At 71.1% G+C, this 449,728-nt stretch carries 406 protein-coding genes, 5 pseudogenes and 2 riboswitches; of the genes and pseudogenes, 222 read left to right on the forward strand and 189 right to left on the reverse strand.

What is annotated here, in order from left to right:
• Positions 1-79: 79 nt before the first annotated feature.
• Positions 80-874, forward strand: a complete 795-nt coding sequence (locus tag ABZV77_RS13570) for an IS5 family transposase (protein WP_356256029.1) — start codon at positions 80-82, stop codon at positions 872-874.
• Between the two features lie 58 nt (positions 875-932).
• A complete protein-coding gene (locus ABZV77_RS13575; RefSeq protein WP_356254922.1) occupies positions 933-1,784 on the forward strand; it encodes a chromosome condensation regulator in 852 nt (283 codons plus the stop codon).
• Between the two features lie 410 nt (positions 1,785-2,194).
• Here the strand turns inward: ABZV77_RS13575 and ABZV77_RS13580 are convergent, their stop codons facing one another.
• The 3 genes from ABZV77_RS13580 to ABZV77_RS13590 form a co-directional block, all read right to left on the reverse strand.
• Entirely contained in the window at positions 2,195-2,764 is a 570-nt protein-coding gene (locus tag ABZV77_RS13580) for a hypothetical protein (protein ID WP_356254925.1), read from the reverse strand.
• 2,052 nt (positions 2,765-4,816) lie between these two features.
• The gene (locus ABZV77_RS13585; RefSeq protein WP_356254928.1) at positions 4,817-5,086 is read right to left on the reverse strand and encodes a hypothetical protein; all 270 of its coding nucleotides are present in this window, start codon (positions 5,084-5,086) and stop codon (positions 4,817-4,819) included.
• A 94-nt stretch (positions 5,087-5,180) separates the two neighbouring features.
• A complete protein-coding gene (locus tag ABZV77_RS13590) occupies positions 5,181-5,849 on the reverse strand; it encodes a hypothetical protein (RefSeq protein ID WP_356254931.1) in 669 nt (222 codons plus the stop codon).
• 513 nt (positions 5,850-6,362) lie between these two features.
• Here ABZV77_RS13590 and ABZV77_RS13595 point away from each other — a divergent pair.
• Positions 6,363-6,989 (forward strand): transposase family protein, encoded by a 627-nt coding sequence (locus tag ABZV77_RS13595; RefSeq protein ID WP_356256032.1) that lies wholly within the window; start codon positions 6,363-6,365, stop codon positions 6,987-6,989.
• A gap of 416 nt (positions 6,990-7,405) precedes the next feature.
• A complete protein-coding gene (locus ABZV77_RS13600) occupies positions 7,406-8,887 on the forward strand; it encodes an MFS transporter (RefSeq protein WP_356254934.1) in 1,482 nt (493 codons plus the stop codon).
• Positions 8,888-9,139: 252 nt separating this feature from the next.
• On the opposite strand, the gene ABZV77_RS13605 is transcribed toward ABZV77_RS13600, so the two are convergent.
• From ABZV77_RS13605 to ABZV77_RS13620, 4 genes are all read right to left on the reverse strand, one after another.
• The gene (locus tag ABZV77_RS13605) at positions 9,140-10,807 is read right to left on the reverse strand and encodes a M4 family metallopeptidase (protein WP_356254937.1); all 1,668 of its coding nucleotides are present in this window, start codon (positions 10,805-10,807) and stop codon (positions 9,140-9,142) included.
• 429 nt (positions 10,808-11,236) lie between these two features.
• Complete coding sequence (locus ABZV77_RS13610; RefSeq protein ID WP_356254940.1) at positions 11,237-11,713, reverse strand: (2Fe-2S)-binding protein; 477 nt, start codon at positions 11,711-11,713, stop codon at positions 11,237-11,239.
• Positions 11,714-11,731: 18 nt separating this feature from the next.
• Positions 11,732-14,077, reverse strand: a complete 2,346-nt coding sequence (locus tag ABZV77_RS13615; protein WP_356254943.1) for a molybdopterin cofactor-binding domain-containing protein — start codon at positions 14,075-14,077, stop codon at positions 11,732-11,734.
• A 175-nt stretch (positions 14,078-14,252) separates the two neighbouring features.
• Positions 14,253-15,581, reverse strand: coding sequence for an MFS transporter (locus ABZV77_RS13620; protein WP_356254946.1), 1,329 nt, complete (start codon positions 15,579-15,581; stop codon positions 14,253-14,255).
• A gap of 381 nt (positions 15,582-15,962) precedes the next feature.
• On the opposite strand from ABZV77_RS13620, the gene ABZV77_RS13625 reads away from it, so the two are divergent.
• Together ABZV77_RS13625 and pstS are read left to right on the forward strand one after the other, a co-directional pair.
• Positions 15,963-17,420, forward strand: a complete 1,458-nt coding sequence (locus ABZV77_RS13625) for a hypothetical protein (RefSeq protein ID WP_356254949.1) — start codon at positions 15,963-15,965, stop codon at positions 17,418-17,420.
• Positions 17,421-17,597: 177 nt separating this feature from the next.
• Entirely contained in the window at positions 17,598-18,761 is a 1,164-nt protein-coding gene (gene pstS, locus ABZV77_RS13630; protein WP_356254952.1) for a phosphate ABC transporter substrate-binding protein PstS, read from the forward strand.
• Positions 18,762-18,842: 81 nt separating this feature from the next.
• Here the strand turns inward: pstS and ABZV77_RS13635 are convergent, their stop codons facing one another.
• Positions 18,843-19,238 carry a RidA family protein gene (locus tag ABZV77_RS13635; RefSeq protein WP_356254955.1) on the reverse strand — a complete coding sequence of 132 codons (396 nt, stop codon included), beginning with the start codon at positions 19,236-19,238 and terminating at the stop codon, positions 18,843-18,845.
• Between the two features lie 146 nt (positions 19,239-19,384).
• On the opposite strand from ABZV77_RS13635, the gene ABZV77_RS13640 reads away from it, so the two are divergent.
• The 7 genes from ABZV77_RS13640 to mmsB all read left to right on the forward strand — a co-directional run bounded on the left by ABZV77_RS13640 (position 19,385) and on the right by mmsB (position 26,194).
• Positions 19,385-20,404: a WYL domain-containing protein gene (locus tag ABZV77_RS13640; protein WP_356254958.1), complete on the forward strand. Its 1,020-nt coding sequence runs from the start codon at positions 19,385-19,387 to the stop codon at positions 20,402-20,404.
• Positions 20,405-20,418: 14 nt separating this feature from the next.
• Positions 20,419-20,568, forward strand: coding sequence for a Clp protease N-terminal domain-containing protein (locus ABZV77_RS13645; RefSeq protein ID WP_356254960.1), 150 nt, complete (start codon positions 20,419-20,421; stop codon positions 20,566-20,568).
• Between the two features lie 205 nt (positions 20,569-20,773).
• Complete coding sequence (locus ABZV77_RS13650; protein WP_356256035.1) at positions 20,774-21,046, forward strand: hypothetical protein; 273 nt, start codon at positions 20,774-20,776, stop codon at positions 21,044-21,046.
• 76 nt (positions 21,047-21,122) lie between these two features.
• A riboswitch (cobalamin riboswitch) is annotated at positions 21,123-21,310 on the forward strand.
• A gap of 210 nt (positions 21,311-21,520) precedes the next feature.
• Positions 21,521-23,020 carry a CoA-acylating methylmalonate-semialdehyde dehydrogenase gene (locus tag ABZV77_RS13655; RefSeq protein ID WP_356254963.1) on the forward strand — a complete coding sequence of 500 codons (1,500 nt, stop codon included), beginning with the start codon at positions 21,521-21,523 and terminating at the stop codon, positions 23,018-23,020.
• A 5-nt stretch (positions 23,021-23,025) separates the two neighbouring features.
• Complete coding sequence (locus tag ABZV77_RS13660; protein ID WP_356254966.1) at positions 23,026-24,180, forward strand: acyl-CoA dehydrogenase family protein; 1,155 nt, start codon at positions 23,026-23,028, stop codon at positions 24,178-24,180.
• Positions 24,177-25,262: an enoyl-CoA hydratase/isomerase family protein gene (locus ABZV77_RS13665; protein ID WP_356254969.1), complete on the forward strand. Its 1,086-nt coding sequence runs from the start codon at positions 24,177-24,179 to the stop codon at positions 25,260-25,262. Before ABZV77_RS13660 ends, ABZV77_RS13665 begins: the two co-directional genes overlap by 4 nt.
• Entirely contained in the window at positions 25,259-26,194 is a 936-nt protein-coding gene (mmsB, locus tag ABZV77_RS13670) for a 3-hydroxyisobutyrate dehydrogenase (protein ID WP_356254972.1), read from the forward strand. Before ABZV77_RS13665 ends, mmsB begins: the two co-directional genes overlap by 4 nt.
• A 77-nt stretch (positions 26,195-26,271) precedes the next feature.
• Here mmsB and ABZV77_RS13675 read toward each other — a convergent pair whose 3' ends face one another.
• Positions 26,272-27,906 carry a hypothetical protein gene (locus tag ABZV77_RS13675; RefSeq protein WP_356254975.1) on the reverse strand — a complete coding sequence of 545 codons (1,635 nt, stop codon included), beginning with the start codon at positions 27,904-27,906 and terminating at the stop codon, positions 26,272-26,274.
• Between the two features lie 421 nt (positions 27,907-28,327).
• Positions 28,328-29,017: a YoaK family protein gene (locus ABZV77_RS13680; RefSeq protein ID WP_356254978.1), complete on the reverse strand. Its 690-nt coding sequence runs from the start codon at positions 29,015-29,017 to the stop codon at positions 28,328-28,330.
• A gap of 150 nt (positions 29,018-29,167) precedes the next feature.
• Between ABZV77_RS13680 and ABZV77_RS13685 the strand changes: the two genes are divergently transcribed.
• On the forward strand, positions 29,168-29,533 hold the full coding sequence (locus ABZV77_RS13685; RefSeq protein WP_356256038.1) for a ferredoxin: 366 nt from the start codon (positions 29,168-29,170) through the stop codon (positions 29,531-29,533).
• A gap of 37 nt (positions 29,534-29,570) precedes the next feature.
• Here ABZV77_RS13685 and ABZV77_RS13690 read toward each other — a convergent pair whose 3' ends face one another.
• Positions 29,571-30,194, reverse strand: coding sequence for an isochorismatase family protein (locus ABZV77_RS13690; protein ID WP_356254981.1), 624 nt, complete (start codon positions 30,192-30,194; stop codon positions 29,571-29,573).
• A gap of 50 nt (positions 30,195-30,244) precedes the next feature.
• Positions 30,245-31,237 carry a DJ-1/PfpI family protein gene (locus tag ABZV77_RS13695; protein WP_356254984.1) on the reverse strand — a complete coding sequence of 331 codons (993 nt, stop codon included), beginning with the start codon at positions 31,235-31,237 and terminating at the stop codon, positions 30,245-30,247.
• Between the two features lie 165 nt (positions 31,238-31,402).
• On the opposite strand from ABZV77_RS13695, the gene ABZV77_RS13700 reads away from it, so the two are divergent.
• From ABZV77_RS13700 to ABZV77_RS13765, 14 genes are all read left to right on the forward strand, one after another.
• Complete coding sequence (locus ABZV77_RS13700) at positions 31,403-32,209, forward strand: methyltransferase domain-containing protein (RefSeq protein WP_356254987.1); 807 nt, start codon at positions 31,403-31,405, stop codon at positions 32,207-32,209.
• A complete protein-coding gene (locus tag ABZV77_RS13705) occupies positions 32,206-33,333 on the forward strand; it encodes an iron ABC transporter permease (protein ID WP_356254990.1) in 1,128 nt (375 codons plus the stop codon). The genes ABZV77_RS13700 and ABZV77_RS13705 overlap by 4 nt, the downstream gene beginning before the upstream one ends.
• Complete coding sequence (locus ABZV77_RS13710; protein WP_356254993.1) at positions 33,334-34,155, forward strand: ABC transporter ATP-binding protein; 822 nt, start codon at positions 33,334-33,336, stop codon at positions 34,153-34,155.
• Positions 34,152-35,168 (forward strand): ABC transporter substrate-binding protein, encoded by a 1,017-nt coding sequence (locus ABZV77_RS13715; protein WP_356254996.1) that lies wholly within the window; start codon positions 34,152-34,154, stop codon positions 35,166-35,168. The genes ABZV77_RS13710 and ABZV77_RS13715 overlap by 4 nt, the downstream gene beginning before the upstream one ends.
• Positions 35,169-35,257: 89 nt before the next feature.
• Entirely contained in the window at positions 35,258-36,436 is a 1,179-nt protein-coding gene (locus ABZV77_RS13720) for a pyridoxal-phosphate dependent enzyme (protein WP_356256041.1), read from the forward strand.
• Entirely contained in the window at positions 36,433-37,677 is a 1,245-nt protein-coding gene (locus ABZV77_RS13725; protein WP_356254999.1) for an ATP-grasp domain-containing protein, read from the forward strand. The genes ABZV77_RS13720 and ABZV77_RS13725 overlap by 4 nt, the downstream gene beginning before the upstream one ends.
• The gene (locus ABZV77_RS13730; RefSeq protein WP_356255002.1) at positions 37,674-38,897 is read left to right on the forward strand and encodes an MFS transporter; all 1,224 of its coding nucleotides are present in this window, start codon (positions 37,674-37,676) and stop codon (positions 38,895-38,897) included. The genes ABZV77_RS13725 and ABZV77_RS13730 overlap by 4 nt, the downstream gene beginning before the upstream one ends.
• A 156-nt stretch (positions 38,898-39,053) precedes the next feature.
• Positions 39,054-40,253, forward strand: coding sequence for an acyl-CoA dehydrogenase family protein (locus ABZV77_RS13735; protein WP_356255005.1), 1,200 nt, complete (start codon positions 39,054-39,056; stop codon positions 40,251-40,253).
• Positions 40,254-40,487: 234 nt separating this feature from the next.
• Positions 40,488-41,357: a hypothetical protein gene (locus ABZV77_RS13740; protein WP_356255007.1), complete on the forward strand. Its 870-nt coding sequence runs from the start codon at positions 40,488-40,490 to the stop codon at positions 41,355-41,357.
• Entirely contained in the window at positions 41,354-43,696 is a 2,343-nt protein-coding gene (locus ABZV77_RS13745) for a hypothetical protein (protein WP_356255010.1), read from the forward strand. The genes ABZV77_RS13740 and ABZV77_RS13745 overlap by 4 nt, the downstream gene beginning before the upstream one ends.
• Positions 43,693-45,498, forward strand: coding sequence for a hypothetical protein (locus ABZV77_RS13750; RefSeq protein ID WP_356255012.1), 1,806 nt, complete (start codon positions 43,693-43,695; stop codon positions 45,496-45,498). Before ABZV77_RS13745 ends, ABZV77_RS13750 begins: the two co-directional genes overlap by 4 nt.
• 62 nt (positions 45,499-45,560) lie before the next feature.
• Positions 45,561-46,241: a hypothetical protein gene (locus ABZV77_RS13755; protein WP_356255015.1), complete on the forward strand. Its 681-nt coding sequence runs from the start codon at positions 45,561-45,563 to the stop codon at positions 46,239-46,241.
• 1 nt (position 46,242) lies between these two features.
• Positions 46,243-47,421, forward strand: coding sequence for a protein phosphatase 2C domain-containing protein (locus ABZV77_RS13760; protein ID WP_356255018.1), 1,179 nt, complete (start codon positions 46,243-46,245; stop codon positions 47,419-47,421).
• Positions 47,418-48,986, forward strand: coding sequence for a lipopolysaccharide kinase InaA family protein (locus ABZV77_RS13765; protein ID WP_356255021.1), 1,569 nt, complete (start codon positions 47,418-47,420; stop codon positions 48,984-48,986). The genes ABZV77_RS13760 and ABZV77_RS13765 overlap by 4 nt, the downstream gene beginning before the upstream one ends.
• A gap of 44 nt (positions 48,987-49,030) precedes the next feature.
• Here ABZV77_RS13765 and ABZV77_RS13770 read toward each other — a convergent pair whose 3' ends face one another.
• The 3 genes from ABZV77_RS13770 to ABZV77_RS13780 all read right to left on the reverse strand — a co-directional run bounded on the left by ABZV77_RS13770 (position 49,031) and on the right by ABZV77_RS13780 (position 50,881).
• On the reverse strand, positions 49,031-49,711 hold the full coding sequence (locus ABZV77_RS13770) for a Crp/Fnr family transcriptional regulator (protein WP_356256044.1): 681 nt from the start codon (positions 49,709-49,711) through the stop codon (positions 49,031-49,033).
• A gap of 2 nt (positions 49,712-49,713) precedes the next feature.
• Positions 49,714-50,202: a Pycsar system effector family protein gene (locus ABZV77_RS13775; protein WP_356255024.1), complete on the reverse strand. Its 489-nt coding sequence runs from the start codon at positions 50,200-50,202 to the stop codon at positions 49,714-49,716.
• 79 nt (positions 50,203-50,281) lie between these two features.
• Positions 50,282-50,881, reverse strand: a complete 600-nt coding sequence (locus ABZV77_RS13780) for a TetR/AcrR family transcriptional regulator (protein WP_356255027.1) — start codon at positions 50,879-50,881, stop codon at positions 50,282-50,284.
• Between the two features lie 110 nt (positions 50,882-50,991).
• Here ABZV77_RS13780 and ABZV77_RS13785 point away from each other — a divergent pair, with 110 nt between their 5' ends.
• The 3 genes from ABZV77_RS13785 (at position 50,992) to ABZV77_RS13795 (ending at position 54,699) form a co-directional block, all read left to right on the forward strand.
• On the forward strand, positions 50,992-51,429 hold the full coding sequence (locus tag ABZV77_RS13785) for a nuclear transport factor 2 family protein (RefSeq protein ID WP_356255029.1): 438 nt from the start codon (positions 50,992-50,994) through the stop codon (positions 51,427-51,429).
• A gap of 106 nt (positions 51,430-51,535) precedes the next feature.
• Positions 51,536-52,480 (forward strand): oxygenase MpaB family protein, encoded by a 945-nt coding sequence (locus ABZV77_RS13790; RefSeq protein WP_356255032.1) that lies wholly within the window; start codon positions 51,536-51,538, stop codon positions 52,478-52,480.
• Positions 52,462-54,699 carry a serine/threonine-protein kinase gene (locus ABZV77_RS13795; protein WP_356255035.1) on the forward strand — a complete coding sequence of 746 codons (2,238 nt, stop codon included), beginning with the start codon at positions 52,462-52,464 and terminating at the stop codon, positions 54,697-54,699. Before ABZV77_RS13790 ends, ABZV77_RS13795 begins: the two co-directional genes overlap by 19 nt.
• Before the next feature lie 22 nt (positions 54,700-54,721).
• On the opposite strand, the gene ABZV77_RS13800 is transcribed toward ABZV77_RS13795, so the two are convergent.
• The gene (locus tag ABZV77_RS13800; RefSeq protein WP_356255038.1) at positions 54,722-54,910 is read right to left on the reverse strand and encodes a hypothetical protein; all 189 of its coding nucleotides are present in this window, start codon (positions 54,908-54,910) and stop codon (positions 54,722-54,724) included.
• A 149-nt stretch (positions 54,911-55,059) separates the two neighbouring features.
• On the opposite strand from ABZV77_RS13800, the gene ABZV77_RS13805 reads away from it, so the two are divergent.
• Together ABZV77_RS13805 and ABZV77_RS13810 are read left to right on the forward strand one after the other, a co-directional pair.
• Positions 55,060-55,956 (forward strand): DUF3626 domain-containing protein, encoded by an 897-nt coding sequence (locus ABZV77_RS13805; RefSeq protein WP_356255041.1) that lies wholly within the window; start codon positions 55,060-55,062, stop codon positions 55,954-55,956.
• Positions 55,943-57,496, forward strand: a complete 1,554-nt coding sequence (locus tag ABZV77_RS13810) for an NAD(P)/FAD-dependent oxidoreductase (protein WP_356255044.1) — start codon at positions 55,943-55,945, stop codon at positions 57,494-57,496. Before ABZV77_RS13805 ends, ABZV77_RS13810 begins: the two co-directional genes overlap by 14 nt.
• 4 nt (positions 57,497-57,500) lie before the next feature.
• Here the strand turns inward: ABZV77_RS13810 and ABZV77_RS13815 are convergent, their stop codons facing one another.
• Both ABZV77_RS13815 and ABZV77_RS13820 read right to left on the reverse strand, forming a co-directional pair.
• Positions 57,501-57,860, reverse strand: coding sequence for a VOC family protein (locus tag ABZV77_RS13815; protein ID WP_356256047.1), 360 nt, complete (start codon positions 57,858-57,860; stop codon positions 57,501-57,503).
• Positions 57,861-58,172: 312 nt separating this feature from the next.
• Positions 58,173-58,574 (reverse strand): annotated as a pseudogene (locus tag ABZV77_RS13820) (VOC family protein); the annotation flags it as partial.
• On the opposite strand from ABZV77_RS13820, the gene ABZV77_RS13825 reads away from it, so the two are divergent.
• A complete protein-coding gene (locus tag ABZV77_RS13825; RefSeq protein WP_356255047.1) occupies positions 58,492-59,604 on the forward strand; it encodes a nitronate monooxygenase family protein in 1,113 nt (370 codons plus the stop codon). The pseudogene ABZV77_RS13820 and the gene ABZV77_RS13825 sit on opposite strands and share 83 nt — an antisense overlap.
• Positions 59,601-61,151: an acyl-CoA synthetase gene (locus ABZV77_RS13830; protein ID WP_356255050.1), complete on the forward strand. Its 1,551-nt coding sequence runs from the start codon at positions 59,601-59,603 to the stop codon at positions 61,149-61,151. Before ABZV77_RS13825 ends, ABZV77_RS13830 begins: the two co-directional genes overlap by 4 nt.
• 67 nt (positions 61,152-61,218) lie before the next feature.
• On the opposite strand, the gene ABZV77_RS13835 is transcribed toward ABZV77_RS13830, so the two are convergent.
• The gene (locus tag ABZV77_RS13835; protein WP_356255051.1) at positions 61,219-63,642 is read right to left on the reverse strand and encodes a penicillin acylase family protein; all 2,424 of its coding nucleotides are present in this window, start codon (positions 63,640-63,642) and stop codon (positions 61,219-61,221) included.
• A 130-nt stretch (positions 63,643-63,772) separates the two neighbouring features.
• Between ABZV77_RS13835 and ABZV77_RS13840 the strand changes: the two genes are divergently transcribed.
• Entirely contained in the window at positions 63,773-65,275 is a 1,503-nt protein-coding gene (locus tag ABZV77_RS13840; protein ID WP_356255054.1) for an acyl-CoA synthetase, read from the forward strand.
• Between the two features lie 17 nt (positions 65,276-65,292).
• Here the strand turns inward: ABZV77_RS13840 and ABZV77_RS13845 are convergent, their stop codons facing one another.
• Entirely contained in the window at positions 65,293-65,640 is a 348-nt protein-coding gene (locus tag ABZV77_RS13845; RefSeq protein ID WP_356255057.1) for a helix-turn-helix domain-containing protein, read from the reverse strand.
• A 127-nt stretch (positions 65,641-65,767) separates the two neighbouring features.
• On the opposite strand from ABZV77_RS13845, the gene ABZV77_RS13850 reads away from it, so the two are divergent.
• Entirely contained in the window at positions 65,768-66,445 is a 678-nt protein-coding gene (locus tag ABZV77_RS13850) for an STAS domain-containing protein (RefSeq protein ID WP_356255060.1), read from the forward strand.
• On the opposite strand, the gene paaK is transcribed toward ABZV77_RS13850, so the two are convergent.
• Positions 66,417-67,700 (reverse strand): phenylacetate--CoA ligase PaaK, encoded by a 1,284-nt coding sequence (gene paaK / locus ABZV77_RS13855; RefSeq protein ID WP_356256049.1) that lies wholly within the window; start codon positions 67,698-67,700, stop codon positions 66,417-66,419. The two genes, ABZV77_RS13850 and paaK, sit on opposite strands and share 29 nt — an antisense overlap.
• Positions 67,701-67,909: 209 nt before the next feature.
• Here paaK and ABZV77_RS13860 point away from each other — a divergent pair, with 209 nt between their 5' ends.
• Positions 67,910-68,755, forward strand: a complete 846-nt coding sequence (locus ABZV77_RS13860) for an alpha/beta hydrolase (RefSeq protein ID WP_356255063.1) — start codon at positions 67,910-67,912, stop codon at positions 68,753-68,755.
• 115 nt (positions 68,756-68,870) lie between these two features.
• Entirely contained in the window at positions 68,871-69,479 is a 609-nt protein-coding gene (locus tag ABZV77_RS13865; protein WP_356255065.1) for a chorismate mutase, read from the forward strand.
• Here ABZV77_RS13865 and ABZV77_RS13870 read toward each other — a convergent pair.
• A complete protein-coding gene (locus ABZV77_RS13870) occupies positions 69,462-70,133 on the reverse strand; it encodes a hypothetical protein (protein ID WP_356255068.1) in 672 nt (223 codons plus the stop codon). The two genes, ABZV77_RS13865 and ABZV77_RS13870, sit on opposite strands and share 18 nt — an antisense overlap.
• A 105-nt stretch (positions 70,134-70,238) precedes the next feature.
• Between ABZV77_RS13870 and ABZV77_RS13875 the strand changes: the two genes are divergently transcribed.
• Positions 70,239-71,690, forward strand: a complete 1,452-nt coding sequence (locus tag ABZV77_RS13875) for a PLP-dependent aminotransferase family protein (RefSeq protein ID WP_356255071.1) — start codon at positions 70,239-70,241, stop codon at positions 71,688-71,690.
• Between the two features lie 13 nt (positions 71,691-71,703).
• Here ABZV77_RS13875 and ABZV77_RS13880 read toward each other — a convergent pair whose 3' ends face one another.
• Together ABZV77_RS13880 and ABZV77_RS13885 are read right to left on the reverse strand one after the other, a co-directional pair.
• Positions 71,704-72,765, reverse strand: coding sequence for a DUF6461 domain-containing protein (locus tag ABZV77_RS13880; RefSeq protein WP_356255074.1), 1,062 nt, complete (start codon positions 72,763-72,765; stop codon positions 71,704-71,706).
• 127 nt (positions 72,766-72,892) lie between these two features.
• Positions 72,893-74,035 (reverse strand): FAD-dependent monooxygenase, encoded by a 1,143-nt coding sequence (locus ABZV77_RS13885; protein WP_356255077.1) that lies wholly within the window; start codon positions 74,033-74,035, stop codon positions 72,893-72,895.
• A gap of 96 nt (positions 74,036-74,131) precedes the next feature.
• On the opposite strand from ABZV77_RS13885, the gene ABZV77_RS13890 reads away from it, so the two are divergent.
• Positions 74,132-74,467, forward strand: a complete 336-nt coding sequence (locus ABZV77_RS13890; RefSeq protein ID WP_356255080.1) for a winged helix-turn-helix domain-containing protein — start codon at positions 74,132-74,134, stop codon at positions 74,465-74,467.
• A 7-nt stretch (positions 74,468-74,474) separates the two neighbouring features.
• Here the strand turns inward: ABZV77_RS13890 and ABZV77_RS13895 are convergent, their stop codons facing one another.
• Positions 74,475-75,212, reverse strand: coding sequence for a dienelactone hydrolase family protein (locus ABZV77_RS13895; RefSeq protein ID WP_356255083.1), 738 nt, complete (start codon positions 75,210-75,212; stop codon positions 74,475-74,477).
• Between the two features lie 244 nt (positions 75,213-75,456).
• Here ABZV77_RS13895 and ABZV77_RS13900 point away from each other — a divergent pair, with 244 nt between their 5' ends.
• Complete coding sequence (locus ABZV77_RS13900) at positions 75,457-76,350, forward strand: LysR family transcriptional regulator (RefSeq protein WP_356255086.1); 894 nt, start codon at positions 75,457-75,459, stop codon at positions 76,348-76,350.
• A gap of 20 nt (positions 76,351-76,370) precedes the next feature.
• On the opposite strand, the gene ABZV77_RS13905 is transcribed toward ABZV77_RS13900, so the two are convergent.
• A complete protein-coding gene (locus ABZV77_RS13905; RefSeq protein ID WP_356255089.1) occupies positions 76,371-76,736 on the reverse strand; it encodes an STAS domain-containing protein in 366 nt (121 codons plus the stop codon).
• Between the two features lie 230 nt (positions 76,737-76,966).
• Here ABZV77_RS13905 and ABZV77_RS13910 point away from each other — a divergent pair, with 230 nt between their 5' ends.
• Together ABZV77_RS13910 and ABZV77_RS13915 are read left to right on the forward strand one after the other, a co-directional pair.
• The gene (locus ABZV77_RS13910; RefSeq protein WP_356255091.1) at positions 76,967-77,413 is read left to right on the forward strand and encodes an ATP-binding protein; all 447 of its coding nucleotides are present in this window, start codon (positions 76,967-76,969) and stop codon (positions 77,411-77,413) included.
• A 49-nt stretch (positions 77,414-77,462) separates the two neighbouring features.
• Positions 77,463-78,329 carry a SigB/SigF/SigG family RNA polymerase sigma factor gene (locus ABZV77_RS13915; RefSeq protein WP_356255094.1) on the forward strand — a complete coding sequence of 289 codons (867 nt, stop codon included), beginning with the start codon at positions 77,463-77,465 and terminating at the stop codon, positions 78,327-78,329.
• Between the two features lie 24 nt (positions 78,330-78,353).
• Here ABZV77_RS13915 and ABZV77_RS13920 read toward each other — a convergent pair whose 3' ends face one another.
• Positions 78,354-79,967, reverse strand: a complete 1,614-nt coding sequence (locus ABZV77_RS13920; RefSeq protein ID WP_356255097.1) for an acyl-CoA synthetase — start codon at positions 79,965-79,967, stop codon at positions 78,354-78,356.
• Positions 79,968-80,176: 209 nt separating this feature from the next.
• On the opposite strand from ABZV77_RS13920, the gene ABZV77_RS13925 reads away from it, so the two are divergent.
• From ABZV77_RS13925 to ABZV77_RS13950, 6 genes are all read left to right on the forward strand, one after another.
• Complete coding sequence (locus tag ABZV77_RS13925) at positions 80,177-80,977, forward strand: crotonase/enoyl-CoA hydratase family protein (protein ID WP_356255100.1); 801 nt, start codon at positions 80,177-80,179, stop codon at positions 80,975-80,977.
• A 94-nt stretch (positions 80,978-81,071) separates the two neighbouring features.
• Positions 81,072-82,034, forward strand: coding sequence for an OB-fold domain-containing protein (locus tag ABZV77_RS13930; protein WP_356255103.1), 963 nt, complete (start codon positions 81,072-81,074; stop codon positions 82,032-82,034).
• Between the two features lie 42 nt (positions 82,035-82,076).
• A complete protein-coding gene (locus tag ABZV77_RS13935) occupies positions 82,077-83,135 on the forward strand; it encodes a thiolase domain-containing protein (protein ID WP_356256052.1) in 1,059 nt (352 codons plus the stop codon).
• A complete protein-coding gene (locus tag ABZV77_RS13940; protein ID WP_356255105.1) occupies positions 83,128-84,294 on the forward strand; it encodes a thiolase domain-containing protein in 1,167 nt (388 codons plus the stop codon). The genes ABZV77_RS13935 and ABZV77_RS13940 overlap by 8 nt, the downstream gene beginning before the upstream one ends.
• 110 nt (positions 84,295-84,404) lie before the next feature.
• On the forward strand, positions 84,405-84,647 hold the full coding sequence (locus tag ABZV77_RS13945; protein WP_356255108.1) for a DUF397 domain-containing protein: 243 nt from the start codon (positions 84,405-84,407) through the stop codon (positions 84,645-84,647).
• 86 nt (positions 84,648-84,733) lie between these two features.
• Positions 84,734-85,720: a universal stress protein gene (locus tag ABZV77_RS13950; protein WP_356255111.1), complete on the forward strand. Its 987-nt coding sequence runs from the start codon at positions 84,734-84,736 to the stop codon at positions 85,718-85,720.
• 25 nt (positions 85,721-85,745) lie between these two features.
• Here the strand turns inward: ABZV77_RS13950 and ABZV77_RS13955 are convergent, their stop codons facing one another.
• Positions 85,746-86,471 carry a leucine-rich repeat domain-containing protein gene (locus ABZV77_RS13955; protein WP_356255114.1) on the reverse strand — a complete coding sequence of 242 codons (726 nt, stop codon included), beginning with the start codon at positions 86,469-86,471 and terminating at the stop codon, positions 85,746-85,748.
• 167 nt (positions 86,472-86,638) lie between these two features.
• Between ABZV77_RS13955 and ABZV77_RS13960 the strand changes: the two genes are divergently transcribed.
• A complete protein-coding gene (locus ABZV77_RS13960; protein WP_356255117.1) occupies positions 86,639-87,139 on the forward strand; it encodes a hypothetical protein in 501 nt (166 codons plus the stop codon).
• 180 nt (positions 87,140-87,319) lie between these two features.
• Positions 87,320-89,707, forward strand: coding sequence for a glycoside hydrolase family 95 protein (locus tag ABZV77_RS13965; protein WP_356255119.1), 2,388 nt, complete (start codon positions 87,320-87,322; stop codon positions 89,705-89,707).
• 24 nt (positions 89,708-89,731) lie between these two features.
• On the opposite strand, the gene ABZV77_RS13970 is transcribed toward ABZV77_RS13965, so the two are convergent.
• From ABZV77_RS13970 to ABZV77_RS13990, 5 genes are all read right to left on the reverse strand, one after another.
• Positions 89,732-90,835: a hypothetical protein gene (locus ABZV77_RS13970; RefSeq protein ID WP_356255122.1), complete on the reverse strand. Its 1,104-nt coding sequence runs from the start codon at positions 90,833-90,835 to the stop codon at positions 89,732-89,734.
• A 62-nt stretch (positions 90,836-90,897) separates the two neighbouring features.
• Positions 90,898-91,869 carry an endonuclease/exonuclease/phosphatase family protein gene (locus tag ABZV77_RS13975; RefSeq protein ID WP_356255125.1) on the reverse strand — a complete coding sequence of 324 codons (972 nt, stop codon included), beginning with the start codon at positions 91,867-91,869 and terminating at the stop codon, positions 90,898-90,900.
• A gap of 16 nt (positions 91,870-91,885) precedes the next feature.
• Positions 91,886-92,026: a hypothetical protein gene (locus ABZV77_RS13980; RefSeq protein ID WP_356255128.1), complete on the reverse strand. Its 141-nt coding sequence runs from the start codon at positions 92,024-92,026 to the stop codon at positions 91,886-91,888.
• Positions 92,023-93,384 (reverse strand): nitrate/sulfonate/bicarbonate ABC transporter ATP-binding protein, encoded by a 1,362-nt coding sequence (locus tag ABZV77_RS13985; RefSeq protein ID WP_356255131.1) that lies wholly within the window; start codon positions 93,382-93,384, stop codon positions 92,023-92,025. Before ABZV77_RS13985 ends, ABZV77_RS13980 begins: the two co-directional genes overlap by 4 nt.
• Positions 93,385-93,452: 68 nt before the next feature.
• Positions 93,453-95,186, reverse strand: coding sequence for an ABC transporter permease subunit (locus ABZV77_RS13990; RefSeq protein WP_356255134.1), 1,734 nt, complete (start codon positions 95,184-95,186; stop codon positions 93,453-93,455).
• A gap of 404 nt (positions 95,187-95,590) precedes the next feature.
• On the opposite strand from ABZV77_RS13990, the gene ABZV77_RS13995 reads away from it, so the two are divergent.
• The 4 genes from ABZV77_RS13995 to ABZV77_RS14010 all read left to right on the forward strand — a co-directional run bounded on the left by ABZV77_RS13995 (position 95,591) and on the right by ABZV77_RS14010 (position 100,437).
• Positions 95,591-96,268, forward strand: coding sequence for a response regulator transcription factor (locus tag ABZV77_RS13995; protein WP_356255137.1), 678 nt, complete (start codon positions 95,591-95,593; stop codon positions 96,266-96,268).
• A gap of 40 nt (positions 96,269-96,308) precedes the next feature.
• The gene (locus ABZV77_RS14000; protein ID WP_356255140.1) at positions 96,309-97,688 is read left to right on the forward strand and encodes a HAMP domain-containing sensor histidine kinase; all 1,380 of its coding nucleotides are present in this window, start codon (positions 96,309-96,311) and stop codon (positions 97,686-97,688) included.
• A gap of 89 nt (positions 97,689-97,777) precedes the next feature.
• A complete protein-coding gene (locus tag ABZV77_RS14005) occupies positions 97,778-98,995 on the forward strand; it encodes an LCP family protein (RefSeq protein WP_356255143.1) in 1,218 nt (405 codons plus the stop codon).
• Positions 98,983-100,437, forward strand: coding sequence for an FtsW/RodA/SpoVE family cell cycle protein (locus tag ABZV77_RS14010; protein ID WP_356255146.1), 1,455 nt, complete (start codon positions 98,983-98,985; stop codon positions 100,435-100,437). The genes ABZV77_RS14005 and ABZV77_RS14010 overlap by 13 nt, the downstream gene beginning before the upstream one ends.
• Before the next feature lie 11 nt (positions 100,438-100,448).
• Here ABZV77_RS14010 and ABZV77_RS14015 read toward each other — a convergent pair whose 3' ends face one another.
• The 5 genes from ABZV77_RS14015 to ABZV77_RS14035 all read right to left on the reverse strand — a co-directional run bounded on the left by ABZV77_RS14015 (position 100,449) and on the right by ABZV77_RS14035 (position 106,058).
• Positions 100,449-102,383, reverse strand: coding sequence for an N-acetylmuramoyl-L-alanine amidase (locus tag ABZV77_RS14015; RefSeq protein ID WP_356255149.1), 1,935 nt, complete (start codon positions 102,381-102,383; stop codon positions 100,449-100,451).
• Positions 102,384-102,704: 321 nt separating this feature from the next.
• Entirely contained in the window at positions 102,705-103,112 is a 408-nt protein-coding gene (locus ABZV77_RS14020) for a RidA family protein (protein ID WP_356255152.1), read from the reverse strand.
• Positions 103,113-103,284: 172 nt separating this feature from the next.
• Complete coding sequence (locus ABZV77_RS14025; RefSeq protein WP_356255155.1) at positions 103,285-103,821, reverse strand: hypothetical protein; 537 nt, start codon at positions 103,819-103,821, stop codon at positions 103,285-103,287.
• Positions 103,822-103,831: 10 nt separating this feature from the next.
• Positions 103,832-105,550: an ABC-F family ATP-binding cassette domain-containing protein gene (locus ABZV77_RS14030; protein WP_356255158.1), complete on the reverse strand. Its 1,719-nt coding sequence runs from the start codon at positions 105,548-105,550 to the stop codon at positions 103,832-103,834.
• A gap of 235 nt (positions 105,551-105,785) precedes the next feature.
• On the reverse strand, positions 105,786-106,058 hold the full coding sequence (locus tag ABZV77_RS14035; RefSeq protein ID WP_356255161.1) for a hypothetical protein: 273 nt from the start codon (positions 106,056-106,058) through the stop codon (positions 105,786-105,788).
• A gap of 170 nt (positions 106,059-106,228) precedes the next feature.
• On the opposite strand from ABZV77_RS14035, the gene ABZV77_RS14040 reads away from it, so the two are divergent.
• From ABZV77_RS14040 to ABZV77_RS14075, 8 genes are all read left to right on the forward strand, one after another.
• A complete protein-coding gene (locus ABZV77_RS14040; RefSeq protein WP_356255164.1) occupies positions 106,229-106,939 on the forward strand; it encodes a class I SAM-dependent methyltransferase in 711 nt (236 codons plus the stop codon).
• A 4-nt stretch (positions 106,940-106,943) separates the two neighbouring features.
• Positions 106,944-107,432, forward strand: a complete 489-nt coding sequence (locus ABZV77_RS14045; RefSeq protein WP_356255167.1) for a DinB family protein — start codon at positions 106,944-106,946, stop codon at positions 107,430-107,432.
• Between the two features lie 39 nt (positions 107,433-107,471).
• A complete protein-coding gene (locus ABZV77_RS14050; protein WP_356255170.1) occupies positions 107,472-108,050 on the forward strand; it encodes a putative immunity protein in 579 nt (192 codons plus the stop codon).
• A gap of 307 nt (positions 108,051-108,357) precedes the next feature.
• Positions 108,358-108,627 (forward strand): hypothetical protein, encoded by a 270-nt coding sequence (locus ABZV77_RS14055; RefSeq protein WP_356255173.1) that lies wholly within the window; start codon positions 108,358-108,360, stop codon positions 108,625-108,627.
• Positions 108,628-108,782: 155 nt separating this feature from the next.
• Positions 108,783-110,102 carry a hypothetical protein gene (locus tag ABZV77_RS14060; protein ID WP_356255176.1) on the forward strand — a complete coding sequence of 440 codons (1,320 nt, stop codon included), beginning with the start codon at positions 108,783-108,785 and terminating at the stop codon, positions 110,100-110,102.
• Positions 110,095-111,366, forward strand: a complete 1,272-nt coding sequence (locus ABZV77_RS14065; protein WP_356256054.1) for a cytochrome P450 — start codon at positions 110,095-110,097, stop codon at positions 111,364-111,366. The genes ABZV77_RS14060 and ABZV77_RS14065 overlap by 8 nt, the downstream gene beginning before the upstream one ends.
• 84 nt (positions 111,367-111,450) lie before the next feature.
• Positions 111,451-111,969: a methanogen output domain 1-containing protein gene (locus ABZV77_RS14070; RefSeq protein ID WP_356255179.1), complete on the forward strand. Its 519-nt coding sequence runs from the start codon at positions 111,451-111,453 to the stop codon at positions 111,967-111,969.
• Positions 111,966-112,700 carry a PAS domain-containing protein gene (locus ABZV77_RS14075; RefSeq protein WP_356255182.1) on the forward strand — a complete coding sequence of 245 codons (735 nt, stop codon included), beginning with the start codon at positions 111,966-111,968 and terminating at the stop codon, positions 112,698-112,700. The genes ABZV77_RS14070 and ABZV77_RS14075 overlap by 4 nt, the downstream gene beginning before the upstream one ends.
• A gap of 39 nt (positions 112,701-112,739) precedes the next feature.
• Here ABZV77_RS14075 and ABZV77_RS14080 read toward each other — a convergent pair whose 3' ends face one another.
• A complete protein-coding gene (locus ABZV77_RS14080) occupies positions 112,740-113,696 on the reverse strand; it encodes an NAD(P)-dependent alcohol dehydrogenase (RefSeq protein WP_356255184.1) in 957 nt (318 codons plus the stop codon).
• A gap of 160 nt (positions 113,697-113,856) precedes the next feature.
• Here ABZV77_RS14080 and ABZV77_RS14085 point away from each other — a divergent pair, with 160 nt between their 5' ends.
• Positions 113,857-114,501, forward strand: coding sequence for a helix-turn-helix domain-containing protein (locus ABZV77_RS14085; RefSeq protein WP_356256056.1), 645 nt, complete (start codon positions 113,857-113,859; stop codon positions 114,499-114,501).
• A 15-nt stretch (positions 114,502-114,516) separates the two neighbouring features.
• Here ABZV77_RS14085 and ABZV77_RS14090 read toward each other — a convergent pair whose 3' ends face one another.
• Together ABZV77_RS14090 and ABZV77_RS14095 are read right to left on the reverse strand one after the other, a co-directional pair.
• Entirely contained in the window at positions 114,517-115,350 is an 834-nt protein-coding gene (locus tag ABZV77_RS14090; RefSeq protein WP_356255187.1) for an alpha/beta hydrolase, read from the reverse strand.
• A gap of 109 nt (positions 115,351-115,459) precedes the next feature.
• Positions 115,460-116,656: an ROK family transcriptional regulator gene (locus ABZV77_RS14095; protein WP_356255190.1), complete on the reverse strand. Its 1,197-nt coding sequence runs from the start codon at positions 116,654-116,656 to the stop codon at positions 115,460-115,462.
• A 199-nt stretch (positions 116,657-116,855) separates the two neighbouring features.
• Between ABZV77_RS14095 and ABZV77_RS14100 the strand changes: the two genes are divergently transcribed.
• The 6 genes from ABZV77_RS14100 to ABZV77_RS14125 are packed head-to-tail and all read left to right on the forward strand — an operon-like array spanning position 116,856 to position 125,688.
• Entirely contained in the window at positions 116,856-118,388 is a 1,533-nt protein-coding gene (locus ABZV77_RS14100) for a sugar ABC transporter ATP-binding protein (protein WP_356256059.1), read from the forward strand.
• Complete coding sequence (locus tag ABZV77_RS14105; RefSeq protein ID WP_356255192.1) at positions 118,385-119,389, forward strand: ABC transporter permease; 1,005 nt, start codon at positions 118,385-118,387, stop codon at positions 119,387-119,389. Before ABZV77_RS14100 ends, ABZV77_RS14105 begins: the two co-directional genes overlap by 4 nt.
• Entirely contained in the window at positions 119,386-120,396 is a 1,011-nt protein-coding gene (locus ABZV77_RS14110; protein ID WP_356255195.1) for an ABC transporter permease, read from the forward strand. The genes ABZV77_RS14105 and ABZV77_RS14110 overlap by 4 nt, the downstream gene beginning before the upstream one ends.
• Positions 120,393-121,595, forward strand: coding sequence for an ABC transporter substrate-binding protein (locus ABZV77_RS14115; RefSeq protein WP_356255198.1), 1,203 nt, complete (start codon positions 120,393-120,395; stop codon positions 121,593-121,595). The genes ABZV77_RS14110 and ABZV77_RS14115 overlap by 4 nt, the downstream gene beginning before the upstream one ends.
• On the forward strand, positions 121,592-122,488 hold the full coding sequence (locus ABZV77_RS14120) for a sugar phosphate isomerase/epimerase family protein (protein WP_356255200.1): 897 nt from the start codon (positions 121,592-121,594) through the stop codon (positions 122,486-122,488). Before ABZV77_RS14115 ends, ABZV77_RS14120 begins: the two co-directional genes overlap by 4 nt.
• Positions 122,489-122,538: 50 nt before the next feature.
• Positions 122,539-125,688: a ThuA domain-containing protein gene (locus ABZV77_RS14125; protein WP_356255203.1), complete on the forward strand. Its 3,150-nt coding sequence runs from the start codon at positions 122,539-122,541 to the stop codon at positions 125,686-125,688.
• Positions 125,689-125,747: 59 nt separating this feature from the next.
• Here ABZV77_RS14125 and ABZV77_RS14130 read toward each other — a convergent pair whose 3' ends face one another.
• Positions 125,748-126,935, reverse strand: coding sequence for an aminoglycoside phosphotransferase family protein (locus ABZV77_RS14130; protein ID WP_356255206.1), 1,188 nt, complete (start codon positions 126,933-126,935; stop codon positions 125,748-125,750).
• Positions 126,936-127,169: 234 nt separating this feature from the next.
• Between ABZV77_RS14130 and ABZV77_RS14135 the strand changes: the two genes are divergently transcribed.
• A complete protein-coding gene (locus tag ABZV77_RS14135) occupies positions 127,170-128,657 on the forward strand; it encodes a hypothetical protein (RefSeq protein ID WP_356255209.1) in 1,488 nt (495 codons plus the stop codon).
• A gap of 49 nt (positions 128,658-128,706) precedes the next feature.
• Here ABZV77_RS14135 and ABZV77_RS14140 read toward each other — a convergent pair whose 3' ends face one another.
• The 3 genes from ABZV77_RS14140 to ABZV77_RS14150 all read right to left on the reverse strand — a co-directional run bounded on the left by ABZV77_RS14140 (position 128,707) and on the right by ABZV77_RS14150 (position 132,541).
• Positions 128,707-130,146, reverse strand: coding sequence for a SpoIIE family protein phosphatase (locus tag ABZV77_RS14140; RefSeq protein WP_356255211.1), 1,440 nt, complete (start codon positions 130,144-130,146; stop codon positions 128,707-128,709).
• A gap of 408 nt (positions 130,147-130,554) precedes the next feature.
• Complete coding sequence (locus ABZV77_RS14145; protein ID WP_356255214.1) at positions 130,555-131,199, reverse strand: response regulator transcription factor; 645 nt, start codon at positions 131,197-131,199, stop codon at positions 130,555-130,557.
• Between the two features lie 25 nt (positions 131,200-131,224).
• Positions 131,225-132,541 carry a sensor domain-containing protein gene (locus tag ABZV77_RS14150; protein WP_356255217.1) on the reverse strand — a complete coding sequence of 439 codons (1,317 nt, stop codon included), beginning with the start codon at positions 132,539-132,541 and terminating at the stop codon, positions 131,225-131,227.
• Positions 132,542-132,732: 191 nt separating this feature from the next.
• Here ABZV77_RS14150 and ABZV77_RS14155 point away from each other — a divergent pair, with 191 nt between their 5' ends.
• Complete coding sequence (locus tag ABZV77_RS14155; RefSeq protein WP_356255220.1) at positions 132,733-133,395, forward strand: YdcF family protein; 663 nt, start codon at positions 132,733-132,735, stop codon at positions 133,393-133,395.
• Here ABZV77_RS14155 and ABZV77_RS14160 read toward each other — a convergent pair.
• Complete coding sequence (locus ABZV77_RS14160; RefSeq protein WP_356255223.1) at positions 133,337-134,890, reverse strand: hypothetical protein; 1,554 nt, start codon at positions 134,888-134,890, stop codon at positions 133,337-133,339. The two genes, ABZV77_RS14155 and ABZV77_RS14160, sit on opposite strands and share 59 nt — an antisense overlap.
• 169 nt (positions 134,891-135,059) lie before the next feature.
• Between ABZV77_RS14160 and ABZV77_RS14165 the strand changes: the two genes are divergently transcribed.
• Positions 135,060-136,127, forward strand: coding sequence for a hypothetical protein (locus tag ABZV77_RS14165; protein ID WP_356256062.1), 1,068 nt, complete (start codon positions 135,060-135,062; stop codon positions 136,125-136,127).
• A 123-nt stretch (positions 136,128-136,250) separates the two neighbouring features.
• Positions 136,251-137,975, forward strand: coding sequence for a GAF domain-containing protein (locus ABZV77_RS14170; RefSeq protein ID WP_356255225.1), 1,725 nt, complete (start codon positions 136,251-136,253; stop codon positions 137,973-137,975).
• 26 nt (positions 137,976-138,001) lie between these two features.
• Here the strand turns inward: ABZV77_RS14170 and ABZV77_RS14175 are convergent, their stop codons facing one another.
• The 8 genes from ABZV77_RS14175 to ABZV77_RS14210 form a co-directional block, all read right to left on the reverse strand.
• Complete coding sequence (locus ABZV77_RS14175) at positions 138,002-138,694, reverse strand: response regulator transcription factor (RefSeq protein ID WP_356255228.1); 693 nt, start codon at positions 138,692-138,694, stop codon at positions 138,002-138,004.
• A gap of 161 nt (positions 138,695-138,855) precedes the next feature.
• Positions 138,856-139,512: a CBS domain-containing protein gene (locus ABZV77_RS14180; protein WP_356255231.1), complete on the reverse strand. Its 657-nt coding sequence runs from the start codon at positions 139,510-139,512 to the stop codon at positions 138,856-138,858.
• A gap of 51 nt (positions 139,513-139,563) precedes the next feature.
• Positions 139,564-140,424, reverse strand: a complete 861-nt coding sequence (locus ABZV77_RS14185) for an FAD/NAD(P)-binding protein (RefSeq protein WP_356255234.1) — start codon at positions 140,422-140,424, stop codon at positions 139,564-139,566.
• Positions 140,421-140,885, reverse strand: coding sequence for a cyclic nucleotide-binding domain-containing protein (locus ABZV77_RS14190; protein WP_356255237.1), 465 nt, complete (start codon positions 140,883-140,885; stop codon positions 140,421-140,423). The genes ABZV77_RS14185 and ABZV77_RS14190 overlap by 4 nt, the downstream gene beginning before the upstream one ends.
• A gap of 129 nt (positions 140,886-141,014) precedes the next feature.
• Positions 141,015-141,539, reverse strand: a complete 525-nt coding sequence (locus tag ABZV77_RS14195; RefSeq protein WP_356255240.1) for a flavodoxin domain-containing protein — start codon at positions 141,537-141,539, stop codon at positions 141,015-141,017.
• A gap of 16 nt (positions 141,540-141,555) precedes the next feature.
• The gene (locus ABZV77_RS14200; protein WP_356255242.1) at positions 141,556-142,287 is read right to left on the reverse strand and encodes a CBS domain-containing protein; all 732 of its coding nucleotides are present in this window, start codon (positions 142,285-142,287) and stop codon (positions 141,556-141,558) included.
• A 26-nt stretch (positions 142,288-142,313) separates the two neighbouring features.
• Positions 142,314-145,010 (reverse strand): GNAT family N-acetyltransferase, encoded by a 2,697-nt coding sequence (locus ABZV77_RS14205; protein ID WP_356255245.1) that lies wholly within the window; start codon positions 145,008-145,010, stop codon positions 142,314-142,316.
• A gap of 135 nt (positions 145,011-145,145) precedes the next feature.
• Complete coding sequence (locus ABZV77_RS14210) at positions 145,146-145,742, reverse strand: restriction endonuclease (RefSeq protein ID WP_356255248.1); 597 nt, start codon at positions 145,740-145,742, stop codon at positions 145,146-145,148.
• Between the two features lie 163 nt (positions 145,743-145,905).
• Between ABZV77_RS14210 and ABZV77_RS14215 the strand changes: the two genes are divergently transcribed.
• Entirely contained in the window at positions 145,906-146,838 is a 933-nt protein-coding gene (locus ABZV77_RS14215; protein WP_356255251.1) for a hypothetical protein, read from the forward strand.
• 55 nt (positions 146,839-146,893) lie between these two features.
• Here the strand turns inward: ABZV77_RS14215 and ABZV77_RS14220 are convergent, their stop codons facing one another.
• The 9 genes from ABZV77_RS14220 to ABZV77_RS14260 form a co-directional block, all read right to left on the reverse strand.
• On the reverse strand, positions 146,894-148,993 hold the full coding sequence (locus ABZV77_RS14220; RefSeq protein WP_356255254.1) for a methyltransferase domain-containing protein: 2,100 nt from the start codon (positions 148,991-148,993) through the stop codon (positions 146,894-146,896).
• 21 nt (positions 148,994-149,014) lie between these two features.
• On the reverse strand, positions 149,015-149,953 hold the full coding sequence (locus ABZV77_RS14225; protein ID WP_356255257.1) for an alpha/beta fold hydrolase: 939 nt from the start codon (positions 149,951-149,953) through the stop codon (positions 149,015-149,017).
• Entirely contained in the window at positions 149,950-150,399 is a 450-nt protein-coding gene (locus ABZV77_RS14230) for a hypothetical protein (protein WP_356255260.1), read from the reverse strand. The genes ABZV77_RS14225 and ABZV77_RS14230 overlap by 4 nt, the downstream gene beginning before the upstream one ends.
• Positions 150,396-151,328 carry a Gfo/Idh/MocA family oxidoreductase gene (locus tag ABZV77_RS14235; protein WP_356255262.1) on the reverse strand — a complete coding sequence of 311 codons (933 nt, stop codon included), beginning with the start codon at positions 151,326-151,328 and terminating at the stop codon, positions 150,396-150,398. Before ABZV77_RS14235 ends, ABZV77_RS14230 begins: the two co-directional genes overlap by 4 nt.
• The gene (locus ABZV77_RS14240; protein WP_356255265.1) at positions 151,325-152,488 is read right to left on the reverse strand and encodes an Ldh family oxidoreductase; all 1,164 of its coding nucleotides are present in this window, start codon (positions 152,486-152,488) and stop codon (positions 151,325-151,327) included. Before ABZV77_RS14240 ends, ABZV77_RS14235 begins: the two co-directional genes overlap by 4 nt.
• The gene (locus ABZV77_RS14245; RefSeq protein ID WP_356255268.1) at positions 152,485-153,780 is read right to left on the reverse strand and encodes a M20/M25/M40 family metallo-hydrolase; all 1,296 of its coding nucleotides are present in this window, start codon (positions 153,778-153,780) and stop codon (positions 152,485-152,487) included. The genes ABZV77_RS14240 and ABZV77_RS14245 overlap by 4 nt, the downstream gene beginning before the upstream one ends.
• A complete protein-coding gene (locus ABZV77_RS14250) occupies positions 153,777-154,718 on the reverse strand; it encodes a sugar phosphate isomerase/epimerase family protein (protein ID WP_356255271.1) in 942 nt (313 codons plus the stop codon). The genes ABZV77_RS14245 and ABZV77_RS14250 overlap by 4 nt, the downstream gene beginning before the upstream one ends.
• Positions 154,708-155,760, reverse strand: a complete 1,053-nt coding sequence (locus tag ABZV77_RS14255; protein WP_356255274.1) for a Gfo/Idh/MocA family oxidoreductase — start codon at positions 155,758-155,760, stop codon at positions 154,708-154,710. The genes ABZV77_RS14250 and ABZV77_RS14255 overlap by 11 nt, the downstream gene beginning before the upstream one ends.
• Before the next feature lie 150 nt (positions 155,761-155,910).
• Positions 155,911-156,942 (reverse strand): polyprenyl synthetase family protein, encoded by a 1,032-nt coding sequence (locus tag ABZV77_RS14260; protein WP_356255276.1) that lies wholly within the window; start codon positions 156,940-156,942, stop codon positions 155,911-155,913.
• A 462-nt stretch (positions 156,943-157,404) separates the two neighbouring features.
• Here ABZV77_RS14260 and ABZV77_RS14265 point away from each other — a divergent pair, with 462 nt between their 5' ends.
• The 7 genes from ABZV77_RS14265 to ABZV77_RS14295 all read left to right on the forward strand — a co-directional run bounded on the left by ABZV77_RS14265 (position 157,405) and on the right by ABZV77_RS14295 (position 166,551).
• Entirely contained in the window at positions 157,405-158,610 is a 1,206-nt protein-coding gene (locus ABZV77_RS14265; protein WP_356255278.1) for a DegT/DnrJ/EryC1/StrS family aminotransferase, read from the forward strand.
• Complete coding sequence (locus ABZV77_RS14270; protein WP_356255281.1) at positions 158,607-159,725, forward strand: DegT/DnrJ/EryC1/StrS family aminotransferase; 1,119 nt, start codon at positions 158,607-158,609, stop codon at positions 159,723-159,725. Before ABZV77_RS14265 ends, ABZV77_RS14270 begins: the two co-directional genes overlap by 4 nt.
• A gap of 29 nt (positions 159,726-159,754) precedes the next feature.
• The gene (locus ABZV77_RS14275; protein ID WP_356255284.1) at positions 159,755-160,564 is read left to right on the forward strand and encodes a methyltransferase domain-containing protein; all 810 of its coding nucleotides are present in this window, start codon (positions 159,755-159,757) and stop codon (positions 160,562-160,564) included.
• Positions 160,561-161,517, forward strand: a complete 957-nt coding sequence (locus tag ABZV77_RS14280) for a UbiA family prenyltransferase (RefSeq protein WP_356255287.1) — start codon at positions 160,561-160,563, stop codon at positions 161,515-161,517. Before ABZV77_RS14275 ends, ABZV77_RS14280 begins: the two co-directional genes overlap by 4 nt.
• Positions 161,518-161,528: 11 nt before the next feature.
• A complete protein-coding gene (locus ABZV77_RS14285; protein ID WP_356255289.1) occupies positions 161,529-162,830 on the forward strand; it encodes a nucleotide sugar dehydrogenase in 1,302 nt (433 codons plus the stop codon).
• Entirely contained in the window at positions 162,830-164,077 is a 1,248-nt protein-coding gene (locus ABZV77_RS14290; protein ID WP_356255292.1) for a benzoate/H(+) symporter BenE family transporter, read from the forward strand. Before ABZV77_RS14285 ends, ABZV77_RS14290 begins: the two co-directional genes overlap by 1 nt.
• Positions 164,078-164,238: 161 nt before the next feature.
• Positions 164,239-166,551 (forward strand): LuxR C-terminal-related transcriptional regulator, encoded by a 2,313-nt coding sequence (locus tag ABZV77_RS14295; RefSeq protein ID WP_356255295.1) that lies wholly within the window; start codon positions 164,239-164,241, stop codon positions 166,549-166,551.
• Positions 166,552-166,599: 48 nt separating this feature from the next.
• On the opposite strand, the gene sigJ is transcribed toward ABZV77_RS14295, so the two are convergent.
• Positions 166,600-167,511, reverse strand: coding sequence for an RNA polymerase sigma factor SigJ (gene sigJ, locus ABZV77_RS14300; RefSeq protein WP_356255298.1), 912 nt, complete (start codon positions 167,509-167,511; stop codon positions 166,600-166,602).
• A gap of 203 nt (positions 167,512-167,714) precedes the next feature.
• Positions 167,715-169,307 carry a DHA2 family efflux MFS transporter permease subunit gene (locus ABZV77_RS14305; protein WP_356255300.1) on the reverse strand — a complete coding sequence of 531 codons (1,593 nt, stop codon included), beginning with the start codon at positions 169,305-169,307 and terminating at the stop codon, positions 167,715-167,717.
• A 167-nt stretch (positions 169,308-169,474) separates the two neighbouring features.
• Between ABZV77_RS14305 and ABZV77_RS14310 the strand changes: the two genes are divergently transcribed.
• Both ABZV77_RS14310 and ABZV77_RS14315 read left to right on the forward strand, forming a co-directional pair.
• Positions 169,475-169,960, forward strand: coding sequence for a nuclear transport factor 2 family protein (locus tag ABZV77_RS14310; RefSeq protein WP_356255303.1), 486 nt, complete (start codon positions 169,475-169,477; stop codon positions 169,958-169,960).
• The gene (locus ABZV77_RS14315; RefSeq protein ID WP_356255306.1) at positions 169,953-171,656 is read left to right on the forward strand and encodes an AMP-binding protein; all 1,704 of its coding nucleotides are present in this window, start codon (positions 169,953-169,955) and stop codon (positions 171,654-171,656) included. Before ABZV77_RS14310 ends, ABZV77_RS14315 begins: the two co-directional genes overlap by 8 nt.
• 93 nt (positions 171,657-171,749) lie before the next feature.
• Here ABZV77_RS14315 and ABZV77_RS14320 read toward each other — a convergent pair whose 3' ends face one another.
• Entirely contained in the window at positions 171,750-173,981 is a 2,232-nt protein-coding gene (locus ABZV77_RS14320) for a LuxR C-terminal-related transcriptional regulator (RefSeq protein ID WP_356255309.1), read from the reverse strand.
• A gap of 175 nt (positions 173,982-174,156) precedes the next feature.
• Positions 174,157-175,026, reverse strand: a complete 870-nt coding sequence (locus tag ABZV77_RS14325; protein WP_356255312.1) for an alpha/beta hydrolase — start codon at positions 175,024-175,026, stop codon at positions 174,157-174,159.
• A gap of 103 nt (positions 175,027-175,129) precedes the next feature.
• Here ABZV77_RS14325 and ABZV77_RS14330 point away from each other — a divergent pair, with 103 nt between their 5' ends.
• From ABZV77_RS14330 to xdhC, 5 genes are all read left to right on the forward strand, one after another.
• Positions 175,130-175,531 carry a helix-turn-helix domain-containing protein gene (locus tag ABZV77_RS14330; RefSeq protein WP_356255314.1) on the forward strand — a complete coding sequence of 134 codons (402 nt, stop codon included), beginning with the start codon at positions 175,130-175,132 and terminating at the stop codon, positions 175,529-175,531.
• A 53-nt stretch (positions 175,532-175,584) separates the two neighbouring features.
• Positions 175,585-176,481: an aminoglycoside phosphotransferase family protein gene (locus ABZV77_RS14335; RefSeq protein WP_356255317.1), complete on the forward strand. Its 897-nt coding sequence runs from the start codon at positions 175,585-175,587 to the stop codon at positions 176,479-176,481.
• A gap of 374 nt (positions 176,482-176,855) precedes the next feature.
• Entirely contained in the window at positions 176,856-178,406 is a 1,551-nt protein-coding gene (locus ABZV77_RS14340) for an FAD binding domain-containing protein (RefSeq protein ID WP_356255320.1), read from the forward strand.
• On the forward strand, positions 178,403-180,895 hold the full coding sequence (gene xdhB / locus ABZV77_RS14345; protein WP_356255323.1) for a xanthine dehydrogenase molybdopterin binding subunit: 2,493 nt from the start codon (positions 178,403-178,405) through the stop codon (positions 180,893-180,895). Before ABZV77_RS14340 ends, xdhB begins: the two co-directional genes overlap by 4 nt.
• 1 nt (position 180,896) lies before the next feature.
• The gene (gene xdhC, locus ABZV77_RS14350) at positions 180,897-181,709 is read left to right on the forward strand and encodes a xanthine dehydrogenase accessory protein XdhC (RefSeq protein WP_356255326.1); all 813 of its coding nucleotides are present in this window, start codon (positions 180,897-180,899) and stop codon (positions 181,707-181,709) included.
• Between the two features lie 242 nt (positions 181,710-181,951).
• On the opposite strand, the gene ABZV77_RS14355 is transcribed toward xdhC, so the two are convergent.
• Together ABZV77_RS14355 and ABZV77_RS14360 are read right to left on the reverse strand one after the other, a co-directional pair.
• Positions 181,952-182,335, reverse strand: coding sequence for a nuclear transport factor 2 family protein (locus tag ABZV77_RS14355; RefSeq protein WP_356255329.1), 384 nt, complete (start codon positions 182,333-182,335; stop codon positions 181,952-181,954).
• Between the two features lie 154 nt (positions 182,336-182,489).
• Positions 182,490-183,416: a DUF4238 domain-containing protein gene (locus tag ABZV77_RS14360; RefSeq protein ID WP_356255331.1), complete on the reverse strand. Its 927-nt coding sequence runs from the start codon at positions 183,414-183,416 to the stop codon at positions 182,490-182,492.
• 204 nt (positions 183,417-183,620) lie between these two features.
• Here ABZV77_RS14360 and ABZV77_RS14365 point away from each other — a divergent pair, with 204 nt between their 5' ends.
• Positions 183,621-184,571 (forward strand): endo-beta-N-acetylglucosaminidase H, encoded by a 951-nt coding sequence (locus ABZV77_RS14365; RefSeq protein ID WP_356255334.1) that lies wholly within the window; start codon positions 183,621-183,623, stop codon positions 184,569-184,571.
• Positions 184,572-184,662: 91 nt separating this feature from the next.
• Here the strand turns inward: ABZV77_RS14365 and ABZV77_RS14370 are convergent, their stop codons facing one another.
• Positions 184,663-186,657, reverse strand: a complete 1,995-nt coding sequence (locus ABZV77_RS14370; RefSeq protein WP_356255337.1) for an acyl-CoA dehydrogenase — start codon at positions 186,655-186,657, stop codon at positions 184,663-184,665.
• A 156-nt stretch (positions 186,658-186,813) separates the two neighbouring features.
• On the opposite strand from ABZV77_RS14370, the gene ABZV77_RS14375 reads away from it, so the two are divergent.
• From ABZV77_RS14375 to ABZV77_RS14385, 3 genes are all read left to right on the forward strand, one after another.
• Entirely contained in the window at positions 186,814-187,467 is a 654-nt protein-coding gene (locus tag ABZV77_RS14375) for a hypothetical protein (RefSeq protein ID WP_356255340.1), read from the forward strand.
• A 117-nt stretch (positions 187,468-187,584) separates the two neighbouring features.
• A complete protein-coding gene (locus ABZV77_RS14380; RefSeq protein WP_356255343.1) occupies positions 187,585-188,271 on the forward strand; it encodes a hypothetical protein in 687 nt (228 codons plus the stop codon).
• A gap of 346 nt (positions 188,272-188,617) precedes the next feature.
• Positions 188,618-189,541, forward strand: a complete 924-nt coding sequence (locus ABZV77_RS14385) for a GNAT family N-acetyltransferase (RefSeq protein ID WP_356255346.1) — start codon at positions 188,618-188,620, stop codon at positions 189,539-189,541.
• Positions 189,542-189,679: 138 nt separating this feature from the next.
• Here ABZV77_RS14385 and ABZV77_RS14390 read toward each other — a convergent pair whose 3' ends face one another.
• A complete protein-coding gene (locus ABZV77_RS14390; protein WP_356255349.1) occupies positions 189,680-190,396 on the reverse strand; it encodes a hypothetical protein in 717 nt (238 codons plus the stop codon).
• Between the two features lie 74 nt (positions 190,397-190,470).
• On the opposite strand from ABZV77_RS14390, the gene ABZV77_RS14395 reads away from it, so the two are divergent.
• On the forward strand, positions 190,471-191,124 hold the full coding sequence (locus ABZV77_RS14395) for a class I SAM-dependent methyltransferase (RefSeq protein ID WP_356255351.1): 654 nt from the start codon (positions 190,471-190,473) through the stop codon (positions 191,122-191,124).
• A gap of 51 nt (positions 191,125-191,175) precedes the next feature.
• On the opposite strand, the gene ABZV77_RS14400 is transcribed toward ABZV77_RS14395, so the two are convergent.
• Complete coding sequence (locus tag ABZV77_RS14400) at positions 191,176-191,619, reverse strand: hypothetical protein (RefSeq protein ID WP_356255354.1); 444 nt, start codon at positions 191,617-191,619, stop codon at positions 191,176-191,178.
• Positions 191,620-192,016: 397 nt separating this feature from the next.
• Here ABZV77_RS14400 and ABZV77_RS14405 point away from each other — a divergent pair, with 397 nt between their 5' ends.
• A complete protein-coding gene (locus ABZV77_RS14405; RefSeq protein ID WP_356255357.1) occupies positions 192,017-192,712 on the forward strand; it encodes a L,D-transpeptidase in 696 nt (231 codons plus the stop codon).
• Positions 192,713-192,781: 69 nt separating this feature from the next.
• Here ABZV77_RS14405 and ABZV77_RS14410 read toward each other — a convergent pair whose 3' ends face one another.
• Together ABZV77_RS14410 and ABZV77_RS14415 are read right to left on the reverse strand one after the other, a co-directional pair.
• Entirely contained in the window at positions 192,782-193,174 is a 393-nt protein-coding gene (locus ABZV77_RS14410; RefSeq protein WP_356255360.1) for a peptidase inhibitor family I36 protein, read from the reverse strand.
• A 102-nt stretch (positions 193,175-193,276) separates the two neighbouring features.
• Positions 193,277-197,002 carry a LuxR C-terminal-related transcriptional regulator gene (locus ABZV77_RS14415; RefSeq protein WP_356255363.1) on the reverse strand — a complete coding sequence of 1,242 codons (3,726 nt, stop codon included), beginning with the start codon at positions 197,000-197,002 and terminating at the stop codon, positions 193,277-193,279.
• Positions 197,003-197,454: 452 nt separating this feature from the next.
• Between ABZV77_RS14415 and ABZV77_RS14420 the strand changes: the two genes are divergently transcribed.
• Positions 197,455-199,059 carry a S8 family peptidase gene (locus ABZV77_RS14420; protein ID WP_356255366.1) on the forward strand — a complete coding sequence of 535 codons (1,605 nt, stop codon included), beginning with the start codon at positions 197,455-197,457 and terminating at the stop codon, positions 199,057-199,059.
• Positions 199,060-199,241: 182 nt separating this feature from the next.
• The gene (locus tag ABZV77_RS14425) at positions 199,242-199,367 is read left to right on the forward strand and encodes a hypothetical protein (RefSeq protein WP_356255369.1); all 126 of its coding nucleotides are present in this window, start codon (positions 199,242-199,244) and stop codon (positions 199,365-199,367) included.
• Between the two features lie 92 nt (positions 199,368-199,459).
• On the opposite strand, the gene ABZV77_RS14430 is transcribed toward ABZV77_RS14425, so the two are convergent.
• A complete protein-coding gene (locus ABZV77_RS14430) occupies positions 199,460-199,765 on the reverse strand; it encodes a DUF1330 domain-containing protein (RefSeq protein ID WP_356255372.1) in 306 nt (101 codons plus the stop codon).
• 188 nt (positions 199,766-199,953) lie between these two features.
• Here ABZV77_RS14430 and ABZV77_RS14435 point away from each other — a divergent pair, with 188 nt between their 5' ends.
• On the forward strand, positions 199,954-200,856 hold the full coding sequence (locus ABZV77_RS14435) for a LysR family transcriptional regulator (RefSeq protein WP_356255375.1): 903 nt from the start codon (positions 199,954-199,956) through the stop codon (positions 200,854-200,856).
• A gap of 206 nt (positions 200,857-201,062) precedes the next feature.
• Here the strand turns inward: ABZV77_RS14435 and ABZV77_RS14440 are convergent, their stop codons facing one another.
• A complete protein-coding gene (locus ABZV77_RS14440; RefSeq protein ID WP_356255378.1) occupies positions 201,063-204,035 on the reverse strand; it encodes an NACHT domain-containing protein in 2,973 nt (990 codons plus the stop codon).
• Positions 204,036-204,281: 246 nt separating this feature from the next.
• On the reverse strand, positions 204,282-205,187 hold the full coding sequence (locus tag ABZV77_RS14445) for an alpha/beta hydrolase (RefSeq protein WP_356256065.1): 906 nt from the start codon (positions 205,185-205,187) through the stop codon (positions 204,282-204,284).
• A 1,095-nt stretch (positions 205,188-206,282) separates the two neighbouring features.
• On the opposite strand from ABZV77_RS14445, the gene ABZV77_RS14450 reads away from it, so the two are divergent.
• The 3 genes from ABZV77_RS14450 (at position 206,283) to ABZV77_RS14460 (ending at position 208,802) form a co-directional block, all read left to right on the forward strand.
• Positions 206,283-206,837, forward strand: coding sequence for a hypothetical protein (locus ABZV77_RS14450; protein ID WP_356255381.1), 555 nt, complete (start codon positions 206,283-206,285; stop codon positions 206,835-206,837).
• Between the two features lie 141 nt (positions 206,838-206,978).
• Positions 206,979-207,422 (forward strand): pyridoxamine 5'-phosphate oxidase family protein, encoded by a 444-nt coding sequence (locus ABZV77_RS14455; RefSeq protein WP_356255384.1) that lies wholly within the window; start codon positions 206,979-206,981, stop codon positions 207,420-207,422.
• 90 nt (positions 207,423-207,512) lie between these two features.
• Entirely contained in the window at positions 207,513-208,802 is a 1,290-nt protein-coding gene (locus ABZV77_RS14460) for an FAD-binding oxidoreductase (protein WP_356255386.1), read from the forward strand.
• A gap of 45 nt (positions 208,803-208,847) precedes the next feature.
• Here ABZV77_RS14460 and ABZV77_RS14465 read toward each other — a convergent pair whose 3' ends face one another.
• Positions 208,848-209,501, reverse strand: a complete 654-nt coding sequence (locus tag ABZV77_RS14465) for a GrpB family protein (RefSeq protein WP_356255389.1) — start codon at positions 209,499-209,501, stop codon at positions 208,848-208,850.
• 95 nt (positions 209,502-209,596) lie between these two features.
• Positions 209,597-210,505: a LysR family transcriptional regulator gene (locus tag ABZV77_RS14470; RefSeq protein WP_356255392.1), complete on the reverse strand. Its 909-nt coding sequence runs from the start codon at positions 210,503-210,505 to the stop codon at positions 209,597-209,599.
• 109 nt (positions 210,506-210,614) lie between these two features.
• Between ABZV77_RS14470 and ABZV77_RS14475 the strand changes: the two genes are divergently transcribed.
• On the forward strand, positions 210,615-212,225 hold the full coding sequence (locus ABZV77_RS14475) for a bifunctional 3-(3-hydroxy-phenyl)propionate/3-hydroxycinnamic acid hydroxylase (protein WP_356255395.1): 1,611 nt from the start codon (positions 210,615-210,617) through the stop codon (positions 212,223-212,225).
• A 65-nt stretch (positions 212,226-212,290) separates the two neighbouring features.
• On the opposite strand, the gene ABZV77_RS14480 is transcribed toward ABZV77_RS14475, so the two are convergent.
• Positions 212,291-213,322, reverse strand: a complete 1,032-nt coding sequence (locus tag ABZV77_RS14480; protein WP_356255398.1) for a helix-turn-helix domain-containing protein — start codon at positions 213,320-213,322, stop codon at positions 212,291-212,293.
• Positions 213,323-213,430: 108 nt separating this feature from the next.
• Here ABZV77_RS14480 and ABZV77_RS14485 point away from each other — a divergent pair, with 108 nt between their 5' ends.
• Both ABZV77_RS14485 and ABZV77_RS14490 read left to right on the forward strand, forming a co-directional pair.
• Positions 213,431-214,285 (forward strand): mycofactocin-coupled SDR family oxidoreductase, encoded by an 855-nt coding sequence (locus tag ABZV77_RS14485; protein WP_356255401.1) that lies wholly within the window; start codon positions 213,431-213,433, stop codon positions 214,283-214,285.
• 33 nt (positions 214,286-214,318) lie between these two features.
• Positions 214,319-215,968: an amidohydrolase gene (locus ABZV77_RS14490; RefSeq protein WP_356255404.1), complete on the forward strand. Its 1,650-nt coding sequence runs from the start codon at positions 214,319-214,321 to the stop codon at positions 215,966-215,968.
• On the opposite strand, the gene ABZV77_RS14495 is transcribed toward ABZV77_RS14490, so the two are convergent.
• The 6 genes from ABZV77_RS14495 to ABZV77_RS14520 form a co-directional block, all read right to left on the reverse strand.
• Positions 215,947-216,456, reverse strand: coding sequence for a hypothetical protein (locus ABZV77_RS14495; protein ID WP_356255406.1), 510 nt, complete (start codon positions 216,454-216,456; stop codon positions 215,947-215,949). The genes ABZV77_RS14490 and ABZV77_RS14495 overlap by 22 nt on opposite strands.
• A gap of 124 nt (positions 216,457-216,580) precedes the next feature.
• A complete protein-coding gene (locus ABZV77_RS14500) occupies positions 216,581-216,784 on the reverse strand; it encodes a hypothetical protein (RefSeq protein ID WP_356255409.1) in 204 nt (67 codons plus the stop codon).
• A gap of 62 nt (positions 216,785-216,846) precedes the next feature.
• Complete coding sequence (locus ABZV77_RS14505) at positions 216,847-218,964, reverse strand: tetratricopeptide repeat protein (protein ID WP_356255412.1); 2,118 nt, start codon at positions 218,962-218,964, stop codon at positions 216,847-216,849.
• A 111-nt stretch (positions 218,965-219,075) separates the two neighbouring features.
• Positions 219,076-219,543, reverse strand: a complete 468-nt coding sequence (locus ABZV77_RS14510) for a hypothetical protein (RefSeq protein WP_356255414.1) — start codon at positions 219,541-219,543, stop codon at positions 219,076-219,078.
• A 107-nt stretch (positions 219,544-219,650) separates the two neighbouring features.
• Entirely contained in the window at positions 219,651-220,562 is a 912-nt protein-coding gene (locus ABZV77_RS14515; protein WP_356255417.1) for a PDR/VanB family oxidoreductase, read from the reverse strand.
• A 27-nt stretch (positions 220,563-220,589) separates the two neighbouring features.
• The gene (locus ABZV77_RS14520; protein WP_356255420.1) at positions 220,590-221,219 is read right to left on the reverse strand and encodes an MSMEG_1061 family FMN-dependent PPOX-type flavoprotein; all 630 of its coding nucleotides are present in this window, start codon (positions 221,217-221,219) and stop codon (positions 220,590-220,592) included.
• Between the two features lie 133 nt (positions 221,220-221,352).
• Between ABZV77_RS14520 and ABZV77_RS14525 the strand changes: the two genes are divergently transcribed.
• Positions 221,353-222,003 (forward strand): TetR/AcrR family transcriptional regulator, encoded by a 651-nt coding sequence (locus tag ABZV77_RS14525; protein WP_356255422.1) that lies wholly within the window; start codon positions 221,353-221,355, stop codon positions 222,001-222,003.
• Here the strand turns inward: ABZV77_RS14525 and ABZV77_RS14530 are convergent.
• Complete coding sequence (locus ABZV77_RS14530) at positions 221,984-222,829, reverse strand: response regulator (protein ID WP_356255425.1); 846 nt, start codon at positions 222,827-222,829, stop codon at positions 221,984-221,986. The two genes, ABZV77_RS14525 and ABZV77_RS14530, sit on opposite strands and share 20 nt — an antisense overlap.
• Before the next feature lie 108 nt (positions 222,830-222,937).
• On the opposite strand from ABZV77_RS14530, the gene ABZV77_RS14535 reads away from it, so the two are divergent.
• Genes ABZV77_RS14535 through ABZV77_RS14545 form a run of 3 tightly spaced genes read left to right on the forward strand, consistent with a single transcriptional unit; the run spans position 222,938 to position 226,140 of the window.
• Complete coding sequence (locus ABZV77_RS14535; RefSeq protein WP_356255428.1) at positions 222,938-224,548, forward strand: CHASE3 domain-containing protein; 1,611 nt, start codon at positions 222,938-222,940, stop codon at positions 224,546-224,548.
• Positions 224,545-225,729 (forward strand): SpoIIE family protein phosphatase, encoded by a 1,185-nt coding sequence (locus ABZV77_RS14540; RefSeq protein ID WP_356255431.1) that lies wholly within the window; start codon positions 224,545-224,547, stop codon positions 225,727-225,729. Before ABZV77_RS14535 ends, ABZV77_RS14540 begins: the two co-directional genes overlap by 4 nt.
• Positions 225,730-225,783: 54 nt before the next feature.
• Positions 225,784-226,140: a VOC family protein gene (locus ABZV77_RS14545; RefSeq protein ID WP_356255434.1), complete on the forward strand. Its 357-nt coding sequence runs from the start codon at positions 225,784-225,786 to the stop codon at positions 226,138-226,140.
• Between the two features lie 45 nt (positions 226,141-226,185).
• Here the strand turns inward: ABZV77_RS14545 and ABZV77_RS14550 are convergent, their stop codons facing one another.
• Complete coding sequence (locus ABZV77_RS14550) at positions 226,186-226,644, reverse strand: ATP-binding protein (RefSeq protein ID WP_356255437.1); 459 nt, start codon at positions 226,642-226,644, stop codon at positions 226,186-226,188.
• Between the two features lie 149 nt (positions 226,645-226,793).
• Here ABZV77_RS14550 and ABZV77_RS14555 point away from each other — a divergent pair, with 149 nt between their 5' ends.
• The gene (locus tag ABZV77_RS14555) at positions 226,794-227,249 is read left to right on the forward strand and encodes a hypothetical protein (RefSeq protein WP_356255440.1); all 456 of its coding nucleotides are present in this window, start codon (positions 226,794-226,796) and stop codon (positions 227,247-227,249) included.
• A gap of 8 nt (positions 227,250-227,257) precedes the next feature.
• On the opposite strand, the gene ABZV77_RS14560 is transcribed toward ABZV77_RS14555, so the two are convergent.
• Positions 227,258-227,713 (reverse strand): DUF2000 domain-containing protein, encoded by a 456-nt coding sequence (locus ABZV77_RS14560; RefSeq protein WP_356255443.1) that lies wholly within the window; start codon positions 227,711-227,713, stop codon positions 227,258-227,260.
• A gap of 50 nt (positions 227,714-227,763) precedes the next feature.
• Between ABZV77_RS14560 and ABZV77_RS14565 the strand changes: the two genes are divergently transcribed.
• Positions 227,764-228,654 (forward strand): AraC family transcriptional regulator, encoded by an 891-nt coding sequence (locus ABZV77_RS14565; RefSeq protein WP_356255446.1) that lies wholly within the window; start codon positions 227,764-227,766, stop codon positions 228,652-228,654.
• Between the two features lie 32 nt (positions 228,655-228,686).
• Here the strand turns inward: ABZV77_RS14565 and ABZV77_RS14570 are convergent, their stop codons facing one another.
• A complete protein-coding gene (locus ABZV77_RS14570; RefSeq protein ID WP_356255449.1) occupies positions 228,687-230,177 on the reverse strand; it encodes an MFS transporter in 1,491 nt (496 codons plus the stop codon).
• A 115-nt stretch (positions 230,178-230,292) separates the two neighbouring features.
• On the opposite strand from ABZV77_RS14570, the gene ABZV77_RS14575 reads away from it, so the two are divergent.
• Positions 230,293-230,814 (forward strand): MarR family transcriptional regulator, encoded by a 522-nt coding sequence (locus ABZV77_RS14575; RefSeq protein WP_356255452.1) that lies wholly within the window; start codon positions 230,293-230,295, stop codon positions 230,812-230,814.
• Here the strand turns inward: ABZV77_RS14575 and ABZV77_RS14580 are convergent.
• On the reverse strand, positions 230,768-232,153 hold the full coding sequence (locus ABZV77_RS14580; protein WP_356255455.1) for an MFS transporter: 1,386 nt from the start codon (positions 232,151-232,153) through the stop codon (positions 230,768-230,770). The genes ABZV77_RS14575 and ABZV77_RS14580 overlap by 47 nt on opposite strands.
• Before the next feature lie 219 nt (positions 232,154-232,372).
• On the opposite strand from ABZV77_RS14580, the gene ABZV77_RS14585 reads away from it, so the two are divergent.
• Together ABZV77_RS14585 and ABZV77_RS14590 are read left to right on the forward strand one after the other, a co-directional pair.
• Complete coding sequence (locus ABZV77_RS14585) at positions 232,373-233,149, forward strand: helix-turn-helix transcriptional regulator (protein ID WP_356255458.1); 777 nt, start codon at positions 232,373-232,375, stop codon at positions 233,147-233,149.
• A gap of 196 nt (positions 233,150-233,345) precedes the next feature.
• Positions 233,346-234,374 carry a phospholipase gene (locus tag ABZV77_RS14590; RefSeq protein ID WP_356255461.1) on the forward strand — a complete coding sequence of 343 codons (1,029 nt, stop codon included), beginning with the start codon at positions 233,346-233,348 and terminating at the stop codon, positions 234,372-234,374.
• A gap of 17 nt (positions 234,375-234,391) precedes the next feature.
• Here ABZV77_RS14590 and ABZV77_RS14595 read toward each other — a convergent pair whose 3' ends face one another.
• Positions 234,392-234,781 carry a VOC family protein gene (locus tag ABZV77_RS14595; protein WP_356255464.1) on the reverse strand — a complete coding sequence of 130 codons (390 nt, stop codon included), beginning with the start codon at positions 234,779-234,781 and terminating at the stop codon, positions 234,392-234,394.
• A gap of 125 nt (positions 234,782-234,906) precedes the next feature.
• On the opposite strand from ABZV77_RS14595, the gene ABZV77_RS14600 reads away from it, so the two are divergent.
• The 6 genes and pseudogenes from ABZV77_RS14600 to ligD all read left to right on the forward strand — a co-directional run.
• Entirely contained in the window at positions 234,907-235,812 is a 906-nt protein-coding gene (locus ABZV77_RS14600; RefSeq protein WP_356255466.1) for a LysR family transcriptional regulator, read from the forward strand.
• 98 nt (positions 235,813-235,910) lie between these two features.
• A complete protein-coding gene (locus tag ABZV77_RS14605; RefSeq protein ID WP_356255469.1) occupies positions 235,911-236,093 on the forward strand; it encodes a hypothetical protein in 183 nt (60 codons plus the stop codon).
• Complete coding sequence (locus ABZV77_RS14610; RefSeq protein WP_356255472.1) at positions 236,090-236,893, forward strand: hypothetical protein; 804 nt, start codon at positions 236,090-236,092, stop codon at positions 236,891-236,893. The genes ABZV77_RS14605 and ABZV77_RS14610 overlap by 4 nt, the downstream gene beginning before the upstream one ends.
• The gene (locus ABZV77_RS14615; protein ID WP_356255475.1) at positions 236,890-237,816 is read left to right on the forward strand and encodes a hypothetical protein; all 927 of its coding nucleotides are present in this window, start codon (positions 236,890-236,892) and stop codon (positions 237,814-237,816) included. The genes ABZV77_RS14610 and ABZV77_RS14615 overlap by 4 nt, the downstream gene beginning before the upstream one ends.
• On the forward strand, positions 237,816-238,967 hold the full coding sequence (locus tag ABZV77_RS14620; protein WP_356255478.1) for a serine hydrolase domain-containing protein: 1,152 nt from the start codon (positions 237,816-237,818) through the stop codon (positions 238,965-238,967). The genes ABZV77_RS14615 and ABZV77_RS14620 overlap by 1 nt, the downstream gene beginning before the upstream one ends.
• 5 nt (positions 238,968-238,972) lie before the next feature.
• Positions 238,973-239,920: pseudogene (gene ligD / locus ABZV77_RS14625) on the forward strand (non-homologous end-joining DNA ligase); the annotation flags it as partial.
• A 7-nt stretch (positions 239,921-239,927) separates the two neighbouring features.
• On the opposite strand, the gene ABZV77_RS14630 reads toward ligD, so the two are convergent.
• Positions 239,928-240,485: a hypothetical protein gene (locus ABZV77_RS14630; RefSeq protein WP_356255481.1), complete on the reverse strand. Its 558-nt coding sequence runs from the start codon at positions 240,483-240,485 to the stop codon at positions 239,928-239,930.
• Positions 240,486-240,687: 202 nt separating this feature from the next.
• Here ABZV77_RS14630 and ABZV77_RS14635 point away from each other — a divergent pair, with 202 nt between their 5' ends.
• Positions 240,688-241,539 (forward strand): NAD(P)H-binding protein, encoded by an 852-nt coding sequence (locus tag ABZV77_RS14635; protein WP_356255484.1) that lies wholly within the window; start codon positions 240,688-240,690, stop codon positions 241,537-241,539.
• Positions 241,540-241,586: 47 nt separating this feature from the next.
• Here the strand turns inward: ABZV77_RS14635 and ABZV77_RS14640 are convergent, their stop codons facing one another.
• The 6 genes from ABZV77_RS14640 to hemC form a co-directional block, all read right to left on the reverse strand.
• Positions 241,587-242,135, reverse strand: coding sequence for a hypothetical protein (locus tag ABZV77_RS14640; protein ID WP_356255487.1), 549 nt, complete (start codon positions 242,133-242,135; stop codon positions 241,587-241,589).
• Positions 242,132-243,628, reverse strand: a complete 1,497-nt coding sequence (locus ABZV77_RS14645) for a HAMP domain-containing sensor histidine kinase (protein ID WP_356255490.1) — start codon at positions 243,626-243,628, stop codon at positions 242,132-242,134. The genes ABZV77_RS14640 and ABZV77_RS14645 overlap by 4 nt, the downstream gene beginning before the upstream one ends.
• Positions 243,625-244,389, reverse strand: coding sequence for a response regulator transcription factor (locus ABZV77_RS14650; protein ID WP_356255492.1), 765 nt, complete (start codon positions 244,387-244,389; stop codon positions 243,625-243,627). Before ABZV77_RS14650 ends, ABZV77_RS14645 begins: the two co-directional genes overlap by 4 nt.
• Before the next feature lie 126 nt (positions 244,390-244,515).
• Positions 244,516-245,718, reverse strand: coding sequence for an acyltransferase (locus ABZV77_RS14655; RefSeq protein ID WP_356255495.1), 1,203 nt, complete (start codon positions 245,716-245,718; stop codon positions 244,516-244,518).
• Positions 245,715-246,551, reverse strand: coding sequence for an SGNH/GDSL hydrolase family protein (locus tag ABZV77_RS14660; protein WP_356255498.1), 837 nt, complete (start codon positions 246,549-246,551; stop codon positions 245,715-245,717). Before ABZV77_RS14660 ends, ABZV77_RS14655 begins: the two co-directional genes overlap by 4 nt.
• A gap of 148 nt (positions 246,552-246,699) precedes the next feature.
• Entirely contained in the window at positions 246,700-247,635 is a 936-nt protein-coding gene (gene hemC, locus ABZV77_RS14665; protein WP_356255501.1) for a hydroxymethylbilane synthase, read from the reverse strand.
• A gap of 262 nt (positions 247,636-247,897) precedes the next feature.
• On the opposite strand from hemC, the gene ABZV77_RS14670 reads away from it, so the two are divergent.
• Complete coding sequence (locus ABZV77_RS14670) at positions 247,898-248,371, forward strand: GNAT family N-acetyltransferase (RefSeq protein WP_356255504.1); 474 nt, start codon at positions 247,898-247,900, stop codon at positions 248,369-248,371.
• A gap of 97 nt (positions 248,372-248,468) precedes the next feature.
• On the opposite strand, the gene ABZV77_RS14675 is transcribed toward ABZV77_RS14670, so the two are convergent.
• The 4 genes from ABZV77_RS14675 to ABZV77_RS14690 all read right to left on the reverse strand — a co-directional run bounded on the left by ABZV77_RS14675 (position 248,469) and on the right by ABZV77_RS14690 (position 253,343).
• Positions 248,469-250,028, reverse strand: coding sequence for an MFS transporter (locus ABZV77_RS14675; protein ID WP_356255507.1), 1,560 nt, complete (start codon positions 250,026-250,028; stop codon positions 248,469-248,471).
• Positions 250,029-250,040: 12 nt separating this feature from the next.
• Positions 250,041-251,579 carry an MFS transporter gene (locus ABZV77_RS14680; RefSeq protein WP_356255509.1) on the reverse strand — a complete coding sequence of 513 codons (1,539 nt, stop codon included), beginning with the start codon at positions 251,577-251,579 and terminating at the stop codon, positions 250,041-250,043.
• A gap of 322 nt (positions 251,580-251,901) precedes the next feature.
• On the reverse strand, positions 251,902-252,495 hold the full coding sequence (locus ABZV77_RS14685) for a sigma-70 family RNA polymerase sigma factor (protein ID WP_356255512.1): 594 nt from the start codon (positions 252,493-252,495) through the stop codon (positions 251,902-251,904).
• Between the two features lie 116 nt (positions 252,496-252,611).
• Entirely contained in the window at positions 252,612-253,343 is a 732-nt protein-coding gene (locus ABZV77_RS14690; protein ID WP_356255515.1) for a hypothetical protein, read from the reverse strand.
• A gap of 245 nt (positions 253,344-253,588) precedes the next feature.
• Here ABZV77_RS14690 and ABZV77_RS14695 point away from each other — a divergent pair, with 245 nt between their 5' ends.
• Positions 253,589-254,428, forward strand: a complete 840-nt coding sequence (locus ABZV77_RS14695) for an alpha/beta fold hydrolase (protein WP_356255518.1) — start codon at positions 253,589-253,591, stop codon at positions 254,426-254,428.
• A gap of 101 nt (positions 254,429-254,529) precedes the next feature.
• Here the strand turns inward: ABZV77_RS14695 and ABZV77_RS14700 are convergent, their stop codons facing one another.
• The 6 genes from ABZV77_RS14700 to ABZV77_RS14725 all read right to left on the reverse strand — a co-directional run bounded on the left by ABZV77_RS14700 (position 254,530) and on the right by ABZV77_RS14725 (position 261,116).
• Positions 254,530-255,819: a cation:proton antiporter gene (locus ABZV77_RS14700; protein ID WP_356255521.1), complete on the reverse strand. Its 1,290-nt coding sequence runs from the start codon at positions 255,817-255,819 to the stop codon at positions 254,530-254,532.
• A 4-nt stretch (positions 255,820-255,823) separates the two neighbouring features.
• A complete protein-coding gene (locus tag ABZV77_RS14705) occupies positions 255,824-256,309 on the reverse strand; it encodes a TrkA C-terminal domain-containing protein (protein ID WP_055569017.1) in 486 nt (161 codons plus the stop codon).
• A gap of 138 nt (positions 256,310-256,447) precedes the next feature.
• A complete protein-coding gene (locus ABZV77_RS14710; RefSeq protein ID WP_356255524.1) occupies positions 256,448-256,834 on the reverse strand; it encodes a hypothetical protein in 387 nt (128 codons plus the stop codon).
• 30 nt (positions 256,835-256,864) lie between these two features.
• The gene (locus ABZV77_RS14715; RefSeq protein WP_356255527.1) at positions 256,865-258,409 is read right to left on the reverse strand and encodes an ATP-dependent DNA ligase; all 1,545 of its coding nucleotides are present in this window, start codon (positions 258,407-258,409) and stop codon (positions 256,865-256,867) included.
• Positions 258,410-258,460: 51 nt separating this feature from the next.
• Entirely contained in the window at positions 258,461-259,444 is a 984-nt protein-coding gene (locus tag ABZV77_RS14720; RefSeq protein WP_356255530.1) for a GNAT family N-acetyltransferase, read from the reverse strand.
• 67 nt (positions 259,445-259,511) lie between these two features.
• Positions 259,512-261,116 (reverse strand): sigma factor, encoded by a 1,605-nt coding sequence (locus ABZV77_RS14725; protein ID WP_356255533.1) that lies wholly within the window; start codon positions 261,114-261,116, stop codon positions 259,512-259,514.
• Positions 261,117-261,337: 221 nt separating this feature from the next.
• Here ABZV77_RS14725 and ABZV77_RS14730 point away from each other — a divergent pair, with 221 nt between their 5' ends.
• Positions 261,338-261,751 carry an SsgA family sporulation/cell division regulator gene (locus tag ABZV77_RS14730; RefSeq protein WP_356255536.1) on the forward strand — a complete coding sequence of 138 codons (414 nt, stop codon included), beginning with the start codon at positions 261,338-261,340 and terminating at the stop codon, positions 261,749-261,751.
• A gap of 32 nt (positions 261,752-261,783) precedes the next feature.
• Here the strand turns inward: ABZV77_RS14730 and ABZV77_RS14735 are convergent, their stop codons facing one another.
• The 4 genes from ABZV77_RS14735 to ABZV77_RS14750 form a co-directional block, all read right to left on the reverse strand.
• Positions 261,784-262,797 (reverse strand): Gfo/Idh/MocA family oxidoreductase, encoded by a 1,014-nt coding sequence (locus tag ABZV77_RS14735; RefSeq protein WP_356255539.1) that lies wholly within the window; start codon positions 262,795-262,797, stop codon positions 261,784-261,786.
• Positions 262,798-262,840: 43 nt separating this feature from the next.
• Complete coding sequence (locus tag ABZV77_RS14740) at positions 262,841-264,055, reverse strand: serine hydrolase (RefSeq protein ID WP_356255542.1); 1,215 nt, start codon at positions 264,053-264,055, stop codon at positions 262,841-262,843.
• Positions 264,056-264,472: 417 nt separating this feature from the next.
• Positions 264,473-264,961, reverse strand: coding sequence for a glutathione peroxidase (locus ABZV77_RS14745; RefSeq protein WP_356255544.1), 489 nt, complete (start codon positions 264,959-264,961; stop codon positions 264,473-264,475).
• Positions 264,962-265,094: 133 nt separating this feature from the next.
• Complete coding sequence (locus ABZV77_RS14750; protein ID WP_356255547.1) at positions 265,095-265,679, reverse strand: hypothetical protein; 585 nt, start codon at positions 265,677-265,679, stop codon at positions 265,095-265,097.
• A 376-nt stretch (positions 265,680-266,055) separates the two neighbouring features.
• Here ABZV77_RS14750 and ABZV77_RS14755 point away from each other — a divergent pair, with 376 nt between their 5' ends.
• Positions 266,056-266,226 (forward strand): hypothetical protein, encoded by a 171-nt coding sequence (locus tag ABZV77_RS14755; protein WP_356255550.1) that lies wholly within the window; start codon positions 266,056-266,058, stop codon positions 266,224-266,226.
• A 141-nt stretch (positions 266,227-266,367) separates the two neighbouring features.
• Here the strand turns inward: ABZV77_RS14755 and ABZV77_RS14760 are convergent, their stop codons facing one another.
• Positions 266,368-267,180 carry an ABC transporter permease gene (locus ABZV77_RS14760; protein ID WP_356255553.1) on the reverse strand — a complete coding sequence of 271 codons (813 nt, stop codon included), beginning with the start codon at positions 267,178-267,180 and terminating at the stop codon, positions 266,368-266,370.
• Between the two features lie 120 nt (positions 267,181-267,300).
• Here ABZV77_RS14760 and ABZV77_RS14765 point away from each other — a divergent pair, with 120 nt between their 5' ends.
• The 3 genes from ABZV77_RS14765 to ABZV77_RS14775 all read left to right on the forward strand — a co-directional run bounded on the left by ABZV77_RS14765 (position 267,301) and on the right by ABZV77_RS14775 (position 269,902).
• Complete coding sequence (locus ABZV77_RS14765; protein WP_356255556.1) at positions 267,301-268,386, forward strand: S-(hydroxymethyl)mycothiol dehydrogenase; 1,086 nt, start codon at positions 267,301-267,303, stop codon at positions 268,384-268,386.
• A complete protein-coding gene (locus tag ABZV77_RS14770; protein WP_356255558.1) occupies positions 268,386-269,042 on the forward strand; it encodes an MBL fold metallo-hydrolase in 657 nt (218 codons plus the stop codon). Before ABZV77_RS14765 ends, ABZV77_RS14770 begins: the two co-directional genes overlap by 1 nt.
• A gap of 146 nt (positions 269,043-269,188) precedes the next feature.
• Complete coding sequence (locus ABZV77_RS14775; RefSeq protein ID WP_356255561.1) at positions 269,189-269,902, forward strand: DUF2470 domain-containing protein; 714 nt, start codon at positions 269,189-269,191, stop codon at positions 269,900-269,902.
• On the opposite strand, the gene ABZV77_RS14780 is transcribed toward ABZV77_RS14775, so the two are convergent.
• On the reverse strand, positions 269,867-270,154 hold the full coding sequence (locus ABZV77_RS14780) for a YkvA family protein (RefSeq protein WP_356255564.1): 288 nt from the start codon (positions 270,152-270,154) through the stop codon (positions 269,867-269,869). The genes ABZV77_RS14775 and ABZV77_RS14780 overlap by 36 nt on opposite strands.
• A 69-nt stretch (positions 270,155-270,223) precedes the next feature.
• Between ABZV77_RS14780 and ABZV77_RS14785 the strand changes: the two genes are divergently transcribed.
• Entirely contained in the window at positions 270,224-270,823 is a 600-nt protein-coding gene (locus ABZV77_RS14785; RefSeq protein WP_356255571.1) for an isochorismatase family protein, read from the forward strand.
• On the opposite strand, the gene ABZV77_RS14790 is transcribed toward ABZV77_RS14785, so the two are convergent.
• Positions 270,810-272,183 (reverse strand): HEAT repeat domain-containing protein, encoded by a 1,374-nt coding sequence (locus ABZV77_RS14790; RefSeq protein ID WP_356255574.1) that lies wholly within the window; start codon positions 272,181-272,183, stop codon positions 270,810-270,812. The two genes, ABZV77_RS14785 and ABZV77_RS14790, sit on opposite strands and share 14 nt — an antisense overlap.
• 153 nt (positions 272,184-272,336) lie before the next feature.
• Between ABZV77_RS14790 and ABZV77_RS14795 the strand changes: the two genes are divergently transcribed.
• The 3 genes from ABZV77_RS14795 (at position 272,337) to ABZV77_RS14805 (ending at position 276,058) form a co-directional block, all read left to right on the forward strand.
• Positions 272,337-273,110 (forward strand): glucose 1-dehydrogenase, encoded by a 774-nt coding sequence (locus tag ABZV77_RS14795; RefSeq protein WP_356255577.1) that lies wholly within the window; start codon positions 272,337-272,339, stop codon positions 273,108-273,110.
• A 239-nt stretch (positions 273,111-273,349) separates the two neighbouring features.
• Positions 273,350-274,753 carry an amidohydrolase family protein gene (locus ABZV77_RS14800; RefSeq protein WP_356255580.1) on the forward strand — a complete coding sequence of 468 codons (1,404 nt, stop codon included), beginning with the start codon at positions 273,350-273,352 and terminating at the stop codon, positions 274,751-274,753.
• Between the two features lie 153 nt (positions 274,754-274,906).
• On the forward strand, positions 274,907-276,058 hold the full coding sequence (locus ABZV77_RS14805) for a serine hydrolase domain-containing protein (RefSeq protein WP_356255583.1): 1,152 nt from the start codon (positions 274,907-274,909) through the stop codon (positions 276,056-276,058).
• Between the two features lie 119 nt (positions 276,059-276,177).
• On the opposite strand, the pseudogene ABZV77_RS14810 reads toward ABZV77_RS14805, so the two are convergent.
• A pseudogene (locus ABZV77_RS14810) lies at positions 276,178-277,092 on the reverse strand (alpha/beta hydrolase); the annotation flags it as partial.
• Between the two features lie 125 nt (positions 277,093-277,217).
• On the opposite strand from ABZV77_RS14810, the gene ABZV77_RS14815 reads away from it, so the two are divergent.
• Positions 277,218-277,859: a GNAT family N-acetyltransferase gene (locus ABZV77_RS14815; protein WP_356255586.1), complete on the forward strand. Its 642-nt coding sequence runs from the start codon at positions 277,218-277,220 to the stop codon at positions 277,857-277,859.
• Between the two features lie 35 nt (positions 277,860-277,894).
• On the forward strand, positions 277,895-278,758 hold the full coding sequence (locus ABZV77_RS14820) for a PaaX family transcriptional regulator C-terminal domain-containing protein (protein WP_356256068.1): 864 nt from the start codon (positions 277,895-277,897) through the stop codon (positions 278,756-278,758).
• Here the strand turns inward: ABZV77_RS14820 and ABZV77_RS14825 are convergent.
• Entirely contained in the window at positions 278,755-279,990 is a 1,236-nt protein-coding gene (locus ABZV77_RS14825; RefSeq protein ID WP_356255589.1) for a lactonase family protein, read from the reverse strand. The genes ABZV77_RS14820 and ABZV77_RS14825 overlap by 4 nt on opposite strands.
• Positions 279,991-280,277: 287 nt before the next feature.
• Between ABZV77_RS14825 and ABZV77_RS14830 the strand changes: the two genes are divergently transcribed.
• Positions 280,278-280,970, forward strand: a complete 693-nt coding sequence (locus tag ABZV77_RS14830) for a TNT domain-containing protein (protein ID WP_356256071.1) — start codon at positions 280,278-280,280, stop codon at positions 280,968-280,970.
• An 8-nt stretch (positions 280,971-280,978) separates the two neighbouring features.
• Positions 280,979-281,212 (forward strand): hypothetical protein, encoded by a 234-nt coding sequence (locus tag ABZV77_RS14835; RefSeq protein ID WP_356255592.1) that lies wholly within the window; start codon positions 280,979-280,981, stop codon positions 281,210-281,212.
• Between the two features lie 31 nt (positions 281,213-281,243).
• Here ABZV77_RS14835 and rpmF read toward each other — a convergent pair whose 3' ends face one another.
• The gene (gene rpmF, locus ABZV77_RS14840; RefSeq protein ID WP_356255595.1) at positions 281,244-281,414 is read right to left on the reverse strand and encodes a 50S ribosomal protein L32; all 171 of its coding nucleotides are present in this window, start codon (positions 281,412-281,414) and stop codon (positions 281,244-281,246) included.
• A gap of 214 nt (positions 281,415-281,628) precedes the next feature.
• On the opposite strand from rpmF, the gene ABZV77_RS14845 reads away from it, so the two are divergent.
• The 3 genes from ABZV77_RS14845 to ABZV77_RS14855 all read left to right on the forward strand — a co-directional run bounded on the left by ABZV77_RS14845 (position 281,629) and on the right by ABZV77_RS14855 (position 284,066).
• Positions 281,629-282,465 (forward strand): MerR family transcriptional regulator, encoded by an 837-nt coding sequence (locus ABZV77_RS14845; RefSeq protein ID WP_356255598.1) that lies wholly within the window; start codon positions 281,629-281,631, stop codon positions 282,463-282,465.
• Positions 282,462-283,703, forward strand: coding sequence for a glycosyltransferase (locus ABZV77_RS14850; protein ID WP_356255601.1), 1,242 nt, complete (start codon positions 282,462-282,464; stop codon positions 283,701-283,703). The genes ABZV77_RS14845 and ABZV77_RS14850 overlap by 4 nt, the downstream gene beginning before the upstream one ends.
• Before the next feature lie 111 nt (positions 283,704-283,814).
• Positions 283,815-284,066 (forward strand): hypothetical protein, encoded by a 252-nt coding sequence (locus ABZV77_RS14855; protein ID WP_356255604.1) that lies wholly within the window; start codon positions 283,815-283,817, stop codon positions 284,064-284,066.
• 7 nt (positions 284,067-284,073) lie between these two features.
• Here ABZV77_RS14855 and ABZV77_RS14860 read toward each other — a convergent pair whose 3' ends face one another.
• From ABZV77_RS14860 to ABZV77_RS14870, 3 genes are read right to left on the reverse strand one after another with little or no spacing between them, the layout of a single operon-like run.
• Positions 284,074-285,090, reverse strand: a complete 1,017-nt coding sequence (locus tag ABZV77_RS14860) for a glutathione S-transferase C-terminal domain-containing protein (RefSeq protein WP_356255607.1) — start codon at positions 285,088-285,090, stop codon at positions 284,074-284,076.
• Positions 285,087-285,422 (reverse strand): hypothetical protein, encoded by a 336-nt coding sequence (locus ABZV77_RS14865; protein WP_356255610.1) that lies wholly within the window; start codon positions 285,420-285,422, stop codon positions 285,087-285,089. Before ABZV77_RS14865 ends, ABZV77_RS14860 begins: the two co-directional genes overlap by 4 nt.
• A 55-nt stretch (positions 285,423-285,477) precedes the next feature.
• Positions 285,478-286,983 (reverse strand): cytochrome P450, encoded by a 1,506-nt coding sequence (locus tag ABZV77_RS14870; RefSeq protein ID WP_356255613.1) that lies wholly within the window; start codon positions 286,981-286,983, stop codon positions 285,478-285,480.
• A gap of 108 nt (positions 286,984-287,091) precedes the next feature.
• Here ABZV77_RS14870 and ABZV77_RS14875 point away from each other — a divergent pair, with 108 nt between their 5' ends.
• Positions 287,092-287,700, forward strand: coding sequence for a helix-turn-helix domain-containing protein (locus ABZV77_RS14875; RefSeq protein ID WP_356255616.1), 609 nt, complete (start codon positions 287,092-287,094; stop codon positions 287,698-287,700).
• Here ABZV77_RS14875 and ABZV77_RS14880 read toward each other — a convergent pair.
• Positions 287,690-288,340 (reverse strand): HAD family phosphatase, encoded by a 651-nt coding sequence (locus ABZV77_RS14880; protein WP_356255619.1) that lies wholly within the window; start codon positions 288,338-288,340, stop codon positions 287,690-287,692. The genes ABZV77_RS14875 and ABZV77_RS14880 overlap by 11 nt on opposite strands.
• 5 nt (positions 288,341-288,345) lie before the next feature.
• On the reverse strand, positions 288,346-289,104 hold the full coding sequence (locus tag ABZV77_RS14885) for a DeoR/GlpR family DNA-binding transcription regulator (protein WP_356255622.1): 759 nt from the start codon (positions 289,102-289,104) through the stop codon (positions 288,346-288,348).
• Positions 289,105-289,177: 73 nt separating this feature from the next.
• On the opposite strand from ABZV77_RS14885, the gene ABZV77_RS14890 reads away from it, so the two are divergent.
• On the forward strand, positions 289,178-290,398 hold the full coding sequence (locus tag ABZV77_RS14890; RefSeq protein ID WP_356255625.1) for an MFS transporter: 1,221 nt from the start codon (positions 289,178-289,180) through the stop codon (positions 290,396-290,398).
• On the opposite strand, the gene ABZV77_RS14895 is transcribed toward ABZV77_RS14890, so the two are convergent.
• Both ABZV77_RS14895 and ABZV77_RS14900 read right to left on the reverse strand, forming a co-directional pair.
• A complete protein-coding gene (locus ABZV77_RS14895; protein WP_356255627.1) occupies positions 290,353-290,820 on the reverse strand; it encodes a hypothetical protein in 468 nt (155 codons plus the stop codon). The two genes, ABZV77_RS14890 and ABZV77_RS14895, sit on opposite strands and share 46 nt — an antisense overlap.
• Positions 290,820-291,404, reverse strand: coding sequence for a hypothetical protein (locus ABZV77_RS14900; RefSeq protein WP_356255629.1), 585 nt, complete (start codon positions 291,402-291,404; stop codon positions 290,820-290,822). Before ABZV77_RS14900 ends, ABZV77_RS14895 begins: the two co-directional genes overlap by 1 nt.
• A gap of 175 nt (positions 291,405-291,579) precedes the next feature.
• Here ABZV77_RS14900 and murJ point away from each other — a divergent pair, with 175 nt between their 5' ends.
• Complete coding sequence (murJ, locus tag ABZV77_RS14905) at positions 291,580-293,181, forward strand: murein biosynthesis integral membrane protein MurJ (protein WP_356255631.1); 1,602 nt, start codon at positions 291,580-291,582, stop codon at positions 293,179-293,181.
• A gap of 33 nt (positions 293,182-293,214) precedes the next feature.
• On the opposite strand, the gene ABZV77_RS14910 is transcribed toward murJ, so the two are convergent.
• The 4 genes from ABZV77_RS14910 to ABZV77_RS14925 all read right to left on the reverse strand — a co-directional run bounded on the left by ABZV77_RS14910 (position 293,215) and on the right by ABZV77_RS14925 (position 297,808).
• Positions 293,215-294,582, reverse strand: a complete 1,368-nt coding sequence (locus ABZV77_RS14910) for a GH1 family beta-glucosidase (protein ID WP_356256074.1) — start codon at positions 294,580-294,582, stop codon at positions 293,215-293,217.
• Between the two features lie 38 nt (positions 294,583-294,620).
• Positions 294,621-295,460 carry a carbohydrate ABC transporter permease gene (locus ABZV77_RS14915; protein WP_356255632.1) on the reverse strand — a complete coding sequence of 280 codons (840 nt, stop codon included), beginning with the start codon at positions 295,458-295,460 and terminating at the stop codon, positions 294,621-294,623.
• Positions 295,461-295,482: 22 nt separating this feature from the next.
• Positions 295,483-296,406 carry a sugar ABC transporter permease gene (locus ABZV77_RS14920; RefSeq protein ID WP_356256077.1) on the reverse strand — a complete coding sequence of 308 codons (924 nt, stop codon included), beginning with the start codon at positions 296,404-296,406 and terminating at the stop codon, positions 295,483-295,485.
• Positions 296,407-296,485: 79 nt separating this feature from the next.
• Positions 296,486-297,808 carry a sugar ABC transporter substrate-binding protein gene (locus tag ABZV77_RS14925; protein ID WP_356255634.1) on the reverse strand — a complete coding sequence of 441 codons (1,323 nt, stop codon included), beginning with the start codon at positions 297,806-297,808 and terminating at the stop codon, positions 296,486-296,488.
• Between the two features lie 173 nt (positions 297,809-297,981).
• Between ABZV77_RS14925 and ABZV77_RS14930 the strand changes: the two genes are divergently transcribed.
• Positions 297,982-299,328, forward strand: coding sequence for an ROK family protein (locus ABZV77_RS14930; protein WP_356255636.1), 1,347 nt, complete (start codon positions 297,982-297,984; stop codon positions 299,326-299,328).
• A gap of 57 nt (positions 299,329-299,385) precedes the next feature.
• Here ABZV77_RS14930 and ABZV77_RS14935 read toward each other — a convergent pair whose 3' ends face one another.
• Positions 299,386-300,033 carry a hypothetical protein gene (locus tag ABZV77_RS14935; RefSeq protein WP_356255639.1) on the reverse strand — a complete coding sequence of 216 codons (648 nt, stop codon included), beginning with the start codon at positions 300,031-300,033 and terminating at the stop codon, positions 299,386-299,388.
• A 147-nt stretch (positions 300,034-300,180) separates the two neighbouring features.
• Positions 300,181-300,783: a TetR/AcrR family transcriptional regulator gene (locus ABZV77_RS14940; RefSeq protein ID WP_356255642.1), complete on the reverse strand. Its 603-nt coding sequence runs from the start codon at positions 300,781-300,783 to the stop codon at positions 300,181-300,183.
• A 92-nt stretch (positions 300,784-300,875) separates the two neighbouring features.
• Here ABZV77_RS14940 and ABZV77_RS14945 point away from each other — a divergent pair, with 92 nt between their 5' ends.
• Complete coding sequence (locus ABZV77_RS14945; RefSeq protein WP_356255645.1) at positions 300,876-301,658, forward strand: MBL fold metallo-hydrolase; 783 nt, start codon at positions 300,876-300,878, stop codon at positions 301,656-301,658.
• On the opposite strand, the gene ABZV77_RS14950 is transcribed toward ABZV77_RS14945, so the two are convergent.
• Positions 301,559-302,482 (reverse strand): helix-turn-helix transcriptional regulator, encoded by a 924-nt coding sequence (locus ABZV77_RS14950; RefSeq protein WP_356255648.1) that lies wholly within the window; start codon positions 302,480-302,482, stop codon positions 301,559-301,561. The two genes, ABZV77_RS14945 and ABZV77_RS14950, sit on opposite strands and share 100 nt — an antisense overlap.
• A gap of 206 nt (positions 302,483-302,688) precedes the next feature.
• Here ABZV77_RS14950 and ABZV77_RS14955 point away from each other — a divergent pair, with 206 nt between their 5' ends.
• Positions 302,689-303,543: an oxidoreductase gene (locus ABZV77_RS14955; protein WP_356255651.1), complete on the forward strand. Its 855-nt coding sequence runs from the start codon at positions 302,689-302,691 to the stop codon at positions 303,541-303,543.
• Here the strand turns inward: ABZV77_RS14955 and ABZV77_RS14960 are convergent.
• On the reverse strand, positions 303,524-305,635 hold the full coding sequence (locus ABZV77_RS14960; RefSeq protein WP_356255654.1) for an AAA family ATPase: 2,112 nt from the start codon (positions 305,633-305,635) through the stop codon (positions 303,524-303,526). The two genes, ABZV77_RS14955 and ABZV77_RS14960, sit on opposite strands and share 20 nt — an antisense overlap.
• A gap of 275 nt (positions 305,636-305,910) precedes the next feature.
• Between ABZV77_RS14960 and ABZV77_RS14965 the strand changes: the two genes are divergently transcribed.
• Together ABZV77_RS14965 and ABZV77_RS14970 are read left to right on the forward strand one after the other, a co-directional pair.
• Positions 305,911-307,692 carry an ABC transporter ATP-binding protein gene (locus ABZV77_RS14965; protein WP_356255656.1) on the forward strand — a complete coding sequence of 594 codons (1,782 nt, stop codon included), beginning with the start codon at positions 305,911-305,913 and terminating at the stop codon, positions 307,690-307,692.
• A 113-nt stretch (positions 307,693-307,805) separates the two neighbouring features.
• Positions 307,806-308,618 (forward strand): maleylpyruvate isomerase family mycothiol-dependent enzyme, encoded by an 813-nt coding sequence (locus ABZV77_RS14970; protein ID WP_356255659.1) that lies wholly within the window; start codon positions 307,806-307,808, stop codon positions 308,616-308,618.
• A 17-nt stretch (positions 308,619-308,635) separates the two neighbouring features.
• On the opposite strand, the gene ABZV77_RS14975 is transcribed toward ABZV77_RS14970, so the two are convergent.
• Both ABZV77_RS14975 and ABZV77_RS14980 read right to left on the reverse strand, forming a co-directional pair.
• Positions 308,636-309,556, reverse strand: coding sequence for an NADP-dependent oxidoreductase (locus ABZV77_RS14975; RefSeq protein WP_356255662.1), 921 nt, complete (start codon positions 309,554-309,556; stop codon positions 308,636-308,638).
• Between the two features lie 38 nt (positions 309,557-309,594).
• Complete coding sequence (locus tag ABZV77_RS14980) at positions 309,595-310,218, reverse strand: NAD(P)H-dependent oxidoreductase (protein WP_356255665.1); 624 nt, start codon at positions 310,216-310,218, stop codon at positions 309,595-309,597.
• A 271-nt stretch (positions 310,219-310,489) separates the two neighbouring features.
• Between ABZV77_RS14980 and ABZV77_RS14985 the strand changes: the two genes are divergently transcribed.
• Genes ABZV77_RS14985 through ABZV77_RS14995 form a run of 3 tightly spaced genes read left to right on the forward strand, consistent with a single transcriptional unit; the run spans position 310,490 to position 312,446 of the window.
• Positions 310,490-311,353 carry an ABC transporter substrate-binding protein gene (locus ABZV77_RS14985; RefSeq protein WP_356255667.1) on the forward strand — a complete coding sequence of 288 codons (864 nt, stop codon included), beginning with the start codon at positions 310,490-310,492 and terminating at the stop codon, positions 311,351-311,353.
• A 20-nt stretch (positions 311,354-311,373) separates the two neighbouring features.
• Complete coding sequence (locus ABZV77_RS14990; protein WP_356255670.1) at positions 311,374-311,703, forward strand: DUF952 domain-containing protein; 330 nt, start codon at positions 311,374-311,376, stop codon at positions 311,701-311,703.
• Positions 311,700-312,446: a M15 family metallopeptidase gene (locus tag ABZV77_RS14995; RefSeq protein ID WP_356255673.1), complete on the forward strand. Its 747-nt coding sequence runs from the start codon at positions 311,700-311,702 to the stop codon at positions 312,444-312,446. Before ABZV77_RS14990 ends, ABZV77_RS14995 begins: the two co-directional genes overlap by 4 nt.
• Here the strand turns inward: ABZV77_RS14995 and ABZV77_RS15000 are convergent.
• Complete coding sequence (locus ABZV77_RS15000) at positions 312,344-313,150, reverse strand: MerR family DNA-binding transcriptional regulator (protein WP_356255676.1); 807 nt, start codon at positions 313,148-313,150, stop codon at positions 312,344-312,346. The two genes, ABZV77_RS14995 and ABZV77_RS15000, sit on opposite strands and share 103 nt — an antisense overlap.
• A 222-nt stretch (positions 313,151-313,372) precedes the next feature.
• Here ABZV77_RS15000 and ABZV77_RS15005 point away from each other — a divergent pair, with 222 nt between their 5' ends.
• Genes ABZV77_RS15005 through ABZV77_RS15020 form a run of 4 tightly spaced genes read left to right on the forward strand, consistent with a single transcriptional unit; the run spans position 313,373 to position 316,368 of the window.
• Complete coding sequence (locus tag ABZV77_RS15005; protein ID WP_356255678.1) at positions 313,373-314,983, forward strand: ATP-binding protein; 1,611 nt, start codon at positions 313,373-313,375, stop codon at positions 314,981-314,983.
• Entirely contained in the window at positions 314,980-315,390 is a 411-nt protein-coding gene (locus ABZV77_RS15010; protein WP_356255681.1) for a roadblock/LC7 domain-containing protein, read from the forward strand. The genes ABZV77_RS15005 and ABZV77_RS15010 overlap by 4 nt, the downstream gene beginning before the upstream one ends.
• Positions 315,387-315,770, forward strand: coding sequence for a DUF742 domain-containing protein (locus tag ABZV77_RS15015; protein ID WP_356255684.1), 384 nt, complete (start codon positions 315,387-315,389; stop codon positions 315,768-315,770). Before ABZV77_RS15010 ends, ABZV77_RS15015 begins: the two co-directional genes overlap by 4 nt.
• Positions 315,751-316,368, forward strand: a complete 618-nt coding sequence (locus ABZV77_RS15020; RefSeq protein ID WP_356255686.1) for an ATP/GTP-binding protein — start codon at positions 315,751-315,753, stop codon at positions 316,366-316,368. The genes ABZV77_RS15015 and ABZV77_RS15020 overlap by 20 nt, the downstream gene beginning before the upstream one ends.
• A gap of 136 nt (positions 316,369-316,504) precedes the next feature.
• On the opposite strand, the gene ABZV77_RS15025 is transcribed toward ABZV77_RS15020, so the two are convergent.
• Positions 316,505-317,116 carry a CGNR zinc finger domain-containing protein gene (locus tag ABZV77_RS15025; protein WP_356255689.1) on the reverse strand — a complete coding sequence of 204 codons (612 nt, stop codon included), beginning with the start codon at positions 317,114-317,116 and terminating at the stop codon, positions 316,505-316,507.
• Between the two features lie 55 nt (positions 317,117-317,171).
• On the opposite strand from ABZV77_RS15025, the gene ABZV77_RS15030 reads away from it, so the two are divergent.
• Entirely contained in the window at positions 317,172-317,558 is a 387-nt protein-coding gene (locus tag ABZV77_RS15030) for a PPOX class F420-dependent oxidoreductase (protein WP_356255692.1), read from the forward strand.
• On the opposite strand, the gene ABZV77_RS15035 is transcribed toward ABZV77_RS15030, so the two are convergent.
• Both ABZV77_RS15035 and ABZV77_RS15040 read right to left on the reverse strand, forming a co-directional pair.
• A complete protein-coding gene (locus ABZV77_RS15035; RefSeq protein ID WP_356255695.1) occupies positions 317,548-318,573 on the reverse strand; it encodes a tetratricopeptide repeat protein in 1,026 nt (341 codons plus the stop codon). The genes ABZV77_RS15030 and ABZV77_RS15035 overlap by 11 nt on opposite strands.
• 110 nt (positions 318,574-318,683) lie before the next feature.
• Positions 318,684-319,757 (reverse strand): hypothetical protein, encoded by a 1,074-nt coding sequence (locus ABZV77_RS15040; RefSeq protein WP_356255698.1) that lies wholly within the window; start codon positions 319,755-319,757, stop codon positions 318,684-318,686.
• Between the two features lie 183 nt (positions 319,758-319,940).
• Between ABZV77_RS15040 and ABZV77_RS15045 the strand changes: the two genes are divergently transcribed.
• Complete coding sequence (locus ABZV77_RS15045) at positions 319,941-321,908, forward strand: M13-type metalloendopeptidase (RefSeq protein WP_356255700.1); 1,968 nt, start codon at positions 319,941-319,943, stop codon at positions 321,906-321,908.
• Positions 321,909-321,974: 66 nt separating this feature from the next.
• On the opposite strand, the gene ABZV77_RS15050 is transcribed toward ABZV77_RS15045, so the two are convergent.
• Together ABZV77_RS15050 and ABZV77_RS15055 are read right to left on the reverse strand one after the other, a co-directional pair.
• Positions 321,975-322,844: an alpha/beta hydrolase gene (locus ABZV77_RS15050; protein WP_356255702.1), complete on the reverse strand. Its 870-nt coding sequence runs from the start codon at positions 322,842-322,844 to the stop codon at positions 321,975-321,977.
• Between the two features lie 13 nt (positions 322,845-322,857).
• Complete coding sequence (locus ABZV77_RS15055) at positions 322,858-323,772, reverse strand: helix-turn-helix transcriptional regulator (RefSeq protein ID WP_356255705.1); 915 nt, start codon at positions 323,770-323,772, stop codon at positions 322,858-322,860.
• 140 nt (positions 323,773-323,912) lie between these two features.
• On the opposite strand from ABZV77_RS15055, the gene ABZV77_RS15060 reads away from it, so the two are divergent.
• The gene (locus tag ABZV77_RS15060) at positions 323,913-324,863 is read left to right on the forward strand and encodes an MBL fold metallo-hydrolase (RefSeq protein WP_356255708.1); all 951 of its coding nucleotides are present in this window, start codon (positions 323,913-323,915) and stop codon (positions 324,861-324,863) included.
• A gap of 22 nt (positions 324,864-324,885) precedes the next feature.
• Positions 324,886-326,379, forward strand: coding sequence for a carboxylesterase family protein (locus ABZV77_RS15065; protein ID WP_356255711.1), 1,494 nt, complete (start codon positions 324,886-324,888; stop codon positions 326,377-326,379).
• Between the two features lie 12 nt (positions 326,380-326,391).
• Here the strand turns inward: ABZV77_RS15065 and ABZV77_RS15070 are convergent, their stop codons facing one another.
• Together ABZV77_RS15070 and ABZV77_RS15075 are read right to left on the reverse strand one after the other, a co-directional pair.
• On the reverse strand, positions 326,392-326,763 hold the full coding sequence (locus tag ABZV77_RS15070) for a hypothetical protein (protein ID WP_356255714.1): 372 nt from the start codon (positions 326,761-326,763) through the stop codon (positions 326,392-326,394).
• Positions 326,760-327,407, reverse strand: a complete 648-nt coding sequence (locus tag ABZV77_RS15075; protein ID WP_356255717.1) for a TetR/AcrR family transcriptional regulator — start codon at positions 327,405-327,407, stop codon at positions 326,760-326,762. The genes ABZV77_RS15070 and ABZV77_RS15075 overlap by 4 nt, the downstream gene beginning before the upstream one ends.
• A 71-nt stretch (positions 327,408-327,478) precedes the next feature.
• On the opposite strand from ABZV77_RS15075, the gene ABZV77_RS15080 reads away from it, so the two are divergent.
• The 6 genes from ABZV77_RS15080 to ABZV77_RS15105 all read left to right on the forward strand — a co-directional run bounded on the left by ABZV77_RS15080 (position 327,479) and on the right by ABZV77_RS15105 (position 333,784).
• Complete coding sequence (locus ABZV77_RS15080) at positions 327,479-328,141, forward strand: class I SAM-dependent methyltransferase (protein ID WP_356255720.1); 663 nt, start codon at positions 327,479-327,481, stop codon at positions 328,139-328,141.
• A gap of 97 nt (positions 328,142-328,238) precedes the next feature.
• A riboswitch (cobalamin riboswitch) is annotated at positions 328,239-328,386 on the forward strand.
• Between the two features lie 46 nt (positions 328,387-328,432).
• Complete coding sequence (locus ABZV77_RS15085) at positions 328,433-330,211, forward strand: ribonucleoside triphosphate reductase (protein WP_356255723.1); 1,779 nt, start codon at positions 328,433-328,435, stop codon at positions 330,209-330,211.
• A gap of 17 nt (positions 330,212-330,228) precedes the next feature.
• A complete protein-coding gene (locus tag ABZV77_RS15090) occupies positions 330,229-330,798 on the forward strand; it encodes an anaerobic ribonucleoside-triphosphate reductase activating protein (protein ID WP_356255726.1) in 570 nt (189 codons plus the stop codon).
• Positions 330,799-330,954: 156 nt separating this feature from the next.
• Entirely contained in the window at positions 330,955-332,601 is a 1,647-nt protein-coding gene (locus tag ABZV77_RS15095; protein WP_356255729.1) for a metallophosphoesterase, read from the forward strand.
• 78 nt (positions 332,602-332,679) lie between these two features.
• Positions 332,680-333,255 carry an AAA family ATPase gene (locus tag ABZV77_RS15100; protein ID WP_356255732.1) on the forward strand — a complete coding sequence of 192 codons (576 nt, stop codon included), beginning with the start codon at positions 332,680-332,682 and terminating at the stop codon, positions 333,253-333,255.
• A 34-nt stretch (positions 333,256-333,289) separates the two neighbouring features.
• A complete protein-coding gene (locus ABZV77_RS15105; RefSeq protein WP_356255735.1) occupies positions 333,290-333,784 on the forward strand; it encodes a hypothetical protein in 495 nt (164 codons plus the stop codon).
• A 99-nt stretch (positions 333,785-333,883) separates the two neighbouring features.
• Here ABZV77_RS15105 and ABZV77_RS15110 read toward each other — a convergent pair whose 3' ends face one another.
• Together ABZV77_RS15110 and ABZV77_RS15115 are read right to left on the reverse strand one after the other, a co-directional pair.
• Positions 333,884-334,288, reverse strand: coding sequence for a rodlin (locus ABZV77_RS15110; protein ID WP_356255738.1), 405 nt, complete (start codon positions 334,286-334,288; stop codon positions 333,884-333,886).
• A gap of 79 nt (positions 334,289-334,367) precedes the next feature.
• Positions 334,368-336,662 carry an FUSC family protein gene (locus tag ABZV77_RS15115; RefSeq protein ID WP_356255741.1) on the reverse strand — a complete coding sequence of 765 codons (2,295 nt, stop codon included), beginning with the start codon at positions 336,660-336,662 and terminating at the stop codon, positions 334,368-334,370.
• Between the two features lie 195 nt (positions 336,663-336,857).
• On the opposite strand from ABZV77_RS15115, the gene ABZV77_RS15120 reads away from it, so the two are divergent.
• Positions 336,858-337,328, forward strand: coding sequence for a peroxiredoxin (locus tag ABZV77_RS15120; protein WP_356255744.1), 471 nt, complete (start codon positions 336,858-336,860; stop codon positions 337,326-337,328).
• A 1-nt stretch (position 337,329) separates the two neighbouring features.
• Here the strand turns inward: ABZV77_RS15120 and ABZV77_RS15125 are convergent, their stop codons facing one another.
• The gene (locus tag ABZV77_RS15125) at positions 337,330-338,070 is read right to left on the reverse strand and encodes an NAD(P)H-binding protein (protein ID WP_356255747.1); all 741 of its coding nucleotides are present in this window, start codon (positions 338,068-338,070) and stop codon (positions 337,330-337,332) included.
• Between the two features lie 127 nt (positions 338,071-338,197).
• On the opposite strand from ABZV77_RS15125, the gene ABZV77_RS15130 reads away from it, so the two are divergent.
• The 4 genes from ABZV77_RS15130 to ABZV77_RS15145 all read left to right on the forward strand — a co-directional run bounded on the left by ABZV77_RS15130 (position 338,198) and on the right by ABZV77_RS15145 (position 342,234).
• On the forward strand, positions 338,198-338,698 hold the full coding sequence (locus ABZV77_RS15130; protein ID WP_356255750.1) for an Rrf2 family transcriptional regulator: 501 nt from the start codon (positions 338,198-338,200) through the stop codon (positions 338,696-338,698).
• 146 nt (positions 338,699-338,844) lie between these two features.
• Positions 338,845-339,795 carry an SMP-30/gluconolactonase/LRE family protein gene (locus tag ABZV77_RS15135; RefSeq protein WP_356255753.1) on the forward strand — a complete coding sequence of 317 codons (951 nt, stop codon included), beginning with the start codon at positions 338,845-338,847 and terminating at the stop codon, positions 339,793-339,795.
• A 94-nt stretch (positions 339,796-339,889) separates the two neighbouring features.
• Positions 339,890-340,453: a PadR family transcriptional regulator gene (locus tag ABZV77_RS15140; RefSeq protein WP_356255756.1), complete on the forward strand. Its 564-nt coding sequence runs from the start codon at positions 339,890-339,892 to the stop codon at positions 340,451-340,453.
• 56 nt (positions 340,454-340,509) lie between these two features.
• Positions 340,510-342,234 carry an acyl-CoA dehydrogenase family protein gene (locus tag ABZV77_RS15145; protein WP_356255759.1) on the forward strand — a complete coding sequence of 575 codons (1,725 nt, stop codon included), beginning with the start codon at positions 340,510-340,512 and terminating at the stop codon, positions 342,232-342,234.
• A 10-nt stretch (positions 342,235-342,244) separates the two neighbouring features.
• On the opposite strand, the gene ABZV77_RS15150 is transcribed toward ABZV77_RS15145, so the two are convergent.
• Positions 342,245-343,117 carry a hypothetical protein gene (locus tag ABZV77_RS15150; protein ID WP_356255762.1) on the reverse strand — a complete coding sequence of 291 codons (873 nt, stop codon included), beginning with the start codon at positions 343,115-343,117 and terminating at the stop codon, positions 342,245-342,247.
• A gap of 231 nt (positions 343,118-343,348) precedes the next feature.
• Between ABZV77_RS15150 and ABZV77_RS15155 the strand changes: the two genes are divergently transcribed.
• Complete coding sequence (locus ABZV77_RS15155) at positions 343,349-344,308, forward strand: SDR family NAD(P)-dependent oxidoreductase (protein WP_356255765.1); 960 nt, start codon at positions 343,349-343,351, stop codon at positions 344,306-344,308.
• Between the two features lie 10 nt (positions 344,309-344,318).
• Here ABZV77_RS15155 and ABZV77_RS15160 read toward each other — a convergent pair whose 3' ends face one another.
• From ABZV77_RS15160 to ABZV77_RS15180, 5 genes are all read right to left on the reverse strand, one after another.
• Positions 344,319-345,848 (reverse strand): aldehyde dehydrogenase family protein, encoded by a 1,530-nt coding sequence (locus ABZV77_RS15160; protein ID WP_356255768.1) that lies wholly within the window; start codon positions 345,846-345,848, stop codon positions 344,319-344,321.
• A complete protein-coding gene (locus ABZV77_RS15165) occupies positions 345,845-347,251 on the reverse strand; it encodes a DUF1338 family protein (protein ID WP_356255770.1) in 1,407 nt (468 codons plus the stop codon). The genes ABZV77_RS15160 and ABZV77_RS15165 overlap by 4 nt, the downstream gene beginning before the upstream one ends.
• A gap of 51 nt (positions 347,252-347,302) precedes the next feature.
• Complete coding sequence (locus ABZV77_RS15170) at positions 347,303-348,469, reverse strand: FAD-binding oxidoreductase (RefSeq protein ID WP_356256080.1); 1,167 nt, start codon at positions 348,467-348,469, stop codon at positions 347,303-347,305.
• Between the two features lie 206 nt (positions 348,470-348,675).
• Positions 348,676-349,614, reverse strand: a complete 939-nt coding sequence (locus tag ABZV77_RS15175) for a hypothetical protein (protein ID WP_356255773.1) — start codon at positions 349,612-349,614, stop codon at positions 348,676-348,678.
• A gap of 173 nt (positions 349,615-349,787) precedes the next feature.
• On the reverse strand, positions 349,788-351,203 hold the full coding sequence (locus ABZV77_RS15180) for a helix-turn-helix domain-containing protein (protein ID WP_356255776.1): 1,416 nt from the start codon (positions 351,201-351,203) through the stop codon (positions 349,788-349,790).
• A gap of 219 nt (positions 351,204-351,422) precedes the next feature.
• Here ABZV77_RS15180 and ABZV77_RS15185 point away from each other — a divergent pair, with 219 nt between their 5' ends.
• Positions 351,423-352,769 carry a M64 family metallopeptidase gene (locus ABZV77_RS15185; RefSeq protein WP_356255778.1) on the forward strand — a complete coding sequence of 449 codons (1,347 nt, stop codon included), beginning with the start codon at positions 351,423-351,425 and terminating at the stop codon, positions 352,767-352,769.
• A 67-nt stretch (positions 352,770-352,836) separates the two neighbouring features.
• Here the strand turns inward: ABZV77_RS15185 and ABZV77_RS15190 are convergent, their stop codons facing one another.
• Positions 352,837-353,127 (reverse strand): hypothetical protein, encoded by a 291-nt coding sequence (locus ABZV77_RS15190; RefSeq protein WP_356255781.1) that lies wholly within the window; start codon positions 353,125-353,127, stop codon positions 352,837-352,839.
• Between the two features lie 113 nt (positions 353,128-353,240).
• On the opposite strand from ABZV77_RS15190, the gene ABZV77_RS15195 reads away from it, so the two are divergent.
• A complete protein-coding gene (locus ABZV77_RS15195; RefSeq protein ID WP_356255784.1) occupies positions 353,241-353,648 on the forward strand; it encodes a MerR family transcriptional regulator in 408 nt (135 codons plus the stop codon).
• A gap of 2 nt (positions 353,649-353,650) precedes the next feature.
• Here the strand turns inward: ABZV77_RS15195 and ABZV77_RS15200 are convergent, their stop codons facing one another.
• Complete coding sequence (locus ABZV77_RS15200; RefSeq protein ID WP_356255787.1) at positions 353,651-354,577, reverse strand: NADP-dependent oxidoreductase; 927 nt, start codon at positions 354,575-354,577, stop codon at positions 353,651-353,653.
• Positions 354,578-354,712: 135 nt separating this feature from the next.
• Positions 354,713-355,726: a LacI family DNA-binding transcriptional regulator gene (locus tag ABZV77_RS15205; protein ID WP_356255790.1), complete on the reverse strand. Its 1,014-nt coding sequence runs from the start codon at positions 355,724-355,726 to the stop codon at positions 354,713-354,715.
• A 280-nt stretch (positions 355,727-356,006) separates the two neighbouring features.
• On the opposite strand from ABZV77_RS15205, the gene ABZV77_RS15210 reads away from it, so the two are divergent.
• The 3 genes from ABZV77_RS15210 (at position 356,007) to ABZV77_RS15220 (ending at position 359,226) form a co-directional block, all read left to right on the forward strand.
• Positions 356,007-356,954 carry a nucleoside hydrolase gene (locus ABZV77_RS15210; RefSeq protein WP_356255793.1) on the forward strand — a complete coding sequence of 316 codons (948 nt, stop codon included), beginning with the start codon at positions 356,007-356,009 and terminating at the stop codon, positions 356,952-356,954.
• Positions 356,951-358,408 carry an MFS transporter gene (locus ABZV77_RS15215; RefSeq protein WP_356255796.1) on the forward strand — a complete coding sequence of 486 codons (1,458 nt, stop codon included), beginning with the start codon at positions 356,951-356,953 and terminating at the stop codon, positions 358,406-358,408. The genes ABZV77_RS15210 and ABZV77_RS15215 overlap by 4 nt, the downstream gene beginning before the upstream one ends.
• A gap of 227 nt (positions 358,409-358,635) precedes the next feature.
• Positions 358,636-359,226 carry a lytic polysaccharide monooxygenase gene (locus ABZV77_RS15220; RefSeq protein WP_356255799.1) on the forward strand — a complete coding sequence of 197 codons (591 nt, stop codon included), beginning with the start codon at positions 358,636-358,638 and terminating at the stop codon, positions 359,224-359,226.
• An 8-nt stretch (positions 359,227-359,234) separates the two neighbouring features.
• Here ABZV77_RS15220 and ABZV77_RS15225 read toward each other — a convergent pair whose 3' ends face one another.
• Positions 359,235-360,161, reverse strand: a complete 927-nt coding sequence (locus ABZV77_RS15225) for an SMP-30/gluconolactonase/LRE family protein (RefSeq protein ID WP_356255802.1) — start codon at positions 360,159-360,161, stop codon at positions 359,235-359,237.
• An 85-nt stretch (positions 360,162-360,246) separates the two neighbouring features.
• Between ABZV77_RS15225 and ABZV77_RS15230 the strand changes: the two genes are divergently transcribed.
• Complete coding sequence (locus ABZV77_RS15230) at positions 360,247-360,690, forward strand: Lrp/AsnC family transcriptional regulator (RefSeq protein WP_356256083.1); 444 nt, start codon at positions 360,247-360,249, stop codon at positions 360,688-360,690.
• Positions 360,691-360,729: 39 nt separating this feature from the next.
• On the opposite strand, the gene ABZV77_RS15235 is transcribed toward ABZV77_RS15230, so the two are convergent.
• From ABZV77_RS15235 to ABZV77_RS15260, 6 genes are all read right to left on the reverse strand, one after another.
• Positions 360,730-361,494 (reverse strand): SDR family NAD(P)-dependent oxidoreductase, encoded by a 765-nt coding sequence (locus ABZV77_RS15235; protein WP_356255805.1) that lies wholly within the window; start codon positions 361,492-361,494, stop codon positions 360,730-360,732.
• Positions 361,491-362,477, reverse strand: coding sequence for an ornithine carbamoyltransferase (locus ABZV77_RS15240; RefSeq protein WP_356255808.1), 987 nt, complete (start codon positions 362,475-362,477; stop codon positions 361,491-361,493). The genes ABZV77_RS15235 and ABZV77_RS15240 overlap by 4 nt, the downstream gene beginning before the upstream one ends.
• Complete coding sequence (locus tag ABZV77_RS15245; RefSeq protein ID WP_356255811.1) at positions 362,474-363,802, reverse strand: APC family permease; 1,329 nt, start codon at positions 363,800-363,802, stop codon at positions 362,474-362,476. The genes ABZV77_RS15240 and ABZV77_RS15245 overlap by 4 nt, the downstream gene beginning before the upstream one ends.
• Positions 363,799-364,578 carry an ArpA protein gene (locus ABZV77_RS15250; RefSeq protein WP_356255813.1) on the reverse strand — a complete coding sequence of 260 codons (780 nt, stop codon included), beginning with the start codon at positions 364,576-364,578 and terminating at the stop codon, positions 363,799-363,801. Before ABZV77_RS15250 ends, ABZV77_RS15245 begins: the two co-directional genes overlap by 4 nt.
• 181 nt (positions 364,579-364,759) lie before the next feature.
• On the reverse strand, positions 364,760-365,026 hold the full coding sequence (locus tag ABZV77_RS15255; protein ID WP_356255816.1) for a hypothetical protein: 267 nt from the start codon (positions 365,024-365,026) through the stop codon (positions 364,760-364,762).
• A 53-nt stretch (positions 365,027-365,079) separates the two neighbouring features.
• A complete protein-coding gene (locus ABZV77_RS15260; RefSeq protein WP_356255819.1) occupies positions 365,080-366,024 on the reverse strand; it encodes a LysR family transcriptional regulator ArgP in 945 nt (314 codons plus the stop codon).
• A 70-nt stretch (positions 366,025-366,094) separates the two neighbouring features.
• On the opposite strand from ABZV77_RS15260, the gene ABZV77_RS15265 reads away from it, so the two are divergent.
• Positions 366,095-366,709 (forward strand): LysE/ArgO family amino acid transporter, encoded by a 615-nt coding sequence (locus ABZV77_RS15265; protein WP_356255822.1) that lies wholly within the window; start codon positions 366,095-366,097, stop codon positions 366,707-366,709.
• A gap of 24 nt (positions 366,710-366,733) precedes the next feature.
• Here the strand turns inward: ABZV77_RS15265 and thrS are convergent, their stop codons facing one another.
• Positions 366,734-367,996, reverse strand: coding sequence for a threonine--tRNA ligase (thrS, locus tag ABZV77_RS15270; protein WP_356255825.1), 1,263 nt, complete (start codon positions 367,994-367,996; stop codon positions 366,734-366,736).
• A 135-nt stretch (positions 367,997-368,131) separates the two neighbouring features.
• Positions 368,132-369,145 carry an aminoglycoside phosphotransferase family protein gene (locus tag ABZV77_RS15275; protein ID WP_356255828.1) on the reverse strand — a complete coding sequence of 338 codons (1,014 nt, stop codon included), beginning with the start codon at positions 369,143-369,145 and terminating at the stop codon, positions 368,132-368,134.
• A gap of 184 nt (positions 369,146-369,329) precedes the next feature.
• On the opposite strand from ABZV77_RS15275, the gene ABZV77_RS15280 reads away from it, so the two are divergent.
• Positions 369,330-369,503 carry a hypothetical protein gene (locus tag ABZV77_RS15280; RefSeq protein ID WP_356255831.1) on the forward strand — a complete coding sequence of 58 codons (174 nt, stop codon included), beginning with the start codon at positions 369,330-369,332 and terminating at the stop codon, positions 369,501-369,503.
• A gap of 82 nt (positions 369,504-369,585) precedes the next feature.
• Complete coding sequence (locus tag ABZV77_RS15285) at positions 369,586-369,873, forward strand: hypothetical protein (protein WP_356255834.1); 288 nt, start codon at positions 369,586-369,588, stop codon at positions 369,871-369,873.
• 84 nt (positions 369,874-369,957) lie between these two features.
• Here ABZV77_RS15285 and ABZV77_RS15290 read toward each other — a convergent pair whose 3' ends face one another.
• Positions 369,958-372,804 (reverse strand): BTAD domain-containing putative transcriptional regulator, encoded by a 2,847-nt coding sequence (locus tag ABZV77_RS15290; protein WP_356255836.1) that lies wholly within the window; start codon positions 372,802-372,804, stop codon positions 369,958-369,960.
• A 100-nt stretch (positions 372,805-372,904) separates the two neighbouring features.
• Between ABZV77_RS15290 and ABZV77_RS15295 the strand changes: the two genes are divergently transcribed.
• From ABZV77_RS15295 to ABZV77_RS15325, 7 genes are all read left to right on the forward strand, one after another.
• Positions 372,905-373,780 (forward strand): class I SAM-dependent methyltransferase, encoded by an 876-nt coding sequence (locus ABZV77_RS15295; protein ID WP_356255839.1) that lies wholly within the window; start codon positions 372,905-372,907, stop codon positions 373,778-373,780.
• 66 nt (positions 373,781-373,846) lie between these two features.
• Positions 373,847-374,152, forward strand: a complete 306-nt coding sequence (locus ABZV77_RS15300; RefSeq protein WP_356255842.1) for a helix-turn-helix transcriptional regulator — start codon at positions 373,847-373,849, stop codon at positions 374,150-374,152.
• Positions 374,149-375,597, forward strand: coding sequence for a helix-turn-helix transcriptional regulator (locus tag ABZV77_RS15305; RefSeq protein WP_356255845.1), 1,449 nt, complete (start codon positions 374,149-374,151; stop codon positions 375,595-375,597). The genes ABZV77_RS15300 and ABZV77_RS15305 overlap by 4 nt, the downstream gene beginning before the upstream one ends.
• An 84-nt stretch (positions 375,598-375,681) precedes the next feature.
• The gene (locus ABZV77_RS15310; RefSeq protein WP_356255846.1) at positions 375,682-376,206 is read left to right on the forward strand and encodes a MarR family transcriptional regulator; all 525 of its coding nucleotides are present in this window, start codon (positions 375,682-375,684) and stop codon (positions 376,204-376,206) included.
• Positions 376,203-377,441 (forward strand): multidrug effflux MFS transporter, encoded by a 1,239-nt coding sequence (locus ABZV77_RS15315; protein ID WP_356255849.1) that lies wholly within the window; start codon positions 376,203-376,205, stop codon positions 377,439-377,441. The genes ABZV77_RS15310 and ABZV77_RS15315 overlap by 4 nt, the downstream gene beginning before the upstream one ends.
• 65 nt (positions 377,442-377,506) lie before the next feature.
• A complete protein-coding gene (locus ABZV77_RS15320) occupies positions 377,507-378,634 on the forward strand; it encodes an FAD-dependent oxidoreductase (RefSeq protein WP_356255852.1) in 1,128 nt (375 codons plus the stop codon).
• A gap of 93 nt (positions 378,635-378,727) precedes the next feature.
• A complete protein-coding gene (locus tag ABZV77_RS15325) occupies positions 378,728-379,738 on the forward strand; it encodes an AraC family transcriptional regulator (protein ID WP_356255855.1) in 1,011 nt (336 codons plus the stop codon).
• Positions 379,739-379,763: 25 nt separating this feature from the next.
• Here the strand turns inward: ABZV77_RS15325 and ABZV77_RS15330 are convergent, their stop codons facing one another.
• Entirely contained in the window at positions 379,764-381,020 is a 1,257-nt protein-coding gene (locus ABZV77_RS15330) for an FAD-dependent monooxygenase (RefSeq protein ID WP_356255858.1), read from the reverse strand.
• Positions 381,021-381,097: 77 nt separating this feature from the next.
• On the opposite strand from ABZV77_RS15330, the gene ABZV77_RS15335 reads away from it, so the two are divergent.
• Entirely contained in the window at positions 381,098-381,661 is a 564-nt protein-coding gene (locus ABZV77_RS15335) for a TetR/AcrR family transcriptional regulator C-terminal domain-containing protein (RefSeq protein WP_356256086.1), read from the forward strand.
• 34 nt (positions 381,662-381,695) lie between these two features.
• Positions 381,696-382,286 (forward strand): hypothetical protein, encoded by a 591-nt coding sequence (locus tag ABZV77_RS15340; protein ID WP_356255861.1) that lies wholly within the window; start codon positions 381,696-381,698, stop codon positions 382,284-382,286.
• Between the two features lie 28 nt (positions 382,287-382,314).
• On the opposite strand, the gene ABZV77_RS15345 is transcribed toward ABZV77_RS15340, so the two are convergent.
• The gene (locus ABZV77_RS15345; RefSeq protein ID WP_356255864.1) at positions 382,315-382,872 is read right to left on the reverse strand and encodes a TetR/AcrR family transcriptional regulator; all 558 of its coding nucleotides are present in this window, start codon (positions 382,870-382,872) and stop codon (positions 382,315-382,317) included.
• 145 nt (positions 382,873-383,017) lie between these two features.
• On the opposite strand from ABZV77_RS15345, the gene ABZV77_RS15350 reads away from it, so the two are divergent.
• The 4 genes from ABZV77_RS15350 to ABZV77_RS15365 all read left to right on the forward strand — a co-directional run bounded on the left by ABZV77_RS15350 (position 383,018) and on the right by ABZV77_RS15365 (position 387,467).
• Positions 383,018-384,202 carry a 4-hydroxybenzoate 3-monooxygenase gene (locus ABZV77_RS15350; protein WP_356255867.1) on the forward strand — a complete coding sequence of 395 codons (1,185 nt, stop codon included), beginning with the start codon at positions 383,018-383,020 and terminating at the stop codon, positions 384,200-384,202.
• Between the two features lie 232 nt (positions 384,203-384,434).
• Positions 384,435-385,532, forward strand: coding sequence for a GNAT family N-acetyltransferase (locus tag ABZV77_RS15355; RefSeq protein WP_356255870.1), 1,098 nt, complete (start codon positions 384,435-384,437; stop codon positions 385,530-385,532).
• Between the two features lie 147 nt (positions 385,533-385,679).
• Positions 385,680-386,909, forward strand: coding sequence for a DegT/DnrJ/EryC1/StrS family aminotransferase (locus tag ABZV77_RS15360; RefSeq protein ID WP_356255873.1), 1,230 nt, complete (start codon positions 385,680-385,682; stop codon positions 386,907-386,909).
• 30 nt (positions 386,910-386,939) lie between these two features.
• Positions 386,940-387,467, forward strand: a complete 528-nt coding sequence (locus ABZV77_RS15365; protein WP_356255876.1) for an SRPBCC family protein — start codon at positions 386,940-386,942, stop codon at positions 387,465-387,467.
• Here the strand turns inward: ABZV77_RS15365 and ABZV77_RS15370 are convergent, their stop codons facing one another.
• A complete protein-coding gene (locus ABZV77_RS15370) occupies positions 387,468-388,310 on the reverse strand; it encodes an alpha/beta hydrolase (protein WP_356255878.1) in 843 nt (280 codons plus the stop codon).
• A 69-nt stretch (positions 388,311-388,379) separates the two neighbouring features.
• On the opposite strand from ABZV77_RS15370, the gene ABZV77_RS15375 reads away from it, so the two are divergent.
• Together ABZV77_RS15375 and ABZV77_RS15380 are read left to right on the forward strand one after the other, a co-directional pair.
• Positions 388,380-388,964 carry a CGNR zinc finger domain-containing protein gene (locus tag ABZV77_RS15375; RefSeq protein WP_356255881.1) on the forward strand — a complete coding sequence of 195 codons (585 nt, stop codon included), beginning with the start codon at positions 388,380-388,382 and terminating at the stop codon, positions 388,962-388,964.
• Positions 388,961-392,224 carry a BTAD domain-containing putative transcriptional regulator gene (locus ABZV77_RS15380; RefSeq protein ID WP_356255884.1) on the forward strand — a complete coding sequence of 1,088 codons (3,264 nt, stop codon included), beginning with the start codon at positions 388,961-388,963 and terminating at the stop codon, positions 392,222-392,224. The genes ABZV77_RS15375 and ABZV77_RS15380 overlap by 4 nt, the downstream gene beginning before the upstream one ends.
• Here the strand turns inward: ABZV77_RS15380 and ABZV77_RS15385 are convergent.
• Both ABZV77_RS15385 and ABZV77_RS15390 read right to left on the reverse strand, forming a co-directional pair.
• Positions 392,145-392,936 (reverse strand): ABC transporter permease, encoded by a 792-nt coding sequence (locus ABZV77_RS15385; RefSeq protein ID WP_356255887.1) that lies wholly within the window; start codon positions 392,934-392,936, stop codon positions 392,145-392,147. The genes ABZV77_RS15380 and ABZV77_RS15385 overlap by 80 nt on opposite strands.
• Positions 392,933-393,994, reverse strand: coding sequence for an ATP-binding cassette domain-containing protein (locus ABZV77_RS15390; protein WP_356255890.1), 1,062 nt, complete (start codon positions 393,992-393,994; stop codon positions 392,933-392,935). The genes ABZV77_RS15385 and ABZV77_RS15390 overlap by 4 nt, the downstream gene beginning before the upstream one ends.
• A gap of 117 nt (positions 393,995-394,111) precedes the next feature.
• Between ABZV77_RS15390 and ABZV77_RS15395 the strand changes: the two genes are divergently transcribed.
• Both ABZV77_RS15395 and ABZV77_RS15400 read left to right on the forward strand, forming a co-directional pair.
• Entirely contained in the window at positions 394,112-394,609 is a 498-nt protein-coding gene (locus ABZV77_RS15395) for a DinB family protein (protein ID WP_356255893.1), read from the forward strand.
• 292 nt (positions 394,610-394,901) lie between these two features.
• Positions 394,902-395,486 (forward strand): helix-turn-helix domain-containing protein, encoded by a 585-nt coding sequence (locus tag ABZV77_RS15400; RefSeq protein WP_356255895.1) that lies wholly within the window; start codon positions 394,902-394,904, stop codon positions 395,484-395,486.
• A 49-nt stretch (positions 395,487-395,535) separates the two neighbouring features.
• On the opposite strand, the gene ABZV77_RS15405 is transcribed toward ABZV77_RS15400, so the two are convergent.
• Entirely contained in the window at positions 395,536-395,982 is a 447-nt protein-coding gene (locus ABZV77_RS15405) for a MarR family transcriptional regulator (protein WP_356255898.1), read from the reverse strand.
• A 227-nt stretch (positions 395,983-396,209) separates the two neighbouring features.
• Between ABZV77_RS15405 and ABZV77_RS15410 the strand changes: the two genes are divergently transcribed.
• The 4 genes from ABZV77_RS15410 to ABZV77_RS15425 all read left to right on the forward strand — a co-directional run bounded on the left by ABZV77_RS15410 (position 396,210) and on the right by ABZV77_RS15425 (position 400,840).
• Positions 396,210-397,694 (forward strand): MFS transporter, encoded by a 1,485-nt coding sequence (locus tag ABZV77_RS15410; protein ID WP_356255901.1) that lies wholly within the window; start codon positions 396,210-396,212, stop codon positions 397,692-397,694.
• A gap of 175 nt (positions 397,695-397,869) precedes the next feature.
• Positions 397,870-398,943: a methyltransferase gene (locus tag ABZV77_RS15415; protein ID WP_356255904.1), complete on the forward strand. Its 1,074-nt coding sequence runs from the start codon at positions 397,870-397,872 to the stop codon at positions 398,941-398,943.
• A 47-nt stretch (positions 398,944-398,990) separates the two neighbouring features.
• On the forward strand, positions 398,991-399,350 hold the full coding sequence (locus ABZV77_RS15420; protein ID WP_356255907.1) for a metalloregulator ArsR/SmtB family transcription factor: 360 nt from the start codon (positions 398,991-398,993) through the stop codon (positions 399,348-399,350).
• A gap of 80 nt (positions 399,351-399,430) precedes the next feature.
• Positions 399,431-400,840, forward strand: a complete 1,410-nt coding sequence (locus ABZV77_RS15425; RefSeq protein WP_356255909.1) for an MFS transporter — start codon at positions 399,431-399,433, stop codon at positions 400,838-400,840.
• On the opposite strand, the gene ABZV77_RS15430 is transcribed toward ABZV77_RS15425, so the two are convergent.
• Positions 400,776-402,824: a hypothetical protein gene (locus ABZV77_RS15430; protein WP_356255912.1), complete on the reverse strand. Its 2,049-nt coding sequence runs from the start codon at positions 402,822-402,824 to the stop codon at positions 400,776-400,778. The two genes, ABZV77_RS15425 and ABZV77_RS15430, sit on opposite strands and share 65 nt — an antisense overlap.
• A gap of 424 nt (positions 402,825-403,248) precedes the next feature.
• On the opposite strand from ABZV77_RS15430, the gene ABZV77_RS15435 reads away from it, so the two are divergent.
• From ABZV77_RS15435 to ABZV77_RS15470, 8 genes are all read left to right on the forward strand, one after another.
• Positions 403,249-403,848: a hypothetical protein gene (locus ABZV77_RS15435; RefSeq protein WP_356255914.1), complete on the forward strand. Its 600-nt coding sequence runs from the start codon at positions 403,249-403,251 to the stop codon at positions 403,846-403,848.
• Positions 403,849-403,950: 102 nt separating this feature from the next.
• The gene (locus ABZV77_RS15440) at positions 403,951-404,361 is read left to right on the forward strand and encodes a hypothetical protein (protein ID WP_356255916.1); all 411 of its coding nucleotides are present in this window, start codon (positions 403,951-403,953) and stop codon (positions 404,359-404,361) included.
• A gap of 62 nt (positions 404,362-404,423) precedes the next feature.
• The gene (locus tag ABZV77_RS15445; protein WP_356255919.1) at positions 404,424-405,293 is read left to right on the forward strand and encodes an alpha/beta hydrolase; all 870 of its coding nucleotides are present in this window, start codon (positions 404,424-404,426) and stop codon (positions 405,291-405,293) included.
• 76 nt (positions 405,294-405,369) lie between these two features.
• Complete coding sequence (argG, locus tag ABZV77_RS15450) at positions 405,370-406,824, forward strand: argininosuccinate synthase (protein ID WP_356255922.1); 1,455 nt, start codon at positions 405,370-405,372, stop codon at positions 406,822-406,824.
• A 295-nt stretch (positions 406,825-407,119) separates the two neighbouring features.
• Complete coding sequence (locus tag ABZV77_RS15455; protein WP_356255925.1) at positions 407,120-408,283, forward strand: acyltransferase family protein; 1,164 nt, start codon at positions 407,120-407,122, stop codon at positions 408,281-408,283.
• Positions 408,280-408,759 carry a GNAT family N-acetyltransferase gene (locus ABZV77_RS15460; protein WP_356255928.1) on the forward strand — a complete coding sequence of 160 codons (480 nt, stop codon included), beginning with the start codon at positions 408,280-408,282 and terminating at the stop codon, positions 408,757-408,759. Before ABZV77_RS15455 ends, ABZV77_RS15460 begins: the two co-directional genes overlap by 4 nt.
• A 65-nt stretch (positions 408,760-408,824) precedes the next feature.
• On the forward strand, positions 408,825-410,174 hold the full coding sequence (locus tag ABZV77_RS15465) for a hemolysin family protein (RefSeq protein WP_356255931.1): 1,350 nt from the start codon (positions 408,825-408,827) through the stop codon (positions 410,172-410,174).
• Positions 410,171-411,190 (forward strand): hemolysin family protein, encoded by a 1,020-nt coding sequence (locus tag ABZV77_RS15470; protein WP_356255934.1) that lies wholly within the window; start codon positions 410,171-410,173, stop codon positions 411,188-411,190. Before ABZV77_RS15465 ends, ABZV77_RS15470 begins: the two co-directional genes overlap by 4 nt.
• Here ABZV77_RS15470 and ABZV77_RS15475 read toward each other — a convergent pair.
• From ABZV77_RS15475 to ABZV77_RS15485, 3 genes are read right to left on the reverse strand one after another with little or no spacing between them, the layout of a single operon-like run.
• Positions 411,187-412,035 carry a hypothetical protein gene (locus ABZV77_RS15475; protein ID WP_356255937.1) on the reverse strand — a complete coding sequence of 283 codons (849 nt, stop codon included), beginning with the start codon at positions 412,033-412,035 and terminating at the stop codon, positions 411,187-411,189. The genes ABZV77_RS15470 and ABZV77_RS15475 overlap by 4 nt on opposite strands.
• A 9-nt stretch (positions 412,036-412,044) precedes the next feature.
• On the reverse strand, positions 412,045-416,193 hold the full coding sequence (locus ABZV77_RS15480; protein WP_356255940.1) for a hypothetical protein: 4,149 nt from the start codon (positions 416,191-416,193) through the stop codon (positions 412,045-412,047).
• 2 nt (positions 416,194-416,195) lie between these two features.
• Entirely contained in the window at positions 416,196-419,891 is a 3,696-nt protein-coding gene (locus ABZV77_RS15485) for a hypothetical protein (protein WP_356255943.1), read from the reverse strand.
• Positions 419,892-420,188: 297 nt separating this feature from the next.
• On the opposite strand from ABZV77_RS15485, the gene ABZV77_RS15490 reads away from it, so the two are divergent.
• Positions 420,189-420,614, forward strand: a complete 426-nt coding sequence (locus ABZV77_RS15490) for a pyridoxamine 5'-phosphate oxidase family protein (protein WP_356255945.1) — start codon at positions 420,189-420,191, stop codon at positions 420,612-420,614.
• A gap of 29 nt (positions 420,615-420,643) precedes the next feature.
• Here the strand turns inward: ABZV77_RS15490 and ABZV77_RS15495 are convergent, their stop codons facing one another.
• The 3 genes from ABZV77_RS15495 to ABZV77_RS15505 all read right to left on the reverse strand — a co-directional run bounded on the left by ABZV77_RS15495 (position 420,644) and on the right by ABZV77_RS15505 (position 423,291).
• The gene (locus ABZV77_RS15495) at positions 420,644-421,459 is read right to left on the reverse strand and encodes an SAM-dependent methyltransferase (RefSeq protein ID WP_356255947.1); all 816 of its coding nucleotides are present in this window, start codon (positions 421,457-421,459) and stop codon (positions 420,644-420,646) included.
• 137 nt (positions 421,460-421,596) lie between these two features.
• The gene (locus tag ABZV77_RS15500) at positions 421,597-422,487 is read right to left on the reverse strand and encodes a hypothetical protein (RefSeq protein ID WP_356255950.1); all 891 of its coding nucleotides are present in this window, start codon (positions 422,485-422,487) and stop codon (positions 421,597-421,599) included.
• Between the two features lie 54 nt (positions 422,488-422,541).
• On the reverse strand, positions 422,542-423,291 hold the full coding sequence (locus ABZV77_RS15505; protein ID WP_356255951.1) for an SDR family oxidoreductase: 750 nt from the start codon (positions 423,289-423,291) through the stop codon (positions 422,542-422,544).
• A gap of 77 nt (positions 423,292-423,368) precedes the next feature.
• On the opposite strand from ABZV77_RS15505, the gene ABZV77_RS15510 reads away from it, so the two are divergent.
• Positions 423,369-424,037, forward strand: coding sequence for a MarR family transcriptional regulator (locus ABZV77_RS15510; protein ID WP_356255954.1), 669 nt, complete (start codon positions 423,369-423,371; stop codon positions 424,035-424,037).
• A gap of 289 nt (positions 424,038-424,326) precedes the next feature.
• Here ABZV77_RS15510 and ABZV77_RS15515 read toward each other — a convergent pair whose 3' ends face one another.
• The 4 genes from ABZV77_RS15515 to ABZV77_RS15530 all read right to left on the reverse strand — a co-directional run bounded on the left by ABZV77_RS15515 (position 424,327) and on the right by ABZV77_RS15530 (position 427,839).
• Positions 424,327-424,797, reverse strand: coding sequence for a DIP1984 family protein (locus ABZV77_RS15515; protein WP_356255957.1), 471 nt, complete (start codon positions 424,795-424,797; stop codon positions 424,327-424,329).
• 122 nt (positions 424,798-424,919) lie between these two features.
• Positions 424,920-426,092, reverse strand: a complete 1,173-nt coding sequence (locus ABZV77_RS15520; RefSeq protein WP_356255960.1) for a protein kinase family protein — start codon at positions 426,090-426,092, stop codon at positions 424,920-424,922.
• 7 nt (positions 426,093-426,099) lie between these two features.
• Complete coding sequence (locus ABZV77_RS15525; RefSeq protein ID WP_356255963.1) at positions 426,100-427,254, reverse strand: hypothetical protein; 1,155 nt, start codon at positions 427,252-427,254, stop codon at positions 426,100-426,102.
• Positions 427,255-427,422: 168 nt separating this feature from the next.
• Positions 427,423-427,839: a VOC family protein gene (locus tag ABZV77_RS15530; RefSeq protein ID WP_356255966.1), complete on the reverse strand. Its 417-nt coding sequence runs from the start codon at positions 427,837-427,839 to the stop codon at positions 427,423-427,425.
• A gap of 109 nt (positions 427,840-427,948) precedes the next feature.
• On the opposite strand from ABZV77_RS15530, the gene ABZV77_RS15535 reads away from it, so the two are divergent.
• A complete protein-coding gene (locus ABZV77_RS15535; RefSeq protein ID WP_356255969.1) occupies positions 427,949-428,758 on the forward strand; it encodes a 2-phosphosulfolactate phosphatase in 810 nt (269 codons plus the stop codon).
• Between the two features lie 205 nt (positions 428,759-428,963).
• On the opposite strand, the pseudogene ABZV77_RS15540 reads toward ABZV77_RS15535, so the two are convergent.
• Positions 428,964-430,085 (reverse strand): annotated as a pseudogene (locus ABZV77_RS15540) (MFS transporter); the annotation flags it as partial.
• A 47-nt stretch (positions 430,086-430,132) separates the two neighbouring features.
• Here ABZV77_RS15540 and ABZV77_RS15545 point away from each other — a divergent pair.
• Both ABZV77_RS15545 and ABZV77_RS15550 read left to right on the forward strand, forming a co-directional pair.
• Positions 430,133-430,708, forward strand: coding sequence for a CGNR zinc finger domain-containing protein (locus ABZV77_RS15545; protein ID WP_356256089.1), 576 nt, complete (start codon positions 430,133-430,135; stop codon positions 430,706-430,708).
• A 142-nt stretch (positions 430,709-430,850) separates the two neighbouring features.
• Positions 430,851-431,438 (forward strand): GNAT family N-acetyltransferase, encoded by a 588-nt coding sequence (locus ABZV77_RS15550; RefSeq protein ID WP_356255972.1) that lies wholly within the window; start codon positions 430,851-430,853, stop codon positions 431,436-431,438.
• A 103-nt stretch (positions 431,439-431,541) separates the two neighbouring features.
• Here the strand turns inward: ABZV77_RS15550 and ABZV77_RS15555 are convergent, their stop codons facing one another.
• Both ABZV77_RS15555 and ABZV77_RS15560 read right to left on the reverse strand, forming a co-directional pair.
• Positions 431,542-432,108, reverse strand: a complete 567-nt coding sequence (locus ABZV77_RS15555) for a hypothetical protein (protein ID WP_356255975.1) — start codon at positions 432,106-432,108, stop codon at positions 431,542-431,544.
• A 61-nt stretch (positions 432,109-432,169) separates the two neighbouring features.
• A complete protein-coding gene (locus ABZV77_RS15560; protein WP_356255978.1) occupies positions 432,170-432,739 on the reverse strand; it encodes a hypothetical protein in 570 nt (189 codons plus the stop codon).
• 247 nt (positions 432,740-432,986) lie between these two features.
• Between ABZV77_RS15560 and ABZV77_RS15565 the strand changes: the two are divergent.
• Positions 432,987-433,145, forward strand: a pseudogene (locus ABZV77_RS15565) (cupin); the annotation flags it as partial.
• A gap of 519 nt (positions 433,146-433,664) precedes the next feature.
• Here the strand turns inward: ABZV77_RS15565 and ABZV77_RS15570 are convergent.
• Positions 433,665-434,654 (reverse strand): ScbA/BarX family gamma-butyrolactone biosynthesis protein, encoded by a 990-nt coding sequence (locus ABZV77_RS15570; protein ID WP_356255981.1) that lies wholly within the window; start codon positions 434,652-434,654, stop codon positions 433,665-433,667.
• A gap of 1,222 nt (positions 434,655-435,876) precedes the next feature.
• Between ABZV77_RS15570 and ABZV77_RS15575 the strand changes: the two genes are divergently transcribed.
• Positions 435,877-436,527, forward strand: coding sequence for an HAD family phosphatase (locus ABZV77_RS15575; RefSeq protein ID WP_356255984.1), 651 nt, complete (start codon positions 435,877-435,879; stop codon positions 436,525-436,527).
• Positions 436,528-438,331: 1,804 nt separating this feature from the next.
• Positions 438,332-438,994 carry a ScbR family autoregulator-binding transcription factor gene (locus ABZV77_RS15580; protein ID WP_356255987.1) on the forward strand — a complete coding sequence of 221 codons (663 nt, stop codon included), beginning with the start codon at positions 438,332-438,334 and terminating at the stop codon, positions 438,992-438,994.
• A 441-nt stretch (positions 438,995-439,435) separates the two neighbouring features.
• Here ABZV77_RS15580 and ABZV77_RS15585 read toward each other — a convergent pair whose 3' ends face one another.
• Both ABZV77_RS15585 and ABZV77_RS15590 read right to left on the reverse strand, forming a co-directional pair.
• Positions 439,436-440,206, reverse strand: coding sequence for a glucose 1-dehydrogenase (locus tag ABZV77_RS15585; RefSeq protein WP_356255990.1), 771 nt, complete (start codon positions 440,204-440,206; stop codon positions 439,436-439,438).
• A 562-nt stretch (positions 440,207-440,768) separates the two neighbouring features.
• Entirely contained in the window at positions 440,769-441,437 is a 669-nt protein-coding gene (locus tag ABZV77_RS15590) for a ScbR family autoregulator-binding transcription factor (protein ID WP_356255992.1), read from the reverse strand.
• Positions 441,438-442,270: 833 nt separating this feature from the next.
• On the opposite strand from ABZV77_RS15590, the gene ABZV77_RS15595 reads away from it, so the two are divergent.
• The 6 genes from ABZV77_RS15595 to ABZV77_RS15620 all read left to right on the forward strand — a co-directional run bounded on the left by ABZV77_RS15595 (position 442,271) and on the right by ABZV77_RS15620 (position 449,529).
• Complete coding sequence (locus ABZV77_RS15595) at positions 442,271-442,474, forward strand: acyl-CoA carboxylase subunit epsilon (RefSeq protein WP_356255994.1); 204 nt, start codon at positions 442,271-442,273, stop codon at positions 442,472-442,474.
• Positions 442,475-442,632: 158 nt separating this feature from the next.
• On the forward strand, positions 442,633-444,225 hold the full coding sequence (locus tag ABZV77_RS15600; protein WP_356255997.1) for an acyl-CoA carboxylase subunit beta: 1,593 nt from the start codon (positions 442,633-442,635) through the stop codon (positions 444,223-444,225).
• A 240-nt stretch (positions 444,226-444,465) separates the two neighbouring features.
• Complete coding sequence (locus ABZV77_RS15605; protein ID WP_356256000.1) at positions 444,466-445,203, forward strand: ScbR family autoregulator-binding transcription factor; 738 nt, start codon at positions 444,466-444,468, stop codon at positions 445,201-445,203.
• An 887-nt stretch (positions 445,204-446,090) separates the two neighbouring features.
• Positions 446,091-446,975, forward strand: a complete 885-nt coding sequence (locus tag ABZV77_RS15610) for an AfsR/SARP family transcriptional regulator (protein WP_356256003.1) — start codon at positions 446,091-446,093, stop codon at positions 446,973-446,975.
• A 481-nt stretch (positions 446,976-447,456) separates the two neighbouring features.
• On the forward strand, positions 447,457-448,278 hold the full coding sequence (locus ABZV77_RS15615; protein WP_356256006.1) for an AfsR/SARP family transcriptional regulator: 822 nt from the start codon (positions 447,457-447,459) through the stop codon (positions 448,276-448,278).
• A 282-nt stretch (positions 448,279-448,560) separates the two neighbouring features.
• Positions 448,561-449,529 (forward strand): SRPBCC family protein, encoded by a 969-nt coding sequence (locus tag ABZV77_RS15620; RefSeq protein ID WP_356256008.1) that lies wholly within the window; start codon positions 448,561-448,563, stop codon positions 449,527-449,529.
• The last annotated feature ends 199 nt before the right edge of the window (positions 449,530-449,728 follow it).

The following is a 449,728-nucleotide window of genomic DNA, read 5'->3' on the forward strand; positions in this document are numbered from 1 at the left end:
ATGACGGCGCATCAGTTGTCGTTGATACGGCCTGGAGGGGGTGGTCGCGACCGAGACGCATGGTGGGCGTAAGCCATGGGTGGTTGACGATGGACTGTGGGAGCACATCGAGCCGCTGTTGCCGACGATTGAACGGCGCTTCCGGTACCCGGGGGGTCGTCGACTCGATGACCGGCGAGTTCTGTGCGGCATCCTCTTCGTGCTCTACACCGGCATCCCCTGGCGCTACCTCCCGCAGGAACTCGGCTTCGGCTCCGGGATGACCTGTTGGAGGCGGCTGCGGGAGTGGAACGAGGCCGGGGTCTGGCAGCGCCTGCACGAGATGCTGCTGGCCGAACTGCGGGCGGCCGGCGTACTGGATCTGTCCCGGGCGTCGGTCGACTCGAGCCATCTGCGGGCGATGAAAGGTGGTGCGGCCACCGGCCCGTCCCCGGTGGACCGGGGTAAGACTGGCAGCAAGCACCGCGTAATTGTCGAGGCCCACGGCATCCCGTTGGCCGCCAAGCTGACCGGCGGCAACCGCAACGACGTGACCCAACTGGTCCCACTGATCGGCGCTGTCCCGCCGATTCGAGGCAAACGGGGCCAACCGTTGCGCCGCCCGAAGCACCTCTACGCCGACCGCGGCTACGACCAGGAGAGCTACCGCGACCAGGTCCGACGGTTCCACATCACCCCGCACATCGCTCGACGCGGCACCGAACACGGCTCCGGACTCGGAGTACACCGCTGGGCCGTGGAAGGCGCCATCGCACTACTGCACTGGTTCCGCCGCCTACGCATCCGCTGGGAGACCCGCGACGACATCCACCAGGCCTTCATCACACTCGGTTGTGCCGTCATCTGCTGGCGACGGCTGAAAACCCCGCTCTGATTCCAGGCCAACATAAGGGGGAATGCCATGTCGCGGACTCGTAGCGCAAGGAGGCGGAATGCTCGCTAACTCGTCGGTGCTGGCAGCCGGAAGGCGTCATTCGGTCGGACGGCGCTGGGATGGAACTGTTCGCGCCGTGGGCAGTACCGCAGCCGCTGAATGTCGTGTCGAGCGATGGGAAGACGTCGTCGCGGTGGCAGCCGGCAACGTCCATACCGCGACGAACACGGGCAGGTCTCATACGGTGGGACTCCGGTCGGACGGCACGATGCTGGCAACGGGGTGGAATGGCGATGGGCAATGTGATGTCGCCGGATGGCGAGGCGTCACGGCCGTGGCCGCGGGCTGGCGCCGCACGCTCGGGCTACTCACGGATGGCCGCGTGCTGGCAGTTGGCCGAAGTTCAGAAGGACAGTGCGACGTGCAGTCCTGGCGCGAGATGGTTGTCCTCTCGTGTGGTGACTGGCACTCGGTCGGCGTTCGGGCGGACGGGTCAGCACTGGCCGCGGGGAACAGCCGACGAGGGCAGTGTGCCGTTGAGGGGTGGCGCGACCTGGCCTCCATTTCGGCCGGGTATCTCCATACCGTCGGTCTCAGAGCAGACGGGCAGGCAGTAGCGACCGGAGAGCGGGCAACCGGGGCGTGCGCGGTCGGCGAGTGGGAAAATATCGTGGCACTCGACGCGGGCAGCTTCCACACCGTCGGAGTTACAGCATCCGGGCGGGTCCTCGCAGTGGGAGACAACAGCTACGGACAGTGCGAAGTCGGCGATTGGCGCGACATTGTCGCCGTAGCGGCCGGTTCAACGCACACCCTTGGCCTGCGTTCCAACGGCACGGTCGTGACCGCTGGGAACAATGCCGACGGGCAGTGCGAAGCCGATGCCTGGTCAGGAGTCCGGCTGCCGTAGGCCCCGGGCCGCGACGACGAGAACTGACTTACCGTAACCGCGGACTCCAGAGACCTCATTCTGATTCCAGTCTTAAGCTGGCGGATCCGAACCTGACGCCTGCGGAGGCAGCGTGGCTGCGGTGGGAAATCGTGCGGCAGACAGGCCCGCTGGATGATCACTGCCGCGCCGCGCGGGTCAACGGCCGGGCAAGGCGTCGGCATGCTGGATCCGTGCCGTGGGGTGCGCCGCATCGTGCGACAGGGGTGTCGTCGTGTGGCGGGTTAGGCCTCCTTATCGGCCGCACCGCGGCAGCGCGTCGCACGGATTCAGGGACGTGCGATCTGAGCCGTACAGCCCGGCTACGGAACGAGGGGGGACCCGATCGGGTCCCCCCTCGTTCCGTAGCCGGGCTGCGCTGAACCGGCTCATCAATCCTTGTGGTCGACCCACCACTTGCTGCACTTGGTGGGCCCGTTCGTCGGGTTGATGCAGGTACGCACGGCGTAGGCCCGGGCGGAGTTTCTCTGCACTGTCACAGCGTCCGTGAACATGTGGTCGTTGACGTTCGCCTCGTACCAGCCCGCGGTGTTCTCACAGGAGCGGACGGCACCCATGTCATAGACCGCGGACTTCGTCGGATGCCATCCGTTAGTGTCGGGCCCCGACATCTTGAAGGTCTTTTTGCTGCGCTGCACGTAGACCCTGTCTCCTTGCGCGATGTCGTAGGCGTAGGAGTAGGCGCGGTCGTCGGGCTCCTTCTCGGTGTAGAGGCGGGCGGTGCGGCCCGTGCTCGTGACTGTCTTGGTTATGGCGAAGTAGCCGATGATGGCGTTGTCGTCGCAGTGCTTGATCTTGCTGTACTTCGGCGCGGACGCCTCGGCGGCCGCATCCTTTCCTGGGGCCGCCTGAGCAGCTGAGGGCATTGCCGTGGCAGTGAGTCCGCCCACGACGAGCGCCAGTGACGTGATCCCGACTCGAGCCTTGCGGTGTTTCATCATGGAGTCTCCCCGTTGTCCTGCGATCCGAGCCGCCCTCTCCCATTGAGGCGTTGCTTGAGCCACGGTGCGGAGCCGCTCGCAGTCATGCTTGCCGCCGACGTACGCCGACACCAGGTGTTTCGGCTCTGCCCGAAACACGGTGCGTAGTCGCCGAGTCAGTGCTGCGCCAGGCAGGGCCTCACCGCAGACGGCCCCGGCGCTCTGGCCCTGTCCGTACGCGCCTTTGGGCTGCTGCGGCAGTGCGCCTGCCGTGCCCGACCGCGGCACCCGCGGCCCGTTGTCCTGGGACCGTGGCCGTGGGCCTGATCGTGGCCGGGCCCCGTCCGCGCGGTCGCGCCGCCCGGTCGTGCGTCGTCCACCACGGAGAGCAGGACGTTTCCCTGCTGATGTTGATGGCCCAGTACCGGCACAAAAAGCCGGAGAGTGTCCGCCGCTCGCATCGGGACCGCTTTCGACATGACGAGCAACACGAGAGCGACGGCAGCCTCCGCTTTGCAGGACTGGCGGGTCGATGTAGCGCATCGGTTCCTCCCACCGGCTGCGCCAGCCCGAAGCCTGCGCCCACATGTCCACCGCTCGGGTGATGCACCGCGTGGCCTGGTGACCGTTCAGGCCGGTGAAGCGGAAGTGGGTCTCGGACAGATGCACGTAAGGCGGCAGTGAGGATCTCTGACTCGCCGGGCGCCATGAGGTCCAGGACCATCGGCCGATTGCCTGCCCGGGCACTGACAAGGTCCCTCGTCGAGCTGACGACCAGCGCGGAAACCGCTCGCAGGCAGCGGAGTGGAGCAAGCTGCGGTTAGCGGCACGCCTCCGAACTCGCTGACGTGACAGGGGTGTCCCTGCCTTGTGTCAGCCAGCGGCTCGCCGTGCTGCGGGAGGACGGACAGATCGCATCCTCACGAGAGGGGAAACGCGCTCTGTCCGGCGCAACAGGCATGGAACCGCGGCACCTTGGTGGATGCTGACCCACCATCCATCGCCGGGGCCCGTAGGCAGGCCCAAGCGAACGACGTTTTGGCTGGAGCCAAAACCACACGCGCTGCGCCCAGCGATCGACCATGCTGCAGAAGACACAGCAACGGAACAATCGGGGGCAAGCATGCGAAAGCGAATCTTGGCGGTGGCTGGGGCGATTGCATCCGTCGTCACTCTGTGGGGCAGCTCAGCAGCGCAAGCTCACTCGATGACGTACCCGTGGAACCCCGGCTGCGGGGCCGGGTGGTCACAGTGCGGGTACTCGCAAGTCAGCAGCGATCACCGGACGGTGACGGCATGTGATACCTACGCGGACGGGACGGGGTTTTGGACCCACTACGTTCGCTCCGACGGAGCTGCGGGCTATATCAAGGACGGAAACGGCTCCAAGGACGGCTGCGGGTCCGGGACCACTCCCTCTGGTACGTACATCGACCGGTTCCGGCCCTGTCGGAACATGTCGTACGGCCTCGTTTGTCTCGAAGACTGGATGTACGTGTCCTAGCAGGCCGTACTCCACTCGATAGGCGGTTCTGTGCAGATGCAGGTCCGGGAACGCAGTCGGCACACCGCCGAGGTTTCCGGTCTGAGGGCTGACCTGGGGTGGATCCACCGGAACTGGTGGACCGGGCGGTGGCAGTCTGCGGGTGGCTGAGCGAGGCCTACCGTTCCCGGCAGGCCGGGGCAGGCCGTGTGAAGGAGTGCCACACTCCTCGGGCCTATCGGTGTGCGCGGGATGAGGGCCGTGACGTCTTGGAATGCGAGATCTGTCGGCCGGGCTACGGGCTCATGAAGGCGGAGGAGTCCGAGGCCTTGAGGCCGCGAACGGTGCGGCGCGCAAGAACGGCGGTCGCACACAGCAGCCCAAGCCCCGCACCATCTGCCCGGCCCGGCGTGACGGGCGCGAGGCCGCGGTGGTGCCGGGCGGTGGGTCAGTCCTCGCCTTCTGGTCTCGGCGAGCACTGCGATGGAGGTGTTGCCGAGGACGGTACGTCGGTCGTTGGGTGTGGATCGCGACGCGTGGGGTGCGACTACTTGTCGGTGGCAGAACACCGTCCCTGGCCCGCCGGGTTCTCACCCCTTGCGCGACTCCATTCGGGTCACGATCAGGTTCGCCACGATCCCGAGCACGGTTGCGGCTGCCGCCGGAAGCCATGGGTTGGTGGCGTGCAACCCGGGAGTGAACGCCCGGGCGTGGTGGAACACATTGCCGCTGCCTCGCGCGACGCCTGCGCCGCAGCCGAGGAAAGGCTGTTGGGCATCATTGCGCGCCAACTCGCCGCAGGGCTCGACGCAACCGGATGAGTAGAGGCCAAGCTCGCCGCCGTGCAGCAGCTCTGCCACGCCTCACGGGCCGTTGTCGAGGAGTTGGGCAAGGCGACCTGCCCGACGTGTTCGATGCGGTAGCCGAGGCGTGCACCTCGCCGCGGTCGCCGCCCTAGTCGGCGAGCTGGTCCACGATCCACTCGCCCAGCTGCTGCGTCATCGACGTGTGCGGGGTGCTCGTCTCCGAGAGCAGGAAGGAGTGCAGGCCGCCCTTCTCCTCCGGCACCTTGCGGAGGTCGGCGAAGGGGTCGGCCTCCGGGGTCGCCAGGTCGAAGTCCAGGAGATCGACCGCGCTGCCCGAGGGCACGAAACAGGTGGCTTCGTGGTGCGCGGTCGCCGGAGCGCCGAGCAGCTGGAGGAGGCCCGCCACCAGACTGAAGTTGCCGAGGGTGAGGCGGGCGTCGCCTTCCTGGCGGGCGATCGCGTTGAGGATGCACTCGGTGGCGACCTTGGCGTTGTCGATGATCGACCTCGTGCGGTCCTCGTAGCCGAGGAGTACCAGGTCGTAGCCGCGCTCGTGCAGGGCGGAGATGAACTTGTAGTCCGGGGAGCCCGCACCCTCCAGGCCGTAGTAGAGCTCGTTGTACGAGCTGGGCAGGCTGGAGAACCCGTCGGAGAGGATCACGGGCCGCCGGATGTTGGAGCGGCCGGGGGCGCGGTAGACCCACGCGCTGCCGCCGTCACTGAGCTCCCAGGTCTCGTCGGGGCGCTTTGCTTCGGGGAATTCGACGCGGTTGTTCGGGTCGAGGTCGCCCCAGAAATTGGCCACAGGTGCCGACATGTGTCCCTCCGCACGATGAGTGATCCGCCGAAAGTGCCCGACGGCTCACTGAACGTAATCGGCGGCGTGTGCGGTAAGAAAGAATTCGCTCACCTTTGGCCGTAAAGCGGCGGTCCGGGGAAAAGTGATCCGGGCGAATTCCGGCCATGTATGCACCGATCACGGCATCGCACAGTCCCAACAGCCGGGACCACTCCAGGTCGGACAGGCCTAGGAACCGACGCTGCCACTTACGGACCGTGTCCGCAGCCACCCGCAGTTCCCGGGACACCGCAACAACCGGCGGCACCTCCGGCCCGGCACACGCCAGCACCGTCCGGGCCCGCCGTGCCAGCGACTGGGCGGACGATGCCCGCCGCGTCCACCGCTCCAGCACCGCCCGCTCGTCCTCGGCGAGCAGTAACGGCTCGAGCTTCGGGCCCGACGAGGAACTGACCCACAGCAGAAGTCACACAACAACTAACGAACCACTACTGGCGCAGGGCACTAGTCATGCTTCGATAGGCCTGTTCGCTGGCGATCGGTCTGTCCAACACCCACCTGCGGCACCTCGCTCGCCAGCTGGCTGTTCACCGTCGCGAGATCGGTTCCCGGTGGCGGCGCCTCGAGGCGATCGACCTTCTGGCCGCGGTCGCACCCACCTTGACCGAGGCGGTGAACACAGTTCGTACCAAGGCGTTCGCGATCCTGGACGGGACGCTGCTGCCGATCGACCGGATCGCAGCCGACCACCCCTACTACTCCGGGAAGCACAAACGTCGTGGCATGAATATCCGGGTCCTCACCGACCCGTTCGGGCGGCTGCTGTGGGCCTCGCCCGCGCTGCCCGGAGCCACGCACGACCTCACCGCCGCCCGCAGCCACGGCATCATCGACGCCCTGGCCGAGGCCGGGGTCAAGTGCTGGGCGGACAAGGCATACCAAGGTGCCGGCCGCCATGTCCGCGTTCCGTTCCGCGGCCGGCACCTCAAGCGGTGGAAGCGTCGCCACAACACCACCCACGCCAAGATCCGCTGCGTCGGCGAGCACGCCATGGCCGTCCTCACGGGGTGGCAACTGCTGCGGAAACTCCGCTGCAGCACCAACCGCATCACCGACATCGTGAAGGCCGTCCTCGTCCTCCACCACACCTCAGCGTGAAGTTGGAAAACCCTCACTGAAAGGAGCAGAGGGCGAGTAGCAGTCAGCTCTTGGGCGGTCGGGCAGGTCGGGCCCTTCGTAATCAGATGTACGAAGGGCCCGAGATGTCGTACCGTGGTCAGGCTTCTGCGTCGTAGTTGCGGCAGCAGCGGCCGGAATCCTGTTCCTTCTGTACCGATCGATCTTGAGGTGACTTCCTATTAACCAGGCCATGTAGTCGTCCGTGTTCCCCGCGTGCTGTTGCGTCGCACGTGTCCGGGGGCGGACGTCGCGCTGGCCTGAGTTGCGTCACCCTCCCCCTGTTTTCTGTCCTTCCCGGGTGCAGCTCTGCCGTCTGCCCCGGGTTTTGTGTTTTCCGGCCCCGGTGCGACTGTCGGCAGGGCTCCCCGATTCCTTTGGATCAGGAGTCTCCCGTCGTGTCTTTCTCCGCGCTCGGCAACGAGCCGCAGCACACCACCCCGCCCCCAACCCACACCACACCTGGCCTGTCGAAGATGGGCCTGGCTGCCTGGATCGCCCTCTTGGTGCTGCTGGGCGCCGAGCTGATGGACATGATCGACCAGTCGGTCGTCCTGACCGCCCTGCCCGCGATCCAGGAGTCGACCGGCGCCGGATCGGATGCGGTGCAGTGGCTGACCACCGGCTACTCGCTACCCGTCGCCGTCGGGCTGATCACCGGCGGGCGCCTCGGCGACCTCTACGGCAGGCGCAGGATCCTCCTGATTGGCACTGTCGTGTTCACCACCGCCTCGCTGCTGTGCGGCCTCTCTGCCAGGCCGGGCGTGCTGATCGGCGCTCGTGCCCTCCAGGGCGTGGGAGTGGCCATCATGATTCCGCAGATACTGGCCACCCTCCATGTCACCTTCGAGGGGCAGAACCGCAGCAAAGTGTTCGGTCTGTACGGGGCCGTCATGTCGCTCGCGAATGTCCTGGGCCCGGTGATGGGCGGTCTGCTGACCGAGGCGGACCTGTTCGGGCTGTCCTGGCGGCCGATCTTCCTGGTCAACGTGCCCGTCGGCCTTGCGGTGATCCTTCTGGGGCGTCGGTTCATCCCCGAGTCGACCGTGAAGAAGGCCGACCGGCTTGACCTGACCGGCATGCTGCTGTCCGCGCTGACCATCGTCCTGATCGTCTTCCCACTCGCCGAGGGGCACCTCCATCACTGGCCGCTGTGGTGCTTCGCCCTGCTCGCCGCGGGCCTCCTCCTACTCGGTGTCTTCCTGCGCCAACAGCAGCGCAAGCAGGGCAACGCACCCCTCGTGGCCCTGTCCCTCTTCCGGAGTCGGCAGTTCTCCGGCGGCATGGCCGCGCAGCTGATGCACGGCCTGCTGTGCGGGCTGTTCTTCATGACCTGGACCCTCTACCTCCAGCGCGGACTGGGCATGAGCCCCTTCCACGCGGCCCTGGCCTTTGTGCTGCTCTCCATCGGAGAGCTGGCCGGTGCGACGGTCACGGCGAAGAGCGGCGGGCGCTTCGCCCGCCGCCTGCCGCAGACCGGAGCCCTCATCACGCTCGCTGCGATGGCTGCCTACGGGCTCCAGGTCGAGGCAGGCCAGGCGGACCTGACCCTGCTGGCGATGACCGCTCCGGTGGTGCTGATCGGATTCGGCCTCGGCATGGTCGGCGGCCCGCTCGCCGACATGTCGCTGGCCAGGGCCCCGCACGAGGACGCCGGGTCGGCCTCGGGCCTGTTCAACACCGTCATGCACCTGGGCATCGCCCTCGGCACCGCGCTGACCGCCCTGGTGTTCTTCGCCACCACTGACAGCTCACCCGACGCCGGACTCAACCGCGACGCGTTCATCAACGTGCTGTGGTGGGTCGGCAGCCTCCTCGCCCTGATGTGGGCCCTCATGTTCTGCCTGCCCAAGCGGGCGAACAGCGCGACCGATTGCTGATCCACTTCGCGGCCCGCGCCTTACAAGGTCCCCGACAGCATCGGGGACCTTGTAAGGCGCCCGTGGCGGCCGCAGTCTGGTTCCCAGCTGTCCACCCACCACAACGGCAAACCCCTCACTGCCAGTCCCTGGGCGGGGCCACGCCGCTTCTACAAGATCCACGACAGAGCCCGGAAGGGCGGTGCCCGGTTGCCCGGGCACCGCCCCTGTTCAGTCAGCTCCGCCCCGTCAGGAGGTCGGCCCCTGGTCGTGTTACGGCTTGACGTTCACCCCCGCCCAGGCCGCGTCGACCGCCTTGACCTCGGCGGAGCCCGCACCGTAGAGGTCGGTGGCGGTCTTCAGGGTGCCCTCGCGGGCGCCGTGGTAGTCCGTGGTGGATGTGAAGTACGTGTTCAGCGCCTTGTACCAGATCTGGACGGCCTTGTCCCGGCCGATGCCGGTGACGGTGGAGCCGTCCTTGGTCGGGCTGTCGTAGTGGACGCCGTTGATGTCCTTCGCGCCATTGCCCTCGGACAGCAGGTAGAAGAAGTGGTTGGCGATACCAGAGGAGTAGTGCACGTCGAGGTTGCCGACGTTCGCGTCCCAGTAGTCCGCCGAACCGCGGCCGTCGCGGCTGGGCTTGTCCTGGTAGCGCAGCGGCTTGCCGTTGCCGAAGATGTCGATCTTCTCGCCGAGGAGGTAGTCGCCCTTGTCCGCGGCGTTGTTGGCGTTCCACTCCACGGCGGTGCCGAAGATGTCCGAGGTGGCCTCGTTCAGGCCGCCGGACTCGCCCGAGTACTGAAGGCCCGCGGTGGCGGAGGTGACGCCGTGGCTGAACTCGTGACCGGCCACGTCGAGCTGGGTGAGCGGGTGCTGGTCGTTGGCGCCGTCGCCGTAGGAGATGGAGAACGTGGAGTCGTCCCAGTAGGCGTTCTGGTAGGCGCGCCCGACGTGCACCTTGGAGACGGGCGCCTTGCCGTCGTCCTTGATGCCATTGCGGTGCAGGACGTTCTTGTAGAAGTCCCAGGTCTGGGCGGCGCCGTAGGCGGCGTCCACGGCGGCGGTCTGGTTGTTGGCGGCGGTGCCGTCGCCCCAGGTGTTGTCGGCGTCGGTGAACAGGGTGCCCTTGCCGCTGGTGCGGTGCTTGAGGTCGACGGTCTGCGAACCGCCGCGCACGCTGTCGGTCAGCTGGAAGCCGGTCGAGGCCTGGACGGTGTTGATGCCGACGGTGCCGCTGTACTGGCTGGCGCCGGTGCCGACCGCGGCAACCCCAGTGCCTCTGCTCTTGCCGGACTTGCCGCCCTTGCCGGTGACGCCGCCGGTCAGCGCGTTGTCAATGTCCTGGGACTCGAACAGCTTCTTTCCGGTAATGGCGTCGGTGACAACGTGCAGACGGCTGGGGGTGACGCCGTCGGCCTGGAGGCCGCCGACGATCGTCTCGTACGCGAGGACCGGGGTACCGTCGGCCGCCCAGATCACCTTGCGCGGGGCCTGGTCGGCGACGGCCTTGTCGGTCTTCGAGGCCTTGGCGGCCTTGAACGCGGCGGACTTGGCGGCGGTCGGGGCGAGCTTCGGGGTGAGCGAGGCGACCTTGATGGTGGCCTTGACCGCCTTGGTGACGGACGTGACCTTGCCGCTCGCGGCGCGGTGCACGACCAGGTCGCCACCGAGGACCGGAAGACCGGCGTAGGTGCGCTCGTAGCGGGTGTGGACGGTGCCGTCGGCGTCCTTGATGACGTCCTTGACGACCAGCTTTTCCTTGGCGCCGAGGCCGAGCGAGTGGGCGGTGCCGGTCAGCGAGGTGTCGGCGGAGGGCGCCGGAGCCGCGTCGGCGGAGCCGGTCGCGACGGTGACGCCGAACACCGCGGCGGCGACGGTGGCGGCGCTGGCGGTGAGGGCGAGCCGGCGCTGCCGACGGGATATGTCAGTGCGGGTGGACATGCGAAATCTCCAGTTGTCATGGGGAGTTGGACGGGGTCTCCGTCCACCGAAACAAGGAGGGCTGCCTTGTTGGCGGTGGACACTGTCACCCCGTCGCGGGCATGTCACGCGGCTTTTGTGCAGTTAATTAACCGATATCCGAATGATGCCGGTCCTGTTCACGTGATCGACAAAGGCAGTGCACAGGCAGTGCACAGGCGGAAACAAGAGCGCCCGCCACGCGCCCGGGGCCAGGCAGGCCAGGCCGTGCAGCAGCAGAAGCTCGGAAATGCCCTCCACGAGGATGGCCCGCGACGCGAACAGCAGAGCACTCTTCGTAGCATCGAGACAGTGGTCCAGAAGTCCCGTCACCTGGGTTTCAACGTCGCGGCCACGTCGGCGGTCGTGCGCTGGTTCAGCGAGTTGCGCCGACAGTGACTCGCGCGTGGCTCACATCCTCTTCGCACCTGCCCTGATGGCATCCCGGATGCGGTTGTACGTGCCGCAGCGGCAGATGTTGCGGATCTCGTCGAGGTCGCGGTCCTCGATCTCGCGGCCCTCGGCGGCGGCCTGACGGACCTTGGCGACGGCGGTCATGATCTGGCCGGGCTGGCAGTAGCCGCACTGCGCGACGTCGAGGTCGAGCCAGGCCTCCTGCATCGGATGGAGGTCCTTGCCGACGGTGGCGGGCAGCCCCTCGATCGTGGTGATCTCGTCGTCCGGTGCGACCTTGGAGACGGGGACCGAACACGGGTTGAAGGCCTTGCCGTTGATGTGCGACGTGCAGGCCTGACAGACGCCGAGACCGCAGCCGTACTTGGGTCCTGTGACGCCCAGCAGGTCGCGGAGCACCCAGAGGAGGCGTACGTCGTCCTCGGCCTCGACGGTGATCTGCTTGCCGTTGAGCTTGAAGGTGTGGCTTGCCATGGAGGGGATCAGGGCTCCTCAGAAGGCGCGGTCGAGACCGTCGGTGGGGGACTGGGGCGTGGAGGGCTCGCGGGGGAGCGGGTCGAAGCTGAGCGTGCCGTGGTTGATCGGGAAGCTCGTGGGCAGCGTGTCCGTCGCGCGCGCGTACGCACAGGCGATGGCGGCGAACGCGGGTGCCACGCCCAGTTCGCCCGCCCCCGCGGGCTTGTCGCCCGTACTGGGCATGACGACGACCCGCAGTTCCAGTGGGGTGTTCCACTGCCTTGTGTAGAAGTAGTTGTCCCAACTGCCTTCCAGCGGCAGGCCGTTCTCGATGTGCAGGCTGGAGGTGAGGGCCATGGCGAGCGCGTCGTTGAAGCCGCCCATCATCTGGGCCTCAAGGCCGCGGGGGTTGATGGCGAACCCCGCGTCGACGACGATCAGCGCCTTCGTGACGCGCGGCCCCGTCACCGCGTCGCGGATCTTCCTGTTGACGGTCTCGGGTCGGCAGTCGATCTCGACGAGCGTGGCGACCGCGCCCCGGTACTCCGCGTGCAGGCCGATGCCCTGCGCCATCCCGGCGGGCAGCTTCCTGCCCCATTCGCCCTCCTCGACCGCCCGGTCCAGGACGGCGCGCAGCCGCTCGTCCCTGACGAAGGTGCGGCGGAACTCCACCGGATCCTTGCCCATCTTCGCGGCGAGCTGATCGACGACCAGCTCGCGGGCACAGGCCACATTGGGGGAGTAGATGTTGCGCATGCTGCCCGTGTTGAACTTCAGCGGCACCTCGTTGAGGAGCTGGGTGGTGGCTCCGAAGTGGTACGGCGTGGACTGCGTCAGCTGGAAGATCGTCTCGGCGAACGTCAGATTGCCCGCGACGGGCAGCTTCGCCGCCGCCGACGTGATCATCTCGCCGAGGCCGTGCCCGAAGTCGGTCTGTGAACCGGTGTGCCGCTGCTCGTAGCTGAGCACGCTGCCGAGGGCGTACGTCGCGCGCACACGGGAGACGCACATCGGATGCGTGCGGCCCTGCCGGAAGTTGTCCGTGCGGGACCAGGACAGCTTGACCGGCTTGCCCATCTTCTGGGAGATCTCCGCGGCCTCGGCGGCCACGTCGTGGAAGAGGTGCCGCCCGAAGGACCCGCCGCCCTCCACCACGTGCACGGTGACCGCCTTCTGCGGCAGCCCCAGGCGGGCCGCGATGTCCTGCTGCGCCACGATCGGCACCTTGAGACTCGCCCAGATCTCGGCGCGGTCGGCGCGGACGTCGGCGATCGCGTTGTCCGGCTCCAGCGGGCTGTTGCTGGCGAACGCGAAGGTGAACTCGGCGTCGATCTTCTTGGTCAGCAGGGGCGGCACGATCATCGGCAGCGCGGCCGCCTTGATCTTGCGCAGGACGGTGCCGTCCGACTCCCCGTCCACAGTGCCCCGACCCCAGGTCACCTCCAGGGCCCGCAGCGCGTCGATGCACTGCCCGAACGTCGCGCCGCGCACGGCCACACCGTGCTCGACCGTGGCGACATCGGTGATGCCGGGCATGCGCAGGACGGCGTCGGCGTTGTGCACGGCCTGCACCGTGCCGTTGATGGTCGGCGGCCTGCGGACCATGGTCGGCTTGGCGTCGGGCACGTCGTGGTCCATGCCGAACTTCTTGCGTCCGGTGACGATCTCCAGCGCGTCGATGCGGTTGCGCGGCGTGCCGAGGACCGTGAAGTCGTCCCGGGACTTGAGGGGCGCGGACGCCGTACGGACCTGGGCGCTCGCGGCCTTCTCGGCGAGGGAGCCGTACGTGGCGCTGCGCGTCGACCCGTGCCTGATCACCCCGTCCTCCGTGGTGAGTGCGGAGGCCGCGACTCCCCACTGGGCGGCCGCGGTGGCGACGAGCCGGTGCCTGGCGACGGCCGCCGCGGTGCGGACCGGCAGATACATGCTGCGCATCGAGTTGGAGCCGCCGGTGAACTGGTTCATCAGCAGCTCGGGCCGCGCGTCGGCGAGGGCGACCCGCACCTTCTCAAGGGGCAGGTCCATCTCCTCGGCGATCATCATCGCGATGGCGGTGGTCATGCCCTGGCCGACCTCGGCGCGCGGGACCGCGAACGAGGCGGTGCCGTCCGTGTGCACCTGGATCGTGATCATTCCGGCGGTCGGGGCGGCCACCAGGTTCTGCAGATCGCCGAGGTCGAAGAGGTTCTCGGGCTGCGGAAGCGACGGTATGACCGCCTCCGTGACGCCCGCGGTACCGGTGGCGCCCGTGGTCCCGACGGCCTCTGCGGGCTGTCCGGCGAGCCCGTCGGCCCCCAGGCGCACGCCCACGGCGAGGGTCGGGGCGGCGAGGAGGTAGGCGAGCACTCTGCGTCGGTCCGGCAGATGGCTGGGGTCGGCCATGTGGGGTCGGATCCTTTCGTGGCGTGAGCGGGGTGGGGTGAGCGGGGCGAGGTGGTCGGGGTGAGGCAAGCGGAGTGACATGAATGAGCTGATGTGAACGAGCTGACGTGAACGAGGTGACAAGTGTGGCGTGCGGTACGTCCCGTGGCGGCCGGGTGGCCGGTAAAGACCCATGTCAGCCCGGCAGTGTCCGCCCGAGGCGCGCCAGCGGGGACAGCGCCATACACACAGGCGAAAGCGTCATGCCCGCGGCGGCCGCCAACAGCCCCGCGCGCAGCCCCAACTCATCGGCCAGGAAGCCACCGAGCAGCGAACCGAGCGGGGTCAGACCCATGCCGACGAAGTTGATCGTCGCGACGACCCGCCCCTGCAGCCCGACGGGCGTGACGGCCTGCCGCACAGCCATCACCGTCACGTTGACCAATTGGCTGAAAACACCGAAGACCAGGTTGATGCCCATGAGCAGACACACCGTCACGACGCCGGAGCCGTGCAGCGCGGGCACGCAGAGCAGCACGCCGTCGCCGAGCAGCGCGGAGGCCACAAGGACCCGGCCGTAACCGAACCGTCCGGGAAGCCGGGCGGCGAGCAGTGACCCCACGACCGCGCCCGGGCCGGTGGCGGCGAGCGCCAGCCCGACGGCGGCGCCCGACAGCTGCAGGCCGCGGGGAAGGTAGAGCAGGTACAAGGTCATGAGGGCCGCGAAGCAGAACTGGAACGTGGCGGAGGCGAGCCCCACGGCCCGCAACGCGGGGTGACCGGCAACAAGCCGCAGCCCTTCGAATATCTGCCGCCAGAGCCCCACGGGCCGCTTCCGCGATGCGGCGGTCGACGGGGTGGTCGACGAGTCAGCCGACGAGGCGGGCGATGCAGCGGGCGCAACGGCAGTCGACGCGGTCGGCGGCGCCTCATCCCGTCGGACGCGCCGGATCGACACCGCGGACACCGCGAAGAAGAACGCACTCGCGAGGGCGGCGACCGGTGCCGAGAGCAACGACACCAGCGCACCGCCGAGCGCGGGCCCGCCGATCTGCGCGGCGGACCTGCTGCCTTCCAGTGCGCTGTTGCCCCGCGCCAACTGATCGTGCGTCACCAGACGTACGAGACACGTCTGGTAGGCCACGTCGAAGAACACCCCGAGAACACCGAAGACGAACGCCACCACGAATAGCGCGGGCAGCCCCAGTACGCCCAGCGGATACGCGAGAGCGACGGCCGCCAGCGCAAGCACCCGCCCGAGATCGGACAGCACCATCACATCCCGGGCCCGCCGACGGTCCACCCACGCGCCGACGAACAGCGAGAACAGCAGGATCGGCGCCTGCTCCACCGCGCGCAGCGCACCGAGGCGGCCGGTGGATGCGTCGAGAGTGACGACGGCGATGAGCGGCAGGACGACCAGACCGGCCTGCGCCCCGAACTGGGATGCGGCCTGGCCGACCCAGAGCAGACGGAAGTCACGGTCGCGGAGCACGCTGCCGGAGGCAGGCGAAGGGGACGGCACAACAACCCCTGGAGAGAGCCGAGAAGCGAGAGAGGGCTCGCTGTGCCGCGGCACGGGGGCAGGCGCGTTGACGGCACGTGCGGTCACGTGCGGTTACGTGGACTACCTGTGGTGCGGGCAGCACGCGATGACGGGTCGAACGACCTGAACGTCAGCGCGTGCCCGTGCGACCGGGCATCTCAACTCCTGGCAGGGGCGGGGCGATGGCGACAATACCCGGTGGCGCGCCAACCCGTGCCGGGCCGCCGGTTCCCGAAGTCCGTTGAGATCGGGCGCACTTGTCGCCCGATTACCTAGCGTAGCCACGAGGACGGCCCTACCGTTGCTGCCCTGGGAGTGCCTCCACACCTGAAGGCGACCAGTGGGAACGGGGGAGGCGCTATGGCGCGACTCAAGCATCTGGTCGTCGTGGTGCCCGGTATCGGGGGCAGCGTGCTGCAGACGCCCGACGGGGCCAAGGGGTGGGACGAGCACCGCCGACGCTTCGTCGCGGCGGCCACCCGGCCGCACCGGCTTGGCCTGGACGCGCATCCGGACCTGGTTCCCGTCGGCCTGATGCCGGACATCACGCTGATCGGCCCCTTCGTGGTCCCCGGCTACGACGACCTGGTGCGCAGGATCCGCAACCGCTTCGACCATGTACAGGTCGACGTGTCCCGGCCAGGGCACGACCGGGACGACCGCGCCGACGTGGTCCTCTTCCCGTACGACTTCCGGCACAGCATCCAGCACGCGGCCGAGCGGCTCGCCGCCGATGTATCGGCGCGGCTCAGCGGTGAGCACGCGGGAGCACGCCGCAGACGCGTGATCGTGGTCGCGCACTCCCTGGGTGGCCTGGTGGCCCGCTACTGGCTGGGGCCCCTGGGCGGCGCGGCGGACTGCGCCGCACTGATCACCCTCGGCACCCCGCACCGCGGCGCCCCCAAGGCGCTGGGGGTCCTGACGAACGGGGTGAAGGTGGGGCCCGAGCGGCTGGCAGGACTCTCCGAAGTGCTGCGTCAGTGGCCCTCCGCGTACGAACTCCTGCCGCGCTACCCGGCGGTGGGGCGACCGGACGGTGCGGCACCGCTCAGGCCCCATGAGCTGGCGGAAGGCGGCCCTGTCTTCGCGGCGTTCGCGCCACGGGCGAAGGCCGCCTTCGCGGTGCATCAGGACATCGAAGCAGCCTGGAACGAGCTGCCCGGCAGGCCCGAATCGCCGGAGGTGACAGCGCTTTTCGGCCGGGGACACGCCACGCTTCAGCAGGCCATGCTCCTGCCCTCCGGGCTCTCGGTGGCGAAGGGGGCACCGGACTGGCTGCCCAACCGCGACTGGCTCGGCGACGGCACGGTCCCGGCGATCTCCGCCATCCCCATCGAGCAGCAGGACATGCGTGCCCGCAGGGCCGTCGCGGAGCGCCACATGGCGCTCGCCTCCTCGTCCGCGGTCGTCGACGTATTGGGCGAGTACGCCGGTGAATCGCGCGCGGCGGTACGAGGTGACGCGCCCGAACACCCCTGGCTCGGCCTCGACTTGGAGGACACGGCTCCCGTCAGCACCCCGGTCCCGGTCGGCGTGACCCTGCACGGTGTGCGGGCGGACGAGCGGACGCAGGTGCGGGTCCGGCTTCGCGCGCGGGACGGCCAGGGGAGTGCGGGCGACGGCGGGGAGGGGGCGGGCGCGTCCTGGCTGCCGTGCGCCAGGTCCGGTGACGAACGGTGGCGGACGGAACTCCTGCCGCCGGGCAGCGGGACCTACACGGTGGAGGTCGCGGCGACCGGCGTAGCGGCCGTGGACCGCCTTCGCGCCGGGGACGTCCTGGGCGTGGTCGACACAGAGGACTTGGCAGCGGAGGGGTGAGCACGGCGTGGCGCCGGTGGGCGTCGGACTGACCATGGATTCCATGATCCGCCACTCCACCTCCGTACAGCAGGAAGTCGTCCGATGTTCGCCCCGGTGTTACCCGCCGACGTCGTGGATGGGCCAGCATCTGAGGTCCGGTCGAGTTCCACTTCGCGGTACCCCGAGGGGACAACGTTGCAACACCCACGTCCAGGACGTACGCACCACCAATCAGGGGGAGCACGCGGCGCGGTCGTCTCCTTCACGGCTCTGCTGTCGCTGGCACTGACTGGATGCGGTGTCGCGGGGATAGGTGACGACGGGGACGGGGGCGGGGACGCGCGGTCGTCCGTCGATGCCGCTTCCGTCGCCGGGATCGACTGCGCCGACGCGGGCAAGGTCCAGGGGACCGGGTCCAGCGCGCAGCAGAACGCGATGCAGTACTGGATCAAGCATTACCAAAGCGCCTGCCCGGGAGTGCGGATCGCGTACAACCCGATCGGGTCCGGGGCGGGCGGCGCGCAGTTCCTGCGGGGTGCGACCGCGTTCGGCGGTTCCGACAGCGCGCTCAAGCCCGATGAGGTCGAGCGCTCGAAGGCCGTCTGCCGGGGCGGGCGGGCCATAGACCTGCCCATGGTCGGCGGCCCCATCGCGATCGGCTACGACGTGCCGGGCGTCGAGGACCTGACGCTGGACGCCGAGACCCTCGCCAAGATCTTCGATCGGAAGATCACGGATTGGGACGACCCGGAGATCCGGCGGCTCAACCCCGGCGCCGACCTGCCGTCCATGCCCGTCCGCCCCGTGCACAGGTCGGACGACTCCGGCACCACGCAGAACTTTCAGGCCTATCTGGCGGGCGCGGCCCCCGAGGTCTGGACCCACCCGCTGGCCAAGGCCTGGCAGGGGACCGGCGGTGCGTCCGCGAGCGGGTCCAGCGGCGTCGCCTCGGAAGTGACCTCCGGAGTCGGAGCGATCGGGTACTTCGAGCTGTCCTTCGCGCGGGCCCGCCAGATCAAGACCGTGACCATCGACACGGGCGCGCCCGCCCCGGTCGCACCGACTCCCGCCACGGCGTCGGCAGGCATCGCCGCCGCCCGGGTCGCGGGGACGGGCAGCGACATGAAGCTGAAGTTCCGTTACGACGCATCGACCCCGGGCGCGTATCCGATCGTCCAGGTCACCTACGAGATCGTCTGCGACAGGGGGAACCAGAAGGCGACCCTGCCCGGGCTCAAGTCGTTCCTGACCTACACCGCGAGCAAGGTGGGGCAGAAGGATCTGTCCCGCCTCAACTACGCGCCGCTGCCGGAGTCCGTCGCCGGTCAGGTGCGCGACGTGGTCGGCACGCTCTCCTGAGGGAGGGAGTCCTTGTACTGAGGCAGGGGCCGCATGCAACTCCCTGCCTCAGTAAGGCGCTTACCGCGTGCGGAGGTCACCTCACGCGACGGCCGTGCCCTCCAGCTCGACCAGCTGGCCGGGTATCGCCAGCCGCGTCACCCCGAGCATCGTGGTGGTCGGCGCGACCCCTGCGGCGCCCAACTGCCCGGCCAGCACGCCGTAGTGCTGGAAGAGCAGGTCGACTTCGGTCGTGTAGACGTTGAGCCGGACGAGATCCGAGAGGGACATGTCGGCCTCGGCGAGCACGGCCTTGACGTTGTCGATGCTCAGCGCCAGCTGCGCCGCCATGTCACCGTCGTGCTGGGGCTTGCCTTCGCTGCTCATCGCGGTCTGCCCCGAGATGTACAAGGTGCGCGTGTGCCCGGACACGACCTCACCCTGGTTGAAGCCCAGCTCTGTCGACCAGGACACCGGGTTGACTGCAATTCGTTCCATCGCCGCTTTGGCTCCGTTCGGTTCAGTGGGTTCGCTGACGGTACGTACGTCCATCGGCCCGGCAGCCGCCGCGCTCTGACGTCGTGTGAAGGAGCCTTCCAGCAATACATGACATCTCCAGTCATGTATTTCGCTAGTGTTTTCGCATGCGCGCCGACCGGTTGGTTTCCTTGGTGCTGCTTCTGCGTCAGCGCGGTCGGATGACTGCGGACACGCTGGCCCGCGAGCTGGAGGTGTCCACCCGCACGGTGCTTCGCGACATCGAGGCGCTGTCCGCAGCGGGCGTGCCGGTCTACGCGGAACGCGGCCGACACGGCGGCTTCTCGTTGCTGCCCGATTTCCAGACGGCGCTGACCGGACTGAACCACGACGAGGCGCTCGCCCTGCTGGTCGCCGGATCACGCCGCGGCGCGCAGTTGTTCGGCCTCGGCTCGGCGCTCGCCTCGGCCATGCTCAAGGTGTTCGACGCGCTGCCCGAAGACCTCCGCGGCACTGCGGCAGGGGCGGCCCAGCGACTGCTCATCGACCCGGAGCTGGACCTCCTCGCGCGGCGCGTGGAAGCCGAGGAGGTGCCCGACGCGACTGTGGCGCAGGTCCGGCGCGCGGTCCTCGCCGGACAGAAGCTGCGCATCCACTACGCGCCTCCGGGGCGGCCCCCGGAATGGCGCACGGTGGACCCGATCGGCCTGGTCACCGTCCGCAACCAGGGCTATTTGCTGGCCACGCGCGCCGGCGCCGACCGCACCTACCGGCTGTCCCGGGTGCTGGGTGCCGAGGCGCTCGGTGAACCCGCGCAGCGACCGGCCGCGGTCGACCTGGACCGGGCCTGGCAGGAGCGCAACACACGGTTCCGGAACGGCGGCGGCGACCAAGTCACCGTGCGGGTACGGGTGGACCCGGCGGGACGGAAGGACCTGGTGGGCACCGCGCTGGCGGTCTTCGACGAAGGAGACGAAGAAGCCGAGGCACATAGGGGAGCCGAAGCAGACAGGGGAGCCGACGCGGACGGCTGGTTGCGGCTGAGCGTGGTCTTCCAGGATGCCCGGCACGCCACCTGGGCCCTCTGGCAGCTCTCCACGCTCGCGGAAGTCCTGGCCCCGCAGTGGCTGCGCACCTCCCTGCACGACCGCGCCGCCGAGATCGCCGCACTCTATGGACCGAGCTGAACCGGCACGGGATCGTGCTGGCCCAGGAGGCCGCCAGGACGCAGAAGCACGACTCCATCGGGACCGAGCACCTCCTGCGCAGTCTCGGCTTCACGTCCGCCGAGTTGTACGAGACGGTCACGACGGCGATCACCGAACGGCTCACCGCAGACGACGAGCAGTAAACGGCGAGCAGTAAACGACGAGCAGTGGTCGACGGGTGTGATCAAGTAGGGCGCACAGGCCGTCTGAGTACTCGTACTCATGATCCGCACCCCACCGCTCGCGCAAGCTGGACGCACAGGTCGATGAGAGGAAAGAACTGTGCTCAGCAGCATCCGAGTTCGCCCGGCGTCCCGCGTCTCCGGTGGCCGGTCGGCGCGATCCCTCGTGGGGCTCGCGCTGGCGGGAGCGGCGGCGGCCGCGGCGCTGACCGGCTGTTCCATGGAGGACGCGACCTGCGGTGGCGGCGAGTATCCCGTTCTGCGGGTGGGCAGCAGCGGGTCCGCATGCCAGCCCGACGGGGAAGAGCCGCCGAAGGGCTATGCCCGCTACCCGGAGGGGAAGGTCCCCGAGCACGTCGGGGACAAGTGGGACACGTACTGGAGCGATCACACGCTCGACGAGAACGGGAAGATCATCAAGCTGAAGGGCGGTCAGTGAGCGTCGCGCAGGCCGCCTTCGCGACGAAACCGCCGCCGTCGCCGAAAGGTGGGGGTGGACTTACTAGGACGTCCAACTATATCTTCGTGACCATAGCCCGCGGTGCAGGGAAGCCGGTGTGAATCCGGCGCGGTCCCGCCACTGTGACCGGGGAGTGCGTTCTCGCCGAGCGATACGCCACTGACGGAGAAGTTCCGTCGGGAAGGCGGGAGAGCGCGCGCTGATCCGGGAGTCAGGATACCGGCCGTGGGGTGTTCCGTGTTGTCCACGAGGATGGAGCAGACACGCATGGCACCGGTCCGTACCCACGACCCAGGTGAACCGGCGAAGCGAGCGACGGCCCCGGCCGGCGCTCGACTCCACGACGGCTCTTAGGCCTTCGCGTCCCACGACAGAACCGCCCGCCCACCTCACCCGGTGGCGCCGTCGGCCTGCCGTGCCATCCCCGGACTCACCTGACGAGAGCAGGCTCTCATGGTCCGTGAACTGACACATTTCATCGGCGGCAAGCACGTCCCCGGGACGTCGGGGCTCTTCGCCGACGTGTACGACCCCAACTCCGGCTCCGTACAAGCCCAGGTGCCGCTCGCCGGGCGGGCGGAAACGACCGCGGCGATCGCCGATGCCGAGTCCGCCCAGCGCGAATGGGGCGAGTGGAATCCGCAGCGGCGCGCCCGCGTGATGCTGCGGTTCCTGCAACTCGTCGAAGGGGAGCGGGAGTCGCTGGCCCGGACGCTCTCCGGCGAGCACGGGAAGACCGTCGCCGACGCCCACGGCGACCTGCAACGCGGTCTTGAGGTGGTGGAGTTCGCCGCGGGCATCCCGCACCTGCAGAAGGGGGAGTTCACCGACAACGCAGGCACCGGCATCGACGTGCACTCCCTGCGGGTACCGCTCGGCGTCACCGCGGGCATCACCCCGTTCAACTTCCCCGCGATGATCCCGCTGTGGAAGGCGGCCCCTGCGCTGGCCTGCGGCAACTCCTTCATCCTCAAGCCGTCCGAACGCGCGCCCTCCGTGCCGCTCCGGCTCGCCGAGCTGTTCCTGGAGGCGGGCCTGCCGCCCGGTGTCCTGAACGTCGTCAACGGCGGCAAGGAGGCGGTGGACACCCTCCTGGAGGACTCGCGCGTCCAGGCGCTCGGCTTCGTCGGGTCCACCCAGATCGCCGCGCACATCTACGCCACCGCCGCCGCGCACGGCAAGCGCGCCCAGTGCTTCGGCGGCGCCAAGAACCACATGATTGTGATGCCGGACGCCGACCTCGACCAGGCCGTGGACGCCCTCATCGGCGCCGGGTACGGCTCGGCGGGGGAGCGCTGCATGGCCATCGCGGTCGCCGTCCCCGTCGGCGAGGAGACCGCCGACGCGCTTGTCACCCGGCTCAAGGAACGCGTCGCCGAGCTGCGCATCGGACGGTCCGACGACCCGGAGGCCGACTTCGGGCCGCTGGTGAGCCGGGACGCCCTCGACCGGGTCCGCCGCTACGTGGACATCGGCGTCAACGAAGGCGCCGAACTCGTCGTGGACGGACGCGACTTCACCCTGCCCGGACACGAGAACGGCTTCTTCGCCGGAGCCACCCTCTTCGACCGCGTCTCGCCGCGCATGCGGATCTACCGCGAGGAGATCTTCGGCCCGGTGCTGTGCGTGGCCCGCGCCGCGGACTACGAGGCAGCCCTGCGCCTGCCCAGCGAACACCCCTACGGCAACGGCGTCGCGATCTTCACCAGGGACGGCGACACCGCCCGCGACTTCACCCGCCGCGTCGGCGCGGGCATGGTCGGCGTCAACGTGCCGATCCCCGTCCCGGTGGCGTACCACACCTTCGGCGGCTGGAAGCGGTCCGGCTTCGGCGACCTGAACCAGCACGGCCCCGACGCCGTCCGCTTCTACACCCGCACCAAGACCGTCACCTCGCGCTGGCCCTCCGGAGCCAGGGAAGGCGCGAACTTCACCATCCCGACGATGGGATGACGGCGATGACCACGATGGCCACGGCCCTCACCAAGGACCAGCTCGCACTGGCCGAGGTGACGCTCGACTTCGCCGAGGAACACCTCGCACCGCACGCCGTCGCATGGGACCGCGACAAGCACTTCCCCGTGGACGTGCTCCGCAAGGCCGCCGAACTGGGCCTCGGCGGTGTCTACGTACGCGAGGAGCACGGCGGTTCGGGCCTGAGTCGCACCGACGGGACCCTCGTCTTCGAGGCCCTCGCCACCGGCTGCCCCTCCATCGCCGGATACCTCTCCATCCACAACATGGTCGCCTGGATGATCGACCGGTACGGCGACGAGCACCAGCGCGCCCGCTGGCTGCCGGACCTGTGCAGCGCCGCGTCACTGGGCAGCTACTGCCTCACCGAGCCGGGCGCAGGATCGGACGCCGCGGCCCTGACGACCCGCGCCGAACGCGACGGTGACGCGTACGTCCTGACCGGCGTCAAGCAGTTCATCTCCGGAGCGGGCACCTCGAACGTGTACGTCGTCATGGCGCGCACCGGCGAGGAAGGGCCCGGCGGCATCTCCGCGTTCGTCGTCGAACGGGACGACTCCGGCCTCACCTTCGGCCCCGACGAACGGAAGATGGGCTGGAACGCCCAGCCCACCCGCCAAGTGCTCCTCGACGGCGTGCGCATACCGGCCGACCGCCGCCTCGGGGACGAGGGAGCGGGCTTCCGCATCGCCATGACCGGCCTCAACGGCGGACGGCTCGGCATCGCGGCCTGCTCCCTGGGCGGCGCCCAGAGCGCACTGCACCGCAGCGTGGCCTACCTCGCCGACCGTGAGGCGTTCGGCGCGTCCCTCCTGGACGCACAGGCGCTGCGGTTCCGGCTCGCCGACATGGCCACCGAGCTGTCCGCCGCCCGCGCCCTGGTGCGCCAGGCCGCCGACGCGCTCGACCGGGACGACCCGCGCGCCCCGCAGCTGTGCGCCATGGCCAAGCGCTTCGCCACCGACACCGGCTACTCCGTGGCCGACCGGGCACTCCAACTGCACGGCGGATACGGCTACTTGAGCGAGTACGGCATCGAAAAGATCGTCCGGGACCTGCGGGTCCACCAGATCCTGGAAGGAACCAACGAGATCATGCGCCTGATCGTGGCCCGCGGACTGACCGAGGCCGTCCGATGACGGCGGCGGAGGACGCCGTCGACTCCGTGCTGCTGCGCGTCGAGGGCCGCGCGGGCCAGCTGGTCCTCAACCGCCCCAAGGCCCTCAATGCCCTCACCCACGCCATGGTGCTCCGCATCGACGAGGCGCTGACCGCCTGGGAACAGGACCCCGCCATCGAGAGCGTCGTCCTCACGGGTGCGGGGGAGCGGGGCCTGTGCGCGGGCGGCGACATCCGTTCCATCCACCAGGACGTCACGGCGGGCGACGGCGCGGCGACGCGGGAGTTCTGGCGCGACGAGTACCGCCTCGATGCCCGCATCGCGCGCTATCCCAAGCCGTTCGTCGCCGTCATGGACGGCATCGTGATGGGCGGCGGTGTCGGCATCTCGGCGCATGCGGGCGTGCGCGTGGTCACGGAACGCTCCCGGGTGGCGATGCCCGAGACCGGCATCGGCTTCGTGCCCGACGTCGGCGGCACCTACCTGCTTGGCCTCGCGCCCGGCGGCCTCGGCGCCCATCTCGCCCTCACCGGGGCGCAGGTGGCGGCGGGCGACGCGCTCAGGTGCGGCCTCGCCGACCACTTCGTACCGTCGTCGTCCCTGCCCGGTCTGCTCGCCGGCCTCGCCGATGCGCCGGTACGAGAGGTCCTCGCGCGGTACGTCGAGGACGCGCCGCCCGGCCGACTCGCGGACGAGCGGGAGTGGATCGACCACTGCTATGCCGCCGCAACGGTCGAGGAGATCGTCGACCGTCTGCAGGCGGACGGTTCGCGCGCGGCGAAGGAGGCCGCCGAGACACTGCTCGGCCGGTCGCCCACGGCCCTCAAGGTGACGCTGGAGGCGCTGCGGCGGGCGCGTGAACTCGGCTCGCTCGAAGCGGTGTTGGGCCAGGACTACCGCGTGTCGTCCGCTGCCCTTACCTCGCCCGACCTGGCGGAGGGCATCCGCGCCCAGGTCATCGACAAGGACCGCTCGCCGCGCTGGAACCCCGGCACGCTCGCCGAGGTGGGCACGGACGACGTCGTACGTTTCTTCGCGCCGCCCGGAGACGGGGGACTCGCCCTGGACGGCGGCGCCGTGACACAGGAGGTGGCGTGGTGAGCGGGACCGCGGGCGCAGGGGCGCCGGAGGCGAGGACCATCGCCTTCATCGGCCTCGGCAACATGGGCGGGCCGATGGCCGCGAACCTGGTCGCGGCGGGGCACCGCGTCGTCGGACACGACCTGTCGGCCGACGCCCTCGCCGCCGCGGCGGCGAGGGGAGTCGTGCCCGCCGCCTCGGCCGTCGAGGCGGTGCCGGACGCCGACGTGGTGATCACCATGCTTCCGGCCGGGCGGCACGTCCTCGCCCTCTACCAGGACGAGGGACTGCTCGCCGCGGCCGCGCCGGGCACGCTGTTCGTCGACTGCTCCACCATTGACGTCGCGGACGCCCGCGCCGCGCACGAGGCCGCGGCCGCCACGGGCCACCGCGCCCTCGACGCGCCGGTCTCCGGCGGGGTGGTCGGGGCCGAGGCCGCCACGCTGACCTTCATGGCGGGCGGCGGCACGGGGGAGTTCACCGAGGTGGAGCCCTTGCTGGCGGCGATGGGAAAGCGCGCCGTGCACTGCGGGGACGCCGGTGCCGGGCAGGCGGCGAAGATCTGCAACAACATGATCCTCGGCATCTCGATGGTCGCCGTCAGCGAGGCCTTCGTACTCGGCGAGAGCCTGGGGTTGACCCCGCAGGCGCTCTTCGACGTGGCCTCGACCGCCTCCGGCCAGTGCTGGGCGCTCACTTCCAACTGCCCGGTGCCGGGGCCGGTCCCCGCGAGCCCGGCCAACCGTGACTACCGGCCGGGCTTCGCCGCCGCCCTCATGGCGAAGGACCTCGGCCTGGCCGCCGGGGCGGCGCGCGCGACGGGCGTGGACGCCGCACTCGGCCTGCGCGCCGCCGAACTGTACGCGGAGTTCGCCAAGGAGGGAGGGGCTGACCGCGACTTCTCCGCGATCGTGCAGACGATCAGGCAGCGGTCCGGTGAGCACGCGACCTGAGGCGAGCAGAGCTGACCGCAAGGCCGCCGTGGCCTTGCGGTCAGTGTGCGCGGGTCACTATGGAGTGGCGGCGGTGCTCATGATTCCGCCGAGATGAACTGACTGTCGGGAGCGTCGGGGGCGGGCGCGGCCATGGCACCTGCTGCCTCGGTTGCGTCTTCCCGCACGCTTTCGGTGCCCGAAGCGGGCGATGCGCCCTGGCCGGTGGTGGCTTCGCCGTCTCCACTGCCCGTGCGCTCCAGCCACGGAATGGCATACACGTTGGTGCGCGTCGGCTGTCGGGCCGCCGCCAGGGCCAGCTGCTCCGCCCTGGCCGAAGGCGGACCGTCGGTCGGCGGCGAGTAGGGCACCAGACTGCTCAGCCAGGCGACGATCTGCATGCCGGGGACCGTGAGTGTCGTGCCGTCGAAGGACGACGCGAATCGACGGGTCGACGAGCTGTTCTGGTAACTGCCCGAAAGGGAGAAGGGGCCTATTCCGACGCTGCTGCGTATCGACGTGGCCTGTGTGGCCCGCTGCAGGTCCGTGGTTCCCCAGTCGGCGCTTATCTTGATGTCCCTGGCCACGATGAAGGAGGTCGGCAGCAGGGAGAAGATTCCCTCGTTCTTGTCGCTGATCTCGCCGGTCGAATAGTCGCCCGGCCGACGGCCTGCCGTGCTCCAGCCGCGCAAGGACGTCAGTGATGAGTCCAGCCAGCGGCGGCGTATTTCGATCCGGCCGAAACGGAAGGAGATGTTCATGTTCGATGTCTCGGTGTGGAGGCTGTACTGCGTCCTTTCCGTGGATCCGGCGGCACCGACCCGCCACAGACCGAGATTGATCCCGCCGCCCGCGCCATAGCGGGAGAATCGCGACTCCTCGTTGATGCGGAGCCGGTTGGACGTCAGCGTCAATGCCGTGAAGTTCGCGGCTCCTGATTCGGCGAACCAGTTGCCGGGGAACGCCTCGCACAGGTGCCAGAAGATGTTGGCGTCGACGAGGCTGCCGCGCCTGGTCTGCAGATACGTCTGCCGGGCGCGGGAGAAGATTCCCGCGAGGCTCGACTGCTGGAACTGCCCGAGGGTGGCGAGGGCGCTCTCCACCACACCGGGGCTGGCCGCCTGAAGGTCCTGATAGGCGAGGTCCACGGGCGCCCTCAGCACCGGCGCCAGGATGGCCCACTTCCGCTGGTCCTCGGGTTTGCTCAGGTCGTACTGGAGGAAGTTCGTCGTGTAGCTGAGCAGGGCCGCGGTGTACAGCTGGAACTTGTTCTTGTAGTTGCGATACAGCGGAGAGTCGACTTTCACCGTGACGGGAAGACCGTCCTGGTCGAAGTCCTGGCCGTCCACGAACAGCAGATTGAACGCCTTCTCGTACGCCTTCTGCCCTTCGGGGTCCGCGGGTGGCGGATTCACGTTCGCGCGGACGATCTCGCCGTAGACGTTGTCGGTGCTGACGCCGCCGACCGCGTAGGCCGGTGTCAGCAGGGGGACGGGGTCCACCAGGGTCGCGAAGTTCTCGCTTGCCGCGACGGAACCGGTCGGATTGTTCGGGGACCACGGGTTCGCGAACTGCGCCGCGTCCACGGGATTTCCGGGTAGTTGCAGCGACATGTAAGTCTGTGCCCGCCGCAAAATGGGCTGCCCGCCACCGATTCCGGAAGGAGTGGTGGTGAGCGCGTCGAAGATCGCGTCGTAAATTCCTTGGAGCAGCTGTTTCTGATCGATGGCCATGGGCTACCCCCTTATATTGACCACCGCCGGATGGGCCCGGGATGTTACTGGTTTCCTACTCCCGCAGCACAACAGCGTCAATGAGCCAAGAGGCGTGCGGGAAGGGCGACCCGCATTCGTCTGAATTGTGGCCAGAAAGGTTTTGCAAGTACGGGTTCCCAGGGGCTTTCTGACCCGACGGGGGTACGTGTGTGCGAGTGAGGTCGTGCGGTCGGGACGCCTGGAGGGGTGCGTGGGCGTGAACTTGCCACGGGTGGACGCGACGCCCCGGTGACGGGGGCCCGGCGCGGGGCGTCGGCCGTCGCGCTCGAAAGTCGATACGACACGTGGGTGTGAGGGTCTTCTCAGCGGGCACTCGATGGGTGGGCCCCGCCGTGTCTCCCCCGTCGCGGCGGGGCCCACCTGCGTATCCCGGTCCTCTTCAGTCGTGTTCGCGGTAGGCGACGGCCGTCGCGGCGACGGTCAGCGTGCTCAGCAGCAGGGGCCAGCCGATCCCGTGGTGGAGGACGAGCCACGCGCCCAGGATCGCGCCCGCGGTCATCGCGGTCACGGCGACGACCCGGCGGACGGCGCGCCGGTCGGTGCCGCCCGCGATGCGTGAATCGGCGGCCAGCGCCGCCAGGGTGCCGGTGAGGACCGTCGTGGCCATGGCGGGCACCGCCAGTCTGCCCACGGTGCCGTTGCGCATCCCCATCGCGAGGGCCACCAGGACGATCACCGGGTAGGGCGGCTCGCCCCCCGACGCGAACGCGACGGCGGTGGCGATGCCGAGGAGCGCGGCCTCGATCCACACCGCGGTGCGGACCCACGGCACACGGTGCCGGTCGCGGAAGGCGCCCGCGAGCCTGCCCGCCGCGACGGCACCGACCAGGAAGGCCGAGAGCGACACGAGCGAGCCGGTCACGGAGAACCCCGGCGCCCCCGCCAGCGCGAAGCCGATGACGACGACGTTTCCGGTCATGTTGGCCGTGAAGACACGGCCCAGACCGAGGTAGCAGATGGCGTCGACGAGGCCGCTGACGGCGGTGAGGGTGACGAGGACCAGTGACAGCGGATGACGGTCACCGATCTCCGAGGTCGGCACGGCACGGCTTCCGGAGTGAGTCGTCATGCCGCTCGTTCTACCTCGGTGCGAGCCGTCAGCGAGGACGGCGCGGGCGACCGGTTTGGCCCGCCCCGCCCCGGCTACCCGTCCGGGATCCGAAGGGAGGGCCCCGTGAGAACCGCGTACGACACGACCACGACCGCGTCCGCCACCCCGTTGGAGAGGGGGCCGGAGGAACTCAACCAGCAGGATCTCGTCCGCTACTTGGAGGACCGCTTCGCGTGCGCTCAGGCCTGCGACGAGTGCGTACGCGTCTGTGCGATGCGCCCGGGCCCGGCCGAGCCCGGCGGCGTGGCCCGCCTCAACACCGCCTGCGCGGACGTCTGCGACGCGACCTCCCGCGTCCTCGCCGAACAGAGCGACCAGGACGAGCAGCGGGTCCGGATGCAGGTCGAGTGGTGCCGCGCCGTCTGTCTCCAGTGCGCCTCCTTGTGCGACCCGCACCCCGCCTCGGCCCGCTGTGCGGAGGCGTGCCGTCGTTGTGCGAAGGCGTGCGACACCTTCTTGACGACGCTGGGCTGAGGGCCGGGCGGGATGGTCGGCAGCGAGGCGGCGCCGGTCAGTCGGGCAGGCCGTCGACGGTGCGCACCACGGGGCCGAACCGGTCCGTGATGGTGGTCAGCGCGGCGGCCTGCAGCGTCTTTGCAGGCACGACCGAGCCGTCCGGCGCGGTGAGCGTCCGCGTGGCCGTGGCCTCGGCGACGACGGTCGGCCGGTAGCCGTGGTTCACGGCGCCCTGCGCGGTGAAGGTGACGCACATGTGCGTCATGAAGCCCGCGAGGACGAGGTCCTTGTCGCTTCCGGGGCCGAAGCCCAGCTCGGTCAGGGTCTTCTCCAGGTCGGTGGCCTGGAAGGAGTCGGCGAACGTCTTCACGACCACCGGCTCACCGTCCCGCGGGGCGACCTCGTCGCTGATCGAACCGATGTGGGCGCGGATGTCGTACGGCGTGCCGTCGCCGCCGTCGTTGATGACGTGGACGACCGGAATCCCCGCGGCGCGGGCACGCGCCAGCAGCCGGGCGCCCGCCGCGAGCGCCTCCTTGGCTCCCTGCAGCTCCATGACGCCGGTGCTGTAGGTGTTCTGATAGTCGATCAGGACGAGGGCGGAGTCGGCGATCCGGGGCGGCCGGTTGTCCAGGCCGAAGACGTCGCGCAGGGCCTTGGACGGGTTGTCCGAGCTCATCAGGTCTCTTTCATCGTGCAGTTGGGTATGGCGAGGCATCCATCACGAGGTCAGTCGGCCTGCGTGCGGAAGCGGCGGCGGTATGCCACCGGTGTGGTGGCGAGCCTGCGCCGGAACGCCCGGTGCAGGGTCTCCACCGAGCCGAGTCCGGCCGCTGCCGCGACCCGGTCGAGCGGATGATCGGTGGCCTCCAGGAGGCGACGGGCGACCTCGATGCGCGCGGCCTCCACGTAGGACGCCGGGCTCGTGCCCGTCTCCTGCGTGAAGACACGCGAGAAGTGCCGCTCGCTCAGACACATCCGGGCGGCCAGGGCCACCGTGGACAGATCGGCGTCGAGGTGGTCAGTGATCCACAGACATAGCTCGTCGATGTCACGACGAGTGGTGGCCGAGCGGCTCAGCGGTACCGAGAACTGACTCTGGCCGCCCTGCCTCTTCAGATAGAGAACCAGCTGCCTGGCCACGGTCAGCGCGGTCTGCTCGCCCTGGTCCTCGGCGACCAGGGCCAGCGCGAGATCCAGGCAGGCGCTGATCCCGGCCCCGGTCCACAGCCGCCCCCGGTCGGTGCGGACGAAGATCGGGTCGGGGTCGACCGTGACCGCCGGATGGTCGGCGGCGAGCTGGGCAGCGGTCGACCAGTGGGTGGTCGCCGTCTTCCCGTCCAGCAGCCCCGCCGCGGCCAGCACATGCGCGCCCACGCACACCGACGCCACGCGCCGGGTGTGCGGGGCCGTCTCCTTCACCCACGCCACCACGGCGGGATCGACACGCGCCACCGGCCCTTCGTCGGCCATGTCGACCGCGCCCGGCACCAGCAGGGTGTCCACGTCCGCGCCGACCTCGTCGAAGGAGACGTCCGCGAGGAGCCGGACACCCGCCGACGTCCGGACCGCACCGGCGGTGGGCCCCGCAAGCCGGACCTCGTAGCCCGCGCGGTCCGCCGTCTCGCGGTTGGCCAGCGCGAAGACCTCGGCGGGGCCGGCGACGTCGAGGAGGTCGACATCGGGGAAGACCGCGATGACCACCCGGTGTGTGAGGGGCATGTCCCCATCCTCACCGCCCCGTCCGATGTCCGCAATGACGACTCCCTGTCACATCCGGACATGGCCGCAACCGGCCGGGAACCAGAACGGATCTCCGTCCGACCACTGCACCAGAGCCCCCTGCGCAGCCCCGCGCAGCACGCACCGGAACGAGGTAGCAGCCGCATGAACTGGTACGAGGACGACGAATTCTGGTCGGACTTCGCCGAGACCATGTTCTCCGAGCGCAGGCGCACGGAGGTCGAGAGCCTGGTCGCCGAGTCGTCGCTGCTCCGCTTTCCGGCCGGGAGCCGGGTCCTCGACCTGTGCTGCGGGCCCGCCCTGTACCTCGTGCCGCTGGCCCGCGGCGGCTGCGCGGTGACCGGGGTCGACCTCAGCCCGGCCATGCTGAAGCGGGCCGACGCCGCGTGCGAGGCGGCCGGGGTGGACGTCCGGCTGGTGCGGGGGGACATGCTGACCCACGTCGAGCCGGAGACGTACGACGTGGTGCTCAACCTCTTCACCTCGTTCGGCTACTTCGACGACCCGCGGGACAACGAGCGCGTGCTGCGCAACGCCCACGACTCGCTCATGCCGGGCGGACGACTGCTCATCGACGTGATGGGCAAGGAGGTTCTCGCGGGCTGGATCGGGCGCCCCCAGGTCGTCGAGCTCGACGGCGGCGCGTACGTGCTGCAGCGCGACACCGTCCTGGACAGCTGGACCCGGCTGCGCACCGACTGGACGCTGGTGCGGGACGGCGAGGCGCGCGAGGCGTCGATCACCTCCTTCCTCTACAGCGCGGCCGAGCTGCGCGCGCTCTTCGAGGCAGCCGGTTTCACCGACGTGCGCTGTTACGGGGACTTCGACGGCGGCCCGTACGACAACCACTCGAAGCGGCTGATCGTGAGCGGCACCCGTCCGGAACTCCCCTTGGGCGGCACTGGGCACGGCCCGCACGTCGACGTGCAGGCGAACGAGGGGACTTCATGACCGAGGCCGCATCCGCGACGCCGCCCACGCGTCGCGCCGCCCGCTCGCGCGGCGAACCCGGGCAAGGGGCCGAGGGAGAGCGTCCCACGGGCCGCGGGCGGCTGCTGACCACGCTGGTGGCGCTCTCCGTGACCCTCGTGCTCTCCGTCCTTGCGGGCATCGCGCTGGGACCGACCGTCGTACCCCTCGGCGACGTCGTGCACTTCCTCACCGCGGCCCTCACCGGCGGCACCATCGGCGCGGAGGACGCCACGGGGTACGCCATCGTCTGGCACGTGCGCACCCCGCGGGTCCTGCTGGCCGCGGTCGTGGGAGCCGGGCTCTCCGTCGTGGGCGTCGCCATCCAGGCGCTGGTGCGCAACGCGCTCGCGGATCCGTTCGTGCTCGGCATCTCGTCCGGCGCCTCCGTGGGCGCGACCGCGGTCGTCGTGTTCGGGATCTTCGCCGGTCTCGGGGTGTACGCCCTGTCGGCCGCCGCGTTCCTCGGCGCCCTCGGCGCGACCGTGCTGGTGTATCTGGCCGCGCGCGGACCGCTGGGGCTGACGCCGCTGCGGCTCGTGCTGACCGGGGTGGCGCTCGCGTACGGTTTCCAGGCGCTCATGAGTGTGCTGGTCTTCCTCGCGCCGAACGGGCAGGCCGCGCGGACCGTGCTGTTCTGGCTGCTCGGCAGCCTCGGCTCGGCGACCTGGGAGTCCCTGCCCCTGGTGACGGCGGCGGTGCTGGTCGCGATCGTCGTACTGCTGCGGCAGAGCCGGTCCCTCGACGTGCTGTCGCTCGGCGACGAGACCGCCGCAAGCCTGGGCGTGGACGCGGACGCGCTGCGACGCGGACTGTTCGTGCTCACCGCGGCCGTCACCGGGCTGATCGTCGCGGTCAGCGGCGCGATCGGCTTCGTCGGTCTCGTGCTGCCGCACGTGGTGCGGATCTGGGTCGGCTCCACGCACCGACGGGTCCTCGCGGTCGCGCCGCTCGCCGGAGCCGTCTTCATGGTGTGGGTCGACCTCGTGGCCCGTACCGCCTTCGCGCCCGAGGAACTGCCGCTCGGGGTCATCACCGCGCTGATCGGGGTGCCGGTGTTCGTCGTCCTGATGCGCCGCCGCGGCTATCTCTTCGGAGGCCGGTAAATGGTCCTCTCCCTCCGTGACCTGACGGTCGAGGCGGCCGGGCGCGCCCTCGTCGACCGGCTGAACATCGATGTGGCCGCCGGTTCGATCGTCGGGCTCGTCGGCCCCAACGGCAGCGGCAAGTCGACCGCGCTGCGCTGCGTCTACCGGGCGCTGAAGCCGACGTCAGGGGCCGTGCTGCTGGACGGCACCGACCTGACGGCGCTGAAACTGCGCGACAGCGCCCGCTCCGTGGCCGCCCTGACCCAGGAGAGCCACACCGAACTGGACTTCACCGTCGAGGAAGTCGTCGCCCTGGGACGCGCCCCGCACGCGCAGGGCAACCACCCGCTCACCGCCCACGAACGGGAGCTCTGCGAGGAGGCGATGGACCGTCTCGACGTGTCGCACCTCGCGGACCGCAGCGTGCTGAGCCTCTCCGGCGGAGAGCGGCAGCGCGTGCTCGTCGCGCGTGCCCTCGCCCAGGAGCCCCGTCTCCTGGTCCTCGACGAACCCACCAACCACCTCGACGTACGCCACCAGGTGGAGCTGCTGTCCTTCCTGCGCGGCTCGGGGCTGACCGTGTTCACGGCCCTGCACGACCTCAACCTGGCGGCACAGGTCTGCGACCGCATCGCCGTGCTCGGCGCGGGCTGCCTGGTCGCCGCCGGTGATCCGGCCGAGGTCCTGACCCCCGAGCTGGTCCGCAAGGTGTTCGGCGTCGACGCCGTCGTCGTACCGCACCCGCGCACCGGCATCCCCCAACTCCTCTACGACCTCGCCCCGGCCACCGTCGACAGCCCGTCCCCCGCAGAAGCTTCCCCGGAAGGACCCCACTCGTGACCAGACCACCGTTCCCCCGAGCCCTCGCCGCCGGGGTGCTGGCCACCGGGCTCCTGCTCACCGGCTGCGGCGCCGAGGTCGAGTCGGCGGCGGACAGCAAGTCCGACACCCGTACCGTCACCGTCTCCAACTGCGGCAAGGACGTCACGTACACCCGCCCCGAGCGCGCGGTCGCCTACGACGTGAGCGGCGCGGAGAAGATGTTCGCCCTCGGCCTCGCCGACCGCATGCGCGGCTACGTCATGAACAAGCTCGGCGACCCGTCCATCAAGGGCTCGCCCTGGCGCAAGAAGTACTCCGAGGTCGACCGCCTCGGCAGCGAGCGCATCACCCGGGAGATCGTCGTCGACGCCGAGGCCGACTGGGTCCTCGCGGGCTGGAACTCCGGCTTCAGCGAGGAACGCGGCATTACCCCGGCCCTGCTGGACAAGGTCGGCGTCGACAGCTATCTGCACACCGAGACCTGCTGGGACTACGGCAACAAGAACGTCGACGTGTCACCACTCCAGGCGCTCTACACGGACCTGGACAACCTGGGCAAGATCTTCGGTGTGGAGAAGCGGGCCGACAAGCTCGTCGGCGACCTCAAGGAGCGGGTCGCCGCGCTGAAGAAGACCTGGCCCGACAGGGCGGACCGCGACCCGGCCAAGGTCTTCGTCTACGACTCGGGCACCGACCAGCCGTTCACCGCGGGGCGGCACGCCGCGCCGGACGACATCATCACCGCGGCCGGGGGCACCAACGTCTTCGGCGACCTCGACAAGGGATGGACGACGGTGGGCTGGGAGCCGGTCATCAAGGCCAAGCCCGAGGTCATCGTGATCGTCGACTACGCGGACCAGCCCGCGAAGGAAAAGATCGCCTATTTGAAGAAGCTGCCCAGCCTGAAGTCCGTACCGGCGGTGAAGAACAACCGCTTCCACGTCATGTCGTACGGCGATGTCGTCAGCGGCCCGCGCAATGTCACGGGCGCCGAGGACCTGGGCCGCTACCTGCGTTCGGTCGGGCGGTGACGCCGACCGTGACCCCCACGCACACGGCGCACGCCGCCGACGCCGCGCCGCTTGACGAGCGCCTCCCCGAACCTGGCTCCGTACCCGAAATCGCCCCGGTCCACGACCACATCACCGATGCGATAAAGGCCCCGGACCTGCTCCGGCTGTCCGACAACGTCGTGCTCGCCCGCTTCGAGACCCTCAAGGTCTACGCCGCCCTCGGCGCGGTCCGCACCCTGCTGGAGCGGGGGACGGTGCAACAGGGGCAGACCCTCGTCGACAGTTCGAGCGGCATCTACGCACTCGCCCTTGCCATGGCCTGCCACCGCTACGGACTGCACTGCCACATCGTCGCCTCCACCACCGTCGACGCGACGATGCGCGCCCAACTGGAGGTGCTCGGCGCCACCGTGGACCAGATGCCGCCCTCCGAGGACCTGCGGCTCGACCAGGAGGGCCGGGTCCGGCGCGTCCGTCGGCTGCTGGCGGAGCGGCCCGGCATGCACTGGATGCGGCAGTACCACGACGCCGTCCACTACACCGGCTACCGGGAGTTCGCCGCCCTCGTCGACCGCGCGCTGCCCGACGTACCGCTGACCGTGGTGGGGGCCGTGGGGACCGGGTCCTCCAGCGGCGGCCTCGTCCAGGCGCTGCGCGGGCGCGACCGCGACGTCCGGCTGCTGGGCGTGCAGCCCTTCGGCAGCGTCACCTTCGGCAGCGAGGGGTTCAGCGACCCGGAGGCGATCATCGCGGGGATCGGCAGCTCGATCCCCTTCGACAACGTCCACCACGACCTCTACGACACCCTGCACTGGCTCGACTTCCGGCACGCCATGGCCGGTGCGGTGGGTCTGCTGCGCGAACACGCCGTGTTCGCGGGGCTGTCCACCGGCGCCGCCCACCTCGTCGCGGGCTGGGAGGCCGCCCGCGAGCCCGGCCGCACCCATCTGGTCATCGGTGCCGACACCGGACACCGCTACACCGACCGCGTCTTCGCCCGCCACCGTGAGGCGCTCGACCCGCGCACCCTCAAACCGCACCGGATCACCGGCCTCGCCGACCTCACTCCGCCCTGGTCGGCGATGGAGTGGAACCGGCGTACGTATGACGTACGACGCGGCGGTGCGGCAGCCGCACCGACATCGGCACCCGGATCCGCACCCGCACTCGCATCCGGATCCGCACCCGCATCGGCGAAGGCCCGGCTCGGCCGGGCGACAGACTCACCCCTCACACACGCGAGCGGCCCGCTCGGCGTACCGGACCGGGAGAACCAGACACCGTGACCATCGCCGCACTGGAAGCACTCACCTTCGGGCTTGCCCGCCTCGTCGAGGCGGCGGACAACGCCGGGCACCGCTTGTGCCTGCTCACCGGCGACCGCGACGTCTACCGTCACGAACTCGCCCACCTCGACCCCGGGGCACTCGACATCGTCGACATCGACACCACCGATGCCGGGGCCTGCGCGGCCGCCCTGTCGGCGCTGCCCGACCTGAGCGGGCTCATCAACTCGACCGACACCTGGAGCGTGCCCGGCGCCGACCTCGCCGCCAAGTTCGGTCTGCCCGGACCGGATCCGAGCGCGGTACGGATCCTGCGCGACAAGGGCCGGGTGCGCGCCCTTCTCCACGAGCGGGGCCTGAGCGGCAGCCGTGCGCTGGCCGTGCCCGCCGATGTCTCCTCGGCCGACGAGATCCTCCGCGAGGTCGGCCTGCCCGCCGTCCTGAAGGACTCCGCGGGCACCTCCTCCCGCAACGTCTGGCCGGTGCGCGACGAGCGGCAGCTCCGCACCGCGCTCGCCGAGTCGTCCCAACGCCCCTTCAACGGGGAGCTGTTCGCCGAGCGTTTCTTCTCCGGACCCGTCTACAGCGCGGAGACCCTCGGCTGGGAGGGCGAGACGAAGCTGCTCGGTGTCCTCAGCCGCCAGATGTCGCCCGAGCCGTCCGTCCGCGAAGAGGCCGCGGCCTTCCCCGTCGCCTTCCCCCTCCCCGAACTCGGCCTCATCGAGGACTGGGCGGGCCGCGTGCTGGCCGCCGCGGGACACGACAGCGGCTTCGCACACGTGGAGTTCGTCCTCACCGCGGACGGCCCGGAACTGGTGGAGATCAACCGCCGCATCGGCGGCGCGCTCGTCGGCGAGGCCCTGTGCCGTGCCTTGGGCACCAACGTCTACGACGCGATGGTCGACACGGCCCTCGGCAGGCGCCCCGCCCTGCTGGACGCGGTGGCGGCCGGACCCGCCTCCGGCCCGGCCACGGCCTTCGTGCTCGTCTACCCCGACCACCCCGGCACCCTCACCGGCTGGACCGGCCTCGACGGCCTGGCCGCGTTCCCCGGCTCGCCCGAGTGGTACCCCACGGCCGTCCCGGGGCGGCGCGTGGAGCACCTGAGCGATCAGCGCGGCTGCACGGGAATCGTGCTGACCGAGGCCGAGACCGCGGAGTTGGCGCTGCACAGGGCGCTCAGCGCTGCCGGGAGCGTACGGCCGACTGTCGCGGGCGACGGCGACGACGACCGGGAATGACAGGGACGACACCACTGCGGCCCCGGTCGCGTTCGCGCCTCGCACCCTTCACCGAGTTCACGGGCCCTCAGTACTTCCTCCTCGCCGGATCGTTCCTCATACCCCTGGGCAGCTTCGCCGTGCTGCCCTTCATGTCGGTGCTGCTGCACGAACGGCTGGGCATGGGGCTCGGTGCGGTCGGCATCGTGCTGGCGGTCGCGTCGTTCGTGCAGTTCTCGGGCGGTGTGGTGGGAGCGGCCCTGGCCGAGCGGATCGGTCTGCGGCGCACCATGCTGCTGGCCCTGGTGATCCGCACGGCGGGCTTCGCCACCTTCCTGCCGGGGCTGAGCCGTCCGGCGTGGGCCGTCGCCGCGCTGTTCCTCGTCTCCTGCGGGGCCGCGCTCTATCTGCCCGCGAACAAGGCGTACCTGGTCACGGGCGTGGAGGAGGACCGCCGCGCCCCGCTGCTCTCCGCGAGCAGCTCGGCATTCAACGCGGGCATCGCGCTGGGCCCGATCGCCGCCGCGCCGTTCGTGCTCAAGGCCTCGGCCGGGCTCTTCACGGCGGTGACCGTGCTGTTCGGGCTGATCACGGCGGGGCATGCGGTGCTGCCAAGGGCCACCGAGGCGGGGGAGGAGGGGCACCGGCCCGGGGCGCGGCCCCCCGAGGACGGAAAGCCGGTCGCCGGTTCGCCCCTCCTCCCCCTCGCGATCACCGCGCTGAGCGTGTACGTCTTCATGTTCTTCCAGCACTACCTCGCGCTCTACGCCGTGGGCAGGACCTCGACGCTCTTCTACGGCCTCGTACTCGCGCTCTACGCCCTGCTCCTCGTGGTCACCCAGCCCCTGCTCTCGGACTGGATCGCCCGCCTGCCCTACCCCCGCGCCCTGCGCATCGGCTTCGCCGCGCTGGCCACCGGCATGGCCGCGCTGGCCCTCGGCCACCCCGCCGCCATCCTGGGCGGTGCCCTGCTCATCTGCCTCGGTGAGGTCGTCCTCTTCCTGAAGAACGACCTCGAAGCCCTGTCCAGGTCCGACCGCTCGCCCGCCGTCGTCTTCGGCCGCCAGCGACTGGCGGCGGGAATCGGCGCGTTCGCCAGCGGCATCGCCGGAGGCGAGGGCTATGCGTGGGCGGAGGGCTCCGGCCACGCGGGCCTCTTCTGGGTGGCGGTCGCGGCGCAATGCGCGCTGTTGCCACCGCTGTTGCTGTGCGCTCTGCGCAGGAGTCGGAGCCGAGCCTAGAGGGCCAGAGCTCGGGGCCGTAGCCAGCCAGCCGGAGCCAGAGAGTCAGAGCCAGGCGCTGCCCATTCCTTATTTCTGAAACGGGTTCTACTCTGTGCGCCGTCAGGTCCGGGACCGAGCGAGCCAAGCAGTGAGCCAGTAGAGCCTGGAGGGGCCGTGCACCTCGAATACACGCCCGAGCAGCAGCAGTTGCGCACCGAGCTGCGTGCGTACTTCGCCGAGCTGGTGCCGGACAACGCCTATGCGCGGTACGGCGAACCCGCCGCCCAGAAGCGGTTCTACCGTGAGACCGTGCGTCGCCTGGGCTCGGACGGATGGCTGGGAGTCGGCTGGCCCAAGGAGTACGGCGGGCGCGGGCTCTCGCCCATGGAGCAGTTCATCTTCTTCGACGAGGCCGCGCAGGCGGGCGTACCGCTGCCGCTCATGGCCCTGAACACCGTCGGCCCGACGATCATGCAGTTCGGCACGGACGAGCAGAAGGCCTACTTCCTGCCCCGGATCCTCTCCGGCGAGCTCGACTTCGCCATCGGCTACAGCGAACCCGACGCCGGTACGGACCTCGCGTCGCTGAAGACGAAGGCGGTACGGGAGGGCGACGAGGAGACCGGCCACTACACGGTCAACGGGCAGAAGATCTGGACCACCAACGGCGACACGGCGGACTGGGTCTGGCTCGCCGTCCGCACCGCCACCCCCGAAGAGGGAGTCCCGCTCCACAAGGGCATCACCATGCTCCTGGTCCCCACGAGCGACCCCGGCTACTCCTGCACCCTCATCAACACCCTCGCCTCGCACGACACGACCGCCAGCTACTACGAGAACGTCCGCGTCCCCGTCTCCCGCCGCGTCGGCGAGGAGAACAAGGGCTGGCGCCTGATCACGAACCAGCTCAACCACGAGCGCGTCACGCTCGCCGCCCACGGCACGATGGCGATCCGCGCCTTCCACAACGTGCAGCGCTGGGCGATGGACACCAAGCTGGCCGACGGCCGCCGCGTCATCGACCTCGGCTGGGTCAGGCAACGCCTGGCCAAGACGCACACCAGGCTCGACGCGATGAAACTCCTCAACTGGCAGATGGTGAACGCCGTCCAGGAAGGCACACTCACCCCGCAGGACGCCTCCGCGGTGAAGGTCTACGGCTCGGAAGCACGCCGCGACGCGTACGCCTGGCTGATGGAGGTCGTCGGGGCGGCAGGCGCCCTGAAGGAGGGCTCGGCGGGCACGGTCCTCCACGGCGAACTCGAACGCGGCTACCGCTCGGCGGTCATCTTCACATTCGGCGGAGGGAACAACGAGATTCAGCGCGAGATCATTTCCTGGATCGGACTGGGGATGCCGCGGGTGCGCCGTTAGCGCTTTGTGACGGTCATTCATATTCGAGCAGGGTGAGAAAGTGGGTGGCCTTTGAGGCTGCCCACTTTCTTTCTGCTGGGTCCGATCTGTAGGCACGGCTGTGCGTCCCAGACAATGATGAACTGTCAAAACTCGTACGCTGTGCGCCACATGGCGTAGACACTGCTGGAAACAGGCCCTTGCATGGAGTCGCCGGGGTGCTCGTAGCCCCTGCTCGAGCACAGGAGGACTGCCGTGGTGTCGTCGGATCCGCACAGCTATTGGATTGTGCTGCTGGACATCGAAGACTTCAGCCTGCGCCCGGAGGTATCTCAGGCGACGCTGCACGGCGAGTTGTACGAGGTGGTCGAATTCGCGCTCGCCAGGGCCGGGCTCAAACTTGCGGAATGCCGGGTCCAGGACCGAGGTGACGGAATGCTGATCCTGGCGCCCGTGGGGACCAGCCCGACCAGGCTGCTGCGCGAGTTGACGCGGGGGCTGGAAGACGCGTTGCAGGCGCACCAGGAAAAGTACAACGAGACCCACCGCATGCGGCTGAGGGTCGGTCTCAACCAGGGACTCGTGATCCGGCAGGGCAAGCGCTGGACCGGTACCGCGATCAATGACCTCGCCCGGCTTGTGGACGCAGGCCCGGTCAAGGGCGTACTCGCGCAGGCGCGGCGGGCCCATCTGGTGCTGGTCCTCTCGGAGAGCGTGCACGCGATGGTGGTGGGCGGCAACTACCCGGGGATCGACCCGGCGGCCTATCTGCCCGCCGACTTCGTCACCAAGCACGGTGAGCGGCGCCGGGGCTGGGTCACTGTGCCCGGCTACCCGGCGCCCCCAGGGCTTCCCGCGGAACCACGGGGGGCGTCCGGCGGAGCAGGGGGAGCTCCGCTTCCGGGCGTCGACGCGGGAGGAGAGGACGGTGGGGCCGGTGCGATGACCCCGGCCCCACCGTCCGGGTCCGCATTCACCTTCAACAACGTGACGGACAGTCCGATAGCTGCGGGCACCAATCCGGTGAGCATCGGCAGGGTCGGCAGGGATTACGTGCAGGGAAACAAGTACGAGCACAACGCATACGGCTCCAAGAACGAAGACGGCACCGAGGACGAGTCATGAGCGCGCCGGGCGGCTCCCCGCCCCCACCGCCCTCGCCCAGCCCCAAACCGCCATCGCCCTCCCCGCCACCCGGACCGCCCGGCAACGCGGCCGGTCCGGGGAAGGCGAATGCCGGGGCAGGTGCGTCCCCGCCGGGCGGAGGCGGCGGGGACGCGCGTCCCCCGGCGGGTGACGCCGCGGCGCAGCAGCCTGCGGGTCCGGGGAGCGGTGGCGACAATGTCGGAGCGGGTGCGAGCGCCCAGAAGGCCACCGCTCGCACCGGGCAGGGAAGTCTGCGCGCCGGTCTGCTCCGCGAGGCGTGGACCCACATCGGTCGCGACTGGGTCCAGGGCAACAAGATCGTTGTCCAGGCCCCCGGTGAACGCGGTGTCGTACTGCGGGCCATCTCCGCAAGTACGGTGGAAACGGTCCGGCATGCATTCCAGAAGCCGCCCCGTTGGGACGACGTGCAGGACAACGCGTGGCAGCGTCGCTCCGTCGTGCTGCGAGGGGCGGGTGGCTCGGGCAAGACCGCGGCGGCCCTGCGGCTGCTGATGGCCGTCAACGTGAAGGCCTGGTACCGGCTCGACTCCGTCGACGACCTGGCTCGGCTGACGGAGCTGAAGGAGCTCGGCAGTGGCTCGGGCCTGGTCCTCGACCGGCCCCCCGACCTGAGCGAGCTGCGCGGCCCGCTGCTCGAAAGCCTGGAGGAACTGCTGCGCCTGGCGGACGCCCGCCTGGTCCTGATCGCCGGGCCCGATGACGAACTGGGCCCCGGCGTCGGTGAGTACGTGCAGCGCATCGTCCGGCCGACCGGACTGCTCGCCGTCTTCCGAGCCCACCTGGAGCACCGTCTGGGTGAGGCGCAGGCCGAGAGAGCGCTCGCTGCGGCAGGCGTCGCCGCACTGGCCGAAGAGCTCCTGAACGACGCCGCCTGCCGTGACGCCGCCCGGCTCGCGGAGGTCTTGGCGCACGAATACGGCCCAGCGTCCGGTGATCCGCAGCAGGAACCGGACCTCGACCTGGACCGTGTCCGGACCCGGATGGACCAGACCGTGGGCGAGGGGCCCGAGGAGTGGTTCGAGGGGCTCGGCGACACCGTGCTCCGCACGCAGGCCGTAGCCCTCGCCGTGCTCGGCGGACTGCCGCAGGAGGAGGTGGCACTCGCCTCGACCACCCTGCTGGCGCGCTTCCGCAGCGAGCGCGGTGTGCTGACGCCCAGTGTCGAACAGGGCTCCGTCCCGCTGCGCCAGGACCCTTTCGCGCAGCCACGCCGCCTGTTCGCCGAGAAGCTCCGCGCCCGCACCGTCAGGTCGGTGACCCAGGGCGACTACGGCTGGCTGCCGTGCACCGTCGCCGAGTACCGCGACGCCGAATACCCGGCCCGGATCATCCGGCACGTCTGGTCGGAGTACCGCATCCAGCAGGAGCTGGTGGGCTGGCTTGCCGAGCTGGTCGACTCGTCCTCGCTGCCGGTGCGCAGTTTCGCCGGGACCGCGCTCGGGCTCATAGCAACCGAGTCCTTCGAGTTCATCGCCAACCGGGTCTTCGCCCACTGGGCGCAGCACGAAGAGTGCGGCTGGCAGCGGAGAGAGGCCATTGCCTACGCCCTGAAGATCTGCGCCCGTGACCCGGCCCTGTGGGCGGGCGTCCACAACCTGGTCAACGGCTGGTACTTGAGCGGTACGTGGGAGCTGCAGGCCGCTGCCGCCCGCGCCTACGGCCTGTGTCTGGGCGGCGTCGATCTCGGCACCGCCGTCGCTGCCCTCACCCGGCTCGGCACGATCGACCACATCCAGGTGGCCATCGCCATCGGTGACGGTTTCGTCGACCTGTTGGCGCAGGACGTGGCGGCGCACGCCCCGGTCGTGATGCGGGCCGTGGCCGAGATGGTGCACGAACCGGAGAGCCGTGCCTGCGGACACCTCGTCTTCCTGATCCTCGCCGACGGACTGGTCACCGAGGAGCCGGTGGCCGGAAGCACGCAGCCGCGCAGCCGCCCCACTCTCCTGAACCTGGCCGTGCGGGACCGGCGCGGCGGCTCCCTGCGGCGGCTCTTCGGTTACCTGTGGGCCGAGGTGATCGGTGGCGAGCTGTTCGGCGACGAGGCCGACGTGGTGCTCCAGCGATGGGCCGCGCAGGCCGAGACCGATCCGCTGCTCCTCGACGACCTGGTCAGCATGTTGGTCGAGGACGTCGCCGTGCGCAGCCCCCGCGTGAGCCTGCTCCTGCAACGAAACGTCACGCGCTGGACCGGACGCGACTGCTTCCGTCCCCTGCCCCGCTCCGCGGCGGTCCTCGGCAGCGCTCTGCGCTCGGGTCCGTCCGGATATGCCGCTCAGCCAGGAGGTGCCCGGTGAACCAGCCGGTCTCGTTGATCGTCAGCCAGTCGCCGGTGCCCCGGTTGGGGGCGGGCCCGACCAAGGCGAGGGAGCCGCATCTGGCCGTCGTCTACGCCACTGCCACAGGTGAGGTGGTGTGCTTCGATGGGCGCCCGCTGCGGGCCGGGCAGCAGTTCCTCTCCAAGTACCGCACGCGGTACGAGGTCGACATGCGGCCGCAGAACCGCACGGCCGTGCTCGAGAACAATCCGCTGGTCTCCCGGGACGGGGTGCACGTCTTCCAGGTGACCGTCTCCTTCACCTTCCGCGTCGACGGTTGGACGGGCGCCGAGGACTGGGTGCGCTCGGGTCTGCAGGACGCCCTCCCCGTGGTGCACGGGCATCTGGTGAGCCGGTTCCACTCGGCCGGGCAGGGCTTCGGCATCGAGCAGGCCGTCGCTCTCCAGAACCACCTGAGCGGACTCTGTGCGGCACCGGCCTCCCTGTCGCCGGGGCTGGTGGTGGAAGGCTGCCGTGTCTCGGTCCGGCCCGACGCCAAGTCCCTGGCCTACCTGGAGACGCTGATCGAGGCAGGCCGGACGGAGAGCATCGGCATCGCCGAACACGTGCCGAACATCGGGGCCGCCCATCGGGCGGGCGATCTCGCGGCGGTGCAGCAGGCGTACGAGATCGACGCCACCAAGCGCCACGACGCGGCCTTCTCCGGGATGCTCATGAACAGCGAGGGGCTCATCCGGCAGTACCTGAACACCCACCCGCACGACGCCGCGGGGGCGTTCGCCATGAGCCGGCAGCTGGAGGAGGCTCGTGCCGCCACCGCCGAACTGCAGAACCAGCGGGCGCTTGGCCTGTTCCAGGTGATGGCGGAGAAGGGCCTGATCCAGGCCGGTGACCTGGACCTGCTGCGACAGCACCTGACAGGACAGGTCGGCCAGGCCACCGGCGGGCACGTCCAGCTCTCTGCCGCCGCCCCACCGCAACTGCCCGGCGCGCGGCCATGGGACACACCGGACCCGGGCGCTGCCGTGCCGCCCCGGCAGGCCGACCCACCAGTGCCCGAGCCCGTACCCGACAACGCCGCGCCGACCACGGCCGCCGCCACCGCCATGCCGACCGCACCGGACACCGCCGCCACGTCGTCGGCCGTGCCCGTCCCCTTCTCCGGGGCGGCGCTCATCTACCTGGTCATCGACGAGTCGCTGGCCCCTGACTGCCTGGACGAACTCAACCGCGGCCTCGCCGCCCTGCACTCCGCGCTCTCCGGCGCACCCGCGGTCTCCGCCGCGCTGCGGCTGTGCCTGCTGGGCATGGCCGCAGGAACGGAACTGCGGCTGCCGCTGGAAACGGTGCTGCCCAGCACCCGGACGCCGATCCTCACCGGGCGCCAGGGGCTCTCGTACGAGCACGCCTTCCGCACCCTTCAGGCGCTGCTGCGGCAGGACGTCGCGCTGGTCAAGACCCAGCGCACACAGGTCCTGCGGCCGATCGTCTTCCTGCTCACCGGAGGCGTGCCCGACGAGGGATCCGGCTGGGACGCCGCCTACCGCGAACTCATCGACCAGGGAGGCAACTCGGTCGTACCCCATCTGATCGTGCTCGGCATCGGCGGAGCCGAGGCGCGAGCGGTCCGGACCATGGCGACCCGCCCCGAGTTCGGATTCATGGCCGCGCCGAACCAGGACGCGGCCGCCGCGGCGCACAGCTGCGCCGCCTTCCTGCGGGACACGATCGTCGCCTACGGGCAGCGCCTGAGCTCCGGCGACCCACAGTTCTCGCTCGCCGCGCCGGACGGTTTCCGGGAGGCCGAGGACGCGCTCTGACAGACGGTCAACAGACGGACCACTGAAGACAGCAACCACGAACGGGACAAGGACAAGAGACGATGGTGGAAAGCAATCGGGGGCACTTGCTCCCCATCTACGTCCTCGCCGACGAGTCGGGCTCGATGACACACCACATCGACGACCTGAACGACGGACTGAGGTCTCTGCACCAGGCGCTGCTCGGCGAGCCCATGGCGGCCGCGAAGGTGCGCTTCTCCGTACTGGGCTTCTCGGACGACGTGGTCGAGCGGGTCCATCTGGTGGATCTGCGCAGCGCGGAGGAGTTCCCGCTCCTGAGCACGCGGGGCATGACGAGCTACGCGGCGGCCTTCGAGGACCTGATCCATCGCATCCCCGCCGAGGTGCAGAGCCTCAAGAACGACGGGTACCGGGTGCACCGGCCCGCCGTGTTCTTCCTCAGCGACGGCATGCCGAACGGCGGCGAGGACTGGCGGGGCCCGCACAGCAGGCTCACCGACCGCGACCTGACCCTGGGGGCACCGAACATCATCGCCTGCGGGATCGCGACCGCCGACGCGGAAATCATCAGCCAGGTCGCCACGGAGCCGGAATTCGGCTTCGTCGCCGACAAGGGCGTGGACGTCGGCCCGGCGATCGCCAAGTTCTGCACCGCGCTCACCAAGAGCGTGATCGCCTCCGGCCGTTCACTCGCCTCGGCCAATCCGCAACTGAAGGTCGACAAGCCGGACGGCTTCACCGTCGCGATCGATGTGATCTGACGTGGAGTGGTCCAACTGGCGCCACTCCGAGAAGCGACAGAAGCGACAGAAGCGTCCGGAGCGGCTGGAGCAGGGGACGCCGCCGGAAGACCCGCGCGAGCAATACCCCGTACGGCAGCCACCGGGACCGGACCCGACGACCAAGGACCCGACGACCGAGGACCGGCCGCAGCACGGCCCTCACGATGCCGTGGACGACTTGGCTCCGCAGCCCGCTGTTTCCTCGCCCGCCGCCGACCCCGCTCCGGAGCCCGCCTCAGAGCTCGGGCCGCTGACCGCGCCGCACGATCTGGCTCAACTGTGGGCGCCCCTGAAGGTGGGCGAACCGACGGTGGCGCTGGAACCGACGCCACCCTCAGGTCTGTCCTACCGGCCCGACATCGTGTGCGACGGCTGGTCCACCCCGGCCCTCCATGTACGGCTGGCCTCCGTGCGCGGCTACCAGCACCGGTTCGACGGTCGCCCCCGCGAGGACGACGCGGCGGTCGCCTGCGACAGGAACACCGGGACGGTGGCGTTCGCCGTCGCCGACGGGGTCTCCGACGCACAGCAGCCGCACATCGGCTCGCAGTTGGCGTGCCGCAGTGCGATCGACGAGATGCTGTCCCAGGTGCGCGGGGACGGCGCGGGCTACGTGGAGAACTGGGACCGGCTCCTGTACACGGTGCACTGGCAGTTGGTCGAGCAGACCCGTCGCATCCTGCATCGCCCGAAGGCGGGGCCGCAGGAGACGGCCGGGCTGCTGGCCACCACCCTGGTGGCAGGGACGGCGACGCCCACCGAAAGCGGGGTGTTCATCCATGTGATCTCGGTCGGGGACTCCGGGGCCTGGCAGATCAAGCACGAGAACGTCCACCGGCTGGTGGGCGGGAAGCCGGACGGGGCGGACGGACTGGTCTCCTCCGCGGTGGAACCACTGCCCTACCTGCCGAACGTGATCCGCCCGCTCACCTTCGCCCTGGAGCAGGACACGGTCCTGCTGGTCGGCACGGACGGCTTCGGCGACCCCCTGGGAGACGGAACGGGGGCTGTGGCGCGCCTGTTCCGCATGCGGCTGCGCAGCCCCGTACCGCCACTGGGCTTCGCGCACCTGCTGGACTTCTCACGGGAGACCTTCGACGACGACCGCACCCTGATCGCGCTGTGGCCGAGGGACAAGGAGGGGGGAGAGCGGTCATGACGGTCCCGGTTTCCTACGCCCGTCCCGAGCAGTTGGGCGACTATCGGGCGCACCGACTGGGCGCGGGCGGACAGGGCGTCGTGTACGGAGTGCCCGAACCGCCGGGCAGGTTCAGCGGAGAGTTCCTCGCCTACAAGGAGTACCTGGCCACGGTGCAGAGCGACAGCGACGTGCTCTACTCCATGGTCGTCTTCCTCGAGGAGCTCGGCCGGTCCGACCGGCACGACCGCGCCTTCCTGAGCGAGCGGCTCACCTGGCCGCTCGCGATGATCTACACGGGCGACCGGCCGACCCAACTGCAGCCTTCGCTCAACTCCGGCACGCTGGTGGTCGGCTTCCTGATGCAACGGCTGCTGGCGGAGTTCGAGCTCAACAACTCCCAGCTGGGCGGAGCGAAGCCCGCGGGCATGGAATTCCTGCTCAACGAAGACGCCTACACCGTGCGGATCGGGCTGCAGGTCGACGATCAGAAGCGGCTCCGGCTGCTCGCCGACCTGGCGGCGACGGTCACCCGGCTGCACCGGCAGGGCGTGATCGTCGGTGATCTCTCGCCGAAGAACGTCCTGTTCAGGCTGGCGCCGACGCCCAGATGTCTTTTGATCGACTGTGACTCGATGCGGCTCAGGGGCAAGGACGTACTGCCCCAGGTGGAGACGGAGGGCTGGGAGGCGCCGGAGGCGGCCAAGGCCACGACCGCCTCGGACGTCTTCAAGTTCGGTCTGATCGCCACCAGGCTCTTCAACCGGGACCAGCACAGTACGGATCTCAGCGGACTCCGGAGCATCTCGACCGACCTGGCGACTCTCGCGGACAGCAGCAGGAGGACGGATCCACGAGGGCGGCCCGAACTGGCGGACTGGCACCGGGCGCTGGAACGGGCGCGCAGCGGAATGAAGGGGTCGCAGCCACGCCCACAGTCCGTACCGCCGCGGCAGCCGCAGGCTCCGCAGCCCGTGCCCCCACCGCCGTCGGCTCAGGTGCCGACCGCGCCTGCGCCGACGCCGTCCTTTGCGTGGGGCGGATGTGTGGCTGCCACGGTGGTGGTGTTGGTGGTGATCGTGGCCATAGCCGTGCTCGTTGCCCTGAGGTCGCCGGGGTCCGACAGCAGCCCGTCGGCGGATGCCGAAACCCCGGAGCGGGCCGAGGCTTCGGGGGCCACCGTCGACTACTCACGTGTCGTCGACGAGCCGGAGGCGAACGAGGTGGCCGACATGTTCGCCCGCTTCTACGGAGCCATCAACACGCGGCACTACAAGAGGGCCATGACGCACTACGACCCCAATTCGGGGGTCGTCGACCTCAACTCCGCCGCCAGCCGCAGGGAATGGACGCGTGCCATCAGCACCACGAAGGACACCCGCATCGTCCTCGAAGCGCTCTCCACCTCGGGCGCACGCACGCTCGCCACTGTCAGTTTCCGCAGCCGTCAGGACCGCGGCTACGGACCGGCCTCGAACCCCGACGACACCTGTGACGACTGGAAGGTGACCTACGAGCTGACCCACACGAAGGGCTACCGCATCTACAAGGCGCCCAAGGACGGGGTGAGCCACAGCCCGTGCTGAGCCCGGAGGGGAGCCGAGCCGGACGAGGCCGGGCGGCCGGGCACTCAGCCGCCGAAGGCCTGCCTCTTCAGCTGGTCCACGGAGCGGATCAGCAGCGCCTGTCGGCCCGTCACGATCCATCCCTGGCCCCGCCATTGCTCCAGTACGCGGCTGACCGTCCGACGGGAGCTCAGGAGCAGCCCGGCCAGGTCGTCCTGCGAGAGCGGCAGGCCGATGCGCAGCCCGGTGCCGTCGGGATCGGTGTGGCCGCAGCGCTCGGCCAGGTCGAGGAGGAGGGCGGCGAGGCGGGCCGGGACCGGTTCGGTGATGCCGGTGCGCTGGGCGTCGGCCTCGCGCAGGCGCTGGGACAGCGTCTGCTCCAGGGCCGCGGCGACGGAGCTGTTGGTGCGGGCGATGGCGTGGAAGCGGACGGCGGCCAGGTGCAGCAGGACGACCGGGGTCGCGGTCTGCAGCGACGCGGAGCGGCGGCGCCGCTCAAGCCCCGCCTGCTCGCCGAGGAGTTCGCCGGGGCCGCGCAGGGCGAGCAGGGCGCGGTAACCGGCGTGGGACTGGGCGACGACCTTGACCCAGCCGCTCACGAGGACCACCAGATGGTCTGAGTCCTCTCCCTGGGCCAGGAACTGCTGGTCCGCAGGGAGCGAGACCTGGACCGCCGCCCGGCGCAGCTCGGCCCGTTCCGCGGGGCCGACTGCCTCCCAGAAGGTGGCGGAGCGGTGGCCCGGCATGGTCACCCCAGTAACCATGCGAGGACGACGAACGCCCAGCCCACGACGGCGAGTGCGAGTGACTGCTGTACCCGTCGGCTCTTGATCCACAAGACCTGGCTCATGACCACCAGTTGATGGGTCAAGGCGTCCAGCGGGGAGGTCTGGCCCAGTTTCTCGGCGAGGCGCTCCGGAGCCCAGTGCCGCAGATCACCGTAGTAGAGGAAGTGGTTCTCCCGGTGGGGTCCGGCTCTGCGCCCGAGGCGTGGGCTGATCGCGGACATGGAGGCGATGGCCGACAGCCCGAGCAGGGCGGCACCCAGCCAGAACAGGATCAGCGAGAGCACGCCGTCCAGCTCCGCCAAGCGGTCGTCGGAGCCGGAGAAAGCGATGACCGCGACCGCCGACTCCAAGGCGAGGGCGAAACCCGCCTTCGCGTCCACCTTGCCCGTCCAGTCGATGAGGACCGCGTGTATCCGCCAGGCGGTCTCCACCGGATCCGTCTCTGCCATGGCGCCCCCGGCTCCTGATCGTCGACCGGACAAGGGTTCAGGCGGCCAGTGTGGCACTGAGGCGCTCAACTGGCCCTGCCTAGGCACCGGGCTGTCGCCCCGGGGCCAGGAGGCGCAGCAGCCCGGAGTGGAGGGCGGTCGTGGCGTCGGTGGCCGACATGCGGTCGGCGCTCACCTCCTCTCCCGTCGCGTGGCTGAGCGCGATCACGGCCGACACCTGCCACGTCAGCGGGGGGAGCGGGTCGAAGGAGCCCTCGTCGCGTCCGCGGCGGAGTACGTGCGCGATGCGGTCGGCGATCGGCCGGTGGCGGGCCCGGTCCTCTTCGGGCGGGGCCGGGCGGGGTTCGAGCCGGATCAGGGCCGGATGCGTACGGGAGACGTGCCAGGCCGCGTCGAGCAGGCGGAGCAGCGCGCCCGGCGCCGGGCCCTCGTCGGGGCCCGAGGCGTCCATCGCCGCGGTGACCAGGTCGGTCATGTGGTCGACGACGGCGGTGAGCAGGTCGTCCCGTGAGGAGAAGTGGGCGTAGACGGTCTGGCGTGTGACGCCTGCCGCGGTCGCGACGGCGGCCATGCCCGCGTCGGGGCGCTCGCCGAGGAGGCGGACGGCGGCGTCGAGGATGGCCGTGCGGCTGCGCTCGGCGTCGGCCCGGCGTCGGGGAGCGGGGCTTGAAGGGCTCAAGTATTACACCTTGTCAAAGTTGTGGAGTCGCTTTAGTTTACAGGCTGTAAGAGTTCCTGGGGCGGTCCCGCGAGGACCGCTCCGCCTTGCCACGCCCGGACGGGAGCCCCATGAAGCCACTGGCACAGAACCTGACGGAAAGCCTGACGCAGAGCACCCCCGCGCAGTTCGTCACCGACTTCCTGACCGCATTCCACGACGAGGTCGTGCGCGGCGACCACGACCCGGCCCCCGCCATGGCCCGCTTCTACACCCCGGACATCGTCATGGTCAGCGACGGCGTACGGCTGGAGTGGGACAAGCTCCTCGCCCACATCCGTCCCGTCCGCAAGAACCTGGCAGCGGACGACGAAGCCCGCTTCGAGGTGCACGAAGCGCTCGCGGACGGCAACAGGATCGCGGCGCGCCTCACCATCCACGCCGCCATGCGCAAACGGCGGGTGTCCACGGACGTCCTGACCTTCTACACCTTCGCTCCCGACGGCCGACTGCACCGCTCCCACGGATTCACCCGGCCCGTCGACGGCCCTGCGCAGAAGGCGGGTTGAGCGAGGCTCGGGCCCACCGGCCGGTGAGACATACCTCCTGGCGTCCGGGCCGCATCCTGGCCACACTTGACGGTCAGGTCGTCACCCGGCAGGAGATGGTCGCACCATGCCCGAGCACACACAGGCACGCACACCCGACCCCGGGCTCTTCGGGCCGGCCTCCGTGACCTGGCAGGCGCACTCCGACCCGATGATGTGGGTCGCCGGGATCCGGGCCCTCTACCTCCAGGCCCTGCACCCCCGCGCGGTCCGCGGCGTCATGGAGAACTCCGACTTCCGCAAGGACGCGTGGGGCCGCCTCATGCGCACCGCCAACTTCGTGGGTACGACCACGTACGGAACGACCGCGGTGGCCGAGAAGGCGGGCGCCCGGGTGCGGAAGATCCACACGATGCTGCGGGCCACCGACCCGGAGACGGGGGAGCGGTACGGCGTCGACGAGCCCGAGCTGCTGCTCTGGGTGCACTGCGCGGAAATCGACTCCTATCTCCATGTCGTACGCCGCTCAGGGCTCCCCCTCACCGACGCGCTGGCCGACCGGTACGTCGACGAGCACCGGCAGAGCGCCCGTCTCGTGGGCCTCGACCCCGCGGACGTACCCGCGTCGACGGGTGAACTCGCCGCGTACTTCGAGGAGGTGCGGCCGCGGCTCGCCGCCGGGGCCGACGCCCGCGCCGTCGACGACTTCCTGCAGCGCCCCCCGACACACGCCCTGCTGGTTCCGGCGCGCGACCTGCTGTGGCGGCGCGTGGCGAACCTGGCGTACGCCTCCCTGCCGCCGTACGCCCACGAGCTGTACGGCAGGGCGGCCCCGCCGCCCGCCACGGTGACCCGCCGCCTGGTCCTCACCGGCACCGTCCTGCGCCGCGTCCCCTCGCGTGTGCGCTGGCAACTCCCGCCCAAGCACATCCTGCGCGCCGTGGCCCGCCTCGGCCCCGGCAGCCGCCCGGCCCCGTACAAACTCGACAGACGGGACGCCATACTGGACGGGCCGGGGAGGGCGCAGCGAGGCAACGGGGGCGACAACACGAGATGGCGGACACCAGGCTGATCCAGAGCCGCTACCGGCTCCTGGATCTGATCGGGCGCGGCGGCATGGGCGAGGTGTGGCGGGCACGCGACGAGTCGCTGGGCCGCCAGGTCGCCGTCAAATGCCTCAAGCCGATGGGGCCTCAGCACGACCAGGCCTTCACGCGGGTGCTGCGCGAGCGCTTCCGGCGCGAGGCGCGCGTCGCGGCCGCGCTCCAGCACCGGGGTGTCACCGTCGTCCACGACTTCGGCGAGCACGACGGCGTGCTGTACCTGGTGATGGAACTCCTCGAAGGGCGCAACCTCAGCCAGCTTCTGGAGGACAACAAGCAGCACCCGCTGCCCGTCGCGGACGTCGTGGACATCGCCGACCAGGTCGCGGGCGCCCTCGCCTACACCCACGAACAGGGCATCGTGCACCGGGACCTGAAGCCCGCGAACATCATGCGGCTCGCCGACGGCACGGTGAAGATCTGCGACTTCGGCATCGCCCGCCTCGGCGCCGACATCGGCTTCACCTCCCGCCTGACCGGCACGGGCATCGCGATGGGCACACCGCACTACATGTCGCCCGAGCAGATCGGCGGCGACCCCGTCGACCAGCGCAGCGACCTCTACTCCTTCGGCTGCGTGCTGTACGAGATCGCCACCGGCGCCCCGCCGTTCGACATGGAGGACGCCTGGGCCGTCCTGGTCGGACACCGCGACACCACACCCGCGCCGCCCCGCAGACACCGCGGCGAGCTGCCCGCGTACTTCGACCGCATCGTCCTCGACCTGCTCGCCAAGGAGCCCGCGGCCCGGCCGCACGACGCGCGCGAGCTGGGCCGCCGCATCGCCGCGGGGCGCACGTCGATCACGTACGCGCCCACCGTCGCCACGCCGCCCGTCCGCCGCGCCGAACCGCTGCTCTCCCACGAGGCGCGCCTGCCCTCCTGGACCCGCGGCATGACCACCGGGCACAAGGCCAGCGGCGCGTCCGTGCTGCGCACCACCCCGCCCGACGCGGCCGCGGGCCTGACCGGCGAATGGATTCCGCGCGTCGACGCGCGTCGCGCGGCGGCCCCCCGGCCGACCGAGCGCCCCAAGCCCGCGCCGGAAGTGGTGGCAACGCTCACCAACCGCCACAACGCCGGACTGAGCCTCGGCCGGCTCGGCCGCTGGGCGGAGGCGGGAGAGGTGCACCGCGCGGTCGCCGCCGAACGTGAGCACGCGCTCGGCCCCGACCACCCCGACACGCTCGCCAGCCGGTACGAGGTCGGCTTCACGCTCAGCCGCACCGGCCGCGCCTCCGACGCCCTGCGCGAGTACGGCCGCGTCGCACAGGGGCGGGAGCGCGCGCTCGGCCCCGAGCATCCGGACACGCTCGCCGCCCGCCAGGAGATGGCGTACGTACTGGGTCAGCTCGGGCGGCACTTCGAGGCGCACCAGACGTACACCTCGGTGCTCGCCGTCCGCGAGCGCATCGCAGGGACCGACCATCCCGACACACTGCGCTGCCGCCACAACCTCGCGTACAACCTGAGCCGCCTCGGACGCCTGGAGGACTCCTACCGACTGGCCGAAGAAGTGGCGGCGGCCCGCGCGCGCGTCCTCGGGGCGACGCATCCCGACACGCTCGTGACGCGGTACGAAGTCGCGTACGCGCTCGGGCAGTTGGGGCGCTGGCCGGAGGCCCTGCAGACCTATCGGGAAGTCGCCGACGCCCGGGTGCGGGCGCTCGGCGCCGACCACCCCGACACGCTCACCGCCCGCTACGAGGTCGGCATCAGCCTCGGCAGGCTCGGCCGCAGCGTGGAGGCCCTGGAGCTGTACCGCCAGCTGATCGACGACCGCACCCGTGTCAACGGCCCCGCCGATCCCGAGACGCTGCGGGCCCGCCACGGGCTCGGTGTGAACCTTGGGCGGCTCGGCCGCTGGGAGGAGGCGCTCGCGGAGGCCCGGGACGTGTGCGCCGTCCGCGAGCGGGTGCTCGGCCCGGACCATCCCGACACCCTCGTGAGCCGCCGCGAGGTCGCCGTCGGCCTGGGCTGGCTCGGCCGCTGGGCGGACGCGCTCACCGAGTACCGCAGGGTGGCCGCGGCCCGCGAACAGGTCCTCGGCCCCGACCATCCCGACGCGCTCGCCAGCCGCAACGACGAGGCCCACTGCCTGGAACAGCTCGGCCGCGGCACGGAGGCCGTCGAGCTCTACCGGAGGGTCGCGGCGCTGCGGCAGCGGCGGGCCGCCGGGGACCACTGAGCCCCGTGGGGCCCTGGGGCTCTCAGACCCCGGGCCCGCCCATGTTCTGATTCCTGGCGTTCGACCCGCTCAGCCCCTGCGCGAAGCCCTGCTCCGCCGCCCCGCGCTCGACGGCGCCGTGCTCTCCCGAGCCGCCTCGGCGCCTCACTACGGCCCAGCACGCGCCGATCACTACCGCGGCCACGACCAGTATCGAAACAATGACGATCATGCGTTCTCCAGTCCCCGTGTGCACGGCGGCCCCTCTGTGCGGCCCGCCCTGACCGGCATTCTCTCCTCCGGCCCGGCGATGAGGCCAGGGCGGTTCGGCGCCCGGGAAAACCGGGTGCGCCGATTGATCGACTCGGGACACACTGCGGCATGAATCCGGCTGCTCCCCAGACCTCGCGCGCACGAGCCCTGCGCCACATCGCGGAACTGGCCTCGGGCCCGCCGATGGACGAGACGCTGCGCGTGACCCTCAACTTCCATCCGGACCGCCCGCTGCACGGCAGGCCGATCCTGGACGCCATCGCCGAGGACGGCGTCTACTCCTCGCAGTTCGTCACGGGGACCAGCAACGGCGGACTGACCGCGCACCCCGGTGGTGACCGGTGGCGCTGGGAGAGCCGGATCTTCCACGGTGCGTACGACGAAGCGCCTGCCGGTGAACGGCCCGTCTACGGGGCATTGAACTTCCGCCGCAAGCCGGTCGGCGGCGCGCCGCGGTTCGGCTCCGCCCACTTCCGGCTGACCGCAGGGGCGCTGGCGCGGACCACCTTCTGCTATCCGGACAGTTTCCTCGAACCCGCGGACTTCGGCGTCGCGGACCGCATGGCGCTCATCGAGCTCGCCCTCGCCGACCGGCAGGACGACCTCGACGACTACATCGAGGCACAGGTCCACGGGCCGGTGCGGCCGGACCGCGACGTGGCGGCGCTGGTCCTCGACCCCTGCTACCGGGGCACGCCCGTCGAGGCGTCGGCCCGGCGGCTCGGCTGCCCGGTGGAGTGGCACCCCGGATTCCGGCTCGGGGTCGAGGAACTCCACCGCCACCCCGGCTACCGCGGTCAGGAGTACGTCGACCTGGGCACGCGGATGGCCGTCGACGGCGTCCTCGACCCGCACATCGTCGGCGCCGCGGCGCGCTCCGGCCGGCACGATCCGCAGGCGGTCAAGAAGGTGTGGCACTACCTGGCCCGGTTCGGGGCGCCACGGACGGCGGACGGCCCGCAAAGCCGCGCACCCCGTGCTAGGAAGAGCCATGCCCGATCGTGAGTACGACGCCGTCATCGTCGGCGGTGGCCACAACGGTCTTGTCGCCGCCGCCTATCTCGCCCGCGCCGGACGATCCGTGCTGCTCCTGGAGCGGCTCTCCGAAACCGGTGGCGCGGCCGTCTCCAGCCGTCCCTTCGCCGGGGTCGACGCGCGGCTCTCCCGCTACTCGTACCTCGTCAGCCTCCTGCCCAAGAAGATCGTCCGCGACCTCGACCTGAACTTCAGGGTGCGCACCCGCACCGTGTCCTCGTACACCCCGGCCGAGCGCGAAGGACGTGCCACCGGCCTGCTCGTCGGCGGCGGCGAGGCCCGCACCCGGCAGGCCTTCGCGCGGCTCACCGGCGGACAGCGCGAGTACGACGCCTGGCGCGACTTCTACGCCATGACCGGCGAGGTCGCCCGCCGCGTCTTCCCGACCCTCACCGAGCCCCTGCCCACCCGCGCCGAGCTGCGCGCCCGCGTCGACGACGACACCGCGTGGCGCACCCTCTTCGAAGAGCCCATCGGCACCGCGATCGAGGACCGCTTCGCCGACGACCTGGTCCGCGGCGTCGTCCTCACCGACGCCCTCATCGGCACGTTCGCCGACGCCCACGACCCGTCCCTGCGGCAGAACTGCTGCTTCCTCTACCACGTCATCGGCGGCGGCACCGGCGACTGGAACGTGCCCGTCGGCGGCATGGGCGCCCTCACCGCCGCCATCGCCGACTCGGCGCGGACGTCGGGCGCGCTGCTGCGCACGGGGTGCGAGGTCACGCGGATCGACACGGACGGCAGGCGCGCCGAGGTCACCTACCGGAGCGACGACGCCGAGCACACCGCCACCGCCCGCCACGTCCTGGTCAACGCGTCACCGGAGGCCCTCGCCGGACTCCTCGGCGACGAGCCGCCCCCGCCCGCCGAAGGCGCCCAGCTCAAGGTCAACATGCTGCTCGAGCGGCTGCCCCGGCTGCGCGACACGTCCGTCGACCCGCGCGAGGCCTTCGCCGGAACCTTCCACATCTCCGAGGGGTACGAGGAGCTGGCGACCGCGTACGCCCAGGCAGCCGCCGGTGCGCTGCCCGCGGCGCCGCCGTCCGAGATCTACTGCCACTCGCTCACCGACCCCACGATCCTCGCGCCCGAGCTCGTCGAGCGCGGCTGCCACACCCTCACCCTCTTCGGCCTGCACACCCCGGCACGGCTCTTCGACCGCGACAACGACACCGCGCGCGCCGAACTCCTGAAGTCCACCCTCGCCCAGCTCGACGCGCACCTCGCCGAGCCGATCGCCGACTGCCTGGCCCTCGACGCGGAGGGCCGCCCCTGCATCGAGGCGAAGACCCCACTGGACCTGGAGCGGGACCTCCGGCTGCCCGGCGGCAACATCTTCCACCGTGACCTGGCCTTCCCCTACGCCCAGGAAGGCGCAGGACGCTGGGGCGTGGCGACCCGGCACGCGAACGTCCTGCTGTGCGGCGCGGGCGCGGTGCGCGGCGGCGGTGTCAGCGGCGTCCCCGGGCACAACGCCGCGATGGCGGCGCTGGACGACAGGCCCTAGGGCCCTAGAGCTCCGGCTCCAGGGTCTGCGGCGCGCCGCCGAATCCGATCTCGTTCCCGTCGGGATCGCGGTACGTCGTCTTGCGGACGCCGTTCGCGTACGTGTCCCGCTGGGCGGGGGCGAGGCCGCGGTCGGCGATCTGCGCGACGCGCTCGTCGAAGTCGCCGACGAAGAGGGTGTGCCGGGCGTGGCCCGCGTGCTCGGGGAGGTGCTCGATGTACAAATAGCGGTGCTCCGCCAGTTCCCAGACGGCTTCGACGTCGTTCGGATAGAACGCCGGAGGACCGCCGAGCAGGCGTTCGTACCAGGTGAGTGCTGATGCGTAGTCGCTGACCGGGATGCCGCAGAACAGATCGAGGGCCATGCGGCCATCGTAGGAACAGCGGCGCCGCGCCGCGTGTCGAACGGGCGGCTGCCGCGGCTCACCCGGCCGTCTCGTCGATGGCGGGCATGGGTGGCCCGCCCGGATGCCAGGCCCGGAGGAAGCTTTCCTGGCGGGCGGCATCGACGAGCTCGACGCGGGCCCCGATGCTGTCCATCCGGTGGTAGGCGAACGGGCGGCCGTGGGGACAGCCCGAGAAGTCCACCGGGAAGCCCTCCCGCTCCAGGCGCCGGGAGCCTCCCGGACATCGCTCGACCAGAACCCGATGTGATCGAACCTGGCTTCGCCCTCCGTGTCCCAAGGGCTGCCGGGAGCACCCTCGATGAGTTCGATGAAGGGCGCTCCACCGGCGGTGAAGACGATGCGGTAGTCCCACGCCCCGAGCCGGTCGGAGACGGGCTCGCTCCACTCGACACCGGCGGAGCGCTGGAAGTCCCGCATCGCCCGTTCGAGATCGGGGACGGCGAAGCACACGTGGTAGAAGGCAACCATCCACCCATGATCGGTCGTGGGGCGTCGGAGGGCCACCGGATTGACGGCTGAATCCGACCGGATCTGACACTGCATCAGAAAATCTCTTCCCTCGGCCGGGCCGCTGCGGCATTCTGCGCCCATGCAGACGGAGTTGAGCAAGAAACTGGGAGTCGAGCACGCCATCTTCGGTTTCACGCCCTTCCCCGCGGTGGCCGCCGCCATCAGCAGGGCGGGCGGGTTCGGGGTGCTCGGCGCGGTCCGCTACACGGCGCCCGACGAGCTGGCCAGGGATCTCGACTGGATCGAGGAGCACGTCGACGGCAAGCCCTACGGGCTCGACGTCGTGATGCCCGCCACGAAGGTCGAGGGCGTGAGCGAGGCCGACGTCGAGGCGATGATCCCCGAGGGGCACCGACAGTTCGTCAGGGACACCCTCGCCAAGCACGGCGTGCCCGAGCTCGCCGAGGGAGAGGCGTCGGGCTGGCGCATCACCGGCTGGATGGAGCAGGTCGCCCGCAATCAGCTCGACGTCGCCTTCGACTACCCGATCAGACTCCTCGCCAACGCCCTCGGGTCGCCCCCGGCCGACGTGATCCGGCGCGCCCACGACCACGACGTCCTCGTCGCCGCCCTCGCGGGCAGCGCCCGGCACGCCCGCAAGCACGCGGACGCGGGCATCGACATCGTGGTCGCCCAGGGGTACGAGGCGGGTGGGCACACCGGCGAGATCGCCTCCATGGTGCTCACCCCCGAGGCGGTCGACGCGGTCGCGCCGCTGCCGGTGCTCGCCGCCGGGGGCATCGGCAGCGGACAGCAGATCGCGGCGGCGCTCGCGCTCGGCGCGCAGGGCGTGTGGCTCGGGTCCCTGTGGCTCACCACCACGGAGGCCGACCTGCACTCGCCCGCGCTGACCAGGAAGCTGCTGGCGGCCGGTTCCGGCGACACGGTCCGCTCGCGCGCCCTGACCGGCAAGCCCGCACGACAGTTGCGTACGCAGTGGACCGATGCCTGGGACGACCCGGAGGGCCCCGGCACACTGCCGATGCCGCTCCAGGGGCTGCTGGTCGCCGAGGCCGTCTCACGCATCCAGAAGTACGAGGTGCAGGAGCTGCTCGGCACCCCGGTCGGACAGATCGTCGGCCGGATGAACAGCGAACGCAGCGTCCAGGCCGTCTTCGACGAGCTGACGCGCGGCTTCGAGCGGGCCGTCGACCGAGTCATCCGCATCGCGGGAAGGGGAAGTCAGTCGTGAGCACACCCCCGAATGGATTCTGGGCGCAGGCCGCCGCCGACCCGGGCCGCGCCGTCCTCGTGGCGCCCGACGGCGAGGAGTGGACGGCGGGCCGCCTGCACGGCGCCGTCAACCGCCTGGTGCACGGACTGCGGGCCGCGGGCCTGGAGCGCGGGGACGCGTTCGCCGTCGTGCTGCCCAACGGCGTGGAGTTCTTCACCGCGTACCTGGCCGCGTCCCAGGCGGGCTTCTACCTCGTCCCCGTCAACCACCACCTGGTCGGCCCCGAGATCGCCTGGATCGTCTCCGACTCCGGCGCCAAGGTGCTGATCGCCCACGAGAAGTTCGCGGACTCCGCGGTGGCGGCGGCCGACGAGGCGGGCCTCCCGGCGAGCCACCGCTACGCCGTCGGGGACGTGCCGGGATTCCGCGCCTACGCCCAACTCCTCGACGGGCAGCCCGAATCGGTCCCGGCCGACCGCACGCTCGGCTGGGTCATGAACTACACCTCGGGCACGACGGGGCGCCCGCGCGGCATCCGCCGCCCCCTGTCGGGCAAGCTCCCCGAGGAGTCGTACCTCGGCGGCTTCCTCGGCATCTTCGGGATCAAGCCCTTCGACGGCAACGTCCATCTGGTCTGCTCACCGCTCTACCACACGGCCGTCCTCCAGTTCGCGGGCGCCGCCCTGCACATCGGCCACCCGCTGGTCGTCATGGACAAGTGGACGCCCGAGGAGATGCTCCGCCTCATCGACGCGCACAAGTGCACGCACACGCACATGGTGCCGACCCAGTTCCACCGCCTGCTCGCGCTGCCGGACGCGACACGCGCCGCGTACGACGTGTCCGCCATGCGGCACGCCATCCACGGCGCCGCGCCCTGCCCCGACCACGTGAAGCGCGCCATGATCGACTGGTGGGGCGAGTGCGTCGAGGAGTACTACGCGGCGAGCGAGGGGGGCGGCGCGTTCGCGACCGCGCAGGACTGGCTGAAGAAGCCGGGAACGGTCGGAAAGGCCTGGCCCATCAGCGAGTTGGCGGTCTTCGACGACGACGGCAACCGGCTCGGCCCCGGCGAGCTCGGAACCGTCTACATGAAGATGTCCACCGGCGGATTCTCGTACCACAAGGACGAGTCGAAGACGAAGAAGAACCGCATCGGCGACTTCTTCACCGTCGGCGACCTCGGCCTCCTCGACGAGGACGGCTATCTCTTCCTGCGGGACCGGAAGATCGACATGATCATCTCGGGCGGGGTCAACATCTATCCGGCCGAGATCGAGTCGGCGCTGCTCACCCATCCCGCCGTCGCGGACGCCGCTGCCTTCGGCATCCCGCACGACGACTGGGGCGAGGAGGTGAAGGCCGTCGTCGAGGTGACCGAGGACCGGACCGCCGACGACGCCCTGGCCGCCGAGATCCTCGCCCACTGCGAGCACCATCTCGCCGGTTACAAGCGCCCCAAGAGCGTCGACTTCATCGAGACGATGCCCCGCGATCCCAACGGCAAGCTGTACAAGCGGCGGCTGCGCGAGCCGTACTGGGAGGGGCGGGAGCGCGCCATGTAGGGCCGGGGCGCGGGCGGCGCGGAGGTGTCCTGCCCCCGCGCCACCCTGTCTTCGGAGTGCGGGACGTTCAGCGGCGCTCGCGGGCCCGCACCACCTCCAGCGCCGGGTCGCCGAGGATGTCCTTCTCGCAGAAGCGTGACGTCACCCAGCGCTCCTTCCCGTACAGGCTCGTCTGGTCGCTGTAGTGCGGGGAGTTGGGGTTGGAGGACTGGGAGTACGACAGGAGCGTGCGGGCCTCGGGGCAGCGGCCGGAGTTCCAGCCCACTGCCTGGATGTGGCTCGAACCGTGCACGACCTCCGTGTAGCCCTTCTTCTTGTCCCAGTCGGCCTCGATCTTGTTCCAGACGCCGAGGGACTCCGTGCCGCCGGAGACCGGGATGCGCTTGCCGCCCCGCACGACGTACTGGTTCGCGCCCAGGGGCGTGTCCACGGCGATGCCCGCCGCCGTCAGCTCGGTCACCGCGTCGGCCAGCGCGGTCCGGAAGCCGGGCAGTGTGGTGTCGAGCGTGTTCGGCGTGCGCACCGGGTCGGCCGCTGTGAACGGCACCTTCCAGAGCTGCGCGTTCGGCACGGCTGCCGTCAGCTTGCGCCAGAAGCGGTCGAAGAGCAGGGCGCCACGGCTGTCGCTGTCCATCCTGTGGTCCCAGCGGGCCAGCGCCTTGCACGCCTTGCTTACGTCAACCACAGTGCCGTCACTGCTTGTTGCCGTGCCGCCGGGCAGCGCGGCGCAGGCCTTCGCCGTGTCGGCCGCCGCGAGATCGGCCGCAGGCACACGGTTCGCGAACTGCTGGCGCTGCAGGTCCCGGACGGTGAGGCCGCCCTTCTCCGCCATCGCCGCCACATCCTCGACGGCACCGCGGGTACGCATCGAGCGCTGTGTGCCGATCGTCCCGAAGATCCGCTCGTAGCCGGTGATCGGCCGGTCCGCGTTGGTCAGCCACGCGCTGTCGTTGGAGTTCTCCGCGTACGGAGCGTCCTTGAGGGTCGGCATCCTCGACGGGCCGAAGATGCCGGGCTGTACCGCGTCCTTGTCCGACCCGAGCGCGCACGCGCCGCGCGAGCCGTCGAGGACGGCGACGCCCGAGGCCGGGTAGGTGACCTTGCCGAGCGGCGTGCTGCAGCGCTGGGCGAGGTCGTCGGTGATGCGGGGGAGCACCTGGGACTGGCTGAGCAGCGAGTGGCCGTGGCGGTCGGCGGCGACGGTGTTCACCCAGGGCAGCCCCTGGGTGTCGCGCAGGGACTTGAGGATGCCCGCGGTGGAGCGTGCCGTGCCGAAGCCCAGGTCGGTGTCGCTGCCGCGCAGGTTCACGGCGTTGGGGTCGTTCAGGGCGTACGCCGTCGTCGCGGACCAGGGCAGCGGGAGCTGGGGGCCGAGGCCGGTGACGACGGGGCCGTAGCGGGTCCACCACTGGGTGCGGGTCACCGGGGCGCCGTCCTTGACCGGCACCGTGACCGTGCGCTGCGTCATCTTCCGGGGCTTGCCGTCCACCAGATAGGTGGTCGGGTCGGCCGGGTCCAGCGTGAGCTGGTGCAGGTTCAGGGTGACGCCGGTCGCGACCGTGTGGCTCCACGCCACGTCCTTGTTGAAGCCGATGTTGACCACGCTGGTGCCGAGCAACGAGCTTCCGGAGACGTTGAGTTCGCCGGGTATGGTCTGCTGCGACTGCCAGAAGCGGCGGCCGCCCTGCCAGGGGTAGTGCGGGTTGCCGAGCAGCAGGCCCTTCCCGTTCGCGGTGGTCTGCCCGCCGAACGCGACCGCGTTGGACCCCATGTCGGCGTTCTGCGCGGAGAACAGCTCACGGGCCGCCCTCGCCGTACGCCGGGGGTCCGGGGCGGCGTCCCGGGCGGTCTCGCCCGACGGCGGGGCGGTCGGCGGTGTGGCGGACGTGATGCCGTCGATCCCGCGGCCCTGCCCGCCGAGCACCTGTACGGCGAAGCCCTGCCGCGCCACGTCGAGCGCGGTGATCGGGCGCACCCAGTCGGCCTTCGCGCAGGCCGGGTCGGTGATGCGGTTCTGCTTCAGCCAGGCGTTGTAGCCCGCCGCGAAGCCACGCATGAGTTCCTTCGTGCGGCGGCTCGGCCCCGCGGGGGCGGGCTGGGCGAGGAGTTTCTCCACGGTTCCGGCCTCCCGCACACCGCGGAAGTACAGGTCGCTGCCCAGGTTGGTGGACGCCGACGACAGCGCGGAACCAGGTGAGGCGTCTGGTCCGAAGTGCCGGGAGCGCTCGCCGCGCACGGTCAGATAGCCGTCGGCGAGCGTGCACACCTGGTCGGCGGCCTGGGCCCAGCCGGTGCCGAAGCCGAGGTTCGGGTAGTCCTCGGCGAGGATGTGCGGAATGCCGTACTCGGTGTAGCGGATGGTCGCGTGCAGGCCGCCGCCGGACGGACGGGCGTCCTGGGGCGCGGCCCCCGCGCCCGACGACGGCAGCAGGGCCAACGCCGTCAGCAGGGTGATTCCCACGGCCGCCGAGCGTCTGGTGCGCATGCGCATTGTGCCTCCCAACTGGGGTTCGGGAAGAAGCGGTTGAGCGTACCAAGCGGTATGTCAGGGAGGGCATCGCTTGACGCGACCCGTGGTGCGGACCTTGACCGGGGTGGCGCGCGGCCCGGAGGATCACGCCATGACGGGTGCACGCGACAACACGGTCGACGGAGTCCTCAGGCGCAGCGCGCGCCGCACACCCCGGCGCACGGCGCTGCGCTACGGCGAGCGTGCGTGGACGTACGAGGAACTCGACGACGCCGTCTCGCGCGCGGCCGGAGCGCTGCGCGACAGCGGTCTGACCCACGGAGACCGCGTCGGGGCCTACGCCCACAACTCCGACGCCTATCTGATCGGCTTCCTCGCCTGCGCGCGGGCGGGCCTGGTCCACGTGCCGGTCAACCAGAACCTGACCGGCGACGACCTCGCGTACATCGTCCGGCAGTCCGGCAGCTCCCTCGTCCTCGCCGACCCGGACATCGCGGGGCGCCTGCCCCCGGGCGTACCGGTCCTGGCCCTGCGGGACGCGGACGACTCACTCCTCGCGCGGCTCGCCGACTCGTCGGCGTACGAAGGCGAGGGGCCCCGCGGTGAGGGCCTGGCGCAGTTGCTCTACACCTCGGGGACCACCGCACTCCCCAAGGGCGCCATGCTGACCCACCGGGCGCTGGTCCACGAATACGTCAGTGCCATCACCGCGCTGGACCTCAAGGAGTCGGACCGGCCCGTCCACTCGCTGCCGCTCTACCACTCGGCGCAGATGCACGTCTTCCTCATGCCGTACCTGGCGGTCGGGGCCGAGAGCACGATCCTCGACGGGCCCGACGCCGAGCGGATCTTCGACCTCGTCGAGGCGGGCCGCGCCGACAGCCTCTTCGCGCCGCCCACCGTGTGGATCGGCCTCTCGCGGCACCCCGGCTTCGCGACCCGTGACCTCCGGGCGCTGCGCAAGGCCTACTACGGGGCGTCGATCATGCCCGTGCCGGTCCTGGAGCGGCTGCGCGCCCGACTGCCGGGGCTCGGCTTCTACAACTGCTTCGGGCAGAGCGAGATCGGCCCGCTCGCCACCGTCCTCGGACCCGACGAGCACGAGGGGCGGATGGACTCGTGCGGGCGGCCCGTCCTGTTCGTCGAGGCGCGTGTCGTCGGCGAGGACGGCCGCGAGGTGCCGGACGGCACCCAGGGCGAAGTCGTCTACCGCTCACCGCAGTTGTGCGAGGGCTACTGGGACAAGCCGGAGGAGACCGCGGAGGCGTTCCGAGACGGCTGGTTCCACTCCGGCGACCTCGCGGTGCGGGACGCCGATGGCTACTTCACCGTCGTCGACCGGGTGAAGGACGTCATCAACTCGGGGGGAGTCCTGGTCGCGTCGCGGCAGGTCGAGGACGCGCTGTACGAACATGCGGGGGTCGCGGAGGCGGCGGTGATCGGGCTGCCGGACGAGCGCTGGATCGAGGCGGTCACCGCCGTTGTCGTACGGAGCGACAAGGACCTCACCGAGGCCGAACTCATCGACCACGCACGGCAGAAGCTCGCCCACTTCAAGGCGCCCAAGAGGGTCCTCTTCGTGGCCGAGCTGCCTCGCAACGCCAGCGGAAAGATCCTCAAACGGGAACTCCGGGACCGTTTCGCCGCCGGTTGAGGGTGCTGTCCGCTGTCCTAAGTGGACTGGGGGGCTTGGGCGGACTGCGTGGAGCCCGACCGGTCGGCTTCGTCGTGGGCGAGCAGGGAGAGCAGGGAGGCGACGGCAAGGCCGGACTCCGCAGGGTGCCGCAGCACTTTGCCGGGATTGATCTGGTACGTGTTGGTCCGTCCCTCCCGGGTGTGGGAGAGATATCCGTCCTGCTCCAGGTCGGCGATGATCTTCTGGACGGCCCGGTCGGTGAGCCGACAGTGTGCGGCGATGTCACGGATGCGGGCGTTGTGGTCGTCGGCGATGGCGGCCAGCACGCGTGCGTGGTTGGTGAGAAACGTCCATCCGGTATGTGGCTCGGGCACTCCATCCATGCGTCAACACTAGTGCCTGGCATTCACGCTTTCAAAAACACGTACTCGATTTCAGGTATTAGTTGACGTGTGTGTGCGGGGCCGGGCAGCCTAGGACCAGCGGTAGGCAGCGAGGTGGGGAGAAGCCATGCCGGAGCCCGCGTACGCTCAGCAGCCCTTCGGAGACGAGGGCCGCAGGGGGAGTGTGGTCGTGCGGGGGGAACTCGACCTCGACACCGGCCAACGGCTCCGGATCGATCTCTACCGCGCCCTCAGCAATGCGGTCGGCGGGATGGAACTGGACTTGCGCGGCGTGACGTTCTGCGACTGCTCCGGCCTGGACCTTCTGCTCAGCCTGCGTGAACACGCGGTGCAACAGGGCAAAACCATCGTCATCCGCCACTGCAGCCCAGCGGTGGGGCAGTTGCTGGAGCTGACCGGAACCCGAAGCCTGTTCGCGCCGCCCGCCGAGGAGGGCGAGGACGCGTCCTGCCCGGTCGTGCACGAGGCGAATCCGCCAGAGGGGTCGGACGAAGATCTGAGCGTCGTCGTGGCCCAGTTGCGCCGGGCCATGAAGACCCGGCCGACCATCGACATCGCCCGGGGCATCCTGATGTCCACCTTCAGCCTGAGCCCCGAGGCGGCCTGGGACGTCCTGGTCACGGCCTCACAGAACACCAACACCAAACTGCACGTGCTGGCCGGGGACGTGGTGAACACCGTCCAGGGAGCCGCCCTGCCCGTCGCCGTGCGCAAGCAGCTCGACGCCGCGATCACCAAGGCGAACGAGGACAGTGTCAGTCGCGCAGATCCACGATCCGCTTGAACTTGCCCACCGACCGCTCCAGCGTCTCCGGATCGACGATCTCCACGCCGACCGAGACACCGATACCGTCCTTCACCGCCGCCGCGATCTCCCGGGCCGCGGCCTCGCGCCGCTCCTCCGGCGTGTCCGCGCGCGCCTCGGCCCGCACCGTAAGGGCGTCCATGCGGCCCTCGCGCGTCAGACGCAGCTGGAAGTGCGGTGCGATGCCCGCCGTGCGCAGCACGATCTCCTCGATCTGCGTGGGGAAGAGATTGACGCCCCGCAGGATCACCATGTCGTCGCTGCGGCCCGTCACCTTCTCCATGCGCCGGAAGATCCGCGCCGTACCGGGCAGCAGCCGCGTCAGGTCCCGTGTCCGGTAACGGATCACGGGCATGGCCTCCTTGGTGAGCGACGTGAACACCAGCTCGCCGCGCTCGCCGTCCGGCAGCACCTCGCCCGTGATCGGATCCACGACCTCCGGGTAGAAGTGGTCCTCCCAGATGTGCAGCCCGTCCTTGGTCTCCACGCACTCCTGCGCGACACCCGGGCCGATCACCTCCGAGAGGCCGTATATGTCCACGGCGTCGATGGCGAAGCGCTCCTCGATCTCGCGCCGCATCTCCTCCGTCCACGGCTCCGCGCCGAAGATGCCGACCCTGAGGGAGGTCGTACGGGGATCGACGCCCTGCCGCTCGAACTCCTCCAGGAGAGTGAGCATGTACGAGGGGGTCACCATGATGATCTCGGGGCGGAAGTCCTGGATCAGCCGGACCTGGCGCGCCGTCATGCCGCCCGAGGCGGGGATCACCGTGCAGCCCAGCCGCTCCGCGCCGTAGTGCGCGCCGAGGCCGCCCGTGAACAGGCCGTACCCGTACGCCACATGCACCTTGTCCCCGGGGCGGCCGCCCGCGGCACGTATCGAACGCGCCACCACGTCCGCCCACATGGAGAGGTCCTGCTCCGTGTACCCGACGACCGTCGGAAGGCCCGTCGTGCCGCTCGACGCGTGGAGCCGGCGCACCTCGGACTGCTCCACCGCGAACATCCCGAACGGATAGTTGGCCCGCAGGTCGTCCTTGGTGGTGAAGGGGAACCGCGCGAGGTCGGCGAGCGAGCGGCAGTCGTCGGGGCGGAGCCCCGCCTTGTCGAACGCCGCGCGGTAGAACGGGACGTTCTCGTACGCATGCAGCAGGGTGTCCTGGAGACGCTCCAGTTGCAGGGCTGCGAGCTCGCGCGGGCCGAGCCGTTCGGCCGCGTCCAGCAGTAGCGGCATACGCGTCATAGGGAATGCTCCCGTCCTGAACGGGCGACCGATCATTCGGTCGTCGATCTTCTGTGGAGCTCAGTAATCCAGGCCCGGCGGTGGGCGTCAAGGGATCTCGCACTGCGGCTTTGAGCTGCGGCGCGAGGGCACGGGCCACGGCATGGGTCACGGCAGGAGACCGTTGCCCGGGCGGCGTACGGGATGTGATGATCACCCTCATGCCGACATTCAGCGCGTACGACGGGACGGAGCTCGCCTACCACGAGAAGGGGGACGGCGAACCCCTGCTGTGCATCCCCGGCGGCCCCATGCGCGCCTCCGCCTACCTCGGCGACCTCGGCGGCCTGACCGCGCACCGCCGCCTGATCCTGCTCGACCTGCGCGGCACGGGCGACTCCGCGGTGCCGGACGCCCCGGCGACGTACCGCTGCGACCGGCTCGTCGACGACGTCGAGGCGCTCCGCGAGCACCTGGGGCTCGACCAGGTCGACCTGCTCGGGCACTCGGCGTCCGGGAACATCGCCACGCTGTACGCGGCCCGCCACCCGAAGCGCGTCCGCACCCTCGTCCTGGTCGCCCCTGCCACGCACGCCGTCGGATTCACCGTCACCGACCTGGACCACCGTGCGGCCGCGGCGCTGCGCGCGGGCGAGCCCTGGTACCCGGCCGCTGTGGCCGCGCTGGACGAGATCGCCGCCGGACGCAGCCCCGCCGAGTTGCTGGACGCCTTGGCGCCTCTCGCCTACGGGCGCTGGGACGCGGCGGCGCAGGCGCACCGGGCGGCGAGCGCCTCGGAGAAGAACGCGGAGGCGGCGGCCGCCTTCTACGGCGACGGCGCGTTCGACCCGACCGCCACCCGCGCCGCCCTGACGGACCTGGCCGCGCCGGTCCTCGTGCTCGCGGGGGAGTGGGACGGGGGCCCGAACCCGGCACTCGCGGAGGAACTCGCCGGGCTCTTCCCGCACGGCGTCCGCCAAGTGCAGCCGCATGGCGGACACTTCCCGTGGCTGGACGACCCGGAGTGGTTCGTGCGGCGGGTCGCGGGCTTCCTCGCGCAGGATTGACGGACCCGACCGGATCGTATTGACGGACCCGACCGGATCGTATTGACGGAACTGACCGGACTGTATGGGCTGACGTCACCGGACGTCCGTCACAGATCCCCCTGGAGGATGCGTCGTGCGCATTGCCACCCACACCCGCCGTCTGCTCACCACGGGCGCCCTGGCCGCCGCGCTGCTTGCGGGCGGTGGCACGGCTTCCGCCTCCGCCGCTGCCCCCGCTGCCGCCACCTCCGTCGGGCCGTACGCCCAACTGCACCCCCTGGCCGACCTGTCCGCGCAGCGCCTCGCCACCGCCGACCTCGTCGCCGCCGCCAAGTACGGCACGGACAGCCCCATCGACGACCCGGCCCGTGAGCGGCAGGTCCTGGACGCGGTGGCCGGGCAGGCGAAGGAGGTCGGCGCGGACCCGGCGGCGACCGTCCGGATCTTCCGGGACCAGATCGAGGCCAACAAGGTCGTCCAGCGAGGGCTGTTCCGGCGCTGGGACGCCGATCCGTCCCAGGCCCCGAAGGAGCGGCCCGACCTCGCCGAGGTCCGCAAGGAGATCAACCGCGTCAACGGCGAGCTGGTACGGGGCATCGCCGCGTCACCGGACGCGCGCAAGGCGCCGTACTGCGGCGGAGTACTGACCGCCGCGGCCGCGCACGTGCGCCACGAGAACCGGCTCGACCTCCTGCACTCCGTCGCCCTGGGAAGGGCGCTGCCCTCAGTCTGCGCGAGGTGACGTCCGCCGCTGCTCGCGTGGGCCGCGGTAGGCGAACCTGGGCATGAAGAACTGGGTGACGGTGCCGACGGCAACGGCGTAGAGCACCGTGCCGACGCCCACGGTCCCGCCGAGCAGCCAGCCCAGGGCGAGCACGGCGACCTCGATGAGGGTGCGGACGCGTCGCAGGGACAGCCCCGTCAACGCGGCCGCGCCGGTCATCAGGCCGTCGCGGGGGCCGGGACCGAAGCGCGCGCCCACGTAGACGGCCACGGCGAGGCCGTTGAGGACCACCCCCGCGGCGAGCAGGCCTGTCCGGGCGGGCAGGCCGAGGGAGTCGGGGATGACGAGCAGTCCCAGGTCCGAAGAGACGGCCAGGACGACGATGTTGGCGAAGGTGCCGAACGTCGGCCGCTGCTTCAGGGGTATCCACAGCAGCAGGACGAGCACCCCGAGCACGCCGCTGATCATGCCGAAGCTGAGCGGCGTGCGACGCTCCAGACCCTCGTACAGGACGCTCCACGGATTAACCCCAAGTGCCGCCCGGACCAGGACCGACAGGCTGAACCCGTAGAGGGCGAGGCCGAGGAGGAGCTGGGGCAGCCGTCTCGCGGGGCGTTCGCGGATAGGGACGTACGAGATGTCCTGCCGGACCTTCGTGTGGTCGTGCCGCATGCCGATGGTGCCTCCATGCCGTGTCTTCGCCGTGCCTTCAAGGCCATTGCGGCAACTCTGTAGAGTGATTGGCCCGGAAAACACAGCCAATCCCAGGAGAATGGTGTGGTCGACGCGAATCGAACGCTGGGCAGCCGTCGGCTCGCCGCGATGCTGCCCGACCCGGCGGGCATGCGCCCCGCCTACCGCCACCTCGCCCACGCGATCAGCGGCCTGATCCTGGACGGACGCATCGCTCTGCACGTCAGGCTCCCGGCCGAACGCGACCTTGCCGTCGCCCTGGCGACCAGCAGGACCACCGTCACCGCCGTGTACGACCTGCTGCGCGAGAGCGGCTACGCACACAGCCGCCAGGGCGCCGGTACGTGGACCGCGCTGCCCGACGGCCACGCCCCCAGCGGGGTGCGGCGCCTGCTTGCGGCCGAGGACACCGCGATCGACCTGGCGCGCGCCGCGCCCGGACTGCCGGGGCAGGAACTCACCGACACCGTCGCCCGGATCGCACCGCGGCTCGCGGAGCACGCGCACACCCCCGGCTACCACGCGTACGGCCTGCCGGAACTCCGTGCCGCCATCGCCGAACGCTTCACCCGGCGCGGCCTGGCCACCGTGCCGGAGCAGATCCTGGTGACCTCGGGCGCCCAGCACGCGCTGACCCTCGTGCTGGGGCTCCTGTGCGGCCCCGGCGACCGCGTCCTCACCGAGAACCCGTCCTATCCGAACGCTCTGGAAGCCATGCGCCGCGCCCGTCTGCGCACGCTGTCCGTGCCGGTCACCGAGGCGGGCTGGGACATCGGCATCGTCGAGTCCGCCTTCCGGCAGGCGGTGCCCCAACTCGCCTATCTGATCCCGGACTTCCACAACCCGACCGGCTGTCTCATGCCCGAGGAGGAGCGGGGCCGGGTGCTGGGCGCCGCTCAGCGGTCCGGCTGCTGGCTCATCGCCGACGAAACCCTCGCCGAGCTCGCCCTCGACGTACCCGCGCCACCGCCGTTCGCCTCCCATGCGGCTCCCGGCGGCGCGGCGCAGCTCATCACCGTCGGCTCCATGAGCAAGACCCACTGGGCGGGCCTGCGCATCGGCTGGCTGCGCGCGCCCGCGCGGCTCGTCACCGAACTCGCGGGGCAGCGCGTCGCCACCGACATGGGCGGCTCGGTCCTCGACCAGCTGGTGGCCCTCGACCTCCTCGACAGGACCGGCGAACTGCTGCCGGACCGCCTGGACCGGCTGCGTGCGCAGCGCGCCGCGCTCGGCGCGGCCCTGACCGAGCACTTCCCGGAGTGGCGCTGGAGCCTCCCGCCCGGCGGCCTCTCGCTCTGGGTCGACCTGGGTGCACCCGTGGCGTCGGCGCTGGCGGAGCGGGCGATCGACCACGGCGTGCGCATCGAGAGCGGTTCCTGTTTCGCCACCGACCCGGGCGTCTTCGAGCAGCGGCTCCGCATCCCGTACACCGCACCGCCCGACACCTTGCGCGAGGCGGTGCGCCGCATGGCGGTCACCCTGGCGGACGGCCTCGGACCGTCGTCGGGCGGGGCGCGGCCGCACTGGGTGGCCTGACCCTTCCTGTGGGTCAGGCTGTTCTTTGCGCCGCGTTGTGCAGGTGCTTGACCATCCAGAACTCCTCGACGCGTGCGCCGTCCCCGGTCATCGCTGTGACCAAGGAGCTGAGGATGTCCGGAAGGCCGTCCGTTGGGGTGGGCAGATGGGCGGCGACGCACTGGGCGAGGACACCGAAGACGATGGCCTGGCGGAAGACGAGGTGGGAGGGGCGTTCCCACTCGGGTTCGAACTCTTTCGGCTCGCCGACCAGAAGTGCCCGGGCGTGGAGCAGCTCTTGGTTGTGTGCGGCAGTGAGGTCCTCGTGCAGCCGCACTCTCGCGGCGGCCGGGATGGTGGCGGCTGTGAGTGCTGCTATGGCCAGGGGGTGTTCGCGCAGGTCGGCATGGGCGAGGGCCAGGTCCAGGGCGTGGCGCCGCATCGGCCTCAGCAGCGAGGGTCCCAGGTCGGCCAGATAGCCGATGAAGGGCTCCCGCCTGAGCAGGGGTGAGTCGATGAGTCCCTGCCCCAGCAGGTACTGCGGCACCCGCGTGATCTCCACGGCGCGGTGCGGGCCGCGTACCCAGGCGCCGTCGAATCGCGCACCGGTCGCGCGCTCGACAGCCGCCAGGCCGGTGCCCCACAGGTGCTCGTCGTCTTCCAGGTTCAGGCCTTGCAGCAGGGGCTGCCAGGCGTCGGGGCGCGCGCCGAACATGTCCTCGGGCGCGAGCATCTCGAATGCGGAGGAGATCAGTCCGTCCTCGGCCAGGCTCAGTTGGGAGACCGCGTTGACGTTCCAGTAGGCGCTGGCGGTGCGGCCGTGCCGGGAGAGCGGGCGCAGCACCTCCTCGCGAGACCCTTGGTAGTTGTTGTTCTCCACGACGACGACGGCAGGTCCTGACCGGGAGACCAGGATGAGATCCCTGTCGTAGTGCTCGTGAAGTTCCTCCAGTGGCAGGGGGCGGCACTGCTCGGGACTGCCGCCGAAGAGACGGATGACGGCGTCCTCGTCGCCGCCGTGCACGGCTGTGAACGTGGCCGCCTCCGCAAGGCCCACATCGGTGAGGAGGCCGTGGAGGTGCTGGGGTGAGGTCATGCGGGGATTGTCGTCCCCGCCACTGACAGTCGGGGCTCGCTCTCATCGAGCACTCGGTCGCGAACTCGAACCTCGACAGAGTGTGGGGCAGTGAGGCCGACAGCAGCCGACCTGCCCCGGACCCGGTCTACCGGCTCGCGGCTTCGCGGGAGGCGGTCCGGTTCGTGCGAACGACCGCGCGGCCCACCGCGTTGCGTACCGCGAGGCCCGGCCGGGTGCGGGGCACCATGAGCCTGGAGAGCGCGCCGACGCGTCGCTGCCGCGGACCTGTCTCACGGCGGAGCCGCGACTCGTAGGCGGCGAAGGCGCGGGCGTGCTCACCGGGATGGGCGGCGAGCTCTTCGGCGAGGGCGTACGCGCCCGCCATCGCCATGCTGGACCCGTCGCCCAGCAGGGCTGTCGCCGCCGCCGCGTCCCCGAGCAGTACGACCCTTCCGCGGGACCACGAGGGCATCCGGACGGTGGTCAGGGGATCGAAGAACGGGGCCGGGTGGTCGAGGAACGCCGCCACGAGTTCCGGTGCCCGCCACCGTACGTCGGCGTAGGCGTCGGCCACGGTCTGCTTGTGGAGGGCGATGTTCTTGCGGTCGTGGGGCGCCTGCTGTGCGGCCCGGAAGGTGAAGATCGCGAGCGGGGTGGTCCGCGAGGGGTGGACGACCAGCATCCGGTTCGGCACGGTCAGCATTGTCAGCTCGCTCGGGTCCTCGATGGCGTCGGGTGCCAGCGGGACGGTCGCGTTGTACAGGCCCAGATCGCTCGCGAACTGCCGCTCCGGTCCGAATACCAGGCGCCGCACGGTGGAGTGCATCCCGTCGGCACCGACCACCAAGTCGAAGCGCCGTGGCGCGGACCGCCGGAAGGTGACGTCGACCCCGTCTCCGTCCTGGTCGAGAGCGGTGACCGTGTCGTCGAACAAGAACTCGGCCTCGGCCTGCGCCGACCGGTGGAGCACCTCGGACAGGTCGGCCCGGGTCACCTCGACCGTCGGCGCCCCGTCCGAGGTGAGCGGGAGTTGCAGGATGCGCCTGCCGCCGGGGCCGAGCAGGGTCAGTGACCGATTGCGGGTGGCGAGCCCGCGGAGCTCCGGGAGGATGCCCATGCGGTCGGCGACCGGGATCGCGGGCCCCTTCACGACGATCGCGCTGCCACCGGAGCGCAGTTGCCGGGCATGTTCGACGACCGTCGGCCGGTAGCCGTTCCGGGAGAGCCAGTACGCGAGTGCGGGCCCTGCGATTCCGGCACCGACTATCAGCACCTCGGGCTTCTTCATGACGATGACCTCTCCGAACAAGGTACGAAAAATTTCGTACCTCAGTGGAGCACGTCGTTCAGGTACGATTCAAGTCGTACCTGAAGGGGGTGCCATGTGGCCGGGACGAACCGGATGGGACCGGAGGCCGATGCGCTCGATCTGGGTGCGGTGTTCCGCGCCCTCGCCGACGAGCACCGCCGTTCGGTGATGACGGAGTTGGCCGTCGACCGCAGCGACAACGAGCGGGGCTGCAACTCGTTCGATCTTCCGATCTCGAAGCAGACCCAGACCCATCACTTCCGGGTCCTGCGCGAGGCAGGTCTCATTGACGAGATCGATTACGGCAACCGCAAGGGCATCCGTCTACGACGCGCGGACATCGAGAAGAGATTCCCCGGGCTGCTCGCCCTCCTGGGAGCAGAGCCCCCGGGCGGTGCCGCTCCTCGCTGAGTGCAGGTCATGCCCTCGGATCCTCCGTCACGGGCACGCACTCGGCGAGCAGGTCGACGACGTCGCGCCAGGCTCGCTGCGCGTGCTGCGGGTGGTAGCCGACGCCGGGGACGGTGGGGTGATCGACCGGCGGGTGGTGGAAGGCGTGCAAGGCGCCGCCGTAGACCGTCAGGCGCCAGTCGACGCCCGCGTCCTGCATCTCGGCGGTGAACGCGGTCCGTTGCGCGGGTGACATGATCGGGTCTTCCGACCCGACCCCGGCCCACACCGGACAGTGAATGCGTGCTGCCTCGCCCGGTCGGCCCGTGGTCAGTGCGTTGACTGTGCCGATCGCGCGCAGCCTGACGCCGTCTCGGCCGAGTTCCAGCCCGACGGCGCCCCCGGTGCCGTAGCCGATAGCGGCGATCCGGTCGGGGTCGGTCCGCGGTTCGGCGCGCAACACGTCGAGCGCCGCATGGCCGATGCCCCGCATCCGGTCGGGATCGGCGAGCAGTGGCATGCATCGGGCGAGCATCTCTTCGGGGTCGCTCAGATAGCGACCGCCGTGGAGGTCGAAGGCCAGCGCTACATATCCCAGCTCGGCGAGAGCATCGGCCCGGCGGCGCTCGACGTCGCCGAGCCCCATGCCCTCTGGTCCGAGCAGCACCGCGGGCCGGCGGTCGGCACCGGCCGGGAGCGCGAGGTGCCCGATCATCGTCAGACCGTCGGCCGAGTACTCGACCGTACGCGTCGCAATCGTCGTCATGAGACCGGACTGTAGTGATCGTCGAGCCCGGTCCGGCCGCTGTTCTGCTGCTGGCAGAGCCGCGCGGGTATCCCCCTGAAACCTGAAATACGGCGAGGGCTCACAAGGACGGTCACACTCGGAGCCGCAGCAGATCGCACTGCCATGCAAAGATCAGCCTCTGATCATTGATGTCATACGTAAAGACACAGCTCAGACGTACCGTGAACGCGGCTTGGACGGCTCAGGGAGTATCGAAGTGGCGATGGATCTCAACCTGCTGCGCGTACTGGACGCCCTGCTCCAGGAGAACAGCGTGACGCGCGCCGCCGAGCGGCTCGGCACGTCGCCCGCGGCGGTCAGCCGGACGCTGGCCCGGCTCCGACGGGCCGTCGGCGACCCGCTGCTGGTCCGCGCGGGCCAGGGCCTGGTGCCGACCCCGCGGGCCCTGGAACTCCAGGGAGAGGTGAGCGAACTGCTGCGCGGCTGCGACAACGTCCTGCGGCCCGGCGCCGGTTTCGACGCCGTGCATCTCCGGCGCACCTTCACCGTGCAGACCGCGGACGTGCTCCTGGCAGGACTTGCCGGGACGCTGACCGACCGGATCCACGCCGAGGCCCCGCACGTCGACGTGGTCTTCCTGCCGGAGTCGATGGAGGGTGGTCCCGCGCTGCGGCAGGGCTGGGTGGACGTGGAGCTGGGCGTCCTCGGGCACCTGGACCCGGAGATCCGGACCCGCCCGCTCACGCGCATGACGATGGTCGCCGTCGCGCGCGACGACCACCCCCTCTTCGACCGGCTCATCGACGCGCGCCGCTTCGCCGCCGCCGACCACATCGGCATCTCACGGCTCGGCAAGCGTCAAGGCCCCATCGACAGCGCGCTGGCGGAGCTCGGACTGCAGCGCAGGACCGCGGTCGTCGTCCCCAGCCACACGAGCGCCATGATGCTCGCGAGGAACACCGATCTCGTCGCGCTCACCCTGGACGGCTGGCTCTCGGACACCACCGCGGCCATGGGGCTGCGTACGTTCCCCATCCCCGTCGACCTGGCCCCCCTCGAACTCGGGATGGCCTGGCACCCCCGCAATTCGGCGGATCCGGGCCACCGTTGGTTCCGCGACCACTTGGCGGCCGCGCTCGGCTCGGAGGATGTCTGAGACGGCCCGGTCGGCGCCGGTCAGCCGTCGAGGAGCTTGTTCAGCTCGCGTACACCGTCTTCGTTCGTGTCGGCCAGGACCAGGATGTCGATGACGCCCGTGATCTCGAACAGCCGCTGGATGGCGCTGTGCAGAGGGCCGCAGAGGACGAAGGGACGCTGCGCCTGCTCGTGCTCGGCGCGCGCCGTCAGGATCAGGTTGAGCAAGGCGCTGTCGGCGAAGGTGAGTTCGGCGAGGTCGAGCAGGGTGGCCTTGGTGCCGTTCTCGCTCCGGGCGCTCTGGAAGGCGGCCGTGACCGCGCTCCCGTTGTCCAGGTCGATGTCGTGGCGCAACGTGACGACCGCCACCCGGTCCTGTCTGGTGACTTCGATGCTGTTGAGGGACATGCTCCGACCTTGTCATATGCCGTTGCCGAGTGAGAACGCACCGGCCTATTCGACGGGTGCGAAAGGCCGCCCGGACAGAGATCCGATACGACATCCTTTCACTGGTGTGAACGTATTTCGCTCTCGTGGGTCACAGCGGGTGTGCGCGCAATCGGCTCGGGCATGCGAACACGGAGAAACGATGAGATGCGGTCGCGTTTGCACGTGTGCAGGGAAAGGATCACAGCTTCATGAGCGCTCCCGAGATGCCCGACACAGTGCAGACGACCTGCGCTCAGGCCCGCGCCGAAGTGCGCGCGGCCCTGCGGCAGGTGTGCATCGAGCTGCCACCTGTGCAGGCGCGGCGACTGCACGAGGACGCGCTCCTTGTGGTCAGCGAGCTGACGGCGAACGCGATGCGTCACGGCGGCGGCCTCAGCGGACTCGATGTGCGGGTCAGGGACGGGTTCCTGCTGGTGAGCGTGAGTGACCGCAGTGAGATGGCCCCCGTCCAGGTGCCCGCGGACCCGGCCCAGCCGGGCGGTTTCGGCTGGCTGATGGTCCAGCGCCTCAGCTCGGACGTGACGGTCGAGACGGGGTGCGGCGGCAAGACGATCGCCGCCGCGCTGGCCCTGCCGACCCCGGCTGACGGCAACTCCTCGCAAAGCTGTACGCGTGAGAGGCAATCGACGGGGTAACCGGGGCGCTGCGGGGAAAACAGCCGAGCTGAACAAGGAGCGGAACGCCATGATTACCGTGACGCAAGGGCAGGCGCAGGAAACGGCCACCAGTGCCGGAGAGGACCTCGTCGAGCGCGCGTACACGGACCCCTCCTCCATTGCGCCCAGGGATGCGCGTGAGGTCGGCAAGCGGTTCTTCGACCGCCTGACCCGGCTCGAAGAGGGCACGCACGAATACCAGTACGTGCGCAATGCGCTGATCGAGATGAACCTCTCGCTGGTGCAGTACGCGGCGTCGCGCTTCAAGCACCGCGGCCAGCAGGAGATGGAAGACATCATCCAGGTCGGCACCATCGGTCTGATCAAGGCGATCGACCGGTTCGAGCTCACCCGCGAGGTCGAGTTCACTTCCTTCGCCGTTCCTTACATCACCGGTGAGATCAAGCGGTTCTTCCGCGACACCTCGTGGGCCGTCCACGTGCCGCGCCGACTGCAGGAAGCACGCATCGAGCTGTCCAAGGCGACGGAGGAACTGCGCACCCGGCTCGGGCGCATGCCGTCCACCGCCGAGCTCGCGGAGCTGATGCAGCTGGCGCCCTCGGAGGTCGCCGAGGCGCAGAAGGCGTCCAACGGCTACAGCGCGGTCTCCCTGAATGCCGCGGTCAACGGCCAGGACGACGAGTCCGACACGATGCTGGCCGACTTCATCGGCGTCGACGAGGAGTCCTTCGAACTCGTCGAGAACTTCCACTCCCTGGCCCCGCTCATCGCGGAGCTGGCGGACCGGGACCGCACCCTCATCCATCTCCGCTTCGTCGAGGAGCAGACCCAGCAGCAGATCGCCGATGTGCTGGGCTGCTCGCAGATGCACGTGTCCCGGCTGATCTCCCGCGTGGTCGGCAAGCTCCGCGCCGGTCTCCTGGCCACCGACTAGCACCTCCCCGCCGGCCGATCCCGGCTAGCCCCCGGCAGCCACAGCCTTCGCCCAGCGGTAGTCCGCCTTGCCGCTGGGCGAGCGCTGGATGTGGTCCGTGAAGACCACGGCCCGCGGGATCTTGTACCCGGCGAGCAGGGCCCGGCAGTGGGTTTGGACCCCCGCGAGGTCCAGCGGGGGCGCACCGTCCCGGAGTTGGACGACGGCGGCGACGTGGTTGCCCCATCGCTCGTCGGGGACGCCCGCGACCAGTGCGTCGTACACGTCCGGATGCGATTTGAGGGCCTGCTCGACCTCTTCCGGGTACACCTTCTCGCCGCCCGTGTTGATGCACTGGGAGCCCCGGCCGAGCACGGTGACGATGCCGTCCTCGTCCACCGTCGCCATGTCGCCGAGCAGCACCCAGCGCTCCTCGCCCTTCTGGAAGAAGGTCTCGGCGGTTTTCTTGGCGTCGTTGTAGTAGCCGAGCGGCACGTGGCCGCGCTGGGCCAGGCGGCCCGGCACGCCCACCGGCACCGGATCGTGCGTCGCCAGATCCACCACCTGCGTACGCTCGTTGACCTCCAGGCGGAAGCCCTTCTCCGGGCCCGAGTCGTCGGTGGCCTTGCCGTTGGAACCCGACTCGGAGGAACCGAAGTTGTTCAGGAGCAGGACGTTCGGCGCGAGCTCCTGGAACTGGGCGCGGACCGTCTCCGACATGATCGCCCCGGAGGAGGAGACGCTGAACAGGGAGGACAGGTCGGTGCCCTTGAGCGGGCCGCGCAGCGCGTCGATGAGCGGCCTGAGCATCGCGTCGCCCACCAGCGACACGCTGGACACCTGCTCCTTCTCGATCGTGCGCAGCACCTCTTCGGGCACGTACTTGCGGTGCAGGGCCACGCGCTGGCCGTAGTTGAAGGCGATGAACGAGGTCAGTGTGGACGTGCCGTGCATCAGCGGGGGAGTGGGGAAGAAGGTGATGCCGGGACCGCCCGCCGCGACCCGCTCGGCCAGCTCCTCCGGCCGCTTCACCGGCTCGCCAGCGGGCTCCCCGCCGAAGAGTCCGGCGAAGAACAGATCCTCCTGGCGCCACATGACGCCCTTGGGCATGCCGGTCGTGCCGCCTGTGTAGATGATGAACAGGTCGTCGGCCGAGCGCGGCCCGAACCCCCGCCCGGGGGAGCCCGCCGCCTCCGCGTCGCCGAACTCCACCACGTCCAGCGGCGGGGCTTCGGCAGGGGGCGCCCCCACCCGTATCAGGTGCCGCAGCTTCTCCGTGCGCGGCAGCGCCGCCGCGACGCGCTCGGTGAACTCGGCGTCGAAGACGAGCGCCGCGAGGTCCGCGTCACGGTAGAGGTAGACCAACTCCTCTTCCACGTAACGGTAGTTCACATTGACCGGTACGAGGCGTGCCTTCAGGCAGCCGAGGACCGTCTGCAGGTACTCGACGCCGTTGTACATATGCAGGCCCAGGTGCTCGCCGGGCCGCAGACCGCTGTCGATGAGGTGATGGGCGACGCGGTTGGCGGCCGCGTCGAGTGCGGCGTAGGTCAACCGGCGTTCCGCTCCCGTGCCGGGGTGGTCGATGTAGACGAGCGCTTCGCGGTCGGGGACCACGTCGACGACCGACTCGAACAGGTCGGCAAGGTTGTACTCCACCGCACTCCTCCTGACCCCGGTGCCCACTGTGACGTCTCGCTTGGCGGTCATCAGAGCAGAGCGGCCCACAAGTGGGAAGGGCCCCCGCGCAAGAAAACTGACTGAGTGTCAGAAAACTATTGAACTGGCTCCCCCGCTACTGCAACCTGTTCCAGGTCTGCAGGCGACCGGCCGCCGCACGGGCGGCCGTCGACGGAGGGAGCACGGCAATGGGTGGCACGGAACACCTCTCCGTGCGGCGCGAAGGCGCCACACTGATACTCACGCTGAACAGGCCCGAAGCGAAGAACGCACTGTCGCTCGCGATGCTCGTCGGCCTGTACGACGGATGGGTCGAGGCCGACGAGGACGACGGGATCCGCTCCATCGTGCTCACCGGCGCGGGCGGCTCCTTCTGCGCGGGCATGGACCTCAAGGCCCTCGCGGGCAAGGGCATGGAGGGCGAGCAGTACCGGGACCGGCTCAAGGCCGACCCCGATCTGCACTGGAAGGCGATGCTGCGCCACCATCGCCCCCGCAAGCCCGTGATCGCCGCGGTCGAGGGCTACTGCGTGGCGGGCGGCACGGAGATCCTCCAGGGCACCGACATCCGCGTGGCGGGGGAGTCCGCGACGTTCGGTCTGTTCGAGGTGAAGCGCGGGCTGTTCCCCATCGGCGGCTCGACCGTGCGGCTGCCCCGGCAGATCCCTCGTACCCACGCCCTGGAAATGCTGCTCACCGGGCGCCCCTACGCGGCGGCCGAGGCCGCCTCCATCGGTCTCGTCGGACACGTCGTGCCGGACGGCACCGCGCTGGACAAGGCCCTCGTCATCGCCGAACAGATCAACGCGTGCGGGCCGCTGGCCGTGGAGGCGGTCAAGGCGTCCGTGTACGAGACCGCCGAGATGACGGAGCCGGACGGCCTCGCGGCCGAGCTGAAACGGGGGTGGCCCGTGTTCGACACGGCCGACGCGAAGGAGGGCTCCAGGGCCTTCGCGGAGAAGCGGGCGCCTGATTTCCGGCGTGCGTAGGCCGTCCCTTTCGCCGCGGGCCCGATGCGGCTGATCGCGCAGTTCCCCGCGCCCCTGAAGGGGCGCTCCGCTGACCGGAAACGGAGTCCCCGTCATGGCATCCGTCCCCTCCCCAGAAGTGCTTCGTGCGCCTCTCGTCGTCGAGTTCCCCTTCACCCGCTCGCTCGGACCCGTGCAGAGCGCCTTCCTCACCGGGCTGCGCGAGCGCACGGTGCTCGGCGTGCGGACCGGCGACGGCCGCACCCTCGTCCCGCCCGTCGAGTACGACCCCGTGACCGCCGAAGAGATCCGCGACCTCGTGGAGGTCGCGGCCACCGGCACCGTCACCACCTGGGCCTGGAACCACGAACCGCGCCGCGGCCAGCCCCTGGACACCCCGTTCGCCTGGGTACTGGTCAAGCTCGACGGCGCCGACACCGCCCTGCTCCACGCCCTGGACGTGCCCGGCCCCGACGCCGTGCGCACCGGGATGCGGGTGCGCGTCCGCTGGGCCGACGAACGCGTCGGCGCCATCACGGACATCGCCTGCTTCGAGGCGTACGAAGGAGGCGGGGCGGACAGCCGACCCGCGCCCCACACCGGCGCGTTCGACGACCCCGTCACCGGAATCGTCGCACCCGCGCGGCTCGACTACACCTACTCGCCGGGCCGCGCCCAGTCGGCGTACATCCACGCCCTCTCCGACCGGCGGACCGTCGGCGAGCGGTGCCCCTCCTGCCGCAAGGTGTACGTTCCGCCGCGCGGCGCCTGCCCCACGTGCGGGGTCGGCACGGTGGAGCGGGTCGAGGTCGGGCCGCGCGGCACCGTCACGACGTACTGCATCGTCAACATCAAGGCGAAGAACCTCGACATCGAAGTCCCTTACGTCTACGCGCACATCGCCCTCGACGGCGCCGACCTGGCCCTGCACGCACGCATCGCGGGCATCCCCTACGACGAGGTCCGCATGGGGCTGCGCGTCGAACCCGTATGGACCGAGGGCGGCCGCTACCCCGACCACTACCGGCCGACGGGCGAGCCCGACGCCGACTACGACACGTACAAGGAGCTGGTCTAGATGGCGCCCCACGAGTCGTCGCCCCACGAGCCGTTGCCGGTGATGCGGCCCGCCCGTGACGTCGCCGTCGTCGCCTTCGGGCAGAGCGACCACCTGCGCGCCACCGACGAGGTCTCCGAGGTCGAGATGCTCATGCCGGTGCTGCACGAGGTCCTCGCCGCCACCGGCCTGAAGACCAGCGACATCGGCTTCACCTGCTCCGGCTCGTCGGACTACCTCGCGGGCCGCGCCTTCTCCTTCACGATGGCGCTCGACGGGGTGGGCGCCTGGCCGCCGATCTCCGAGTCGCACGTCGAGATGGACGGCGCCTGGGCGCTGTACGAGGCGTGGGTGAAGCTGCAGACCGGCGAGGCCGACACCGCGCTCGTGTACTCCTACGGCAAGTCCTCGCCCGGCTCCGTGCGCGACGTGCTCACGCGGCAGCTCGACCCGTACTACGTCGCCCCGCTCTGGCCCGACTCCGTGGCCCTCGCCGCACTCCAGGCGCAGGCGCTCATCGACGCGGGGGAGACCGACGAGCCCGCCCTCGCCGCAGTCGGGAGCCGCAGCCGCACGGCAGCGGCCGCCAACTCCCATGCCCAGCTGCGCGGTTCGATCGCGCAGGGCGAGTACGCCGTACGTCCCCTGCGCACCGGCGACTGCCCGCCGGTCGGCGACGGGGCCGCCGCCGTGATCCTCGCCGCGGGGGAGAGGGCCCGGGAGCTGTGCGAGCGACCGGCCTGGATCCGCGGCATCGACCACCGCATCGAGGCGCACGGCCTCGGCGTGCGCGACCTCACCGACTCACCGTCCACGCGCCGTGCCGCCGAGCGCGCCGGAGTCTTCGAACGGGCCGTGGACACCGCCGAGTTGCACGCCCCCTTCACCTCGCAGGAGGTTGTCCTGCGCAAGGCTCTTCGGCTGGGCGACGACGTCACCGTCAACCCGTCCGGCGGCGCCCTCGCCGCCAACCCCATGATGGCCGCCGGGCTCATCCGGCTCGGCGAGGCCGCCGCACGCATCCACCGGGGCGTCTCGGACCGCGCCGTCGCCCACGCCACGTCCGGGCCCTGCCTCCAGCAGAACCTGGTCGCCCTCCTGGAAGGAGAGACCCGTGTCTAAGGAACCCGTGGCGGTCGTCGGAATCGGCCAGACCAAGCACGTGGCAGCACGGCGCGACGTGTCGATCGCGGGCCTGGTCCGCGAAGCCGCCCAGAGCGCCCTGCAGGACGCCGAGTTGACCTGGGCCGACATCGACGCCGTCGTCATCGGGAAGGCGCCCGACTTCTTCGAAGGCGTCATGATGCCGGAGCTCTACCTCGCCGACGCACTCGGCGCCGTCGGCAAACCCATGCTCCGCGTCCACACGGCGGGCTCGGTCGGCGGCTCCACCGCGCTCGTCGCCGCCAACCTCGTCGCGGGCCGCGTCCACGGCACCGTCCTCACCCTCGCCTTCGAAAAGCAGTCGGAATCCAACGCGATGTGGGGCCTGTCGCTGCCCGTGCCCTTCCAGCAGCCGCTGCTCGCGGGCGCGGGCGGCTTCTTCGCCCCGCACGTACGGGCGTACATGCGGCGCACCGGCGCCCCCGACGCGGTCGGCTCGCTCGTCGCGTACAAGGACCGCCGCAACGCCCTGAAGAACCCCTACGCGCACCTCCACGAGCAGGACATCACCCTGGAGAAGGTTCAGGCATCGCCCATGCTCTGGGACCCGATCCGCTACTCGGAGACCTGCCCGTCGTCCGACGGCGCCTGCGCGATGATCCTCACCGACCGGGCGGGCGCGGCCCGCGCGCCCCGGCCGCCCGCCTGGATGCACGGCGGCGCCATGCGCAGCGAGCCGACGCTCTTCGCGGGCAAGGACTTCGTCTCGCCGCAGGCGGGAAAGGACTGCGCGGCCGACGTCTACCGGCAGGCGGGCATCGCGGATCCGCGCAGGGAGATCGACGCGGTCGAGATGTACGTGCCGTTCTCCTGGTACGAGCCGATGTGGCTGGAGAACCTCGGCTTCGCGGCGGAGGGCGAGGGCTGGAAGCTCACCGAGTCCGGCGTCACGGAACTGGACGGTGACCTGCCGGTGAACATGTCGGGCGGCGTCCTTTCGACCAACCCCATCGGCGCTTCCGGCATGATCCGCTTCGCGGAGGCGGCACTTCAGGTGCGCGGCCAGGCGGGGGAACACCAAGTGGAGGGCGCCCGCAAGGCACTTGGACACGCCTACGGAGGCGGCTCGCAGTTCTTCTCCATGTGGCTCGTCGGCGCCGAACCACCCACCAGCTGACGGAGCCCTGTGCCGCCGCACGCCCAGAGGTCCTGCCGCCGCGGCCTGTCCGGCGCCCGGAGCGAAAGCTAGGCTGGCGCCGGACCGACGCATTCGGGAGGAGCACGGACGTGGCCGACAGCACCACTCAGCAGCATCCGCTCGCGGGCTGGGACAAGCCGGAGCTCGACCTCAGCACGGCGGACTGGCGATCGAGCAGCGAGGGGCGCGGGGACGTGGAGATCGCCTTCGTCGAGGGCTTCGTCGCGATGCGCAACAGCGACCGCCCGGAGAGCCCTTCCCTGATCTTCACCCCGGCGGAGTGGGGGGCCTTCGTCCACGGCGCCCGGGAGGGCGAGTTCGATCTGACGTAGCGCGCGGTCGCGACGGCCCTTCGGCCCTGCCGATCACATGACTTTCGACTCTGCCCGCGGGCGCAGCACCGCACCAGGCTGAAGCCATGAGCAGCGAACCGGTCAGCAGCGTGCGCAGTGAGTCCGTGAGCGGCAGTGGAGCCTGGCCCGCCGTCGGGCCCGACGGACCCGTCGTCGTGGCGGTGGACGGTTCTGAGGGCAGCGGCCGCGCCCTGGAGTGGGCGCTGGACGCCGCCCGGCTGCGCGCCGCGCCGCTGCGGATCGTGCACGTGCGGGGCTATGAGGTGCCGCTGGTCGACGGTCCCTTCGCGTCCGTGGTGGAGCGCGGTGAGGGCGACCCGGTGCTGGACCGGACACGCGAGTCCCTCGTGGGGCGCGCCGGTCTGCCCGAGCTTGAGTTCGTCACGGTGGACGGCAGCCCGGGGCGCGAGCTGCCCCGGCTCGGTGCGGAGGCCGGGCTGCTGGTCCTCGGCTCGCGCGGCAGGGGCGGCTTCGCCAGCCTGCTGCTCGGCTCGAACGGTCTGGCGTGCGCGCGGGACGCGGCCTGCCCCGTGGTGGTCGTGCCGCGGCCCGCGGCGGACCCGGAGCCCGGGAGCCCCGAGGCGTCGGTGCCGGACGCGGGCCCGCGCGTGGTCCTCGGCCACTCGGCGCCCGCACCGGACGAGAACGCCCTCGCGTTCGCCTTCGCCGAGGCCGGGCGGCGCGGGGCCCGGCTGCAGGTGATCGCCGCGTATCCGTGGCCCGTCCTCAGCTGCACACCCACCGGCGAGTTCGTGATGAAGGCCGTCGAGGACGCGGAGACGGAGCGGGAGTACGGCAAGCTCACAGAGGATCAGCTCGCCCCGTACCGGGAACGTCACCCGGAGGTCGGGGTCGACGTGTTCATCGCGCCGGGCGACGCGGCGCGGCACCTCGTGGAGGCCGCACACGCCGCCGATCTCGTGGTCGTCGGCCGCCACCGGCGCAGGCTGGGCCCGGGGCGCATGCTCGGCTCCGTCACCCACGCGGTGCTGCTGCACGCGGGGATCCCGGTGGCGGTCGTCCCGCCGAGCCCTTCCGGCGAGAACGCCTAGCCACGTCAGGCCACGTCAGGCCCGGCTACGACAGCACGACGCAGCCCTTGCCCTCCAGCGTGCGCAGCAGGTCCTGGCGGACCGGGACGTTCGTCCAGCGGAGGTCGAGCTTTTCCAGCGCGGGCAGCTCGCCCAGCCAGTCGGGCAGCGCACCGAGGGGATTGGCGCGCAGGTCGAGGCGGCGCAGCCGGGGCAGGCCGCGCAGGGTGTCGGGGACGGTCGTGAGCGCGTTCTCGCGGAGTTCCAGTTCGCGCAGCTCGGTGAGGTGGCGTACCCCGGTCGGCAGCTCGGTGAGGTGGTTGCCGCGCAGCCACAGTTCGCGGAGCGCCGTGAGCGAGCCGACGGTGTCCGGCAGGCGGGTCAACTCGTTCTGCTGGGCTCGTAGTTCGAGCAGGCCGGTCATGTCGCCGAGAGTGTCGGGGAGTGCGGTCAGACGGTTCTCGCCGATGTTGAGGTACGCGAGCCGGGTGAGGCGGCCCAGGGACGCGGGCAGCTCCGAGAGTGCGTTGTCGTGCAGGTAGAGGAAGCGGCTGAGGGCCGTGAGGTCGCCGAGCCCGGCGGGGACCGTGCGCAGTCTGTTGTGACCGAGGTCGAGGGTGTGGAGCTTGCTGAGCGTGCCGATGCGGTCCGGGAGGTCGGTGAGCGCGTTGTCGGGGAGGAGCAGGACCTCCAGGTGCGGGTGGTGCCACACCTCGTCCGGTACGGCGTCGAGACCGCCGTGCCAGTAGTTCAGTACGGACCCGTCGGTCACTGGAGCTCCGCCTCTCGGTGGCCGCGGGCAGGTGACGCCCGGGTCGCGCCCATTGTGCCCGAGGCCCGGCCGGGGCTGCTCCGTGGCTGGTGGGGCAGTTCGGCCGCCCGTGCGGGACGCGCCCGCCCCCGCGCCGGAACGCCTCGCAGGCCACGTACCATGGGCGCATGTCCTTCCTCCGCCGCCGCAGCTCCGCCACTCCCGCGGGCCCGGACTTCGACGTCCTGGCCATGGACCCCGGTGACTGGCCCGGCAATCTCGGCGCGGGCCTGCTGCCCGCCCCCGACGGCAGCTGCCAGGGCGTCTTCCTGCGCTACGACCTGTTCGGCGGCCGCGGCCCCGCGATGATCATCGGCAACCTCCCCGAGGGGTCGCCCGCGCGCGAGACCGCCGAGGGCGAGGTCCCCTTCGAGGTGGCCCAGCTGCTCCTGGCCCTGGAGAACGAAGAGGAGATCACGGTCGTCTCCAGCGAGGACATGCCGGTGATGCAGGGCGACAACCTCCTCATCGTGCGCCGCCTCAAGCTCTCCGAGAGCCGGATCTCCTGCGTCCAGTTCGACCGCAGCGACAACGTCCTGGTGACCATCGCCGCCTGGGACCGGCCGATCACCGATGACCTGTACGCGCTCCTGAAGCCGCTGCCCGCGGAGCTCTTCCAGCAGGGCTGACACTCCGCACGTACGCACGCACTTCCGTCCAAGTCCTGCCCCGTTCCGTCCAAGGAACGGGGCAGTTTTGTGTGCTGCTCCCGCGAACCTGTTGCCAACCTGCCGCCGACCTCTTGCCAGCCAGTCATCGGACTTTTAACGTAACCGGTCATGACTCAGGGGATCACGCGAAGAACGACCATGAGGTCCGCCATCGGTGGTGCGGCCGCTCTGGCAGCGGGTGGCGGTGCAGTCGGTGTAGCTCCGGCGGCCTCTGCGGCTTCCGGGGCTGCCACGGCTACCGAAGGCTCGGGGCGCGATACATCCGATGAATCGCACGAATCGCATGAATCGCTGCTCTGGTACGGCGCTCCCGCCGCCGACTGGGAGCGGGAGGCCCTGCCCATCGGCAACGGAGCCCTCGGCGCCATGGTCTTCGGCACCCTCGCCTCCGAACGGCTCCAGTTCAACGAGAAGACCCTGTGGACCGGCGGCCCCGGCTCGCGGGAGGGCTACGACTTCGGCAACTGGACCGCGGCCCGGCCCGGTGCCCTGGACGCCGTGCGCGACGAGCTCGACGAAAAGGGCAGGCTGACCCCGGACGACGCCGCGGCGAAGCTCGGCCAGGCGCGGCGCGGCTACGGCGCCCACCAGACCTTCGGCGACCTCCACATCGACGTGCCCGGCGCCCCGGACGCGCCCGACGCCACGTACCGCCGCGCGCTCGACCTCGGACAGGGCCTCGCGACCGTCACGTACCTCCACGAACAGGTGCGCCACCACAGGGAGTTCTTCGCCTCGCACCCCGACGGAGTGATCGTCGGCCGTCTCTCCGCGGACCGCGCCGCACACGTCACCTGCACCTTCCGCCACACCTCGCCCCGCGCCGACTTCACCGCGAAGGCGGACGGCGACCGGATCACGGTCCGCGGTGAACTCGCCGACAACGCCCTGAAGTTCGAGGCCCAACTCCGCGTACGGCACCAGGGCGGCACGAGCGTCGCCCACGACGACGGCAGTGTCACCGTCACCGGCGCCGACCACGTGTGGTTCGTCCTCGCCGCGGGCACCGACTACGCCGACACCTACCCCGACTACCGGGGCGACGACCCGCACGCCACCGTCACCCGCACCGTCGACGAGGCCGTCACGGCGGGCCACGGCACGCTGCGGGCCCGCCATCTGCGCGACCACCGCGCCCTGTTCGACCGCGTCACCCTCGACATCGGCCAGGCGGCACCCGCCGACGTGCCCACGGACCGGCTGCTCAAGCAGTACGGCACCGGGGCGGACGCCACCGCCGACCGGGCGCTGGAGGCGCTCTTCTTCCAGTACGGCCGCTACCTCCTCATCGCCTCCTCGCGCGCCGGATCACTGCCCGCCAACCTCCAGGGCGTCTGGAACAACAGCACCACCCCGCCCTGGTCGGCCGACTACCACACCAACATCAACCTCCAGATGAACTACTGGCTCGCCGAGGCCGCCAACCTCCCCGAGACGACCGCCCCGTACGACCGCTTCGTCGAGGCCCTGCGCGCGCCCGGGCGGCGTACGGCCAAGGAGATGTTCGGCAGCCGCGGCTGGGTGGTGCACAACGAGACCAACCCCTACGGCTTCACGGGCGTGCACGACTGGTCGACCGCGTTCTGGTTTCCCGAGGCCGCGGCCTGGCTCACCGCCCAGCTGTACGAGCACTACCGCTTCGGCGGCTCCACGGACTACCTGCGCACCATCGCGTACCCGGTGCTGAAGGAGGCCGCGGAATTCTGGCTCGACAACCTGCGTACCGACCCGCGCGACGGCACCCTGATCGTCACGCCCAGCTACTCGCCCGAGCACGGCGACTTCACCGCGGGCGCCGCCATGGCCCAGCAGATCGTCCACGACCTGTTCACCAACACCCTGGAAGCCGCCAGGGTGCTCGGGGATTCACCGGCCTTCCGTGCCGAGCTGGAGAAGACCCTGGGGTCCCTGGACCCCGGACTGCGCATCGGCTCCTGGGGACAACTCCAGGAGTGGAAGGCCGACTTGGACGACCGCACGGACGGCCACCGGCACGTCTCCCACCTCTACGCCCTGCACCCCGGGCGCCAGATCGAGCCGGGCAGCAAGTGGGCCGAGGCGGCGAAGGTGTCCCTCACGGCGCGGGGCGACGGCGGCACCGGCTGGTCCAAGGCCTGGAAAATCAACTTCTGGGCGCGCCTGCGGGACGGCGACCACGCACAGAAGATGCTCGGCGAACAGCTGAAGTCCTCGACGCTGCCCAACCTCTGGGACACCCACCCGCCGTTCCAGATCGACGGCAACTTCGGCGCGACGTCGGGCATCGTCGAGATGCTGCTGCAGAGCCAGCACGACGCCATCGAGATCCTGCCCGCGCTGCCCGCGGCCTGGCCCGACGGATCGGTGCGCGGCCTGCGGGCGCGCGGCGGCGCGACGATCGACATCGACTGGGCCGCGGGCCGCGCCACCCGCATCGCGCTGCGGGCCTCGCGCACGCGTGAACTGACCCTGCGCAGTGCGCTGTTCAGCGGTGGAGCGAAGACGTTGAAGGTGCGCTCGGGACAGCGGTACGTCTTTGACCGGTGAGCGGCCCGGCGGCCCAGGGGGGAATCAGGCAGCTCCGCCGAGCGCCACCCTGTGCCGCTGCGCGGTCCGGATCATGGGGCGCGTCGTTCCGGGGCGGCCCTTCGCGGCCGGGCGAGCGGCGGTCCGCACCAGTTCCGCGTACGCGCAGCGCAGCGCGACCAGCGACTCCTGGGCGTCGCGATAGGCGTCCGCGTCCGGGCCGCGGCGGTGCGCGAGCGTCCGCACGGCCGCGCTGCGGCGGTCCAGGGTGGAGAGCCAGGCGCGGTGCTGGGCGGGGAGGTGCCGGCGCAACTGGTAGCGGCTGCCGACGCCCATGCGGCCGCCCATGCCGAGGACGGCATCGGAGGCCAGGAGCACCGGCGGCTCCAGCGCCTCCTGCTCGGCCAGCGAGGTGAGTACCGCACACTGCTGACCGGTCGCGGGCGCCAGGCTCAACTTCACCGTGCTCGACCGGAGTTGCCCGTGCAGGGCGTGCTGGATGCGGGTCATGCGGCGCAGCGCGACGGAGACGGACCGGTCACCGGCGGACCGGCCCGCCAGGGTCTCGGCGAGCCGGAACAGCCAGACCCCGTGGGCCTCCAGGCGCACCGTGGCCAGCATCAGCCGGTCCAGGCGGGACAGCGGCTGGTCCCCGGCCGACCAGCGCACGATCGGCACGAGGGATTCGGTACGGGCCAGCTGGTCGACCGGCATGGCACGGCCGGGCTTGCGCAGCGGCGCCCAGTTCAGGAGCGACAGCGTGGGGAGCGCGACGAACTGAGGGTGGTCGCTGCGGTGCGCGAGCGACGACCACAGGGTGCGGAACTGCTCGTTCACCGCGCGCCGGGACATGGGTGACGCCGGGTCCAGACCGGTCCACCCGCAAGCCGCCACGATGACCGCCAACCGCATCGTCGCCGCTCTGGCCCGGTGCTCCGACAGCCGGGCGACCCGCTGGCGAAGCACCGTCAGCTCGGCGGACCGGCAGGCCTGCTCGACCAGGAGGCGGGCGTCCTCCCGGCACGGCGCGGCGGCGGCCGCGTGGGCCAGCGCGTCCAGACCGGTCCAGGCTCCGGAGAGACGAGGCGCCGGGAGCCGCTCGGGAAGGAAGCCGTGGGCGAGCGGTGGATTGTCCGAGGGGGAGGTCATCGGGGCGGCCTTTCTGGGAGAACCGAAAGGGTGATGGATGATCTTCGGGTATGTCTTGATCGTCACAGCTCTTCGCGCTCGATCTCTTTGCTGAAAGTCCCCAAACCCAGGGACTTTCGCCCTACGGCCCGCAGCCCGGTGAGGACCGGCCGGTGGTCGCTGCCGAGGTCGGGGAGCACGGTGGACCCCGTCGACGCGAGGCCGCGCACCAGGACGTGGTCGAGACGGACCACGGGGAACGCGGCGGGCCAGGTGAAGCCCAGACCGCGGCCCGCCCGGTCGTCCGCGGGCCGCAGCCCGTGGGTCAGCGGTGCCAGCCCCCGGTCCCGCAGGCTGCCGTTGAGGTCACCGAGGAGCACCACGCGCCGCGTGGGATCCCGGGCGATCCGTTCGCGCAGCCGGTCCGCGCTCGCGTCACGCCGGGCCACGGCGAAGCCCTTGTCGAAGGTGACGCGCACGGACGGCAGGCGCACCGCGTACACCGCCGTGTCGCCGACGGGTGTGCGGGCGACGGCCCGGATCGCGTGTGGCCAGGCGCCGCCGAGATCGAGCTTCTCGACCTCGCGCAGCGGATAGCGGGACCACAGCCCGAGCGTGTCGCCCACCGCGTGGTGCGGATAGGTGCCGCGCAGCTCCTCCTCGTACGCCTCCATGGCCTGCCTCGGCACCTTCTGCAGGGCCACCACATCGGCGTCGGTGGCGAGGACGTCACGGGAGACGTCCCGGGGAGCGGTGCGGTCGCCGCCGACGTTGAGCGTCAGCACCTGGAAGTCGGTCCGGCCGGTGCCGGGTTCGGCGAAGGAGACGATGCCCGGGCCGAACAGAACGGCCCAGGCGACCGCCGGGACCAGGGCGAACGCCACCCCCTTCAAGGAGCGGCGCACCGCCGCCCACGCCAGCAGGAGCGGCACGCCGAGGCCGAACCACGGCAGTGCGGTCTCCACCAGACTGCCCAGGTGCCCCGGCGTATTGGGCAACACGCCGGGGAAGACCAGGAGCGCGGTGAGGAGGAGGGCGGAGAGGGCGATACGCATCTTCGGTGCAGTCCGTTCAGAAGTCGCCGCTGGTGGTGCGCCGACCGGCGGCACCCCACCCGACCAGGGCGAACGCCACCGCCGTGACCGCGGCCAGCAGGACCGCGGAGACCGCCGCCAGGGCGACGGCGGTCCGCAGGGACTCGGGTGACGTCATCGTTCGTCTCCCGCCGTGTGGTCCTCGCGCGGCAGCAGCAGGACGCCGTCACGGGCGTCGTACTCGAAGAGCTCGGCGTAACGGCCCCAGGTGATGGCGATGGTGAGCTGCTGCTGCGCGGTCTGCTCCGAGAAGTTCGCGCGCAGCCGGTCGGTGATGTGGTGCTCCCGCAGACGCCCGCCGTCGGACGCCATGAGGAGCGTGCGGATGGTGGCGATGAGCGGGACGTTGGCGAGGACGGCGGCGGCGAAGAGCCGCTTGCGGGTGAGGATGTCGGCGCTCGCGAAGCCGCTGCCGGTGGTGGTCAGGCGCAGCTCGCCGGACCTGATCCTGGCGTAGGCGAGCGCCTTCGCCGCCTCCACCAGCGGCATCAGGTCGTCGACCTCGTACGACAGCGCGTCGGCCAGAGCGGGGAGTTCCACCGCGCCGCCCCTGCCGTCGAGCTCTTCGAGGAGCCCGGTGAGCTGCTCCACGTCGGCGTGCGGCAGGGGAGCCGCGGCGCGGAGGGGGTCGTGCGTGCCGAGAGTGGGCGGGAGCTCGGCCCGCTCGCCGGTCAGACACTCGTACGCGTCCTCGATGAGCGCCTCGAAACCGCGGGTGCGGCGGTTGCGGGGGCGCGGCAGGTCCACCCGCAGTTCGACCTGGATGGTGCCGGGGTCGGTGCCGAGGATCAGGATGCGGTCGGCGAGCTGGACGGCCTCCTCGATGGAGTGGGTGACCAGGAGGGCGGTGCGCGTGGGGCTTTCGGGGCGGGTGAGCAGGGCGAGGAGTTCGTTGCGCAGGGTCTGCGCGGTCAGCACGTCCAGGGCGGAGAACGGCTCGTCCATCAGCAGCACGTCCGGTTCGACGACCAGGGCGCGGGCGAAGCCGACCCGCTGGCGCATGCCGCCCGAGAGCTCCTTGGGGTAGGCGTTCTCGAAGCCGTCGAGGCCGACCATGTCGATGGCCGCGAGCGCCCGCCGGCGGCGCGCGACGGGCTCGACGCCCTGTGCCTGCAGGCCGAGTTCGACGTTCTGCTGCACCGTGAGCCACGGCATGAGGGCGAAGGACTGGAAGAGCATGGCCGTGCCCGGGTTGGGGCCGTTCACGGCCGTGCCGCGGTAGTGGACCGTACCGGCGGACGGGGCCAGGAGCCCGGCGATGTGGCGCAGCAGGGTCGACTTGCCGGACCCGGACTTGCCCAGGAGCGCGACGATCTCGCCCTCGTGCAGGGTCAGGTCGATGTCCTGGAGGACCGGCAGCACACCGCCGGTGGGGGAGGAGAAGTGCTTGTGCAGTCCGCGGACGGCGATGACCGTGGAGTCGGTGACGGAGGGCGCCGTACCGGCGGCAGAGGTGGTCGGGGCGGAGGTGTTCATGGAATCGCTCCTCGGCGACGGGGTGGTGAGGCGGTGGCAGTGGCGGGACCGGAGCCCGTGGCGCGCGGTCACAGCGCGCAGCGCTTCTGTGCGAACCGGTACAGGCGCCGCCAGAGAAGCCGGTTGATGATGACGACGTAGACGCTCATGAGGACGGCGCCGAGGAAGTTGCGGGCGAAGTCGCCCGAGTCCGTGGCCTGCGTGATGTAGGCGCCGATGCCGACGGCGGTCAGCGTCGTCGTGCCGTAGCTGACGAGCTCGCCGGGGATGGAGGCGTTCCAGGCACCGCCGGACGCGGCCAGCGCACCCGTCGTGTACGAGGGGAGGACCGCGGGCAGGATGAACTTCTTCCAGCGCAGCCAGCCGCGCAGCCCCAGGTCGGCGGAGGCCTCGCGCAGATCACCGGGGATGGAGCTGGCACCGGCGATCACGTTGAACAGGACGTACCACTGGGCGCCCAGCGCCATCAGGGCGATGGCGCCCCAGTTCAGGGAGATTCCGGAGGCGCCGAGCACCACGACGGCGAGCGGGAAGAGGAAGTTGGACGGGAAGGAGGCAAGGACCTGGACGATCGGCTGGGCGATCCGGTTGACCTTCGGGTTCATGCCGATCCAGGCGCCGATCGGCACCCAGACGAGCGTGGAGAACACCACGAGGATCATGACGCGGCCGTACGTGATCAGCGCGAGCCAGGCCGCGTGCCCGATCTCGCCGACCGGGACGTTGTCCAGGATGTACGTACAGGCCTGCCAGAGGATTGCGGCGACCGCCGCGGTGTAGAGGATGTAGAAGGCGATGTCGGCGCGCCTGCGGCGGACCGGATCGTGGTGCAGCCGCCCGGGGCTGGTGCCGAGGACGCGCATGGCGCGGTCCAGGCGCTCACCGGCCGGGCGCAGCATCCGGCCGAGCAGCGCGGGCACCGTGGAGCGGCGCAGCAGGTCGAGGAACCAGCTGCGGGGCTGCTCGGCGATCTCGCAGTCCTCGGTGCGGAACCGCTCCGCCCAGGCGGTGACGGGCCGCCAGAAGAAGAAGTTCACGGACACGACCATCGCGATCATGACGACGACGGCGAGCGCGACCCGCAGGCCCTCACCGTTGTCGAGGGCCTGCGCCACATAGGAGCCCACGCCCGGCAGCCCGTTGTCGCTGCCGTTGACGCTGATCGTCTCGGAGGCGGACAGCGCGAACCACGCGGCACCGAAGCTGATCATGCCGTTCCAGACCTGGGCGATCATGCCGCTGGGCACGTCCACCTTCCAGAACCGCTGCCAGCGGGTGAGGCGCATCAGCCGGGCCGCCTCGTCCAGTTCCTTGGACTGGGTGATCAGGGACTGGTAGAAGGCCATCGCCATGTTCCACACCAGCGCGGTGAACACGGCGAAGACCGAGGCGAGTTCGAGCCCCAGGGTGGAGCCGGGGAACATCGCGATGAAACCGGTGACGGTGATGCTCAGGAAGGTCAGGACCGGCACCGACTGCAGGATGTCGATGGCCGGGACGATCACCTTCGCCGCGCGCCGCGAGCGGGCCGCCCAGGTGCCGAAGACGAAGGTGAAGATCACGGCGGGGACGAGGCCGACGAACATCCGTAGCAGGGAGCGCGCCGCGTAATAGGGCAGCTCGCCCGGATCGGTGGAGACGACCGGGGGCTCGTCGGCGTCGAAGGGCCGGTCGGTCGAGGCACCGACCCGGGCCACGAGGTAGAAGACCGCGACGACACCGAGCAGGACGAGGACGTCGACGGGGCGCATGCGGGCGACGCGCACGGCGCCGCGGGAGGGAAACTGACGGAGTTTGGACATGGGGGAACCCGGAAGGTCTTGCGGGCACGACGGCACGGCGCGCAGGGCGCGGCGCGGGGAAGGGCCCGGGGACGGGTGAAGTCAGGGCTGCTTGCGTCAGGCGGCGGTACGCCGCGGCTGTCCAGCGGTGTCGACACGCGTGGAGCAGCGGGACGCGCGACTGGGAGGGTCGCCGTAGAGCACAACGACCACCTCCTCACATCCTCGGGCAGCGCGTTTCTCGCGCCGCCCCTCAACTCTCGCGCAGGACCCCTGAACGCAACCTGAGCGACCTGAGGCCCTCTTCAGTTTTCGGTGCCCGCCGCCTCGCCACAGGGGCTTCAGGATCCTCAGCAAGGGCTCAGGAACGGCGACGTAGGGTGGGAGGTCCGCGTCTTATTTACGAGATATGTGATATTTGAACCGTGAAGATCCTGGTCATCGAAGACGAGCACGCACTCGCCGACACCCTGCGCCGGGCCATCTCCTCGGACGGCCACTGGGTGGACGTCGCCCACGACGGGCACACGGGACTGGAGCTGGCGCTGACCGGTGGCTATGACGTGATCGTGTTGGATCTGATGCTGCCGGGCCTCAGCGGCCTGGAGGTCTGCCGCAGACTGCGCAGCCACGACGAGCACGCCCTCGTCCTGATCCTCACCGCCAAGGACAGCGAGTACGACGAGGCCGACGGGCTCGACGCGGGCGCGGACGACTACCTGACCAAGCCGTTTTCGCTCGTCGTGCTGCTCGCCAGGCTGCGCGCGCTCGGCCGCCGGGCCGGACGCGACCGGCCCGCGACGCTGCAGGTCGGCGACCTCACGCTCGACGTCGTCGCCCGGCTCTGCAAGCGGGGCGAGCAGACGGTCGAGCTGACCGCGCGGGAGGTCGAGGTGCTCGGCTGTCTGCTCGCCGCGGACGGCGGCGCGGTCTCCAAGCAGGACATCCTCGACGAGGTGTGGGACTCGCCGTCCGACCTCGACCCCAACATCGTCGAGGTGTACGTCAGCTCGCTGCGCAAGAAGGTCGACGCGCCCTTCGGCAGACACACGATCCGCACCGTGCGGGGCATCGGCTACCGGCTGGCTCCCGATGCCCCCTGACGCGACGCCCCCTGAGCGGCCCGGCAGGTTCCGCCCCCGCATGCCCCGCACCTTGCGGGCCCGCGCCACCGCCGCGGCCGTCCTCATCATGGTCGTGGCCCTCTCCATCGGCGGCGGCTGGCTGTACGTCACCCTGCGCGGCAACCTGATCGACAACGCGGGCGCCCGCACCGAACTCGCCGCCCGGCAGGCCGCCGCGGACATCGCCGCCAAGCCGGGGCGCCCGCACGGCGACCTGCCGGAGCCCGACGGCGGCGTGGACGCGGTGCTCGTCCTGGACGGCCAGGGCCGCCCGCTGGCCAGCACCGCCCCGCACCCCGCCGCCCGCGCCGCCGTCCTCGCGGGCTTCCGCCCCGGCCCCGGCGAGGACTCGGCGGTACGCGACTTCGAACCCGCCCCCGCACTGGCCAGCCTCACCAGCGTCGTCGCCGTCGTCCGCACCCCTTCGCCGGACGGCGACCTCTACGTCTACGCGCTGACCGTGCTCGACGCCGTGGCCGACGCCGAACGGGCGCTCGGCGTCACCGTCCTGGTCGGCGGCCCGCTGGTGGTCCTGCTCACCGGACTCATCGCCTGGTCCGTGACCGGCGCCGCGCTGCGGCCCGTCGAATCCATCCGCAGGGAACTCGTCGCCGTCTCCGCGGACCGGCTCAGCCGCCGCGTCCCCGCGCCGGGCGGCAGGGACGAGATCACCCGGCTCGCCGAGACCGTCAACGACACCCTGGAACGCCTGGAGGACTCCGTCACCCGGCAGCGCCAGTTCGTCGCCGACGCCTCGCACGAGCTGCGCAACCCCATCGCCGCGGCGCGCGCCGAACTCGAACTGGCCCTCCTCAACAAGCCCGACCCCGACTCGGCGGCCTCACTCGCGCAGGCCTTCGACTCCACCGTACGACTGGAGCGGATCGCCGCCGACCTCCTGCTCCTCGCCCGTCTCGACGCACAGCAGCCGCCGAGCGTGGAGCTCGTCGACCTGTCGCTGCTCGCGGCCGAGAAGATCGCCCGGCGCCGTTCGGCACGGGTACCGCTGGTCCTCGTACAGCCCGACGAACCGGTCCTCGTACGCGCCGATCCCGGACAGCTGGAGCGGCTGCTCGCCAACCTCCTCGACAACGCTCAGCGGTTCGCCGACTCCGAGGTGCGCGTCATCACCGCGACGGACCCGGCGACCGGCACGGCACTGCTCGAAGTGGCCGACGACGGACCGGGCATCCCGCCCGAGGCGACGGAGGAGGTCTTCAACCGCTTCACCCGGCTGGAGGCGGACCGCAACCGGGCCAGCGGCGGCACGGGGCTCGGCCTCGCCATCGCACGCGAGATCGCCCGTGCGCACGGCGGGAGCCTGCGGGTGGCGCCGGGCGAGCGCGGTGCCCGCCTGGTCCTGCGGCTGCCCACGGCGGACTCTCCGGCCCGCTCCTGACCGGTCCGCCCCTGCTCCGGGCCCCGTTCCTGAAGACCCCTTCCGTTTCCTCAGGATCCGTTCAGGAAGGGGCGTTCAGGATCATCCCCATGTCTCAGCACCGAGCCGTCAGCCCCCGCTCCCGACGACATCGCGCGCGCCGCAAGCAGCCGCACGCGCGCGGGCTCTCGCGAAGGGCGCGGCTCGGCCGCACGCTGCTGGTCCTCACCGGTGTCCTCGTGCTCTGCGGCGGCGCCGCGGCCTGGTACCTGTACCGCGAGCTCGACAGCATCGGCTCCTCGGCCGCCCTCGGCTCCGACGCGCCCAAGTCGACGGACGGCTCGACGAACATCCTGCTCATGGGCCTCGACACGCGGAAGGACCAGAACGGCGAGGACCTCCCCGGCGACGTACTGAAGAAGCTGCACGCCGGGAGCTCCGACATCGGCGGCTACAACGCCAACACGCTGATCCTGCTGCACGTTCCTGCCGACGGCGGCAAGGCCAAGGGCTTCTCCATCCCGCGGGACGACCTCGTCGACATACCCGGCTACGGCAAGGACAAGATCAAGAAGGCGTACGGCCTCGCGAAGGCGGCGCAGGAGAACAAGCTGCGCGGCGAGGGCGTCACGGACGGACGCAAGCTGGAGCACGAGGGCAGGGAGGCGGGCCGACAGTCCCAGATCCGGACCGTACGCGACTTCCTGGGCGTCCCCATCGACCACTTCGCCGAGGTCAGCCTCTCGGGCTTCTACCGCCTGGCCGACGCCCTCGACGGCGTGGAGGTCTGCCTCAACCACCCGGTCAAGGACCGCTATTCGGGTGCCGACTTCCCGGCGGGCAAGCAGGAGCTCAACGGGCAGGAGGCGCTCGCGTTCGTCCGTCAGCGCCACGGTCTGCAGCGGGGCGACCTGGACCGCACCCGCCGCCAGCAGGCGTTCCTCGCCTCCGCCCTGCACCAGGTGAACAGCGTCGGCACGCTGACCAGCCCCACACGTCTGCTCGACCTGAAGAACGTGGCCAAGGACAACGTGGTCCTCGACAAGGGCTGGGGCGTCTTCTCCTTCGTCAAGGAGGCCAAGAACCTCACCGGCGGCAAGGTGGAGTTCACGACCCTGCCGGTGGAGAGCTTCGCCAAGCACAACGGCGAGGACGTGAACATCGTCGACCGCGACCTGGTGCGCCGCAGGGTGCAGGAACAGACGGGACAGGGTCCGCACGCGGGCCGCACGGGGTCCTCCGGGCACAAGACCGAGGACAAGGCCGAGAAGAAGTCCGACGACAGCGCCCCGAAGGTCGCCGGGGGTGGTGTGCCGTGCGTGGACTGAACGCCTGGGAAGCGAGCCCCGAGGGGCTCGACGCCCGGCGCACCGAGGCGCTGCTGCTCGCATTCGCCCTCGCCGTCATCATCTACGGTTACGCGTCCGCCGGCCTCGCCATGACGGGCGGCCTGCCCTCCCACCTGACCCACTTCGCCGTCTCCCAGCTCTGTCTGGCCACGGCCGCCCACCTGGCCGTCCGCAGGTTCGCGCCGCACGCCGACCCGCTCATCCTGCCGCTCGCCTTCCTCCTCACGGGCCTCGGCCTCGTCCTGATCCAGCGTCTGGACCCGGCCTACGCCGCGCGTTTCCACTCGGCCCCGGCGAGCGGCGGGCAACTCGTCTGGACCGTCCTTGCGGTGGCCGCCACGATCGTCGTGCTCTGGGCCCTGCGGGACTACCGGCAGCTGCAGCGCTACCTCTACGTCACCATGGCGGCCTCCATGGCCCTGCTCATGGCACCCGCGTTCTTCCCCGGAGACACCTACGGCGCCAAGCGCTGGGTCTACCTCGGGCCCCTCTCCTTCCAGCCGGGCGAGTTCGCGAAGATCAGCATCGTGGTGTTCTTCGCGGGCTTCCTGGTGCTCAACCGCGACGCCCTGTCCTGCACCGGCCGCCGGATGCTCGGCATGACGCTGCCGTACGGCAGGCAGATCGGCCCGATCGCCGCGGTGTGGCTCCTGAGCCTGCTGGTGCTGGTCTTCGAACGGGACCTGGGCACGTCACTGCTGTTCTTCGGCGTCTTCGTCGCCATGCTCTACATCGCGACCGAACGCACCAACTGGGTGGCGTGCGGGATCGCCATGACCCTGGTGGGAGCCGTCGCCGTCGGCGCCACCGAACCGCACGTCAAGGGCCGGATCATGGCCTGGCTGCACCCCTTCGACATCTACCTGCCGCCCGAGCAGCGCCCGCCGGGCCTGATCTCCGACCAGGCCGCGGAGGCCCTGTTCGGCTTCGGCAGCGGCGGCGTCACGGGCACCGGTCTGGGCCAGGGCCACCCCGAACTCATCGGCTTCGCCGGGCGCAGCGACTTCATTCTCACCACCGTCGGCGAGGAGCTCGGCCTGGCCGGGGTGATGGCGGTCCTGCTGCTCTACACCCTGCTCGTCGCGCGCGGCTTCCGCACGGCCATCACCTGCGGCAACCCCTTCGGGAAGATGCTCGCCGCAGGCCTGTCCGTGGTGCTCGCGTTCCAGGTGTTCATCATCGTGGCGGGAGTGACCGGCCTGATGCCGTTCACCGGCAAGGCCCTGCCGTTCCTCGCCCAGGGCGGCTCGTCCATGGTCGCCAACTGGCTGCTCATCGCGCTCCTCCTGGCCATCAGCAACCAGGCCCGCAGAGACCTCCACCAGGACGCCCCGTCAGACACGCACGTCGACCATCCCGAGCTCGTCGGCAGCGGTGTGCCGGGTCCGGGCCTGCCCCCACGCAGACCCGGACCCGACTGATTCCGGCGCGGTTACGAACTCGACCGCGCCACCTGGACATCGGCCGCCCGCACATAGCCGACCCGGTGCCCGTACTGGATCACGTAGTACATGTCCTTGCCGCGCACCACCTTGTGCGGTGCGGTGTCGAACGTCGGGGAGTAGAAGTACTCGCCGGGAACCTTGTCGCCGATGACGTACTTCTGACCCGCGAGGATCTTGTACGGCAGCGGTGAGACCGTCTGCACCGGCACGCCTGCCGGGTAGGCCTCCTTCTCGGGATAGGCCCGCCCGTACACCGGGACCTCGCTCGCCCCGGCCTTCGGCGTCAGCACGAGGCCCTTCGCGTCGACCGCGGTGGGCTGCTTCTTCGGGTTCTTGAACCAGGCCTTCTGGCCGAGGTACCAGACGGCCGTCCAGTCGCCCTTGCGCTCGGCGACCGCGTACTGCTGGCCGGTGGAGAGCCGTGCACCCGTGTCGTTCACGTCGATCGTGGAGTCCTGGCCGCCGGGACGCTTGCCGATGTCCTTGATCAGCGGCGCGTCGTCACGCGGCTCGGTGTGCACGCGCACCGCCGCCGAGCCGTGCGGCACGCACGTCTCGCCGGGCTTGACGCAACCCGTGTACTCCGGCTGGTTCTTGGAGTACGTGGGCGCCACCGTCACCACTCCGCCGTCCGGGCCCGCCGTGCGGTGGAACGGCTTGCCCAGCAGGGTGAAGTAGTGCTGCCAGTCCCAGTACGGTCCCGGGTCCGTGTGCATGCCGGGGATCGTCGACGTCACGGTGCCCTGGACGTTGTCGTGGCCGAGGATGTGCTGCCGGTCCAGCGGGATGTCGTACTTCTTCGCGAGGTACTTCACCAGACGCGCCGACGAGCGGTACATCGCCTCCGTGTACCAGGTGTCGGGCGCGGTCAGGAAACCCTCGTGCTCCAGGCCGATCGACTTGGAGTTCACGTACCAGTTGCCCGCGTGCCAGGCGACGTCCTTGGCCTTCACGTGCTGGGCGATGTGCCCGTCGGTGGAGCGCAGGGTGTACTGCCACGACACGTAGGTCGGGTCCTGCACCAGGTTCAGGACGCCTTCCCACCTGCCCTCGGTGTCGTGGATGACGATCGTGTCGATGCTCTGGCTCTTCGGCCGGTCCGACAGGTCGTGGTTGCCGTAGTCGGGATTGCCGTTGGGGTCCTTGAACTCCTCGTACGGCGCGGGGATCCACTCGCACGACACGGTCTTGGGGCACTCCGTCTCACCGGCGGCCGCCCTGCGCAGGCCCATCCGCTTCAGCTGCGCCGCGTCGGGCGCGAGGCCCGGCTCCGGCGCGAGCGTCACGTGCTGGCCCGCGTCCGTGGTGCGCTGTTCGCCGTCACGGATCACGGCGAACACGTCGTTGGCGTACGTGGCCGCCGTGGCCTGGTCGTCCGCCCCGGAGAAGCGGGCGACCGCGCCGTACCAGTCGGCGGGGTCGCTGCTCAGCGGCTTGCCGAGCTTGCGCTGGGCCGCCACGAGCAGGGCCGCGCCGCCCTCGACGTTCGCCGCGGGGTCGGTGCGCAGCTCGTCGGCGGACCGGCCGGACAGCTCGGCCGCGCGGGGCAGCGTCTTGAGGCGGGCGGGGAGTTCGGACTCGTCGGGCACCGCGGTCTTCGGCGGCGGCGCGGGACGTGACGTGTCGCCGCGCGGGTCCTCCGTGCCCTCGCTGTGGTGCGGGGCCGAGGCCAGGGCGGTGCGCGCGTCGGTGAGGTGCATGGGGCCGTAGCCCCCGGTGACGCTGGCCGCGCCGCCGTGCGCGTCCCAGCGCGACTGCAGGTACGAGACGCCGAGCAGCACGCTCTGGGGCACGCGGTACTCGGCGGCGGCAGCGGCGAAGGCGCCCTGCAGTCGCTCCGCGGATACCTGTTGGGGAACGTCCGACGACGGGGCCGCGCCGAGCAGCGGAATCAGCAGACCGGCCGACGCGAGGGCGCCCACCGTCCTGACGGTACGTCTGCGCGCGGACGAATGGGGGGCGGTGGCGGATCCTCGCAATGCAGCCTCCTGGGACTCCTGGGCCGGTGAAGCGTGGCGGGGCGTGCGGGGCCGGGCGTGCGTCAGTGGTACCGGCTCTCCGACGATCCGTCAATCATGCCCAGGAAGCGGGATTTCGCATGTCAGCGCTGGTCCTGACGGGTCAAGGGCGTGTCAGGGGCCGGTTTTCGCCAGAGGTGGCCCCACCGCCTGCGGCGCGTCAGTGGCCTGGACCAATGAGCGGTGCCGAGATGCACCTGTTCGGTTCAGTGCCCGGAGCGGGACTCAGTCGAGGACGGCGACGGCTTCGACCTCGACCAGATGGGCGGGCACGTCCAGCGCGGCGACCCCGAGCAGCGTGCCGGGCGCCATCGGGGTCACCCCCAGCTTCGCGGCGGCGCGGGCGACGCCCTCCAGGAACAGGGGCATCTTGTCCGGGGTCCAGTCGACGACGTGGACGGTCAGCTTCGCCACGTCGTCGAAGGAGCCGCCGACCCCGGCGAGGGCGGTGCCGACGTTGACGTAACACTGCTCGACCTGTGCGGCCAGATCGCCCTCGCCGACCGTGACTCCGTCGGCGTCCCAGGAGACCTGTCCGGCGATGTGGACCAGCCTCGACCCGGACGCGACCGACACCTGCCGGTAGACGCCGACTTCCACGAGTCCGGGCGGGTTCACCAGGGTGACGGTCATGTTGTGCCTCCTCGTCGGACCAAGGCGCCCTTGGTCTCTTGTGGTTACTCGGGAACCGTAAGAGAGTCGGTGCTGACGTGGAAGAACGCACTTTTTGGTGACCGGGGAACCTCTTGGTGACCGCCTCCTGAGCAGCCCCCTCCGAAGCCCGGCCCGGCCGCCGTCCGGCACGTCAGGCCTCGGTCGGCTCCCCGGCCTGCCGCGCCCCCGCCACCGCGTTCCGGATCCCGCCGTTCGACCAGGCCGTCAGCGGCTTCAGACGCGCGACGACGTCACCCAGCCAGGCCGCGTCGGCGAGGCGGTGCGCCTCGCCCGCGGCGACCGTCTGCTTCAACAGTTCGTCCAGCAGCAGCACTTCGGTGAACCGGTACGAGCGGTGGTGCCGACCGAACTCCACCGACCAGTCCTCGTACGGGTGACGCAGTGTCATGTCCAGGTGCCCGACGCCGCGCCCCCTGAAGCCGGGCAGGCCGCCCAGCAGGCCCCGGAGGCTGTAGTTGCCGCCCTTGGAGGGGTACCCGCGCCCGATGATGACGCGGAGGCCCAGCATGACCCGGTTCCACGGGATCAACTCGCCTTCCGCGGCGGCGGGCACGTGCCGGTACAGCCCCTCCTCGCGGAACTCCACCCAGCAGCCGCCGGGCCGCCGGACGTCCCCCACCACGCACCGGCCGTCCACCAGCTCCAGCGGCCCCAATGTCGCGTTCATCGCATTCCGTTCATGCCTTATTGGAGCATGTGTGCCATGACGGTCCGGAGGCGCCGCCGTGGCCGGATTCCCCGATCTGCAGACGAGGCCAGTGAGCCAGGTCCCGCAGCAGCTGCCGGTCGTGCGTCGCGACCACGACAGCGGCGCTCGTGTCGCGGAGCGCCTCGGTCAACTCGTCGACGAGCACGGACGACAGATGGTTGGTCGGCTCGTCGAGCAGGATCGCCCCGGGCCGCCCGGCCAGCGCCAACGCCAGGTCGAGGCGCCGCCGCTGGCCCTGCGACATCCGCCCGACCGGCGTGCGCAACGCGTCGCGGTCCAGCAGGCCGAGCGAGCCGAGCGGGACGACATCAGCGTCGCGGAGCACCCCTCGGGCCACCAGCCGCCCCACGTGCCTGGCATGCACCTCACGGGCCGTCAGCCCGGGGTCCTGCGCCGCGGTCTCCTGGGTCACCCGGACGACCCGGGCCCCGGCAGCCGTGACGACGTGCCCGTCCGTCGGCGCGAGCGCACCGGACAGGACCGCGAGCAGCGTGGACTTCCCGGCGCCGTTCGGCCCCGCGACGAGCAGCCGGTCGCCGCCGTCGAGCGTGAGGTCGACGGGACCGGCGAGACGGCCGCCGACCGCGACGCCGTACGCCCGCAACTGCGGCGCGCCCCGACGGACACCCAGGTCGGGCCCGCGGAACACGGGAGGCGGCTCCGGCACATCGATCCGGTGTGCCTCCAGGGCGTCCTGCTGCCGCTTCAGCGCCTGCACGACACCCGGGGCCCGGGACTGGCGCTGGTGCCTGCCGGTGCCCTTGTCCGGACGCCAGCCCGTCGAGAGCCGGTCGCGGGCCTTCGCAGCCGCGTCATGCAGCCGCCGGTGCTCCTCCTGCTGCTCCTCGTGATCCTGCTCCCAGCGCTCGCGCTCACGGCGCCGGGCGGCCTGCCAGGCTTCGTAACCGCCCGCGTACAGACGGGTCTTCCCGTCGCGCGTCGGGTCGAGGTCGAGGAACCGGTCCGCGACGTCGCGCAGCAGCGCCCGGTCGTGGCTGACGAGGGCGAGACCGCCGTCGTGCTCGCGCAGCCTGCGGGTCAGGAAGTCGAGCCCGGCCGCGTCGAGGTGGTTGGTCGGCTCGTCGAGCAGCAGGACGTCGTGCCGCGCACCGAGCAGGCACGCTAGCCGCACCCGGTAGCGCTGCCCGACCGACAGGGTCGACAGCGGACGGTCCCGGTCCGTGCAGGCGCCGAGGGCTTCGAGGGCTACGTCGACACGGCGTTCGGCGTCCCATGCGTCGAGCCGGGTGGCGGCGTCGAGTGCCGTGGCGTAGCGGTCGTCGGCGGCGGGGTCGCCGTCGGCCATGGCGCGGGTCGCCTCGTCCAGCGCGCCGAGCGCCGTGAGCGACGCCGCCAGCGCCTCGGACGTCAGGGTGCCGACGCGCTCGCCGTCCCGCGCGGACAACTCCTGGCGCGCCAGGCCGATCGTGCCGACCCGGTGCACGGCGCCCTCGTCGGGAGTGATCAGCCCGGCAAGGACGTGCAGGAGGGTCGTCTTGCCCCGGCCGTTCTCGCCGACGACGGCGATCCGCGACCGGGCGGAGACGGTGACCGAGACGTCGTCGAGGACGTTTCGGGACCCGAGGGTGACGGTGACGCCGTCGGCGCGGATGTGTGCGCTGCCGCCCGCCTCGACGGGCAGGGGCAGGGGCAGAGGAACGGTTTCGGGAAGGGGGGTGGGGTTCACGGGGTGCTCCGCAGCTCGCAGGGGAGCCAGGCAGCGACGATCGGCCGCCCGGCGGGAACCGGGACGGCGAGCGCTGATTCAGTGGGAGAAGGGCGCCGCCGTCAGCGGGCGGAGCGGACCTTCTGCGACCAGATACCTCGTGCCATGAAAATCATGCTAACAGTGCCACCTGCCGCTCTTCCTGTGGTTTTCCGGGCGTGCGGGTACGGGTGCGGGCGCGGTGGCCGGTGTGCGGTCATCGAATGTCCCCGGTCCACTCGAAGCCGGGCGGACCGCCGTGCCGCGGGCGGTACGTCGCCCGGCCACCGGCGCCGAACTGCCCCAGCTCGGTCGGGAGTGCGACGCCCGCGTCGACCTCCTCGCGCGTCCAGCCGGTGATGTCGAGCAGCAGCCCGTCCAACGGGCCGCCCACCAGCTCGGCATAGGACTGCCCCGGACGCGGGCCCGGCCGGTCGTGATCCTGGCCGTAGACCCGCCCGCGCAGCAGCTGCTCATCGTCGCTGTCCATGAGGACCAGCCTCCCAGCCACCACTGACAGCGGGCCTTCGAGAGGAGGAGGGAGGAGGCGGGAGGAGGCACTCGGAGGCAGGAAAGTGCGGATCCGCAATTTGTCTTGCAGGGGCGAAACAGGGCTGCCGAAGCTGTCGGTACATCACCGGCGACAAAGGGGCACGACCAATGGATTCCACCGAAAGCACCGCTGCAGGCGAAAGCGCCGCCTCAGGCGAAAGCACCGCCGAGGCCGAGAGCGCGGAGCAGTTCTGGGACCGGCACTACCGCACCCACCGCAACTGGGGCACCCGCGTCAACCCGCTGCTCGCCGAGACCGCCGCGCCGCTGATCCCCGCCACCGCCCTGGACCTGGGCTGCGGCGCCGGAGGCGACGCAGTCTGGCTCGCGCAGCAGGGCTGGCACGTCACCGCCGTGGACATCTCCGCCACGGCCGTCGAGCGGCTGTGCGAACGCGCACGCCATCTCGGTGTCGCGGAGCGGGTCACCGCCGTACAGCACGATCTGGCCGGAGGCTTCCCCGCAGGCCGCTTCGACCTCGTCTCCGCCCAGTACTTCCACACCCCGTTCCCGCTGCTCCGCACCCACGTCCTGCGCGCAGCCGCACGCTCCCTGCGCCCCGGCGGTCTCCTGCTGATCGTCGACCACGGCTCCACCGCGCCCTGGTCCTGGAACCAGGACCCCGCCCTCCAGTACCCGACCCCGGAAGCGGTGGCCGCCGAGCTCGGTCTCGACCCGACGCGCTGGCCCGTCCTGCGCGCGGAGACGGCCCGCCGCCGGGCCACCGGACCGGCCGGCGAGACCGCCACCGTCGTGGACAACGTCCTGCTCATCCAGTCCACCGCCGGCCTCATCCGGCCCGCCACCGGAACGGAGTGACCCGATGCGGAAGAACACCGGACCTCCGAGGACCGTCGCCGACTCCGACGCCGCCGAGAAGGCCACCCTCCTCGGCGTCCTCGACCAGCTGCGGAACTCGATCGCGGACAAGGTCACGGGCGCACCGGAACCACAGGTCCGCACGGGCGGAGTCCCGTCGGGCACCAGCCTTCTCGGGCTGCTCAAGCATCTCGCGTACGTAGAGCGGTTCTACTTCCTTGGCGAGGAGCCCGGCGACTGGCAGGCGACCATGAGGCCTTCCACGGTGGACTCCGTCGACAGCGTGCGCGCCGACTACCTGAAGACCGTCGAGCGGGCGAACGAGGTCATCGGCGCCTGCCCGGATCTGAACCTGCCCGCCCCGCGCGCACCGCGGCGCGGGCCGGTGCCGTCGATGCGATGGGTCCTGGTGCACATGATCGAGGAGACCGGTCGGCACGCCGGTCACGCCGACATCCTGCGCGAACAGATCGACGGGTCGACCGGTCGCTGAGTGGCGGGGGAACTCGGGGAACCCGGAGAAGATGGAGGCATGACAGGGGAGACGAGCGAGACGGCAGAGGCGGCCGCGGCGGCTGAGACAACTGCGACATCCGAGATCGTGCTGAGCAAACAGGACCTCCGCGAGGTCACGGCGTTCGCCGCGGCGTGCGCGGAGGAGGTGCTCGCGGTGTTCGAGGCCGGTCAACCGGACGACACGCGGCCGCGGGACGCGATCGGCGCCGCATGGGAGTTCGCTCGGGGCGGCGAGCGGGGGAAGGCCCTGCGCGACACGGCGTGGGCGGCGCTGAAGGCGGCCAAGGGTGCGGACACCGAGGCCGCGCGCGAGGCGGCGAGGGCGGCGATGGCCGCGGCAGGCGCCGCGTATCTGCATCCGCTGGCCAAGGCCACCCAGGTCAAGCACATCCTGGGAGCGGGCGCCCACGCGGCGAGGGCGGCCGAGCTCGTGGCCGGTGACGACCGGACCGTCGGAGCCGAGCGCGTCGAGCGGGCGGCGCGGCACGTGACACCGGCTGTCGTCGACGTACTCGGACGCTTTCCGGCGGCACCGGGCGGCGGCGGACGGGTCGGCGAGCTGATCCGCCTCCTGGACGCCGCCCTCCGCCCTTGACCGGAACCCCTCGGCCGGGCAAGAAAGAGCCCCGACTGGACGGGGGAGACCAGCCGGGGCCGTTGGGTGTGGTCAGCGGAGGGCGGTCGCCTCTCGGCGAAAGGCTCCATGGGGCTTCAGCCGAACGATCTTCCCCATGGGCTATAGGTGAGGCCCGGGGACACTGTCCCCTCCGCAGCCACACCTGGAAGAACGACGCACCCTCGCCCGTTGTTCCGGGCCACTGCCCCGTATGGGGTGAAGTGGGACACACGGAAGCGCGCGCGGTCCGCACACCCGCCCACAGACGCTCGCCTACGCTGCCCACATGCACATCCGCCTGATCGATCCACGCGACACGGCCTGGGAACAGGACCACGCCACCTTCCGGGTCCACTTCTGGGACGTACCCGCCAAGAGTTCCCACGAGTACGAGGTGCTGGCAGAGGTCGACGTCGATGAACTCCTCACCTGGGCAGGGGAGTACGCGACGGAGCGCGGATGGACCTACACCGTGTACGCCGTGGTCACCGACGTCTCCGGCCAGGGGCTCATCCGGTTGGCGGGAGTCTCGGGCGATCCGTTCGGAAACGCTTAGCGCCCAGGGGCAGTTGGCGGGGGCGGGCGGGCCTGCTGATCGTTGACACCCCGTCGCGGGGTGCAGGAAGATCACCTCTCTGACCCCGCCCCTGGTCCCACGCCGCCCCGCGAACGCCGCACGCCGTGGGCCCGATCGTCGACGGAATCGGTGCAATGCCTTCATATCCGGAATCTCCGGCCCGCGTCACCGCCCCCTTACCGTCGGAGCCTTCCGCCGGTGGCCCCGCCCACGGGAAGGCGCTGCCGCTCGAGGAGATCGACCGGCACCCGGATCCGCGGGAGCTATACCGCGGGATACGGGCCGAGCACGGCCCCGTGGTCCCCGTCACCCTGGACGGCGCCTTCGCCTGGCTGGTCATCGGCTACCAGGAGGTCGTGACCGCGATGCGCAAGGAAATGCTGTTCAGCCGTGATCCGCAGCATTGGCGGCCGCGCGATCCGATACCCGACGACTGGTCGTTGGGGCTCCACACACAGCGGCGGCCCAACGCCCTCTTCGCCACCGGCGACGAGCACGAACGGCTGCGCGGGGCCCTCACACGCAGCATCGGGATGATCCGGCCCGGCACCGTGAAGCGGTACACGCAGACGCGCGCCAACCGCCTGATCGACGAGTTCTGCGAGGCAGGAACGGCGGATCTCGTCGCCGATTACGCCGCGCGGCTGCCCCTCATGGTCCTGATGCGCATCTTCGGCTTCCCGGAGCGGGCCGAGCAGCAGCTCATGGCCGCCATCCCCGCCCTGCTCGACAGCGGCGACGAGGCACAGGCGGCCAACCAGCAGATCATGGACGTGATCGAGTCCCACATCGCCCACCGGCGCCAGGAGCTGGGCGCCGACGCGATGGCGTGGCTCATTGAGGGCTCGAACGCCTCGACCGACGAGGAGATCGCCCGCAGCAACGCGGAGATCCGCGAGCAGGTGTGGCTCACGCTCGCCTCCGCCATGGGGGCCATGGGCAACTGGATCACCAACGGCCTGGAGCGCCAGGTCAGCAACATGCACCTGCGCAACGGCCTGAACCACGGCCTCGTCGACATCGAGGAGGCCATGGAGGCGACGCTCAGGAGCCGTCCGCCGCTGCAGCGCGTGATCGGGCGCTGGGCGACGCGGGACACGCTGCTCGGCCCCACCCGGATCGCGGCGGGCGACATGCTCGTACTCGACCTGGCCGCCACCAACTTCGATCCCTGCATGGAGCCGGACGGCCGTCCCCTCACGCACGACGACCACAACCGCGCGCACTTGCAGTTCGGCGCGGGCTCGCACGGGTGCCCGTTCCCGGACCCGGCCCGGCTGATCGCGACGGTGTCCGTCGACTCGCTGCTGCAGCGCCTTCCCGATGTACGCCTCGCCGACGGCGCGGCCCTGAACCGCCGCCCGTCCATCATCGTGAGCGCCTTGGAGTCGCTGCCCGTCACGTTCACGCCGACCGCCCGTTCCGTTGCCCAGGAGGCTCCCCTTGGTGCTTGACACGACGACGCCGCGAGCCCGGTCGCTCAGCCCGCACGACGCGGTCGTGCCGGAGGGGCACGGGCTGCGCGGTGACGGGCCGTTGGGCCGCGTCGTGCTCGACGGCGGAGTGCAGGCGTGGGCCACCGGGGACTACGCCGTCGCCCGCGAGATCCTCACCCGCCGCGGCGACTTCCTCAAGAACCCCGCGAACTGGCGGGCTTACAACGCCGGTGAGATTTCCGAGGGTTGGGGCCTGCTGAAGTTCATCACGCTCTCCGGCATGCTGAACGCGGACGGCACGGACCACGACCGGCTGCGCGGGCTGGTGGGCAAGGCGTTCACACCGCGGCGGATCGAGGACCTGCGGCCCCGGGTCGAGGAGATCGTCGGCACGCTGATCGACGACCTGGAATCGCAAGCCGCCCCGGAGGCCCGAGCCGTCGCGGAGGCCCGAGTCGAGACCGGCCCCGTCGACCTGCGCCAGGCCTTCGCCTTCCCGTTGCCGATGACGCTGATCTGCGACCTCTTCGGGCTCGACGCGAGCCGGAGCCGACAGCTGGCCGACGACTTCGCGGTGCTGCACGACGGCCGCCGCGCCCAGGAGGTGCAGGCGGCGGAGGCCGGTCTGGGGTCGGTGATCGGCGAGTTGATCGCGGTGAAGTCCGCCGCTCCCGGTGACGATCTGACGTCGGCGCTCATCGCCGCGCACAGCGAAGGGGAGGCGCGTCTCAGCGAGAAGGAGCTGGTGGAGACCCTGCTCCTCTTCCTGTTCGCGGGGCACGAAACCACCGCCAACCTCATCGCGAACGCCGTGCTGAATCTGGCGGGACACCCCGAACAGCTCGCCGCGGCGCGTGAGTCGGGCGACTGGACGGCCGTCGTCAACGAGACGCTGCGGCGCGACAGCCCGGTCCGCACGGTGATGTTCTACTACGCGGCGAGGGATGTGACCCTCGCGGGCACGGAGATCGCGGCGGGCGATCCCGTGGTGATCCACGTCGCGGCCACCGGCCGTGACCCACGTCAATTCGGCCCGGACGCCGACGAGTTCGACGTCCTTCGGGAGGCCGCGGACAAGCACCTCGGCTTCTCCCACGGTGTCCACTACTGCATCGGAGCCCCGCTGGCCCGGATGATGGCCACGACCGCGCTGCGGGTGCTGTTCGACCGCTTCGACGTGGAACTGACCGGTGCGCCGGAGCCGGTCCCCTCGTACTCCTCCAACGCGCCGCAGACTCTCCCGGTGAGGCTGACCCGCCGCGCGGGTTCGCGGAAGCGGTAGACACCACGTATCACGGCAGGCGACGATGCTGTGACGGAAGGTGAGGGTCGCGCCCCGGGCGGCCGCATCGATAGGGAGTGCTCTGTGGAACCGTCCGAAGCGCCCATCGCCCTCGACCGCGACGTGTTCATGCGCAGCCTCATCCGTGAGCTGGCGCGCGTGCTGGAGGACGTGGTCGGTCTGGAGGAGGCGGCAGGGTACGTGAGTCTCGTCAGCCAGACCATCGGCGGCGACCTCAACCACCAGTACACCAAGGCGCTTTCCGTCGACCGGCTCGACCGTGGCCAGATCGCCAAGGTCATGGTGGACCTCAAGGGGCGCATCGGCGGAGACTTCTCCGTCCTGGAGGAGAACGACCAGCGCATCGTCCTTGGCAACCGGGTCTGCCCGTTCGGCGACAAGGTCATGGGGCGCCCCTCGATGTGCATGATGACGTCGAACATCTTCGGCACCATCGCCGCGGAGAACCTCGGATATGCCCGGGTGGAGCTGGACAAGACCATCGCACGCTGGGACGTCGGCTGCCGCGTCGTCGTCCATCTTCGTCCGCCAGTCGAGGCGGAACAGAGCACCGGACGTGAGTACTACGGCGACCTTCCGTGATCCGCGACGAGGCGCTCGGCCTCTTCCGGAAGATCACCGGTCTGCTCACGGAGCCCGTACTGCTCGTCGCCGCCGACACGGAGGTCCTGGCCGCGAACCCGGCGGCGATCAGGCTGCTCCCCGGCGTCGAGGACGGCACCCCGCTGAGCGCCCTGGTCTCCGAATCCGCCGATGACGTCGCCCGGTGCGTCCGGCAGTGGCTGCGCACCGGCCATCCGACACCGGCGGGCCTCACCCTGCACGGCTACGACGGCGCGCGGCTGCGCTGCCGCTGCTTCGGGGCCCGGGCGCAGTGGATGCCCGTCCCGAGCGTCCACCTCCGAGCCGTCCGCATCGACCCCGGGGACCGCTTCCTCACCCTCAAGGAGCGCGTCAACGCACTGGAGCGGGAACGCACGCTCCGCTTCCGTGCGACCGAGGACCGCGCCGCGCTCAACGCGTCCCTGTCGGCCGTCCACGCCCGGCTCGACCATCTGCACGCGATGATCGTGGCGCTGACCGCGGCCGCCACGCCGGAGGCCGTCGGCGAGCTGGTCGCCGAACACGTCCCGACGATCCTCGGCTGCACGGGAGCCGATCTGCGGCTCGCTCCCTCGGCCCCCGCCCGCACGCACCTCCACATCCCGGTCACCCCGCACGCCACCCTCGCCCTCACGGCGGACTCCCCGCCTTCGCCGGAACATCTGGAGTCGGTGACTTCGCTGATCGGTGGCGCGCTCAGCAGGTTCTAGGGGCCGGGCGCCGGGCGCCGGGGGCCGGTGCTGGCTCCCTCATCCGATCTGGATGACGTGCTTGCCGCGGACGCCACCGGCTTCCAGGGCCCGGTGGGCATCGGCGAGCCGGTCCAGAGGGTGGACGGTGTCCACGACGGGGACGATGGCGCCGTCCTCCGCGTAACGCGTGATCTGGGACAGGAGTTCGGTGCCGGGGTTGCCGCTGAAGACGCGGATGCGTCTGCTCCCGTGGACGGTCGAGGCGAGGACGGTGGCGAGGGCGGCGAGAGGCCTGTCGAAGTCGAGGGTGACGGCGACCATGCGTCCGCCGGGTGACAGGAGTCGGCGGAAGCGGGACTGCTGGGTTCCTGCGGTGTCGATGACGACGTCGAAACGGCCCAGCTCGGAGAGGCGAGTCGTGCGGTAGTCGAATGCCTCGTCGGCGCCCAGGCCGCGGACGAAGTCGAGGTTCTCCGCGCCCGCGAGGGCGACGACATGGGCACCGAAGAGCTTGCCGATCTGCACCACGACACTGCCCACGCCTCCGCTGCCCCCGCGCACCAGGAGCCGCTCACCGGGCTTGATGGCCGCCTTCTCCCGCAGGGCGGTCACCGCGGTCGCCCCACCCGCGAGCAGCGAGACGGCCTGCACCGGGGTGAGGTTCGCCGGGGCGGGGGCGATCCGGCGGGGACGCACGGCGACGTACTCGGCCATGCTGCCCGTCGTGCGCCCCAGGAGCCCCCACACCCGATCCCCTGCACGTACTCCGGTGACCGACGAACCGACCTCGGCGACCTCGCCCACGAAGTCGATGCCGCTCGTCCTGGGGAAGGCGCGGCCGGTCACCAGGCGCGTCTTCCCGGCCCGGTCGAGCAGCTCGCCGCCGTTGACGCTGGCGGTGTCCACCCGCACCAGCACCTCCTCGTGTGCGGGGCTCGGCGTCGGCCGCTTGCTCACGTAGAGGACCTCCGGAGGGCCGTACCGGTCGAAGAGGGCTGCGCGCATGTCGCTCATGGTCTTGTCCCGTGTCGTGTTGCGGAGCTGCGGAAGCGCCGGGTGCGCCCGCTGGTAATCTCACGCTAAGCCCGTAAGTGGATGACCTCGTCCGGTTAGCTCGAAGTGGGAGACATTGCCTGATCAGCCGTCTCAGAAGCCGTCCGGGCACGTCGGCGACGTGCCCGGCGATGCCGATCCCGCGGGTCTGCGCGCCGATGCCCGGCGCAACCGGGAACGCATCCTCGAAGCCGCGCGCGAGGTGTTCGCGGCCCAGGGCACCGACGCCCCCATGAGCGCCGTCGCCCGCCGCGCCGGTGTCGGCGTGGCCACCCTCTACCGCCGCTTCCCCACCCGCACCGCGCTGGCCACCGCTGCCTTCGGCGAGCAACTCGCCGTGTGCGCGGCAGCCTTCGACGAGGCCCTTGCCGACCCGGATCCCGGACACGGCCTGTACGCACTCCTGGAGAAGGTGTGCGCCACCCAGGTGACCGACCGCGGCTTCGCCTCCGTGTTCCGGGACCAGTTCCCCGACGCCCTCGATCACGACCGCGAGCGCGACTGTGCCGAAGAGGGTCTTGCGCGGCTGGTCCAGCGGGCCCGCGAGGCCGGACAGCTCCGCGACGACTTCGACCCCGCCGACATCACCCTTCTGCTCATGGCCAACGGCGGTCTCGCCGGGCAGCCGAGAGAAGTCGCCCTCGCGGCTTCCCGGCGCCTGCTGGCCTATCTGTTCCAGGCTTTCCAGGTCCAGCGCCCCGGCTCTCTCCCGCCTCCCGCGGCGCTGGAACTGAGTGAGATGCGCAGGCCACCGGGCCACCCGTGAGACCGGTTGCGAACGTCAGACGAAGCGCCGCACGAACGTCAGCGCGACGTCGGCGACCTCCTGCCACCTGCTGTCGAGCGTCAGCGCGTGGTCACGCCCGTGCAGCTCGACGACCTCCGTGACGCACGTGTTGCGCTTCTGGCGCTTGTACGCCCCACTTGCGAGCGCCCAGGGGATGGCGTTGTCCTGGCCGCCCGAGACGATCAGCAGCGGGCCGCGCTGCGGATTGCGGCAGTCCGCCTTGACCTCCGTGCGCGGGTTGAAGTTGGCGAGCGCCGCCTGCATGGGAGGGGCGCACGGTGCGGGCACGGCGTACCGGTCGTAGATGGAGCGGGCCTCTTCCTCGCTGACGGCGTTCGCGTAGGCGTAGCGGAACTGCTCGTAGGTCAGGGGCTTCGCGCGCTTGCGGTTGGTGGGGTTGGCGATCATCGGGATCAGCGACCGCACCGTCGACAGGGGCATCGCGAGGACGCCGCGGAACGGGGCCGGGTCGATCGCCACCGAGGCGGCGGAGAGGCCGCGTCCCGCGAGGATCTGCGTGAGCAGCCCGCCCACGGAGTGCCCGATCACCACGGGTTTGCGGTCCAGCTTGCCGATGAGCCCCGCCAGATGATCGGTGACCTGCCCGACGGTCCTGCCCGCGATCATCTCGGGTCGCTGCCTGGCCTCGGTCGTCGTCGCCGCCTCGCCGGGCCACGTCAGGGCGACCGGCGCGAACCCGGCGGCCTCGAAATGCGGAAGCCAGTGGTCCCAGCTACTGGCCAGCATCCACAGGCCGTGCACGAACACGGCCGGGGTGCGGCCGGAGGAATTGGCCAGGTCGATCTGCTCTGCGTCGGTTGCGGACATACCCCGACGCTACGGTCGCAAGTGCCGTGCGGTAAGGGGGAGTTGGTGGTGTTGGCCGATACTGCCGCCCGCCCTTCCGGATCGTGTCGTCACGGGTGGTGCGGGTGTGTCAGCGGACGGCACCCGACAGGACACGGTCCACCTGGCGCGGCGACAGCGCGTGCTCGACGGCGAGGATTCCGGCGCCGATCGCCGCCGCGTTCTCCCCGGTGCGGCTCGGCTCGATGCGCAGCACATGGGTGGCCAGCGGGTGCGAGCGGCGGTACACCGCTTCCCGGACGCCCGCGAGGAGCTGGTCGTGCACGGCGGCGAGCGCCCCGCCGACGACCACCGTGTCCGGGTTGAAGAAGTTCACCAGGCCCGCGAGCACCTCGCCCACCGACCGGCCCGCCTCGCGCACCATGCGCACGGCATCGCGGTTGCCGGACTTGACCAGTCGTACGACATCGCTGCCCGACGTCGCCTCCAGACCGAGCGCCGACAGCCTGCGGGCCAGCGCCGCGCCGCCCGCGACCGCCTCCAGGCAGCCCGTGTTGCCGCACCGGCACGGATCCTCGGTGTCGCCGACCCGGATGTGCCCGATGTCGCCCGCGCTGCCCTGCGCCCCCCGGTGGAGGCGGCTGTCGGCGACGATGCCGCAGCCGATGCCCGTGCCCACCTTGATGTAGAGCAGGTAGCGGGTGTCCGGAAAGGCGCGGCGCTGCTCGGCCAGCGCCATCACGTTCACGTCGTTGTCGACGAGGGCGCGCGCACCGAAGCGTTCCGCGAAGAACTCGGGGATCGGGAACTGGTGCCAGCCCGGCATGATCGGCGGATCCACCGGACGGCCCGTGGAGAACTCGACGGGCCCCGGCACGCCGACGCCGATCGACTGGAGTCCCCCTGCGTCACGACCCGACTCCTCGAGCAGCGCCCGCAGTGTCCGCTCCACATGACCGAGAACCGCCTGCGGCCCGTCCGCGATGGACAGGGGGTCCTCGCGCAGCGCCAGCGTCTCGCCGCCGATGTCCATGAGCGCCACCCGGCAGTGCGAGGCGCCCAGGTCCACACCGGCCACCGCGTGCTCGCGGGTGCGCAGCCGGAGCCTGCGCGGCGGTCGGCCGCCCGTCGAGCCGCCGTCCGCCTCCTCCGCGAGGAAGCCGTGCGCGATCAGCGCGTCCACGCGCTGCGAGACCGTCGACCGCGCGAGCCCCGTCAGCCGGGAGATGTCCGCACGCGTCTCCGCGGCCCCGGTGCGCAGCAGGGCGAGCACCTCGCCGGGCGAGGACGGGACGGCTGCGGGAAGGTGATCCGGCGCTCCAGACATGCCGCCACCCTAGGGACGACTTTCGCTGCTCACAAGGCCGATGCTGTTCGATGTCCGACCTAAGTCACCGTCAAATACCTTATAAACAAACGTGCTTGAGCCCTTGACAGGTCAAAGCGCGCTCATCACATTGCTCTGCAGACCGCTGCCGAAGGAGCCGAGGGTGCAGGCGATGCAGGCAAGCCAGGTGAACCGCACGATGCTGACGATGCACGGCGTCTCCAAGAGCTTTCTCGGGGTGCGTGTGCTGCACGGGGTCTCACTCGACCTGGCCGCGGGCGAAGTACATGCGCTCGTCGGCGAGAACGGGGCGGGAAAGTCGACCCTGATGAAGATCCTCGCCGGGGAGCACGTCCCGGACGAAGGCACGATCACGCTCGACGGCACGGAACACGCCTTCACGCATCCCGCGCAGGCACAGGCCGCCGGGATCGGCATCATCCACCAGGAGTTCGCGCTCCTGGCACACCGGACCGTCGCCGAGAACGTCTTCCTCGGCCGCGAGCCCACCCGCCTCGGCCTCGTCGACCGGCGCACGATGGAGGCCCGCACGGCCGCACTCCTAGACGAGGTCGGCGTATCGGGCATCACCCCGCGCACGTACGTCCGCGACCTGTCCGTCGCCCGCCAGCAGACCGTCGAGATCGTCAAGGCGCTCGCCTCCGACGTGCGCGTACTGGTCATGGACGAGCCGACCGCGCCCCTCGCCGACCACGAAGCGGGCCTCCTGCACACGCTCGTACGCCGCCTCGCGGACCGCGGACTCGGCATCCTGTACATCTCGCACCGCCTGCGCGAGGTCTTCGACCTGTCGCGGCGCATCACCGTCCTCAAGGACGGCCGCCACGTGACGACCGTGCCCACCGCACGGACGGACACCGATCAGGTCGTACGCGCCATGGTGGGCCGGGAGTTGAGCACCTACTACCCGCCCCGCGCCCGCCCCGAAGACATCGGCGACGTCCGCCTGAGCGTGCGCGGCGGCGGCAACGGCCGCCTGGCGGGCATCGACCTGACCCTGCGCGCGGGCGAGGTCACCGGCATCGCGGGACTGCAGGGATCCGGCCGCACCTCCCTGGCCCGCGCCCTCTTCGGCGCCGCGCCCTTCACCGAAGGCACCATGGCCGTGGACGGCGCCGCGCTGCGCCCCGCCTCCCCGCGCCAGGCCATCCGCGCGGGCATCGCCCTGGTCACCGAGGACCGCAAGGCCGAAGGCCTCGCCCTGCGCCAGTCCGTGCGCGACAACGCCCTCCTCGTCACCCGCGCGGTCCCCGCCAGGGACCGGCCGCCCGCTCCACGCGAGCTGACCGCCCTCCTGGCACGGGTCAGGCTGCACGCACGCGGCGAGGACCAGCAGACCCAGTACCTCTCCGGCGGCAACCAGCAGAAGGTCGTCATCGCCAAATGGCTCGCCGCACGGCCACGCGTGCTGCTCTTCGACGAGCCGACCCGCGGTGTCGACGTGGGCGCCAAGGCCGCCATCCACACCCTCGTCCGCGACCTGGCCCGCGAGGGCCTCGCGGTTCTCATCGTCTCCTCCGAACTGCCCGAACTCATCGGCATGAGTGACCGGATCCTCGTCATGTCCGAAGGCCGCATCGCCGGGGAACTCCCGCCGGGCGCGGCCGAGGAGGACGTGATGCACCTCGCCACCGGACACCCCGAAGCGCCCCCGGCGCCGGGCCAGCACCCACCCGCGCCCGGCAGCACCGCAGAGGAAGGAGCCGCATGACCGGCACCGCCGTCGCGCCGCCGCCCACCCTGAGGAAGAGCGCGCCACGCCGCCGCAGCCGCCTCACCGACCCGGCCGTCGGCGTCTGGCTCGCCGCCGCCGTCGTCACCGCACTCGGCTGGATCGTCGTCGCCGCCCGCGGCGGTGACTTCCTCACCCTCGCCAACGTCGTCGGCATCCTGCAGAACTGCGTCGCCCTCGGCCTCGTCGCCGTCGGCCAGACCGCCGTCATCCTGACCGGCTCCCTCGACCTGTCGGTGGCCTACCTCATCAGCCTCGGCACGCTCGTCGCCGCCACCACCATGGAGGACAGCGGCGTCGTCACCGCTGTCCTCGCCGTCCTCGCCCTCTCGGCAGCCGTCGGTCTCGCCAACGGCCTGATCGTCACCGGACTCAAGGTCAACGCCTTCATCGCCACCCTCGGCACCGCGTTCATCCTGCGCGGCTGGATCGAGGACAACTACACAGGCCCGGCGGGCAAGGTCACCGCCTCCTTCCAGCACCTCGGCTACGACCGCGTCGGCCCCGTCCCCGTCTCCCTCTTCCTGCTCATCGCCGTCGCCGCCGCGCTCTGGGTGATCACCCGCCGCACCCGGTTCGGCCACCACCTGTACGCCACCGGGGGCGACGAACACGCGGCGCGCCTCTCCGGTGTCCGCACCCGGCGCACCGTCATCGCCGCACACGTCCTGTGCTCGCTCTGCGTGGGCGCCGCCGCCCTGTTCCTCGCCGCACGGCTCGGCGCCGGTGCCCCCTGGGCCGGTACGGAGGCCCGCTACGACCTGGAGTCGATCGCCGCCGTCGTCCTCGGCGGCACGGCGCTCGCGGGTGGGCGTGGGGGAGTGGCCGGCACGCTCGGCGGCGTCCTGGTGCTGGCCGTCCTGGACTCCGTCTTCAACCAGCTCGGCGTCGACCCGTTCTTCAAGAACGTCGTCCGCGGTGTCGTCATCATCGCCGCCGTCGCCCTCTACGCCCGGCGCGGCAGCAGGAGGCCCGCATGACCACTGCCACGGCAACGAGCCCCACGTACAAGCGCGTTGTCCGTTCCCTGGGGACCGGCGCTCCCGTCTACGCGCTCCTCGCGGTGCTCCTCGTCCTCCTGGCGATCACCGACATCGGCTTCTACGAACCCGACCGCTTCCTCGCCTTCGTCAAGCGCGCCGCGCCCCTGGTGATCCTCGCCGCCGGTCAGTACCTGGTCATCGTCTGCGGCGAGTTCGACCTGTCCGTGGGCGCGATCGTGACCGCCGGGGTCGTCGCGACGGCGGAGGTCTACGGCTCGTACCCGGACGCGCCCTGGCTGCTCATGGCGGCCGGACTGCTGCTCGCGGGAGCGCTGGCCGGGCTGGTGAACGGTCTGATCACCACCCGGCTGCGCGTCCCTTCGTTCATCACCACGCTAGGCATGATGCTGATCCTCGAAGGCGCGGTCTTCTACTGGACCGGCGGCTCCCCGCACGGCCAACTCCCCGAGGACTTCCGGCAGCTGGGGCGCGGCACCGCGATGGGCTGGCTGCCCTGGGCCGTCCTCGCCTGTCTGGCGGCGGGCGCACTGGCCGTCCTCCTCATGCGCTCCGACTTCGGCCGGACGCTCATCGCCACCGGCGACAGCGAACGCGCCGCCGCCCTCTCGGGGGTGCGCGTGCACCGGGCCCGTGTCATCGCCTTCGTCCTCTCGGGGGCGGCCGCCGCGCTCGCCGCCATCCTGGTCGGCGGGTTCTCCGGCGTGTCCGCGCAGGCCGGAAGGGGATACGAGTTCGAGGCGATCACCGCCGTGGTCCTCGGCGGTGTCGTGCTCGGCGGCGGCCGCGGCAGCGTCGTCGCCGCGATGGCCGGCGCCTTCTCCCTGCAGGCCCTGTTCACGCTGCTCAATCTGCGGGGCGTGTCCGGCGCCCTGGAGTCCACCGTCCAGGGCGTCATCGTCATCGCCGCCGTCGGCATCGGGGCCGCCGACTGGTCCCGGCTGCGCCGTCGTCGTACCCATCCCTCGGGAGGCACACCCTCATGAACCGCAGACGCACCCTCGCGTCGGCCGCCGTCCTGCTGACGGGCGCCCTGCTCGCCTCGTGCTCCAGCGACCTCCCGGCCGACGCGCCCGCCGCGGCGAGCGGGAGCACGGAGTCGGGCGGCGACAAGCCGTCCAAGTTCTTCGAACGGGCTGAGTACAAGAAGCAGTTGACGCTCGCTGAGGAGACCCCGAAGGGCCCGCCGGGCAAACCCTGGGAGCAGATGCTCGAACCGCAGATGACGAGCACCGCCCAGTACGAGAAGAAGGGCTCGGGCGGCGTCCACCTCTGCTTCTCCAACGCGGGGGTGTTCAACCCCTGGCGGCAGGTCGGCCTCAAGAACATGAAGGCCGAGGTCAAGCTGCACAAGGAGATCTCCGACTTCACCGTCCTCGACGCGCAGGGCAAGGACGACAAGCAGATCTCCGACATCCAGGAACTCGCGGGGAACAAGGACTGCGACGCCCTCATCGTCTCCCCGAACACCACCGCCACCCTCACGCCCGCCGTCAAGGAGGCCTGCGACAAGCTGCCCGTCGTCGTCTTCGACCGCGGTGTGGAGACGGACTGCGCGGTCACCTTCGTCAACCCGATCGGCGGGTACGGCTACGGAGCGGTCGCCGCCGACTTCCTCGTCGACAAGGTCAAGCCCAAGGGCAAGGTCCTCGCCCTGCGGATCTCGCCCGGCGTCGACGTCCTGGAGACCCGCTGGTCGGCGGCGAAGCTCGCCTTCGACAAGAGTGAACTCGACGTCGCCGACGTGAAGTTCACCGACGGCGACCCCGCCAAGACCAAGTCGATCGTCGCCGACGCGATCTCCCGGCACGGCTCCATCGACGGTGTGTGGATGGACTCCGGCGCCACCGCGGTCGCCGCCGTCGAGGCCTTCGAGGACGCGGGCGTCGACGTGCCGCCCATCACCGGCGAGGACCAGCAGGACTTCCTGGAGGCATGGAAGGAGAAGAAGCTCACCGCCATCGCCCCCACCTACCCGACCTTCCAGTGGCGCACGCCCGTCATCGCGGCCCTGCGCGTCCTGGACGGCAAGCCGGTGCCCAAGGAGTGGAAGCTGCCGCAGCCGACCGTCACCCAGGACAACCTCGACGAGTACCTGCGCGACGGCATGCCGCCGCTGCACTACGCCATGTGCGGCTGCCAGAAACTGCCCGGCTTCCCCGGGGACTGGGGAGGCAAGAAGTGACGGCCGCGGACCGACCTCAACAGCGCGCCACAGAATGGCAGCTGGGCGCCAACCCGTGGATCTGGCACTCGCCCGTGACCACCGAGGCCCTCACCGAGACCCTGCCCCGGCTCGCCGACTGGGGCTTCGACTGCGCGGAGCTTCCGCTGGAGCGCCCCGACGACTGGAACCCGGCGGCCGTCGGCAAGGTTCTCGATGCCACGGGAGTCGCCCCGGCCGCCGTCGTCGCGGTCATGTCCGACGGACGCAACCTCGTCCGCGCCGACCCGATCACGGCCCGCACCACCCAGGACTACCTCCGGCGCTGCGTCGACGCGGCCCACGCGGTGGGCGCCCCCGTGGTGGCGGGCCCCGTGTACGCGCCGGTCGGCCGCACCTGGCGCATGGACCGGAACGTCCGCACGGCCGCGTACGAGGAATGGCGGGCCAACATCGCCCCGGTCGTCGCCTATGCCACCCGCGCCGGAGTCCGCATCGCCGTCGAGCCCCTCAACCGCTACGAGACGAGCCTGCTCAACACCGTCGCCCAGACCATCGACGCCCTCGAAGGCCTGCCCGAGGACGCGATCGGCATCGCCCTGGACACGTACCACCAGAACATCGAGGAGCACTCCCTGCCCGCGGCCGTCCGCGCGGCGGCGGGGCGCATCGCACACGTCCAGGTGTGCGCCAACGACCGCGGCGCGCCCGGCGCCGACCACCTCGACTGGCCCGGCTTCCTGTCCGCGCTGAGTGCGGCGGAGTACCGGGGCCCCCTGTGCATCGAGTCGTTCACGGCCCACAACGACGCCATCGCGGTCGCCGCCTCCGTCTGGCGGCCCCTGGCCCGCAGTCAGGACGCGCTCGCCACCGATGGCCTCGGCTTCCTGCGCCGCACCCTCGCGGCCCGCTGAGTTTCCGGCATCCGGCACCCGCACCCCGTCCACACAGAGAGGACCACCTCATGGGCTGTCATGCTCGTGACATAAGAGGTCTCGGAGGTCCCAGAGGCCTGCGCAGAGGGATCGTCGCCCTGATCGCGGCACTGCTCCTCACCGTGGCCTTCCTGCCAGGCACCGGAGCCACGGCGGCCGACCGGGCCCCGGCCTTCCGCGCCCTGCTCTTCACCAAGGCCGTCGGATACGTCCACGACTCCATCCCGGCCGGCGTCCAGATGGTCAAGGAGCAGGCCGCGGCGGAGAACTTCGAGGTCGTCCAGACCGACGACGCCACCGTCTTCGACGACGCGAAGCTCAAGGACTTCGACGTCATCATCATGCTGCAGAACTCCGGCATGGTCTGGGACACCGAGGCGCAGCGCGACGCCATGAAGAAGTACGTGAAGAGCGGCAAGGGCGTCGTCGCCCTGCACAACACCCTCGACATGGGCGTCGAGGACTCCTTCCCCTGGTGGGACGACCTCATCAACGCCGGTGCCCACATGCCCGCCCACTCCCCGGGCGTCCTCAAGGGCACCGCCAAGGTCGCCGACCGCGCCCACCCCTCCACCAAGGGTCTCCCGGAGCGCTGGGAGCGCCCCGAGGAGTGGTACAACTTCGACAAGAATCCCCGGGGCGACGTCCACGTCCTCGTCACCGCTGACGAGACCACGTACAACCCGGGCGGCTCCGCGATGGGCGCCGACCATCCCATCTCCTGGTGCCGCAACGCCGAAGGCGGCAAGGTGTGGGCCACCGCGATGGGCCACGACAAGGCCTCCTACAGCGAGCCAGCATTCCGCGAGCACGTACTCGGCGGCATCAAGTGGGCGGCGGGCAACGCCCCCGGCGACTGCGGCGGCACCGTCTGGTCCGGATACGAGAAGACCGCCCTGGACGACAACACCGCCGACCCCATGGAGCTCGACGTCGCCAAGGACGGCAAGGTCTTCTACGTCCAGCGCAGCGGCGAGGTGAAGATCTTCGACCCGAAGACCCACGCCACCACCACCGCGGGCAAGCTCGACGTGTACACGGGCGGCGAGGACGGCCTGGTCGGCATGGAACTCGACCCGAAGTTCGCCGACAACCGCTGGATCTACCTCTACTACGCGCCCGGCAAGGCGACGGACGACGTCAACCGCCTCTCCCGCTTCACGGTCAAGAAGGACAACACCCTCGACCTCGCCAGCGAGAAGAAGCTCCTCGACGTCCCCGCCTACCGCGACCGCACCTTCCCCGAGCCCGGCCACACCGGTGGCGCCGTCGAGTTCGGCCCCGACCGCACGCTGTACCTGGGCGTCGGCGACGACACCCCGCCCAACCTCGACCCCGCCTGGCAGGGGTACGCCCCGCTCGACTGGCGCCCCGGCAAGCAGATGCTGGACGCCGCGCGCACCGCGGGCAGCACCAACGACCTGCGCGGCAAGATCCTGCGCATCAAACCCAAGGACAGCGGCGGCTACACCATCCCCAAGGGCAACCTCTTCAAGCAGGGCACGGCCAAGACCCGCCCCGAGATCTACGCCATGGGCTTCCGCAACCCGTTCCGCTTCACCGTCGACCCCAAGACGGGGTACGTGCACGCCTCCGACTACGGCCCCGACCGGGGCGGCCCCACCACGGACCGCGGCCCCGAGGGCCTGGTCGAGTACAACGTCATCAAGAAGGCGGGCAACTTCGGCTGGCCCTTCTGCCACGGCAACAACCAGGCCTACGCGCCCTACGACCCGGACACCCAGAAGGCGGGTACCAAGTTCGACTGCACCAAGCCCGTCAATCCGTCGCCGAACAACACCGGCCTCACAGACCTGCCCGCCCTCCAGCAGCCCGAGGTCTGGTACGGGTACGGCGCCTCGAAGGAGTTCCCCGAAATGGGCTCCGGCGGCTCGGCGCCCATGAGCGGACCGGTCTACCACTACGACGCGAAGAACCCCTCCAAGACGAAGTTCCCCGCCTACTTCGAGGGCGCGAACTTCTTCTACGAGTGGGCGCGCGACTCGGTGAAGGAGATCCGTTTCGACAAGGACGGCAAGCTCCTGAAGATCAATGACTTCCTCAAGTCGGCGAAGTTCGCCAAGCCCATGGACATGACGTTCGGCCCCGACGGATCGCTCTACGTCCTGGAATGGGGCAGCGAGTTCGGCGGCGGCAACAACGACTCCGGCCTCTACCGCATCGACTACGCCCAGGGACAGCGCATCCCGCTCGCCAAGGCCAAGGCGTCCGCCACCAACGGCCCCGTCCCACTCACGGTCGACTTCTCAAGCACCGGCAGCTCCGACCCCGACGGGGACTCCCTCAGCTACGCCTGGGACTTCGACGGCAACGGCACCTACGACTCGACGGAACCGAACCCCTCCCACACCTACACCGCCAAGGGGGACTTCAACGCCCAGCTGAAGGTCACCGACTCCTCGGGCAAGTCCGGCTACGCCAACGTCCCCGTCACCGCGGGCAACACCGCACCCAAGGTGACGATCGAGACGCCGGTCGACGGCAAGCTCATCGACTTCGGCGACAAGATCCCGTACAAGGTCACCGTGACCGACCCGGAGGACGGCACCGTCGACTGCTCGAAGGTCACGGTGAACCCGGCACTCGGCCACGACGACCACGAGCATCCCACCACCGACATCCCCGGCTGCGAGGGCACGGTCGACACCGGTGACCTGGGCGGCCACCCCGAGGGCGCCGACCTCACGTACGTCCTCAACGCGAAGTACACGGACAAGGGCGGCGACGGCGTCAGCGCCCTGACCGGGTACGGCCGCTCGGTGCTGCAGCCCAAGCACAAGCAGGCCGAGTACCGCGACGACCAGTCGGGGACGCGCATCGTGTCGCAGGAGGGCGCCGAGAACGGCAAACGCATCGGCGACATCAGCAACGGCGACTGGATCGCCTTCAACCCGATGAGCGTGGAGGGCATCGGCAAGGTCGCGTACAAGCTGTCCTCGCCGTACGGCGTCGGCTCCGTCGAACTGCGCGCCGACGCACCCGACGGCAAACTGCTCGCCACCACTCCCGTCCCCAACACCGGGGGCTGGGACACCTACCAGTCGACGCCCGACGTTCCGGTCGAGGCCCTCACCGGAACACACAAGCTGTATCTGGTCTTCACGTCGGGCCAGGACAATTCCTTCGATGTGGACGCGGTGCAGTTCTCCGCGTCCTAGCCACAGCGAAGGTCCGCGGTGCGCCCCTGTCCAAAGCGCACCGCGGACCTGTCTCCCCGTCAGCGAGTGCCGACCGCCGCACGCACGGCCCTGCGGGCCAGCTGGCAGTCGTCGTGCAGCCGCCTCAGCAGCAGCCGCTGTTCCTCGCCGGACGGCGCAGCACCGGGGTGGGCCGAGCCCGGTGCCGCCGGGGCCGAGTCGTGTATCGAACGCTGCACGGCCGATTCGTACGTACGGATCTCGCGGGTCAGGACCAGCATCAGGTTGACCAGGAACGCGTCGCGCGCCGCCGGACCCGCGGACTGCGCCAGCTGGCTGATCTCGCGCCGGGCCACCGGGGCGTCACCCAGGACCGCCCACAGTGTCGCCAGGTCATACCCCGGCAGATACCAGCCCGCGTGCTCCCAGTCGACGAGGACGGGACCGGGGGGAGAGAGCAGAATGTTCGACAGCAGGGCGTCGCCGTGGCAGAACTGCCACATCGAGTGGTGGCCGTTGCCCTGGTGTCCGACGGAGTGCGCGATGCCGTGCAGCAGCTTCTGCAGGTCGCCCATGTCGCGGTCCGTCAGCAGGCCCAGCTCGTGGAAGCGGGTGATGCGCTTGCCGTAGTCCATCGGCTTGCCGAACATCTCCGCCGGCGGCCGCCACTGGTTGAGGCGGCAGATGGAGCCCAGCGCCGCCCGGATGTCCGCACGCGGCGGGGACTCGATGGGGTGCCGGTGCAGCGCCGCCACCCTTCCGGGCATCCGCTCGATCACCAGCGTGCAGTCGTCGGGATCGGCGGCGATGAGCCGGGGCGCCCGGACCGGCGGGCGGTGCCGGACGAACGAGCGGTATACCGCTATTTCGTGCCTGATCCGCTCCGCCCACCCGGGCGAGTGGTCGAGCAGACACTTGGCGACGGCGGTGCTGCGGCCCGCTGTGCCGACGAGCAGCACGGTGCGGCCGCTTCTGCGGAGCACCTGCACCGGATTGAACTCGGGGCAGATGCGGTGCACCGAAGCGATCGCGGTGCGCAGTTGCGCCCCCTGGGGGCCGGACAAGTCGAGTCTCCCGCTGAGCGTTTGCGTGCCGGCCCCCGGCATACGGGGCGTGCGGCCGACGCCTAGCGGTGCGCCCGCGGGGCGCACCGGCTCCAGATAGGGGCCGTTCCCCGACGACGGGGTCACCTCACGGCTCCGGTGGACCGGGGGGCGCGGGTGCAGTGGCCGGGGCGGGGCGGACACGGAGGACGATGCTGCGTACATGGGCGATACAGATCCCTTCGTGTGCCTGCGAGTTGCGTGCGCCGCCCGGCCCGGTCGCTTCGGGTGCACCCTGGGGAGTGCCTTGCGGCGACCGGGTCGGGGTGGCGCACTCCTACCTGACACCCGCCGTCCCCTGGCACACCATGTGGCGCACCCTGGCGAACCGTGGCGAATAGTCGCTCTGCAACTGACAGAGGGCTACTGTCAACTCAGCCGAGAACCTGGGGGCTTGACGTGAACGGACAACCCAATACCCGCCTCTCCGACCTGTTCGGCCTCGCCGGCTGGTCCAAGGGGGAGCTCGCGAGACTGGTGAACCGGCAGGCGGCGGCCATGGGCCACCCCCAACTGGCCACCGACACCTCGCGGGTGCGGCGGTGGATCGACATGGGAGAGATCCCGCGCGATCCGGTGCCACGGGTTTTGGCCGTCCTGTTCACCGAGCGTCTCGGCCGTGTCGTGACCACTGAGGATCTGGGTCTGGTCCGGCACGGGCGCACAGGGAAGCGGCGTGGCGACGGGAGTGTGGAGCACCCCGACGGCGTGCCGTGGGCGCCCGAGCGGACGGCCGCGGTCCTCACCGAATTCACGGGAATGGACCTCATGCTCAACCGACGCGGCTTGGTGGGCGCGGGCGCTGCGCTTGCCGCAGGCTCCGCACTCAGCAGCGCCATGCACGACTGGCTGCACGCCGATCCGGCCTTGAAGGCCGACGCCCCCCGTATCGAAGATCCCCTGCACGCCGATCCCGCTGGGCTCGACCGCTATGAGGCCGCCCCCATCGGGTCGCAGGAGATCGAGGAACTGGAGCGCTCGGTCGAAGTGTTCCGCGCGTGGGACGCGGCCCGCGGAGGCGGGCTGCAGCGCAAGGCCGTGGTGGGCCAGCTGAACGAAGTGGGCGGCATGCTCGCCTACCGACACCCCGAACACCTTCAGCGACGCCTCTGGGGCGTCGCCGCCAACCTCGCCGTGCTCGCGGGATGGATGTCGCACGACATCGGCCTGGAGCCCACGGCGCAGAAGTACTTCGTCATCGCGGCCCACGCCGCCCGCGAGGGGGGCGACCGTCCGCGCGCGGGGGAGGCACTGTCCCGGGCCGCGCGCCAGATGGTGCACCTCGGCAAACCGGACGACGCCCTGGACCTGATGAAGCTCGCCAAGTCTGGCGCGGGCGAGGAGGCCCTGCCCCGCACCCAGGCGATGCTGTACACCATCGAGGCCTGGGCGCACGCGTCGATGGGGCGCGGCCAGGCGATGCGGCGCACGCTCGGCCTCGCCGAGGACCTCTTCGTGTCGGACAAGGGGGACGTGCCGCCGCCGAGCTGGATGCAGATGTTCGACGAGGCGGATCTGCACGGCATGCAGGCGCTGGCCTACCGCACCCTCGCCGACCACGAGGCGTCCGCGGCGAACGCCGCGCAGCGCCACGCGAAGGAGGCGATCGAGCTGCGGGCCAAGAACCGCGACCGGTCGCAGATCTTCGACTACATCTCACTGGCGTCGGCGTGCTTCATCGCCGACGACCCCGAACAGGCCGACAGGTACGCGCGGTTGGCGCTGGTTTCGATGCGGGCCAACTCCTCGCACCGCACCTGGGACCGGCTGCGCGAGATGTACCGGCTGACCGCGCAGTACGCGGGCTATCCGAAGATCCAGGACCTGCGCGAGGAGATCAAGTTCGCGCTGCCGAAGGGCAGCAGGGGGAGGACCGCAAGGGCGTAGCGCACCGGAGCACATGAGACATCGCGCGATCGGACGATTCAGAGACGGTTCAGACTCGCGCGACCAACAGGCAGGCGTCGTCCTCACGGGCTGCCTCGCCGCATTCCTCGACGACGGTCCGCACGCAGTCCTGTGCTGTTCGCGCCTCGGCGAAACGGGACGACAGGGAGAGCAGCAGGCCCGTCGCCGTGTCCCTGTCGCGCCGCGGCACCAGGCCATCGGTGTGCAGCAGCAACAGGTCTCCGGGCCGCAGTTGCTCATCGGCCTGCTCGTACGTCGCCCCGGAGGTGGCGCCCAGGAGCACGCCGTGCGGTGGCGTCAGCGCGCGCCCCGTCCCGTCGCGGAAGAGCAGCGGGGCGGGGTGCCCGGCCTGCGCCCACGTGAGTAAGTGCGTGGTGGGGTCGAAGCGACAGCAGACCGCGCTGCCGAGGGCGGGCTGGACCGTGGCATCCAGCAACTGGTTGAGCCAGCCCATGAGCTGGCCGGGCTGCCCGAAATGGCCGCCCGGCTGCGCTCCGGCGACCGCCATGCCGCGCAGCGCGCCGAGCAGCATCGCCATGCCGGAGGTGACGCCGACGCCGTGCCCGGTGAGGTCGCCGACGCTCAGCAGGGCGTCGCCTCCGGGCAGTTCCATCGCGTCGTACCAGTCGCCGCCGATGAGCGTGCTGGTCGAGGAGGGGAGGTAGCGGGCGGCGAGGTCGAGCTTGCCCGGCCCGCCGTGCGGAAACCGCAGGGAGCCGCGCCACGGCGGGAGGACCGCCTCCTGCAGTGCGACGGCGAGGCGGTGCTCGGTCTGTGCGATGTCGTGGTGGCGCTGCAGCGAGTCCTGGCTCTCGCGCACGACGCGCTGGCTGCGGCGCAGCTCGCTGATGTCCCGCAGGACCGCCCACATGGAGGCGGTGGAGCCGTCGGCGGCGAGCACGGGCTCGCCCATCATGTGCACCTGGCGTACGCGCCCGTCGGAGCGCAGGATGCGGAACTCGCCGTCGATGGGCTTTCCGTCGACGAGGCAGTCCGTGACCATCGAGGTCAGCAGGGGCTGGTCGTCGGCGTGCACCAGGGAGGGGAGCTCGTCGAGGGAGAGCGGGGGAGCGGCGGGGTCTCGGCCGAGGATTCCGTAGAGTTCGCCGGACCAGCTGGCCTCGTCGGTCAGGAGGTTCCACTCGGCGCTGCCCACCCGGCTCAGCAGGGATCCGCGGCCCGGTTCCGTGGGCTCCGGTACGGTCGGCGCCGCGGGCTCCCCGTCCGTCCGCGGCGGACCGTCCCGCAGCTGGGCCAAGTGGTCGTCCAGGTCGTTCAGCTGGTGGACCGCCAGGTCGCACAGGGCCCGCTGCCAGCGGCCCGTGGGGTCCCCGTGGTCGTCCACGGCGTCGCGCCGCACGGCGTCGACCTCGCCGCGGAGCCGACGCGTCTGCGAGATCAGCGCGTCGACCGTGCCACGCTCGGGCGGCTGGGCGGCTGCGTGGTCCGCAAAGACATGGGACGGCATGAGGTGCTCCGTTGAAGGTGCGGTGCGACCAGCTTGACGGGTGGTGGACCGCTAATGACTTTCGCACAGCAGGAGAGGGGCCGTAAGGGATTTGGCAACACACGATGCGGTGGTGCTTCTGGCATATGCCCTTGTCCTGCGGATACGTGGGCCGGGGGCGGAAGTCTAGAGGCAAAGGGTGAAGAAAGCGTAGGGGCTTGACGTGGAATATGGGGATCCGGTGGGGGCGGCGGGGCCGAGTGGTGCACGCGTCGGTCACGGCGGGTGGGGGCGGCTCCACGGCTTGGGCTGGGCGACACGTCAGGGGCATGTGCGCGACATGAACTACCGCTCACTGAGGCCGTGTTGGCCTCATCAGAACGGCGCGATTTGACCCCTGGGCGAGGGGGCGGTGCAGGGGGCGGCGACTCACGAGCGCAGATGACGGATGACCGCGAGCACCCGGCGATTGTGGTCGTGCGACGCCGGCAATCCGAGCTTGTCGAAGACGGCCGCCACGTGCTTCTCCACCGTGCCGGACGAGACGAAGAGCGCCTGGGCGATGGCTGCGTTGGAGCGGCCTTCCGCCATCAGGGAGAGCACCTCGCGCTCCCGTGCGGTGAGCGGCGCCAGTTCGGCCCTGCGGCTGCCCGCGCCCGCGAGCTGCGTGACGACCTCGGGGTCGAGCGCGGTGCCGCCCGCCGCCACCCGCGCCAGCGCGTCCGTGAACTCCGCGACGTTCGCTACCCGGTCCTTGAGCAGATAGCCGACGCCTGCGGAACCGGCCGCCAGCAGCCGGGTGGCGTACTTCGTCTCGACGTACTGGGAGAAGAGCAGCACGCCGGTGCCGGGGTGTTCGGCGCGGATGTCGATGGCGGCGCGGAGCCCCTCGTCGGTGTGGGTCGGCGGCATCCGGATGTCGACCACGGTGACGTCGGGCCGGTGCGCGGCGACGGCCTCGCGCAGGGAGTCCGCGTCGCCCACGGCGGCACAGATCTCGTGGCCGCGCTCGGTGAGCATCTGGGCCAGCAATTCCCGCAGTACGGCGGCATCCTCGGCGATCACGACACGCATGGCCCACATGCTTTCACGCACGCTGTCACGCACGCAGGGGGAGCTGGACGGTGACGGTCGTCGGCCCGCCCTCGGGGCTGTGGATGCCGATGCGTCCGTCGACGGTGCGGACGCGCTGGGCGAGCCCGGTCAGGCCGCTGCCCGCCCCCATCTCGGCACCGCCCCGGCCGTCGTCGGTCACCTGCAGCCGCAGCAGCCCGTCCCGCTGCGTCACGCCGATCGCGGCCTGTCGCGCCCCGCTGTGCTTGATGACGTTCGTGAGGAGCTCGGCGGCGCAGAAGTACGCGATGGTCTCGATCGCCGGAGTGGGGCGTACCGGAACGTCCGCCGAGAGCCTGACCGGCACCGTGCTGCGGGCGGTGAGCGTGGTGAGGGCGTTCGGGAGGCCGTCGTCGAGAGCGGGCGGATGGATGCCGCGGGCCAGATCGCGGAGTTCGGTGAGCGCCTCGGTGGCGTTCCGGTGCGCGCCGTCGACGAGCTGCCGGATGCGGCCCACGTCCAGCGGCTGCCCGTCGACGAGCCCCTCCTTGATCATGTCGAGCCCCATCGCCACCGCGACGAGACGTACCTGCGCCCCGTCGTGCAGGTCGCGCTCGACCCGGCGCAGCAGCGCCACCGAGTCGTCGACGGCGAGCGCACGGGTCTCCTCCAGGTCACGCACGCGGTCGGCGAGCCGCCCCGGCCCGAGGAGCGCCCCGATCAGCCACCGGTCGCCCGCGACCACGAGCCGGGTCACCCACGGCGCGCACAGCAGCGTGACCCCGCCGACCAGCACCGCGAACCAGGTCCCTGCGAACGTGTCCACGTCCGGGCTCCCGAAGGGGATCGGCGTGAGCAGCGGCATGCCGTCGGGGTCACCGGGCCCGGGCTGCTGCCCGAACACCGCCCACCGCAGCGGGGCGGTGAGGTTCACCAGGCCCGTGACCCACCACAGCACGGCGTACGCGCCGAGCGCCCCGACGGGCAGCTTCGCGAGGACGTAACCCGCCGCCCGCCAGCCGACGCTGTCCCGCAGCCGCGCGTCGACGCGCCCCACGACACCGCCGCTGGGCCGGAACGCGGGCGGCGTGGGCGTCCGTACGCCGAGCAGCGCCCCGGCGAGCGCGCGGTGGACGCCGCCCAGCCCGCGGGCGAGCCGCAGCCCGCCGATGAGCAGCAGCGCGCCCACGACCGCCAGGACCAGCGAAACGCCGAACCCCGCACCGAGCGCCAACACCACCGCCAGCAACGCCCCGCCCACCACCCCCAACGGGAACCCGATCAGGCAGTACACAGCCTCGGCCCAGGCCCGCCGGGTGAAGGGGGCGCGGAGGACGGAGCGGAGGGAGTCCTGCACGTGCATGATGATCAGTTTCCTGTCAGGCGTCCCTGTGGTCCAGCAGCAGCGTGCCCACGGGACCTCGCTCGGGCGCGCTACTGAAAACCACGCTAGGCCGCGGCCACACCGCCCCGGAACGGGGCTTACCTCCGTCTGGGGTGGGGGATAGCCCCCAGGGCGGAACGGGTCGGGACGACGGGCTCTAGAGTCGCCGCATGCGGCGAGGGACTGGACTGGCGGTGGCCGGGGTTGTGGCCCTGGCCTGGGGTGAGTGGCTGAACTGGCGATGGTCTCGGGCGCTCGTGGGGGAGAGCGGTGGCGCTTCGGTGGCCGTGGTGGTGTTGGGGTACCGGAACCCCGGGGCGACGGCGAACCTGATCAACCGCTGGCGGGTCCGTGCCGGAGTCCGCTCCACCGCCGCTGACGGTGCGCTGCGAACCTGCGTGATCTTCAGCGGTGGCGCGACCGGGACCAGCGCCACGGAGGCTGAGTTGATGGCCGACCACGCGCAGTCGGTGCTCGAGTTCGACGGCACGGTACTCCTTGAGGACCAGAGCACGACGACGTGGGAGAACATCACGAACGTCATCCCACTGCTCGAAGACGCGGACCGCATCAAGATCGTCTCCCAGCCCGCCCATGCGCTCAAGGCCCGCGCATACTTGCGGCGGCAGCGCCCCGACCTCGCGGAGAGGCTGGTGCGCGCGGATGACTACCGCCCTGGCGAGTGGACGGTCTTCAAACCGCTGCTGGCTCTGTACGGACTCTGGACCCTCCGCGGCCTCAGCGCCGACGAGCGGCGGGTGACCTCAGGTCTGTTCAGAAGCCGGAGAACACGCGCTGGAACAGGTCCAAGGCCTCGTCGGCCCAGCCGATGACGCGCAGGGCCGAGTCCAGGTTGCCCGGTGGCCGGTTGATGAGGGTGTCGTGGCGGATGAGTCGGTCGAAGTCGACGTGCACCGGGCCCTCGCGGCGGGTCTGTCCGTCGGGTCGGAAGAACTGGACGCCTGCCAGCCGCATCACCTGGATGAGTTCCTGGGCGAGGATGCCGTATCCGACTGTCGTCGGGTGGACCCCGTCGAGCGAGAACAGGCCGCCATCGGTGCGCCGTTCCGCCTCACCGGCGAGGAAACGGGAGTTCGGCCGCGGCGTGAGCGCCTGCAGTGCCGGCGGCAACTCGTAGGGCCGCCACCAGTCCGGGCGGGCCGACGGATCCTCGGCGTACCGGCGGGCCGCGAGCCGGTCCAGCAGTCCGCAGGTCTCCAGCAGGTACCAGTCCTTGCCCGTCCGCCGGGCATGGCGGACCTCCGCCGTGATCGCGTCGTTGTAGTCGTCGATGGCGTCGTCGACCTGCCGCGCCTCGTCACCTGTGATGTGCGGGTCCTGGCGGGGGTCGAAGTCGTCGTCGTCGATCCATGGGCGGGTGTAGTACGGGAAGTACCGGGAGCCCTTCGCGATCTTGCCTTTGACGCCGCGCGCGATCGGCGCGATGGTGACGTGCGGGACCGTGCACCATATGACGTGCCGCGCCTTGATCCCGTGGACCTCGGCGGCCACCTTGCGCAGTTCGGCCGCGAAGTGCTGTGGCTGCCAGACGGTGAAGCGCCCTTTGCGGGACAGGTCGTCGTAACCGTCCTCGCTCCAGGCCACGTTGAGCTCGGTCACCGCCTGCAGCGCATTGTTTGCGCCCAGGAAGACGACGAGGGTCTCGATCCCGTGCTCAGAGCCGGTGCCGTCGGTCTCCTCCCCGAGCCGGGCGGCAGCGCCCAGTTGGGTCAGGGCCCCCGCCGCCGAGGGCCGCGTGGGCAGGACCCGGAGGGCGGCGCGCTCGCACGCGTTCTGGACGACCTGCTTGATCAGGTTGTCCTCCGGGGCCTCGATCCGTTCACGGCACTCGTCCGCCGACTTCGAGAGCGCGTCCCGCAGGTCCCACCCGAAGACCGCGAGGTTGTGCATGATGGCCGTCGTCGAGGGCACCGCATGTCCCGGCCCCCGCTCCCAGTAGTCCTCCACCCGGTCCATGAGACTCCGGGCCCGGAACAGCGCGACCGGCGTCTCCCTCAGCTCCACGGTCCGCCCGTAACGGGCTTCCAGGTCACGCAGGAGGAACTCGATGTTGAAGGGCAGCCCGCCCAGACCCTCGTAGAGGGGGTACCGGAACCGTTCGACGCACCCCAACTCGTAGGCCACGATCGCCGGATACGAAAGCCCGGTGTTGAAGATCGCCAGGCTCTGGAACCCCTGCGTCAGCGAATCCCCGATCGCGACCAGCCGGTGCCTCGGCTCTCCCTGCCAGTCGGCGTTCACCCCGACCCCGACCGTGGGGTCGGCCTCGGGCACCCGTGGCTGCTGACGGCGTACGGAATCGGTCATGATTCCCCCTGGCCCGTCGAGGCGCACCGGCTGCGCACTCGCAGGGCTTGTTCCTGCATAGCGCAGCCCGGTGGGGAGCGGGACCTTGCTGACGGGGGATACGCATAACTCGGTGACGCCGGTCGAGACGGCCAAGGGACTGTCAGTGGCTGGTGGCAAGATCGCAGGCATGGTCTTCGTACGCAATACTCCGCCGCGTCCGTTCGACGTGACCGCGGTCTTTCCTGAGCTGGCTCCGTTGGCGCGAGAGGCAACTCGGCTGCACCCGCGCCCCGGGTCGCCTTCCGTGTGGGACAGCTCGGTCGGGGGGCCGTTGCTGTGGCCGGCCGGGGAGCCATGGCCGCACTGCGAGAGCGCAGAACACCAGAACAGCGGCTTCCGCGAGTACCCGGCGGCAGTTCTTCTCGAAAGACGCAGGCAGGCCCGGCTGCACCGGGAACCCGAAGGCCCGGAGTACACGCCTGAAGAGTCGGCGATCAAGGAGCGCAACGACGCGGCACTCATGCGGCGGCTCGAGGCGGGCCCTCCGCCCGCCGAGTGCCCGGTCCCCATGCTGCCCGTGGCTCAGCTGTACGTGCGCGACGTACCGATGCTGCGGCCGCCCGAACAGGCCGACGTGCTCCAGGTGTTGTGGTGCCCTCATGACCACGAACCGGATGTCAAGCCTGCGACCGCCCTGTTCTGGCGAAGCTCTGCGGAGGTCGGCGATGTCCTCGCCGTGCCGCCGAGCCCGTATGAGGCGGACTGGGGAGGCTCCTATGTGCCGGAGCCTTGTCTGCTGGCACCGGAACAGATCACCGAGTACCCCAACTCCTTCGATCTGAGTGCGGAACTTCGGCAACTGGTCGGGGACTGGAGCAGATGGCAGGCAGCTGACGTCGGCGTGGACAGCTCGTACGCGGAATATCCGCAGGAGTTCTACGACGCCGAGTTGGCCGACGCTCCCGGCTGGAAGGTCGGCGGCTGGCCCCCGTGGGGCCGCACCGACCCGATTCCCTGCTTCTGCGCAGTCTGCGACACCCGGATGGTCCCGCTGCTGACCATCGCCTCCTTCGAATGGGACGGCGAATCGGGCCGCTGGGTACCGTACGAGGATCAAGCCGCCGAGTCCGCCGGTCGCGTCGCGGGCCGGAGCCCCACGCAGCCGACCGCGGTCCAAGTCGGCAGCACCGACAACATGCAGCTCTACGTCTGCCCGGTATCGCCGGAGCACCCGCACACCGACCTGATCCAATGAGCTTCTTCAGCGGTGACGGTCAGGGTCCGTCAGTTCTTCAGGTGGGTGAACCGGTCCCGTCGCGGCACTAGTGTGAAGGCCGTACCTGCGACGCCCTGTCTGGCGACTTCGGCGGAGGCACACATGGGTGGGGAGACAGCGCGCAACGAAGCGCGGCAGCTGACGCGATTGCGGCTGGATGAGCTGCTCGAAGAGCTCGAGGGGCGGATCACTGCCGTTCGCGGTACGCGGGACCGGCTGCACGGGCTGCTGGAAGCGGTGCTTTCGGTGGGGCGGGAACTCGATCTTCCGCAAGTGCTCCGGCGCATCGTCGAGACCGCCGTCGTACTCGTGGACGCGGAGTACGGGGCGCTCGGCGTCATCGGTGCAGGGAGCAGGCTGGACCAGTTCCTGCCGGTGGGGATCGACGAGCAACTGCAGGCGCAGATCGGGGATCTGCCTTCGGGGCACGGACTGCTCGGTGAGCTGATCCGGCACCCCGAGCCGTTGCGGCTGCGGGAGCTGTCGGAGCACTCGGCGTCGTCCGGGTTCCCGCCGCATCACCCCCCGATGCATTCCTTCCTGGGGGTGCCCATCCGGGTGCGGGAGGAGGTGTTCGGGAACCTCTACCTCACCGAGAAGCGCGGCTGCGCCGAATTCGACGCCGAGGACGAAGCGGTGCTCTCCACGCTTGCCGTGGCGGCTGGGGTGGCCATCGAGAACGCCCGGCTCTACGAGGAGGCGCGGCTCAGGGAGCGCTGGCTGGCTGCGAGTTCCGAGTTCACCAGCGCCCTGCTGTCCGGTGCGTCGGAGGCCCGCGTACTGGAGTTGATGGTCGAGCGGGCGCGGGAGATCACCAACGCCGACATCGGTGTGGTGGACCTCGTGGTGGCGGAGCGGGACGAGCTGGAGGGGGCTCTGGCACTCGGTGAATGCTCGGAGGTGCATCAGGGGCAGTTCATTCCCCGGGAAGGGACCTTGGCAGGGGCGGCGCTGCGTGAGGGCGGGCTGGTGGCCACCGGGGACGTCGCCGGTGATCCCAGGGTCACCTTCGCGCCGGAGCGGTGGAAGGGCATGGGGCCCGCCGTGGCGGTGCAGATGGGTACTGCGGAGGGGCTGCGCGGCGTGCTGGTCCTGGCCCGGCGGAGCGGACGGCCCGCCTTCGGCGAGGCCGAGACCGCTCCGCTGCCCGGTTTCGCCGGACAGGCGGCAGTGGCCCTTGAGCTGGCGGACCGGCGGCGCGACGCCGAGCAGATGAGCCTGCTGGAGGACCGCGACCGGATCGCCCGGGACCTCCACGACCTGGCCATCCAGCGCCTCTTCGCGACCGGCATGACCCTGCAGAGCGCACAGCGGTTCGTCCAGCACCCCGAGGCGTCCGAGCGCCTGACGCGCGCGGTGGACGACCTGGACACCACCATTAAGATCATCCGCTCCACCATCTTCGGCCTGCGGGCCCACGAGGCGCACACGACCCGCAGTCCCGGGCTGCGGGTGCGCACCGCCCGGACGGTGGAGGAAGCGGTCGCGGTGCTGGGCTTCACACCGGCGCTGCGCATGGAAGGTCTGATCGACACCGATGTACCGGCCGCCATCGCCGACGAGGCGGTGGCGGTGCTGAGCGAGGCGCTCGCCAACATCGTCCGGCATGCGCGGGCATCGGCCGCCGAGATCTCCGTCGTCGTACGCCGTGGGGAGCTCACCCTCACCGTGGCGGACAACGGGGTCGGCATCGGCAGCAGCGGACGCCGCAGCGGCCTGCGGAACATCGCCGAGCGGGCCGAGAACCTCGGCGGCTCGCTGTGTCTGGATGCGGGGCCGGACGGGGGCACGCGGCTGGAGTGGCGCGTTCCGCTGGCAGGCCGATGAGGGCGGCCGTCGGCCGACGAGGGCGGTCAGCGGGGGCGGTCGGAGGGGCGTTCGGCTTCTAGGTGGGCGGCGAGCACCGCGGCCTGGACGCGCCGTTCCACGCCGAGCTTCGACAGGAGCCGGGAGATGTGGTTCTTGACGGTCTTCTCGGAGAGGTAGAGCCGCTTGCCGATCTGACGGTTGGTGAGGCCTTCGCCGATCAGGGTGAGGATGTCCCGCTCGCGTTCGGTGAGGCCGGACAGCCTGCCGTCCGGCTCCCGCGGCTCGTCCGGGCCGCGCAGCGTGCTCATCAGACGGGTCGTGGTCGCCGGGTCGAGCAGCGACTGGCCGGATGCGACGGTGCGTACCGCGTCGATGAGGTCGGTTCCCTTGATCTGCTTCAGGACGTAGCCCGCTGCGCCGGCCATGATCGCGTCCAGGAGGGCGTCGTCATCGTCGAAAGAGGTCAGCATCAGACAAGCGACCCCGGGCATCTTCGATCGCAGTTCGCGGCAGACGGTGATGCCGTCGCTGTCCGGCAGGCGGATGTCGAGGATGGCCACGTCGGGGCGCAGGGCGGGGCCACGGACCAGTGCCTGGTCGCTCGTGCCCGCCTCACCGACGACCTCGATGTCGGGCTCCGCGTCGAGCAGGTCGTGCACTCCTCTGCGGACGACCTCGTGGTCGTCGAGGAGGAAGACCCGGATCGGCCGTGCCGACGAGAAGGTGCGTGCGGTCATTGATTGCCCCCTGGATGTCTGCGGTCCCCCGACCTGATCGTTGCGCGTCGACGGGGCCCGCACCAGGGCCGAGTGGGCCCCATCGCGCCCGGCGCGTGCCGCCTCGACCTGAGACCTGAGCTCCCTCCGGGTGCGCGCGAAGGGCGGTCAGCGCCTGGTCTTCATCGGGGCGGTGCCTGATCGGGTTCGGAGAGATCCATGCGTACGTCCACGACGCCCTCGACCGCACGGGTGAGCCGGGCGGCGACCGGGACGAGGGTGCGGTCGCGGATCTCACCGCCGAGCGTGACCACGCCGTTCTCCACGACCACCGTGACCGCACGGTCCGGGAAGAGCAGGGCGGTCACGGTGCGGGTCACCTCGTCCGCGAGTTCCTGGTCGGTGCGCAGGAACACCTTGAGCAGGTCGCTGCGGCTGACCACGCCCTGCAGCAGCCCGTTGGCGTCGACCACGGGGAGGCGCTTGACCTTCCGCTGGGCCATGATGCGGGCGGCCTGCGAGAGGGTCGCGTCCGGGTGCACGGTGACGGCGGGCGTGCTCATCACCTCGCCCGCGCTGATGCCACCGGCCTTGGCCAGGTCGGTGAGGCGGCGCTGTTGGTCGAAGCGGGAAGGGTCGCTGTCGCGGAATTCCTCCTTCGGCAGCAGATCCGCCTCCGAGACCACACCGATCACCCGGCCCTCTCCCGCCAGGACGGGCAGCGCGCCGACGTTCCACTGCCCCATCAGGGCGACGATCTCTTTGAAGGGGGCCTCGCGGCCCACGGCGATGACCGTGTGGGTCATCACGTCGCTCACGGTGCGCGGTGAGTGGAGCACGGCGTCCTCCCGGGAGATGGAGTGCGGGCGGTGGCTACGTTCGGGCGACGGTCAGGCCGAGGAAGGGGGTGGCGCAGGAGATACAGAGCCCTCGACCAGCTGCCAGCCGTCGCGGGAGGCCAGCTTGCGAGGTTCCGCCCGGCTCCAGGTGACGACCGGGCCGTCCCTGCACAGCAGCAGCGGGCCGAGCCGGCAGTCTCCGCAGTGGCCGGTCGCGCAGTGCATGTTGCGATCCAGGGAGACCTTGATGCGGTCGCCGGGCACTCCCCGGTGCAGCAGTTCACGGGCCGTCGCCCGGAGCATCGGTTCGGGTCCGCACACGAACGCGGTGGTGTCGCGCGGGGTGAAGTGCGCCTGGCCGATCAGCTGGGTGACGACGCCGGTGCGGCCCGTCCAACCGGTGGCGGGCCGGTCGACCACCACCCCGGTGTAGGCGGTCCGCCACAGCCGGGTCTCGGCCTTCGCCATCAGGTCCGCGGGAGTGCGCGCACCCACCAGGACGTTGAGGCGTCCGTACGCTTTCGGATCCGCCACCGCGTCCCTCACGAGGGGGCGCAGCGGGGCCAGTCCGATGCCCACGGCGACGACCAGGAGATCCTGCCCGTGGGCCTTCTCCAGCTCCCAGCCGGTGCCATAGGGTCCGCGCAGCCCGAGCTCGTCACCGACCTCGGCGGCGAACAGCCCCGCGGAGACGGCGCCGAGTCTGCGCACCGTGTGCGCCAGCCCGCCGGTGGTGGGGATGGCGCTGACCGAGAGCGGGATCTCGCCCAGGCCGAACGCCCACACCAGCGCGAACTGCCCCGGCGCGAAGGGGGCAAGCGGCCCCCCGACCGGCTCCAGACGGAGCGTGGCCGTGTCCGGTGTCTCCGCCCAACGGGCGACGACCCGGTAGGGAACTGGCACGGCGGTCACCCCCGTACGCCTTGTCCGCTTCCGTAGGGGGCGTACAGGTCGAGGAGACGCGTCCTGGCCGACTGCAGCCGGTGCGCCAGGACGCGGCCCACCCAATGGCCGACGAGCGCGCCGAGCGCCGGGTCGTCCTCGCACATCAGACGGACCGCGAGAGCGTCGAACTCCTCGGCCCGCACCGGGCTCTGCGCCACGGCGCCGAGCTGCCAGACGTACGGCGGGAAGAGCCAGGACCAGCCGAGCAGCTCGCCGTGACCGATCGTCTCGATCGCGGGCGAGCGGCGACCGGGGACGTGCATGTCGAGGACGACCGACCCGGTGCGGACGATCCAGAACCGGTCGGCGTGACCGCCTTCCTCGAAGATCCGGGTCCCGACAGGGAAGGACACCTGCCGGGCGATCCGCATCAGCCGTGCGCGGTGCTCGGCGGGAAGTGCGGCCATCATGGGCGGGGTGCTGCTCATCGCTCCGTCTCCTTCGCGTTCGTCCTGCTCATCTCGTTGTTCTTGTCCGTCTCGGCCCCGGGGCCGCTGCCCATGGAGACGCCGAAGCAGGTCGTCCCAGGTTCTGTGCATTCAGCGGCTACGAGGAAGTCATGGCTGTCCGCCCCGGTCCGTCGCGGGCTCGCCCAGCAGGGTGGCGCCGATGCGCTGCGCCCACGCCGAGATCTGCTCGAAGTCGCGGAAGTCCCCGCCCTTTCCTGCCTTGACGATCATCCGTGCCATCCAGCCCTGCGCGTCGTCGGAGAGACAGCCGCCGAAGGTGACGTGCTCCCTGGCCTGGATGCGGATGCTGATGCGACGCACGGAGGGCACGGGCGGAAGGTCGCCCTCATTCGCCGACTCATCAAGGGGGCCGCTGCTGAACAGCCACACCGGCCGCCCTGCGAGGGCCTCCCGATGCCGCTTGGCGAACCGGCGGGCGTCCTTGTGCCACTGCCCCTCGTAGAGCGGACTGCCGAGCACCACGGCGTCGTACACCTGGAGCTCGCCGACGTCGCGCGCCAACCTCATCTCGGCGTCGATGCCCTGCTTGCGGAAGACCTCCGTGAGGGTGCGGGCGATCTCGGCCGTGGACCGGTTCTTCGTCGCGTAGGCGACCAGCACCTTGACGGTCATGGTGGTCCGCCCCCTCTCAGAGTTTGCGCAGCCAGTCGTCGGCGACGCCGCGCAGGGCTTGTTCGGTCGGCCGGAGGTGGGAGTCGTCCACGCGGTAGGTGAGCCTGTCCAGGACCGCGACCACGCCGTCGATCTCACGCGTCATGTGCATCGCGACGGGCACCTCGCTGCGGCGCTCCAGCGACCCGGCGAGGGTCACCACGCCGTTCTCCACCTCGACCTCGATGCTCTGCGGGGCCAGCCACAGGGTGTGGACCAGGACCTGTGCGATCACCTCGCGGCGGATCTCGGCGTCCGGGCGCAGGAACACCTGGAGCAGGTCCCTGCGCGTCACGATGCCGACCAGCCGGTCCTCGTCGTCGATGACGGGCAGCCGCTCGACCTTGTGCTCGGCCATCCGGCGAGCGCCCTCGGCGATGGTGTTCTCGGCGTGCACGCACACGGGCGGCGTGGACATGAGCTGCCCCGCGGTACGGGCCGTGGCCTTCGCCCGGGACTTCCGCGCCGAGGGCCTGGCCCACGACATCCGGAAGCGGGGCTGCGGCCGGTACGGAGCGGGGGCCTCGGCCTCGCGCACCAACAGGTCCGTCTCCGAGATGACACCGATCACCTTGTCGTCGACGTCGATCACGGGCAGCCCGCTGATGCGGTGCTCGGACAGGAGCCTGGCCACGTCCTTGAACGGGGTGCCGTACCCGGCGCTGACCACCTCACCGGCCATCACGGAACCGATCTTGCTGTGCTTCATCTCTGTCTCCTTCCAGCCCTCAGCCTTCAGCGGAGTCGGCGCAGATGGGGGTCGTTGGCGGTCCGGGGCAGCAGGCGTACGCGTACGTCGAGTGCCGTGACGCCGCCCGGCCGGGCCAGGACGGGGTTGAAGTCGGCCTCGGCGAGCTGCGGCAGGTCGCAGGCCATCCGCGACAGCCGGTGCAGCAGTTGCTCCAGTCCTTCGAGGTCCACAGGCCCGCTCCCGCCGTGCCCGAAGAGCAGCGGGGCGCAGCGGGGTGCGGTGATCAGGTCGTGCACGTCCAGGTCGGTGAGCGGGGCCAGCCGGGCCGCGTGGTCGGCGAGGAGATCCGTGGCCGTGCCGCCGAGCCCGAAGAGGACGAGCGGGCCGAAGACCCCGTCCTGGACGACGCCCGCGAACAGCTCGGTACCGCGCTCGGCGAGCGGCTGCACCACCACACCGCTCAGCAGCCCGGCGAAGCGGACCTCGAAGTCCCGGTAGGCGGCGCGTACTTGGCTGTCACCCTGCAGATCGAGGTGGATCGCCCGCTGTTCGCTCTTGTGCACCAGGCCGGGCCAGTGCGCTTTCAGTACGACTCTGCCGTCCGGGCCGCGCAGCCGCTCGGCCGCCATGACGGCGTCGTCCTCGGTCTCGGCCCAGGCCCAGGGGAGCTGGGGAATGCCGTAGCAGGCGAGGAGTTGGGCGCAGGTCTTCGGATCGAGCCAGCCGCCGTCCGGGTGCCCGGCCAGCCAGGTCTCGGCCACGTCGTGGGCGCGGGACGTCTCCACGTCGGGGATGTCCGGGATGCTGCCGGGTGGGCGGGCCAGCCACTGAGACCGTCGGGCCCCGTGGGCCAGGGCCCGCGCGGCGGGCTGTGGATCTCCGTAGCAGGGGATGGAGCCGCCGCCCGCGGTCGCCAACAGCCTTACGGGCAGCGCTTGGTCGAGGAGGACCGCGGCGATCGTCCGGGCGTGATGGCCGGGTGCGTGGGTGAGGGCCCGGACGAGATCGTCGCCGGTGGCCGCGGCGACCGCGGTGGGCACGAGCACCACCAGCACGGCGTCGATGCCGTCGTGTGCCATGAGCCGGTCCACGCCGTTCTTGAGCTGGCTCTCGGTGACGGCGGCGGTGGCGTCGACCGGGTTGGTGGCGGAGGCCCCCTCGGGGAGGGTGGCGAGCAGCTCGTCGATGAGGGGGATCGGCAGCAGCGGCAGGGCGAGCCCGGCCTCGGTGCAGGCGTCGGCCGCGAGGACCCCGGCGCCGCTCGCGTTGGTGACGATGGCGACGCGGTTTCCGGCGGGCGCGGGCTGCGCGTGCAACAGGGCGGCGGTCTCCAGGAGTTCACCGATGGTGCGGGTGGCGGTGATGCCTGCCTGGGTGAACAGGGCCTGGCGGGTCATGGTCCGGGTGGCGGCCGCCGCGGTGTGCGATGCGGCGGCCCGACGCCCTGCCCGGGTCCGCCCTGCGTCGACGGTGAGGATGGGCATGTGCCGGGTGACCCGCCGCGCGGTCCGCGAGAACGCCCGGGGGTTCCCGAAGGACTCCAGGTGCAGCAGCGCCAGATCGGTCACGCCGTCGCACTCCCACCACTGGAGCAGGTCGTTGCCGCTCACGTCGTACTTGTCGCCCAGCGAGACGAAACTGGAGACGCCGAGGCCGAGCCGGGACACTCCGTCGAGCAGCGCGATGCCCACGCCGCCCGACTGCACGGCCAGACCGGCCGTCCCTCGACGGGGGTGCCGCGCGGCGAAGGTCGAGTCCAGCGACAGCTCCTTGTCCGTGTTGGAGATGCCAAGACAGTTGGGACCCACAAGGCGCATCCCGTACAGCCGACAGGTGGCGAGTACGGCGGCGGACTGTTCGGCGTCCAGTCCGGCCGTGACGACCACGAGGGCGCGTACACCCGCTTTCCCGCACTCCTCTGCCGTGGCGGGCAGAGCCGGGGCGGGCACGGCGAGGACCACGAGGTCGGGGACCTGGGGGAGCGCGGCGACCGAAGGGTAGGCGGGCACGCTCATCAGCGAGGAGACGTTCGGATTGACGGCGAAGAGCTGCCGGGTGAAGCCCCCCGTGCGCAGATTGCGCAGGACGGCACGGCCGACGGAGCCCGCCCTGCGGCCCGCCCCGACCACGGCGATCGAGTCGGGCCGCAGCAGCGGTTCGAGGCTGGCGACGTCTGCCGCCCGGCCCCGCGCCTCGACCGCTGTCAGATACGTCTCTTCCTCCTCTCTCAACTGGATGGTGCAGCGCACCTCCGGGCCGTCGAAGCGCCGGGCGGTGCGCAGTCCGAGATCGGCGAAGACCTTCAGGACCTCGTGGTTCTCGGCGAGTGCGTCGGCGGTGAACGCGGTGATGCCTTCGGCACGGGCGGCGGAGACGAGGTGTTCCAGGAGGAGGGTCCCGATCCCTCGGTGGTGCAGCCCTTCCGCCACGGCGAGCGAGATCTCCGCCGTGGCGGTCCCGTCCGTCCTCTCGTACTCGACCAGGCCGATGACACGGCCCTTGGCCTCGGCCAGCAGTGCGCGGTGGCCGGGCCGAGGAGGCGCACAGGAACGGTCCGCTGCCTGTGCGGCACACCGGTTGCCCGCCACGAAGAAGCGACGCCGCAGGTTCTCGGGCGACATCCCCTCGAAGAGACCTCGGAGCCGGGCAAGATCGTCGGAGCTGACATCCCGTATGCAGGCGGTGGTCCCATCGGCGAGCAGCGCGTGGACCGGCGGTCGGCTTCGCTCGTCGTACGTCATCTCGGGCCTCCTGAGGGCGGGGTGTCCCCTCCAGGGTCGGCGCGGCACGAGGTGGCTCCCAGGGGCCGGGCGGGTAGGGCCCGGGGCCGATCGGCCCTACGCATCGAGTACGGGGGCAGCGCCCACTGTCAGGTGTCAGGCAGGCGAGGGGCGTTGCGCACGACCGTCGCCGTGGCCGTTCAACGGGATCAGGCTGTCCAGCCGGGCGCCCCTGACCCAGGCACCCAGCAGATCGCGGTGGAGCGCAACGATGTCGTGCCGCACCGCCAGGCCCAAGGCGGCCGCGGTGAACCTGCGGCAGGTGGTGACGAACAGGGCGACGTCCGCGCCGTGCTCGTTGCGGGCCGTGCCGAGGAACTTCTGCATGTCCTGCGAGGACACACTGCGCTCGGGCGCGTACTTCTTGCACTGGATCACCAGCTTGCGGCCGTCCGCGAGGTAGCCGATCACATCGGCGCCCAGGTCACCGCTCTTGCCGCTGACGACGACCTGCGTGCAGCCGTCCCGACGGCACAGGTCGGCGACGTACCGCTCGAAGTCCTGCCAGGAGAGCGCGTCGACCTCCGTCATCGACAGCTCCCGCGCCCGGGCTTCCTCCTCCCGCCGCCACGCCCGGTCCTTCCCGACCGCGCTCCGGTGCGCCTGCCACAGTCCGTACCCGCCACCGCCCAACACGGCGACGAGCACCACGGCCAACAGGACCGGCCACACGCTCGCCCATGCCGCTGCCATCAGCTCCCCATCTCCCGTGCCCCGGATCGCACCATCGTGGCCGATTCGGAAGGGTTTGACAGCTCCCGAGGGCGAACATGCCCGCAGGGCTGCCCTCCCGTACCTCGTCCGTTCGCCGTCGCCTCCCTACGCTCGACGACATCGACCAGAAGGACGAGAAGGCATGCGTGAGCAACGGAGAGCCCCGGAGGCGCAGGCGGTGCCGCGGGCCGTCGCCGGGCGTGGTGCGCCCAGCACGTCCCGCACCGGGATGGCCGCGCTTCAGCAGCGCGCGGGGAACGCGGCGGCGACTCACTGGGTGCAGCGCCAGGCGGGCGCCCTGAACGAGCACTACGCCGCGAGGCCCACGGAGCATCCCGAGTGGGGGCCCTACCAGGAACTGACGGAGGCCGCGGGCATTCCCCGAGCCGACGCCGACGACGCCTGGCAACTCCTGCTCGGCGGAGTCGACTCGCAGGGTGCGCTGAACGACGAGGCCACGGCGAGAACGAGTGACCGCCAGGAGCAGCGCGAAATCCGTGCGACGAACACGTGGTACCAGGAATTCGTCAAGCTCATGACCCAGCATCTGGAGATCAAGACGCCCACCATGGCCCTGTGGGCGGGCGGTATCGAGGTCAACGACTACGCGTACGAGAAGGGCCACACACCGCTGGCGCGGACCCGGATCGGCAGCGTGCTCAACGTCCTGGAGATGCATCCGGACTGGAAGCTGACAGGGCCGATGTGGAGCATCCTGTCCAAGGCCTTCGTGTCCCTCGCCACCGGACCCGTGCACATCTTCGTGCGGGCCTACTCTCCGGACAGCATCCTCATCAGGCTCGAAGTCCCGGAGCTCCAACGGGTCCAGCGGTTGAACCCGAACGTCACATTGATCTGGCACCCCTTGTACACGGGTCCGGACGGGACGACGAGAGAGATCTCCAAGGACTGCCGACTCGTCGACAACGCCGAGTACGACAAACGCGACACGTGTGTGGGCGCCCTCATCCAGTACCTCAGGCTCTTCCACGACGAGAGCAACACCAAGGCCGGGCCCGCCCACAAGAGCATGGAGCAGCTGCTCGTCGCGAACGGGCACAAGGACGGCGTCTGAGGCGTCTGAAGGGTCTGAGGGGTCTGACGATCCTGCCGTTCCCTGCGGTGGCGCCCTACCGCCCCGCAGCCTCCCCGACCGCGACGTACACCCAGCCGCCGTACCGGGTCAGCACGCGGTGGCGGGCGGCGCCCTCCTGGATCGGCTCCCACGGGTGGCGCTGCACCATGCTGGTGTCGCCGCCGAACGGGGCGATCATCGGGCCCAGCGCGGGGATGAGCCGGTCGGGCCACCAGCCCGGCAGGCGGTAGTCGAGGACCACCCAGCGCCCGCCGGGGGCGAGTGCCTCGTAGCCGCGCTCGATCACCTTGGCGTACTCGCTGATGAGGGTCAGCGAGAAGCAGGCGGTGATCCCGCGGACGTTCTCCGGATACTGGTAGGTCGTCAGGTCGCCCTGCACCAGTTCGACTTGGGTGAGTCCGGCGCTTCGCACCCGGTCCTCCGCCTGTTCCAGCATGGCGTCGGTGAGGTCCACGCCGATCACCCGTCCTGTCGGACCCACGGCCTCGGCGAGCAGCGGCAGGTTGTGGCCGGTGCCGCAGCCCGCGTCGACGACCGTGTCGCCGGGGCGCAGCGCGAGCTGCTCCAGGGCCAGGTGCTTGTAGGCCATCGTGCGCTGGCCGATGAGGTAGAGGCGGTTGGAGGTCAGGTCATAGCGTTTGGCCCGTTTGCGGTAGACCTTCACCATGCGTTCGGACTCGGTGGTCATGAGCTTCCCTCGGGTAGGTGTGGGCAGTGGGGCCGACGGAGAGGGCGGGGTTCTCGGGCCGCGCAGGACCGAGGCCAGCACCCGCGGCCTGAACACGGCCTGGGGCGGGGCCAGCAGGTGGGTCATGTCGAGCAGGGCGATGGCCGCGGTCCGGTCGGTCGTCGCCACCTTGAGGAGCCGGTCGGTGTAGCGCTTGCCGAGCCGTGCGGCGAGCGGCAGCGGGCCGTCGGAGGCTCCCGGGTACGCCAGGTCGGCGTTGCCCGAAAGCATCCACGCGGCCTCCACGCAGTCGGCGATCGGCTTGCGCAAGGAGGCGGTCAGGCCGTCCGGGATCCGCGGGGTGCCCGGGGCAGGGTGGGTGCCCTGGGCCGGGTTCCGCTCCAGGGCCCGGCGCAGTACGAGCGCACTCATGCCCGCGACGGAGATGCCCTGCCCGTAGGCCGGGTTGAAGGCGCCGACGGCGTCGCCGAGCACGAGGAAGCGGTCGGGCCAGCGCGGCAGCCGCTCGAAGTGGCGCCAGCGGTTCTCCGTACGGCCGGAGCCGTACACGTCGCCGAGGGGCTTCGCGTCGCGGATCGCGTCGTACAGGGCGGTGCTGCGCAGGCGTTTGGCGAAGTCGACGAAGCCCGCGTGGTCGAGCGGCGGGCGCTCGCCGCCGAGTCCGGCCACGGAGACCATCCAGCGGCCGTTCTCGATGGGGTTGAGGATGCCCGAGCGGGGCTCCTCCGGTGTGGACTGGAGCAGGATGCACTTCCAGTCGGCGGTGTGCTCAGGAGCGGGTTCCAGGATGCAGGTGGAGTAGGCGCAGCCCGCGTCGACGACGCTTTCCTCGGGCGTGCCGTAGCCGAGATCCTTGAGCCAGGCCGGGGCCCGGGAGCCGCGGCCGGTGGTGTCCACGACCAGGTCGGCCGCCTGCTCGTACGGCTGGCCGCCACCGGCGCGCGCCTCGGGGCGCCGGTCGCGGAGCAGTACGCCGCGGACCGTGTCGCTCGGTCCGGCGACGAGGCCGACGGCCTCCGTCTCTTCCAGGATCTCCACGGTGGGCAGTTGCCGCAGCCGACGGCGGACGGCCCAGTCGAGGAGGTCGCGCGAGCCGGACAGGACCAGGTGCGGGCCCTCGAAGCGGTCCACCCAGCCGCCCGGCACCATCAGCAGCATGTCCTGCGGCATGCGGACCTCGACCATGCCCAGGTCGCGCAGCTCGCCGAGGAGGCCGGGAAAGAGCAGTTCGAGGGAGCGCTGTCCCGCGCCCAGCAGGTTGTGGGTGTGGCGGGCCTGGGGCACGCCGCGGCGCCAGCGCGGTTCGTCCGGGTAGCGGTCGCGCTCCACGAGCGTGACCCGCTCCACGTGCGGGGCGAGTGCGGCCGCCGCGCAGAGTCCGGCGAGGCTGCCGCCGAGGACGACGGCGTGGCTGCCGCCCTGTGGACGGGTGCTGCGGTCGGTCATGTCCTGTCCCCTCCTCTCGGCTCAGTGCCCACGTGCGGGGCAGCGGCGGTCGAGCCACTCGTGTGCGGCGGCATACCAACTCGGGGCGGTGCGGTGGACGTTGATGGAGTGCGCGGCGTCCGGGACGACGAACGCCTCCAGGTCGGTGGCGCCGGTGTAGAACTTCCGCTCGTACGCGACCACGGACGCGGCGCCCTCGGTGGAGGCGTCCCCGCCGCCGAAGAGACGGTCCTCCTGGCCGACGACCAGCAGGACGGGCACCCGCACCTCGGCGGCCACCTCCGGCTGGTAGATGGCATCCAGGGTGAAGCCTTCACCGGCGGTCACCGTCGACTTGGTGTCCTCGTGCCAGGCGGATACGCCGGGGTCCATGCCGGGCGGGTGCTCGTACAGGGCGGCGCGGCGGCCGGGGCGGGTGGTCAGGTAGTTCTCCGGCGGGTTCGTCGGGGCGAGCAGCGGGTCCTCGGCCGCCGGGTACAGGGCGGGCATCGCCTCCGGGTAGAGCGGGCCGACCGCGTGCAGCAGCCCGGTGATCACCAAGGCGTCCAGATCGCGATGGCGGGCCGCCTCGATCAGGGCGATGCCGGAGCCCAGGGAGTGTCCGACGGCGACCACATGGCGGAAGGCGGGCAGCCCGGGAGCGCCCCGGCGCAGGGCGGCCACCACCTGGTGCACGGCCTCGACGTTGCTCTCCACCGTGACCTGTTCGGCGGCCGGGTGCTCGCTCGCGCCGGTGCCGGGGCGGTCGAGGGCGAGGACGGCGTAGCCCTCGCCGATCGCGTGCCGCGTGTAGTCGAGGGCGCCCGGAGCGGTCCAGTAGCGTCGGTCGTAGGTGAGCCCCGGCAGCAGCAGCTGCACGGTGTCGGGTGCCTTGCCGGGCGGCAGGAACAGCTCCGCTTCGAGCCGCCAGGTGGTGCCGGGGGCGTGCGGAGGGGTCACGTCGAAGGTGACGGTATTCATGCGACTTGCACCCTTCTGCTTCCGGATTCTTGGGCTTCCGCCGGGACCTGGCGGAAGAACAGCCGGGTTTCCGGCCGCAGCTCCAGGTCGGGACCCGTGACCAGGTCGTCGACGGCGATGAGCACGTTGTAGTGGTTGGGGAAGTGGCAGGAGTCGAAGCCGAGCACGGTGCCCACGAGGCGCCCGTCGACCCACACCTCGTCGCCCCGGTCGATCACCCCGGCGCCCTGGATCTCGGCGAAGCCGAGGAAGCCGACCCGGTCGATGCGGGAGCCGGGGGGATCGCCTGCCTGGTCGGTGGTGACCAGCTCGTGCACCTCGCCGGTGCGGACGCAGCGGCTGGTGAACTCCTCCAGGCGCATGCCCCGGTCGACACGGCGGTGGGTCAGCACCTTCACCACCGTGGCGGGCACGGTGCGTTTGCCGCCGTCCTCGGCCGGGTTCACCGTGTGGCTCCTTCCGCGCGGTAGACGGCGTCGACGAGTTCCAGGGCGGCGAGACCGTCGCGGGAGGCGTCCTGTCCACCCCGCAGGCGGGTGTCGAAGTCGGTGAGCACGCCGACGTACTCGTGCCAGAGCGAGCCCTTGAACTCGGGGTGCCCGTCGAGCATGTCGGCGAACAGCCGGGTGCCGTCGTGGAGTTCGACGGTGACGTCCTTGACCTCGCCCTCGTAGGCCCAGTCGAGTTCGACCCGGGCGGTGGCTCCGGCCGTCGAGCGCAGATCGACCGAGGCCCGGCGGTCGGTGCCGAGCTCGTCACGGACGACGTCGGCCGCGGCCAGTTCGACGTCGCCGAGGAACAGCCGTACGACATCGAAGGCGTTGGGGCCGTTGTCGGCCACGCAGCCGCCGCCGCAGCGCTCGGCGTCGAGGTACCAACGGTCGCTGCCCGCGTGCTCCTCGATGCGTTCGAGGTAGCGGACGGTGAGGGAGCGTACGGGGGAGTCGGCCGCTGTGACCTCGTCGAGCAGGCGCAGGACGGCGGAGTTGTAGCGGCGGTGGAAGGAAGTGAAGAGGGTGGCTTCCTGCTCGCGGGCCAGTGAGGCGAGCGCCCGGCCGTCCTCGACACGGATGGCGAGCGGCTTCTCCACACAGACCGCGACCCCCGCGGCGAGGGCGTCCCGGCACACGGTGGCGTGCGCGTCGTTGGGGACGTTCACGACGACCGCGTCCACGTCGGCGTCGGCGAGCAGTCCGGCGTGGCCGGTGTAGCACTTGGCGACGTTCCGGAACGGCTCCAGAGCGGCGGGCCGCAGATCGCACACGGCGACGAGGTCGAGCCCGGGCAACTGGTCGAAGGCGGCGACGTAGAACTTCGAGATGACGCCCAGACCGATGAGGCCGACGCGGGTCCGCACTGCCGGGCGGCCGGTCATCGGGCACCCGCCGGGGGAAGGGCGTCCTGCGACGACCCGACCGGCTCGGGAAACCGGAGGCCCTGTTCGGCGGCGAGCGCGGTGAGCTCGGCGTGGCACTGGCCGGACAGCGGGACGCCGTGCCTCCTGCGGTGCTCCGCGGTCAGCTCCTCGGGCCTGCCGGGGTAGCTCACCGGCCGGGCGGGATCGAGGGGCGGACAGTCCAGGAGCGCTCCGAAGAGACCGTCGGCCTCGGCGCGGAAGTCCTGGCCGGGGCGGAGCGCGCCGGGTGCCACGACGAGGGCGGTGAGGCCGATGTCGTCGTCGCGCCCGGAGGGCTGTCCTTCGCCGTTCAGGGCCTCTGGAGCGGGGCCGAGCCCGGCGCCGGGCACCAGCGCGGCAAGCACCTCGACCATCAGACCGAGCCCGTACCCCTTGTACGCGCCGGTGGCGGGGTCGCCGCCGAGCCAGCGCAGGAAACCCCCGCCGGAGTCCAGGGCATGGGGGTCCGTCACCGGACGCCCCTCGGCGTCCTCCAGCCAGCCCTCCGGTATCGGCTCCCCGGCGCGCGCGGCGGCCCGCACCTTGCCGGTCGGCACCACGGTGGTGCTCATGTCGAGTACGTACGGCGGGCGGTCGCCCGCGGGCGCGGCGATGCTGAACGGGTTGGTGCCCAGCATCGCGGCACGGCCGCCCGGCGGGCGTGCGATGCGCTGGCGGCCGCAGTTGGAGGCGAGGAAGGCCACCATGCCGCGCCGGGCGATCCGGGCCGTGTGGTGTCCCGCGCAGCCGAAGTGGGTGGCGTCGCGCATGGTCACCAGGGCGATGCCGGTCTGTGCCGCGCGGTCGGCGGCCAGCTCCAGCGCCTCCGTCGCCGCCCACAGGCCGAGGGAGCGGCGGCCGTCGAGGAGGACGGCGGCACCGGTGTCGGTGATCTTCTCCGGTTCCGCGGTGGCGTCGATGCGGCCCGCGTCGAGGGCGGGCAGGTACAGCCGGGTGAGGTTGGCGAGGCCGTGCGAGGTGAGTCCGGTGAGATCGCCGTGGACGAGAGCCTCCGCGGCGGTGCGGGCCCGGCTCTCCGGTACCCCGCGGCCGGTGAAGACCTCGGCGCTGAAGGCCACGAGGGCGTCGTGCGGGACGGTCACCTCGCCGTGCGGCGGGGCATCGGTCGACTGGGTCACTGTCGCATTCCTCCTGTGGTGGCGTGCTGCCGGGCGGCGAAGCGGACGAGGATGCCGCTCACCGCCCCGGCGAAGGCTTCGAGATCGGACAGGTCGGCGTACTCCCCGGCCGCGTGCGCGTGATTGCGGTCGAGGTCGCCGGGGCCGAGGACGGCGGTGTGGGCGCCGGGCAGGCCCGCCATCCAGATCGCGTCGCAGGTGAACGCGGGTTCGTCGGCAGGCCAATGGGCGGGCTCGTCCTCCGGTGCCAGCAGGTCGAGGGCCCAGGGATCCTCCGTGGCCCGGAGCGCGGGCAGACCGCGCTTGTGCCACTCGACGCGGGTGATCGCCGCGGCATCCGCCGCGGTGCGGGCCAGCACCCGGTGGGTACGGTAGGCAGCGCTGAACTCCCGTACACCAGCCGCCACTTCGCTCTCCAAGCGGTCGGCGAGAGCCCGGCCGGTGGCGGAGTCGGGGTAGGAGCAGTTGAGCATCAGGCGGCCGGTCCCGTACACCCGGTTGTGGAGGCGCCCGGTGTGCAGTCCGGCGACGCAGACCTGGCCGTCGGCCGCGTGCTCCGGGAGCCGGGCGGCGAGACGCTGCGCGAGGTGGCCGAGCAGGACGGTGGCGTTGTGTCCGGCGGCGGGGCGGTCGTCGATGGCGTCGTCCCCGTCGACCCGGACACAGGCGGTCATCGCGGCCGTGGAACGCGAAAGCAGCCGCATCCCGGTGGGCTCGCAGAACAGGTTGAGCCTGCCGTACCAGCCACGGCGGAGCAGCGGGCGGGTGCCGAACACGCCCATGGCGCCGCCCTCCTCGCCGGACACAGCCTGGATGAGCACGCGGGTGCCTGCGAGACGGTCGGGGGCGGCGTCGAGTGCCGCCCGTATCCCGGCCAGCAGGGCCACGGCGGGGCCCTTGGCGTCGATCGCGCCGCGCCCGGTGAAGCGCTCCCCGTCGAACCCGACCGGTTCGAGACCGGCGACGGTGTCGAGGTGCACGTTGAACATCACCGTGTCCGTCCGCGGCAGTTCGGGGCCGAGCGCGAGCACCAGGGAGGGCTGCGCGGCCAGGAAACCGGGGTCGTCCTCGACGGCCCGGCGCACGGCGAGCGGTACCTGGTCGTCCGTCAGCTCGGCCGCCTCGGCGGCGGCGTGGTGCACGACCTCGAAACCCAGGTGACGTGCGGCGTCCGCGTAGGCCCGCTGGGCATCGCGCAGCCGGGGCTCGTCCTCGCTCTCCAGCATGCTCACGGTGGGGAGTTCGAGGAGGTGCAGCAGCAGGTCGCGTTCGGCGCGGGTCAGCTTCGTCATCGGACGGCCTCCCGGTGGGCACCCGCGGCGGCGGGCAGCCGGGTGGCCAGACGCTCCAGGGCGCGGCCGTACCGCACGAACTCGTCGATGCCGTTGCTGCCCGCGTCGGTCCGGCCCTCGTGGGGGCGGACCGCGCGGTGGGGTTCGATGGTCCAGATACCGGCGTTGCCATGGTCGAGGAGGAGCCCCAGACAGTCCGCCACCCGGCAACTGCCTTCCCCCGGCAGGGTGTAGACCGCATCGCCCGCCTCGGCCCGCGCGTCCTTGATCTGCACGTGGTCGACCCACGTGATGAGCTCGGTGAGCAGGCCGTACGCCTCGTAGCCGTACGCCACACCGTTGCCGGTGTCGAACAGCAGCCGCAGCGCCGGGCTGTCGACCTCCGCGAGCAGCCGGATCGTGCGGGCCGGGTCGGCACCGGCCCACCCCGCACAGTTCTCGTGCAGCAGGACGAGCCCGGCGTCCTCGGCCTGCCGGGCCAGACGCGTCATCCGGGAGATCGTCCGGCGGGCCCACTCCGGCTCGTCGAGCGGCGCGCCGGGGTCGTTCGGGTACGACATCACACGGATGTGACGGGTGCCGAGCGCGGCGCACATCGGGGCGAGGCGCTCCAGCTCGCCGCAGTCGAGCTCGAAGTCACCGGTGACGGGGCGGGCCCAGTTGGCGATGCGGGAGTTGACGCACACCACGTCGAGGTGCGCCTCGTGCAGGGCCGTGACGACGTGGTCGAACGCGGCTTCGTCGAGGTCGGCGAGTGCGGTGCCGTCGATGTCGCGCAGCTCGATCGCCGACCAGCCGAGGAGCTGATGGGCGCGGATCTGACCGGCGAGGTCGGGGGCGGCCTCGTCGCCGATGCCCGCGTAGCGGATGCCGGGCGGCGGCGCGAGACCGGGCGTTCCGGCGGAGGCCGTGGGTGTCCCGAGGATGTCATCCCGCATGGCTCACCTGCCGCCCGTCGGACCCGGCGGGGGAGTGGGCGCCTGCCGCGCCGCGCCGCCGGGTCGCGTCCTTGGCGTCGGCGAGGAGTTCCACCACGCGTGCGGCGAGCCGCAGTTGGGGTTCCAGGTCGGTGCCGTCGCGCAGGGTGCGGTAGGTGTCGACGAAGTAGGCGGACAGCGCGTCGTCGGGGAAGACCTCCCAGGTCTCGGGGCGGCCGGTGCGGCTGAACCTCAGCTGGGCGTAGTGGTCGTCCTCACCGTTGGGATAGTGCGCGACCGCCCGGCCGTCGGTGAACTCCAGCTGTACGCGGCGCTCGCGGACCGGGGCGGTGAGGTCGGAGACGATCCGGCTGGTCGCTCCCTGGTGCCGGAAGACCAGTTCGGCGCGGCCCATGCCGGGGATGGTGGTGTCACCGATCCGCATGTCGGTCAGCTCGGCGGCGGCGAGAGTGGCCTCCCCGGCGAGCCGCAGACAGACCCCGAGGGAGTGCGGGGGCTCCACGTCGAACGCGGTGGGATGGCCGCCGTCGGTCAGTGTGCGGCTCATGCGCGGCTTGCTCTGACGTATGTCGATGGAGCGCAGTTCGCCGAGCGCCCCGTCCTGCACGACGCGGTCGAGCCGTGCGGTCAGCGCGCTGGCCAGCCAGGGGGCGACGATCGCCAGGCGCAGCCGCTCGGTGCGGGCGAGCGCGAGGATCTCGCGGACGGACTGACGGTCCACCGCCAGGGGTTTCTCCACGATGATCCGGCGGAACCCCGCGGCGGCGAGTTCGTGCAGCAGGCCGAGCCGGGCGATGGGCGGAGTGCACAGGTGCACGACGGTGTGCTCGGGGTCCAGCAGGGTGCGGGCCTCGGCGATCGAGGCGACGGGACGCAGTCCCTTGGCCCGCGCGGCAGCTTCGGGGGCCATCGGGTCGAGCGTCAGGACCGGGGCGGTGTCGAAGAGGTCCGTGTGCCGCCCGGCGGCGCGCAGCTTGCGCAGGACCGCCCAGTGCAGTCCGAGGCCCGCCCGCCCGAGCCCGATGATCAGTGTTCGGTCCATGCCGGTGCGGTTCCTTTCGGTGATTCAGGTAGGGCTTGGTGATTCAGGTATGGCGCGGTGATTCGGGTACGGCTTGGTGGTTCCGGTACGGATACGTGGTTCCGGTACGGCTTCGTGGTTCAGATACGACTGCGTCGGTTCCGGTACGGCTCAGCGGTCGCGATACGCCACGCGGGCCGTGAGTTCCATGAGTTCAGTGCGCCACCGGGGCACCAGAGGTGCGTCGGCCACCGCCTTGCGCGCCTGGTCCACGAGGTTCGCGATGCGCTGTTCGACCTCGTCGGCCACACCGGTCGTGACGAGCAGTTCGCGCATTCTGGCCGCGCTGTCGGGGGCGGCGGGGGTGGCGGCGAGTTCCCGGATCCGGTCGTCCCGGCGTACGGCGAGACTGAGCAGGTAGCTCATCTTGAACCGGTCGAGGTCGAGACCCGCGGGTTTGCCGGTGTCCTCGGCGTCGCCGAAGGTGTCGATGAGGTCGTCCCGGAGCTGGAACGCCTCGCCCAGCGGCAGGCCGTAGCTCTCGAAGACGTCGGCGAGATCGGGCCGCCCCGCCAGGGCGGAGCCGAGTTGAAGGGGGCGCTGGATGGTGTACCGGCCGGACTTGCAGACCGCGATCCAGCGTGCGAGCTCAGGGTTGGCCACGCCCTCTGCGGCGATGGCGATGTCGAGGTACTGGCCGACGGTGACCTCGATCCGCGTCTCGTCCCACACCGCCTGGGCCGGTGCGGGCAGAGCGTGGGCGAGCCGGTCGGCGTAGACGTGCGCGAGGTCGGCGGCGAGGTTGGCGACGCCTTCCCCGTAACGGCGGGGTTCGCCGCGCAGCAGGCGCGCTCGGTGCTCCTTGGCGTGCCGTTCGTGCGCGGTGACGGCGCCCCGGCGCAGCGGTGAGTCGTCGAGTACGTCGTCGCGCAAGAGAGCGAAGGTGTGCAGGAGTTCGAGGGCAGCGGCCGCGTCGACGGCACGCTCGCAGTCGGGGTCGCCACCGGCGGCGAGGTGGCCGAGGAGACAGAAGCGGGGGCGTAGCAGCTTGCCCTTGGCGGTGGTGATGGCGGTGACGCTGTCGACGAAGGGGGCACAGCGCGGATCCACGGCGGTCCAGCGCGCGCTCTCCTGGGTGAGGACGGTGTCGATGCGCTCCTGGACGGCGTCCAGCGACCGGGTCAGCACGGCGTCGCCGCTCATGCGGTGCCTTTCGTTCGGGAGGGCGGCCCGCACAAGATGCCCTCTGTGCAGGCGATTTCGACTACGTCGTGCTCGGTGGGATGCAAAGTCGTCGCATGAGGAACCGCCGGATTTTCCGGTCCTCCGGGATGGCCAAGAAATTTCAAAGGAAGCACATCCTCTGTAACCCGCTGATCGGACTCTGGAACTCGTGTCTGGCAAAGCGGCGGCACTTGGGAAAAGCTGCGGTGAGGGGGAGGTCCCTGTCAAGCGGCGGACCCTCACAGCCCGCCCGCCGCGCCAGTTGTCGACCTTCACCAACCCTGTCTGACCTGGCAGTTCGACATCCCCGACGGTTTGCCATGGCTGATACTTGCCGGGTTCTCGGGCCTGGCCCCGGCAAGGGTTTGTCATTGCCATCGGGAAAGCGACCGGCCTAGCTTCGCATCATCCATATCTCCGGCCTGCTTCACGGAGGACTGTGTGATCTCCCCTGCCCGGAACGTCGATCAAAAAGCGGAACGAGAAATCGGAGGCCCGGTTCCGTTCTTCACTCAGGCCGACACGTTCAACGACTGTTGGCCGGACATTAACCGCCACCTCAACGAGATGTTCGACCGTGGAAAGTACTCCCACGGCCAGCAAGTCGCAGCATTGGAAAAGGCGCTCGCCGAATACACCGGAGCACGGCACGTGGTGGCGGTGAACAGCGGGACGGACGCCCTGGTCCTGCTGCTGCGAGCCTGTGGCGTCGTCCCGGGTGACGAGGTCGTCGTGCCTGCCTTCAGCTTCGCCGCCACGGCCACCTCGGTGGCGCTGGCCCGCGCCACACCGGTGTTCGCCGACATCGACCCGGAGAGCTACTCGCTGGACCCGCGGTCCGTCGAGGCGGTCATCACTCCGCGCACCAAGGCGATCATGCCGGTGCACCTCTTCTGGCAGCTCGCCGACATGGGCGCTCTCGGCGCCCTGGCGGAGCGGCACGGCGTGCAGGTGGTCGAGGACAGCGCGGAGGCGATCGGCATGCGCCGCGACGGCGTGCACGCCGGACTCCTTGGCGACGCCGGTGTGCTGTCGTTCTTCCCCACCAAGACCCTGGGCGCACTGGGCGACGCGGGCGCCGTCCTGACGGACGACCCGGACATCGCCGAGCGCGTGGCGATCCTGCGCCACCACGGCCGGATGGGCCGCACCGTGGACCACATCGCCGGGATCTCCAACCTCTCGGGGGCCTCGGGCACCAACAGCAAGATGGACGACATCCAGGCGTCCGTGCTGCTCGGCAAGTTGCCCCGGCTCGACGCGGCGATCGACCGCCGCACGGAGCTGGCAGCGGTGTACACGGAGTTGCTGAGCGACATGCCGGGCGTCACGCGGCTGCCCACGGTGGTCGACCGGGGCGTGACGGCGGACCCGGTCTTCTACGTGTACGTGATCGAGGTGGAGCGGCGGGACGCCCTGGTGGAGCACCTCACCCGGGAGGGCGTCGGCACCGAGGTCTTCTACCCGATCCCGCTGCACCTCCAGCCCTGCTTCGCCGAACTCGGCCACCAGCGGGGCGACTTCCCGAACGCGGAGGCGGCCTGCGAGCGCACCGTCGCGCTGCCCTTCCACCCCGACCTCGCCCTCGACGACATGCACCGGGTGTGCGAGGCCATCCGCCGCTTCTACACAGGGGTTGCGTCATGAGAACTCTGCCGTTCTTTCCCCCCGATCTCTTCGAGGCGGACCGTGAGGCACTGCTTTCGGCGGTGCACGAGCTGGGCACGGGCCCCGAACAGCGCTTCATCCTCGGCGAGCGCACCGCCGAACTGGAAGAGGCGCTGCGCGAGATGACCGGCGCGGAGCACGTCATCGCCTGCGCCAGCGGCACCGGAGGCCTTGAGCTGTCCGTGCGCGCCCTGGGCATCGGGCCTGGCGACGAGGTGATCGTGCCGGCCTTCTGCTGTCAGCCGGTGGCCAGTTCGGTGGCGAACACGGGGGCCACCCCGGTCTTCGCCGACGTTGACCCGTGGACGATGGTCCTGGACCCCGACGCCACGAAGTCACTGATCACCGAACGCACGAAGGCGCTGATGCCCGCCCATGTCTTCTCGATCATGGCGGACATGGAGCAGCTGGGGGCGATCGCCCGCGACCACGGTGTCGCACTGATCGAGGACGCGGCAGTCGCCCAGGGCGCCGTCCTGGACGGCCGTCCGGCCGGGCGCTGGGGCGACCTCGGGGTGTTCTCCTTCTTCCAGGTCAAGGCGTTCGGCACGGCGGGCGAGGGCGGGATGGTCCTCACCGACGACCCGGAACTGGCCCGTAACGTACGGATGTTGCGCAACCACGGGCAGGACGGCGTCCACCGCTTCCTGCACCACCGCATCGGCCAGAACAACCGGTTCGACGAGGTGCTCGCCGCCTTCCAGCTGCACCGGCTGCCCGGCTTCGCGGACCGCCTTGAACGCCGTGCGCGGATCGCCGACTACTACACCGAGCGCTTCGAGCCCCTGCGCGAGCGCGGCGCGCTCGCCCCGCCCGCGGGGCGCAACGGCCGCTGCTACTACGTCTACTCGCTGCTGGTCGACCGCCGCGAGGAACTCAGTTCCTACCTGGCGGAACGCGAGATAGGCAGCCACATCTACTACCCCGTGCCGCTGCCGCGGCAGCCCGCCTTCGCACCGTGGGCCGCCCCCGAGGGCAGCTGGCCGAACGCCGAGCTGGCCTCCACCCACAACCTGGCCATCCCGATCTGGCCCCATCTCAGCGACGCCGAGGTCGAGTACATCGCCGACACGGTCTGCGAGTTCTACGCATGAGTACGCGAGAGCAGCCTATGGAGATCACCATGACGAGCCCACCGGCACAGCGTGAGTACGTCTTCGACCCGGTCTGGGAGAAGGAGACCGAGCGCCTGCGGACCAATGAGTCGATCTGGGACCCGGGCACCCTGGAGCGGCTCGCCGCACTGGGTGTCGGGCCGGGCTGGCGCTGCCTGGAGATCGGCGCCGGTTCGGGTTCCGTGGCACGCTGGCTCGCCGACCGCGTGGGCCCCACCGGCCACGTCCTCGCCACCGACCTCCAGACCGAACGCCTGGCGCCACTGGCGTCGCTGCCGCAGGTGGACGCCGTACGGCACGATCTGCGGCAGGAGGAGCTGCCCGAGGCGGCGTTCGACCTCGTGCACTCCCGCATGGTGCTCCAGCACCTGCCCGACCGGGCCGCCGCCGTCGACCGCATGGTGCGCTCGCTGCGGCCCGGCGGGGTGCTGTTCCTGGAGGACACCGACTCCTCCACACTGTTCCGCACCGCCCTGTCGGAGGACTTCCTCCAGGACGTACGGGCCGCCGGATACGGCCTGATGCGCGAGTCGGGCCATGACCCGCGCGGCGGCCACGTCGATCTCCAACTGGTCCTGGCCGCCGGTCTGGAGGCGACGGCGGAGGGCCGGGCGGTGATGGTGCGCGGCGGCTCCGACCAGGCCAGGCACTACATGCTGTGGCTGGAGTTCATGCGCCCGCGCATCGTGGCCGCCGGACTCCTGGACGACGCCCGGATCGACGCGGCCCTGGCCGAGATGGCCGACCCGTCCCACCACTGGCTGAGCCAGGTGCTGATCAGCACGGTCGGCCGCAAGAGCGGAGCGGAGCGGGGATGACGGCGACGATCTCGACGCCACCCCGCCCGGGCATCCGGGAACGGGCGGGCGCGTACGCGAAGTTGGCGAAGCTGTCGTTCTTTGACTACTACCTGTGCGTCTTCGTGGTCCTGGCGCTGCTGCCCGCCGCGATGTGGGACGAACCGCGCACCTGGTGGGTCCTGGTGCTGTTCGACCTCGGCTGGGTGGGGATCGTGGCGGCCACCGTCGCACTGGACGACGTCACCGGGGTGCGGGACGGCAGCGACGCCCGCAACTACGACCCACAGGAGGCGCTGCGGGCCCGCGACCGCAAACCACTGCTCAACGGCTCGCTCACCACGCGGCAGGCGCTGCGCTTCGGCTGGGGGTGCGCCATCGGCGGCAGCGCCCTGTGGGCGCTCACCGCGCTGGTCGCACCGCACCGGCCCTGGTGGGCGCTGGCGGCGGCAGGCTTCTCGGTGGTCATCAGCGTGCAGTACTCCTACGGCCTCAAGCTCAGCTACCGGGGCGGCCAGGAGACGGTCATCTGGCTGAGCACCGGCCTGTGCGTACTGATCCCCTTCGCCCTGCTGAACGGGGAGATGACCGGCGCGGCGTGGCTGGAGTGCTTCCTGTTCGGACTGTGGAGCCTCATGGTCTCGGTCTACTCCAACATCAACGACGTGGACGGCGACCGGGTGGCAGGCCGCCGCAACCTGGCGACCAGCGTTTCCCCCGGCGTCTACCGGGGCTTCATCGCCGGGCTCTCGCTGGCCGAGACCGGCGCGATCGTCGGCACCGCGGCGGTCGGCGCGGTGCCCTGGTGGTTCTGCGCGTTCCTGCTGCCCGTGATGGGCCTGCGCGCCCGGCAGGCGCACGCCGGGCTCGTCGCGGGCGAGGTGCTCTCGGCCCGCAAACAAGGCGTCACCATCCACCGCTGGGGCGTCGTCCTGCTGGTCGCCGCGAACCTGGCGCTCGTGCACAACGGCTGAAAGGGCACACGATGTCCGGAACGAAGAACGACGCCGTCCCGCGCAGCGCGGGCCGCCGCGTGGTGGTGGTCGGCCAAGGGTATGTGGGGCTGCCGCTGGCCGTGGGGGCGGTGGAGGCGGGCCACACGGTCGTCGGCTACGACGTGGACGAAGGACGGATCGCCCGGCTGAGGTCGGGCGACTCCTACGTGGAGGACGTGGGCGAGCAGCGACTGACCAAGGCGCTGCAGTCCGGGGCCTACCGCCCCACGACTGACGCGGCGGAGCTCGCCGGATTCGACGTGGCCGTGGTCACCGTGCCGACTCCGCTCCTCGACGACGTCCCCGACCTGAGCTGCATCGAGGAGGCCGCGCTGACGCTGGCAGGGCATCTGCGGCCGGGAGCGCTGGTCGTGCTGGAGTCCACCACCTACCCGGGTACCACCGAGGACGTGTTCGGCGCGCTGCTCCAGAAGGAGAGCGGCCTGTGCCCCGGCACCGACTTCCACCTCGGCTACAGCCCCGAGCGCATCGACCCGGGAAACCGGCGCTGGACCCTGCGCACCACCCCGAAGATCGTGTCGGGTGTGGACGCGGAGTCCCTGCGCCGCACCGAGGAGTTCTACGACACGGTGGTCGAGCGGACCGTGCCGGTGCGCGACCCGAAGACCGCCGAACTGACCAAGCTCCTGGAGAACACCTACCGGCACGTCAACATCGCGCTCGTCAACGAAATGGCGGTGATCGCGCGTGAACTCGGCGTCGACGTCTGGGAAGCGATCGACGCGGCCTCCTCCAAGCCGTTCGGCTTCATGCCGTTCACACCGGGGCCCGGCGTGGGCGGCCACTGCCTGCCGGTCGACCCCCGCTACCTCTCCTGGCGGGTGGAGCGTGAGCTGGGCCGCCGGTTCCGCTTCGTCGACCTCGCCAACGACGTCAACAGCCAGATGCCGCAGTACGTGGTGCAGCGCCTGGTCGAAGCCCTCAACGAGCTCCAGCGTCCGGCGAACGGCTCCCGCGTGCTGCTGCTCGGTCTTGCGTACAAGCGCAACACCGGTGACGCCCGCGAGTCGCCGGCGGTGAAGGTCGCCGAGCTGCTGCTGCGCACCGGCGCCCAGGTGCACGCGGTGGACCCGCACGTACGCGAGTCCGTGCCGCTGGACGCCCGGGTGCGCAGGGTGGAGCTCACCGAGGAGGAGGTGGCCGCCGCGGACGCGGTGGTGCTGCTCACCGCCCACGACGACTTCGACTACGACGTGGTGCTGCGCGGAGCCCGGCATGTCCTGGACTGCCAGCGGCGGCTGCGGCCTGCCGCCAACGTCGAGATCCTCTGATGGCGGAGGCCCTCGGCGGCCGCGCGCGGCGGGTGTGGCAGGACGCGTCCGTCTCCGCGGTCGTCGCGGGGGCCGTCGCGGTCGTCGTCTCCTTCGCGGGGCCCCTGACCATCGTCGTCCAGGCCGCGCACGCCGGTGATCTGGACGAGGCCCAGCTCTCCTCGTGGATCTGGGCGATCGCCGTGGGCAGTGGTGTGACCGGGTTCGTGCTGAGCCTGCGGTGCCGCGCGCCCATCGTGGCCGCCTGGTCGACCCCGGGTGCGGCGCTGCTGGTCACCCAGCTGGCCGACGTTCCGTACGCGACGGCGATCGGGGCGTATCTGGCCGCCGCCGCGCTGACCGTACTGGTGGGGGTGACGGGCTGGTTCGACGCGCTGATGCGGCGCATCCCGGGTGCCGTGGTCTCTGCCGTACTGGCCGGGATCCTGCTGCGGTTCGGCCTGGACGCCTTCCGGGCGCTGGAGAGCGGTCCGGCCGTGGCCGGGGTGATGATCGCCGGGTACGTGGTCTGCCAGCGGGTGGCGCCCCGGTATGCCATCGCGGCACCGCTCGCCGCGGCCGTCGCGGTGGCGGGCGCCACCGGCACGCTGTCCCTCGGCGGAACCCGTCTCGCCCTCGCCGCCCCGGTGTTCACCGTGCCCGCGTGGCCCGGAGAGGCGCTGGTGAGCCTGACGCTGCCGCTGTTCCTGGTGACCATGTCGGCGCAGAACGCGCCGGGGGTGGGGGCGCTCAGGGAGGCCGGGTACGCGGTGCCCTCGGGGCAGTTGGTCCGTGACACGGGTGTGGCATCGGCTGTCTTCGCGCCGTTCGGGGCCCACGCGATCAACCTCGGCGCGATCACGGCGGCGATCTGTGCCGGTCCTGACGCTCACGAGGACCGTGCCCGCCGCTACGTGGCCGGATTGAGCTGCGGGGTGTTCTACGTCGTGGTGGGCCTGTGCGGGGCGACCGTCGCCGACCTGTTCGCGGCGCTTCCGCAGGACCTGATCTCGGCGGCCGCGGGCGTCGCCCTGCTGGGTGCCCTGGGCGGCAGCATGTCGGCGGCATTCACCGAGGCGGACAGCCGAACCCCCGCGATCGTCGCATTTCTCACCACCGCTTCCGGTCTCACCTTGTGGGGACTCGGAGCGGCTTTGTGGGGTCTTGTCTTCGGAGTGGCCTGTCGGTTGGTACTGACGAAACCAGAGCGGAATGGGAATTCTGACATGGACAGCTCGTCCCCCCATCTAAAGGGGAGGCGACAGTGAAACCATGAAAGTGAAAAGAAGGTTCCCCTGGAGATATGCGGTCCGTATGCTTTCTCCAGAGGTTCACGCATGGGGAACTACGGGGGTAGTGTTATGCGGAATGCGAGACTTCATTTGCCTGTACACGGGCAATTCGCGCCATTAGTGATCGTGATATCCCCATGACGGCCGTGGCGCTCGCCACCGGGGAACTGTCCCCACAGCTGATCATCGACATGGCGTCCCGCCTGCCCAGCCACCACGACACGCTGGTGGGACGCGACCTGGAAGTCCTCACCCTCTCCGCACTGCTCGGCGAGGAAACACACCGGCTGATCACCCTGACCGGCCCCGGCGGAGTCGGCAAGAGCAGGTTGGCCTGCGAGGCCGTGGCCGATGCCCGGATCGCCCGGGTCGCCTATCTGGATCTGCACGGGACCACCGGGCGCGACGACCTCACCGAGACGATGGCCGCCCTGCTGCCCGACGAGCCGTGCCTGTTGCTGCTCGACGGGTGCGAACAGGCCGCCGACGCCACCGCCGCCGCGGTCGACACCCTGCTGAGCCATGTGCCCGGACTGCGCGTCCTCGCCACCAGCCGCCGTGCGCTGCGCCTGTACGGGGAGCAGTTCTTCCCCGTACCGCCACTGCAGGCCCCGCCCTCGCCGTACCGGCAGGACGTCCTCGAACTCCAGGACTACGCCGCGGTGCAGCTGTTCGTCGAGCGCGCCCGGGCGATCGACCCGTCGTTCGCGCTGACCGCGCAGAACGCCCGGGTGGTGGCGGAAATCTGCACCCGCATGGACGGACTGCCGCTGGCGATCGAGCTGGTCGCCGAGAAGCTGCGCCTCTTCCGGGTGGACGGTCTGCTGACCCGACTGCGCCAGGACCAGCCGGTGCCGGACGGCAGGCGGGCCGTGCGCTCGCCGATGCACCGCAGCATCCGCTCGATCGCCGAGCACAGCTTCCGGCTGCTCGACGAGGAGCAGCGCGCGCTGCTCACCCGGCTCTCGGTCTTCACGGCCGACACGAACTTGCCCACCGCCGAGGAGTTCTGGGACCTGCCCACGCACCGGACGGAACAGGCGGTGGAGACGTTGGTCGGCCACCATCTCCTACGGGTGACGCCGGGCGGCGACGAGCCGCGGTTCACGATGTTCAACACCGTCCGCGAGTTCTGCCTGGAGCGACTGTCCGCCGAGGGCGAGTTGCCGGACGCCCGGCGTCGGCACGCGGAGTACTTCCTGCTGCTCGCCCTGGAAGCCGAGCCCTACCTGACAGGGCCGCAACAGGCGCAGTGGCTCCAGCGCCTTGCCCCGCTGCACGAGGACCTGCTGGCCGCGCTGACCTGTCTGGAAGCGAGCGGCCGCCACGTGGACGCGGCCCGCGCCGCCCTCGCCCTGCACCGCTTCTGGCTGGTGCGCGGCCACCTCGACCTCGGCGAACAGTGGCTGGCCAAGGCGGCGCAGGCGTTCGCCGCCACTCCCGGACACGAGGAACAGGCCGCGCGGGCCGAGGCGGCACGGGGCGAGGTGGCCCTGGTGCGCGGCAGCGTGCGGCTGGCGGCGGACTGCTTCTGGCGCGCGGCCCGCGTCTTCCGCGAGCAGGGCGACACCGCCCACGAGGGGGCCGCGCTCGCCTGGCTCGCCTCCACCGACCACCGGCCCACGGGGCCCGAAACGGTGCACCAGGCCGCGGTGCAGCTGCTCCGCGTGGCGGACCACGAGCAGGCGACCGTCGAGGTGGCGAACGCCGCCCTGCCACTGGCGGTCGGCAGCGCGTCCACCGACGCCAAGCTCACCGCCGACCTGCTGGAGGTGGCCAACGCACTGTTCATGCGGGCGCGGGACGTCCGGGGCGAGGCGCTGGTCCTCGGCATGCGTGGGGCGTTGGCCGACTCCCGGGGCGACCGGGCGCTGTCGGAACAGCTGCTGTGGAAGGGGCTGTACCGGCTGCGGTCCATCGGGGAGCACATGGTGCTGCCCATGGTGCTTGAGACCCAAGCGGTGCACCTGTGGCACCGGCTGCCGCACCAGGGGCACCGGCTGGCCCGACTGCTCGCGGCCGCGTCCGCCGTGCGGGAGTCGACCGGGGCGCATCCGCCGCCGATGGTCCACGGCGCGGCCGCCGCCCTGCCCGACATGCGCCGCCGGTTGTCAGGCTCCGAATACGCGGCGGCGTGGCGGGAAGGCCGGGTGCTCTCCGCCGTCGCGGCCGCGGGCGAGGCGCTCGCCTTCGGCCCGCCGCCCGCCGGGCCCGCCTCGGCGGCGCCCCGACCGACGCAGCTCACGGCCCGTCAGCACGAGGTGGCGGTGCTGGTCAGCCAGGGGATGACCAACCGCCAGATAGCACAGCAGCTGCGGTTGTCGGAGTGGACCGTGGTGAACCACGTCCGGGAGGTCATGCGCCGGTTGGAGGTGCCGTCGCGCCTCCACGTGGCGAAGTGGGTGCTGGGACGGCAGCACCAGGACGCTCCGGACGCCGTGGCGGAGTGACCGGACCGCGGCCGACGTCCCGGGACTCTCGGGACGTGCCGCGGCAGCTCAGGGGGTGACCGGGATCCGGCCGAGCTTCTCGGGGTTGCGTACCGCGCGTACGGCGGTGATCCGGGGGAGGTCGCCCGTCAGGTCGACGTCCGCGGTGACCACGGCGAACACCCCTGCGGGAGTGGCCAGTACGGCGGCGGGCATGCCGTCGTGCTGCACATCCATCCGCACCACGAGCCCGGCCGGATAGGTGCCCGCGGTGGACGCGAAGTACTCGGCGACACCGGTGGCCCCGTGCAGCGGAACGCGCGGGGTCTCCGCATGGCCGTTGCCGTCCGCCCACATGGTCACGTCGGGGGCCAGCACCGTCATGAGCGACTCCATGTCGCCGTCGAGGCAGGCGGCGACGAAGCGCTCGGTGATCTCACGGACCCGCCGACTGTCCGACTCGAAGCGCCGGTCACGCAGCCGCACCCGGCGCCGGGCCCGGCTGCCGAGCTGCCGCACGGCCTGTTCGCTGCGGTCGACCGCCTCGGCGACCTCGGGGAAGCTGAACCCGAACACCTCGTGCAGCACGAACACCACACGCTCGAGCGGGGACAGCGTCTCCATCATCACCAGGACCGCCATGCCCACCGACTCGCCGAGCAGTGAGGACTCCACGGCGACGTCGGAGGAGACCAGCAGCGGCTCGGGCAGCCAGGGCCCCACGTACTCCTCGCGCCGGGCCCGGCTGCGACGCATCTCGTCGATGGAGGTGCGGGTGACGGCCCGCACCAGGTAGCCGCGTGGATCGGCCACGACGTCAGGGTCGATGCGCTGCCACCGCAGCCAGGTCTCCTGGACGACGTCCTCGGCATCGGCGACGGTGCCGAGCATGCGGTACGAGATGCCGAACAGCAGCTGCCGGTACCGTTCGAACGGATCCGAGGTGCCGGATCGCTCGGAGGTGGCTGTCGCCTCGGCCATGACTCTCCGTTCCACGTTCACTCAGGTTCAGGGCGCATCGGGATCGATCGCCAACTGCCCACCGAGTCTACAATCGTGGCCTCTCGCGACTCATACCGATTCTTGCCGTTCTCGAGCGGTGGCTCGGAGGACGTTCATTAATTCCAGATGAGAAATACCTCTCCGGGAACCGGGAACAGGCCGATATCGCGGAAGGAATTCTGCTAGTCCCGCGCCTGGACGACATCCGATTCCGTACGGGGCTGCGCGGACAATTCCGGCTCGGGGCGCCGGGCCGGCGGCAGGAACATGGCGAGTGCGGCGGCGACGACGGCCACCGCGACCGTCAGGAAGAGGCCATAGCGCACCGCGTCGGTGAGCCCTTCGGCGTACACCGAATCCGTGAGCCGCCCGGCCTGCTGGCGCACCTCCTCCGGGACACCCTCGGCGGCGAGCCGGTTCTGCAGGAGGGCGCCGACCGCGGCACCTCCGACGACTGCGCCGATCTGCCGGAACGTGGTGAACATGCCGGAGGCGACACCGGTCAGCTGCGGCGGGATCTCCTGCATGGCGAGCGTGCTGGTGGGCGCGAACACCAGACCCATGCCGACACCGAAGACGAGCTGGCCCGGGACGATGGCCCATACGTCGGAGTCCGGCTTGGCCATGACCGCGATGAGGGCGATACCGGCTCCGAAGATCAGCATGCCGGGGATGAGGAGCTTGCGGCCCCCCAGCTTGCCGACCGCGTTTCCGGCCAGGGGTGCCACGACCATCGAGATCAGGGGGCCGGGCACCAGGGCGAGACCTGCCTCCCCCGCGGAGACCCCGAGCACGGACTGCAGGTAGAGGGTGAGCGGCAGCAGCACGCCGATGGAACCGAACAGCAACATCGCGCCGAGCAGGGCGGAGATGGTGAACCCGCGGCTGCGGAACAGCTCGAACGGCACCAGCGGACGCTGCCCCTGACGGGTCCGCTGGTGCAGCGCGAAGACCCCGAGGAGCACCACGCCGAGCGCGAGGACCAGCGGGATGCTGAGGAAGGACTCGATGGTGCCCCAGTCGTAGCGCTCGCCCTCGATCAATCCGTACACGATCAGGCTGAGGCCCGCCGTGGCCAGCACGGCGCCCGTCAGGTCCAGCGAGGGCCGCTGCTCCCTCCGGATGTCGGGCACCACGACGATCGCGCCCAACAGGGCCGCCGCGCCGATCGGGAGATTGATGAAGAAGATCCAGCGCCAGTCGAGGCCGGAGACCAGCGCGCCGCCGAGGGTGGGACCGGCGACCGTCGCCAGGCCCGCGACCGCCGACCACACGCCGAAGGCCGCCCCGCGCCGCTCCGCCGGGAAGACGGCGCTGATCAGGGCCAGGGTCTGCGGCATCATCACCGCGGCGCCGAGCCCCTGGACCGCCCGGGCCGCGATCATCTGACCCGGCGTGTCCACGAGCCCGCACACCACCGATGCCAGGGTGAAGACCGTGAGTCCGGTGGCGAAGACGCGTTGAGCCCCGAAGCGGTCGCCGAGCCGTCCGGAGAGCAGCAGCAGCGCCGCGAAGACCAGCATGTAGGCGTTGGCGAACCAGAGGATGTCGTCCAGCGACGCGCCGAGCCCCGCCGCCATCTCGGGAATGGCGATCGTGACGATCGTCGTGTCCAGCAGCGTCATGAAGGAGCTCGTGCAGAGCACCGTCAGCACCAGCCAGGGGTTCCGCTGTCGAGTACGTGGTGCGTCCGTGACCATCCCGCGGCCTCTCGTTCGTAGTCGTGTGAGGTGCTTCCAACAGGACCGACGCAGCCGGGCGCGAAACCGTGACATGGGCAGCGGCCCGGAATGGAAACCCCTGGTCAGAGCGGTGCTGTCACACTTCGCGGCGCCGCTGCGTCGGTCCTGGTTGAGGGCGGAGCCCCACCGGCCGTGGGAGAGCCGCCCCGACACGGACGACGGACCGACAGGCACCACGACATGAGAAGGCAGGGCGAAAATTGAACGGCGAGACGCTCATCCAGCGATACATCCGGGCCCTAGGAGAGCAGGACTGGGACACCCTCACCGAGCTCTACGACGAGGACGCCGTCTTCTACACACCCCTCAAGTGGGGGGTCAAGGGCGTCCCGTTCATCGTCCAGTTCTGCAAGGCGGTACACCAGGGCTTCCCCGGCGTACGGATCGCCCTGCACGACGAGTTCTCGAACGCGGACGGCACCCGGGTGGCGTTCCGCTTTTCGATGCACTGGCACAACACCGGCCCGTTCCTCGGGCACGAGCCCACCGGTGAGCGCGGGTCGAGCATCGAGGCCCACACCCTGCGGGTCCGCGACGGCCGGATCACCGAGCAGGTCGTGGCCGTGAGCTCACTGCACCTGCCGTACATCGAACTCGTGCGCTGGGGCATGGAGTTCCCCCGAGACCTGATCGATCCCGCGCCCGAGATCCTGTCCTCCCCGCAGGACGGGGGAACGCATGGCTGAGCCCGCCGCTTCCCCCGCCCCCGGACCGAGCGGACCGCAAGCCACGGAGATCCCCTTCGAGGCCCGGCCGCCCGAGGACATCGCCGCGCGCATGCGCGAGCGCGGCTGGTGGCGCGACCGCTCCATCATCCGGGACCTCCTCGACACGGCCGCCGCGCAGCCCGACGCACCCGCAGTCGTCGCCGCCCGCACGGACGCCACCGACCCGGTCACCCTCACCTACGCCCAACTCGCCCGCCACGCCGAACGGTTCGGCGCCGCCTTGCTCTCCCTCGGGGTCCGCCGCGGTGACCGGGTCGCCTTCCAGCTCCCCGGCTGGTGGGAGGCCGCGGCGCTGACCCTGGCCTGCGCCTGGACGGGGGCCGTCGCCGTACCGCTGCTGCCCACGATGCGCAGCCGTGAGATCGAGCGCCTGCTCCGGGTGACCGGGGCGAGCCTCTGCGTCGTCCCGGACACCTGGGGCGGCCACGACTACGCGGCGGCCCTCGAAGAGGTCGCGCCCAAGCTCCCCGAGCTGCGCCACCGGGTCGTCTACGGCGACAAAGTGCCCGACGGAGCCGTCGACTTCGCCACGTACTTCCTGCACACCGAGCACGAGACCCGGCTGCCGCACCCGCTCGAGGTGCCCGCCGGGCGGGACCTCGACTCCGTGATCCTGGTGATGTTCACCTCCGGCACCACGGGCGAGCGCAAGGCCGTGCTGCACACCGAGAACACGCTCTACGCCGGGACCGCCGCAGCGGCCGGTGTCGCCGAACGAGGCTGGGACGAGGGCGAGGTGTTCTGCTCGCCCCACCCCGTATCAGGGCTCGCCGGTCTCCTGTACTGCCTCTGGGGGCCGATCATCGCCCGGGGGACCGGGGTGTATCTGGACACCTGGAACGCGCCGGAGCAGCTGGAGCTGATGGCGAAGGCGCAGGTCACCCAGGTGTTCGCCGCGCCACCGTTCGCGGCGCAGCTGGTCGAGGCGCAGCGGGCGGACCCGCACCGGTTGCCCGCCCTGCGGTTCGTCATGTGCGGGGGCGCGCCCGTGGTGCCGAAACTCGTGGCCGACGTCACCGACGCCTTCTCGGTGCCGGTGCGCACCTGTTGGGGAATGACCGAACTCGGCATGGGCATCCGCACCCCAGAAGGGGGGCCGCCGCCCGGTGCCGTCCGCAGCGACGGACGTCCCCTCGCAGGCCTGGAGATCTCCCTGTGGGAGGTCGAGGGGGAGGACGGCGTGTACCGGCTCTGGGTCCGTGGCCCCTCCGTCTGCATCGCGGTGTGGTCGCCCGGTGTGGACGGCGGTGCGGCGCAGCCGACCTGGACGCACGACGAAGGGTGGATGGACACCGGCGACCTGGTCCGTGACGACGGCGCAGGCGGCGTGCACTTCGAGGGGCGGGCGAGCCGCCGCGTCGGGGGGCCGTACATGATCCCCGTGGCGGACGTGGAGGGCGAGATCCTGCACCACCCCGATGTGCGCGAGGCCGTGATCATCGGATACGCGGGCGAGGACGGCCAGGAACACGCGTGCGCGGTACTCGCACCCAGGGCGGACCGGACGCCTGACCTGCCCGAGCTGCACGCATTTCTCTCCGGGCGCGGAATGACGGAGTGGTACATCCCCGAACGGGTCCTGGGAGTCGCGGAGCTTCCCAAGAACGAGAACGGCAAGGTCCTGATCGGCCAACTGCGTCCACTCCTGGCCTGACGGACCCGCACTGCGTACGGCCGGAGTGCGGAGGGCGGCGGGGCCGGCCCCTGGCTCTTCGGGGTCCGGCCCCGCCGCCCCCGCCCTCGGCCGCTACCGAGTCTGCCGCTGCGCCACCCACTGGGCGATGTGGATACGGGACGGCACGTCCAGTCGGCGCATGATGTGCCGCACGTGGTTCACCACGGTCCACTCCGACAGGTCGAGCCGACTGGCGATCTGCCGGTTGGTCAATCCGTTGCTGACGAGCAGGGCCACCTCGTACTGGCGGGTCGAGAGGCGCGCGGAGCGGGGCGCCGCCGACGGCGCGGACCTGGCGGACAGGGGAGCGGCCAGTGCTTCCTGGGCCGCCGCCCACGGCGTCAGGGTCCGCCCCTCGTGTCGTGCCGCCTCGTACTCCGGAGCGGAGAAGAGCCTGTGCAGCTCCCGCGCGGCGGTGGCGGGCACGGCCGTGGCGGGCAGCGGGTTCGCTCCGGTCGACTTTCGGATGGCCGCCGAGGCGGCGAGTATCCGGGCGACCCGGCGCCCCTGCTCCGGCAGGCGCTGCCACAGCAGATAGGCGCGGGCTTCCAGGGCCCGGGGCAGCATGGTGCACTCCCCGACGGCCTGGAGCCTGAGCAGGCCTTCGTGGAGGAGGCTCTCCGCCAGCTCCTGATCGCCGCGCGCGATGCTCAGGTCGGCGCGCTGGATCAGGACGAGCCCTTGGCCGCGCACGTCCTGCGCCCGCGCGCACACGGTCTCCGCCGCGTCGAGGAGTTCCGAGGCCAGCTTGACGTCGGTCTGGCGTACCTGCGCGGCGAGCGCGAGTGCCGCCGCCCCGACCTCCTCGGGCGCCGGGGACGTCCGTGCGGCCTTGAGGACATGGTCCACCAGGGGCCGGGAGTCGCCGGATGCCGCGCCGGGCCGCGCCGCGGCGAGTCGGGCGAGGGCGGTCAGCTGGTGGTCGCGCTGCCCGCACTCCGCGTAGGCGATGGCGGCCCGCTGGAAACAGTCCGTCGCGAGGTGGCCGTCCCCGCTGGCCATGGCCAGCGCGCCGCGCGCCGCCTCGGCCCGCGCGGTGAGCTCCCGTTGTCCGGGGTCGGTGAGGAGCACAGCCGCGGCGTCCGACAGCCATCGCTCCCCGGCCGCGAGGTGACCGCGCGTCAGCCAGTAGCGGCGCAGGGCGAGTGCGGCCAGGGCCGTGTCGTGCTGCCGCCCCCGCGAGACGAGTTGGGCGAGGGCGGCCTGGACGTTGCCGTGATCCCTCTCCAGCCTGCCCAGCCATTCGTGCTGCCGCGGCCCGGCCAGGTGTGGCTCTGCTGCCAGCACCTGTGCCAGGAAGAACTCGGCGTGCTGATCGCGGGCGTGGGTCAGGGCACCGGTTGCGGCGAGCCGCTCCAGGCCGCACTCCCGGACGATGTGGTAAACGGAGTACCTGGTCTCCGAGTCCGTTGTCTGCAGGCGCAGTTGCTCATCGGTGACCAGGGCGTCGACGGCCTGTTGCGCCCTGTCGGCGGGCAGGCCCCAGAGCTCCTTGATCGTGCTGAGGCTCAGGCTGCCGACGGCCACCGACAGCCGGTCGAGCAGCTCGCGCTGACGCTCGTCGAGCAGGTGGCGGCTGCGTTCCGAGATCGCGCCGATGGAGCGGTGCCCCGGCGAGCGTGCGGGGTGCGAACCCCCGAGGACCGGCCTGCCGTCCCGCAGCCGAGCCAGCAGGACATTGAGATCGAACAACTGAAGCCGGTTGGCGGCGAGTTCGATGGCGAGGGGAATGCCGTCAAGGCGGGCACAGATCTCGGCGACGGGCCGGGCGTTGTACGCGGTCAGGGCGAAGGAGGGGATGATTCTCCTGGCCCGATCGACGAAGAGTGCCACCGCAGGGTATTCATGCAGCTCCGACACCTCCTGATGGCAGGGAGGCGTGGGCGCGGACAGCGGCTGCACGGAGAACACCTGCTCGCCGCGGACCTGCAGCGGCCTGCGACCGGTGGCCAGAATCCGCAGCAGTGGCCGCTCGTCGAGGAACGCGTCGACCATGGCGGGCGCGGTGCCCCCCGACGGTTCGAAGCCGCCTTCGAACCCGTCTTCGAAGCCGTCGAGGACCAGCCAGGCCTCGGCCGACAGCGAGGGAATGTCCTCCGCCTCGGCCAGCGCTTGAGCGGCCGCCACGCCGTGTGCGTCCACATGGCGTACGACGGACAGCGCGGCATCGGCCACCGCGGCCTCGGCAAGACAGCTCTTGCCGACGCCACCGGGCCCGACGAGTGTGAACAACCGGCCGCTGTGCTGCCGGAGTTGAAGGGAGAGGTTCAGCAGGTCGATGTCGCGCCCGACCATGGAAGTCATGGGCAGTTCCTGATCCCACCCGAATGCTTCTCGGGCCTGCCCAGCAGTGCATAGATCATCCTGATACCCCCGTCGATCTTGAGAAGAATCTTGGCGTTCAAAACCGCGATGTGGGTCTGTTCTCGAGTCTATGGGGTGTCGGTTTTTCTCTGTCCGGCGCTGGGTGGGCGTACAGTCACGCTGCTTTCCTGTCCTCGCCGGTCAGGAAGGGACGCAGCAGTTTGAGCAGGGCGTGCGGACGGTGCAGGGGGATGATGTGGCCGCAGTCTTCGATGACGTGGCCCGTGAGGTCGTCGGTGACCGGGCGGAGTTGGCGTTCCAGTGCCGCGCCGACGGGGTGGGCGCCCAGCGCCATCGTCGGCACCGTCAGGCGGGCTGTGGCGACCGCCTGCTCGATCTGTGCCGCGCTCTCGGGCAGCGCCCGGTAGTACGAGAACGCGCGGCTCAGCGCCTCGCGGCCGGTGTATGCGCGGACGAAGGCGTCCCGGAGGGCGGGGCGCACCCCCTCGCCGAGCGTCCCGGCACGCAGAAACCAGTCGACGTAGGCGGCCTCGTGGCCCTCCAGCACGGTTTCGGCGAGGCCGGGCGCGGCGGTGTGGAAGCCGAACCACCACGGCGGTCCGTCGGCGAGGAAGTCCCCGGCGCCGGGCAGCCTGCCCAGCAGGGACTCCATGACGACCAGGCGCCGGACGAGACCGGGGCGGCGCAGGGCGAGGAGGAAGGCCGGTGCGGTGCCCGCGTCGATGCCCACCACCGAGGCCGAGGACACGTCGAGCGCGGTGAGGAGCGCCGCGGCGTCCTCGGCCAGGGTGCCCGCGTCGTACCCGGCGGCGGCCCGGCTGCTTGCGCCGAACCCGCGCAGGTCCGGCGCGATGACGCGGTAGCGGTTGGACAGGTCGGCCATGACGTCCGTCCACAGTTCCCAGGTGTGCGGGAAGCCGTGCAGCAGCAGGACGGCCGGGCCCGATCCGGCGAGGGCGACGTTCAGTTCGACACCGTTGGCGAGGACGCGTCGCAGCTCGGGGGGCTCGGGCAGCTCGGGCATGAAGGGACTCCAGATACGTGGTGAGTGATGGTGACCAGGTCACGCTAGGGAACTAACCTGGTCTGCCCAAGACGGCACTTTCTCTTCAGGTGGTGAGCCCCAGGTGACCACGTCGAGTCCCGGCGGACGTGACCAGCAACCCGGTGAGCGCGGGGACCTGCTGGATCCGCTCTGCCCGACCCGCCAGTTGCTCGACCGTATCGGCACCAAGTGGACGTCGATGACGGTCAAGGTGCTGGCCGAGGAGGCTCCGGGAGAGATCCGTTTCGCGGAACTGCGGCGCCGTATCCCGGGCATCTCACAGAAGATGCTGTCCGTCACCCTGCAGAGCCTCGTCCGCGACGGCCTGGTCGCGCGCCGCGTGGAACCCACCGTGCCGCCCGCCGTCCACTACCGGCTCACCGAGCTCGGCCTGTCCCTCGAAGAACCGCTCGCCGCCCTACGGGTCTGGGCCGAGACGCACATGCCGGAGATCGACCGCAACAACCAGCTCGCGGACCGCTGACCCGGCATACCGCGTGGGTACGGCCCGGTGCCGCCTCAGTACTGTGACTTCGCATGACCGACACCGAGATCGAGATCACCGCAGACCTGGTCCGCGACTTGCTGCAGGAGCAACATCCAGACCTTGCGGGGCTGGCCATCCGCGAGGTGCCGGGCGGCTGGGGCAACCAAATGTGGCGCCTGGGGGACGAGTTGGCCGTGCGGATGCAGCGCATGGACCCCACCCCGGAGCTCCAGCTCAAGGAGCGTCGGTGGCTGCCAGTGCTGGCCCCGCACCTGCCGCTCCCTGTGCCGACCCCGGTGCGGTTCGGCGAGCCGTCCGTGCGTTTTCCCAAGCACTGGACCGTGATGACGTGGGTTGCCGGTGAGCCACTGGACCATGGCGCGATCACCCGCGGCGCCCACGCGGCCGACACCCTGGCGGGCTTCCTCCGGGCGCTCCATGTGGAGGCGCCCGCCGAGGCGCCGACCGCCACGGACCGCGGCGCCCATCCCAGGAACTGCACGGACGGCTTCGAGAATTTCCTCCAGGCCGTTGCCCTCGACGACATCGCTGCCGACGTCCGGGCGGTCTGGGACGACGCCGTCGCAGCCCACGCATGGGAGGGCCCGCCGGTGTGGGTACACGGCGACCTCCATCCGGCGAACGTCGTCGTCTCGGACGGAACGCTCTCGGGCATCGTCGACTTCGGTGACCTGTTCGCCGGTGACCCGGCGTGGGACCTTGCCGCCGCATGGGTGTTGCTGCCCGCGGGCATGGCCGCACGGTTCTTCGATGCGTACGAGCATGCAGACGAGGCGGCGATCCAGCGCGCCCGCGGGCTGGCTGCTGTGAAAAGCCTCTTCCTGATGCTCATGGGACAGAACGGAGATCGGGGCCTTCCTGGCGGCAAGCCGAACTGGGGACCTGTAGGCCGGGCGGCACTTGATCGTGTGCTGAAGGGCGTTTGACGACAGTGCTTTGAGCGGCACGGCGTACTGAGCAGGTCGAGAGGTGTCGCCGTGCCGCACCCGCCACCGATGGCACCCCCTTGACCTGCGTGAAGCAAGTCACTACCTTGCGATGACACTGACCCATGGCATCGAAGGGAGGCGACCAGCAGATGTACATCAGCTCTGACCTCGGTCGCCTCGCCCAGTGCACTGCCTGGGCCCCGGGCCGGATCGCGCACGGCTGCTGAGTACGCCGTCCTGATGGGCCGCTCTGCGGCACTTTCCGGTCTTCTTTCCACCACTTTTCGGCACGTCGCTGTCCCGTGCCCTCCCGCGCCCGTTTCTCTCACGAGGCGCGTCTGAACACAGAAAGCTGCCTGAAATTGGCGAACATGACATCGACCGATCACGCACCGGAACAGCTGCCCGGCGGGGCAGAGGCACGGATCACGGTCAACGGGAAAGAGGTGCCGCTCTCGCCCGCCACACCCCACACCACTGCGCTGGACTTCCTGCGCGAGCGCGGCCTCACCGGCACCAAGGAGGGCTGTGCCGAGGGTGAGTGCGGGGCCTGCTCGGTCATGGTGGCCAAGCCCGGAGTGCACAAACCCACCGACTGGGTCGCGGTCAACGCCTGCCTGGTCCCGGCCGCCGCACTCGACGGCCAGGAGATCATCACCTCCGAAGGGCTCGCCACGGCCGGTGAACCAGGTGCGATGCCCGCCCTGCACCCCGTACAGGAGGAGATGGCGGTCCGTGGCGGCTCCCAATGCGGCTACTGCACACCGGGATTCGTCTGCAGCATGGCCGCGGAGTACTACCGCCCGGGCCGCTGCGAGCACGCCGGAACCGGTGCGGAAGAGGGCGGCGGCGCGGCAACCGGCCATGGTGCGGAGGCGGACGCGAGTGCGGACCCCGAGCACGGGCCGAACGGCTTCGACCTGCACGCGCTGAGTGGAAACCTGTGCCGCTGCACCGGCTACCGCCCCATCCGCGACGCCGCGTTCGCCGTCGGCGCGCCCACCGAGGACGACCCGCTGGCCGCGCGCCGCGAGCAGGCTCCGCCCGTGCCCGTCACCACGGAGTACACCCAGGACGGCTGTACGTTCCTGCGGAAGAACACCCTGAACGAGACGTTGCAGCTGCTGCGTGAGCGGCCCGACGCCGTCGTGGTCGCCGGTTCCACCGACTGGGGCGTCGAAGTCAACATCCGCTCCCGCCGGGCCGATTGCGTGGTCGCCGTCGACCGGCTGCCCGAACTGCGGGAGCTGCGCGTCGAGTCCGACCACGTCGAGATCGGGGCGGCGCTGACGCTCACGGAGATCGAGCGCCGCCTGGACGGAGACGTCCCGCTGCTCGCCGAGCTCTTCCCGCAGTTCGCATCCCGGCTCATCCGCAACGGCGCCACCCTCGGCGGCAACCTGGGCACCGGCTCGCCCATCGGCGACAGCCCGCCGGTGCTGCTCGCGCTCGACGCGTCGCTGGTGCTCGCCGACGCCGACGGCGAGCGCGTGGTCCCGCTCGCGGACTACTTCACCGGATACCGGCAGAGCGTCCGCCGCCCCGGTGAGCTGATCCGGGCGGTCCGCATCCCACTGCCACTGTCGCCGGTCACGGCGTTCCACAAGATCGCCAAGCGGCGTTTCGACGACATCTCCAGCGTCGCGGTCGCCTTCGCGCTCGACGTCGAGGACGGGATCGTACGCAGGGCACGCATCGGCCTGGGCGGCGTGGCCGCAACGCCCATCCGCTCCCTCGCCACCGAGGCCGCCCTCGAGGGCAAGCCGTGGTCGGCCGAGACGGTCGAGGCCGCGGCCCGGGTGCTGCGCGGGGAGGGCACCCCGATGAGCGATCATCGCGCCAGCGCCCTCTACCGCTCCGCGATGCTCGGCCAGAGCCTGCTCAAGCTGCACGCACAAACCACCGAGGCGGTGTCGTCATGAGTCATCTGTCCGAGCGTCCCGAAAAGCCCGTCGTCGGCGTCTCCATGCCGCACGAGAGTGCCGTCCAGCACGTCACCGGCAGCGCCCTCTACACCGACGACCTGGTCCAGCGCACCAAGGACGTACTGCACGCGTACCCGGTACAGGTCATGAAGGCCCGCGGCAGGATCACCGCGCTGCACACCGCGCCCGCGCTCGCCGTGCCCGGCGTGATCCGCGTGCTGACCGGCGCCGACGTGCCCGGCGTCAACGACGCGGGCATGAAGCACGACGAACCGCTCTTCCCCGACGAGGTCATGTTCCACGGCCACGCGGTCGCCTGGGTGCTGGCCGAGACCCTGGAAGCAGCCCGGCTCGGCGCGGCGGCCGTCCAGGTGGACCTGGACGAACTGCCCTCCCTGGTCACACTCCAGGAAGCGATCGAGGCCGACAGCTACCACGGCGCCCGGCCCCTGATGGAGACCGGCGACATCGACGCGGGCTTCGCCGACTCCGCACACGTGCTCAGCGGCGAGTTCCAGTTCGCCGGACAGGAGCACTTCTACCTCGAGACCCATGCGGCGCTGGCCCAGATCGACGAGAACGGGCAGGTGTTCATCCAGAGCAGCACCCAGCACCCCTCGGAGACGCAGGAGATCGTCTCGCACGTGCTCGGCGTCCCCGCCCACGAAGTGACCGTGCAGTGCCTGCGCATGGGCGGCGGCTTCGGCGGCAAGGAAATGCAGCCGCACGGGTTCGCGGCCATCGCCGCGCTCGGCGCCAAGCTCACCGGCCGCCCGGTCCGCTTCCGGCTCAACCGGACCCAGGACCTGACCATGTCCGGCAAACGGCACGGATTCCACGCCACATGGAAGATCGGCTTCGACGCGGAGGGACGTATCCAGGCCCTGGACGCCACCCTCGTCGCCGACGGCGGCTGGAGCCTGGACCTCTCCGAACCCGTCCTCGCCCGCGCGCTGTGCCACATCGACAACACCTACTGGCTCCCCAACGCACGCGTGGCGGGCCTCATCGCCAGGACCAACACCGTCTCCAACACCGCCTTCCGCGGCTTCGGCGGCCCCCAGGGCATGCTGGTGATCGAGGACATCCTGGGCCGCTGCGCACCGATGCTCGGCCTGGACCCCATGGAGCTGCGGGAACGCAACTTCTACCAGCCCGGACAGGGCCAGACGACCCCATACGGACAGCCCGTCACACAGGCCGAGCGGATCGCCACGGTCTGGCAGCAGGTGCACAAGGACGCCGGTATCGCCGACCGCAAACGCGAGATCGCCGCGTTCAACGCCGCGCACCCGCACAACAAGCGGGCCGTCGCGATCACCGGCATCAAGTTCGGCATCTCCTTCAACCTCACCGCCTTCAACCAGGGCGGCGCGCTGGTGCTGATCTACAAGGACGGCTCGGTCCTGATCAACCACGGCGGCACCGAGATGGGCCAGGGCCTGCACACCAAGATGATGCAGGTGGCCGCGACCACGCTCGGCATCCCGCTGCGGAAGGTGCGCCTCGCTCCGACGCGTACCGACAAGGTGCCCAACACCTCAGCCACCGCCGCAAGCGCAGGCGCCGACCTCAACGGCGGGGCGATCAAGAACGCCTGCGAGCAACTGCGCGAGCGCCTGCTCCAGGTGGCCGCCACCCAGCTGGGCGCGAACGCGTCGGACGTACGCATCGTCGAGGGCGTCGCACGCTCCCTGGGCAGCGACAAGGAGGTGGCCTGGGACGACCTGGTGCGCACCGCGTACTTCCAGCGGGTCCAGCTGTCGGCCGCGGGCTTCTACCGGACCGAGGGCCTGCACTGGGACGCGAAGTCGTTCCGGGGTTCGCCGTTCAAGTACTTCGCGCACGGAGCCGCCGCGACCGAGGTGGAGGTCGACGGCTTCACCGGCGCCTACCGGATCCGGCGCGTGGACATCGTGCACGACGTCGGCGACAGCCTCTCGCCGATGATCGACATCGGTCAGGTCGAGGGCGGCTTCGTCCAGGGCGCGGGCTGGCTGACGCTGGAGGACCTGCGCTGGGACACCAGTGACGGCCCCCACCGCGGCAGGCTGCAGACCCAGGCGGCGAGCACGTACAAGCTGCCGAGCTTCTCCGAGATGCCGGAGGAGTTCAACGTCACGCTGCTGGAGCGCGCCACCGAGGAGGGCGCGGTCTACGGCTCCAAGGCGGTGGGCGAGCCGCCACTGATGCTGGCGTTCTCGGTGCGTGAGGCACTGCGGCAGGCGGCCGCGGCGTTCGGACCGAGCGGCATCAGCGTCGAGCTGGCCTCACCGGCGACGCCGGAAGCGGTGTTCTGGGCGATCGAGGAGGCACGCCGCGGCGGCGCTCCCCAGCAGAGCCCCGGCCGGAACGGTCACGACCGGACCACCCGCGACCAGAACGGCCACGCGATCGGCGAGTCGTCGGCCAACGGCCAGCTCGAGCCCGCACAGGCCACCGAGGACCGGGAACGGGCCGACACGGCCGCGTTCAACGGTGCCTGACATGACGTGGATCGCCGCGGTCGCGCGGTTGCGGGCACGCCGGGAGTCCGGCGTGCTGGTGACCGTCGCGACCGTGCGCGGCCATGCCCCGCGCGACGCCGGAGCCAAGCTCGTCGTCGGACACAGCGAGGCATGGGGCTCGATCGGCGGCGGCAACGTGGAGGCCGTCGCCATCGACCGCGCACGAGAGATGCTCACCGCGGCCAAGGCGGAGCCGGAACTGATGGATTTCGCCCTGAACGACAAAGTGACCAACCAGCACGGCGTGCAGTGCTGCGGCGGCACGGTCTCGGTCCTGCTCGAACCACTGCCGGTGGTACGGGCGGTGGCGATCTTCGGCGTGGGACACGTCGGGCTGGAACTGGCGCGCATCCTGGCCCGCCAGGATCTCGACCTGCATCTGATCGACAGCCGCTCGGACATGCTCACAGACAAGCGGCTCGACGCACTCTCGGACTCGGTGGCGCAGCTCCACGTGCATCACACGCCCCTGCTGCCCGAGGAGATCCTCGAAGACCTGCCGCGCGGCACCCACATCCTGATCATGACCCACGACCACGCCGAGGACGCGGCCCTCTGCGACGCCGCCTTGCGCACCACCCACCTCGGCTCCGTCGGGCTGATCGGGTCGGCGGCCAAGTGGGCACGGTTCCGCAAGCGCCTTGCCACCGAGGGCGGACACGACGACGCCGCCATCGACCGGATCCAGACCCCGATCGGACTGACCGACATCACCGGCAAGGAGCCCGCGACGATCGCGGTGAGTGTCGCGGCGGATCTGCTGCGGACGTTCGAGAACGAGGGGGGAGTCTGAGGGCCGACCTGTGAGCGAGCTTGCCATTCCCGGAACGTGGGGCCAGCGAGCTCGGCGTGTGAGCTGGGCGGGCAGCGGGCTGGACAGGGTGGCTGTCTCGTGCACCTGCCGGGCGGCGACGAAACCGGCGGTGGCCTTGTTCGTGCCGATGGTCGACACGGCGACGATCCCCCTCCGTGCGCCTCGAGATCACCATCGGCCGCTGATGCTCAGGGCGCCCTCGCACGCGGCGAGACGAAGCTTCAGGCTGAGGGGACGCGGTCCAGGAATCCGTGAACGGTACGGATCCGGCCGTCGTCGGCCAGAGTGACGACGTCGAAACCGGCGACGGGCGCGGATCCGTCCGCGAGCGACACCAGCTCCCAGGTGAAGCGCGCGATGTCGTGGTGCCCGTCGATGGTGCCGGTCTGGCGGAACTCAAAGCCGGGGAACTGCTCGTGGGCTGCGTTGATCACGGCAGCGATGCCCTCGTGTCCGGAGACGTCGGCCAGCGGGTCCGTGTAGCTGCCGTCCTCGGTCCAGGCTGCGGCCACGGCCTTGTTGATGTTGTCGGTGCCCTCCACGTTCCAGGCCTCGAAGTATCTGGCGACGGCGGTCTGGTAGACGGCGGTGTCGTGTGCGGTCATGGCGGGTCAGCCTCCTGTGAGGTGGTTGGCGTCTTGCGGTGCGATGACTCAAGACTGCCGCTCGGCCGCACGATGGTCGATTACCTTCCGGGTAATGGGGGGGGGTGGCAGGCGATCGGCAGCGAAGCCACCCCGAATCACCCCAGTCCGGCGGCTAGTCACGGCCGCCGGGGGCGTATCCCTGCAAGAAGGCGGGCGCGAGCAGGCGCTGCTGCTCGAGCAGTTGAGGAAGCTCGCGAGCGAGGTCCGGATGGGACGTGGCCCAGTCCGGAGCGTGCGCCACGAATTCACGGCTGTTGAAGACGCTGTAGCGGTTGATGTCCGCGGCGCTCAGTCGCGCTGCGTCCTGGGGGTCACGGGAGATGATCAGGGCGAGCCTGCTGCCCAGCGGCAGCGTCAGGCGCCGGAAGTTGTGGAACCCGGTCCCGACGCCATGGTCGAAGAAGCCGGGCGGAATGCCCTCCGGCGGGTCACCCACCACACCGGAGAAACAGACCGAGTTGTCACCGATCAGGAGCCCTCCTCCCCGGGGGCGGTAGCAGGACCAGTGCATGTCACTGGACAGCAGAGTGGAGACGAGGTGATTCCACTGGTCCTTGTAGTACGCGTCGTCGTCGTGACGCAGCTGCCATGGATCGATCACGTACATGGAGACGAACCCCATCATGCTCGTCTGGAACTGCTCCTTGTCTTCGTCCTCATCCTCGTCCTCGACGTCGATCGCCTTGCCCGTCACGTGCATCAGGAAACGGCTGCGCTGCCACTGGAGGGCCAGGAACCAGGCCAGGGCGCTGCGGGCGTGGGCGGGTACTGCGCGCTCCCTGCCCTGTACCAGTTCCCTGACGACGGTGGCCGCCTCGCCCTCGATCTTCCCCATGGCCTCCTCCATCGACACGTGGTCGGGTTCGTGCCCCGGGCGGTAGATCGAGTGGCCGAAGTTGCGGTGGCCGAGGTCGCGGACGGCCGAGCCGAATCGCCGCTCGCTCATCACCTGGTGGACGATCAGCTTCCCCTTGGGACCCGCAAAGTGGTGGAGCAGGAACTGGGGGACGAAATGGTGCTTCTTGGCGTGCGGGGGCATGGGGCGACTGTAGCCAGGCCGGACGTGCCGCCGCCCTGCCAGTCCCGAGGTCGGGGGGGAGTCTGAGACGCAAGGTGCGTGGGAGTCGTGAAGAAATCGCGTATGAATCTTCGGATTCGGTCACATGAGCGGAAAACTCGGAGGGCTCACACGGCGTTTCGAACAGGTCGGGCGCCGCCCCACGTGATGGGAGACCGATCAACGATGTTCACTCTGGCACGGAGCAAGGCAAGGAGCAGAGTGCGGACCGCCGCACTCGCGCTCTCGGCCGTCGCGGCCCTCACCCTCGGTACGACCGCCATGACTGCCACGACCGATGCGGCGGCGGCCCCCGCCCCTGCCCCGGCGCCCAAGAAACAGGGGCCGACCTCGGTGGCGTACGTCGAGGTGAACAACAACAGCATGCTGAACGTCGGCAAGTACAGCCTCGCCAACGGCGGCGGCAACGCCTTCGACGTCGCCGTGATCTTCGCGGCGAACATCAACTACGACACGAGCAAGAAGGCGGCGTACCTGCACTTCAACGAGAACGTGCAGCGTGTCCTCGACAACGCCGCGACGGAGATACGGCCGCTGCAGGACAAGGGCATCAAGGTCGTCCTCTCGGTGCTCGGCAACCACCAGGGCGCCGGGTTCGCCAACTTCCCGTCCCAGCAGGCGGCTTCGACGTTCGCGAAGCAGCTGTCGGACACCGTGAGCAAGTACCGCCTCGACGGCATCGACTTCGACGACGAGTACGCCGAGTACGGCAACAACGGCACCGGCCAGCCCAACGCGAGCTCGTTCGTGCACCTGGTGACGGCGTTGCGCGCGAACATGCCGGACAAGATCGTCAGTCTCTACAACATCGGACCAGCCGCGTCGCGCCTGTCCTACGGCGGCGTCGACATCTCGTCCAAGTTCAACTACGCCTGGAACCCGTACTACGGCACCTGGCAGGTTCCCGGCATCTCCCTGCCCAAGTCGAAGCTGTCCCCGGCGGCCGTCGAGATCGGCGGGACCTCGCAGAGCACGGTCGCGAGCCTTGCCCGCCGCACGGTGAGCGAGGGGTACGGCGTCTATCTGACGTACAACCTCGACGGCAACGATCGCAGCGCGGACGTCTCCGCGTTCACGAGGGAGCTGTACGGCAGTGACGCTGTCTATAAGCGGTAGAGCGACGGCACGGCGCATCCCGTAGAGCGGTACGCCCGCGTACAAGCCGCGCCTTCGACAACGATGTCGGAGGCGCGGCCGTACTGCGCGGTCACCCCAGGAGGTCGGGGGAGCGGAGCATCTGCGGCGGGACGTTCCAGGCGTCGACGAGGTCGCCCGCGATCGGCCGGACCCTCCGGCACAGGTCGTTCACCTCGCGGTGGATCGCCTTGGAACGCTGGACCGTCAGCCGTCCGTGCTCCATGAACCAGGCGCGGTCCGCCTCGATGGTGGAGAGGGCGAAAAGGTCGCACAGCAGGGCCAGCGCGGCCTTGTTCTCCCCGCCGTTCTCCCCTTCGCTGCCGCCGTCGCCGCTCCCGTCGGGCAGGTGCCGCACCTTGTCGACGAACGCTTCGAGCACGAGCCGCTCGACGTGCGCGTGGGCCACCGCGATGACGTGGTCCTGCACCTGCGAGAAGACGACGCCCGGATGCTTCCCCTGGTCCACCCCGCGCTTGAGCCGACGCGCCAGACCGGCGAGCATGTGCTCCTCGCGGAAGCGGAGCATGGCGAGCTGGTACTCCGAGTCGAAGAGGCCCGCTTCCTGGTCCCACTCGTCGCCACCGGGCAACAGGTCGCGTACCCGTTCGAGCAGCTTGTGGGCGGAGGTCTTCTCGATGACCGTGTCGACGGCGAGGCCCGTGACGTACCGGACCATGCCGAGCTGGTCCATGTTCTCGAACTCGCTCGCGTAGTGCGTCAGCAGCCCCTTCGCCACCATCTGCAGCAGCACGTGGTTGTCGCCCTCGAACGTCGTGAAGACGTCGCTGTCGGCCTTCAGGGCGGCGAACCGGTTGACGGCGAGATAACCGGCGCCTCCGCAGGCCTCGCGGCACTCCTGGATCGTGCGCGTGGCGTGCCAGGTGCCGAGGGCCTTGGTGCCCGCGGCCCGTGCCTCCAGTTCACGCCGTGCGCGCTCGTCGTCGTCGAGGCCCGAGAACACCTCGTGCAGCTGCGTGCGCACGACGTCCTGGGCGAAGTGCAGCGCGTACGTGCGTGCGATGAGCGGCAGCAGGCGGCGCTGGTGCATGCCGTAGTCGAGGAGCACCTGCTCCTCGCCGTCCGATGCCGCCTCGAACTGCCGACGGCGGTTGGCGTACTTGGTGGCGATCGTCAGAGCCACCTTGCTCGCGTTGATGGCGCCGCCCGCGACGCTCACCCGCCCCTGGACCAGCGTGCCGAGCATGGTGAAGAAACGGCGGTCGGGGTTGTCGATCGGGCTCTCGTAGACCCCTTCCGGGGTCACGTCGGCGAACCGGTTGAGCAGCGCCTCGCGGGGCACGCGCACACCGTCGAACCAGATCCGGCCGTTGTCGACGCCGTTGAGGCCCATCTTGCGACCGTCGTCCTCGATCCGGACGCCGGGGGCCACCGCACCGTCCACGCGGACCGGCACGACGAAAGCGTGCACGCCCTTGTGCTCCCGGCCCACCTCCAGCTGGGCGAAGACGACCGCCAGCTCGGCGTGGCGGGCCGCGTTGCCGATGTAGTCCTTGCGCGCCGCGTCGCCATGGGTGGTGATGACGAACTGCCCGCTGTCGGCGTCGTACCGGGCCACGGTGCCGAGGGCCTGGACGTTGGAGCCGTGGCCGGTCTCGGTCATCGCGAAGCAGCCCATCAGCTCCCCGGTGATCAGACGCGGCAGATACGCCTCGTGGTGTCGCTCCGTGCCGAGCTGCAGGATCGCGCCGCCGAAGAGCCCGAACTGCACGCCGACCTTCACCAGCACCGAGAGATCGCCGAATGCGAGCGTCTCGAACGCGGCGATCGACGCGCCGACGTCACCGCCCCCGCCGTACTTCTTCGGGAAGCCCATGCCGGTCTGCCCCGTTGCAGCCATCTCGACGACGACGTCCCGCACACGCTCACGGAACTCGTCGAAGCCGAGCTCTTCCGCTTCGTCCAGCACGCCCGCGTACGTCGCCAGATTGGCCCGCACCAGAGTGCGGACCTCGGAGTACTCGCCGTCCAGCAGCTCGGCGAGAGCGCGGACGTCGACGGCGGGCGGCACGTAGCCTCCCGGGGGAACGGTGCTGTCGGTGACCATGACGCCCTGCTACCCGACCCTGCGGTGATCAAATCGGTCAGTTGCTCCATTCAGGCGGACGGACTTCCGCGTCATGACCGCTGAGTACAGTGATCGAACAGTCGGCGACCGCGAATGCCGCCGACGGGCCGTCGTAGCCACACCTCTGGAGAACCCGTGACACCGCACCAGCCCCTCGACCACGCCGCGCGCCGAGCCGCCACGACGACAGGCCGGCGAACGGGCAGGGGCGCCGCGGTATGCGCCGTGGTCCTGCCGGTGGCACTACTGGCCCTGCAACTCGGCTCCGGCACCGTGGCCCAGGCCCACACGCAAGCCCAGCCCCAGATCCGGACCCAGGAGCACGCCGGAGCGGGACCGCGCGCGGCGAGCCCGCTCGTGGCCCCCGACCGGGCGACGATCACGGAAGGCCAGGTCAAGGAGGTGGCGCAGGGCGGTGTGATCACGTATCCAAGTGTCACAAGCTGCCTCACGGTGACCGTGCGCCTGAAGGACGGCGGCCTCGTCGGGGCGCACGCCAGCCTGTTCCAAGTACCGGGTGAACTGCGTTCGGACCAGATCCTGGCCGCGCTCAAGGACCGCGTCGGTGACCGACCCGTGTTCGCGGTCGAGGTCAGAGGGGCAGTGGGTGCCTGGCATCCCAGCTACTTCGTGAAGGCGATCGAAAGCTACGGCGACGGCGAGCAGCCGCCGGTCCCGACCGGCCAGGACCTGGACGGGATCGCCCGGTCGGTGTCGCAGGGACTCGCCCAGCCCCGCGGCACGGTCACGGTCGAGGACGTGCCCGATGGCGACCAGATCGTCAGCTGACACTGCCGGTGGGTTGCTTGCCGGGCTGGATGAGCTGGACCTTCACCGCGCACGCCGAGCACGCCGCGGCGACCCGCGAGTACGTGGTTGTGACGAGCCGTACAGGAGAATGCCGACGTGGACGACCGCCAGGAGAAGGAACCGGAGCGCTACAAGGTCGAGTTCGCCAGCGGCACGGCCGCGTCGGTGGAGAAACGGCGATCCTTCCGCGACCGGGACCGCAACGACATAGAGGCCGACCTGCCCGGCTGGCCCGTTGGCAAGCCGTTCAAGGTCCGCGGGTTCCTCGGCAGGGTGGGACGGCATGTCCTCAACGTCGTCACCGCGCTCCTGATGCTGCCGCTGCACATCCTCGCCGACGCCCTGGGCGGCTATTCGGCGCCCGACAAGCGCGGACCGTTGGAAGACCGGGCGAACGAGGTCGACGACTTTCCCGTCATGTGGGCGGGTACGGGTGAGGCCGCGCGCACGCTGCCCTGGCAGCTCGATCCCTCCCGGCGGCCCATGCGCGTGGTGACCGAGCTGGAAGTGGACGCGGCCGACGGGCTCGTGCGCATCACCTCGTACGAAGACACCGCACGGGGCAATCGGTTCATCGAGTGGGGCGGCGGCGAGAAGGTCCCGGGGTCTGAGGCCGTGTTGTGGTCGATGCCGTTGAAGGAGATCGCGGGGGCGGAGGTCAAGCGTTTCAGTATGGCCGAGTCCGACTTCACGATCCTCTTCCGGGACGGTTCGTGGGCGCGCCTGGAGACACCGGCTCACTGCGCCGAGGAGGTCGTCTCTCTCCTCGCGCCGGGCCCGTGATCGCAGTCCTGTCGATCGTGAGGGCGGTTCTGGTCGAACCGGTTGCCTGGGCAGGTGATTTCGTCCGGTTGGGCGGCGCTTTCGCGTTTCTGCCCCATCAGCCGCAAACCAAGTGAGACGGCGAGGCCAGGGGCTTCGTCGGCACGGTGCGCAAATTCCGTGGACGGACCCGGCGGTGTTCAAGTAGCGTCTGGCCCCGGACCACGCCGCGTGAGACGAACGGAAGGAGGCGAGTGCCGTGCAGTTCTCAACCATCCAGCGCTCCCTCCCCGCTACTCCGGTGTGGCACCTCTGATCCGATGATCCGACCGGGAGCGCTTCTGCCTTACGCATCCCGGAGGAACCCATGACCGATACGGTCATCCGCGTGCTCGACGAGAGCGACGCCCATCTGTTCGACGCACACCCCGACCCGTTGAACGCCCGTGCCGCGCACCAGCGGACCACGCACCGCCCCCAGTGGAAGCGAGTGGCCCTGCGCGACGGCACCGTCGTCGCCCGCGGCGCCTGGTGGGGCGGTCCCGATGACGAGGAACCCATCAACCTCAACTGGTTCGACGTCGCCGAGGGCGAGGTCGAGGCGGGGGCGGAACTCCTGCGCTCTGCCCCGTGGCGGGTCGAAATCGAGCTCAACCTGCCCGGCGACTGGCGCGAGCATCCCGCCCTGGCCGCGGCGGCCGAGACGCGCTTCGCCGCCGCCCGGGCTGCCGACTACGAACTCCTGGTGGAACGCTTCCTGTACCGCTGGACCCCGGAGCACGGGCTGCCCGCACGGCCCGGACGCCTCGTCTTCGGCCCCGAGCCCGACGACGCAGTCTTCTTCGACGCGCTGCGCCGCATCCACGCGGCCACGCTGGACGCCCATGCGCTGAAGGCCATCGAGGAGGGCGGCCTCGACCAGGCCGCGCGGGAGGAACTGGAATTCTTCCACTGGTGCCCGTCTCCGCGGGAATGGTGGCAGCTCGCCCGCACCCCGGAAGGCGAACTGGTTGGCATCCACATCCCGGCGCACAACTCCTCCGGACCGACCGTCGCTTTCATCGGCGTCCTGCCGGAGCATCGCGGCCATGGTTACGCCTACGACCTCCTCGCCGAGTGCACCCACTTCCTGGTGGAACAGGGCGCGGAGGTCGTGACCGGCGCCACGGACCGGGGCAACTTCCCCATGGCCGCGAACTTCACCAAGGCCGGTTTCCCCGTGGTGCGCGAGCGGATCAACTTCCACCCGGTTGCCGGGACCGCCTCCGTGCCCACTGACGTCACCGGCTGACACCAACAGCGGCGGTCGTGGGCGATCACTGGCGAACCTGCACGGCAGCCGTAGTGGGCGCCTGAAGGCAGGACCTCCGGTGCAGCACGAGGGTGGCGAAGCCAACTTGTCTGCCCCGGAGGTCCTGTTACCGCAGTTCTACGCCGTGCCGCCGGTTGTCTTCGACACTGGGTCCCGGCCTGGGTGGAGGGAAGGGTGGACACGACGCCAGGGAACCTCCAGACCGTCATCGGAGTCGATCCACGCCAAGCACCCCAGTGCCAGCACCGGTTGTCGCCTGCCTGTCTGTTCCAACAGGGGCCCGCCACCGGTCTGGAGCAGCTCGCAGACCGCCTCCAGGTAGGTGGTCACGGACGGCCAGGCCGGGGGTGACAGATCCGGTCCGGTCGTGGTCGACCAGTCCCCAACACCCCGCAGGGTCGGATCCGTCGAGTACGAGACGTACATGCCGCATTCGCCTGCGCCGCTTGCCTCCTCGCCGTCGAGGAACGATACGAAGTCAGCCCCGTCCCACGGATCGTCCTCACCCGGGCCGAAACGCAACCGCTGCCAGAGCGCGGCTTCGGGGGCAAGGAAGATCCCCCCAGGCAGGAACTTGCCCGCCCACAGTGCGCCACCCTCGTTGCCCGGCACCTCGACGTCCTGGACACCACCGCACATCTGCCAAAGAGCCTTCAGCTCGGGCGGGAACGCGAAGTCCAGCTCATGCGTCAGACGGCCCTCTGCGGCGCCGACGGCGCCCGCAGCCGCCGGTGGAAGCAACGAGGCATGCGAGGCAGGCGCATATTCGGCAAGCCATCCAGTAAGCCGCTCCCACACCGCAGCGATTTGCTCTATCTCGCTCTGATCAGACACTCGCCCAACCTACAAGCAGGCACCCTGAGCGCCCGTGGCTGCCTCCTGGGTGAGCTTGCGGCTAGGTTTGCGGGGTGACTGACACCGCCTACCTCGCCGGGGTCCGGGAGTCGTACGACACCGTGGCCGCGGACTACGCAGCAAGCGTCAAGGCCCCTGCCGAACTGGATCCGCTGTCCCGGGCGATGCTGACCGCGTTCGCCGAACTCGCGCAGGCAGCCGGCCGCGGACCGGTCGCGGACGTGGGGTGCGGTCCTGGCAAGGTGACCGCGTACCTGACCGATCTGGGGCTCTCGGCATTCGGCATCGACGTGTCGCCGAAGATGGTCGAACTGGCCCGGGAAGCCCATCCCCACCTGCGGTTTGCCGTGGGCTCCATGACCGCGTTGGAGATCGGCGATCACGACCTCGGCGGCATTCTGGCCTACTACTCCACTCACCACACGCCGCCGGAGTTGCTGCCGGTCGTGTTCGCCGAGTTCCACCGCACCCTGGCGCCCGGAGGGCACCTGATGCTCGTCTGCCGTGTTGGGAAGGCTGAGCATCTGCGCAGGACCCTTGCCTATGGGGACCACCCGGCGCCCTTCGAGTCCTATCGGCTGCCGGCTGAACGCATTGCAGAACTCCTGGAGCAAGCGGGGCTCGTGGTCACTTCGCAACTGGTGCAAGCCAACGAACAAGGGGTTAAGGGAGCGATCGCCAGCTTCATGGTCGACAAACCGGAATAGCGCGGATTTACCGCGCCTGTGGCGGGACAATTCCGCGACCTTCCTGCTGAACTACTCAGCGCAGTGGCGGAGTTCAGACTGGGAGCGGTTGATGATGAGCAGGGTGAAGCAGACGATGGCGCAGGCCAGGCCTGCGTAAAGCAGAGGCGTGGTCCAGAACGACACAGCGTTGGTGCTGTGTCCGCTGCTCCAATGGCAGGTAACGGATGGGGGGAAGTGGTGGATGGTCGCTGACGTCAAACTGAAGTCCCGCATGACGTCCATGTAGTCGCCACTGCCGGTCTTCGATGCGCAGAGGTCGAGCGGGTGCGTGTAGGCGAGACCATAGAAGGTGCCGGCACCGTAAGCGGCGAGAGCTGCTGCGCTTCCGACCGCGGCCAGGCGGGCCGTTCGTGTGGGCTTCTTCCTGATTACCCACAGTCCGTACGGGAACACTGCGATGACGAAGAGCAAGAGTGTGATCGCGGGCGGGCCGAAGAGTGCGAAGAGCTCCATGTGTCCTGACGCTACTTCGATGCCCGGTCCGCTACATAACCCTCCGCCAGTCCGTCCCGCCAGTCCTCGACGACCACCGCGGGGCCAGCGACGGGAACCCCCACGCGGCGCCCCGCCTCACGCTGGTGGATCGCCGTTCAGGTCGTCTTGATAGACGATCGCCACGGACCGCATGCCGATGGCCTCATAGAAGGCGCGGCCGCCGTCGTTCGTGGGCGAGCAGTGGACGCCGGCCTGCGTCACCGATTCGGCACCGGAGGGCGGGCTTCAGCCCAAAACGCACGCTGTTACACACCTGTGGCGATTAGCCCTACAACGAACCCCGGAGGTACGTGGTCTAGCAGGTGGGATCAGACCCGCAGACGAATGACGAATGACGAACGAGGAGTGGGCAGCAATGGGGGACATACGCAGACGAGGAGCCGCGGTCGTGGGGATCACCATGTTGGTGGCCCCGCTCACGGTGGCGCTCGGCTCTGGCAGTGCTCAGGCAGCGTCGTGCTCGACACAGACCGGCCCGTACCAAAAGCAGGTGGAGAAGTTCCTCGGCCGCCCGGTGGACGGCAGGCAGTCGACGGCTGACTGCAAGGCCATTCAGGCCTTCCAGACCAAACACCAGATCGCCCCGAACGCCGGTTACGCGGGCAGCGTCACCTGGGGCGTCATGAACCTCATGAACAAGCAGAAAGCGGTGGGCAACAATCCCAACAAGGCGGGCAAGTGCCCGACCAACAAGGGGCGCATTGCCTGTGTCGATCTGACGCTTCAGATCAGCTGGATCCAGGACGGCAAGAACCTCAAATACGGCCCGGTGCCGGTGCGCACGGGCCGCAATGGCCACGAGACCCGCACGGGCCTGAAGAAGGTCTACTGGCGCGACATCGACCACGTGTCGAGCATTTACCACGTGCCGATGCCGTACAGCCAGTTCTTCGACGGCGGCCAGGCGTTCCACTCGGTCGGCATCAGCGTCTGGGCCCCGCCGGGCTCCCACGGATGCGTCAACATGACGAAGAAGGACGCCGCGAAGTACTGGAGCATGCTGCGCAAGGGCGACGACGTCTTCGTCTACGGCCGCAAGCCGGGCACCTGATGCACGGCGGCTGCCTGCGCACCCGGTGACCGGTGCCTCCGCGCGGCGGCCGCCAGCCTGGAGGCTGGATCAGCACGCACCGACCCGCAGCGAACTGATGTTGTCGTTGCGGTTGTACTGGGAGGTGTTGCCCTGCCAGTTCCCCACCGGCCACGTCGCGCCGTCGCGGTTGATGTTCAGCCATGTGCAGAACGTCTTGCCGGTCCTGTTCCACACCGAGGAGATCTGGTCGTTCAGATCGAAGTCGCGGAGATCGTCGGAGCCCACCTGGAACCGCGCCATCCGGCCCCACCCTCCCGCGTCCTCCCAGGCGCAGAACCAGCCGACGGGGCAGTCCTGGTACGCGGTGATCGACACATCCGTCGCGGCCGGTGCCGTGGAGGCCTGGGCAGCGGGAACAGATACCAGCACTCCGGCCGCGGCGAGTCCGACGGCGGAACAGAGTCGTGTGAACCGTTGCATGAGGGTAGTGCCCTCCTTCGATTCAGGGGCATGTGTCGCCGGGGAAGTCCGGCCGTTCGCCCCGCATCGCGCGGGGGAAGCGCGGCGTGCTCAGGGGAGTTCTCAGGTGCATTGTGGCCGTGGTTCGTATGGGACGCCCCGGGCGCGCGTGACTCTGGCCGAAAAGCCGCCATCGCCCGTACGACCGGCCAGGGCGATGCCGGTCCGGGACGCGACGTTCAACTTCCGCATGATGCGCGCCACATGGTGCTCGACGGTCCGGGTCGACAGCACCAGGCTCTCGGCGATCTCCCGGTTCGCCCGCCCCTGTACGACGAGTTGAGCCACTTCCTGCTCGCGGGGCGAGAGCTGGTCGCCGTACCCGAGGCGGCCGCGGCGGTGGGTGGTGACGATGTCGTGGCGGCGCAGCAACCGCTGACAGCGCGCGACGTCCCAGCGCGCGCCCAGTTCGCGGTAGGCCTCGACGACGTCCTGGATGACACCGGCCGCCAGAGCGACGTCCCGCGCCGCACCGGGCACATCGAGCAGGCAGCGCCCACGGGCCTCGGCCGCCCGCGCGGCGTCGAAGGACCTGCCGAGCCCGCGCCACCGTACCTCCGCGTCCTCCCACAGGCCGACGGCCTCGTCCGGCCGCTCGTCGGCCTCGGCGAGCAGCGCCCGGCACATGGTCAGCGCGGCGCGGGCCGCGGGCGCGTCCAGCCGCTCGGTCGCCGCGTCGAACTCGGCGACGAGCCGCCGGGCCCGCCCGCCCTGTCCACTGCCGTACAGGGCCTCCACCGCAGTGGGCGCCACCTCGCCCGCCCACACCCAGCCGCCGGTGCGCTCCAGGCGGTGCAAGGCCTCCTCCACCGCCTCGCACGCCTGGCCGGGGCGTCCCGCCTCCAGATGGACACGGGCTGTGGCGGCGGCAGCGGCGGTGAGGATGACGCCGGTGTCGTAACGGGTGGTCCGGGCCGCCTCCGAAAGGTCGCGACGGGCTCGCGGGACGTCGCCGAGGACGTGCAGCCCGGTCAGCCCACGGACCAGCATGGCCTCGGCGGTCAGGTCGGGTATCTCCGCGTAGAGCCGCGTGGTGCGGTCGGCCGCGGCGTGCAGCCCGTCCCACCGCCCCTCGTGCCAGCCGAGCACCAACTGGGCGGTCTGCGTGAGCCCTTCCAGATACGGGCTGCTGGTCTCGGCGAGGCCGTGGGCGGCTCGCGCGAGGAACTCGCGGGCCCGCGCGTCGTACCCGAGTGCGGTGGCCGCGTGCGCCAGATTGGTCCAGCCGCGCGCGTGGTGCGCGGCTTCCATGGCGGTCGCTGCCGGACCGCGCAGCGCGTCCGCGGCGGCCCAGGCGCGGGGATCGCCGAGCAACATCAGCGCGGTCGCGCGGTTCGCGGCGATGGCGGCGCGGGCGACCGGCTCCGTGACCTCGCCGTCGAGGGCCTCGCACCGGTCCAGCCAGTGCAGATGACGGTCGACGTGCCAGCCCTTGATGGACGGGATGGCGGCGACCGCCATGGCGCGGGCGGCGGTCTGCGGGTCCGTCAGTTCGAGGTCGGGTATGGCACGGGCCACCTCGGTCAGGCTGTCCAGCGCCCCGCCGCTCTGGTTGCGGAGCACGACGCTCAGGTGCAGCCGGATCTCGCCGCGCAGCCGGGGCGGCGGGGCATCCTCGTCGAGTACGCGCCGTACCGCGGCGACCACATGCCCGTCGGCGCGGGCGAGTTGGGCCGTGCGCGCGAGTTTCGCGGCGGTGCGGATGCGGCCGTCGGCGCGCGGGTCCTCGTCGACGGCGCGCGTGTAGAGGCTGGTCGCGGTGGAGTAGTCGCCAGCCGTGGCGGCCCGGTCGGCCGCGGCGACGAGGCAGCGTACCCCCTCGCGTACGCGCCCGGCCGCCCGGTACAGCCGGGCGAGGTCGACCAGCGGCAGCGGACCGTCACCGCCCCGGTGCAGGGCCCGCGCGGCGCGCAGACTCAACCGGGCCAGCCGGGGCCCGGGCATGCGGGCCAGCGCGGCGCGGCGGTCCAGCGGATGGCGGAAGACGGGGCGGGGGCCGTCGGCCCGCAGCACGGCCCGTCGCAGGCACGTCTCCACGGCCGCCCCGGCGCGGGCGGGGGCGAGGCCGCCCACTTCGGCGAGCACGGCGACCGGCACGGGGCGGCCGAGCACCGCCGCCGCCTCGGCGATGCGCAGGGCGTCCTCGTCGAGGCGGGCGTACCGCAGTGCGAAGTCGCGCCGGAGCGGGGGCGGAACGCCCACGGACCGCACGGCCGCGAGCACGGAGTCCGCGGAGGGCAGCGCGCTTTCGCAGCCGACGGGTGCCGGGGCTGTCTCCGTCGAGCCGATGCCGTCCACGGCGGTCGGCTCCCGGTGTGTTCCGTAGGCGTCGGTGCCGTCGGTGCCGTCGGCGCTGTCGGTTCGCGTGTGCGGTGCGTCGCTCTCCCGACGACTGTTCCCTCCTGTCGTCATCGGTGGACCGGCGCTCCCGATGTCCCGTACCTTCCGGTTGTCGACCGCGGCCAAGGGGGCGCGTCGGCCGCCCTCTGCCCGAGCGTGCAGCAGTTCTTCGGCGGCCCGCAACAGGGCCTCGGCGACCTCCGGGAGGCCGCCGGTCCACTCGTGCACCAGGACGACCAGGTCGTGCAACTCCTCGACGTGCTGCGGACGGTGGACGTGCAGCCACCGGCGTACGAACTCTTCCGTCTCCCCGCACGTCCAGGGCCGGACGTCGATCTCCGCCACCGGGGCCCGCACCGCCAGGCCGACCCCGAAGAGCGGCAGGCCGGGCGCGGCGTCCTCGGTGACGACCAGCCGCAGCCGGGGCGGCATCGCGCTCATCAGGTGGTGGAGCAGGGCGAGGGTGGCGGGGTCGGCGTGGTGGACGTCCTCGACGACCAGGACGGCGTCCCCCAGACCCGCCAGCAATGCCGCGACGGCACGCGGCAACAACGCACGTCGCGACGCAGGGTCGGCCGCAGCCGCGGGTGGTTCCGGCAACTGCTCGGCCAACTCCGGTACGAGGAGTCTCACGATCCCGGCGACGGCGGGCAGGGACCACGCCGGACCGCCGGGACGGCACGGCAGCCCGGCGAGGGCGTCCGCTATGGGAGCGGGGGTGTAGGCGAGGGCATTGTCGACGGGTGGCGCTGCGACGGTGGCGACGGACGTGTGCGTGCTCGACCCCGGCGGGACGGACGGAAGGTGCGTGACGTCGTCGGCGGGGGAGAGGGGTGGCTGGGTTGGCGCACTGCCACCCCGAACTTGCGGCGCCGCAGCGACCTGTGCGGCTGCGGCGACCCGGCGCGGGTCGGCAATCGTGGCCTCACTCGACGCGGCAAGGTAGGCCTCGCCGGGCGCAGGTATGTCGGCGCCGCCGGGTGCGGCGGCATCGGCCTTGCCGGGCGCGGTTACGTTGGTCGCGTGGAGCGGCTTGCCCGCGGCAGCCTCACTCGGCCCGGCAATATTCGCCCCCCTCGGCGCGGCAGCGTCCCGGTCGGCGTCGAGGCCGCCCCACTCCGCCCTCCTCGGCTCCGGGCACGTCCCGCGCAACTGTGTCCACCCGGCGAACTCCGTCTCACCGAGGATCTCGTCCACCAGACGGGACACGCCCGTCCCGGTCTCTCCCCGCACCACCGCGATGACCGGACCCGCGCGCAGGGCGTCCCGCAGACGTCGGGTCTCCTCGTCCCGACCGCCGGAACCGTCCCCGGAACCGCCGCTCTCGGCGGCAGCTGCCTCTACATCCCAACCGGAGTCGAAAGAACGGTCCGCATCGAAGGAACGGTCCGGATCGAAGGAACGGTCCGGATCGAAAGAACGGTCCGTATCGAAGGAACGTCGGGTCACGGCTCCGCCTCTCGCCTGCCGTCACCCCGGGCAATCCGCCCTCGGCGAGGAGGACGCTGCGCGTCGGTGCACGGCGTTCGTTGAACCGTGGTCTACCCGTCGTTGGTACGACGTCGCAATAGGGGCCCAGCACCTACGGAATGCCGACACCCGCCGTCAGGGCGGTCTTCGGACCGTGCGGCGCCCCGAACGTCACCCGGAACGACGAGAGGTCCGGACCGCAACCCCGCCCCGCCTCCCACTCTTTGGGTAGCGCTACGGATTGCTGTGCCGCTTCCGCGTGACCGAAGCTCTGCCCCGTCCGACGACGCCACCTCGTACGTCTCGGTCCCAGCCCATTCATCCCCGCGTCCTGACCGCACGTATGGCTCGCTGTCATGTGCATGACGTTATTCGCGCACCCGGCACCCCCACATGGTGCAGAGCCCCCACCCCGTACCCGAGGAGAACCCATGAAGATCGACGCTCGCGTCGTCCGGCGCGTACTCGCCGTCGGCGCAAGTACCGCCCTGCTCGCGGGAGTTGCCGCGACCTCCGGCGCCGTCGCCGCTCCCGTGCCGCCGGGCGGCGGCGAAGGCCGCATCGTCGGGGCGGACCGTCCCGGCGCCGTCGACGGCTCGTACATTGTCACCTTCAAGAACTCGGTGGCCCGCGCCGACGTGCCCGCCTCCGCGAAGGCCCTGGCGAAGGAGCACGCGGGGAGCCTGCGCTACACGTACACCGCCGCTCTGCGCGGCTTCGCCGTGCGGATGACGGAAGGGGAGGCGAAGGAACTGGCCGCCGACCCGACGGTGGCCCGCGTGGAGGCCGACGCCGTCGCCTACGCGGTCGACACGCAGACCAACCCGCCCTCCTGGGGCCTGGACCGCGTCGACCAGCGCGATCTGCCGGTCGACAAGAGCTACACGTACGACACGACCGCCTCGGGCGTGAACGCGTACATCGTCGACACCGGCATCCGTATGAGCCACCGCGACTTCGGAGGCCGCGCGGTGAGCGGCTACGACTTCATCGACGACGACTCCAACGCCTCCGACTGCCAGGGGCACGGCACGCACGTCGCCGGGACCGTCGGCGGTGGCGCGTACGGCGTAGCCAAGGGCGTCAAGCTGATCGGCGTGCGCGTGCTGAACTGCCAGGGCACCTCGGGCGACACCTGGGCCCCGGTCCTCGCCGGGATCGACTGGGTCACCAAGAACGCGGTCAAGCCGGCCGTGGCCAACATGAGCATCGGCGGCGGCAAGACCCAGTCCGTCAACGACGCGGTGGCCACCTCCATATCCTCCGGTGTGGCCTGGGTCGTGGCGGCCGGGAACAACAACGCCGACTCGTGTTCGTACTCCCCGTCCTCCACCCCGTCGGCCATCACGGTGGGCGCCACCAACAGCCGGGACGCCCGCGCCACCGGCTGGTCCAACGGGCAGGGCTCCAACTACGGCTCCTGCCTGGACATCTTCGCCCCGGGCGACAGCATCGTCTCCTCGTCCAACGCCGGTGACAGCGCCTCGCAGACGATGAGCGGCACCTCCATGGCCTCCCCGCACGTCGCGGGTGCCGCAGCCTTGCTGCTCGCCGCCCACCCGGCGTGGACCCCGGCCCAGGTCCGCGACCAGCTGGTCGCCGACGCCACCTCCGGCAAGGTGACCGACCCGCGCACCGGCTCCCCGAACAAGCTCCTGCACACGGGCGGCGACGACAGCACCCCGCCCACCGGCAAGAAGTTCGAGAACACCGACGACTACCCGATCCGCGACAACGCCACCATCGAATCGCCCCTCCCCGTCACCGGCGTCACCGGCAGGGCCCCCGCCGACCTGTCCGTGACCGTGGACATCCGGCACACCTACCGCGGCGACCTGAAGGTCGAACTCGTCGCGCCCGACGGAACCGTCCACCTCCTGAAGAACTACGACAGCAACGACAGCGCCGACGACGTCCGGGCCACCTACCGCGTCGACGCCTCGAGTGAGACCGCCGACGGCACGTGGAAGCTGCGCGTGACCGACAACTGGGCCAACGACACCGGGACGATCGGGTCCTGGTCCCTGCAGTTCTGACGTTCCGACCGCGCTCAACAGGGGAGCCTTCTGACCCGCCACAGCCCGTGGGGCGTCGACCGTGCACACGCCGGTCGGCGCCCCACTGGTGTCTTGAGCGCCTCGGCGGCGGCCGGTGCTGGGTCACCTCGTGCAGAGCGCTCCGGGCGTGAACTGTGGGCGCAGGCAAGGTACTTGGAGGCGTGCAGGCCCGACGGGTGACCGAGGGGCGGGAGCGTGGACACGCGCCGTCGGGGGCGGACACTGCCACCGAGTCCTACCGGCTCGGCCACATGAAGGTGGTGGCCGAGCGCGTCGAAGTCAGCTGACCGGCCGCTCGCCGCGCGGGATCTCTCCGGAGATGGCCTGTCGGGCAGGCCCGGGTGGGCCTGCCCGACGGTGTGCAGTGTGTGACACCCGGTCAGTTGATGCCTTCGATGATGCGGAAGTCGCGCTCGACGCCGTCGGGGAGGGCCACCAGCGCCTTCTGGTATGCCTCGCTCTCGTATGCCGCGACGGCCTGTTCAAAGCTGTCGAACTCGATCAGAACGACGCGTTGCGTGATTCCGGCCTCGTGGGCGACGACTCGACCGCCATGGGACGGGAGGCGGGACAGGACGCGCCCGCCCCCGGCCTGGACAGCCGGACCGGCCAGCTTGTCGTAGGCAGCCAGCCTCTCAGGGCCGGAATTGGCGGGGTAGACACTGACCCAGTAGCCCTTAGCCATGGAAACCTCCAGTGTTCGGCCGGACACGTCCGACTTCGAATTGACACTCAGATCGGCCGGTCCCGGCAACAGGCACTGCGGTCGGTTGAATCGTCATATGCGCAGGTTAGGGCTTGATCTGCGGCCGAGGGAAAGACCGGTATTGGATAGACTCAGAACGGATCGTTATCAATCGGCAGGGAGGGCACGTGGCGCCGGACACGGTGAGCCTGCGGTACTTCCTGGTGCTGGCGCAGGAGTTGAACTTCACCCGCGCGGCCGCCCGGATCGGTATCGCACAGCCCGCACTCAGCGCCCGGATGCGCCGGTTGGAGGCGGAACTCGGTACGGCCCTGCTGGACCGCAACACGCGTAGCGTCGTATTGACCACGGCCGGTGCGGCTTTGGTGGAGTCCGCGCCGTCCGCGCTGGCGGCGCTGGACCGGGCATGGGACACCGCCCGGAGCGCGGCGGCCGGTGAACTGGGCACGCTCCGCATCGGATACAGCCTCAGCGCCGGGGCGGAGACGGCACCGGCCCTGGTGGACAGGCTGATGCGCGGCACCAGCGGACTCGAGGTCGGCGCGGTCCCGATGGCGACACCGGAGATCTCCGCCGCGGTCGCCGACGGCCGCATCGATGCCGGGATCACCCGCGGTGAACAGCCGGGCCGTGGCGTGCGCCGGTTCCTGCTGCGGCGTGCGCGCATCGGGGTCCAGCTGGCGCAGCACCATCCGCTGGCCGAACACCCGGAGATCGAGATCGCCGACGCGGCCGCGTATCCGCTGCGACTCCCGGAGCGTGCAGCCAACCCCGTGATCCACGATCAGCTGTCCGCACTGTTCCGAGACATCCGACCACACCCCCGATTCCACACGCCCGCAGTCTCTTTCGACATGTCGCAGAGCGACCTGCGCGACGGGGTCACCCTCGCCCCGGCCGGAGAAGCCGCGGCCACGGTACAACCGGCCGGTCTCACCTGGCGACCGCTGCGAGGCGCGCCCAGCCTGACGATCCACCTGGTCCTCCCGCGCGAGCAGTCGCCGCTGCACCGCCGCGTCCGTGCCGCCGCCAAAACCCTGGCGCACGAGCTGCACTGGCTGCCGGACTGACGCGAGAGAGGCCAAGCGAGTCCGAAAGGTGGGTTCTCAGCGTGCTTCAGGTACCGGGAGGGACAGCCGCACGGTTGCGCAACCATGCTTCCTCTGTGGTGGTGAGATGCGGGTCGGCCAGCTTGGCTTTGAGCGTTTCCTGGACCCGCGGGGCGGGGTAGTTCCGCAGCCGTCCTGGATGGCTCGCAGAAGGTCGGGCTGGACCGTCACGGCGTGGGCACCGTGGCCCGGGGTTCTTCCTGCGGCGCTTCGGCGGCCGAGGCGAGTCGCTGCTGCATGCGCAGATGACGGAACTCGTAGTGCGCGCCGGACTGCCGTAGCACCCCCCTGCGGTGCGCTTCGTCGAGGAACGTCATGATCCGCCACGGCAGCCGCCCCGTCAGCGCCAGCCAGACACGGGCAACCGCCAGTTGCCCCCAAGCGGTCAGCGCGAGTGCGGCGGTACCCATCGGCACCCACATCTGCGCCGCGACATGGTCGAGCCCGCCCCGCGATGCGAACACCCAGGCCAGGACGACACACACCCCGCCCGTCATGACCGCCACAACCCCGGACCGGGACAGCGACGCCATGCGGTCCGTGCGCAGGGTGACCTGCGGATTGGCCGCCCGGATGAGGTCGGAGGGAGTGCTGAGTGCGCGGTAGAGACCCGAAGCAGGGCCGCCGATCAGCGAGATCAGGACTCCGCCCATGGCACCGGGGAGCAGGAACCGGTCGAGCGGGTGCCGGGCGGCGCTCTGAGCGAGCCAGGTCCGGGACGGCTCGGGTAGCTCCGGCAGCATGTTCACCGCGTCGGCCGCGGTATTGCCGTCGACGAGTATGCGCAGGTCGCCTTGGGCAACGCGGAAGGTCACCGGTGTGTCGAGCGACTCGCACTTCTGGCCGCAGCTCGGCGGGCGGCTGCCGTGCGGATACGCCGTGGGCCGGGCGCCCGCGTGTGAGTACACCAGGATGACGGGGATCTCCGTCGAGGACTCGACGGTGCGCACGCCGTCAGACGTTTCCTGGTGCGACCAGTTCCCGAGCCGCCTGCCGTCCAGGTCGGAGCCCCTCGAAGTCTCCACCGCGGAGAACACGCAGGCGACGGCGCCCACCGTCCCGCCTGCCGCCACTCCGACGAGCAGGCACACAGCCCAGCCGTGCAGCAGCCCGGTCACGAAACGCCGGGCGATACGCCCCTCACTGGCACTGGCACCGGCACCGGCACCGGCATGGGAAACGCCCGTCCGCGTCCCCCGTCGCCCCGCTGCCACCCACAGGCACAGCGCCGCGGTGAAGCACAGGGCGCAGGCCACCATCGGCCATGTGCCGAGGCCGTGCCCGAGCAGCCACGGCTCGACCATGACGAGCCCCGCCAGGGCGAGCAGGCCGCTTCCGGCCCGTGCCGCGAGCCGACCGGTGGGGCTGCCCGCCCAAGGCAGCCCGAGCGGCACCGCATGACGGGCAAGGCCCGCAACCCCGAAGTACAAGGCGATCAGTACGCCGAAGACCGCGCCCCCGAACAACTCCGCCACCCAGCCGTCCGTGACCGTGCCGAACTGCAGCCCGAACTGCACGGAGCCTCCCGTGAGGCCATACCCGAGGGTGGCCGCGGCGGCCGTCGCCATGCAGACCGTGAGCTGCCGGGACAGCGCCGTGCGCCCTTCGCGCCGCGCCGCCGAAACGGGCAGGAGCAGGGCAAGACCACCGGCGAATCCGACCAGGTTGCCGACCAGATTGGCCGCCAGCGACGGCTTGTCGTCGGAGACGAAGACGTCGCCTCCGACGCTGGAGAGCAGGATGGGGGCAGCCAGGACAAACGTGATCGCCTGCGCGAGCAGGGCGGGCGCCGCCAGCCGCAGCATCCGTGGCAAACAGAGATACAGCTCCCACCAGGCAAGCCGCTTGGAATCCCGCCGCTCCAACTCCAGGGCCAGCCACGCCAGCCAGCGCCTGGCGTCCGCGGCGCGCCACCGGGAGTCCCCGTCTTCGCCACCTTCGTCGCCGAACGCGGCCGGTACGAACGCGTCGAGGAGATGCTCTTCGATCCCGGCCACCGTCTCGAACCGAGGCTCATCGAGGAGCTCTTGCGGATCGCGGGACACATCGCCGTACACCGTGCGGGCCAGGGTCACCATGAGCGGGTTGGTCAGGATCTGCCGGAGCGCGTCGGCTGCCAGGGGGCGTGAGTCCTCCTGGAGGGCTTCCAACACCGGGGTCCACACCGTCGTGCGGCGCTCGCAGGGACCGCATAACGGACGCGCGGTGCGCTCCAGATATGACGTCGCCTCGGCGAACTCCAGCGGCAGCAGCTCAAGGACCTCCGCACCTGTGAGCACGTCGCTGCACGCGACCGTGGAGCGCCAGGACGTGGTCCGCGAGGTGACGAGCACCGGCATGCCGTCGTCCAGCTCGGCGTTGAGCCTGCGCATCGCGGTGCCGTACAACGCCGGGGGCAGCTCGTCGAAGCCGTCGAGGACGGGCGTGATCAGCCCCGCGTCGAGCAGCGCCCCGGCCAATGAGGTGCCGTCGGTGGTGGCCGCCAGCGGCCGGTACTCCGCCACGAGCCGCTCGCGGAGCCAGCTACGCAGCGGGGTGGTGCCCGGGTCCCAGGCCGCCAGGGGGAAGATGACGGGCACCGCCGTGCCGGACGTACGCTTCCTCAGCAGATCGAGCGTGCAGCACACGGCGAGCACACTCTTGCCCGAACCAGGGCTTCCGAGTACGACCATGCGCCTGGACGGCACCTCCTCGAAGGCCGGGGCGATCGACGTCAGACAGTTGCCGCCGGGCAGGGGTTCCGGCGCCGGGCCGCCACACCGGATGTTCCGTACGTCGTCCGCGAGCAGCCTGTCGGCCCACCGCCAGCGGACGTTCAGCGGCTTCGGGTCCTGCAGCCGCCGCAGCCGTGCCTCTTGCGCCCATTGGACCCGTACCGCCTCGGCGAGCGCATCCGCGGTCTGCCGCAGCACAGCGCCGAGATCCGGGGGCGTGTCCGGGCGACGCAGGATGTCCACCAGCAAGGCCACGACGGACACCATGACGCCGACCACGGACACGACGAACGCGGGCCCGTCGTACTGCACTTCTTCACCCTGCCCTCCGCCGACCTGGCGGAGCGTGATGGCCAGCACGACCAGCGCCGCACAGCCGACGCCGACCCACAGCCTGCGTCGTGTCCAGACTTCCCGCCCCCGCATGCCGTCCCCTCCGTACCCCTCGCCCCGTGTGGAACTGAGCGTTTCAAGGAGGAAGCACCTGGCGGCGGGGTAGTGCACTTCTGCTGTGGGGCGCGTAGTGGTGAACGGGGGAGCGTGTGCGGCGTGCGCGCGCTGGACGGAGCGTGTGGGTCACGGGCACGCTGGGCCCATCAGCACGCGGCGGCCGGTGCCTGAAAGGCAGAATGCCGTTCACCACTGCGTGGTGGTCACTCCGCCGGACAGAACTTAGCCCCGCTGCCCTGCAAGCGTGTCCAGGACGTCGGCAACCGGGGTGGGATCCAGCGGGCCGACATGTGACGCCCCGGGAAAATCGTGCACGCGGAAGCGGTTGCCGGGTGTGGACGCGTCGGCTTCCGCGATCATTCTGTCCTGGAGCGCGGTGGCGATCGTACGGTCCTTGCCGAAACGCAGGTACGTGCGGGGAATGCGTCCCCAGTTGCCGGGTCGGCCGACCGCTCGGCCCGCATAGGCGGCGACGGGCTCATCGGTCTGCATGCCGGCCAGCATCCGGCGGAAGTCGGCGTCGGGGTGGTCCGCGCAGATCATCTCCTTCAGGAGGGCCAACTCACCGCGGACACCCGTACGGAAGTTCAGCCGCAATACCCCGAGCCGGTCCGGGTCACCCACCGTCAGCTCCACCGGGCTGACGGCGTTCGCGTTCTCGGGTGCCGCCGTGCAGGCGTCCGCCGTGGGCAGGACGCGGCTGGGGCAGAAGGCCGCCATGTAGCAGATGTGGTGAAGCAGGTGCGGGACGGCCTCACCGACACGGCTGACCGACACGCCACCCAGGCTGTGCCCGACCAGCACCACCGGGCCGTTCCGTGCGGCCTGCCGCACGATGCCCGTGACGCGCTCCTCGTAGTCGTCCAGCCCGAGGCCCTTCAGCGGGGAGGGTTCGACCGCCATCGCTGTGAGGTCCTGCCGCTGGTACGACTCCGCCACGAAAGCCTCCGCGCCGTGCCGCGGCTGGTCCACCATGACGACGCGGTGGCCGCGCAGCACCAGTTCCCGCGCAATCGGCATCCAGAACGCGCCGGCGCTGTGGGTACCGTGCACCAGCACGTACGTGACGATCCCGCGACGCGGGGCCGCCGTAGCCGGAGAGGTTCCGAGCCCGGTGGCCAGCGCCATGCCCCCCACCGTGAGTCCCAGCCCCCGCAGCGCCGTCCGCCGGGTGGCACCTTTTCGTTCTTCGCTCGTGTCCTTCATCATGAACACAACGCTATGAACGGCCCGTTCGGCCCACCAGTGGTCCAGCACCCCCACAAGGGTGGACCCAGAACCACCGCCACCCTGCCGCGCGGCTCGCAGGGTCCGCCCCGCGCGCCGCGCGCGACCGGACCGTCCGGACTCCCCGAACCGCCCCCGCAACCGCAGTTACTTGACGTCAGAGCCGAACCGTTAGGAGGGGCGGGACGATCAGGTGCCGCGCCCGATGCTCTGCCGCAGCCGTCACCGCGTAGCTGGCGGCCCCTTCCGACCTTGCAGGCCGATCCAGGTCCTCCCGACAAGCCGCGCACCGAGGGCACGCGGGATCGAAGTCGGGGAGCAGCTCCGAGTGCTCGCGCGCCATGTGCCGACTGAGAGCCAGCTGAGCAGACAGCCCCGAGTCGAACGGGTCGTGATCCATCGTCCGTGGCATGGTCAGCGCGGCTTCCGCGACAGCCTCTCTGACGTTGACCATCCGCTGGTAGAGGCTTGTGCACTGGTCACAGGCCATGAGCCACGCCGGTGGAACGGGCCACAGCTCGCCCTCGTTCAAGTCATCCTTCGCCATGGGCCGAGCCTAGGTCGGATGACCGGGGCGGTGGGTCGCTTCAAGGCAACAGCGCGGACTGTTGGACGGCATCGTGCGCTCCTGGAACAGGTTGGCGGCTCGTCGAACGGCCCCCTGGGCTTGGTTTGCTGTCTCGCACATCTGACGCACGCCGGTCGACGTGGAAGTGGGAGTGGTGTGCCGCACCAAGTCGAAGGACTGCGTCCATCAGCACTGCGTAGGCGTCTCTGCGGTCGACTAGGACGAGGACACGTCTTCCCTGGACCCGCCGAAGCCCCTCCCGTCGGCCGTGCGCGGACCGCCAGCCGACGCCCCAGGACGCCCAGGAACCCGCCCCCGACCCCTGACCTACGGCCGTTGAATTGTCGGCCTTCTCATCCCGGCCTTCCCGCCACGACAACCGACAGGCAATGATCTGCCGGACAGTGTGGACCCGGGGAGGGAACCTCGTGAACGACCCGGAACAGCGGTGGTCATCTTGGCGCAGCCGCGAAATCCTCATCCGTGAGGCGGGCGATGCCGCGCCCATACCGTTGGAAATCCGCGGAGTGTTCGGAGTGCGGCTCGACGCATACATCGTCCGGCGCACGGAGGTGACACAGGAAGCGGGATACGGCTCCACTCTCTCGGGTATGCAACGCCACCGGTTCGTGCTGCCGTCGGATTTCAATTCGCTCCGGCTGTTCCGCCACAGCGGCAAGGCGACTTTCACGGGGGTCGGCGGTTGGCAGGTGAGGCGGTTGGCCGAGCAGGACGTCGAGTTCGTCGTCGGTGAGATGTCCGGTGAAGGGCCGTGGGTGCTGCGGGTCGCCGAAGGCGCGAAGAAGCGGCTTCGCATCACGTGGAACAAGGGGCGGTACGCGGGGGCGTTGACGCTCTTCGGCCCTGCTTTCGGCGCAGGCAAGGAACTGTCCGCGCCGAACCACACGCACGAGACCATCAGTGTCACCGGGCCCGGATACCTCCTGTTGCACGCTCAGCACTGGAGCCTCACCACCGACTGAACGCACCAGCCCCAACTGGCGGCCTCTCATGACACGGACGCTGACGCGCTCTCCGGAAGGGGGTCGGGTTGGTGCCGTCCTCCCCGGAGGTTGGTCGTAGGTCGGTGGTGCAGTGATCGGTGGTACTGGAAGATTCGTGAGGTGGAATCTTCTCGTTTTGATGTGGACGCGTTCCTGCAGCAGCCGCTCATCGCTCACATCGCGACGGGCGGGCCTACGGTGCGTCCTGTCTGGTTCCTCTGGGATGAGGGAGCCTTCTGGATCCTGACAGGTCCTTGGACCCGCTTGTTCGTCCGTGTGAAGGAGGACCCGAACGTCGCCCTGGTGGTCGACGAGTGCGACCTCGCGACGGGGCGTGTCCGGCAGGTGATCGCTCGGGGCCAGGCCGAGCTCGTGCCCTTTGACGTGCCGCGGGGACGGCGCAAGCTTGCCCGCTATCTCGGTGCGGACGAGGCTTTGTGGGATGAGCGTTTCGTGCGCTATCTGCACGATGATCCGGGCGAGCGAGGCACGACGTGGCTGCGTTTGATGCCTGCCTCGCTCACCGCGACTGATCTCAGTTACTCCGTGGCGTCGTTCCTCTAGCTCCTTGGCGCGGGCGGCTTCGGGATGACGCGTTCTGTCACGTCGTTGCCGATCACGAGAGACTGCCCCGCAACCAGAATGAGGAGCGCCATGGTGCATGACGTCATCGTTGTCGGAGCAGGCATGTTCGGATCGGCTGCGGCGAAGTACCTCAGCCGTGCCGGGGCCGACACCCTGATCGTCGGGCCCGCCGAGCCCGAGCGCCTCGCTGCGGCCGGACTGCCGGAATTCGGTGCCCACTACGACGAGTCGAGGATCGCCCGCTGTCTGGGCTGGGACCGGTTCTGGGGCACTGTGGACACGCGCTCGACAGCCCGTTACCGGGACATCGAAGCCGAGTCGGGGATCGGCTTCTTCACCGAATGCGGGTCCCTCGCGCTTGTCTCCGCCGCACAGAGCGAACGTACTGGGGCCATGCTGAGGGCTGCCGGGGACGACGGCGTCGTCGTGGCACGCATGCGGGCCGAGGAACTTCGTCGGGAGTTCCCTGCGCTTCGAGCGCCGTCACTGACCGGCGGTGTCGAAGGACTCCTGGAACGCAAGGACGCCGGTCGCCTCGATCCTCGCCGATTGGTCGCAGCACAGTTGGAGCTTGCGCTCGTCTCAGGAGCCCGTCTGGTCCGGGGCACGGTGACGTCCTTGCGTCGGCCGGAGCGGGCGGGGCACTGGCAGGTATGGGTAGCGGAGGACGGCTGCGGCTCATACGCCGAGGCCAAGGCGGTGCTTTTCGCCACCGGGTCACTGATCAACCACAGCGCCGCCCTGCCCGCACGGCACGCGGTCGACCTCCAGGTCTTCACCGAACCCAATCTGCTCTTCGAGGTCGCCGATGACCACCTCGACAGGCTGCGCCACCTTCCCACCGTCGTGACCATCGACCCGGACGACACCGGCAACGACAACCTGTCGACCTACTTCATCCCGCCCCTCCGCTACCCCGACGGGAAGTGGTACGTACGCATCGGCCCGGGAATGCAGCCGATCGTCCGCGAACTGCGTACCACGGAGGAGATCCACTCCTGGTACGCCCAACAGCGCATCACCAAAGTGCAGTTGGACTTCCTGACCCACATGGCGCGGCTGCTGCTGCCCGGCCTGGAACCTGTCTCCGTACGTGAGGCGTGCTGCGTCGTCGACAAGACCCGGACCAGGTACCCGTACGTCGGGCACCTGGATGCCGACCGGACCCTGGCGGTCGCGGTCGGCGGCAACGGGCACGGTGCACGCGGCTCCGATGAGATCGGGCGCCTCGCTGCGAGCGTCGTACTCGGCGAGCCCTGGGACTTCCCCATCTCTCAGGAGACGTTGGCCCCCGTGTCGGCGCGACCCGACGGAACGCGCCGTGCCGGATATCTGCAGCCGCCCTTCGGACTCTGCTGACGGCGCCGCTCGTACGGTGCTCGTTCGGTACTCGTGTGGTACTCGTCATGTGGGCGTGGGGCATGACGCTGTGTGCAGTGGCCATGGTCCGGCATCTGTGAAGTTCTCGGCCATCGCGCGTTCCATGATGTCCGCGACCACCTCGGACTTGGCGTCGGCGTAGTTCTGTACGTACTCCCAGGTCTGCTGGGCCAGGAGGCGTTTGGTGTCGCCGTAGAGCTTGCGGTCGTCGCTGTGATGGCGCAGGCGGTCGCGGAAGAGCAGCATGCGGTCGGCCTCGGGGCAGCCCGCTGACAGGACGTGCAGGTTGGCCGTTTCGGCACTCGGGTCGAGGTCGTACTTGCGCAGGACGCGGTGCTCGTACCAGTCGGGCTCGCGGATGACGAGTTCGAAGCCGAGTTCTTCCAGGGCGGACAGGTAGGAGGCCTCGGCGGCGGAGTCGGGGACGGTCAGGAGTATGTCGATGACCGGCTTGGCGGGGAGGTCCGGCACGGAAGTGGAGCCGACGTGCTCGATCCGGTGCTCGATGTGGGCTAGGCGCTCGTGCATTCGGGCGGATTCCCGCTCGAAGACCGAAGGCCACTGGGGGTCGTAGTCGCGCACGGTGACCTGGCCGTTGAGCTTGGGCGGGGCGGTGAGGTGGGCTGCCTCGATCTCCTCGGCGGACATGGAGGTGCGCGGGATCTGCTGCTCGGGCATGGGGGTGGCTCCTGTCTTCGAGGTTCAGGGCATTTGTTGCTGTCGCTGGATGGAACCGGGACTGAGCTGCTGCATCTTAGGCGGCAGCCCCTTGCTCACCGCGGCAGCCGGGCAGCCTCCAGCACATGGTGGCGGAGCCATCGCGACGCCGGATCGTCATCGACGCGGCGGTGCCACCGCAGTTCGATGTCCGCGGAGGGGAGTTCCAGGGGCACCTTGTGCCACCGGAGGGGAACCTGTCGTTCGACGAGATGTTCCGCCACGACCTGCGGGCCGAGGCAGATGAAGTCTCCCTCCAGAGCCATCAGGGCCGCCACGGCGAACGAAGGGACGACCGCGACCACGCGGCGGGCGCGGCCCAGGCGTTGGAGCGCGTCGTCCAGGGGGCCGTGCGCAAGACCACGGCGGGAGGCGGAGATGTGCGGATGAGCGCACAGGTCGTCCACCGTGAGCCGCGCGGCCCTGCCCAGGCCGGAGTGGGCCGCCACCACTGCGACGAAGTCGTCGCAGAACAGGGTCCGTGAGCGCACGTCCGGCGGAGGTGGGTCGGCGACGCCGATGTCGAGGTCCAGTGAGCCGTCGCGCAGTTGATCGGGTTCCTTGGAATCCTGGGCCACGAACCGCAGGCGGACGTCGGGTGCCTCGGCGGCGATGCGGTGGGTGAGGCGGGGCGCGAGAACGGGACTGAGCCCGTCGTTGATGCGGACGGCGAAGGTGCGCCGCCACGAGCGCGGGTCGCTCCCGGCGGGGTCCATCCGGAGCTCGGCCGCGGCATCCAGCAGCGCCTTGGCCTTGGCGGCCGACTGCAGCGCGAACGGGGTGGGCACGAGGCCCCGGCCCGCGCGCACCAGGATCTCGTCGTTCATCGCTCGTCTCAGCCTGCCCAGGGCTCTGCTCGTGGCCGGGACGGAGAGATGCAGGCGTAACGCGGCCGCGGACACGCTGCCGGTGTCCATCAACGCGTCGAACACGCGCAACAGGTTCAGGTCCAACTGCTCCGGCACACAGGCCCCTTCGTTTGCGTCTGACGCAATCCACAAGTGCAAAATGTGCATTAGACATCAAAACAGGAGCGTTCGACAATCGTCTCCTCACTCCTGAGGAGATGTCGAAATGACGGACAACAACAGGCGGACGGACAACAACAGGCGGACGGACAACAACAGGCAGTACGAGAGCGCCAGTCGCGCCGATGTCGCCATCGTCGGCTGCGGGCCCGTCGGGATGACGCTCGCTGCCCTCCTGGGCAGGGCCGGGCACTCGGTCGTCGTACTCGAACGACACTCCAGCCTCTACGGACTTCCGCGCGCCGCCAGCCTCGACGGCGAGACCATGCGTACGCTCCAAGGGCTGGGCCTCGCCGACGAGTTGGCGCACCATCTGCGGGCGCAGGACGCGTACGAGTGGCGGAACGCGGCAGGTGACCTCCTCATCCGGCAGGAGTTCCGGGACGTCGGCGCCAGTGGTTGGGCCGATCTCTATCTGTTCCATCAGCCGACCCTGGAGGCGGCGTTGCACTCGCTGTGCGCGTCGCTCCCGAACGTCGACATCCGCCTGGGCGCGAAGGTCACCGGCCTGGCCCAGGACCGTGACGGGGTCACATTGGATCTGGCGGACGGCACGTCCCTCGGGGCGCGCTACGTGGTCGGCTGCGATGGCGGCAACAGCTTTGTGCGGGGCGCCCTCGGCATCGACCAGGACGACCTCGGCTTCTCCGAGCCCTGGCTGGTCTGCGACTTCGCGCTCCGGCGGCCCGCAGCCGAACTGGGGCTGCCGTCGATGCTGCAGATCGGCGATCCCGAGGAACCGACCACCATCATCACCACCGCGGCCGGGCACCAGCGGTTCTGCTATCTACTTGATGCGGATGATGCCGAGGATGCCGACGATGACGGCGACTTCGAGCGAGCCCGTGCGGCGGACCGGGTGTGGTCCCGGGTGGGCCGTTACCTCTCCCGCGACGACGCCGACATCGTCCGCACCGCCACGTACACCTTCCAGTCGCTCGTCGCGAGGCGGTGGCGGGTGGGCCGTGTCCTGCTCGCCGGGGACGCCGCACACCAGATGCCGCCCTTCCTGGGGCAAGGGCTGTGCTCGGGTATACGGGACGTACGCAACATCGCCTTCAAGGTGGATCTCGTACTGAGGGGCGAACAGGGAGCCGAGGTGCTCGACACCTATCAGAGCGAGCGGGAGCCGCATGTGCGCGGCGTGACGGCCACAAGCATGCAGCTGGGGCGCCAGCACACCTTGCGGGACCCCGCCCTCGTCCGGGAACGCGACGTCACACTGATGGCCCGTCGAGCCGCCCTCCAGGAGCCGGAGCGGATTCGGCTGCCCGACCTCGGCCCCGGCCTGCTCGCCTCCGGCGGAGGGCGGTTGTCGGTGCAGGGGCGGGTGAGTGACGGCCGACGGACCGGGCTGCTGGACGATGTCGTCGGTGGAGGCTTTCGTCTGCTGGTCGCCGAGCAGGCTCTGCGTCGGGTGAGTCCGGCCTCGCTCGCCTCGCTCGGTGAGCTGGGCGTCACCGTCGTGGGCCTCGGAGCCTCCGCCGCCGGAGCCGTTCTCGCCGACCTGGACGGCACCCACCTGCGGTGGCTGTCCGACATCGGCGCCACCGCTGCCGCCGTACGCCCCGACAACTACGTCTACGCGGCCGGGCCGGACGCGGGCACGGTGGCCGACCGGCTGCTGGCGGCCCTCGTTCCCGATCTGTGTGCGTGAGGGCCCCGGCGATCTGTGCGCGTGAGGGCCCCGGCGCGGGGCATGTGCAGTGCCGCCCGCAGCGGTCAGCTCGTTGCGGCAGGCAGGTGGGGGCGGCGGGCCGTGCCGGTGCCGCGGGAGCGTAACTCCAGTGCGCGCAGGACGAGTTCCGTGGCGAAGCGGTGGTCCGGCGAGGCCAGCAGGTCGCCGAAGGCCTTCTCCAGGTTGCGCAGCCGGTAGCGGACCGTCTGCGGGTGCAGGTGGAGCAGCTCGGCCATCTGTACGACGTTGCCGCGGGTGTCGAGCCACGCCCGCAGGGTGTAGATCAGGCGGTCGCGCTGGTTGGCCGTGAGGCCCACGAGGGGAGCGAGCTGGCGTTTGGCGAGCGCCGTGACCAGGCCGGGGTCGGCGAAGAGGGAGAGCGTCACCAGGTGGTCCTCGCAGTGGATGAACGCGTCGCCCTCCAAGACGCCCGCCTCTGCGAGGCTCAGGGCTCTTCGGGCCCAGCGCAGTGACTCCGCGGCGTCCGCGAGCGGCACGGTCAGCCCGACGGCCGCGCGGATGGTGTGCGGGGCCGCGCGCATGAAGGCGCGGCGGTGCTCGTCGACGGCCCCGGGGATCAGGGCGCGCGGGTGCGGCGAGTTCAGGTCGAGCAGGACGTCCTCGGACATCGCGCCGCGTTCCGGCCTGCCGTCCGCGCTGAACGCGATCGGTGTGACCTCGTCGGGCAGCTGCCACTTGGCGCGCTCGGCGAGTTCGACCAGGGTCGCCCGCGGCGTGGCCACGTCCGACAGCAGGTGCTCCAGGAGCCGCTGCCGCTGGATGTCCTGGCCTTCCTCCATCTCCGCGCGGGCCTCCTGATAGCCCTCGCGGGAGACCTCTATCAGCTTGTCCACGTACGCAAGCAGGGCGTCGGCGAAGGAGAGCATCAGACCGGCGGGCAGGTTGAGCCGCCGGAGTACGCGCTTGGCGCGGTGGAGGGCGAGCCGGGCGCCGAGCCGGAAGATCGCCTGCATGGTGTCGAGACTGCGGCCCTCGTAGGCCTCGAATCGCCCGAACATGCGGCACACCTTGTCGCGTTGGACGGTGGAGGCGTCCGGGGCGGCGACCTGGTCCACGAAGTTCGTCAGATTGTGCTCGACAATGAGATGGACGGCTCGGGAATAGGGGCCGTCGAGGAGGCCCGCTCCCTGGCCAGTCGGACCGCCGCGCGGTACACCACGAACATGACCCACGGAATCCCCGATGACGAAGCCCGGAGGCCGAAGGGACGTCTTGCGGGCAAGGTGGCCTTCGTCACCGGCGCGGCCGGAGGACTCGGCCGCAGCCACGTACGACGGATGGCGGAGGAAGGCGCCGACCTGGTCATCGTGGACATCTGCCGGTCGGTCGACACCGTGCCCTACCCGCAGTCGACGCCGGAAGAACTGTCCGAAGCGGTCGAGGAGGTGCGGTCGTTGGGCCGCCGCGTCGTGGCGCGGCAGACGGACGTACGCGACCGGGACGCCCTGCAGGAGGCGTACGACGCCGGGCTCGCCGAGTTCGAGCGGATCGACGTCGTCGTCGCCAACGCCGGTATCGCGCCGCTGCTTGTGGAGGACAGGGTGCAGGCGTGGCACGACGCCATCGACATCAATCTCACCGGCACCTTCCACACCATCGAGGTGGCCATTCCGTCGATGATCGACGCGGAGCAGGGCGGTTCGATCGTCATCGTCAGCTCCACCGCGGGCCTGGTCGGCATCGGCGGGGCCAGCAACGGGGGCCTGGGCTATGCGGCGTCCAAGCACGGTGTGGTCGGGCTGATGCGCACCTACGCCAACAACCTCGCCCCGCACAGCATCAGGGTGAACTCCGTGCACCCCACCGGCGTGGCCACCCGCATGGTCGCCGACCCGGCCATGGTCGAGTTCGTCGCCCAGGACCCGATGCTGTCCGAGGGGGCGCCCAACGCCCTGCCGGTGGACACGATCGAACCGGAGGACGTGGCCAACGCGGTCCTGTGGCTCGCCTCGGACGAAGCCCGCTACGTCACCGGCGTCACGCTGCCCGTCGACGCCGGATTCATCAACCGCCGTTGAGCGCCGAGCCGCCCGATCTCGAGATGGAGCGCCATGACCGATCAGTACGCGGACACGATTCTGGTGGGCGGGCCCGTCCGGACGTCGTCGGGCTGGGCCGAGGGGCTCACCGTGCGCGCCGGTGTCATCGAGACCGTCGGCGGCCGCGAGGACGTGCTGCGACGGCGCGGACCGGACACGCGGGTGACGGACCTGGCCGGTGACACCGTCCTGCCCGGCCTGCACGACCTGCACGTGCACCCCATCTACGCCGGGATCCGCGAACGCCGCTGCAAGATCCCGCAGGGCTCCGGCCTCACCGAGACCCTCCGCATCGTGGCCGAGCACGTCTCCCGGTCCGCCCCCGGCGCGTGGGTCCTGGGCGGCCAGTGGGACGCCTTCGCCCTCGGCGGCACCCCGGACCGGACCATGCTCGATGCCGTCGCGCCCGGCCATCCGGTCCTCCTGGAGGACACCAGCGGGCACAGCTCATGGGCGAACAGCGCGGCACTCGCGATCGCCGGTATCGGCCCCGGCACGCCCGACCCGTCAGGCGGCATCTTCGAGCGGGACGCGACAGGCAACCCGAGCGGCATACAACGCGAGACCGCCGCCGATCTGCTCGCCGCCTCGGCCCCCAAACCGGCCGACGACGAGGTCGAGGCGGCTCTGGAGTGGGCCCTCGGCGAAATGCTCTCCTACGGGATCACGTCGTTCACCGAAGCCGCGGTCGGATTCACCGCCGGGCCGCGGGCCGAACTGCGCGCCTACACCCGCCTCGCAGCGCGGGGAGCGGTGCGGCAGCGCGTACGCCTCAGCCTCGTGTGGTCGCCGTACGATCCGGCGTGCGAAGAAGTGATCATGAAGCGCAACCTCTACGCGAGCGCCCACATCGCACCCGACTGCGTGAAGATCTTCCTCGACGGGGTACCGACCGACAGTCACACGGCGGCCATGCTCGAACCCTACAAAGACACCGTGGAGGGGCGGGGTGACGACGCGAGCAGGCACGGCATGCTCGTGATCGCGCCGGCCGTCCTGGACCAGGCAGTGACCCGGTTCGACCGGATGGGCATCACGGTCAAGTTCCACGCCGCGGGCGACGCGGCGGTCAGAGCGGCGCTGGACGCCGTCGAGGCCGCCCGCACGGCCAACGGACACGGCCCCTGCATGCACAACGTAGGACACTGCACGTTCGTGTCGAAGACGGACATCGAGCGCGCGTCGCGGATCGGCGCGACGTTCGAAGTCTCTCCCTACCTGTGGCGGCCCTCCCCGATCTGCTCCGACATCGCTGCTGCCGTCGGCCAGGAAGCGGTCGAACGCGCCTGGCCGGTCCGCGAGATGCTCGCATCCGGCGCCCTGGTCGTGCCCGGCTCCGACTGGTGCGTGGTGCCGTCGGTGAGCCCCTGGGCCGCCATGGAAACGCTCGTCACCCGGCAGGAGCCGGGAGGCAGCGCCGACCGCTTCGGCGCGTCCCAGGCCATCACCCTGGAAGAGGCCTTCGACCTGTTCACGGTCAACGCGGCGCGCCAGGAGGGGATGGCGCACCGCGTCGGGCGCATCGAGCCCGGCATGCTCGCCGACGTCATCGTCGTCGACCGGAACCCCTTCGAAGTGCCGATCACTCAAGTGCACGCCACCGAGGTCAAGATGACCTTCGTCGAAGGGGAGCAGATGGCTCAGCAACCCCCGCAGTTGTAGTACAGGACGTCCCAGTGGTTGCCCTCGTCGGCGTAGATGTTGCCGGAGCCGGACTTGTACTGCGGGGCGCCGTCGCCGCGCGGGCCGATGTAGGTGAAGGTGTTCTTGACGTAGTTCGTGACGCAGGTGTTCTTGCCGAAGTCGAGCTTGTAGCCGTTCCAGTGGGAGTACGTGCCGCTCGCGTGGCCGGTCTCCGTGCCGCCCGTGATGTTGAGGCCGCACCCGCTGGCGCTCTTGAGCGTCTGGGCCCCCTGCGCGGTGGCGAGGTTGAGCTGGTCGAAGGATGTGCACGTCGAGTTGTTGCGGTCCGAGCAGCCGCCGGATGACGACCAGGTGACGCCGGACTGGCGGAACATCGAGGTCGCGGTGGCATGGCTGATCTTGGTGGCGGCGAGGGCGTCCGTGGCCGAGGTGAGGACGCCGAAGCCGGGGGCGACCAGGGCGCCGGTGGTGAGCGCGAGCGCGGTGAGCGCGGAGCGGATGCGCATGGTGGTTACTCCCTGCTGGTGACCGTGCTGACGATGGGTCGGCTGTGGTGCAGGTGGCGCAAGGAGATGGTGCCCGGATCCGCGCGTCCGGGCCAGAGGACAAAGCGGAAGGTGTGGCGAGTCGCTACTTGCCGCGCGGACGGAGCAGGTCCTGTGCCTGCTTGTCGAGGGCGGGCGCGACGCTGTCGGAGAAGACGCCGACCACGTCCTTGGTCACGTCCCCCACCGGCAGCGGGTTGCTCTCCTGCGCCTGCGCCACACCGGAGAAGGACAGGGCGGCGGCACCGGTGAGGGCGACCGCGGCCAGGACACGCGTCGTGTTGTTCATGGCTTGCCAACGATCACCGTCTTTGCGGGTCACGCGGGTCACGCGGGTCACGCACAGGGAGGTCACGTCAGAGGGTTCGACTCCAGCGATTCGAAGGCATACGGCTGCCGCAGCTCCGCCGGAACCTCGGCCGTCATGGTGTCCAGGGTGAACCCGGCCCGGTGGTGCGCCTCGTAGGCCGCGGGGGGCAACGCGGCGCGGGTCCGCTGTTCGCAGGTCGCGCGCCGGGCGACCATGTCGGGGGAGCCCAGCTGGGGCACGCCGACCTTTCGCCACACCTGGTCCCCGAGCCCGAGCAGCCACGCCGCCCACTGGGCCTGTCCGTCGTCGACGGCGGCCAGAGCGAGGGTGTCGAGGGTTATCCCGATGCCGTACGCGTCATTGAGCAGCCACTTCGCCTGCAGCGCCGTGCGCAGGGAGCGGATCGCCCGGTCGGGGTGGCCGCGGAGCGTGTCGACGGTGCCGACCACGTAGTGGCCGAACGACCGGGCCCAGATGTCCTCGGAGGGCGCGGCGCGCGCGATGACCCGCTCGGCCAGGGCCTGTGCGCGGTCGAGGTCGCCGAGGGCCATGTGCAGGTAGCTCGTGGATGCCATGCAGAGCAGCCCGGCGATCTCTTCGTGCACGGTCTCTGCGAGAGGGAGGGCGGCGGTCAGGCGTTCCAGGGCGGGATCGGTGTCGCCCTGGAGGGTGAGGGCGAGCCCCTGCGCGTAGGTGGCCCATGCCTGGGAGGGACCGTCGTCGGTGCGTGTGGCCAGTTCCAGGGATTCGGTGGCCCGCTCCAGAGCGGCGCTGTGGTCGCCCTGGCAGGAGGAGATGACGGCGCACACCCACAACGCCCGGGCCCGTCCGGTCTCATGCTGTGGGTCAAGGGCCAGGGCGGAATCGAGGAAGTGGCGTCCTTCGCGGAGGTTGCCGCACGCGAACCAGAAGTAGAAGAGGTCGGCCGCCATGCGCAGAGCGGCCGACACGTCGGTGCGCAGACAGTGCTGCAGGGCCGCGCGCAGATTGGCGTGCTCGGCCGCCGCCTGCCGGTAGAGCTGGGGCTGCTGCGGACCGAGCCAGCTCTCGCCCCCGCTCATGGCGAGATGCCGGTAGAAGTCCCGGTGCCGCAGCTGCAGGTCTTCCTGCTGGCCGAGGCGTTCGAGCCACTCCGCACCGTACTCACGGACCGTGTCGAGCATGCGATAGCGCCGTGCCCCCGGTGGCCCTTCGCGGAGCACGACGGACTTGCTCACCAGCGAGGCGAGGGTGTCGGTGAGGTCGTAGCCGAAGAGCGGCTTGATCGTGCAGACGAACTCCATCGCGGGCATCGTGAAGCTCCCGGGGAACACCGAGAGCCGGGCCCACAGCAGCCGTTCGTGGGGGCTGCACCATTCATGGCTCCAGCCGATGGTGGTGCGCAGCCCCGCGTGCCGCGGACGTTCCGCCGTCAGATCGGTGTCGGACGGGGTCTCCGGCGACAGGAGGTCGAGGCGCTCGGCGAGCTGGCGGGTCAACTGGCGTGCCGGGACGGTGCGCAGATGCGGGGCGGCCAGTTCGATCGCGAGGGGGATGCCTTCCAACGCGTCGCAGAGGCCGACCAGTTCGGCCGGGTCGTCCTGCGAAGGCACCCGGTTCGGGGTCGGCTCCGGCGCCCGCCCTGCCCGTGCCTTCAGCAGCACGAGGGCGTCGCCGTCGGGTCCGGTCGACATGGGACCGATCGGCACCACGCACTCGTTCCGCACCCCCAGCGGAGCACGGCTGGTGGCCAGGATCCGCAGCCCGGGCAGCGCCGCCAGCAGCGCCCCGGCCAAGGCGGCGCACTCGTCCATGAGGTGCTCACACGTGTCCAGTACGAGGAGCACCTCCTGCTCCGCCAGATGCTCGGCCAGGACCGCCACGGACGACCGGCCCGTCTGGTCCTGCAGTCCCAGCGCGGTGATGACCGCCTGGCCGACCAGCGAACCGTCACGGACCGACGCCAGATCGACCCACCTGCTCCCCTGCGGCAGGGCCGTCCGCGCCGCCACCTGCCACGCGATGCGGGTCTTGCCGACGCCACCGGGCCCGCGCAGCGTGACCAGCCGGTGGGACGCCAGCCGCGTGCGGGCGAGATCCACCTCGCACACCCGGCCCACGAACCCGGAAGGCTCCGCCGGTAACCAGCCGCCCGCCTCTTGCCCCTGCACGTCTCGCATCGGTTCCGGAACCCCTCCCGCCACGCAGGGCAACGCCGCCCCGGACGAGGATGCCTCATGTCGCCGATCAAGGCGCGGAAAGCTGCTGGATGCGTCCTTTGGTGGACGTGGTCACGAGTGCCCCTCCTCACCGCCCGTCCGTTCGGTGAGCGAGGCCAGGTGGGCCGCATTGAGGTAGTGCCGCGGCCGCCAGTGTGCGTGGTCGGGGTGGTCCCGCCACTGCTGGGCGACCCAGACCAGCAGGTTGTGGTCATGCCCGATGTCGCGCCGCAGGGTCTGCAGCAACCCCGGCTCCTCGCCGCGCCCTTCGGAGAGGGCGCGGCGCCAGGTCCCGATCGCCTCGGTGAGCCGCATGGCGGTGGACAGCATCGCGTTGGTCAGGGCATGGGCGGTGAAGTGCTCGTCGCTGCCCACCGGCCACCGCGCCTTCAGCTCGCCGAGCCGGGCGCGCAGGAAGTCCTGCAGCGGGACGACGTCGGCCTCGACGAGGTCGTCGGAGTACGAGGGCGGTGGCATCGGCGTGCGTTCCGCGAGCTCCAGAGCGCGGCGGATGTCGTCCTCGGTCGGTTCTCGGGACACGTTCCCGACCCCCTCCCAGGCCGCTTCCCAGGCCATTTCTGGGCAACGTACGCCTGCAAGCCTGCCTAGGCCAGGCTTGCGTGACGCGGCCTCAGGGCCACAGGGCCTCAGAGGTCGAGGACGAGGCGGGGCGACACGGCGCGGGACACGCAGGGGAACATGCGGCCCTCGGGAGCGCCGATGTCGTCGCGGTGTTCGGGCGTGCCGTCCAGGACGGTGACCTCGCAACTGCCGCAGATGCCCTCGCGGCAGCCTGCCGGCAGGGGGCGCCCGGCGTGGGCGAGGGCGTCGAGCAGCGACTCGTCGGCCGGGACGGCGACGGTCTCCCCGGACCGGGCGCAGAACGCCTCGAACTCCGTGTCGGGGCCGAAGGCGCGGGCCACCGGCTGGAAACGCTCAGCGTGCAGTCGGTCGGCGGGGAACGCGGCGTCGGCCGCCGCCAGCATCGTCGCGGGGCCGCAGCAGTAGACCAGGGTGTCGGGCTCCAGGGTGGCCGCGAGGGCGTGGAGGTCGGGTCTGCCCTGCCGTTCGGTTTCCACGATCCGCACCCGGTCCCCGTAGGAGCGGCGCAGTTCGGCGGCGAAGGGCATGCTGTCCAGCGAAGGACCCACGTACACCAGCGTCGCGGGCAGTCCGGACGCCGCCGCGGCGCGCAGCATGGGCAGCAGGGGAGTGATCCCGATGCCGCCCGCGAGGAACAGATAGCGGGGCGCGGGGACCAGGGGAAAGTGGTTGCGGGGGAGGGAGACTCCAAGGGGACGGCCCCGGCGCAGGAAGCGGTGGACGTACTCGGAGCCGCCCCGGCTGAGCGGGTCGTACCGGACGGCGACGCGGTAGGCGTCACGGTCGGCGGGGTCCCCGCACAACGAGTACTGCCGGGCGAGCCAGTTGGGCAGCGACAGGTCGATGTGGGCGCCGGGGTCCCAAGGGGCCAGCTCTTCCCCGGCGGCGGCGCGCAGGGTGAGGGCGGCGACGTCCTCGGTGATCCGGTCGATGTGCTCGACGACGGTCTGTTGCATCGGTGAATCCTCGGTCGGTGGGGGCGGTCAGTAGAGCTTGCGGTAGGCGTCCTCCAGGGACGCCTCCAGCAGCTTCGGGTCCACGTCGACACTGAACTGCGCGGCCGCCATCTCACCGATCGACGGCATCTCTTCGGCGAGCGCCTGACTGGCGGGGTCCCACAGCCGTGAGCGGACCAGCGCCCGCCCGCAGTGGAAGTACACCTCCGCCACGTCTACGACGATCGCCAGCTCCGGCCGCTTGGCCTCGATGCGCATCCGGGCCAGCACATCGGGTTCGTCGGTGACGTAGGCGCTGCCGTTGACGCGCAGCACCTCCCGTATGCCGGGGACGAAGAAGCACAGCCCGATGCCGTCGTTCTCGGCGAGGTTGCGGAATGAGTCGGCGATCTTGTTGCCGGGGCGGTCGGGGAGGGTGAGGGTGCGCTCGTCGAGGACCTTCGCGAAGCCCGGATAGTCGCCGCGCGGCGAGCAGTCGGCGCGTCCGGCCGCGTCCGCCGTGGCCATCGTCAGGAACGGCGAGTGGGCTATGAAGTGGCGTACGTGATCATCGATGCGGTCCTTCACCTTGTCCTTGACCATGGCATCGGGTTGCCCGAGCCGCGCCAGAACCTCTTCCGGAGCGACCCGTCGAGGGCGTGCGGGGGCATGCGTCATGGCGGCTTCCTCACGGGGACGACGGCACGCGGCTGCGGGGCTCGGCCCGGTATCGCCGCAGTTCATGACAGTATTGTGAGCAATTACTCAGGTCGTGCGCTACTCGCTTTCACGGCCCGCCGCAGGAGGTGTCATGCCGTACGACGGCCGCGGGCTCCAGCCTCGTAAACAGCCGCGTCAGATCCGCGCCGAGCTGACCCGGGAGCGCATCCTCGACGCCGCTGCTCACGTTTTCGCCGAGTACGGGTATGCGGCGGGGACCACCAACCGGATCGCGGAGCGGGCCCGGGTGTCGATCGGGTCGCTGTATCAGTACTACCCGAACAAGGACGCGATCCTGGTCGAGCTGCTGATCCGGCACCTCGACGCAGGGATCACCGCCGTCGAGGCGGCCCGGCTGGACCAGGAGGCACTGCGGTCGGAGTCCGTCGAGGACCTCATGCGCCTGTACGTGGGACGGGTGATCGCGAACCACCTGGACGACCCGAAGCTTCTCCGCGTGATGATCGAACAGGGGCCACGCGCCCCGGAGCTGCTGGAGCGCGTGGCGGAGAACGAGCTGCGGCAGATCGAGGCCACCCGCACGCTGCTCAGGAACCACCCGGAGGTGCGGGTCGCGGACGTCGACGTCGCGGCCCGGCTCGTCGTCTCCACGGTGGACATGGTGGTGCACAAGGTGATGGCGGGGCCCGGCGAGGTCGACGCGGCGCGGTTCGAGGACGAACTCGTCACCATGCTCACCGGCTATCTGACCGGGGGCCGGTTCAGGGGCGGGGCCGAGTAGCGGTGTCGAGGTAGAAGGCGTCGATGCTCTGCACAGCCGTCTCGAACTCCTCCAGGTTCACGGGCTTCGTCACGTACGCGTTGGCGTGGCTGCTGTAGGCGCCGGTGACGTCCTCCGGGGCGGTGGACGTCGTGAGGACGACCACGGGGATGGTCTGCAGGTCTTCGTCCGCCTTGAGGACCTTCAGCAGGTCCCGGCCGTTCATGCGGGGCATGTTGAGGTCGAGGACGATGAGGTCGGGCCGAGCGGTGCCCGGCGTGCGCAGATGCTCCAGGGCGGCGACTCCGTCGGTGACCTGAACCAGATTGCGGGCCCCGCGCTCGGAGAGTGCTTCCTCGATGAGCATCGCGTCGGCGATGTCGTCCTCGACGAGCAGGACGTCGAAGGGACGGGCGGGGGTCGTCATCATTGAACGCTCCGTGCGTTGCTCGGTGGAGTGGTGGAGGAGCCCCGGCCAGCGGCGCCGCGCACCTTGACGGGTCATGCCGCACGCGGCGCCGATCTGCGGATATCCGGCACCCGCGTCGGCGGCGGCACCGGCCGCCGCGCGCTGGAGCCGTTCGGTGGCCTGCTGAAGATGGTCCAGCACGTGGATCAGGAGCAGCGCCTGCGCCGGGTCGTCGGACACCGGGTTGCCGGATGCCGGATCGTCCGATGTCAGGCTGTCGGGTGCCCGACCGTCCGATGCCAGGTCGTGCGTCGCCGGGTCCGAGGGACCGTCAAGCAGCTGCCAGGCGAGGCGTTGCGCGACGTCGCCGACCGCCGTCTCCGCGATGGCGGCCGTCTCCTGCGGAGTGGCCCGCAACTCGAAGTTCATGCCTGGCATGTCGGGCACTGTAGGTCCCCTCAACAGCTGGCGACAACAAGTGTTGTCAGCCTCTAGAGTATGCGGGCCGCAACTCCAACGCGGCTGCCCTGACGAGGAGTCCACAGGATGACCGGCGAGAAACGGCGGCCGCGCGTGGGGGCGTTCTCCACCTGGACGACGCGGAGATGGCTCCGCGTCGGGGTGGCCCTGTCCCTGGCGATCCTGGCGCTGCTCGGCGTGACCGGGGCATGGGTCCTCGCACGCACCGCGGCCATCAGCAAAGACCTGGTGGACGTGCGCTCACCCGCGCTGACCACCGCGATCCGCCTGGAAACCGCCATCCTCAACCAGGAGACCGGCATCCGGGGTTACGGCCTCACCGGTACCCCGGAATTCTTGGCCCCCTACCGGCGCGGCCTCACCGAACAGCAGGCGAGCGCCACCCGACTCGCCGACCTGCTGGCCGACGACTCCACGGGCAAGAAGGACCTGATGGCCGTTCAGGAAGCGGTGACGCGCTGGCAGGTGAGGATCGCCCGGCCGATCGCCGCGGCACCACCCGGCTCACCCTCACCGCTCGCCACCGAGCGAGCGGCGGAGGGCAAGAAGTCCTTCGACCGGGTACGGGACGCGCTGGACAGCCAGCAGGAGCGGCTGCGCGCAGAGCGCGTCCGGGCCAGGGACGACCTGATGGCCACGACCACCGTGCGGAACTGGGTGTTCGCCGCCATCGGGGCCCTCATCGCCCTGCTCACCGCGCTCGTCTTCGACGGACTGCGCCGCGGCATCAACAGGCCGCTGGACCGGCTCGGTTCGGAGGCCCGCACCATCGCGGGCGGCGACTTCGACCACGCCATCACGCCGACCGGCCCCGCCGACCTGCGGCACCTCAGCGCCGAGATCGACTTCATGCGCCGACGTCTCGTACGGGAACTGGCCTTCAGCGAAGAGGCACGCCTGCGCCTCGACGCCCAGGCCGCGGAGCTGCAGCGCTCCAACGCGGAGCTGGAACAGTTCGCCTACGTGGCCTCCCACGATCTGCAGGAGCCGCTGCGCAAGGTCTCCAGCTTCACCCAGCTCCTCCAGCGGCGTTACGCGGGACAGCTCGACGACCGGGCGGACCAGTACATCGAATTCGCGGTCGACGGCGCGAACCGCATGCAGATCCTCATCAACGACCTGCTCGAATTCTCCCGGGTGGGGCGGCTGCACAACGCCCACCAGAGCGTCGACCTGGAGACCGTGCTGGCACGCACCTTGTCCGCGCTGAGCGTCGGAATAGAGGAGGCCGACGCGACGATCACCCACGATCCGCTGCCGACCCTGGTCGCCGACCCCACTCAGATGGGCATGCTCTGGCAGAACCTCATCGGCAACGCGGTCAAGTTCCGCCGCCCGGGAACAGCACCCGAGATCCGCGTCACGGCCGCCCGGGAGGGTGAACTGTGGCGGTTCACCGTCACCGACAACGGCATCGGCATCGAACCGGAATACGCCGACAAGGTCTTCGTGATCTTCCAGCGGCTGCACACCAAGGACGCCTACAGCGGCAGCGGCATCGGCCTCGCGATGTGCAAGAAGATCGTCGAATTCCACGGAGGCACCATCGGCATCGACCCGGAGTACCTCAAGGGCGCACGTCTCACCTTCACACTGGCGCCCGAGCCCCCGGTAAGCACCGACCCTTCCACCATGCCGGAGGCCACCCGCGGCCCCAGCGCGGAGCATGCGCCATGACCTCAATCGTCTCAGCCGTCCCTGACGGGCAGATGTACCGCATCCTGCTGATCGAGGACGACCAGGGCGACGCCCTGCTCGTCGAGGAGCTCCTCCACGACACGGGGCTGCGGTTCGAGCTGACCACCCGTACGACTCTGGCCGAGGCGCGCACCGAGCTGTCCGGCAGCCCGATCGACTGCGTCCTCCTCGACCTGCACCTGCCCGACGTGGCGGGCATCGATGCCGTCACCGCCGTCCGGAGCCTGGCACCGCACACCGCGGTGATCGTCCTGACCGGTCTTTCCGAGGCCCAGGCGGGCGCGAACGCGATGGCCGCCGGAGCCCAGGACTACCTCGTCAAGGGGAAGGTCGACGGGGACCTGCTCCACCGGACGGTGCGGTACGCGGTCTACCGCAGCCAGACCGAACGCACGAACGCCGAGGCGCAGGCCGCCCGGCTGCGTGCGGAGGAGAACGCCCGCCTGGAACGCGGCCTGCTGCCCCAGCCCATCCTGGACACCTCCACGGTCAGGGTCACCACGCGCTACCTGCCCGGCGCGGCGTGGGCCCTGCTCGGCGGGGACTTCCTCGACGTGGTGGAGGGAGAGGACGGGCTGCTGCACGCCGTCGTGGGCGACGTCAGCGGACACGGCCCCGACGCCGCCGCGCTGGGCGTCTTCTTACGGATCGCCTGGCGCTCCCTCGTCCTCGGCGGACATCGCGGCAACGACCTGCTGCACCTGATGGAACGCATCCTGATCGCCGAACGCGGCAGCCAGCACCTGTTCGCCACGTGCACCCTCCTCACGCTCGACCAGAGCACCGCCACGGGCACGCTCCACCTGGCGGGCCACCACGAACCCCTCCTCACCACGGCGGAGGGAACCCAGGAGCTGGCCGCCGCACACGGCATCGCCCTCGGCGTCGTCCCCGGGCTGCGCAGATGGCCCTCCACGGTCGTCCCGCTCCCGGCCACCGGCGCCCTGACCCTCTACACCGACGGGCTCACCGAGGGACACAACGGAGCCACGGGCGAACGCCTCGGCGTCGACGGGCTGCTCACACTCATCGAAAACCTGCCGCCGACGGACCCCGCGGACCACGTCGACCGCCTCATCGAGAAGACGCACGCGCTGAACGAGGGCCGCCACTCCGACGACCTCGCGGTGCTCCGCCTGGACTGGGGCGGTCGGCCATAGCCCTCTGAGGAGACAATGACCGAGAGGCACCTTCGTCCTTCTTTGGAGTCGTCGATGACTGTTCGCCGTGTCGTGCCCAACCTCCAGTCGGAGGCCGTGCAGGAGAGCCGGGAGTTCTACGGCCTCCTTGGCTTCGAGGAGGTCATGAACCACGGTTGGATCGTGACGCTCGCGTCCCCGTCCAGCCCGGCGGCGCAGATCAGCTTCATGACACGCGACGAGACCGCGCCTGTCGTCCCCGACATGAGTGTCGAGGTGGACGATGTGGACGCGGCTTATGAGGCCATGCGGGCGAGCGGCGCGGAGATCATCCACCCCTTGCAGGACGAGGAGTGGGGCGTGCGGCGGTTCTTCGTCCGTGACCCCGGCGGACAGGTGGTCAACGTGCTGGGACACCGCGGAAAGCCCTGAACCCCTGAACCCCTGAACCCCTGAACGCCTGAACCCCGACGATCCCTAGGCGGAGTTCTCCGCCAGCGCGATCACCGCGGTGATCCGCTTGCCCACCGGCTCGCGGTGCACCGCGAAGCTCTGGGAGAGGGCCATCACGATCTCCAGGCCGTGCTGGCCGATTCGGCTCGGGTCCGGCGGCAGGATCGCGGGCAACGCGGTGCTGCTGTCCCACACGCTCACTTCGACGGCACCGGACTGCACGTCCAGGGTCAGCAGCGACGGTCCGGGCGCGTACTTGCGGGCGTTGGTCACCAGCTCGCTGACCACCAACTGCACCGTGCCCAGCGACCCCACGGAAACGGGAAACCCGTGCACGACCTGCACGTCCGTCAGAAAACTGCGGGCAAGATCACGGGCGGCACCGATCTCGCCGCTCTCCTCGAACGCCGCGGTGACCGACAGATACTCACTCACCGGGGACTCCCGGTCGTCCATGCCCGCCGTCCGGCCGCGGTCCGCCATACCAACCAAACACTCCTGTTTCACAACGCTCCGTCTACCCAGAAAACATCAGAGCATCATCCTCAATGTGACCTGATTCCGATGTGCCCGCGGACGACCGCTCGATAACGCGTATCGCCGCAGGCAGCACGGCATCTAGCCTGTCGGCCATGCACCAGAACCGCAGGCGCGACCGGCGTCCGGCCCGCCGCGTGGGCCCGTGGCGGGCCCGGCCCGTGGCGCCGGTCTCCGTCACGGTCGAGGGGGCGGACATCGTGCTCGTCGGCTACTTCTCCGGCAAGCAGAAGGATGTCGCCGCCCTGATGAACGCGGCGGAGCAGCAGCTTACGTCGCGCGGCGCGCGGGTCGTGGGCCGGATCGTGCAACGCCGCGGTGTCTCCGACGGCGGAGCCGAGGCGATGGGTCGGCCCTACTCGTCGCGGACGCTCCTGACCTACGGGAAGGTGCGCGAGGCAGCCGCGCTCTGCGAGCGGTCCGGTGCCGAGGCGGCAGTCTTCCTGACCGCCCGGACACCTCTGACCACACGTCAGTCCCGCACACTGACCACAATGCTCGGCTGCCCCGCCGTGAGCTTCGCCGAAATCCTGACACTGACGGACGCGTGACCGCGCCCTCAGCTATGCATCCGAGCCCCCTTCAGCACCTTGTCGACCGCGTTGCGGGGGCCGTACACCGCCATCCCGACCAGGTCCAGCTGATCTCCGGGCACGGCCCGTACCGCCGCGCGGTTGTCCCGGTCGTTGCCGGTGGTGAAGAGGTCGGAGGTGAAGAGGGAGCGGGGCAGGTCGCGGGTCAGGGCGCGGCCGTGGGCCGCCGTCACCACTTCCTTCGTGGCCTCGAAGACCATGACTGGCTGGCGGAACATCGGCAGATACGGGGTGTCGTCGGCGTCGGCGTACGGTTCGCCGATCACCTCCGGATGCCGCGTGCCGAGGCCGCTGACCAGGAATGCGGTGACGTTCAGCCGCTGCCAGACCTCCAGGTCGTCCCGCAGTACCACTGCGATCTTGGTGTCGAAACGTACGGGTGCGCTCTGTGCGGTGTCGCTCTGCGTGGTGTCGTTCGTCATGCGTTCCAGGCTGCCGACCTCGCCGTACCTGAGTCTTGTACGTTCTTGGCATGCCGTCGCCGCAGGAAGTCTCAGCGTGGCGCCCGCGGGTCCCGGGCGTCGTGGAGGTCTTCCACGCGCACTTCACCGAGCACGCCTACCCGATGCACGTCCATGACGTATGGACGTTGCTGATCGTCGACGACGGCGCGGTCCGCTACGACCTGAACCGCCGTGAGCGCGGCACTCCGGGGGACACCGTGTCCCTGCTGCCGCCACAGGTGCCGCACAACGGTTCCCCCGCCACGGCCCACGGCTTCCGCAAGCGCGTGCTGTACCTGGACGCGCCCCTGCTCGACGAGAGCCTGATCGGCCCGGCGGTCGACGACCCCGACATCGCCGACCCGCTGCTGCGCCGACGCATCGGGCAACTGCACGGAGCCTTGGCGCGGCGCGGCGACGAGCTGGAGGCGGAGAGCCGCCTCGCCCTGGTCGGCGAGCGGCTCCGCGGTCACCTGCGGCCCCGCGCCGACGCGTCCCGCCCGGAGCCGGGCCGCGGAGTGGCGCACAGCCTGCGGGAACTCCTCGACGAGCGCGTGCTGGAGGGCATGACCCTGGACGAGGCGGCGAAGGAAGTGCAGGCGCACCCCACCCACCTGGTGCGAGCGTTCAGCGCCGCCTTCGGCATCGCCCCGCACCAGTACCTGATGGCGCGCAGGGTCGAGCGCGCCCGGCGGCTCCTCCTCGACGGTCGGCCACCCGCCGACGTGGCGACCGCGGTCGGCTTCTACGACCAGCCCCATCTGAATCGGCACTTCAAACGGATCGTGGGCATTCCCCCCGGCCGCTATGCCGCCGGAAAGGGGGCGGGCAGGTTCGGGGGAGAGGCGCGGGGAGCGGTTCCGGGAGTGCCTCCAGGGGCGGTGGCGCAGCCGCTAAGTGCGCCTCGTCGGGATCGCTGAGGACGGTCCGCGTCGATCCCGGCTGGTCCGCGTCACACGGCGGCGTGTCGGTTGCCCGTCGGGTCCTCAGTGGCGATGCCGTGCTGCTCGTCTTCGGGACGTCCCTGTCTGGGCAGCAGGAAAGTGATCGCGAGGAACGCCACCAGCAGGCACGCCTGGACGATCAGCGCCCGGTGGAAGCCGCCCGTGAATTCACCGGTCTTGGCCTGGGCGAAGAACACCGATCCGAAGACCGCGACGCCGATGGACCCGCCGACTGCCTGCACGGCCGACAACACGCCGGAGGCGGAGCCGATCTCGTCGTCGTCGACCGCGGCGAGGATGAAGCTGAACAGGGCGGCGATCACCATGCCCGCTCCGATACCGGCCACCGTGATGCCGGGGACGATGTCCCCCATCGAGAACGAGGCGGAGTCGAGGCCGTCCAGTTCGAACCAGAGCAGAGCCGCTCCGGCCAGCTGGATCAGTGGGCCGATCTGCAGCACCTTGCGGCCGATCTTGTCGGCGAGGAACGCGCCGCTGACGGCTCCGCCGATCGCGGTGCCGATGGCGAGCGGCAGGTTGCCGAGTCCCGCGTCTCCGGCGGTGAAGTGCTGGCCGATCTGGAGGAAGAGGGTGAGGACGAGCTGTGTGCCGATCAGGCCGCCGAAGAACAGGGCGATGCCGCCGAGCCCGACGGTGAAGGCGGGTTTGCGCAGGAGGCCGGGGGTGACCAGCGGTTCCCGGCCCGCTGCGGCCGCGCGGCGCTGCTGCACGGCGAACAGGCCGAATCCGACCGCGGAGGCGGCCATGCACAGCCATGTCCACAGCGGCCAGCCGTTCTCCTGCCCCTGGTTGAGGGGCAGGACCAGCAGGGCGCAGGAGACCACGACCAGGGCCGCGCCGATCATGTCGACCCGCACCGTGCGGTCGCCCGGCTTCTTGGGAACGAACTTCGCGGCGATGACGAGCGCGGCGATGCCGATGGGCAGATTGACCAGGAAGACGGAGCGCCAGCCCAGGCCGAAGAAGTCACCCTCGATGAGGAATCCGCCCAGGACCGGGCCGATGATGCCGCCCAGACCGAGGACGGGGCCGAAGATCGCGAAGACCTTGGTGAGTTCGGGCCCGGAGAAGTTCTCGCGGAGCAGGCCGAGTCCCTGGGGCAGGAGCATCGCCCCAGCGGTGCCTTGCAGCAGCCTGAAGACGATCAGTGACGCGATGTCCGGTGCGATTGCGCAGAGCAGGGAGGCGGTGGTGAAGGCGGTCAGGCCGATCAGGAACATGCGGCGGCGTCCGTAGCGGTCACCGAGGCGGCCGCCGAGCACGAGCCCGGCTCCCAGGGTGAGGGCGTAGCCGCCGATCACCCACTGCAGGCCGACGGAACTGGCCCCGAGGGACTCCTCCAGTGCCGGTCCTGCGACGTTGACGATCGACGCGTCCAAGAGATCCATGATCTCCGCGACGATCATCACGACCAGGATCAGCCACCGCCACCGGTGGGGCCCGGTGGTCTCGTCGGCGGTCGGGGACGGGTCACGCATGCTCAATACCTCCATCATGAAGTAATTCCACCATGAAGGTAAAGTGATGACGGTAGGTTGTCAAAGCGGCCGCCGACGCAGACCGTGCGGCAGGAGAGAAAGGTGGCAGGCCTCCATGGAGGAACCGATGCGCGACGGCGTCGCGGCGCAGCGTGAGCGACTGATGGAAGGGCTGAGGATCTACGGCGGCCACTACGCCGAGCTCAGCCGACGCTTCGCCGCCTGGCTGGGCCTGCACTCCACCGACGCGACCGCGGTACTGGAGATCGCCGCTGCGGAAGAACGCGGCACGCTGCTGTCACCGGCACGGCTGAGCGAGCGCATCTCCCTGTCCACGGGCGCCACCACCGCGCTCCTGAACCGCCTCGAAGCGGCGGGACACATCACCCGCACCCGCGAACACTCCGACCGGCGCGTCGTCTCCCTGCGCAGCGGCGCGCACATCCAGGAACGCGCGGACGAATTCTTCGGCCCGCTCGCCCGCCGCCTCGACACCGCGATGTCGCCCTACCCGCCGGACCTCCTGGCGCAGTTCGAGTCCTTCATGGCCGATCTGAACTCCACCGTGGACACCTACCTCGCGGAGCGGATCACGGCGACACGTTCCCCCGACGCCCTCGGCGGTCGGCCTCAGTAGCCAGCAGGGTGGCGATGAGGGCGGCACCGGCCAGGAGGAGGACCGCGCCGACGACGAGGGCAAGTGAGAAGCCTTGCGTCGCGGCGTGCAGCGGGCCGGTCGAGTCGGCCAGCGCGTCGCTGCGGCGTGCGGCGAGGGTCACCAGAACCGCCAGTCCCACCGCCCCGCCGATCTGTTGCACGGAGGTGACGACGGCCGAGCCGAGACCGGCGTTCTCCTCGGTGGTGGCGGTCAGCGCGGTGACCGTCAGGGCGGGCAGGCTCAGGCCGCAGCCGACGCTCATGACGAGCATGCCGGGCAGCACGCCGGACGCGTAGTCGTCGCCGGGCGCGATGCCGGACAATAGGAGCAGTCCGGCCGCGCTGATCAGGAAGGAGACCACCAGGGTCCGGCGCGCGCCCAGCCTGATCACCGCGCGGGAGGAGCCCCACATGCCGGTGAGTATCCCGGCGCAGTAGGGCAGGTAGGCGAGACCTGCCTCGAGCGGGCCGTAACCGAGCACGGTCTGCAGGTGGATCATCAGCAGGAAGGCCATCGCATAGAGGGCGGCGGAGAACAGCAGGGTCGCACCGTTGGCGACGGCGCGGGTCCGGAAGGTCAGGAACGACAGCGGCACCAGGGGCTCGGCCGTGCGGGACTCGACCGCGAGGAACGCGACGGCCAGCACGCAGGCGAGGAACAGCGGCCAGGCCACGGCCGGTGCGCCCCAGCCCGACTCCCCGGCCTGGAGCAGACCGTAGACGAGGGACAGGACCGCCCCGGTGCCCAGCGCCGCACCGGGTGCGTCCAGGCGGGCCCGGCGGGTGGCCCGGCTCTCGTCGACCAGGCGCGGCACCAGCACGAGCGCCAGGACGGCCACGGGCAGGTTGATCAGGAAGACCCAGCGCCAGGAGGCGAGTCCGGTCAGCGCGCCGGAGATCACCAGGCCCGCCGTGCCGCCCAGACCGGCGATACCGCCCCAGATGCCGAGCGCCTTGGCGCGCTCGGCGCTGCCGGGGAACAGGATGGTGATCATCGAGAGCGCGGCCGGGCTCGCCATGGCGGCGCCCGCACCCTGGACGAACCGCCCCGCCACGAGTTGCCAGGGTTCCTGGGCAAGACCGCACGCGAGACTCGCGGCGCCGAACAGGGCCACACCGCTGAGGAAGACGCGGCGGCGGCCCAGCAGGTCGGCCGCGCGCCCGGACAGGAGCAGCAGCCCCCCGAAGGCGAGGAAGTACGCGTTGACGACCCAGGTCAGGCCCGCCGCGCTGAAACCGAGTTCGTCCCGGACGCTGGGGAGGGCGACGCTCACCACGTTGTCGTCCAGGACGAGCATGAACTGTACGAAGCACAGCATGACAAGGGCCTGCCGACGACGGCCACCGGTGGCCGCGACAGGGGTTGACGTTGCCGTCACGACGGGCACTCACCCGGGTTGACCTGCACATCAATACGGCGATGGTGTCCCTGGTATGCATGATCGATCGACATGCCAACGACGCTATGCACCGGCCGGGTTGGCCACAATCCGCTATGGGGCCACGTCATGTCGTACTGAGGCCATACGGTGGGACACATGATCGAGGCCGTCGCAGGTGCCGCCCCAACCGGGGTGGGAGCCATCGTGGTTGGGCGCTTCCCCCTGCCGACGGGACAGTGGGTCGTCCCGCACAGCCATCCGCAACACCAGCTGGCCTGGACGCCACGCGGAGTGCTCAGCGTCGCCGTCGGCGAGACCTACTGGGTCCTGCCGCCCACCAGGGCGCTGTGGCTGCCCGCAGGAGTCGTCCACCGGACCGGCGCGACCCGCGACGCGCTGCTGCGCAGCCTCTACCTCGAACCGGACCGGTGCCCGCTGAACTGGGCCGACCCCACACCCGTCGGTGTCGACGGGCTGCTGGCCCACCTGATCCGCCACCTCGGCCGACGGGACCTCGCCGACGACGTGCGGCTGCGGGCCGAGGCAGTCGTCATGGATCTGCTGCACCCGCTCCCGGCCCTGCCCATCGACGTACCGACCCCCGTCGACGAACGCGTACGTGCCGTGGCCGACGCCCTGCTCGACGATCCCGCGGATCCGCGGAGCCTCGCGGCGCACGCACAGGCCGTCGGCGTGAGCCGACGCACCCTGACCCGGCTGTTCACCCACGACACGGGGATGAGTTTCGAGCGCTGGCGCACCCACATGCGGCTGCGGGCCGCCCTGCCGCTGCTGGCCGAAGGCCAGCCCGTGTCCCGGGTCGCACACACCGTGGGATACGCGACACCCAGCGCGTTCCTCGCGGCGTTCCGCCGAACCGTCGGTACCAGCCCGAAGAGCTACCTCAGCGGCAATGCGCTGGACGAGAGGTGAGGCCCACGGCCGACGGCGACAGGGCCGCACTAACTCGCCGCCGAGCGGAAACGTTTCACCTGTGAAGGGATGGGCAGGCGCGGCAGCTGAGGCCGGACACGGAAACACGTGTCCGGCACGCTCTTTCCGCGGCGCCAGCACCTTCCTGTGCCGCGCCCGGACGGAGCGCAGCACAGGAACGGACGGAGAAACAACCGTGATACATCGAGCCCGCACCCGCTCGACCGCGCGAGCCGCGTCGTTCGCCGCCGCGAGCGGCGCCTTGGTGATGGGTCTGGCCGCCCCGTCGGCGAGCGCCGCCCCCGGTGTCGCCGACGCGGAGTCCGGCAAGGCATCGCAGGCCACGTCAGAGGCCAAGTCGCAGGACAAGCGGCCGGTCTGGGCGATCGCACACCGCGTGCTGACCGTCGGCGGCGTCGACAAGGCGCTCGACCACGGGGCCAACGCGATGGAGATCGACGCCACCGCCTGGAAGAAGGGTTGGTGGGCCGATCACGACGGGCTCCCCACGAGCTCCGGCGACACCATGGCGGCGATGTTCGACCGGATCGCGGAACAGCGCCGTGCGGGCAAGAACATCGGGTTCGTCTGGCTGGACCTCAAGAACCCCGACTACTGCGACAGCGGCGACACGAAGTGGCAGCACTGCTCGGTCGCGGCCCTGCGCGACCTGGCCCGCACCAAGCTGGAGAGCGCCGGAGTGCGGGTTCTCTACGGCTTCTACGGCACCGCGGGCGGGACCGGCTGGAAGGACGTGAGCCGCGACCTCACCGACCTCGAGGGCGTGGACATCAGCGGCGACTCCGCAGACGTCGGGAAGCAGTACGGCGAGTACGGCGGTGCCATCGCGAACAACCAACGCGTCATGGACAAGGGCCTGTTCAACCTCAACCTGCCGACCGTCCTCGGGAACGTGACCAAGCAGGTCCGCCTCGGCGCGGAGGCAAGGGACCGCGGCGAACTGGCGCGCGTCTTCGGCTGGACGACAGCGGCGAATGACGGCGACGCGACCAACCGACTCCTTGACCCCTCCGGCGGCAACGCCGACGGCCTGATCTACGGCCACCGCGCCTCCTGCTACCCCGACGGCGTCTCCGGCACCGGCGGCTGCGGCAAGGACGAGTCGGACGCGAAGCAAGCCCTCGGCCACATCCAGGAGTTCGTGCGGTCCCACAGCGAGACCCGCCGCATGGCCACGACGGACGACGTCCCCTTCGGGCGCTGAGTACGTCGATTCCTGCCTCACGCGTCCTGCGGGTACCAGCGCAGTTCCACCATGTTGCCGTCCGGGTCCTGGACGTAGAGGGAGAGTGCGGTGCCCCGGGCGCCGAAGCGCTTGCCGGGGCCGTCCACCACGGTGAAGTCGCCGGAATCGATGACCTGTTGCCAGTCGAGGGGCTCGACGACCAGGCAGATGTGGTCGACGTTGGAGCCCGCCGGTTCGCCGTCGGGCCCCTCGATGAGGTCGATGATCGTCGTGGGGCTCACCCGCACGGAGGGGAAGGGGACCTGCCCGGCCCGCCACTCGTCCACCCGCACCGGGTCGAGCCCCAGCGGGCCGGTGTAGAAGGCGAGGGAGCGCTCGATGTCGGCGACGTTCAGGACGAGGTGGTCGAAGGCGATGACGCGCATGGGAGTCTCCGTGGGGTCGTGGTGCAGGGGATGTCTGCCTGGCTCTGGTTCCAGCATCGCCTCTCATCGATCAATCGGTCCAACACATGGTTGTCATCCGATCCATCGTGTTTCACGATGGATCGATGGACCTCCAGCAGATGCGTTACGTCCTCGCGGTGGCGGAGACCGCGAGCTTCACCCGCGCGGCCGAGAAGTGCCACGTCGTCCAGTCCGCGCTCAGTCACCAAGTGGCCAGGCTGGAGAAGGAGCTGGGTGCCCGGCTGTTCGAGCGGACCAGCCGAAAGGTGTGGCTGACCAGCGCCGGAGAGGCGTTCCTGGCCGCCGCCCGGCAGGCCCTGGAGGCGGCCGAGCGGGCCCGGGCCGAGGTGGCCGCGGCGACCGGTGAGGTGCGGGGCAAGCTGACCGTGGGGTCGATTCCCACGGTGGCGGCCGTCGATCTGCCCGCGGTGCTGCGGGACTACCGGCTGCGCTACCCGCAGGTACGGATCAGTCTGCGGGCCGGGTCCAGCGAGCGGCTCGTGGAGCAGGTGCGCGAGGGGCAGCTGGACGCGGCGTTCCTCGGTGTGCAGGCCGGTTTCCGGCCGCAGGGCGTCCGGGACCGGGAGCTGGCTCATGGGCGGCACGTCGCCGTGGTCGCCCCCGGTCACCCGCTGGCCGCGGAGGAAGAGGTGGACCTGGGCCGTCTCGCCGACGAGATGTTCGTGGACTTCGCGGACGGCAGCGCCGCACGCGCTCAGTCCGACGAGGCGTTCGCGGCCGCCGGGATACGGCGTGAGGTCGCCTTCGAGGTGTCCGGCGTCGAGCTCATGTCCCGGATGGTCCGCCACGGCCTGGGCGTCGCCCTGCTGCCCGCGCTGTTCGCCGCCGAACTGCACGGCCTGCGGTGTGTGCCGCTCATCAATGGGCCGGTGCGCGTGGAGCGACTGGTCTGGAGTCCCTTCACGCCGTCACCTCCGGCTGCCGCTTTCCTCGCCCTGCTGGACGAACTGCCGTGCGGTGCAGGCGAGTTGGCCTCTTCAGCGAGCTAGAAATATCTCAAAACAGACATACGGGACTATTGGCCTTAGACTGGTCCGAGGGTGGGCGTCACTGGACTCGGTGGCGACGTATCTATGAGGAGGCACCGATGCTTGCTCAGCACACACCGCTTCTTGTCACTCCGACGGACGCCGCGGCGCTCGGAACGGCCATGGTGGAGCCAGAGGCGATCCTGAGCGACGCGCCGACGTACTCGCCGGAAGCAGGGGCTTTCCTTCTGCTGCTGGCGCTCATCTCGCCGAAGGAGCCGAAGGAGCCGACAGGCAAGTGAGCCCCGATCGATCACAGAGCGCGTACGCCGCGTCAGCGGCTGACCTGGCTCTCCGTGCCCTCGACGCCCTGCGTGGCGTCGGGGGCACCGCCATGATCGCCGAGCATGTCGAACGTTCGGACGATCCCAAGGCGGCGCTGGGTGCCATCCGCTTCGTCGGAGCCGACGGCTTCGCCCCCTATCTGTTCGGTGCCGCGGTCTTCCACCCCCAGGACGCGACGGCCGTCGCCCAGTCCTTCGCGGTGTTCCCGCCCGCGGTGAGCACCCCTGCCCCACCGCCCGCGGGTGGTGCCGAGCCCTGGCTCGTTGCGTGGCGCGACTGGGCCACCGCGGCTCTGCTCGCCCGGTTCGCCGACGGGGGCGATGCGCAGGTGGGCGAGGTTCTCGCACCGCAGCCCACGGGCGCCCCGGTCCTCGCGGAGCCGACGCGGACCGGCCACGCCGCATCGGACACCCTCCCCGCTGCATCGGACACCGACTGGCAGCGCTGGTCCGTCCGCATGGGCCAGCTCTCCCCGCTCGCCCTCCCCGGCCTCGAAGGCCCCGTGCACTCCGCGGCCCGCACCGACCCCGCTCCACGGGCCCTCGCCCGGGGCGCCACCCGCGCCGTGCTGCGCCGCGACTTCCCCACCGCCGCCCGCATCGTGCGCTGGCTCGCCCTGCTGCACTCCGAAGGCGTGCACCTGCCCCTCGACCCGGTGCCCCTCGTCGAACACCTCGGCTTGTACGGCGGCGGAGGCCCGCGCCTCGCTCTCGACGTCGCCATCGCCCGGCGCCTGCTCGGACTGGAGACCGTATGACCGCGCCCGTGACGCGGACCGCCCACGAGGTGAGCGCGCAGGCCCTGGCCTGGCTGCACGCACACCGCGAGCGCGGCGCGCTGCCCCCCGACACCACCGCCGACCTCGGCGACCCCGACAGCGTCTACAAGCCGCTCGGCGAGAGCGCCCTCGCCGCCTCGCTCGTGCTGCGCGAGTCGGTCGCGGGCAGCGCCGAGCAGCGCATGGCGGGCGAGTTGCTGGGTTTCGCCTGGGAGCAGCTCGGCGAGGGCGACATGCTGTACGAACGGCTGTTGCGGTACACGATGATGACCGACCCGCTGGAGACGTACTCGCCGTTCGCCCGAGGCGGCCTGCGCCACGAGGCCCTGGACCGGTTGCTCTCCCACACCAGCGCCCTGCGCTCCGTCCGTGGCGCCGAGCTCCTCCCCAATCGACGGCTCGCGGTGGCCAACGCGGCCCGGATCGTCGGCCTGGACAGTGGGGAACGTGCGTACGACTGGCATGAACTGGCCCGTGCCACCTGGCTTGGCGCGATGCCGGAGCCCTGGCTCATCGACTGGATGACCGGCTACTGCGTCACCCACACGGTCTTCCACCTCACCGACTGGGGTGGCATGCCCACCGGTCTGCCCGACGACCTCACCGCGTACGTGACCACGTGGCTGCCCGTGTGGATCGACATCTGGGCCGAGATCGAGCAGTGGGACCTGGTCGCCGAACTGATGATCGTCGGGTGTTGTCTGAAGGAGCCGTACTGCGAGCCCGCGGACTGGGAGCGGCTAGCCGCGGTCCAGCACCCGGACGGCCTGGTGCCGCGTGACGGGGAGCCCGTCCCCGACGACCCCGCGCGACGGTTCTCCGACCACCAGCACACTGCTGTCGTCGCCGCGATCGCGGGGACGCTCGCGGTGTCGCGGACGCTGGGCAGGGCGACGAGTTGATGAGCCCGCGCGGTTTCCCACGCGGGGACGGGCCGGGGATCGCAGAGGCGGCGGAACCTGCATCGGAACCCGCGGCGCCCCCCTGGGCCGCAAGAATCCTCGCCGCCCTGCACGCCACCGCTCCCGGCGCGAGCGCGGTGGCGCTCGCCGTGCGGCGCGGCTCCGAACACGCCCTGCTGACCACCGGCGACACCGCGTTCGACGGTGGCGTGCCCGCCGGTCCCGACACGCGGTTCGAAATCGGCTCTCTCACCAAAACGTTCACCGCGCTGCTCCTGGCCGAGATGGTGGCGCGCGGCGAGGTCGCGTACGAAGACCCGATCACCCGTTTCCTGCCGCGCGGCGCCGCCCCCCACCTGCCGGGCTCCCGCATCACCCTCCTGCACCTGGCCACCCACACGTCGGGCCTGCCCCGACTGCCGCCCGGATTCCTGCGCAAGGGGGCGCCGGTCTGGTTCAGCAATCCGTACGAGCCCTACTCCGTCGCCTCCTTGCGCCGCGCCCTGACCCGCACCCGGCCGCAGGCCGCCCCCGGCACCCGAGTGCGCTACTCCAACTTCGGCGTAGGTCTCCTCGGCGAACTGCTCACCCGCGCGGCCAACGGCGTCGGTGGCGGACACTTCGCCCCGCTGCTCGCCGACCGTGTCCTCGACCCGCTGGGCCTCACACACACCACCTGCACCACGGACCTGCCGCAGGCCACCGGCTACTGGCATCGCAGGCCCCGTCCCGCCTGGCAGATGTCCTCCCTGTCCGCGGCGGGAACGGGCCGGTCCACGGCACGCGACCTGCTGACGACCCTCGACCTCCTCCGCGACCCGGCCACGGCGCCCGCCACCGTCCCCGGCACGTTGCGCACCGCCCTCGCCGATGTCACCCGGCCCCGCATCGCCCTGCCCCGCACCGGCAGACGCATCGCCCTGATCTGGAACATCAGACCCCGCCCCGACCGCGACCTCTACCACCACTCCGGCGGCACCCGCGGCTTCACCGCCTTCGCGGGCTTCAGCCCACAGGCGGACGTGGCACTGGCCGCCCTGACCAACACGAACCCCGTACTGACCGGCACGTTCATCCAGCGGGCCTACCTGGAGCTGTGGGCCCTCGCCCAGCCCCCCGAGCGGAGCCGACGCCGACCGGGCGAGGGCTGACCCGCATGACCGCCCTGCCGCGCATCGCCCCCATGCTCGCCACCCCGGGGACACTGCCGCCCCCGGACAGTGAGCACTTGTGGAGTACGGAGACCAAGTACGACGGGCAGCGTGCGCTGGTGTACCTGCCAGGTGACCGCACCGTGGTCGTCCGCTCGCGCTCGGGCGCGGACATCACCGCCGCCTACCCCGAACTCCGTGGTCTGGGAGCGGCCTTGGGCGACGTGCCTGCGGTGCTGGACGGGGAGATCGTCGTTCTCGACGAGGCGGGCCGCTCCAGTTTCGAGCGTCTCCAGCCGCGGATGGGGCTGTCCGGCTCCCCGGCGAAAGCGGCCCGCCTGGCCGCGCAGACCCCCGCACACCTGATCCTCTTCGACGTGCTCCACCTGGACGGCAAACTCCTGACCCGACTGCCCTACACCCGGCGCCGCGACACCTTGACGCAGCTCGTCGGGTCGGGCCCGGACTGGTCGGTGCCGACAGCGGTGACGGGACACTGCCGCCAGGCACAGGAACTCGCCCGTGCGCAGGGCCTGGAGGGCATCGTGCTGAAACGGCTGGACTCCCTGTACGAGCCCGGCAGGCGCTCCCCGGCCTGGCTCAAGGTCAGGAACGTGCACACCGCGGATGTGGTCATCGGCGGCTGGATGCCCGGGCAGGGGCGGCTAGGCGGACTGCCGGGCGCGGTCCTGGTCGGTGAGTACGTGGACGGGGTCCTGACCTACAGGGGAAGTGTCGGCACGGGGTGGAACGAACGGGAACGGGCAGACATCGCCCGCCTCCTCGACGTCGCCGCCATCGACGACTGCCCCTTCACCCCCGCGCCCGCGGTGTCCGGGGCCAACTGGGTCCTGCCGCGGCTGGTCGCCGAGGTCCGGTACACCACCCGCACGCGGGCCGGTCTGCTGCGCCACCCGGTGTGGCACCGGCTGCGTCCGGACCTGGCGCCGGAGGTGTGACTCAGTCCTCGATGTCGTCGGGGTCCTCGCCCTCCGCTCCGGCCAAGCTCTCGGCGATCATGCGGGTGGCGAAGTCGGGGTCGTCGGTGATGCGGTTGATGTGCTCCGCCAGGAGGAAGGCGGTGGCCTCCAGGGGGTTCATCTCGGCCTCGGTCCAGTCCCCGTACTGCTGGCGCCACAGATTGGGACTCAGGCCGGTGCCCGCTGCGATGACCAGTCCGGCCATGGTCGGGATGGCCTCGGACGGGATGCTCTTGGGCATCATGCGCATCGTGGCCACGAGGGTGGGGACCACGTACTCGATGACGTCCTTGCCGTGGTCCTCGTGTGCCTGCCGCAGCCACGACATGAACATGTAGATGAGCGTGCACGCGCCGTTCAGCAGGTCATCGGCTCCTTTGGGCCCCAGCGACGCCGCGAACTGCCGGACCATTGCCTGCTGTTCGGGGTCCACCTCGGTCTTGCCGCTGTGAATGCTCTTCAGCCGCGAGTCGATCATCATGAGCGCCGTGCCCACGTCGCCGACGGGGGCGTGCTCGGGATCGCAGGGCGATGGCACAGTGTTCCTCCTCGGGTCGCCACGATGGGCAACAAGGCATGCTCGTACAGTAGTCGGCCAATGGGGTGACGGTCCGGCACATGACTGCTCGGCAGATCGCTGGTCGGAGCCGCGCCTGACGGCCGCTCCGGCCGGTGCTTGACCTAAACCCTGGTTGAAGTACGAGGGTTGTGTCATCGAACGGCGAGACGAGGAGATTCCGATGACACAGCCCGTGATTCTGGTGACCGGCGCGACGGGAAAGGTCGGCGGTGCGGTGGTCAGCCAACTGCACGCGGCGGGTGTGCCCGTGCGGGCACTGGTGCGAGGGGAGTCGGACTTCCCGGAGGGTGTGCAGGCGGTGCGCGGCGATCTCAGTGATCCCGCGTCGCTGGGCACGGCTCTGGAGGGCGTCGATGCGGTCTTCCTGGTGTGGCCGTTCCTGAGCGCTGAGGGCGCGTCGGACGTGATCGACGTGATCGGGAAGCACGCTCGACGGGTGGTCTACCTGTCATCCGCCGGGGTCGGGAGCGAGAAGGAGAAGCCGGGTGAGGCGATCACCATGTTCCACACGGAGCTGGAGCGGCTGGTCGAGGCATCGGGCCTGGAGTGGACGGCGCTGCGGCCCACCGGGTTCGCGGGCAACACGCTGGGCTGGGCGGAGGAGATCCGCACCACCGGTGCGGTACGGGCGCCGCTGGCAAGGCTGGCCCGTCCGCTGATCCACGAGGCGGACATGGCTGCGGTCGCCGTTCAGGCGCTGACGACCGACTCTCTGCTCGGCGCCCGCCCCCTGATCACCGGCCCCGAACTGATCACCCAGGAACGGCAGGTGGCTCTGATCAGCGAGGCGATCGGGCGACCGGTGCGGTTCGAGGAGGTCGCGCTGGACGAGGCCATCGAGCAGATGAAGGCCGCAGGCTATCCGGCAGAGCTGGTGGAGGCCATAATGCCGGCCCAGGCGGAGATGCTCGACCATCCGGAGCCGGTCAACGACGAAGTGGAGCGCATCACGGGGGCCCCGGCCCGATCCTTCCAGGAGTGGGCGGTGGACCACGCGGCGGACTTCCGCTGAGAGGGACGCCCATACACGTTGGCAGGGAAGCCCCTGGCGCAGACAGGTCACGTATCCGTGCGTGGGTGGACGTTGCCGTCGGCGTCGCAGCGTACGGTCCACGGGGTGGGGGAGTGCCCGAGGTTCTCGTGGAAGCGGATGTCGACCGCCGTGGGCGGCTCGTCGCCGGAGACGTCGGAGTGGGCGGCGGTGCAGGCGAGTTGGCTGACGGCGGCGACCTGCAGCTCCTTGATGTTCACCGGGAGGTAGATGTCGACCGTGTCGGCGGTCGCGGTGGCCGTCAGGCGCCCGTTCATCGGCGGGACTTCGCTGATGAGACCGCGTTCGCGTTCCGCGTCGGTGGGGCCTTCCAGGAGGAGGTCCAGGGCCTGTTGGGGGCCGAGCGGGCGGTCGGTGGGGCGGGTGGTGGCGCGCAGGCCGTACGGGCCCACGAAGTACAGACGCGCGTGGTCGGCGGTGGTGCCGGGGCGTTGGATTCCGGAGGCCGGGGCGCCCGCCTTCTCGGGTGCGGTGGTGCTGATGCCGCAGCCCGTCGCCACCATGAGCAGGACCGGGACGAGCAGGCAGGCCAGGGGCAGGGGGAGTCGTGTCCTCACGGCCGTTCCTCCACTTCGGGGTGGGCGAGGGGCAGGGAGAACATGAACTCCGCACCGGCCTCTGCGGAGTTGGCGGCAGTGAGGGTGCCGTGGTGCAGGCGGACGTTCTCCGCGGCGATGGCGAGGCCCAGGCCGCTGCCCTCGGAGCGGGTGCGGGCCGCGTCCGCCTTGAAGAAGCGGTCGAAGACATGCGGCAGTACGTCCTCGGCGATACCGGGGCCGTGATCGGTGACCGTGACGACGACCATGCCGCCCTCTGGGTCCGGGGGACCCGGCGCCTGCTGCGCCCGGACGACGACGGGAGGGGCGCCGTGCCGCAGTCCGTTGCCGATCAGATTGGCCAGTACGACATCGACCCGGCGGGGATCGACGGACACGCGCAGATCCTCGGGCACCTCCACCACGACGCGGCCCGGCGGAGTCTGCCAGCCGCGCAACTGCACGGTCTTCTCGACGAGCGTGCGCAGGCTGACGTCGTCCCCATGCAAGGTGGCGGCGCCCGCGTCGAAGCGGGACACCTCCATCAGATCCTCGACCATGCGGGCGAGCTTGCGGGTCTCGTCGCTGATGAGGAGGACGGCGTCGGCGGTGTCCGGCGGCAGGGCCCCGCTGTGCGCGTCCTCGTCGAGGACCTCGGTCACCGCCGACATCGCGGCGAGCGGCGTCCGCAGCTCGTGCGCCACGTCGGCGGCGAAGCGGCGTGCGGTGGCCTCCATGCGGCGCAGCTCCGCGTCGTCCTGCTCCAGGTGCGTCGCCATGGCGTTGAAGGTCCGGGTGAGGTCGGACAGCTCGTCGTGCCCGGTCACGGGGAGCCGGGTGCCGAGGTCGCCCGACGCGAGCTTCTCGGCGCCGTTGCGCAGTCCGCGTACGGGGAGAAGGACGCGGCGCGCCGCGAACAGGGCCGGGACGAGGGCGATGACGAGCGCGGGAACGGCGCCCGCCTGTGCGGCGGTGACCAGCGCGGCGATGTCGGCCTTGTCGCCGTCCAGGGAGAAGTCGGCGTACACGACGAGACCGGACGCGGTGGGCTCGTCGTCCCGTTGGCCGGTGCCGTAGACGACGGGCATGCCGATGGCGAGCCAGGGCGTGCCGTCCCGCTCGATCCGCTGGCGGACCACCGCGTCCTGCTGCTCCCCGGCCGCCGCGCGCAGGGCCGCGGGAATCGCCGCGGTCCGTGTGGCGCCCGGGGCGGTGACGGGTGGGCCGCCCCGATAGGAAGCGGCGGTGCGCCAGTCGCGGGAGGTGCCCGCCCTGTCCAGCTGGAGGGTGAAGTTGCGCAGGTCCTGCGTGCTGGGCGGGAAGGGCAGGTCGGGGGCGAGGGAGTCGACCTGGGCGCGCAGCTCGTGGACGGCGTTGTCCTGCGTCCGGTCGAGGATCGCGGACCGGGCCTGACGGAACGTGAGGGCGGCGGTGATCAGCGCGCTGAGCGCCGAGACGAGCAGGAACGCGACGACGAGGCGGACGCGCAGCCCTCTGGGCGGACGCAGCCTCACCGAGGGTCCTGACCCTGCTGCTCCTCGCCCTTGGGCCGGGGCACGGGACCGAAGCGGTATCCGAAGCCTCGTACCGTCTGGATGTACGCGGGGTGGCGCGGGTCGTCCTCGATCTTGCCGCGAAGCCGCATGACGCAGGCGTCGACCAGGCGCGCGTCGCCGTAGAAGCTGTGCTCCCACACCTGTTCCAGCAGGTGCTGGCGGCTGAAGACCTGGCCGGGCGCGGCGGAGAGGAAGAGCAGCAGTTTCAACTCGGAGGGTGCCAGAGCCAGTTCACGGCTTCCCTTGGACACCAGCAGCGCGCTGCGGTCGACGGCGAGGTCGCCGTGGTGCTCCAGGCTCCCGTGCCGGGACTGCCCGCCGATCCCGCCGATCCCGGAGTCGGCCGCGGGATCCTGGGGCACGACGCGTCGCAGGACGGCCTTCATCCGGGCTTCGATGACTTCCCCGCTGGCGGGCTTGACGATGTAGTCGTCCGCGCCCGCCTCCAGGCCCACGACCAGATCGATGTCGTCGCCACGCGCGGAGAGGATGATGATCGGCAGCTGCATGGTCTCGCGGATGCGGCGGCACACCTCCAGCCCGGACATGCCGGGCAGCATCAGATCGAGCAGCACCAGATCGGGCCGGATGCGCTCCAGCGAGAGCAGGCCGGTCTCGCCGCTCGCCGCCACCTCCAGCTCGTGACCGCGGCGGCGCAGCGCCAGCGTCACCCCCTTCTGCACCGCGGGATCGTCCTCGATCAGCAGAACTCGTGGCATGGCGATGTGCTCCCGTCGGTGATCTCTCTGCGATCTTTGCGTACTTCATTGCCATTTGTCGCCATGCGTGAGGGTCCGGTGCCTCCGTAGGTCTCCGTAAGCCTCTTCAGGCCTCTGTACGTGGCTTCAGCCCTCGGCGGTGAGTTGCGTGACGTCCACGGACCCGGCCCCTGCCTGCGGCTCCGGGATGACCGCCCACAGAGCGGCCAGGACGGCGAACGTGGCGAGGAGAGCGCACGCCCCCGAGCGGCCGTGCGCCCAGCGTGCCCGGAAGCGTACGGGGTCCTCCACCAGGTACTTGGACAGGGCGGCGGCCGCCACGGACACGGCGATGATGATCGCGGTCCGGTCCCAGCCCGTTCTGCCCAGGCGCTCCTCGCTCAGCAGGACGTAGACCGGCCAGTGCCACAGATAGAGGCTGTAGGAGATCGCGCCGAGCCCGCGCAGCGGCGCGCCGCCCACGACACGGCCGACAGGGCCGTCCGGCGCCTGCGCGAGGCAGCCGATGAGCAGGGCGGCGGCCAGCGCGTGGAGGAACAGGCCGCCGCGGAACAGCGAGGGGGAGTCCTGGCCGTCGGCCAGGGTCCAGTACACCGCGATGCCGCAGGCCAGTACCAGGGCGGCCCAGGACGCACCCCGGGACCCCAGCCGCGCCACGAGCCGAGCGGCGGGCTCGGTCGCCATCAGCGCCCCGAGCAGCAGCGAGAAGGCGCGGGTGTCCGTGCCCTCGTACACGCGCGTGGTGTCGACGGGGCCGGTGAAGGCGACCATGAGCGCCAGCGAGACGACGGCCCCGACGGCGGCCACGAGCGCGACGCGCCTCCCGACCCTCGGGCGCGCCCGGACCCGGCCCCGGCCGAGCGCCAGCAGGCACAGGACCGGCGGCCAGAGGAGGTAGAACTGCTCCTCGACCGCGATGCTCCACAGATGGCTGAACACCCGGGTGTCGGCGGAGTCCCAGTAGCCGACCTGGTCGGCGATGAAGTGCCAGTTGGCGAGGTTGCCCAGCACCCACGGGGTGTCGTCGAGCCCGAACCGCAGCAGGGACACCGAGCCGAAGGCCCATACCAGGAGCAGCGTCCCGGCCACGGTCACGGCCAGGGCGGGCAGCAGGCGGCGGGCGCGGCGGCCCCAGAAGGCGAGCAGGTCGACGCGGCCGTCGCGGGCGATTTCCGTCAGGAGCAGGCCGGTGATCAGGAACCCGGACAGGACGAAGAACAGGTCCACGCCGAGGAAGCCGCCGTCGAACCGGCCTGCGTGGAAGAGCAGCACACCCAGGACGGCCAGGCCCCGCAGGCCGTCGAGGGGTGCGATGTGGCGTCTGGTCACTTGCAGCCCAGCGGGCCGTAGACCTTGGCGCCGGTCCACGAGCCGGTCGCCCACCGGTCGGCCGGGGCGGGGGTGAACGAGTACACGCGGCCCAGCTCCTTGCCCAGCCACTGCGCGAATGCGGCCGAACCCTGCTGGCAGGAGTGGATGCCGTCCTTGCTGCGCAGGGCCTTGGGCGCCGTGCCGTCGGTGCCCCACAGGGCGGCGGAATCGAGGAAGCGGACCTTGCCCTCGTGCCGGTCGGCCACGGCCTCGGCGGACTTCGGGGCGGTCTTGATCTCTGCCGCGTGCGGCTTGTAGAAGGAGTCGATCTTGAAGGGGGGTGCCGTGACGAGGACGAGTTCGGCGCCCGCGTCACCGACCGTCTTGGCCAGCTTTTCGTAAGCGGCCCGCTGTTCGCCGGGCTTGCCCCAGTCGTAGGTGGTGATCTGGTACGCGACGACGTCCGGCTTGAAGGACGTGAGCTGCTTCGGCAGTTCGTCCCAGGTGGGCTCGGCCACTTCGCCGATGACGCCACCTCCGCCGTCGGCCGCCATCGACTTGAACGGCACGTCGGCGGCCTTCAGCGCCGCGCCGAGAGCGGGGGCCTCGGCTCCGGCGATGGAGTCGCCCATCCAGAGGACCTTCGGCGTGTTCGTGTTCTTGCCCGCGGTCTTGCTTTCGCCGCTGTCGCTGACGCCGTCGCTCCTGCCCCCACCGCAGGCGGCCAGGGCGGTGACGCCCACCGCGGCGACCAGTGCGAGTGCGGCGGCGCGCCACACAGGGCTTCGGGAAGAGCGGCGGGAGACGAGCGGGGCGGAGGAGGCTGTGGTGCCGGTGGTCTCGGTGTTCATGCCGTCCAGCTGACCCCCTGGAACCGCAGATCAGGGGCGCTGTCATCGTTTCATCACGTAGCGGGAGAACTCCCGTCATACGCAGCGAGCGACGCAGTCACAGTCGCACCGCCCGGGCCGGGCGACGGCCTGGCCCGTCGGCGTCGCGTCAGTGGGCGATGCCGTCGATCAGGTCTCGGGCTCCCTGGCGGAGCAGGGCCACGGCCACGGACGTGCCGAGGGTCGCAGGGTCGAGCGGGCCCGCCCACTCGTGGGCGTTGAGCACCGTCTTCCCGTCGGGCGTGAACACGCAGGCGCGCAGCGAGAGGTCGCCGCCGCGCTCGGAGCGTGCGTACCCGGCGATGGGCGAATTGCAGTGCCCCTGCAGCACGTGCAGGAACATGCGCTCGGCGGTCGCCTCCCGCCAGGCGTCCCTGTCGCCGAGGTCCGACACGGCGTCGATGGTCGCGGTGTCGTCTTCACGGCACTGCAGGGCGAGGATCCCCGCGCCGATCGGCGGGCACATCGTCTCCACCGACAGGATCTCGCTGGCCAGCTCGGGGCGGCCGATGCGGTCGAGTCCGGACTGGGCGAGCAGCAGTGCGTCGGCGTCACCTGCCGCGAGCTTCGCCAGGCGGCGGCCTGCGTTGCCGCGCATCGGCACGCACTCCAACTCTGGGTGCGAGGCGGCGAGTTGTGCCACGCGGCGGACCGACGACGTGCCGATGCGGGTGCCTGCGGGCAGCTCGTCGAGGGTGAGCCCGTCGGGGTGGATGAGTGCGTCCCTGATGTCGTCCCGCTTGAGGAAGGCGGCGAACGTGGTGCCCGCGGGGAGCGGCCGGTCCGCGGGGATGTCCTTGACGCAGTGCACCGCGAGATCCGCCTCACCGGCGAGCAGCGTGGCGTCGACCTCCTTGGTGAACGCCCCCTTGCCGCCGAGCGCCGCCAGATCGCCCATCCAGCGGTCCCCCGAGGTGGTGACCGGCACGACCTCGGTACGGATGCCGGGGTGCAGCTCGGCGAGTTCGGCGCGTACGCGCTCCACCTGGGCGAGGGCCATGGGGGAGGAGCGGGAGACGATGCGGATCAGCTCAGGAACGGACATGCGCTCCACGATAAGGGCTCCGGAGGTGTGCCTCGGACACACGTCCAACTGATCAAAAGAAGTTAGACATGGGGGAGTTGGCGAGGTGCGTGCCTGTCGGGCGCGTCCAGGTAGGTCTTCTGGGGGCGCGCCCCGGGGCCACCTCGGTAGTCACTCACCCCGCCCCATCCGCGCTTCTCCGGCATGCGCACGCCCCGCCCGCCTCATAGCGTGAGGTGCACGCAGCCGCGGCCCCGGCGCCGCACGGCCCCTGGGAGGCCCCATGTCCAGCCCCGCCGCGCCGGAGCGCCCGACGGAGATCGTCCTCGAACCGTTGAGAGCCACCCATCTGGCCGACGTCCTCGCGCTGGGCGAGCGCGTCTACGACACGACGGTGAAGCCGTACACCTCCTGGTCCCTCTCGGCGGTCGCCAGGCACATGGACGGTGAGGCGTCCGCCTGCTGGGTCGCGCTGGCCGGGGACCGCCTCGCCGGTTACGTGCTCGGCTCGATGGGCTTCGACCAGCGCACCGACTGGGGCAACCTGGAGTGGATCGCGAGCGCGCCGGAGTACCAGGGGCAGGGCATTGCGAGTCGCCTGGTGAAGGCCTGCTGCGCGACGCTCACGGAGGCGGGCGCGAGCGCCGTCGTCACGGACGTGGAGTCCCGCAACACCGCGTCGGCCGCTCTGATGCGGAGCAACGGCTTCGAAGCGAGCGTGTCGGTGACGTTGTTCGTACGCGATACGCCGCGGTAGCCGTCTCGCCCGCGGCGTGCCCGTCATCGGTCGTGTGAGGGCGCCCAGTGTTGGTGGTGCGGTGCACGACAGCAGCCGTGGTCCTTGGCGACGCGCGTCACTCGCCGACCCGGCCTCCGGGCTCCAAGGGCGGCGCCTGCACGCCGCAGCAGGTCTTGCACTGCGGCTCGTTGCCGCGTTCGTCGTGCCAGGCCGCCGGGCTCGGCCGGACGAACACCGCGGCGGCGGCCGCCGCGAGGGCGAACAGCGCCGCGCAGCCCACCGCCGCCTTGCCGAAGGAGGCGTTCAGCGCGTCGGGATCCGCGTACGCCGTGCCGGACAGGCCGACCGCCAGCGGCAGCCCGGCCACGACGAGCAACTGCGCGATGCGCGCCGCCGTGTTGTTGACCCCGCTGGCAAGACCCGCACGGCTCGCGTCGACCGAGGCGAGCACGGTCGCGGTGAGCGGCGCCACGAACAGACTCATGCCGAGGCCCAGTACGACGACCGCGGGCAGCACGTCGGTGACGTACGCCGCGCCGGGCCTGACCCGCAGCATCAGCAGCACCCCGGCGGCCGCGACCGACGGCCCCACGACGAGCGGCAGCCGCGGGCCGACGCGACGGGCCAGATCGCCTGCGGACGCGGACAGCAGCAGCATCAGGACGGTGATCGGCAGCGTCGCCGTGCCCGCCTGGAGCGCGTCGTACCCGAGGGTCGTCTGCAACTGCACCGGCAGCATGAACAGGATGCCGCCGATGGCCGCGTACAGGCAGAGCGTCATCACGTTGGCCGCGGTGAACAGGCGCGAGCGGAACAGTTCGAGGGGCAGCATCGGGTTGCGCCTGCGGTGTTCGACCAGGACGAAGGCGGCACCGGCCGCGAGACCCAGCACCCCCGGCAGGATCACCCCGCCCGCCGACGTGTCCCCGGACGCGCCGATCAGCGAGAAGCTGACGCCCGCCAGGAACAGCGCGGCGAGGCATGCGCCGGGCACGTCGAACGGCTGTTGGGCCGCCGACTCGTCACGGCTCTCCGGCACGTGCCGGACCGCGAACAGCACCAGCGCGGCCAGCGGCACATTGATCAGGAAGATCCACCGCCAGCCAGGACCGTCGATGAGCCAGCCGCCCAGGAACGGGCCGACCGCCCCGGCCACCCCGCCGAGCCCCGACCACGCGCCCACCGCGCGGGCCTGGTCGTCGGGGCGGTACGAGGCGCGGACGAGGGCCAGCGAACCGGGCGTCAGCAGGGCCCCGCCGACGCCCTGGAGGGCGCGGGCCGCGATCAGCATCCCGGCGTCCTGCGCGAGCCCGCACAGCGCGGAGGCCGCCGCGAACCACACCACGCCGATGACGAGAGTGCGCCGCCGCCCGATGCGGTCGCCGAGCGCCCCGCCGAGCAGCAGCAGCGCGGAGAGCGTGAGCATGTAGGCGTTGACGACCCACTGCAGGGCCGAGATGGACGCATCGAGGTCCTTGCCGAGAGTCGGCAGGGCGACGTTGACGACGGTGCCGTCGAGCATCGCCATGCCCGAGGCGAGCACCGCGCACAGCAGGACCCAGCGCCCGCGGGCGGACGCCAGCGCGACACCGCCACCACCGCTCCCGGCGCCGCCTCCGTCGCCGGAAGCCGGAGCCGGAGCCGTTTCCCGACCCGGGTCCGGGCTCGAACCCATAGCGCCACCGCCCTACATGTGGACCGCGCCGGTGTCCGAGTCAGTCGGGCGCGGCGCCCCTCTGCGATACAGGACGACGGTAACGACAAGGCCGATCGCGAAGAAGAGGGCCGACCACCAGTACGCGGTCGAGTACGACTGCATCGCCGCCTGTGCCTGGACCTGGGGCGTCGGTTGCTTGCCCACCAGGTAGTTGGACGCCGCCGTGGTGGCGAGCGTGTTCAGCAGCGCCGTGCCGATCGAACCGCCCACCTGCTGACTCGTATTGACCATCGCGGAGGCCACACCCGCGTCGTGGGCCGCGACACCGGCCGTCGCCATGCTCATCGCCGGGGCGAAGATCAGGCCGAGGCCGAGTCCGGCGACCAGCAGCGGCGGCAGGACGTGCGCGGCGTAACCGCTGCTCACGTCGAGGGCGGTGAGCCAGGCCATGCCTGCCGCGGAAAGTCCCATGCCCAGCGGCACGATCGGCTTCGCGCCCACCCGCGGCACCAGGTTGTTGGTGGTCACCACGGAGGCCACGACCATCACCGCCACCATGGGCAGGAAGGCCAGGCCGGTCTTGACGGGCGTGTACTGCAGGATCTGCTGCAGGTAGTACGTGAGGAACAGGAACACGCCGAACATACCGGCGCCCGAGATGAACATCGCGAGGAACGAGGCCCCGCGGTCCCGGTCAAGGACGACCCGCAGCGGCAGCAGCGGATGCGTGGCCCGTGTCTGCCACCATCCGAAGAGCACCAGAAGCACCACACCGACGACCAGGAAACCCCAGGTCAACACGTCACTCCAGGCGTGCGTCTCGGCGTTGGAGAAGCCGTACACGATGCAGAAGAGACCCGCCGACACCAGCAGCGTGCCGGGCACGTCCAGTCGGGGCCGGTCCGGCGGGGCGCCCGCGTGCAGCAGCCGCGCACCGCCGACCATGGCGATCAGGGCGAACGCGAGGTTCACGTACAGGCACCAGCGCCAGTCCAGATACTCGGTGAGTACGCCGCCGAGCAGCAGCCCCACCGCGCCGCCCGCGCCCGCGATCGCGCCGTAGATGCCGAACGCCTTGGCGCGCTCCCGGGGATCGGTGAACGTGGTCGTGAGCAGCGACAGGGCCGCGGGCGCGAGCAGCGCGCCGAAGACGCCCTGCAGTGCACGGGCCGCGACCAGCATCGAGAAGCTCGTCGCCGCGCCGCCGATCGCGGACGCCACCGCGAAACCGGCGAGTCCGGCGAGGAAGACGACCTTGCGTCCCACCAGGTCGGCGATGCGCCCGCCGAGCAGCAGCAGGGAACCGAAGGCGAGCGCGTACGCGGTGACGATCCACTGGCGGTTGCCGTCGGAGAAGCCCAGATCCTTCTGGGCCGAGGGCAGCGCGATGTTCACGATCGTCGCGTCGAGCACCACCATGAGCTGGGCGATGCCGACGACCCCGAGGATCAGCCAGCGGTGTTCGTGCCGCCCGCCTCCCGTGTGGGGCACGGACGCTCCTGCGTCGCGTTCGCGTACGGGATCGGGCACCGGGGCGGGTTCCGGCGCGGGCACGGCTTCACGGTCCATGGCGATGGCCTCCAGACACCCCCGCACCACGCTAAACGGCCTGCTCGGGGGCCGCGACCGGGGACTTGCGCGCGCTGCGGCCTGGGCCCTTCGCGCACCGCGGCAGGGGCCTCCCGCGAGGAGGCCCCTGGCACGGTGCGGGACCGCTAGGGCCTGTGTCGGAAGTCCCGCCTGCCCCGCGGCGTCCGGCACGCGCCCTCGCGGCGTTGTCGGATCACCCCGATACATCCAGTATCGGGGCGACCCTCCGCCTTGCGATCGCACGCGCCGGACGCCGCGGGGCCCGCCCTCCGGGCGAACGACGGGACTTCCGACACAGGCCCTAGGCGGCGTGGTCCGCCGCGACCAGCAGCTCGCTCACCCGCTCCCGGGCCCGCGCCACGCGCGAACGCACCGTGCCGATCGGACAGCCGACGGCGGCTGCCGCGTCCGCGTACGGAAGCCCGGCGAGCTGGGTCAGGACGAACGCCTCACGGCGCGGCGCGTCGAGCGTCTCCAGGAGGTCGAGCAGGGCCACGCCCTCCTCGAACCCCGGCAGACCGTGCGGCTGGGCGCGCTCGGCGGCCGCCTGCCAGTCGCCCGTGTCGGCGATCCGGGGCCGGGCCGCCGCCGAGCGGAAGCGGTCCGCGACCACCCGGCGCGCGATGGCGAGCAGCCAGGTGCGCGCGCTGGACCGTGCGGCGAAGCCGGGCAAGGCGGTGAGGGCCCGGAGGTACGTCTCCTGGGTCAGGTCGTCGGCGCCGTGCAGGTCACCGCTGAGATGGGCGGTGAAGCGCCAGACGTCGAGACGCGTGGCCCGGACGAACTGTTCGAACGCCTGGGCGTCGCCGTCGCGGGCCGCTAGCGCCCACTGCGTGGTCAGTTCGTCGCGGGTCGGGTCCACGCCCGTCCGGGATCGCAAAAGGGCAGGAGTCATCGCAAAAGGTCCTTCGGTGAAGGGAGTTCAGGAAGCGGCGCGGGCGCACGACGGGGCAGGGACTCCCCGCGGGCGGACGCCGAAGATCCGCCCGGCACCGAGGGGTGCGGGCGGTGTCAGGAACTGGCCGGAAGGACCGGTGGACCTCTGCGCGATACGACGTGCTGGAGAAGGACCCCGCGCAGCCGCGGCACAGGCACGAGCGCGGCGACGTGGGGCGGTGTCGGCGGCAGGGCCGCGACGACGGCCGCGAGGACGAACCGCAGCGGTACGAAGACGGCCGCGGCCAGCGCGCGTCCGGTACGGAAGACGGCGGCCTCGCCGCGCCACAGCCACAGGGCACAGATCAGCGCGGCGGCGACGTGGGCGAGGAACATGCCGAAGCCGCTGTGCCCGAAGACGGACATGATCCAGTGGGACATGCCCTCGTCCGGCATGGCGGCGGCATGCATCGAAGCAGCGGACGAACCGCCGGACGAACCGGCACCGGACGGCGGAGCGGTCATCGGCATCGGGTGGTTCAGGTGATTCATGCCGTCGTCGGGGTAACCCCGGGCCGCACCCACCGCCCCGCCCCCGGCCGTCGGCCCGGCCATCCGCTGCGCAAGGCCGAACAGTTCGTGCAGACAGAGCTGCGCCGCGACCGTGGCGCCGATGACGGCGACCGCCCCGCGCTCGCGCCCCGTCAGCCACCACGCGGCGGCGACCGTGGCGGCGAACGCGTACCCCAGTGCCCACCAGGGCAGCGCGGCACCGGACATGACCGCGTGACCGAGGCCCGTCGCCACCACACACACGGCCGCGAACATCGCGGCTCGTGCGAGGCGGAACGCGGGACCTGAGGTCATGGAGAGCATCGTGCCAGGCCGGAGTGGTCTCGTGGGAGGCGAGTCCGCGAATGCCCGAACTGCCCGTATGGCGCCGGTGATCGGAAGGACGCCTTCCGCGCACGAAGAATCCGTACTGGTCAGTAAACCTCTTGACGTGGCGTGTACGCACCGAAAATGATCTCGACCAGCGGTCGACATTGCCGAACCCTGTTCGTCGATGCGCCACGTACATCTACACACGTCACTTCACGTTGGGAATGCCGATGCACCTGCGTCACGCCGTACGGTCCTTGGTGACCGCCGCGGCCACCCTCGCCCTTGGCCTCTCATGCGTGGGCCTGGCCGTCCCGGCTCAAGCCTCCGCGCCGACTTCGGTCCTGGACGTCCCGCCCCGTGGCGCCAACGACTGGTCCTGCAAGCCGGACCCGGCGCACCCGCAGCCGGTCGTCCTGGTCAACGGCACGTTCAAACTCATGGCGGAGAACTGGGCGACGCTCTCGCCGAAGCTGAAGAGGGCGGGCTACTGCGTCTTTGCGTTCAACTACGGAAAGATGGCCACCGCTTCGGTCCCGCGGTCGGCCGCGGAGCTCCGGGACTTCGTCGAGGCCGTGCGCGCCGCCACGGGGGTGGCGAAGGTCGACCTCGTCGGGCACAGCCAGGGCGGCATGATGCCCCGCTACTACGTGAAGTTCCTCGGCGGCGCGGACAAGGTCGACGACCTGGTCGGCATCGTGCCGTCCAACCACGGCACGGCGAACCCCCTGGCCAAGCCGCTCGGCGACATCGCCTGCCCCGCCTGCATCGACCAGATGACGGGGTCCGAGCTGCTGGCGAAGCTCAACGAGGGGACCGAGACACCGGCCGGGCCCGACTACACGGTCGTCACCACGCGGCACGACGAGGTCGTGATCCCGTACACCAGCGCCCTGTTGAACGGCCTCAAGAAGTACGTCACCAACGTCGTCCTGCAAGACCGCTGTCCCTTGGACCCGTTCATGCACGACCAGGCGACGAAGGATCCCGTCGTCGCTCAATGGGTGCTGAATGCGCTGGACCGTGAGGGGCCTGCCGACGCGGCCTTCCGGCCCAGATGCGTCGGCTAGTCGGCCGCCGTTCCGACGACGGCCCGGACGGCCCGCGGGGTGATGTCCCGCGTGCCGTCCGGTGCGATGGCCGTGGTCGTTGCCTTTGGCCTCGGCCCGTCCTAGGACCGGTCGGTCGCGTCCTGCCCGTCCAGGGCCTCGACCGTGTCCCGGGGGCCGGGCACCTGCGGCGCTTCGACGGCCGTCTCGCCCGTGGTGCCGGTGTCGGCGACGGGAGCGGCGTTACGGCGACGCGCCAGTACCCCGCCCACGTAACCCGCGATGGGCTGGGTGTAACGGGCGGTCAGCGGTCCGACGATCACGAGGATCAGGACGTACGCCGTGGCCAGCGGGCCGAGCGACGGTTCGATGCCCGCCGCGACCGCGAGTCCCGCGATGACGATGGAGAACTCGCCGCGCGCCACCAGTGCGCCACCCGCCCGCCACCGGCCCTTGACCGAGATGCCCGCACGGCGGGCCGCCCAGTAGCCGGTCGCGATCTTCGTCAGGGCGGTCACGACGGCGAGCGCGAGCGCGGGCAGCAGCACCGGCGGAATGCTCGACGGGTCGGTGTGCAGCCCGAAGAAGACGAAGAAGACGGCCGCGAAGAGGTCCCGCAGCGGCGCGAGCAGCGAGTGTGCGCCCTCGGCGACCTCACCGGACAGTGCTATGCCGACCAGGAACGCGCCGACGGCCGCGGACACCTGGAGCTGCTGCGCGATACCCGCGACGAGGATGGTCAGACCAAGCACTACCAGAAGCAGCTTCTCCGGGTCGTCGCTGGAGACGAACCGCGAGATGAGCCGTCCGTAGCGCACCGCGATGAAGAGGACGATCCCCGCGGCGCCGAGCGCGATGGCGAGCGTGAGACTGCCCGCCGCCAGGCCGACCCCCGCCAACAGGGCGGTGATGATGGGCAGATAGACGGCCATCGCCAGGTCTTCGAGGACCAGAACGCTGAGGATGACCGGGGTCTCGCGGTTGCCGAGCCTGCCGAGGTCGCCGAGGACCTTGGCGATGACGCCGGACGACGAGATCCAGGTGACACCGGCGAGCACGACGGCGGCGACCGGACCCCAGCCCATGAGCAGCGCGGCGATGGCGCCGGGCAGGGCGTTCAGGGTGCAGTCGACCAGACCGGCCGGGTACTGCGTCTTGAGGTTGCTGACCAGGTCGTTGGCCGTGTACTCGAGCCCGAGCATCAGCAGCAGCAGAATGACGCCGATCTCGGCGCCGATGGCGACGAACTCCTCGCTGGCGCCAAGCGGCAGCAGTCCGCCCTCGCCGAACGCGAGCCCGGCCAGCAGATACAGCGGGATCGGCGAGAACTGGAAGCGTCCCGCGAACCTGCCGAGCAGGCCGAGGGCGAGGATGATCGCACCGAATTCGATCAGAAAGACAGCGGAATGCATGCGATCACTCCCGCCCGAGTATCGTCGCGGCGGTCTCGACGCCCTCGCGCGTTCCGATGACGATCAGGGTGTCCCCGCCGGCCAGCCGGAAGTCGGGCGCGGGCGACGGAATGGCATCGGCCCTGCGCAGCACGGCCACGATCGACACGCCGGTCTCGGTCCGCATCCGGGTCTCGCCGAGCAGCCGCCCGTTCCAGTGCGAGGTGGCGGACAGCAGCACGCGCTCGGCGACCAGGCCCAGGTCGGTGGTGTGCAGGAGGGTCGGGCTGTGGTGCGAGGGCATCAGGGCGTCGATGAGCGCGTCGGCCTCGCCCGAACTCAGTCGCGTAGACAGCGCGCACTCGTCCGGGTCGTCGGACCGGTAGGCGCTGAGCGTCCGTGCTCCGTCCCGGTGCGCGACGACCGACAGACGTTGCTGTTCTCGGGTCGTGAGGTCGTACCGGATGCCGATGCCTGGAAGCGGCGTACGGCTGAGTCGTGAGGCGGGCACAGCTTCTCCCCTTGCGTGTTGGATTGATCTCCCCCGGCCCGTCACCCTATCGGGGCCAAGGATTGGCAAAATCCACCCTGGACGTCGAGCGGCCCCACCGGAGTCTCCGGTGGGGCCGCCAAGGGGCAGTGGCCGAGATCAGTCGGTGAGGGTCACGCAGGGGAGCCCCACGCTTTCCCCGCCGCGGAAGCCCTCCGCACAGAGCCGGGTGCCCGCGGGGAAGTGTCGCTGGGGGTACGCCTGGTCCCGGTAGGTCCTGAACTTGTCGACGTCCTCCACCTTCGTGTTGGCGCTCCAGCCGTTCGTGGTCCACACGCGGGCGCTGATGCGGTTCGGCTGGTTGGTGTTGACGACCGACACCTCGACCCGGCCCAGATAGGTGCCGGAGTCGTACGTCTCGATGCAGACGGAGTGGTTGCACCACTTGCCGTCGGCGACCGCCGAGGGCCCGGTGGCGATGAGGCAGCCGAGCGCGGCGGCGATGGTGGCGATCCCTGCGGCGAACTTCTTGGTGATCTCGTGCATGCGTGAATCAACGCGCCACAAGATCATGAGTTACGCCGCGCCGGGACCGTTCCGCAGCACCGTCTCGACCGAGTCCGCCTCCTCGGGGGACTTGTCCTCGCGGTACCGCACGACCCTGGCGAACCGGAGTGTGACGCCCGCCGGGTAGCGCGTGGACTTCTGCAGCCCGTCGTAGGCGATCTCCACGACGAGCTCGGGGCGCACCGTCACGACGTAGCCGCGCTCCTCGACCGCCAGTTCCTGCAGCCGCTCGGTCTGCCAGGCGAGCATGGCATCCGTCATTCCCTTGAAGGTCTTGCCCAGCATGGCGAACGTGCCGTCGGGCCGACGCGCGCCCAGATGCAGGTTGGACAGCTTGCCGGTGCGGCGGCCGTGCCCCCATTCGGCGGCCAGCACCACCAGGTCCAGCGTGTGTACGGGTTTGACCTTCAGCCAGGAGGCGCCCCGGCGGCCCGCGCTGTAGGAGGCATCGAGCCCCTTGAGTACGACTCCTTCGTGGCCGCGCCCCAGCGTCGCCTCGAAGAACTCCTGGGCCTCGCCGCGCAGCCGCTCGTCGTCCGGGTCGGCCACGAGCGCGCGCCGCACCCGCATCGGCTCGGGCACCAGCGCCGCCAGTTCCGCGTGGCGCTCGGTGAACGGCAGGTCGAGCAGGTCCCGCCCGGCCACGGACAGGGCGTCGAAGAAGACGGGGGACAGCGGCAGTCCGGCTGCCGCCGCCGACACGTCGACGCGGGAACCGACGCGCCCCGCGATCTCCTGGAACGGCCGGGGCCGCCCGTCCGCGCCCAGCGCGATGACCTCGCCGTCCAGAATGAAGTGCGTGCCCGCCAGGCCGAGCGCCGCGGCGGTCAGCTCGGGCAGCCGGTCGGTGATGTCGTCCAGGGTGCGGGTGTAGACGCGTACGTCGTCCCCGTCCCGGTGCACCTGCACGCGGATGCCGTCCAGCTTCTCCTCGACCGCGCACGCCCCCAGCTTGTCGATGCCTTCCGCGACGGAGGCGGCGCTGTGCGCGAGCATCGGCAGGATCGGCTGTCCCACGGTCAGCCGGAACTCGTCCAGGGCCGCCGCGCCGTCCGCCAGCAGGGCCTGGGCGACCGGACTCACGGACCCGGCGAGCATCACGGAACGCCGCACGGCGTCCGCCGGAGTCTCCGTGGCCAGCGCAAGCCCTTCCACCGCCACCGCGTCCAGCGCGCCCTGGCGGACCTCGCCGGTCAGCAGCCCGATCAGGAACCCCTGTTCGTCGGCGGTCGCCGCACCCATCAACTCCCCGACGAGACGCTTGCGCTCGGCCTGCGACCCGGCGCCGGACACCGACCCGATCGCGGTGAGCGCCGCATCCACACCGCGCACGGTGAGCGTCGGCTCCGCGGCGGGCGGCACCGCATGCTTGAGCGTGCTCCAGCCGATACCGAGTCGCCCCTGGGGCAGCCGCCCCGACAAATAGGGGATGGCGATCGGTACGTCCTCCGGCTCCGCGGCCCGGAACAACTCGGCGAGCAGACCGATCTTCCGGGACCGCGCCGACGTGGCGGCCACTTCCTTGGACACGTGCGCGAGCCGGGCAAGCAGCATGAGGCCATCCTGCATCGGGGCCGGGCGCGGCGCATGGCCGGACCGGCGCGGTCAGGGCGCGGAAAGGACGAGCCGACGGCCGCTGTTGCGGTAGCCCGCGCGTTCGAAGGCCGCGGCCATCGGCGTGTTCGTGAGATCGGTGTCGGCGCGGATCAGGCGTGCGTCCGTCTCGGCGACGAGGAGTCGTGTGGCCTCGGCCAGGAGGTCGTCCGCGTAGCCGCGCCCGCGGTGCACCGGCAGTACGCCGAGGTAGCCGATCACGGATGCGGTCTGGTTGCGGGACGGGATGACGAAGCCGACCACTTCACCGTCCGGAGTCCGGGCGATCCGCCACCACGACCGCTTCCCGGGCATGTCGTCGCGGTAGAAGGCGACGTCCCCGCGCGCCTGCGCCTCGGCCCCGATCCGGTCGGCCTCCTGCCGTGACGCCGCGTCCAGCGTGTCCGCCAGGACTCCGCGGAACAGCCCGACGAACACCTCGTCGTCGGGCTCGGCGTGGAATTCCAGACGCGCCGACGCCGGTGTCGGCGCCGATGTCGTTGCCGCGGGGAGACCGTCCGATGGAGTCCACTCGTAACGCAGCCGCTCCACCTCCGCGGACAGGCCTGCCCGACAGGCTGCTTCCCGGCGCCAGTCCAGGGCCTCGACCGTCGTGGGACGGTCGCGCCAGTCCACGGGCACGAAAATGTGAAACGCCGGTGGAGCGGTCACGCCCTGCTGTGCGTACTGCCCGTGCGCCGCGGTGAGCAGCGCGGCGGCGATGTCGGCGCGACGCCCGACCGCACCGGCCGAGGCATCGACGAACACCGCGTCGAGCGCGCCGGGCCCGGACGCGTCCGGGCCGCCCCACCAGACGGCGACCGCGAGCGGCACTCCGTCCGCGGAGTCCTCGGCGATCCACGTCCACTCGTGCCGGTACTGCCCGTCTGCGAGCCGGGACCGGTAGGTGTCGGGCGTCAGACCGCAGACGGGGTCGGCGATGAGGAGGGGGAGGAAACGGACGAGGTCCGGGGCGATGACGGGACGTATGCGCATGGCCCCATCCTTGCGCCCATGGCCTGCGCCGGATCAAGGGCTTTCCCAGGTCGAGGGGTGCGGCGGATCAAGGGCTGTGGCAGATGTGGATCGGGCCGATCCAGGGTTCGCAGACGGTCGGCTCGGGGGACGGGGGGTCCGTGGGGGTGGGCTCGACGGGGGTGGGCTCGACCGGGGTCGGGTCGATGGGTGTCGGGTCGACGGGTGTCGGGTCCACGGGGGTGGGCTTGGTTGGTGTTGGTGTTGGTGTTGGTGTTGGTGTTGGTGTTGGTGTTGGTGTTGGTGTCGGGGTGGGGGTGGGGGTGGGGGTCGGTGGGGGCGGCTCGGTCGGTGTGGGGGGTGGGGGAGTGGCCGGATTCTCCGGGGCGGGGGCCGTGGGGGTGTCCGGTGAGGGCTGCTCGGGTGCGGGTCGGCCGGGTGCGGGCCGGTCGGGGGTTCGGGGCTGTTCCGGAGCTTGAGGTTGTGCGGAGGGAGTACGAGGAGGCGGGGGCGCGTCATGTGCGCCGCCACGGTTGCCTGAGGACTCCTCGTGGCCCGCGTCCCCCGCGGGGCCCGAGTCCTCCTTGCCTCCGGTGTCCGGTGCCGCCTGCCACGGCGGTGCCGGTGGCTGCGGCAAGCCGCTCTCCGCCGTCGCGGCCCGCTGCTCCGGCACGGTCGGCCGCTCCGTGCCGCCGAGGACGAGTGCGGCCGCCACCGCGGCCCCCGCCACGGTCGCTCCGATCGCCCCGGCCGCCGCGACGGACACCTTGCCGCCGCCGGTCAGGACGTGCCGCAGCCCGTGCAGCGGCCCGCCGCCGTGGCCCGCTGATCCGGCGGCGGCCGCCGTCCCCGTGGCAGAGCCCGCGGCCAGCGGAACGAGGAACTTGCCCGCACCGCCGAGCACGAAGATCAGCAGAGCGGGACCGGTGAGCGCCGGGAGCCGGTCGTTGGCGCGGCTCAGCAGGGTGAGCCGGGCGCGGCAGTCCGCGCACCCGGCGAGGTGGGACAGGAGCCGTTCGGACTGCCGGGGCGACGCCTCGCCCCGGACATGGCCGGGCATGCGGTCCCAGTGCGTCTCGCAGGAGGGGTTCTCGGGGGTGCCGGGGTGCGCGCGCAGGAAGGCCTGGCGCATGCCTTCGCGGGCCCGGTGCAGCAGTACGGCCGTCGCGCCGCGTCCCGCGCCGATGCGTCGGCCGATCGCTTCCAGGGGCTGGCCCTCGGCCTCGGCCAGCCACAGCGCCTTCACCCACCGCTCGGGCAGCTGCCCGAGGACGCGTGTCAGCAGATCGACGGAGGAGACGCGCGCGGCAGGATCCGGTTCCGCGCCGCTGCCGCCGAAGGGGGAGTCCGCCACGCCCGTGAGCCGGAGGGTCTCGGGGGCCTGCGGGTCGTGCGGCGTCTCCCGGCTACCGGCGCCCCGGCCGACCGCCGCCGCCAGGTGCCGCACGGTCGTCGTCAGATACGCGGGTACGTTCTCGATCTCGTGCCCGGCGGACAGGCGCCGCCACACCCGGAAGTGCGCCTCCGCGACGAGGTCGTCGGCGAGCCAGGCGTTGCCGGTGAGCGAGCGCGCGTAGGCCAACAGGCGTGGCTGCTGTTCCTCGAAGACACGCGTGTACTCGCCTGTGATGGGCACTCGGGCGGCCGGACCGGCGGATATGCCGGAGGGGACGTCGGCAGGGACGTCGGTCATGGCAGGACACTCTCCCGTTCCCACTGTTCCCACTGCGGTGGGTTCGGACGAGTTCGAAACTCTAGGTCACAAATGTCCGAGTGAGGAAAGGCGAGTGGCGTAGGTCACATGGATATCTCGACATGTTGGCGTAATAGCACCCCTTGGTGAGGGGTCATAAGGGCACAGGAGTCCCCGCAGCCGGTTACCGAGCGCTGGAACATCAGAAGTGGAGCACGATCATGACCGTCACCCTCGAGCAGCCCGCCCGTGCCCGTCTCATCACCCCCGAGGGTCGCGAACGCGCTCTGTCCGTCGTCCTGCGCTATGCGGCCGAGGACCCCTTGGCCGTCCAGATGGCGTTCCCCTCACAGGCGTCGCTCGACGGCGCGGAGGTCACCTGGATCTTCGCCCGTCAGCTCTTGGAGGAGGGGCTCGGGGCACCGGCCGGCAGCGGTGACGTGCACATCTGGCCGTGCGGGCGGGCCCGGACGGTCCTGGAGTTCCACTCGCACCAGGGTCTGGCGCTCGTGCAGTTCGACAAGCTCGCGCTGCGCAGGTTCCTGGTGCGGTCGTACGCCGTGGTGCCCGCGGGCGGCGAGGGGCAGGGCCTCGATCTCGACCAGGGACTCTCGCGGCTGCTCGGCGGCGTCTGAGGGACTGCGCTCAGCCGTGCATCGCGGACCGCTCAGCCGTACAGCGCGGGCCGCCCCGCCATCTCCACCACGACGCGCGTGCCGGTGCGCAGCGCGGAGACGCCCGCCTCCGCGACAGCCGCCGCCGCGTACCCGTCCCATGCGCTCGGCCCCGTGACCCGGCCGTCCCGGGCAGCGGCCGCCCACGCCCGTACCTCGCGGTCGTACGCATCGGCGAAGCGCACCAGATAGTCCTGCGCCACGTCCTCGTGCGCCCGGCCCGGCGACCGTACGACCATCGTGTGCGCGTCCCCGATCTGCGCGCTGCCCCGCTCGCAGACCGCCTCGCACCGCACCTCGTAGCCGAATCCGCAGTTGACGAAGACCTCCACGTCGACGACCGCGCCCCCGGACGTCTCGAAGAGCACCAGCTGCGGGTCGAGCAGACCCCGCGGGGCGTCCGCCGACGGCGTCGGCCGTACCACCGTGACCGCGGTGATCTCCTGGCCGAGCAGCCACCGGGCCGCGTCGATCTCATGCGAGACGGAACTGCTGATCAGCATCGAGGACGTGAAGTGCGGGGGAGAGGAGACGTTCCGGTGGCGGCAGTGCAGCAGCAGGGGACGCCCCAGGTCCCCGGAGTCGAGGAGCGATTTCAGCGCCGCGTACTCGGTGTCGTACCGGCGCATGAACCCCACCTGGATCAGCCTGCGCCCGAGGCGGGCCTCCGCCTCGACGACCCTGAGGGCCGCGGCCGAATCGGGGGTCAGCGGCTTCTCGCAGAGCACCGGCAGGCCCCGCGCGCAGGCCGCCAGAATGGCCTCCTCGTGCGCCGCCTCCGGCGAGGCCACCAGGACCGCGTCCACCCCGGGAGCACGCAGCGCGTCCTGCGCCTCCCGGTGGACCGACACTCCCTCGCGCCCCGCCACCGCGGTCTCGGCCCGTGCCGTGTCGGGATCCGCGACCGCCACCACACGGGCCCCGCCCACCGTCTCGCCGATCCGCCGCACGTGGTCGGCGCCCATGTGGCCCGCCCCGAGCACGGCCACCCCCAGCAGCTCACTCACCGGACGACCTCCCCGAATGTCCCCGAATCCGCGCGCCCACGATTCACTCGATGACGCGCCGCGCGTCCCTGCGCCGGGCCACCGTAGCCCTCCGCCGACGGACGGCCAGGACGCACCCCGCGAGCAGCACGCCCGAGCCCGCGACGACCAGCAGCACCGCAGGCCAGTCCGAGTCGCCCGGCTGCACGGCCAGGGCGGTCTGCTCGCCCGCGTGCGCGGGGCTGGCTGCCGGGCGGGTCTCCTTCGGCGGCAGCAGCGATCCCACCGGACGTACCTTTCCGGCCGCCGCGAACCCCCAGTCGAGCAGCGACCTCGCCTCCTCGTACACGGCCCGTCCGCCGCCCGCCTGCGGGTTCATCACCGTCACGACGAGCGTGCGCCCGCCGCGCTGGGCCGCGCTGATGAGGGTGGAGCCCGCATGGGTGGTGTAGCCGTTCTTGACGCCGAGCAGCCCCGGGTAGGGCGTCACGCCGTCAGCGCCGGTCAGCAGCCGGTTGGTGTTCTGGATGGGGTACGACCAGCCGCCCGCAGGGAAGCGCGCGACACGGGTCGAGCAGTACCGGGCGAACTCCGGGTCGGCGAGCCCGGCCTTGCCGAAGACCGCGAGGTCGTACGCCGACGAGACCTGCCCCGCCGCGTCGTAGCCGTCCGGCGACACCACGTGTGTGTCGCGCGCGCCCAGCTCGCGGGCCTTGGCGCGCATCTGCTGGACCGTCTTCTGCAGACCGCCGTTGAGTCCCGCGAGGACGTGCACGGCGTCGTTCCCCGAGCTGAGGAACACGCCCCGCCACAGGTCGGCGACCTGGTAGGCGCGCCCCTCCGCGACGCCCACCATGCTGCTGCCCTCACCGACCTGGTCGAGTTCGTGCTCCGAGACCACGTGCCGCATGTCGGCGTCGAGGCGGGGCAGCGTCGCCAGGGCGAAGAGCGACTTGAGCGTCGAGGCGGGCGGCAGCGGGCGGTGCGCGTTCCGTGCGCCGAGCACTTCGCCCGTATGGGCGTCCGCCACCACCCACGCGAGCGCGGACACCCCGGCGGGCACCGTGGGTGCGCCGGGGCCGGGCCTGACCTGGGTGCCCGCCCGGTCGAGGAGGGTCGAGGAGTAGGCGGGGACCGGCCGCGGGGGCGCGGGTTCGGCCGGGGCCTCGGAGGCCGCGACCGGTGAGGACAGTACCGGTGAGGACAGGAGGACCAGAGCACCGAGGGCGAGGGCCGCGGTGCGTACGGAGAAGGGACGCGAAAGGTACCTGATGACCATTCAGCCACCGTATGAGCGCTGCCCGGAGTCCGCAGATCGGCTTGGCCCGGCTGGAGGTACCGCTGCTCCGTGCGGAGGTCGGGGGAGGCCCTGGTCCGGTCGCCCGTGAAGGTGTCGCCCCGTCACTTTGCTTGCCCTGCACGGCGGCTGGGCTCGGGCGCGCGATGGAGAGTTCCCTGTGCGCCGGGAACGGGTCGCTCGGCCCGCAGCCGTACAGCGGCGCGAGCACGATCCCGAGGGCGGACTCGGCCGCTGTGAGGTTCCCCAGCAGGAACTCGCCGACGAAGGGTGTCAGCAGGAAGAGCGCGACAGCGGGGCCGAGCCGCCGGACGGAAGCCATGCTTCGACGCCAGGCGGCAAGGCCCCGCTCACGAGTCGCCCGAAAGTCGACGACGGGCGGACCGAAGTCGCCGGAGGTCAGGCCGGAAGGTGCTTCTCGACGGCGGCTACGAGCTCGGCGGAGTCGGGCTCGGTCTGCGGCGAGAAGCGCGCGACGACGTTGCCGGACGGGTCCACGAGGAACTTCTCGAAGTTCCACCTGATGTCACCCGTGTGCCCCTCGGCGTCCGCCGTGTCGACGAGGCGCGTGTAGAGCGGGTGCCGGTGCTCGCCGTTGACGTCGACCTTCTCCGTCATCGGGAAGGTCACGCCGTACGTCGCCGAGCAGAACTCGGCGATCTCCTCCGAGGTGCCGGGCTCCTGCCCCATGAACTGGTTGCAGGGCACGCCGACCACGCTGAACCCACGAGCCGCGTACTGCTCGTGAAGCCGCTCAAGCCCCGCGTACTGTGGAGTGAGACCACACTTGGAGGCCACGTTGACGACAAGCACGGCCTTGCCCTCGTACTGACGCAGGTCGGCGGGGCCGCCCTGAAGAGCACCGATTTCTTCTTGGTAGACAGACATGCTCCGGAGCCTACGCCCCACGAGTGGCCTGCTTCATCGTCACCCACACCAACACCCAAGGCACCCGTCCATCCCGGACCGGGCGCCTTCCTCGTGCCGTTGCCGCAGGGCGCTGGTTGGGGGTGTGGTGACCTCAGCGTTCTTCGGGGGGCGAGCCAGCGATGAGCGAGCGTGCGCCTTCCGGTATGGCCAGGAAATTACGGCGCGGAGTAATGCAACGACGCCCTCCGTTCAAGCCGACCGAGGCGCGCAGGAGAACCGGCAGGCCGGGGAGGAGTTCGCGGAATCTGTCGACGGACGGCCATATGGGCATGACCCACTCCCGTGTTTCTCCCGGAGCGAGTAGGTAGTAGCTACCGGTCATGGTGAACCCGAGAGGCATGGTTCCAATGCCCCAGTGCAGCTTGCGCCCGAAATGAGCGTTGGGCCAGCTCACGGCTATAGGTGCGCGGCCGGTGTTGGTGGCCTGAATCATGAGGACGTCGTACGGAAAATCTGTCCGGTCGTACGCGGCATATGTGTCGTAGGGGCGATCGCCGGCAGGGAAAGTGCTCAGGCTGTAGTCATTTCCTTCGGCGAAAGTGGATCGCCCACTCAAGCCCACAGACATGTGGCAGCGAACACGTCCGCTGTTCAGAAAGTGACTGGTGATCTGCCAGCAGACCGAAACGGCCGACAGCGCCAAGCCGACGGCTGCCATGACGAAGGTGCTGTCCACGCCAGCAGCGTAGGCCGGAGAGCCCTGGGCTGGTAGACGCTCTCCTCGATGGCAGTGCCACTGCGGCAGGCAACGGCGGTCAGTTGTTTCAGGTGACGAATCGGTCTCGTCAGGCCCGCCACCAGGCCCAGTTCGTACGCCGGCTTGTGCACATCTGTCGCTGCGGTGCGGATTCCTGCGAGTCCGATCACTGCTGCCACGCCTGCGAGGTCCATGGGACAGCATCCTGACCGGCCACGGGGGATCAAGGAGGGGGCTCGGCCCTTTTCGTCGGCATCGGGCAGGTGCTTCGGCTTTCACGCAATCCCCGCAGCCCGCGGCTTCGAATCCTCCCGCGAGCGTGGTTACGCATCCAGTCACCGCCTTAGGGGGAGTCATGGCGACCATCGCAGACCTGGACGTGACAGAGGAAGAACTGGAGCGGCGCATCCGTGACGGGGAGGCGGCCGAGATGCGGCATCTGCTGCACGACGCGGACGCGGACAGCGTGGTTCCGGCGTTCGTGTGTCTGCGGAAGGGCAGGCGTACGAAGGGGAGGCACGCGTGACCCGTCGAACCGTTCGGCTCACCAAGGAGAAGGGCGTGCGGCGCCGCGCGGAGCTCGGGGCGGACGCAGGGGGCGCAGGGGACGCAGGGGGAGGCGATGATCGGGACCGTGCCGCGGGTGCGTCGCGCAGGGCGGGGCGTGTTACTGCGGCGGCGGCGCGGTTTCTTGAAGGGGCGTAGTGGCGTCTCGGTGCAGCCGCCCGCAGGCGACCAGTTCGACCGTGAGGGCCACGGCGAGCGCCTGGACCGCCATCAGGGCGATCAGGACGAAGAGCTGCACTGCTCCGGCGAGCGCCGGTGACGCGCCGCCCAGGAGCATGCCGACGAAGGCGCCGGGGAGGGTGACCAGGCCCACCGTCCGGGTCTGGTCGAGTCCCGGCAGCAGCGCGTCCGACGCGGCCGGGCGGATCACTTCGAGGCGCGCGTCGCGGTCGGGCAGGCCGAGGGCGATGCCCGCCTCGAACTCGCCGAAACGGGTGCGCAGCTCGTCGAGGGCGCGGCGCCCCGCGAGGACCGTCGCGGTGAGCGCCCCGCCGATGAGGATGCCGGTCACGGGAATCATGGCGATGCCCCGCACGGGGAGCAGGCCCGCGAGGACCAGTCCGGCGACCACGGGGACGACGGGTCCCGCGACGGGCAGCGCCGCCCACCACCACGTGGAGTTCGGGGTGATGCGACGGCCCGCGGTGCGGGTGGCCACGGCGAACATGAGGAGGAGGAAGGCGTAGAGGGCGGCCGTGTGGTGCACGACCCAGGCGATCACCAGGGAAGCCGCCGCCAGCTGGACCGTGGCGCGCACCCCGGCGACCACGATCTCCCGGGCCCTGCCGCGCGAGCCGTCGGGGGCGAGCCGGAAGACGGCCGCCGTCGTCGCGGCGGCCAGCAGCAGCACGAGCAGGGCGACGGCGAGCGCCGTGTTGACCGGCAGCAGGGCCTGGGCGGCGAGGGTGCGCACGGGCACACCCTAGATCCCGGGACGCGTGGACCCGGAAAGGAGCGGAGGGAGTGCTGTGTCGGGGCGCCCGACCTGTAACGATGTGGGAGTAAGACGTGTAGAGATAGAAGGGCTGAAGTCATGGCGCAGCAGGTGCAGGGCGTGATCGCACGCGCGAAGGGCGAGCCGGTGCGGATCGAGACGATCACCGTCCCGGATCCGGGCCCGGGGGAAGCCGTGGTGAAGATCCAGGCGTGCGGGGTCTGTCACACGGACCTGCACTACCGCGAGGGCGGCATCAACGACGACTTCCCGTTCCTGCTCGGGCACGAGGCGGCGGGCCTCGTGGAGTCGGTCGGCGAGGGCGTCACCGAGGTCGCGGTCGGCGACTTCGTGATCCTCAACTGGCGCGCGGTGTGCGGGCAGTGCCGTGCGTGTCAGCGCGGCCGCCCCCAGTACTGCTTCGACACGCACAACGCGAAGCAGAAGATGACCCTGGCCGACGGCACCGAGCTCTCGCCCGCGCTCGGTATCGGCGCCTTCGCCGAGAAGACCCTCGTCGCCGCCGGGCAGTGCACCAAGGTCGACCCGGCCGCCTCGCCCGCCGCGGCCGGACTCCTCGGCTGCGGCGTGATGGCGGGCATCGGCGCCGCCATCAACACCGGCAACGTGGGCCGGGGCGACTCGGTCGCGGTCATCGGCTGCGGCGGCGTCGGCAACGCCGCGGTCGTGGGCGCCCGCCTTGCGGGAGCCTCCCGGATCATCGCCGTGGACATCGACGACAAGAAGCTGGAGACGGCGAAGGGGCTTGGTGCCACGCACACGGTCAACTCCCGCTCCGTCGACCCCATCGAGGCGGTGCGCGAGCTGACCGGCGGCAACGGAGCCGACGTCGTCATCGAGGCGGTCGGCCGCCCGGAGACGTACGAGCAGGCCTTCTACGCCCGCGACCTGGCGGGCACGGTCGTCCTGGTCGGAGTGCCGACGCCGGAGATGAAGATCGAGCTGCCGCTGCTCGACGTCTTCGGGCGCGGCGGTGCCCTCAAGTCGAGCTGGTACGGCGACTGCCTGCCGTCCCGCGACTTCCCGATGCTCATCGACCTGTACCAGCAGGGGCGCCTTGACCTGGACGCGTTCGTCACGGAGACCATCGCCCTGGAGGACGTGGAGAAGGCCTTCGAGCGCATGCACCACGGTGACGTCCTCCGTTCGGTGGTGATGTTCTGATGGCGGCCGAAGCTGCTGCGGGCGCGTCCGGCGCGCGGATCGACCATCTCGTCACGTCGGGGACCTTCTCCCTGGACGGCGGCACCTGGGAGGTCGACAACAACGTGTGGATCGTGGGTGACGACAGCGAGTGCGTCGTCATCGATGCCGCGCACGACGCGGACGCCATCGCGACCGCGGTGGGCGAGCGGCGTCTGGTCGCGATCGTCTGTACGCACGCGCACGACGACCACATCGACGCGGCCCCGGCGCTCGCGGCCCGCTCGGGCGCGCCGATCCTGCTGCACCCGGCCGACACGGAGCTGTGGAAGCAGACCCATCCCGACCGGGCCCCGGACGGTGAGCTGTCCGACGGGCAGGAACTCACCGTGGCGGGCACGGTCCTGAAGGTGCTGCACACGCCGGGCCACTGCCACGGCGCGGTCAGTCTGTACGCGCCCGCCCTCGGCACGGTCTTCACGGGCGACACGCTGTTCGCCGGTGGTCCGGGTGCCACGGGCCGTTCCTTCAGCGACTTCCCGACGATCGTGGAGTCCATCAAGGAGCGGCTGCTGACGCTGCCGTCCGAGACGGTGGTGCGCACCGGGCACGGCGACAGCAGCACGGTCGGCGCCGAGGCGCCGCACCTGGAGGAGTGGATCGCCCGAGGGCACTGACGCCGGGCTTCGTTCGACGCCCGTTTCCGCCGCTCGACGTACATCTCTCGGCCCCGCGTGGTTCGCCGCGCGGGGCCGAGACGCGTACTGGCCCTGTTCAGCAATCTTCGATAAGTTAGGCAAGGCTTACCTAATGGAGGTTGAGGATGGGTGTCCGTCACAGCAGCACAACCGTGCCCACAGCGGCGGCACGCGCGCGTTCCGTGCTCGCCACCGCGTGGTCCTGCGCGGTGACCACGGAGATCGGCAGGGACGAACTCGTGGGCGCGCACACCGTGACCGAGGACGGCAGGATCCTCCTGTCGCCGCCGGACGACAGCGCGCTCGCCGCCGCCCTCATCTGTGCGCCGCGCGGCGAGCCGTCCACCCTGGTCGAGTTCGCCGATGTCTCACCGGTGCCGATGCGGGACCGGATCCGCGCACGGCTCTGGCTCTCCGGGGCGCTGGGGTACGACGGCGAGCACCTCGTCTTCGAGCCGACGTGCGCCGTGCTGCACGACTCCAACGGGGAGCGTCAGGGGGTGGAGCTCGACGAATTCTCCCTGACCGTGCCCGATCTGCTCGCCGAGGCGGAGTCGCGCCTGCTCACCCATCTCGCCGACGCCCACCCGGACGCCGTCGAGCAACTCACCCGCCTCATCAGCCCCGACAGTCTGCAGGGTGTGGTGCGGGTCCGCCCGCTCGCCATCGACCGGCACGGGATCTCCCTGCGCCTCGAACGCGCCCGCGGTCAGGCGGACGTCCGCCTCCCGTTCCACCAGATGGTCGAGGACGTCACACAGGTGACGGAGTGCATGCACGCCCTCCTGATGAAGGCCCGCCTCTCAACCACGCGGCGCGGACGGCCCGTCGGAGGCTGACCGCAGGGACCGCAGCGCCAGCAGCAGCACCCCGATGTCATCGAGGTAGACGGGGTCCGGCACCAGGTCGGTGGGCAGCACGAGATAGACGACCGCGGCCCAGAAGACCCACTGCCGCTCCACGGGGAGCCCGGCTCTGAGCAGGGCGCGGCGGGTCCGGACCAGGCGTATGAGCAGGGCGACCGCGACGGCGAGGGTCGCGGCGACCAGAACGGCGGCGACGACGAGGAGGACGGTCAGGTCCGTGCTCATACCCCCGTACGTTAATCAAGTTGAGGTCTCGCGTCTCGTAGGGATGATGGCGGGGTGACGAACCCGCCGATGCCCACGCAGCCCATCCCGTCCCTCGCCCCCGACCAGGCCGTCGCGCCCGTCCAGGCACTGATCGTCGTCGACATGCAGAAGGCTTTTGTCGACGGCGACGGCGCCGTGCCCGACGTGGAGCGCCTCCTGGAGAGCGTGCGGGGGCTGTTGGCCAGGGCGCGCGAGAGCGGCGCGGTCGTGATCCAGCTGCAGAACGACGGGGAGCCCGGCACCTCCGACGAACCGGGCACTCCCGGCTGGGAGATCCACCTGCCCGTCGACACGGACCGGGGCGAGGTCCTCCTGCGCAAGACCGTCGACGACGGCTTCGAGGAGAGCCCGCTCGAAGGGCTGCTGCGCGACGCCGGAGTGAAGGAACTCGCCGTCTGCGGCGTGATGTCGGAGATGTGCGTGCGGGCGACCGCGAGCACCGCCCTGGAGCTCGGCTTCCGCGTCGTCCTGCCGCACGACGCCCACGGGACCTACGACATCCCGGCCGCCGAGGGCATCAGCGACGTGGTGCCCGCGGCGACGGTGTCGCGCGTCGCGGAGTGGACCCTCGGCGACGAGGTCGAGATCGTCGCGCGGGCGGCCGACGTGGGCTTCACGAAGCCGTAGCGGAGGCCGCGGCCGCCGCGTCCCGCCGCCGCCACTTCCAGTGCAGGAGTGCACTGGCCCGGTGGTCCTCCTCGAAGCCCGGACCGAGAGGGCCCACACGTTCGTACGCCTCCTCGGTGCGCGGGTCGTCGCGGCGGGCCAGCCCCCATGCTGCCTCCAGACGCAGGATCTGGTCGTCCTCGTCCAGCATCGCCATCAGGGCGTCCGTGACGGCGGGCCCGCGGTCGGCGGAAGCGGCCAGGATCTCGGCCGCCCTCCTGCGCACAGCGGCGTCCGGGGCCTCGATCATCAGGACCAGCGCCCGGGTGACCTCGGACCGCAGGACCTCATCGTTCGCGCCCACCGAGCAGGCCCTGAGCCGGACTTCCGTGTCCGGGTCGCGGGTGAGGACGAGCAGCGCGGCCCTGCCCGCCGGGGAGCGCCGACCGCCGTCGTCCGTGAGGAGGGCGTCCGGCACTTCGCGGCGTACGCGCGGGTCGGGGTGGTCGGCGTGGCGGAGCCCGGCGGCCTCCAGGTCCGGGTGTTCGTACTCCGTGAGCGCGCCGAGCACCTTGGCGAGGACCGCGCTGTCCCTCTCCTCGGCGGACCAGGCGACCAGGACCTCGGTCTCCCGCTCGCCGTAGCGGGGACGGTCGCAGTCGACGAACGAGCGCGTCCGCAGACAGTCGGCGACGAACCGGCGGCGGGCCGGGTCCGGGTGGTGGCGGTGGGCGACCAGGGCCGACCAGGTCTCGTCGCTGCGACGGTCGACGAGGACCCAGCAGACCGCCGACCAGTCGGCATGCTCCTCGTCCGGCGTCCGGACGGCACGGGTGACCAGTTCGTCGACGGGGGTCGGGATGCGGAAGGCCCATTCCAGCGTGCTCAGCACGGCGCCGTGCCCGGCCCGCACGACGCGCCCGCCGAGCGAGACCTCATCGACCCAGTCGTACGCGTCGTCGGTGACCCGGACCGTGGTGGCGGACCCCGCCGCACCGGTCCTGCGCCGCAGCCCCTCGACCGCCCCTGTTCCGTACCAGTCCGCGGCCAGGGCGATGAGCCGTGCCCGCTCGGATTCCGGCAGCCGCAGCCGGGGCTCCCTGCCGAGCACGGCCGCGAAGACCGCGTGCGAGCCGCCGTCGACCGCACGCCACAGCGGCGTGGTCCCGTCGGGCAGCACCCGGTCCGGGTCGGCCCCGCCCTCCACCAGGGCTTCGGCGACCGGCGCGTCGTACGCCGCGACCGCGACACACAACGCGGGCAGCCCGCTCCCGTCCACCGCGTCCGGATCCGCCCCGTCGTCCAACAGTGCCCGCACCGCCTCGACATCCCTGGCCCGAACCGCCGCCATGAGTCGCACACCGAGCCCGTTCTCGTCCATGCACCCGCCCCCTGATCCGGACCGAGTCTCGGACCGGTCCGGGCGGCCCCGCAAGTGAGTTGTCACTGTGGTTGTCACTGTGGAGGAGCACTGTGGGGGATCTCATGATCTTTGAGGGGTGTGATCCCGGCCTGTACGGGTTTTACTCACCGCATGACCGAATCGAATGGAATGCTGGCCGGCAAGGCCGTCATGATCACGGGGGCTTCGAGCGGGATCGGCGAGGCCGCCGCACGGCTGTTCGCCGCCGAGGGGGCGGCGGTCCTGCTGATGGCCCGCCGCGAGGACACACTGAAACAACTCGCCCGCGAGATCAACGACTCGGGCGGCCGCGCGGCGGTGAGCACCGGCGACGTCGCGGACGCCGACGACGTCCAGCGCGCCGTCGACGCCACGCGCGAGCACTTCGGCGCCCTGGACGCCGCGTTCAACAACGCGGGCTATGCGGGTACGGAACTTGCGCCGCTGCACGTGCTCGACCAGGCCGTCTTCGACCGCACGATGGACGTGAACGTCCGCGGCACCTGGAACTGCCTGCGCTCGCAGATCCCGGTCATGCTCGAAGCGGGCAAGGGCGCGATCGTCAACACGGCAAGCACGGCGGCGATGGTCGCCACCGGGGCACCCGTGCCCTACGTCGCCGCGAAGCACGCGGTGCTCGGCATGACCAGGGCCGCCGCGGCCGAGTACGCCGCGCACGACATCCGCATCAACACGCTCGTCGTCGGCACCACCCGCACGGAAATGATCAGTCACGCGGTCGAGGCGCATCCGGAACTGGAGCAGGCCTTCGTCGCCCGCCAGATGCAGAAGCGCATGGCGGACCCGGTCGAGATCGCCCAGGCGGCCCTGTGGCTGTGCAGCGACCGCGCGTCGTTCTCCACGGGGACGGCGCTGGCCGTGGACGGCGGGATGACGTCCAACTGAGCCACTTCGAGGGCGGGCTGATCGATTTCGCGCCACGCGGTGCCTGGGGCCCATCGACGCAGGCCATACGGCTGCGCGGATCAGGCCGTGGTGCGAGTCGGTCGGCGGATTGGCGGGGATTCACGCCGGGAGCACCGGAGTTGGACACCTTTCGTCATCCGCATCGCGGAATTTGAATTCCGGACCATGGGCTGATTCTGGACTGACGACGGCGCCGCGCCCGGCGATATAACGCCGCAATGACCTCACAGAAACCATCCCGCCCCAAGCGCCGCAGCGTCCTCGCCGGTGCCGGTGGAATCTCCCTCGCCGCTGTCTCCGGAGCCACCGGATCGGCGGCCGCCGGAACCGACCGCCCCGGGCGAACGACCCTGCTCCGGGGCGCCGCACTCGTCCTGACCATGGACCCCCACATCGGTAAGGGGGAGCTCGGCCTGCTCGAAAATGCCGACGTTTTGTTGCGGCACGGAAAGATCGCAGACGTCGGTACGGATCTGGAGGCGCCGTCGGACGCCCGGGTGCGGGACGTCTCCGGCCGGTTCGTGCTGCCGGGGTTCGTGGACATCCACAACCACCTGTGGCAGTCCAGCATCAGGGGCGGCTGCTCGGACCAGGACGTGGTCGGCTGGCTGAAGACGTGCAACCGCCCGACGCTGCCGAAGATCGACGCCGCGGACATGTACGCCTTCGTCCACCTGTCCGCACTCGATGCCCTCCAAGCGGGCGTGACCACTCTGGTCGACTGGGTGCACGCGATCCCGTACGCGACGAGCGAGCAGTACGTGCAGGCTCTGGACGACGCTGGGCTCCGCTTCGTCTACGCCATGGCCGCCTTCGAAGGCGCGGAGGAACAGGTCCGCGTTGTCAAGGAGAGGCTCATCGATCCGCTGCCGCTGGCCTCCGCCCAGGTGGCGGTGCACGCGCGCAGGGATGGCATCGCGTCGCTGCGCGCCTCCTGGAAGCAGGCCCAGGAGTTGGGGCTGATGCTCAACTCGCACGTGCTGGAGCACCGTACGGACCGCGACGACGAACAGATCCGGACCTTGCGGGAGATCGGTGCATTCGGCCCCGACCTGCTGATGAACCACGCCATACACCTGAGCCGCGAGGAGATCGCGCTCCTCGGCGACCACGACGTACGGGTGGCGCACTGCCCGCTGAGCAACATGCGTCTCGCCTCGGGCGTCATGCCGCTGCCCAAGATGCACAGGGCCGGGGTGAAGGCGGGCCTGGGCCACGACGGCGGAACCAACGACACCTCCGACATGTTCGCTCTCATGAAGGCCGCGGTCGGCCTCCAACGGGCCGTGCACGAGGACCCGCAGATCCACCCGACGCTCCCCGCCGTACTCCGCATGGGCACGATGGGCGGCGCCGAGGCCATCGGCATGGCCGACCAGGTGGGTTCGCTGACCCCCGGCAAGCGCGCCGACGTCCTCGTCCTCGACCCGGGCACCTTGAACTTCGCCCCCCGCTTCGACTGGACGAGCCAGATCATCCTCAACGGCCAGCCGCACAACATCACCGACGTCTACGTGGACGGCAGACTGCGCAAGACCGGCGGCGAACTCGTGGGCGTGGACACCGAGAAGGTGGTCCAGGCGGCGGAACGGGCTGCGACACACCTGCCCACCGCTCCCTGACCTGGGAGAGGGGCCGCGCAACGCGGCTCGTGGGCCGACCGAGGTGGGGGCAGCCCCAGTAGTGCTCCTGTGGCTGCCCGGATGGTGCGCCCGTGCGGGCCGCCAGCAGGCTGGACTCCGCTGCCACAGCCCCGTACCGGAGGAAGGCCCCTCATGTCGAAGCGCTCTCACCGTCGGCGGATCACGGCGGTCGCCGTGTCGGGCGCGGCCGCCCTGGTCCTGGCGGGCACACTCCCAGCGTCCGCCGCGCAGACCCGCGTCGCCGGGCCGGTCCAGCGAGGGCTGGACCGGCTGGTGCAGGACGACGGCTACCCCGCCGCGCTGGCCGCTGTCACCAGCCGCGACGGGCGCACCCGCAACGCCGTCGCGGGCGTCTCGGACCTGCGGACCGGGGCAAAGGTACCGGTCGACGGGCAGGTGCGGGCCGCGAGCAACACCAAGTCCTTCACCGCCGTCGTCGTCCTGCAACTCGTCGGCGAGGGCAAGGTCGCCCTGGACGCCCCGGTCGACACCTACCTGCCGGGGCTGCTGCGCGGCGACGGCATCGACGGCCGCCGCATCACGGTGCGTCAGCTGCTCCAGCAGACCAGCGGACTGCCCGACTACGTCCAGTACCTCGACGACCTGGTCGGCAACCGCCACCGCTACCACGAGCCCCGGGCACTGCTCGACCACGCGCTCCGGCACAAGGCGACGTTCCCGCCCGGCACGGACTGGCAGTACAGCAGCACCAACTACGTGGTGGCCGGGCTGCTCGTCGAGCAGGTCACCGGCCGCCCGGTGGGCGAGGAGATCACCCGCCGGATCATCGACCGCGCAGGGCTGCGGCGCACCTACTTCCCGGCCGTGGGCGACCAGGGCATCCGGGGCGCCCACCCGCACGGCTACGTCGCGTCGGAGCCGGGTGCGCCGCTGCTGGACGTCACCGAGATGGACCCGTCCGTGGCCTGGGCCGCCGGTGCCCTGATCTCCACCCCCAGCGACCTGAACCGCTTCTTCGGCGCCCTGCTCGGCGGCAAGCTGCTGAAGCCCGCTCAGCTCGCCCAGATGCGCAGGACCATGGAGCTCCCGGCCGACTCCGGGTACCCGGCGGGCACCCGGTACGGGCTCGGTCTGTTCAGCCGCCCGCTGAGCTGCGGCGGCCTGTTGTGGGGGCACGACGGCGACGTCCTCGGCTACTCGACCTTCCCGGCCGCGACCGACGACGGCCGCGCCGCCACCATCGCCGTCACCGCCTTCCCGGGCTCCGACAACGAGGGCCGCCACGACGCCGAGCGCCTGCTGGACACCGCGCTCTGCAACTGACCGGAGAGGAACTGCCGTTGGCTGTCCAGGAATCCGTCCGCGAAGAGCGAGTGCGGGGAGAAGAGCGCGGTGAGGGTCGTCCTGAGCTCCGACCGCTCGATGGCCTGCTTGAGCAGCGAATGGGTCGCGTCCGGGTAGCGCTCAACCGTCAACGAGCCCGCCGCGCCCAGCACCTCGCGGTAGACGCGCTCCGTATCTGCGGTGTCCACGTTGACGTCATGGCCTGCGAGGGTCAGCAGCACCGGTACGCCGCGCAGGGCGCGGAGGTCCTGAGTGGCATCCGCGGTGTGGTTCTTCGAGATGAAGCCCCAGCGACCGGCGGTCATGCCGTCCGCGTCGCCGCCCATTGCACTGACGTACTCCTCGAAGGTCGCGCGGCGCCCCAGCAGTCGGCGAGTGGCGTCGCTCTTGGCGACCTCCGCCTTGATGCGGGCTGCTGACGCGCCGTCGGCGCGCAGCTCGGCGAGGAGGTTGTAGCGGCCCTGCTGGAGCCAGTTGATCGCGGGCGAGACGGCGATGACGAAGCTCACCGGTGTCTTCGCGGCGATCTTCGGCAGGACCCAGCCCGCCTGGCTGGCGCCCCAGAGCCCGATCCGGTCGCCGTCGATGTCCGGGCGGGCGCGTGCCCAGGCGATCGCGGCGGCCGCCTCGTCGGCCCGGTCGGCCATGGACTGGCCGAGCCAGTCGCCGGGCGCGCCCGCGACGCCGGGCTTGTCCCAGGACAGGGAGGCGTACCCGGCCTTGGCGTTCGCCTCCCACATGGGCTTGTAGCCGTCGTCGTGGGTGGCGTCGACAGGGCCGTCGCCGTGGACGTACACGACCAGTCCGTGGCGCTTGCGGCCGTCCTTGGGAGTGGCCAGAACGCCCTTGAGGGTGCGGCCGCCGTGGCGGATCGTGACCCGCCGCTCGTCCATGTCGTACGAGTTCTGCCACAGCACGACACCGACGAGGCCACCGGTCACGACCAGGATCGCGACGAGTGACCATACGGCGATGCGGAGCCCGCGCCGTCGGGGTCGGGTCTTCGGACACATGGGATGGCTGCCTCCGTCCGGTAGGGAGTAGGTACTTAAACTATCGTTTCGAGTACGACCGTAGAGATTGCGATAGATTTGAGTCTAGGATGGAGGAGAAGTCGGAGGGAGAAAGGGGGCACAGCATGGGACTGGAAGCGGCAGAGCCCGGGGGCGGGGCCGGGCCGGTGACAGTGCGGCGGGGCCTTCCGGACGGAGCCGAGCGGCGGGCGGCCGAGCTGTACTGGAATGCCTTCGGCCGCAAACTCGGGCCCGCCCTGAACCCGCCGCGCAAGGCGGTGCCGTTCATCGCCGCCCACCTGCACGCCGATCGCGCGGTCTGCGCACTCCTCGACGGGCAGCTCGTCGGCCTCGCCGGATACCAGCACGGCGGGCGGGCCCTGACCGGTGGATCGGCTCGGGCCGTGCTGCGCGCGTACGGACACCTGCGAGGACTGCACCGGCTTCTGCTCCTCGCCCTGTTCGAACGTCACCCGGCCCCCGGGCAGCTCGTCATGGACGGCATCGCCGTGCACCCGGACATGCGCGGCCGGGGCGTCGGGAGCCTGCTCATCGAGGAAGTGGCCGCCATCGCGGCGGAGCAGGGCTGCCGGGAGATCAGACTGGACGTGATCGACACCAACCCGCGCGCCAGGGCCCTGTACGAGCGACGCGCATTCACGGCCGTACGCACCGAGCGCACGCCCTACCTGCGCAGGCTCCTGGGCTTCGGCGCGGTGACCACCATGCACCGCACCGTTGCGGGAAGAAGGGCGAGAAAACTGTGAGCACCGAGGCCGACCGCGTCGAGGTCCCCACCCGCATGCTCGTCCATGCGCTGATCCGCGAGGACGGCACCGTCGGCGCGGACGAGCTGTACACCGTCGCCAACACCCTGGGCATGAGCGACCAGCAGGTACGACTGTGCGTCAAACGCCTCGTCGCCGAAGGCCGCTTCACCCACGAGGGCCGGGGCCGCAAGGCGCAGCTGCACGCGACCCCGGACACCACACGTGCCCTCGCGCCCAACGCGGACTTCCTGCGGCACGCATTCCAGCAGGACGCCGGGACCGCACCCTGGGACGGTGTCTGGCACCTGGCCGCCTTCGCGGTGCCCGAATCGGCACGCACCGCCCGGGACACCCTGCGCGAGACGCTCGTCCACCTCGGCGGCGCCCCGCTCCAGGGCGGCCTGTACGTCTGCGCCAACGCATGGGAGCCGTACGTCGAAGAGGCGGCCCACCGCCTCGGCGCCCACGGCGCGCTCACCCTCCTCAGCGCGACGGACCTGCGCAGGGGCGACACCCAGGAGCCTGCCGAACTCGCCCGCCAGCTGTGGCCCCTGCAAGAGATCGCCGACCGCTACCACCGCCTAGGCCGCGTCGCCCGGCCCCGCCTCGCCCGGCTCAAAGGACCGGCCGAACTCTCCTCGTCCGCACTCCTCACCATCGCCGTCGAACTGGCCGCCGAACTCACCCGCGCCATGGACCCCGACCCGCTGCTGCCACCCCAGCTCCTGCCCCGGCCCTGGCCCGGCACCCGGGCCCGGGAGCACATCGCCCGGTGCTGGGCGGCCCTGTACGAACGCGAACGCGACCGCGACCAGAGCGAAGCCCGCCCGGCCCTCTTCCGCCTCTACGCCGACATCACCCGAGAAGCGGCAGCAGCCTGGACTGGTTCCGGCTAGAGAGGCAGCGCGCACACCGCGAGCGGCGCGGCGAACGGCTTTCCCGCGAGGCGGAGCGCGCCGCTCTCCCCGTCGACCTGGAAGACACTCACCGAACTCGACTTCTGGTTCGCGGCGAACAGCAGCCGCTGGGACGGCGAGAACGCGAGCTGCCGCGGGAAGTCCCCGCCGACGGAGACCGTGTCGAGGAGCCGCAGCCGGGCTCCGTCGCCCTCGACCGCGTACCGCGCGATGCTGTTGTGCCCCCGGTTGGCGAGGAAGGCGAAGCGGCCCTCGCGCGTCACCAGGATCTGGGCCGGATAACTGGTGCCCTCACCCGTGCCGGTCGACTGAGGCTCGCCGGGCGTGAGGCGGCCGGTGGCGGAGTCGTACGCGCAGACGACGACCGTGTTGTCCAGCTCGTTGGCGAGGTACGCGAAGCGCCCCGACGGGTGGAACGTGAGATGGCGCGGACCCGCGCCCGGCCGCAGGCTCGCGTACGAGACGCGGCTGAGCCTGCCCGCCTTCTCGTCGAGACGGTAGGTGTAGACGGTGTCGTTGCCGAGGTCGACGGCGAGGACGTGGCGGCCGTCCGGAGAGGTGCTGATCTGGTGGGCGTGCGGCCCCTGCTGGCCGGGGCCCGGCTGCGGTGAGGAGTGCGTGACCAGGTCCGTCCGCTCGCCGAGCGCTCCCGACGTCCCGATGGGGTGGACGGCCACGCTGCCGGAGCCGTAGTTCGCACTGAGCAGCCAGCGGCCGCCCGGGTGCACGGAGAGGTGACAGGGGCCCGCGCCACCGGTGTCCCGCGTGCCGAGGACGTCGTGCTCGCCGGTGGGGGAGAGCGCGACGGCGGTCACCCCGCCCTTCTCCCGCTCGTTGACCGCGTAGAGCGTGCGGCCCGACGGATGCAGCGCCAGGTAGGACGGGTCGGGGACGCCGCCGAGCGTGCCGGTGCCGGTGATGCGGCCCGTCGCGTCGTCGTACGTCGCCAGGCCGATGCCCGAGCCGCCGCCCTCCTGCGAGGTGTACGTCCCCAGGAACAGCTGACCCTCGCTGCGCGGGCGGTGGACCACGTCGGAGGCAGTGTTGGGGCGGGTGTGGCCGGAGGGCTCCCGGCCCGCCCGGTCCGGCGAGGCGCAGGCGGAAGTGGAGGCCACCGCCGCGGTGGTGGCCGCCCCCACCAGCGCACCGAGGAACCGCCGCCGCCCCGGGCCGCTACCGGAACCCGCGCCCGACTCTGCTCCGCTGCTCATACCTGCACCTCGTGGGTCGGTGGTGACGGATGTGGCAGACACAGTGCCCCGTACCTGAGCGACCGGACAAGAGGCACGCGCGTCGGCGCGGCGGCAGGACCGTGCGGGGAGCGGCAGGGGCGGTGCCGGGCGGCGACGGCAGCGACCGGAATCGGCCAACGAGGGCGAACATCACGGCGACTTGACCAGAGGGAACAGCAGAGAGCCACCACTCCGATACGGTGTGCGAGCGATCGTTGCCAACTGCACGCAGATGCTTGAGGAGTTGCCGAGTGGACCACAGCCGTGTGATCCGGATCCGTACTGTCCTGGCCGCGCTGGGTGTCGCGGGCGCCATGGCGGCCGCACCCGCCGCGAGCGCTGCGGCCTCCGCTGCCCCCGCCGCCCCCGCGCCCTCGGCGGCCGCCGGGGGCGCGGCGCACGAGCCGTGCACGGGGGAGTTCCACGGTGACGCCCGCCTCGGCCCGGCCTGGCTGCCCAAGAAGTGGCAGCGCCCCGTCGGCCCGCTCCTGAAGGACTGGAAGCGGACCGGCAAGCTGTCCCCGAAGGCCTTCCTGAAGAAGTACTGGGAGGGCCCGGCCGACACCGGCAGCTGGAAGTATCCGCCCAACGACGGCTTCGACACCGTCAACGGCCAGGTCGACAAGCACCGTGAGCTCCTGGAGGAGGGCGAGGAGCTGGACCGCTTCGGCTCGGAGTTCGGGGGATACCTCGCGCCTGCCGGAGACCCCTACGCGAAGCGCGCCCTGCCCCCGCAGAACCTCAATACCCGCGATGCCGCCTTCGCCTGCGACTACCGCGTCTACGAGGTGAGCAAGCCGTTCCACGTCTGGCAGGGCAGCATCGCCCCCTGGTTCGAGCAGCCCGGCCACGGCCAGCAGATCAAGCTGGACCCGGCCTTCCTGGACCCGGGCGAGGGGCAGCGGCTGAACGTGAAGTGGCTGCTGGAGCACGGCTACCTCGAGCCCGCGAACGACTGAGCGCCCGAGTGGACGTCAGGGAAGCGGCGGCGGCTCTGCGCGATGCCCGGGTCGCCGACGGCTACTACTGGATCGACGGCGTCCACGAGCCTGCCCCCACGCCCCCCGACTTCGTCTATCTGCGCAGGGTCGAGGGCGGGGAGTGGGAGGTCGGAACGTACGAACGAGGCGTGCACCAGCCCCTCGCCCGGTACGCGGACGAGGCGGCCGCCTGTGCGCATCTGCTGCGCCAGCTGACCTGACCCGACCCGACCGCGCGTGTGTGTCGTGCCGTCAGTTTTCCGGGCGCAGCAGCCCTCGCTCGTATGCCTTGACCAGCCGCTGCGGCACCATGTGCGGCACGCCGTCGACCGTGACGGGCACCAGTTGCACGGTGGTGGCCTTCCACTGGGCGCGGCGGTGCCGGGTGTTGCTGCGGGACATCTTCCTCTTGGGTACGGCCATGAGGTCCTCCGGGTGGGGGGGGGCGGTATTCGGGAACGGTGATCGGGTGCGATCACTCGAACGCTATATGAAAATGGATCCCATTAGCAATTGAGGGGGCGGGGAGGGTCCGGGAGAGAGCCGGGGAAGGCGATGGCCCGTCGGGTCCGGCCGCCCCGGTTGACCCTCACGTCGCGTCAGGCTTCAAGCTGGGCGTCGACGAAAGGCGAGGTCCATGAGTTACACCGTCGGTCAGGTCGCAGGCTTTGCGGGCGTCACCGTCCGCACCCTGCACCACTACGACCGGGCCGGGCTGCTCGCGCCCGGTGGACGCAGCGCAGGCGGCTACCGCCTCTACAGCGAAGCCGACCTGGCCCGGCTGCAGCAGATCCTCTTCTACCGCGAGCTCGGCTTCACCCTCGACGAGATCGCCGAGATCCTGACCGATCCGCAGGCCGACGCCCTCGGCAGGCTCAAGGCCAGGCGCCGGGCGCTGCGTGAGCAGATCGACAAGCTGGAGCGCCTGGTGGAGGTCGCCGAGCGGGCGATGGAGGTGCATCAGACCGGGGTGGACCTCGATCCCCGGGAGCGGTTCGAGGTGTTCGGCGAGATCACTTTCGATCTCAGCTACGCCACCGAGGCGGAGTTGAAGTGGCAGGACAGCGCCGGGCATCGCGCGGCCATGCGGAGCGCCGCCGAACACACCAAGGAGGACTGGGCGGACCTCATGGGTGAGGCCGCGCAGTGGCGGGAGGAGCTGCTCGACGCCTTCGACGCCGGGGTGACTGCGGAGAGCGAACGGGCCCTGGAGCTGGCCGAGGCGCACCGGCAGCACATCGCCCGCTGGTTCACGCCGTGCCCGCCCGAGATGCACCTGCGCATCGCGGACGACTTCGCCGACGACGCCCGCGCGTTCGCGCTCGTCGTGCCGCCGTCCCAGCAGCGGCCGGGGCTCGCCGCGTATCTGCGTACGGCGGTACGGGTCAATGCCGAGCGTCGCAGGGGACCTCAGGCTCGACCTGAGACCGAGGGTAACCCTCACGCTAAACCTGAGGTTGAGAGAATCCGATGACACACGTTCTGATCACCGCGGCCGGATCCTACGGCGATGTCGCCCCCTACACCGGTCTCGGCTTCCGGCTCCGCGCGGCCGGGTACGACGTCGCGCTCGCCACCCACGGCTCCTTCGCGCCGCTCGTCGAGGCCGCGGGCCTGCGGTTCCGCGAGCTGCCCGCCGGTCCGGCCGGTGGGAAGCGTGCGGGCGCGGAGAGCGCGGGCGCGCCGGGTGCGGGCGGCCGCAAGGAACTCATGCGGTCGGCCTCGGCCTTCGTGCGAGAGCTGGGGTCGGGGCTGGTCGACGCCGCCGTGCGGGGTGCCGACGTCCTGGTGCTCTCCACGACCACGGCTCCGCTCGGCTGGCAGCTGGCCGAGGCGATGGGCGTACCTGCGGTGGGGGCCTACCTGCAGCCGACGCATCCCACCCGGGCGTTCCCGCCGGTCGTCGGCGGCACGCGATCGCTCGGCGGCTTCGGGAACCGCGCCCTCGGCGCCTTCTCCCTGCGCATGGTCGACCGTGTCTACGCCGACGCGGTACGCGACCTGCGGGCCCGCCTCTCCCTGCCCGCCGCAACGCCGCGGAGCGTCCGCGCCCGACAGGAGCGGGCGCAGTGGCCGGTGCTGCACGGCTTCAGTCCGGCCGTCGTGCCGAGGCCCGCGGACTGGCGCCCCGGACTCGACGTCGTGGGCAACTGGTGGCCGCACCACGATCCTGCCGACCGGCTGCCGCCGGAGCTCGACGACTTCCTGCGGGCCGGGCCGCCGCCGGTGTTCATCGGGTTCGGCAGCATGGCGGGAGGGGACGGGGAGCGGCTGAGCGGGATCGCGGTGGCGGCGTTGCGCGCTGCCGGGCTGCGCGGGGTGCTGCAGGCGGGCCGCGCGGGGCTCGTGGCGTCCGGCGACGACATCCTGACGGTCGGAGAGGTGCCGCACGCGCTGCTGTTCCCCAGGGTGGCCGCCGTGGTGCACCACGCGGGGGCGGGTACGTCGGCGGCGGCGCTCCGTGCGGGTGTTCCCGCCGTCCCCGTGCCGGTCACCGCCGACCAGCCCTTCTGGGCCGCCCGGCTCGCCTCTCTGGGCGCGGCGACCGCTCCCGTCCCGTTCAAGAACCTCACCGCACCCGGCCTGGCCGACGCGCTCGGTCGCGCCGTCCGCGAGGCTGCGTACACGAGCGCTGCCGAACGCATCGCCCGGCAGATGGCGACGGAGGACGGTGCCGGGCATGTGGTCAAGGCGGTCGAGCGGGCGCTCTAGCTCCGTCTCCTAGCCTCGCGTGCCGTCTCCCCGCCGTCGGCCTTCGGGCCGGTAGCCCGAGCGGCCGACTGGCGAGGCGGGTTCGCGGGTTGCCGTGGAAGAGTTCCGGATATGACCGAAAGCTTCCTGTACATGGCGAATCCCCGGATCACGGTCCTCGGGGTCCAGCCCGGCTGGCCCCCGTTCCGCATCGTGGAGATCGACGGAGAGGTGGTGGGCAAGGCCAAGAGCGTCACGGACGTCCTCGACGCGGCCGCCATGGCAGGCATCACCGTGCACGACCTCGACGACCCGGACACCGTGCGCTGGGTGGGCGGTGACAAGTTCACCTGGAAGCCCGACAAGGAGCCGACAAGGCCGTGACCGCGGCTCAGGGGCGCCCCGTCTCCGGCACCTCCTCCCCGGAGGGGACGGGCCCCGGAGGAGTGCCGTCGCCGAACGGGCGCCCGCCCAGCTCCTCGCGGTGATGCGGCGTCAGCCAGCCCGAGAGGTCCGGGCCAAGCGGCACGATGCCGGTCGGGTTGATGCCCGTGTGCACTTGGTAGTAGTGCCGCTTGATGTGGTCGAAGTCGATGGTGTCGCCGAAACCGGGGGTCTGGAACAGATCCCGGGCGTACGCCCAGAGGACGCGGTCCTCGGACAGCTTCCAGAGGTTGCACTTGAAGTGGCCGTGGTAGGCGGCGTCGAACCGCACGAGCGTGCAGAACAGGCGGATGTCGGCTTCGGTGAGCGTGTCCCCGACGAGGTACCGGCGGTTCGACAGGCGCTCTGCGGTCAGTTCGAGGCGGCGGAAGACATCGGCGCACGCCGATTCGTAGGCCGCCTGGTCGGGGGCGAAACCGGTCCGGTAGACGCCGTTGTTGACGTCGCGGTAGATGCCCTCCATGACGGTGTCGATCTCGTCGCGCAACGCCTCCGGGTACAGATCCGGCGCCCCCTCGCGGTGCAGGGCCGTCCACTCCGTGGCGAAGTCCGGCGTGATCTGCTGGAAGTCGTTCGTGACCAGCTTGCCGCTCGGCACGTCCACGAGCGCGGGAACGCTGACCCCGCCGGGATAGCCGCTCTCCCGGGCTTCGTACGCCTCACTCAGGAAGCGGATGCCGAGCACCGGGTCGCGGTCGTCGGGATCCAGCGTGAACCGCCAGCTGCGGTCGTCCTGGATCGGGTCGGTGACGGCCAGGGACACGGCGCTCTCCAGGCCGAGCAGCCGTCGCGAGATGAGTGCACGGCCCGCCCAGGGGCAGGCCCGGCTCACCACCAGGCGGTACCGCCCCGCCTCGACCGGCCAGCCGTCCCTGCCGTCCGCCGTGACCCGGTCGGCGAAGTGGCTCTTGGAGCGCTTGAACTCCTTGTGTCCGTACGAGGCATTGCCCTTCTCCGCGCTCATGACTGGCTGCCCTCGCACGCGCAGGAGTGCGTCATCGGCGTCCGCCCGGCGGGCGGGCCCGGATCCGCGGAGCGCGGGGGAGGCGGCGCGAGGTCGTAGATCCGGTCGATCAGCACTGCTTCGTTGCCCGCGAGGCCCGCGCGGCGCAGTGCCTCGTCGGCCTCCGCGATCGGCCCCGCGAGCAGCGTCGCCGCGGCCACCGGGGAGACCGACGCGGAGTCGGAGAGCGTGGCGCGCGCGGTGTGCAGCAGGCGCAAGCAGGCCTGGGCGGCGAGCAGTTCCTCGGACGTCGTGCCGGTCATGTCGAGCGACTCCTCTGCGCTGGGTGGCATGGTGGCATCGCGGGATGCCACCTCCACTCTTGCGCACGGGTCTGACAATGGCGCCTCACGCAGTCCGGGCGCGGCGGGTGAGCCGCAGGGTGAGGCCGTCCGGCATCAGGGTGAGCCGCTCCGCGATGCGCAGCCGGTAGGCCGGATCCGCGTGCAGGTCGTAGCGGCGAAGCAGCAGTCCGAGCACCAAGGTCGCCTCGTGCAGGGCGAACTGACGCCCGATACAGGCGCGTGCGCCGGTGCCGAACGGCTTGAAGACATGAGCGGGCCGTGCGCGTACGGCCGAAGGGGCGAACCGGTCGGGGTCGAACTCCTCGGGGTGCTCGCCCCACGCGGCCGGATCGCGGTGCAGCATCGTCGCGAGAACCAGCGCCCACGCGCCGCGGCGCATCGGGTGCTCGCCCCCGAGGGTGGTGTCCACGCGCGCCTCACGGGCGAATCCCGGAGCGGTCGGCCACAGCCGGAGCGACTCGTCGAGCACCCGGCGCAGATAACGCAACTTGGCCACCTGCTCGTACGCGGGCTCTTCCGCGGCGCCCCAGACCTCGTCGACCTCGGCCCGCGCGCGGGCGAGCACTTCCGGGGAGCGCGACAAGTAGTGCAGCGCGAACGACAGCGCGCCGGACGTCGTCTCGTGCCCGGCTACCAGGAAGGTGATGACCTGCCGGCGGATGTTCTCCGGAGTGAGCCGTTCTCCCGTCTCCGGGTGGGCCACTTCCAGCATGCGGTCGAGCAGGTCGCCGCTACCGACAGCACCGGAGTCCGAACGGCCCTCGGTGCGGCGGGCCGCGATCACCGCGTCGACGGTGCGGTTGAGGTAGGCCATGTCGGCGTCGTTGCGCCGGTCGGCGCCGCGCAGCACGAGCGGGGTCAGCAGCGGCGGCACGACGTTGCGCCGTTGGGCGAAGGAGAGCGTCCCGACCATGGCCGACACGAAGGGATGCGGCGCGGACCGTTCGAAGGAGCCGAAGTCGTGCCCGAAGCCGGTGCGGGCGATCGTCTCCAGCGTCAGCTTCGTCATGTCGCCCGGCACGTCCACCGCCCGGCCCGCCGCCTCGCGCTCGTCCCAGCGCGCCGTCAGCTGTCGTGCGACGTCCAGCATCAGCGGGTGGTAGCCGCTCATCGCGTCGCGGCTGAAACCGGGGGCCAGGATGTCGTGCGCCAGCTGCCAGTTGGGTTCGTGGTTGTACGCCGTGAAGAGGCCGTCGCCCGCGACCGGCCGGAGGTTGGCCACGCCCAGGCCCACGTGCTTGGCGAACCGCGACTCGTCGGCCATGTCCGCGGCGAGCTCGGCGCCCCACACGAAGACGAACTCCTTGCCGAACGCCTTGCGCCGGAAGATCGGCCCGAGCTGGTGGGCCATCTTCATGGAGTCCTGCAGCGGCGTGCGCACGTTGGCGCCCAGGATGTCGCCGAGCAGCGGGAGCCGGCGCGGCGGATGCGGTATCCGGTGCAGCTCGGGCCAGCCGAGTTCGGCGCTGCGGAAGCCCTTCGGGGGAGCGGCAGGAGCGCGCTGCCCGTCAGGACCGTTCGCCGCCGCGGACCGCGTCGTCTGCGCCATGTGCCCATCTCCCTTGTCCGACGGGCCCGTTGGGCCTGTTGTACGTGGATTCAATAGGAGATCCCAGTCTGGTGCCCCTATTGAATTCGCGTCAAGTAAGGTGCCTGCATGGCCGCGAATCCCCAGGAGCGCACGCGCCGCAGACTGAGTACCGAGGAGCGGCGTGAGCAGCTGCTTTCGGTCGGGGCGCGGCTCTTCGCGCAGAAGCCGTACGACGACGTGTGGATCGAGCGGGTCGCGGAGATCGCCGGCGTCTCACGGGGGCTTCTGTACCACTACTTCCCGACCAAGCGGGACTTCTTCGCCGCCGTGGTGCACCGGGAGAGCGAGCGCATGCTGCGCCTTACGGCGGCGGAGCCCGGCCTGCCGGTGCACGAGCAGATCAGCACCGGCCTCGACGCGTTCCTCGGGTACGTGGAGAGCCACGCACAGGGTTTCCGCGCCTTCCACCGGGCCGAGGCGGCGGGCGACCCGCTGGTCCGCGAGGTCTACCGCAACGGTCTCGCCGCGCAGGAGCGGCAGATCCTCGCGGCCCTCGCCGCGGACCCGGACGCCGCGGACATCACCCAGGACCTGCCCGCGCTGCGCCTCGCGGTGCGCGGGTGGCTCGCGTTCATGGTGGCGGTCTGTCTGGAGTGGCTCGAGGAACCGGAGCTGACGCGGGAGCAGGTGCGGGACCTGTGTGCCAAGGCCCTGCTCGGCGCGATCACGCGCTGAGGCGGAGCACCTCGCGCAGTCGGGCGGGCGTCGTGAAGAGGTGCCCCTGAATGCCGACGGCCTCGGCGGCGCGGATGTTGTCCTCGCGGTCGTCGACGAAGAGGATGCGGCCGGGAGCGGCGCCGAGGGCGTCCAGGCACCAGCGGTAGGCGTCGGGTTCGGGCTTGGCGTGGCCGATGCGGCAGGAGAAGGCGCACACCTGGAAGAGCTTGAGCCAGGAATGCCGCTCTTCGTAGTGGGCGGCCAGCTCCTCGGGGATGTTGGAGAGCAGTGCGATCGGTTGCCCCGCGGCCGCCAGCTCCTCCAGGAGGGAGACCATGGTGGCGTCGACGGCGCTCCAACTGGCGAGGTCGGCCTCGACGAGCCGCGCGATCCGGGCGTCGTCGAAGTCGGCGCCGAGCGCATCGGCCACCTGCCGCCAGTACGCGGCGCCGGTCACGTCCCCGCGGTCGTACGGCTGGCGCAGCCCCCAGTAGGCCTCCCAGAAGGCCGGGGCGGGCCCGCCCGCGATGGCGGCCAGACGCTCCTTGCCGTCCTCGGACTGGTGGCGTGCGATGACGCCGAACATGTCGAAGAGCACGACGTCATGCGCGGCGGCGGGGTCGCGGTGGCTGTCGTTCGTGTCGTTCGTGTCGTTCATGGGGGTCATACCTTTCGTACGGTCACGCCCGCCGCGGTCAGTGCGTCGGTCTCCGCGTCCGGTGCCGCGTCGTCCGTGACGACGGCGTGCAGGGCGGCGGCGGGGGTGACGAAGGCCAGGGCGGTACGGGAGAGCTTGGCGGCGTCCGCGACGGCGATGACGCGGCGGGCCGAGCCGATCGCGGCGCGTTTGACGGCGGCATCGTCCAGGTCGTAGGCGGTGAGGCCGTCCGCGGCGGTCAGTCCGCAGCAGCCGATCACGGCGGTGTCGAAGCGCAGGGCGGCCAGGGACGCGGTGGTCAGCGGGCCGGTGAGGGCCAGCTCGCCGGGGCGCGGGCGGCCGCCGGGCACCAGCAGCGTCACCTGCGGAGCGGCGGACAGGGCGTTCACCGCGTGCAGGGACAGTGGCATCACGGTCAGTCGGCGGTGTTCGAGGGCGCGGGCCACCTCCAGGCAGGTCGTGCCGCTGTCGACGACCACGGACTCCCCGTCCGCGATCAGCCCGGCCACCGCGGCGGCGATGCGCCGCTTGACCGCCAGGCCCTCCTGCTCCCGCAGCGCGAACGGCGGTTCCTCGCCGCGCAGCAGGAGGCTCCGCGCCCCGCCGCGGTAGCGCTCGAGAACGCCCTGCTCCGACAGGGCCTCCAGGTCGCGGCGGATGGTCATCTCGGAGGCGCCGGTGAGCTCGGCGAGCTCCGCGACGCCGATCCGCCCCGCTTCGCGCACGGCGTCGGTGATCTGCCTCAGTCGATCTGTACTGGCCACACCCATATCAAACATCAAAACTGTTCGAGAATCAAACTTCCGAACATTGAATCTGTTCGTTATGTTCGAAGGCATGGACAGAACACTGCGATCCGGCCGACTGGCCACCTTCGCCTACTTCGCGTTGAACGGCTTCCTCATGGGCATGTGGATCGTCCACATCCCCGCCGTGGAGGACCGCGCAGGGATCAGCCACGCCGTGCTCGGCTGGCTCCTGTTGCTGCTCGGAGCGGGTGCCTTCGTGGGCATGCAGATCGTGGGGCCGCTGACCGACCGGCTCGGCGCCCGTACCGTCGTGCCCGTCAGCGCGGCCCTGTGCGCCGCGGCCGTGGTGCTGCCGGGACTGGCCACGAACGTATGGGCGCTCGGGGCGGCCCTGCTCGCCCTCGGCCTCGGCAACGGCTGTCTGGACGTCAGCATGAACGCCCACGCCGTGCAGGTCGAGCGCGGCTACCGGCGGCCCGTCATGTCCGCCTTCCACGCCACGTTCTCCATCGGCGGCGTCCTCGCCGCGCTGGTCGGCGCCCGCACGCTCAGCTGGGGCTGGAGCCCGGCGGCGACCCTCGGCGCGGTGGCGCTGCTCGGCGTCGCGGCCGCTGCCTTGTCCGCCCCCGCGCTGCTGCGCCCCGAACCCGCATCCGAACCGGCGCAGGAGTCGCAGGAGTCGCAGGAGTCGTCGGGATCGCCGACGCAGGCACGGCGCGGCACCCCGCGCCGGATCTGGGCCCTTGCCGCCCTCGCCCTGATGCTCATGCTCTGCGAGGGCGTGGCGAACGACTGGAGCGTGCTGCAGCTGCGCGACGTACTCGACGCGCCCGCCGCGACCGCCGCCCTCGCCTATGGTGCCTTCGCCACGGCCATGACCGTCGGCCGTCTGCTCGCCGACCGCGTGGCCGCGCGGTTCGGTCCGGTGGCCATCCTCCGGTACGGCGCCGCCGTTGCCGCGGTCGGCCTGACCGCGGCGGCCCTGTCGCCCTGGATCCCGCTCGCCCTGGCGGGCTGGACCGTGTTCGGCGCGGGCCTCTCCGGCTGCATCCCCCAGCTCTTCAGCGCCGCGGGCCACGCGGACCCCGACGCCGCGGGGGCCAACGTCTCCCGCGTCGCGGGGCTCGGCTACCTCGGCATGCTCGCGGGCCCCGCGGTCATCGGCCCGCTGACCCACTTCATGCCGCTCAACCTGACCTTCTTCCTGCCGGTCGCGTTCTGCGTGATCGCGGCCTGCGCGTCGGGCATCCTGCGGGAGAACCCTCAGGTGGCGGGGAACCCCGACCGGAAGTGCTCCAGCAGCGTCTGACGCGATGCGGCGGTGGCGAGCCGGTCGGCCACCCAGAGGTAGAAATCGTCGGCGAGCTCGTCCAGCCAGTCGTACGCCGGGTCGAAGGGGCCGGAATCCGCTGCCGCATAAGGGAGTTCGAACTCCGGGTCGCCCCCGGAACCCGTGCCCGAACCCGAGACGGTGAAGCGGCGGGTGCCGTCCGGCAGAGACGCCTGCCGGACGGAGACCGACGCGCAGTCCCAGCGCCGCGCCCCGAACTGCAGCCAGAGCGTCCCGTCTCCCGCCCCGGCGCCGTACAGCGCCGCGGCCGCCTGTTCGCCCTCTCCGGGAAGGTGCACGAAACCGTGGCAGCTGCCGCCGGGTGCGGGGGAGAGGAGCCCCGAAGCGGGGTCCAGGTCCCACACCCGGCCGTGCCGGTCGTAGTCCGACAGACGCGTCATCAGCCGCGCGGCTCCAGGCCGAGCTCGCGGTCCACGGCGGCGCTGCTCCGGGTGGCGGCCGCGATGACCGCGCGCCAGTTGCCGTACTTGGCGTACTGCTGATCAGCCGTCGGGCCCAGCGGGTTGCCGTACTTCTTCATGTTGCGTGCCTCCAGGGCCTGCACGGCCTCGGGCGACATGCCCGCGCGCGTGATGTCCTTGGCATCGTTACGCATGTCCACCAGCGTGCGGGCGATCTCCTCGTCCGAACTGCCCGCCGCATGCATCCGGTCGGCGACGTCCTCCATGGTGTCGAGCAGCTGGTGGTAGCGGATCCGGGTCTCGCGCGCCTGCGCGCGCTGCTCCGGGGTCATCTCCCGGATCATGCAGACGGCGGGATCGCTGCTGGTGCACGGCTCGTCGACGGCGGCGGCCGGTGCGGCGATCGTGGCCGCGGCGGGCGCCTGGGCCGCATGGGCCTGCCCCGGGGCGACGAGGAAGCCGCTCGCCGCGGTGAGCAGGGGGAGCAGGAAGAGGACGACGAAGCGGGTCAGGGAACTGCCGCGGTGGACCGTTGCCGCGGCAGCGGGCACGGATGTCGACATGGGGAGTGGGTCTCGCTTTCTTGCCTGCTGGGTGTACGAGTTGGGGTGAAACGGACGTTACGGCGGCACGTCGAGGTCACGCGCGTGCGGCGGCGACGCGTACGGGTGACCGTGCGAAGATCAAGTGCATGGAATTCGAACCCGCCCGCGAGGAAATACCCGGGGTGCTGCCGACGTGGTGACCCTCGCGCGCTCCTCGCTCCTCATGGCCTTCGGGACCGTGGTCTCCCGCGCCACCGGCCTGATCCGGCAGGTCCTCCAGGGCGCCGCCCTCGGCACCGGACTTCTCGCGGGCACGTACAACACCGCCAACACCGTCCCCACCAGCCTCTACACCCTGCTCATCGGCGGCGCCCTGAACGCCGTCCTGGTGCCCCAGCTGGTGCGCGCCCGCGCGAACGACGCCGACGGCGGGACGGCGTTCGAGCAGCGACTGATCACCCTCGTCGTCTGTGTGCTCGGCATCGGCACGGCCCTCGCGGTGTGGGCGGCCCCGCAGATCGTGAGTCTCTACATGCGGGACACCGCCGAGAACCACGCGGCGTTCGAGCTCACCGTCGTCTTCGCCCGGTTCCTGCTGCCCCAGATCTTCTTCTACGGGCTCTTCGCGATCCTCGGACAGGTCCTGAACGCCCGCGAGAAGTTCGGCGCGATGATGTGGACCCCCGTCCTCAACAACGTCGTGCTCGTCGCCATGTTCGGCGCCTATCTGGGCCTGATGACCGTGCCCGACAGCGTCGACGACATCACCGCGGCCCAGGTCAGACTCCTCGGCATCGGCACCACCATCGGCATAGCCCTGCAGGCCCTCGCACTCGTGCCGTACGTGCGCGCCGCGGGCCTGCGCTTCAGACCACGCTTCGACTGGCGCGGCACCGGCCTCGGCAAGAGCGCACGGGCCGCCCGCTGGACGCTGCTGCTCGTCCTCGCCAACCAGGTCGCGCTGACCGTCGTCACGAACTACGCCAACGCCGCCGACCGGACCCTGCCGAAGGACGGCGTCGGCTACACCGCATACTCCTACGCGCAGACGATCTGGCTCCTCCCGCAGTCCATCGTCACCGTCTCCCTGGTGACCGCGCTGCTGCCCCGGATGAGCAAGGCCGCGGCCGAGGGCCGGACCGCCGACCTGCGCGGCGAGCTGTCCCGCGCGTTGCGCATCACCGGCACGGTGATCGTGCCCGCCGGATTCTTCTTCCTCGCCTTCGGGCCGCAGACCGCCGAGTTGCTCTTCGCCCACGGCGCGTCCGACGCCGCGGCCACCGAGCCCCTCGGCCACATGCTCCAGGCGTTCGGCATCGGCCTCATCCCCTTCTCGGCGCAGTACCTCCTGCTCCGCGGCTTCTACGCCTACGAGGACACCCGCACCCCGTTCTGGATGGCGGTCTGGGTGGCCGGAGTGAACATGGCCCTGGCCACCGCCTGCCACCTGCTGCTGCCCGCACGCTGGGCGGTCACCGGCATGGCCGCCGCCTACACGCTGTCGTACGCGGTGGGGCTGCTGCTCACCGCGCGGCTGATGCGCCGCCGCCTCGGCGGCTATCTGGACGGCCGCCGACTGTCCCGCACCTACGGGAAGTTGATCCTGGCGTCCGCCCTGGCCGGTGCCCTCGGCTGGGCCGCCGCCCGCGCGGGAGCCGAGGTGACACCGACCGGCACCACCGCGACGGCGCTCACTCTCACGGCCGGCGCCGTGACGATGGCGGTCGGCTATCTCGTCCTCGCCCGCCTGCTGCGCATAGGGGAGGTACGGATGCTGCGCGGCCTGCGCGGCTGAGACCGCGCAGCATCCCTGTCGAAGGACGGGCCGTCAGGCGGCCCGCGCGGTCCCGTGGCGGTGGGCCCGGACGAGGTCCGCGTAGTGGCGGCCGCTGCCCTTGACCGTGCGGCGCTGCGTCGCGTAGTCGACGTGGACGAGGCCGAAGCGCTTGTCGTAGCCGTACGCCCACTCGAAGTTGTCCAGGAGCGACCACGCGTAGTACCCGGCGAGTGGGGCGCCCCGGCGGGCCGCACGCGCACAGGCCGCCAGGTGCGCGCCCAGATAGCGGGTGCGCTCCACGTCGTCGATCGTGCCGTCGGCGCGGACGACGTCGGGGTACGCCGAACCGTTCTCGGTGACGTACAGCCGACGTGCCCCGTACTCCTCGGTCAGCCGCATCAACAGGCTCTCGATGCCGCTCGCGTCGATCTCCCAGTCCATGCCGGTGTGCGGCACCTCGGGCCGGTACACCTGGCGGGCGAACGGCGCGGGACCGGTGGGATCGTCGGCGACGACGGCCGGGAAGTAGTAGTTGAGGCCCAGCCAGTCCAGCGGCTGCGCGATGGTCGCGAGGTCACCGGCCCGCTCCGGCAGGTCGACGCCGTACACCTCCCGCATGTCGGCGGGGAAGCCGAGGCCGTGCAGCGGATCGAGCCACCAGCGGTTGGTGTGTCCGTCGACCCGGCGGGCGGCGGCGACGTCCTCGGTCCGGTCGGAAGCGGGCTCCACGGGGGAGAGGTTGTTGACGATGCCGACCTGCGCGCGGGGCACCGCCGCGCGGATCGCCTGCGTGGCCAGACCGTGCCCGAGCAGCAGGTGGTAGGAGGCGCGCACGGCGGCCGTCAGATCGGTGAGGCCCGGCGCCATGCGGCCCTCCAGATGGCCGATCCAGGCGGAGCACAGCGGTTCGTTGAGCGTTGCCCAGTGCGGGACGCGGTCGCCGAGCCGTTCGGCCACCACCGAGGCGTACGCCGCGAAGTGCTCGGCGGTCGCACGCTCGGGCCAACCCCCGCGGTCCTGCAGCGCCTGCGGCAGGTCCCAGTGGTAGAGGGTCGCGTTCGGGGTGATGCCCGCTTCCAGGAGGGCGTCGACGAGCCGGTCGTAGAAGTCGAGGCCCGCCGCGTTGACCGGTCCGTCGCCCCCGGGCACGATGCGCGGCCAGGCGAGCGAGAAGCGGTAGGAGTCGACGCCGAGCTCCTGCATCAGCGCGATGTCCTCGGGCCAGCGGTGGTAGTGGTCGCAGGCCACGTCGCCCGTGTCCCCGCCGTCGATCGCGCCCGGGGTGCGGGCGAAGGTGTCCCAGATCGAGGGTGCGCGGCCGTCCTCGTCGACGGCCCCCTCGATCTGGTACGCCGATGTGGCCACGCCCCACGCGAAGTCCCGGGGGAGCGCGGAGAGGTCCACGGAGGAGGAATCCAAGGAGGAGGGGTCGGTCACGGAGTTCCTTTCGGGGAGGGTCACTTGACGGCTCCTGCGGTGAGCCCGGCGACGAGATACCGCTGCAGGAGGAGGAAACCGGCGACTACAGGGATGCTCACGACGAGGGAGGCGGCCATGACCTGGTTCCAGTACACGTCGTTCTGGGTGGCGTAGCCCTGCAGGCCCACGGCGAGGGTGCGCGTGGCGTCGTTGGTCATGACCGAGGCGAAGAGGACCTCGCCCCACGCGGTCATGAAGGCGTAGACGGCGACGGCGACGATGCCGGGGATCGCGGCGGGCACCACGACACGGAACAGGGCGCGCAGCGGCCCGCAGCCGTCGACGAGCGCCGCCTCGTCCAGCTCCCGCGGCACCGAGTCGAAGTATCCGATCAGCATCCAGATGGAGAAGGGCAGCGAGAAGGTGAGGTACGTGAGGATGAGCCCGGCACGCGAGCCGAACAGCGCGATGCCCGTGGCGTTGCCGACGTTCACGTAGATGAGGAAGAGCGGCAGCAGGAAGAGGATGCCCGGGAACATCTGCGTCGACAGGACGGTCACGGTGAACACCCGCTTGCCGCGGAAGCGGTAGCGGCTGACCGCATACGCGGCGAACACCGCGATGACCACCGAGCACACCGTCGCCGCGCCCGCCACGATCAGCGAGTTCATGAAGTAGTCGGCCAGCGGCACCGTCTTCCAGATGTCGAAGTACGGCCGCACGGTGAACCCGGTGGGCATCCAGCGGAACGAGCCGGACACGTCCTGCAGCGGCTTGAGGGAGCTGCTCACCATCACGTACACGGGCAGCAGCACGAAACCGGCCAGCAGCGTCAGGAAGATCCGCCGCGACCACAGGAACGAACGCGGCGCGGCCATCGGTGAGCGCCTGGACGAGCGCCTAGACATCGGCGGTCTTCCTTCCCCGCGAGGTCACCAGCAGATACCCGGCCGTCACCAGGAGCAGGAAGAGCAGCAGCAGGACCGACATGGCGGAGCCCGTGCCGAAGTTCCAGGTGACGAACGACGACTGGTAGATGTGGATGGAGATGAGGTCGGCGGCCTCGGGCGCCGACTTGCCGAACAGGACGTACGGCGTGTTGAAGTCGTTGAACGTCCACAGGAACAGCACCAGGACCAGGACCTGGTTCACCGGCCGCAGCGACGGCAGCGTGATGCGCCGCACCTGCTGCCACATCCCGGCCCCGTCGATCGCCGCCGCCTCGTACTGCTCCTTGGGGATGTTCTGCAGCCCCGCCATGACGATGAGGAAGGCGAACGGCCAGCCCTTCCACACCGAGACGGTCAGCAGGGCGACGAAGCTGTTGTCGCCGATGAGCCAGAACGGGCGGCTGTCGGTGAGCCCCAACTGGTCGTGCAGGACGTGGTTGATCAGCCCGGTGTCGCGCTGGAACATGAACGACCAGGTGATGACTGCCGCGTAGACCGGCAGCGCGTACGGGATGAGGAAGACGGCCCGCAGCAGACCGCGGCCGCGGAAGTGCTCCTGCATGAAGACCGCGGCGGCCGTGCCGATCAGCCAGCACAGGCCCACGGACAGCACGGTGAACGCGACGGTGACGTAGAAGGAGTGCAGCAGCGCCTCGCCGACCGGGGCGTCGAAGTCCACGGACAGCTTGTAGTTGTCCAGGCCCGTCCAGGGGGCGGCGCCCCAGTCGCGGATGAAGAACTGCGTGAGCTCCTTGAAGCTCATCACGATGCCGACGGCCATCGGCACCAGATGGACGACGAGTTCGAGGAGCAGCGCGGGGAGCAACAGGAGGTAGGGGAGCGAGACGCGGCGCAGGCGGGCGGGCAGGCGCAGCCGCGAGGGGCGCTTGCCCGCGGGCGGCGCCTGCTCCTTGGCGGCGGGGGGTTCGGTGAGGGTGGTCACGGGGCGGCTCTCAGCTCTTCGGCATCTGCTGCTGCGCCTTGGACAGCTCGGCCAGCACGGAATCCGTGGTGACCGCCCTGCCCGCCGCCGCGTCGGCGAACAGCTTCTTTATGGCCGTGCCCACCGACGTCTCGAACTGCGACTCGTTCGGCACCTGCGGCAGCGGCGCGGCGCTCTTGCGGAGCGTGTCGCGCAGGACGGCGGTGTCGGCCCGGTCGAAGGCCGCGTCCTGCTGCGCGGCGGTGACCGGCGGGATCGACCCGTACGCCTTGTTGAGGTGGGCCTGTTCGGCGTCGCTCGTCATGAACTTCACGAACTTGCGGGCGCCGTCGAGGTTGTCGGTGTTCTTGAAGACCGCGAGGTTGATGCCCGCGACCATCGAGTTGACCTGCCGTTCCGCGCCGGGCTTGCCGGAGGCCACGGGCACGGGGGCGACCCCCCACTCGTCGGGCTTCATGCCCTGCGCCTCGAACGTGGTCGCCGCGGCCTGCCACAGCACCATCGCAGTCTTGCCCTGGGCGAAGTCCCGCAGCGACTGGTTCTGCGCGTACTCGGCGTTGCCCGGCGCGATGATCTTGTCCTTGGCCATGAAGTCGACGTACTGCTTCACGGCGGACACGGCACCGTGCGAGGTGAACGTCGGCTTGCCCTGCGCGTCGAAGAAGTCCGCGCCGTGCTGCTTGCCGAGGGCGAAGGCCTGGTGGATGTTGTTCACCAGGTTCGAACCCTCCGCACCCAGCGCCCACTTGCCGCCCTTGGAGAGCTTCTTGCCGTCGGCCACCAGCTCGTCCCAGGTGGCCGGAGGCTTGCTGATGCCCGCCTCCTTGAACATCGCCTTGTTGTAGTAGAGGGCGTACGAGAGTGAGTACAGCGGCACCGCCGCCGGGTCCTTGCCCGCGGTGCCGGTCGAGCCGAGCGCCGCGTCGACGAAGCGGTTCTTGCCGCCGATCGCCGCGAAGTTCTTCGCGTCCCAGGGCAGGAGGGCACCGGTGGCCTGGAGCGAGGACGACCAGGTGTTGCCGATGTTGAGGACGTCGGGGCCCTGGCCGGACGTGGTCGCCGCGAGGATCCGGTTGAGGAGGTCGGACCAGGGGATGACCTCCAGCTTGACCTTGATCCCCGTCTGCTGCTCGAACTTCTTCAGCTCGGGCGTGAGGATCTTCTTGTCCGCCGCGATGTTCGGCCCCTGGTTGGAGGCCCAGTACGTGAGCGTCTTGGGCGAGGCGTTGCTGCCTTCGCCGCCCGTGCTCGTGCCGCCGCCGCAGGCCGTGAGGGTGGCACCGGTGAGAGCGGTCACGGTGGCAAGAGTTGCCACGGCTCGGAGTCTGCGCATGGCGGATCCGTCCCTTTCGTGGTGGATGAGCGGGAATGAGAACAGGCGTATGGGAGCGCCGAGTTCGAGGTCTGAACGAATTCACGACTTAATTTAGGACGTGAGTTAAAACCTGAGAGAAAGTCGCGTCAAGGGGTCGCGCACGGGTATGTTGCCGATCGGAGAGGAGCCACATGGCCGAGCGGAGCAGTCGAACGGTGCGCGACCTGCGCGTGGGCAACCGCGCCTCGGTGTTGCAACGGTTGTATTTCGGCGGGCCGATGAGCCGTCAGGCGCTCGGTCCCGCGACCGGACTCAGTTCGGGCTCCGTGAGCAACGTCGTCGCCGAACTCACCGCCGACGGGCTCCTGGAGGAGGCGGGCAGCGTCGAGTCGGACGGCGGCCGCCCACGCACCCTGCTGCGCGTCGCCCCGTCCAGCGGCCGCCTCATCGGCGTCGACGTGGGGGAGACGCGGGTCCGCGTGGAGGCCTTCGACCTGGCGTTGACGGAACTGGCCCGCACCGAACACCCGTTGACGGCCACCGGGCACGACGTGGAGACGATCGTCCGGCACATCGCGGACGGCGTGGCGGAGGTGGCGGCGGAGGCGGGCATCGAGCGAGGCGGATCCCTGATCGGGGTGGGCGTCGGCGTGCCCGGCATCGTCGACCGCGATGACACGACCGACACAGCCGACGCAGCCGACTCCGGCGGCACGGTGGTGCACGGCCAGACCATCGGCTGGGACGCCGTCCCGCTGGAACGCATGCTGCGCGAGACGATCCAACTCCCCGCTGACACGGCCTACTTCGTCGACAACGGAGCCCGGGCCCTCGGCCAGGCCGAGATGTGGTTCGGCGGCGGCCGCGGCGCGCGCGACGCGGCGATCGTGCTGATCGGCTCCGGAGTCGGCGCGTGCGTCGTCACCGGTGGCGTCATCCACGGCGGGGCGCGCGGCGGGCCCGCCGAGTGGGGCCACTTGACCGTGAGCGTCCGCGGCCGCCGCTGCCGCTGCGGGGCGCGGGGCTGCCTGGAGGCATACGCGGGGGCGGAAGCGCTCCTCGCGCGCTGGCAGGAGGCGGGCGGCGTGCTGCCGCCCGGCGCCGACGAGGAGACCGGGGTGAGTGCCCTGCTGGCGGCGGCGCACCCGGGGGACGGCGGCACGCCTGACCCCGTCGCCGTGACCGTCCTTGACGAGACCGCCGAGTACCTGGGCGCGGGCATCTCCGACCTCGTCAACCTCTTCGGCCCCGAACGCGTCCTCGTCGGCGGCTGGGCAGGACTCCAGCTCGGCCCGCACCTGCTGCCCGCCGTCCGCCAGTACACCGAGGCGTACGCACTGCGCCACCCCGCCGCCCGCGCTACGGTCGACCTCGGCCAACTCGGCCCCGACGCGGTCACCGTGGGCGCGGCGACGCTGCCCCTCGCCGACTTCTTCGCCCGCGGCGGCCGACGCCGTACGACACCGTCACGAACCGAGTCGGCGATGCCCGGGGTGCCGGACTGGCAGGTGGTGCTGGAGGGGCGGGGGGCACGGTGAGGTGACGGCGTCGACGGGGATGGGGAGGCCGGGCCGCCAGCGCGAACCGAGCGACGGTCAGTCCGCACACATGTCGCCGACGGCTTGTTCGGCGACTTCGATTGCGTTCACGAGGGCGGTGGCGGCCCGCCCCTGTCGCTCGGCGCACTTGAGGAGGGTCGCCAGATCCCAGTCCATCGGCACCTCGTCGGGCCCGGAGGCCCGGTAGTAGACCACCATCGCCTCAGCAGCCGTTGGGACGGCGGTGGCGATGTAGGCGTCCATGGATTCGCCCACGACGGCGAAGGGGCGTCGGAGAGGACCAGGACCTCGGTCGGCCACGCGATCGAAGCGCGCCTGGAGTTCCTGCAGACGTGTCAGATCACATTGACTTGCCGTGTGTTCCAGCCGGGACAGCATGCGCATCTGAAGGTCGGCCGCTTCGAGCAGTCGGCGTTCGAAGGCCAGATCTTCCCGCTGACGATCGTCGTGCCGTTGATCGTCAGCACGCCGATGATCCTCGCGACGGTACCTGCGAGCGAGCCACCAGCCGATGCAGGCAATGCCGATCAGCGCGACGGTTCCGACGACAGGTGTCCAGGCCGATGCGCCGCTGGTGTGCGGTGCGACATCTTCCGCGCCGAGGTGGAAAAGAACCGAATGGTGTCCAGTGCGGCGGATCTTTCCCGTTTCGGCCCATGGCCGGAGGTCGAGTGCGATGTTCACGTCTGCTCCCAGGGAAAAGAGCAGCGGTGAGCCTCCGGAGCAGAAGTGGCGGAGGTCCGGAGGCGGAGAAGTTGGGCGGCCTGCTCGGCACGCGGCGCAGCTGAGGCGATGCGCCGGCTCTGGTTCAGTAGGTCGGCGAGAACGCGGTCAGGACTGGTCCAGGGCCCGTTCGATCGCGCGGCGGGCCCGGCCCGCGGCAGCCTGGTCGTGCTGGAGCTGCATGGCCGCATTCAGTGCCAGCCCGGCGGCGACGATCTCGAACAGCGCCTGGTCGATGTCGAACCCGGCCGGTAGTTCGCCGTTCTCCACCGCCGCGGTCAGATCCGCCCGCAGTTGTTCCCGCCAGCGCGACCACACCTCGGCCACCGCGTCGCGGACCCGGCCGGGGCGGCCGTCGTACTCCGTGAGCGCCGCGGTCATCAGGCAGCCGCCGGGCAGCAGGGGTGACTCGAGGTAGTCCACGGAGTTGGCGCACACCCCGCGCAGCCGCCGCAGTCCCGGGGGCTCGGTCAGCGCGGGCTCGACCACCCGGTGCCAGAAGTCCACGAACGCCTTGTCCAGCGTGGAGATCTGCAGCGTCTCCTTGGTGCCGAAGTGCTTGTGCACCCCGGACTTGCTCATCTCCAGCTCCTCGGCGAGCCGGCCGATGGTGATGCCGTCGAGGCCTTCCTCGGAGGCGATCTCGGCGGCACGGTCGAGGATCCGGCCCCTGGTGGCCTGCGCTTCGGCCGCTGAGCGTCGTGGTGACATGCGACGAAGATAGCGTACGGCCGTTCGCTATTGATATGGCGAACGATCGTACGCTAAATTTCGCGGCACCTACCGGAGTGAAGGAGTGCGACATGCGGGTGCGACGACTGGGCTGGGCCGGACTGGAGATAGAGGCAGACGGCAAGCGGCTGTTGATCGACTACGTGCGGGACCTCTCACCGCTGTTCACGGGGTGGCAGCCCGGCGAGGGTCTTGCGGTGCCGAGCGGGAAGGCCACCGCCGCACTGGTCACCCACCTGCACCGGGACCACACCGACGCGGCCGCGCTCGCGGGCGCCCTGCCGCCGGGAGCACCGGTGCTGCGACCGGCACCCGGCCACGGCGACGACGTGGACAACGTGACGACGCTGGCGGCCGAGCGCGAACTGGCCCTGCACGGGCTGGCCGCCGAGGTCGTGGATGTCTGGTCCACCCGCGAATTCGGGCCGTTCGGCGTCACCGCGGTCCCCGCCGTCGATGGGCTCGGCGACCCGCAGCTGAACTGGGTGGTGCAGGCCGACGGGCAGCGGGTCTTCCACGGCGGCGACACGATGTTCCACGGCTTCTGGTGGCTCGTCGCGCGCCGGTTCGGCCCGTTCGACGCGGCGTTCCTGCCCGCCAACGGCGCGGTGGTCGACGCTCCGCACCTGCAGCCGCCGAGCCCGCTGCCCGCCGCGCTGGACCCGAGGCAGGCCGCCGCGGCCGCGGAGATCCTCGACGCCCGGTACGCAGTGCCGATGCGCTACGAGACGGAGCAGCCGGACAAGATTCCGGGCTACGTCGAGAGCTCCGACCCGGAGGGCGAGTTCTGCGCGCACGCGGGAGGGCGCGCACGCGTCTTGGCCGTCGGGGAATGGCTGGACCTGGCCACCTGAGAGGCCAGGAGCCGAAGTGCCTCTTCGGAGCTGGAGCCTTCCTCGGCGGTGTAGACACTCAGCCGCTGGTCCGGGTCGGCGGGCAGGGTGAGGGACTCGTAGTTGAGGGTGAGCGGGCCGACGACCGGGTGGTGGAAGTGTTTGCTGCCGTGCGTGTGCCGATGCACGTTCTGGTCGGCCCACCAGGTGCGGAAGTCCTCGTCCGCGATCGAGAGTTCGCCGACGAGTTCGGCAAGCAGCGGATCGTGGGGATGGCGTCCGGCGTCGCGCCGGAGCGAGGCGACGATGTCCTGGGCGTGGGTGCTCCAGTGGGTGTACAGCGACCGGGCGGTCCCGTCGCAGAACATGAACCGCACCAGGTTCCGCTCGCGGTGCGGCAGCGCGTCGAAGTCGGTGAGCAGCGCACGTGCCATCCGGTTGGACGCAAGGACGTCCAGTCGCCGCCCCAGCACGAGGGCGGGGGTGTGCTCGAGGATCCGGAGCAGGTCGCGCAGCCCGGGGCGGACCGGCTGCGGACGCGTCGCCGTGCGGCGGGGCCTGCCCGCGGCGGGCTTGGCGAGCTGGAACAGATGGGTGCGTTCGACGGGATCGAGGTGTAGCGCGCGGGAGATGGCGTCGAGGACGGTCTCGGAGACGTTGAGTCGGCGGCCGCGTTCCAGGCGCACGTAGTAGTCGACGCTCACGCCCGCCAGTTGCGCGACCTCTTCGCGGCGCAGTCCCGGCACGCGCCGAGCGCCGCCGTCGTCGGACAGGCCCGCCTGGCGCGGCGTGATCCGGGCCCGCCGGGAGCGGAGGAACTCACCGAGAGCTGCGTTGCGGTCCATGCCGTTCACGATACGGCCCAAGATCGCTCCGACGGCCCGCGAAGGGGGGACCGGCAGTCCCCCGGTCCGGCTGTCCCCGGGGTGAAGCGGACCCCCCTGAAGCCGATCAGCAGCCGATTCCGGTGCTGAAGTGGAACGTGTCGAGACCGACCGGGGCCGCACCGCCCCGGGTCGGCCTCCGTTCGCATCGTACGAAGGGAACTCCTGTGTCGGACACCAAGACATTCCTGATCACCGGCGTCAGCACCGGCCTTGGCCGCGCACTCGGACGCGCGGCGCTGGCCGCGGGCCACCGGGTGGTGGGCACGGTGCGCACGCCCGCCGACGCACGGGCCTTCGAGGCGCTCGACGGCGACGCGCACGCCCGCATCCTGGACGTGACCGACCACGACGCGGTGGACACGGTCGTGGCGGAGACCGAGCGCGACCTGGGCCCGGTCGACGTCCTCGTCGCCAACGCCGGGTACGGCCATGACGGCCTCTTCGAGGAGTCGTCGATGGCTGACCTCCGCCGTCAGTTCGAGGTGAACGTCTACGGAACCGTGGCGGTGATCAAGGCCGTGCTGCCGCACCTGCGGAAGCGCCGCCGCGGCCACATCATCGCCGTCACCTCAATGGGCGGGCTGATCACCATGCCGGGCCTGAGCTTCTACCACGGCAGCAAGTTCGCGGTGGAGGGCATCCTCGAAACGCTCGGCAAGGAGGTCGCCGATTTCGGCATCCACGTCACCGCCGTCGAGCCGGGCAGTTTCCGCACCGACTGGTCCGGCCGCTCGATGATCCGCGCACCCCGTGCGATCGCCGACTACGACGAGCTGTTCGAGCCGTTGCGCGCCCGGCGCGTCAACGGCAGCGGGACCCAGCCGGGCGACCCGGACAAGGCCGCGGCCGCGGTGCTGCGCATCGTGGCGGCCGACCAGCCGCCGACGCGGCTGCTGCTGGGCAACGACGCGCTTCGGCTCGTCCGGGCCGGACGCGACGTGTTCGAGCGCGACATGGTGGCATGGGCCGAGCTGTCGGCCTCCACCGACTTCGACGACGTCAGCCGGACCGGCTCGTAGACGGCGGGCCCGACTCGATTTCGGCGATCAGTTGGTGGATGAGTGCGGCGCCAGGTGGTCCTGCCATGGAGGCCACGGCGCGGACCTCACCTGCACCGCTACCGCTGCCGTCGCCGAAGCTCGTGGAAGCTCCCGCGACACCGAGGGCGCCTGCCAGCGCCTTGTGCGCCCGGCGCCAGGCCCGGCTGCGGCGCCCCCGTAAGTGGTCGAGGAGCGCCTGCGCGTACTGCGTCATGGAACGCGTCCACAGGTCGTGCCGCGGCTGCGGCCCCGCCGAGGCACGGCGTACGCTGCGCCACGCGTCGGCGGGCCGCACCCTGGCCTGCGCCACGGCCAGCAGCGCCCAGCTGACGGCGGCGGGCGGACCGTGCTCGGCGTGCACGGGAATGGTGTCGGCAGCCTCCCGCAGATGGGCGATGGCCCGCTCGGTCCTGCCGTCCGCCAGGGCGAGCGCGCCCAGCACGTGCGAGACGCGCCCGACGGTGGCGTCGTCCCCGGCGAGCAGGGCCACGCGCCAGGCCTGGCCGAGCAGTTCGGCGGCCTCCGGAGAGTCGGTGCACACGGCGAGCCAACCGGCCAGCCACAGCGCCTGCCCGCACACCCGCGTATCGGTCCGGGCGAGCGGCAGCAACCGGCCCAGCAGGGCGCGCCCCTCCTCGGCGTGGCCGCACACCGCCCACCAGAACCACAGGTCCACCGCGAGCGCGAGCGTCGCCGACGCCGGGTCGGCGCCGCTCGGCTCCCGGGTGAGGGCGGCGCGCAGGTCGGTCTCCTCGTCGCGGACGAGCGAGGCGGCACGTTCGTGCAGCCCGGTGCTCCACAAGTGGTGCGCGGTGGAGGCGACATGGCCGTACCAGTACAGATGGCGGCTGACGGCCGCGGCCGTCTCCCCGGCGGACTGCAGCCGCTCGGCCCCGAACCCGCGGACCGCGGCGGGCATCCGGTAGCGCGGGGCGAGCACGCCGCCCGGATCGCGGACCGGCTCCAGGACCGAGGCGAGCACCAGGCGGGCCAGCGAGGCAGGCACGTCCTGGGCGTCTAGGCCGCCGCCCGAGCACACATAGGCGGCCGCGTCCTCGTCGAAGCTCCCGGCGAACACGCTGAGCCGGGCCCATACGGTCCGCTCCGCCGAGCCGCACAGCGCGTACCCGGCGCCCACGGCGGCGCGCAGCGACCGGTGCCTGCGCAGCGGGGCGTCCGCCACCCCGAGCCAGCCCTGCGCGGGCTCCAGCATCCTGGCGAGCTGCGGCAGTGAGTACTGCACCGCCTGCGCCGCCGCCAACTCGATGGCCAGCGGCATGCCTTCGAGCCGTCGGCAGATGTCGTCCGCGAGACGCAGCTCGTCCACGTGCTCGCCGGGCGGGGGAACGGGGCGCCCGCGGGGCGGCCCCTCGTGGCCCGCGCGGCGCCGGGCGGCCCGCATCCGCTCCAGGAAGAGCGTCGCTGCAGGCCCGGTGCCAAGCGAGGCGTCGGGGTCGGGGGCGGCGGCATCGGAGGCACCGCTGCGCGTCGCGCCCCCCAGTGGCCCGAGCCGCAGCACCGTCTCCTCGCCTAGGCCCAGCGGATGGCGTCCCGCGCTCAGGACCCGCACGTCCGGTGCCTCGTCGAGGAGCGCCCGTACGACGCGCACGCACTCTCCTCGTACCGGATCGAAGTCGTCCAGGACCACCAGCATCCGCCGCGACCGCAGCCGCGCCACGAGCGCCGCGACCCCGAAGGCCGCCCCGGCCCGCCCCGCCGCGCTCGCCGCTTCTTGAGAATCTCCCGCCTCTCCCGCCTCTCCCGCTTCTCCCGTCTCGCCGTCCAACGCCTCCGCCACCGTCTGTGCCACCGAACGCCGTCGCGCGGGAACGCCGTCCCACCACCGCACCCGCACCACCCCGTCCGGCATCGAGCTCCCCACCGCGGCGGCCGCGTGCTCGGCGAGCAGGCTCTTGCCGATCCCCGCACCGCCCACCACGGTGACGAGCCTGCCCTGGGCGAGCATCCTGCGGAGCGCCCCCAACTCCTCGGCCCTGCCGACCAGGCCTCCCGCGCTCCGGCCGAACCGCGCCGGCCGCCCGGTGCCCTCCCAGTGACCCCACACCCGCACGCCACACCACTCCCGCTCGCGTTGTTCACTACCGCGAGCCCGTTCGCCCGCCCCGTGTCACCGTCCACCGTCCCTGTGCAGAATCGTCACTGCACCGGTTTCGGCTGATCGACTAACTCCCCTCCCGCATTCGGGGTAGTGAAGTACGGGACCGAATCATGCGGGACGGCGACTTGTCGCATTCCTGTTCGACGGCGGTCGGGGTGTCAGTCAGGTGGATCAGGCCCCACTGCGTCCTGTCCGACGTGACCGACGCAGCCCCCACCCCGAGACCCATGCCGCCCGCAGGAACCCAGGACGCCGCGGAGAAGCCCGAGCGGCTGCCCGCGAAGGAGACCTGGCGCGCCCTGTACCGCCACTTCCGCCCGCACCGCGGCGCCGTCGCCCTGGGCGCCTTCCTGACGCTGATCGGCTCGGCGACCGGCCTCGCCCAGCCCCTGGCGGCCAAGTCGCTCGTGGACCGGCTCGGTGGCGACGACTCGATCGCCGGAATCCTGCTGCTCCTCACCGCGCTGGTGGTCATCGGCACCGCGATCGAGTCCGTCGGCGCGTACGTTCTGGAGCGCACCGCCGAGTCCGTGGTGCTTGCGGCCCGGCGCACCCTGATCGGGCGGCTGCTGCGGCTGCGCCTCGGGGAGGTGGAGCGGACCCAGCCGGGCGACCTGATGTCGCGCGTCACCTCGGACACGACGTTGCTGCGGGCGGTCACGACCCAGTCCGTGGTCTCCGCGGCCTCCGGAGGGCTCACCTTCATCGCGACGATCGTGATGATGGGGCTGATGGACCCGGTGCTGCTCGGCGTCACGCTCGGTGTGATCGTGCTGATCGGCGGCGCGGTCTCCCTCGTCATGCCGAAGATCGCACGGGCGACGCAGCGCGCCCAGGAGGCGGTGGGCACGATCTCGACCGCGCTGGAGCGGGCGTTCGGCGCCTTCCGGACGCTGAAGGCCTCCGGTGCCGAGCAGCGCGAGTCGGCCGCGGTGGAGGCGGCCGCGCAGGAGGCGTGGCGGCACGGCGTGCGGTCGGCGAAGTGGCAGTCGGTGGCGTGGAGCTCGGTCGGACTCGCCGTGCAGGTGTCGTTCCTCGCGGTGCTCGGGATCGGGGGCGCGCGCGTCGCGTCGGGTGCGATCTCCGTCTCGACGCTGGTGGCGTTCCTGCTCTTCCTCTTCTATCTGATCGACCCGGTGTCGCGCCTGGTCGAGGCGGCGTCGCAGTACCAGGTGGGGTCGGCGGCGATCGCCCGGATCGTGCAGGCGGAACGCCTGGAGACGGAACAGACGGAACAGACGGAGAAGCCCGCCCCCACCGCCGACCGTCCCGCCTCGGTCGTCTTCGACGGCGTGACCTTCCGCTACCGCGACGACCTCCCGTACGTCCATCACGGCGTGACCTTCGATGTGCCGGGCCCGGGCATGACGGCGTTCGTCGGTCCTTCGGGCGCGGGCAAGACCACCGTGTTCGGTCTGATCGAGCGGTTCTACGAGGTGACGGGCGGCCGGGTCCTCGTCGACGGGAAGGACGTGCGGGAGTGGCCGCTGGCCGCACTGCGGGCCGCCATCGGGTACGTGGAGCAGGACGCCCCGGTCCTCGCGGGCACCCTGCGCGAGAACCTCCTCTTCGCGGCGCCGGACGCCACCGACGCCGAGGTCCAGGACGTTCTGGTGCGCGCCAGGCTCGACGCCGTGGTCGAGCGGCTGCCCGAGGGCCTGGACACGGTGGTCGGCCACCGGGGCTCCAAGCTGTCCGGCGGCGAGCGGCAGCGGGTGGCCATCGCCAGGGCGCTGCTCAGGAAGCCGCGTCTGCTGCTGCTCGACGAGGCGACCTCGCAGCTGGACGCGGTGAATGAACTGGCACTGCGGGACGTGGTGGCCGAGGTGTCCCGCGAGGTCACGGTCCTGGTCGTGGCGCACCGCCTTTCGACGGTGACGCTCGCCGACCGGATCGTGGTGATGGACGCGGGGAAGGTGCGCGCGGTGGGCACGCATGCCGAACTCGTGGCGGCGGACCCCCTGTACGGGGAACTGGCGGCGACACAGTTCCTGGCGACGTCGGCATGACCGACAGACCGACGCCTTCCCGGCCGACATCCCGGCGCCCCGCGCCCTCGGCCGTCTTCGCCAGCCCCTGGTTCGTGCCGAGCACGCTGCAGTCCGTGGTCTACGGTGACGCCATGACGCGTCCGAGCCTCCACGCGGTCCACGACCGCTACGCCGACCGAATCATCGACCAGACCGCCCAGTTGACCGCGGCCATCGCCGGTGCGGACGCCACCGCGCCCGTGCCGGGCTGCCCCGGCTGGACCCTCGCCCACCTGCTGCGGCACGTGGGCGGCGCGCACCGCTGGGCCGAGACGGTCGTCCGGACCCGGGCCACCGGACCCGTCCCGGACGAACAGGTCAACCTCGTCACCCCCGAAGCGGACGACGACGTCCCCGCGCTGTCCGCCTGGCTCACGGAAGGCGCCGCCCAGTTCGCGGACACGCTGCGGGAGGCGGGCCCCGAGGTGAAGGTGTGGACCGTCGCCCCGGGCGGCACCCCGCTCTTCTGGGCCCGCCGCATGACGTACGAGACGGTCGTCCACCGCTTCGACGCGACGGCGGCGGTCGACGGGACGTACACCCTCGACGCGGACGTCGCGCTCGACGGCCTCGACGAGTGGCTCGAGTTCAGCACCCTGCCCCAGGCCTACGAGTCGGAGGCCGAGCTGCACGCGCTCCTCGGCCCCGATCGCACGCTCCACTTCCACGCGACGGACGCCCCGGACGGCACGGGGGAGTGGCTCATCGACCTCACCGGGACCCCGATCACGTGGTCTCACGGCCACAAGAAGGCGACCACTGCCGTACGGGGCCCGCTCACCGACCTCCTGCTCCTCCTCTACCTGCGCCGCTCGCCGACCCCCGCCGACGGCATCGAAGTCCTCGGCGACGAGGCCCTGTTCGCCGACTGGGTGAAGGGCGCGGGGCACTGGCTGCGCAGGTGACGCAGGGGCGGTCGGCATCAGTCGACCGTCAGGACCACCTTGCCCCGGCCGTGCCGCGTGGCCACGAGGCGGTGTGCGTCGGCCGCCCGCGCCAGCGGGAACGTCGCGCGCAGGTGCACGTCGACCGCGCCCTTCTCGTACAGTGCGGTGAGTTCGGCCAGCCGGGCCGCGGACCTGGTCCCGCCCCAGTCGGGCAGCCCGAGGCGTGCCGCCTCCTCCGTGGCGACCATCGTGACGACCCGGTCGCGGTCCTTGGCCACGGCCACGGCGGCCCGCAGCCCCTCCGGCCCCGCCGCGTCGAGCGCCGCGTCCACGCCGTCCGGCGCGACGGCGCGGATCCGGTCGACGAGTCCCTCGCCGTACGTCACGGGGACCGCACCGAGCGCCCGCAGGTGGTCGTGGTTGGCCTCGCTCGCCGTGCCGATGACGGTCGTGGCGCCCCAGGCCCGCGCCAACTGCACGGCGAACGTGCCGAGCGCACCGGCCGCCGCGCCGATCAGGACGGTGTCCCCGGAACGTACGCGCAGGTGGGAGAGGGCCAGGTGGGCGCCCTGGCCGTTGCCGGAGAAGCCGCCCGCGACCGTCCACGGCATGGCGGCCGGTTTGTGGACCAGTTGTTCGGCGGGTACGGCCGCGTACTGGGCGTATCCGCCGAGCAGGGAGTATCCGAGAACTTCGTCGCCGGGTGCGAAGTCGCCGACTCCCTCGCCGATCAGATCCACGACGCCCGCGAACTCGTTGCCGGGGACGACCGGGAACCCGGGCTCGGCGCCCGGCGGCACCCAGCCCTCCCGCACCCCCAGGTCGAACGGCTGGACCCCGGCGGCCCTGACCCGGACCCGCACCTCACCGGGGCCCGGCTCCGGAGCGTCGAGCTCCGTCGGCCGCAGGACCTCCGGCGGTCCGTGGGCGGTCAGTGCGGCGGCGGTCATCTTCATGCCAACTCCCTGGTCGATGCGGCTGGGTGGTGATGCGGTCAGGCGGCGTAGGGGCGGACGGTCTTGCCGTCGCGCAGGGTGCGGCCCCACCACGTGAGCTGGTCGAGCATCGTCTTGGCTGCGGTCTCCGGGCCGGTCGGATCGGTCGGCTCACCGGACTCGTCGAAGCAGCTCCACACGCCGTGGAAGCTCACGGTGTCGCGGACGGTCACCGCGTGCAGCTCGGCGAAGACCTGCCGCAGGTGCTCGACGGCGCGCAGGCCGCCCGAGAGGCCGCCGTAACTGACGAAGCCCACTGGCTTGGCACGCCATTCCTCGTAGTGCCAGTCGATCGCGGTCTTCAGCGACGCGGGGAAGCTGTGGTTGTACTCGGGCGTGATGACGACGAACGCGTCGGCCGCGGCCAGTCGCGCGCCGACCTCGGCGACCTCCGGGCCCGGCCGCTGGGACAGCTCGTCCGGCAGGCGCGCCTCGGCCAGGTCGATCACGTCGACGTCCAGATCGTGGCGCTGCGCGGTCTGCCCGGTGAACCAGTCGGCGATGGTGGGCGCGAAGCGGCCCTCCCGGGTGCTCGCGATGATGACGGCCACCTTCAGGAGTCCCGGCCCCCCGACCCGCTCGTCCTTGTGGGTCCTTCGGACGGTCTGCTGGGTGTCGCTCATGTCTGTCTCCCCGGCTCGGTGCTCGCTCTTGACACCGACGAAGTTACGAAGGCGCGCCCCGGCCCCGCATCTGTCGCACGACCGGGATCGGTACCGGCTCCAGGACTAGGCCGACCGGCGGAGCACCCGGTGCCCCGGGCGTAGGCGATCGGCCCTGACCACGGCGCGAGCGCCCGGGTCCGTGTACTCCGGGGTGCGTCCGGGCAGGTAGCACCGGGACGGCCACGGCGGGGCAGGTCGTGGCGCGGGACGGCAGGAGGAGTCGGAGATCATGGCACAACACACGGACAGGGAGTGGGAGTTCACCGACGACAGGGATCACCTGGTGAGGGCCGCGCGCCGCCCGTCCCGGCTGGTCGCCTACGTGCCGACCGGTGCGGCGCTGCACGACCACGGCATCCGGCCCGCCGGTGTCTTCGGCTCCGCGCACGACGACCCGGCCCTGCCCGACCCGGCCAAGACGGGCAGCCTTCCCCTCGCGGACCTCCCCTACTTCGGCGCGGGCCCCGAACTGGACCTCGACGCCCTCCTCGCCGCCGGGCCCGACCTCGTCGTGGCGCTCACCTACGGCGGCGGCCAGGTCTACGGCATCGACCCGGAGGCCGCCAAGCACCTGGAGGAGCAGGTCCCGCTCGTCGTGCTCGACGTCGGCGGCGGCCGCAGCCTCACCGGGATCAGGGAACGCCTCACCGCCCTGGCACGGAGCCTGGGAGCCGCCCCGGACGCCGATGCGGCCACCGAACTCGCCGCCGCCGAGCGTCGGTTGACCGCATCGGCCGCGGGCCCCGCACGCTCACGCGTGCTCGCCCTCTCCCCGGCGGGCCCCGACTCCGTCCATCTGGCGAGGCCCTACGCCTGGCCCGACCTCGCCGCGCTCGCCGGGTTCGGCGTCGGCCTGGTGGACCCCGCGCCGGGGCAGGGCGCGAACTGGTCCACGACGACCTGGGCCGAGGCGGCAGCGCTGGAGCCCGACCTCGTCCTCACCGACGTACGAGGCAACGCGTCGCCCCTGGGGGACGCCCTGGGACGACGTGTCCCCACGCTCTCCTGGAACCCTGAACTGCCGCCCAGCGCAAGGGAACACGCCCGCTTCCACACCGCCGTCGCCGAAGCGCTGGAGGCCGTGCGCCCCTGACGTCCGCGTACCGTTGATCCATGACACGACTGCTGCACATCACCGAGCGCGCCCTGTGGGACGCCGCAAGGGAAGCCGGGGCGTACGAGATGTCGACCCGCGGCAAGACGCTGAGCGAAGTGGGCTTCATCCACTGCTCGCTGCCCGAGCAGCTGTCAGGCGTGGCCGAGTTCCTCTACGGGGGCTACGAAGGCCCCGACGACCTGGTGGTCCTCGCCATCGACAGCGAGCGGCTCACCGCGCCGGTGCGCTTCGAGGCTCCGCGGCCCGGCGGCGTGGAGTTCCCGCACATCTACGGGCCGTTGCCCGTGGACGCGGTGGTCGAGGTGTCCTTGTGGGACGCGGCATGACGGCTCGATCGGCAGTCGCGGGACCGCCCGGAGAGATCATTCTGATGGCGGACCCGCGGGTCGCCGCCGTCCCCGTGCGCGAGTGCGGGGAGCGCCTCGTCGACGTACGGACGGCAAGGGGCGGGGAGTACGGCACGGGCCTGCTGGTCGACGCGCGGCAGCAGGCGGGGCCCGAGGCCGCGTTCGCGCTGCTGCGCGAGGGCGTCCTGCGGCGCCTCCTGCGCGCCGATGAACTGCTCCCGGAGGGGCTGCGGCTGCTCTTCGTCGAGGGCTACCGGCCGCCGTCGCTGCAGCGGCACTACTTCGAGGAGTACGTGGACCAGCTGCGCGCCCTCCACCCGCACCGGCCCGCCGCCGAGATCCACGCGGCGGCCAGCCGCTACGTCTCCCCGCCTGACATCGCCCCGCACAGCGCGGGCGCGGCCGTCGACCTGACACTCGCCGACGCCGAAGGGCGCGAGCTCGACCTGGGCACCCGGATGAACGCCGACCCGGAGGAGAGCGCGGGCGCCTGCTACACCGAAGCGGCGAACATCGGCGCCGAGGCGCGCGCCCACCGCACGATCCTCGGTGCCGCACTGACGGGTGCGGGCCTGGTCAACTACCCGACGGAGTGGTGGCATTGGTCGTACGGCGACCGCTACTGGGCGCTGGCCTCGGGTGCCCCGTCCGCGCTGTACGGTCCGCGCGAGGCGGGCCCTGACGACGCGCCTGCCGAGGCCGGGGACAGGTCCGAGAGGTAGCGGTGCAGGTGGGCCGCGCCCTCCAGCATGGCCCGTGCCCGCTGGTCCAGCGCGGCCTCCCGCTGCGCCAGGGCCGTGCGGAGCGCGCCGACGCTGCCGCTGCGGCGCAGGTCGTCCAGGACCGGGCGGATCTGTGGCAGGAGATAGTGGCTCTGCCGCAGCATGTGGACGATGCGTGCGTCGCGTACGTCGGCGGGCAGGTAGGAGCGGTAGTGCGTGGCCGGGTCGCGGGACGGGGTCAGGAGCCCGGCGGCCTCCCAGACCCGCAGGGCCGAGGCGCGCACGCCCAGATGGGCCGCCACCTCTCCCACGCGCAGCCGTGAGCGCGGCAGGGTGGGAGCGGTCGGCCCGTCCTCCGCCACGGCCTCCAAAGCCTCGCCCGTCGTCCGCAAGGAGCTCCGCTGCTCGTGCAGGAGGGCATGCCCGGCATCGATGAGCGCGAGCGCCCGCGGCACCTCACCCGCGTGGACCGCCCGAAGCACCGCCCGGGCCGCGCCCGAACCGTGGCCGCGGACCAGCGCCCGGTAGGCGAGCAGGGCCTGCCGGTGGTGTGCGTCGAACCTGCGGTACCCGGCGGGGGAGCGCGGGGCGGGCGGCAGGATGCCCGCGTCGGCGTAGTTGCGGATCTGCTGCGGGGAGACACCGGCCGCACGCGCCAGGTCGACCGGGCGCAGTCCGCCCGCTTCCGCGTCCCGACGGCTCATGGGCGACCTTTCCGGCGGTGTTCTCCTGCCCCCTGCCCCCAGGGAGCACGGGGGCGACGGAGATCTGGGAGTTGTTGATCCACATCCCCTCGAACCCTATAAGCTCCCTCGTGGCGCGCCGTGTTGACGAGGTCCGAACGGTCACCGGTGTCGCGATGCCGCCCTGTGCGGCCTTTTGTTTGTGGTTGTCTCCCGTTCGATCGCGTTGGTTTGAGGATGCAGATGGAACTTGCCACTCCACCACCGGCGGCGGCCCAGGAGTCCGGGGTCTGGCGCGCCTGGTGGCTGTTGCCGTCCGGCTTAGGCGCAAGCACGATCGCCGCCGCGGTGACCGGCCCCGATGAGGCCCGAATACCCCTGGTTCTCGCGGGACTTGGTGTCACCGCGGCCGCGGCCTGCTGTGTACGGCTCCTGCTGCGCGCGAGAGACGAGTTGCGCCGCACCACCGAGCAGGTCCAGGTGGACCAGCTCAGCCACTCACGCCAGTGGCAGCACCACGTGGCCTCCCTGGAGCACCAGTACGCGACCGACCGCGCGGCCCTGGAGGCCCGTCTCATCGACGAGGCCAAGGCCTCGGAGTGGCGCGTCGACCGCCAGCACGAACTGCTCGTCCGCCTGGGTGACGAATTCCTCCCCAAGGCGCTGAAGGGACTGCGCTCCGGCGAGGCCATCGACGACGTGCTTCCGCAGTTGGCGCAGGAGACGGATGTGTCTCCCGAGTTCCGGCTCGAACTGCGCAAGGTCCTGCGATCAGGCCTCATCGCCGTCGAGGAGGAGTTCAACCGCAGCACCTCCGCCGAGCAGGCCGTCATCAGCATCGGCAGCCGACTGCACGTCCTCACCGGCAAGATCCGCGGCCGTCTCCACGAGATGCAGGGCGAGCACGGCCGCTCGCCCGCCGTCGCCCAGGGACTGATGGAGCTCGACCAGGCGATCGGCCCCGCCGACTGCCTGGCCGCCAGCATCGGCGTCCTCGGCGGGACCGACCGGCCCGGCAGGCAGTGGCAGGAGCCGCAGCGCCTGCTCGGTGTGGTCCGCGGCGGCATCGGCCGCATCAAGGACTTCGACCGCGTGCAGGTCCGCCAGCTGCCCGAACTCGGCGTCGACGGCGGCCTGGTGGACCACCTCACGCTGATCTTCGCGCACCTCCTGGACAACGCGGCCCGCTACTCGCCGCCCACCGAGCCCGTGATCGTGTCGGGCAAGGAGGTGCCGAACGGCGTGGGCATCGAGATCCAGGACGCGGGCAAGGGCCTGAGCGACGAGAAGAAGAAGCAGGCGATCGAGTCCCTCGAAGGCGTCGGCGAGGGCCCCGGCCTCGGCGGCCTCGCGGAGAACGCGCACCTCGGCCTGCGCGTCGTGGGCACCCTCGGCCGGAAGTACGGCATCCGGGTCACCTTCGCGGATTCGCCCTGGCTCGGCACGTCCGTCGTCGTGGTCGTCCCGCACAAGTACTTCAGCAGGCTCCCGGCGGGCGTGGCACCCGCACGGCCCCCGGCCCCGGTCCCGGCCGCCCACACCAGGACGCAGACGGCACCGCGACCGCCTGCGACTCCCGAGGCCACGACTCCCGCCCCCGCCCCTGCGCCGACCGCCGCCGAGCCCGAGCCGGAGACCACGGCGGGCGGCCTGCCGAAGCGCCGCCGGAGCGGCAGACCGCGCGCCGACGTGTCCGAAGCGGCCGGTAAGGCGGCACCCGCGGCAGCCCCGGCCCCGTCCGTCGTGCCGCCGGACGCGTCCTTCACCGGCCTGGCCGCCTTCGCCACCGCCGGACGAGAGACCGAAGAGCCCCGCACCGAAGAGCCCCGCACCGAAGAGAGCGACCAGCGATGACACAGCACGAGACCGACGTGAGCTGGGCGCTCCGTGACCTGACCGAGTCCATCCCGGAGATCCGCTTCGCGCTGGTGGCCTCCAGCGACGGCAAGGCCATCACGTCGTTCGGGGCCGAGGACCCGGACGACGTGGACCGGTTCGCCGCCGTCGTCGCGGGTCTGCAGGCGCTCGCCCAGCCCGTCGCCGCGCAGTTCCCCAAGTACAGCGGTCAGCTGCGGCTGGCGATGATCGAGGTCGACGGCGGGCACCTCTTCGTGGTGCGGGCCGGCGTGGAGACGTATCTCGGGGTCCTCGCCAAGGAGGGTCTCGACCAGGGACTGCTCGGGCACCAGATGAGGGACCTGGCCCGCCGGATGGGTGAGCTGCTCGGCACCACCGCGCGCGGGGACGAGCAGCCTGGATGAGTGGCCCCCAGCGGCCCACGGACCCGGCCGGTCTGGAGCGCTACTACGTCGTCACGGGTGGCCGCAGCGGACCGGGCGGGGCGGCCGCGGGGCTCGACGTGGCCACTCTCGTCATCAGCCGTGCCGTCCGCGCGGCGCCCGACGAGGGCCTGCAGCACGAGCACGAGGAGATCGTGCGCCGGTGCCGCGATCCGCTGTCCGTCGCCGAGCTCTGCGCCCATCTCGGACTGCCGTTCAACATCCTCGCGGTGCTGGTGACCGACCTGCTGGACGCGGGCCGGGTGGAGACCCGCGACCCCATCCCGGCTACTTCCCCGTCCGGCCACGGGCCGGACGTCGCGCTCCTGGAGGAGGTTCTCAGTGGACTTCGAAGGCTTTGACCGTCCCGGCCGCCCGTCGTCGGCCGGGGCCCTGCCCGCCGGAAGCCGCTCGGTCAAGGTGATGATCGCCGGGGGCTTCGGCACCGGAAAGACGACCATGGTCGCCTCGGTGAGCGACATCAAGCCGCTCACCACCGAGGAGACCCTGACCCGGGCCAGTATCGACGTGGACGACCTGGTCGGTGTCGCGGACAAGCAGGAGACCACGGTCAGTCTGGACTTCGGCCGCATCGGGCTGAACGAGCAGCTGGTGCTCTACCTGTTCGGCACCCCAGGACAGGAACGGTTCTGGTTCCTGTGGAACGGACTGTTCAAGGGCGCCCTCGGCGCGGTCGTCCTGGTCGACACGCGCCGACTGGCCTCCAGCTTCCGGGCCATCGAGGAGATGGAGCGGCAGGACGTCCCCTTCGTCATCGCGCTGAACGTCTTCCCTGACTCCAAGGAGCATCCTTTCGAGGAGATACGCGAGGCCCTGGACATCTCCCCGGACATCCCCATCATCGCGTGCGACGCCCGCGAGAAGGAGTCGAGCCGCGACGTGCTCATCGCCCTGATCCACCACCTCAAGGAACGTGCGGCCGTTCCGCAGACCCGCTGAACCGTCAGTGGTGGTGCAGCACGTCGATCAGCTGGGTCCTCGTACGTCCCGGCCTTGCCGCCCTTGCGGCCGGTGGCCGTGCGGGAGCCACCGGAGTCATGCCATCCGGACGTGTTCCTCAGCCGTCTCAGCCCTCCTAGGAGCGGCGCGCCCGCAGCGTCCGTACCTTGTGGCGGTTGCCGCAGTGCTCCATCGAGCACCAGCGACGGCGGCCGGGGCGCGAGGTGTCGACGTAGATCAGGGCGCAGTCCTCTGCCGAGCACGTGCGGATGCGGTGCGCGAACGGTCCGGTCAGCAGCTCCACGGCATCACGCGCCACGGTGGCGAGCAGCCGGGTGCCGTCCGCGGTCCCTGCCCAGGCGCGCTCGCCGCCCGGTCCGACGGCGGGGACCAGCGGAGCGTGGGCGGCCGCCGCGTTGACGGTGTCGATGTCGGCAGGGGCGGCGGGCTCGTCGTGCGCCCGCGCGGTCGTCACGCGGAACAGCGCGTCGCGCAGCCGCCGGGCGTCCGCCACCTCGGTGTCGGACACTTCCAGGACCGGGGGCGGCGTCAGCCGTGACCGCTCGGCCCAGGCGGTCAGGTCGCCGGGCGCGTGCAGTACCTCGTACCGCCGGAACTCGCCGGGGCCACCGGTGGGGAGCAGCTCCAGGCAGAGCGCGCCGGGGTCGAAGCGGAACGTGGACCCGCTGTAGGAGCGCAGCACGATGCCGGAGGTCCCGGAGGGCAGGGGCGGCGGGGACTGGTCCATGTAACCAATATAAGGAGTTACGAGGTGTGGGTGCGGGGCGCCCTAGACTCTCGGCATGGTCGACACCCTGCTGACGCGGCTCAGCTCCGGAAAGTACTTGCTGGTCAGCAGCTACCGGAAAGACGGCACCCTGGTCCCGACCCCCGTATGGGTCGTCGAGGACGACGGCGCCCTCGGCATCTGGACGCCCGGCGAATCGTGGAAGGTGAAGCGGATCCGCAGGCGCGCGGACGTCATGGTCGGCCCCTGCGACCGCCGCGGCAAGCCGACCGGCGAGCAAGTGCTCGCCACCGCTGAGGTCTGCTCGCCCGAAGCCACCGCCCGCTACCGCACCCTCATCCTGCACAAGTACGGGGTGCCCGGCTTCCTCACGCTGTTCGGCAGCAGGCTCCGCCGCGGCCTCAAGGGCACGGTCGGGGTCCGCATCACGCTCACGCCCTGACGGCGGGCGCCGACTCGGCGCGGAAGGCGACGACCATGTCGCGGGCGTGCCGCAGCCCCATGCGGTCGAAGTCCTCCTCCAGCACGGCCAGTTCGGCGAGCGTCGCCTCCCGGGCGCGCCCGAGCCGCGCCCGGCACTTGGCCAGGCCGAGCCGGGAGAGCGCGGTGCCGCGCGGCTCGTGCATCGCGGTGAACTCGTCGAGGGCGATCGCGTACGTCTCCCGGGCCGCCGCGTAACGCCCGGCGCGGTACAGGACGTTGCCGCGCATCTTGTGGTTGTAGGCGAGCGCGCTCGCCAGGTCCATGGACCGGCACACGTCCTCGGCCTCGGAGAGCAGGCCGAGGGCCCGGTCCGGATCGCCCTGCAGGGACACCACGTCCGCCACGCCCCGCAGCGACCAGGCGCGCCCCCGCGCGTCGTCCGCCTCGGTGGCGATCCCGACCGACTCCTCGAACAGCTCAAGGGCCTTGGCGTGATCGCCGCGGTTGCGGTGCATCTGCGCTATCCCGGTCATCGCCCACACCATGTGCCGGGCCTCGCCGCGCGCCCGCCCCTGCTCCAGCAGTTCCTCGTGGAGCGCGGCGACGGCCGCGTAGTCCCCCTGGATGCGCCCGGTCTCGGCGAGGCCCGCGAGCGCGTACCCGTGCGCGAGATGGTCACCGCTGTGCGCGGCCAGCTCCACGGAGTGGGCGAGCAGCCGCCGGGCGAGCGGCAGCGCCCCGCACTGCCGCGCGAGGGTGCCGCCGCTCCACAGCGCCCAGGCCATGGCCCCCTCGTCCCTCGCGACGCGGGCGCTGCGGTAGCTCTGCCGCCAGGCGGCGCCCGCGTCGTCGACCCGGCCGAGCCGCCTGCTCGCCTCCGCGAGCGCCAGCGCGGCCCGCGCCCGCTCTCCCGGGCCGTCCGCCCGGGAGAGCGCCCGTCCTGCCGACGCGCGCACATCCTCGTACGAGGAGTTCACGCTCAGCTCCGAGCCCAGCTCACCCTGGTACTCCGGGGCGAATGCCTTGACGTACATGGATCCGAGGCCTCTCGATCGGTCGGCAAACTGACGTGATCAAGAAGCTACGAGCCGGGCCCGGGTGGGCGAATCCCTCCCGGTACGGGTCATTGCGTACGACCTGAGTGCTACGACCGGGGGTCGTGATCAGTCTCGGGACGTACGGTCGCCGTCTGGAGCGCCGTGATGCACGCGCCGATGGCCTGCTGGAGGTCTTCGAGGCGCTTCATCATGTCGTCCTCATAGATGTCGTCGATGTCCTCTACATCGTCGAACGTCAGCTCCTCGAAGACCTTCGTGGCCTTCTGCAGGCTGCTGTAGAACTTCGCGCGCCGCTCCTGCACCCGCAGCTCGGGGTCGCTCTGCACGGTCTGCGCCACCAGGTCGCGCACGGTGTCGTACGCCTCGCGCGCCCACTCGCCCGACTCCTCGCCGTCGTCCAGCTCGTCGATCAGGGACAGATGGCGCTCGGCCTCCTCGCGCAGCTCGGCGGACGCGTCGATCATCTGCCCCGCGGGCGTCTTGACCTGGCCCTTCTCCACGATCTGGCGGACGTACTCGACGCGGTCGCCCGCCTTGGCCTCGGCCGCCACGGCCTTCTTGAGGTCGTCGGTGCGGACGATGTCGCGGACCAGCTCGGTGCGCAGCGCCGGGTCCTCGTCCAGGCGGTCCATCAGGGCCTTGCGCGCCGCCTCCGCGGTGCCGGGGTCGGCCAGGATCGCGGCGCGCAGCGCGGTGGGGTTCTCCGCGACCTCCAGGGCCTTGGTGGGACGGATGCCCTCGGCCTCGGCCGCCTCGGAGATCGCCTCGCCGCGCTGGCTGAGGGCGCTGGAGCGGGCGGAGTAGTACGACAACCAGATGTCGGCGTCCGGGAGTTCGACGTCCATGCCGGGGGAGAGCGCCTCGAAGTGGGGCACCATCCCGTCGTCGGCGGCCTTGTCCCAGGCCTTGTAGTAGCGCATGACGCGGTCGGCCGAGCAGCCGGCCAGCTCCGCGAACTCCTTGGCGGAGATCTTCGGCGTCTCACCGGCGCTCTGCCCGCCGGGCCGCACGCTGCGGGCCACCTTGAGGCCGAAGGCCCAGCCGCCGGTGCGCGCGTAGGCCCCGAAGTCGCGGGCGTCCTCGGCCACCAGCGCGGCCGCGTCGGCGGTAGCCTCGGAGGAAGCTGCGTTCTCCTGGGGCGGGACGATGGCTACGGTCACAGATGTGCTCCTGAGTGTCACAGGCATACGGACGTTGACGCGATACTTTATCGCTCCTATTGAGATGTTTTGCGCGCGAGTTGGCGTGCCGGTCGGCCGCCCGGAAGCAGTCCGTTGTTCGCTCCTCGCCGAACGGCCCCCGCAGCCCGTCGTACCGGGCCGCCCCCTCGATAGGCTGCCTGGATGAGCATTCTGGATGACGCCCGCCCGGGCATGAACCCCGAGATCCGCCCGCAGGACGACCTCTTCGGTCATGTCAACGGAGTCTGGCTGGACACCGAGAAGATCCCTGAGGACCGCTCCAGCTGGGGGCCCTTCGTACAGCTGGCCGACACCGCGGAAGAACAGGTCAAGACGATCATCCAGGAGCTGGCCGCGGAGGTGTCGGCCGACCCGGGCGCCGTCTCCGAGGACGCCCGGAAGATCGCCGCGCTGTACGCCTCCTTCATGGACGAGGAGACCATCGCCGCCCGCGGTCTGGCCCCCGCCAAGCCCTTGATCGACGAGGTCGCGGGCCTGCGGGACACCCGGGAGCTCGCGGCCTTCATCGGCCGCTTCGAGCGGATCGGCGGCTCCGGCCTCTTCGGCGCGTACGTCGACTCCGACGACCGCGACTCGGACCGCTACCTCTTCAACATCCTCCAGGGCGGTCTCGGCCTGCCCGACGAGTCGTACTACCGCGAGGAGAAGTTCGCCGAGATCCGCGAGAAGTACGTCACCTACCTCACCGAACTCCTCACCCTCGGCAAGCACGCGGACCCGGCGGCCGCCGCCCGGACCGTCCTCGCGCTGGAGACGAAGCTCGCCGAGGGCCACTGGGAGCGGGCCGAGACCCGCGACGTGCTGAAGACCTACAACCTCACCACCCTGGACGAACTCACCGCGCTGGCACCCGAGTTCGACTGGCGTGGCTACGCCGCCGCGCTCGGCGGCTCGGACACCACCATCGCGGAGACCTGCGTCCGCCAGCCGTCCTACCTCGCCCACCTCTCCACGGTCCTCGCCGAGGTGCCGATCGAGCAGTGGCGCGACTGGCTGCTGACGCGCGTGCTGCGCTCCTGCGCGCCGTACCTGTCGGACGAGTTCGTGCGGAACAACTTCGAGTTCTACGGCCGCACCCTCAACGGCACCCCGGAGATGCGTGCCCGCTGGAAGCGCGCGGTCGCGTTCGTCGAGGGCTCCATCGGTGAGGCCGTCGGCAAGCAGTACGTCGCGCGGCACTTCCCGCCGGCGTCCAAGGCGAAGATGGACGACCTCGTCGCCAACCTCCTCGAGGCCTACCGCCAGTCGATCGCCCGCCTCGACTGGATGACCGACGAGACGAAGGAACGGGCGTACGAGAAGCTCGCCACCTTCCGCCCCAAGATCGGCTACCCCGACACCTTCCGCGACTACTCCGCGCTCCAGGTCTCGGCCGACGACCTCCTCGGCAACGCCCAGGCGGCGTCCGCCTTCGAGTCCGCCCGCGAGCTGGCGAAGATCGGTGCGCCGGTCGACCGCGACGAGTGGTTCATGCTGCCGCAGACGGTCAACGCGTACTACAACCCGGGCACCAACGAGATCTGCTTCCCCGCGGGCATCCTGCAGAAGCCGTTCTTCTCGCCCGACGCCGACCCGGCGGAGAACTACGGCGGCATCGGCGCGGTCATCGGCCACGAGATCGGCCACGGCTTCGACGACCAGGGCGCGCAGTACGACGGCGCGGGCAACCTCAACGACTGGTGGACCGCCGCCGACAAGACGGCGTTCGAGGGGAAGTCGAAGGCGCTCGTCAAGCAGTACGACGCCTTCTCGCCCCGCAACCTCCCCGGCGAGTTCGTCAACGGCTCGCTCACCGTCGGCGAGAACATCGGCGACCTGGGCGGCCTGACCATCGGGCACACCGCCTACCTCATCGCCCTCGACGGGGCGGCGATGCCCGAGAGCGACGGCACGACCGGTTCGCAGCGGCTCTTCATGAACTGGGCGTACTGCTGGCGTGCCAAGCGCCGCAAGGAGCAGGAGCAGCAGTACCTCACGATCGACCCGCACTCGCCGCCGGAGTTCCGCGCCAACATCGTCCGCAACCTGGACGAGTTCCACGAGGCGTTCGGCACGGTGGAGGGCGACGGGCTGTGGCTCGACAGGTCGGAGCGCGTCCGTATCTGGTGACGCGCGCACGGCGCCGCGGGGGATGTTCCTCCCGCGGCGCCGGGGCCGTGCCCGACATCCGGCCCGTCAGGTGAGGAACGCCCCGGTGGACGCCGCGAACGCGGCCGGGTCGTGCAGCCAGGGGAAGTGCCCGGCACCGGGCTGCACCACGAGCTCGACGTCCGGGAACAGCCCGGCGAGCTCGGTCATCGCGGGCGGCGGAGAGTTCAGGTCGGCCTGCCCTGCGAGCACCAGGACGGGCGCCCCGAACTTCGCGAGCGCGGCACGCGTGGCCTCCGGGTCGTAGGCACCCTCGGCACCGAAGGCCGCGGCCGCCTCGTCGTTGCGCTGCCCGTCCTCGGCGGCCCGGTGGGCCCGTGCCTCCGCGTCCCAGCGGCCGTACGCGAAGGGCGCGATGGCCTGGAAGGCCTCGGCGGTGGCCCCGCCGCCCACGATCGCCTCCAAGGCGGCGAAGGCCGTGGGGAACCACGGCTCGTCCCTGCGCAGGAGCGCCGCCTCCCGTCGTGCGGAGCCGTCGACCGGGATGCCGACGGCCATGACGCTCGGCGTGATCAGCGCCAGCCTGCCGACGCGCTCCGGGTGGCGGGCCGCGTAGAGCACCGCGAGGTTGGTGCCGCCGGAGTGCGCCAGCAGATCAAGCACCTCAAGACCCAGGTGCACGCGCAGGGCCTCCACGTCGTCCACGAGCCGGTCGCAGCGGTACGAGGAGCGGTCCTCCGGCACCGCGGAGTCACCGGTTCCGCGGAGATCCAGCATGAGCAGCGGCCGCCGCGCGGCAAGGCCCCCGAGATCACCGAGGTATGCGGAGGCCTGCATCGGGCCGCCGGGCAGACACACCACCGGAGGCACGTCGAGGCTGCTCGCGTCGCCCTCTCCGCCGTCCCTGATGAGGTGATAGGCGAGCTCGGTTCCGTCGGGAGCAGTGAAGGTGCGCATGACCGTGACCTTGTCAGCGGCGCGGGTCGGGAGCAACCGAATTGGGTGCGGGCAGCGGGCGGGCATCGGCCTGCGCGGCACCGTCGCCGGTGGCCTGGGCGAGCAGGGCGAGAGCGGCCCGCGAGGGCGAGCCCGCCTCCGTGGTGGCGACCACGACGACCGGGCCTTGCCCGCTGGTCATGCTCTGCTGGATGACGGTCAGCGGCCCGACCAGCGGATGACGCATCTCGTAGTCGGCGCCGGTGCAGGCCTTGACCCGGTGGTCGGCCCACATCGAGGCGAACTCGGTGCTCTTCGCGGACAGCTCACCCAGGAGCGCATGGAGCGACGCGTCCTCCGGGTGCTGGGCCGCCACCACGCGCAGATTGCCGACCACGGCCCTGGCCTTGCTCGGCCAGTCCGCGTACAGGTCACGGACATGGCCGTCGAGGAACACCAGCCGGGCCATGTTGGGACGCCGCGCCGGAAGGTCGGGGGCGTCGAAGTCCAGATGCCCGGCGAACAGCGCATGGCCCGTCCGGTTCCAGGCCAGCACGTCGGTGCGTCGGCCCAGCACGATCGCGGGAGCGTCGCCGAGCACGTCCAGGAACTGACGTGTCGCCTCCGGCACCCGTTCCGGCGCCGGACGGCGGCCCCGGGTGCGCCGCCGGTCGACCCGGGCCACGTCGTGCAGGTACCGCCGCTCGGAATCGTCCAGCCGCAGCGCCCCGGCGATCGCGTCGAGCACTTCGGGCGACGCGCTCAGCGACTGCCCCTGCTCCAGCCGCGTGTAGTAGGAGGTGCTCACCCCCGCCAGCAGTGCCAGCTCCTCGCGCCGAAGCCCCGGTACACGTCGGCGCTCTCCGTAGGTGGGTACCCCGATGTCCGCCGGGCGCAGCTGGGAGCGCCGCGTCTGCAGGAAGTCTCCGAGCTGCGTCTTTCCGTCCATGGTCCCGAGTATGGGCCGCCTCGCGGCACGGAGCCTGACCCAGCTGTGGATAGGCAAGGGCGGGGCTGGCTCCGCGCCCGCGTCCCCGATGAAGTCGGAGGCACCGAACCCGGTACCTCGCCCTCACCCAGGAGACCGCCTTGACCACTGCCAACACGGCCACCACTGCCACCACTGAAAACGAGATCACCCTCGGCGATGTGTCCATCACCCGAGTACGGGAGTACTTCGGCTCCGTCGACATGACGCCCGAAATCTTCTTCCCGGAAAGCTCGAAGGAAGTCTGGGAAGAAGGTGGCCCATGGCTGGCCCCGCATTTCCTGGATCCCGAGTCCAACACCGTGAACTCCGCGATCCAGACCTGGCTGCTGCGCAGCGAGGGCAGGACGATCCTCGTCGACACCGGCGTGGGCAACCACAAGGAGCGCCCCTACGCCCCGGTCTGGAGCCACCTCGAAACGGGTTTCCTGGCCGATCTCGCCCGGGCCGGAGTCCGGCCCGAGGACGTGGACGTCGTGATCAACACGCACCTCCACGTCGACCACGTCGGCTGGAACACCCGCCTGGACGGCCGACAGTGGGTCCCCACGTTCCCCAACGCCACCTACCTGATGCCCAAGGACGACTTCGACTTCTGGAACCCCGAGAACGGCCATCAGCCGCTCCTCGGCCGCGGCAACCAGAACGTCTTCGAGGACAGCGTGGCCCCCGTCCACCGGGCAGGCCTGACCCGCTTGTGGGAGAACAGCCACCGGATCGACGCGAACCTGCGCCTGGACACGGCTCCCGGGCACACCCCCGGCTCCTCGGTGCTGACCCTCACCTCCGGCACGGACCGTGCGGTGTTCGTCGGCGACATGCTGCACAGCCCGGTTCAGATCCTGGAGCCGGACGCCAACAGCTGCTTCTGCGAGAACCCCGCCGAAGCCCGCGCCACCCGCCGCAAGGTGTTGGGCTGGGCCGCCGACAACAGCGCCCTCGTGATCCCGGCCCACCTGGGCGGCCACGGCGCCACCGAAGTCGTACGCGACGGCAGCACCTTCGCCATCAAGGGCTGGGCGCCCTTCGCCCCGTACACCGAACAGCGCTGAAGCCCGCGGAAAGGCACAAGAAATGAACCACCATCCCGAACCCGTCGTGACCACCGCGCAGGGAGCCGTCCGCGGCCTGCGCCGACAGGACGGCACTGCCGCCTTCCTGAACATCCCGTACGCCGCCCCGCCCCGCGGAGCCGACCGGTTCGCCCCGCCCCGGCCGCACGAGCCCTGGGCGGGCCTACGGGACGCCACGGTCCGCGGACCCAACGCGCCGCAGTCCGAGCGCAAGCTCGGCAGCATCGACTTGGCCCCCTACTTCGGCACCGGCTGGAGCCGTGGAGAGGACTACCTCACCGTCGACGTCCGGACGCCCGCCGCCGCGCGGAGCGACCTGCCGGTCATGGTGTTCGTGCACGGCGGCGGATTCGTCGCCGGTTCGACGCGGTCCGCGCTGTACGACGGGTCGGCCTTCGCCCGTGACGGCGTCGTCCTCGTCACGCTCAACTACCGGCTCGGCATCGCCGGTTTCCTCGATCTGCCCGGGGCCTCCGCCAACCGCGGCCTGCTCGACGTCGTCGGCGCGCTGCGCTGGGTCCAGGAGAACATCGGGGGCTTCGGCGGTGACCCGGGCAACGTCACGCTCTTCGGCCAGTCGGCCGGTGCCACCATCGTCGGCGGCGTCCTCGCCGCCCCCGAGGCCGCCGGACTGTTCCGCAGGGCGATCGTGCAGAGCGGCAGCGGCCTGGGCGCGTTCAGCCCCGAGCAGGCTGCCCGTGTTACCTCCGCGGCCGCCGGGGTCCTGGGCGTCGAGCCGCACGTGGACGCCTTCGCGGACATCTCCGACGAACGACTGGTGGCGGCGGCCACCAGGCTCGCGGGCATCGACCTGCGGACCGCCACCCACCACGACCCGCTGATCGGCCTCAGCCTCTTCAGCCTCGTCCTGGACATCCAGCCCGCCGAAGCCGTCGCCACCGGACACGGCTCCGACGTCGACCTGCTCATCGGCACCAACACCGAAGAGGGCCGCCTCTACCTGGTCCCCGTGGACAAATACGCCACCTCCACGGCCAAGGACCTGGACGACACGGCGGCGCGCTCGCACCCGAACCCGACGCGGCTCGTGGAGACGTACCGCAGGACACGTCCCGAGGCGTCGTTCGGCGAACTGCGCTCCGCCGTCATGGGCGACGCGCTGTTCGGCGCGGGCACCCGCGCCCTGGCCGCCGCCCACGCCGCCCACCCCGGCTCCGCGACCTTCGCCTACGAGTTCGCCTGGCGTTCGCACGCCCTGGACGGAGAACTCGGCGCCACGCACGCGGTCGAGCTGCCCTTCGTCTTCGATCTCACGCATCTGCCGCAACTGCACGGCCCCGCCGCCCTGCTCGGCCCGGACAAGCCCCCGGCGGATCTCGCGGACCGCATGCACCAGACCTGGATCCGGTTCGCCACTACCGGCGACCCCGGCTGGGATCCGTACGACACCGAGCGCAGGGCCACGATGCGCATCGACGCGGAGTGGCAGCAGATCGACGACCCGCACGGCCAGGAACGCCAGGCCTGGAGCTGACCCGACGCGCCCTCAGGCAGGGACGAAGACGTCCTCGTGGGCCCCGTCGAGGATGAATCCGTTGTCGAAGCGGACCCGCACGCTCACGCGCGGCCCCCGTTCCTGGAAGGCGGTCCACGCGGGTTCCAGGGAGCCGACCTTCTCTTCGAGCTGCCTCCTGCTCTCCGTGGGCATCTCGCGCCCGAAGGAGTCGAGCAGCGACTTGAGCCGCTCGTACTCGCGCACGTCGTCGCTCTCGTCCTGGTGGCCGACCACCTGCTCGACGGTCCCGCCGGTGCCCGCCGCCAGGGACAGGAACCCGACGACGACGCCCGCCACCTCGGCCGAATCGCTCAGCCGGGTGTCCTCCGCAAGGACCACCCGCTGGCCTTCCTTCAGAGTCATCTGCTCCCCATCTCCCCTGCGTCCGCGCGGTGCAGGAACGCCTCGACGAGGCGGTCGGTGAAAGCCTGGTCGACGGGTTCCGCCGTCACCAGGACACGGTGGTAGACCGGCCCCACGAGCTGGTCGATCTCCGCAGCCATGTCGAGCCCGGCGGCGAGCTGGCCGCGTTCCACCGCGCGTTCCAGCGGGAGCCGGTCGCGTCGGCGCTGTTCGTCGAGGTACCCGGACCGCAGGGCGGCGGCGAACGCGGGATCGTGCTGGGCGTGCCCGATGAGGGCCTTGAAGACGGCGCCCGCGTCGGACCGGGTGAGGAACAGGGCCAGTTGGCGCAGGTGGGCGCGGAGGTCCGGGGCCAGGTCGCCGTGGTCCGGCGGGACCAGGGCCTCGGCCGCGTCCTGGAGGAAGGCGTCCAGGAGGACGTCGGTCTTGGTCTTCCACCAGCGGTAGACGGTCTGCTTGGCGACACCCGCCCGGGCGGCGATGCCCTCGATGGTGACGCCGGTGAAGCCCTTCTCGACCAAGAGGTCGTCGGCCGCCTCAAGCACTGCCTGCCGGGCCTGTTCGCTGCGGCCGTGCCTGTTGCCGTGGTGGCGTGCCGCCGGTTCCGGCCCGGCCGCCGCGGCGGCCGTACTTCCTCGTCCCATGTCTGCCTCCTGGGGTCAGAGTAGGCCAGAACCTCTAGGCGCTACGCAACGGTGCGTCTAGCCTAGGCTCCATGACACCCACCAACACCCTCGAAGATCCCCGCGTCGTCTCCGCCCTCGACCGGATGTTCCGGCACGCCGAGCGGGACGAGGAGACCAGCAGGCGGATCCGGGCGGCGTGGCCCCAGGGTTCCGCGCCCCTCGGCCCGCAGGAGCAGGCCGACGCCAAGGCGGAGGTGTACATGCCGATTTCCGCTCAGGGCGGCCGCCTCCTCTACAACCTGATCAGGGCCACCCGTCCCGCCACCGTCGTCGAGTTCGGCACGTCCTTCGGCATCTCGACGCTCCATCTCGCCGCAGCGGTGCGCGACAACGGGACGGGGCGGGTGATCAGTACGGAACTGAGTGCCGCCAAGGCCGCGGCCGCCCGCCGGACGTTCACCGAGACGGGCCTCGACGACCTGATCACCGTCCTCGAAGGGGACGCCCGCGAGACCCTCGCCGCAGTCGACGGCTCCGCGGACTTCGTCCTCCTCGACGGCTGGAAGGACCTGTGCCTGCCCGTCCTGCGACTCCTCGAACCACGCCTCGCGCCCGGCACCCTCGTCATCGCCGACGACGTCGACCTGGCGGACCTCGCGCCCTACCTCGACTACGTCCGCGACTCCCGGAACGGCTACCAGAGCGTCACATTCCCCGTGGAGGACGGGATGGAGATCAGCTGCCGCCTCTAGGGGCGGGGCGGGCCCAGAGCCGTGGGCCCAAAGTCACTGCCTCAGGGCCGAACGTCACCCAAGATGTTGTGCCCGGCATGTCGCCCATGACACCAGATGTAGTGTTTCGGCAGTCGGTTCGGCGGGCGCTCACGGGCGTCCGCCGAGGCAACTGGGAACCCGGTGCGATTCCGGGGCTGCCCCGCAACGGTGAGCGGCCGCACAGCGGCCCGAGCCCGATACCTGCCGACCGCCCCCGCGCACATCGGCGCGGCGGGACTCCTTTCCGTACTGCCTCGTGGGAGGGCCGACGTGACGCAGATCGACGCCGTGGACTCGGTGACCGAATATCTCGACCGCAGCGACTGGCGGGTGAACGCCAACGCGAACCAGGGCTATTCGCTGGGCGGACTGATCCTCAACACCGCAGGGAAGGTCGTCGCCAACTACTGGCTCGACCAGGTGTATCCCGAGGCGGTGGGCCGCGCGCACCGGGAGGGCGACCTCCACATCCACGACCTGGACATGCTGTCCGGCTACTGCGCGGGCTGGTCGCTGCGCACCCTGCTGACCGAGGGCTTCAACGGAGTGCCGGGGCGGGTCGACTCCGCGCCGCCCCGGCACTTCTCCTCCGCCGTCGGCCAGATCGTCAACTTCCTCGGCACCCTGCAGAACGAATGGGCGGGCGCCCAGGCGTTCAGCTCCTTCGACACCTACATGGCCCCTTTCGTACGCCAGGACTCCCTGTCGTACGCGGAGGTCCACCAACACGTGCAGGAGCTGGTGCACAACCTCAACGTCCCGTCCCGCTGGGGCACCCAGACGCCGTTCACCAACCTCACCTTCGACTGGACGTGCCCGCCGGACCTGCGGGACCAGGTGCCGGTCATCGGCGGGCGGGAGGCGGACTTCACGTACGGGGAGCTCCAGGCCGAGATGGACCTGATCAACCGCGCGTACATCGACGTGATGACGGCCGGGGACGCGACGGGGCGGGTGTTCACCTTCCCCATCCCCACCTACAACATCACCGCCGACTTCCCCTGGGAGAGCGAGAACGCCGAGCGGCTGTTCGCCATGACCGCGAAGTACGGGCTGCCGTACTTCCAGAACTTCATCAACTCCGATCTCGCACCGCACCAGATCCGCTCGATGTGCTGCCGCCTCCAGCTGGACCTCACCGAACTGCTCAAGCGCGGCAACGGATTGTTCGGCAGCGCCGAGCAGACCGGCTCGCTGGGCGTCGTCACCCTCAACTGCGCCCGGCTCGGCCACCTGCACGCCGACGACGAGCGCGGCCTCTTCCGCGCCCTCGACCGGCTGCTCGGGCTCGCCAGGGACAGCCTGGAGATCAAGCGCGTCACCGTCCAGGACCTGATCGACGGCGGCCTCTACCCGTACACCAAGCGCTACCTCGGAACCCTGCGCAACCACTTCTCGACGATCGGCGTGAACGGGATCAACGAAATGATCCGGAACTTCACGCATGACGCCCACGACATCACCACCCCCGAAGGGCACGCCCTCGCCGTCCGGCTGCTCACGCACGTACGGGAGCGGATGGTGGAGTTCCAGGAGCGGACGGGCCACCTCTACAACCTGGAGGCCACCCCGGCCGAGGGAACGACCTACCGGTTCGCCAAGGAGGACAGGCGCCGCTTCCCTGGCATCCTGCAGGCCGGCACGGACGACCGGCCCTACTACACCAACTCCTCGCAGCTGCCCGTCGGATGGACCGACGACCCGTTCCTGGCCCTGGAGATGCAGGACGAACTGCAGACCAAGTACACCGGCGGCACCGTCCTGCACCTCTACATGCCCGAGCGGATCTCCGATGCCGAGGCCTGCCGCAAGCTCGTGCGGCGCTCCCTGGAACGCTTCTCCCTGCCCTATCTGACCGTGACCCCGACCTTCTCGATCTGTCCGCGGCACGGCTATCTGGCGGGCGAGCACACCACCTGCCCGACGTGCGAGGGCGCCTGCGAGGTGTGGACGCGGGTCATGGGCTACCACCGGCCCGTGTCCTCCTTCAACATCGGCAAGAAGGGCGAGCACGCCGAACGTGTGCCCTTCCGGGAAGCGGTCGCGTGATACGGATCGGTGGGTGGGTGCCCCTGTCGAGCTGCGACTGGCCAGGGCGTCTGGTCACCACCGTGTTCTGCCAGGGCTGCCCCTGGCGCTGCGGCTACTGCCACAACCCCGGCCTGCTCGACCCGCGCGGGCGGGCGGCTGTCGAGTGGCGGGAGGTGGCCGCCCATCTCGCCCGACGCGAGGGGCTGTTGGACGGGGTCGTCTTCTCCGGCGGCGAGCCACTGCTGCAGGCCGGGCTCGCGTGGGCGATGCGGGAGGCGCGCGGGCTCGGGTTCGGAGTCGGCCTGCACACGGGCGGAGCCTTTCCCCGCCGCTTCGCCGAGCTCCTGGCGGACGGGCTCGTCGACTGGGTGGGGTTCGACGTCAAGGCGGCACCGGACACGTACGACCGCGTCACCGGCGCCCGGAACAGCGCCGCTCCCGTCCTGCGCAGCCTCCGTCTCCTGCGGGAGTCCGGGGTGGCGCACCAGTTGCGGACGACCGTCGGCCCCGGGTTCCTCGACCGGGACGACGTCGCGGAGCTGCGGGAGTGGCTGGCGGGGGAGGGGCTGTCGGGGCACGTCTGGCAGCGGGCCCGTCCCGTCTGACGTGGGCGACCGCCGCGGAGGCTGCGGTTCACTGGTGAGTCACCGGACGGTAACTGGTCTGGCCTCGTTACCTCACCAATGCCATCTAGCGTCACGGGAGTTCATGCCGGGCGGCACGCACCGTAGGCCCGGCCATAGGCAAGGATCCGGATCCCCGTGAGACGTACCCCCTTCGTGATCACCGCGGCGTCCCTGGCGCTGCTGCTCCCGGCCGCCGCCCACGCGACCGCCCCGACGGGCGGGGCGGCGGCCAGCCCCGCCCCGTCCAGCCCGGCACACGCCACCCCCGCACCGCCCACCTTCAGCAGCCCCGGCGGCCGCTACGAACGCCCCGTCTCCCTGACCCTGCGGGCCGCGCGCGGCACCACGGTCCGCTACAGCCTGGACGGCACCACACCCACGCGCGCGGACCGCGCCTTCGTGCCGGGCCGTCCGCTGCGCCTCACGAAGGACACCAACGTCACCGCCGTCGCGTTCCGTGGCGGCCGGGCGAGCATCCCGGTATCGGCCGGATATCTCGTCAAGAGCAGGGAGAAGCCCCTCGCGCGGCTCGTCGTCATGTCCGACGTGCACATCGGGGACCACGAGAAGAACGACAAGAAGTACGAGAGCTTCTTCGACACCATCGGGTCGGTCTTCCCCGAGCCCGACGCGATCCTCTCCAACGGCGACATGATCAACGACAACGGCGACGGCCGCGGCGCCGACCACCGCATCGTCTCCGAGATCTTCCGCGCCAACCTCAAGCGCAAGGGCATGGACGACACACAGGTCCTGCTCTCCAACGGCAACCACGACGCGAGCCTCGCCGACATCCGCGCCCACTACCCGCGCGCCTGGTTCCCCGACTCGGGCGGCGGCTACTACGAGTCGACGGTGCGGGGCCTGCACCTGTTCACCGTGAACACGGAGACGTACGACTCGGATCCCGCACAGCGCGCCTGGCTCAAGAAGCGGCTCGCCGAGATCACCGCGGCCCCGGCGAACGCCCGCACGCCGATCCTCGTACAGGGCCACCGCCCCGCCCCCGGCACCGCGATGGACGGCCAGCAGGCCGCCAACCCCCAGCTCACCAAGGACCTCAGCGCCCACCCGCAGGTGATCTACTTCTCCGGCCACTCCCACCTGAACATCAACGACGAGCGCTCCGTCCACCAGCGGGACTTCACCGCCGTCAACGACGGCTCGATGTCGTACGTCGAGATGGACCACGGCTACCAGGCGATCACGGAGACGGGCCTGGCGGACCGCTTCGAGGCGCCGACCGCGCAGGCCCTGTTCGTCGAGGTGTACCGCGACCGCACGGAGATCGCGCGCGTCAACATGGCTGCCGACAAGCACGACATCTACACCGGAGGCAAGTGGTCCGCCGACTGGCAGCCCCCGTACGCCAGCGCGGGCACGCTCAGCGGACCGACGTGGACCGTACGCCTCAAGGGGAACAGCCCGCAGCAGATCAAGGACGCCTTCACCTACACCGACGCCCGACGCAACACGACCGCCCCCAGGTTCACGGGCCGCCGCCCGCTCGCCGTCGTCGAACGCGGCCGGGCCCTGCGTGTCCAGCAGGCGCGCGACGACCAGATGGTGCACCACTACCGCGTCGACGTCGAGAACACGGCGACCGGCACGAAGCTGCTCTCGTCGAAGGTCCTGTCCGAGTACTACTTCATGCCGCGCCCCAACTCCCTGGACATCCCGCTGCCCGCCCTGAAGAAGGGTGCACGCTACGTGGCGAAGGTGCGTGCGGTGGACGCGCAGGGGAACGCCTCGCGGGAGACGACGCTGAGGTTCGTGGGGTGACCGTCTGACGGGAAAACCGGATGCGCCGCGAGTCCGGTTCGCTGCACAATGCCCGCCGGGCCGCCGAAAGGGAGCGACGTGAACGGTGCGAGTCCCCGGGCGGAGACGCCGGGGTGCGTGATCATCACCGGCGTACCGGCGGCAGGGAAGTCGACGGCCTCACAGCTCGTGGCCGAGCGGTACCCGCACGCGGCCCGCATCGACGGCGACGCCCTCTCGTACATGGTCGTCAGCGGCAGGGCGGGCCCGGTGAGCAGCCCCGGACCCGAGGCGGACCGGCAAGCGCGGCTCTGCGCCCGCAACATCTGCGCCCTCGCGCGCAACTTCGCGGACGAGGGGTTCGTCCCGGTCGTCGACACCGTCGTCGCCGACCGGGCGGCGCTGGACTTCATGCTGGCCGAGCTGAGCCCGCTGCCGGTCCTCTTCGTGGTCCTGGCGCCGCCGCTCGACGTGTGCCACCGACGTGACGCCGAGCGCGCCCCGCGCCAGCGCGTCGGCATCGACTTCGGTCCGCTGCGCCGCACCATGCTGGACGAACTGGGTGACGCGGGATGGTGGTTGGACAACGCCGGGCTGACACCCGACGAGACCGCCGACGCGATTGTCCGGCGCCTGGGTGCGTCGGCTTCCACGCCCCGGGGTGTGGGGTCCTGAAGAGTCCTGCGCGTTGATCGTTACCATTTGTCAGATGGGCGTAAACAAGCAGGAATCGGGCGTTCGGGCCGGGGTGTCCGAGGGGCAGGTGGCCGATGCCAAGGAGAGGGCGGCGCGTCTGCTGCTGGCGTTCCGGCACGGGAACCAACTCGCGTACGACACCCTGGTCGAGGAGTTCGGCGCCGACGAGCCGACCACCGATCTGATCTCGGCGCTGTGCTGGATCGCCAACGAAGGTGTGCGCAAGGCGTATCTGCCCGAGGCGGGGGACCGGGTGCTGCGGCACATGGCGCGCCGGGCCGACCCGGGCGACCGGTCCGTGCTCACCGAGGAGGGCGCGGGTCCTGACGCGGCACGGCTGCTGGAGGCCATCGCGGCGCAGGACGTCACGTCCGTCCAGGAGATCGTGCGCAGAACGCCGGACACCACGTTCCTGCTGGGCAAGTTCGTGCTGGCCTTCGCGATGGTGCTGCCGGAGGTCCCGGAACCGGTGCTGCGCGAGGTGGTCGAGGAGCTGCGCGGGGAGTGACGCGGAAGAGGCGGCCTGGCGCCCGCGCCGCGAGCGAGGCGGAAAACGCGATGCGGGCCGCATGCCATCCGGCCCGCATCGCGCCATGACTCAGACGAGTCAGTGGTTGTTCACGCCGTTGCCCGACAGGGCCGGGATGTCGCTGACGAGGTGCGACAGCGGCTCGTCGCCCTTGGCCTGCGTCGAGTTCTCGACACACTGCTGGTTCTGCGGCGCCGAGAGGACCGGGATGTCCTGGACGGCGATCGGCACGACCCCGACCAGGGAGCCCACGTTCGCCTTCACGGGAATGCCGGCGCAGAGCTTGTTCAGCGAGCCGTCGACCAGGCTCGCCTGCGGGCTGAGGTCCCCCTGGGTGGCGCTGTTGCCGAACGCCTGCTCGGCGCCGTTGCCGCTGAGCGACGTGGTGCCGGTGTCGTCGCCGATGGCGGCGGCGCTTCCGGCGCTGCCGGCCAGCGCGGCGGCGGCGAGGCTCAGGGCGAGGGGGAGATTACGGGTACGCATGTCACTCCAGTACGGAACGTCAGTTGCCAGAAAGGGCAGGGCCCAGTACATCCGGCAATGCCCGGAATCCGAAACTTATTCACCCATTGGCGGAGTGTCGGCGTTGCGAGGCTGACGCGGAGCCGCCCTCATCGGGCGCCGCGAGCGGTACCCCGAGGGGCCGGGCCAGGCCGACGATCCCTTCGTCGAGCCGCTGCAGGTGCCGCAGCACGCGGAACGCCACCGAGCCGGTCCGCAGCACCTCGTGGCGGCCGCTGTCCAGCATCGAGGCGATGCTGGACCCGGACTCGATGACCCCGTCGGGCTCCTCGTCGCGCACCTGCGCCGCGATCAGGTCGATGTTGTGCGTGATCCGCCGCCCGGCGAGCGCGAGGCGCGCGTCGGCCGCGACGCTCTTGCTGGAGGGCACCAACTCGGCCGTCGCCGCCAGGGAACGCGCGTGATAGGCGCAGGTCTCCAGGAGCGCCACGATGTAGCGGGCCGTCTGCCTGCGGGCCCGCAGCGGCGCGATCGGATGGGTCAACGGCTTCGTGGAGCTGCGCAGATCGTCGAGCGCGGTGTCCAAGTCGCGCGCCAGGTCCACGAGGTCGACCGCGGGCCCACCGCTCAGCTGGGACACCGCTGCCGACACGACGTCCCGCAGCCGTGCGAGGACCGTGCCGAGCTCCTCGTCGGTCCGGTGCGAGGTCCGCACCGGAAGCACCAGGACCGCCGCGATGATCCCGCAGGCCGCACCCAGCGCCGTCTCCTCGATCCGCAGCACCAGGACGTCGAGGCTGTAGGTGTTGAGCAGGGTGTAGAGCAGGCCCAGCATCGCCGTGACGAAGAACGACATCATCGCGTACGAGAGGGGCGCGGTGAAGAACATGCCGAAGACGCAGAGCACGACGAGGGCGAACGCGGCCCAGGTGTGGTTGCCGACGGCACCGGCCAGCGCCACACCGGCCACCACGCCGAGCACCGTGCCGAGCAGACGGCGGTAGCCCTTGACCATGATCTCGCCCGTGGACGCGGTGTTGAGGAACACCACCCAGCAGGTCAGCACCGCCCAGTACCACCGCTGCGTGGACAGGAACTCGCCGCCGACGATGGCCAGCGCCGAGCCGACCGAGACCTGCACGGCCGCCCGGGTGGTGGGCCGCCGCAGCCCGGTCTGCTCCTCCTCCGCCTCCGCGGCCTCACCGGAGATCGAGATCTCCTCCGCCTCGAACTCCTCACGGGACCGCATGGCTTCCGGGCTGTCGTACTCCTCGTCCCGCGCCCCGTCGACCGCGAGACGCAGGCCCAGAATGGCGCGCGCCGCCTCGCCGATCGCGCGGAAGCAGTCCTGGACCGCCGGGGAGCCCTGGGGCAGGCCCTGCTCCTCGCGGTAGCCGAGCAGCCTGTTACGTACGTACGGGAGCGCCGTGCCCCTGTCGTCGGGCACCAGGCGCACCACGAGCAGGTGCAGGGCCCGCAGATCCCTGCGCAGGGCGGTGCCCGCGTCCGGTCCGATCCGGCCGCGCCGCGAGAGCGCGACGGGGGCGCTCGGCAGGTGCAGGGTGAGCGTCTCCACGCGTTCCGCGCTGCGGGCGTTGAGGAGCAGGACGCCGAGGCGCTCCGCGGCGATCTCCGCGTCGGCCACCCTGCGTTGCAGCAGCGCCGCCGCTGCCGCGTCGCGGGTGCCCTCCTCAAGGCGGCCCTGGATCATCAGCGCGGCCTCGTGCAGCCGGGCGGTGCTGCGCCGCAGGTCGTCCAGGACCTTCTCCGGGGCTTCGGCGGATCCGCTGTCCGTGTCGAGGAGTTCGATCTGGTGGGCGATGAGCTGGGCGAGCCGGGCACGGAACGCCTCGCGCAGCCGCGCCAGGGTGCGTTCGGGCGTCTCCGGCACCACGGCGAACCGCACGACCGCGCTGCACGCGAAGGCGACGGTCAGGGTCAGGTAGAGCCCGGGCAGCGCGGACGCGGACGCGCCGACGAAGAGCGAGACGAAGTAGACCTGGAAGCCGATGAGTCCGAGTGCGGTGCCGCGGTCGCCGAACCTGCGGCAGTAGACGGCACCGAAGATCAGGAGGATGAAGAAGACGTCCCCGCCCACCACTCGGGAGTTGAGCAGCGCCCCCAGCGACATGGCCGCAAGGGCGACCGGCAGGCCGAGCGCCAGGGTGATCGCCTGGCCCCGCACTTCCTTCTCCTGGATCGCGAACGTGGAGACCATCGCGGTCATCGCGCCCGCGACGAGGTGGGTCACCGACGTGCCGAGCGGCGCGAGCACGGCGAGCGCGAGGAGGATCGCCCCGACCGTGCGCAGTCCCGCCATGAGCCGCAGGAGCCCGGGGTCGGACGCCGAGAAACGGTCCCAGATGCCCTTCGCTGTCCGTCGTACCGCTGCCATCGTGATGCCCGTACTCCCCGTCGCTCTCTCGGTGCCTCTCGGCGTGCCCCAGCATCGCACGAGGTCGTTTCGGGAGGTCAAGGCCGGTGGGGAGGGCTGGCGACGGGGAGTTGCCGACCGTCGAGTAGGGTTTCGCTCCCGCACTCGAGGAGGCACCGTGTCGCCGATGGACCGCACGTCGCACAGGAGCCGGGCATGACGGCGCGCGTGGCGGTGGGTGACACCGTCGAGGACTTCACACTGCCGGACGAGACCGGCACCGAACGCAAGCTCTCCGAACTCCTCAAGGACGGCCCGGTGGTGCTGTTCTTCTATCCGGCGGCCCTCACGCCCGGCTGCACGGCCGAGGCCTGCCACTTCCGCGACCTCGCCGCCGAGTTCGACGCGGCGGGCGCGCGGCCCGTGGGGATCAGCGGCGACGGGGTCGAGCGGCAGCGGGAGTTCACCGAGCGGCACACCCTCGGGTTCCCCCTGCTCGCGGATCCCGAGGGCGTGGTGCGCGGCAGGTTCGGTGTGGCGCGCGGCTTCTCGCTCGCGCCCACCAAGCGCGTCACGTTCGTCATCGGCAAGGACCGCACCGTCGCCGAGGTGGTCCGCAGCGAACTGCGGATGAGCGCCCACGCCGACCGTGCGCTGGCGGCCGTACGCCGCCTGGCGGCGGGCTGACTTACCGCGAGGCGTCGAGCCAGTCCTTGTAGCGGGTGGGCGCGAGGCGCGCGTCCGGCCCGCCGATGAGCACGTCGCCCTCGACGGCGGCGAACATGCCCGCCTTCTCGTCGGTGACGACGCTGCGCCCGTCCTGTCGGGCCGACAGCGTGAAGCGTCCCAGTTCGTCCAGGCGGAAGACCTCGGGTCCCGCGACGTCCAGCGTGCCGTTCAGCGGCGCGCCGGTGGCGACGTCGGCGAGCGCCGCGACCACATCGGCCGTCGCCATGGGCTGGATGTGCGTGGCGGGCAGCCGGACGGTGCTGTCGTCGGACGTCCATGACATGACCGCGTCCATGAACTCGTAGAACTGCGTGGCGCGCACGATCGAGTACGGGGTGGGGCCCTGGCGCAGCAGGTCCTCCTGGAGCGTCTTCGCGCGGTAGTAGTCGAGCTGCGGCACCTGGTCGACGCCGACGATGGAGAGGATGACCTGGTGGCGCACGCCCGCGCGCTCTCCCGCGGCCAGCAGGTGCCCGGAGGTCGTCCGGAAGAACTCCGGTGAGGCTTCGTCGAACGTGGGGGAGTTCGTCACGTTGACGACCGTGTCCGCGCCGTCGAGCGCCTGGTCGAGCCCCGCGCCGGTGAGCAGGTCCACACCGGTCGACAGGGACGAGGCGACCACCTCGTGGCCCGCCTCGCGGAGCCTGGAGACGAGCTGCGAACCGATCAGTCCGGTGCCGCCGATGACCGTGATCTTCATGATCGAGCCCTTCAGTCCCGACCGAGTGCCGCTGCCGTGGGCCTGGTGCCACGGGTGCGCAAACTCGGATACCTGATGTCCGAGATGATACTCGGATAGTCTCTGTCCGAGTCAATCGGGAGGGCGTATGAAACTGTCCGGCGGCGTCGAGTGGGCGCTGCACTGCTGTGTGGTGCTGACCGCGGCCACCGAGCCGGTCCCCGCCGCCCGGCTGGCCGAGTTGCACGACGTCTCACCCAGTTACCTCGCGAAACAGATGCAGGCCCTCTCCCGGGCAGGGCTCGTGAAGTCCGTCCAGGGCAAGACGGGCGGATACGTCCTGACCAGGACCGCGACCGACATCACGGTCCTCGACGTCGTGCAGGCGGTCGACGGGGCGAGCCCGGCCTTCACCTGTACGGAGATCCGGCAGCGCGGCCCGTTCGGAACCCCTCCCGAGGACTGCACGAAGCCGTGCCCCATCTCCCGCACGATGGCGGCCGCCGACGCCGCCTGGCGCGCGTCGCTGCAGAGCGTCGCCATCGCCGACCTGGTCGGATCGGTGCGGCAGGACAGCGGACCCGAGGCACTGCCCCGCATCGGGGCGTGGCTCAACTCGGCGAACGGCTCCGGCGGCTCCGACGGCTGAGAGGCGAGGGGTGGCGAGGGGGAGGGGTTACGTACGGGGCCCGCGGGACCGATACTTCGCCGGGACACCGACCCGACGACGAAGGGGAACCGATGCGGTTGAGGTCGAGGGGGAGGCGCCGCGCCGCGTTACGCGGGCGGGGCGGCATGCCGACAGCGGTCCCGGCGACAGTGGTTCCGGCGGTCGTCGTGGTGGCCATGGCGCTGGCCGCGGGGCTGCTCGCGCCCGCCCCCGCACAGGCGGCACCGGCCTGCGCCGCGCCCGAAGCGGCGCCACCGGCCCAGGTGGCGCGGATTCCGGACTGGGCCGAGTCGATCGCCGTCGACGCGCGGGGCCGGATGTTCGCCACCGCGTACTTCACCGGCCGCGTCTACCGCATCGACGCACCGGGCCGCACCCCCGTACCCCTCACCGGCAGTATTGGCGCCAACGGCGGCATCGTCGTCCGCGAGGACGGCCGCCTCCTCGTCGGCACCGGCAACGACCTCGCGCACTCGCTCACCGGCGACCTCCTGCCGACATCGGAACTCCTGCTCGTGGACCCGGACTCCGGCAAGGTCACCACGTACGCCAGAGGGCTCGGCGGCATCGACGGCGTCGCCCTCGCGCCCGACGGCACCGTGTACACCACGACCCTGGGCGGCAGGAACATCGGCCGCGTCACCCCGGGCGGCCGGGTCGACCCCGCCTGGGCGAAGGTGCCGCAGCCCAACGGAGTCGCCGTCTCCCACGACGGCAAGCACGTCTACGTCATCCAGACGACCGTCGCCCCCGGGCTGTACCGGATCCCGGTCGACGATCCGGCGCACCCGCGGCGATGGATCTCCGCATCCGCGTCCGACGCCCTCTCCCTCCCCGACGGAATCACCCTTGACGGCGCGGGACGGCCGCTGATCGCCACCCACGCCGCCGGACAGATCTGGCGGGTCGAGGACGGCCGCCTGTGCGCCGTCGAGTCGGGCCTGCACCTCTCCACCCAGGTCACCTACGGACGCGGCGACCACGGATTCTCGGCGGGCAGGCTCTACCGGGCGGGGGTCGACGGGAAGATCCAGGAGATACCCGCGGGGGCCGAGCCCTCGACGGCGGGCCGCTGATCGTGCAAGTGGGCCGCTGATCATGCAGGTGAGCCGTGTCTCACCTGGCCGGTGCCGCTTGTCTATGCAACAAGTTGCATAGAAGGATTCGGGCATGGCGCTCGAGCACGCGATCCTCGTCTCCCTGCTGGAAAAGCCGGGTTCCGGTTACGAACTGGCCCGGCGGTTCGACCGGTCCATCGGCTACTTCTGGGCCGCCACACACCAGCAGATCTACCGCGTCCTGAAACGCATGGAGGGCGACGGCTGGATCGATGTCCGCGAGGTGGTGCAGCAGGACCGGCCGGACAAGAAGGAGTACTCCGTCGCGTCCCTCGGCCGGGCCGCGCTCTCCCGGTGGCTGCACGAGCCGATCGAACCCGAGAGCGTCCGGCACGAGCTCGCCGTGAAGATCCGAGGCGCGGCCTTCGACGACCCGGTCGCACTGATCCACGAGGTGGCACGGCACCACCAGGCGCACGCCGACCGCCTCGCGCACTATCTCGCGGGCGAGCGCCGCGACTTCACCGGGCCCGACGCCCCGGCCCGCGAAGCACCCGACGCCGGACAGGAACTCCAGCACGTCGTGCTGCGCGGCGGCATCGCGTACGAACGGATGACGCTCGCCTGGCTCGACGACGTGCTCGCCACCCTCCACCGCCTCGCAGCCGAGCACTGACCACGCACCACTTTCCCCCTGCCCAACCCCTCCCCGAGCCGGAAAGGCGAACCGCCATGGCCGACCCGCTGCTGTTCAACCCGAACACCTATGACCCGACCCACTTCGACCCCGAGACCCGCAGGCTGCTGCGCGCGACCGTCGACTGGTTCGAGGCGCGCGGCAAGCGCAAGCTGATCGAGGACTACCGCACCCGCGCCTGGCTCGCCGACTTCCTGGAGTTCTCCGCCCGGGAAGGACTGTTCGCGACCTTCCTCACCCCGGCCTCCGCCGCGGGGGAGGAGCAGGGCGACAAGCGCTGGGACACCGCCCGCATCGCCGCCCTCAACGAGATCTTCGGCTTCTACGGCCTCGACTACTGGTACGCGTGGCAGGTCACCATCCTGGGCCTCGGCCCGGTCTGGCAGAGCGACAACGCCGCCGCCCGCACGCGCGCGGCCGAACTCCTCTCCCAGGGCGAGGTGTTCGCCTTCGGTCTCTCCGAGAAGACCCACGGCGCCGACATCTACTCCACCGACATGCTCCTGGAGCCCACCGGTGACGGCGGTTTCCGGGCCACCGGCTCCAAGTACTACATCGGCAACGGCAACGCGGCCGGGCTCGTCTCCGTCTTCGGCCGCCGCACCGACGTCGAGGGCCCCGACGGCTACGTCTTCTTCGCCGCCGACAGCCGCCACGACGCGTACCGCCTGGTCAAGAACGTTGTCGACTCGTCGAAGTACGTGAGCGAGTTCCGCCTGGAGAACTACCCGGTCGGTCCCGACGACGTGCTGCACACCGGCCGCGCCGCCTTCGACGCCGCCCTCAACACCGTCAACGTCGGCAAGTTCAACCTCTGCACCGCCTCGATCGGCATCTGCGAGCACGCGATGTACGAGGCCGTCACCCACGCCACCGGGCGCATCCTCTACGGCCGCCCCGTCACCGCCTTCCCGCACGTGCGCCGCGAGCTGACCGACGCCTACGTCCGCCTCGTCGGGATGAAGCTGTTCAGCGACCGCGCCGTGGACTACTTCCGCTCGGCAGGCCCCGACGACCGCCGCTACCTCCTCTTCAACCCCATGACGAAGATGAAGGTGACCACGGAGGGCGAGAAGGTCATCGACCTGATGTGGGACGTCATCGCGGCCAAGGGCTTCGAGAAGGACAACTACTTCGCGCAGGCGGCCGTCGAGATCCGCGGTCTGCCCAAGCTGGAGGGCACGGTCCACGTCAACCTCGCACTGATCCTCAAGTTCATGGGCAACCACCTCCTGAACCCGGCCGAGTACGCGCCCGTGCCCAGCCGTCTCGACGCGGCCGACGACACCTTCCTCTTCCAGCAGGGCCCGGCCCGCGGCCTCGGCGCCATCCGCTTCCACGACTGGCGCACCGCCTTCGACGCCTACGCCGAGCTGCCCAACGTCGGCCGTCTCCGCGAACAGGCCGACGCCCTCTGCGAGTTCGTCACCACCGCGGCCCCCGACGAGAAGCAGAGCCGCGACCTCGACCTGCTCCTCGCCGTCGGCCAGCTCTTCGCGCTGGTCGTGCACGGCCAGCTGATCCTGGAGCAGGCGCGCCTGACCGGCCTGGACGAGGACGTGCTCGACGAGCTCTTCGCCGTCCTCGTACGCGACTTCTCCGCGCACGCCGTCGAGCTGCACGGCAAGGACTCCGCCACCGCGGACCAGCAGGCCTGGGCCCTGGGCGCGGTCCGGCGTCCGGTCGTCGACGAGGCCCGCTCGGCGCGGGTCTGGGAGCGGGTCGAGGCGCTGGCGGGAACGTACGAGATGGCGCCGTAGCCGTCGCTCGTCAGGGGACCGGTCGGCCGGTGCGCGCGTCCAGCAGGACTCGGTCGCCGACCGGCCGGTCCAGTTCCACCGTCACCCGCTGCATCTTCGCCTGCATGGTGCATATCCCGTCGTCCTCCCCTTTGATGGAAGAGGCCAGTACGACGCTGCCGGTCGTTTCGAGCACGTCCACGGCGGCTCCGTCGTCGCAGGCACCATGGAGGGCGATCACGGTCACCGACCGCCCGTCCGCGGCGGTCCTGACGAGCCGGTGGAGCGGGAGACCGGGGAGGTCGTGGGCGCGGCCGATCGGGGGCCGAGGGGGCTTGGAGGGGAGCACCGCGGCCTGTTTGAGGGGCGAGGCATAGCCGTCCAGGGTGTAGAGCCAGGCCGGGACCGTCGCGGGGCCGCGACTGGTAGCCATCTGCATCTCGCCCCGCTCCACGCCGGTCACCGTGAGACGCGGCTTCCCTCCGCCCCGGGAGCCGACCAGTCTCTCGTACGACTCGTCCGCACCCACCAGCGGCCGTGTGAGCGTCGTCCCTCCGGGCCACCTGACCCGACCGTCCCTGGGCTTGGGGCCAGGCAACTTGCCGCGCAGGACCAAGCGACCGTCCTCGAACGCCTGCTCGTCGGCTCGGCCGCGCAGCCCTCCTCGCGGCAGCTGCACCGTCTCCCCGGTGGGGTGGTAGCCGGTGCGCCACTCGGCCGCCGCGGCGGAACCGTCCCAGGCCTCGGCGACCTGCCGGGCACGGTCCGCGAGTGGGTCCGCGCTGTCGGCGGGCGCGGCCTCCTGCTCGCCGCAACCGGCGGCGGCTGCCAAGAGGGCGCCGGACAGACCGACCCCTGAGAGCAGACGGGCGCGGCGGGCTGGGCGTGACGCCCTGACGAGCATGTGACCTCCCGGACGAAGCTGTCGCGACCGCTCCTTTGGTGCGACTGATCCTGGGACGGAGCGCGGCCGGGAAACGTTCACCGTGTCGGCGGGATATCGGTCGCCCGGCGCGCCCGACGCCGGTCTGTCGGCGATATGTCGGTGGCCGCTGACACCGTGGGTGTCGAATTGCCCGTCGGCAGAGGCAGCCGCAGCCGCAGCCGTCCGTTCCAGCAAGGGAGCTCCACCTTCATGTCCTCCGCATCCTCCACCCCGTCCTGGGACGTCCACCGGCTGCCGCGAGCCGATGGCAGCGTCTTCCTGGTCACCGGCGGCAACGCCGGTATCGGGTACTTCGTCGCGGAGCAGCTGTCGGCCACCGGAGCGACCGTCGTGCTCGGCAGCCGGAGTCCGGCGAAGGCCGAGGCCGCCATGGCGTCGATCCGCGCCCGGGTCGACGGCGCACGGGTGCGGGCCGTGCGGCTGGACCTCGCCGACCTCTCGTCGCTGCCGTCGGCCGTGGAGTCCCTGGAGGTGGCACGCCTCGACGCGGTGGTGCACAACGCGGGCGTCGCGCTCGACGATCCGCCCCGCGAGGAGACCGCGGACGGTCACGAGATCATGTTCGGCACGAACCACCTCGGGCACTTCGCGCTGACCCGGTGGCTGATGCCGCTCCTCTCGGCGGCGCCGGCGGCCCGCGTCGTGACCATGGGCAGCTTCGCGGCGAAGTCCGAGCGGCTCGACCTGAACGACCTGCAGTCCCAGAAGGACTACCGGCCCAAGCGCACCTACGGACGCTCCAAGTTGGCGCAGATGTACTTCGGCATGGAACTCGACCGCCGTCTGCGTGCCGCGGGCAGCACGGTGGCGAGCGTGGTGGCCCATCCCGGCGGCGCCCTGGACTCCCTCACCCCTTCGCGGCCGCCGGTCCACGTGCGGACGACCGGCGCACGGCTGAGCGCGGCACCCGCGGCCCTCCTCGTCCAGGGCAAGGACGCCGGTGCGTGGCCCGCGGTCCGGGCGGTGCTCGACCCGGCCGTGCGAGGCGGCCAGCTGTGGGGGCCGCGCGTCTTCGGTCTGCGGGGCGAGCCCCGGAACGAGCCGGTGTGGGACCACCTCGCCGACGCCTCCGTGGCGGCGCGGCTGTGGGACGCGAGCTGTGAGCTGACCGGTGTCCCCGCACCATTCCTGGCTCCCGGGAACTCCTGAAGCGACAGGTTCAGAGGAAGCTGACGTTCTGGGCGAGGGAGAGCCGACTGGAGTAGTTGATCGTGTTCGTGGCCGACCGCATGTAGGCGCGCCACGCGTCGGAGCCCGACTCGCGGCCGCCGCCGGTCTCCTTCTCGCCGCCGAACGCGCCGCCGATCTCCGCCCCGGACGTCCCGATGTTCACGTTGGCGATGCCGCAGTCGGAGCCCTCGACGGACACGAACCGCTCGGCCTCCTGCTGGTCGCGGGTGAAGATGCTCGAAGAGAGCCCCTGCGGCACGTCGTTGTGCAGGGCGATCGCCTCGTCGAAGGTGTCGTACGTCATGACGTACAGGAGCGGCGCGAACGTCTCCTCCCGGACCACGTCGGTCTGTCGGCCGACGCGGACCACCGCCGGTTCCACGTACGCGGCGTGCGGCGCGGACGGCGCCGGGCGGCGGGCGCCGCCCGCGAGCACCTCGCCGCCCTCGCCGCGCACCCGGTCGAGCGCGCCGTGCATGTCCTCCAGCGCACGGGCGGAGATCAGCGGGCCGATCAGCGTCGCCGGGTCGAAGGGATCGCCGACGGGGAGCTTCTGGTACGCGGCCGTGAGGCGCCCGACGAGCGTGTCCGCGATGTCGTGGTGCACGATGAGGCGTCGCAGCGTCGTGCAGCGCTGCCCCGCGGTGCCGACCGCCGCGAACACGATGCCCTGCACGGCGAGGTCCAGGTCGGCCGACGGCGCGACGACCGCCGCGTTGTTGCCGCCGAGTTCGAGCAGGGAGCGGCCGAAGCGGGCGGCGACGCGCGGGCCGACCTCGCGGCCCATGCGGGTCGATCCGGTGGCGCTGACCAGCGCGACCCGGGGATCGTCCACGAGCCGCTCGCCGACGGCGTGGTCGCCGAGCAGCAGCCGGTGCACGTCGCGGGGCGCGCCCACGTCGTCGGCGGCCCTGGCAAGCAGCCGGTCGCAGGCCAGGGAGATCAGCGGGGTCAGTTCGGAGGGCTTCCACACCACGGTGTCGCCGCAGGCCAGCGCGACGGCGGTGTTCCACGACCACACGGCCGCCGGGAAGTTGAACGCGGAGATGACGCCGACGACACCGAGCGGATGCCATGTCTCCGCCAGGCGGTGCCCTGGGCGCTCGGAGGCGATGGTGCGTCCGTAGAGCTGCCGGGACAGGCCGACGGCGAAGTCGCAGATGTCGATCATCTCCTGGACCTCGCCGAGCGCCTCGGTGCGGATCTTCCCCGCCTCGATGGTGATCAGGTCCGCCAGGTCCTCCTTGTGGTCGCGCAGCAGTTCGCCGAGGCGCCTGACCAGTTCGCCCCGGCGCGGGGCGGGGGTGGTGCGCCACTCCAGGAAGGCAGCGGAGGCCGCGGCGAGCGCCTCCTCGGTCCCGGCCTGCCCCGTTGCGGCCAGGCCGAAGAGGTCCTCGCCGGTGACGGGGGTGCGGGCCCGCAGACCGTGTCCTTCGGGGACGGTGACGCCGACGCGGTCGAGCGCGGCGCGGGCGCGGGCGCGCAGCTCTTCGGTGGCGGGCAGGGCGATGCCGGTCATGACGCTCCCTTGGACAGTGGTGCGCGGGTGGGACGCAGTGCGCGGGGAACCAGGGCGAGGGAGCGGTCCCGCTGCCGCTCGTACAGCGCGAACGGGTCGAGGACGTCCCGGCCCATGGCTTCGGCGAGCGTGTCGGAGTCGTACGCGCTGCCTTCCCGGCCGCTGTTCCTCGACCCCGTGTCACTGAGGTTGGACTGGAAGATGCCCGCGGCCGACCTGGGCAGGAAGTCCTCGTACACGATCGGCTCGGCCCGCAGCCAGCCCCCGTCCAGGAGCCCGCCGAGGTCACAGGGCGGGCGGCCGCCGTCCACGGGCCGGTCGTGGACGGCGTGGTAGGTGAAGAACCCGAGCCCCCGCGCGGCCAGTTCGTGCTCGGTCGGGGGCAGGTGCTCGGCCCACACGGCACGGGCCACGGCGTCCCGCCCGGCGGCCGGGAGGTTCGCCGCCCGCTCGTCGACGAGGCCGAGGAGCCGGTCGTACAGGACACGGCCCTCGCGGGTCAGCGCGATGCCACGGGCCTCGACCTCGCCGAACCGCACCCGCAGCGCGCCGCGTCGCACGCTGCCGTCCGCCGCCCGCAGCGCGCGCGGTTCGGCGAGCGCACGGAAGGAGGTCTGGCGCAGCAGCACGTCCGGACCCGCCCAGCGCGGCGGCCCCTGAACGGCGTCGATCATCTCGATGCCGCGCTCGGTCATGCGCCGGTAGAGCTCGTCGATGTCCAGGACGCGCGGGGTGAGATGGTTGATGTGGGTGCTGCGCACGCCGCCGATGTCCGCGGCGACGGCGGAGACGCGCTCCAGGGCCGCGTACCAGCCCTCGTCGATGGGTTCGGCGGACAACTCGAAGGCCCGCACGGCGAGTTCGAGGAACCGCCCGGCGGCCGCGTCGGACAGCTCCCGCTCCGCCTCGCCCCGGTCGGCCAGCGCGAGCAGCTCGGGCGGGAACAGCTCGCGCCCCGCGAGGAATTCGGTGAGGCGCGAGCGCAGGCCGTCGTCGAAGAAGCGGGGGTCGGAGACGGTGAGCATGGACGTGAAGACCCGGAAGGGGTTGCGGGCCAGCTCGTCCTCGTCCACCGGCCGGAACGCCGTCGACACGATGGGCAGCGCGCTCGCGGCGGTGTCGCGCAGGTCGTAGAAGCCGACCGGGTGCATGCCGAGAGCGCCGAACACGCGCGCGACCTGCCGCAGTTCCCCCGGCGTGCCGACCCGGATGGCGCCGTGCCGCTCGGCGGTGACGCGGCCGATGGACCCGAGGCGTTCGGCATCGGAACCGCGCGTACGCAGCACGTCCTCGTTGACCTCACGGGAGACATCCACCAGCGTCGTGTACGCGGGCACCTCCCGCCCGTACATCCGCGAGAGCCGCTCGGCGAACGCGGCGCGCAGCCGCCACTGCTCCATCATCGGCCTGTCGTCCTTTCGGCGTCACACGACTCGGCGTCATACGACTCGGTGTCACACGACATGGGCTTCCGGGCGGCTCGCGGACCCCGCACGAAATCGTTCCGCACCGAGCGGCCCGACATCGACGCACGGCCGCCGCCCCAGATACAGGTCGCGGACGATCTCGCCCACCGCGGGGGCCTGCAGGAAGCCGTGGCCGGAGAACCCGGTGGCGTAGAGGAAGTTGACCGGTGCGCCGGACCGGCCGATCAGCGCGTTGTGGTCGGGCGTGACCTCGTACAGGCCCGCCCACCCGCCCGACGTCTCCAGCTCCGCGAGGACGGGCGCCCGTTGCCGCACCACGTCGCGGAACAGCTCCAGCCAGCCGGGCGTCCACGTGGTGTCGAAGCCCTCGGCCTGGCCGGGGTCGGCGAGGCCCAGGAGCAGCCCGTCGTCACTGTTGTGGAAGTACGCCGACGACGCGAAGTCGATCGTGAAGGGGATGCGCGGCGCGGCGGGCACCAGCGGCGTGGTGAAGGCGAGTTGGCGCCGCAGCGGCCGCACCGGCAGCTCGACACCGGCCATGGCACCGATCCGCGCCGACCAGGCCCCGGCGGCGCAGACGACCGTGGAGCAGGACACCCGGCCGCGATCGGTGTGGACGGCCGTCACGCGGTCGCCCACCACATCCATGCCCGTGACCGCGGTACGGGTCGCGAACACGGTGCCGACCCGCGCCGCGGCACGCGCGTACCCACGGACGACGAGCGCGGGCCGTGCGTGCCCGTCGGCGGGGGAGTGGGCGGCCGCCACCAGACCGTCGGTACTGAGGTAGGGACAGAGCGCCCGCGCTTCCAGCGGCCCGATCATGCGGCTGGGCACACCGAGGGAGTTCTGCGTCCGCACCGCGACCTCGAAGCCGGCCGCCTGCACCGGATCGGTCAGCAGAAAGAGGTAGCCGACGGTGTCGAGGCCGATGTCCGCGCCGGGCCGGTGCGGGAAGTCCCGGAAGGCGCGCAGACTGCGGTGGCCCAGCTCGATGTTGAGCGGATCGGAGAACTGCGCCCGCACACCCCCGATCGGCTTCCCCGAGCTACCGTCTGCCAGCTCACCACGCTCGACGACGACGATGTCACGTACGCCCGCTTCGGCGAGATGGAACGCGATGCTCGCACCCATTACCCCGCCGCCGACGATCACGACATCGGCGGCGGCCGGGACGGCTCGGTGGGCGGACAGGGGCGACGTGGGCAGGGACGACGTGGGCAGGGACGCTGAGGAGGCCAAGAGGCCGCTCCCTTCCAGGCAACGGCCTGGGCTGTCATGGCGTGACGGGGAACGCGGAACAGCTGTCTGCCCGCCATGGTGCAGCACGCTGCCTGGTGGCGTCCATGAGGCGTGTGCGTGGGGCCGTGGGGGCTCCCGGACGCCTAATGTGCCTTCGGTCAGAGCGAGTTCCGCCCAGGCGACCGACTCGCCACCCGCCGCCACACCGCGAACCCGGCCATGGCGACCAGCAGGTACACGGGTACGAGGAGTTCCACGTCCGGGGACGACAGGTGTACGGACCAGCCCGCGTCGCGCTCGTCCCCCTCGAACACGACCCGGTTGACGGTCAGAAAGGCCAGGTGCGCCCCGATGCTCGTGCACAGCGGGGCGTGTCGCACCGCGGTGCGGGCGGTGACGAGCGTCAGGCCGAACACCGTCAGCAGGATCAGGTAGTCGACGGGGTTCTGTCCGCCCGGCGCGAGGCCGACAGGACCGGTGTCCCCGCCGACGAGGGGCGCGACCCCGGCCTCCACCACCGTCGACAGGCCCGGCACCACCAGGAACACGGCCGTCGTGCCGAGCGCGGAGACCATGCCGCCGAACCGGCCGCGCAGCGCGGTCCACGTGTGTCCGCGCAGCGTCGTCTCCTCGGGCAGCGCCTCGAGGAGCAGCGCGACCACGCCGTTCGTCACCAGGAATCCGGCCAGCCGGGGCAGGTCGGGGCGGGACCAGCTCAGTAGCCCGGCGGCCGTCCCCGCGCCCAGTACGAGCGCCGCGGCACCGGCCGTCACCCCCGCGCCGACGAGCAGGGCCCGCAGGCTCGCGCCCGGACCGCCGAAGCCGATGTCCCGCAGGGAGTTGCCGCGGCGGCGCAGCGCGAGCACGACGAGCGGCACCGCCACCGCGCTGACCAGCGCGGCCGGGACGAGCCTGGCCAGGAACCCGGTCAACCCGAGGGCGTCGGCGAGCACGGGGCCGATCGCCGTGCCCGCGCCCAGTGCCACGGCCATGACGAGACCGCCGCCCAGCGCCCGACCCAGGGCTCCGACGAGCGAAGGGGCGGGTGGGCAGGGCCGGTTGCCTGTCGTGCGTCCTGTCTGGATGCCGGTCGCCACTGTCTCTCCTCGATACCGGTCGCCGCTGCTCGATGTCGCCGCGGCAAGGGGTACGTCCCATCCTCGGCGCCCCCGCGATCATGGGAGTCGTAGCCGTGGACGAGATGGGCGTACATCTTTTGATGCAGTGGTGGCGACCGGCGGAGGTGTGGCGGTGATGCTTGCGGGTCGGGTCACATGGGGGGAGTGGCGGGCGCGGGGCCCAGCGTGGTGGTGCCGGGTGCTGCCCGGTGGCCGAGGCCCGTGCGGTACGCGTCCATCGCGGCCTCCACCCGCCCGGTGCGGCGCAGCAGATCGCCGAGGAGACGGCAGAGGTCGGCCAGATCGCCCACCGCGCTGGAGCGTTCGAGCAGGGAGAGCGCGGCGCAGTAGTGCTCCTCGGCCGCCTCGGTGTCGCCCCGCTCCTCGGCGATGAGCCCGAGCAGCCGGTGCGCGCCGCCCGCGTGCACCGCGCCGCGCCCGGCCCCGAGCGGTTCGGCGGCGCTCCCTGCGCCCCCGGCGCTCCCAGCGGCTCCGTCGCCCGTGGTGAGCAGCGGGCGCAGCAGTGTCTCCGCCTCGCCGGTCTTGCCGCGACGCCGCAGCACGTCCGCCAGTTCGACCTCGACCTGCTCGGTGAAGAGTGCGGCCCGCTTGGAGGCGAGGATGTCGCGGGCCGTGCGCAGCTCGTTCTCGGCCTGCTCCAGGTCGCCGTCCTGCGCGTGTACGTAGCCGCGCATCCAGTGGCAGTGCGCCAGTTCGGTGCGGATGTGCAGCTGGCGGTAGAGCTCCTGGGCCTTGGCGAGGGACGCGTCGGCCTCGGCGATGCGTCCCTCGGCGATGAGCGTACGGGCCACCCCGCGGTGCATCCCCGCCACGAGTGCCGGGTCGTCGACGCGCGGGGCGAGCGCGAGTGCCAGCTCGGCGGCGTGCGCGGCCCGGGCGTGCGCCCCCATGTCCATGTAGGGCGCGATCGACGCCGTGTAGAGGAGAAGGAGGGCGTCGGGGTCGTGCAGCCCCGCGGCGTCGAGCTCGTCGAGGGTGCTCTCCAGGAGGTAGCAGGCGTAGCGCAGTTCACCGGTGAGCAGGTGGGCGGTGGCGCGTCCCCGGACGGCCGGGACGCGACGGGGCAGCGGCTCGTCGGCGAGGAGCCGTTCGGCGGCGGCGAAACGGTCGCGGGCGCCGATGAGTTCACCGGCCTCCAGCAGGCAGTCGCCGAGGCCGAGGAGCGCATCGGCCTGCTCATCGGTCAGGGCGTGCGCCACGGCTTCCTCGTGGACGACGCGGAAGAGCTCGGCCGCGTCGTCGGGCGCACCGGTGGCCAGCGCACGCCGGGCGTCGGTGAGCCGCAGGCGCAGCTCCGCGGCGAGGTGGGCGGGGCGGCCGGTGGCCAGCTCTTCGTAGCTGACGCCGAGACGCTCGGCGAGGTGACGCAGGGCGGCCTCGGAGGGGCGCACCTTGCCGGACTCCAGGGTGGAGACGTACGCGGCGGTGTAGGCGGGCTCGGCCAACTGTTTCTGGGTGAGGCCTCGTTCGCCGCGCAGGCGCAGGACACGCCGCCCGATTTCGGCGGGGTCGTCGGATCGCACACCCTCGGAACTCTTCTGCGTCACCGCTGCCCCTCCACCGTCTTGCCGGACGCCTGTCTCTTCGTACGCCCGTCACTCCGTACGCACCGCCGAGCGCATCCGCTCAGGAGCGGCGTGAACTGGCCTGCCCCCCAAGCAACTTGACGCCCACCCATTGCCTGGAGTCCCGGGAACCTCTACGTTGAGCCGCGCCTTAACTCTGCTTAACCCGCCATTTATATCGCGGACTTCGGAAGGACGCCCATGCCCCCCACGCAACGAATACCCGGTCGTGCCAGACGCACCCCTCTGCGCGTCGCCCTCGCCACGGGCATCGCCCTCGCGGCTGCGGCCGCCGCCTCCGGCACCGCGGGCACGGCCGCCGCGGCGGACCCGGAGGCGACCGCCGGGTCGGCCGCCGCGCAGAGCCAGCGCGTCGAGTACTTCACCGGCCCCGACGCCCACCCCCGGCACACCGACGTCCCTGCCTCCCCGACGCTCTCCGCGAAGGAGCGCAGCAGGATCAAGGGCGACGGCGACGTCGTCCCGATCGTGCAGGCGGGACCGACCGACGCCAAGCTCGACGTCGTCTTCATCGGCGACGGCTACACCGCCTCCCAGCAGGAGGACTTCCACGCCGACGTGCGCGCCAAGTGGGCGAAGGTCTCCGCCGTCGAGCCCTATGCCTCGTACAAGGGCCTCTTCAACGTCTGGGCGGTCGACGCGGTGTCCCGCCAGTCCGGCGTCTCCAACGACCCGGCGAACGGCACCGTGAAGGACACCGCGCTCGGCTCGGCCTTCTTCTGCGACGGCATCGAGCGCCTGCTGTGCGTCGACACCAACAAGGTCGAGACGTACGCCAAGAAGGCCGCCGACCCCGACCTCGTCATCGTCCTCGCCAACTCCACCAAGTACGGCGGCGCGGGCTACAACGACATCACCTCGCCGTCCGGCTACGACGGCATCGCCACGGCCTCCTCGGACAACGCCCAGTCCGACCAGGTCGTCGTCCACGAGACCGGCCACTCGCTGGGCAAACTGGCGGACGAGTACTGGTACGACGACTACGGCACCTACACGGGTGCCGAGCCCTGGGAGAGCAACACCAGCAAGCTGACGGCCGCCCAGCTCACCGCGCAGAAGAAGAAGTGGTACCGGTGGATCGGCCAGACCTCGCCCGACGGCGGCAAGGTCGGTGCGTACGAGGGCGGCGGCTACTACCCGCGCGGCCTCTACCGCCCCACCTCGGACTCGATCATGCGCACGCTGGGTCGTGAGTTCAATCTGCCCGGACGCGAAGCCATGATCGCGGGCTTCCACCGGCACGCGTCCGTCGTCACCGCCGAGACGTCCACGGACCGTGCGGTGCGCCGCGACGACAAGGTGGGCGTGCGTGTCGCGGACGGCATCCGGCTGCGCTGGAGCGTCGACGGCCGCGAGGTCCGCCACGCCAGGGGCGACACCACCGTGACGCCCCGCTCCCTCGGGGTCCCGGCCGACGGCCGTACCCACACGCTGTCGGTCCGCGCCACCGACCCGACGGACGCGGTGCGGGCCCCCGAACTGCGGTCCCTCCTCACGGACTCGCTCACCTGGCGAGTGAGCCGCTGAGGCTCGGCCACGGCCGTCCCGCCGCCCGTCGGCGGGACGGCGTCGGACTCGCACCGGGCATCCTCCGTCAGATCCAGCGCACCAGACCCTTCACGATCCGCAGTGCCTTTGCGGGCCGAGAGGCTTGCGCGAGCCACTGAAGGTCACGTTCGATGCTGGCACGGGTCACTCCGGGGCGGCGCCTGCTGTCGTGGGCCGGTACGAGATGCTCGCTCATGAGGCGCCAGACCACCCGTGCCGTCGACACCCCGAGCAGCCGGGCCGCCTCCTGCTGGGAAACCCACTCGTCGTCCGCGCACGCCACCGGCGCATTGCGCCAGCCCTTCGTGACACGTGGATACGGCCGCTCTTCCGTCATGCTCGGCCCTCTCTCAAGGCGGGAGACCTTTCCCGGCACACCGGCTGGGTCAGGGTAGCCGTGCGCGATCTCCGGACAACCACCCGCTGGCTCCCGCTGGCTAAGCTGTCGCCATGCGGATCGGAGAAGTGGCTCGGCTGACGGGGGCCAGCGCCCGCTCCCTGCGGTACTACGAGCAGCAGGGGCTGATCAGCAGCACACGCTCCGGCGGCGGACAGCGGCACTATGCCGCGACGGAGGTCGCACGGGTCCGTCTGATCCGGCGGCTGTTCGACGCGGGACTGGGGAGCAAGGTGATCGCCCAGTTGCTGCCCTGTGTGGACACCGACGACACCGGCGTCCACGAGGAGGCGTTCGGGACGATGGTCAGGGAACGGGACCGCCTGACCGCCGACATCACCCGGCTCGTCGAGACCAGGGACTCCCTCAACGTCTTGATCGAGGCCAACTCCCGGCACCGGCTCGACGCGGCTCGGCGCGGTCCCCTGCCTGCCGGGGACGGTCTGCACTGCGAGGCGTGAGATCAGAGCCGCATGTCGATGACGAGTTTGCCCGACGCGTGGCCCGACTCGACGAGCGCCAGCGCCTCCTGCGCCTGTGACAGCGGATAGGTCGCCGTGATGTTGGGATCGAGCCGCCCGGCGGCCATCAGCTCGGCGACGCGCTCGATGCTGCTCCGGTCCAGACGGCGGCGGACCATCGTGCCACCGAGCTCGGTGACCGACGGGTCGCCCACAGAGACGAGCGCGTCCGGCTTCGTCACCAACGGGGCGACGCTCCGCAGGGAATCTCCGCCGACCGTGTCGACCACGGCGTCGAAGCCCTCCGGGGCCTGCGCCCGGAGCAGGGCCACGACATCGCCTGCGGTGTACTCGACGAAGGCCGCTCCGGTCGCCGTCACGCGATCCCGCTTGGCCGCACTGCCGGTGCCGACCACGACCAGGCCACGGTCCCGCGCGAGCTGGGCGAGAGCGATCCCGACGCCGCCGCCGACGCCGTTCACGAGCAGCGACGCCCCTGCCGGCAAGCCGAGTTGGTCCAGGGCGTCGAGGGCGGTGGTGCCCGCGACGGGAACGGTCGCCGCCCAGGTCTCCGGCAGCGTGTCGGGGATGCGGGCCGTGGACTCGGCGAGCAACAGGGTCGTCCGCGCGTACGTGCCTGCGCCGGTCAGGGCGAATCCGGTGACCCGGTCGCCGACGGCCAGGCCTGTCACCTCGTCGCCCACCGCCAGGACGGTGCCCGCCGCCTCCATTCCCAGGACCTGCGGAAAGGGCACGTGGCCGTTCAGCTCCCTGACGTGTCCGGACCGGAGCAGGTGATCGAGCGGATTGACTCCCGCGGCCGCGACGCGGACCAGGACTTCTGAAGGGCCGGGCGTCGGAACGGGCCGGTCGAAGAACTCGTGGACGTCGGCGGCACCGAAGGCTCGGTACCCCAGGGCTGTGCTCATCGCAGACTCCTTAGCGCTGTTCTCGCCCGGTGTTCGGTCGAGGACAGCGCCAAGCTATTCCTTGACATCAATGTCAGGTTCAAGTCGGCATGACGCAAGTAACAGCCTTGGACGCGCAGTTACGCGGTGAAGGGCTCAGCGGCGATCACGGATCGGTCCGCTCGACTCGCGCACCACCAGCTCGGGCGCCAGCCGTATCGCCTGCCGCGGGCCCTCCTCGCCCCCGGCGAGGCGCCGGGCCAGCAGGCGGGCCGCCTCCGCGGCCAGCTCGGCCACCGGCTGGCGGACCGTGGTGATGCCGGGTGCGGAGAGCGCCGCCATCGGGATGTCGTCGAAGCCGGTGACGGCGACCTCGCCGGGTACGTCGACGCCGAGCTGCTGCAGGCGCTGCAGCGCGCCGACGGCGATCAGGTCGTTCGCGCAGACGAGGGCGTCGGGCCGGGTGGGCCACACCTCGTCGACCGCGGCCCGGCCCCACTCCACGGAGAAGTCGCCGAGGGCCACCCGGTCCGGCGCCCCGGGGTCGAGCGCGGCGGCACCGGCTGCGTAGGCACCGCGTCGCTCGGCGGCGGTCGAGGCCGTGCCCGCCGCGCCGAGGAAGCAGACGCGACGGCGGCCCGTGGCGGCCAGGTGATCGAGGACGAGGGCCATGCCCGCGGAGTTGTCCACCGCCACGGAGTCGGCGACGGCGGGCCCGCAGCCCCGGTCCATCAGGACGAGCGGCACCCGGGCGGCCGCCGCGGTCACCGCCTCCCTGCTGCGCTCCTCGTGCGCCGGGATCACCAGGAGCGCGTCGACCTGCCGACCCAGCAGGTCGGCGATGTACTCCGCCTCCGCCACCGGGTCGTCGTCGCAGTCGGCGAGCAGCACGGCGCGCCCCTCGGCGTGCAGGGCGTGCGTCAACTCCCGGACCAGCGTGGGGTAGAAGGGGTTCGTGATCTGCGGCAGGACGAGTCCGACCGTGCCCGTGGTGCGGCTGCGCAGGGCGCGGGCCGCGTGGTTCGGCCGGTAGCCGAGCGCCTCGGCGGCCGCGCGGACCCGGCGGGCGGTCTCGGCGCCGACGGGGCGGGTGCCCGCAAGGACCCGGGAGACCGTGGCGACGGAGCAGCCGGAGGCCCGGGCCACGTCTCTCAGCGTTACGTCGGCCACGCCGCGCCCACCCTTCGATGCGTTTCGGCAAACGTTATCAGCGGGCCATCGGCGTCACCAGGCCCGATTTTCCGGGCGTATTCTCCCTGTTGAACCAATTCTGTACGCGCTGGTGCCCCCTAGAACCATGTCCGTTCCGGGCGAGTTTGCCGGGGTGTGTCGTTGACCATTGACATAATTCGCACCGGTGCACACAGTCTTGGGAGAACGTTTTCCCGAGCCGTCGCCGCGCAGCGTCCCGCCACGCGGCGTCAGCTCAGCCGAACAAAGAGGTTCCGCGATGCCCCGAAAGATCATCCTGGACTGCGACCCCGGACATGACGACGCGATCGCCATGCTCCTGGCGCACGGAAACCCGGATGTCGACCTGGTAGCCGTCACCACCGTCGTGGGCAACCAGACCCTGGAGAAGGTCACCCGCAACGCCCTCTCGGTGGCCCGCATCGCGAACATCACCGGCGTCCCCTTCGCCGCGGGCTGCCCCCGCCCCCTCGTCCGCGACGTGGAGACCGCCCCCGACATCCACGGCGAGAGCGGCATCGACGGCCCGGTGATGCCCGAGCCGACCCTGGCCCTGGACGAGCGCCACGCCGTCGACCTCATCATCGACACGGTCATGGCCCACGAGCCCGGCGAGATCACCATCGTCCCCACCGCGGGCCTCACCAACATCGCCCTGGCCGCCCGCAAGGAGCCCCGCATCGTCGAGCGCGTCCGCGAGGTCGTTCTGATGGGCGGCGGCTACCACGTGGGCAACTGGAGCCCGGTCGCCGAGTTCAACATCAAGATCGACCCCGAGGCCGCGCACATCGTCTTCAACGAGAGCTGGCCGGTCACGATGGTCGGCCTCGACCTGACCCACCAGGCCCTCGCCACCCCCGAGGTCGTCGAGCGCATCGCGCAGGTCGGCACTAAGCCCGCCCTCTTCGTCAACGAGCTCCTCGACTTCTTCGGCGCCATGTACCTGGAGGCCCAGGGCTTCGACGCCCCGCCGGTCCACGACCCGTGCGCCGTCGCCTACGTCATCGACCCGAGCGTCATGACCGTCCGCAAGGCCCCCGTGGACATCGAGCTCACCGGCACCCTCACCCTCGGCATGACCGTGACGGACTTCCGCGCGCCCGCCCCCGACGACTGCACCACCCAGGTCGCCGTCGACCTGGACCACAAGCGCTTCTGGGACCTGATCGTGGACGCCCTCGAGCGGATCGGCGACGTCAGCGCATGAACGCCCTCACCGAACCCGCCGCCGCTCCGGGCGGCGCCCGCGGCTCCCGGCCGGTGCGCATCGGGGTCCTGGTCACCGCGCTCCTCGCGGCTTGCTTCGCCTTCCAGCTCAACGCGAGCATGCTCAGCCCCGCCCTGAAGAACATCGAGGACTCCCTCGGGGCGACCTCCGCGGAGATCGGACTGACCCAGACCGCGTTCTTCACCTCGGCCGCGCTCTTCTCGCTCTTCCTGCCCCGCCTCGGCGACCTCGTCGGGCGGCGCAAGGTGCTCGCCGGAATGCTCGCGCTCATGGTCGTCGGCTGCGTCGTCGCCGCCCTCGCCGAGAGCGTGCCGATGCTCTTCGCGGGCCGCGTCATCCAGGGCGTGTCCGGTCCCACCGTGCCGCTCTGCCTCATCATGCTGCGCAACGAGGTCCACGAGCCGAAGAAGTACGGCACGCTCCTCGGCGTCATCACCGCCGTCAACGGCGGCATCGCGGGCGTCGACTCCCTGGCCGGCGGCTACCTCGCCGACCACCACGGCTTCCAGTCGGTGTTCTGGGCCATGGCCGGTGTCGCCGCGATCGCCACGCTCCTCGTCGCCACCCTCACCCCCGAGTCGAAGGCGGCCCTCTCCGCCGACAGCGCGGACAGCCGCATGGACTGGCCCGGAGTCACCCTCCTGGTCATCTCGGTCGGCGCGGCCCTGATCGCCCTGAACGAGGCGGGCAAGCTCGGCAACGCGAACTGGCCGCTCGTCGTCGGCCTCTTCGTCGTCACCGCCGTCGCCTTCGCCCTGTTCTGGCGCGTCGAGGACCGCAGCAGCCACCCCCTGGTCGCCACCCGCCATCTGCGCCAGCGCTCCACCTGGGCCCTGCTGCTCACCACCGTCCTCACCATGACCGGCGTGTTCGCCGTGATGAACGGCATGATCCCGGCCTTCGCCCAGGACGCCCAGGCAGGGTTCGGCATGAGCGCCGAGCAATCCGCCTGGTGGACCCTGACGCCGTACGCCCTCGCGGGCCTCGCCATGGGACCCATCGCGGGACGCCTCGCCGCCACGTACGGCTACGGGCGCATCCTGCGCTTCGGCCTCATCGGCTCGGCCGTGACGGTCACCCTGATGCTGTTCACGCTGCACGCCGACTCGCGGCTGCTGCTCCTCGCCGCGTCGATCCTCATCGGCGTCACCTACGCGGGCGTGGGCAACATCGTCCTCAACGGCCTCGGCATCGTGCTCTCCCCGAAGGAGAACCCCGGCTTCCTGCCCGGCCTGAACGCGGGCGCCTTCAACCTCGGCGCGGGCCTCAGCTTCGCCGTCCTGTACGCCGTGCAGACCGCCGCGGAACCGGCCGACAAGACCTCTCCCGCCGGATACACGGCAGGCATGATCGCCGGAGTCGCCCTCATCGCGGCGGCCTTCGTGACGTCCTTCCTCATCCCCAAGCCGGTGGAGGCGGAAGCCACGGAGTGAGCGGTGCGGGGCACCGGCGGACGGAGTCCCACGGTCATCGACCGTGGGACTCCATTGGTATGGACATGCCCAACTCGTGGGGCTAGTCTCGGACTTGGTCTAGACCGCGTCGGACGTGTGCCCTCCGGTTGTCCCCGCACCGCCGCCCCGCTCCTCAGGGTTCGATCGGTGGTGCTCCAGAGGTGTGCGTCCGCCCCAACCGCATCCTCGGACCACGGGAGCCCCTCGTGAGAAACAAACTCACCTCGTTACTCCTGGGCCTCGGCCTCGCCGGTTCGGCCATGCTGGCCACCAGCGGCAGCGCCCAGGCCCACGGCTACACCGACTCGCCCGTCAGCCGCCAGCAGTTGTGCGGCAACGGCACCGTCAAGAACTGCGGCCAGATCCAGTGGGAGCCGCCGAGCGTGGAGGGTCCCAAGGGGTTCCCCGCGCGTGGGCCCCAGGACGGCAATATCTGCTCGGGCGGCATCGGGCGCTTCCACGAACTGGACGACCCGCGGGGCGGGAAGTGGCCGACCACCAAGCTGACCGCGGGCCAGAACCACACCTTCCTCTGGCGCATCACCGCCCGCCACGCCACGACCGACTTCCGCTACTACATCACCAAGGACGGCTGGGACCCGACCAAGCCGCTGACCAGGGCCGACCTGGAACTGCAGCCATTCCTCGCGGTGCCCTTCGGCGGCCGTCAGCCCGGCTCCACGGTCACCCATGACGGTGTCCTGCCCCAGAAGACCGGGCAGCACATCATCCTCGGCGTATGGACCATCGCGGACACCGGCAACGCCTTCTACGCCTGCTCCGACGTCCGCTTCTGAGGTACCGCTCAGCGGCGCACGCGCGGCAGCCCGGTGACGGCCATGACCAGTGAGTACAGCGAGCTGGTCGCGGTGATGAACAGGCGGTTGTTCTTCGGGCCGCCGAACGCGATGTTCGACACCGGCTCCGGTACCCGAAGCCGCCCGATCAGGGTGCCGTCGGGGTCGTAGCAGTGCACCCCTCCCTCGATGGCGGCGGCCCACAAGCGGCCGCCGTCGTCGAAGCGGATGTTGTCGAACCGGCTGACGCCGTCCTTGGCCTCGGCGAACACCTTGCCGTCGGAGAGCGTGCCGTCCTCGCGCACGTCGAAGACCCGGATGCAGCCGCCGCGGGTGTCGGAGACGTACAACTGCCGTTCGTCGGGCGAGAAGACGAGCCCGTTCGGCGCCCCGAAGCCGTCCGCGACCAGGCGCACCTCGCCCGTCGACGGGTCGATCCGGTACACGTTCAGGCCGTCGAGCTCGGGCTCGGCGCGGTATCCCTCGTAGTCGCTGGTGATGCCGAAGTCGGGGTCGGAGAACCACACCGATCCGTCCGAGCGGACGACCGCGTCGTTCGGGCTGTTCAGCCGCTTGCCCTCGTACCGCTCGGCGAGCACCGTGATCCGGCCGTCGGGCTCGGTGCGGGTGACCCGGCGGTTGCCCTGCTCGCAGCTGATGAGGCGGCCCTCGCGGTCGAGGGTGTTGCCGTTGATGTGCCCGGCGGGCGAGCGGAAGACGGAGACCGCGCCGGTCGCCTCGTCCCAGCGCAGCAGCCGGTCGTTCGGGATGTCGCTCCAGACGAGCTGGCGCCAGGCGGGGAGGTAGAGCGGCCCTTCGGCCCACCGGCAGCCCCCGTGGAGCCGCTCGAGCCGGTCGTCCCCGTTCGCACACCGTCCGGTACGGAACCGCTCGTCCAGGATCTCGTACAGGGAGGTGCTGTCATTGCCGGACATGGATACCCCTAGGTGGCCTGAAGCTGAATGATGTTCGGTCGATCATGACTATGTCAGAACGATGTATGGTTGCGCCATGGTGACCGTGGATGACATCGACCGTCGGCTGATCGCGCTCCTCCAGGAGGACGCGACCATCTCGTACGCCGCTCTCGGCAAGGGGGCGAGTCTCTCCGCGGGCGCCGCCCACGAGCGGGTGCGCAAGCTCCGTGAGCGCGGAGTCATCCGGCGCACCACCATCGAGGTGGACCCCGCGGCGCTCGACCGCGGGGTGCTCGCCTTCGTGATGGTCGAATCGACGGCGTGGATGGGGGAGTCCGCCGAAGCGTTCGCGGCGATCGCCGAGATACAGGAGGCGCACGTCATCGCGGGCAGCGCCTCGGTCCTGGTGAAGATCCGCACGGCGACGACCGTGCAACTGCAGGACGTGCTGCGCCGGTTGTACGCGATCGAAGGGGTCAGCGGCACACAGGCCACGGTCTCCCTGGAGACGTTCTTCGAACGCCCCGTCTCACCGCTGCCCGGCTGAGCACGTATCGCCCGACGCCGCCCGCAGTGCTGCGGTGTCTCAGACGCTGCCCCCGCCGTCGACCGTGAGCACGCTGCCCGTGACGAAGTCGGCGTCGGGACCGGCGAGGAAGGCGACCGCGGCGGCGATGTCCTCGGGCGTCCCGATCCGGCCCAGCGGCCGTTCGGCGGCCTCGGCGAGGAACTCGGCGTCGGACTGGCCCAGTTGGCGCGCTTCACGGGCCAGCATGGGGGTTCGGGTGTCGCCCGGCGCGACGCAGTTGACCCTGATGCCCGCGGGGCTGTGGTCCAGCGCCATCGCCTGGGTCAGCATCACCACGCCCGCCTTGGCCGTGCAGTACGCGGCTGCCTTCTCCCCGGCGCGCAGCCCCCAGCCGGAGGCGACGGTGACGATGCTGCCGCGTCCGGCCCGCTCCATGAGCGGAAGCACCGCCCGGCACACGAGGAAGACCGAGTCCACGTTGTCCGCGAACGACCTGTGCCAGTCCTCCAGGGACAGGTCCTGCACCGTTCCCCGCCGGATGCTCCCCGCGACGCAGCACACGTCCGTGATGCCGCCGAGCCTGCCGACGACCTCCTTCACGAGCGCCAGGACGTCGTCCTCGTCGGAGACGTCGCACAGGAACGACTCGGCGACTCCGCCGTCGGCACGGATGCGGTCGGCCACGGCCGCCGCCTCGCGGTCCCGGTCGACGACCGCGACGGCCGCTCCCTCGTCCGCGAGCCGCCGCGCGACGGCGCCGCCTATGCCACCGCCGCCCCCGGTGACCAGCGCCACCCGTGCGCCCGATCGTCCCGCCCTCATCGACTGCCTCCCGTGAGCGTTCCGTCGAACAGCTGGGTGAGCAGGGCCTTCTGGGTGTGCAGCCGGTTCTCCGCCTGCTGGAAGATCTTCGACCGCGGCCCGTCCTTGACCTCGGCGTCGACCTCCTCGCCCCGGTTGGTGGGCATGCAGTCGAGGAACACCGCGTCGTCGTCGGCCAGTTGCATCAGCGGCGCGGTGATCCGCCACCGGTCCGCGAGCCGCGTCCGCGACTGGATCTCTTCCTGGCCGACGAGCGTGGGGGACTTCCAGCTCAGGGTGTACACGGCGGCGCTGCCGCGGACGGCCGCCTCCAGGTCGTGGGTGAGCTCGACGCTCGCGCCGGTGCCTGCGGCGACCTCCCTGGCGGCTCGGGTCACGCGCTCCTCGGGGGCGAAGCCGGGCGGATGCGCGACGGTGATGCGGTGCCCGAGCAGGGCCGCGGCCATCATCGAGGAGTGTAGGACGCCGGGGGTCTTCTGCCGCGGCGAATAGGACCACGCGTACACGATCCGTTTGGCCGGAACCTGCGCACCGAACAGCTCCCGCAGCGTCATCAGGTCGGCGAGGACCTGGCACGGGTGCTCCTCGTCGTCCAGCGCGTTGATGACGGGAATCGTCGCCTGCTCGGCCATCGCGCGCAGCCGGCGGTGCCCCGCGCCGTACTCGTTCATGTCGTACCAGCGCACCACGAGGGCGTCGAGATAGCGATTGAGTACGCCGATGGTGTCCTCGATCGACTCGCGGTTGGCGAGCCGCAGCTCTTCCACCCCGTACGGGTAGCTGTCGGCGCCGAGTTGGGAGGCGGCGACCTGGAAGGAGACCCGGGTTCTGGTGGAGGGCACGTTGAAGAGCAGGCCGATGCAGCGGCCCGCCAGATGGGCGCGCGAGTCGTCGCCGCGCTTCATCGCTTCGGCGAGGTCGAGCAGGGAGCACATTTCCTTGGCGGAGAGGTCCTGTATGCGCAGGATGTGTCGCGCGGTCACGTGAGTACTCCTGTCTCGGTGGAGGGAGGGACGCGCCTGCGCAGCCAGCGCTCGGCGACGACGGAGACGAGCAGCATCGTCAGCGCCACGGCCACGCTGACGCCGAGGAACGGCAGCATGGCGACGGTGGAGGCGATGAGCGCGAGGTTCAGGCGGGCAGTGCGGCCCCGGGGGAGGAGACGGGCGGCGGAGAGGAAGGCCATGAGGAAGATGAGCAGGTAGGTCGCCGACGACGCCTTGATCAGCGTCGTCTCGCCGGAGTCGGTGGCCAGGAGGAGCTGGACCGGTACGGCGTAGCCGGGCAGGAGCGCGAGAACGGCGCGCGCCGGGACCTTGCCCGGTCGGGAGAGGCGGCTGAGCCCGGTCGGCAGGATGCCGTCCCTGGCGAGCGCGAAGACGACGCGGGAAGTGCCCAGGCACCAGGCGTTGGTGGTGAGCAGCAGCAGGACTCCCGCGATGAGATAGCCGGTGCTCTCCAGCCCCGACCCCGTGGCGACCTGGAGGAGCCGCACGAACGCCGTCAGATCGGACTGGCCCGCGGACGTCTCGGGCAGCGCCACGGAGACGGTGAACGCCATGGCGAAGTACAGGAGACCCACACAACTGACGGCATAGAGAATCCCTCTGGGAAAGGTGCGTCCTGGATCCCGCACCTCCTCGGCCACCGGGGCCGCGTTCTCCCAGCCGATGAACCCGAAGAAGCAGATGAGCAACGTACTGCCGAGGGAACTCCAGCCGTGCGGGGCGAACGGCGCGAGACGTCCGTAGTCCCCCTTGGGAAGAGCCAGACAGATGACGACGGCGAGCAGCAGCACCACGCAGCCGAGAACCGTCATCTGGACGCGCGTACTCACCTTGATTCCCCAGAGGTTGAGCGCGACGCAGAACACGATGACGGCGGCGCCCGCGAGGAGGGAAGCCCGGTTCGACGCCGCGGGATCGACGGCCGCGAGCAGATAGCGCCCGGCCGCGAGCCCCAGTACCGGATTGCCCGCGAGCAGCGTGAGGAGGAGGAAGACGGCGGCGATCCGGCCCGCCCGGGCGCCGAATGCCGCCTCCACGAACTGGGCGACGCCCTTGCTCGTGGGATGCCGTACGGACAGTTTCGCGAAGACGAGGGCGAAGGGATAGCTGTAGAGGATCAGCACCCCCCAAGCGACCAGGGAAAGCGGTCCCGCCTCGGCCCAGGCGAGAGCGGGAATCAGCAGCACGCCCGCGCCCATCACGGAGGTGACATAGTGCGCCACGAGCCCCGAGGTGTCCAACTGGCGGACCAGTCGAGGGGGCTCGGACGCCTCCGGCGCGGCCCCCTCCACTGGGGTCATACGGTCTGCTCCGCCTGGTCTTTGCGTGAGCCGTTCCAGAGCCCGTCCATGGTTTCGTGGCTGATCGGTTTGTGCAGGTCGGCACGGGACGCGTAGCCCATGTTGATGATGAGGCGGCGGCCGCGGGTGAGCGGGTAGACGCGGTGCAGGGTGGTGTCGGTGCGCATCAAGTAGAGGTCGCCCGGCTGCAGTTCGAAGGAGTGGATGGGCTGTGCGATGAACTGCTGGTGCAGTTGCGGGTCCTCCTTGTTCCAGTACGTGCGGGGCACGCACTGGACGAACCCGCCGTGCTCGGCGGGCGGACAGGCGACGACCCAGACGAGCGCGAAGCTGTAGTCGTCCCAGTGCCACCCGTGCGTGTCACCGGACTGCTCCAGCTCGGTGATCACATAGCGCTCCGGCTCGTAGGGACACGTGAGCACCGGCTCTCCGGCGACCCTTCCCAGGGCGCCGAGCAGGTCGGTGGACGCGTACACCTGTGGAATCACGTCCCCGTGCTCGCTGATTTCGCGATGGCGGACATTGCGCATCAGCCGGGGCGTGCCGCCGGTTTCCTTGAAGCTCATTCCGCGCCGCACGCCGTGTTCGGCGACAAGATCTTCTATTTCGGCCGCGACCGACGACTTCACGGGGTCGGGCACCAAGAAGGGTAATTTGGTGAATCCGTTCTGGAGGAAATCGCGGCGCGCGCCCTCCAGCATTTGTTCCTCGACATTGTTGACGAGGTGTTCCGAGAGGGACTGAACGAGGCCCCCGATCCGCTCGCCCGGTCGCATGACCAGCTCCCCACGTGGTCGGCAGGAGGTTTACTCATGTTGTCTTTTGGCGGACCGAAGCCTACCCGGTCGACCTGTGAGCCCCACGGAAAGCGATCTGTTCAAGCCAGCGTGAATGATTCGTATTGCATACATCCGTATAAACAGTGCGGCGGAATTCTTGACACGCCGATTCTTTTTGTCACTCCGCAGGGGCGACCCGCACCGACAATCCGTAGTCCAGTTCGGACCCGTCGACGAGTACGGCCTCGACCGACCGGGTCTCGGGGTCGATGTCGGCCTCCATGCCGTCCCCCACGTACCGCGGATAGCCGGATGCACCGGTCTTCCCGGTGGCCACCACCACCGCGGAACGCAGCGCCCCGGCGGAGCCGCCCGCCCCCGCCCCGTCGCCCGCGGTGAACTCGGGCACCAACAGCAGCTCGTAACTCTGCGGATCAGTGTTCATGCCAGTGACGCTAGACAGGACTCGCGTACACCGCACGTTCTGTTCGCCCCGTGTCACCGGTCCAGTGCGGTCGCGGCCGCGGCGACCACCGCGTCCGCCATCGCGGCGAGCGCGGGGGAGTCGAGCTTCCACTGCTGCCAGAACAGGGGTACGTCCACCACGCGCTCGGCATCGAGCAGGACCAGCGTGCCTGCGCGAAGCAGCGGCTCGGCCTGCGCCTGCGGCACCACGCCCCAGCCGAGGCCCGCCTCGATCGCCTCGACGAAGCCACGCGACGAGGGGACGTAGTGCCGCAGCGGGCTCGCGCCGCGCCCACCCGTCACCTTGCGCGCGAAGTCGTCCTGCAGACAGTCGCGGCGGTCGAAGAACATCACGGGAGCATCCGCGAGGACCTCCCCGAGCGGCACGCGCGGCCAGTCGCCGAGCCGCCGCGCCACGAACTCGGGCGAGGCGACCGGCAGATACCGCATCCGTCCAAGCCGCCGCACCGTACAGCCCGACACCGCGTCCGGCGACGACGTCACCGCCGCCATCACCGAACCCTCGCGCAGCAGCGACGTCGTGTGGTCCTCGTCCTCGCGGCGCAGCTCGAAGCAGATCCGCAGCTCGTCCGGGATCCGGGCCAGCGCGGACATGAACCAGGTGGCGAGCGAGTCGGCGTTCACCGCGACCGGCAGCACGGCGGGCTCGCCCGTGTCACTGATCCCGAGCTCGGCACGCGCGTCCCGTTCGAGGCGGGCCAGCTGCCGGGCGAACCGCACGACGACCTGCCCCGACTCGGTGGGCCGCACCGGCTTCGTACGCATGAGCAGGACACGGCCGGTCCGGCGCTCCAACGCCTTCACGCGCTGACTGACCGCCGGTGGCGTGACGTGCAGGGCGGCAGCGGCGGCGTCGAAGGTGCCCTCGTCGACGACGGCGAGGAGCGTGCGCACATGCTCCAGCGGCAGCTCCGACAGCGCCCCGGACTTGAATGCCGCGCCTCCAGAAGATGACATCACGATTGCTTAAGCTACATCAGAATCCTTACCTGTACTTAAGGCATCAATGATCTTTAACGTCGATGCCATGGGAACAGCACTGACCGCCGCGGCTGCCGGATTCGGCACCGGACTCTCGCTCATCGTCGCCATCGGCTCGCAGAACGCCTTCGTGCTGCGCCAGGGCATCCGACGTCAGTCGGTGCTCAGCGTGGTGGCCATCTGCGCCGTATCCGACATGGTGCTCATCGCGGCGGGCGTGGCCGGAGTCGGCACCGTGGTCACGGCCTGGCCGCCCGCGCTGACCCTCGTCGGCCTGATAGGCGGAGGCTTCCTCCTCTCGTACGCCGTGCTCGCCGCACGCCGGGCCCTGCGCCCCACCGCCATGACGGCCACGGGCGCGACGGCCGGGTCACGGCGCGGCGCCCTGCTCGCCTGCCTCGCCATGACCTGGCTCAACCCGCACGTCTACCTCGACACCGTCCTCCTCCTCGGCTCGGTCGCCGCCGGTCACGACACGCTGCGCTGGGCCTTCGGGGCGGGCGCGATGCTGGGCAGCGTGTGCTGGTTCGCCGCGCTCGGCTACGGCGCGCGGCTGCTGAGCGGCTTCTTCGCGCGGCCCGCGTCCTGGCGGGCGCTGGACTTCCTGATCGCCGCGACGATGACGGTCATGGGCCTGACGCTGGTCATCGGCGCGCTCTGACCCCTGCCCTGCTTCTAGCCCCCCTCAGTCCCACAGCTCGGCGCGGTGCGCCCCGATCAGGGAGCCGATGCGGGCCAGCGCCTCGGCGGCGGGCAGCGGATCGACGCGTCGGCCGTCGCGCAGCCGCAGCGCGACCAGGTCGTCGGCGTCCTCCTTGGCGCCGATCACGGCCTGGTAGGGCACGAGACGGGCCGCCCGGACGCGCGCGCTCAGGCTCCCGAGCTCCGGACCGGCGAGCTCGGCCCGCAGCCCGAGCTCCGCGCACCGCTGCAGCAGCCGCTCGGCGCCCGGCAATTGGGCCTCGGAGACCGGCAGGACCGCCACCTGGACGGGGGCGAGCCAGGCGGGGAACGCGCCGCCGTGCTGCTCGATGAGATGGGCGACCGCTCTCTCCACGCTGCCGATGATGCTGCGGTGGACCATCACCGGCCGGTGCTTGGCGCCGTCCGCCCCGATGTAGTGCAGATCGAAACGCTCGGGCTGGTGGAAGTCGACCTGAACGGTGGAGAGGGTGGACTCGCGGCCCGCCCCGTCGACGACCTGGACGTCGATCTTCGGCCCGTAGAACGCGGCCTCTCCCTCGGCGGCCTCGTAGGGCAGTCCGGAGCTGTCGAGCACCTCGGTGAGCAGGGCGGTGGACCGGCGCCACTTCTCGGGGTCGGCGACGTACTTGCCGCCGGGGCCCGGCAAGGAGAGCCGGAAGCGGGCCGGACGGATGCCGAGCGCGTCGTACGCGGAGCGGATCATCTCCAGGGCGACGCGCGCCTCGTCGGCGACCTGGTCCAAGGTGCAGAAGATGTGCGCGTCATTGAGGTGGATGGCACGGACCCGGTTCAACCCGCCCAGCACGCCGGAGAGTTCCGCGCGGTACATACCGCCGGTCTCGGCCATGCGCAGCGGCAGCTCGCGGTAGCTGTGGGAGCGGGAGCGGTACATCACCGCGTGGTGTGGGCACAGGCTCGGTCGCAGCACCATCTGCTCGCCGCCCACGTCCATCGGCGGGAACATGTCGTCGCTGTAGTGCGACCAGTGCCCCGAGATCTCGTACAACTCCCGCTTGCCGAGCACCGGCGAGTACACGTGCCGGTAGCCCGCACGCCGCTCGGCGTCGCGGATGTACTCCTCCAAGGCGTGCCGCACGGCCGCGCCGTCCGGCAGCCAGTAAGGAAGTCCCGCACCGAACAGCGGATCGGTGCCGAACAGGCCGAGCTCGCGCCCGAGTTTGCGGTGGTCGTGGTCGTGGTCGTGGGCGCGGGGCTGGTCGTGGTCGTGGGTCGCATTGCTCATGGCGGTCTCCTCGCGGACGTGAGGCGAGTGACCGCAAGCAGAAGCCCCGGGGCACTCGCCCCGGGGCTTCGGACTCAGACATCGGTCAGCGCGCCGGGACACTCTCCGGCGTCGTCGTCATCGCAGCGCGCTTGTTCATGTCGGGGACCGTAACAGGGCGGAGTCCGGCACGGCACGTGATTTGTCCGCGAGGATTTCCGCCGTCTCGAAGTACGGGCGGCTCGCTGCCTCCGCCCCGTGGGCGAGGAGGTAGAGCGCAGTCGAGACGCGTTCGAGGTAGCCCCACTCCCACACCGCGGTGGCGTCGGCACCGCACTCCTCGGCCAGCAGTGCACAGTAGCGACGCGCCAGCCGCGGCGCGTCGCCGTTCAGCAGCTCGGCACACCAGTCGCGCAGCACCACGCCGAGGTCGTACGAAGGGTCGGCGAGGAAGCCGTCGGGGTCGACGAAGACGAATCCGCTCTCCGCCCCCGCACGTGGCGTCGGCACGCGCAGCAGGTTGTCCGGGTGGGGATCGCCGTGGACGACCACTGCTCGGGACGGGCAGTGCGCGGCGGCGCGACGCTCGGCGTACACCATGGCCTTGTCGTACGCGGCCACGGAACAGGGGCGCCCCAGGTCCTTCCACAGCTGCTCGACGAGCACGGCGAGCGCGGTGGCCTTGTTGTCCGCCGCTGCGGTCTCCGCGGGCCCGGGGGAGCGCGGAACCCGCCAGGCCCGGCGCAGCGTCGCGCACAGGGCGGCGATCTGCTGTTCGGGCGCGAGGGCGAGCTCGGACAGGGGTTCGCCGAGGTGCTCCATGAGCAGGGCGAACCGGTCGGTGTCGTGGTTCAGCACACGCACGTAGCCGCGGCCTCCGGCGCGCAGCAGGGTCGTGATCTGCCCCGCGCCCTCGGCCTCGGGCAGGGCCAGCTTGAGGACCACGGCAGCTCCGCCGTCGGTGCGGGCCCGGGCCACGTAGCCGCCCGCGCCCGCCCGGAGCGGCGGTCCGACGGCGACGGACCACTGACGTTCGAGGTCGGCAATCAGCGCGGGCAGCTCCGCCAGCCACTTCTCACCGACCGGCCCGAGCCGCTCGGCCCGGCGGCGTACGACGGGCGCCACCTCGATGCTCTTCTCGCGGCTCTCGTCGCGGCTCTCCTCGCGCACGGAGTCACCCTAGGTCGCCCGGGGTCCCTTCGGACCCTGCGGCCCCTGCGTGTGAAGGTGGTCACAAGCGGCCGTCTCATGATCGGGGTCGGGTGCCACGGACGTACCGAGTTCGCGTAAGGTCGCGGGTCGGCCACCCACGGCCGACTGAGCTACACCGTCACCGAACAAGGAGCCGCAGGTCATGCCGGCCAATGACGCCACCCAGGCGCCGATCTACCACACGCTCATCCAGGAACACGGCGACGTTGTCGCCACGGCCCGCAAGGCCGCGGAGGAGACCCAGCAGACGGCCGAGGACCTGTTGGACTTCAGCACGCCCGCCCGCGCCCGTACGCCTGCCGCGCCCACGTCCTAGAGACGACGGTGCGGCACGGGCGCCGTGCGGGCGCCCCGGCCGCCGTTCGCGTCGACGCCGCCCGATCGGCCAAGATGGCGCAATGGACTACGAGTTCTGGAAAGAAATTCACGAACGCGGCGGCATCCCGGCGGTGAAGAGCGCGCTGGAGGCTCTTCCCGGCGACCTCCCGCCGCAGGACGCGGATGCCGCGACGGAGATGGCCCTCAAGGTCATCGAGGACGACATCGCCCGCATCAACGCGCGGGCGGACCAGGCCGAGGCGCGGGCCCGCCAGCTGACCGAGCAGACCCGCGAGGTGAACCAGCAGCTCACCGAGCACGCGGCCCGCGGTGCGGAGGAGTCGGCACCCGGGAGACCCGCGGAGTGAGGCGGACGGCCGGGGTCGCCCGGCCTGACGGAGGCTCCGACCGGGTGTGACCTCGGGCGCACCCGTACCCGCCGCGCGCACGAGTCACGCCCGAGCCATCAGCCGCACCATCGCCGTGTCGTACCGCGCCTGCAGCCCCGCGTCCGCCGACACCCGCAGCAGTGCCCCGAGCGCGCGGACCGCGCCGTCGTCGTAGCCGGACGACTCGGCTTCGCGGGCCGCGCTCTCCAGCCGCCGGATCCCCTCGGCCTCGTCGCCCATGCCGAGCAGCGCCTCCCCGATCACGGTCCGCAGCAGCACCCGGGCCGCCGCCGACGCCTCCGAGGGGCTGTCGAGGTCGAGCGCGGCGACCGCCGTCTCGAAAGCGGGCCGCCACTCCCTGGCGTCGAGGCGGTGCCGGGCGAGGTGGTACAGCGCGAGGCGCTCGGTGCTCCGGTCGCCGACGCTGTGGGCGAGCTCCGCGGCCAGCGCGCACCCCTCGGCGGCCTCCTCGGGACTGCCGAGTTCGGACTGCGCGAGCGACAGGTTGATCAGCGCGGTCGCCTCGCCGCGCCGGTCGCCCACCTGGGCGGCGAGCACGGGCGCGGCCTCCAGATGGGCCAGCGCCTCGGAGGTGCGGCCCTCCTCCGTCAGGACCCATCCGAGCAGTGCGCGCACCCGCGACTCGGCCCGCGCGTCCCCGTCGGCCCGCGCCGCCTCAAGTGCCGTGCGCAACAAGGGAGCCCAGTCGTCCCGCACCCGCCACACGATCTGCGGCCACAGCGCGAGGACGATCCGCCACGTCCTGCCGTGCAGCCCCGCGGCGCGCGCGGCGGACGCCGCCGACGTCAGGTCGTCGCGCTCGGCCGCGTACCAGGCCATGGCCTGCTCACGGTCGGCGAACTCCCTCGTGGCCTGCGGCGTACGGAAGTCCGTGGGCAGCGTGAAGCACGACTCGTCACCGGGCTCGGCCGCGTCGGCGGCGGCCAGCGCCGTGGCCACACTGTGGTCGAGCCCGCGCACCAGGGCGTCGGGCCCTGCTTCCAGACCGCGCGCGTACAGCCGTACGAGATCGTGCAGCGTCCAGCGGTCCGGCGCGGTCCGGATCACGAGGTGCGCGGCGGTGAGCTTGTCCAGTGCGGCGCCCGCCGCCTCCGGGTCCGTCCCCGCGAGAGCCGCGGCCGCGTACCGGTCGACGTGCGTGCCCGGGTGCTGCCCGAGATGGGCGAAGTGGTGCGCGGCGTCACCCGGCAGCCGCCGCACGGTCAGCCGCAACGCTGCCCTGACGCCGGTGTCCTCCACGTCCAGGAGGTTCAACCGCCGTGACTCGTCGGACAGTTCGGCGCTCATCGCGCTCAGCGGCCAGTCGGGCTGGTCCGCCAGCCTGGCGGCCGCGACCCGCAGCGCGAGCGGCAGCCCGCCGCACAGCTCCGCGAGGTGGCGGGCGGCCACCTCTTCCGCGAGCACCCGTTCCTGGCCGAGCACCGCGGCGAGCAGCGCGGTGCTGTCCTCCGGTTCGAGTACGTCGAGGGGGACGGGCCGGGCCGCGTCGGAGGCGATGAGACCACGCAGCCGGTACCGGCTCGTCACCACGGTGACGCACTCGGCCCCTCCCGGCAGCAGCTCTCTGACCTGCGCGGACGCTCGGGCGTTGTCGAGTACGACGAGGAGCCGACGGTCGGCGCACAGGGACCGGAACAGCGCGGACGCGCCACCGGCCGACTCCGGTATCCGGCGCGGCGCGACACCCAGCGCGAGCAGGAACTCCCGCAGCACTTCGAGGAGGGCGGGCTCACCCGTGTCGCTGAAGCCGCGCAGATCGGCGTAGAGCAGGCCGCCGGGGAACTGCTCGCGGTTGCGGTGCGCCCAGTGCGCCACGAGCGCCGTCTTGCCGACGCCCGCGGGCCCGGTGACCAGACAGACGGGTGCTTCGCCCGCGGCGGCCCGGGACAGGGCGGTGAGCTCGGCGGCACGACCGTGGAAGCCGCGCGGCATGCGGGGCAGGAGGTCGACGGTGGGGGATGGGGGCGAGGGCGGGATCGGCGCCGGGGGCGCCTGCTGGGGAGCTGGGGCTGGGGCTGGGGCTGGAGCTGCGGTCGGGGGCGAGGGTGAGGGTGAAGCTGTGGTCGAGCCTGAGGTTGAGACCGGGGCCGGGGTTGAGGTCGAGGTGGAGACCGAGGCGGGCCGCCGGGCCGGAGCCGCACCCACCTCGTCGTCCCCGCGCAGCACGTCCGTGTACGCGTCGGCCAGCTCCCGGCCCGGATCGACCCCCAGCTCGTCGGCGAGCAGCCGCCGGGTGCGGTGGAACCAGTCGAGGGCCTCCGAACGGCGCCCCGCACGCTGCAGCTCCCGCACGAGCGCGGCGGACAAGGACTCCCGGAGCGGGTGGACGCCCGCCTCCGCGCGCAGCACCGCGGCGGCCCGGGCGTGCTCGCCCATCCGCGAGTAGGCCGTCGCCAGCGACTCCACCGAGGCAAGGCGGAGTTCCTCGAGCGCCTGGGCGGCGGCCTGCAAGGGCTGACTCGGAAACGCGCCGGTCAGCGCGGGTCCCTGCCAGAGAGACAGCGCCTCCTGGTACATCGCCACGGCGTCGTCCGGCGCCCGCTGACTGCGGGCCAGCGTCACCAGCTCCTCGAAGCGGTGGGCGTCCAGCAGGGACTCCGGCATTCGCAGGACGTACGCGGTGCCCTGGGTGAGCAGTTCGACGCCGTACATGTCGGCGTCCGCAGTGTTGAGCAGGACCCGCAGCCGCGACACGTGGCCCTGGATGACGCCGCGAGCTCGCGGGGGCGGTTCGTCGTCCCACAGCGCGTACGTCAGCTGATCCACCGGGACCGGGTGATTCGGCCTGAGCAGCAGGGCGGCGAGCAGGCTGCGCCGCTTTGCGGGGCCGAGGGGCAGCACGCCGACCTCAGTGGCGACGGAAACCGCTCCGAGCAGCCGAAACTCCACTGATGCAACTCCTCTTGCGGGCAAAGATCCAGATGTGCGAAGAGTACGGTCCGGGTGTGGACCCCGAGCGACGGGGGAGTACGAGAGGCGGCGGGCTGGCATGGTGGCCGGTTGGGAGTGGGACGACACGCTGTTCGAAGGAGCTGCCGCCTACTACGCGCGCGGACGGCTTCCCTACGCGCCCGGGCTGGCAGCCACACTGGCCGAGGCCCTGAACCTGGACGGGCGCGGGCGCCTTCTCGATGTGGGATGCGGGCCGGGAACCCTCGCGCTGACTCTGGCGCCTCTCTTCAGCGAGGTCGTGGGCGTTGATCCGGACGACGGGATGATCGCCGAAGCGGAGCGCGATGCCGCCGGGCGGGGAGTGGCCGAGCGGACGCGGTGGGTGCGGGCCCGGGCGGAAGACCTGCCCGCCGGGCTGGGCACGTTCACCGTCGCCACCTTCGGCCAGTCCTTCCACTGGATGGACCAGGACCTGGTGGCGGCGACGGTCAAGAGCATGCTCCGTCCCGGCGGGGCGCTGGTGCACGTCTCGGACCTGAAGCCGCAAGCGGAGGAGGCGGAACGGGAGGCGCAGGCCGTCGACGACCTGCCGTATCCGGCGCCGCCCCACGAGGCGGTGGGCGACCTCGTCAGAAGCTACCTGGGCCCGGTACGCCGGGCGGGCCGCGGCGTGCTGCCGCAAGGCACCCCCGGCGGCGAGCGGGTGGTGCTCGCCCGTGCCGGATTCGCCGGACCGCAGCGCCTTGTCGTCCCGGGCGGGCAGCCATTGGAACGCTCGGTCGACGACGTGGTCGCGGGCGTGTTCTCGATGTCGAGCTCCGCGCCGCACCTGTTCGGGACCCGCCGCGACAGCTTCGAGGCGGACCTGCGGCGACTGCTGCGGGAGGCGTCCGCGTCGGGCCGGTTCTCCGAACGCACCCCGAGCACGGAGGTTTTCGTCTGGCGGGTCGCCCTCCTGGAAAATGCGTGCTGACCCGGATACATGCGTAATCCGCGTGGTGCATGCAGAAGTCGCCACCCCCTTGGATAGGCTGGCGCCATGGGAATGTCTTCCACCGAGCGGCTGCGTGCGGCAGTGGCCGCGCTGATGCAGCTCACCGGCGACACGCAGGCGAGCCTCGCCGCCGTGCTCGGCGTCGACCAGACACAGGTGTCGCGCCGTCAGTCAGGCACCGCGGCCTGGAGTCTGGACGACTGCGACGCGATCGCCGCGCACTACGGCATCGACGTACTCGACCTGCTGGCCGGTCCCACGCGCGCGTGCGAGGCGCTGTCGGCCGACCGCCGCCGCACCGTGCCCGGGCGCCGCACCGCGGCCGATGCGCCGAAGGAGGCCCGGCGGTGAGCGACTTCGACGCGATCGACGCGCTGCTGGCCGCCTCCGGGCCCGAGGTGGAACTGCCGCCCGCCGAGGAGCGCCGCGCGCTGCGTGACGCCCTCAGCCTCTCCCAGGCACAGGTGGCGCGCGCCATCGGCGTGAGTCCGGCCACGGTCGGCGGCTGGGAATCCGGCCGTGAACCGACGGGTGGGATCCGTGAGAAGTACGCGTACTTCCTGGAGGCCGCACGCACGAGGCTCACTCCGCAGCCGGAGTCCCAGCCGGATCCCGATCCCGAGCCTGAGCCCTCTCCGGATCCGGATCCGGATCCGGACCCCGAGATCCTTCCTGAGCCCAAGCCGTGCGTCCTGTGCGGTCAGCCCGCGACCGATCAAGTCGAAGGCTTCCCGCAGCACTTGGACCACGCCGAGTGCGGTCCTGCCCCGGGCGGAGCCGAAGACATTCCTGCGCCCCCCGCCGCCCCCACCCGCCCCGCCACCCCGATGAAGCTCGTCCCGGTTGGCCGCCGCGCCCAGAGTGCCGCCGAGGCCCCCGACGCCATCGGCCGAGCCGTGACGGAGGCGCTCGCCGCGCACGAGGGTGACGTGGAAGCCGCCACCGCCGCGCTGGTGAGGCGCGCCATCCCGGACGCGATGGCCCTGCTGGACGAGACCCGCAAAGGCGGCCGCTACGACGTCGTGGCGCACCCCTGGATCCCCGACATCCTCCGCAAGCAGACCTCGCGCGGCGCGGACCAGATCTGGGAGGCCCGCCCCAAGTGGACCCGCCCCGAACTCCCGCCGGGCGCACACGAGGTGACCGCGCTCGACATCAACGGCGCCTATCTCTCCGCGCTCAAGACGCACCTCCCCCTCGGCCAGCTCGAGCACTCCACCGGCTTCGACCACGACCGGCGCCGCGCGGGAGTCCACCTCGTCACCCCGCCCCACTGGGACCACGAGGGCGTGCTGCCGAACCCCATCGGCAACCGCGACGAGCCGGGACCGCTCTGGATCACCGAGCCCACGCTGCGCCTGCTCCTGCGCCTGTCGTCACCGAAGTACGGGCTGTGCGAACCGCCGACGATCCACGAGTCGTACACCTCGGGCGCGACCGAGGGACTCCTCGAGAAGTTCCGCGTCGCTCTCAAGGACGCCCGCGACCGGGCGATCAACGAGGACGACGAGGTGACGCTGGAGTACGTGAAGGCGATGTACTCCAAGTTCGTCGCCACCATGGGGGAGTCGAACTACAACCGCGAGCTGTACCGCCCGGACTGGATGCACCTGATCCGCTCGCAGGCGTTCGCCAACCTTTGGATGAAGGCGTACAAGGCGTACGACGAGGGCCTCACCGTCGTACGGGCGATGGGCACCGACGAGCTCCATGTGATCGGCGACTGGCAGCGCGTCTTCCCTGAGGGCCGCTCGGTCGCCGAGGTGAAGGTCAAGGACCGGTACACCCTCAACTGATACGCACATGCTTAGCAATGCCATCCAATCTTATCTGCCGAGCAGGCTTGAATCCCTTGCTTGCGAAGCTTTAGCTTTATATCCATGGATGGGATCGCAGCGCAGGAGCACGAAGATCTGGTTCTGGCCGAGTCCGTGCGTTGGGCCGTGTCCCGACTCGCTTCGCGGCTGCGGGCCGAGCAGCCGGGCCCCGGCAGACCGTTGTCCCGACTCGCCGCGTCGGTCCTGGCGAACCTGCGCCACGACGGGGTGTCGACCGCCTCCGAACTGGCAGTCCTCGAAGGCCTCCAGGCCCAGTCACTGACCAGAGTGCTCAACGAACTGGAGGAACAAGGGCGCATCCTGCGCTCGCGCAGTACGGAGGATGCCCGTAGGCAGAACATCTCGATCACCGAGGCGGGGCGGGAAGCGCTGCGCGAGCATGTCCGGGACGGCAACGCCTGGCTGGCCGAGGCGCTGCGGCAGACCCTGTCACCGGCCGAGCGCGCCGTGCTGCAGATCGCCGCCGGACTGCTCGACCAGGTGGCGGCGGCCGACGTGACCGCAGGCGGCAGGAGCGGGTCGGACGAGCCGGCCGCTCGGGCGCCGGGAGCGGCTCCGGCGCTATGACCACCGCCTCTACCGGTACGGCAGCCACCCGTTCCCGCCGGTCGCACGGCCGGTTACTGATCGTCCTTGCCGGGCTGAGCGCCGCGAGCCCGCTGGCCACCGACATGTACGTACCCGCTCTCCCCGACCTGGCACGGTCGCTGGGGACGGATGCCGCCGGAGCACAACTGTCGCTGACCGGCTTCCTGGTGGGCATGATCATGGGGCAGCTGGTCCTCGGCCCTCTCAGCGACGCCACCGGCCGCCGCCCGGTCCTCGTCGCCGGTTCCCTGCTGTTCGCCGTCTTCTCCGCCGTGTGCGCAGTGGCACCGACCGCCGACGTGCTCAACACGGCACGGGTGGGGCAGGGCGTCACGGGTGCGGCCGGGATCGTGGTCGCCCGCGCCGTGGTCGCGGACCTCTTCGACGACCACCAACTGCCCACCGTCTTCGCCAGGCTGGGAGCGATCAGCGCCACGGCCCCGGTCATCGCCCCGCTGGCCGGTGGAGCCCTGCTCCTGGTCGTCTCGTGGCGCTACGTCTTCGCCCTGCTCGCCCTCATCGGGTTGCTGCTCGCCTGGGGCATCCTGCGCTGGGTACCCGAATCCCACCCACCGCGGGCCCGCCTCACCGGCGGTCCGGGCGCCGGTCTGCGCGCCATCGGCCACACCATCACTCAACGGGCACTGCTCACACCGGTACTCGCGCTCGCCTTCGGCGGAGCCGCCGTCTTCGCCTACATCGCGGGAACGACCTTCGTCTTCCGGGACATCTACCACCTGTCTCCGGCCCTGGCCAGCCTCGTCTACGGCGTCAACGCCCTCGGCAACATGGCAGGCAGCCTGGCTTACGGACGGCTGGCCCGACGCAGGTCCCCGGAAAGGCTCCTCGTCATCAGCGGCGCCCTGGCCACGGCGGGAGCAGCCACCCTCCTCCTGATCCAGACGACCACCGGCAGCACCATGCCCCTCACCTGGCTGTGCCTGCTGACCTGCCTCACCGCATTCGGCGTCTTCTTTCCCGCAGTGATCACCGTCGCGCAAAGCCGTGGACGCACCGCGCCGGGAGCCACCTCCGCCCTCCTCGGCGGTGGCCAATTCCTCCTCGGCGCAGCGGCATCCCCTCTTGTCGGACACTTCGGCACCCGGAGCCCGGCCCCCATGGCGGCCATCATGACCACCTGCCTCACCGCAGCCACACTCGCCGCCATCCTCACCGGAACCGGAACTTGCCGACAGCGGATGACCGCCGCCTGATTCGGATAAGGCAGAGCTCCGGCGCGACCTACGGTTTCGAGGAAACCGGAGCCCTGGAGGCGTACATGGACAGCTATCGCGGTGTGCGGACGGCCGTGATCGTGGGGGCGGGCGTGGCCGGTCTGACAGCGGCCACCGCCCTGGCGCGCGGCGGATGGCAGGTGGAGATCACCGAGGCGGAGCCGCCGGGGGCGACGTCTGGATGGGGGCTCTGCCTCACCGGGCCTTCGCTGCGCGCGCTGGACGAGCTGGGCCTTGCGGACGCATGTCTGGCCGAGGGCTACGGCATGAGCACGATCACGCACGTGGACGTCGACGGCGAGCCCGTGGGCGAGGTCCGGTTGCCGCGCCTGGTGGGCGGGCGACGGCCGGCGATGGCCGGTATCGCGCGTCCCCTGTTGCACCACATCCTGTACGCGGAAGCCGAGAGGCGAGGCGTAGTGGTACGCCATGGAGTGACCGTTGTCGCGGTGGACCAGGAGGGCGAGCTGGTCCGCGTTCGGTTGTCGGACGGGACGGTCCGCGAGGTCGCGCTGCTCGTGGGCGCGGACGGGATCCGCTCGTCGGTACGGGGCCTGTTGGGGCTCGACACCTCGGTCGACTTTCACGGGCAGATGGTCTGGCGGGCCCTGGTCCCCCGTCCGCAATGGGCCACCGGCATCCACCAGTTCGCCGGGAAGACCGACACGGCCGGACTCGTACCCCTCTCGGACCGGCAGGCGTACGTGTTCCTGACGGAGAACGGAGTGGCGCGGAGCGTTCTGCCCGACGCCGAACTCGCCCCACGCCTGCAGCAGTTGCTGGCTGCCTTCCCGGGCCGGGTGGAGGAGCTCCGCTCCCAGGTCTCCGGATCGGAATCGGTGGTGCGCCGCCCAGTGCTGACGGCGCTCCTGGACGGCGCCTGGAGCCGGGGAGGCTGCGTGGTCATCGGGGATGCCGCGCACGCGCCCGCGCCGCAGATGGCCAGTGGCGCCGCCCTTGCCGTCGAGGACGGGCTCGTCCTGGCCCGGGAACTCGGACGGCACGCGTCCGTCGACGTGGGGCTCCGGGCGTTCGTCGGGCGGCGCACGCGGCGGTGCCGGACGCTCGTGGAGACCTCGGTGGCGATCGCCGGTCTGGAGCAGGCGCAGCGCCACCCCGAGGCGTATCTGCTGGTTGACTCCTGCCACCGGCTGATGGCCGAGCCCGCGTAGAGCATCAGCCAGTGGGCTCCGACGGCGAGCAGGCCGACGACGGGCTCCGACGACGGGCCCCGACAATGGGCCCCAGGGAGGTGCCCCACCATCATGCCGACGCCGCTGCGCAACCACCTCATCACCAGGTCACAGAACCCCGCCGACCTGCTCAACGCCGCCACTCGCCTGTTCGGTGGCGCGATCGCCACATCGCCCCTGGGCGAGCTGTGCGGCGGCGATCACGAACTGCGCGGCGTCGCGGCGCACGACTTCGCGGTCGGGTGCTTCGCCTCGCCCCTCGGGGTGCGGGTCACCCCGGCCGAGGGCCGTGACCACGATCGCCATCGTGACCGCGGCCGAAGCCGCGGCTCCTACTTCATCAACATCGGTGTCTCCGGTGCCGTCGCCGCATCGTGCGGCGGCCTGCAGACGACCCTCGACGAGGCGACGGCGGGAGTCGTCAACCCCGGAGACACCCAGGAACTGCGGCCCCTGCGCAGCCGGCGGACCCGTTTCCTGGGCCTGCGGATCGACGCCGCCCTGGTCGACCAGGAATTCGCGGTGCTGACCGGCCATCCGCCGGTGTCCACCGTGCGGTTCACTTTCGCCCTCGACCTGGCCAAGGCCAAGGGGCGGGCGGTACAGCTGCTGGTCCGTTCCCTCCTCGAACAGCTGGACTCGGGCGACCCGCTGTTCCAGCGCGCGGAACTGCAGCGCAGCCAACTGCGTTGCCTCGTGACCGCCCTGCTGCTGGCTCAGCCGCACTCGCACACCGGCGAGCTCCACGACGGCCCGCAACCCGGCCACCCGCGCTCCTTGCGGGCAGCCCTCGCCTTCATCGAAGCGAATCTTGCGGAGCGCATCAGCCTCGACGACGTCGCCGGTGCCGCAGGCTGCAGCCCGCGGACCCTCACCTCCGCATTCCGCGACGGGCTCGGGATCTCGCCCATGTCCTACGCCCGGAACCTCCGGCTCGACAGGATTCGCGAGGACCTCCTCGCCACCGGCGACCCCGTCGGCACGGTCGCCTACCGCTGGGGCGTCTCGCACCTCGGCCGCTTCGCGGGCGAGTACCGCGACCGCTTCGCCGAACTGCCCTCCGACACCGCACACCGCAGCTGACCCGCCCCGTCCGCGCCGCGACGGGTCACGCGGTGTGCGTGTCCGCGTAGGCCGGGAGCTTCCAGTCGCCTCCGCGGTCCTCCTTGGAGAACCGCGCGACCAGGTCGGGAACGTGGAAGAAGCAGGCCAGCGCGGTGACGTTCCGGAAGGCGCTGATGGCGTGCTTGCTCATGGGCATGCCCACGCGCAGGATGCGGGGGTTCACCTCGGCCTGGATCCGGTCGGCGAAGGGCCGCAGGACGCGGTCGTAGTTCGCCAGGGCGGTGGGCAGGTCGTCGGCGTGCCGGTTGATCTCACCGGCCAGGACGTAGGCGCCGACCAGGCCGCCGGAGATGCCCATGCCGCTGTAGGGGGAGGCGCAGTGTGCGGCGTCGCCGACCAGGGCCACGCGGCCCTTGGACCAGGTGTCGGTGCGGACTTGGGCGATTTCCTGGGAGTAGAAGAACGGGCTGTCCTTCATGCCCTCGACGAAGCGATCGGTCTGCCAGCCCGCGTCGCGGAACCGGTCGGCCCAGAACTTCTGCTGCTGTTCGGCGGGCGCGCGGTGGATCGCGGAGGCTTCCGCCGACTCCTCGCGCAGCACGAAGTACACCTGGGTCTCGGTCGCGTTGTGGCTGCGCCGCATGATCTGGCGGCCGCCCGGGACCATGTAGGTGTCGCGGATGTTGGTGTCGGAGGCGATGCGCGGGACGAACCAGTAGGCCATGTGGATGCCGACGCGCCAGTACGGATCGAAGTCGTCGGGCAGGAGTGCTCGCCGGATGCGTGAGCCCTGGCCGTCGGCTCCGATCAGCAGGTCGTGGTCGCCGGAGGTGCCGTCCGAGAAGTGCGCGGTGACGTGGTGCTCGTCCTGGTCGAAGCCGTCGACGCTCTTGCCGAAGACGTACTCGGTGTCGCCCTTGGTCGCGTCGTTGAGGATGCGGACCAGGTCGCCGCGCATGATCTCGTACTCCGAGGTCAGGGTCTGGCGGCCCTTGCCGGAGGTGTTGGCCATGATCGTCGCTCTCGGCCTCCCGCGGGAATCGATGAAGGCCACGCCCGCCTCGTCCACCAGCTGACTGCGCACGGTCTCCAGCAGCCCCATGCGTGCGACCGCCTCGATGCCCTGGCCGCGCAGGTCGACCTGCGCCCCCGAGGCACGCAACCCCGGGGAACGCTCGACGACCGTCACCCGGTGACCGCCGCGGGTGAGCCAGAAGGCCAGCGCCTGCCCGGCGACCCCGCCACCTGCGATCAGAACCCGCAGGGAGCGCACGGAGCGCTTGGTGAACTTGTCCGTCATGACGGCACCCAAAATCTATCGGTGATTGATTCCTTTCGAGAGTCTTCTATCAGCGATAGATTGTCAACGTGACCAAGATGAACCGTGAGACCGTCGTCACCGAGGCGCTGGACCTGCTCGACGACGTGGGCCTGGAAACCGTGAGCACCAGGCGGCTGGCCAAACGGCTCGGCGTCGAGCAGCCGTCGCTCTACTACCACTTCCGGACCAAGAAGGACCTCCTGACGGCCATGGCGGCGGCCGCCATGGCTCCGCACGCGACCGCACCGCTCCCGGCGCCCGAGGACGACTGGCGCGAGTGGTTCCTGGAGAACGCACGCAGTTTCCGGCGCACGCTGCTGCAGCGCCGCGACGGCGCACGCCTCCACGCAGGCAGCACCCCGACCGGCGACCTCGACCGGATCCGCCGCAAGATGGCCTTCCTCGTCGACTCCGGCGTGCCCGAGCAGGACGCCCAGATGGCGATGCTGGCCGTCGGCCGCTACACGGTCGGCTGTGTACTGGAGGAGCAGGCGGACGCGGGCCGGACGGAAGACCTGCCACCCGACGTTCCGGTCCTCGACCACGAAGCGGCCTTCGAGGCGGGCCTCGCACTGATCCTCGGCGGTCTGACGCAGCACGCCACTCCGACCGAGAGCTGAGACGCTTTCCCGCAGGGGGAGGGGAAGGAGAGGCATGGACGCAGCGATAGCGGGGTTGATCGGCGCTCTCGGCGGTGCTGCTCTAGGCGCAGGCGGAGCCTGGGGTGCCGCGAAGATCGCCCTGCAGGGGGCCAAGTACCAAGCTGACAGGACCGCAGAAGCCGCTCATGCGCAGTGGCTTCGTCAGCTTCGACGTGAGGCGTACGTGCAGTTGCTCGGCACGTGCCGAGGACTGCACCGTGACATGACGATCGCCATGTACAACCGCCGGTTCATGAACCGGGAGGAGCGAGAAGCGGAAACACGACGCTTCACGGAGACCCTCGAAGAGCTCGACACGGCGATGATGACGGCACGCCTGGAGGCTGACGAGACCGTCGCGGATCTCATCAGCGAAACCCTGCTGACCTTTGGAATGTTCAGCGGCTACTTCGTCGGGCAAGGGGAGGGCACTGACACGTTGGATCCTCACTTGGCTCGGTTCGAGGAACAGATGCGGGAACAGCTCAAGCGGACCGAGAAGTACGCCCGTGATTCGCTTCAGGCCCCCGACGGAGCACCGAGTCACCTGACGTGGACCGGGATCCTGCCGACCTTCGACGATCCAGCACGCCCGGCGTCATAACCCCTGGCCCCCGTCCTCTCGTTCCGGATCAGTGCGGAACTCCGAGGCCGTCCATCACGATGCCCAGCGCGCGCTCGACGGCCTCCTCGGCGCCGGGGGCGGTGACGTGGGACAGGGCTCGCAGGAGCAGGGAGACGTCGTCGACGGCAACGTCCTTTCGGGCCGCGCCGACCGCCTGCGCACGGCTCAGGGCGCGCTCGACCGCGCCCAGGAGGGCGTCGGCCGACGAGACGACCAGGGGGGACAGGTCCTGCCAGTCGTCCCTGTGTGGCGGCAGCAGGTCCATGAGGGCTGTCTTCACTGCACCCACCGACACCAGCGTGCGCAGGAGCGCGACGAACGCCTCGGCGGGGTCGTCGATGTCGTCGGCCAACTCGCCCGCCCGGTCGGCGAGACCGTCGAGGTAGCGGGCGGCCGTGGCTTCGATGAGGTCGTGCTTGGTGGGGAAATTGCGGAACACGGTCGCGATGCTGACCTGTGCCCGGCGGGCGATCTCCTCCGTGGAGGCAGAGGCTCCCTTCTCGCCGAAGACCTGCTCGGCCGCAAGCAGAACGCTCTCCCGGTTGGCGGCTCCGTCTCGGCGCATGACGGCTCTCCTTGTTATCCGTAGTGGCGACTACGTATGATGCGTAGTGGTGACTTCGCTTAAGGGGATAAGGGTATAGCGGGCACGGCTCGTCGCCCCGCAGCGCACCCTTCCGGCCTCCTCAGGAGATGAAGGAGTTTCAGCTATGTCCTTACGGGACGAGAACACCACCGTCGTGATCGTGGGATCGGGCGTCGCCGGTCTCGCGCTGGGCAACTTCCTGCTGCGCAGCGGGATCGACTGCGTCATCCTGGAGCGGCGCAGCCGTGCGTACGTGGAGCGGCGGCAGCGGGCGGGAGTCATCGACACCCGTGCGGCACGCATGTTCCGCGAGTGGGGCCTGGAAGAGCGGGTCGTGGGCGGCGAGCCCTTCGAGCCGGTCATGAACTTCCGCATCGACGGCCGCACGCGGCCTTTTCGGTTCCTGGCCGACGACAACGGCGACGGTCGTTTCTGCCCGCAGCAGGTCCTGGTGCGCAACCTCATCGACGCCTTCGTGGGCGACGGCGGGGACCTGCGCTTCGAGGCCGAAGACGTCACGCTGGAGAACCTGCGCGGCGAGCGGCCTCTCGTGCGCTACCGCGACACCACCGGCGCCACGAGGGCGCTCACCTGCGAAGTGGTCGCGGGCTGCGACGGCGACCGCGGTGTGAGCCGGGCGTCCATTCCCGCCGACAGCATCACGCGCTACAGCCGCGAGTACGGCTACGCCTGGCTGACCGTGCTGGCAGAAGCCGCGCCCAACCATCAGTCCATGATGGCGATCCACTCCCGCGGGTTCGCCGGTCAGTTCGCGCGCGGCCCGCATGCCAGCCGCTTCTACCTGCAGTGTCCGCTCGAAGGCAGCACGCAGGACTGGCCCGACGAGCGGGTCTGGGGCGAGCTCGAGGCCCGCTTCGGCGAGCCGGTCGCGGCCCGAGGGCCGATCGTCAGCAAGCAGATGGTGCCGCTGCGGAGCGTGGTCTTCGACCCGATGAGCTACGGAAACCTCTATCTGCTGGGCGATGCCGCCCACATCGTTCCGCCCATGAGCGCCAAGGGCATGAACCTGGCCCTGCACGACGCCGACGTCCTGGCCAAGGCTGTGCTCAGCAAGGTCAAGGACAACGACCCGACGCCGCTCGAGGAGTACTCCGCAACGTGTCTGCGGCACGTGTGGAACTACCAGGCGTTCGCGGCGTGGTTCACGGACCTGATGCACGACAGTGGCGACGCCTCCTACCGGGGCGTGTTCCAGCAGCAGATCGCACGCGCCGAACTGGAGCGTCTCTACGCGTCGACCACGGCGAACCGGCTGTTCGGCGAGTTCCTCGTCGGCTTGAACGAGTAACGTGCCGCCGACCTGGCCGGGTTGACCCCGCTTGTGGTCGGCGGTCTTGACACATGCGTACGGTTTCGCGACCTTTGAGCCTCGCAGGACAGGGGGATGGGAACGGGGGAGCGGTCAGCCATGAGTTCCGTCAAGTCCACAACCAGAGCCAGCAGTAGACCCAGAACCAGCAGCAGACCCAGGACCAGATCCATCCCCCGCGCGGAGCCCGCGGAAGGATGGTCGGTCTGAGATGGACATCACGATCCACCGGCTCGACGGGCTGAGCCCCTCGCTCCGCGCTGCCTGGCACCGGGCCATGGATGAGTCGCCCAGGTTCGCGAACCCCTTCCTGGCACCGGAGTTCGCCATGGGCATCGCCCGGCACCGCGGCGGAACGCGCGTAGCGGTGTTGCGCGAGAAGGGGGAGGCCGTCGGCTTCCTCCCCTTCGAACGCAACGCGTTCGGGGTGGGCCGGGCCATCGGACTCGGTCTCTCCGACTGCCAGGCCCTCGTGCACCGGCCCGGGATCACCTGGAACCCTCATGCGCTGCTGCGGGCCTGCGGCCTCTCCGTCTTCGAGTTCGACCATCTCGTCGAGGACCAGAAGCCGTTCGGCGCGTACGTCACGGGCACCTTCTCCTCCCCGGTCCTCGACCTCAAGGTCGGCGAGGAGGAGACCTACGCGGAGTGGTTGCGCAGCGCCTATCCGGGCCAGGCCAAGACGATGCTGAAGAAGGAGCGCCGGCTGAGCCGCGACATCGGCGAGACGCGGTTCGTCTACGACGAGCGCGATCCTCGGCTGCTGCACACCCTCATGCGCTGGAAGTCCGCCCAGTACCGCAGGACCGGCCGCATGGACCGCTTCGCGAAGCCCTGGATCGTCGACCTGGTGCACGACTTCTTCGAGGTCCGCGAGGACCACTTCACCGGCGTGCTGTCCGTGGTGTACGCGGGTGACCGGCCGGTGGCCGCGCACTTCGGGCCGACGTCGAGCACCGTGTTCGCCGCCTGGTTCACCGCGTACGACCCCGAGCTCAGCTACTACTCGCCCGGCCTGATGATGCATCTGCGGATGGCGGAGGCGGCGGGCCGGGACGGCGTACGGCTGATGGACATGGGCCGGGGCGACAAGGAGTACAAGGACTGGCTCAAGACCCGCGAACTGCGCGTGGGAGAAGGCTTCGCGACCCGCCCCCACCCGGTGGCGGCGGCGCACCGCCTGTGGCGCAGACCGGTGCGCGGCCTGCGCAACACGGTCCTGGCCCACCCCCGGCTCAGAGAGCCTGCCGACCGGCTGCTGAAGACCGTCGGCACGATGCGCACGTCGCGCCACGGGGGCGGGCGCTGAGCGCCACCTCCGCCCGTTGCTCTTCGACCTTCGACCTCGACTTTCGTCCCTTCGACGTTCCCGGGCTGTCCGGTCCACTCCACTCCACGTGGCTGTCCGACGGCTGTCCGCTGTCCTTTGACGTTTCCTTTGACGGAAGAGGTGAGGATGCCGTACGGATCGGGGCTCGCCGCGGCCATGACGCGGCGACTGGGACGCGAGTGCGTCTACACGCCCTCGGCGCGGCTCGCGCTGTACCTGGCGCTGCGGCACTGGTGCAGGCCCGGCGCGCGCGTCCTGATGTCACCGGTGAACGACGACGTGATCCTCTTCGTGGTCCTCGCGGCGGGACTGCGCCCGGTGCAGGCCCCGGTCTCCGTCTGGGACGGCAACATCGACCCGGCCGCCGTGCCGGAGGAGACCTGGCGGAACGTGGACGCCGTCCTGACCACGAACCTGTACGGAATACCCGACCGCGTCGTCGAACTGCGCCGCCGCTGCGACCAGTTGGGCATCCCGCTCTTCGAGGACGCCGCCCACGCGATCGGCACACAGGTGGACGGGCAGCCGATCGGGACGTTCGGGACGGCCGCGGCGTTCAGCCTCTCCAAGCACGTGGCGGCGATGGCGGGCGGCTTCCTCGCCGTCGAGGACGAGCGCACCCGCCGCAAGCTGGAGCTGCTGCGCGACGAGCTCATGCTGCCGCGCAGCCTCCGCGCCGACCTGTCCACCACACTGCGGCCCCTGGCCCGCTCGACCGTGCGGGGCCTGCATCTCGTACGTCCCGTGTGGCGCACCATGCAGCGACTCGGGATGCTCGAACGCGACACGTTCCGGATGGACCTGCACGCCTCCCGCCTCACGCGCTGCGCGTCCGGGGCGCCGAGCCTCGCCGCGTACGAACCGTGGATCCGCGTCGACCTCCACGGCTACCGGGCCCGTCACGGGGCCCTGGTCCGCGGTCAGTTGAAGCTGCGCGTCGCACGGCTCGACGACGACCTCGCCCGGCGCAAGGCGGGCTCGTCGCTGCTGGCGGGCACCGGTTGGGCCACCAGGGCGCTCCGCGACCGGCCCGCGGACGACGGTCCGCCACCGCTCTTCCGCGTGCCGCTCCTGGTCCAGGACCGCGACACGCTGGTGGACCGTCTGGTGCGACACGGAGTGGTCGCCGGATACATCTACGATCCGCCGCTCGACGACTACGCGGGCGCGGAGTTCGTCGAACCGTCCCCGGACCCCACGGCCGCCCGCTGGTTCGCCGCGCACACGCTGCCCGCCGACCCGCTCCTGGCCCGGAAGATCACCAAGGCACTGACGAAGGAACGGGCGGCACCGGCGCATCCGCCGCTCGGTTCCCGCGATGATCTGGCGCTTCCCGTGGGACCTACTGGCGGGTAAGGTCGTGGGCCGAGGAACGGAGCATTCCCCATGGCCCGCACGTTCACCGTGTCCCGCAGCATCGTGGTCCAGGCGTCCCCGTCGGAGGTGTACGCGCAGGTCAGCAGGCCCGCGCAGATGGGCCGTTGGAGCCCGGAAAACCTCGGCGCGACCGTACCGGAACCGGACGAACCGGCCGCGGTGGGGCTGGTCTTCGACGGTCACAACAAGCGCGGGGCGTTCCGCTGGACCACCCGCTGCACGGTCACCGCCGCGGACCCGGGCAGCCGTTTCGCCTTCCGGGTGCACGCGATCGGCCTGAAGCGTCCCCGTCTGCGCGCCCCCATCGCCACCTGGGAGTACCGCTTCGAGGAAGAAGCCGGTGCGGCGGGAGCGGTGACGCGGGTGACCGAGACCTGGACGGACGACCGGCGCTCCTGGCCCGACTTCGTGGCCGGTGTCTTCGACCGGATCGCCACCCGGGGCAAGACCTTCGCGGCTTTCCAGGTGGGCAACATCGACCGGACCCTCCGCAATCTCAAGAGGGAGCTGGAGGGCGAGGGCGTACGTAGTCGCTGATCAGCGGCTGCCGAAGAAGTCCACGAGGGCCGCGGCCGTCGCGCCGGGCTGGTCCTCGGCGATGAAGTGACCGGCGGCGGCGATGGTGGCGAGCCGCGCGCCGGGGATGGCCGCCGCCAGACGTTCACCGGCGGCGGGCGCGAGCCACTCGTCCTCCTGGCCCCACAGTACGAGGGTCGGCGCGGTCACCCGGTCGAGCCGGTCCACGATGCCCCGGGTGTCCTCGAAGCTGACGGCGCAGACCTGCTCCATCCACCGCCGTCGGCCCTCGGCCCCGTGCCAGGGGGCGAGGTAGGCGGCGGCATCGGCATCGGTCATCGGAAGGTGGGTCGCGGTCCGCAGCCGCGCGCCGACGATATCGGCGAACACATGCTCCGGCATCGTGCGATACGCCTCCGCGTGGCGCTGCTGATGATCGGTGAACGGAGTGTTCCACGGGCCGATGACGGCGGCGTCGAGCAGGGCGAGTCCGGCTGCCGGAACCCGTTCGATCAGGTGGGCGCGCATCACGACCCCGCCGCCGATGTCGTGCCCCACCAGGCGCGGCGCCGTCAGCCCCCAGTGCTCGACCAGTTCGGCCAGTGTGCGGGCCTGCTGGGCGATGGAAGGCGTGGCGCCGGGAGCGAGGCGGGACTCGCCGAACCCGAGCAGGTCCCACACATGGACGGTGTAGTGGCGGGCCAGTTCCGGCACGGTGTTGCGCCAGAGGTAGGAGGAGGCGGGTGTGCCGTGGACCAGGACGAGGGGAGGGCCGTCGCCGAAGACATCGGTCGCGACCTCGCCCGCGGTGACCTGGACCCGCTGACGCAGCTTCCACGGCGTGGACTTGGTGGGCGTGCTCACGTAACTCTCCCGAGGTAAGAGGTAAGCGGTATAATTTCCTTTCTCCGATTACGCTAGCAGGGGTAAGGCTTGAAGTCTCCTTTTTCCGATTACTCGCTCGGGGCCGGGCTGGCGACCGACCTCGTCAATACGTCTGCCCTGGTGCGCAGGAGCACCGGCGAGGTACTCGTGGACACGGCCGCTCTCGGGCGCTTCCTCGCCGAACACCACCTGGCTCCGGCGGCGCTGCCGCCGTCGGGCCGCGGCCCGACGGGCAGGGACCTGGAACAGGTACTCGCCCTCCGCCAAGAAGTGCGTTCCCTGCTGGAGTCCGCGGACGAGAACGTCCTCGCCGACCGCGCCAACGCACTGGTCGAACGCGCGGGCACACGTCCGGTCCTTGAGCGGGACGCCGACGGACACTGGCAGTGGTTCGTGGCCGCCGGGCCCGGGCTCGCCGACGAACTGGCCGCGCTGATCGGCACCGGTCTGCTCGGCGTCCTGCACACGCTCAGCGGCGAGCGCATCCGGCACTGCGCCTCACCCGTCTGCGACGGCATGTTCGTGGACACCAGCAAGGCGGGCCGCCGCCGCTACTGCACGCCGGGGCTCTGCGGCAACCGCCTGAACGTCGCAAGGCACCGGGCCCGGCAACTCCCGGAGGAAACCGGGTGACCACCGACCTGACGCTGCTCCCGCGGGTGGCCCACCGCGGCCAGGAGGTCACCGCGCCCCGGCTCCGCGGCCTCCTCGCGCTGCTCGCGGGCGACCTGCGCACGGGCTGCAGCGTCGAGCGGCTCGTGGCAGGGCTGTGGCCGGACCGGCTGCCCGACCGGCCAGGAAAGGCGCTGCAGGTCCTCGTGTCCAGGGCGCGGGCGCAGCTGGGCGCCGACGTCATCGCCAACACGCCTGCCGGGTACCGGCTCGCACTCGCCGAGGAGGAGGTCGACAGCTCCGCCCTCCTCCTGCACGCCGCCGCGAGTGCGGACCGGGCCAGGGCGGGCGACCACGCGGGGTCGCTGGCGGCGGCCGACGCCGGACTCGCCCTGTGGGAGGGCGCCCCCGAGAGCGCCCCCGGCGGCGCGGGCACCACCGACGACCTCGTGGCCGCACTGCGCACCGACCGCGCCGCCGTCCGCGACACCCTCGTACGCGCGCGAGTACTCGCGCTCGCCCGCCTCGGACGCCACGCGGAGGCGGCCGCCCCGCTCGCCGCCGTCGTCGCGGAGCACCCGCGCGACGAGGAAGTGCTCGCCGAAGTCCTGCGCGGCGAGGCGGCTACGGCAGGCCCGTCCGCCGCACTGACGCGGTACGAGGCGTACCGGCGCGAGCTGCGCGACGGCCTCGGCACGGAGCCGGGCGCCGGGCTCAGGGCCGTACAGCAGGAACTGCTGCGCGGCGGGACGCCCGCCGTCGGACACGGCGTGCCGCACGAGCCGAACCAACTCCTCGGCCGGGACGGGGACATCGCGGCGGTGCTGCGGCTGCTGCGCACCTCACGCGCCGTCACCGTCGTCGGCACCGGAGGCCTCGGCAAGACCCGGCTCGCCCACGCCGTCAGCCGCCGGGCCGAACAGCGCGCGGTGCATTTCGTGCCGCTCGCGGGCGTCACCGCGGACGACGACGTGGCCGCGGAAGTGGCCTCCGCGCTCGGTGCGGGGGAGGGGCGGCACGGCACCCTCGTCGGTCACGTCCCGGCCGACCCGGTGACCGCCGTCCGTGCCGTGCTCGGGGCCGGGCCCGCCCTGCTGGTCCTCGACAACTGCGAGCAGGTCGTCCGGGGCGCCGCCGACCTCGTACGAACCCTGGTGTCGACCTCGAAGGACCTCCGGGTGCTCGCCACCAGCCGCGCCCCGCTGGACCTCACGTCGGAGGCGTTGTACGCGCTGCCGGAGCTGGGCCCCGACATCGCGGCCGAACTGTTCGCCCAGCGGGCCCGCGCCGCCCGCCCCGGGGTGGAGCTGCCGCCGGACGCGGTGGCCGAGCTCTGCCGCCACCTCGACGGGCTGCCCCTCGCCGTGGAGTTGGCAGCCGCCCGGGTCAGGGTCCTCTCGGTGCCGCAGATCGCCCGGCGTCTCGGCGACCGCTTCGCCTTGCTGCGGGGCGGCGCGCGGGACGTACCGGAGCGGCACCGCACGCTGCACGCGGTCGTGGAGTGGAGCTGGAACCTGCTCACGGCGGAGGCCGCGGCCGCGCTGCGCACGCTGTCCGTCTTCCCCGGCGGCTTCTCCGCCGAAGCGGCGGAGCGGGTGCTCGGCGCGGACGCGCTGGCCGTGCTGGAGCAGGTGGTCGATCAGTCGCTGCTCACCGTCGCGGACACGCCTGCCGGTGTGCGGTTCCGGATGCTGGAGACGGTACGGGAGTTCAGCGCGGCCCGGCGCGCGGAGGCGGGCGAGGAGGAGCTGGCGGTCGACCAATTGCTGTCCTGGGCAAGGGACTTCGGCGTCGCGAACCACGACGTGCTGGCCGACGCCGAAAGGCCCGCATCCCCTGAAGGTGAAGGTCCCCGTCGGGCCAGAGGCCCCGAAAGCCCCTATACCGCCAGGGGGCGGATCAGGCCCGAGCAGGACAATCTCGTCCTGGCCCTGCGGTACGCGCTGGCCCGCGCGGACGGACCCGCGACCGCGGCCCTCACCGCCGTCCTCGCCGCCCTGTGGTCGACCGACCTGAACTACTCACGCCTCGTCGCCCTCGCCGCCGAGACCGGCCCGCCGCTGTCGCGCTACCGCCCCGAACCCGAGTACGTCGAAGTCGCCCGTGCGGCAGCGGTGTTGTGCACGGCGAGCCTCTTCATGGGCTGCGGCCCGCACGCGGTACGCCAGTTGGCCACCCTCCGGCGGCTGCCCCCGGCCCCGCCGGACACGTTGCTGCGCGCCACCGCGGTGGTGCTGGGCGCGGTCCCCGCGATGCGGTCCCCCGACTACGCGGTGCTGCACGAGCTCTGCGCGAGCGAACAGCCGCTGGTCGCGGCCGTCGCCGAGTGCGTCGCCACCTACGTGTGGAAGTACGAGCACGACTTCGACCGTGCGCTCGGCTCGGCACACCGGATGCTCGCCGCGCTGGGGCCGGTCGACAGCCCGACCCTGCGGGTCGTGGGTCACGCCCGGCTGAGCGAGCTGTGCCTGCAGATGGCGCGGGGCGAGGACGCGTACGAACACCTGAAGGCGGTACTCGAAGTGCTGCCGCGGCTCGGCGCCGAGCACGACTACGTTGGCATCCGCCAGGGGCTGGCCCTCGCCTGTCTGCAACGCGGAGACCCCGACGAGGCCGAGTACTGGCTCCTGCGGGCGGAGGGCGACAACTTGCCGCCGCAGGACGCCTTCTACAGCCCCGACCTCGGCACGCGCGCGGAGATCGCGCTCGCCCGCGGGCTGACGGAGACGGGCCTCGGTCTGTGGCGCAGCGCCGTGGACCGGCTGCTTGAGGCGAGCCCGCTCTACGGCGGCGACCCCTGGGCCGACCCGTGGGCGCTTGAGATCCAGTCGGCGGCGGTGACGGCGCACGCACATGCAGGCCGTCCCGACCTCGTCGCGGAGCCGGCCGAGCGGCTGCGGCAGCAGTTGCGCGCACTGCTGTCCGGCTCGTCCGCCCCGGCCACGGAGCTCCCAGTGCCAGGGACGCTGCTGCACGCGCTGGGCATGGCGGGGCTCGCGTCCGATGGTGACCCGTCGGCCGTACGGATGATCGCGCTGGCCGAACGGATGCGGGTGCTGCGCGAGTTCCAGCCGACGATGTCGGCGGACCGTGCCCGGCAGGCGGCCGAGGACACCGACAGGGCGGCGTACGCCGACGCGGTGTCGGCGTACGCGGCCCTGGGTCGGGACGAACTGCGCGCGGCAGCCCGCGCGCTCGTGTTCATCCCGGGGTGCGATGGAACAGGGACGCCGACCAGAAGTACCCGAACAGGGCGAGCCCCAGACACCAGCCCACGCTGAGCCAGCCGTTGTTGCCGATCCCGCTTCCGAGCAGCAGGCCGCGCAGCGTCTCGATGGCGGGTGTGAACGGCTGGTACTCGGCGACCGGCTGGAACCAGCCCGGCATCGCCTCGATCGGCACGAAGGCGCTGGAGAGGAACGGCAGGATGATCAGCGGCACCGCGTTGTTGCCTGCTGCCTCGGGGTTCGGGCTGACCATCCCCACGCCGACGGCGAGCCAGGTGAGCGCGAGGGCGACCAGCGAGAGGAGCCCGAAGGCCGCCAACCACTCCACGGCGGTGGCATCCGTGGACCGGAAGCCGATGGCCACGGCGACGGCCCCGACGAGGACCACACTGGCGACCGACTGCAGCACGCTGCTGACGACGTGCCCGACGAGCACGGAGCCGCGGTGGATCGCCATCGTACGGAAGCGGGCGATGATGCCCTCGGTCATGTCCATGGAGACGGACACGGCGGTTCCGACCAGCGTGCCGCCGATGGTCATCAGCAGGATGCCGGGAACGAGGTAGTCGACGTACTCGGAGCGATCGGACCCGCCGCCACCGATGCCCGCGCTCATCACGTCGCCGAAGATGTAGACGAAGAGGAGGAGCAGGACGACGGGTGTCAGCAGGACGTTCAGGGTGAGGGACGGATAGCGCCGCACGTGCAGGAGATTGCGGCGCAACATCGTGGCCGAGTCGCGCAGGGCGAGGGAGAGGGCGCTCACCGGCGAGCCCCCTTGGACCGGTCCGCTCGACCTGCCTGATCCGGCTCATCCGGCTGATCCGCCTGCGTTTCATCACTACCGGTCAAGGCGAAGAACACGTCGTCCAGGTCGGGGGTGTGCACGGTCACCTCGTCCGCCTCCACGCCCGCCGAATCCAGCCGGTCGAGAAGAGCGCGCAGCTCGCGCTGACTGCCGCCGCCGGGTACGCGCAGCGACAGTGCCTCGTCGTCGGTGGCTGCCTCGCGCAGTGCCGCGGCGGCGGACCGGTACGCGACGGGATCGTCGAACCGCACCCGCACGTGCCCACCGGGCACCAGCCGCTTCAACTCGTCGGCGCTGCCCTCGGCGGCGACCTTTCCACCGCTCAACACGGCGATGCGATCGGACAGTTGATCGGCCTCCTCCAGATACTGAGTGGTGAGGAAGACGCTGCCCCCCTCAGCGACCAACTCCCGCACGACCCCCCACATGTTGTGGCGGGAACGTGGATCGAGGCCGGTGGTCGGCTCGTCGAGAAAGATGATCCGCGGCCTGCCGATCAGAGTCATGGCGATGTCGAGCCGACGCCGCATGCCGCCGGAGTAACCGAGTGCGGGTTTCCTGGCGGCCTCCACCAGGTCGAAGCGCTCCAGCAACTCCGCGGCGGCCCGACGGCCCTCGCTGCGGGGAAGGTGCTGCAGATCCGCCATGAGCAGCATGTTCTCCTCACCGGTGAGGAGGCCGTCGATCGCACTGAACTGCCCGGTGACACCGATCGCGGCACGGACCGCCTGCGGCTCGGCGGCGAGATCGAATCCACCGACACGAATCTCGCCGGAGGCCGGATCGGGGGAGACGAGGGTGGAGAGAATCTTGACGGCGGTGGTCTTCCCGGCCCCGTTGGGCCCGAGCAGAGAGAAGACGCTCCCACCCGGCACGGCGAGATCGACACCGTCGAGGACGGTCTTGTCGCCATAGGTCTTGCGCAGCCCCTGAGCGGCGATGGCGAGCGAGGGCGCGTGCGAACCCTTGGATGCGGTGGTGGCGGCTGTTGTCTCCGCCACGGCTCTTGTCGTCATGCGACAGAGGGTGGGGCGGGGCGCATTCAGTGTGGTTTCACGGTGGTTTCAGGGGAGGGGAACGATGCGAGGGGTGACGGGAGGGGCGGTGTCCGAGCTGGCTGCTAGGTTCCGCGCATGAATCAGCATGTGCCGTACACCGGCAGCGAGAAGGAGAGTCTGCGGGCCAGCCTCGACCGCCATCGCGACGCGGTGCTGTGGAAGCTCGACGGGCTGGACGACGAGGCGCTGCGGCGGCCGATGACCCCGTCGGGGACGAACCTCCTGAGCCTGGTCAAGCATCTGGCGACCGTTGAGTACGGGTGGTTCCGTACCACCTTTGGACGCGGGACCGAACCTCTCTGGTTCGACCCCTTCACCGAAGACATGCACATCGCCCCGAGCGAGACCACCTCCCAGATCGTGGAGTTCTACGGTCGGGCCCGGACCGCCGCGGACGCGACCATCGCCGAGCTGGAGCTCGAGGACCTGGGCACGGCCTGGAACGGCAACAGCGTGTCCCTGCGCTGGGTGCTGATCCACATGATCGAGGACACCGCCCGGCACGCGGGGCACATGGACATCGTGCGTGAACTCATCGACGGCGCCACCGGCGACCACCCCGGCGCGGGCTGAGGGGCGCGCGTTGCGCGTCCGACGGGTGGGGCGGCCTCGCCTGGCGGGAGGGGCGCGCCAGGGAGCTTCGCGGCCCCACCCGTCGGGACGGCTCCCGGTGGCGGGCAGGTGGCCGGATCTCTCCCGCGTCGGCTGCCTGCCGGTTGGTGAGTACACCGGGACCTGTGGTGGTGGTTGGGGGTCGGGACGATGAGTCATGGTCGGCAGGACAGAAAGACCGGTCTGTCTCGTGCGTCTCTTCCTCGACGATGGCAGCGGGCGGCGACTCTGTCCAGGGCTATTCTGGACGGCAATGGACAGCGAAACGCCGTCGGCGGCTGACCAACTCGCCCCTCGCGAACGGATATTGAGGACCGCGTACGAGCTCTTCTCGCAGCGCGGCATCCGTGCTGTCGGCATCGATGAAGTCATCGCGCGTTCGGGAGTCGCGAAGGCGACGCTCTACCGGCACTTTCCTTCGAAGGACCGGCTCGTACTGGCGTTCCTGGCCCGGAGGGAGCGGGAGTGGACGCTGGGACGGGTCGTGGCGGGTGTGCGCCGTCGCGGCAGGACTCCGGAAGGCAGGCTGCTGGCCATTTTCGACGTCTTCGACGAGTGGTTCCGAGGCGACGACTTCGACGCCTGTACGTTCGTCAACGTGCTGTTGGAGATGGGCTGGAAGCATCCGCTGGGGCTGGCGAGCATCGAGTACCTGGGGAACATCCGCTCCCTCGTGTGCGGCATGGCCGAAGAGGCGGAGCTGCGCGACGCCGACGGTTTCGCCCGGTCCTGGCACATCCTGATGAAGGGGGCGATCATCTCGGCGGCGGAGGGTGACGCCGACGCGGCCCTCCGGGCCAAGGAGATGGCGCGCATGCTGATCGACCGGCACCGCTGACGGCGACGACGGCTCGGGGTGGCGGGCGGGCAGGCGGTCGCTGAGTCGCTCAGTCGCGCGGCCAGGGGCGGCCGTCGAGGCGTTCGATGTCACGGTTGAGGCGGCCGAGGCAGTCCGCGAGCTGCGTCGCTTCCTCCGGCGTCCACTCGGCGAGGAGCTTCTCCAGGCCCGTGAGGTTCTCGGACCGGTCGTTGGCCAGGCGCCGCTCGCCGTCCTCCGTGATGGCGAACTTGCGGGCGATGCCGCCGTCGGGATCCGGGATGCGCTCGACGACACCGGCGCGCAGCATGGCGGCGGTCTGCCGGTTCAGCGTGGAGGTGTCCAGGCCGAACGCATCCCTCAACTGCCCGATGGACATGGGGCCTTCGGTCTGGATGCGGCTGAGGATGATGTAGGCGCTGCGATCCAGCCGCTCGCCGCCGCGCGAAGTGAGCAGGCTCATGTGACGGCCGAGGAGCATGGTCTCGAACTCGATCTGATCCAGCGGCTTGTCCATGCGGGCTTCCCTTCGGCTTGCCTCCCGTTGCCTCCCGGCCGGGTCGGGTCCGGACGGGCCGGGCCGGAACGGTCCAGGCGGCCGCACAGGAGTAGATATATCACGGATTGTGTGCATGTTGCACATGGAGTGCATGGTGCACGCCTCATGCATCATGCATATCTCGTGTACGGTGCACAACGATCCCGTGGTGTCGTGCCACGGCACGGCAGCAACAGGGAGCACCCGTGGACAGCGCACAACCAGCGACCAGAGCGACCCGGCCGGGTGCCGTGATCGGCATCCTCGCCTTCGGCGGCATCGTGGCCGCGATCACGCAGACCTTGGTCGTGCCGCTGATCGCGGAACTCCCCGACCTGCTCGACACCTCCCCGTCCAACGCCTCATGGGTCATCACGGCCACCCTGCTGGCCGCCGCCGTGGCGACGCCCGTCGCCGGGCGCCTCGGCGACATGTTCGGCAAGCGCCGCATGCTGCTCGCATCCCTGATACCCCTGCTCGTGGGCTCCGTGGTGTGCGCCGTGTCCTCGTCCGTCGTCCCGATGATCGCCGGACGCGGACTGCAGGGCATGGGCATGGGCGTCGTACCGCTCGGGATCAGCCTGCTGCGCGACATCGTGCCCGCGGAACGCCTCGGCTCGGCCATCGCCATCATGAGCGCGTCCATGGGGGTCGGCGGCGCGCTCGGCCTCCCTCTCGCGGCCGCGATCGCCGAGAACGCCAGCTGGCGGGTGCTGTTCTGGGTCGTCGCCGCACTGGCCCTCGCCGTCGGCGCCCTGATCCTCACCCTCGTACCTGAAGACCGGGAGAACACCGCGCGCGGCGGCTTCGACGGGCTCGGTGCCGTCGGCCTGGGAGTCGGGCTGATCTGCCTGCTGCTCGGCGTTTCCAAGGGCGCCGACTGGGGCTGGGGGAGCGCCACCACGCTGGGCCTCTTCGCCGGTGCCGTCGTCACGCTGCTGGCCTGGGCCTGGTGGGAACTGCGCCTGAGCGACCCGCTGGTCGACCTGCGGGTGACCGCACGCCCCCAGGTGCTGATGACGAACGCCGCCTCGGTCCTGGTCGGATTCTCCATGTACGCCCAGTCGTTGGTCGTACCGCAGTTGCTCCAGCTCCCCGAAGCCACGGGCTACGGCCTGGGCCAGTCGATGGTCGCCATGGGCCTGTGGATGGCACCGGCCGGTCTGATGATGATGGCCATGTCGCCCCTGGGCGCCAAGCTGTCCGCCGCCCGCGGCCCCAAGGTCACCCTCGCCGTGGGCAGTCTCGTCATCGCCGTGGGCTACGGCCTCGCCCTGCCCCTGATCAGCTCCGGTTCCACCTGGAGCCTGCTGATCGTGACGATCGTCTGCAACACGGGAGTCGGCTTCGCCTACGGTGCGATGCCCGCCCTCATCATGGGCGCCGTGCCCCCTTCGGAGACCGCGTCGGCCAACAGCTTCAACACCCTGATGCGTTCGATCGGCAGCTCCGTCTCCGCGGCCGTCATCGGTGTCGTCCTTGCCCAGATGACCACGGACTTCGGGGGCTACGCCCTGCCCTCCGAGAACGGCTTCCGCGTCGCCATGGCGATCGGCTGCGGAGTGGCTCTGACGGCCGCGGTCGTCGCCTCGCTCATCCCCGTACGCCCGACGGCCGACGCCGACCGGGGCGAACCCGCCGCGGCCCCGGCGCCCGCCACGGTCTCCGGGACGCCGGAGACGAAGGCCTGATCCGGGCCTGAACGCGGGCGTGTCTCGTCCCTGATCCGCGGCTTGACCTGGAGCTTTACCCGGCGCGCCGGAGAGCGGAAGGCGGTGGCCCGTTCAGTACGGCGGTGCAGAGCCTTTCAGCCACAGGCGGAAGAGGGGGGTGGCGCGCGATCATCCCCGGGGTAGGCCCTCGGTCATGTTGCTGAACGGACCCTCCTCTTCCACCACCGACGCAGGTGCCACCACCGACGCAGGTTCCGCCTCCGGCGGGCGCGCCCCGGCCGTCGCGATGCTGCGCCTGCTCGGTGGCTTCCAGGTATCCCAGGCCCTGTACGTCATCGCCCGCGCGGGCGTGGCCGACCAACTGGCCGCAGGACCCAGGCCGGTTGCCGAGGCGGCCGAGGCCGCCGGTGTCCGCCCCGATCTGTTACGGCGGCTGATACGCACCCTCGCCGCTGAGCAGGTCTTCTCCTTCGACGCGGGCCAGGACACCGTCGGCCTCGGCCCACTGGGCCACACCCTGTGCGGCGACGCCGACGACTCGCTGCGCGATGTGGCCCTGATGTGGATGGACACCCACTACGGGCCCTTCGCGAGCCTCTGGTCCACCCTGCACGACGGAGTACCCGCCGCCGAACGTGAGTTGGGCAAGCCGCTCTTCGACTGGCTCGCGGAGGAGCAGGACCGGGTCGACGGCTTCAACGCCGCCATGGGCAACCTGCTCGCGCTCCGGCGCGACGCCCTCGACAGCCTCGACCTGCGCAAGGTGCACCACCTGGTCGACATCGGCGGCGCCGACGGCACGGCGCTCGCCGCGCTCGCCCGGCGGCACGAGTGGCTGTGGGGCACCGTCTTCGACCTGCCGCACGTCGTGACTGCTGCCGGGCCCGTGCTGCGCGATGCCGGGGTGTCCGACCGGATCGGCACCTGGGGCGGCGACTTCTTCGAGAGCGTGCCGCCGGGCGCGGACGCTTACCTGGCCTGCTTCATCCTCCACGACTGGAACGACGAGCAGTGCGCCACCGTACTGGACCGCATCCGTGAGGCTGCTGGAACCGGCGCCCGCCTCTTCCTGGTGGAGACCGTCCTGGGCGAGGGCGCGGCCCCGGAGGTCGCGACGCTGCTCGACCTCACGATGATGGGCATGGTGGAAGGCCGGGAACGCAGCCGTGCCGACTGGCAGTCCCTGCTGTCGGGTTCGGGGTTCCGCCTCGACCGCGTGGTGCAGACGGGCGGCCCCATGTGCGTGATCGAGGCGACCAGCTCCTAAAGGCTTCTCCGCCTGAGTGGGCGAGCGTACGGCCCTACGATGAGCCCATGCCGGAGCGCACGGAAACCTCACTTGCACACCATGGGCACCAGCGGAGTCCGGGCAGGGCGCAGTTGGAGACCGCCACGACCGTGTTCGCGCTGCTCGCCGACCCCACCCGGCTGCACCTGCTGTGGCTCCTTGCCGAGGGAGAGGCGGACGTCACCGAGCTGGCCTCGGAGAGCGAGGCGGCGCGACCGGCGGTGAGCCAGCATCTGGCCAAGCTCCGGCTCGCGGGTCTGGTGCAGGCCCGCAAGGACGGGCGCCGCATGGTGTATTCGCTGCGGGACGGTCATCTGCGACGGCTGGTCACCGAGGCGTTGAACCACGCGGATCACCAAGTGACCGGAGCGCCCTGGCACTCATAATTTCATGATGACGTGTGCGCAGATGTGCACACGTCATCTACCGTGAAGGTGTCCGGGCCACCGACCCAGGGGACGCCGTCATGCGCTCAGCGCTGGACAACCGCACCTATCGCCGCCTGTTCACCGCTCAGATCGTCGCCCTGATGGGGACGGGCCTGGCCACCGTGGCGCTGAGCCTCCTCGCGTACGACCTCGCGGGCGCGGACGCCTCCGCGGTCCTTGGCACCGCACTGGCGATCAAGATGGTCGCCTACGTGGGCCTCGCCCCGTTGATCAGCGCCTTCGCCGACCGCCTGCCCCGCCGCACCCTGTTGGCGACGATGGACGGCGTCCGGGCCGGTATCGCGCTCGTCCTGCCCTTCGTGAACCAGGTGTGGCAGGTGTACGTCCTCATCTTCCTGCTGCAGGCCGCCTCCGCCGTCTTCACACCGACCTTCCAGGCGACCATCCCGGAGATCCTGCCCGACGAGCGCGACTACCTGCGCGCCCTGTCCCTCTCCCGGCTCGCCTACGAACTGGAGAGCCTGCTCAGCCCGGCGCTGGCTGCCGCGCTGCTCGCGATGGTCACCTACAACTGGCTGTTCGCCGGGACGGCTCTCGGCTTCCTCGCGTCCGCGGCGCTGGTCCTTTCGGTCGTGCTGCCCGCGCCTCGACCGGTCGAGAAGGTCAGTGGCGGCAGCAGTGTCAGTGGCGTCAGCGGTGCCAGTGGTGTTCGTGCGAGAGCGACGTTCGGTGCTCGTCTCCACCTGGCCACGCCCCGGCTGCGCGCCCTGCTCGCCCTGGACCTCGTCGCGGCCGCCGCCGGATCCATGGTCATCGTCAACACGGTGGTGCTCGTCAGGGAACACCTGCATCGCGGGGCGGGCGCGGTGTCGCTGGCCCTGGGCGCGTTCGGGGCCGGTTCCATGGTGGCCGCCCTGGTCCTGCCGCGCGCCGTCGAGCGCTTCGGCGACCGCAAGGTCATGCTGCCCGCCGGGTTCGTGCTCGGTGCGGTCCTTGCCCTGCTCACCGCGGGCCTTGCGCACGGCACCACCTGGCCCTGGGGTGGGCTGCTGGCCGCCTGGGCGGCCCTCGGCGCGGGCTCGTCGATGGTCCTGACCCCGGTCGGCGGACTGATCCGCCGCTCGGCCGCGCCCGCCGATCTACCGGCCGCGTTCGCCGCCCAGTTCGCGCTGAGCCACGGCTGCTGGCTGCTCACCTATCCGCTTGCGGGATGGCTGGCCGCCACCGCGGGGATGACCACCGCGGCGGCGACGCTCACCGGCCTCGCGCTCGCCGCCGCGGCCGTGGCCGTGGCCGCGCTGCTGTGGCCGGTCCACGACCCGGCCCGCCTCGCCCACGTCCACACCACACTGCCCGCCGACGACCCGCACCTCGCCGACGCGCACGCGGGACCCCACGGCTGGCGGCACGCGCACGACTACGTCATCGACGTCCGCCACCCGAGCTGGCCTGCGCCGGGCCATGCCGCGGGTTCGCATCGGCGCTGACCTCGTCCAGGTCCTCGCCGTCCGCGAGGTGTGCCCGCACCGTCACCCGTGCGTCCTCGGGTGCCCGGGCGGCCAGGGTGCGGCCGCGCCGCTCCGTGTCGACGTCCCCGGTGACCATGATCCGGGTGACGTCGCGGCTGCCCGCGGCGAGGAGGTACCGGTGCCCTGAGCCCGCCGTCCACCGCGTGTCGGCCACGACGTGCTGGCCGAACCGGCTGCAGGCGGCGGTCGAGCGGGCCCGCCCGACGATCTTCGCCGGAGCCGTCGCGGCCTCGGCGGACGTGCGGAACTGGAGCAGGACGCTCCCTGGCCCGCGCCAGGTCGAGGCGCGCGTGCAGGACCACACGGCTCGGCCGCCGGCCTCGGGCAGGTCCTGTGCGGCGTAGTCCCAGTGGTTCACGGCCCGCACGCCGTTGCCGCGCAGCTCGGAGAGGCGGCACGCGCCCCGGGCCCAGCTCTGCAGTGCCGTGCCGCTGGTGGCCTCGCGCGGCTGGCGGGCCGGGGCGCCGGTGCCGGGCAGCGGGGTGTAGCTGAGGTGCGCGGGAGTGAGGTCGCCCAGGTCGGCGACGATGAAGGCGTGCTTCTCCACGATGCGGTTGGACGAGCGCAGTTGGAGTACGGGCATGCTGTCGCACGAACTCGCGGCCGAGGGGGCGTCGACGGCCGCGGTGAGGCCCTGACCGGATACGTCGAGCGGTTGGCCGGGGGAGTTGGGGCGCAGCAGGTCGCGCGTCCTTGCCTCCGCGATCCACGGAGCGGTGAGGTAGCGGATCCTGCCGTCCTTGCGGCTGACGGCGAGCGCCGCGGCCGTGGTCACGTCGGAGTCGTCGGCGCGCGAGAAGTCCAGGGACGCGGGCTCCGTCGGGGAGGCAGGCTCGACGTAGCGGACCACGCGCCTGCCGTCGTAGAAGAGCACGACCGCCTCGCCGCCCACGTCACCGGCGTAGAGCAACTGGGTTCCGCTGGGCGGCGGTTCGGTGGTCGTGGCCTGGGAGGCTCCGATGTGGGTGCCGGGCGGCGGTTCGGTCCACGCGGCGAGCGCGCGGGTGAGGAGGGTGCGGTCGTCGATGCGGGAACCGCGCGCCGGCCACGCGCTGAAGTCCACCCGCGAGGTGTCGGCCCACACGTCGGGCGAGGTGTGGAGCAACGCGTCGGCACTGATCGCCGAGCGCCCCGCGGCAGGCCGCGTCGGCTCGTTGCTCGAGAGGGGAACGGGGCCGACCGTCAGCAGCGCCGCGCAGCTGATCGAGGCGATTCCCGCCGCGCACCAGGCGAGCCGGATCCGGCGCCTGCGGCGCAGCAGATCGGTGGGCCTGGTCTGCACGGAACAGGCATCGAACTCCTGCGAACGCAGCAGCGTGCCCGCCGCCTCCCCGACCGACTCCTCGACGCGGCAGGCCGCCTGCAGCGCTGCCTCCGGATCGGATACGTCGGCCGCGGCCAGCAGTTCCACGACCTCGGAGTGCGGCAGGCCGTCCAGCCTGCACAGTACGAACGCCGCGCGGGCAGGCGCGGAGAGCTCCGAGAGGACCTGCGCCAGCGCGATCTCCTCCGCGCCGCCCGCGCGGGGGAACAGCCGCAGCCCCCAGACCACCGGGAGCGCCGGGCGCAGCGCACGGGGCGGCGGCAGACGGTTCGGCCACCCGCGCGGCCGCCGGTCGTGGGCCAGCGCCGCGCCCAGAACTCGCGCGGTCATCCACGCCGTGCCCGTCCTGGCGGGCTCCGTCTCCGGCGCCTCAGGCGCCCCCTCTCCCTTCCGCGGCAGTGGAACCCAGGCCTTCGTGTGCCGCACCCGGAAGCCGGGCAGGGCGCGTTGTACCAGGGAATGGGCGGCAAGAACGCGCCGGTGACGGCTGAGCTTGCCGGGAAGTATGAGGTAGGCGAGGCGTACGAGCCGCGTGTACTGGTCGACGATGACGGCCTCTGCATGGTCGAGGGCCACGGGTTCGAACGCCGAGGCCCGGCGCCGTTGCGATGTGCTCATCGGTCGAGAGACCTTCCGAAGGCTGACGACGTTGCGTCCTGACCTCCGTCAAACGAGTGAATCCTGCGTTGGTCACAGCCGAGGCGGGGCGGGGTCCGGCGCCAATGGCCGGACGGGGGCGCGCCGACAGCGTGACGCAGTGATCACTTCGCAGAAGCGCCCCTCCGCTGCGACTTGGCACGCGGGGCGGGCCTTGTCCCACCGGATGGACGCGTGGCTGCGCGCGCGGTGACTTCCCTGCGGTGTCACGCTGTTGCCGTTCGGTGACACCGGAGACGGAGCTGTGACGTGGGAGAGGGCAACGAGCCTGTGGGGTCGCGGGTCGTATGGAGCGTGGGATCAGGAGAGCGGTTTCTGACGCGCGGATGGTCCCGGACAAGCACGCCGACCGGATGAGTTGTTGGGGGAAACAATGGAGTTGAACATGCGTGTGAACAAGGGACTGCTCGCCGTGGGAGCCGCGCTGGCAGCGGCCGGAGTCGTCGCCGGAACCGTGCCGGCCGCGGCGGCCGGCACACCCCGCTTCCTGTCGCCGAGCGAACTGCCGCCGCACGCCTCGTCGGCCTGGACCGCCGGGCCCGTGACGGCAGGGCAGCCTGACCCGCTGCCGATGTGCGTCGGCGAAGCGCTGCCGTCGATCTCGGTGCACCGCGCCTACCGCACCGAGCTCGACACCAACGCACTCCAGGTGACCGTGGTCGAGCGCAGCGAGCAGCGGGCCAAGGACTTCGCCGCCCTGCTGCGCAAGGACCTCGACGGCTGCGCGAAGAAGGTGATGCAGGAGAACCCCGACATCACCGCGGAGCAGAAGTACTACGGCAAGGTGAACGCCGAGGAGGGCGCCCACGTCTACGGCGTCCACACGACCGCCACGTGGGGGGCCAACGACATCAACATGTTCTCGGTGGGCCGCGACGGCAACACGGTGACGCTCGTGCACTGGGGTCAGATGGGCAGTTTCGCGAACGCTCAGGTCGCCGACTTCAAGACCACGACGGCCACGGCAGTGAACAAGCTCTACTGATCCGACCTCGGCATTCCCGGCACGGGGTGGGACAATCGGCCGACCGGGGGAAGGCCGGGGGCCGATGTGGCGCCCGGCACCCGGTGGTGGGGAGGAACGACGGTGGTGGAGTGGCGGTACATCGCCAAGGGCGCAAGGGCCGTCCCTGAACCCATGGCCACGCCGTTCGTCTGGACGACGGCCTGTTCGGGCTCCCTGGTGCTGGTCATCGCGTTCGACCTGCTCGGCGCGCTCGACCGCACCGGCCTCGCTCTCGCGGCGCTGTCCGTGCTGGCAGCCCTGGTCGGCACGCTCGGCCGGTTCGTCGCGGCACCGGGCACGGCCCTGCTCTGCTGGGCCCTGCTCAACGTGTTCGCCGCCCACCCCACCGGGGAACTCTCCTGGGCCGGGCACCGGGACCCCGGCTGGGTGGCGTGCCTGCTGGCCGCCGCCCTCATCGGCACGGCGGCGGCCCGGGTGTGGTACGCCCGGGCCGCCTACCGCCGCATCACTCCGTTCGACGGGGCGGCCTGAGCCGACGAGTTCGTCGCCCGTCGCACCGATGAGTTTCCGGGACACGGCCGGTCTGCACGGACATGGAGACTCACACGCTCAAGACCGTCGGCGCGGACCTCGTTTATGACGTTCGTGGGCCGCTGCCGACCTCAGACGGACGCCCGCCGTTGTTCATGATCGGGCAGCCCATGGACGCCACCGGCTTCGCCGCGCTCGCCGCGCGCTTCCCCGAGCGGACCGTGGCCACCTACGACCCGCGCGGGCTCGGCCGCAGCACCCGTAAGGACGGGCGGGACGACCACACGCCGCAGATCCAGGCCGACGACGTGCACGCCGTCATCGAGGCACTCGGAGCCGGACCAGTCGAGATGTTCGCCAGCAGCGGCGGAGCGGTCACGGCCCTGGAGGTCGTGGCGAGGTATCCCGCGGACGTGACCACTCTGGTCGCGCACGAGCCGCCGCTCATCACCCTCATTCCGGACGGCCCGGCGGCCGTGCGGGCGCGGGACGGGGTCCGGGAGGTCTACGAGAAGCGGGGATGGGGGGCCGGGATGGCCGCGTTCATGGTCATGGCCGCGTGGCAGGGAGAGTTCACCGACGCGTACTTCGCACAGCCGGAGGCCGATCCCGCCGCGTTCGGGATGCCCACGCAGGACGACGGCTCACGTGGCGATCCGCTGCTGTCCGACCGGTCGTGGGCGGTGAGCGACTACCGGCCGGACAGCGGCGCGCTCGCCGCCGCGCCGACCCGCATCGTGATCGCCGTCGGTGAGGAGTCCGAAGGTGTGCCGACCGGACGCACCTCCGTCGCGACCGCCGCGCTGCTGGGACAGCGGGTGACCGTGTTCCCGAGCCATCACGGCGGTTTCCTTGACGGAGACTTCGGATATCCGGGGAAGCCGGACGAGTTCGCGCATCGACTGCGCGAGGTACTCGACGGCGCCTCGTAAGCCGACCGGACCGCGCCCCGCACCGTCCTGCGATGCCGTCTTTGCATGACCATGCGAGATGATGCATACTCTTCCTATGTCTAAGGTCCTCACCTCCCTCCCCGCCGGCGAGCGCGTCGGCATCGCCTTCTCGGGCGGTCTCGACACCTCCGTCGCGGTCGCGTGGATGCGCGACAAGGGCGCCGTCCCGTGCACCTACACCGCCGACATCGGGCAGTACGACGAGCCCGACATCGCCTCGGTGCCCGGCCGCGCCAAGGCCTACGGCGCGGAGATCGCGCGTCTGGTCGACTGCCGCGCCGCGCTGGTGGAAGAGGGCCTTGCCGCGCTGACCTGCGGGGCGTTCCACATCCGCTCCGGCGGACGCGCGTACTTCAACACCACGCCGCTCGGCCGCGCCGTCACCGGCACCCTCCTGGTCCGGGCGATGCTCGAGGACGACGTCCAGATCTGGGGCGACGGCTCGACCTTCAAGGGCAACGACATCGAGCGGTTCTACCGGTACGGCCTGCTGGCCAACCCGCAGCTGCGGATCTACAAGCCCTGGCTGGACGCGGACTTCGTCACCGAGCTCGGCGGCCGCAAGGAGATGTCGGAGTGGCTCCTCGCCCACGAGCTGCCGTACCGGGACAGCACCGAGAAGGCGTACTCCACCGACGCCAACATCTGGGGCGCGACGCATGAGGCCAAGATCCTCGAGCACCTGAACACGGGCGTCGAGACCGTCGAACCGATCATGGGTGTGAAGTTCTGGGACCCGTCGGTCGAGATCGCCACGGAGGACGTGACGATCGGCTTCGACCAGGGTCGCCCCGTCACCATCAACGGCAAGGAGTTCGCCTCCGCCGTCGACCTGGTGATGGAGGCCAACGCCATCGGCGGCCGCCACGGCATGGGCATGTCGGACCAGATCGAGAACCGGATCATCGAGGCCAAGAGCCGCGGCATCTACGAGGCGCCCGGCATGGCCCTCCTGCACGCCGCGTACGAGCGCCTCGTCAACGCGATCCACAACGAGGACACCCTCGCGCAGTACCACAACGAGGGCCGGCGCCTCGGTCGGCTGATGTACGAGGGCCGCTGGCTCGACCCGCAGGCCCTGATGGTGCGCGAGTCGCTGCAGCGCTGGGTGGGCGCGGCCATCACCGGCGAGGTGACGCTGCGGCTGCGGCGCGGCGAGGACTACTCGATCCTCGACACCACGGGACCTGCGTTCAGCTACCACCCGGACAAGCTGTCCATGGAGCGCACCGAGGACTCGGCGTTCGGCCCGGTGGACCGGATCGGCCAGCTCACCATGCGCAACCTCGACATCGCCGACTCCCGCGCCAAGCTGGAGCAGTACGCGGGCCTCGGCCTGATCGGCACCGCCAACCCGTCCATCGGGGCCGCACAGGCCGCCGCCACCGGCCTGATCGGCACCATGCCGGAGATGCCGGAGGGCGGCGCCGAGGCCATCGCCTCCCGCGGCCAGGTCTCCACCGAGGACGCGGCGCTGGACCGCGCCGCGATGGAGTTCGGCACGGACTGACCGTACGTACCCAGGACACAAGGGGCCGGTTCGACACCAGGAGGTGTCGAACCGGCCCCTGTCCGTTTCGGCGGCGCCTCTGATTCGTTGACGTCTCAGTGGGTACTCGGGTGCGGTCGACGTGTGTCGTCTGTCCTGTGTGGCGCCTGTCCCGTGTGGTGAGCCCCACGACCAGTGGGGTTTTACGCGACTGTAGAAGTATGGCTAAGGTGCCGGAGATGTTCTGCGACGGCGCATCACCCGCATTCATGGCAAGACGCGATTTCGCAGGCCCAGGTTCATTGTGGGAGGCATCTTGAGTGACACCTCACGGCCGACAGGCCGCCATGCGCTGGCGCTGCCTCCCCAACGGCCCGCACCGGCTCCTGCCACTGCCGCGAGCAGACCCCCGAAGACGGCTGGGACGGCGAAACCGGCCAAGCAGCGGGACTCGTTCTTCGACAACGCCAAGTGCCTGGCGATCGTCCTCGTCGCCATGGGGCACGCATGGGAACCGCTGCGCGGCGACAGCAGGGCCGCCGCCGCGCTCTACATCACCGTCTACACCTTCCACATGCCGGCGTTCATCGTCATCTCCGGCTACTTCTCCCGCAGCTTCGACGCGAGCCCGAACCGCATCAAACGCCTGGTCACGGGAATCGCCGTGCCCTACGTGGTCTTCGAAGTCGCGTACACCTTCTTCAAGCGGTGGGCGGGCGGCGACCCGGATTACCCCATCAGCCTGCTCGACCCCTGGTACCTGACTTGGTTCCTGGCCGCCCTGTTCATCTGGCGGCTCACGACACCCCTCTGGAAGATCGTCCGATGGCCGCTGCCGCTCGCGCTCGCCATCGCCGTCCTCGCGTCCGTGTCACCCGACATCGGTGACGACCTCGACCTGCAGCGCGTCCTGCAGTTCCTGCCCTTCTTCGTCCTCGGCCTCGTCCTGAAACCGGCCCACTTCCAGATGGTGCGCCGCCGGGAGGCGCGGATCCTGGCCCTGCCGGTCTTCGCCATGGCCCTCGCCTTCGCCTACTGGGCGGCCCCGCGCATGAACGCGGCGTGGTTCTACCGACGCGACAGCGCACAGGAACTGGCCGCGCCCGGCTGGTCCGGCGCCGTCATGACGATCGGGCTCTTCGGCTGCTCGCTGGTGCTCGTCGCCTGCTTCTTCGCCTGGGTGCCCGGACGCAGGCTGTGGTTCACGGCACTGGGCGCAGGCACGCTGTACGGCTACCTGCTGCACGGCTTCCTCGCCAAGGGATCCCGCTTCTGGGACTGGTACGACGCCGACTGGATCCACCGCCCGCTCGGCGAGATCACCGTGACCCTCCTCGCCGGAACCGTGATCACACTCCTGTGCACCCCACCGGTGCAGCGCATGTTCCGCTTCGCCATGGAGCCGAAGATGACCTGGGCCTTCAAACAGGACGCGGCCGCCCTCGCCAAGGGGCAGGGAAACGCGGAAAGAACCAAGTGACCCCGCCGGCCCGGCCTCCCGCCGTCCACTACGAGCGCGTCGTCGAGACGCTGCCTGCGGGACGCCGGGCCGTCACCATCCTGGACCCCGGCCACCGGCAGGTCGGCAGCCTCGAATACCAGGTCTGCCACCCCTGTCGGCTCGGGTACATCGGCAGCATCGCCGTCGCCGCCCACTGGCAGGGCCAGGGCCTCGGACGGCACGCCGTGCACACCGCCCTCGCCGCAGGCGTGGGGTACACCTGGTCCACGTCACGACAGTCGTCCGCGGGGCGCCGCTTCTTCGCCGCCATGGCGGACGAGACGGGGACCGCATTCCCTTCCGGCGGGACCCGCTGCCCGCACATGGACCCCCGCATGCGCCCCGGCCCCCTCACCGAGCCCTGGCACCGCATCGGGTGGCACGCGGCGCTCCGGCGGCGGAAAGTGATCAGGGAACCCGAGGCCGACCAGGACCGTTGTCCTGACACACCCTGAACGAGGAGCAGCGCATTGTCCGCCAGACCGACGGACCCCCCGCCCCCCTGCGCACCGACGCACCGATGAGCGCAGCACTCGGCCTGCTGGCCGTCTTCGTCCTCACCGCCGGCACCGGCTATTTCGTGGCGCAGGAATTCGCGTACGTCTCCGCGGACCGCCTGGCCCTGACCCGCGAGGCCGAAGCGGGCGACAAGCGCGCGGCCCGCGCCCTGCAGGTCCTCGAGCGGCTCTCCTTCATGCTGTCCGGCGCGCAGCTCGGCATCACCGTCACCGGCCTGGTCGTCGGCTTCATCGCGGAACCGTCCGTGTCCACGCTGGTCAGGCCCGCGCTCACCGGGATCGGCATCCCCGACGGCGCGGTCGGCGGAATCTCCGTCGTCCTCGCCTTCGTCCTGGCCACCGTCATCCAGATGGTGCTCGGCGAGCTGGCACCGAAGAACCTCGCGCTCGCCGTGCCCGAGCGCCTCGCCAAATCCCTGGCGGCCTCCACCCTCGCGTATCTCAAGGTGGTCGGACCGGTCGTGCGGATCTTCGACAGCGCCGCCAACCGGCTGCTGCGCCGCATCGGGATCGAACCCGTCGAGGAGCTGCACCACGGCGCGACGCTGGAGGAGCTGGGCCACCTCATCGGCGAGTCCCACGAGCAGGGCAAGCTCCCCAAGGACACCGCGGCCCTCCTCGACCACGCGCTCGAATTCTCCGACCGCACCCTCGACGAAGTCATGGTGCCGCGCGCCGACGCCGTCTTCGTCCGCAAGGAGGCGAGCGCGGCCGACACCATCGAGCTGATCGCCCGGCACGGCCACTCGAACTATCCCGTCCTCGGCGACCACCCCGACGACATCGGCGGCGTCCTCGGCATCCGTGAGCTGACCAGGCTGCCCGCCGGAAGCCTGGCCGACACGACGGCAGGCGCGGTCGCCCGACGCCCGCTGCTCCTGCCCGACACCCTCGAACTGCCCGACGCGGTCGAGCAGATGCGGCAGCGCGACGACGAGTTCGCCGTCGTCCTCGACGAGCACGGGGGCGTGGCGGGCATCGTGACGTACGAGGACATCGCCGAGGAACTGGTCGGCGACATCGCCGACGAGAGCGACACCGTCGTCGAGCTGGCCGTCCCCGACGGACGGGGCTGGCTGGTGGACGCGGGCCGCCGCCTCGACGAGGTCGCCGAGGCCACCGGCATCGAGCTGCCCGAGGAGGACGACTACGACACCGTCTCCGGATTCGTCGTAGACCGACTCGGCCGCTTCCCGTCCATCGGAGACAGACTCACCGTGCACCTGCCCGACGGGGACACCGTGGTGATCGACGTACGCACCCTGGAGAGGCACGTCGCCGAGCAGGTGCGCCTGGAACGGCTCCCCGAGGCCCTCCTCAACGGGTCGAACGACGAGGAGCCGAGCGCATGAGCTTCCCGATGGCGCTGTTCATCACGGTCCTGCTGCTGATCGGCAGCGGCTTCTTCGTGGCCGCCGAGTTCGCGCTCGTCGCCGCCAAACGGCACCGCATGGAGAAGGCCGCCTCCGACGGGCAGCGTGGCGCCAAGGCCGCACTCGCAGGCATGCGCGAGCTGTCCCTGATGCTCGCGGGCGCACAACTCGGCATCACCGTCTGCACCCTGGGCCTCGGCTCGATCTCCAAGCCCGCGATCTCCCACGAACTCGACCCGCTGCTGCACAAGTGGGGCCTGCCCAGCGGCCTCAGCTACGGCGTCTCATTCGCCTTCGCGATGCTCGTCGTCGTCTTCCTGCACATGGTCGTCGGCGAAATGGCACCCAAATCGTGGGCCATCGCCCACCCGGAGCGCTCGGCCATGCTCCTCTCGCCCGCCTTCCGCGCGGTGGTCAAGGTCGTACGACCGCTCATCGGACTCCTCAACAGGGTCAGCAACGCCCTGGTACGGCTCTGCCGAGTCACCCCGCGCGACGAGCTCGCCCCGGTACACAACCGCGAACAGCTCACCCACCTCGTCGAGGAGTCCGCGCGCCTCGGCCTGATCAGCGAGAACGACTCGGAGCTGATCACCAACTCCCTCACCGAACCGCACTCTCCTGTCGGCGACCTCCAGACACCGGCCGGACAGATCATCTCGGTCCCGGCCGCGGCGGGCATCGACGAGATCCTCACCACGGCCGCCGCACACGACCGCAGCCGCCTCCTCGTGTTCGAAGGCCCACTGGTCCTCGGCTCCGTGCACGCCCGCGACGCCCTGATCGCCCGCGCCCGCTGCCGCACGGAGGTCACCGCACGCGAACTGGCACGCCCCGTCCCGGAACTGGCCGCGAAGGACACCGTCGGCCACGCCATCGAACAACTACGCAGACACCGCGCCTCCCTCGCCGTCGTCAGCGACGACACCGGACGCCTCACCGGCATGGTCACCCTCGACGACCTGCTGGCCCGCCTGATGCACCCCCCGCGCTAGCTCGCCGTCGCACAGTCCTCCCGGGGCGGCGGCGGGGTCGTGTCGCCCGACTGCGCCTCCGACGTCGTCAGCACCCGCGCGGCCAGAGCGCACTCGATCTGTTTGACGGTGTGGAACGTGATCAGGTCCTCAGGACCCTGCTCGACCCGTGGCCCGCCCCCGACCAGCATGCCGACGAGCATGGCGCCGAACACCTTGTGCCCGTCGATCTCCGTGTCGATCGGCACGAACACCGGGGCTCCCGAGTCGCCCTGGTGCACGATGTTCACGCCCTCCTTGCCCGCGAGGACCAGGCCACCGGTGCACACATCCGGATGTTCCTCGTCGCAGGACTCGCCTCGGGTGAGGTGGTACACCTCGATGTCGCAGACCAACTTGGTCACCTTGCCGCTGACACACACCTTCTGCCCGACCACGGGACCGTCCGCCTTCCCGAGGACGCGGCGCGCGACGGGCGTGCTCGGCGTGCCGCCGTCCGTCCAGAGGGTCGGCGCGTACTCCTGCGGCTTGATGCGGGTGCCGCCGATCAGCGCGGCGTCCACCGTCTCGTTGTTGAACGACGCGAGGAACGTGCCGAACCGGAACTCTCCCGAGGTCGCCGCTGTCCCGGTCGGCGCGCAGTGTCCGGCGGTGGCCATGGCGCGCTTGCCGCCGTCCACCCTGCGCACGGCGAACCCCGACGAACAGGCGAACGTCCGACCGTCGTAGGTCACGCGGTACTCGGCGCCGCCACGGTGCGGCTGCGGGTCGTTGAACCTGCTCGCCGCGGCACCGGACGCGGGCGACGACCACGTCAGGACCAGCAGCAGGGCCATCAGGCCGTAGACGAAGGGCCGTCCTGTCATCTGGACCTCCTAGAGCTCGAAGTCGATCCGGCCGAGCACGCCGACGCTCAGCCCGAAGTAGTCGGCATGCACCGGACGCCGGGCCGCGGGCACCGCGGCGCCGTTCACGGTCAGGGTGTCCGTGGCGGTGTCCGCGTCGGTGCGATAGAGCTCGTACTCCTGGACGAGAAGCCGGTACGAGGTCAGCAACTGCACGGTCGGCACGGTGATGCCGCCGTCCCACACGAACGAGCCGCCGTCGGCCCGGCACGTCAGCTCCACCGGAGCACCCGCCTGCTTCCAGTCCATCTCGTCCGTCTGCAGGTTCGCCCGGCTCTGCAGGGTCACGACGACCCGGCGGCTCGCGGCCGCGGCGGCGACGCCGGTGCCGCTGAGCTCACCCAGTTCGTTGTACGTCGCCGGACCCGCCAGCCGGACGGTGAGCCGGTCGCCGTCGCGGCGACCGGTGACCGAGCGGGGCGGCACGAGCTGCGCGAACTCCGCGCGCTCCACCTTCGAGAGGTGCAGCGGATCGACCGAGTACGGCTGATAGCGGGCCAGGGCGAGGCGCACGTACGGGAAGTACGTGCTCTTGGCGACGGCCGCGCCGCCGAAGTCCACATCGATGTCGACGTACCACAGCCCCCGATCCGGGTGGAACGCCGGAGCGAAGGCCACCGCGTCGACCGCCACGGGCGCCGCGTCGGGGGACTCCGCGAGCCGCAGCCCGGTGAGACGCTTCGCCGCGTTCGGGAAGTGCGCGGCGGCGGGGCCCGGCAGGACCGTCGGATCGGCCCAGACGGGGTCCACGCCCCAGCGGGTTGCGACGGTGTCCGGCAGGACCGTGCCGCCCGGATCGAGCAGGACGGCCAGCATCTCGTCGTCCCCGGAGGAGAACCACGGCCGGTCCAGGTAGACGCGGAGACCTGCGGGGCGGCGGTGCCGGGTGACGGTGCGGCTCTGCTCGTCGACGGTCCGCTGCCAGCGGAAGGTCGGCACGACATAGGCCACCGCAGGCGGCTCGGGCCGACGCGAACTGGGCACGGGCAGGGGAGCGGCGGCCGGGCCGACCCGGGTGACGTTGGCCCGGTCCTGGGTGATGCTCGGGTGGAAGTACTCACGGAACCGGGTGACCGCGGTCGGGGTGTAGCGGACGTTGCGGTGCCTGGTGTCGCCGAACTCGTGGGCGCGGTCGACGCGTGCCTCGTCCGCGGTGTAGGCCAGGGTGATGTCTTCGAGGTGCGTGTGGCCGTCGATCCGGACCGGCTCGGGCCGGGTGACGTCGTCCAGCCACTCGCTCCAGTGCGCGTCCAGCTCGACGTGGCCGCTGCTCTCGGCGTGGCTGGTCAGCTTCCCCGTCAGCTGCGCCGCGGTCTGCTCGGCGGCGCGGTGCGGGGCCAGTTCGCCGAGCTCCGGGCGGAGCACCGGCTTCTCCACCGCGTGGACCAGGGTCAGTTCGACCCAGGGCGTCAGCATCCAGTTCTCGCCGTCGGCGCTCGCCCGCGTGACGAAGGCCTTGTCCGCGGCGGGCAGATCCGCCCAGAACTGCGAAGCGGTCAGCAGGCTCCACTGCCGCAGCAGCGGCAGCTTCCCCGCATCGACATAGCAACTCAGCCGGACCGTGGCGATCTCCCCCTTGGTGAGGAACACCTCAAGGACCCGCTCAAGCAGGCCGTCGTGCCAGCGGGGCTCTCTGTCGCCTTCCCTGACGCGCAGCTTGAACGGCTTGGCCTGCGGCCACGGACCGGGGAAGGGGATCTTGCGGTTCCCCGTGTCACCGGGCAGACCGCGCAGCATGACGCCCTCGGCCAGCACGTCCGGCAGATACGGCAGGATCAGCTGGTCGGCACTGTGCACCACGAACTCGCCCTGCTCCAGGCAGGCGCCGCGCCGGGGGAGGGGCAGCGGGGTGAGGGGCAGCGGGTCGTGCACGTTGTGCTTGGCGATGTGGATGTCGCCCTCGCGCAGCAGATCGTGCTCGCGGTAGGGCCACTCCGGGTCCCGCACCTTCGTGTCCAGGAAGGACCCGGCCTCGCGGGACGCGACGGCGACGTACTCCTCACGCGCTTCGTCGGGTTTGTCGGGGCCGAACGCGGCGTCGAACACGCCGTGTTCCTCGGCCATCTGCAGGGCGGTCTTCGGCGGCGCCACATGCCGCTCCGAGATCGGCTTGTACCGCCGGTCCAGATCGTCGACCTCCGAGTGCGCCGCATGGTCGGGTACGTCCGAGCGGTCCAGTGCGTACTCGTCGGTGGAGATCTCGCGGCCCTCGTCGGTGACGGTGCTGCGGATGACGAGGCGCTCGGTGGACTCGCCCTCGTTGAACGGCAGGAGCGGCATTACCACGGGCTGGGGGACCGGCTCCCAGCGGCCGTACGTGATCGCGTCGGAGTGGACCGCGTCCGGTGTGCTCGCCGTGTGGTCGAGTCCGTTGCCCGCCAGGTCGACGACCCTGGCGCGCATCCGGTACGTGCGGCCGAAGCGCAGCGCGGGCAGCGAGCCGGGCTCCGGGGAGAACTTGGTGTCCAGCGGCACGTCCGGCGACACGGGCGGATCCGGTGCCTTCGGCTGGTCGTCCAGGCCGATGGTCCGGCCGGGGCGCGGCGCCGCGAGACTCCAGCCGTGCCAGCCGAACACGGCCTGGTGCCCGTACAGCTGCCGGTCGTCGGCCGCGTCGACGGTGACGGCGCTCGCGCGCACCAGGCCCTCGTCCGGACGCACCTGGATCTCGACGGGCTGCTGCCCCGGACGACGGATGGTGTACCGGCCCTTGCGGCGCAGCAACGAACGCCACCGCGTGACCCGGCCGGTCGCCGGATCGACGACCCCGATGTCGACGCGGTAGCCCCGCAGCAGGTCCACGGCGGTCAGCACGGCCTCCTCCGCGTGGACCTGACGGCGCACGTCGGCGCCGATGAGCCCGGCGAGGTGCCGGTCGCGGTCGGTGTGCAGCAGGGTGATCCCGGCGCCGCGGGCCGCCGGGGTGCCGGTGCCCGACACCAGCTGGGCCACCGAATCCGTGCCCGACGGCAGCCGTCCACCGCTCCACAGGCCGTCCATCGAACGTGCGTAGTCGACGTGCTTGAGGGCCGCCCCGTCCACGTCGAGCTCGGTGAGGTGCCAGAGCGCGGGGTCGCCGAGGTCCAGCATCCGGTCGCTGATCACCCGGCTCTCCCCGGCGGCCGCCTCGAAGACGCTGCCCCGCGTGTACCGGATCTGCGTCCAAGGACACTTGCCCGGGGTGTTCAGATCGCCCGACTCGGGCAGCCGGTCGTCGAAGTGCACGCGGACCTTCGCCCCGTCCGCGACCCCGGCGGGCATCGCGAAGCTCAGGTCGAGCACGAGCCCGAACCGGCGCTGCAACTCCGGATAGTCGCCCAGCAGACCGCACGCCTCATGGAAGTCGATCCGGTGCGCAGGCTCCTCCGCGAGCCCGGGCGCGGAAGGCGCCTTGCCCCGGTCGTAGAACCTGGCCGCCTCGGCCAGCGGCAGCATCCTCTTGTTGTCGCCGTTGTACTCATCGCTCGTGCGGTCCATGAAGCGGGGTTCGTGACCGTCGTCGTCCGCCGTCGCACGGAGGCCGCGCGGCTGCAGCACGTCCTCCAGAACCGCGTACCCGTCCTTGAGATTGCGCCCCAGTTCGAGCACCGGATCCGAGATCATGTCGGTCACCCGGTACAGCGCGGGCAGCTCCCAGCCGCGGTGGTCCGTCGGCGGCTCCTCGCACAACAACCGCTCTTCCCGCGCCCATTCGGTACGCAGCCTGCTCTGCGTGGTGTACACCGCGACCGCCTCGTACAGCCCGGTGACCTCGTCGTGGACGCGCTTGCCCGGATAGGAACGCAGCGTGCGCTGCTCCTCGGCGGCGAGCGCGGTGGGCGGGCGCTGCGGGGGCCGTACGAAGGTGGAGTCGTCGAACAGGGTCCGCCACAGGGCGAGATCGGCGGCCGGATAGCGGCCCGTCGGCCGCAGGGTCGTGACGCGCGTGCCCGCCGGGCTGTCGAACTCCAGCCACAGCGAGGGAAGGAGCGCGGCGAGCCGCTCCGGCCACTTCGCGAAGTACGCGGACTGGCCGAGCGCGCCGATCCCGGTGAGGCTGGGGCTGACGAGCACGGACACACGTACTGTGTCCGCGTCGGCGACACCGTCGGGAAGCACGGTCCATCGGATGCTGTCCATGGTCAGGCCACCTCCGCGAACGCGGTGCAGTAGTCGAGGACCGGGTCGATCCGGGCGCCGGAGACCGGGTCGGGGTACGGGGACATCAGATCCACGAACGTGGGCGGGCTGATCTCGGGGCAGGGCGTGCCCGCGGCGAACGCGGCGGGTCCGGTGCCGCTGCCCGCGAATTTCTTCTCGCAGCTGATCGTCACCGACGTCTCGAAGAAGCCGATCTCGATGCTGATCGTCAGGGTGGCCCGGCCGATCGCGTAGCCGTCCTTGTAGCCCAACTCCATGTAGAGCTCGATGGAGGCGGAGACGATGCCGAGGACGTCGACCTCGCCGCGCGCCCGCAGATAGCCGACGAGGGTGACGCTGTTCTGTGCCAGGTCGAGGCGGAAGTAGATGCCCGCCATCACCGACAGGCTGCCGCTGGCCACCCCGAAGTTCATCGATACGGCGGCCCCGAACTCCAGGGCCGCGTCGAGGACAGCGATCTCCTTGGGGTTCAGGACGATCCCGAAGTAGCCGCCGCCGCCCAGCATCGACACCGTGAGCCGGAACGGCGCCTCACGGCGGCAGAAGGCGAACCCGGCCTGCAGCGGCGTGTCCCCGATGAAGGGGACCGACAGCGCGGCGTTGAGAGAGAGGTTCTCCAGGCTGAAGACGCCGACGGCCGCGTTCGGCAACTGCATCGAGTAGTTCGCGTGGATCCCCGAACCGTCGACCGTGATGGCCGGTGGATCGCTGAAGCCGTCGAGCGGAATGATGTTCCGCAAGGTCTGGACGAAGGCCAGGTTCCCCACGAAGTCGACGCCGCCGAACTTCACCTCGACGTCGGGCTTCTGCCCGGCGCGCATGCTGAACTTGATCTCGTCGAAGTGCAGCACGATCGCGTCGAAACCGGGCACCATGCGCAGGTCGAACTTGCCCAGCGTGCACGTGACGTCCGCGGCCTGCGGCACGTCGGGACGGAGCGAGCCGCGCAGATCGGTGACGAGCGTCAGCTTCCCCGTCGGCCAGAACACGGCGTCCTCGGGCACCGTCGGCGTCGGCTTGCCCGGGGTCCACGCCTTGATGTCGGGCTGCCACTGCAGCCGCGAATTGACCACGTCCGGCAGCTTGGCACCAAGGGCGGCGAGCTCGATCGCCTTCTTCAGGGCGAGGGCCTGACCGACCGCGCTGTCCCAGGTGGCGGCCACGTCGGCGATCCGCCCGAGCAGCTGCCGCACCCCGGCCTCGACCCCGGCGGGCAGCCCGATGCGCAGCGCCGCGAGAGCGTCGGCGAACGCATTGAAGGCGTTCTCGACCTCCTCGATGGTGGTCGGCTCCGGCGAGCCCTCCAACTGGCTGACGATGTAGTCCACGAGGACCTGCGCGAAGATCACCGCGGCATCGGTCGTACGAAGGACCAGGTCCACGGTCTCCGGGAATTGCTCCTCGACGGACGTGAGCAGATCACGCAGCCCACGGAGATCGCCGAGGAAGCCGGTGACCGCGTCGACCGTCGCGGTGAAGAAGTTCGGCGCCTTCAGGTTGTCTAGGCCGATCTCGCTCAGGATCTCGGTGAGCGGGAACATCCCGAACAGCTTGGCCCCGGCCAGCTCGCCGAAGTAGTCCAGCGGATTGAACCGGCCCTGGGCGAGCTTGGCCCACTTGTCGACGGGCGCGGCGCCCGCTGTCGTACCCACTGCCGCGCGCGTCGTCGCGGCTACGGGACCGGTGAGCCGGGAGAGCCCGGCGACGGGGAAGTTGGGCTGCGCGAGGGCGCCGGAGGTCTGCCCGGAGCCGCGGAACGTCAGATCGACGGGCGCGGCCAGCTCGACGAAGACCTGCCCCTTGTTCGCCTCGGTGAAGGCGTCCCGCACATACGGCTCGGGATAGAACACCGACTGCGTCCCATCGGCCCCGGAGCCGCCGAACTGGCTGAGCGCGGGGATCACGGCCCGCGCCCACCGCACGGTCGGCACGAACCGGGGGTGATCGGTGGGATCGAGCCCCAGGATGGAGTCCGTGGTCGCCGCGCCCCAGATCAGCTGCCCGGTGGACAGTGTCGTGTCGCCGGGCTTGCGGCTCGGCGCGTACGCGATCGACTGGCCCCGCACGTCCGCGACGGCCCGCCGGACCGCGGGATCGCTGAGGTCCGGCGGCTCCGGAGCCGGTTCGGTGACCAGGCTCCGGTAGTGGTCGACGATCGCCTGCACATCGGCCTTGTTCTCGTGCACCAGCTTGCCGACGAAGGCCATCGGAGTACGGAACTCCAGGAGCCGTCCCTCCAGGTCGGTCATGCTCACCTGGAACGGGAAGGGATCCTCGGTGGCGGACACGGGGAAGAAGGCGAGCTTCTCGTCGGGGTCACCGCCGATCGAGGAGAGCCCCGGGATCGTCTGCGGCTGCTGCAGGTCGGGCGTGACCAGGGTGAGCAGCCGGACGCTGGTGAACGGGAAGAGCCGGTGCAGTCGCTGCTGGTCGCTGTTGTCCTCCCGGCTTCCGTAGGTGCGCACCGGTTCGCGCACCATGATGAAGAACCGCTGGTTGAGATAGGCGGCACGGTCCGGGCGGGACTGGTCGAACTTGCGCTCGGTGACCTTGACCAGGTCCGCCAGATGCCCAAAGGGCCACAACCGGCCGCGGTACATGACACGTACGTAGTGATCGCGGCCCAGCGCGGCGCGGTGCCGCCACTGGGTGACGTCGAACCCGGTCGGGGGCCGGTCCCAGCGGCCGAAGGAGTCGAGCCAGCCGCCCATGGCCGACAGGACGAGGTTGTCGACGTCGAGCGGCGCGGGCGAGAAGCTGCCCGGCAGGTTCCGGTTGGAGCTCAGATGTACGACCGAGGACCGGTCCTTGCGGTCCAGCGCCATCCGGAACTCGTTGCCCCCTGCGGGCAGGGCGCGCGGGTCGGCCGGGTCGAAGCCGGGGTCACGGGTCCACACCGCCCGGGCGTGTCCGGTCGGCATCCTGGTGTGCCATAGCTCGACCCGGCCGTCGGGATCGGGCAGCGAGGCCGGATGGGTCCAGGTCGCCGTCTGGGGCGGGGAGAGGAGCAGCCGGTAGGGCAGCTCGATGCCGGTGCGGGGATGGGCGGGGTCGGCCAGGGGGTTCTCGGGGCCGGGTCCGGCGACGGCGTCCGGGCCGGATGCGGCCGGTGGCTGAGCCTGGAGCCCGGCATCGAGGAGGTGTGCGGCGAGGGGGCCGGTCGGCCCGTGCCGCGCGGTCAGCTCCGCCGCCGTCCGGGCCAGCCGCAGCGCCTGGAACACGTCGAGGGGTTGGTCGGCCACGGTGTGCGCGGGGCGGGCCGCCGGGGCCGGTTCCCGGGCGGCGTCCACGACATGGAGGGGCAGGGTCCGCATGGCGGTGAGGAGACCCGCTTCGGTGTACTCGATGACGACGTCGGCCGCGACGCTGAACACGAGAAGGCTGCGCCCGCCGATGCGGGAGGCGACGGGGGGCGGCTTGTGCGGCTCGCTGCCTGCCACCGGCGCCGCGGCGGTCTCCGGCAGGCCGGGGCTCACCTCCAAGAAGGCCTGCTCGACGACGTGCTGGGGGCCGAACGTGACCACCAGGAAGGCAGGTTCCCCGGGCTCCTTGCGCACGAGCCGCCGTGGGCCTAGAAGGGGGCGCTCCAGTCGCAGCCCCGGGAACGCGAAATGCAGGTCGACCAGGTCGGTCGCCCGTAGCAGCCGGTACGGCTCGGGCGGTGGGGGCGCGGCCATGTGACTCTCCCGTCACGCGAAACAGGAAACCCGAACGATGTGGCGCCGATCCTCAGAGGAACAGGCCTCGGACGTACTCCCTGTCCCCTCCCCGCACGATGGCTCCGGCCCAGGCTCTCGGACTCACCCGACGCCACGCGTGACGGATCCGCTCCACCACCCGAATGAGTGAAGAGGTCGGCTGAAAGTCTCTGGGGGCCCGCGGCGCTGTCCGAAAAGGTGGAATACCTGTAGGGGAGGGCGAGTTGGGGTCTACTGCCACTCGATAGGCGCTCGATACCGACGAAGGAGTTCCGCATGCCCCTCAGCGTCGAAGAACGCGAACTGTTCCTGTCCGAGCCGCACATCGGAGCGCTGGCCGTGACGGCGGAGGAGGGACGGGCACCGCTCACGCTGCCGATCTGGTACCAGTACGCCCTGGGCGGCGACCTCTGGGTGATGACGGGCAGCGACTCCAAGAAGGGGCGGCTGATCGCCGCCGCGGGGCGGATCTCGCTGATGGTCGACCGCGTCGAGCCGACCATCCGGTACGTCTCCGTGGAGGGTCCGGTGGTCCGCACCGAGGCGGCGACCATCGAGCAGCTGCGAGAGATCTCGACGCGCTATCTCTCGCCTGAAAACGTCGAGCCGTACGTGCAGTTCGCCTTCAAGGAGCACGGCGATCAGACCGTTTACTACCTGCGGCCCGAGCGCTGGTACTCAGCGGACCTCGGCTCCGTCTGACCCGTCCCACGGCTCCCGGACCGCTTGGCTCACGGCTTGCGGGCGAGCCCGCCGTGCTCACCGATGGGCTCCGCGGCGGGAGCGTCCGCGTCCGGACGCCAGAAGGGGACGGAGACGACCCCGGGCTCCAGGAGCTCCAGTCCCTCGAAGAACGCCTCGATCTTGTCGACGGGGCGCAGGAAGTACGGGACGGCACCGGTCTCGTTGTAGGCGTCCTGGGCCTGCTCGTAGGTGGCGTCGATGCCGCGCGAGCCGTCGTTGATCGAGAGGTAGCTGCCGGACGGCAGACCTTCCAGCAGTCGGGCGACGATCTCCCGCGCCTGGTCGTAGTCGGCGATGTGCCCCAGGATGTTGCTGAGGATCAGGGCGGTGGGGCGGGTGAGGTCCAGCGTCTCCGCGGCGGCCGCCAGGATGCGGTCGGGGTCGGACAGCTCGGCGTCGACGTAGGCGGTCGCGCCCTCCGGCGTGGAGGTGAGCAGGGCGCGGGCGTGGGTGAGCACCATCGGGTCGTGGTCCACGTACACGATCCGGGCCTGCGGGGCGAGCCGCTGGGCGACCTCGTGGGTGTTGTCCACCGTCGGCAGACCGGTCCCGATGTCCAGGAACTGCCGGATGCCCGCCTCGGTGACCAGGTGCGTGATGTTGCGGCGCAGGAAGGCACGGCTGCTGCGGGCCACGGTGACGATGCCGGGGAAGACGGCGCTGTACGCGTCGCCTGCGGCCTCGTCGACGGGGTAGTTGTCCTTCCCTCCCAGCCAGTAGTTCCAGATCCGGGCCGAGTGCGGCACCGACGTGTCGATCTTCTGGTGGGCCGCCGGACCGGGCGTGGTGGCGTGGTCGGTCATGGGTACCGTCCGTCTTTCAACCGTAGCGGGGAATGTTCATCGCACAACCTACGTCGCAACAGCTGCGTTGCGCACATAAGTTCACGGCATCGGTCCGTGTCGTCTCTCGGCGTGACGGTTCGCCGCATTGCCGCACGTCATGAGCGGATGCGAAGGTCAAGCGGGCCGCAGCCAAGCCGCTCGGCTTCGGTGGCGACGTACGACGGGAAGACGTCCCGGATGAACGTGTGGCCCCCCTCGTCGTGCTCGTCCTCGGCGATGAACACCACCACGCCCTTCGGGCACTCGGCGCGCAGGGCGGCCGTGCTGCGGCTGGAGGACCCCGTCGCCTCGACACCGCTGCCCTTGATGTCGATCCCGCGGCCCAGGTGCAGGACGCTGTGCCCGAACGCACCGGTGAGGTCGGGCTCCTGGACCGTCCTGAGGTGTACCGCGGGGCGGGAATCTGCGCCGGTGAGGACGTCGCAGCCGCGAACGGGGCTGTTGACATCGGCCCTTTCGGGGTGGTCGGCTCCGCCGACCGAGGCACGCATCTGCGCGCCCGACCCGACGTACGCCTTCGGCAGGATCACCCCCTCGAGTCCGCACATCTCGCGGTCGGCAGCCATGCGTTCGAAGCTCTGCAGCGTCGGGGCGGGCGCGAGCTCGCCGGGTCCTTCGAGCCCGCCCCCGCAGCCGAGCTCCTCCATGGTGCCGTTCGCGATGTGCACAGCGACCCTGGACAGAGCCTTCTGGTACTCGGCATTGGTGTCGGCGTCCGTGCTGCGACTGATCTCGTCGTCGCCCAGCGCGACGTCGACGACGCCGGGGCCGTCGAAGTTCCCCGGCTCCCCGGTGCACGCGTCCGGCAGCGCGACCCAGGCCCGGGTGTCCGACGCCATGCCCATCAGCCCGTGGCCGAACGAGTTGCCCTGCAGCTCCCCGTCGTCCACCCAGGCCGGGCGTATTCCGGAGGTCTCGGTGTCCTTGCCGTCGAACAGGTCGTCGACGCCCTCGTCCGCGACGGAGTCCCGTCGTACGTTGATCACCGAGGAGCGAGAGTAGTGGGCGTGTCGGAAGGCTCTGCAGATGGGGTCCAGTGGTTAACAAGCCATGTAGGCACCCCCGTTGACGTGCAACACCTGCCCCGTGATGTGGCGTGCCCCGGGAGAGGCGAGGAAAGCGACCGTGTCCGCGATGTCGGCCGGTGAACCGGACCGGCCCGTCGAGGTCGCGGCCACGAGTTGCTCGCGCCGCTGGTCCGCGAGCCGGTCCCGGAAGAACTCGGTGTCCGCGATGTAGCCGGGCGCGACGACATTGGCGGTGATGCCGCGCGGCCCGAGCGCACGAGCCAGGTCGAGGTTCCAGCAGGCGAGCCCGGCCTTGGCGGCGCCGTAGGCTCCGGCGCCGGACCCCTGCGCGGCGGCGATCGACCCGATGTGGACGACCGCCCCACCGGCCGCGAGCCGTCCGTCCAGCGCCCTGGTGGTCAGCGCGGCGCTGACGAGGTTGGAGTCCAGGTTCTCGCGGAAGGCCTGCGCGTACGCGATCAGATCGGCCTTTTCGCCGACCGCGAGGTCCGCCTCGCTCTCGGCGTCGAAGTCGGTGTTCCCGCCTGCGTTGTTGACGAGGACGTCGACCTGCTCCGGTAGCGCGGAGAGGAGGGCGGTGAGCGCTTCGGGCCGGGTGTGGTCGCACACCACACCGCGTACGCCGGTCTCCGCGGCCAGCCGGTCGAGGGGCTCGGGGCGGCGACCGGTAACGAACACGGAATCGCCCTGTTCCGCGAAGAGGCGGGCGGCCGCGCGGCCGATGCCGGTGCCGCCGCCGGTGATCAGGATGGTGCGTGTCATAAGCTGAGCTCCGAACATCCGTTGAGGTCTAAATTTAGAGCTAAACGTAACGTACCACTGAGGGTGAGGAGCGCGGCATGGGCAAGGCGGCGACGGGGGATGGGGCGGCGGAGCCGGGAGGGCCCGGAGGGCCGGACGGGCCGGGAGAGGTGAGCGAGGTGGGTGAGTCGGAGCGCGGTGGGAGTGGGTCTGACACGGTCGGGACCGCCGCGTACACCGCACGGGACATCGCCACCGCCTGGGAGCGCGAGCGCCCCGGCACCCCCGCCACGTCGATCGGCATCGTCACGCCGATCTGGCAGCTGGCCAAGCTCTTCGGCGACGACCGGCGGCGGGTTCTCGCCCGGGCGGGCGTGGACACCGCGACGCTCGACCTGCTCAGCGTGTTGCGCCGCAGCGGAAAGCCCTACACCCTGACCACCCGCGAACTCGGCCGACTCTCCATGGTCACGGCGGGCGCCGTCTCGCAGCGCGTGGCCCGCGCCGAACGCGAAGGCCTGGTCACCCGCCGCCCCGGAGAGGGCAAGCCCCGTACGGTCGAGGTCACCCTGACCGAAGCGGGCCACGCGCTGGTGGAGGCAACGGTGGACCAAGTGCTGGGCAGGGAAGCCGACCTGATCGGCGGCCTCACCGCCGACCAGCAGGCCCGGCTCACCGAACTCCTGGGCGTCCTCCTGGCGGACGTCCAGCGGAGTCTCGGGGACGAGCGAATCACTCAGGTGGGCCTGAGTTCGGACAACATCTGAAACGACGACGACGGGGGAACCCCGAACCCGCCCTCACTGCCCGGATCTGCACGTGGTGATGTGCTGTGCAAGGTGCACTGTCACCTGTACGCGGTGCTGAGCTGCACTGTCATCGGGGAGTCGAACCCCCGCGTTGCTCTTCACGCTCCAGGAGTGGGCCGGAATCCGCCGGCCCGCGGTGTGTGCACGCCTCCGGAACAGCTACCTGCTCCCCATCGTCATCGTCCGTCCCTGCATCCCTACATCACTGCCGCCCTGCAGCACTGCGGGACTGCCGTGCCGAACCGGCTCAGTCCAGCAGGTCGACCTCCCAATTCGCGCGCTGGATCCGCACGTCGATCTCGCGGATGTCCCGGGCGAGCGCGTCCGCCTGGCCGCGCAGCTCCGCGACAGGCAGGGCGGAGAGCATCATCAGCTCGGACCGCAGCTGCCGCCCGTACCCCCGGTCGCCCGTGCCCGCCGCGGCGTCCGCGGCCGCGGTGACCACGGAGTGGCGCAGCCGCAGCACGTCCCGGCGCGCGAGCGCGTCGGTGAGCGTGCCGTCCTCGCCCAGGTCCACGGTGGCGTTGGTGCGGTTGATCCGCCGGATCAGCGACTCCAGGGAGTCGAGCACCTCGCCGGTGTCGGCCAACAGCTGGGCCGCGTCCTCGGGGGGCGTCTCGCCTTCCTGGTAACGCGCACTGCTGACGACGCGCGCCCGCAGCTGCTCGACGCGGCGCGTCGCCTCTGCACGTTCTGCCAGTGCCTCAGCAAGCTTCACTTCGGTTCCCCCGTTCTCTTCTCTGGCTCTTCTCTGGGCTCGAACGAGTATCAGGCGAGATCAGGAACCTACGCATCGGATTTATGCCCCAGGGCCCAGGACCCAGGACTCAGGACCCAGGGTCAAGGACCCAGGATTCGGTGAACCGCCTCGCGCGGGTACGGGATCTCCCGGCTCTCTTCCAGCAGCCTGCCGTAAAACTCCGTCACCACCGCGGCGAGCGGCGCGTACCGGGCGATGATCGCTCGGGCCTCCGCCGGACCGGCCGGGGGAGGGGCTCCGTCGGCGCACGCGCGTATGAGCGCCTCCCGTTCGGCCCGCTCGTATCCGTAGAGCGCGCTGATCAACGCATTCACCAGATAGCTGAGGGTGTACGCGCGGTCGTACGTACGGTGCTCGTCGAAGAAGTCGGCTTCCTCGGGGGACAGGTCGAACCGGGAGGAGAGGGCCAGGCCGAAGTCGGAGAAGTACAGGCGGTGGCCGTCCGTCAGGATGTTCTGGAAGTGGGCGTCGAAGTGCAGGAGCCCGCGGTCGTTCATGAAGGAGGTGCCGGACACCAGCTCCTGCTCGACCAGACGGCAGGCCCGGTCGGCGGCTCGGCCACCGATACGCACCTGCTCGGCAAGCCATTCGTGCAGGGTCCGGGGAACGTACTCCAGGAACAGCACGAGGCTCGCCGATGCCTCCTTGAGGGCCTCGATGCGGTTGCGTACCGCCGGCCCTCCTCCCCAGTAGGCGACGGCCCGCTCCACGTCGGCGAGTTCGTCCGGGAGGTCCTGGCCCGCACTGGGTCCGCCGGGTCCGCCGGGTCCGCCGGGTACGGAGGATGTGGCGGACGCGGCGGGCAGAACGCGCCAGTGATACATCAACGGGAACGCGTGATGCTGCCCAGTGAGCACCCAGTTCGTGGTCATCGTGTGCGCGGCGACCTCCCGCCACACGCCGAAGCCCGGACCGCCGACGCCGTACTGGCAGAAGGCGGGCAGGTCGAAGACGTTCGCGGTGGACCGGACATGATCCGGCCGGAGTTCCCTCGCGGTGACGGGCACTCGCTTGGCGAAGACCGGCACCCCGGCAACCTTCAGCAGGGCCGAGCTGCCACCGATGCCGACGCCGAGCGGTTCGGCGGAGTCGACGAGGCCGTGCAGCTGCTGATCACTGAGCAGGCTCAGGGCCGTGGAAACGTTGCTGTAAGCGGCGAGACGCTCCCCTGGGTGCAGGGCCGGTTCCGTTTCCGCGTCCGAGCCCGCGTCCGAGCCCGCGTTCGGGCTGGAGCTGTCACCCCGCTCTCGCATCCGCCGCCTACTTCTTCGGTTCCCGGAACCGGCCGAACGCCTTGGTGAAGGCGTTCAGCGGCGAGCCGCCGTCCGCCTTGGCCTGCCCGGTCGCGGTCGGCGCGGACGTACCGTCTCCGCCGGACACCTCCGCCAACGCGGCCTGCGCCGCGTCGGCCGCCTCCCGGTACAGGTCACGCGAAGTCGTCATGGCGTCGAGAGCCTCGGCGTACTTGGTGACCATGTCCTGGGCGTGTGTCAGCTCCTCCTCAGGGGTGAGGAGGTGCCAGCCCTGGCGCAGCCGAGTGAGAGCCTGCTCGGCCTCGGTCGACAGGGGGCGGGGCAGCGCGGCGAACTCCTTTACCCTGTCGAGGAGTTCGGTCGGCTCCGAGCCGTCCAGGAAGACCGAGCGCACCGTGAAACGCTCCGCGTCGTACTCCGGGCTCTGCGGCGCCATGGGCAGTACGACGGCGCCACCGCGGGGCATGCGCACGCTCAGTTCGCGCTTCATGGCGAAGTCGGCGATCTGCGCCTGCTCCGGCGTGCCCCGGTGCTCGACCACCTGGTGACGCAGGCTGCGCGGCAGGAACGTCGAGATCGGCTGCTGCCCCTTCGCGTCCGGCGTCATCGCCTCGTGCACCACGACGTGGACGTACCAGCTCTGCCGGGTGCAGTCCCGCAGCAGGTGCCGCAGTTCGTCGTCGTCCTTCGGCAGGTGGTTGGTCGACCGCAGACGGAGGTCGGACGTCGCGTCGTGGTCCCAGGGGACCTGGTCGCTGTCGGGCCAGAACATCGTGGCGGGGGAGGGCCAGTGCGCGTCCCACACCTGCTCCGCCTCGGCGGCGAGGACCCAGGCGACGCCCTCGCCTTCCTTGCGCCGGTTCTCCGAGTCGTACGTGGTCAGCTGGGCGCGCACCGTGATGTCGTCGGTCACGTGCCAGCGGGCCTCGAAGAGCCGCCGGGCGGACGGGCCCGGGTCTGCGGACTCGTCCCGCGGATGCAGGACGGTGGAACGTGCCGCCTCTTTGGGGTCGAGGTCCAGGAAGTCGTCGAGCACCCCGGCCGCCTTGAGGGCGATCAGGTTGCGACGGACGTCCTGCTCGGGCTCGGGCCCGAGGTGGCGCCCGCGCCCCAGCCACGCGGTGTCGGGGACGGTGGTCGAGGAGGTGCTGTTCTTGGCCATGGAATCGTTCTGTAGGTGATCGGGGCCCGACCAGTATGGTCCGGGATCCTGTCGATGGAAGAGGGGGGCTGGGGGCTATGTCCTATTTCGGGCGCTGTCGTTCGACTTCTACGGCCCCACAACGAGTGACGTACGCGGCTCCGCGGCGGGTGATGAACGAGTCGGGGCCTACTCGCCTCGGGGCCCCTGCACGGGAGAATCGGCCGCCGCCATGGCCGCCCGGTCGGACTCGCTGCGCAGGACGCAGAACTCGTTGCCTTCGGGATCCGCAAGCACGGCCCACCCCGCGCCGGCGGGTTCCCGGCGGTCGATGACCAGGGTGGCACCGAGGTTCAGCAGCCGCTCGACCTCCGCCTCGCGCGTCGTCTCCGGGCGCAGGCACAGGTGCAGCCTGTTCTTCGACGCCTTGGGCTCGGCCACCTGATTGAAGTGCAGGAGCGGCCCTTCCGGCAGCATCACCTGGGTCTCCTTGTCACCGGGCCTGTCCATCGGATGCAATGGACGACCGGTCACTTCGCTCCAAAAGCGGGCCAGTTCATAGGCGTTGGAGCAATCGACTGCCACATTCTGCAATACCGAGACCATCGGCAGAGCCTGCCTCAGCCCCATGGGTCGGGGCAAGGCGGCACGACTGGCGTGACTAGCACGACGGGCGCGACTGGCACGACGGGCGCGACTGGCACGATCGTCGGTCATGGATGACTGGTATCTGCAGAGTGCTCATGGGGTCCGGTTCGAGTGGGGCCCCACAGGGGCGGAGCGGCTGGCGGCGGATGCCGCCTGTGTCGTGGTCGTGGACGTGCTCTCGTTCACCACGGCCGTGACGGTCGCCGTCGAGGCGGGAACGCGGGTCTTCCCGTACCGCTGGCGGGACGAGACGGCGTCCACGTTCGCCGACCACGTGGGCGCGGACCTGGCAGTGGGGCGTCGGATGGCCACGGCCGCATCACCCTGGTCTCTCTCTCCCGCCGCACTACGGCGCGCCCCCTTCACGCCCCGCCTGGTACTCCCCTCACCGAATGGCTCCGCCATCGCGGCCTCGGCCGGAGAGCTCCCCGTGGTCGCCGCAGCCCTCAGGAACGCGACGGCCGTGAGCCACTGGCTCGTTCGAGAGGGTTACGGGACCACGGAACGCCCCATAGCGGTGATCGCCTCCGGCGAACGCTGGCCGGACGGAAGCTTGCGGCCCGCCATGGAGGACCTGCTGGGCGCGGGCGCCGTCATCGCCGGGCTGCAGGATCAACTTGAGGCGGCGCAGGCGCAGGCGCACGCACATGCACATGCGGACTCGCCCGCCCGTACGCTCGCGCTCTCACCGGAAGCGAGTCTGGCAGCGACCGCGTTCCGGACGACGTCGGACGTCGCCGCGGCGGTGGCCGCCAGCGTCTCCGGGCGTGAACTCGTCGGCGGAGGCTTCGCCGAAGACGTCGCCGTCGCCACGGAACCGGACACCTGCACCGCGGTACCCGTCCTGGTCGACGGGGCGTTCTCCGATCGGTGCTGAGGACCGGAGGACTTCCTGCTAGCTCGAGGAGGCTCTCGTCGGCGAGCTCGCGGCGATGGGATGTGCGCGCGGCGGCGGTGCGGGCCAGGCGCGGCTGGGTGATCGCCAGAGTGAGGCAGACCGCGGACATGGTGAGCCACAAGGCGGTCGGTCCCCAGCGTTGGAGGAGTTGGGTGCCGATCAACGGGGCGGCGATTCCTGCGATGCCCCAGCTGGTTCCGTAGACGGCGAGGTAGCGGCCGGTGCCGTGGACCGGGGCCAGACCCGCGACGAGCGTGTATGCCCGGCCCACGAGGACGAGGTCGCCCAGGCTCCACACGATCGTCGGCGGGAGGTGGGCGCTCAGGGTGTGTGCGGTGCTGTATCCGGCCACGCCCACGGCGAGCAATGTATAGCCGGTGGCGAAGGCGACGGGTGTGGACAGCGTGGCGATCGGCTTGAGCCGCAGCAGGGGTTGGCCCAGGACGATGGTGAGGGCCGAGGTGGTGAACAGGACTCCGGCGTCGGCAGGCGGCAGTCCGCGGTGGGCCAGTGCCAGGGGCAGGGTGGCCATGATCTGTAGGTAGACGAGGGCGAACAGGGTGCCTGAGATGAGGAGGGCGAGCAGCGTGGAGTCACGCCACGGGGCGACTGTCACGGTCTCGACTTCACCTCCGCCCCCGCCCCCGACTTGACTCCCGCCCTCGCCCTCGGCTGCAGCCTGGACGGCCCGCGGCGGGTCACCGGGAAGGGCCTTGCGCACCACGAGAGCACAGAGCAGACAGGTCACGGCGTCGGCGACGAACAGCCAGCGCAGGTCCCACCGGCCCAGTCCCGCGGCGAGCAGGCCTGCGCCCATGCCCGCCGCGGCCAGGGCGGCGTTGAGCAGGCTGTAGGCACGGGTGCGTTCCGCGGGCCCCACCGCGTCGGCGATCATTGCCTGGCTCGGTGGCTCGTAGAGTTCGAAGACGAGGCCCAGCAGCACCACGAAGGCGGCTGCCATGGCCGGACTGCCAGCCGCGGCGATGCCGAACTGGGCGACAGCACAGCCGACCAGTCCGACGACGATGGTGCGGCGCCGCCCCAGCCGGTCCGCCAGATGCCCGCCGACCAGCCGGGAGGGGACCGTCGCCAGCCCGAAGGCGGCTGAGATCAACCCGGCGGTAGCGGTGCTCGCGCCGTACTGCGTGGTGATCAGCACGGTGAGGAAGGAGAGCGAGAAAGCTCCGAGCCGGTTGACGGCACGTGCGCCGATGAGCCACCACACGGTGCGCGGCAACGCCTGCTCGGCGCCCAGAAAACGTCGCACGGACCGCCCCCCTCCCCCTCTGTGACCGACGAATTGCATAATGGCAGTCACGGACGTTAGATCTCGAAGGGGTGACCGGTCAAGTGATGTTCGACAGTCACATCGCGATGCTGCTGGATGTGGCGGTCGCACTCGTCAACGAACTGACCGACGGCGCTCGCCGCGGAAGGACCTACGTGGCGCCCCGTGAAACCGACCTGCCCGACGCCGTCTTGGCCGCCCTCCCGCCCGGTAGCCTCAGCCGCGAGGAGGTCGGACAGGGACCGGCCGAGTTCCTGGCCCGAACCGCCGGGGAACTGCGCGAGGTCTTCTCCGCTGTAGACAGCGGAGACATCGATGCCGCGGCCGCCACCCTCAACACCCTCCTGCGCGCCACCGGCGCCCGCCCCCAATTGGACCGCGTGCCCGGAGAACCCTGGCAGGTCCACTTCCACGGCATCGAGGACTCCCTGGCCATCGGCTGGAGCGCAGGCTGCGCCACCGCCCTGGCCCTGGCCCTAGGCAGCGACCTCGCGGGCCGCCTCGGCATCTGCCGGGCCCCGAAATGCGATCGCGTCTACGTCGACGCCTCACGCAACGCCGCCAAGCAGTTCTGCTCCCCGGCCTGCCAGAGCCGCGTCAAGGCGGCCGCCCATCGGGCGCGGAAAGCGGCAAGCGGATAGCGGATAGGTGAGGTGCGGCGCGGCTCCTGGGCTTGAGTCGTAGTGGTCGGCACGGAAGCCCTGCGAGGGCTGATACCGGAGCCCACGGGGGCAATGTGAATTCAGTTGCGACGAGCACCAGGGCAGATGCGAGGATCGGCAGATGAAGCACGTCATCAGGGCCGTACGGCACGAAGACTGGGCCAGGATCAAGGCGCTGCGGCTGGACGCGCTGCGGGATCCGGTCGCGCATCTCGCGTTCCACGAGACTCGTGAGCAGGCCGCCGCCCAGCCCGATGGCTTCTGGCAGGACCGTGCCGCGGGGGCTGCCGAAGGCAGGACAGTCCGACAGTTCGTCGCGGAGACTGCGGAGACTATGGGGACTGCGGAGGGGCGCTGGCTCGGCACGGTCTCCGTTCTCGTCGAACAGCCCGGCGTCGAGTGCTTCTTCGGTGACGTCCCGGAAGTTCTCCAGACGCACATCGTGGGCGTCTTCGTCCGGCCCGAGGCGCGCGGCACCGGTCTCGCGGAGGACCTCCTCCGGGCCGCCCTGGAGTGGTCCTGGTCGCTGACTGAGCCGCCGGTCGAACGCGTCCGGCTCTTCGTGCACGAGGACAATGCCCGGGCGGAGGCGATGTACGGCAAGGTCGGCTTCAAGCGAACCGGCCACTCGGTCCCCGCTGCTGCGGATCCCGCTCGCAGCGATAGCGAGCTTGCCCTGCTCCGCAGCGGCGGATGGGCAGATCCGTAGAGCACACCGGCTGAGGCCTGGCCTGGCCTCACCTGACCAGGCCATACGGGCGTAGTTGGCCAGACGCTGGTAGAGCGAGTCGGGCCAGCTGACGCCCAACAGCTCAGCGGGGTGAGACGTCGATTTCGTGGCGTACGGCCCAGGTCCAGTACTGGGCGACCGTCCGTCCCGCGGGCGCGCTGACGGTTGACATGGCGGGAACGGAGGCGGGTGCGGAATCGAGGGAGGGGGCGCGTGCGGGTGCGGTCAGACCGGTGATGGGGGTGAGAGTCGTCTCCAGGAGTACGGCGTGGCTCTGCCCGTCCGGCACCTGCCCGGTGGCAAAGACGTAGGAGGAGCCCTTGGCCAGTGGTTCATGACCCTGCTCGTAGCTGACAGCGACGGTGCCGCGGAGCTGCCCTTTGAACACATGGCCGACCCGCACGGCGTAGAGGTCGGAGAAGACGCCGTACACGTCACGCTCCCCGCTGCGGCGCACGACGGTGCCTGCGAATACATCGTCGGCGGTCCCCGCCACCTGCCGGGCGTCACGCGGATCGTAGAGCGTGACCGCTTCTCCGGAACTACCGCCTTCCTGGAGCCCGGTGAGGCCGTACGCGCCCCAGACGGCAGCAGCCAGCACCGTCATTCCTGCCGTGGCGACCGCCAGAGGCCGCAGAAGATCACTCATGGTTCTGCCCCCCATACCCTTCTGCTCCACTGTCCTTCGGGTCCTTCGGGTCCTCGGTCCTTCAGCCCCACAGCGCGTGATAGTTCCTCCGGTCTCGCGGCGTCGGCCTGCCGTCGGACGGCATGTCGAACGTGCTCGGTGCCAACAACGAGCGGTAGGCCGCCGGGTTCTTGTGGCAGAACCCCAAGGCGTGACCGAGCTCGTGCGCGGCGATCATCCGACGGGACCTGGTGTCCCCGTACGCCTTGCCCGCTCCCAGATACGCCCTGTTGAGCTGGACGGCATCCGTGCCCGGCATTCCCTTCCAGCGTCCGAGGATGTTCTTCCACGGAGCTCGGGCGGTGTTGACGTCCGACCATTCCAGGTCGGCGATCCGGCTGGCGTCGTCGGCGGGGAACTTCACCCGATGGAGTCCGTTGCGGGTCCAGGCCCGGCGGGCGTGCCGCCGGGCGTCATCGAACCGGGTCTCGTCCTCCCAGGCGATCTCGTTGCCGTCCACGGACGAACGCGCGCGTGAGTCCCTGAGCCCGTCGATGCACGATGCGGGCGCCGCTGCCTGCACGGTCGCGGCCTGCGCTGTCACGGGCTGCGTGGTGACGAGCACGACGGCGAGGGCTGTTGCGGTCAGCAAAGCGAATGAAGGGTGCGGGCCCGGGGGCGTGGAGCTGTGGGTGGCAGTGAGGGGTGTACGCATGCGGGCTCCAATCGAAGATCACACCATGGGGTCTTCGTAGCCCGCCGAGACCTCGGGTCAAGCCGGGACAGGCGGAGCGTCACTCGTATGCGAGACATCCCAGCGCCTCACCAGTCGGGCAGATATTGCTATTACAGCAAGCTCGATTGCCGTAACTGAGGGCATGAAGGTGGGGAGTTGCATGATGAGTGCGACCACGGGCGACAGCACACCGCGAGGTGTCGACGACAAGGGGCCGCTGGGCAATCGCGTTCACCACGTCCGAGCCGGCGAGTTGGACGGTTACGCCGCCTTCAGCGGAGGGACGGTCGGCTCAAAGAGGCTCTGGATGGGCGTGGTGGAGCGAGTCGGCACAGCCCCCGTACGAAGACCCTGACCCACTCCCACACCACCCGGGCCATGACAACCACCACAGGCCTGCCAGGCAAAGGTGAATTGTTTTGGTGGTTTGGTTGGGTGTGTGGGGTGCGTGGTGGGCTGGCCGGGGGGTTGGCCCGTTTTCTTTTTGCCGGTGCTTGCGGTTCGTGGTTTGTGGTTTGTGTTTTCGGCTGTTTCCGGAATGTTTTGTTCCGGCGTCTCGGTGTCTCGGTGGGGGATTGCAGTGGTGAAGTGTGGTGTTGTCTTGGTGTGGGGTGCGGGTTGTTTTCGGTGGGGGGCTGGTGTGTGGGTGGGGGTTAAGGGCCGGGTTTGCTTGTAGGCATCAAGGGGTTGCGGTTTTGTTCATGCTTCCGCGCGCGTCGCGTGCTGCCCGGGTGTGTCGCGTGCTGCTGGCGTGTGGTGGGGGGGCTGGGTGCTGCTCGCGGGTGCGGGTGCGGGTGCGGGTGCGGGTGCGGGTGCGGGTGTGGGTGTGGGTGGTTGGTGGTTAGGGGTGGTGGGTGTGGGTGTGGGTGAGGGTGGTGGTGTGGGTGGGGGTGTTGTTTTGGTGGGTGGTGATGGTGTGGGTGGTGGTGTTGTGGGTGTGGGTGGGTGGGGTGGTGGTGAGGGTGGTGGGGGTGGTGAGTTCGGCGTAGTGGTGGAAGGTGGTGTGGGTGTGGGTGAGGTGGGTGGTGGGGGGGTGGGGGTGGGTGGCTTGGCGGGCGGCTTCGATGAGGACCATGCCGGGGAGGTGGTCGCCGTCGTGGTCGAAGAGGATGGGGTGGTGGGGGTGGGGGTTGAGTGTGTAGGTGTGGGGTTGGTGGGTGGGGTTGAGGACGAGGTCGTGGGGGTGGGTGCGGCCGTAGGTGGCGGGGTTTTGGTGGGTGGGGGTGTGGTGGAGGTGTTGGAGGGTGTGGGTGGTGGGGTCGGTGTGGGGGTTGTTGGTGGTGCGCATGCGGTGGTAGGCGGCGGGTGAGATGCAGGTGAAGTGGCCGTGGCCGGTGGCGAGGGTCTGGTGGTGGGGGTTGGTGATGGTGAGGGTGATGGTGAATTGGGGGCTGCGGCGGGGGCGGGTGAGGGTGGTGTGGAGGGTGAGGTGGGTGGGGGTGGTGCCGATGGTGAGGTGTTCGGGGTGGGTGGTGACGGTCATGTCCTGCATGACGAAGTGGTGGCCCAGCGGTATGGCGTGTTCGGCGTGGGCGAGGTAGATGCCGGTCTGGCGGAGGGTTTCGCAGGCCTGGAGGTGGTCGTGGCGTCCGTCGGGGGTGGTGAAGAAGGTGTGGGCGCGGGGCCATTGGCCGGTGAGGGTGTAGGTGTCGGGGCCGGTTTTTTCGCAGTCGGTGAGGAAGACCTCGGCGAGGGCGGCGCGGTGGACGTATTCGGCGGGGACGGTGGTGGTGAGCCGGGGCAGGGCCGGCGTTCCGTCGGTGGTGGTGCGGGTGGTGGTGCGGGTGCCCTGGGTGTCTTTCGACTGGGGCAGTACGAGACTGCTGCTCATGAACCTCTCCCCCTGGAGGTGAATGAAAGTGACGCCATAACATACATACCCACCGGTTTCCTTTTCAAGGGTTGGTGGTGATTACATGCAGCGGTGTGAGGGTTTTCGGCGGGGGGTGTTCGGGCGGGCTGGTTTCCGGTTTCCGGGCGGGGTTTCCGGTTTCTGTGACGCTGGGTAGTTGCCTTCCTGGCGGGAGGGGAAGTCGGGGGGAAACCGGGGGGTTCGGGGGGTGTGCGGGGGAGGGGTGCCGGGCCGGTTTCCCGGGTTAAGGGGAATTCTGCGGTCCGTTTATTGCGGTGGAAAACCGGGCGTCCGGTTCCCTTGTTATGCTTTCGCGCCGTCGGCGGGGGCGGCGGCGGTGCGGGGCGGGCGGTGGTGCGGTCCGGGCGGTCGGTTCGGGCCGCCCGGGTCGGGCGGTCGGTTCTGGTCGGTCGGGTCGGCCGGTCGGGTCTGGTTGTTGGTCCGGTCCGGTCCGGTCGGGTCGGGTCGGGTCCGGGGCGGGTTGGCGGGTGTTGTCGTTCGGTGGCCGGTGCGGGCGGCTGGCTCGGGCGGGCGCGTGTGCGGCTGGTCCGGCCGCCCGGCGTGTGCGGCCGGGGGCGGCTGGTCCGGGTGGCTGGTCGGGGCGGTTGGTGCAAGTAGCTGGTGCGGGTGGCTGGTTGGGGCGGTCGGTGCAAGTGGCTGGTCCGGGTGGTTGGTTCAGGGTGTGGGCGGGTGGTTGGTCCGGGGTGCGGGGCTGGTTCGGCCGCTGGCCATCGGGCCGGTTGGGTTTGGTCGTTGGGCCGGGGTGTCGGGCCGGGCCGGTCGCCGGGCTGGGTCGGCTGTCGGGCCGGGTTAGGTCGTCGGGTTTGGTTGGGTCTGGTTCATCGGGCTTGGCCCGGGCCGCGGGTCCGGGTCGGCCGTCGCGCCGGGTTGGGTCGGGCCGTGGGTCCGGGTTGGCTGTCGGTCCGGGTTGCGGTTCTGGGGTTGGCTGTTGGGCCGGTGGTTGGGTCTGGTGGTGTGGTCTGTTGGATGGCCGGGGTCTGGGTGTCGGTTCGGTGGATGGCCGGGCGGGCGGATGGTCGGCTGGGTTTGTTCGGTTTGTGTCGGGTTGTTGTCGGTCGTGAGGGGTGGGTTTGTGATGGCGGGTCGTGCGGGTGCGGTCGGGTCCGGTGCGGGTGCGGGTGCGGGTGCGGGTGTGGGTGGGTTGGGGCATGTGCGGTTGGTGGGGGTGAATATTGATGGTGTGTTGTTGAATGACAGTTTTGGTCCGGTGATCCGGCGGTTGGTGGAGTCGCGGGGCGGGGTGTACGGGGCGGAGTTGGAGCAGGCGTTGCTGTCGCAGTCGCAGGGGGTGGCGGCGCGGGCGGCGGCGGAGGTGCTGGGGGGCAGTGCGCAGGAGTTGCTGGCGGCGTATTTCGAGGAGCGGGAGCGGTATCTGGTGGAGCATCCGGTGCGGGTGCTTGCGGGGGCGCATGAGTTGTTGGAGCGGTTGCGGGGGCTGGGGGTGTCCGTGGTGTGTTACGGGGGGTTGGAGCGGGCGCATTTCGACCGGTATCTGGGGGATGTGGCGGGGTTGTTCGATGCGCCGGGGTATGTGTGCACGAATGATTTCCGGCCGGGGATCCGGGAGATCACCGAGGAGGTGTTCGGGCTGCGGCTGGATCAGGTGGTGTTCATTGATGATGTGGCGCGGGTGGCGCAGGCGGCGCGGGAGCTGGGGGTGGCGTTCATCGGGCATCCCAGTGATTACGAGAACGGGTTCCAGCGGCCGTTGATGGAGCGGGCGGGGGCGCGGCATGTGGTGCGTTCGCTGGGGGAGATCGATGAGGACCTGCTGCGGCGGGTGGATGCGGAGGCGGCGGCCGGGCGCAGCTGGCCCGGGCCGGGGGCGTAGCGGGCGGCCGTAGACGGCCCCGGGGCCAACTGCCCCCGGCGCCGCCTACGGCCGCCGGGCGGCGGGGGCGCAGGGGCGGGTTTTCCGGCTGCGGGGTGCGCGGGCCCCGCCGGTCCTGCCGCCCAACTGCCCCCGGGCGGCCTGCCCGGCCCTGCCCCTCGGGCGGGGGCCCGGCCCTGCTGCCGCGGGCGGCCTGGCCTCTGCCGGTGCTGCCCCCGGGGGACCCTGTCGGCGCTGCTGGCGCGGGCGCTTCGGGTGGTCTTGCCGGTCCCGCCGGTCCCGCCGGTCCCGCCGGTCCCGCTCCCGGGGGGGGCAGTGGCCCGCCCCGCCCCGGGCCTGTTTCCGGGTGCTCCTGCCGCCTGTTGGCTCTATCGCCCAGGGTGCCCCTCCCCCCCCGTCGGCCGATCGCCCCGGGTGGCCCTGCCCCCCTGCTGGTTCTGCCCCCCTGCCGGTGCTCCCCCCCCCGGGGGCCTGTTGTGGTCGGGGTAGTCCGGGGGCGTCGGGTGGGGGCCTGTCGTCCGGGGGCTGGGGGTGTGCCTGGTGCAGGGGGTGGCCGCGGTGTGGGCGGTTCGCCCGGCCGTGCTCCGGTGTGGTGGTTGCGGCTTCGTCTTTTCGTTGATGCGGCCGGTTGGCCGGACCTCCCCCCCCGGGGTGCCGGGGAGTTCCCGTGTGGCGGGGCCGGCCGGTGGGGTGGAGGCGGCGGGTCTGGCCCCAAGTGCGCCTGCTGCACGGGTGTTTCACCCCGCGGTGCCCGGTGGTCCGTGTGTCTGGTCGTGCCGGTGGTGGTGGCCCGCCGTGCCCTGCCGGTGGCGGTGCCCTGTGGTGCCCCGTCGTGCCGGTGCCTGCCGCGCCCTGCCGGTGGCCGTGCTCGGTCGTGTCGTGCCGGTGGTCTGGTGTGGTGCCTCGTCGGGCTGGTGCCTGCCGTGTTCTGCGCATCGGGCCGGTGCCCGCCGTGCCTTGCCGTGTTGTGGGTGCTGCGGTGTGGGGGCGGCTGGGTGTGGTGCGTTGCTGTTTTCGGTGGGGTTGGCGGGTGAGGCCTGATCTTTTCGGGTGCCGGTGGGCTGGCGTGTCCGGGCGGCGTGGTGGGTGGGCTCGGTGGGTGGAAGTCCGCCTGCTGTGCGGGCACTTCGGCCGCCCGGCCCGGTGTCCCGCCCGCCGGTGCGCTTCCTCCTCGCCACCCGCCCGCCTGCCTCCCGCCTGTCTGCCGGTCGGCCGTGTGGCCTGTGGTGGAGGTCTTGCCTTCCGGTGTGCCGGTGTTCTTGCTGCCCGGGGCGGTTCTGCCGGGCCGGTGGGGCCTGCGGCGGGGGCTTGTGTGGTGGGCGTGACCGGTGTGTCCGGGCCGGGTGGGTGGGTGGTGGTGGCCGGGGTGTTGTGGTGTGGGGGGCGGGGTGTTTCGTGGTCGGGTTTCACTCGTGGGTGCCGTGTGTGGGTGTCGTGTGTGGGTGTCTGGCCGGGGGTGGTCTCTCTTGCGGGGTGTGGTGTGGCTTCGGGGGTGGGGGTGTGTGCCCGGTGGTGCGGGGGTGGGTGAGGGGATGTCAGGTGAGGGTGCGTCAGTTGTGTGTGGGGTGTGGGGTGTTGGCGGTTCGGGGTGGGGTGGTGGGGGGTGGGTGGTGTTTCTGGCGGGGGGTGTGCGGGGTGTGGTGTGTGGGTGGGGGTATGCCGGGCGGGGGGTGGGGTAGGGCGGGGTGGGTCAAGATCCCTGGCGGGGTCGGTGGGGGGTGGTGTGGGTAAGGTACGTCCACGACGGTTTCTTTTTCGGGTCCGCTGCATACCCGATCGGGGCACTTGGTGCAGGGGAGGTCACGTGGCGCAGCAGGAGCGTGCTGTTCGTACGCGGCGTGCGGTGCTGGAGGCGGCCGCTGCGGTGTTTGCCGAGCATGGGTATTCGGCGGCGACGGTGTCGGACATTCTGCAGGCGGCGGGGGTGACCAAGGGTGCCCTGTATTTCCATTTCGATTCCAAGGAGGCCTTGGCGCGGGGGGTGCTGCAGGCGCAGGTGGCGTATGCGGGGCCGCCCCAGGAGCTGAAGGTCCAGGAGTGGGTGGACGCGGGGCTGTTGCTGGCGCACCGGCTGCCGCGGGATCCGGTGGTGCGGGCGGGGGCGGTGCTGTCCTCGGATCCGCAGGGCCGGGAGCATTACGGCAGTGCGTGGCCGGCCTGGATCGAGCTGTCGGCGCAGACGCTGGCCGAGGCCAAGGAGCGCGGGGAGATCCTGTCGCATGTGGTGCCGCGGCAGACCGCGGAGCTGATTGTGTCCTCGTTTCACGGGGTGCAGCTGTTTTCCCAGCTGGAGTGCGGGCTGGCGGACGTCGAGCGGCGCATCTCGGTGCTGTATGACCATGTGATACCGGCGATCACGGTGCCGGCGGTGCTGGCCCGGCTGGATCTGGCCCCGGACCGGGGGGCGCGGCTGTATGCGCAGGCGGTGTCCGTTCCGCCGCCCGCCCTGGCCCCCGCCACCGGCTGACCCGCCGGGCTGCTGCCCGTCGCGGCGCGCCCCGGGCGGGTGCCGCCTCCCGGACCCGGCGGCGCTGGGCGCCTGACTCCCCGGGGAGTGTCCGTCCTTCTTGCCGGGCCTCGGGGTGTGCCGGGGGCCGCGGACCGTCGGATTCCGGCGTAGCGCGGTCCGCTTCCGCCCCGACCCGCCGCATCCCCGGGGCCGTGCCGGTGGCGCGGTGCCGGCACGGCCTGGTCCGCACCGCACCCGCCTGCCGCGTTCGCCCGCCGTGCCCGCCCGTGGTGCGGGGCCCGCTCCGGTCCCTGCCGTGGTGCGGTGTCCGGTCTGGCCCCGTGTGGCTGTGCCTGTCCGCCCGGTGCTGCGGGTGCCTGTCCGGCCGCCCGCGGTGCGGGGGCGTGTGCCGGCGCCGGGGCTGGGGCTGGGGCTGGTGGGGGTGTTTCCGGGGTGGGGTTACCAGGTGGTGGCGCCGCCGTCGACGGGGAGGGTGGCGCCGGTGACGAAGGAGGCGCGGTCGCTGCAGAGCCAGGCGGCGGCTTCGGCGATTTCTTCGGGTTCGGCCATGCGGTTTTGGGGGGAGGAGGCTTTGCTTTTGGCTTCCTGGGCGGGGAAGCGGGCGAACCAGTCCTCGACCATTTCGGAGCGGGCCAGGCCGGGGGCGATGGCGTTGACGCGGATGCGGTGGGGGGCGTACTCGACGGCGGCGACCTTGGTGAGGCCGACCACGGCGTGCTTGGCAGCGATGTAGGGGGCGGCCACGGAGGTGGCGACCAGGCCGGCCACGCTGCTGGTGTTGACGATGGCGCCGCCGCCGGTGGTGAGCATAGCGCCGATCTCGGGGCGCAGGCAGTTCCACACGCCGCGCACGTTGGTGTCCATGATCAGGTCGTAGGCGGTGTCGTCCATCAGGTGCAGCGGGCTCTTCTCCACCGCGGCGCCCGCGTTGTTGAAGGCCGCATCCAGCCGCCCGTAGGTGTCCACCGTCTGCTGCACGGCCCGCCGCATGTCGGCGGCGACCTGGACGTCCGCGGTGCAGCAGGAGGCCTCGGCGCCCTCGGCGCGCAGTTCCTTGACCAGGGCCTGCAGCCGGTCCTCGCGCCGGGCGATCAGCATCACCCGGGCGCCTTCCCGGGTGAAGACCCGGGCCGCGGCCGCGCCGATCCCGCTGCTCGCCCCGGTGATGAGGGCGACCTGGCCGGCGAGCGAGCCCTGCTGCTGCGTCATCTGCCGCGTTTCTCCTTGCCTGGGGCGGCGCATGCCGCAACGGGGTGCCCGCGCGCGCCGGGGCGGGCGGGCCTGCCGGTAGCCTAGCGTGCACGTTCGATAACAGGGGCCGTGGTGGCGGTCCTTGGGCCGGCGCCCGCCCGCAGCGGTGCGCGCCGGGCCCGGCCCGCGGCGCCGACTCGCCCCGCACCGGCGGGCGTTGCCCCCCCCGGGGCGTTCCGCGGCCTCCTGGGGCCGCCTTGCCCCGGTGCCGCCTTTCCCTTCCCACTCCGGTCGGGGGCCGCCCCCGTCTTGCGGGTGCCGCCCCGGTTCCTGCGGTCCGGGGGCCCGGCTCCGGACCGCTGCCGCGGGGCGCTGCGGAGGCCGCCGAGTCCGGCTGCGGGGCGGGGGGTTGGCGCGTGCGGCCCGGGGCCCGCCGGCCGGCAGGAGGGGGCCCGGGGGAGGAGCCTGCGGGCAGAGTTCTGCGGGGAGGGTTTGGCGGGGCGGGGTCGGGCGGGGCGCGCTGGCCGGGCCGGGGTCGGCGGGGGCTTGGCCGAACCGCGGGGGGCGGGGCGGGTCAGGGTCAGTGGGCGGGGGTGTCGTGGGTGTGCTGCAGGGCGGGGTCGGGGAAGGCGGGGGAGCCGGTGCCGCCCGGCTGCAGCGCGGCCAGGGTCGGCGGGCTGGCCACCGAGGGCAGCAGGAGCTGCCAGAAGCTGGTGAGGGCGGAGGCGGACAGCCAGCCCCGGTTGGCGCGGCTGAGCACCTCCAGGCCCACCGTGGTGGCCACCACCGTGGCCACCAGGCCCTCGGGGGAGACGCCCGCGGCCAGGGCCCGTTCGTCCGCGGCCCGGGCCACCAGCCGGTGCACGCAGGCCTGCCACTCCTGGCGCAGGTCCAGCGGGGTCCGCGGCCCGGTGTCGCAGTTCAGCCGGAACCCGGCCCGCACCACCACGTCCCCGTGCAGCAGATGGACCATGCGGTGCGAGAGGTCCATCAGCGACTGCACCGCGCTCACCTGGCCCAGCGGCACCCCGTCCGCGGTCACCCGCAGCGTCTGGGCGGCGGCCTGTTCCACGGCGTCGGCCACCGCGGCCTTGTTCTCGAAGTGGAAGTGCAGGGCGCCGCGGCTCACCCCGGCGCCCGAGCTGATCTCATCCAGGCTGGCCCGCACATAGCCGTACCGCTCGAACAGTTCGGCGGCCGAGAGGATGAGGGCGGTGCGGGTACGGGTGGCCCGTTCCTGCTTGCTCACTGGTGACTCCCGTCAAGAATGGTTTCCAGTCGGCGTATAAAACCAACTTGCCGGTTTGATCTCCAGAGGCAGGCCCAACCCGGCCCCCGGGACCGCCCGGCGTGACGCATTCCGCTTCCCCGTCCGCCGGGCCCGCCGGCGGGACCACCTCGGCAGGTGTCCACGGGGCGGGCCCGGGGGCGGCGCCGGCGCTTTGGCCGGAAGCCGGGGGTTCCGCTCCGGCCGCCCGCGGGGCGCGGCGCGGAGCTGTCTGCGGGGAACATGCCCGTGACATTAGCCCCATTAAAAACCGTACAAGCGGTTTTTAATCAAACCGTGTGTCACCTCTGCCCCTTCCGGGCACCCCCGGGTGGCCCCGCCGCTGCCCGGACGGCCCCGCCCGGACGGCCCGGCCCGGACGGTGAGGCCCGGATGGCCCGGCCCGTCCGGTGCAGCGCACTGCACCGGTGCAGTGCGCCGGTGCGGTGCCCCGGCCCGGTGCGGCCCGGTGCGGTGCGGTGTCCCGGCCCGGCCCGGTGCCCGTCGCGGCCGCCCGTCCCGTGTCTGCCGCCCCGGCCCTGTTCCGCGGGCCGGGGTGCGGGGGCCGGTCCGGCCCCGGCCGTGGGCCCGGCCGTGGACCCGGGGCCAGGCCCCGGCCCCGCACCCCGGACCCCCGCCCCGCGTCCCCGGGCACGCCCGCCCCCCCCGTGCACGCCCGCCGTCCGTGCACGCCCGCCCCCGGCGCGGGCCGCCGGGCAAGGCTCCGGGATGCCGCCGTGGGGCAGCTCCAGGCAGACCCGAGCCTGTTTTGAGCCCGGCGGTCGACCGTTGGCCCCTAAAGGGGAGGTGGGGTCGTGGACGCTGTCGACAGTAGGACCGCCCTGCTCAGGATCGAGCGCGGGCAGGCCAGCGACGAAGAGCTCGCCGCGCTCGCCGTGACGCTGTTCTCGCTGGCCGCCGGCCGCCCGCCGGGCGGCCCGGACGCCGGGCGCCCGGCCGCTGCCTGGCGCCCGCCGGAGCACGCCCGGGCCTACCGGGCACCGCACAGCTGGCGCTGAGGCGCCGCACCGGCCGGCGGGCGCAGGCGCGCACCGGCCACACCGCACAACTCCCGAGCAGGAACACCACGGCAGCAATCCGGTGGGCGGGGGCACGGCCGGCCCGGTGCCGGCCCCGCCCCCGCCCGCCGGGCCGACCGAGGAGAAAGGGGACCGTCGTGGCGACGGTGACGGAGCCCTCCGCGCTGGATGCGGCAGCGGCCGAGACACGGGGCCGGCTGGCCGAACTGGCCGCGATCCGCGCGCAGGCACTGGCCGGACCGGGCGAGCAGGCGACCGCGGCCCAGCACGCCAAGGGCAAGCTGACCGCCCGCGAGCGGATCGGCCTGCTCCTGGACGCGGACTCCTTCCAGGAGGTCGAGCAGCTGCGCCGGCACCGGGCCACCGGCTTCGGCCTGGAGGCCAAGAAGCCCTACACGGACGGTGTGATCACCGGCTGGGGCACGGTGGAGGGCCGCACGGTCTTCGTCTACGCGCACGACTTCCGGATCTTCGGCGGCGCGCTCGGCGAGGCCCACGCCACCAAGATCCACAAGATCATGGACATGGCCATCGCGGCCGGTGCCCCGCTGGTCTCGCTCAACGACGGGGCCGGTGCCCGCATCCAGGAGGGGGTGGCGGCGCTCGCCGGGTACGGCGGCATCTTCCAGCGCAACGCGAAGGCTTCGGGCGTCATCCCGCAGATCTCGGTGATGCTCGGCCCGTGCGCGGGCGGCGCCGCCTACAGCCCGGCGCTGACCGACTTCGTGTTCATGGTCCGCGAGACCTCGCAGATGTTCATCACCGGGCCCGACGTCGTCAAGGCGGTCACCGGCGAGGAGGTCAGCCAGAACGGGCTGGGCGGCGCGGACGTGCACGCCGAGACCTCGGGGGTGTGCCACTTCGCCTACGACGACGAGGAGACCTGCCTGGCCGAGGTCCGCTACCTGCTCTCACTGCTGCCCTCCAACAACCGCCAGACCCCGCCCGCCGCGCCGCCCGGCGACCGGGCCGACCGCGCCACCGGCGCGCTGGCCCAGGTGGTGCCGGCCGACGGCAGCCGCCCCTACGACATGCACCGGGTCCTGGACGAACTCGTCGACGACGGCGAGTACCTGGAGGTCCACGAGCGCTGGGCGCGCAACATCATCTGCGCCCTGGCCCGCCTGGACGGCCAGGTCGTGGGCATCGTCGCCAACCAGCCCCAGACGCTGGCCGGAGTCCTGGACATCGAGGCCAGCGAGAAGGCCGCGCGCTTCGTGCAGATGTGCGACGCCTTCAACATCCCCATCCTCACCCTGCTCGACGTCCCCGGCTTCCTGCCCGGCGTCGACCAGGAGCACGGCGGCATCATCCGCCACGGCGCCAAGCTCCTGTACGCGTACTGCAACGCCACCGTGCCCCGCATCTCCCTGGTGCTGCGCAAGGCCTACGGCGGCGCCTACATCGTCATGGACAGCCAGTCCATCGGCGCCGACCTCACCTACGCCTGGCCCACCAACGAGATCGCCGTGATGGGCGCCGAGGGCGCCGCCAACGTCATCTTCCGCAAGCAGATCGCCGCCGCCCAGGACCCCCAGGCGATGCGCGCCCGGGTGGCCAAGGAGTACAAGGCCGAGCTGATGCACCCCTACTACGCCGCCGAACGCGGCCTCGTCGACGACGTCATCGACCCCGCCGACACCCGCGAGATCCTCATCAAATCCCTCGCCATGCTGCGCACCAAACACGCCGACCTGCCCTCCCGCAAACACGGCAACCCCCCGCAGTAACCCCCGCCCGCAGCCCCCGGCCCGGCATCCGCCCGCGGCGATACGCCGCCCACGCACGGCCCCGCGCGGGCGCGCCGCCGCCCTGCCCTGCCCCGCCGCTCCCGCCCGCCGCCCCGGCCCCGGGCCGGGAGCACCGCCCCGCCGCCCGCCGGTGCCACCGGCCGCGGCGGCCCCGGCGGCGCGGCGCCGTGCGCGCCCGGCGGCCGGGGCCGGGCCCCGCCCAGTCCAGGAGAGCCACGAATGGTGCAGCAGGAGCGTGCCGCGCGCACGCGGGAGTCACTGATGCGGGCGGCCGCCGAGGTGTTCGCCGAGGACGGTTTCGTCCCGGCCACCCTCGGCACCATCAGCCGGCGGGCCGGGGTCAGCGCCGGGGCGCTGCACTTCCACTTCGAGAACAAACACGCCCTGGCCCGCGCCGTGGAGGCGGCCTCCCTGGTCACCCTGCACCGGATCACCCGGGAGGCCGAGGAACGCCACCCCGGCGCGCTGCCGCGCCTGATCGCCGCCGGCGACGCCCTGCTGCACGCCCTGGAACAGGACGTGGTGGTGCGCGCCGGGTTCCAGCTGGTGGGCCCCGCCGCCTGGCGCACCGGCCCGCTGGACCTGCGCGACGCCTGGCAGCGCTGGGTCGAGGCGCTGCTGCACACCGCCCGCCGCGAGGGCACCCTGGCCGCCGGGGTGAGCCCGGCCCGGGCCGCGGCCGCCGTCGTCGCGGCCACCGTCGGCTTCGCCGTCCTGGGCCTCAGCGACCCCCGATGGCTCTCCCACCGCACCCTGTCCCAGTACTGGGACCTCATGCTGCCCCGCCTCACCCACAACCCCCCAGACAGCCCCACCGCCCCCAGCCGCCCGCAGCCCCCGACCACCCCCGGCCGTCCGCCCGCCCCGCAGCCCCAGGACCTCCCGACCGCCCTCGGCCGTCCGCCCGCCCCGAACTCCCCGGACACTCCGGGCAGTCCGCCCGCCCCGGCCCCGTAACGGCACCGCCAGCCCCTCCCAGACCCCCTAGGCTCCCGGCTGGTCCCGAACCCGAACCCGAACCCGACCCCCGGGAACCCGAACCCGACCCCCGGACCAGGCCCCGGCCTTGACCCCAGGCCCGGACCCCGGCCTCGACCTCAGGCCCGGCCCCCGGACCCCGGGACCCCGGATCCCGGCCCCCTCGAAAACCCCGGCCCCGACCCCAGACCCAGGCCCCGCCCCCAGGTCCTGGCCCGTGCCCCCAGATCTCGCCCCCCGAAAACCCCGGGACCCCGGGACCCCCGGACCCCTCCACTGCAAGCGCCCGCCCCCGCGCCTCTGCCCCTCCCCGGGCCACCAAGGCCCCCCGAAGGCCCCCGGGGCCAGGCCCCAGAAGCACCCAGGCCCCCCTGAGCCCCCAGGGAGCCACCCGGGCTCACCCGGCCCACCCAGAGGCCCCGGCACCCGGGAGGCGCCAGGCACCCGGGAGGCCCCCGACCCCCAGAGGCCACCCCGGCCCCCGGGAGGCGCCGGGGCCCCCGGGCCCGCCCCAAGCCCCTCCCCGCCCCGCGATTTCAACCCCTGTTAGACCCAACGTAAAACAGCGAACACCCGCTGTTTTTCCGTTAAGACCGGGTTCCACCCCCACCCGCACCCCTGCCGGACCGGCCACCCGCGGCCAAAACCAGCCGGTCTGCACCCGTGTGACCTGCCCCTTCCTCAAGATCCACTCAAGAAATGGCAGGTAGATCACCTGAGGTCAGGTGCAGCACTGCTAGAAACCAGCTACGCGGTTTTGTATTGACAGGGCTCCGCGAATCTATTTGAATCTGGGTGCGGTAAGGGGATCGGACCCGCGAGCGGCAGACGGCGCGAGCGGCATCAACCACCTTCAGGGGGACGCTGTGGACATCGAGGTACTCGGTGCGCTGGCGGTGCGGGAGAACGGCCGGTCGATCACGCCCACGGCCCCCAAGCCCCGGCAGGTGCTGGCGCTGCTGGCGCTGCACGCCGACCGGATGGTGCCGGTGTCCGCCCTGACCGAGGAGCTGTGGGGCGCGGCCCCGCCGCGCAGCGCCCGCACCACCTTGCAGACCTATGTGCTGCAGCTGCGCGAGCTGATCGCCGCCGCGCTGGACCGGGACGCCGCCGCTGACGGGGCGGGCGAGCCGCGCCGCAGCGCCAAGGACGTGCTGGTGACGATGCCCGGCGGCTATCTGCTGTGCGGCGGGGGCGGCGCGAGCGACGTGCGCACCTTCGAGCGGCTGGCGGGCGCCGGCTACCGGGCGATGGACGCCGGGGACTGCGCCGGCGCCGCCCGCCAGCTGCGCGAGGCGCTGGCCCTGTGGTCGGGCACCGCCTTCGCCGACGTGCAGGCCGGCCCGCAGCTGCAGATGGAGATCAAGCGGCTGGACGAGAGCCGGCTGTGCGCGCTGGACCGGCGCATCGAGGCCGACCTGCGCCTGGGCCGCCACCGCGAGCTGCTGGCCGAACTGACCGTGCTGGTCAACGGCTACCGCACCCACGAGAGCCTGCACGCCCAGTACATGCTCGCGCTGCACCGCTCGGGCCGGCGCGGCGAGGCGCTGGATGCCTACCAGCGGCTGCGCACCACCCTGGTGCAGGAGCTGGGCCTGGAGCCCTCGGCCCGGCTGCGGCGCCTGCAGCGCTCCATCCTGACCGCCGGCCACGACCTGGCGGCCCAGCCTGCCACCCACCCCGTGCCCCCGGTGCCCCCCACGGCACCCGCGGCCGCACCGGCCGGGGAGCGGCTGGTGCCCACCGGGTGAGCCGCCGCCCCGGCCCGGGACACCGCTGACGCCCCGCCCCGGCCCCTTTGACTGCCTGTCACCTCCCACGCACTCGCCCGCCGCGAGATCTGCGGCGGGCGAGCCGCGTTCTGTCCCGCGTGCGCCGCCCCCCACCGGCCACGCCCCACCGCGCACCACCGCGCCCGCCGCGAGCGCGCCGCGGACCCGCCCGTGAAACCGGCACCCGAGGACCCGAGGGGGAAAAGAGCCGTGCAGCCCAACGTTTGCCCGCCGTCCGCACGGACTTCACCCCGGCCCATGCGCACCTGGTCCGCGCCGCCTAGCGTGCAGAGCCGGCCCCGCCCGCGCCACCGGCCCAACAGGCCTGCCCCACCGGGCGCCTGACACCGTCTCACCCACCCGGCACGGCGAAAGGAGGACGCCCCACGAACGGCATACGACCGCCCGCGGCGACGGAATGCAGTCAAGAAAAGAACTCGACGAAGTACGGAGAAACCCCATGAAGATTCAGGTTCTGGGTCCGTTGAGCGCCGAGGTCAACGGGGGATCGATTGTTCCGACGGCACGCAAGCCGCGGCAGATTCTGTCCCTTTTTGCCCTCTACCCCGGACAGGTGATGCCTGTCCCCACGCTCATGGAGGAACTCTGGGGCACCGAGCCGCCCCAGAGCGCACTCACCACCCTGCAGACCTACATCCTCCAACTGCGCCGGCACCTGGGCACCGCCCTGGGCCCCGGCACCCCCGGCACGGCCAAGGAAGTCCTGGCCACCCGGCACGGCGGCTACCTGATGCAGATACCGGCCGAGGGCGTGGACGTACACGAGTACGACCGCCTGGCCACCGAGGGCCGCACCGCCTTCGAGACCGGCGACGACGCCACCGCCGCCGACCGCTTCCGCCGGGCCCTGGCCCTGTGGCGCGGGCCCGCCCTGGTCGACGTGCGGGTCGGACCCATCCTGGAGATCGAGGTCATGCGCCTGGAGGAGTCCCGGCTGGGCACCGTGGAGCGGCGCATCGACGCCGACCTGCGCCTGGGCCGCCACTCCGAACTCATCGCCGAACTCACCGAACTGACCGCGCGCTACCCCCAGCACGAAGGACTGCACTCGCAGGCCATGGTGGCGCTCTACCGCTCGGGACGGCAGGCCTCGGCCCTGGAGATCTACCGCAAGCTGCGCATCCGCATGATCGAAGGACTGGGGGTGGAGCCCTCCCCGCAGGTCCAGCGGCTGCACCAGGCCATGCTGGCCGTCGACCCCCAGCTGGACGTGACGGCCGGACCCCGGCGCACCTCCACCTTCGACCTCTACGCCGCCTGAACCACCCGCACCACCCGTATTACTCGCACCACGTGCACCACCCGCACCGCGGGAACCGTCCCGGGTCCGCCTCCTTCCCCGCCCGCCGGGGGACGAGGCGGACTCGAGCCGTCTCCGGGCACGCGTCGAGCCGCAGCGGGCACACTGCACAGACCACCGGCCCCACCCCGGACCCGCCCCTCACGCCCGGACCCGGCCACCCGGCCCGGCCCGGCCCGGCCCGATACGGCGGACGCGCACACGGCGCGAGCGAAGAGAAAAGCGAAGAGAAAGGGGGGCCCGGTGCCCGGCAAGCGCGAGCGCATCCACCGGCTGTCGCACACGCTGGAGGTGGCCGCCCCCGCCCCCACCGTCTACGCACTGATCGCCGACCCCGAGCGCTGGCCGCTCTACCTGCCGCGCAACATCTACGCCCAGCGCCTGGACTTCGACGGCGTCAACGAGCGGATCCGGGCCTGGGCGCTGGCCCAGGAGGGCCAGATCGTCTCCTGGACCGCCCGCCGCGTCCAGGACCCCGTGCACCGCCGCATCACCTTCCGCCAGGACCTGCTCGTGGAGCCCGCCACCTCGATGGCCGGCCACTGGAGCGTGCAGCCGCTGGGGCCCGGCCGCTGCCGGCTGACCCTGGAACACGAGTTCACCGCCGCCCCCGAACGGCCCCAGGACGCCGACTGGCTCGCCCAGGTCACCGCCGACAACAGCCGCTCCACCCTGCACAGCCTGCAGTTCCTGGCCGAACGCTGGCCCCGCCTGGACGAACTGGCCCTCTCCTTCGCCGAGTCGATCCGCGTCAACGGGCCCGCCGAACTGGTCTACGGCTTCCTCTACGACGTCGCCGACTGGCCCGGCCAGCTCCCGCACGTGCGCGGGGCCGCCCTGGAAGAACCCCACCTCGGCATCCAGAAGGTCGCCCTGGACCTCACCGCCGCCGACGGCAGCGCCGCCCCCAGCGTGGCCGGCATCCGCATCTGCTTCCCGCACGCCGGACGCATCGTGCACAAGGCGACCGTGCCCCGCCCGCTGCTCGCCGCGCACTGCGGCGAATGGTCGGTCCTGCCCGACGAACGCGGCGTCACGGTCGTCGCCCAGCACCACGCCCTGCTGCGCGAGGACCGCATCGAACAGATCCTGGGCCCCGGCACCAGCCTCGCCGAGGCCCGCCGCCGCATCCGCGCCGACCTCGCCCGCGACAGCCGCCAGACCCTGCAACTGGCCCGCCGCCACGCCGAATCCGCCATCCGCGTCCTCTGACCCCACCCCGCACCACCCCCGGCGCGCCCGCCCCGGCAGCCCGGCCCCGCCCCGCCCGCAGCCGGCCCCCGGCGCCCCACCGCCCCCCAGCCGCCCGTCCGCCGGGCTGCACCCACCGGGCCCGGCCGCCCGCGACACGCCGGCCCGCCCCCTGCCCAGTCCACGTGGCGCGTGGGCGACGAGAAGTGCACCAGGCCGG

It is taken from the genome of Streptomyces sp. NPDC004732, assembly GCF_040609235.1.
Taxonomy (GTDB): Bacteria; Actinomycetota; Actinomycetes; order Streptomycetales; family Streptomycetaceae; genus Streptomyces.

What these genes read in the sequence shown, in the direction of transcription:
- ABZV77_RS13790 (WP_356255032.1), top strand. Translation starts at nt 51,536, where the DNA reads ATGCCCGAGCACACACAGGCACGCACACCCGACCCCGGGCTCTTCGGG.
- ABZV77_RS13835 (WP_356255051.1), bottom strand. Translation starts at nt 63,642, where the DNA reads ATGCGCATGCGCACCAGACGCTCGGCGGCCGTGGGAATCACCCTGCTG.
- ABZV77_RS13580 (WP_356254925.1), bottom strand. Translation starts at nt 2,764, where the DNA reads ATGATGAAACACCGCAAGGCTCGAGTCGGGATCACGTCACTGGCGCTC.
- ABZV77_RS14260 (WP_356255276.1), bottom strand. Translation starts at nt 156,942, where the DNA reads ATGAGCGGCGACGCCGTGCTGACCCGGTCGCTGGACGCCGTCCAGGAG.
- ABZV77_RS14445 (WP_356256065.1), bottom strand. Translation starts at nt 205,187, where the DNA reads ATGGCGCTGGCCACCGGGCTCGGAACCTCTCCGGCTACGGCGGCCCCG.
- ABZV77_RS14410 (WP_356255360.1), bottom strand. Translation starts at nt 193,174, where the DNA reads ATGCAACGGTTCACACGACTCTGTTCCGCCGTCGGACTCGCCGCGGCC.
- ABZV77_RS14210 (WP_356255248.1), bottom strand. Translation starts at nt 145,742, where the DNA reads ATGGCAGCGGCATGGGCGAGCGTGTGGCCGGTCCTGTTGGCCGTGGTG.
- ABZV77_RS15530 (WP_356255966.1), bottom strand. Translation starts at nt 427,839, where the DNA reads ATGGTCTCGGTATTGCAGAATGTGGCAGTCGATTGCTCCAACGCCTAT.
- ABZV77_RS14275 (WP_356255284.1), top strand. Translation starts at nt 159,755, where the DNA reads ATGACGAGCCCACCGGCACAGCGTGAGTACGTCTTCGACCCGGTCTGG.
- ABZV77_RS14990 (WP_356255670.1), top strand. Translation starts at nt 311,374, where the DNA reads ATGACACGACTGCTGCACATCACCGAGCGCGCCCTGTGGGACGCCGCA.
- ABZV77_RS15195 (WP_356255784.1), top strand. Translation starts at nt 353,241, where the DNA reads ATGCGGATCGGAGAAGTGGCTCGGCTGACGGGGGCCAGCGCCCGCTCC.
- ABZV77_RS14715 (WP_356255527.1), bottom strand. Translation starts at nt 258,409, where the DNA reads ATGCTGCTTGCCCGGCTCGCGCACGTGTCCAAGGAAGTGGCCGCCACG.
- ABZV77_RS13965 (WP_356255119.1), top strand. Translation starts at nt 87,320, where the DNA reads ATGAGGTCCGCCATCGGTGGTGCGGCCGCTCTGGCAGCGGGTGGCGGT.
- ABZV77_RS15185 (WP_356255778.1), top strand. Translation starts at nt 351,423, where the DNA reads ATGCCCCCCACGCAACGAATACCCGGTCGTGCCAGACGCACCCCTCTG.
- ABZV77_RS13990 (WP_356255134.1), bottom strand. Translation starts at nt 95,186, where the DNA reads ATGTCCAAACTCCGTCAGTTTCCCTCCCGCGGCGCCGTGCGCGTCGCC.
- ABZV77_RS14205 (WP_356255245.1), bottom strand. Translation starts at nt 145,010, where the DNA reads ATGACGTACGACGAGCGAAGCCGACCGCCGGTCCACGCGCTGCTCGCC.
- ABZV77_RS14170 (WP_356255225.1), top strand. Translation starts at nt 136,251, where the DNA reads ATGGGTGGGGAGACAGCGCGCAACGAAGCGCGGCAGCTGACGCGATTG.
- thrS (WP_356255825.1), bottom strand. Translation starts at nt 367,996, where the DNA reads ATGAGCAATGCGACCCACGACCACGACCAGCCCCGCGCCCACGACCAC.
- ABZV77_RS14685 (WP_356255512.1), bottom strand. Translation starts at nt 252,495, where the DNA reads ATGACTCCTGCCCTTTTGCGATCCCGGACGGGCGTGGACCCGACCCGC.
- ABZV77_RS13910 (WP_356255091.1), top strand. Translation starts at nt 76,967, where the DNA reads ATGAGCGCTCCCGAGATGCCCGACACAGTGCAGACGACCTGCGCTCAG.
- ABZV77_RS15255 (WP_356255816.1), bottom strand. Translation starts at nt 365,026, where the DNA reads ATGAACACTGATCCGCAGAGTTACGAGCTGCTGTTGGTGCCCGAGTTC.
- ABZV77_RS15325 (WP_356255855.1), top strand. Translation starts at nt 378,728, where the DNA reads ATGCCGACGCCGCTGCGCAACCACCTCATCACCAGGTCACAGAACCCC.
- ABZV77_RS14855 (WP_356255604.1), top strand. Translation starts at nt 283,815, where the DNA reads ATGACCGAAAGCTTCCTGTACATGGCGAATCCCCGGATCACGGTCCTC.
- ABZV77_RS13710 (WP_356254993.1), top strand. Translation starts at nt 33,334, where the DNA reads ATGGTCCTCTCCCTCCGTGACCTGACGGTCGAGGCGGCCGGGCGCGCC.
- ABZV77_RS14005 (WP_356255143.1), top strand. Translation starts at nt 97,778, where the DNA reads ATGTCTCAGCACCGAGCCGTCAGCCCCCGCTCCCGACGACATCGCGCG.
- ABZV77_RS14020 (WP_356255152.1), bottom strand. Translation starts at nt 103,112, where the DNA reads ATGACCGTCACCCTGGTGAACCCGCCCGGACTCGTGGAAGTCGGCGTC.
- ABZV77_RS15210 (WP_356255793.1), top strand. Translation starts at nt 356,007, where the DNA reads ATGCCCCGAAAGATCATCCTGGACTGCGACCCCGGACATGACGACGCG.
- ABZV77_RS13840 (WP_356255054.1), top strand. Translation starts at nt 63,773, where the DNA reads ATGACGGGTGCACGCGACAACACGGTCGACGGAGTCCTCAGGCGCAGC.
- ABZV77_RS15420 (WP_356255907.1), top strand. Translation starts at nt 398,991, where the DNA reads ATGCCGGAGCGCACGGAAACCTCACTTGCACACCATGGGCACCAGCGG.
- ABZV77_RS14975 (WP_356255662.1), bottom strand. Translation starts at nt 309,556, where the DNA reads ATGAAGATGACCGCCGCCGCACTGACCGCCCACGGACCGCCGGAGGTC.
- ABZV77_RS14700 (WP_356255521.1), bottom strand. Translation starts at nt 255,819, where the DNA reads ATGCATTCCGCTGTCTTTCTGATCGAATTCGGTGCGATCATCCTCGCC.
- ABZV77_RS14485 (WP_356255401.1), top strand. Translation starts at nt 213,431, where the DNA reads ATGACCCACGGAATCCCCGATGACGAAGCCCGGAGGCCGAAGGGACGT.
- ABZV77_RS15480 (WP_356255940.1), bottom strand. Translation starts at nt 416,193, where the DNA reads ATGGACAGCATCCGATGGACCGTGCTTCCCGACGGTGTCGCCGACGCG.
- ABZV77_RS14225 (WP_356255257.1), bottom strand. Translation starts at nt 149,953, where the DNA reads ATGAATACCGTCACCTTCGACGTGACCCCTCCGCACGCCCCCGGCACC.
- ABZV77_RS13705 (WP_356254990.1), top strand. Translation starts at nt 32,206, where the DNA reads ATGACCGAGGCCGCATCCGCGACGCCGCCCACGCGTCGCGCCGCCCGC.
- ABZV77_RS14100 (WP_356256059.1), top strand. Translation starts at nt 116,856, where the DNA reads ATGCTGACGATGCACGGCGTCTCCAAGAGCTTTCTCGGGGTGCGTGTG.
- ABZV77_RS13625 (WP_356254949.1), top strand. Translation starts at nt 15,963, where the DNA reads ATGGCGCGACTCAAGCATCTGGTCGTCGTGGTGCCCGGTATCGGGGGC.
- ABZV77_RS14850 (WP_356255601.1), top strand. Translation starts at nt 282,462, where the DNA reads ATGACACACGTTCTGATCACCGCGGCCGGATCCTACGGCGATGTCGCC.
- ABZV77_RS14370 (WP_356255337.1), bottom strand. Translation starts at nt 186,657, where the DNA reads ATGGTCACCGACAGCACCGTTCCCCCGGGAGGCTACGTGCCGCCCGCC.
- ABZV77_RS14680 (WP_356255509.1), bottom strand. Translation starts at nt 251,579, where the DNA reads ATGGACCGTGAAGCCGTGCCCGCGCCGGAACCCGCCCCGGTGCCCGAT.
- ABZV77_RS13605 (WP_356254937.1), bottom strand. Translation starts at nt 10,807, where the DNA reads ATGTCCACCCGCACTGACATATCCCGTCGGCAGCGCCGGCTCGCCCTC.
- ABZV77_RS13900 (WP_356255086.1), top strand. Translation starts at nt 75,457, where the DNA reads ATGGATCTCAACCTGCTGCGCGTACTGGACGCCCTGCTCCAGGAGAAC.
- ABZV77_RS15365 (WP_356255876.1), top strand. Translation starts at nt 386,940, where the DNA reads ATGGCCCGCACGTTCACCGTGTCCCGCAGCATCGTGGTCCAGGCGTCC.
- ABZV77_RS14575 (WP_356255452.1), top strand. Translation starts at nt 230,293, where the DNA reads ATGGAGGAACCGATGCGCGACGGCGTCGCGGCGCAGCGTGAGCGACTG.
- ABZV77_RS15215 (WP_356255796.1), top strand. Translation starts at nt 356,951, where the DNA reads ATGAACGCCCTCACCGAACCCGCCGCCGCTCCGGGCGGCGCCCGCGGC.
- ABZV77_RS13700 (WP_356254987.1), top strand. Translation starts at nt 31,403, where the DNA reads ATGAACTGGTACGAGGACGACGAATTCTGGTCGGACTTCGCCGAGACC.
- ABZV77_RS13640 (WP_356254958.1), top strand. Translation starts at nt 19,385, where the DNA reads ATGCGCGCCGACCGGTTGGTTTCCTTGGTGCTGCTTCTGCGTCAGCGC.
- ABZV77_RS14190 (WP_356255237.1), bottom strand. Translation starts at nt 140,885, where the DNA reads ATGAGCAGCACCCCGCCCATGATGGCCGCACTTCCCGCCGAGCACCGC.
- ABZV77_RS15390 (WP_356255890.1), bottom strand. Translation starts at nt 393,994, where the DNA reads ATGACGACAAGAGCCGTGGCGGAGACAACAGCCGCCACCACCGCATCC.
- ABZV77_RS15430 (WP_356255912.1), bottom strand. Translation starts at nt 402,824, where the DNA reads ATGAGCACATCGCAACGGCGCCGGGCCTCGGCGTTCGAACCCGTGGCC.
- ABZV77_RS15300 (WP_356255842.1), top strand. Translation starts at nt 373,847, where the DNA reads ATGGGAATGTCTTCCACCGAGCGGCTGCGTGCGGCAGTGGCCGCGCTG.
- ABZV77_RS15225 (WP_356255802.1), bottom strand. Translation starts at nt 360,161, where the DNA reads ATGTCCGGCAATGACAGCACCTCCCTGTACGAGATCCTGGACGAGCGG.
- ABZV77_RS15465 (WP_356255931.1), top strand. Translation starts at nt 408,825, where the DNA reads ATGAGCGCAGCACTCGGCCTGCTGGCCGTCTTCGTCCTCACCGCCGGC.
- ABZV77_RS13795 (WP_356255035.1), top strand. Translation starts at nt 52,462, where the DNA reads ATGGCGGACACCAGGCTGATCCAGAGCCGCTACCGGCTCCTGGATCTG.
- ABZV77_RS15070 (WP_356255714.1), bottom strand. Translation starts at nt 326,763, where the DNA reads ATGACTCTGAAGGAAGGCCAGCGGGTGGTCCTTGCGGAGGACACCCGG.
- ABZV77_RS14605 (WP_356255469.1), top strand. Translation starts at nt 235,911, where the DNA reads ATGCTTGCTCAGCACACACCGCTTCTTGTCACTCCGACGGACGCCGCG.
- ABZV77_RS15395 (WP_356255893.1), top strand. Translation starts at nt 394,112, where the DNA reads ATGAATCAGCATGTGCCGTACACCGGCAGCGAGAAGGAGAGTCTGCGG.
- ABZV77_RS14540 (WP_356255431.1), top strand. Translation starts at nt 224,545, where the DNA reads ATGACCTCAATCGTCTCAGCCGTCCCTGACGGGCAGATGTACCGCATC.
- ABZV77_RS14355 (WP_356255329.1), bottom strand. Translation starts at nt 182,335, where the DNA reads ATGACCGCACACGACACCGCCGTCTACCAGACCGCCGTCGCCAGATAC.
- ABZV77_RS15535 (WP_356255969.1), top strand. Translation starts at nt 427,949, where the DNA reads ATGGATGACTGGTATCTGCAGAGTGCTCATGGGGTCCGGTTCGAGTGG.
- ABZV77_RS14110 (WP_356255195.1), top strand. Translation starts at nt 119,386, where the DNA reads ATGACCACTGCCACGGCAACGAGCCCCACGTACAAGCGCGTTGTCCGT.
- ABZV77_RS13745 (WP_356255010.1), top strand. Translation starts at nt 41,354, where the DNA reads ATGAGCGCGCCGGGCGGCTCCCCGCCCCCACCGCCCTCGCCCAGCCCC.
- ABZV77_RS14315 (WP_356255306.1), top strand. Translation starts at nt 169,953, where the DNA reads ATGGCTGAGCCCGCCGCTTCCCCCGCCCCCGGACCGAGCGGACCGCAA.
- ABZV77_RS15425 (WP_356255909.1), top strand. Translation starts at nt 399,431, where the DNA reads ATGCGCTCAGCGCTGGACAACCGCACCTATCGCCGCCTGTTCACCGCT.
- ABZV77_RS14550 (WP_356255437.1), bottom strand. Translation starts at nt 226,644, where the DNA reads ATGGCGGACCGCGGCCGGACGGCGGGCATGGACGACCGGGAGTCCCCG.
- ABZV77_RS15080 (WP_356255720.1), top strand. Translation starts at nt 327,479, where the DNA reads ATGACACCCACCAACACCCTCGAAGATCCCCGCGTCGTCTCCGCCCTC.
- ABZV77_RS15035 (WP_356255695.1), bottom strand. Translation starts at nt 318,573, where the DNA reads ATGTACGTCAAGGCATTCGCCCCGGAGTACCAGGGTGAGCTGGGCTCG.
- ABZV77_RS14555 (WP_356255440.1), top strand. Translation starts at nt 226,794, where the DNA reads ATGCACCAGAACCGCAGGCGCGACCGGCGTCCGGCCCGCCGCGTGGGC.
- ABZV77_RS13985 (WP_356255131.1), bottom strand. Translation starts at nt 93,384, where the DNA reads ATGAACACCTCCGCCCCGACCACCTCTGCCGCCGGTACGGCGCCCTCC.
- ABZV77_RS13850 (WP_356255060.1), top strand. Translation starts at nt 65,768, where the DNA reads ATGCCGGAGCCCGCGTACGCTCAGCAGCCCTTCGGAGACGAGGGCCGC.
- ABZV77_RS13775 (WP_356255024.1), bottom strand. Translation starts at nt 50,202, where the DNA reads ATGGCAGAGACGGATCCGGTGGAGACCGCCTGGCGGATACACGCGGTC.
- ABZV77_RS13765 (WP_356255021.1), top strand. Translation starts at nt 47,418, where the DNA reads ATGACGGTCCCGGTTTCCTACGCCCGTCCCGAGCAGTTGGGCGACTAT.
- ABZV77_RS13870 (WP_356255068.1), bottom strand. Translation starts at nt 70,133, where the DNA reads ATGCGGCACGACCACACGAAGGTCCGGCAGGACATCTCGTACGTCCCT.
- ABZV77_RS14280 (WP_356255287.1), top strand. Translation starts at nt 160,561, where the DNA reads ATGACGGCGACGATCTCGACGCCACCCCGCCCGGGCATCCGGGAACGG.
- ABZV77_RS14875 (WP_356255616.1), top strand. Translation starts at nt 287,092, where the DNA reads ATGGCCGCGAATCCCCAGGAGCGCACGCGCCGCAGACTGAGTACCGAG.
- ABZV77_RS15510 (WP_356255954.1), top strand. Translation starts at nt 423,369, where the DNA reads ATGGGCAAGGCGGCGACGGGGGATGGGGCGGCGGAGCCGGGAGGGCCC.
- ABZV77_RS15615 (WP_356256006.1), top strand. Translation starts at nt 447,457, where the DNA reads ATGAAGATTCAGGTTCTGGGTCCGTTGAGCGCCGAGGTCAACGGGGGA.
- ABZV77_RS14775 (WP_356255561.1), top strand. Translation starts at nt 269,189, where the DNA reads ATGGGTGTCCGTCACAGCAGCACAACCGTGCCCACAGCGGCGGCACGC.
- ABZV77_RS14360 (WP_356255331.1), bottom strand. Translation starts at nt 183,416, where the DNA reads ATGCCCCCGCACGCCAAGAAGCACCATTTCGTCCCCCAGTTCCTGCTC.
- ABZV77_RS15075 (WP_356255717.1), bottom strand. Translation starts at nt 327,407, where the DNA reads ATGGGACGAGGAAGTACGGCCGCCGCGGCGGCCGGGCCGGAACCGGCG.
- xdhC (WP_356255326.1), top strand. Translation starts at nt 180,897, where the DNA reads ATGACGTGGATCGCCGCGGTCGCGCGGTTGCGGGCACGCCGGGAGTCC.
- ABZV77_RS15105 (WP_356255735.1), top strand. Translation starts at nt 333,290, where the DNA reads ATGGGCGTAAACAAGCAGGAATCGGGCGTTCGGGCCGGGGTGTCCGAG.
- ABZV77_RS13610 (WP_356254940.1), bottom strand. Translation starts at nt 11,713, where the DNA reads ATGGCAAGCCACACCTTCAAGCTCAACGGCAAGCAGATCACCGTCGAG.
- ABZV77_RS15120 (WP_356255744.1), top strand. Translation starts at nt 336,858, where the DNA reads ATGACGGCGCGCGTGGCGGTGGGTGACACCGTCGAGGACTTCACACTG.
- ABZV77_RS13885 (WP_356255077.1), bottom strand. Translation starts at nt 74,035, where the DNA reads ATGAAGAAGCCCGAGGTGCTGATAGTCGGTGCCGGAATCGCAGGGCCC.
- ABZV77_RS14500 (WP_356255409.1), bottom strand. Translation starts at nt 216,784, where the DNA reads ATGAACAACACGACGCGTGTCCTGGCCGCGGTCGCCCTCACCGGTGCC.
- ABZV77_RS15350 (WP_356255867.1), top strand. Translation starts at nt 383,018, where the DNA reads ATGTCCTTACGGGACGAGAACACCACCGTCGTGATCGTGGGATCGGGC.
- ABZV77_RS15115 (WP_356255741.1), bottom strand. Translation starts at nt 336,662, where the DNA reads ATGGCAGCGGTACGACGGACAGCGAAGGGCATCTGGGACCGTTTCTCG.
- ABZV77_RS15265 (WP_356255822.1), top strand. Translation starts at nt 366,095, where the DNA reads ATGGGAACAGCACTGACCGCCGCGGCTGCCGGATTCGGCACCGGACTC.
- ABZV77_RS15010 (WP_356255681.1), top strand. Translation starts at nt 314,980, where the DNA reads ATGACACAGCACGAGACCGACGTGAGCTGGGCGCTCCGTGACCTGACC.
- ABZV77_RS13635 (WP_356254955.1), bottom strand. Translation starts at nt 19,238, where the DNA reads ATGGAACGAATTGCAGTCAACCCGGTGTCCTGGTCGACAGAGCTGGGC.
- sigJ (WP_356255298.1), bottom strand. Translation starts at nt 167,511, where the DNA reads ATGGCCGAGGCGACAGCCACCTCCGAGCGATCCGGCACCTCGGATCCG.
- ABZV77_RS14985 (WP_356255667.1), top strand. Translation starts at nt 310,490, where the DNA reads ATGGCACAACACACGGACAGGGAGTGGGAGTTCACCGACGACAGGGAT.
- ABZV77_RS14195 (WP_356255240.1), bottom strand. Translation starts at nt 141,539, where the DNA reads ATGACCGTCAAGGTGCTGGTCGCCTACGCGACGAAGAACCGGTCCACG.
- ABZV77_RS15045 (WP_356255700.1), top strand. Translation starts at nt 319,941, where the DNA reads ATGAGCATTCTGGATGACGCCCGCCCGGGCATGAACCCCGAGATCCGC.
- ABZV77_RS15000 (WP_356255676.1), bottom strand. Translation starts at nt 313,150, where the DNA reads ATGAGCCGTCGGGACGCGGAAGCGGGCGGACTGCGCCCGGTCGACCTG.
- ABZV77_RS14430 (WP_356255372.1), bottom strand. Translation starts at nt 199,765, where the DNA reads ATGGCTAAGGGCTACTGGGTCAGTGTCTACCCCGCCAATTCCGGCCCT.
- ABZV77_RS13980 (WP_356255128.1), bottom strand. Translation starts at nt 92,026, where the DNA reads ATGACGTCACCCGAGTCCCTGCGGACCGCCGTCGCCCTGGCGGCGGTC.
- ABZV77_RS14535 (WP_356255428.1), top strand. Translation starts at nt 222,938, where the DNA reads ATGACCGGCGAGAAACGGCGGCCGCGCGTGGGGGCGTTCTCCACCTGG.
- ABZV77_RS14520 (WP_356255420.1), bottom strand. Translation starts at nt 221,219, where the DNA reads ATGACGCATGCCCCCGCACGCCCTCGACGGGTCGCTCCGGAAGAGGTT.
- ABZV77_RS14165 (WP_356256062.1), top strand. Translation starts at nt 135,060, where the DNA reads ATGGTCTTCGTACGCAATACTCCGCCGCGTCCGTTCGACGTGACCGCG.
- ABZV77_RS14250 (WP_356255271.1), bottom strand. Translation starts at nt 154,718, where the DNA reads ATGCGGGATGACATCCTCGGGACACCCACGGCCTCCGCCGGAACGCCC.
- ABZV77_RS15505 (WP_356255951.1), bottom strand. Translation starts at nt 423,291, where the DNA reads ATGACACGCACCATCCTGATCACCGGCGGCGGCACCGGCATCGGCCGC.
- ABZV77_RS15125 (WP_356255747.1), bottom strand. Translation starts at nt 338,070, where the DNA reads ATGAAGATCACGGTCATCGGCGGCACCGGACTGATCGGTTCGCAGCTC.
- ABZV77_RS14125 (WP_356255203.1), top strand. Translation starts at nt 122,539, where the DNA reads ATGGGCTGTCATGCTCGTGACATAAGAGGTCTCGGAGGTCCCAGAGGC.
- ABZV77_RS14585 (WP_356255458.1), top strand. Translation starts at nt 232,373, where the DNA reads ATGATCGAGGCCGTCGCAGGTGCCGCCCCAACCGGGGTGGGAGCCATC.
- ABZV77_RS14400 (WP_356255354.1), bottom strand. Translation starts at nt 191,619, where the DNA reads ATGGAGCTCTTCGCACTCTTCGGCCCGCCCGCGATCACACTCTTGCTC.
- ABZV77_RS15320 (WP_356255852.1), top strand. Translation starts at nt 377,507, where the DNA reads ATGGACAGCTATCGCGGTGTGCGGACGGCCGTGATCGTGGGGGCGGGC.
- ABZV77_RS13915 (WP_356255094.1), top strand. Translation starts at nt 77,463, where the DNA reads ATGATTACCGTGACGCAAGGGCAGGCGCAGGAAACGGCCACCAGTGCC.
- ABZV77_RS14245 (WP_356255268.1), bottom strand. Translation starts at nt 153,780, where the DNA reads ATGACGAAGCTGACCCGCGCCGAACGCGACCTGCTGCTGCACCTCCTC.
- ABZV77_RS14130 (WP_356255206.1), bottom strand. Translation starts at nt 126,935, where the DNA reads ATGTACGCAGCATCGTCCTCCGTGTCCGCCCCGCCCCGGCCACTGCAC.
- ABZV77_RS13755 (WP_356255015.1), top strand. Translation starts at nt 45,561, where the DNA reads ATGGTGGAAAGCAATCGGGGGCACTTGCTCCCCATCTACGTCCTCGCC.
- ABZV77_RS15490 (WP_356255945.1), top strand. Translation starts at nt 420,189, where the DNA reads ATGCCCCTCAGCGTCGAAGAACGCGAACTGTTCCTGTCCGAGCCGCAC.
- ABZV77_RS14530 (WP_356255425.1), bottom strand. Translation starts at nt 222,829, where the DNA reads ATGCCAGGCATGAACTTCGAGTTGCGGGCCACTCCGCAGGAGACGGCC.
- ABZV77_RS15140 (WP_356255756.1), top strand. Translation starts at nt 339,890, where the DNA reads ATGGCGCTCGAGCACGCGATCCTCGTCTCCCTGCTGGAAAAGCCGGGT.
- ABZV77_RS14845 (WP_356255598.1), top strand. Translation starts at nt 281,629, where the DNA reads ATGAGTTACACCGTCGGTCAGGTCGCAGGCTTTGCGGGCGTCACCGTC.
- ABZV77_RS14215 (WP_356255251.1), top strand. Translation starts at nt 145,906, where the DNA reads ATGCGTGAGCAACGGAGAGCCCCGGAGGCGCAGGCGGTGCCGCGGGCC.
- ABZV77_RS14490 (WP_356255404.1), top strand. Translation starts at nt 214,319, where the DNA reads ATGACCGATCAGTACGCGGACACGATTCTGGTGGGCGGGCCCGTCCGG.
- ABZV77_RS13690 (WP_356254981.1), bottom strand. Translation starts at nt 30,194, where the DNA reads ATGAGCTCGGACAACCCGTCCAAGGCCCTGCGCGACGTCTTCGGCCTG.
- ABZV77_RS15130 (WP_356255750.1), top strand. Translation starts at nt 338,198, where the DNA reads ATGAAACTGTCCGGCGGCGTCGAGTGGGCGCTGCACTGCTGTGTGGTG.
- xdhB (WP_356255323.1), top strand. Translation starts at nt 178,403, where the DNA reads ATGAGTCATCTGTCCGAGCGTCCCGAAAAGCCCGTCGTCGGCGTCTCC.
- ABZV77_RS15330 (WP_356255858.1), bottom strand. Translation starts at nt 381,020, where the DNA reads ATGACGGACAAGTTCACCAAGCGCTCCGTGCGCTCCCTGCGGGTTCTG.
- ABZV77_RS14545 (WP_356255434.1), top strand. Translation starts at nt 225,784, where the DNA reads ATGACTGTTCGCCGTGTCGTGCCCAACCTCCAGTCGGAGGCCGTGCAG.
- ABZV77_RS14745 (WP_356255544.1), bottom strand. Translation starts at nt 264,961, where the DNA reads ATGTCTGTCTACCAAGAAGAAATCGGTGCTCTTCAGGGCGGCCCCGCC.
- ABZV77_RS14570 (WP_356255449.1), bottom strand. Translation starts at nt 230,177, where the DNA reads ATGCGTGACCCGTCCCCGACCGCCGACGAGACCACCGGGCCCCACCGG.
- ABZV77_RS14965 (WP_356255656.1), top strand. Translation starts at nt 305,911, where the DNA reads ATGCCGCCCGCAGGAACCCAGGACGCCGCGGAGAAGCCCGAGCGGCTG.
- ABZV77_RS14755 (WP_356255550.1), top strand. Translation starts at nt 266,056, where the DNA reads ATGGCGACCATCGCAGACCTGGACGTGACAGAGGAAGAACTGGAGCGG.
- ABZV77_RS14460 (WP_356255386.1), top strand. Translation starts at nt 207,513, where the DNA reads ATGGTGCATGACGTCATCGTTGTCGGAGCAGGCATGTTCGGATCGGCT.
- ABZV77_RS14325 (WP_356255312.1), bottom strand. Translation starts at nt 175,026, where the DNA reads ATGCCCGAGCTGCCCGAGCCCCCCGAGCTGCGACGCGTCCTCGCCAAC.
- ABZV77_RS14025 (WP_356255155.1), bottom strand. Translation starts at nt 103,821, where the DNA reads ATGAACGCGACATTGGGGCCGCTGGAGCTGGTGGACGGCCGGTGCGTG.
- ABZV77_RS14295 (WP_356255295.1), top strand. Translation starts at nt 164,239, where the DNA reads ATGACGGCCGTGGCGCTCGCCACCGGGGAACTGTCCCCACAGCTGATC.
- ABZV77_RS13905 (WP_356255089.1), bottom strand. Translation starts at nt 76,736, where the DNA reads ATGTCCCTCAACAGCATCGAAGTCACCAGACAGGACCGGGTGGCGGTC.
- ABZV77_RS15015 (WP_356255684.1), top strand. Translation starts at nt 315,387, where the DNA reads ATGAGTGGCCCCCAGCGGCCCACGGACCCGGCCGGTCTGGAGCGCTAC.
- ABZV77_RS14725 (WP_356255533.1), bottom strand. Translation starts at nt 261,116, where the DNA reads ATGACCGACGTCCCTGCCGACGTCCCCTCCGGCATATCCGCCGGTCCG.
- ABZV77_RS13575 (WP_356254922.1), top strand. Translation starts at nt 933, where the DNA reads ATGCTCGCTAACTCGTCGGTGCTGGCAGCCGGAAGGCGTCATTCGGTC.
- ABZV77_RS14915 (WP_356255632.1), bottom strand. Translation starts at nt 295,460, where the DNA reads ATGGCCGCGCCGCGTTCGTTCCTGTGGTCGCGGCGGATCTTCCTGACG.
- ABZV77_RS14890 (WP_356255625.1), top strand. Translation starts at nt 289,178, where the DNA reads ATGGACAGAACACTGCGATCCGGCCGACTGGCCACCTTCGCCTACTTC.
- ABZV77_RS13925 (WP_356255100.1), top strand. Translation starts at nt 80,177, where the DNA reads ATGGGTGGCACGGAACACCTCTCCGTGCGGCGCGAAGGCGCCACACTG.
- ABZV77_RS15190 (WP_356255781.1), bottom strand. Translation starts at nt 353,127, where the DNA reads ATGACGGAAGAGCGGCCGTATCCACGTGTCACGAAGGGCTGGCGCAAT.
- rpmF (WP_356255595.1), bottom strand. Translation starts at nt 281,414, where the DNA reads ATGGCCGTACCCAAGAGGAAGATGTCCCGCAGCAACACCCGGCACCGC.
- ABZV77_RS14045 (WP_356255167.1), top strand. Translation starts at nt 106,944, where the DNA reads ATGCGGAAGAACACCGGACCTCCGAGGACCGTCGCCGACTCCGACGCC.
- ABZV77_RS15335 (WP_356256086.1), top strand. Translation starts at nt 381,098, where the DNA reads ATGAACCGTGAGACCGTCGTCACCGAGGCGCTGGACCTGCTCGACGAC.
- ABZV77_RS14880 (WP_356255619.1), bottom strand. Translation starts at nt 288,340, where the DNA reads ATGAACGACACGAACGACACGAACGACAGCCACCGCGACCCCGCCGCC.
- ABZV77_RS14270 (WP_356255281.1), top strand. Translation starts at nt 158,607, where the DNA reads ATGAGAACTCTGCCGTTCTTTCCCCCCGATCTCTTCGAGGCGGACCGT.
- ABZV77_RS14235 (WP_356255262.1), bottom strand. Translation starts at nt 151,328, where the DNA reads ATGACCGGCCGCCCGGCAGTGCGGACCCGCGTCGGCCTCATCGGTCTG.
- ABZV77_RS15160 (WP_356255768.1), bottom strand. Translation starts at nt 345,848, where the DNA reads ATGACCGGCATCGCCCTGCCCGCCACCGAAGAGCTGCGCGCCCGCGCC.
- ABZV77_RS14805 (WP_356255583.1), top strand. Translation starts at nt 274,907, where the DNA reads ATGTCGAAGCGCTCTCACCGTCGGCGGATCACGGCGGTCGCCGTGTCG.
- ABZV77_RS15165 (WP_356255770.1), bottom strand. Translation starts at nt 347,251, where the DNA reads ATGATGGAGCAGTGGCGGCTGCGCGCCGCGTTCGCCGAGCGGCTCTCG.
- ABZV77_RS15525 (WP_356255963.1), bottom strand. Translation starts at nt 427,254, where the DNA reads ATGGCCAAGAACAGCACCTCCTCGACCACCGTCCCCGACACCGCGTGG.
- ABZV77_RS15405 (WP_356255898.1), bottom strand. Translation starts at nt 395,982, where the DNA reads ATGGACAAGCCGCTGGATCAGATCGAGTTCGAGACCATGCTCCTCGGC.
- ABZV77_RS15280 (WP_356255831.1), top strand. Translation starts at nt 369,330, where the DNA reads ATGCCGGCCAATGACGCCACCCAGGCGCCGATCTACCACACGCTCATC.
- ABZV77_RS15250 (WP_356255813.1), bottom strand. Translation starts at nt 364,578, where the DNA reads ATGCGACCGGGCGAGCGGATCGGGGGCCTCGTTCAGTCCCTCTCGGAA.
- ABZV77_RS14115 (WP_356255198.1), top strand. Translation starts at nt 120,393, where the DNA reads ATGAACCGCAGACGCACCCTCGCGTCGGCCGCCGTCCTGCTGACGGGC.
- ABZV77_RS14285 (WP_356255289.1), top strand. Translation starts at nt 161,529, where the DNA reads ATGTCCGGAACGAAGAACGACGCCGTCCCGCGCAGCGCGGGCCGCCGC.
- ABZV77_RS15135 (WP_356255753.1), top strand. Translation starts at nt 338,845, where the DNA reads ATGCCGACAGCGGTCCCGGCGACAGTGGTTCCGGCGGTCGTCGTGGTG.
- ABZV77_RS14155 (WP_356255220.1), top strand. Translation starts at nt 132,733, where the DNA reads ATGCGGCGAGGGACTGGACTGGCGGTGGCCGGGGTTGTGGCCCTGGCC.
- ABZV77_RS14970 (WP_356255659.1), top strand. Translation starts at nt 307,806, where the DNA reads ATGACGCGTCCGAGCCTCCACGCGGTCCACGACCGCTACGCCGACCGA.
- ABZV77_RS14600 (WP_356255466.1), top strand. Translation starts at nt 234,907, where the DNA reads ATGGACCTCCAGCAGATGCGTTACGTCCTCGCGGTGGCGGAGACCGCG.
- ABZV77_RS14865 (WP_356255610.1), bottom strand. Translation starts at nt 285,422, where the DNA reads ATGCCACCCAGCGCAGAGGAGTCGCTCGACATGACCGGCACGACGTCC.
- ABZV77_RS14825 (WP_356255589.1), bottom strand. Translation starts at nt 279,990, where the DNA reads ATGAGCAGCGGAGCAGAGTCGGGCGCGGGTTCCGGTAGCGGCCCGGGG.
- argG (WP_356255922.1), top strand. Translation starts at nt 405,370, where the DNA reads ATGTCTAAGGTCCTCACCTCCCTCCCCGCCGGCGAGCGCGTCGGCATC.
- ABZV77_RS14055 (WP_356255173.1), top strand. Translation starts at nt 108,358, where the DNA reads ATGCACATCCGCCTGATCGATCCACGCGACACGGCCTGGGAACAGGAC.
- ABZV77_RS14145 (WP_356255214.1), bottom strand. Translation starts at nt 131,199, where the DNA reads ATGCGTGTCGTGATCGCCGAGGATGCCGCCGTACTGCGGGAATTGCTG.
- ABZV77_RS14895 (WP_356255627.1), bottom strand. Translation starts at nt 290,820, where the DNA reads ATGACGCGTCTGTCGGACTACGACCGGCACGGCCGGGTGTGGGACCTG.
- ABZV77_RS15285 (WP_356255834.1), top strand. Translation starts at nt 369,586, where the DNA reads ATGGACTACGAGTTCTGGAAAGAAATTCACGAACGCGGCGGCATCCCG.
- ABZV77_RS14495 (WP_356255406.1), bottom strand. Translation starts at nt 216,456, where the DNA reads ATGCGCATCCGCTCCGCGCTCACCGCGCTCGCGCTCACCACCGGCGCC.
- ABZV77_RS14860 (WP_356255607.1), bottom strand. Translation starts at nt 285,090, where the DNA reads ATGAGCGCGGAGAAGGGCAATGCCTCGTACGGACACAAGGAGTTCAAG.
- ABZV77_RS14200 (WP_356255242.1), bottom strand. Translation starts at nt 142,287, where the DNA reads ATGAAGCACAGCAAGATCGGTTCCGTGATGGCCGGTGAGGTGGTCAGC.
- ABZV77_RS14320 (WP_356255309.1), bottom strand. Translation starts at nt 173,981, where the DNA reads ATGACTTCCATGGTCGGGCGCGACATCGACCTGCTGAACCTCTCCCTT.
- hemC (WP_356255501.1), bottom strand. Translation starts at nt 247,635, where the DNA reads ATGTCCGTTCCTGAGCTGATCCGCATCGTCTCCCGCTCCTCCCCCATG.
- ABZV77_RS15110 (WP_356255738.1), bottom strand. Translation starts at nt 334,288, where the DNA reads ATGCGTACCCGTAATCTCCCCCTCGCCCTGAGCCTCGCCGCCGCCGCG.
- ABZV77_RS15435 (WP_356255914.1), top strand. Translation starts at nt 403,249, where the DNA reads ATGCGTGTGAACAAGGGACTGCTCGCCGTGGGAGCCGCGCTGGCAGCG.
- ABZV77_RS13695 (WP_356254984.1), bottom strand. Translation starts at nt 31,237, where the DNA reads ATGCCCCTCACACACCGGGTGGTCATCGCGGTCTTCCCCGATGTCGAC.
- ABZV77_RS13975 (WP_356255125.1), bottom strand. Translation starts at nt 91,869, where the DNA reads ATGCGTATCGCCCTCTCCGCCCTCCTCCTCACCGCGCTCCTGGTCTTC.
- ABZV77_RS15150 (WP_356255762.1), bottom strand. Translation starts at nt 343,117, where the DNA reads ATGCTCGTCAGGGCGTCACGCCCAGCCCGCCGCGCCCGTCTGCTCTCA.
- ABZV77_RS15605 (WP_356256000.1), top strand. Translation starts at nt 444,466, where the DNA reads ATGGTGCAGCAGGAGCGTGCCGCGCGCACGCGGGAGTCACTGATGCGG.
- ABZV77_RS14385 (WP_356255346.1), top strand. Translation starts at nt 188,618, where the DNA reads ATGACCGATACGGTCATCCGCGTGCTCGACGAGAGCGACGCCCATCTG.
- ABZV77_RS13880 (WP_356255074.1), bottom strand. Translation starts at nt 72,765, where the DNA reads ATGACCTCACCCCAGCACCTCCACGGCCTCCTCACCGATGTGGGCCTT.
- ABZV77_RS14995 (WP_356255673.1), top strand. Translation starts at nt 311,700, where the DNA reads ATGACGGCTCGATCGGCAGTCGCGGGACCGCCCGGAGAGATCATTCTG.
- ABZV77_RS14580 (WP_356255455.1), bottom strand. Translation starts at nt 232,153, where the DNA reads ATGCTGTGCTTCGTACAGTTCATGCTCGTCCTGGACGACAACGTGGTG.
- ABZV77_RS14505 (WP_356255412.1), bottom strand. Translation starts at nt 218,964, where the DNA reads ATGCGAGACGTGCAGGGGCAAGAGGCGGGCGGCTGGTTACCGGCGGAG.
- ABZV77_RS14305 (WP_356255300.1), bottom strand. Translation starts at nt 169,307, where the DNA reads ATGTCACGGTTTCGCGCCCGGCTGCGTCGGTCCTGTTGGAAGCACCTC.
- ABZV77_RS15145 (WP_356255759.1), top strand. Translation starts at nt 340,510, where the DNA reads ATGGCCGACCCGCTGCTGTTCAACCCGAACACCTATGACCCGACCCAC.
- ABZV77_RS15520 (WP_356255960.1), bottom strand. Translation starts at nt 426,092, where the DNA reads ATGCGAGAGCGGGGTGACAGCTCCAGCCCGAACGCGGGCTCGGACGCG.
- ABZV77_RS14740 (WP_356255542.1), bottom strand. Translation starts at nt 264,055, where the DNA reads ATGGTCATCAGGTACCTTTCGCGTCCCTTCTCCGTACGCACCGCGGCC.
- ABZV77_RS15295 (WP_356255839.1), top strand. Translation starts at nt 372,905, where the DNA reads ATGGTGGCCGGTTGGGAGTGGGACGACACGCTGTTCGAAGGAGCTGCC.
- ABZV77_RS13970 (WP_356255122.1), bottom strand. Translation starts at nt 90,835, where the DNA reads ATGACCTCCCCCTCGGACAATCCACCGCTCGCCCACGGCTTCCTTCCC.
- ABZV77_RS15585 (WP_356255990.1), bottom strand. Translation starts at nt 440,206, where the DNA reads ATGACGCAGCAGCAGGGCTCGCTCGCCGGCCAGGTCGCCCTCATCACC.
- ABZV77_RS14220 (WP_356255254.1), bottom strand. Translation starts at nt 148,993, where the DNA reads ATGACCGACCGCAGCACCCGTCCACAGGGCGGCAGCCACGCCGTCGTC.
- ABZV77_RS13730 (WP_356255002.1), top strand. Translation starts at nt 37,674, where the DNA reads ATGACAGGGACGACACCACTGCGGCCCCGGTCGCGTTCGCGCCTCGCA.
- ABZV77_RS13810 (WP_356255044.1), top strand. Translation starts at nt 55,943, where the DNA reads ATGCCCGATCGTGAGTACGACGCCGTCATCGTCGGCGGTGGCCACAAC.
- ABZV77_RS14405 (WP_356255357.1), top strand. Translation starts at nt 192,017, where the DNA reads ATGGGGGACATACGCAGACGAGGAGCCGCGGTCGTGGGGATCACCATG.
- ABZV77_RS14765 (WP_356255556.1), top strand. Translation starts at nt 267,301, where the DNA reads ATGGCGCAGCAGGTGCAGGGCGTGATCGCACGCGCGAAGGGCGAGCCG.
- ABZV77_RS14440 (WP_356255378.1), bottom strand. Translation starts at nt 204,035, where the DNA reads ATGCGGGGGCGGGAAGTCTGGACACGACGCAGGCTGTGGGTCGGCGTC.
- ABZV77_RS14060 (WP_356255176.1), top strand. Translation starts at nt 108,783, where the DNA reads ATGCCTTCATATCCGGAATCTCCGGCCCGCGTCACCGCCCCCTTACCG.
- ABZV77_RS14785 (WP_356255571.1), top strand. Translation starts at nt 270,224, where the DNA reads ATGCCCACGCAGCCCATCCCGTCCCTCGCCCCCGACCAGGCCGTCGCG.
- ABZV77_RS14335 (WP_356255317.1), top strand. Translation starts at nt 175,585, where the DNA reads ATGACCGACACCGAGATCGAGATCACCGCAGACCTGGTCCGCGACTTG.
- ABZV77_RS15400 (WP_356255895.1), top strand. Translation starts at nt 394,902, where the DNA reads ATGGACAGCGAAACGCCGTCGGCGGCTGACCAACTCGCCCCTCGCGAA.
- ABZV77_RS14720 (WP_356255530.1), bottom strand. Translation starts at nt 259,444, where the DNA reads ATGCGCATACGTCCCGTCATCGCCCCGGACCTCGTCCGTTTCCTCCCC.
- ABZV77_RS13655 (WP_356254963.1), top strand. Translation starts at nt 21,521, where the DNA reads ATGGTCCGTGAACTGACACATTTCATCGGCGGCAAGCACGTCCCCGGG.
- ABZV77_RS13660 (WP_356254966.1), top strand. Translation starts at nt 23,026, where the DNA reads ATGACCACGATGGCCACGGCCCTCACCAAGGACCAGCTCGCACTGGCC.
- ABZV77_RS15050 (WP_356255702.1), bottom strand. Translation starts at nt 322,844, where the DNA reads ATGCGCACCTTCACTGCTCCCGACGGAACCGAGCTCGCCTATCACCTC.
- ABZV77_RS15360 (WP_356255873.1), top strand. Translation starts at nt 385,680, where the DNA reads ATGCCGTACGGATCGGGGCTCGCCGCGGCCATGACGCGGCGACTGGGA.
- ABZV77_RS14730 (WP_356255536.1), top strand. Translation starts at nt 261,338, where the DNA reads ATGACCGTCACCCTCGAGCAGCCCGCCCGTGCCCGTCTCATCACCCCC.
- ABZV77_RS13680 (WP_356254978.1), bottom strand. Translation starts at nt 29,017, where the DNA reads ATGACGACTCACTCCGGAAGCCGTGCCGTGCCGACCTCGGAGATCGGT.
- ABZV77_RS15245 (WP_356255811.1), bottom strand. Translation starts at nt 363,802, where the DNA reads ATGACCCCAGTGGAGGGGGCCGCGCCGGAGGCGTCCGAGCCCCCTCGA.
- ABZV77_RS14820 (WP_356256068.1), top strand. Translation starts at nt 277,895, where the DNA reads ATGCTCGTCCATGCGCTGATCCGCGAGGACGGCACCGTCGGCGCGGAC.
- ABZV77_RS14940 (WP_356255642.1), bottom strand. Translation starts at nt 300,783, where the DNA reads ATGTCACCACGACGCTCAGCGGCCGAAGCGCAGGCCACCAGGGGCCGG.
- ABZV77_RS14080 (WP_356255184.1), bottom strand. Translation starts at nt 113,696, where the DNA reads ATGAGCGACATGCGCGCAGCCCTCTTCGACCGGTACGGCCCTCCGGAG.
- ABZV77_RS14770 (WP_356255558.1), top strand. Translation starts at nt 268,386, where the DNA reads ATGGCGGCCGAAGCTGCTGCGGGCGCGTCCGGCGCGCGGATCGACCAT.
- ABZV77_RS14420 (WP_356255366.1), top strand. Translation starts at nt 197,455, where the DNA reads ATGAAGATCGACGCTCGCGTCGTCCGGCGCGTACTCGCCGTCGGCGCA.
- ABZV77_RS13675 (WP_356254975.1), bottom strand. Translation starts at nt 27,906, where the DNA reads ATGGCCATCGATCAGAAACAGCTGCTCCAAGGAATTTACGACGCGATC.
- ABZV77_RS14790 (WP_356255574.1), bottom strand. Translation starts at nt 272,183, where the DNA reads ATGGACGAGAACGGGCTCGGTGTGCGACTCATGGCGGCGGTTCGGGCC.
- ABZV77_RS14255 (WP_356255274.1), bottom strand. Translation starts at nt 155,760, where the DNA reads ATGGACCGAACACTGATCATCGGGCTCGGGCGGGCGGGCCTCGGACTG.
- ABZV77_RS14000 (WP_356255140.1), top strand. Translation starts at nt 96,309, where the DNA reads ATGCCCCGCACCTTGCGGGCCCGCGCCACCGCCGCGGCCGTCCTCATC.
- ABZV77_RS14050 (WP_356255170.1), top strand. Translation starts at nt 107,472, where the DNA reads ATGACAGGGGAGACGAGCGAGACGGCAGAGGCGGCCGCGGCGGCTGAG.
- ABZV77_RS14900 (WP_356255629.1), bottom strand. Translation starts at nt 291,404, where the DNA reads ATGTCGACATCCGTGCCCGCTGCCGCGGCAACGGTCCACCGCGGCAGT.
- ABZV77_RS13665 (WP_356254969.1), top strand. Translation starts at nt 24,177, where the DNA reads ATGACGGCGGCGGAGGACGCCGTCGACTCCGTGCTGCTGCGCGTCGAG.
- ABZV77_RS14815 (WP_356255586.1), top strand. Translation starts at nt 277,218, where the DNA reads ATGGGACTGGAAGCGGCAGAGCCCGGGGGCGGGGCCGGGCCGGTGACA.
- ABZV77_RS14870 (WP_356255613.1), bottom strand. Translation starts at nt 286,983, where the DNA reads ATGGCGCAGACGACGCGGTCCGCGGCGGCGAACGGTCCTGACGGGCAG.
- ABZV77_RS13785 (WP_356255029.1), top strand. Translation starts at nt 50,992, where the DNA reads ATGAAGCCACTGGCACAGAACCTGACGGAAAGCCTGACGCAGAGCACC.
- ABZV77_RS14925 (WP_356255634.1), bottom strand. Translation starts at nt 297,808, where the DNA reads ATGCGCAGACTCCGAGCCGTGGCAACTCTTGCCACCGTGACCGCTCTC.
- ABZV77_RS13930 (WP_356255103.1), top strand. Translation starts at nt 81,072, where the DNA reads ATGGCATCCGTCCCCTCCCCAGAAGTGCTTCGTGCGCCTCTCGTCGTC.
- ABZV77_RS15200 (WP_356255787.1), bottom strand. Translation starts at nt 354,577, where the DNA reads ATGAGCACAGCCCTGGGGTACCGAGCCTTCGGTGCCGCCGACGTCCAC.
- ABZV77_RS14675 (WP_356255507.1), bottom strand. Translation starts at nt 250,028, where the DNA reads ATGGGTTCGAGCCCGGACCCGGGTCGGGAAACGGCTCCGGCTCCGGCT.
- ABZV77_RS15310 (WP_356255846.1), top strand. Translation starts at nt 375,682, where the DNA reads ATGGATGGGATCGCAGCGCAGGAGCACGAAGATCTGGTTCTGGCCGAG.
- ABZV77_RS15445 (WP_356255919.1), top strand. Translation starts at nt 404,424, where the DNA reads ATGGAGACTCACACGCTCAAGACCGTCGGCGCGGACCTCGTTTATGAC.
- ABZV77_RS13845 (WP_356255057.1), bottom strand. Translation starts at nt 65,640, where the DNA reads ATGGATGGAGTGCCCGAGCCACATACCGGATGGACGTTTCTCACCAAC.
- ABZV77_RS15340 (WP_356255861.1), top strand. Translation starts at nt 381,696, where the DNA reads ATGGACGCAGCGATAGCGGGGTTGATCGGCGCTCTCGGCGGTGCTGCT.
- ABZV77_RS15005 (WP_356255678.1), top strand. Translation starts at nt 313,373, where the DNA reads ATGGAACTTGCCACTCCACCACCGGCGGCGGCCCAGGAGTCCGGGGTC.
- ABZV77_RS13860 (WP_356255063.1), top strand. Translation starts at nt 67,910, where the DNA reads ATGCCGACATTCAGCGCGTACGACGGGACGGAGCTCGCCTACCACGAG.
- ABZV77_RS13895 (WP_356255083.1), bottom strand. Translation starts at nt 75,212, where the DNA reads ATGACGACGATTGCGACGCGTACGGTCGAGTACTCGGCCGACGGTCTG.
- ABZV77_RS14620 (WP_356255478.1), top strand. Translation starts at nt 237,816, where the DNA reads ATGAGCCCGCGCGGTTTCCCACGCGGGGACGGGCCGGGGATCGCAGAG.
- ABZV77_RS14695 (WP_356255518.1), top strand. Translation starts at nt 253,589, where the DNA reads ATGCACCTGCGTCACGCCGTACGGTCCTTGGTGACCGCCGCGGCCACC.
- ABZV77_RS14290 (WP_356255292.1), top strand. Translation starts at nt 162,830, where the DNA reads ATGGCGGAGGCCCTCGGCGGCCGCGCGCGGCGGGTGTGGCAGGACGCG.
- ABZV77_RS14150 (WP_356255217.1), bottom strand. Translation starts at nt 132,541, where the DNA reads ATGCACGTGCAGGACTCCCTCCGCTCCGTCCTCCGCGCCCCCTTCACC.
- ABZV77_RS14650 (WP_356255492.1), bottom strand. Translation starts at nt 244,389, where the DNA reads ATGCCACGAGTTCTGCTGATCGAGGACGATCCCGCGGTGCAGAAGGGG.
- ABZV77_RS14035 (WP_356255161.1), bottom strand. Translation starts at nt 106,058, where the DNA reads ATGGACAGCGACGATGAGCAGCTGCTGCGCGGGCGGGTCTACGGCCAG.
- ABZV77_RS15555 (WP_356255975.1), bottom strand. Translation starts at nt 432,108, where the DNA reads ATGAGTGATCTTCTGCGGCCTCTGGCGGTCGCCACGGCAGGAATGACG.
- ABZV77_RS14710 (WP_356255524.1), bottom strand. Translation starts at nt 256,834, where the DNA reads ATGCACGAGATCACCAAGAAGTTCGCCGCAGGGATCGCCACCATCGCC.
- ABZV77_RS14140 (WP_356255211.1), bottom strand. Translation starts at nt 130,146, where the DNA reads ATGCCGTCCCATGTCTTTGCGGACCACGCAGCCGCCCAGCCGCCCGAG.
- ABZV77_RS13800 (WP_356255038.1), bottom strand. Translation starts at nt 54,910, where the DNA reads ATGATCGTCATTGTTTCGATACTGGTCGTGGCCGCGGTAGTGATCGGC.
- ABZV77_RS14090 (WP_356255187.1), bottom strand. Translation starts at nt 115,350, where the DNA reads ATGTCCGCAACCGACGCAGAGCAGATCGACCTGGCCAATTCCTCCGGC.
- ABZV77_RS15485 (WP_356255943.1), bottom strand. Translation starts at nt 419,891, where the DNA reads ATGGCCGCGCCCCCACCGCCCGAGCCGTACCGGCTGCTACGGGCGACC.
- ABZV77_RS13935 (WP_356256052.1), top strand. Translation starts at nt 82,077, where the DNA reads ATGCGGCCCGCCCGTGACGTCGCCGTCGTCGCCTTCGGGCAGAGCGAC.
- ABZV77_RS14560 (WP_356255443.1), bottom strand. Translation starts at nt 227,713, where the DNA reads ATGACGAACGACACCACGCAGAGCGACACCGCACAGAGCGCACCCGTA.
- ABZV77_RS14515 (WP_356255417.1), bottom strand. Translation starts at nt 220,562, where the DNA reads ATGCAACAGACCGTCGTCGAGCACATCGACCGGATCACCGAGGACGTC.
- ABZV77_RS14930 (WP_356255636.1), top strand. Translation starts at nt 297,982, where the DNA reads ATGGCCGAGCGGAGCAGTCGAACGGTGCGCGACCTGCGCGTGGGCAAC.
- ABZV77_RS14950 (WP_356255648.1), bottom strand. Translation starts at nt 302,482, where the DNA reads ATGGACCGCAACGCAGCTCTCGGTGAGTTCCTCCGCTCCCGGCGGGCC.
- ABZV77_RS14615 (WP_356255475.1), top strand. Translation starts at nt 236,890, where the DNA reads ATGACCGCGCCCGTGACGCGGACCGCCCACGAGGTGAGCGCGCAGGCC.
- ABZV77_RS15065 (WP_356255711.1), top strand. Translation starts at nt 324,886, where the DNA reads ATGAACCACCATCCCGAACCCGTCGTGACCACCGCGCAGGGAGCCGTC.
- ABZV77_RS13805 (WP_356255041.1), top strand. Translation starts at nt 55,060, where the DNA reads ATGAATCCGGCTGCTCCCCAGACCTCGCGCGCACGAGCCCTGCGCCAC.
- ABZV77_RS15235 (WP_356255805.1), bottom strand. Translation starts at nt 361,494, where the DNA reads ATGAGGGCGGGACGATCGGGCGCACGGGTGGCGCTGGTCACCGGGGGC.
- ABZV77_RS14780 (WP_356255564.1), bottom strand. Translation starts at nt 270,154, where the DNA reads ATGAGCACGGACCTGACCGTCCTCCTCGTCGTCGCCGCCGTTCTGGTC.
- ABZV77_RS13950 (WP_356255111.1), top strand. Translation starts at nt 84,734, where the DNA reads ATGAGCAGCGAACCGGTCAGCAGCGTGCGCAGTGAGTCCGTGAGCGGC.
- ABZV77_RS15415 (WP_356255904.1), top strand. Translation starts at nt 397,870, where the DNA reads ATGTTGCTGAACGGACCCTCCTCTTCCACCACCGACGCAGGTGCCACC.
- ABZV77_RS14660 (WP_356255498.1), bottom strand. Translation starts at nt 246,551, where the DNA reads ATGAACACCGAGACCACCGGCACCACAGCCTCCTCCGCCCCGCTCGTC.
- ABZV77_RS14365 (WP_356255334.1), top strand. Translation starts at nt 183,621, where the DNA reads ATGTTCACTCTGGCACGGAGCAAGGCAAGGAGCAGAGTGCGGACCGCC.
- ABZV77_RS14945 (WP_356255645.1), top strand. Translation starts at nt 300,876, where the DNA reads ATGCGGGTGCGACGACTGGGCTGGGCCGGACTGGAGATAGAGGCAGAC.
- ABZV77_RS15475 (WP_356255937.1), bottom strand. Translation starts at nt 412,035, where the DNA reads ATGACAGGACGGCCCTTCGTCTACGGCCTGATGGCCCTGCTGCTGGTC.
- ABZV77_RS15470 (WP_356255934.1), top strand. Translation starts at nt 410,171, where the DNA reads ATGAGCTTCCCGATGGCGCTGTTCATCACGGTCCTGCTGCTGATCGGC.
- ABZV77_RS13960 (WP_356255117.1), top strand. Translation starts at nt 86,639, where the DNA reads ATGTCCTTCCTCCGCCGCCGCAGCTCCGCCACTCCCGCGGGCCCGGAC.
- ABZV77_RS15550 (WP_356255972.1), top strand. Translation starts at nt 430,851, where the DNA reads ATGAAGCACGTCATCAGGGCCGTACGGCACGAAGACTGGGCCAGGATC.
- ABZV77_RS13815 (WP_356256047.1), bottom strand. Translation starts at nt 57,860, where the DNA reads ATGGCCCTCGATCTGTTCTGCGGCATCCCGGTCAGCGACTACGCATCA.
- ABZV77_RS14595 (WP_356255464.1), bottom strand. Translation starts at nt 234,781, where the DNA reads ATGCGCGTCATCGCCTTCGACCACCTCGTCCTGAACGTCGCCGACATC.
- ABZV77_RS14095 (WP_356255190.1), bottom strand. Translation starts at nt 116,656, where the DNA reads ATGTCTGGAGCGCCGGATCACCTTCCCGCAGCCGTCCCGTCCTCGCCC.
- ABZV77_RS13770 (WP_356256044.1), bottom strand. Translation starts at nt 49,711, where the DNA reads ATGCCGGGCCACCGCTCCGCCACCTTCTGGGAGGCAGTCGGCCCCGCG.
- ABZV77_RS14795 (WP_356255577.1), top strand. Translation starts at nt 272,337, where the DNA reads ATGACCGAATCGAATGGAATGCTGGCCGGCAAGGCCGTCATGATCACG.
- ABZV77_RS15055 (WP_356255705.1), bottom strand. Translation starts at nt 323,772, where the DNA reads ATGGACGGAAAGACGCAGCTCGGAGACTTCCTGCAGACGCGGCGCTCC.
- ABZV77_RS14565 (WP_356255446.1), top strand. Translation starts at nt 227,764, where the DNA reads ATGCCGTCGCCGCAGGAAGTCTCAGCGTGGCGCCCGCGGGTCCCGGGC.
- ABZV77_RS14525 (WP_356255422.1), top strand. Translation starts at nt 221,353, where the DNA reads ATGCCGTACGACGGCCGCGGGCTCCAGCCTCGTAAACAGCCGCGTCAG.
- ABZV77_RS15570 (WP_356255981.1), bottom strand. Translation starts at nt 434,654, where the DNA reads ATGAGCAGCAGTCTCGTACTGCCCCAGTCGAAAGACACCCAGGGCACC.
- ABZV77_RS15315 (WP_356255849.1), top strand. Translation starts at nt 376,203, where the DNA reads ATGACCACCGCCTCTACCGGTACGGCAGCCACCCGTTCCCGCCGGTCG.
- ABZV77_RS14670 (WP_356255504.1), top strand. Translation starts at nt 247,898, where the DNA reads ATGTCCAGCCCCGCCGCGCCGGAGCGCCCGACGGAGATCGTCCTCGAA.
- ABZV77_RS15025 (WP_356255689.1), bottom strand. Translation starts at nt 317,116, where the DNA reads ATGGACCAGTCCCCGCCGCCCCTGCCCTCCGGGACCTCCGGCATCGTG.
- ABZV77_RS14800 (WP_356255580.1), top strand. Translation starts at nt 273,350, where the DNA reads ATGACCTCACAGAAACCATCCCGCCCCAAGCGCCGCAGCGTCCTCGCC.
- ABZV77_RS14635 (WP_356255484.1), top strand. Translation starts at nt 240,688, where the DNA reads ATGACACAGCCCGTGATTCTGGTGACCGGCGCGACGGGAAAGGTCGGC.
- ABZV77_RS15345 (WP_356255864.1), bottom strand. Translation starts at nt 382,872, where the DNA reads ATGCGCCGAGACGGAGCCGCCAACCGGGAGAGCGTTCTGCTTGCGGCC.
- ABZV77_RS14340 (WP_356255320.1), top strand. Translation starts at nt 176,856, where the DNA reads ATGACATCGACCGATCACGCACCGGAACAGCTGCCCGGCGGGGCAGAG.
- paaK (WP_356256049.1), bottom strand. Translation starts at nt 67,700, where the DNA reads ATGCCGCTACTGCTGGACGCGGCCGAACGGCTCGGCCCGCGCGAGCTC.
- ABZV77_RS15260 (WP_356255819.1), bottom strand. Translation starts at nt 366,024, where the DNA reads ATGTCATCTTCTGGAGGCGCGGCATTCAAGTCCGGGGCGCTGTCGGAG.
- ABZV77_RS14105 (WP_356255192.1), top strand. Translation starts at nt 118,385, where the DNA reads ATGACCGGCACCGCCGTCGCGCCGCCGCCCACCCTGAGGAAGAGCGCG.
- ABZV77_RS15355 (WP_356255870.1), top strand. Translation starts at nt 384,435, where the DNA reads ATGGACATCACGATCCACCGGCTCGACGGGCTGAGCCCCTCGCTCCGC.
- ABZV77_RS15155 (WP_356255765.1), top strand. Translation starts at nt 343,349, where the DNA reads ATGTCCTCCGCATCCTCCACCCCGTCCTGGGACGTCCACCGGCTGCCG.
- ABZV77_RS14175 (WP_356255228.1), bottom strand. Translation starts at nt 138,694, where the DNA reads ATGACCGCACGCACCTTCTCGTCGGCACGGCCGATCCGGGTCTTCCTC.
- ABZV77_RS13590 (WP_356254931.1), bottom strand. Translation starts at nt 5,849, where the DNA reads ATGTCGGCACCTGTGGCCAATTTCTGGGGCGACCTCGACCCGAACAAC.
- ABZV77_RS13825 (WP_356255047.1), top strand. Translation starts at nt 58,492, where the DNA reads ATGCAGACGGAGTTGAGCAAGAAACTGGGAGTCGAGCACGCCATCTTC.
- ABZV77_RS14040 (WP_356255164.1), top strand. Translation starts at nt 106,229, where the DNA reads ATGGATTCCACCGAAAGCACCGCTGCAGGCGAAAGCGCCGCCTCAGGC.
- ABZV77_RS13615 (WP_356254943.1), bottom strand. Translation starts at nt 14,077, where the DNA reads ATGGCCGACCCCAGCCATCTGCCGGACCGACGCAGAGTGCTCGCCTAC.
- ABZV77_RS15545 (WP_356256089.1), top strand. Translation starts at nt 430,133, where the DNA reads ATGTTCGACAGTCACATCGCGATGCTGCTGGATGTGGCGGTCGCACTC.
- ABZV77_RS15495 (WP_356255947.1), bottom strand. Translation starts at nt 421,459, where the DNA reads ATGACCGACCACGCCACCACGCCCGGTCCGGCGGCCCACCAGAAGATC.
- ABZV77_RS14465 (WP_356255389.1), bottom strand. Translation starts at nt 209,501, where the DNA reads ATGCCCGAGCAGCAGATCCCGCGCACCTCCATGTCCGCCGAGGAGATC.
- ABZV77_RS14475 (WP_356255395.1), top strand. Translation starts at nt 210,615, where the DNA reads ATGACGGACAACAACAGGCGGACGGACAACAACAGGCGGACGGACAAC.
- ABZV77_RS14160 (WP_356255223.1), bottom strand. Translation starts at nt 134,890, where the DNA reads ATGACCGATTCCGTACGCCGTCAGCAGCCACGGGTGCCCGAGGCCGAC.
- ABZV77_RS15030 (WP_356255692.1), top strand. Translation starts at nt 317,172, where the DNA reads ATGGTCGACACCCTGCTGACGCGGCTCAGCTCCGGAAAGTACTTGCTG.
- ABZV77_RS14690 (WP_356255515.1), bottom strand. Translation starts at nt 253,343, where the DNA reads ATGACCTCAGGTCCCGCGTTCCGCCTCGCACGAGCCGCGATGTTCGCG.
- ABZV77_RS14980 (WP_356255665.1), bottom strand. Translation starts at nt 310,218, where the DNA reads ATGAGCGACACCCAGCAGACCGTCCGAAGGACCCACAAGGACGAGCGG.